Annotated in this window: 399 protein-coding genes, 6 tRNA genes, 1 other RNA gene, 4 pseudogenes and 1 riboswitch (2 of these 411 running past the window's edge); of the genes and pseudogenes, 200 read left to right on the top strand and 210 right to left on the bottom strand. The window is 71.0% G+C overall.

Translation table 11 applies throughout. The features are described from left to right. Nucleotides 1–880: the 5' portion of an alkaline phosphatase D family protein gene (locus OG331_RS34750; protein ID WP_406203621.1), read on the bottom strand. The gene continues 761 nt to the left of window position 1, outside the view; 880 of the gene's 1,641 nt are visible here — the first part of the coding sequence; its start codon is at nt 878–880; the stop codon falls past the left edge of the window. A gap of 134 nt (nt 881–1,014) precedes the next feature. Between OG331_RS34750 and OG331_RS34745 the strand changes: the two genes are divergently transcribed. Continuing rightward, entirely contained in the window at nt 1,015–1,791 is a 777-nt protein-coding gene (locus tag OG331_RS34745) for an SDR family oxidoreductase (RefSeq protein ID WP_406203618.1), read from the top strand. A gap of 281 nt (nt 1,792–2,072) precedes the next feature. Here OG331_RS34745 and OG331_RS34740 read toward each other — a convergent pair whose 3' ends face one another. Next, the gene (locus tag OG331_RS34740; protein ID WP_406203615.1) at nt 2,073–3,059 is read right to left on the bottom strand and encodes an aldo/keto reductase; all 987 of its coding nucleotides are present in this window, start codon (nt 3,057–3,059) and stop codon (nt 2,073–2,075) included. A gap of 99 nt (nt 3,060–3,158) precedes the next feature. After that, entirely contained in the window at nt 3,159–3,485 is a 327-nt protein-coding gene (locus OG331_RS34735; protein ID WP_365060236.1) for a nuclear transport factor 2 family protein, read from the bottom strand. Nucleotides 3,486–3,639: 154 nt separating this feature from the next. Here OG331_RS34735 and OG331_RS34730 point away from each other — a divergent pair, with 154 nt between their 5' ends. Together OG331_RS34730 and OG331_RS34725 are read left to right on the top strand one after the other, a co-directional pair. Next, nucleotides 3,640–4,212 (top strand): DoxX family protein, encoded by a 573-nt coding sequence (locus tag OG331_RS34730; protein WP_406203612.1) that lies wholly within the window; start codon nt 3,640–3,642, stop codon nt 4,210–4,212. 25 nt (nt 4,213–4,237) lie between these two features. Beyond that, the gene (locus OG331_RS34725; protein ID WP_406203609.1) at nt 4,238–4,633 is read left to right on the top strand and encodes a MazG-like family protein; all 396 of its coding nucleotides are present in this window, start codon (nt 4,238–4,240) and stop codon (nt 4,631–4,633) included. Between the two features lie 62 nt (nt 4,634–4,695). On the opposite strand, the gene OG331_RS34720 is transcribed toward OG331_RS34725, so the two are convergent. Continuing rightward, a complete protein-coding gene (locus OG331_RS34720; protein WP_406203606.1) occupies nt 4,696–4,983 on the bottom strand; it encodes a hypothetical protein in 288 nt (95 codons plus the stop codon). A gap of 179 nt (nt 4,984–5,162) precedes the next feature. On the opposite strand from OG331_RS34720, the gene OG331_RS34715 reads away from it, so the two are divergent. The 4 genes from OG331_RS34715 to OG331_RS34700 are packed head-to-tail and all read left to right on the top strand — an operon-like array spanning nt 5,163 to nt 8,232. Next, entirely contained in the window at nt 5,163–5,555 is a 393-nt protein-coding gene (locus OG331_RS34715; RefSeq protein ID WP_406203603.1) for a hypothetical protein, read from the top strand. Further along, nucleotides 5,555–6,820 carry a putative T7SS-secreted protein gene (locus tag OG331_RS34710; RefSeq protein WP_406203600.1) on the top strand — a complete coding sequence of 422 codons (1,266 nt, stop codon included), beginning with the start codon at nt 5,555–5,557 and terminating at the stop codon, nt 6,818–6,820. The genes OG331_RS34715 and OG331_RS34710 overlap by 1 nt, the downstream gene beginning before the upstream one ends. 58 nt (nt 6,821–6,878) lie before the next feature. After that, on the top strand, nt 6,879–7,583 hold the full coding sequence (locus OG331_RS34705) for a hypothetical protein (RefSeq protein ID WP_406203597.1): 705 nt from the start codon (nt 6,879–6,881) through the stop codon (nt 7,581–7,583). 25 nt (nt 7,584–7,608) lie between these two features. Further along, complete coding sequence (locus OG331_RS34700) at nt 7,609–8,232, top strand: hypothetical protein (RefSeq protein WP_406203594.1); 624 nt, start codon at nt 7,609–7,611, stop codon at nt 8,230–8,232. 223 nt (nt 8,233–8,455) lie between these two features. Here OG331_RS34700 and rnpB read toward each other — a convergent pair. From rnpB to OG331_RS34680, 4 genes and pseudogenes are all read right to left on the bottom strand, one after another. Continuing rightward, nucleotides 8,456–8,862, bottom strand: an RNA gene (gene rnpB / locus OG331_RS34695) — RNase P RNA component class A. 100 nt (nt 8,863–8,962) lie between these two features. Further along, a pseudogene (locus OG331_RS34690) lies at nt 8,963–9,745 on the bottom strand (DMT family transporter); the annotation flags it as partial. Nucleotides 9,746–9,764: 19 nt separating this feature from the next. Then, nucleotides 9,765–10,595: an AraC family ligand binding domain-containing protein gene (locus OG331_RS34685; protein WP_406203591.1), complete on the bottom strand. Its 831-nt coding sequence runs from the start codon at nt 10,593–10,595 to the stop codon at nt 9,765–9,767. Nucleotides 10,596–10,637: 42 nt separating this feature from the next. Then, nucleotides 10,638–11,216, bottom strand: a complete 579-nt coding sequence (locus OG331_RS34680) for a Uma2 family endonuclease (protein WP_406203588.1) — start codon at nt 11,214–11,216, stop codon at nt 10,638–10,640. 163 nt (nt 11,217–11,379) lie between these two features. Between OG331_RS34680 and OG331_RS34675 the strand changes: the two genes are divergently transcribed. Both OG331_RS34675 and OG331_RS34670 read left to right on the top strand, forming a co-directional pair. Beyond that, complete coding sequence (locus tag OG331_RS34675) at nt 11,380–12,141, top strand: MerR family transcriptional regulator (RefSeq protein ID WP_406203585.1); 762 nt, start codon at nt 11,380–11,382, stop codon at nt 12,139–12,141. Beyond that, entirely contained in the window at nt 12,141–12,773 is a 633-nt protein-coding gene (locus OG331_RS34670; protein WP_406203582.1) for a hypothetical protein, read from the top strand. The genes OG331_RS34675 and OG331_RS34670 overlap by 1 nt, the downstream gene beginning before the upstream one ends. Here OG331_RS34670 and OG331_RS34665 read toward each other — a convergent pair. Then, on the bottom strand, nt 12,724–14,160 hold the full coding sequence (locus OG331_RS34665; RefSeq protein WP_406203580.1) for an RNB domain-containing ribonuclease: 1,437 nt from the start codon (nt 14,158–14,160) through the stop codon (nt 12,724–12,726). The genes OG331_RS34670 and OG331_RS34665 overlap by 50 nt on opposite strands. 73 nt (nt 14,161–14,233) lie before the next feature. Between OG331_RS34665 and yaaA the strand changes: the two genes are divergently transcribed. Next, nucleotides 14,234–15,016 (top strand): peroxide stress protein YaaA, encoded by a 783-nt coding sequence (gene yaaA, locus OG331_RS34660; protein ID WP_406203577.1) that lies wholly within the window; start codon nt 14,234–14,236, stop codon nt 15,014–15,016. A gap of 94 nt (nt 15,017–15,110) precedes the next feature. Then, the gene (gene eda / locus OG331_RS34655; protein ID WP_328882024.1) at nt 15,111–15,743 is read left to right on the top strand and encodes a bifunctional 4-hydroxy-2-oxoglutarate aldolase/2-dehydro-3-deoxy-phosphogluconate aldolase; all 633 of its coding nucleotides are present in this window, start codon (nt 15,111–15,113) and stop codon (nt 15,741–15,743) included. Here eda and OG331_RS34650 read toward each other — a convergent pair. The 3 genes from OG331_RS34650 to OG331_RS34640 are packed head-to-tail and all read right to left on the bottom strand — an operon-like array spanning nt 15,726 to nt 18,618. Next, a complete protein-coding gene (locus OG331_RS34650) occupies nt 15,726–16,991 on the bottom strand; it encodes a bifunctional RNase H/acid phosphatase (RefSeq protein WP_406203574.1) in 1,266 nt (421 codons plus the stop codon). The two genes, eda and OG331_RS34650, sit on opposite strands and share 18 nt — an antisense overlap. Before the next feature lie 11 nt (nt 16,992–17,002). Then, entirely contained in the window at nt 17,003–17,746 is a 744-nt protein-coding gene (locus OG331_RS34645) for a C4-type zinc ribbon domain-containing protein (RefSeq protein ID WP_365060522.1), read from the bottom strand. Further along, complete coding sequence (locus OG331_RS34640; RefSeq protein ID WP_406203571.1) at nt 17,743–18,618, bottom strand: Nif3-like dinuclear metal center hexameric protein; 876 nt, start codon at nt 18,616–18,618, stop codon at nt 17,743–17,745. Before OG331_RS34640 ends, OG331_RS34645 begins: the two co-directional genes overlap by 4 nt. A gap of 257 nt (nt 18,619–18,875) precedes the next feature. Here OG331_RS34640 and OG331_RS34635 point away from each other — a divergent pair, with 257 nt between their 5' ends. Beyond that, a complete protein-coding gene (locus OG331_RS34635; protein ID WP_406203568.1) occupies nt 18,876–20,051 on the top strand; it encodes a hypothetical protein in 1,176 nt (391 codons plus the stop codon). A 317-nt stretch (nt 20,052–20,368) separates the two neighbouring features. On the opposite strand, the gene OG331_RS34630 is transcribed toward OG331_RS34635, so the two are convergent. From OG331_RS34630 to OG331_RS34620, 3 genes are read right to left on the bottom strand one after another with little or no spacing between them, the layout of a single operon-like run. After that, a complete protein-coding gene (locus OG331_RS34630; RefSeq protein WP_406203565.1) occupies nt 20,369–21,322 on the bottom strand; it encodes a 3-oxoacyl-ACP reductase in 954 nt (317 codons plus the stop codon). Between the two features lie 56 nt (nt 21,323–21,378). Continuing rightward, the gene (locus OG331_RS34625) at nt 21,379–22,455 is read right to left on the bottom strand and encodes a Zn-dependent alcohol dehydrogenase (RefSeq protein WP_406203562.1); all 1,077 of its coding nucleotides are present in this window, start codon (nt 22,453–22,455) and stop codon (nt 21,379–21,381) included. Nucleotides 22,456–22,486: 31 nt separating this feature from the next. After that, the gene (locus tag OG331_RS34620) at nt 22,487–23,362 is read right to left on the bottom strand and encodes a MaoC/PaaZ C-terminal domain-containing protein (RefSeq protein WP_406203559.1); all 876 of its coding nucleotides are present in this window, start codon (nt 23,360–23,362) and stop codon (nt 22,487–22,489) included. Between the two features lie 303 nt (nt 23,363–23,665). Between OG331_RS34620 and OG331_RS34615 the strand changes: the two genes are divergently transcribed. Together OG331_RS34615 and OG331_RS34610 are read left to right on the top strand one after the other, a co-directional pair. Continuing rightward, nucleotides 23,666–24,886 carry a sensor histidine kinase gene (locus OG331_RS34615; protein ID WP_406210480.1) on the top strand — a complete coding sequence of 407 codons (1,221 nt, stop codon included), beginning with the start codon at nt 23,666–23,668 and terminating at the stop codon, nt 24,884–24,886. An 86-nt stretch (nt 24,887–24,972) separates the two neighbouring features. After that, on the top strand, nt 24,973–25,605 hold the full coding sequence (locus tag OG331_RS34610; RefSeq protein WP_406210477.1) for a response regulator: 633 nt from the start codon (nt 24,973–24,975) through the stop codon (nt 25,603–25,605). A gap of 68 nt (nt 25,606–25,673) precedes the next feature. Here the strand turns inward: OG331_RS34610 and OG331_RS34605 are convergent, their stop codons facing one another. Beyond that, nucleotides 25,674–27,101 (bottom strand): MFS transporter, encoded by a 1,428-nt coding sequence (locus tag OG331_RS34605; protein ID WP_406203556.1) that lies wholly within the window; start codon nt 27,099–27,101, stop codon nt 25,674–25,676. 167 nt (nt 27,102–27,268) lie between these two features. On the opposite strand from OG331_RS34605, the gene OG331_RS34600 reads away from it, so the two are divergent. The 7 genes from OG331_RS34600 to OG331_RS34570 all read left to right on the top strand — a co-directional run bounded on the left by OG331_RS34600 (nt 27,269) and on the right by OG331_RS34570 (nt 35,570). Next, complete coding sequence (locus OG331_RS34600; RefSeq protein WP_406203553.1) at nt 27,269–29,011, top strand: MFS transporter; 1,743 nt, start codon at nt 27,269–27,271, stop codon at nt 29,009–29,011. 116 nt (nt 29,012–29,127) lie between these two features. Beyond that, nucleotides 29,128–29,778 carry a class I SAM-dependent methyltransferase gene (locus tag OG331_RS34595; protein ID WP_406203550.1) on the top strand — a complete coding sequence of 217 codons (651 nt, stop codon included), beginning with the start codon at nt 29,128–29,130 and terminating at the stop codon, nt 29,776–29,778. Nucleotides 29,779–29,842: 64 nt separating this feature from the next. Next, complete coding sequence (locus OG331_RS34590; RefSeq protein WP_406203547.1) at nt 29,843–30,787, top strand: N-acetylmuramoyl-L-alanine amidase; 945 nt, start codon at nt 29,843–29,845, stop codon at nt 30,785–30,787. Between the two features lie 168 nt (nt 30,788–30,955). Beyond that, nucleotides 30,956–31,474 carry a hypothetical protein gene (locus tag OG331_RS34585; protein ID WP_406203544.1) on the top strand — a complete coding sequence of 173 codons (519 nt, stop codon included), beginning with the start codon at nt 30,956–30,958 and terminating at the stop codon, nt 31,472–31,474. A 574-nt stretch (nt 31,475–32,048) separates the two neighbouring features. Further along, on the top strand, nt 32,049–33,365 hold the full coding sequence (gene iscB / locus OG331_RS34580; protein WP_406203541.1) for an RNA-guided endonuclease IscB: 1,317 nt from the start codon (nt 32,049–32,051) through the stop codon (nt 33,363–33,365). Nucleotides 33,366–33,671: 306 nt separating this feature from the next. Beyond that, the gene (locus OG331_RS34575) at nt 33,672–34,457 is read left to right on the top strand and encodes a hypothetical protein (RefSeq protein ID WP_406203538.1); all 786 of its coding nucleotides are present in this window, start codon (nt 33,672–33,674) and stop codon (nt 34,455–34,457) included. A gap of 102 nt (nt 34,458–34,559) precedes the next feature. Then, complete coding sequence (locus OG331_RS34570; RefSeq protein WP_406203535.1) at nt 34,560–35,570, top strand: LLM class F420-dependent oxidoreductase; 1,011 nt, start codon at nt 34,560–34,562, stop codon at nt 35,568–35,570. A 15-nt stretch (nt 35,571–35,585) separates the two neighbouring features. Here OG331_RS34570 and OG331_RS34565 read toward each other — a convergent pair whose 3' ends face one another. From OG331_RS34565 to OG331_RS34555, 3 genes are read right to left on the bottom strand one after another with little or no spacing between them, the layout of a single operon-like run. After that, on the bottom strand, nt 35,586–36,314 hold the full coding sequence (locus OG331_RS34565) for a hypothetical protein (RefSeq protein WP_406203532.1): 729 nt from the start codon (nt 36,312–36,314) through the stop codon (nt 35,586–35,588). 31 nt (nt 36,315–36,345) lie between these two features. Then, a complete protein-coding gene (locus OG331_RS34560) occupies nt 36,346–37,914 on the bottom strand; it encodes a substrate-binding domain-containing protein (protein WP_406203529.1) in 1,569 nt (522 codons plus the stop codon). Beyond that, the gene (locus tag OG331_RS34555) at nt 37,911–39,239 is read right to left on the bottom strand and encodes a hypothetical protein (protein ID WP_406203526.1); all 1,329 of its coding nucleotides are present in this window, start codon (nt 39,237–39,239) and stop codon (nt 37,911–37,913) included. The genes OG331_RS34560 and OG331_RS34555 overlap by 4 nt, the downstream gene beginning before the upstream one ends. 185 nt (nt 39,240–39,424) lie before the next feature. Between OG331_RS34555 and OG331_RS34550 the strand changes: the two genes are divergently transcribed. After that, nucleotides 39,425–39,718: a hypothetical protein gene (locus OG331_RS34550; protein ID WP_328428111.1), complete on the top strand. Its 294-nt coding sequence runs from the start codon at nt 39,425–39,427 to the stop codon at nt 39,716–39,718. Between the two features lie 8 nt (nt 39,719–39,726). Here the strand turns inward: OG331_RS34550 and OG331_RS34545 are convergent, their stop codons facing one another. From OG331_RS34545 to OG331_RS34535, 3 genes are all read right to left on the bottom strand, one after another. Then, nucleotides 39,727–40,797: a prenyltransferase gene (locus OG331_RS34545; protein WP_406203523.1), complete on the bottom strand. Its 1,071-nt coding sequence runs from the start codon at nt 40,795–40,797 to the stop codon at nt 39,727–39,729. Further along, nucleotides 40,794–41,537, bottom strand: a complete 744-nt coding sequence (locus OG331_RS34540; RefSeq protein WP_406203520.1) for a class I SAM-dependent methyltransferase — start codon at nt 41,535–41,537, stop codon at nt 40,794–40,796. The genes OG331_RS34545 and OG331_RS34540 overlap by 4 nt, the downstream gene beginning before the upstream one ends. Before the next feature lie 76 nt (nt 41,538–41,613). Next, the gene (locus OG331_RS34535) at nt 41,614–43,089 is read right to left on the bottom strand and encodes a glycosyltransferase family 4 protein (RefSeq protein ID WP_406203517.1); all 1,476 of its coding nucleotides are present in this window, start codon (nt 43,087–43,089) and stop codon (nt 41,614–41,616) included. A 210-nt stretch (nt 43,090–43,299) separates the two neighbouring features. Between OG331_RS34535 and OG331_RS34530 the strand changes: the two genes are divergently transcribed. After that, a complete protein-coding gene (locus OG331_RS34530) occupies nt 43,300–43,917 on the top strand; it encodes a TetR family transcriptional regulator (protein ID WP_328882004.1) in 618 nt (205 codons plus the stop codon). Between the two features lie 42 nt (nt 43,918–43,959). Here OG331_RS34530 and OG331_RS34525 read toward each other — a convergent pair whose 3' ends face one another. Then, the gene (locus tag OG331_RS34525) at nt 43,960–44,193 is read right to left on the bottom strand and encodes a ferredoxin (RefSeq protein ID WP_328882003.1); all 234 of its coding nucleotides are present in this window, start codon (nt 44,191–44,193) and stop codon (nt 43,960–43,962) included. A gap of 2 nt (nt 44,194–44,195) precedes the next feature. After that, the gene (locus tag OG331_RS34520; RefSeq protein ID WP_328882002.1) at nt 44,196–45,653 is read right to left on the bottom strand and encodes an aldehyde dehydrogenase; all 1,458 of its coding nucleotides are present in this window, start codon (nt 45,651–45,653) and stop codon (nt 44,196–44,198) included. A gap of 207 nt (nt 45,654–45,860) precedes the next feature. On the opposite strand from OG331_RS34520, the gene OG331_RS34515 reads away from it, so the two are divergent. Next, nucleotides 45,861–46,889, top strand: a complete 1,029-nt coding sequence (locus OG331_RS34515) for an MBL fold metallo-hydrolase (RefSeq protein ID WP_406203513.1) — start codon at nt 45,861–45,863, stop codon at nt 46,887–46,889. Nucleotides 46,890–46,952: 63 nt separating this feature from the next. Further along, nucleotides 46,953–47,405: a nuclear transport factor 2 family protein gene (locus OG331_RS34510; protein ID WP_406210473.1), complete on the top strand. Its 453-nt coding sequence runs from the start codon at nt 46,953–46,955 to the stop codon at nt 47,403–47,405. Here OG331_RS34510 and OG331_RS34505 read toward each other — a convergent pair. After that, entirely contained in the window at nt 47,395–48,039 is a 645-nt protein-coding gene (locus tag OG331_RS34505; protein WP_406210470.1) for a phosphotransferase, read from the bottom strand. The genes OG331_RS34510 and OG331_RS34505 overlap by 11 nt on opposite strands. 59 nt (nt 48,040–48,098) lie before the next feature. Beyond that, nucleotides 48,099–48,229: riboswitch (cobalamin riboswitch) on the top strand. Nucleotides 48,230–48,346: 117 nt separating this feature from the next. On the opposite strand from OG331_RS34505, the gene OG331_RS34500 reads away from it, so the two are divergent. The 6 genes from OG331_RS34500 to OG331_RS34475 all read left to right on the top strand — a co-directional run bounded on the left by OG331_RS34500 (nt 48,347) and on the right by OG331_RS34475 (nt 54,757). Next, the gene (locus OG331_RS34500) at nt 48,347–49,582 is read left to right on the top strand and encodes a prenyltransferase/squalene oxidase repeat-containing protein (RefSeq protein ID WP_406203510.1); all 1,236 of its coding nucleotides are present in this window, start codon (nt 48,347–48,349) and stop codon (nt 49,580–49,582) included. Then, entirely contained in the window at nt 49,579–50,265 is a 687-nt protein-coding gene (locus OG331_RS34495; protein ID WP_406203507.1) for an SCO2322 family protein, read from the top strand. The genes OG331_RS34500 and OG331_RS34495 overlap by 4 nt, the downstream gene beginning before the upstream one ends. Next, the gene (locus OG331_RS34490) at nt 50,265–51,437 is read left to right on the top strand and encodes a CbiQ family ECF transporter T component (RefSeq protein ID WP_406203504.1); all 1,173 of its coding nucleotides are present in this window, start codon (nt 50,265–50,267) and stop codon (nt 51,435–51,437) included. Before OG331_RS34495 ends, OG331_RS34490 begins: the two co-directional genes overlap by 1 nt. Continuing rightward, nucleotides 51,434–53,170, top strand: coding sequence for an ABC transporter ATP-binding protein (locus tag OG331_RS34485; RefSeq protein ID WP_406203501.1), 1,737 nt, complete (start codon nt 51,434–51,436; stop codon nt 53,168–53,170). The genes OG331_RS34490 and OG331_RS34485 overlap by 4 nt, the downstream gene beginning before the upstream one ends. After that, nucleotides 53,167–54,006 (top strand): ECF transporter S component, encoded by an 840-nt coding sequence (locus OG331_RS34480; protein WP_406203498.1) that lies wholly within the window; start codon nt 53,167–53,169, stop codon nt 54,004–54,006. The genes OG331_RS34485 and OG331_RS34480 overlap by 4 nt, the downstream gene beginning before the upstream one ends. A 334-nt stretch (nt 54,007–54,340) precedes the next feature. Next, nucleotides 54,341–54,757 carry a transglycosylase SLT domain-containing protein gene (locus OG331_RS34475; RefSeq protein ID WP_406203495.1) on the top strand — a complete coding sequence of 139 codons (417 nt, stop codon included), beginning with the start codon at nt 54,341–54,343 and terminating at the stop codon, nt 54,755–54,757. A gap of 211 nt (nt 54,758–54,968) precedes the next feature. On the opposite strand, the gene OG331_RS34470 is transcribed toward OG331_RS34475, so the two are convergent. Then, nucleotides 54,969–56,204: a cytochrome P450 gene (locus OG331_RS34470; protein WP_328881994.1), complete on the bottom strand. Its 1,236-nt coding sequence runs from the start codon at nt 56,202–56,204 to the stop codon at nt 54,969–54,971. 291 nt (nt 56,205–56,495) lie between these two features. Here OG331_RS34470 and OG331_RS34465 point away from each other — a divergent pair, with 291 nt between their 5' ends. After that, nucleotides 56,496–57,665 (top strand): steroid 3-ketoacyl-CoA thiolase, encoded by a 1,170-nt coding sequence (locus tag OG331_RS34465; RefSeq protein WP_406203492.1) that lies wholly within the window; start codon nt 56,496–56,498, stop codon nt 57,663–57,665. Here the strand turns inward: OG331_RS34465 and OG331_RS34460 are convergent. After that, nucleotides 57,649–57,852, bottom strand: coding sequence for a DUF397 domain-containing protein (locus tag OG331_RS34460; RefSeq protein ID WP_406203489.1), 204 nt, complete (start codon nt 57,850–57,852; stop codon nt 57,649–57,651). The two genes, OG331_RS34465 and OG331_RS34460, sit on opposite strands and share 17 nt — an antisense overlap. After that, entirely contained in the window at nt 57,812–58,663 is an 852-nt protein-coding gene (locus OG331_RS34455; RefSeq protein ID WP_406203487.1) for a helix-turn-helix domain-containing protein, read from the bottom strand. The genes OG331_RS34460 and OG331_RS34455 overlap by 41 nt, the downstream gene beginning before the upstream one ends. Before the next feature lie 92 nt (nt 58,664–58,755). Here OG331_RS34455 and OG331_RS34450 point away from each other — a divergent pair, with 92 nt between their 5' ends. Together OG331_RS34450 and OG331_RS34445 are read left to right on the top strand one after the other, a co-directional pair. Further along, on the top strand, nt 58,756–59,190 hold the full coding sequence (locus OG331_RS34450; protein WP_406203484.1) for an ATP-binding protein: 435 nt from the start codon (nt 58,756–58,758) through the stop codon (nt 59,188–59,190). Between the two features lie 67 nt (nt 59,191–59,257). Then, on the top strand, nt 59,258–60,907 hold the full coding sequence (locus OG331_RS34445; RefSeq protein WP_406203481.1) for a hypothetical protein: 1,650 nt from the start codon (nt 59,258–59,260) through the stop codon (nt 60,905–60,907). Here the strand turns inward: OG331_RS34445 and OG331_RS34440 are convergent. Next, the gene (locus OG331_RS34440; RefSeq protein ID WP_406203478.1) at nt 60,861–62,915 is read right to left on the bottom strand and encodes a bifunctional glycosyltransferase 87/phosphatase PAP2 family protein; all 2,055 of its coding nucleotides are present in this window, start codon (nt 62,913–62,915) and stop codon (nt 60,861–60,863) included. The genes OG331_RS34445 and OG331_RS34440 overlap by 47 nt on opposite strands. Before the next feature lie 306 nt (nt 62,916–63,221). Here OG331_RS34440 and OG331_RS34435 point away from each other — a divergent pair, with 306 nt between their 5' ends. Both OG331_RS34435 and OG331_RS34430 read left to right on the top strand, forming a co-directional pair. Next, on the top strand, nt 63,222–64,391 hold the full coding sequence (locus OG331_RS34435) for a DUF2330 domain-containing protein (RefSeq protein ID WP_406203475.1): 1,170 nt from the start codon (nt 63,222–63,224) through the stop codon (nt 64,389–64,391). A gap of 36 nt (nt 64,392–64,427) precedes the next feature. Further along, nucleotides 64,428–65,099: an O-methyltransferase gene (locus OG331_RS34430; RefSeq protein ID WP_406203472.1), complete on the top strand. Its 672-nt coding sequence runs from the start codon at nt 64,428–64,430 to the stop codon at nt 65,097–65,099. Nucleotides 65,100–65,107: 8 nt separating this feature from the next. Here OG331_RS34430 and OG331_RS34425 read toward each other — a convergent pair whose 3' ends face one another. Further along, on the bottom strand, nt 65,108–65,500 hold the full coding sequence (locus tag OG331_RS34425; protein WP_406203469.1) for an FHA domain-containing protein: 393 nt from the start codon (nt 65,498–65,500) through the stop codon (nt 65,108–65,110). Between the two features lie 98 nt (nt 65,501–65,598). On the opposite strand from OG331_RS34425, the gene OG331_RS34420 reads away from it, so the two are divergent. After that, entirely contained in the window at nt 65,599–66,033 is a 435-nt protein-coding gene (locus OG331_RS34420) for a DUF1992 domain-containing protein (RefSeq protein WP_389453302.1), read from the top strand. Here the strand turns inward: OG331_RS34420 and OG331_RS34415 are convergent. Next, entirely contained in the window at nt 66,022–66,462 is a 441-nt protein-coding gene (locus OG331_RS34415; protein ID WP_406203466.1) for a hypothetical protein, read from the bottom strand. The two genes, OG331_RS34420 and OG331_RS34415, sit on opposite strands and share 12 nt — an antisense overlap. A gap of 5 nt (nt 66,463–66,467) precedes the next feature. Next, nucleotides 66,468–67,145, bottom strand: coding sequence for a hypothetical protein (locus OG331_RS34410; RefSeq protein ID WP_406203463.1), 678 nt, complete (start codon nt 67,143–67,145; stop codon nt 66,468–66,470). A gap of 101 nt (nt 67,146–67,246) precedes the next feature. Between OG331_RS34410 and OG331_RS34405 the strand changes: the two genes are divergently transcribed. Further along, nucleotides 67,247–67,738 (top strand): GNAT family N-acetyltransferase, encoded by a 492-nt coding sequence (locus OG331_RS34405; RefSeq protein ID WP_406203460.1) that lies wholly within the window; start codon nt 67,247–67,249, stop codon nt 67,736–67,738. Between the two features lie 226 nt (nt 67,739–67,964). Here the strand turns inward: OG331_RS34405 and OG331_RS34400 are convergent, their stop codons facing one another. Continuing rightward, complete coding sequence (locus OG331_RS34400; RefSeq protein ID WP_406203457.1) at nt 67,965–70,016, bottom strand: MDR family MFS transporter; 2,052 nt, start codon at nt 70,014–70,016, stop codon at nt 67,965–67,967. A gap of 169 nt (nt 70,017–70,185) precedes the next feature. On the opposite strand from OG331_RS34400, the gene OG331_RS34395 reads away from it, so the two are divergent. After that, nucleotides 70,186–71,205, top strand: coding sequence for a peptidoglycan-binding domain-containing protein (locus OG331_RS34395; RefSeq protein ID WP_406203455.1), 1,020 nt, complete (start codon nt 70,186–70,188; stop codon nt 71,203–71,205). Between the two features lie 322 nt (nt 71,206–71,527). Here the strand turns inward: OG331_RS34395 and OG331_RS34390 are convergent, their stop codons facing one another. Further along, entirely contained in the window at nt 71,528–72,211 is a 684-nt protein-coding gene (locus OG331_RS34390; RefSeq protein WP_406203452.1) for an HAD family hydrolase, read from the bottom strand. A gap of 166 nt (nt 72,212–72,377) precedes the next feature. Continuing rightward, entirely contained in the window at nt 72,378–72,959 is a 582-nt protein-coding gene (locus OG331_RS34385) for a TMEM165/GDT1 family protein (RefSeq protein WP_406203449.1), read from the bottom strand. A gap of 398 nt (nt 72,960–73,357) precedes the next feature. Here OG331_RS34385 and OG331_RS34380 point away from each other — a divergent pair, with 398 nt between their 5' ends. From OG331_RS34380 to OG331_RS34355, 6 genes are all read left to right on the top strand, one after another. Then, the gene (locus OG331_RS34380) at nt 73,358–74,002 is read left to right on the top strand and encodes an HNH endonuclease family protein (RefSeq protein ID WP_406203446.1); all 645 of its coding nucleotides are present in this window, start codon (nt 73,358–73,360) and stop codon (nt 74,000–74,002) included. 138 nt (nt 74,003–74,140) lie between these two features. After that, nucleotides 74,141–75,817, top strand: a complete 1,677-nt coding sequence (locus OG331_RS34375; protein WP_406203443.1) for an alkaline phosphatase D family protein — start codon at nt 74,141–74,143, stop codon at nt 75,815–75,817. Between the two features lie 153 nt (nt 75,818–75,970). Further along, nucleotides 75,971–77,920 carry an FAD/NAD(P)-binding protein gene (locus OG331_RS34370; RefSeq protein ID WP_406203440.1) on the top strand — a complete coding sequence of 650 codons (1,950 nt, stop codon included), beginning with the start codon at nt 75,971–75,973 and terminating at the stop codon, nt 77,918–77,920. A 91-nt stretch (nt 77,921–78,011) separates the two neighbouring features. After that, on the top strand, nt 78,012–78,464 hold the full coding sequence (locus OG331_RS34365) for a DoxX family membrane protein (RefSeq protein ID WP_391394732.1): 453 nt from the start codon (nt 78,012–78,014) through the stop codon (nt 78,462–78,464). Between the two features lie 280 nt (nt 78,465–78,744). Next, complete coding sequence (locus tag OG331_RS34360) at nt 78,745–79,365, top strand: VTT domain-containing protein (protein WP_362377843.1); 621 nt, start codon at nt 78,745–78,747, stop codon at nt 79,363–79,365. Between the two features lie 189 nt (nt 79,366–79,554). Then, on the top strand, nt 79,555–80,187 hold the full coding sequence (locus tag OG331_RS34355; protein WP_406203435.1) for an FxLYD domain-containing protein: 633 nt from the start codon (nt 79,555–79,557) through the stop codon (nt 80,185–80,187). A 57-nt stretch (nt 80,188–80,244) separates the two neighbouring features. On the opposite strand, the gene OG331_RS34350 is transcribed toward OG331_RS34355, so the two are convergent. Further along, nucleotides 80,245–80,475 carry a DUF2277 domain-containing protein gene (locus OG331_RS34350; protein ID WP_328881974.1) on the bottom strand — a complete coding sequence of 77 codons (231 nt, stop codon included), beginning with the start codon at nt 80,473–80,475 and terminating at the stop codon, nt 80,245–80,247. A gap of 90 nt (nt 80,476–80,565) precedes the next feature. Here OG331_RS34350 and OG331_RS34345 point away from each other — a divergent pair, with 90 nt between their 5' ends. Next, on the top strand, nt 80,566–81,486 hold the full coding sequence (locus OG331_RS34345) for a ketopantoate reductase family protein (RefSeq protein WP_406210467.1): 921 nt from the start codon (nt 80,566–80,568) through the stop codon (nt 81,484–81,486). A 70-nt stretch (nt 81,487–81,556) separates the two neighbouring features. On the opposite strand, the gene gap is transcribed toward OG331_RS34345, so the two are convergent. Together gap and OG331_RS34335 are read right to left on the bottom strand one after the other, a co-directional pair. Continuing rightward, entirely contained in the window at nt 81,557–82,555 is a 999-nt protein-coding gene (gene gap / locus OG331_RS34340) for a type I glyceraldehyde-3-phosphate dehydrogenase (RefSeq protein ID WP_406203432.1), read from the bottom strand. A gap of 161 nt (nt 82,556–82,716) precedes the next feature. Further along, the gene (locus tag OG331_RS34335) at nt 82,717–83,673 is read right to left on the bottom strand and encodes a GlxA family transcriptional regulator (RefSeq protein ID WP_406203429.1); all 957 of its coding nucleotides are present in this window, start codon (nt 83,671–83,673) and stop codon (nt 82,717–82,719) included. Between the two features lie 235 nt (nt 83,674–83,908). On the opposite strand from OG331_RS34335, the gene OG331_RS34330 reads away from it, so the two are divergent. After that, the gene (locus tag OG331_RS34330) at nt 83,909–84,250 is read left to right on the top strand and encodes a hypothetical protein (RefSeq protein ID WP_406203426.1); all 342 of its coding nucleotides are present in this window, start codon (nt 83,909–83,911) and stop codon (nt 84,248–84,250) included. A 235-nt stretch (nt 84,251–84,485) separates the two neighbouring features. After that, nucleotides 84,486–85,106, top strand: coding sequence for a hypothetical protein (locus OG331_RS34325; protein WP_406203423.1), 621 nt, complete (start codon nt 84,486–84,488; stop codon nt 85,104–85,106). A 174-nt stretch (nt 85,107–85,280) separates the two neighbouring features. On the opposite strand, the gene OG331_RS34320 is transcribed toward OG331_RS34325, so the two are convergent. Together OG331_RS34320 and OG331_RS34315 are read right to left on the bottom strand one after the other, a co-directional pair. After that, nucleotides 85,281–85,355: transfer RNA gene (locus OG331_RS34320), tRNA-Val, on the bottom strand. A 70-nt stretch (nt 85,356–85,425) separates the two neighbouring features. Then, the gene (locus tag OG331_RS34315) at nt 85,426–87,072 is read right to left on the bottom strand and encodes an IS200/IS605 family accessory protein TnpB-related protein (RefSeq protein ID WP_406203420.1); all 1,647 of its coding nucleotides are present in this window, start codon (nt 87,070–87,072) and stop codon (nt 85,426–85,428) included. Between the two features lie 275 nt (nt 87,073–87,347). On the opposite strand from OG331_RS34315, the gene OG331_RS34310 reads away from it, so the two are divergent. The 3 genes from OG331_RS34310 (at nt 87,348) to OG331_RS34300 (ending at nt 89,893) form a co-directional block, all read left to right on the top strand. Then, complete coding sequence (locus OG331_RS34310) at nt 87,348–88,121, top strand: DUF4097 family beta strand repeat-containing protein (RefSeq protein WP_406203417.1); 774 nt, start codon at nt 87,348–87,350, stop codon at nt 88,119–88,121. Between the two features lie 74 nt (nt 88,122–88,195). Further along, the gene (locus OG331_RS34305) at nt 88,196–89,620 is read left to right on the top strand and encodes a hypothetical protein (protein ID WP_406203414.1); all 1,425 of its coding nucleotides are present in this window, start codon (nt 88,196–88,198) and stop codon (nt 89,618–89,620) included. A gap of 54 nt (nt 89,621–89,674) precedes the next feature. Further along, nucleotides 89,675–89,893: a zinc ribbon domain-containing protein gene (locus OG331_RS34300; protein ID WP_406203411.1), complete on the top strand. Its 219-nt coding sequence runs from the start codon at nt 89,675–89,677 to the stop codon at nt 89,891–89,893. Between the two features lie 563 nt (nt 89,894–90,456). Here the strand turns inward: OG331_RS34300 and OG331_RS34295 are convergent. From OG331_RS34295 to OG331_RS34285, 3 genes are read right to left on the bottom strand one after another with little or no spacing between them, the layout of a single operon-like run. Continuing rightward, on the bottom strand, nt 90,457–91,269 hold the full coding sequence (locus tag OG331_RS34295; RefSeq protein WP_406203408.1) for an HAD family hydrolase: 813 nt from the start codon (nt 91,267–91,269) through the stop codon (nt 90,457–90,459). Next, nucleotides 91,269–93,920: a phosphoribosyltransferase domain-containing protein gene (locus tag OG331_RS34290; RefSeq protein WP_406203405.1), complete on the bottom strand. Its 2,652-nt coding sequence runs from the start codon at nt 93,918–93,920 to the stop codon at nt 91,269–91,271. Before OG331_RS34290 ends, OG331_RS34295 begins: the two co-directional genes overlap by 1 nt. Before the next feature lie 53 nt (nt 93,921–93,973). Further along, nucleotides 93,974–95,143, bottom strand: a complete 1,170-nt coding sequence (locus tag OG331_RS34285; protein WP_406203402.1) for an HpcH/HpaI aldolase/citrate lyase family protein — start codon at nt 95,141–95,143, stop codon at nt 93,974–93,976. A gap of 187 nt (nt 95,144–95,330) precedes the next feature. On the opposite strand from OG331_RS34285, the gene OG331_RS34280 reads away from it, so the two are divergent. Further along, on the top strand, nt 95,331–96,149 hold the full coding sequence (locus OG331_RS34280; protein WP_406203399.1) for a TerD family protein: 819 nt from the start codon (nt 95,331–95,333) through the stop codon (nt 96,147–96,149). Between the two features lie 136 nt (nt 96,150–96,285). Here the strand turns inward: OG331_RS34280 and OG331_RS34275 are convergent, their stop codons facing one another. The 6 genes from OG331_RS34275 to OG331_RS34250 form a co-directional block, all read right to left on the bottom strand. Beyond that, nucleotides 96,286–97,023, bottom strand: a complete 738-nt coding sequence (locus OG331_RS34275) for a Tellurium resistance (RefSeq protein ID WP_328881962.1) — start codon at nt 97,021–97,023, stop codon at nt 96,286–96,288. Between the two features lie 103 nt (nt 97,024–97,126). Then, nucleotides 97,127–98,275 (bottom strand): DUF475 domain-containing protein, encoded by a 1,149-nt coding sequence (locus OG331_RS34270; protein ID WP_406203396.1) that lies wholly within the window; start codon nt 98,273–98,275, stop codon nt 97,127–97,129. Nucleotides 98,276–98,397: 122 nt separating this feature from the next. Then, on the bottom strand, nt 98,398–98,973 hold the full coding sequence (locus OG331_RS34265; RefSeq protein ID WP_406203393.1) for a TerD family protein: 576 nt from the start codon (nt 98,971–98,973) through the stop codon (nt 98,398–98,400). Between the two features lie 121 nt (nt 98,974–99,094). Further along, on the bottom strand, nt 99,095–99,670 hold the full coding sequence (locus OG331_RS34260; protein WP_328881959.1) for a calcium homeostasis/redox stress adaptation protein: 576 nt from the start codon (nt 99,668–99,670) through the stop codon (nt 99,095–99,097). 148 nt (nt 99,671–99,818) lie between these two features. Beyond that, nucleotides 99,819–100,277, bottom strand: coding sequence for a peroxiredoxin (locus tag OG331_RS34255; RefSeq protein WP_062698231.1), 459 nt, complete (start codon nt 100,275–100,277; stop codon nt 99,819–99,821). A gap of 172 nt (nt 100,278–100,449) precedes the next feature. Then, the gene (locus OG331_RS34250; protein WP_328428043.1) at nt 100,450–100,887 is read right to left on the bottom strand and encodes a DUF3052 domain-containing protein; all 438 of its coding nucleotides are present in this window, start codon (nt 100,885–100,887) and stop codon (nt 100,450–100,452) included. A 354-nt stretch (nt 100,888–101,241) separates the two neighbouring features. Between OG331_RS34250 and aceE the strand changes: the two genes are divergently transcribed. Together aceE and OG331_RS34240 are read left to right on the top strand one after the other, a co-directional pair. Further along, nucleotides 101,242–103,989 carry a pyruvate dehydrogenase (acetyl-transferring), homodimeric type gene (aceE, locus tag OG331_RS34245; RefSeq protein ID WP_406203387.1) on the top strand — a complete coding sequence of 916 codons (2,748 nt, stop codon included), beginning with the start codon at nt 101,242–101,244 and terminating at the stop codon, nt 103,987–103,989. An 83-nt stretch (nt 103,990–104,072) separates the two neighbouring features. Beyond that, on the top strand, nt 104,073–104,834 hold the full coding sequence (locus OG331_RS34240) for a potassium channel family protein (RefSeq protein ID WP_406203384.1): 762 nt from the start codon (nt 104,073–104,075) through the stop codon (nt 104,832–104,834). Nucleotides 104,835–104,988: 154 nt separating this feature from the next. Here the strand turns inward: OG331_RS34240 and OG331_RS34235 are convergent, their stop codons facing one another. Both OG331_RS34235 and OG331_RS34230 read right to left on the bottom strand, forming a co-directional pair. After that, complete coding sequence (locus tag OG331_RS34235) at nt 104,989–105,294, bottom strand: small hydrophobic protein (RefSeq protein WP_406203381.1); 306 nt, start codon at nt 105,292–105,294, stop codon at nt 104,989–104,991. Between the two features lie 202 nt (nt 105,295–105,496). Further along, entirely contained in the window at nt 105,497–107,116 is a 1,620-nt protein-coding gene (locus tag OG331_RS34230) for an MFS transporter (RefSeq protein ID WP_406203378.1), read from the bottom strand. Between the two features lie 66 nt (nt 107,117–107,182). Here OG331_RS34230 and OG331_RS34225 point away from each other — a divergent pair, with 66 nt between their 5' ends. The 3 genes from OG331_RS34225 (at nt 107,183) to OG331_RS34215 (ending at nt 110,050) form a co-directional block, all read left to right on the top strand. Further along, complete coding sequence (locus OG331_RS34225) at nt 107,183–107,809, top strand: TetR family transcriptional regulator (protein ID WP_406203375.1); 627 nt, start codon at nt 107,183–107,185, stop codon at nt 107,807–107,809. Between the two features lie 93 nt (nt 107,810–107,902). Next, entirely contained in the window at nt 107,903–109,126 is a 1,224-nt protein-coding gene (locus OG331_RS34220; protein WP_406203372.1) for an alpha/beta hydrolase, read from the top strand. A 66-nt stretch (nt 109,127–109,192) separates the two neighbouring features. Further along, nucleotides 109,193–110,050: a DUF4429 domain-containing protein gene (locus tag OG331_RS34215; protein WP_406203369.1), complete on the top strand. Its 858-nt coding sequence runs from the start codon at nt 109,193–109,195 to the stop codon at nt 110,048–110,050. A gap of 115 nt (nt 110,051–110,165) precedes the next feature. Here OG331_RS34215 and OG331_RS34210 read toward each other — a convergent pair whose 3' ends face one another. Further along, a complete protein-coding gene (locus OG331_RS34210; protein ID WP_406203366.1) occupies nt 110,166–111,179 on the bottom strand; it encodes an aldo/keto reductase in 1,014 nt (337 codons plus the stop codon). Between the two features lie 119 nt (nt 111,180–111,298). Further along, nucleotides 111,299–111,754 (bottom strand): annotated as a pseudogene (locus OG331_RS34205) (MerR family transcriptional regulator); the annotation flags it as partial. A gap of 97 nt (nt 111,755–111,851) precedes the next feature. On the opposite strand from OG331_RS34205, the gene OG331_RS34200 reads away from it, so the two are divergent. Both OG331_RS34200 and OG331_RS34195 read left to right on the top strand, forming a co-directional pair. Continuing rightward, nucleotides 111,852–112,322: a GNAT family N-acetyltransferase gene (locus OG331_RS34200; protein WP_406203363.1), complete on the top strand. Its 471-nt coding sequence runs from the start codon at nt 111,852–111,854 to the stop codon at nt 112,320–112,322. A 19-nt stretch (nt 112,323–112,341) separates the two neighbouring features. After that, complete coding sequence (locus tag OG331_RS34195; RefSeq protein ID WP_406203360.1) at nt 112,342–113,163, top strand: serine hydrolase domain-containing protein; 822 nt, start codon at nt 112,342–112,344, stop codon at nt 113,161–113,163. 8 nt (nt 113,164–113,171) lie between these two features. Here OG331_RS34195 and OG331_RS34190 read toward each other — a convergent pair whose 3' ends face one another. After that, nucleotides 113,172–115,424, bottom strand: a complete 2,253-nt coding sequence (locus OG331_RS34190; protein WP_406203357.1) for an MMPL family transporter — start codon at nt 115,422–115,424, stop codon at nt 113,172–113,174. Between the two features lie 85 nt (nt 115,425–115,509). Further along, the gene (locus OG331_RS34185; RefSeq protein WP_406210464.1) at nt 115,510–116,172 is read right to left on the bottom strand and encodes a pirin family protein; all 663 of its coding nucleotides are present in this window, start codon (nt 116,170–116,172) and stop codon (nt 115,510–115,512) included. A 281-nt stretch (nt 116,173–116,453) separates the two neighbouring features. On the opposite strand from OG331_RS34185, the gene OG331_RS34180 reads away from it, so the two are divergent. From OG331_RS34180 to fabF, 5 genes are all read left to right on the top strand, one after another. After that, on the top strand, nt 116,454–117,659 hold the full coding sequence (locus OG331_RS34180) for a PucR family transcriptional regulator (RefSeq protein ID WP_406203354.1): 1,206 nt from the start codon (nt 116,454–116,456) through the stop codon (nt 117,657–117,659). 89 nt (nt 117,660–117,748) lie between these two features. Further along, on the top strand, nt 117,749–118,678 hold the full coding sequence (locus OG331_RS34175) for an ACP S-malonyltransferase (RefSeq protein WP_406203351.1): 930 nt from the start codon (nt 117,749–117,751) through the stop codon (nt 118,676–118,678). Between the two features lie 15 nt (nt 118,679–118,693). Further along, nucleotides 118,694–119,725: a ketoacyl-ACP synthase III gene (locus OG331_RS34170; RefSeq protein WP_406203348.1), complete on the top strand. Its 1,032-nt coding sequence runs from the start codon at nt 118,694–118,696 to the stop codon at nt 119,723–119,725. A gap of 113 nt (nt 119,726–119,838) precedes the next feature. After that, entirely contained in the window at nt 119,839–120,087 is a 249-nt protein-coding gene (locus OG331_RS34165; protein WP_004001566.1) for an acyl carrier protein, read from the top strand. Between the two features lie 86 nt (nt 120,088–120,173). Further along, nucleotides 120,174–121,445, top strand: coding sequence for a beta-ketoacyl-ACP synthase II (gene fabF, locus OG331_RS34160; protein ID WP_406203345.1), 1,272 nt, complete (start codon nt 120,174–120,176; stop codon nt 121,443–121,445). Between the two features lie 81 nt (nt 121,446–121,526). On the opposite strand, the gene OG331_RS34155 is transcribed toward fabF, so the two are convergent. Continuing rightward, nucleotides 121,527–122,021: a DUF3145 domain-containing protein gene (locus OG331_RS34155; RefSeq protein WP_328881941.1), complete on the bottom strand. Its 495-nt coding sequence runs from the start codon at nt 122,019–122,021 to the stop codon at nt 121,527–121,529. Nucleotides 122,022–122,276: 255 nt separating this feature from the next. Here OG331_RS34155 and OG331_RS34150 point away from each other — a divergent pair, with 255 nt between their 5' ends. Together OG331_RS34150 and OG331_RS34145 are read left to right on the top strand one after the other, a co-directional pair. After that, a complete protein-coding gene (locus OG331_RS34150; protein WP_406203342.1) occupies nt 122,277–123,161 on the top strand; it encodes an SGNH/GDSL hydrolase family protein in 885 nt (294 codons plus the stop codon). Nucleotides 123,162–123,171: 10 nt separating this feature from the next. Then, nucleotides 123,172–124,149 (top strand): aldose epimerase family protein, encoded by a 978-nt coding sequence (locus OG331_RS34145; RefSeq protein WP_406203339.1) that lies wholly within the window; start codon nt 123,172–123,174, stop codon nt 124,147–124,149. Between the two features lie 91 nt (nt 124,150–124,240). Here OG331_RS34145 and OG331_RS34140 read toward each other — a convergent pair whose 3' ends face one another. After that, entirely contained in the window at nt 124,241–126,679 is a 2,439-nt protein-coding gene (locus OG331_RS34140) for a beta-glucosidase (RefSeq protein WP_406203336.1), read from the bottom strand. Nucleotides 126,680–126,781: 102 nt separating this feature from the next. Between OG331_RS34140 and OG331_RS34135 the strand changes: the two genes are divergently transcribed. Further along, nucleotides 126,782–127,363, top strand: a complete 582-nt coding sequence (locus OG331_RS34135; RefSeq protein WP_406210462.1) for a TetR/AcrR family transcriptional regulator — start codon at nt 126,782–126,784, stop codon at nt 127,361–127,363. Here the strand turns inward: OG331_RS34135 and OG331_RS34130 are convergent. Further along, on the bottom strand, nt 127,335–127,736 hold the full coding sequence (locus OG331_RS34130; protein ID WP_406203333.1) for a RidA family protein: 402 nt from the start codon (nt 127,734–127,736) through the stop codon (nt 127,335–127,337). The genes OG331_RS34135 and OG331_RS34130 overlap by 29 nt on opposite strands. Before the next feature lie 49 nt (nt 127,737–127,785). On the opposite strand from OG331_RS34130, the gene OG331_RS34125 reads away from it, so the two are divergent. After that, nucleotides 127,786–128,760, top strand: coding sequence for a LysR family transcriptional regulator (locus tag OG331_RS34125; protein ID WP_406203330.1), 975 nt, complete (start codon nt 127,786–127,788; stop codon nt 128,758–128,760). Nucleotides 128,761–128,864: 104 nt separating this feature from the next. Next, nucleotides 128,865–130,130, top strand: coding sequence for a pyroglutamyl peptidase (locus OG331_RS34120; RefSeq protein WP_406203328.1), 1,266 nt, complete (start codon nt 128,865–128,867; stop codon nt 130,128–130,130). 90 nt (nt 130,131–130,220) lie between these two features. Here the strand turns inward: OG331_RS34120 and OG331_RS34115 are convergent, their stop codons facing one another. Then, nucleotides 130,221–131,042, bottom strand: coding sequence for an EI24 domain-containing protein (locus tag OG331_RS34115; protein WP_406203325.1), 822 nt, complete (start codon nt 131,040–131,042; stop codon nt 130,221–130,223). A gap of 183 nt (nt 131,043–131,225) precedes the next feature. On the opposite strand from OG331_RS34115, the gene OG331_RS34110 reads away from it, so the two are divergent. Both OG331_RS34110 and OG331_RS34105 read left to right on the top strand, forming a co-directional pair. Then, entirely contained in the window at nt 131,226–133,835 is a 2,610-nt protein-coding gene (locus OG331_RS34110; RefSeq protein WP_406203322.1) for a M14 family zinc carboxypeptidase, read from the top strand. Nucleotides 133,836–133,844: 9 nt separating this feature from the next. Further along, the gene (locus OG331_RS34105; RefSeq protein WP_406203319.1) at nt 133,845–134,996 is read left to right on the top strand and encodes a serine hydrolase domain-containing protein; all 1,152 of its coding nucleotides are present in this window, start codon (nt 133,845–133,847) and stop codon (nt 134,994–134,996) included. Between the two features lie 149 nt (nt 134,997–135,145). Here the strand turns inward: OG331_RS34105 and OG331_RS34100 are convergent, their stop codons facing one another. Both OG331_RS34100 and OG331_RS34095 read right to left on the bottom strand, forming a co-directional pair. Further along, on the bottom strand, nt 135,146–135,565 hold the full coding sequence (locus OG331_RS34100) for an organic hydroperoxide resistance protein (RefSeq protein WP_362377790.1): 420 nt from the start codon (nt 135,563–135,565) through the stop codon (nt 135,146–135,148). 130 nt (nt 135,566–135,695) lie between these two features. Beyond that, nucleotides 135,696–136,694 carry an NADP-dependent oxidoreductase gene (locus OG331_RS34095; protein ID WP_406203316.1) on the bottom strand — a complete coding sequence of 333 codons (999 nt, stop codon included), beginning with the start codon at nt 136,692–136,694 and terminating at the stop codon, nt 135,696–135,698. 103 nt (nt 136,695–136,797) lie between these two features. On the opposite strand from OG331_RS34095, the gene OG331_RS34090 reads away from it, so the two are divergent. The 5 genes and pseudogenes from OG331_RS34090 (at nt 136,798) to OG331_RS34070 (ending at nt 140,944) form a co-directional block, all read left to right on the top strand. Next, nucleotides 136,798–137,238 carry a MarR family transcriptional regulator gene (locus OG331_RS34090; protein ID WP_363035803.1) on the top strand — a complete coding sequence of 147 codons (441 nt, stop codon included), beginning with the start codon at nt 136,798–136,800 and terminating at the stop codon, nt 137,236–137,238. An 88-nt stretch (nt 137,239–137,326) separates the two neighbouring features. Continuing rightward, nucleotides 137,327–137,482, top strand: a pseudogene (locus OG331_RS34085) (MarR family transcriptional regulator); the annotation flags it as partial. Between the two features lie 230 nt (nt 137,483–137,712). Then, nucleotides 137,713–137,805 (top strand): annotated as a pseudogene (locus OG331_RS34080) (MarR family transcriptional regulator); the annotation flags it as partial. 242 nt (nt 137,806–138,047) lie between these two features. Beyond that, nucleotides 138,048–140,690: a LuxR C-terminal-related transcriptional regulator gene (locus OG331_RS34075; RefSeq protein ID WP_406203312.1), complete on the top strand. Its 2,643-nt coding sequence runs from the start codon at nt 138,048–138,050 to the stop codon at nt 140,688–140,690. A gap of 56 nt (nt 140,691–140,746) precedes the next feature. Continuing rightward, a complete protein-coding gene (locus tag OG331_RS34070) occupies nt 140,747–140,944 on the top strand; it encodes a hypothetical protein (RefSeq protein WP_328881926.1) in 198 nt (65 codons plus the stop codon). A 9-nt stretch (nt 140,945–140,953) separates the two neighbouring features. Here OG331_RS34070 and OG331_RS34065 read toward each other — a convergent pair whose 3' ends face one another. Continuing rightward, the gene (locus OG331_RS34065) at nt 140,954–141,409 is read right to left on the bottom strand and encodes an SHOCT domain-containing protein (RefSeq protein WP_406203309.1); all 456 of its coding nucleotides are present in this window, start codon (nt 141,407–141,409) and stop codon (nt 140,954–140,956) included. Nucleotides 141,410–141,707: 298 nt separating this feature from the next. Between OG331_RS34065 and OG331_RS34060 the strand changes: the two genes are divergently transcribed. Further along, nucleotides 141,708–143,627, top strand: coding sequence for a glycoside hydrolase family 15 protein (locus tag OG331_RS34060; protein WP_406203307.1), 1,920 nt, complete (start codon nt 141,708–141,710; stop codon nt 143,625–143,627). A 108-nt stretch (nt 143,628–143,735) separates the two neighbouring features. On the opposite strand, the gene OG331_RS34055 is transcribed toward OG331_RS34060, so the two are convergent. From OG331_RS34055 to OG331_RS34040, 4 genes are all read right to left on the bottom strand, one after another. Next, nucleotides 143,736–144,137 (bottom strand): SHOCT domain-containing protein, encoded by a 402-nt coding sequence (locus OG331_RS34055; protein WP_406203304.1) that lies wholly within the window; start codon nt 144,135–144,137, stop codon nt 143,736–143,738. 98 nt (nt 144,138–144,235) lie between these two features. Continuing rightward, the gene (locus tag OG331_RS34050; protein ID WP_406203301.1) at nt 144,236–145,489 is read right to left on the bottom strand and encodes a hypothetical protein; all 1,254 of its coding nucleotides are present in this window, start codon (nt 145,487–145,489) and stop codon (nt 144,236–144,238) included. Nucleotides 145,490–145,591: 102 nt separating this feature from the next. Then, nucleotides 145,592–146,008, bottom strand: a complete 417-nt coding sequence (locus OG331_RS34045; RefSeq protein WP_362377780.1) for a hypothetical protein — start codon at nt 146,006–146,008, stop codon at nt 145,592–145,594. 380 nt (nt 146,009–146,388) lie between these two features. Beyond that, on the bottom strand, nt 146,389–147,828 hold the full coding sequence (locus tag OG331_RS34040) for a DUF2252 domain-containing protein (RefSeq protein WP_406203298.1): 1,440 nt from the start codon (nt 147,826–147,828) through the stop codon (nt 146,389–146,391). Nucleotides 147,829–147,978: 150 nt separating this feature from the next. Between OG331_RS34040 and OG331_RS34035 the strand changes: the two genes are divergently transcribed. Next, nucleotides 147,979–149,361 (top strand): diacylglycerol/lipid kinase family protein, encoded by a 1,383-nt coding sequence (locus OG331_RS34035; RefSeq protein ID WP_406203295.1) that lies wholly within the window; start codon nt 147,979–147,981, stop codon nt 149,359–149,361. Between the two features lie 26 nt (nt 149,362–149,387). On the opposite strand, the gene OG331_RS34030 is transcribed toward OG331_RS34035, so the two are convergent. After that, on the bottom strand, nt 149,388–150,425 hold the full coding sequence (locus tag OG331_RS34030; RefSeq protein ID WP_406203292.1) for a hypothetical protein: 1,038 nt from the start codon (nt 150,423–150,425) through the stop codon (nt 149,388–149,390). A 313-nt stretch (nt 150,426–150,738) separates the two neighbouring features. On the opposite strand from OG331_RS34030, the gene OG331_RS34025 reads away from it, so the two are divergent. The 8 genes from OG331_RS34025 (at nt 150,739) to OG331_RS33990 (ending at nt 161,319) form a co-directional block, all read left to right on the top strand. After that, entirely contained in the window at nt 150,739–151,902 is a 1,164-nt protein-coding gene (locus OG331_RS34025; protein ID WP_363035791.1) for a mandelate racemase/muconate lactonizing enzyme family protein, read from the top strand. Continuing rightward, the gene (locus OG331_RS34020) at nt 151,899–152,903 is read left to right on the top strand and encodes a zinc-binding dehydrogenase (protein WP_406203289.1); all 1,005 of its coding nucleotides are present in this window, start codon (nt 151,899–151,901) and stop codon (nt 152,901–152,903) included. Before OG331_RS34025 ends, OG331_RS34020 begins: the two co-directional genes overlap by 4 nt. 121 nt (nt 152,904–153,024) lie before the next feature. Then, a complete protein-coding gene (locus tag OG331_RS34015) occupies nt 153,025–153,987 on the top strand; it encodes a hypothetical protein (RefSeq protein ID WP_406203286.1) in 963 nt (320 codons plus the stop codon). Nucleotides 153,988–154,126: 139 nt separating this feature from the next. Next, complete coding sequence (gene chvE / locus OG331_RS34010) at nt 154,127–155,239, top strand: multiple monosaccharide ABC transporter substrate-binding protein (RefSeq protein ID WP_406203283.1); 1,113 nt, start codon at nt 154,127–154,129, stop codon at nt 155,237–155,239. Between the two features lie 32 nt (nt 155,240–155,271). Continuing rightward, complete coding sequence (gene mmsA, locus OG331_RS34005) at nt 155,272–156,822, top strand: multiple monosaccharide ABC transporter ATP-binding protein (RefSeq protein WP_406203280.1); 1,551 nt, start codon at nt 155,272–155,274, stop codon at nt 156,820–156,822. Continuing rightward, entirely contained in the window at nt 156,819–158,063 is a 1,245-nt protein-coding gene (mmsB, locus tag OG331_RS34000; RefSeq protein WP_406203278.1) for a multiple monosaccharide ABC transporter permease, read from the top strand. Before mmsA ends, mmsB begins: the two co-directional genes overlap by 4 nt. A 248-nt stretch (nt 158,064–158,311) precedes the next feature. Further along, nucleotides 158,312–159,457 (top strand): aldose epimerase family protein, encoded by a 1,146-nt coding sequence (locus OG331_RS33995; protein WP_406203275.1) that lies wholly within the window; start codon nt 158,312–158,314, stop codon nt 159,455–159,457. Nucleotides 159,458–159,642: 185 nt separating this feature from the next. Continuing rightward, nucleotides 159,643–161,319: a pyridoxal phosphate-dependent aminotransferase gene (locus OG331_RS33990; RefSeq protein WP_406203272.1), complete on the top strand. Its 1,677-nt coding sequence runs from the start codon at nt 159,643–159,645 to the stop codon at nt 161,317–161,319. Between the two features lie 19 nt (nt 161,320–161,338). Here OG331_RS33990 and OG331_RS33985 read toward each other — a convergent pair whose 3' ends face one another. Beyond that, nucleotides 161,339–162,316, bottom strand: coding sequence for an arabinan endo-1,5-alpha-L-arabinosidase (locus tag OG331_RS33985; RefSeq protein WP_406203269.1), 978 nt, complete (start codon nt 162,314–162,316; stop codon nt 161,339–161,341). Nucleotides 162,317–162,419: 103 nt separating this feature from the next. Then, nucleotides 162,420–162,911: an ATP-binding protein gene (locus OG331_RS33980; protein WP_406203266.1), complete on the bottom strand. Its 492-nt coding sequence runs from the start codon at nt 162,909–162,911 to the stop codon at nt 162,420–162,422. A 130-nt stretch (nt 162,912–163,041) separates the two neighbouring features. Between OG331_RS33980 and OG331_RS33975 the strand changes: the two genes are divergently transcribed. Beyond that, nucleotides 163,042–163,878: a helix-turn-helix domain-containing protein gene (locus tag OG331_RS33975; RefSeq protein WP_406203263.1), complete on the top strand. Its 837-nt coding sequence runs from the start codon at nt 163,042–163,044 to the stop codon at nt 163,876–163,878. After that, complete coding sequence (locus tag OG331_RS33970; RefSeq protein ID WP_406203260.1) at nt 163,875–164,138, top strand: DUF397 domain-containing protein; 264 nt, start codon at nt 163,875–163,877, stop codon at nt 164,136–164,138. Before OG331_RS33975 ends, OG331_RS33970 begins: the two co-directional genes overlap by 4 nt. Here OG331_RS33970 and OG331_RS33965 read toward each other — a convergent pair. Both OG331_RS33965 and OG331_RS33960 read right to left on the bottom strand, forming a co-directional pair. Beyond that, entirely contained in the window at nt 164,095–165,072 is a 978-nt protein-coding gene (locus tag OG331_RS33965; RefSeq protein ID WP_406203257.1) for a winged helix-turn-helix domain-containing protein, read from the bottom strand. The genes OG331_RS33970 and OG331_RS33965 overlap by 44 nt on opposite strands. Nucleotides 165,073–165,223: 151 nt before the next feature. Beyond that, nucleotides 165,224–165,601: a peptidase inhibitor family I36 protein gene (locus tag OG331_RS33960; protein ID WP_406203254.1), complete on the bottom strand. Its 378-nt coding sequence runs from the start codon at nt 165,599–165,601 to the stop codon at nt 165,224–165,226. Nucleotides 165,602–165,801: 200 nt separating this feature from the next. On the opposite strand from OG331_RS33960, the gene OG331_RS33955 reads away from it, so the two are divergent. The 3 genes from OG331_RS33955 to OG331_RS33945 all read left to right on the top strand — a co-directional run bounded on the left by OG331_RS33955 (nt 165,802) and on the right by OG331_RS33945 (nt 168,139). Continuing rightward, on the top strand, nt 165,802–166,443 hold the full coding sequence (locus OG331_RS33955) for a LysE family translocator (protein WP_406203251.1): 642 nt from the start codon (nt 165,802–165,804) through the stop codon (nt 166,441–166,443). 84 nt (nt 166,444–166,527) lie between these two features. Continuing rightward, nucleotides 166,528–167,202 (top strand): HAD family hydrolase, encoded by a 675-nt coding sequence (locus OG331_RS33950; protein WP_406203248.1) that lies wholly within the window; start codon nt 166,528–166,530, stop codon nt 167,200–167,202. Nucleotides 167,203–167,356: 154 nt separating this feature from the next. Further along, on the top strand, nt 167,357–168,139 hold the full coding sequence (locus OG331_RS33945; RefSeq protein WP_406203245.1) for an intradiol ring-cleavage dioxygenase: 783 nt from the start codon (nt 167,357–167,359) through the stop codon (nt 168,137–168,139). Between the two features lie 74 nt (nt 168,140–168,213). Here the strand turns inward: OG331_RS33945 and OG331_RS33940 are convergent, their stop codons facing one another. The 6 genes from OG331_RS33940 to OG331_RS33915 all read right to left on the bottom strand — a co-directional run bounded on the left by OG331_RS33940 (nt 168,214) and on the right by OG331_RS33915 (nt 174,852). Then, on the bottom strand, nt 168,214–168,876 hold the full coding sequence (locus OG331_RS33940) for a DUF4360 domain-containing protein (RefSeq protein WP_363035767.1): 663 nt from the start codon (nt 168,874–168,876) through the stop codon (nt 168,214–168,216). Between the two features lie 197 nt (nt 168,877–169,073). Continuing rightward, complete coding sequence (locus tag OG331_RS33935; RefSeq protein WP_406203242.1) at nt 169,074–169,958, bottom strand: sulfite exporter TauE/SafE family protein; 885 nt, start codon at nt 169,956–169,958, stop codon at nt 169,074–169,076. Nucleotides 169,959–170,044: 86 nt separating this feature from the next. After that, nucleotides 170,045–171,559 (bottom strand): alpha-N-arabinofuranosidase, encoded by a 1,515-nt coding sequence (locus OG331_RS33930; protein WP_406203239.1) that lies wholly within the window; start codon nt 171,557–171,559, stop codon nt 170,045–170,047. 133 nt (nt 171,560–171,692) lie between these two features. Then, nucleotides 171,693–172,553, bottom strand: a complete 861-nt coding sequence (locus OG331_RS33925; RefSeq protein ID WP_406203236.1) for a carbohydrate ABC transporter permease — start codon at nt 172,551–172,553, stop codon at nt 171,693–171,695. After that, nucleotides 172,550–173,497, bottom strand: coding sequence for a carbohydrate ABC transporter permease (locus tag OG331_RS33920; RefSeq protein ID WP_406203233.1), 948 nt, complete (start codon nt 173,495–173,497; stop codon nt 172,550–172,552). The genes OG331_RS33925 and OG331_RS33920 overlap by 4 nt, the downstream gene beginning before the upstream one ends. After that, complete coding sequence (locus OG331_RS33915) at nt 173,494–174,852, bottom strand: extracellular solute-binding protein (RefSeq protein WP_406203231.1); 1,359 nt, start codon at nt 174,850–174,852, stop codon at nt 173,494–173,496. Before OG331_RS33915 ends, OG331_RS33920 begins: the two co-directional genes overlap by 4 nt. A 274-nt stretch (nt 174,853–175,126) precedes the next feature. Here OG331_RS33915 and OG331_RS33910 point away from each other — a divergent pair, with 274 nt between their 5' ends. The 4 genes from OG331_RS33910 (at nt 175,127) to OG331_RS33895 (ending at nt 179,282) form a co-directional block, all read left to right on the top strand. Continuing rightward, nucleotides 175,127–175,738, top strand: coding sequence for a toxin-antitoxin system, toxin component family protein (locus tag OG331_RS33910; protein ID WP_406203229.1), 612 nt, complete (start codon nt 175,127–175,129; stop codon nt 175,736–175,738). Between the two features lie 41 nt (nt 175,739–175,779). Continuing rightward, nucleotides 175,780–176,964, top strand: coding sequence for an MAB_1171c family putative transporter (locus OG331_RS33905; RefSeq protein ID WP_406210459.1), 1,185 nt, complete (start codon nt 175,780–175,782; stop codon nt 176,962–176,964). Beyond that, nucleotides 176,957–178,348 carry an FAD-dependent oxidoreductase gene (locus tag OG331_RS33900; RefSeq protein WP_406203226.1) on the top strand — a complete coding sequence of 464 codons (1,392 nt, stop codon included), beginning with the start codon at nt 176,957–176,959 and terminating at the stop codon, nt 178,346–178,348. The genes OG331_RS33905 and OG331_RS33900 overlap by 8 nt, the downstream gene beginning before the upstream one ends. 187 nt (nt 178,349–178,535) lie before the next feature. Beyond that, on the top strand, nt 178,536–179,282 hold the full coding sequence (locus OG331_RS33895; RefSeq protein ID WP_406203224.1) for a phosphotransferase family protein: 747 nt from the start codon (nt 178,536–178,538) through the stop codon (nt 179,280–179,282). A gap of 80 nt (nt 179,283–179,362) precedes the next feature. Here the strand turns inward: OG331_RS33895 and OG331_RS33890 are convergent, their stop codons facing one another. Then, on the bottom strand, nt 179,363–180,211 hold the full coding sequence (locus OG331_RS33890) for an SMP-30/gluconolactonase/LRE family protein (RefSeq protein WP_406203222.1): 849 nt from the start codon (nt 180,209–180,211) through the stop codon (nt 179,363–179,365). After that, entirely contained in the window at nt 180,208–180,981 is a 774-nt protein-coding gene (locus OG331_RS33885; RefSeq protein WP_328881892.1) for an IclR family transcriptional regulator, read from the bottom strand. The genes OG331_RS33890 and OG331_RS33885 overlap by 4 nt, the downstream gene beginning before the upstream one ends. Nucleotides 180,982–181,239: 258 nt before the next feature. Between OG331_RS33885 and OG331_RS33880 the strand changes: the two genes are divergently transcribed. Beyond that, on the top strand, nt 181,240–183,426 hold the full coding sequence (locus OG331_RS33880) for a TerD family protein (RefSeq protein ID WP_406210456.1): 2,187 nt from the start codon (nt 181,240–181,242) through the stop codon (nt 183,424–183,426). 55 nt (nt 183,427–183,481) lie between these two features. Here the strand turns inward: OG331_RS33880 and OG331_RS33875 are convergent, their stop codons facing one another. Further along, the gene (locus OG331_RS33875; protein ID WP_406203219.1) at nt 183,482–183,958 is read right to left on the bottom strand and encodes a hypothetical protein; all 477 of its coding nucleotides are present in this window, start codon (nt 183,956–183,958) and stop codon (nt 183,482–183,484) included. Between the two features lie 255 nt (nt 183,959–184,213). On the opposite strand from OG331_RS33875, the gene OG331_RS33870 reads away from it, so the two are divergent. Continuing rightward, nucleotides 184,214–184,774: a DUF2269 domain-containing protein gene (locus OG331_RS33870; protein WP_406203217.1), complete on the top strand. Its 561-nt coding sequence runs from the start codon at nt 184,214–184,216 to the stop codon at nt 184,772–184,774. 362 nt (nt 184,775–185,136) lie between these two features. Here the strand turns inward: OG331_RS33870 and OG331_RS33865 are convergent, their stop codons facing one another. Continuing rightward, nucleotides 185,137–186,420: a PucR family transcriptional regulator gene (locus tag OG331_RS33865; protein ID WP_406203215.1), complete on the bottom strand. Its 1,284-nt coding sequence runs from the start codon at nt 186,418–186,420 to the stop codon at nt 185,137–185,139. A gap of 2 nt (nt 186,421–186,422) precedes the next feature. Further along, a complete protein-coding gene (locus OG331_RS33860) occupies nt 186,423–186,575 on the bottom strand; it encodes a hypothetical protein (protein WP_167348315.1) in 153 nt (50 codons plus the stop codon). A 222-nt stretch (nt 186,576–186,797) separates the two neighbouring features. Here OG331_RS33860 and OG331_RS33855 point away from each other — a divergent pair, with 222 nt between their 5' ends. From OG331_RS33855 to OG331_RS33810, 10 genes are all read left to right on the top strand, one after another. Beyond that, on the top strand, nt 186,798–187,784 hold the full coding sequence (locus OG331_RS33855; protein ID WP_406203212.1) for a DUF3068 domain-containing protein: 987 nt from the start codon (nt 186,798–186,800) through the stop codon (nt 187,782–187,784). A 236-nt stretch (nt 187,785–188,020) separates the two neighbouring features. Next, entirely contained in the window at nt 188,021–189,208 is a 1,188-nt protein-coding gene (locus OG331_RS33850) for a glycosyltransferase family 4 protein (RefSeq protein WP_406203210.1), read from the top strand. A 28-nt stretch (nt 189,209–189,236) separates the two neighbouring features. Further along, on the top strand, nt 189,237–190,055 hold the full coding sequence (locus OG331_RS33845) for a class I SAM-dependent methyltransferase (protein ID WP_406210454.1): 819 nt from the start codon (nt 189,237–189,239) through the stop codon (nt 190,053–190,055). Continuing rightward, on the top strand, nt 190,052–194,527 hold the full coding sequence (locus OG331_RS33840) for an alpha-(1->3)-arabinofuranosyltransferase family protein (protein WP_406203208.1): 4,476 nt from the start codon (nt 190,052–190,054) through the stop codon (nt 194,525–194,527). Before OG331_RS33845 ends, OG331_RS33840 begins: the two co-directional genes overlap by 4 nt. Continuing rightward, nucleotides 194,524–195,948, top strand: a complete 1,425-nt coding sequence (locus OG331_RS33835) for a condensation protein (protein WP_406203206.1) — start codon at nt 194,524–194,526, stop codon at nt 195,946–195,948. Before OG331_RS33840 ends, OG331_RS33835 begins: the two co-directional genes overlap by 4 nt. After that, nucleotides 195,945–196,682: a class I SAM-dependent methyltransferase gene (locus tag OG331_RS33830; RefSeq protein WP_406203204.1), complete on the top strand. Its 738-nt coding sequence runs from the start codon at nt 195,945–195,947 to the stop codon at nt 196,680–196,682. Before OG331_RS33835 ends, OG331_RS33830 begins: the two co-directional genes overlap by 4 nt. A gap of 24 nt (nt 196,683–196,706) precedes the next feature. After that, entirely contained in the window at nt 196,707–197,633 is a 927-nt protein-coding gene (locus OG331_RS33825) for a hypothetical protein (RefSeq protein WP_362378675.1), read from the top strand. Continuing rightward, nucleotides 197,630–197,863 (top strand): Trm112 family protein, encoded by a 234-nt coding sequence (locus OG331_RS33820; RefSeq protein ID WP_328881883.1) that lies wholly within the window; start codon nt 197,630–197,632, stop codon nt 197,861–197,863. The genes OG331_RS33825 and OG331_RS33820 overlap by 4 nt, the downstream gene beginning before the upstream one ends. Then, nucleotides 197,860–198,663, top strand: a complete 804-nt coding sequence (locus OG331_RS33815) for an FkbM family methyltransferase (RefSeq protein WP_406203202.1) — start codon at nt 197,860–197,862, stop codon at nt 198,661–198,663. The genes OG331_RS33820 and OG331_RS33815 overlap by 4 nt, the downstream gene beginning before the upstream one ends. Then, nucleotides 198,629–199,228 (top strand): hypothetical protein, encoded by a 600-nt coding sequence (locus OG331_RS33810; protein WP_406203200.1) that lies wholly within the window; start codon nt 198,629–198,631, stop codon nt 199,226–199,228. The genes OG331_RS33815 and OG331_RS33810 overlap by 35 nt, the downstream gene beginning before the upstream one ends. Here OG331_RS33810 and OG331_RS33805 read toward each other — a convergent pair. Genes OG331_RS33805 through OG331_RS33790 form a run of 4 tightly spaced genes read right to left on the bottom strand, consistent with a single transcriptional unit; the run spans nt 199,225 to nt 205,410 of the window. Next, nucleotides 199,225–202,218, bottom strand: a complete 2,994-nt coding sequence (locus OG331_RS33805; RefSeq protein ID WP_406203198.1) for a hypothetical protein — start codon at nt 202,216–202,218, stop codon at nt 199,225–199,227. The genes OG331_RS33810 and OG331_RS33805 overlap by 4 nt on opposite strands. Then, the gene (locus OG331_RS33800) at nt 202,215–203,237 is read right to left on the bottom strand and encodes a hypothetical protein (RefSeq protein WP_406203196.1); all 1,023 of its coding nucleotides are present in this window, start codon (nt 203,235–203,237) and stop codon (nt 202,215–202,217) included. The genes OG331_RS33805 and OG331_RS33800 overlap by 4 nt, the downstream gene beginning before the upstream one ends. Further along, the gene (locus OG331_RS33795) at nt 203,234–204,181 is read right to left on the bottom strand and encodes an AAA family ATPase (protein WP_406203194.1); all 948 of its coding nucleotides are present in this window, start codon (nt 204,179–204,181) and stop codon (nt 203,234–203,236) included. The genes OG331_RS33800 and OG331_RS33795 overlap by 4 nt, the downstream gene beginning before the upstream one ends. Continuing rightward, nucleotides 204,178–205,410 carry a toll/interleukin-1 receptor domain-containing protein gene (locus OG331_RS33790; protein WP_406203192.1) on the bottom strand — a complete coding sequence of 411 codons (1,233 nt, stop codon included), beginning with the start codon at nt 205,408–205,410 and terminating at the stop codon, nt 204,178–204,180. Before OG331_RS33790 ends, OG331_RS33795 begins: the two co-directional genes overlap by 4 nt. Before the next feature lie 217 nt (nt 205,411–205,627). Between OG331_RS33790 and OG331_RS33785 the strand changes: the two genes are divergently transcribed. After that, nucleotides 205,628–206,725, top strand: coding sequence for a hypothetical protein (locus tag OG331_RS33785; protein ID WP_406203190.1), 1,098 nt, complete (start codon nt 205,628–205,630; stop codon nt 206,723–206,725). Nucleotides 206,726–206,770: 45 nt separating this feature from the next. On the opposite strand, the gene OG331_RS33780 is transcribed toward OG331_RS33785, so the two are convergent. Next, nucleotides 206,771–207,661: a RimK family alpha-L-glutamate ligase gene (locus OG331_RS33780; protein ID WP_406210451.1), complete on the bottom strand. Its 891-nt coding sequence runs from the start codon at nt 207,659–207,661 to the stop codon at nt 206,771–206,773. 180 nt (nt 207,662–207,841) lie between these two features. Here OG331_RS33780 and OG331_RS33775 point away from each other — a divergent pair, with 180 nt between their 5' ends. Then, a complete protein-coding gene (locus OG331_RS33775; RefSeq protein WP_406203188.1) occupies nt 207,842–208,906 on the top strand; it encodes a MerR family transcriptional regulator in 1,065 nt (354 codons plus the stop codon). Nucleotides 208,907–208,927: 21 nt separating this feature from the next. Here the strand turns inward: OG331_RS33775 and OG331_RS33770 are convergent, their stop codons facing one another. Beyond that, nucleotides 208,928–209,641, bottom strand: coding sequence for a FadR/GntR family transcriptional regulator (locus OG331_RS33770; RefSeq protein ID WP_363035717.1), 714 nt, complete (start codon nt 209,639–209,641; stop codon nt 208,928–208,930). Nucleotides 209,642–209,839: 198 nt separating this feature from the next. Between OG331_RS33770 and OG331_RS33765 the strand changes: the two genes are divergently transcribed. From OG331_RS33765 to OG331_RS33735, 7 genes are all read left to right on the top strand, one after another. Next, nucleotides 209,840–211,240, top strand: coding sequence for an SLC13 family permease (locus OG331_RS33765; protein ID WP_406203186.1), 1,401 nt, complete (start codon nt 209,840–209,842; stop codon nt 211,238–211,240). 52 nt (nt 211,241–211,292) lie between these two features. Beyond that, nucleotides 211,293–212,738 carry an acyl-CoA synthetase gene (locus tag OG331_RS33760; RefSeq protein WP_406203184.1) on the top strand — a complete coding sequence of 482 codons (1,446 nt, stop codon included), beginning with the start codon at nt 211,293–211,295 and terminating at the stop codon, nt 212,736–212,738. Then, the gene (locus OG331_RS33755; RefSeq protein ID WP_406203182.1) at nt 212,731–214,071 is read left to right on the top strand and encodes a carboxyl transferase domain-containing protein; all 1,341 of its coding nucleotides are present in this window, start codon (nt 212,731–212,733) and stop codon (nt 214,069–214,071) included. Before OG331_RS33760 ends, OG331_RS33755 begins: the two co-directional genes overlap by 8 nt. Nucleotides 214,072–214,200: 129 nt before the next feature. Further along, nucleotides 214,201–216,003 carry a trypsin-like peptidase domain-containing protein gene (locus OG331_RS33750; RefSeq protein WP_406203180.1) on the top strand — a complete coding sequence of 601 codons (1,803 nt, stop codon included), beginning with the start codon at nt 214,201–214,203 and terminating at the stop codon, nt 216,001–216,003. 45 nt (nt 216,004–216,048) lie between these two features. Next, the gene (locus tag OG331_RS33745) at nt 216,049–217,065 is read left to right on the top strand and encodes an AAA family ATPase (RefSeq protein WP_406203178.1); all 1,017 of its coding nucleotides are present in this window, start codon (nt 216,049–216,051) and stop codon (nt 217,063–217,065) included. Next, nucleotides 217,055–221,782, top strand: a complete 4,728-nt coding sequence (locus OG331_RS33740; protein WP_406203176.1) for an SAV_2336 N-terminal domain-related protein — start codon at nt 217,055–217,057, stop codon at nt 221,780–221,782. Before OG331_RS33745 ends, OG331_RS33740 begins: the two co-directional genes overlap by 11 nt. A 152-nt stretch (nt 221,783–221,934) precedes the next feature. After that, the gene (locus tag OG331_RS33735) at nt 221,935–222,969 is read left to right on the top strand and encodes a rod shape-determining protein (RefSeq protein WP_362382581.1); all 1,035 of its coding nucleotides are present in this window, start codon (nt 221,935–221,937) and stop codon (nt 222,967–222,969) included. 22 nt (nt 222,970–222,991) lie between these two features. Here OG331_RS33735 and OG331_RS33730 read toward each other — a convergent pair whose 3' ends face one another. From OG331_RS33730 to OG331_RS33710, 5 genes are all read right to left on the bottom strand, one after another. Next, entirely contained in the window at nt 222,992–226,024 is a 3,033-nt protein-coding gene (locus OG331_RS33730) for a WD40 repeat domain-containing protein (protein WP_406203174.1), read from the bottom strand. After that, the gene (locus tag OG331_RS33725; protein ID WP_406203172.1) at nt 226,021–226,851 is read right to left on the bottom strand and encodes a serine peptidase; all 831 of its coding nucleotides are present in this window, start codon (nt 226,849–226,851) and stop codon (nt 226,021–226,023) included. The genes OG331_RS33730 and OG331_RS33725 overlap by 4 nt, the downstream gene beginning before the upstream one ends. Next, entirely contained in the window at nt 226,848–228,887 is a 2,040-nt protein-coding gene (locus tag OG331_RS33720) for an AAA family ATPase (RefSeq protein WP_406203170.1), read from the bottom strand. The genes OG331_RS33725 and OG331_RS33720 overlap by 4 nt, the downstream gene beginning before the upstream one ends. Nucleotides 228,888–229,315: 428 nt before the next feature. After that, the gene (locus OG331_RS33715) at nt 229,316–230,014 is read right to left on the bottom strand and encodes a response regulator (RefSeq protein WP_406203168.1); all 699 of its coding nucleotides are present in this window, start codon (nt 230,012–230,014) and stop codon (nt 229,316–229,318) included. Then, nucleotides 230,011–231,699, bottom strand: coding sequence for an ATP-binding protein (locus OG331_RS33710; RefSeq protein ID WP_406203166.1), 1,689 nt, complete (start codon nt 231,697–231,699; stop codon nt 230,011–230,013). Before OG331_RS33710 ends, OG331_RS33715 begins: the two co-directional genes overlap by 4 nt. A 145-nt stretch (nt 231,700–231,844) precedes the next feature. On the opposite strand from OG331_RS33710, the gene OG331_RS33705 reads away from it, so the two are divergent. From OG331_RS33705 to OG331_RS33685, 5 genes are all read left to right on the top strand, one after another. Further along, nucleotides 231,845–232,807, top strand: coding sequence for a Bug family tripartite tricarboxylate transporter substrate binding protein (locus OG331_RS33705; protein WP_406210448.1), 963 nt, complete (start codon nt 231,845–231,847; stop codon nt 232,805–232,807). Further along, nucleotides 232,804–233,343: a tripartite tricarboxylate transporter TctB family protein gene (locus OG331_RS33700; RefSeq protein ID WP_406203164.1), complete on the top strand. Its 540-nt coding sequence runs from the start codon at nt 232,804–232,806 to the stop codon at nt 233,341–233,343. The genes OG331_RS33705 and OG331_RS33700 overlap by 4 nt, the downstream gene beginning before the upstream one ends. 7 nt (nt 233,344–233,350) lie before the next feature. Next, the gene (locus OG331_RS33695) at nt 233,351–234,853 is read left to right on the top strand and encodes a tripartite tricarboxylate transporter permease (RefSeq protein ID WP_406203162.1); all 1,503 of its coding nucleotides are present in this window, start codon (nt 233,351–233,353) and stop codon (nt 234,851–234,853) included. 49 nt (nt 234,854–234,902) lie between these two features. After that, nucleotides 234,903–235,298, top strand: a complete 396-nt coding sequence (locus OG331_RS33690; RefSeq protein WP_328881861.1) for a universal stress protein — start codon at nt 234,903–234,905, stop codon at nt 235,296–235,298. Nucleotides 235,299–235,707: 409 nt separating this feature from the next. Then, a complete protein-coding gene (locus OG331_RS33685; protein ID WP_406203160.1) occupies nt 235,708–237,447 on the top strand; it encodes a VanW family protein in 1,740 nt (579 codons plus the stop codon). A 46-nt stretch (nt 237,448–237,493) separates the two neighbouring features. Here the strand turns inward: OG331_RS33685 and OG331_RS33680 are convergent. The 3 genes from OG331_RS33680 to OG331_RS33670 all read right to left on the bottom strand — a co-directional run bounded on the left by OG331_RS33680 (nt 237,494) and on the right by OG331_RS33670 (nt 237,899). Then, nucleotides 237,494–237,570 (bottom strand) — tRNA-Ile (locus OG331_RS33680). A gap of 178 nt (nt 237,571–237,748) precedes the next feature. After that, nucleotides 237,749–237,821: transfer RNA gene (locus tag OG331_RS33675), tRNA-Asn, on the bottom strand. 5 nt (nt 237,822–237,826) lie between these two features. Next, a tRNA-Asn gene (locus tag OG331_RS33670) sits at nt 237,827–237,899 on the bottom strand. A 159-nt stretch (nt 237,900–238,058) separates the two neighbouring features. Between OG331_RS33670 and OG331_RS33665 the strand changes: the two genes are divergently transcribed. The 4 genes from OG331_RS33665 (at nt 238,059) to OG331_RS33650 (ending at nt 243,856) form a co-directional block, all read left to right on the top strand. Continuing rightward, nucleotides 238,059–238,367 (top strand): YtxH domain-containing protein, encoded by a 309-nt coding sequence (locus tag OG331_RS33665; RefSeq protein WP_328881859.1) that lies wholly within the window; start codon nt 238,059–238,061, stop codon nt 238,365–238,367. A 201-nt stretch (nt 238,368–238,568) separates the two neighbouring features. Beyond that, nucleotides 238,569–240,023, top strand: a complete 1,455-nt coding sequence (locus OG331_RS33660) for an FGGY-family carbohydrate kinase (RefSeq protein WP_406203158.1) — start codon at nt 238,569–238,571, stop codon at nt 240,021–240,023. A gap of 171 nt (nt 240,024–240,194) precedes the next feature. Then, nucleotides 240,195–241,928: an ABC transporter ATP-binding protein gene (locus OG331_RS33655; RefSeq protein WP_406203156.1), complete on the top strand. Its 1,734-nt coding sequence runs from the start codon at nt 240,195–240,197 to the stop codon at nt 241,926–241,928. Beyond that, on the top strand, nt 241,928–243,856 hold the full coding sequence (locus OG331_RS33650) for an ABC transporter ATP-binding protein (RefSeq protein WP_406203154.1): 1,929 nt from the start codon (nt 241,928–241,930) through the stop codon (nt 243,854–243,856). Before OG331_RS33655 ends, OG331_RS33650 begins: the two co-directional genes overlap by 1 nt. Before the next feature lie 123 nt (nt 243,857–243,979). Here OG331_RS33650 and OG331_RS33645 read toward each other — a convergent pair whose 3' ends face one another. The 5 genes from OG331_RS33645 to OG331_RS33625 all read right to left on the bottom strand — a co-directional run bounded on the left by OG331_RS33645 (nt 243,980) and on the right by OG331_RS33625 (nt 251,077). Then, entirely contained in the window at nt 243,980–245,290 is a 1,311-nt protein-coding gene (locus OG331_RS33645; RefSeq protein ID WP_406203152.1) for an RNA polymerase sigma factor, read from the bottom strand. A gap of 114 nt (nt 245,291–245,404) precedes the next feature. Next, nucleotides 245,405–247,306 (bottom strand): DNA primase, encoded by a 1,902-nt coding sequence (gene dnaG, locus OG331_RS33640; protein ID WP_406203150.1) that lies wholly within the window; start codon nt 247,304–247,306, stop codon nt 245,405–245,407. Between the two features lie 29 nt (nt 247,307–247,335). After that, nucleotides 247,336–248,601, bottom strand: a complete 1,266-nt coding sequence (locus OG331_RS33635; protein WP_406203148.1) for an NAD(P)/FAD-dependent oxidoreductase — start codon at nt 248,599–248,601, stop codon at nt 247,336–247,338. A 172-nt stretch (nt 248,602–248,773) separates the two neighbouring features. After that, nucleotides 248,774–250,027: a deoxyguanosinetriphosphate triphosphohydrolase gene (locus tag OG331_RS33630; RefSeq protein ID WP_406203147.1), complete on the bottom strand. Its 1,254-nt coding sequence runs from the start codon at nt 250,025–250,027 to the stop codon at nt 248,774–248,776. A gap of 177 nt (nt 250,028–250,204) precedes the next feature. Then, the gene (locus tag OG331_RS33625; RefSeq protein ID WP_406203145.1) at nt 250,205–251,077 is read right to left on the bottom strand and encodes a sirohydrochlorin chelatase; all 873 of its coding nucleotides are present in this window, start codon (nt 251,075–251,077) and stop codon (nt 250,205–250,207) included. A gap of 223 nt (nt 251,078–251,300) precedes the next feature. Here OG331_RS33625 and OG331_RS33620 point away from each other — a divergent pair, with 223 nt between their 5' ends. The 3 genes from OG331_RS33620 to OG331_RS33610 all read left to right on the top strand — a co-directional run bounded on the left by OG331_RS33620 (nt 251,301) and on the right by OG331_RS33610 (nt 254,862). Further along, nucleotides 251,301–251,987 (top strand): vancomycin high temperature exclusion protein, encoded by a 687-nt coding sequence (locus OG331_RS33620; protein WP_406203143.1) that lies wholly within the window; start codon nt 251,301–251,303, stop codon nt 251,985–251,987. Nucleotides 251,988–252,162: 175 nt separating this feature from the next. Next, entirely contained in the window at nt 252,163–252,459 is a 297-nt protein-coding gene (locus tag OG331_RS33615) for a hypothetical protein (protein WP_406203141.1), read from the top strand. 204 nt (nt 252,460–252,663) lie between these two features. Continuing rightward, complete coding sequence (locus OG331_RS33610) at nt 252,664–254,862, top strand: molybdopterin oxidoreductase family protein (protein ID WP_406203139.1); 2,199 nt, start codon at nt 252,664–252,666, stop codon at nt 254,860–254,862. A gap of 421 nt (nt 254,863–255,283) precedes the next feature. Here the strand turns inward: OG331_RS33610 and OG331_RS33605 are convergent, their stop codons facing one another. Next, nucleotides 255,284–255,718 (bottom strand): gamma-glutamylcyclotransferase family protein, encoded by a 435-nt coding sequence (locus OG331_RS33605; RefSeq protein ID WP_406203137.1) that lies wholly within the window; start codon nt 255,716–255,718, stop codon nt 255,284–255,286. Between the two features lie 263 nt (nt 255,719–255,981). On the opposite strand from OG331_RS33605, the gene OG331_RS33600 reads away from it, so the two are divergent. The 4 genes from OG331_RS33600 to OG331_RS33585 all read left to right on the top strand — a co-directional run bounded on the left by OG331_RS33600 (nt 255,982) and on the right by OG331_RS33585 (nt 260,261). Next, a complete protein-coding gene (locus OG331_RS33600; protein ID WP_406203135.1) occupies nt 255,982–257,628 on the top strand; it encodes a M4 family metallopeptidase in 1,647 nt (548 codons plus the stop codon). Nucleotides 257,629–257,704: 76 nt separating this feature from the next. After that, entirely contained in the window at nt 257,705–258,637 is a 933-nt protein-coding gene (locus OG331_RS33595; protein WP_406203133.1) for an aminoglycoside phosphotransferase family protein, read from the top strand. A 274-nt stretch (nt 258,638–258,911) separates the two neighbouring features. After that, nucleotides 258,912–259,430, top strand: coding sequence for a hypothetical protein (locus OG331_RS33590; RefSeq protein WP_406203131.1), 519 nt, complete (start codon nt 258,912–258,914; stop codon nt 259,428–259,430). A 117-nt stretch (nt 259,431–259,547) separates the two neighbouring features. After that, nucleotides 259,548–260,261 carry a class F sortase gene (locus tag OG331_RS33585; RefSeq protein ID WP_406203129.1) on the top strand — a complete coding sequence of 238 codons (714 nt, stop codon included), beginning with the start codon at nt 259,548–259,550 and terminating at the stop codon, nt 260,259–260,261. Here the strand turns inward: OG331_RS33585 and OG331_RS33580 are convergent. Next, the gene (locus OG331_RS33580) at nt 260,199–260,657 is read right to left on the bottom strand and encodes a winged helix-turn-helix transcriptional regulator (RefSeq protein ID WP_406203127.1); all 459 of its coding nucleotides are present in this window, start codon (nt 260,655–260,657) and stop codon (nt 260,199–260,201) included. The genes OG331_RS33585 and OG331_RS33580 overlap by 63 nt on opposite strands. Nucleotides 260,658–260,754: 97 nt before the next feature. On the opposite strand from OG331_RS33580, the gene OG331_RS33575 reads away from it, so the two are divergent. Continuing rightward, nucleotides 260,755–261,675, top strand: coding sequence for an NAD(P)-dependent oxidoreductase (locus OG331_RS33575; RefSeq protein ID WP_406203125.1), 921 nt, complete (start codon nt 260,755–260,757; stop codon nt 261,673–261,675). Nucleotides 261,676–261,682: 7 nt separating this feature from the next. Here OG331_RS33575 and OG331_RS33570 read toward each other — a convergent pair whose 3' ends face one another. Next, entirely contained in the window at nt 261,683–262,465 is a 783-nt protein-coding gene (locus OG331_RS33570; RefSeq protein ID WP_406203123.1) for a sulfite exporter TauE/SafE family protein, read from the bottom strand. 211 nt (nt 262,466–262,676) lie between these two features. Between OG331_RS33570 and OG331_RS33565 the strand changes: the two genes are divergently transcribed. From OG331_RS33565 to nirD, 3 genes are read left to right on the top strand one after another with little or no spacing between them, the layout of a single operon-like run. Then, nucleotides 262,677–263,888: an NAD(P)/FAD-dependent oxidoreductase gene (locus OG331_RS33565; protein ID WP_406203121.1), complete on the top strand. Its 1,212-nt coding sequence runs from the start codon at nt 262,677–262,679 to the stop codon at nt 263,886–263,888. Next, nucleotides 263,888–266,494 carry a nitrite reductase large subunit NirB gene (nirB, locus tag OG331_RS33560; RefSeq protein ID WP_406203119.1) on the top strand — a complete coding sequence of 869 codons (2,607 nt, stop codon included), beginning with the start codon at nt 263,888–263,890 and terminating at the stop codon, nt 266,492–266,494. The genes OG331_RS33565 and nirB overlap by 1 nt, the downstream gene beginning before the upstream one ends. Continuing rightward, on the top strand, nt 266,491–266,841 hold the full coding sequence (nirD, locus tag OG331_RS33555; protein WP_406203117.1) for a nitrite reductase small subunit NirD: 351 nt from the start codon (nt 266,491–266,493) through the stop codon (nt 266,839–266,841). Before nirB ends, nirD begins: the two co-directional genes overlap by 4 nt. 27 nt (nt 266,842–266,868) lie before the next feature. Here nirD and OG331_RS33550 read toward each other — a convergent pair whose 3' ends face one another. From OG331_RS33550 to OG331_RS33535, 4 genes are all read right to left on the bottom strand, one after another. Continuing rightward, complete coding sequence (locus tag OG331_RS33550; RefSeq protein WP_406203115.1) at nt 266,869–267,795, bottom strand: oxidoreductase; 927 nt, start codon at nt 267,793–267,795, stop codon at nt 266,869–266,871. Nucleotides 267,796–267,834: 39 nt separating this feature from the next. Continuing rightward, a complete protein-coding gene (locus OG331_RS33545) occupies nt 267,835–268,245 on the bottom strand; it encodes an excalibur calcium-binding domain-containing protein (protein ID WP_406203113.1) in 411 nt (136 codons plus the stop codon). Between the two features lie 97 nt (nt 268,246–268,342). Next, nucleotides 268,343–270,076 carry a SulP family inorganic anion transporter gene (locus OG331_RS33540; RefSeq protein WP_406203111.1) on the bottom strand — a complete coding sequence of 578 codons (1,734 nt, stop codon included), beginning with the start codon at nt 270,074–270,076 and terminating at the stop codon, nt 268,343–268,345. Then, a complete protein-coding gene (locus tag OG331_RS33535) occupies nt 270,073–270,678 on the bottom strand; it encodes a carbonic anhydrase (RefSeq protein WP_406210445.1) in 606 nt (201 codons plus the stop codon). The genes OG331_RS33540 and OG331_RS33535 overlap by 4 nt, the downstream gene beginning before the upstream one ends. A 192-nt stretch (nt 270,679–270,870) precedes the next feature. Here OG331_RS33535 and OG331_RS33530 point away from each other — a divergent pair, with 192 nt between their 5' ends. The 5 genes from OG331_RS33530 (at nt 270,871) to OG331_RS33510 (ending at nt 275,695) form a co-directional block, all read left to right on the top strand. After that, on the top strand, nt 270,871–271,803 hold the full coding sequence (locus OG331_RS33530) for a response regulator transcription factor (protein WP_406203109.1): 933 nt from the start codon (nt 270,871–270,873) through the stop codon (nt 271,801–271,803). Further along, nucleotides 271,800–273,290 carry a sensor histidine kinase gene (locus tag OG331_RS33525; protein ID WP_406203107.1) on the top strand — a complete coding sequence of 497 codons (1,491 nt, stop codon included), beginning with the start codon at nt 271,800–271,802 and terminating at the stop codon, nt 273,288–273,290. The genes OG331_RS33530 and OG331_RS33525 overlap by 4 nt, the downstream gene beginning before the upstream one ends. A gap of 156 nt (nt 273,291–273,446) precedes the next feature. Beyond that, nucleotides 273,447–274,607 (top strand): alkaline phosphatase PhoX, encoded by a 1,161-nt coding sequence (locus OG331_RS33520; protein ID WP_406203105.1) that lies wholly within the window; start codon nt 273,447–273,449, stop codon nt 274,605–274,607. 85 nt (nt 274,608–274,692) lie between these two features. Next, on the top strand, nt 274,693–275,208 hold the full coding sequence (locus OG331_RS33515) for an excalibur calcium-binding domain-containing protein (RefSeq protein ID WP_406203103.1): 516 nt from the start codon (nt 274,693–274,695) through the stop codon (nt 275,206–275,208). Nucleotides 275,209–275,491: 283 nt separating this feature from the next. After that, nucleotides 275,492–275,695 carry a hypothetical protein gene (locus tag OG331_RS33510; RefSeq protein ID WP_406203101.1) on the top strand — a complete coding sequence of 68 codons (204 nt, stop codon included), beginning with the start codon at nt 275,492–275,494 and terminating at the stop codon, nt 275,693–275,695. 173 nt (nt 275,696–275,868) lie between these two features. On the opposite strand, the gene OG331_RS33505 is transcribed toward OG331_RS33510, so the two are convergent. Then, nucleotides 275,869–276,426 carry a DUF3291 domain-containing protein gene (locus OG331_RS33505; RefSeq protein WP_406203099.1) on the bottom strand — a complete coding sequence of 186 codons (558 nt, stop codon included), beginning with the start codon at nt 276,424–276,426 and terminating at the stop codon, nt 275,869–275,871. A gap of 1,014 nt (nt 276,427–277,440) precedes the next feature. Between OG331_RS33505 and OG331_RS33500 the strand changes: the two genes are divergently transcribed. Further along, complete coding sequence (locus tag OG331_RS33500; RefSeq protein ID WP_406203097.1) at nt 277,441–278,283, top strand: hypothetical protein; 843 nt, start codon at nt 277,441–277,443, stop codon at nt 278,281–278,283. Nucleotides 278,284–278,523: 240 nt separating this feature from the next. Here OG331_RS33500 and ppdK read toward each other — a convergent pair whose 3' ends face one another. Both ppdK and OG331_RS33490 read right to left on the bottom strand, forming a co-directional pair. Then, the gene (ppdK, locus tag OG331_RS33495; RefSeq protein WP_406203095.1) at nt 278,524–281,244 is read right to left on the bottom strand and encodes a pyruvate, phosphate dikinase; all 2,721 of its coding nucleotides are present in this window, start codon (nt 281,242–281,244) and stop codon (nt 278,524–278,526) included. A gap of 406 nt (nt 281,245–281,650) precedes the next feature. Next, on the bottom strand, nt 281,651–282,853 hold the full coding sequence (locus tag OG331_RS33490; RefSeq protein ID WP_406203093.1) for an ROK family protein: 1,203 nt from the start codon (nt 282,851–282,853) through the stop codon (nt 281,651–281,653). Between the two features lie 78 nt (nt 282,854–282,931). Here OG331_RS33490 and OG331_RS33485 point away from each other — a divergent pair, with 78 nt between their 5' ends. The 3 genes from OG331_RS33485 to OG331_RS33475 all read left to right on the top strand — a co-directional run bounded on the left by OG331_RS33485 (nt 282,932) and on the right by OG331_RS33475 (nt 288,458). Then, nucleotides 282,932–284,461 (top strand): MGH1-like glycoside hydrolase domain-containing protein, encoded by a 1,530-nt coding sequence (locus OG331_RS33485; protein ID WP_406203091.1) that lies wholly within the window; start codon nt 282,932–282,934, stop codon nt 284,459–284,461. Then, nucleotides 284,458–286,395, top strand: coding sequence for a glycogen debranching N-terminal domain-containing protein (locus OG331_RS33480; RefSeq protein ID WP_406203089.1), 1,938 nt, complete (start codon nt 284,458–284,460; stop codon nt 286,393–286,395). The genes OG331_RS33485 and OG331_RS33480 overlap by 4 nt, the downstream gene beginning before the upstream one ends. Nucleotides 286,396–286,571: 176 nt before the next feature. Then, the gene (locus OG331_RS33475) at nt 286,572–288,458 is read left to right on the top strand and encodes a CDP-alcohol phosphatidyltransferase (protein ID WP_406203087.1); all 1,887 of its coding nucleotides are present in this window, start codon (nt 286,572–286,574) and stop codon (nt 288,456–288,458) included. A 3-nt stretch (nt 288,459–288,461) separates the two neighbouring features. On the opposite strand, the gene dusB is transcribed toward OG331_RS33475, so the two are convergent. Beyond that, a complete protein-coding gene (gene dusB, locus OG331_RS33470) occupies nt 288,462–289,628 on the bottom strand; it encodes a tRNA dihydrouridine synthase DusB (RefSeq protein WP_406203085.1) in 1,167 nt (388 codons plus the stop codon). A 64-nt stretch (nt 289,629–289,692) separates the two neighbouring features. Between dusB and OG331_RS33465 the strand changes: the two genes are divergently transcribed. Continuing rightward, nucleotides 289,693–291,138 carry an MFS transporter gene (locus tag OG331_RS33465; RefSeq protein WP_406203083.1) on the top strand — a complete coding sequence of 482 codons (1,446 nt, stop codon included), beginning with the start codon at nt 289,693–289,695 and terminating at the stop codon, nt 291,136–291,138. Between the two features lie 18 nt (nt 291,139–291,156). Here OG331_RS33465 and OG331_RS33460 read toward each other — a convergent pair whose 3' ends face one another. Beyond that, complete coding sequence (locus OG331_RS33460; protein ID WP_406203081.1) at nt 291,157–292,077, bottom strand: helix-turn-helix transcriptional regulator; 921 nt, start codon at nt 292,075–292,077, stop codon at nt 291,157–291,159. A gap of 101 nt (nt 292,078–292,178) precedes the next feature. Between OG331_RS33460 and OG331_RS33455 the strand changes: the two genes are divergently transcribed. The 3 genes from OG331_RS33455 to OG331_RS33445 all read left to right on the top strand — a co-directional run bounded on the left by OG331_RS33455 (nt 292,179) and on the right by OG331_RS33445 (nt 294,617). Next, nucleotides 292,179–293,606: an MFS transporter gene (locus OG331_RS33455; RefSeq protein WP_406203079.1), complete on the top strand. Its 1,428-nt coding sequence runs from the start codon at nt 292,179–292,181 to the stop codon at nt 293,604–293,606. 158 nt (nt 293,607–293,764) lie between these two features. Continuing rightward, nucleotides 293,765–293,983, top strand: coding sequence for a hypothetical protein (locus tag OG331_RS33450; RefSeq protein WP_406203077.1), 219 nt, complete (start codon nt 293,765–293,767; stop codon nt 293,981–293,983). Between the two features lie 10 nt (nt 293,984–293,993). Then, complete coding sequence (locus tag OG331_RS33445; RefSeq protein WP_406203075.1) at nt 293,994–294,617, top strand: GNAT family N-acetyltransferase; 624 nt, start codon at nt 293,994–293,996, stop codon at nt 294,615–294,617. A gap of 4 nt (nt 294,618–294,621) precedes the next feature. Here the strand turns inward: OG331_RS33445 and OG331_RS33440 are convergent, their stop codons facing one another. Together OG331_RS33440 and OG331_RS33435 are read right to left on the bottom strand one after the other, a co-directional pair. Continuing rightward, the gene (locus OG331_RS33440; RefSeq protein ID WP_406203073.1) at nt 294,622–295,221 is read right to left on the bottom strand and encodes a TetR family transcriptional regulator; all 600 of its coding nucleotides are present in this window, start codon (nt 295,219–295,221) and stop codon (nt 294,622–294,624) included. 41 nt (nt 295,222–295,262) lie between these two features. Continuing rightward, a complete protein-coding gene (locus OG331_RS33435; protein ID WP_406203071.1) occupies nt 295,263–296,270 on the bottom strand; it encodes an aldo/keto reductase in 1,008 nt (335 codons plus the stop codon). A gap of 175 nt (nt 296,271–296,445) precedes the next feature. On the opposite strand from OG331_RS33435, the gene OG331_RS33430 reads away from it, so the two are divergent. Beyond that, a complete protein-coding gene (locus OG331_RS33430) occupies nt 296,446–297,492 on the top strand; it encodes a chitinase (protein WP_406203069.1) in 1,047 nt (348 codons plus the stop codon). A 3-nt stretch (nt 297,493–297,495) separates the two neighbouring features. On the opposite strand, the gene OG331_RS33425 is transcribed toward OG331_RS33430, so the two are convergent. Further along, the gene (locus tag OG331_RS33425; protein ID WP_406203067.1) at nt 297,496–298,107 is read right to left on the bottom strand and encodes a LysE family translocator; all 612 of its coding nucleotides are present in this window, start codon (nt 298,105–298,107) and stop codon (nt 297,496–297,498) included. 207 nt (nt 298,108–298,314) lie between these two features. After that, the gene (locus OG331_RS33420; protein WP_406203065.1) at nt 298,315–299,697 is read right to left on the bottom strand and encodes a glycine--tRNA ligase; all 1,383 of its coding nucleotides are present in this window, start codon (nt 299,695–299,697) and stop codon (nt 298,315–298,317) included. A 162-nt stretch (nt 299,698–299,859) separates the two neighbouring features. Here OG331_RS33420 and OG331_RS33415 point away from each other — a divergent pair, with 162 nt between their 5' ends. From OG331_RS33415 to OG331_RS33395, 5 genes are all read left to right on the top strand, one after another. Further along, on the top strand, nt 299,860–300,825 hold the full coding sequence (locus tag OG331_RS33415; RefSeq protein WP_406203063.1) for a metal ABC transporter substrate-binding protein: 966 nt from the start codon (nt 299,860–299,862) through the stop codon (nt 300,823–300,825). Nucleotides 300,826–300,844: 19 nt separating this feature from the next. Next, on the top strand, nt 300,845–301,612 hold the full coding sequence (locus tag OG331_RS33410; protein WP_406203061.1) for a metal ABC transporter ATP-binding protein: 768 nt from the start codon (nt 300,845–300,847) through the stop codon (nt 301,610–301,612). Beyond that, nucleotides 301,612–302,514 carry a metal ABC transporter permease gene (locus OG331_RS33405; RefSeq protein WP_328881776.1) on the top strand — a complete coding sequence of 301 codons (903 nt, stop codon included), beginning with the start codon at nt 301,612–301,614 and terminating at the stop codon, nt 302,512–302,514. Before OG331_RS33410 ends, OG331_RS33405 begins: the two co-directional genes overlap by 1 nt. A 59-nt stretch (nt 302,515–302,573) precedes the next feature. After that, a complete protein-coding gene (locus OG331_RS33400; RefSeq protein ID WP_362382444.1) occupies nt 302,574–302,990 on the top strand; it encodes a transcriptional repressor in 417 nt (138 codons plus the stop codon). A 163-nt stretch (nt 302,991–303,153) separates the two neighbouring features. Continuing rightward, on the top strand, nt 303,154–303,555 hold the full coding sequence (locus OG331_RS33395; protein ID WP_383235623.1) for a hypothetical protein: 402 nt from the start codon (nt 303,154–303,156) through the stop codon (nt 303,553–303,555). A gap of 70 nt (nt 303,556–303,625) precedes the next feature. Here OG331_RS33395 and OG331_RS33390 read toward each other — a convergent pair whose 3' ends face one another. From OG331_RS33390 to OG331_RS33365, 6 genes are all read right to left on the bottom strand, one after another. Then, on the bottom strand, nt 303,626–304,465 hold the full coding sequence (locus tag OG331_RS33390; RefSeq protein WP_406203058.1) for an isoprenyl transferase: 840 nt from the start codon (nt 304,463–304,465) through the stop codon (nt 303,626–303,628). A 17-nt stretch (nt 304,466–304,482) separates the two neighbouring features. Continuing rightward, on the bottom strand, nt 304,483–305,229 hold the full coding sequence (recO, locus tag OG331_RS33385; protein ID WP_406203056.1) for a DNA repair protein RecO: 747 nt from the start codon (nt 305,227–305,229) through the stop codon (nt 304,483–304,485). Beyond that, complete coding sequence (locus tag OG331_RS33380) at nt 305,226–305,357, bottom strand: hypothetical protein (RefSeq protein ID WP_406203054.1); 132 nt, start codon at nt 305,355–305,357, stop codon at nt 305,226–305,228. Before OG331_RS33380 ends, recO begins: the two co-directional genes overlap by 4 nt. A gap of 67 nt (nt 305,358–305,424) precedes the next feature. After that, nucleotides 305,425–306,054: a DUF1266 domain-containing protein gene (locus OG331_RS33375; protein WP_406203052.1), complete on the bottom strand. Its 630-nt coding sequence runs from the start codon at nt 306,052–306,054 to the stop codon at nt 305,425–305,427. A 30-nt stretch (nt 306,055–306,084) separates the two neighbouring features. Further along, nucleotides 306,085–306,300, bottom strand: coding sequence for a hypothetical protein (locus tag OG331_RS33370; RefSeq protein ID WP_406203050.1), 216 nt, complete (start codon nt 306,298–306,300; stop codon nt 306,085–306,087). Next, complete coding sequence (locus tag OG331_RS33365; protein WP_406203048.1) at nt 306,297–306,530, bottom strand: hypothetical protein; 234 nt, start codon at nt 306,528–306,530, stop codon at nt 306,297–306,299. Before OG331_RS33365 ends, OG331_RS33370 begins: the two co-directional genes overlap by 4 nt. A gap of 87 nt (nt 306,531–306,617) precedes the next feature. On the opposite strand from OG331_RS33365, the gene OG331_RS33360 reads away from it, so the two are divergent. Continuing rightward, nucleotides 306,618–307,451 carry a helix-turn-helix domain-containing protein gene (locus OG331_RS33360; protein WP_406203046.1) on the top strand — a complete coding sequence of 278 codons (834 nt, stop codon included), beginning with the start codon at nt 306,618–306,620 and terminating at the stop codon, nt 307,449–307,451. Next, on the top strand, nt 307,433–307,630 hold the full coding sequence (locus OG331_RS33355; RefSeq protein WP_406203044.1) for a DUF397 domain-containing protein: 198 nt from the start codon (nt 307,433–307,435) through the stop codon (nt 307,628–307,630). Before OG331_RS33360 ends, OG331_RS33355 begins: the two co-directional genes overlap by 19 nt. Here the strand turns inward: OG331_RS33355 and OG331_RS33350 are convergent. The 6 genes from OG331_RS33350 to OG331_RS33325 form a co-directional block, all read right to left on the bottom strand. Continuing rightward, complete coding sequence (locus OG331_RS33350; RefSeq protein WP_406203042.1) at nt 307,614–308,486, bottom strand: DUF6879 family protein; 873 nt, start codon at nt 308,484–308,486, stop codon at nt 307,614–307,616. The two genes, OG331_RS33355 and OG331_RS33350, sit on opposite strands and share 17 nt — an antisense overlap. Before the next feature lie 106 nt (nt 308,487–308,592). After that, nucleotides 308,593–309,564: an SCO2521 family protein gene (locus OG331_RS33345; protein WP_406203040.1), complete on the bottom strand. Its 972-nt coding sequence runs from the start codon at nt 309,562–309,564 to the stop codon at nt 308,593–308,595. Nucleotide 309,565: 1 nt separating this feature from the next. After that, on the bottom strand, nt 309,566–310,546 hold the full coding sequence (locus tag OG331_RS33340) for an SCO2522 family protein (RefSeq protein ID WP_363040006.1): 981 nt from the start codon (nt 310,544–310,546) through the stop codon (nt 309,566–309,568). Continuing rightward, complete coding sequence (locus OG331_RS33335; protein WP_406203038.1) at nt 310,543–311,460, bottom strand: SCO2523 family variant P-loop protein; 918 nt, start codon at nt 311,458–311,460, stop codon at nt 310,543–310,545. Before OG331_RS33335 ends, OG331_RS33340 begins: the two co-directional genes overlap by 4 nt. A gap of 4 nt (nt 311,461–311,464) precedes the next feature. Next, nucleotides 311,465–313,315, bottom strand: a complete 1,851-nt coding sequence (locus OG331_RS33330; RefSeq protein ID WP_406203036.1) for an SCO2524 family protein — start codon at nt 313,313–313,315, stop codon at nt 311,465–311,467. Nucleotides 313,316–313,387: 72 nt separating this feature from the next. After that, complete coding sequence (locus OG331_RS33325; RefSeq protein ID WP_406203034.1) at nt 313,388–314,179, bottom strand: SCO2525 family SAM-dependent methyltransferase; 792 nt, start codon at nt 314,177–314,179, stop codon at nt 313,388–313,390. A gap of 180 nt (nt 314,180–314,359) precedes the next feature. Here OG331_RS33325 and OG331_RS33320 point away from each other — a divergent pair, with 180 nt between their 5' ends. Both OG331_RS33320 and OG331_RS33315 read left to right on the top strand, forming a co-directional pair. After that, complete coding sequence (locus OG331_RS33320) at nt 314,360–314,887, top strand: GNAT family N-acetyltransferase (RefSeq protein ID WP_406203032.1); 528 nt, start codon at nt 314,360–314,362, stop codon at nt 314,885–314,887. Between the two features lie 108 nt (nt 314,888–314,995). Beyond that, on the top strand, nt 314,996–316,477 hold the full coding sequence (locus OG331_RS33315) for an alpha/beta hydrolase (RefSeq protein WP_406203030.1): 1,482 nt from the start codon (nt 314,996–314,998) through the stop codon (nt 316,475–316,477). Between the two features lies 1 nt (nt 316,478). Here OG331_RS33315 and OG331_RS33310 read toward each other — a convergent pair whose 3' ends face one another. Further along, complete coding sequence (locus OG331_RS33310) at nt 316,479–316,913, bottom strand: VOC family protein (protein WP_406203028.1); 435 nt, start codon at nt 316,911–316,913, stop codon at nt 316,479–316,481. 12 nt (nt 316,914–316,925) lie between these two features. Further along, entirely contained in the window at nt 316,926–318,086 is a 1,161-nt protein-coding gene (locus OG331_RS33305; protein ID WP_406203026.1) for an abortive phage infection protein, read from the bottom strand. Between the two features lie 153 nt (nt 318,087–318,239). On the opposite strand from OG331_RS33305, the gene bla reads away from it, so the two are divergent. Further along, nucleotides 318,240–319,121: a class A beta-lactamase gene (gene bla, locus OG331_RS33300; RefSeq protein WP_406203024.1), complete on the top strand. Its 882-nt coding sequence runs from the start codon at nt 318,240–318,242 to the stop codon at nt 319,119–319,121. A gap of 63 nt (nt 319,122–319,184) precedes the next feature. On the opposite strand, the gene OG331_RS33295 is transcribed toward bla, so the two are convergent. The 4 genes from OG331_RS33295 to OG331_RS33280 all read right to left on the bottom strand — a co-directional run bounded on the left by OG331_RS33295 (nt 319,185) and on the right by OG331_RS33280 (nt 323,411). Continuing rightward, entirely contained in the window at nt 319,185–319,601 is a 417-nt protein-coding gene (locus tag OG331_RS33295) for a helix-turn-helix transcriptional regulator (protein WP_406210443.1), read from the bottom strand. Nucleotides 319,602–319,724: 123 nt separating this feature from the next. Further along, the gene (locus OG331_RS33290; protein WP_406203022.1) at nt 319,725–322,088 is read right to left on the bottom strand and encodes an ATP-binding cassette domain-containing protein; all 2,364 of its coding nucleotides are present in this window, start codon (nt 322,086–322,088) and stop codon (nt 319,725–319,727) included. Between the two features lie 79 nt (nt 322,089–322,167). Beyond that, nucleotides 322,168–322,578: a VOC family protein gene (locus OG331_RS33285; RefSeq protein WP_362382413.1), complete on the bottom strand. Its 411-nt coding sequence runs from the start codon at nt 322,576–322,578 to the stop codon at nt 322,168–322,170. A gap of 98 nt (nt 322,579–322,676) precedes the next feature. Further along, nucleotides 322,677–323,411: a FadR/GntR family transcriptional regulator gene (locus tag OG331_RS33280; protein ID WP_406203020.1), complete on the bottom strand. Its 735-nt coding sequence runs from the start codon at nt 323,409–323,411 to the stop codon at nt 322,677–322,679. 248 nt (nt 323,412–323,659) lie between these two features. Between OG331_RS33280 and OG331_RS33275 the strand changes: the two genes are divergently transcribed. Genes OG331_RS33275 through OG331_RS33255 form a run of 5 tightly spaced genes read left to right on the top strand, consistent with a single transcriptional unit; the run spans nt 323,660 to nt 330,194 of the window. Beyond that, on the top strand, nt 323,660–325,288 hold the full coding sequence (locus OG331_RS33275) for an ABC transporter substrate-binding protein (RefSeq protein WP_406203018.1): 1,629 nt from the start codon (nt 323,660–323,662) through the stop codon (nt 325,286–325,288). Between the two features lie 10 nt (nt 325,289–325,298). Further along, on the top strand, nt 325,299–326,258 hold the full coding sequence (locus tag OG331_RS33270; RefSeq protein ID WP_406203016.1) for an ABC transporter permease: 960 nt from the start codon (nt 325,299–325,301) through the stop codon (nt 326,256–326,258). After that, nucleotides 326,255–328,243, top strand: a complete 1,989-nt coding sequence (locus OG331_RS33265; protein ID WP_406203014.1) for a dipeptide/oligopeptide/nickel ABC transporter permease/ATP-binding protein — start codon at nt 326,255–326,257, stop codon at nt 328,241–328,243. Before OG331_RS33270 ends, OG331_RS33265 begins: the two co-directional genes overlap by 4 nt. Continuing rightward, nucleotides 328,240–329,259: an oligopeptide/dipeptide ABC transporter ATP-binding protein gene (locus OG331_RS33260; protein ID WP_406203012.1), complete on the top strand. Its 1,020-nt coding sequence runs from the start codon at nt 328,240–328,242 to the stop codon at nt 329,257–329,259. The genes OG331_RS33265 and OG331_RS33260 overlap by 4 nt, the downstream gene beginning before the upstream one ends. Continuing rightward, the gene (locus OG331_RS33255; protein WP_406210440.1) at nt 329,259–330,194 is read left to right on the top strand and encodes a dihydrodipicolinate synthase family protein; all 936 of its coding nucleotides are present in this window, start codon (nt 329,259–329,261) and stop codon (nt 330,192–330,194) included. The genes OG331_RS33260 and OG331_RS33255 overlap by 1 nt, the downstream gene beginning before the upstream one ends. Nucleotides 330,195–330,266: 72 nt before the next feature. On the opposite strand, the gene OG331_RS33250 is transcribed toward OG331_RS33255, so the two are convergent. The 4 genes from OG331_RS33250 to OG331_RS33235 are packed head-to-tail and all read right to left on the bottom strand — an operon-like array spanning nt 330,267 to nt 335,549. After that, complete coding sequence (locus tag OG331_RS33250; protein WP_406203010.1) at nt 330,267–331,463, bottom strand: exo-alpha-sialidase; 1,197 nt, start codon at nt 331,461–331,463, stop codon at nt 330,267–330,269. A 39-nt stretch (nt 331,464–331,502) separates the two neighbouring features. Continuing rightward, nucleotides 331,503–332,162 carry a response regulator gene (locus OG331_RS33245; protein WP_406203009.1) on the bottom strand — a complete coding sequence of 220 codons (660 nt, stop codon included), beginning with the start codon at nt 332,160–332,162 and terminating at the stop codon, nt 331,503–331,505. Beyond that, nucleotides 332,159–333,406, bottom strand: coding sequence for a sensor histidine kinase (locus OG331_RS33240; protein ID WP_406203007.1), 1,248 nt, complete (start codon nt 333,404–333,406; stop codon nt 332,159–332,161). The genes OG331_RS33245 and OG331_RS33240 overlap by 4 nt, the downstream gene beginning before the upstream one ends. Nucleotides 333,407–333,452: 46 nt before the next feature. Continuing rightward, complete coding sequence (locus OG331_RS33235; RefSeq protein WP_406203005.1) at nt 333,453–335,549, bottom strand: MMPL family transporter; 2,097 nt, start codon at nt 335,547–335,549, stop codon at nt 333,453–333,455. 207 nt (nt 335,550–335,756) lie between these two features. Between OG331_RS33235 and OG331_RS33230 the strand changes: the two genes are divergently transcribed. Continuing rightward, complete coding sequence (locus tag OG331_RS33230; RefSeq protein ID WP_406203003.1) at nt 335,757–336,257, top strand: DUF6234 family protein; 501 nt, start codon at nt 335,757–335,759, stop codon at nt 336,255–336,257. Here OG331_RS33230 and OG331_RS33225 read toward each other — a convergent pair. Further along, the gene (locus tag OG331_RS33225) at nt 336,149–336,847 is read right to left on the bottom strand and encodes a TerB family tellurite resistance protein (protein ID WP_406203001.1); all 699 of its coding nucleotides are present in this window, start codon (nt 336,845–336,847) and stop codon (nt 336,149–336,151) included. The two genes, OG331_RS33230 and OG331_RS33225, sit on opposite strands and share 109 nt — an antisense overlap. Before the next feature lie 296 nt (nt 336,848–337,143). After that, nucleotides 337,144–338,865, bottom strand: a complete 1,722-nt coding sequence (gene leuA / locus OG331_RS33220; RefSeq protein ID WP_406202999.1) for a 2-isopropylmalate synthase — start codon at nt 338,863–338,865, stop codon at nt 337,144–337,146. A 320-nt stretch (nt 338,866–339,185) separates the two neighbouring features. Here leuA and OG331_RS33215 point away from each other — a divergent pair, with 320 nt between their 5' ends. The 4 genes from OG331_RS33215 to OG331_RS33200 all read left to right on the top strand — a co-directional run bounded on the left by OG331_RS33215 (nt 339,186) and on the right by OG331_RS33200 (nt 343,198). Beyond that, nucleotides 339,186–340,256, top strand: coding sequence for a M4 family metallopeptidase (locus tag OG331_RS33215; RefSeq protein ID WP_406202997.1), 1,071 nt, complete (start codon nt 339,186–339,188; stop codon nt 340,254–340,256). A gap of 21 nt (nt 340,257–340,277) precedes the next feature. Then, nucleotides 340,278–340,544 (top strand): protealysin inhibitor emfourin, encoded by a 267-nt coding sequence (locus OG331_RS33210; protein ID WP_406202995.1) that lies wholly within the window; start codon nt 340,278–340,280, stop codon nt 340,542–340,544. A 69-nt stretch (nt 340,545–340,613) separates the two neighbouring features. Beyond that, nucleotides 340,614–341,948, top strand: a complete 1,335-nt coding sequence (locus OG331_RS33205; protein ID WP_406202993.1) for a GH1 family beta-glucosidase — start codon at nt 340,614–340,616, stop codon at nt 341,946–341,948. Continuing rightward, entirely contained in the window at nt 341,945–343,198 is a 1,254-nt protein-coding gene (locus OG331_RS33200) for an MFS transporter (RefSeq protein WP_406202991.1), read from the top strand. The genes OG331_RS33205 and OG331_RS33200 overlap by 4 nt, the downstream gene beginning before the upstream one ends. A 31-nt stretch (nt 343,199–343,229) precedes the next feature. Here OG331_RS33200 and OG331_RS33195 read toward each other — a convergent pair whose 3' ends face one another. Beyond that, the gene (locus OG331_RS33195) at nt 343,230–344,084 is read right to left on the bottom strand and encodes an NAD-dependent epimerase/dehydratase family protein (RefSeq protein ID WP_406202989.1); all 855 of its coding nucleotides are present in this window, start codon (nt 344,082–344,084) and stop codon (nt 343,230–343,232) included. Nucleotides 344,085–344,203: 119 nt separating this feature from the next. Here OG331_RS33195 and OG331_RS33190 point away from each other — a divergent pair, with 119 nt between their 5' ends. Both OG331_RS33190 and OG331_RS33185 read left to right on the top strand, forming a co-directional pair. Beyond that, nucleotides 344,204–345,052 carry a helix-turn-helix transcriptional regulator gene (locus tag OG331_RS33190; RefSeq protein ID WP_406202987.1) on the top strand — a complete coding sequence of 283 codons (849 nt, stop codon included), beginning with the start codon at nt 344,204–344,206 and terminating at the stop codon, nt 345,050–345,052. 198 nt (nt 345,053–345,250) lie between these two features. Continuing rightward, on the top strand, nt 345,251–345,727 hold the full coding sequence (locus OG331_RS33185) for a hypothetical protein (RefSeq protein WP_406202985.1): 477 nt from the start codon (nt 345,251–345,253) through the stop codon (nt 345,725–345,727). A gap of 65 nt (nt 345,728–345,792) precedes the next feature. Here the strand turns inward: OG331_RS33185 and OG331_RS33180 are convergent, their stop codons facing one another. Both OG331_RS33180 and OG331_RS33175 read right to left on the bottom strand, forming a co-directional pair. Further along, a complete protein-coding gene (locus tag OG331_RS33180) occupies nt 345,793–346,131 on the bottom strand; it encodes a P-II family nitrogen regulator (protein ID WP_328881738.1) in 339 nt (112 codons plus the stop codon). After that, complete coding sequence (locus OG331_RS33175; protein WP_406202983.1) at nt 346,128–347,471, bottom strand: ammonium transporter; 1,344 nt, start codon at nt 347,469–347,471, stop codon at nt 346,128–346,130. Before OG331_RS33175 ends, OG331_RS33180 begins: the two co-directional genes overlap by 4 nt. 153 nt (nt 347,472–347,624) lie before the next feature. On the opposite strand from OG331_RS33175, the gene era reads away from it, so the two are divergent. The 5 genes from era (at nt 347,625) to OG331_RS33150 (ending at nt 352,028) form a co-directional block, all read left to right on the top strand. Then, nucleotides 347,625–348,584: a GTPase Era gene (gene era, locus OG331_RS33170; protein ID WP_328881737.1), complete on the top strand. Its 960-nt coding sequence runs from the start codon at nt 347,625–347,627 to the stop codon at nt 348,582–348,584. Between the two features lie 194 nt (nt 348,585–348,778). Continuing rightward, nucleotides 348,779–349,846 (top strand): PhoH family protein, encoded by a 1,068-nt coding sequence (locus tag OG331_RS33165; protein ID WP_406202981.1) that lies wholly within the window; start codon nt 348,779–348,781, stop codon nt 349,844–349,846. A gap of 15 nt (nt 349,847–349,861) precedes the next feature. After that, nucleotides 349,862–350,359 (top strand): rRNA maturation RNase YbeY, encoded by a 498-nt coding sequence (gene ybeY, locus OG331_RS33160; RefSeq protein WP_406202979.1) that lies wholly within the window; start codon nt 349,862–349,864, stop codon nt 350,357–350,359. Next, nucleotides 350,356–351,672, top strand: coding sequence for a hemolysin family protein (locus OG331_RS33155; protein WP_406202977.1), 1,317 nt, complete (start codon nt 350,356–350,358; stop codon nt 351,670–351,672). Before ybeY ends, OG331_RS33155 begins: the two co-directional genes overlap by 4 nt. Continuing rightward, a complete protein-coding gene (locus tag OG331_RS33150; protein ID WP_406202976.1) occupies nt 351,669–352,028 on the top strand; it encodes an MmcQ/YjbR family DNA-binding protein in 360 nt (119 codons plus the stop codon). Before OG331_RS33155 ends, OG331_RS33150 begins: the two co-directional genes overlap by 4 nt. On the opposite strand, the gene OG331_RS33145 is transcribed toward OG331_RS33150, so the two are convergent. Beyond that, on the bottom strand, nt 351,990–353,519 hold the full coding sequence (locus OG331_RS33145; protein ID WP_406202974.1) for an MFS transporter: 1,530 nt from the start codon (nt 353,517–353,519) through the stop codon (nt 351,990–351,992). The genes OG331_RS33150 and OG331_RS33145 overlap by 39 nt on opposite strands. Before the next feature lie 163 nt (nt 353,520–353,682). Between OG331_RS33145 and OG331_RS33140 the strand changes: the two genes are divergently transcribed. Both OG331_RS33140 and OG331_RS33135 read left to right on the top strand, forming a co-directional pair. Further along, a complete protein-coding gene (locus tag OG331_RS33140; protein WP_406210437.1) occupies nt 353,683–354,504 on the top strand; it encodes a helix-turn-helix transcriptional regulator in 822 nt (273 codons plus the stop codon). Nucleotides 354,505–354,532: 28 nt separating this feature from the next. Beyond that, on the top strand, nt 354,533–354,886 hold the full coding sequence (locus tag OG331_RS33135) for a cytidine deaminase (RefSeq protein WP_406202972.1): 354 nt from the start codon (nt 354,533–354,535) through the stop codon (nt 354,884–354,886). Between the two features lie 54 nt (nt 354,887–354,940). Here OG331_RS33135 and OG331_RS33130 read toward each other — a convergent pair whose 3' ends face one another. Further along, on the bottom strand, nt 354,941–355,330 hold the full coding sequence (locus OG331_RS33130) for a nuclear transport factor 2 family protein (RefSeq protein ID WP_406202970.1): 390 nt from the start codon (nt 355,328–355,330) through the stop codon (nt 354,941–354,943). A gap of 112 nt (nt 355,331–355,442) precedes the next feature. Between OG331_RS33130 and OG331_RS33125 the strand changes: the two genes are divergently transcribed. Further along, nucleotides 355,443–356,246, top strand: coding sequence for a VOC family protein (locus OG331_RS33125; RefSeq protein ID WP_406202968.1), 804 nt, complete (start codon nt 355,443–355,445; stop codon nt 356,244–356,246). Between the two features lie 64 nt (nt 356,247–356,310). Here the strand turns inward: OG331_RS33125 and OG331_RS33120 are convergent, their stop codons facing one another. The 3 genes from OG331_RS33120 to OG331_RS33110 form a co-directional block, all read right to left on the bottom strand. Further along, nucleotides 356,311–357,468 (bottom strand): carbohydrate kinase family protein, encoded by a 1,158-nt coding sequence (locus tag OG331_RS33120; protein ID WP_384187431.1) that lies wholly within the window; start codon nt 357,466–357,468, stop codon nt 356,311–356,313. A gap of 80 nt (nt 357,469–357,548) precedes the next feature. Beyond that, nucleotides 357,549–358,838 (bottom strand): glucarate dehydratase family protein, encoded by a 1,290-nt coding sequence (locus OG331_RS33115; protein WP_406202966.1) that lies wholly within the window; start codon nt 358,836–358,838, stop codon nt 357,549–357,551. Continuing rightward, nucleotides 358,835–359,782: a 5-dehydro-4-deoxyglucarate dehydratase gene (locus tag OG331_RS33110; RefSeq protein ID WP_406202964.1), complete on the bottom strand. Its 948-nt coding sequence runs from the start codon at nt 359,780–359,782 to the stop codon at nt 358,835–358,837. The genes OG331_RS33115 and OG331_RS33110 overlap by 4 nt, the downstream gene beginning before the upstream one ends. Nucleotides 359,783–359,934: 152 nt before the next feature. Here OG331_RS33110 and OG331_RS33105 point away from each other — a divergent pair, with 152 nt between their 5' ends. Continuing rightward, complete coding sequence (locus OG331_RS33105; RefSeq protein WP_406202962.1) at nt 359,935–360,717, top strand: IclR family transcriptional regulator; 783 nt, start codon at nt 359,935–359,937, stop codon at nt 360,715–360,717. A gap of 209 nt (nt 360,718–360,926) precedes the next feature. Continuing rightward, nucleotides 360,927–362,162 carry an MFS transporter gene (locus tag OG331_RS33100; RefSeq protein WP_406202960.1) on the top strand — a complete coding sequence of 412 codons (1,236 nt, stop codon included), beginning with the start codon at nt 360,927–360,929 and terminating at the stop codon, nt 362,160–362,162. Between the two features lie 9 nt (nt 362,163–362,171). Here OG331_RS33100 and OG331_RS33095 read toward each other — a convergent pair whose 3' ends face one another. From OG331_RS33095 to OG331_RS33080, 4 genes are all read right to left on the bottom strand, one after another. Then, nucleotides 362,172–363,164 carry an adenosine deaminase gene (locus OG331_RS33095; RefSeq protein WP_406202958.1) on the bottom strand — a complete coding sequence of 331 codons (993 nt, stop codon included), beginning with the start codon at nt 363,162–363,164 and terminating at the stop codon, nt 362,172–362,174. Between the two features lie 20 nt (nt 363,165–363,184). After that, nucleotides 363,185–364,117: a ribonuclease Z gene (locus OG331_RS33090; protein WP_406202956.1), complete on the bottom strand. Its 933-nt coding sequence runs from the start codon at nt 364,115–364,117 to the stop codon at nt 363,185–363,187. Nucleotides 364,118–364,129: 12 nt separating this feature from the next. Then, a complete protein-coding gene (locus OG331_RS33085) occupies nt 364,130–364,483 on the bottom strand; it encodes a histidine triad nucleotide-binding protein (RefSeq protein ID WP_406202954.1) in 354 nt (117 codons plus the stop codon). Nucleotides 364,484–364,561: 78 nt separating this feature from the next. Then, nucleotides 364,562–365,761 (bottom strand): MFS transporter, encoded by a 1,200-nt coding sequence (locus tag OG331_RS33080; protein WP_406202952.1) that lies wholly within the window; start codon nt 365,759–365,761, stop codon nt 364,562–364,564. 116 nt (nt 365,762–365,877) lie between these two features. On the opposite strand from OG331_RS33080, the gene OG331_RS33075 reads away from it, so the two are divergent. Then, complete coding sequence (locus OG331_RS33075; RefSeq protein WP_406202950.1) at nt 365,878–366,966, top strand: DUF5937 family protein; 1,089 nt, start codon at nt 365,878–365,880, stop codon at nt 366,964–366,966. Between the two features lie 31 nt (nt 366,967–366,997). Here the strand turns inward: OG331_RS33075 and OG331_RS33070 are convergent, their stop codons facing one another. From OG331_RS33070 to hrcA, 7 genes are all read right to left on the bottom strand, one after another. Then, nucleotides 366,998–370,228 (bottom strand): S41 family peptidase, encoded by a 3,231-nt coding sequence (locus OG331_RS33070; protein WP_406202948.1) that lies wholly within the window; start codon nt 370,226–370,228, stop codon nt 366,998–367,000. Between the two features lie 75 nt (nt 370,229–370,303). Beyond that, complete coding sequence (locus OG331_RS33065; protein ID WP_406202946.1) at nt 370,304–370,816, bottom strand: hypothetical protein; 513 nt, start codon at nt 370,814–370,816, stop codon at nt 370,304–370,306. Nucleotides 370,817–370,961: 145 nt separating this feature from the next. After that, a complete protein-coding gene (locus tag OG331_RS33060) occupies nt 370,962–371,354 on the bottom strand; it encodes a VOC family protein (protein ID WP_406202944.1) in 393 nt (130 codons plus the stop codon). 21 nt (nt 371,355–371,375) lie between these two features. Further along, nucleotides 371,376–372,131 (bottom strand): 16S rRNA (uracil(1498)-N(3))-methyltransferase, encoded by a 756-nt coding sequence (locus tag OG331_RS33055; protein WP_406202942.1) that lies wholly within the window; start codon nt 372,129–372,131, stop codon nt 371,376–371,378. Continuing rightward, nucleotides 372,128–373,213, bottom strand: coding sequence for a nitronate monooxygenase (locus OG331_RS33050; RefSeq protein ID WP_406202940.1), 1,086 nt, complete (start codon nt 373,211–373,213; stop codon nt 372,128–372,130). The genes OG331_RS33055 and OG331_RS33050 overlap by 4 nt, the downstream gene beginning before the upstream one ends. 79 nt (nt 373,214–373,292) lie before the next feature. After that, a complete protein-coding gene (dnaJ, locus tag OG331_RS33045) occupies nt 373,293–374,429 on the bottom strand; it encodes a molecular chaperone DnaJ (protein WP_406202938.1) in 1,137 nt (378 codons plus the stop codon). Continuing rightward, nucleotides 374,430–375,446, bottom strand: coding sequence for a heat-inducible transcriptional repressor HrcA (gene hrcA / locus OG331_RS33040; RefSeq protein WP_383611048.1), 1,017 nt, complete (start codon nt 375,444–375,446; stop codon nt 374,430–374,432). It abuts the gene before it with no gap. Nucleotides 375,447–375,608: 162 nt separating this feature from the next. On the opposite strand from hrcA, the gene OG331_RS33035 reads away from it, so the two are divergent. Together OG331_RS33035 and OG331_RS33030 are read left to right on the top strand one after the other, a co-directional pair. Beyond that, nucleotides 375,609–376,346: an MBL fold metallo-hydrolase gene (locus OG331_RS33035; RefSeq protein WP_406202936.1), complete on the top strand. Its 738-nt coding sequence runs from the start codon at nt 375,609–375,611 to the stop codon at nt 376,344–376,346. Nucleotides 376,347–376,388: 42 nt separating this feature from the next. Then, nucleotides 376,389–377,204 (top strand): DUF3097 domain-containing protein, encoded by an 816-nt coding sequence (locus tag OG331_RS33030; RefSeq protein ID WP_406202934.1) that lies wholly within the window; start codon nt 376,389–376,391, stop codon nt 377,202–377,204. On the opposite strand, the gene OG331_RS33025 is transcribed toward OG331_RS33030, so the two are convergent. The 3 genes from OG331_RS33025 to OG331_RS33015 all read right to left on the bottom strand — a co-directional run bounded on the left by OG331_RS33025 (nt 377,182) and on the right by OG331_RS33015 (nt 380,741). Next, the gene (locus OG331_RS33025; protein ID WP_406202932.1) at nt 377,182–377,415 is read right to left on the bottom strand and encodes a hypothetical protein; all 234 of its coding nucleotides are present in this window, start codon (nt 377,413–377,415) and stop codon (nt 377,182–377,184) included. The genes OG331_RS33030 and OG331_RS33025 overlap by 23 nt on opposite strands. Nucleotides 377,416–377,514: 99 nt before the next feature. Beyond that, nucleotides 377,515–378,747 carry a radical SAM family heme chaperone HemW gene (gene hemW / locus OG331_RS33020; protein WP_406202930.1) on the bottom strand — a complete coding sequence of 411 codons (1,233 nt, stop codon included), beginning with the start codon at nt 378,745–378,747 and terminating at the stop codon, nt 377,515–377,517. A 50-nt stretch (nt 378,748–378,797) separates the two neighbouring features. Beyond that, complete coding sequence (locus tag OG331_RS33015; RefSeq protein WP_406202928.1) at nt 378,798–380,741, bottom strand: SpoIIE family protein phosphatase; 1,944 nt, start codon at nt 380,739–380,741, stop codon at nt 378,798–378,800. 102 nt (nt 380,742–380,843) lie between these two features. On the opposite strand from OG331_RS33015, the gene OG331_RS33010 reads away from it, so the two are divergent. Next, on the top strand, nt 380,844–384,989 hold the full coding sequence (locus tag OG331_RS33010) for a HAMP domain-containing protein (RefSeq protein WP_406202926.1): 4,146 nt from the start codon (nt 380,844–380,846) through the stop codon (nt 384,987–384,989). A gap of 12 nt (nt 384,990–385,001) precedes the next feature. Beyond that, complete coding sequence (locus OG331_RS33005; protein ID WP_406202924.1) at nt 385,002–385,568, top strand: two-component system response regulator; 567 nt, start codon at nt 385,002–385,004, stop codon at nt 385,566–385,568. A gap of 117 nt (nt 385,569–385,685) precedes the next feature. Here the strand turns inward: OG331_RS33005 and OG331_RS33000 are convergent, their stop codons facing one another. Next, nucleotides 385,686–387,560, bottom strand: a complete 1,875-nt coding sequence (locus OG331_RS33000; RefSeq protein ID WP_406202922.1) for an AMP-dependent synthetase/ligase — start codon at nt 387,558–387,560, stop codon at nt 385,686–385,688. Nucleotides 387,561–387,800: 240 nt separating this feature from the next. Beyond that, nucleotides 387,801–389,669: a translation elongation factor 4 gene (gene lepA, locus OG331_RS32995; RefSeq protein ID WP_406202920.1), complete on the bottom strand. Its 1,869-nt coding sequence runs from the start codon at nt 389,667–389,669 to the stop codon at nt 387,801–387,803. Between the two features lie 220 nt (nt 389,670–389,889). Here lepA and rpsT point away from each other — a divergent pair, with 220 nt between their 5' ends. Next, nucleotides 389,890–390,156 carry a 30S ribosomal protein S20 gene (rpsT, locus tag OG331_RS32990; protein ID WP_406202918.1) on the top strand — a complete coding sequence of 89 codons (267 nt, stop codon included), beginning with the start codon at nt 389,890–389,892 and terminating at the stop codon, nt 390,154–390,156. 259 nt (nt 390,157–390,415) lie between these two features. Here rpsT and OG331_RS32985 read toward each other — a convergent pair whose 3' ends face one another. The 9 genes from OG331_RS32985 to leuS all read right to left on the bottom strand — a co-directional run bounded on the left by OG331_RS32985 (nt 390,416) and on the right by leuS (nt 402,324). Beyond that, complete coding sequence (locus OG331_RS32985) at nt 390,416–390,811, bottom strand: nuclear transport factor 2 family protein (protein WP_406202916.1); 396 nt, start codon at nt 390,809–390,811, stop codon at nt 390,416–390,418. Nucleotides 390,812–390,879: 68 nt separating this feature from the next. Next, the gene (gene holA / locus OG331_RS32980) at nt 390,880–391,869 is read right to left on the bottom strand and encodes a DNA polymerase III subunit delta (protein WP_406202914.1); all 990 of its coding nucleotides are present in this window, start codon (nt 391,867–391,869) and stop codon (nt 390,880–390,882) included. A 367-nt stretch (nt 391,870–392,236) separates the two neighbouring features. Continuing rightward, nucleotides 392,237–392,482: a hypothetical protein gene (locus OG331_RS32975; protein WP_328881702.1), complete on the bottom strand. Its 246-nt coding sequence runs from the start codon at nt 392,480–392,482 to the stop codon at nt 392,237–392,239. Nucleotides 392,483–392,563: 81 nt separating this feature from the next. Further along, a complete protein-coding gene (locus OG331_RS32970) occupies nt 392,564–393,403 on the bottom strand; it encodes an arylamine N-acetyltransferase (protein ID WP_406202912.1) in 840 nt (279 codons plus the stop codon). 4 nt (nt 393,404–393,407) lie between these two features. Continuing rightward, the gene (locus OG331_RS32965; protein WP_406202910.1) at nt 393,408–396,176 is read right to left on the bottom strand and encodes a ComEC/Rec2 family competence protein; all 2,769 of its coding nucleotides are present in this window, start codon (nt 396,174–396,176) and stop codon (nt 393,408–393,410) included. Next, nucleotides 396,173–397,024 (bottom strand): helix-hairpin-helix domain-containing protein, encoded by an 852-nt coding sequence (locus OG331_RS32960; protein WP_406210435.1) that lies wholly within the window; start codon nt 397,022–397,024, stop codon nt 396,173–396,175. Before OG331_RS32960 ends, OG331_RS32965 begins: the two co-directional genes overlap by 4 nt. Before the next feature lie 488 nt (nt 397,025–397,512). Further along, on the bottom strand, nt 397,513–398,358 hold the full coding sequence (locus OG331_RS32955) for a DegV family protein (protein WP_406202908.1): 846 nt from the start codon (nt 398,356–398,358) through the stop codon (nt 397,513–397,515). 92 nt (nt 398,359–398,450) lie between these two features. Beyond that, complete coding sequence (locus OG331_RS32950) at nt 398,451–399,242, bottom strand: hypothetical protein (RefSeq protein ID WP_406202906.1); 792 nt, start codon at nt 399,240–399,242, stop codon at nt 398,451–398,453. 193 nt (nt 399,243–399,435) lie between these two features. Then, entirely contained in the window at nt 399,436–402,324 is a 2,889-nt protein-coding gene (gene leuS / locus OG331_RS32945) for a leucine--tRNA ligase (protein WP_406202904.1), read from the bottom strand. A gap of 470 nt (nt 402,325–402,794) precedes the next feature. On the opposite strand from leuS, the gene OG331_RS32940 reads away from it, so the two are divergent. Then, nucleotides 402,795–404,132, top strand: a complete 1,338-nt coding sequence (locus OG331_RS32940) for a cytochrome b/b6 domain-containing protein (protein ID WP_406202902.1) — start codon at nt 402,795–402,797, stop codon at nt 404,130–404,132. Continuing rightward, a complete protein-coding gene (locus OG331_RS32935) occupies nt 404,129–405,739 on the top strand; it encodes an NADH-ubiquinone oxidoreductase-F iron-sulfur binding region domain-containing protein (protein WP_406202900.1) in 1,611 nt (536 codons plus the stop codon). Before OG331_RS32940 ends, OG331_RS32935 begins: the two co-directional genes overlap by 4 nt. Nucleotides 405,740–405,873: 134 nt before the next feature. Here OG331_RS32935 and OG331_RS32930 read toward each other — a convergent pair. After that, nucleotides 405,874–405,946 (bottom strand) — tRNA-Ala (locus OG331_RS32930). A 138-nt stretch (nt 405,947–406,084) separates the two neighbouring features. On the opposite strand from OG331_RS32930, the gene OG331_RS32925 reads away from it, so the two are divergent. Then, nucleotides 406,085–407,314, top strand: coding sequence for a glycosyltransferase 87 family protein (locus tag OG331_RS32925; RefSeq protein ID WP_406202898.1), 1,230 nt, complete (start codon nt 406,085–406,087; stop codon nt 407,312–407,314). Here OG331_RS32925 and OG331_RS32920 read toward each other — a convergent pair. From OG331_RS32920 to OG331_RS32885, 8 genes are all read right to left on the bottom strand, one after another. Beyond that, complete coding sequence (locus tag OG331_RS32920; RefSeq protein ID WP_003976229.1) at nt 407,293–407,526, bottom strand: hypothetical protein; 234 nt, start codon at nt 407,524–407,526, stop codon at nt 407,293–407,295. The two genes, OG331_RS32925 and OG331_RS32920, sit on opposite strands and share 22 nt — an antisense overlap. 439 nt (nt 407,527–407,965) lie before the next feature. Beyond that, a tRNA-Ala gene (locus OG331_RS32915) sits at nt 407,966–408,038 on the bottom strand. Between the two features lie 158 nt (nt 408,039–408,196). After that, nucleotides 408,197–408,868, bottom strand: a complete 672-nt coding sequence (locus OG331_RS32910) for a histidine phosphatase family protein (RefSeq protein WP_406202896.1) — start codon at nt 408,866–408,868, stop codon at nt 408,197–408,199. Next, nucleotides 408,865–409,311: a ribosome silencing factor gene (gene rsfS / locus OG331_RS32905; protein ID WP_328881692.1), complete on the bottom strand. Its 447-nt coding sequence runs from the start codon at nt 409,309–409,311 to the stop codon at nt 408,865–408,867. Before rsfS ends, OG331_RS32910 begins: the two co-directional genes overlap by 4 nt. A 107-nt stretch (nt 409,312–409,418) precedes the next feature. Continuing rightward, complete coding sequence (locus OG331_RS32900) at nt 409,419–411,128, bottom strand: LytR C-terminal domain-containing protein (protein ID WP_406202894.1); 1,710 nt, start codon at nt 411,126–411,128, stop codon at nt 409,419–409,421. 25 nt (nt 411,129–411,153) lie between these two features. Further along, nucleotides 411,154–411,792, bottom strand: coding sequence for a nicotinate-nucleotide adenylyltransferase (nadD, locus tag OG331_RS32895; protein ID WP_328427688.1), 639 nt, complete (start codon nt 411,790–411,792; stop codon nt 411,154–411,156). A gap of 79 nt (nt 411,793–411,871) precedes the next feature. Continuing rightward, on the bottom strand, nt 411,872–412,036 hold the full coding sequence (locus tag OG331_RS32890; RefSeq protein ID WP_107119861.1) for a hypothetical protein: 165 nt from the start codon (nt 412,034–412,036) through the stop codon (nt 411,872–411,874). Between the two features lie 131 nt (nt 412,037–412,167). After that, the gene (locus tag OG331_RS32885) at nt 412,168–412,329 is read right to left on the bottom strand and encodes a hypothetical protein (RefSeq protein WP_328427687.1); all 162 of its coding nucleotides are present in this window, start codon (nt 412,327–412,329) and stop codon (nt 412,168–412,170) included. 124 nt (nt 412,330–412,453) lie between these two features. On the opposite strand from OG331_RS32885, the gene OG331_RS32880 reads away from it, so the two are divergent. Further along, nucleotides 412,454–413,596, top strand: a complete 1,143-nt coding sequence (locus tag OG331_RS32880; RefSeq protein WP_406202891.1) for a M48 family metallopeptidase — start codon at nt 412,454–412,456, stop codon at nt 413,594–413,596. 92 nt (nt 413,597–413,688) lie between these two features. Here OG331_RS32880 and OG331_RS32875 read toward each other — a convergent pair whose 3' ends face one another. The 5 genes from OG331_RS32875 to proB all read right to left on the bottom strand — a co-directional run bounded on the left by OG331_RS32875 (nt 413,689) and on the right by proB (nt 418,829). Continuing rightward, nucleotides 413,689–414,771, bottom strand: a complete 1,083-nt coding sequence (locus tag OG331_RS32875; RefSeq protein ID WP_406202889.1) for a hypothetical protein — start codon at nt 414,769–414,771, stop codon at nt 413,689–413,691. Nucleotides 414,772–414,905: 134 nt separating this feature from the next. Next, entirely contained in the window at nt 414,906–415,508 is a 603-nt protein-coding gene (locus tag OG331_RS32870) for a hypothetical protein (protein ID WP_406202887.1), read from the bottom strand. Between the two features lie 121 nt (nt 415,509–415,629). Continuing rightward, entirely contained in the window at nt 415,630–416,916 is a 1,287-nt protein-coding gene (locus OG331_RS32865) for a glutamate-5-semialdehyde dehydrogenase (protein ID WP_406202885.1), read from the bottom strand. A 143-nt stretch (nt 416,917–417,059) separates the two neighbouring features. Beyond that, entirely contained in the window at nt 417,060–417,515 is a 456-nt protein-coding gene (locus OG331_RS32860) for a hypothetical protein (protein ID WP_328884460.1), read from the bottom strand. Nucleotides 417,516–417,722: 207 nt separating this feature from the next. Beyond that, complete coding sequence (gene proB / locus OG331_RS32855; protein ID WP_406210433.1) at nt 417,723–418,829, bottom strand: glutamate 5-kinase; 1,107 nt, start codon at nt 418,827–418,829, stop codon at nt 417,723–417,725. 212 nt (nt 418,830–419,041) lie between these two features. Here proB and OG331_RS32850 point away from each other — a divergent pair, with 212 nt between their 5' ends. Together OG331_RS32850 and OG331_RS32845 are read left to right on the top strand one after the other, a co-directional pair. Continuing rightward, a complete protein-coding gene (locus OG331_RS32850) occupies nt 419,042–420,451 on the top strand; it encodes a polysaccharide pyruvyl transferase family protein (RefSeq protein WP_406202883.1) in 1,410 nt (469 codons plus the stop codon). Nucleotides 420,452–420,623: 172 nt separating this feature from the next. Continuing rightward, nucleotides 420,624–422,669: a hypothetical protein gene (locus OG331_RS32845; RefSeq protein WP_406202881.1), complete on the top strand. Its 2,046-nt coding sequence runs from the start codon at nt 420,624–420,626 to the stop codon at nt 422,667–422,669. On the opposite strand, the gene OG331_RS32840 is transcribed toward OG331_RS32845, so the two are convergent. The 14 genes from OG331_RS32840 to OG331_RS32775 form a co-directional block, all read right to left on the bottom strand. Continuing rightward, entirely contained in the window at nt 422,638–423,864 is a 1,227-nt protein-coding gene (locus tag OG331_RS32840; protein WP_406202879.1) for a glycosyltransferase family 2 protein, read from the bottom strand. The genes OG331_RS32845 and OG331_RS32840 overlap by 32 nt on opposite strands. A gap of 226 nt (nt 423,865–424,090) precedes the next feature. Beyond that, nucleotides 424,091–426,196: a hypothetical protein gene (locus OG331_RS32835; RefSeq protein WP_406210431.1), complete on the bottom strand. Its 2,106-nt coding sequence runs from the start codon at nt 426,194–426,196 to the stop codon at nt 424,091–424,093. A 147-nt stretch (nt 426,197–426,343) separates the two neighbouring features. Next, the gene (locus tag OG331_RS32830; RefSeq protein ID WP_406202877.1) at nt 426,344–427,843 is read right to left on the bottom strand and encodes a D-ribitol-5-phosphate cytidylyltransferase; all 1,500 of its coding nucleotides are present in this window, start codon (nt 427,841–427,843) and stop codon (nt 426,344–426,346) included. 181 nt (nt 427,844–428,024) lie between these two features. Continuing rightward, nucleotides 428,025–429,233 carry a hypothetical protein gene (locus OG331_RS32825; RefSeq protein WP_406202875.1) on the bottom strand — a complete coding sequence of 403 codons (1,209 nt, stop codon included), beginning with the start codon at nt 429,231–429,233 and terminating at the stop codon, nt 428,025–428,027. Nucleotides 429,234–429,344: 111 nt separating this feature from the next. After that, nucleotides 429,345–430,904: an alkaline phosphatase D family protein gene (locus tag OG331_RS32820; protein ID WP_406202873.1), complete on the bottom strand. Its 1,560-nt coding sequence runs from the start codon at nt 430,902–430,904 to the stop codon at nt 429,345–429,347. Between the two features lie 189 nt (nt 430,905–431,093). Beyond that, a complete protein-coding gene (locus tag OG331_RS32815; RefSeq protein WP_406202871.1) occupies nt 431,094–432,575 on the bottom strand; it encodes an FG-GAP-like repeat-containing protein in 1,482 nt (493 codons plus the stop codon). 55 nt (nt 432,576–432,630) lie between these two features. Further along, the gene (locus OG331_RS32810) at nt 432,631–434,148 is read right to left on the bottom strand and encodes an FG-GAP repeat domain-containing protein (RefSeq protein ID WP_406202869.1); all 1,518 of its coding nucleotides are present in this window, start codon (nt 434,146–434,148) and stop codon (nt 432,631–432,633) included. A gap of 56 nt (nt 434,149–434,204) precedes the next feature. Then, a complete protein-coding gene (locus OG331_RS32805) occupies nt 434,205–435,593 on the bottom strand; it encodes a VCBS repeat-containing protein (protein ID WP_406202867.1) in 1,389 nt (462 codons plus the stop codon). A 340-nt stretch (nt 435,594–435,933) separates the two neighbouring features. Continuing rightward, nucleotides 435,934–437,379 carry a GTPase ObgE gene (obgE, locus tag OG331_RS32800; RefSeq protein ID WP_406202865.1) on the bottom strand — a complete coding sequence of 482 codons (1,446 nt, stop codon included), beginning with the start codon at nt 437,377–437,379 and terminating at the stop codon, nt 435,934–435,936. A gap of 106 nt (nt 437,380–437,485) precedes the next feature. Beyond that, nucleotides 437,486–437,740: a 50S ribosomal protein L27 gene (gene rpmA / locus OG331_RS32795; RefSeq protein ID WP_010041940.1), complete on the bottom strand. Its 255-nt coding sequence runs from the start codon at nt 437,738–437,740 to the stop codon at nt 437,486–437,488. A gap of 14 nt (nt 437,741–437,754) precedes the next feature. Next, on the bottom strand, nt 437,755–438,075 hold the full coding sequence (gene rplU, locus OG331_RS32790) for a 50S ribosomal protein L21 (RefSeq protein ID WP_007381993.1): 321 nt from the start codon (nt 438,073–438,075) through the stop codon (nt 437,755–437,757). Nucleotides 438,076–438,322: 247 nt separating this feature from the next. Next, nucleotides 438,323–442,426, bottom strand: coding sequence for a ribonuclease E/G (locus OG331_RS32785; RefSeq protein WP_406202862.1), 4,104 nt, complete (start codon nt 442,424–442,426; stop codon nt 438,323–438,325). Nucleotides 442,427–442,688: 262 nt separating this feature from the next. After that, the gene (locus OG331_RS32780) at nt 442,689–443,453 is read right to left on the bottom strand and encodes a TIGR03936 family radical SAM-associated protein (protein WP_406202860.1); all 765 of its coding nucleotides are present in this window, start codon (nt 443,451–443,453) and stop codon (nt 442,689–442,691) included. Nucleotides 443,454–443,501: 48 nt separating this feature from the next. Then, nucleotides 443,502–444,647 (bottom strand): hypothetical protein, encoded by a 1,146-nt coding sequence (locus tag OG331_RS32775; RefSeq protein WP_406202858.1) that lies wholly within the window; start codon nt 444,645–444,647, stop codon nt 443,502–443,504. Between the two features lie 143 nt (nt 444,648–444,790). Between OG331_RS32775 and OG331_RS32770 the strand changes: the two genes are divergently transcribed. Both OG331_RS32770 and OG331_RS32765 read left to right on the top strand, forming a co-directional pair. Further along, on the top strand, nt 444,791–445,117 hold the full coding sequence (locus OG331_RS32770) for a hypothetical protein (RefSeq protein WP_406202856.1): 327 nt from the start codon (nt 444,791–444,793) through the stop codon (nt 445,115–445,117). A 76-nt stretch (nt 445,118–445,193) separates the two neighbouring features. Continuing rightward, nucleotides 445,194–446,288 (top strand): hypothetical protein, encoded by a 1,095-nt coding sequence (locus tag OG331_RS32765; protein WP_406202854.1) that lies wholly within the window; start codon nt 445,194–445,196, stop codon nt 446,286–446,288. 16 nt (nt 446,289–446,304) lie between these two features. Here the strand turns inward: OG331_RS32765 and OG331_RS32760 are convergent, their stop codons facing one another. From OG331_RS32760 to OG331_RS32745, 4 genes are all read right to left on the bottom strand, one after another. Beyond that, nucleotides 446,305–447,753: a Yip1 family protein gene (locus OG331_RS32760; protein ID WP_406202852.1), complete on the bottom strand. Its 1,449-nt coding sequence runs from the start codon at nt 447,751–447,753 to the stop codon at nt 446,305–446,307. Then, entirely contained in the window at nt 447,750–448,166 is a 417-nt protein-coding gene (locus OG331_RS32755; RefSeq protein WP_406202850.1) for a hypothetical protein, read from the bottom strand. The genes OG331_RS32760 and OG331_RS32755 overlap by 4 nt, the downstream gene beginning before the upstream one ends. Before the next feature lie 289 nt (nt 448,167–448,455). Next, complete coding sequence (locus OG331_RS32750; RefSeq protein WP_406202848.1) at nt 448,456–449,412, bottom strand: SDR family oxidoreductase; 957 nt, start codon at nt 449,410–449,412, stop codon at nt 448,456–448,458. A 95-nt stretch (nt 449,413–449,507) separates the two neighbouring features. Then, nucleotides 449,508–451,178 (bottom strand): bifunctional 3-(3-hydroxy-phenyl)propionate/3-hydroxycinnamic acid hydroxylase, encoded by a 1,671-nt coding sequence (locus OG331_RS32745; RefSeq protein WP_406202846.1) that lies wholly within the window; start codon nt 451,176–451,178, stop codon nt 449,508–449,510. Nucleotides 451,179–451,338: 160 nt separating this feature from the next. On the opposite strand from OG331_RS32745, the gene OG331_RS32740 reads away from it, so the two are divergent. Genes OG331_RS32740 through OG331_RS32725 form a run of 4 tightly spaced genes read left to right on the top strand, consistent with a single transcriptional unit; the run spans nt 451,339 to nt 453,333 of the window. After that, nucleotides 451,339–451,554: a hypothetical protein gene (locus OG331_RS32740; RefSeq protein ID WP_406202844.1), complete on the top strand. Its 216-nt coding sequence runs from the start codon at nt 451,339–451,341 to the stop codon at nt 451,552–451,554. Beyond that, nucleotides 451,551–452,468 carry a hypothetical protein gene (locus tag OG331_RS32735; RefSeq protein ID WP_406202842.1) on the top strand — a complete coding sequence of 306 codons (918 nt, stop codon included), beginning with the start codon at nt 451,551–451,553 and terminating at the stop codon, nt 452,466–452,468. Before OG331_RS32740 ends, OG331_RS32735 begins: the two co-directional genes overlap by 4 nt. A 17-nt stretch (nt 452,469–452,485) precedes the next feature. Then, complete coding sequence (locus OG331_RS32730) at nt 452,486–452,926, top strand: protease inhibitor I42 family protein (protein WP_406202840.1); 441 nt, start codon at nt 452,486–452,488, stop codon at nt 452,924–452,926. A gap of 17 nt (nt 452,927–452,943) precedes the next feature. Beyond that, nucleotides 452,944–453,333: a hypothetical protein gene (locus OG331_RS32725; RefSeq protein ID WP_406202838.1), complete on the top strand. Its 390-nt coding sequence runs from the start codon at nt 452,944–452,946 to the stop codon at nt 453,331–453,333. A 150-nt stretch (nt 453,334–453,483) separates the two neighbouring features. On the opposite strand, the gene OG331_RS32720 is transcribed toward OG331_RS32725, so the two are convergent. From OG331_RS32720 to mrdA, 4 genes are all read right to left on the bottom strand, one after another. Further along, entirely contained in the window at nt 453,484–455,454 is a 1,971-nt protein-coding gene (locus tag OG331_RS32720) for a TIGR03960 family B12-binding radical SAM protein (RefSeq protein WP_406202836.1), read from the bottom strand. An 88-nt stretch (nt 455,455–455,542) separates the two neighbouring features. Further along, on the bottom strand, nt 455,543–457,045 hold the full coding sequence (locus OG331_RS32715; protein WP_406202834.1) for a CHAD domain-containing protein: 1,503 nt from the start codon (nt 457,043–457,045) through the stop codon (nt 455,543–455,545). A gap of 249 nt (nt 457,046–457,294) precedes the next feature. Continuing rightward, nucleotides 457,295–458,494 carry a rod shape-determining protein RodA gene (gene rodA / locus OG331_RS32710; RefSeq protein ID WP_406202832.1) on the bottom strand — a complete coding sequence of 400 codons (1,200 nt, stop codon included), beginning with the start codon at nt 458,492–458,494 and terminating at the stop codon, nt 457,295–457,297. Further along, on the bottom strand, nt 458,491–460,288 hold the 3' portion of the coding sequence (gene mrdA, locus OG331_RS32705; protein ID WP_406202830.1) for a penicillin-binding protein 2. It continues 464 nt past the right edge of the window; the window shows 1,798 of its 2,262 coding nt (coding positions 465–2,262); its start codon lies off the right edge, out of view — the gene reads right to left on this strand; the stop codon is at nt 458,491–458,493. The genes rodA and mrdA overlap by 4 nt, the downstream gene beginning before the upstream one ends.

Raw genomic sequence — 460,288 nt, 5'->3', positions numbered from 1 at the left:
GGCGCAGCAGGAACTCCTCCGGCGGGACGCTGTTCTCCGGGATGTCGTCGGCGTAGTTGTTCTCGGTCTCGTGGTCGTCCCAGGTGACGACGAACGGGTGCGCGGCGTGCGCCGCCATGAGGTCGGGGTCGGACTTGTAGAGGGCGTAGCGCAGGCGGTAGTCCTCCAGGGTCACCGTCTCGCGGTTGAAGATCGCGGGGAGCGTGCGGCCGGTGTAGTTGCGGTAGCCGCCGACGGAGTTGACCGCGTACTCGTACAGGTAGTCGCCGAGGTGGAAGACGACGTCGACGTCGTCCTGGGCCAGATGGCGGTACGGCGTGTAGTAGCCGTCGGTGTACGCCTGGCAGGAGACGGCCGCGAGGGTCAGCGAGGTCGCCGTGCCGGTCGGCGCGGGGGCGGTGCGGGTACGGCCGGTCCCGCTGATCCAGGTGCCGGCGCGGAAGCGGTAGTAGTAGACGCGGTCCGCGTCGAGCGTGCCGACCTCGACGTGGACCGTGTGGTGGAACTCGGGGTACGCGATGGCGGCGCCGCGTCTGGCGATCCTGGTGAACTGCTCGTCGTGCGCCAACTCCCAGTGCACGGTGATCCGTTGGGCGGGCAGTCCGCTGTCGGGCTGGTACGGGGCGGGGGCGAGGCGCGTCCACAACAGGACGGAGTCGGGCAGCGGGTCGCCGGAGGCGACGCCGAGGGTGAAGGGGTTGTCGGTGATCCGGCGGGCGTCGAGCTCGGCGGCGCTCGCGGCGCCCGCGGCCGGCAGGTTCACGGCGAAGGCGAGCGCGGCGGCGGCGCCCGTGACGGTCAGGAAGCGGCGGCGGCCGATGTGGCGGGCTGCCGCGCGCAGTTCGGGGGCGTGCTGCTGAGGGTGTGCTGCGAGTGTCATCCGGTCCTCCCCTGACTGATGGATGCATGAGGCATTGGAGTGGCCGGGGACGACACTCGCTTGGCGCGTACACAACACTCGGATGGCGGACAGATGAGTTCCGGATGGCGGACCCTCACGTACCCTGCGGGGCCATGAATGACAGGCAAACGGAGACGAGGACGGACGCGAGGATCGCCGTGGTGACCGGCGCCGGCTCCGGCATCGGCCGCGCGGTCGCAGTGGAGCTGCTGCGCGCGGGCTGGTCGGTGGCGCTGGCGGGGCGGCGCGTCGAGACCCTGGAGGAGACGGCGGCGCAGGCACCCGAGGCCGCCGCGCTCGCCGTACGGACCGACGTGTCACGGCAGGAGGACGTGGCCGCGCTGTTCGCCGCCACGGTGGAGCGGCTCGGACGGGTGGACCTGCTGTTCAACAACGCGGGGACGTTCGGGCCGGGCGGGGTGCCGGTCGAGGAGCTGCCGTACGACGCCTGGCGGCATGTCGTGGACACCAACCTCAACGGGGCGTTCCTGTGCGCGCAGGCGGCGTACCGGCAGATGAAGGAGCAGGACCCGCGGGGCGGCCGGATCATCAACAACGGCTCGATCTCCGCGCACACTCCCCGCCCGCACTCCGTCGCCTACACGGCGACCAAGCACGCGCTGACCGGACTGACCAAGTCGCTGTCGCTGGACGGGCGGCCGTACAACATCGCCGTCGGCCAGATCGACATCGGCAACGCGGCGACCGACATGACCGCACGCATGCAGACGGGCGCCCTGCAGGCCGACGGCTCGGTGGTGCCGGAGCCCGTGATGGATGTGGCCGACGTGGCCCGGACCGTGCGGCACATGGCGGAGCTGCCACTGGCGGCGAACGTGCAGTTCGCGACGGTGCTGGCGACGGCGATGCCGTACGTGGGACGCGGCTGACGGCTCACCCGCCCACCCACAACCTCCACAACTCACACAATCGGAATGTTGAGTTCCGGCACATCACGGCCGGTAGGCGACTTATGCTCAAGTCGTTCTGCACCAGAGCTTCACATATGAAGCAGACGGCTTCCGCAGGCCACTCCGAGGGGGGAGGCGGCAGCCGTTCCATGACACCGGGTGGGGGTGGACCTCGCGAGGGACCGCGAGGTGCGCACCGGTGCGTGGAACGGCTGCCGGTTAACCGGTACGACGGTGCGCAGCGGTCCGTATGACGGTGCTCAACGGCCGAGGATCCGGTCGACGTCGGCCATCTGCGCGGCGGTGAGCGGCCCCTTGGCGATCGCGCCCGCATTCTGCGCGGCCTGCTCGACGGAGCGGAACCCCGGGATCGGCACGGTGCGCGGGCTACGGCCCCACAGCCAGGCGAGGGCGCCCTGCCCGAGCGTACGGCCGCCGCTGGTGAGGACGTCCTTCAGCGCGTCCACGCGCGCGACCCACTCCGGATCGGCGCCGGACCCGTCCTCGAACCACTCCAGCCACTGCGGCGGCCGGCTGCGGATGTCCCCGGCCTCCAGGGCCTGCCCGGTCCTGCGCTTGCCGGTCAGCAGGCCCATCGCCAGCGGGCTGCGGTTGATGCTCGCCAACTCCAGCTCCTCGCAGAGCGCGAACATCTCAGGTGCGTCCCGGAGCACGTTGGCCGTGTGCTGCACCGCCGCGCAGTGCTCCCCCCGCGCGAACACGGCGGCACGGGCCGGGTCGTCGGTGCTCCACGCGTAGGCACGGATGAGCCCCTCGCGCACGAACTCCTCGCAGAGGTCACGCAGCTCGGCGGCACGCTCGGGATCGGCGTCGGACAGGTGCAGCTGGTACAGGTCGACGTAGTCGGTGTCCAGCCGCTTCAGCGAGGCGGTCAGCGCGCGGCGGGCGAACGGCACGGTGTCGTCGGCGCCGGTGAGGGTGCGGGTCTCCTCGTCGAAGACGTTGCCCCACTTGGTGGCGACGACGACATCGGCGCGGCGCTTGCCGAGAGCGCGGCCGAGGACGCGTTCGCTGTGGCCGGCGCCGTAGGTGTCCGCGGTGTCGAAGAAGGTGACGCCCAGGTCGAGGGCGCGCCGGACGGCCCGTACGGACTCGTCGTCGTCGACCTTGCCCCAGCCGAGCGGCTGCCCGTCGGCGGACCGCCACTCACCGCCGATGGCCCAGCAGCCGAAGCCGAGCGCGCTGACCTCGATGCCGGTCCGTCCCAAAGTCCTCTTGGTCTCCATGAGGTGGGACGGTAGAAGTTGAAGCGCACACGAGGGCAAGCGCTTGAGCGGTTCTGGGGGTCGCTTTCTTGCTCCCGGCTCTCGGCTTCCGGCCCCCGGCTATGCCTGGCCGGTCTCGAAGCGGGAGATCCTGCCGTCGCCCTCGACCTCGAAGTGCCAGCGGGTGCGCATCTCGCCATAGGTGTCGTTGCGGTAGCTGGCGAGGAGGTCGCGACCGCGGTTCGACTCGTTGTCGACTTCCATGTGGCCGTGGGAGGAGAAGATCTCCCGCTCGATCCAGTCGGCGAGGTCGCGGTCGTTGCCGTCGTCCGCCATGGTCGCGCCGGGCGCGAGGATGCTCATGAAGCCCTCGCGGTCGTGGGCGTTGACGGCGGTGACGAAGGCACGGACGGCGGGGTCGCTGAGTTTGGACGTCTGAATCGTCATACCGGTCAGCCTCACACCGCCCCCGGGGCCCCGCCACCCGAACGGCGGCCAGGGCAGGCCGGGTGGGTGACTTGGATGCGACGGTGGAGCCGAGGGAGGGGATCCGCCACCCGTGGTCTGTTCCGGGAGCCATCGTGAGTCATCGGGAGTCATCGTGAGTGCTTACGACCGACGTGATCTGGGCCTGCTGTTGCTCCGGCTGGGCGCCGGCGGCGTGCTGTTCGCGCACGGCACGCAGAAGCTGTTCGGCTGGTTCGGCGGACACGGCATCGAGGGCACCGGCCAGTTCATGGAGTCGATCGGCTACCAGCCGGGCAAGGCCAGCGCGACGGCGTCGGGTCTCGCGGAGGCCGGCGGCGGCACCCTGCTGGCGCTGGGCCTGGCGACACCGGCGGCCGGTGCGGCGGCGGCCGGCGGCATGGCCGGCGCGGCCGCGGTGCACGCCCCGAACGGCTTCTTCAACCAGGAGGGCGGCTACGAGCACGCGGCCACCCTCGGCCTCGCCGCGACCTGCCTCGCGATCGCGGGCCCCGGCCGTCTCTCCCTCGACCACGCCCTCGGCCATGTCGTCGACCGCGGCTGGATGGTTCCCACAGCCCTGGCGGCGACGGCGGCGGTGACGGCCGTGGTGATCGGGGCGCGGAACAAGAGGCTGGACGAGGCGAGGACGGAAAGGGAGGAGCAGGCAGGGGTGTTCGAGGATCAGGAGGCCTTGTTCGAGGAGTAGGCAGCCGCTGTGCCAAGCTGCCCGCATGACTGATCAGGCAGCCCCTCCCGGCACCGCCGCCGAGCCCGCCACCAAGCCCGCCGACGACCTCTGGGCCACCATTGACGACCTGTGGACCTGGCTCGACACCGACCAGCCGATCGGCGGCAAGGAGGGCGTGCTGCTGCGCATGCTGAAGCTGTCGGAGGAGGTCGGCGAGGTCGCCGAGGCGGTGATCGGGGCGACCGGCCAGAACCCGCGCAAGGGCGTCACCCACACCTGGGAGGACGTACAGGGCGAGCTGTGCGACGTGGTGATCACGGCGCTGGTCGCGCTGCGGACGCTGACGCCGGACACGCGGGAGGTGTTCACCCGGCATCTGGCGGGGGTGAGGGAGCGGTCGCTGGGTTCGGCGGCCCGGGAAGTCCGCTCCACGCGGTGAAGGGGGCACCGGTTTGGCCGAGCCGGCGCCTCAGCTCCGGGGCGTGGCGATGAGCCGGATCCTCACCCGGCCGCCGACCAGGGGTGCGGCGACGTCGGGCAGCGGGATGTGCGCGACCCGGCGGCCGGGAGCGGGGTCCTCGACGCACCGGGCACGCCCGCCACGTGGTGGTCGCGACTGGCACCTTCGATCTCCGAGTTCCAGGTGGCCCGGATCCCGGGGCCGGCCTCGGGTGTGCCGAAGTCGATGACGAGGGTCTCGGAGAAGTCGGCGGACTGCTCCAGGTGGTCGCCGAGGCTCAGGATGGAGAAGGGGTCGTCGACGGCTTGCCTCCAAGGGACGGGGTCCACTTGTTCCTGAGTGGATGAAGCTCGACGCTCCGGCCTCCGCGGATGAACCGCAGGAGTGATGCGCACGGCGGACCCCGCACCGGACCGGGGAGGGCCGCGACAGGCGGCCCGCGCGGCTGAGTCGACAACCCGACAGGCGGCATGCCGACCGACTCCACGGCCTCTGTATGGTGCAGCTGATGATCGGGACGACCGGTCATCTCGGCGTGACATTGGTGGCGGACACGGGGAGACACCGATCCATGGGGGATCACTTCAAGACAGATGTGGATCAACTCGCGCGGTTCCTCAAGAACCTTGAAGACTGCGTGCGCGAACTGGACGAGGCGCGTGCCGCCCTCGCCCACGTACGCGCGGATCAGATAGGCACCGGCCGACTCGACGAGGCCTGTGACAAGTTCCAGGAAGAGTGGAAGTACGGGTCCGAGCAGACCAAGAAGATGATCGACGCGATCAGCGAGGGCGTGAAGGCGAACAAAAAGGGCTACGAAGAGGTCGAGGAAGCCCTGGAGAAAGCGTTCAAGCACATCGAGAAGTCGGCCACTTCGGGCGGAAACGGGGACGCACGGTAATGGCAGCGAACCCGTACCCCAACATCGGCTGGAACCCCGTACCCGGCATACCCACCGAGGTAGCCGCGCTGCAGAAGAAGGTGAAGACGGCCGCGACCGCCCTCGACACCTGCCACCAGCAACTGACCAAGCTCCTGGGCGAGTCCAGCTACTGGCAGGGCGAGGCCGCCGAGCAGTTCCGCAAGACGCTCGACGGCGATCTTCCCAAGTACATCAAGGAAGCCGCGAGCTCGCTGCGGACGGCCGCCACCCAACTGCACAACTGGGACGGCAACCTCACCTCCAACCGGGAGCTGGCGCAGAAGTACAACGCCGAGGCCGCCGACAAGAAGGCTGCCGCCGACGAGGCGAAGCGCTCCTACGACCGGGCCGGACAGAACCCGGATCTGCAGCTCTACAAGCAGACGTTCACGGAGGGCCCCGAGCTGGAAGCGGCCACGGCACGGCTGCAGACGGCCCAGAACAACCTCAACTCGGCGTCCACGGCCCTCAACAAGGCCAACGGCGAGTACAACGACCTCAACGTCAAGATCAAGGAGCTGGAGACCCAGCACGCCGATCAGGCGGACACCGTCGCCAAGGCCCTCGACGGCGCGACGAAGAAGGCGCCGGACGAGCCGGGCTTCTGGAGCAAGGTCGGTGACGTCCTCAAGGCGGTCGGCGACTTCCTGGTGGAGCATGCGGGCACCATCGGCGCCATCGCCGGCCTGCTCGCCCTCTTCCCGACGCCTCTGGCGCCCTTGTTCGCCGGTATCGCGGTCGTGGCGAGCGCCACCTCCATGGCCAAGAACCTCTCCGATCCCGAGTTCCGCAGCCAGTTGATGGGCGGCGGCAGCGGCATGGACACCTTCGCTGCCTGGGCCTCACTCGCCGGTGACACCGTCGGCATGATCCCGGGCGGCAAGGCCCTCGGCGCCGCCGCCAAGGAGGTCACCGAAGGTCTGGCCGACGCCGGGCGGTGGGGCGTGGCCGTCTCCAACACGGAGAAGGCCGGCGCGTTCGTCAAGGAAATCGTCCCGTCCTTCGCGCGGAACGCCACTGACGACGTCACCGACGCCTGGCGCGCGGCCGGGGAGTCGGCGGGCGGCTCGGCCAAGCTGATCGGCGAGATCAGCGCCAACGGCCTCAACGTCGCGGCGAACGTGGTCTCCTCCGCCGAGAGCCTGGGCCTGGTGGACGAGGACGGCTCCGAGCACAACGCGGCGGAGAGCACCAAGGCCGCTGCCACCGCACACTCCATCGCGGGCCTCCTCGGCTGGCTATGAGTCCGACAGCCCCGATACCCGAGCAGCAAGCCCCGCTCCGTGAAAGGTGGACCACCCCGTGACGGAAACCCCCACGAGGGCGCCGCACGGCCGCACACCGGCGTTCTGGTACGGCCTGCCCCACGGCTATGTCCGGATCGATCTCGATCCCCCGCTGGACGGCGTCGTCGAACTCGTCCGGCAGGTCATGGCAATGCCCGAGGACGAACGCGACCGTGCGGAGGAGGTGCTGCGCTTCTACGCCGCCACCGTAGGCGCCCTGAACGCGCAACGCGTGCAGAGCTGCGCCCTCGGCCTGCACCCGAATGACGACGGCGGCCTGACCTCGTCCGTTCTCACCGTCTCCACACTGCCGACCTCGGGCAGTCACGCCAAGGCGGTCGTCGCGAGCCTCGCGGGCACTGCGGCCGACAGGCGCGACGTGGGCATGCGCCCCCTTGAACTGCCGTGCGGCCTCGGCTTTTTGGCCGAGGAGAAACGCCGCACGCTCGCTCCGGGCAGTCCTCCCGAGGGCGGTGACGGCCCCCGTAGCGGCCTGGTGTGGCAGGGCACCATCGCGGTGACCGGGCCCGGCGGCCACGACATCGTGCTGATCCAGCTCGTGACGGAGGCGGTCGACCAGGCCGACGACTACCGCGACGTGCTCCTCGGCATCGCCCATACGCTGACGTACACCGACCCCTCGCAGCCGGGGCCCGGAGAGGTCCAGGACTCCCCCGCTCCGGGCAGCGCCGCGCATCAGGTACAGAACGACTTCGGATGACCCCTACGACTAGGAGTGACGTCGCATGACGCAGCCGCCGGAAGTGGCCGCGGTCCTCGCGCACAACAAAGCCGTCAGGACCCGGCACATCGCCCTGCGCGCCGCCCTCGGTGCGGCTCTCATCGCCCTCCCCTTCGTGCTCGTCGCCGCGGGAGTGCCGAACACCTTCCTGACCGTGCTGCCGATCGTGCTCGGGCTCTTCGTTCTGCTGTTCCTGCTGATCCGGGTCCGGCACGGGCGGCGCCTCGGGGTGTGTGAGCAGGTGCTGCGCACGTATCCCCTGGAGTACCGCGACCGCGTGGACAAGCGCGGTTCCGAGCGGCTGTTGCTCGGCACCGTGCACACGGTGAAGCTGTCCGTCCGCGGGCAGCACGGCGCACGCACGATGCGCGCCGTCAGCGCGTCCACAGTCCGCCGCTGGCCCCAGGGCGCCGAGAACGGCACGTGGTTCGCGGGAGACCCGGCGTTCGGCGGCGTCATGGTCGTCCCCGGCACGGGCGACATGCTGTTCCTGCAGCCCGCCGAGTGGCAGAAGTACGAGGCCGAGCGCGCCCAGGCCGAGCCACAGCGCCGCGCCCTGGCCGCACAGGCGGGAATCTCCAGCCTCCTGGAGAAGGAGGTGAACACGATCGCCGCGCTGGGCGGCTGAGTGAGGAATCTGTCGGCGCCCCGGTCGCTGACGCTCGGGCAGAAGTTCGCGACGCCGGCGACCAGGGGGAACGGCCTGCTGGAAGGTCTGGCGGTTCCTTGACGGTGTGCACTGAGCGGTACCCGCGGCAGCGCGCAATGCCCGCACGACGTCCACAGGAAGCCCTCTGCTCCGACAAAGGCCACCTGCTCCAGTACATTCCCTGGTCAGGTGGCCTGAGCGGCAGACGAGCCGAGCTGTACGCCGGGTTCTGTTCCCAGGGTTCCTCGCGGAGCCCTGGGCGACGGCCATCCATCTAGGACCGGCGTTGCCGCCGGCCTCCTGCGGTCTACCCGCGGACTCGGGCGGGCAGCCCTCGAACGTCCGCGCAGGGCCACCGGTTAAGGCGGCCCCTTCTTGACCTTGCTCCGGGTGGGGTTTACCTAGCTGCCCAGGTCGCCCTGGGCACTGGTGGTCTCTTACACCACCGTTTCACCCTTACCCGGCGCCGAAGCGCCGGGCGGTTTGCTTTCTGTGGCACTGTCCCGCGGGTCACCCCGGGTGGCCGTTAGCCACCACCCTGCCCTGTGGAGCCCGGACGTTCCTCGGGAAGCCCCCTGAGGGACTTCACGCGGCCGTCCGCCCGGCTCGTCTGCCGTGTGGACCATGTTACCGGCCTGCGGGGGGCCGTCGTCGCCAGGACCGAGCCCGCCAGGATCAGGGCGAAGGCCACGGCGATCCCCGCGGTCAGGGACTCGTCCAGGAACAAGGCCCCGGCCGCCACCGCGACCGCCGGATTGACGTACGTGAAGACCGTCGCACGCGTCGGGCCGACCTCCTTGATCAGCTCCAGGAAGGCCACGAAGGCGACCGCCGTGCAGATCACGCCCAGGGCGGCCAGGGCGGCCAGACCCTCGGCCGACGGCATCGCGGCAGGCCAGGTCAGCGCCGCCGCGGGGGCGTAGACCAGGGCCGCCAGGGTCAGGCAGGCTGCCGTCAGGTCGAGGGAGGGGACGTCCCTCAGCCAACGCGCCGCGATCAGCGGGGCCGTCGCATAGCCCAGCACCGTCAGCAGGACCTCCGCCAGGGAGCGGGCGTCGCCGCCGGTCAGGTGGGGGACGGTGAGGGTCGCCACGCCTGCCAGGCCCAGGGTGAGGCCGGTCAGGCGGCGGACACCCAGGTGCTCCGTCCGGCCGAAGAAGCGGGCCAGGGCTACGCCGACCACGGGTACGCCTGCGATGAGCAGGCCCGCCGTCGAGCTGGACAGGTGACGTTCCGCGTCCGTCAGTGTCCACCACGGGCCGATGATCTCTATGCACGCGAACGCCACCATCGGCCGCCAGTGCCGTCGTATCGTCCGGGGCAGGCCTCCCTGGCGGATCGCGAAGGGGAGCAGGAGCGCCGCGCCCAGGGCGCATCGTGTGAAGACCACCATCGACGGGGAGACCTCGTCCACCGCCACCTTGATCATCAGGTACGGGATGCCCCAGACCACGCTCATCAGGGCGAAGAGAAACCAACCGCGTGCAGTCATGCGGCGAGTTTCGGTCGGCTCACACTCCCCTGTCTTGAACGCTGTTGCGGTACGCCGCCGGGGTGACGCCCAGTACTCGGCGGAACCAGCGCGTCAGGTGCGCCTGGTCCGCGAAGCCGACCAGGCCGGCGACCTCGGCCGGACGCAGGCCGGTTTCCAGCAGGCCTCGTGCCCTGCTCACCCGGTGCTGGGCGAGCCAGGCGTACGGCGGCACCCCCATCGTCGTACGGAAGGCACGCAGGAGCTGGTAGCGGGAGAGGCCGAGGTCGGTGGCCAGGGACGCGAGGGAGGGTGGGGCCGTGAGCTCGTCGGCGAGGCGGTCGCGGACACTCCTCGCTATGTGATCGGCGCCCGCGACCGTGTCGGTCGTCGCCCGGGCCGTGGAGTGACGGCGGGTCAGCGCCGTCATCAGCCACGGGATGCGGGACTCGGCCTCCAGGGGGTCCGGGCAGGCGGCGAGTTCGGCGTGCGTGCGGCTCAGGGCCGTGGCCAGGTCGGGGTCGTCGAGGAGAGGGTCGCGGAAGTGCGGGGCTGCGGTGCCGAGGGTGCCGTCGGTGAGCAGGGACGTATCGGCGTACAGGGCTCGGTAGGCGTATCCGCCGGTCTCGGCCGGGCCGCCCGTGTGCATCTCGCCCGGTGCCAGTACGACGATGGAGCCGGGGGTGGGGCGGAGGCGGCCGCCCTGGTAGTCGATGATCTCGCTGCCGCCGACGCAGACGCCGATCGTGAACTCGTCATGGGCGTGCGGGGCGTAGACGTGCCGGTCGAAGCGGGCGGTGAGCAGGTCGAGCGGGGGGCCGTCCCGGCCCAGCCTCGCCCTGGTCCAGCTGGCCTGCTCACGTGTGGTCATCACGCACCCCCTGGTTTTCCAGGGGGTACAACGCCGAGAGACTCAGAGAAAGTCCGTCGTCTCCAGCTCGAAGCCGAACGGCTCCGGGAGGGCGAGCGCTTTGCCGAAGGGACGCGTGCAGTGCTCGCGATAGTCGTCCTTCTCAGGGGCGCTGAAGAGTGTGACCTGCGAGGTGTCACGGTCGATCAAGAGGTACAGGGGGACACCACCGCGCGCGTAGCAGCGGCGCTGGGCCTCACGGTCGGCCCGGGGCCTGGTGGAAGTGACCTCCAGCACCATGGCAACGCCATCACAGGCCATCCAGGACCCGGCGCCTCCAAAGAGGTCGGACTCAAGGGGCGCGACTGTGACGTCCGGGACCACGTGGTTCTTGGGACAGGACTCCCCGCTCCTCAGTCTCAGCCCTTTGTTTCCGGAGAAGTCCATGTCGGTCCCGGACCGCTTGATCACTTGCCTCACGATGCGGCTGATGTACTTCTCGTGATCCCCGTCCGGCGGCGGCGTCACAACGATCTCCCCCTCGATCAACTCGGCCCGGAAACCCTCCGGCGTGTCCAGGGCGAGAAAGCCCTCCAGCAGGACCTCTTCCTGCGTGAGCGGCTCGTGGGCCATGGCAGTCATGTCACGCCCCTCCTTCGGTCGCTCGCCAGCCTGGGACATCGGAAGATCACCTGTCCGAGAGATCGGGAACCGTTCCCTCGATCGTGGCACACGACCAGCGCCACCGTCAGGCGCCGAGCCGGTCACTTGACCCTGCCGCAACGTCAACGTCTCTACTGTTCCCATGCGGATCGGAGAACTCGCCGCCGCCGTCGGCGTCACCACGCGCACGGTGCGGCATTACCACCATCAGGGGCTTCTGCCCGAGCCCGATCGGCGGCCCAACGGCTACCGGGAGTACACGTTGCGGCATGCCGTGGTGCTGGCGCGGATTCGTCGGCTGACGGAGCTGGGGCTGGGGCTCGCGGAGGTGCGGGACGTGCTCGCGGAGGATGCCGGGAAGGATCTCGTCGAGGTGCTCACCGAGCTCGATGCGGATCTTGCCCGGCAGGAGGAGGCCATCCGGGAGCGGCGGGCGCGGTTGCGGGCGTTGCTGGAGACGGAGGGCGGGCTGACCGCCGAGGGGCCCGTCTCGCCTCAGCTGGCCGCCCTCTTCAAGGACATGGCCCACGCCTCCGACTCCCCCATGGCCGCCAAGGACCGCGAGGTGCTCGCGTTGATCGAGACCACGGCCTCCCCCGAGGACCGGGAGCGGCTCATGGGCGTGATGGGCGGCGCCCTGACCACGCCGGACGGTGTGGAGCGGGCCCTCGCCGCCTACGCCCTGCTCGACGACCTCGCCGACGCCGAACCCGACGACCCGCGCGTCGAGGAGGCCGCCCGGGCGCTCGCCGACTGCATGCCCCGGGAACTGCTCCCTGAGGGGTGGGGCAGCATCGACCAGGACGACAGCTTCCTGCGCGCCTTCTACGCCGACTTCGCCCCGGCACAGGCGGAGGCCATCCGCCGCACCTTGCGCCTGCTCATGGAAGGGGACGGGCCGTGATGCGGACCGCGCTCTTCCTTCTCCGGCACGAGGTTCGGCTCCTCGCCGGCATCTGGCTGTGGGCGATCCGGCGCCGGCACGGGCTCGGGAACGGGGACGGGGACGGGGACTGCACCGGGTTCGGGTACTCGCGCGGGCAGGGCACGATGATGCTGGGATTCGGGTTCGTGATCGTGATCGAGTCGATCATGATGTCGGTGCTGCTGCGGAACTACCCGGCGGTGCAACGGGGGTGGTTCATGGTCGACATGTACACCCTCGTGCTCATCATCGGGATGCACGCCGCGTCCGTCGTACGACCGCACGTCCTCGACGCCGGCTTCCTGCGCATCCGCCGTGCCGCGCACGTCGATCTGCGCATACCGCTGGAGAAGATCGCGCACGTGCGCCGCGAGCTGCGCACCACCCATGAGCGGGCCGACGGTGAGCTCAACCTCGCCATCGGGGCGCAGACCACCGTGACGCTCGAACTCACCGAGCCCGTCGCCCACTTCACCTTTCTCGGCCGCCGAAGGGACGTCCGCCTCGTGCGCTTCCACGCCGACGAGTCCGACAGCCTCGTAGAGGCGCTGGTGCCGGCGGTCAAGCAGGCTCGAACCGCACCTTCGGCACTGCCGGATCTGCCTGTGTGAGGCGGACCCGGATCCGCTCTCCCAGCGGCAGCGCGTCCGTGCCCTCGATCCGGCCGATGATGGCCGGTGACTCCAACTGGACGGTTCCTACGGCGGGTTGACGTTCCTCCACCTCCACCACCCAGCCGTCGAACACCTCCCCCACCCGGTCCTTCAGCAGCGCCGCCTCCACGAGGTCGACGCAGGCACGCTCGACCGTGCCCGCGCGTCGCGTGCCCTCGGCCATCCGGGCGGGCAACGCGTCAAGAGCCATGAGAACCCAGTCGGGAATCGGCCGACCGGCGGCGGCCGCGAGGCAGATCTCGGAGGTGTGGCGATCGGCCAGGCGGCGCAAGGGGGCCGTGCAGTGGGCGTAGGGGGCGGCCACGGCGCTGTGTGTGGTGATGTCCGGCAGGGTGCCGTCCCGGAAGACCGTGTAGCCGGCGCCGCGCAGCAGCGTCGTGCACTCCTGGAGGAAGGCCGCGTGGTTCGGGCGGTGGGGGTCGAGGGAGCGGACGAGTTCCGCGTACGAGACGTGGTGCGGCCAGTCGATGTGCAGGGCGTGCGCGGTGCGGCGCAGGCGGCCGACGGCGCCGTCGGGGGCGGCGGGGAGGGTCCGCAGGATGCCGGTGCCGGCGGCGAGCATCAGGTCGGCCGCGGCCATGCCGGTCAGCAGGGAGATCTGGGAGTTCCAGCCGTCGGCGGGGAGCGGGGCGCGGTAGGCGAGCTCGTAGGCGTGATCGCGCTCCGCGATCTCCTGCTCGGGCACGTTGAGCGAGATCCCGCCCCGCTCCACCTCCAGCCGCTCCCTCAGCTCCCCGATCGTCTTCAGCAGGGCCGGCGATTCCTCGGCGGTTCCCGCGCCGATCTGCTTCTGTACGCCGGCGTAGTCCAGCTTGGCCCGGCTGCGGACGAGGGCGCGTCGGACGTCGACGGCGAGCGTACGGCCGTCCCCGTCGAGGTCGATGGTCCACAGGACGGCGGGCCGGTCCTGGTCCGGGAGCAGGCTCGCCGCGCCCTCGCTCAGCAGCTCGGGGTGCAGCGGGACCTTCCCGTCGGGGAAGTAGAGGGTGGTCACCCGGCGCTGCGCCTCCTGGTCGAGCGCGCGCGACGGTACGACGAAGGCGGCGACGTCGGCGATGGCGTACCGGACGCGGTAGCCGGTGCCCTGCCGGGACAGGTGCATCGCCTGGTCGAGGTCGGTGGAGGTGGGCGGGTCGAGGGTGAAGAAGGGGATGTCGGTGGCGTCGGCCGGAGGGAGGGCCGGGGCCTTCGCGGCCCGCTCGGCCTCCGCCAGTACCTCGGGCGGGAAGCTCCCTGGGACGCCGAGTCCGGTACGCAGCGCGGTGAGGGCGGCCCGGAGGGGGGCTTCGGGGGCGCCGGTCACTCTGATGTGGCGGCGGGGCATGAGTCGAGCGTAGGGCGAGGGTGGCCGGGTGGCACGCCGTACCCTGTGGCGGGGTTCGATCGAAGGAGTACGTGTGCTTGTCCTGCTGCCGCCTTCCGAGGGGAAGGCCCCGTCCGGTCGGGGTGCCTCGCTGAAGCTGGAGTCGCTGTCCTTGCCGGGGCTCACCGAGGCCCGGGAGGCCGTACTGAGTGAGCTGGTCGAGTTGTGCCGCGGCGACGAGGACAAAGCGCGGGACGTCCTCGGGCTGAGCGAGGGGCTCCGGGGAGAAGTCGCCAAGAACGTCGAGCTGCCTACGGCGGGAGCCCGGCCGGCCGGGGAGATCTACACCGGCGTGCTGTACGACGCCCTCGACCTGGCGTCGCTGGATGCGGCGGCGAAGAGGCGTGCGACTCGGTCGCTGCTCGTCTTCTCGGGACTGTGGGGTGCGGTGCGCGTCAACGACCGCATCCCCTCCTACCGCTGTTCGATGGGCGTGAAGCTGCCCGGCCTCGGTGCGCTCGGGGCGCACTGGCGGGCGCCGATGGCGGACGTGCTGCCCGAGGCGGCCGGGGACGGGCCGGTGCTGGATCTGCGGTCGTCGGCGTACGCGGCGGCGTGGAAGCCGAAGGGCGAGGTGGCCGGGCGGACGGCGTCGGTACGGGTGCTGCACGCGCCGACCCGGAAGGTCGTCAGCCACTTCAACAAGGCGACCAAGGGGCGGATCGTACGGAGCCTGCTCACGGCGGGGGCCGTACCCGCGGGCCCGGCCGAGCTGGTGGAGGCGCTGCGGGACCTCGGGTACGAGGTGGAGGTGGAGGCGCCGGCCAAGGGCGGGAAGGCGCGGACGCTGGATGTGCTCGTGACGGAGATCCACTAGATAGGTCCACCGGCGGTACTGCGACCGTCGGGCAGCCATTGCAGCCTGCGCAACGCGCTTTGCGCATGCTGCGTGCCGTCGGCAGGATGAGGCCATGACCTCAGTCCTTGATCTCGCGCCCGTCGTCCCCGTGGTCGTGGTCGACGACCCCTCCGACGCCGTACCGCTCGCGCGGGCCCTGGTCGCGGGAGGGCTGCCCGCCATCGAGGTGACGCTGCGGACGCCTGCCGCCCTGGAGGCGATCCGGGCCATCGCGGACGCGGTGCCGGACGCGGTGGTCGGCGCGGGCACCGTGATCACACCGGAGCAGGTGACGCGGGCGGTCACGGCGGGGGCGCGTTTCCTGGTCAGCCCCGGCTGGACGGACCTGCTGCTGGAGGCCATGCGGGCGTCGGGAGTGCCGTATCTGCCGGGGGTGTCGACCACGTCCGAGGTGGTGGCGCTGCTGGAGCGCGGGGTCCGGGAGATGAAGTTCTTCCCGGCCGAGGCGGCGGGCGGCACCGCCTATCTCAAGTCGCTGAACGGCCCGCTGCCGCAGGCCCGGTTCTGCCCGACCGGCGGAATCGGGCCGACTACGGCACCCGACTATCTCGCGCTTCCCAACGTCGGCTGCGTGGGCGGCAGTTGGATGCTTCCGGCGGACGCGGTGGCGGCACGGGACTGGGGGCGGGTCGAGGCGCTGGCGCGGGAGGCGGCCGGCCTCACAGGCTCACGCGCGCAGGTGTGACGTGTCGTTGAACAGCCGCACGCTCGCGTTGCCGTCGGCGTAGTACCCCACCGCCGAGAGGGAGGCGGCCGAGAGTTCCATGCGGAACAGGGACTCGGGCGGGGCGCCCAGGGCGAGCCGTACGAACGTCTTGATCGGCGTGACGTGCGTGACGAGGAGGACCGTGCGGCCGGCGTACGCCGCGACCAGCTTGTCGCGGGTGGCGGCGATGCGGGTGGCGGTGGCCGCGAAGCTCTCACCGTCGCCGGTGGGCCGGGCCTCGGGGTCGGCCAGCCAGGCGTTGAGGTCGTCGGGGTGCCGCTCGCGGACCTCGCCGAAGGTGAGCCCCTCCCAGGCGCCGAAGTCGGTCTCGCGCAGCCCGTCGTCGACGCTCACGTCGAGGCCGAGGCGGGCGGCGACGATGCCGGCGGTCTCCCGGGTACGGGCCAGCGGCGACGCCACGACGGCCTGGATGGTCCCGCGCCGGGCGAGTGCGGCCCCGACCCGTTCGGCCTGCTCGCGGCCGATGTCGGAGAGGGACGGATCGGTACCGCCGCTCCCCGAGAACCGCTTCTGCGGCGTCAGGGGCGTCTCCCCGTGCCGCAGCAGAACGAAGGTCGCGGGCGCCCCCATGTCGGCAGGAGCCCAACCGGACGACGGGGCGGCGACGGTGCGGGCAGCCCTGACATCGGCCTCGGCCTTCACGGCCGCGCCGGCAGCGTCTCCCGGCGCGCCGGACGGCTGACCGGAGGGCTGATCGGACGGCTGACCGGAAGCCTCGGCCTCAGCCGCGGCCCGCGCAGCCCGTGCGTCCGCCGCCGCCAGCTCCGCCGTGGACGCCGCGGCCGACCACTGCTCGCCCCGCTTCCCGGCATCCATCGCCTCGTTGGCGAGCCGGTCGGCGTGCTTGTTCTGCTCGCGGGGGATCCACTCGTACGTCACCTGGGACGCCGGCAGGACGGCCGCCGCCTCGAAGGCCAGCGGCTTCATGTCGGGGTGCTTGATCTTCCAGCGGCCCGACATCTGCTCGATGACCAGCTTGGAGTCCATGCGGACGTGGACCCGGGCCGTCGGGTCCAGTTCACGAGCCGCGCGCAGGCCCGCCAACAGGCCCCGGTACTCGGCGACGTTGTTCGTGGCGACGCCGATGTACTCGGCCGCCTCGGCCAGCGTCTCGCCCGTGGCCGCGTCGATCACGACCGCGCCATAGCCCGCGGGCCCCGGGTTGCCCCGTGACCCGCCGTCGGCCTCGACGATGAACTCCCGCACGGCACAGACTCCTAGAGGCCAGACTCGGCCGTACGCACCAGGATCCGGCGGCAGTTCTCGCAGCGCGCCACGGTGTTCGGCGCCGCCTGACGGATCTCGTTCAGCTCGGTGATGGCGAGCTCCTGACGGCAGCCCTGGCAGCTGCGCTGGTACAGCTTGGCCGCGCCGATGCCGCCCTGCTGCTGGCGCAGCTTGTCGTAGAGCTTGAGGAGGTCCGCGGGGACCGAGCCCGCCATGACCTCGCGCTCCTTGGTGACCGTGGCCACCTCGCCGTCGATCTCCTCGAACGCGGCCTCACGGCGGGCGGTCGCGTCGTCGACCTTGCCCTGGACGGCGCCGACCCGCTCGGTCAGCTCGGCGACCCGCTCCTGCGCGGACTCGCGGCGCTCCATGACCTCGAGGACGACGTCCTCCAGGTCGCCCTGCCGCTTGGCGAGGGAGGCGATCTCGTGCTGGAGGTTCTCCAGGTCCTTCGGGGAGGTGACGGCACCGGAGTCCAGGCGCTGCTGGTCGCGGGCGGCGCGCTGGCGCACCTGGTCCACGTCCTGCTCGGCCTTGGTCTGCTCGCGGGCGCAGTCGCTGTCCTCGGTCTGCGCGGCGACGAGCAGGTCGCGCAGCTGCGTGTGGTCCTTGGTCAGCGACTCGATCTCGGCGTGCTCGGGCAGCGACCTCCGCCGGTGCGCGAGCTGCTGGAGGCGGACGTCGAGGGCCTGGACGTCGAGGAGGCGGATCTGGTCGGCGGGCTCGGCGTTCAGTTGGGGGCTCCAGATGTATCCGTGATGGCGGACGCCGCGTGGGCGGTCCAGGGGTCGGTGACCGTCTTCGAGACGTGGACGCGCAGGTCCCATCCGTTGCGGTCGGAGATCTCGTCGAGCTGGGTGGCGGCCAGCTCGCACCAGGGCCATTCAGTGGCCCAGTGCGCCGCGTCGAGCAGCGCGAGAGGACTGTGGGCGGAGCTGTGGGCGCGGTCCGCGATGAACTCCGACGCCGGGTGGTGACGCAGGTCCGCGGTGAGGAAGGCGTCGACGCCGGCGGCGCGTACGTCGTCGAAGAGGCTGTCGCCGGAGCCACCGCTCACCGCGACCGTACGGACCGTCGCCTCCGGGTCGCCGGCGACTCGGATGCCCTGCGCGGTGGCGGGCAGCCGCTCGGCGGCGCGGGCTGCGAGTTCACGGACGGTGAGCGGGTGGTCGAGTTCGCAGATACGGCCCAGTCCCCTGCGGCCCTCCGGGTCGCTCGGGTCCGGCACCAGCGGGCGTACGACTCGCAGGTCCAGCGCACCGGCCAGTGCGTCGCTGACGCCCGGGTCCGCCGTGTCGGCGTTGGTGTGCGCCACGTGCAGGGCGATGTCGTTCCTGATGAGGGTGTGGACGACCCGGCCCTTGAAGTGGGTCGCCGCGACCGTCGTCGTACCGCGCAGATAGAGCGGGTGGTGGGTGACCAGCAGGCCGGCGCCCAGCTTCACCGCCTCGTCCACGATCTCCTGGACCGGGTCGACGGCGAACAGGACCCGGGAGACCTCCTGGTCGGGGTCGCCCACGACGGTGCCGACCGCGTCCCAGGACTCGGCCCGCTCGGCGGGCCACAGGCTCTCCAGCGCGGCGATGACTTCAGACAGACGGGGCACGCAGGCAAGGCTACCTGCCTGGTCCGTACGGCTGTACCGGTACCGCAGCGGGCGCAAGGCTCCCGCGGGCAACGCCCCGGCCCTCTCCGGGTCGTCCGGGGGCCCACCCTCCCGGTCACCCCTGACCCCGCTCAGCACAACCACCCCCGTTTCCTCAGGCGAATCGTTCCTCTGCCATCCCTTTGTGTGAAGCGAACCTGGCCGGTCCCACGCCTGTGCGTGCGAAAACTAGCTTCGTTACCGGAGGTGACCGGACCATGACGGCCTGTGCGATCGAGCCCGCGACGGAGCACGAGGACGGCGACGCGCCTCGGGCGGGATGCACCATCACGGCGGACGGTTCCTACGCCGCCCGCCTCGCGCTGGACGGCGAGAGCTGGTTCCCGGAGCGCTGGACCCTGGACGGCCCCGAGCCCTACGCCGTGCCGCTGCCCGCCCACCAGCCGGAGGAACCCGGCACCGAGCTGCAGCCGATGGGCGACGGGCGGGTCCTGATCTGCCGCCCGACCGACGGACGGCACATCTTCTCCCTGCTGTATCCGACCGGGCCCGGCACCGGCGAGCTGCTCCTCGGCGCGGTCCAGTGCCCGCCGGAGCAGACCCGGCTGCGACTGCTGCCCCCGGCGCCGGGCGGCGGCAGGGCCTACGCCCTCGCGGTGGGCCGGCACTCCAGCGCGGTGTGGCTGGTGGCGGGGGGTGCGTTCGGGCCGGAGCAGGTCGCGGAGGTCCCGGGGCGCTGCTCGGGCGGGGTGTGGCTGGACCGGGGCGGGCGGATACTGGCTCTCGACCGTCTCGGCCCGGAGCCCGGGGGCCGTACGAAGGCCGTCGTGGTCGATCTGGAGCGCGGCGGCGAGGTCTCCGAGCTGCTGCAGATCGCGGACGACAGCGACGACCGGCTGCTGCTCGCCGACCCGGACAGCGGGCTGCTGCTGATCGGCTCGGACGCGCCCTCGCCGGGGCAGGAACGATTGGGCTGGGGCGTGCTGGGCAGCACACTGCCGGTGCGCTTCCCGGAGTGCCTGCGGATGCCCGACTGCGCGGTGACGCCGTTCGCGATCCAGCCGGGGCAGGTGCTGACGCCGGAGAGCTGCGGGGTGGCGTTGCGTGTGGACGGGCCGGTCGGGAGTTGGGTCGGGGTGTGGCGGCCCGCCGAACGGCAGGTACGTCATCTTCCGGCGCCCGAGGGGTGGTTGGCGGGAGCCGGGCTGTGGACGCGGGACGGGGTGCTGCAACTGCCGTATGCCACCGGGTCGGTGCGGTGCGGGGTGGCTCGGGTGGAGGTGCCTTCGCCGGGGGCGGCATCCTCGAACTCAGCCTCCACCGCACCGGATTCGGCATCGCGCGAGCCGTCGGAAACGGACCCTCCGGCTCCCGTCATTCCCCGCCCCGTGCCCTTGCAGCAAGCCCCGTTGGGCGGTCTTGTAACGAAGTAGTGGCGGTTGGCGTGGCCGCCTGGATCCGGCCCCTGGGGGGTTGGTTAAAATCGCCCGGCTGTGAGCAAAAGATCATGTTGACGGGGTGAGTTTTCCGATGAGCAACGCCAGCACGACCCAGCCGGGGCCGGCCGACGTTCACGACGTTCAGAAGGACACCGGTCACGGCAGGCACCGGGGTCCGGTGTCCGCCCAGGACGGCGAGACGGCCCCCCGCGGCCGTCACCGCAAGCCGGCTGAGGAAACCGAGACGGCAGCCTGACGCCGACTGCGCACGGCCCCGCCCTTCACCGCGAAGGGCGGGGCCGTTCTCGTTCCTACGCCCCGCCTGACCAAGCCCTTTTCAGCCCCAGCACCTCCACCGCCCCGAACGTCTCCCCCTCCGGCAGCTCCGCGTAGTGCGGGGTGAGCAGCGCGTCCAGCTCGTCGTACGTGAACGTCTCCTGCTTGCTGTCGAACTTCGCGGCCACCCGGGGCCGTTCGACGACCGCCACCATGCCGCCGTGCACGACGAGCAGCTGGCCGTTGATCCGGTCGGCGGCCGGGGAGGCCAGGTAGCCGACGAGTGGGGCGACATGCTCGGGGGCGAGCGGGTCCAGGCCGTCCTCGGGCCGGTCGAGGCCAGCGAAGACGTCCTCGGTCATGCGGGTCCGGGCGCGCGGGCAGATGGCGTTGGCGGTCACGCCGTACTTGGCGAGCGCGAGGGCGGTGGACGTGGTGAGCCCGACGATTCCGCCCTTCGCCGCCGCGTAGTTGGGCTGCCCGGCGGATCCGGCGAGGAACGCCTCCGAGGACGTGTTCACGACCCGCCCGTACACCGGCCCTCCCGCCGCCTTGGACCGCTCACGCCAGTGTGCGGCGGCGAAGCGGATGGTGTTGAAGTGGCCCTTGAGGTGGACCCGGATCACCGAGTCCCACTCCGCCTCCGCCATGGAGAAGACCATGCGGTCGCGCAGGATGCCGGCGTTGTTGACCAGGATGTCCAGCTTGCCGAACTCCGCGACGGCCAACTCGGCCAGTGCGCCCGCCTGTTGGAAGTCGGCGACGTCCCCGGTGTGGGCGAGGGCCGTGCCGCCGGCCGCGCGGATCTCGGCGGCGACCTCCTCGGCGGGCGCGGCGGAGGCCTCGCCCGAGCCGTCCCGGCCGGGCTGCCCGTAGTCGTTGACGACGACGGCGGCGCCGAGCCGGGCGAGTTCGAGCGCCTCGGCCCGGCCCAGGCCCCGCCCGGCGCCGGTGACGATCGCGGACAGTCCTTCGAGTGGCAGTGACATCGGGCTCCTAAAGAAGCGTGGCCGTCAGGAAGCGAGGTCGTCGGGAAGCGTGGCCGTCAGATCTCTATGCAGGTACGCAGTGCCGTGGCCGTCCGCATCTGGTCCAGGGCCTCGTTGATGTCGGCCAGCGGCACCCGGTGGGTGATCAGGCCCGCGAGGTCGATCCGGCCCGCCCGCCACAGGGCGATCGTCCGCTCGTAGGAGCGCAGGACGTCACCGCCGCCGTACATGGACGGCAGGATCCGCTTCTCGTCGAAGAACAGCTCGAACATGTTGAGCTGGAGGAAGTCGTCCATGGCTCCCGCGCCGACGACGACGAGCGTGCCGCCGCGCCGGGTGTGGTCGTACGCCGTGCGGGCGGTGGCGGACTTGCCGACGACCTCGAAGACGTAGTCGAAGCCCTCTCCGGCGGTGACCTGCTGCTTGGCGTCGGCCAGCTCGTCCGGTGAGACGGCCCTGGTGGCGCCGAACCTGAGTGCGGACTCGCGGCGGGAGGCGACCGGGTCGACGGCGACGATCTCGGCGGCGCCCTTGAGCCGCGCCCCCTGGATCGCCGAGATGCCGACGCCCCCGCAGCCGATGACGGCGACCGACGAACCGGCCTCCACGTCGGCCGTGTTGAGGGCGGCGCCGAGTCCCGTGGTCACGCCGCAGCCGATGAGCGCGGCGATGTCGAAGGGCACGTCGTCGGGGATCGGCACCGCGCAGCCGGCGTCGACGACGACCTCCTCGGCGAAGGTGCCGGTGCCGGCGAAGCCGAAGACATCACCGCCGGGGCGCTTGAAGTTGGGTGTGCCGGCGTTCATGAACCCGGCCAGGCACAGCTCGGTCTGGCCGCGCTTGCAGGCGGGGCAGGCTCCGCAGGCGGGCAGCCAGCACAGGACGACCCGGTCGCCCGGCTTGAGGTGGGTGACGGTCTCCCCGACCTCGATGATCTCGCCCGCCCCCTCGTGGCCGGGCACGAAGGGCGCCGGCTGGGGCAGCACCCCTCCCATCGCGGACAGGTCGGAGTGACACAGCCCGGTGGCCCGCACCCGGACCCTCACCCGGCCGGGGCCGAAGCCCACCGCCTCGACGTCGTCGAGGACCTCCAGCTTGTCCTGGCCGATCTCGTGCAGTACGGCTGCGCGCATGGTGCGGCTCCCCTCGTACGGCGTTCTGGACTCAGGTGTGTTCGACGACGGTGTCGGCGAGAACGGGCGCGTCGTCCCGCTCGACGGCGCTCACGGCCACGCGGACGGTGCCCGGACCGGGCCACATGCGGATGCGCAGGGTCTCCCCCGGATACACGACCCCGGCGAACCGGGTGTCGTAGGACCGCACCCGGGTCACGTCCCCGCCGAGCAGCGTGTCGACGACCGCCTTGAGGGTCATGCCGTAGGTGCACAGGCCGTGCAGGATGGGCCGCTCGAACCCGGCGACCTTGGCGAACTCCGGGTCGGCGTGCAGCGGGTTCCAGTCGCCGGAGAGGCGGTACAGCAGGGCCTGGTCCTCGCGGATCGGCCGCTCGACGGTCCGGGCGGGCGCGCCCTCGGGGGGTTCGAGGCGGGCGGACGGGCCGCGGTCGCCGCCCCAGCCGCCCTCGCCGCGGATGAAGATCTGGGCGTCGTTGGTCCACAGCGGGCCCTCGGCGTCGGCGACTTCGGTGCGCAGCACCAGCACGGCCGCCTTGACCTTGTCGTACAGGGCGGCGATCCGGTTGGTGGCGGTGGCCGTGCCCGCCGTCGGGATGGGCCGGTGGATCTTCAGGCTCTGGCCGCCGTGCAGGACGCGGGCGAGGTCGACCTCGATGCCGGGCATGGACAGTCCGCTGATCACTCCGGGCGAGCCGGAGCCCGCGACGGTGGCGAAGCTGGGCAGCACGTGCAGCCGGGACTCCAGGGTGTAGCGCAGTTCGTCGAGGTCGGTGGCGGGGCTGCGCAGGTCGGGATTGGCGGCGGCGCCGATGCCGAGGTGGTAGAGCTGGACGTCCTTGGAGTTCCAGGAGATCTCACCGGTCCGGGGCTCGGCGGCGAGGGCCTTGGCTGCGTCGATGGGCATACGGCTCCTGAAGGTGGCGGAGTCAAGACCCCGGTACGGCCGTCCGCACCGTCGGCCGCACCGAGGTCGTCACGGGCCGTTCTAGAACGCGTTCCAGTCCGGCGCCCTCTGTATAGCCGAGCGCTCCGCAGTTGTGAAGGCTCCTGACGTGGCATCAGATCCGGTTGCGCGTCCTTCCGCTCGGCGGGGCCGTGACATTTGTCCTGCCGGAGAGCCGACAACAGGACCTGCCGTACGCGGGCCTCGATCCGTAGCGTCTGAGCCATGACACTGGGGACGGAACCGACGAACGGGGGACGGGACATGTCCTGGACGCGCAAGGTGTCGTGCACACCGACTCCGCTGAGGGCCGGACGGCTGCCCGACACCCCGGGCCCGCACCCGACCGGCTTCGCCCTGCTGCCGTGGCTGCTGCTGGGGATGGGCTCCTTCTCGAACCTCTTCCAGGGGGAGACGGCCAACCCGTGGATCGGCGGCCTGGGGCTGCTCACCTTCAACTCGCTCTACATCTACGTGTCGTTCCGCGCGTTCGTGAAGGAGAAGCGCGAGGCCCGCTCCACGCAGGTGGCGCTGGGCCTGCTGGCGGCGGTGACCTGCGGACTCGGCCTCGGCTACGGCGGCAGCTGGCTGCTGTTCTTCCCGCTGCTCGGCCTCGCGACGGGCGCGGTCGTACGGATGCCGCGCCTGCGCCCGACCGGGGCGGCGGTGACCGTGCTCTCCGGTGTGGTCGCCTTCGTACGGGACGGCTGGGGCGGCCTCGACATCGCGTACGCCACCTGGATCTCGACGATCGTGACGGCGGCGATCCTGTCCCTGTCCGAGGCGGTACGGGAACTGCGCGCGGCCCGCGAGGAGCTGGCCCGGCGGGCGGTCGAGGAGGAACGCGTGCGGTTCTCCCGCGATCTGCACGACCTGCTCGGACACACGCTCTCGGTGATCGTGGTGAAGTCGGAGGCGGCACGGCGGCTGGCCGCGCGAGACATGGACGCGGCCGTCGCCCAGGTCGCCGACATCGAGTCCGTGGGCCGGCAGGCGCTCACGGAGATCCGCGAGGCGGTGACCGGCTACCGCAGGGGCAGCCTGGCCACGGAGCTGGACCGCGCCCACTCGGCCCTGGCGGCGGCGGGGATCACCCCGGCGTTCCACCAGTCCGGCCCTCCCCTCCCCCAGCAGACGGAGGCCCTGCTGGGGTGGGTGGTGCGCGAGGCGGTCACCAACGTCGTGCGGCACAGTGCCGCGGCCCGCTGCGAGATCACGGTCTCGGGCAGCACGGAACGCGTCCGCCTGACGGTCACCGACGACGGCACCGGCACGCCCGTGGCCGCGCCCCGGGAGGGCATCGGCGGCACCGGGCTGAGGGGCATGACGGAACGCCTCGCCGCGGCCGGGGGCACCCTGACGGCGGGACCCGGGCCACGCCAGGGGTTCGTGGTGACGGCGGAACTCCCGGTGGAATCGGCCGAGTTGACGGTCCCGGCCGACTCGCCCGAAGTGCGTGAACCGGTACGCGCGGGCATCGGCTGAGAGCAGCCGCTTCGGGGCGCCGACCAGGTACGCGCAGGACGGGTTCGGCCGAGCCCCGTGCGCCCTACTCTTGCCCCGTGAACGAGATGCCGCGGGATCACCGGCCCGCCAAGTCCATCCGAGTTCTGCTCGCCGAGGACCAGGGCATGATGCGCGGGGCACTCGCCTTACTGCTCGGGATGGAGCCGGACATCGAGGTCGTGGCGCAGGTGGCGGCAGGCGACGTGATCGTGGACGCCGCCCTCGTCCACCGCCCGGACGTCGCCCTCCTCGACATCGAACTCCCGGGCCGCAGCGGACTGGACGCCGCGGCCGAACTGCGCGACCAGGTCCCCGACTGCCGGGTGCTGATCCTGACGACCTTCGGCCGCCCCGGCTATCTGCGCCGGGCGATGGAGGCGGGCGCCGCCGGCTTCCTGGTGAAGGACGGTCCCGTGGAGGAACTGGCCGCCGCGGTCCGCCGCGTACTGACCGGCGAGACGGTGATCGACCCGGCCCTCGCCGCGGCTGCCCTGAGCGCCGGGCCCAACCCGCTCACCGCCCGCGAACGCGACGTGCTCAACGCCTCGACGGACGGCGCGACGGTCGCCGACATCGCGACCCGGCTCCACCTCTCCGAGTCGACGGTCCGCAACTACCTGTCCTCCGCGATCGGCAAGACGGGCACGCGCAACCGGATGGAGGCGACGCGGGAGGCTCGGCAGCAGGGGTGGCTGTAGGGGGCCCGCCACTCGGTCGGTGCAGGTCCATGCTCGTCACAAGCGTCCTCACAAGCGTCGCTTCCCCGTCACTGCCCGGGCCCCCTCCGCGGCAGCCAGACCACCATCAGCACCACTCCCGCGGCCAGCACCCCCGCTCCCGTCCGGAACGCCAGCGCATAGCCCTCCGTCAGCGCCGCCGGCGTATCGCTGCCGCCCGAGCGGGCCGCCGCCAGCGTCGACAGGACCGCGAGGCCCAGTGAACCGCCCATCGTGCGGGAGGTGTTGACGAGACCCGAGACCAGGCCGGCCTCCCCCGGCTCCGCGCCGGACGTGGCCAGGGCCGCGAGGGGGGTCGCCGCCAGGCCCGCGCCCAGCATCATCAGGATGCCCGGCACCATGATCGAGGTCAGGTACGCGCCGTCCACGCTCAGCGTCGACTGCCAGCCGAAGCCGACGACCGCGACGAGCGTGCCGGTGGCCGCGAGGGTGCGCGGGCCGAACCAGCGCATGAGCAGCGGCGCGAGCTTGGAGCCGAGGATCACCGCCAGCGAGCTCGGCACCAGTGCCAGGCCGGCGTCCAGCGGGCCGTAGCCGAGCACGTTCTGCGCGTACAGCGTCATGAAGTACCACATGCAGAACATCGCCGACCCGCACAGGAACATCGCCACGTTCGCCGACGACACCGCCCGCACCCGCAGCAGCCCGAGCGGCATCAGCGGCGCCGCCGTACGCGACTCCACCACGAGGAAGACGCCGAGCAGGGCGGCCCCGGCGAGCAGGGGCAGGACCGTGTCCGCGGCCGTCCAGCCGGAGGCCTCCGTCTGCGAGATGCCGTACGCCAGCGTCGCCAGCCCCGCCGTCACCAGCACCGCCCCCGGCAGATCCAGCCGCCGCCGGTCGCCGGCCCGGCTCTCCGCGAGCCACAAGGCGGAACCGGCCAGTACGACCGCGCCCACCGGCACGTTGATCAGCAGGACCCAGCGCCACGACAGTGCTTCCACCAGCAGCCCGCCGACCAGCCCGCCCGCCGCGCCACCGCCCGCTCCGACGGCGGTCCACGTGCCTATGGCCCGCGCCCGGGCCGCCCCCTCCGGCACCGCCGCCGTCAGGATCGTGAGCGTCGAGGGCGCCAGCACCGCCGCGCCCAGCCCCTGCACGGCCCGCGCGGCCAGCAGCTGCCACTCCTGCTGGGCCAGCCCGCCGGCCAGCGAGGCCAGGGTGAACACCGCGAGCCCGACGAGGAACATCCGCTTACGGCCGTAGAGGTCACCGGCCCGCCCGCCGAGCAGCATGAACCCGGCGAAGGCGATGGCGTACGCGTTGACGACCCACTGCAGCCCCTGGGCGCTCATCCCCAGGTCGGCCCGCATCGAGGGCAGTGCCACGTTCACGACGGACACGTCGAGCACGACCAGGAACTGCCCCGCACAGGCGAGCGCCACCACCAGCCAGGTGGGCGGCGCGGTACGGCGGGGGGCACGGGTGACGTCCGCGGCTTCGAGCATGCCTGTCATGCTCTCAACGACGGACGCTCCTGGCATCGGAAATTCGCCCTAGGCCAACGGCCCGGGCCGGCCTGGGCCGCGGTCCGGGCGGCTCATTCCCCAAGAGAAGGTCAAGATTTCGTTAGTGACCCAAAGCATCGGAATAGTTGCCCAGGCACACGGAGTTCGAGGTACACATGACACAAACGACGACCGAAAAGCCCACCGGCGGAGCGACCGGCCCCCTCGTCCCGGTCCTCGCCTTCGCGGGCATCGTTGTCGCGGTAATGCAGACCCTGCTCGTCCCCGTCATCAAGGACCTGCCGCAGCTGCTGAGCACCGCGCCCAGCAACGCCACCTGGGTCCTGACCTCGACTCTCCTCTCGGGCGCCGTCGCCACCCCGATCATGGGCCGCCTCGGTGACCTCTACGGCAAGCGCCGCATGCTGATAGCCAGCCTGTCCGTGATGGTGGTCGGTGCGCTGATCAGCGCGTTCACCAGCACCCTCCTCCCCATGATCGTCGGACGCACCCTGCAGGGCTTCGCGATGGGCGCCATCCCGCTCGGCATCGGCCTGATGCGCGACATGCTGCCCCGCGAGAAGCTCGGCTCGGCCATGGCCCTGATGAGCTCCTCGATAGGCGTCGGCGGCGGACTCGCCCTGCCCGCCGCGGCCCTGGTCGCCCAGCACGCGAACTGGCACGCCCTCTTCTACGGCGCCGCCGGCCTCGGCGTCCTCGCCATCGTCCTCACCCTCGTCGTCGTACCGGAGTCCAAGCTCCGCGCGGAAGGCTCCTTCGACCACCTCGGCGCCCTCGGCCTCTCCGTGGGCCTCGTCCTCTTCCTCCTGCCGATCACCAAGGGCAGCGACTGGGGCTGGACGTCCGTCACCACGCTCGGCATGTTCGGCGCGTCGGCCGCCGTCCTGCTCCTCTGGGGCATCTACGAGCTGCGCACGAAGGCCCCCCTGGTCGACCTGCGCACCACGGCCCGCCCGGCCGTCCTCTTCACCAACCTCGCGTCGATCATGGTCGGCGTCAGCTTCTACGTCGTCTCCCTGGTCCTCCCCCAGCTGCTCCAGCTGCCGAAGGAGACCGGCTACGGCCTCGGCCAGTCGATGGTCGTCGCGGGTCTGCTGGTGGCCCCGCTGGGCCTGACGATGATGTTCACGGCGCCGGTCTACGCCCGCCTGTCCGCGAAGTACGGCCCGAAGACGACCCTGATCCTCGGCATGCTGATCATCGCGATCGGCTACGGCGCCGGCCTCGGCCTGATGAGCGCCCCCTGGCAGAGCCTCGTCATCGCGGTGATCCTCGGCGCGGGCATCGGCCTCGCCTACTCCTCCCTCCCCGCCCTGATCATCGGCGCGGTCCCGGCCTCGGAGACGGGCGCGGCGAACGGCCTCAACACGCTGATGCGTTCCATCGGTACGTCGGTCTCCAGCGCCGTCATCGGCATGGTGCTGGCCAACACCGCGAACAACGTCGGCGGCGTCGAGATCCCGACCATGCACGGCTTCCGCGTCTCCTTCCTGATCGCGACCGCCGCCGTGGCCGTCGGCCTCCTGCTGGCCCTCTTCCTCCCGAAGCAGCGCCCGGCCGCCGCCCACCCGCAGCTGCGCGCCAGCAGCGAGGAGGACGCCAACCTGGAACGCGCCGAGGAGGCCCTGCGCGGCTTCCGGGGCCGCGTCCTGGACGCCACCGGCACGCCCGTCGCCCGCGCCAGGGTCACCCTCATCGACCGCCGCGGCCGCCAGGCCGGAGCGACCCTCTCCGCGGACGACGGCACCTACGCCCTCACCGTCCCCGCCCAGGGCCCCTACGTCCTGGCCGCCCGAGCCGACGGCCACGCCCCGCTGGCCTCCTCGGCGACCCACGCGGGCGACGACAGCCCGGTGGACGTGGATCTGTCGCTGCCGGAGGAGACGGTCACCGTCTGAGGAGACGCTCACCGGTCCGAGGCCCGCCCGGCCGCTGTCACACCCCCCGTCACCCGAGTGACGGGGGGTGTGATGCACGATGGGCCCCACCTGCTCGTACGACCGAAGGGACCCCGATGATCCCGGCCCCCAAGCCCGAGATCCTGGCCGCGTTCGAGGCCTCGAAGGGCTTCATGCCCATGGGCGAGGGCCTGGCCCTGTACTCGGCTGCCGTAGCGGCCGGCCGTCTCGGCCTCCCCCTCCTGGAGGTCGGCACCTACTGCGGCCGCTCCACCATCCTGCTCGCCGACGCCGCCCGCGAGGCCGGCGTGACCGCCCTCACGGTCGACCACCACCGCGGCAGCGAGGAGCAGCAGCCGGGCTGGGAGTACCACGACCCGCAGACGGTCGACCCCGAGATCGGCCTGATGGACACGCTGCCGACGTTCCGCCGGACCCTGCACCGGGCCGGCCTGGAGGAGCACGTGATCGCCCTCGTCGGCCGCTCCCCGCAGGTCGCGAAGATCTGGAACTCCCCGCTCGGCCTCGTCTTCATCGACGGCGGCCACACCGACGAGCACGCCACCGCCGACTACGAGGGCTGGGCCCCGCATGTCGCCGAGGGCGGCCTGCTCGTCATCCACGACGTGTTCCCCAACCCGGAGGACGAGTTCACCGGGCAGGCGCCGTACCGGGTGTATCTGCGGGCCCTGGAGTCCGGGGCGTTCACGGAGGTGTCGGTGACGGAGTCACTGCGGGTGCTGAAGCGGACGGGGCCAGGGGTCTGAACTCCGGCGCCGCTCGACCGCGCCTTCCCGGCGCACGCCATGTTCGGCCCGTAAGGTGTCACGCGTGTCGTACGTAGGTCCGGACTTCGATCCTCCCCAGCCCCGCCGCAACCGCCGCCGAACCCTGACCGTCGCGGTCGCCGCCCTGGTGCCGGGGGCCCTGCTCGGTTGGGTGATGTACGAGGCGCTGGGCGACCCCGGCGGCAGCGGCGGCTCCGGCACCGCTGCCGTACGGCCGTCCTCGCCCGCGTCGGACTCGGCGCCGACGGACTCCTCCACGAGCGACGACAAGCCGCCGGGCCCGACCCCCACCGCGGACTCCACGTCCGCGTCCGGTCCCCTCCAGGGCAAGGTCGTCGTCATCGACCCGGGCCACAACCCGAACAACTTCCAGCACACCGCCGAAATCAACCGCAAGGTGAACATCGGCACGAACTGGAAGGAGTGCGACACCACGGGGACCTCCACCAACGACGGCTACACCGAAGCCAAGTTCACCCTGGACGTCGCCCACCGGATGCGCACGCTGCTCCAGAAGCAGGGCGCCACGGTCAAGTTCACGCAGGACGGCGACCGGTCGTGGGGTCCCTGCGTCGACGAGCGCGCCGAAATCGGCAACAAGGCCGACGCCGACGCGGTCGTCTCCATCCACGCGGACGGCGCCGGCGCCGGCCAGCGCGGCTTCCACGTCATCCTTCCCGGCAAGGTCGACGCGGGCGCCGCCGACACCGGCCCCATCGTCACCCCCTCCCGCGACCTCGGCGAGCGCATCGCCGGCTCCTTCGTCCGCGTCACGGGCAACGCCCCCTCCAACTACATCGGCGACGGCACCGGCCTCGTCACGCGTAAGGACCTCGGCGGTCTCAATCTGTCAACGGTTCCCAAGGTGTTCATCGAGTGCGGCAACATGCGCGATACCAAGGACGCGGCGTTGCTCACCAGCGGCGCGTGGCGACAGAAGGCTGCGCAAGGGATCTCTGAGGGAATCGTGAGTTTCCTGGAGAAGTAGCAGCCCACAGAGTCGTCATGTGCACGCTCAGATCTACCTCAAAACGATTGCAGCTGCACGCTCCCTCTTGATCAACTGTTCTCGACCGGAGGCGGTCAACGCCTTCTTATGATCATGGGGGATCAGTTGAAGCTCCAAACAGCCAAACGCGGGGCCACCATTGCCGTCATGTCCGTGAGCCTGCTCGGCACAGGCGTCGCAGCTCAGGCTGCTCCGGGCCCGAATAATTCCGACGTCGCGGGCACGCAGGCGACCGGAGCCAGGACCGGCTACGCCGGCGAGAAACTGGCAGGTACCCGAGCAGCCAAGAGGCTGATCAATGTCCGCTCCATTGGCTCGAAGTGCGGCAAGACAGCCATCGCGACAGCCGAGGGCAAAGGCAAGATGACACTGCGCATAGACGACACCCGATCCGCAGGTACCGTGCTCTCGAAGGACATCACGGCTTCGGCGGGCTCCATCAGCGTGGGAGTCGGCTGGGATGTGTCGAAGACGCGCAGCATCACCGTGAGCGGATCCAAGGAAGTGCCGCGCGGCAAGTACGGCACGCTCAAGGCCTACGTGAAGTACTCCGGAAAAAAGTTCGACGTGCAGGAAATGTACTGGGCCAATTCGTGGCAGACCATCCGGTGGAACAAGACGGCCTACAAACCGATCGGCGTCTGTTTCAAGTACAGCGAGCGGTAGCCGACTTCGAGTCACATCCAGCCCTTACCTAAGTGGCCCGCCGGAGATACTCCGGCGGGCCGCTTCTCGCTGCGGGCCCAAGGTCGCAGTCCGCAGGACATATCTCAATCGGGGACCGGCATCCATTCGTTGCTGTAACCCGAACGCACGACCGTCACCGACGATATTGTCGTCCATGCGTACAGCGGCGACGGCACCGCGCAGCACAAACACGAAGGACCTGAAGTCATTCACTCCCCGGCCCGAAGGCCGGAGCGCACCTCTCAGTTGAGAGTCACGCCCCCGTTTGACCAGCCCCAGTCATCACCGCAAGGAGGTGCATCTGATGACTACGTTCAGTTCACGCGAGAAGACCCACCGCGCCGTGCTTCCTCAGCGGCGCGCTCTGGAATCCGCAGGAGCAGACAACCCTGGGAGTAGGGACGAAACGGCTTGTGGACTCCCGGCCGCCGAGCCGGGCACGGGTTCTGAACATGGGCGAGGGGAGATCCTGCCGGAGGGCACCCATCCGGCAGGGCGTCACCCCAACCCCGCTTCAACGGGGAAGGGCGCGGCCCGTGAGGGTCATCCAACGGTGTTTGTTCTGGACAAACACCAGCAACCACTCATGCCATGCAGCCCGGCCCGTGCCCGCAGACTCCTCAGGCAGGGCCGAGCCGTCGTGCACCGTCACACCCCATTTGTTATCCGCCTCAAAGACCGCACTGCCGCGACCTCCGAAGTGACCGGCGTGGAGTTAGGTGTCGACCCAGGCAGCAGATTCACTGGAATCGCCCTGTTCCGCGCGGTCAGCGGCACGAGCGAAACCGCACGCCATGGCCTGTTCGCAATCGAGCTTGCACATCGTGGTGGCCCTATCAGCGACAGGCTCATGTCCCGGGCCACGCTGCGGCGGACACGGAGGCAGCGCAAACTCCGCTATCGAGCGCCGCGCTTCAGCAACCGCTCACGACCAGAAGGCTGGCTCGCTCCGTCCCTAGGACACCGTGTCGACACCGTCACCGCCTGGGTCGACAGGATCGCCCGCTGGGCCCCTGTACGCACGCTGCATGTAGAACTCGCTGCCTTCGACACCCGGGCCATGAGCGCTGACAAGTCCTGGTCCGACGCGGAGTATCGGCGAGGCACGCTGCAGGGAATGGAAGCACGCGAGTACCTCCTGACAAAGTGGAACCGGGCATGTGCCTACTGCGGAGCACAGGGCGTCCCCCTCAACATCGACCACATCCATCCGCGATCGCGAGGCGGATCCGACCGCATCTCCAACCTCACCCTCGCCTGCGTTCCCTGCAACGAACGCAAGAGCAACAGGTCGGTCGAGGACTTCCTCAAGAAGAAACCCGCTCTGCTCGAGAAGATCCTTGGAGAGGCGAAGGCCCCGCTCCGGGATGCCGCCGCGATGAATGCGACCCGCAGCGCACTTGTCCGGGGGCTCGAAGCCCGCCACCAAGACGTGCGGACGTCCTCCGGTGGTCGGACGAGATGGAATCGGCAGCGCACCACAACGCCCAAGAGCCACACCCTGGATGCCCTGTGTGTCGGGGTCCTCGGCAGTGTGGCGCGTCACCCCGCAACCATTCATGCGGTGACCGCGACTGGACGCGGAACCTACCGGCGCACCAGCCCGGACCGGTACGGCTTTCCCCGCCTCAATCTGCCCCGCACCAAGCAACACTTCGGCTACGCAACCGGCGATCTGGTATGCGCGAGCGTCCCCACCGGCAAGAGGCAGGGCACTCACACCGGCCGCGTCGCAGTCCGCTCCACGGGCAACTTCAACATCAAGACCGGCCAGGGACTCGTTCAGGGCATTCACCACCGGCACGTCCGTCTCCTGCAACGAGCCGACGGCTACGCCTACACCACACGCCCCGAGGCCAGACGCGCCTGACCTCTGCGGTCTCAATCTGTCAACGGTTTCCGAACCGTTTCACCGTTGCGGACGCGGCGCGATAGCAAGGACATGGCGCTGCTGACCAGTGGCGCGGGGGCGGCCGTGGAATCTCTGAGGGGATCGTGAGTTTCCTGCGTGGGTAGTGGTCCACGGGCTGATCCCGGCGGACACCCTCGTCGGTCGGACGATAAGGTCGTCTCTACGATGAGGGGCCACCCCCGCGCTTCACACAGGGGCCTGACGGCGACATGGTGACAGCGACGCCTCCACCGACGACGAGACGACCTACGAAGGACCTTTGAAGTGAATATCCGCTCCCTCACTCGAGGCGACGGCGTGGTGATCGGAGCAGCGGTATTGCTGTTCATCGCGTCTTTCCTCGGCGTTGCCAGCTGCGACGGCCCGGACGCCGTTTGCGAGAACGTCAGCGTTCCGAACGCCTGGGACGTGAGCATCGGCCTCGGGCTCGGTACGTACATGACCGGCGTCATCGGCGCCGTACTGATCGTGGTCGCCCACCTGCTGCCCCAGCCGCGCAAGGTGGCCGGACTTGAGTTGGGCCCCCTCGGTGTCGGCCTGAGCGTGGCGGCCGCCTGGTCGCTCCTGTGGTGGACGATCGACGCGGAAGACACGGGCGTCGGTCTCATCCTCGGCCTGCTCGCCAGCCTGGCCCTCGCCGGTGCCGCCATCGCCACCCCCCTCGTCCCCGCCCTCCAGGCCGCCCTCCTCCCGGCCCCCCGCCCCGCCGCCCCGCAGCCCTACGGCGCCCAGCCCCCCGGTGGTTACGGCTACCCGGGTGCCCAGCAGCCGCAGCAGCCCTACGGTGGGCAGCCGCAGGCCGGGCAGCCGTTCGGGGGTGGGCAGCCGCAGGCGCCGCAGGCTCCGGCCGGGGACTTCTCGCCGTTCTGGTTCGCCGTGCCCGTGCCGCGCCCGCTGTTCGGGGAGGACGGCGCGCCGACCCCGATCGCCGAACTCGCGCCGGGCACCTGGTACCTGGCCGTCGAGCAGCGCGGCGCCACCCTGGTCGCGCAGACGCAGGACGGCCGCCGTGGCGTGCTCCAGGACACCTCGGGTATTCAGCGCGGCTGAGCCCCTGACCGTCCCGTACGGCCCCTCACCCTTCCCGGTGAGGGGCCGTCGTCGTACAGTCGCAAGCCCAATGCGTAACTGACGGCACGTCAGGAGGCGGACATGCGGCTCGGGCTCGCACTCGGTTACTGGGGCCGCGGTCCCTCCGCGGACCACGTACCCCTCGCCCAGGAGGCCGAGCGGCTCGGCTACGACTCCGTGTGGACCGCCGAGTCCTGGGGCTCCGATGCCTTCGGGCCGCTCACCTGGATCGCCGCGCGGACCTCAAGGATCAAGCTGGGTACGGCCGTTGCGCAGATGGCCGCTCGCTCCCCCACGACCACGGCGATGCACGCCCTCACGCTCGACCACCTCTCCGGCGGTCGCATGATGCTGGGGCTCGGGCTGTCGGGGCCGCAGGTGGTGGAGGGGTGGTACGGGCGGCCGTTCCCGAAGTCGCCGTTGACCGCGACGCGGGAGTACGTGGACGTCGTACGGCAAGTTCTCCGGCGTGAGGCGCCCGTGGAGCTCGACGGGCGATTCCACTCGCACCCGTACCGCGGTCCGGACGCGACCGGCATCGGCAAGGCGCTGAAGCCGATCACGCATCCGCTGCGGGCGGACCTTCCCGTTCTGCTGGGTGCCGAGGGGCCCAAGAACGTCGCCCAGACCGTCCGCATCGCCGACGGCTGGCTGCCGTTGTACTGGTCGCCGAGCAGGCCGGACGTGTACGGGGAGGCGGTCGGCGATCTTCCCGACGGCTTCCTCGTCGCCCCCATGGCCCGGGTGCAGGTCTGCGACGACGTCTCCGAGGGCCTCCTCCCGGTCAAGGCCATGCTCGGCTTCTACATCGGCGGCATGGGCCACGCGGCCCGCAACTTCCACGCCGATCTCATGGCGCGCATGGGGTACGAGGAGGAGGCCCGGCGGATTCAGGAGCTGTTCCTCGGCGGCCGTAAGCAGGAGGCCGTCCTCGCCGTGCCCGACGCGTTCGCCGACGAGATCTCGCTCGTCGGGCCCCGTGAACGCATCGCCGAGCGGCTGGAGTCGTGGCGCAAGGGGCCGGTGACCGATCTGCTCGCCCTCTCGCCCGATCCGCACACGCTGCGGGTGCTCGCCGAGCTCAACTCGTAGCCGAGGAGCGGTCGTTCACTGGAAGACGGAGATGGGGTCCAGGGTGAGTTCGCCCGTGGTGCCGTTCCAGGTGCGTACCCGGCCCAGACATGTGGCCGGGAACTCCTCGTCCGCCGAGAAGCTGTCGACCCTGAACTCCTCCTCGCGGACCCAGGACCGCTCGCAGGTGATCTTCACCTGCGCGGGCGGCTCGCCGGTGCCGTAGCGGGCGCGCAGGACGACGTCCTCGCCGTCCCTGCGGACGGTGAAGAGGCCGGAGACCGAGACGTAGGTTCCCCTGACGGCGGTCAGCGGTGTGCCGCTGGCCTCCGCGCCCCGCAGCTGATCGGCGAGGGCCGCGGTGAGGAAGAGCTGCTCGGTCGCGAGGTCGGCGTCCACCACCATGTCCCGCTCCCGCAGCCGGTCCATGATCAGGCGGATCGTCTTCATGGGGGTGTTGGGTTCCCAGTACTCCGTGCGCGTCTGCGTGTTCCGGTCGCGCTCGGCCCGGCCGCCGAGGGTGAACCGGCTGAACAGCCCGAAGCCGGTGGAGAGGCTGGTCTCGTGGGAGACGTTCACGTCCGCCTTCGGTATGCCGAGGATGTCCGCGACGCCCTCGACCCGCGTCTCATGGAGGTAGATGCACATGCCGGAGAACATGCGCCCGTCCCTCAGGCGCCGCCTGCGCCGGGCGGCCACCCAGCGCGCCACCACGTACTGCGCCACCACGGCCACGCAGGCCGCCGTCAGGAGCCAGACGGCCATCCACGGCCACCGCATGCTCCACCACTGACTGTCAATGACACCCACGGATCTCCTTGAACGCGTCGGAGAGGGAGGAACGATTGGCGTCGACCATGCGCCCGCCCGTCGCGTCGGCCGCCTTCTTCAATGCCGCCGCGTCGGCCTCGCCGAAGTGGACGGGGAAGGTGGGCACTTCGCGGGCATCGGCGCCGAGCCGGTCGTGGCGGCGCAGGAACTCCTCGTAGGAGATGCCCGCGTTGCTCTCACCGTCCGTCATCAGCACGATGGCGACGGGCCGTTCGGGCGCCTCGCGCACCGCGTCCGCGGCGATGCGGTAGCCGCGGTCGAGGGCCGACCAGACGGCGGTGGAGTCGTCGAAGGAGCCGGCGGCCACGACCTTGCCGAGGGTGCGCAGATCGCCGTCGCCGCGCACGGTCACCGTGCGTTCCTGAAGGACCCGGCCGCCGAACCGTACGACGGTGAGGTGCTCGCCCCGGTAGAAGCGGGCGAACTTGCCGGTGGACGTGGGGTCGGCGCCGCTCAGCCCGGCGAAGGCGGCGCGCAGGTCGGCGATGCGTCTGCCGCGCATGGAGCCGGAGAAGTCGAGCAGGAACACCACCTGGTCGGTGGTGGCGCTCGCGGGGTCGCCGTAGTCGGTGACCAGTTGCTCCACGATGGAGAGCCGGTCGGGGAAGGACAGGGCGTTGCCGATCGCCGCGCGCAGGGGTTCGGCCGGAGTGACGTCCTGGTTGACGGGTCGGCGCCAGGTGCGCTGCATCAGCTTTTGCTGCACGTCGTCCGTCAGCAGCCAGTCGACCACCTTGCGGTACGCGGTCCGCTGACCGGGGTCGAGCAGGAGCAGCGGGAAGTCGGAGAGCACCATGCCGTCCTCGGGGTGGACGATCCGCAGGGGCTCGCGCAGCTTCTTCGTGGCGTTGAGGGACAGCAGCTCGGATTCGTGGGCGATCAGCGCGTTGGCCTCGCTCTGACGGCCCGGGTACGACGCGATGAGCTCCCGTGAGCCGGCGGCGGTGAGCGTCTGCCCGGAGCGGAAGCCGCGCAACCGGTCGCAGGAGACGTCCTGTTCGCGCAGCGCGCTGCCGGTTCCGGCCGCGGCGGTGGCGACGCCGACGAGGGCCGCGCGCCCGGTGTCGCTGCTGCGCGGGTCGGCCATCCCGAACCGTACGGTGCCGTCGGCGGCGGCGTCCGCGATGTCGGCCCACGACAGCCGCCCACCGGGTACGTCGGCGCGCAGCTCGTCGGCGACTTCCGGGGTGAGGCCGACCACCACGGGCGAGCGCATGATCGAGGTCGACTCGGGCCGGGCCGTCTGCTCGCCCTTCTCCAGGAGCCGCAGCAGGTACGAGCGGTCGGAGGCCGGCCAGGCGAGGTCGTACGACGAGCTGCGGGCGCCGGACAGGTCGGCCGTGGCCCGGTAGTCCATGTCCAGCGTGACGCCGGTGGCGTCCTTCAGCTCACCCAGCAGGGGCTCCAGGTCGGCGAGTTCGGGGCCGGCGAGGACCCGCAGGGTCACCTCCTCGTCGCCCCGGGTGCAGGAGGTGAGGGCGGCGAGCAGGGTCAGTGTCAGACAGGCGGTGAGGGTGCGTGCGTACCGCTTCATGGGGCGTCCGGCACGGGTGGCGGGCAGGAGCCCACGGAGTTGATGATCTCCTGGAGGACGTCCAGGTCGGGTTCGTACACCTTGGTCTCGTCGCGGTTGGGCGTGGGCACCTGGATGCCGTGTGCGCTCAGGTAGTCGTTGAGCTGGTCGCTGGTGCCCTCCTCGCCGGAGAAGCGGACGCGGAAGCCCAGCTCGATGGCCCGCTGGCGCAGTTCGGGGTCGTCCTCGACGACGCGGACGAGCCGGTCGCCCTTGTCGTTCAGGGAGATGAGCTGGGGCTCGGTGAGGGCGTAGGGGGTGGGGTAGAGCAGGACGCGGTCGGTGTCCTGCTTGCTGTATTCCTGCCGGTACTCGATCTGGTGGGCCAGGTACTGGTGCTCGTAGATCAGGGAGATGGGCGCGATGCTCTCGCCGAGGTCGGAGAGGTAGCTGTCGGCCTGTTCGTCGGCCCACATGCCCTGGAGGTCGATGAGGGGCTTGATCTTCCGTGCCACGGTCTCGGCCTCCTGCGTCGCCCTGGCCTCGTCGTCCGCGCCCGCGCCGGGTGTGCTGTCGCCGTTCGCGACGAAGGCGAGGATGCTCAGGTAGGTGCCCGCGGCGTTGGACTCGCAGACGCTGGAGGTGCGGACCAGGACACGGCCGCTGTTGCTGCGCACGCCGGCCTTGTCGAAGCCGATGCCGTTCCAGGTGTCGGCGCGTTCGGGGGTGCCGTCCCCGTCCTGGTCGCCGGTCTCGCGGCTGTCGGCCGTTCCGTCCAGCAGGGCCATGAACTTGCGCATGTCGAGGTCGTAGTAGAGCGTCCTGCCGCCGTCCGTCGTGGGCTGCGGGGTGGCCACGCCCATCTTCCGCAGGGTCTCGGCGTAGTCCCGGAACGTGCCGAGCACGAGCGGCGTCACGAAGGGACGGACCGAACGCACGGAGTGGTCCTGGCGGTTGAGGATCAGCTTCGCGGCGGGCTGGCCGGACGGGAAGACCGCGTCCATGCCCTTCAGGGACTGGGTGGCGATGCCGCGGGAGCCCAGGCGGTGGATGTCGACGCGCAGGCCGTGCTTCAGCAGCAGCCGCTGCACCTCGGGATCTTTGAAGTAGTCCGACTTGGAGGCCATCCTGGCCTCGATGGTGGTGATGCGGTCGAACGGCCGCAGCGCGTTGCCCGTGATCAGCAGTGCGATCAGCCCTGCCAGGGCGAGCGGAAGAGCGATGACGACGTGGATCGGTAACCGTGCGCGGGGCCGGCCCCTGTCGCGGGTGCGCAGTCGTGGTTCGGGCGCGGTGCGTGGTCTGTCGGCTTCGGATGTGGCGTGCGGTCTGTCTGCTTCGGACACCGGCTCTCCTGCCCTCTCCGGGAGGAGGATCGTCGGTGATCACGATGACCGGTGAACGAACTTGCGGGGAACGCCAGTTGAACGTGAGGACCCGTTCGGGTTCCGGTCACGGCCTCGGGAACGAGTTTTGGCCAGGGGTTTTCGGTAGCGGGTTTCAGTCACGCGTCCCGGGCAACCCGCAGGGCATGTCCCCTAGATATCGCAACGGTTCCAACCAGGCCGGCACGGCCATAGCGATCGTCGCCGACGTCATGGCCCTCATCCTGGGCATGTGGATCCTGATGTACCTGCTGGACGCCAACCGGGCGAACGACTTCGTCCAGTTCGTCCATGACGCGGCCCGCTGGCTGGCGGGCTGGTCCCACGACCTGTTCACTTTCGACGAGGAGTGGGCGAGGGTCGTGGCGGGGTACGGCCTGGCCGCGGTCGTGTACCTGTTTGTGGGGCACGCCATCGCCAACCGGGTCCACCGCCACTGACCCCGACGTCAGCCGCAGCAGTCCGGGTCCAGCCCGGTCGGCAGGCGTTCCCCACCGAACACCGCGCACGTCGCGTCGTGCCCACCCAGTGCGGCGACGGCCAGCAAGAGCGACCCCGCCGTCCACGTAGTCAGCTCGCGTGGCCAGATGGCGGCGTCCTCGAAGACATAGCCCGTCCAGTAAAGGCCGCTCTCCGGGTCCCGCAGGTGCTGGATCGACTGGAGGATGTCCAGCGCGCGGTCGGACTCGCCCATCGCCCACAGGGCCAGGGCGAGTTCGGCCGACTCGCCGCCCGTGACCCACGGGTTGGGCACGACGCACCGCACCCCGAGTCCGGGCACGACGAAGCGGTCCCAGCCCTCCTCCATACGGGACTTGGCCTCGGCGCCCGTCAACGCCCCGCCCAGCACCGGGTAGTACCAGTCCATCGAGTAGCGGTTCTTGTCCAGGAACCGCTCGGGGTGGCGGCGGATCGCGTGCCGCAGCGCACCCGCCGCCAACTCCCAGTCCGGCTGGGGCTCTTCTCGCTGCTCGGCGATCGCGAGCGCGCACCGCAGCGCGTGGTGGATCGACGACGAACCCGTCAGCAGCGCGTCCGCCGTCGCCGTGCCGTCGTCGTCGCGCCGCCAGCCGATCTGCCCGCCCGGCTGCTGGAGCTGGAGGACGCACTCGAGGGCCGCGTAGACGGACGGCCACATCCGGTCCAGGAACGTGTCGTCGCCGGTGGAGAGGTAGTGGTGCCAGACGCCTACGGCTATGTAGGCGACGAAGTTGGTCTCGCGGCCGGAGTCCGTGACGTCGTCGTGGGCCCCGTCGTGGTAGGCGGCGTACCAGGAGCCGTCCTCGTTCTGGTGGGTGGCCAGCCAGGTGTACGCCCGCTCGGCGGCCTCGTGTTCACCGGCCGTGTCCAGCGCCATCGCCGCCTCGACGTGGTCCCACGGGTCGAGGTGGTGCCCGCGGAACCACGGGATCGCCCCGTCCTCCCGCTGTACGGCGAGGATCCCTGCGACGGTCGCGGCGGCCTGCTCGGCGGTGAGGACCCCGGGCAGGACGAGGTGTTCTGTCCGGGGAGTCGTCACTTGGCGGCCGCCTCGGAGAGCCGGGGCAGGTGGGGCTTGGTCGCGTACGCCACGAAGCTCTTGCCGATGAGCGGGTTCAGCGCCTGTTCGGCGACCCGGGTGGCCAGCGGTTTCTTCATGATGTCCCAGACCAGCAGCTTGTGGTACGCCCGCACCGGCAGCGCCTTGTCGTTGTCGACGCCGAACGCGCACTTCAGCCACCAGTAGGGCGAGTGCAGCGCGTGCGCGTGATGCGTGCCGTACGGCTTCAGCCCGGCCTCGCGGATCTTGGCGAGCAGTTCGTCCGCCTTGTAGATGCGGATGTGGCCGCCCTCGACCTCGTGGTACGCGTCGGAGAGCGTCCAGCAGACCTTTTCGGGACCGTAGCGCGGGACGGTGACGGCGATCCGCCCGCCGGGCTTCAACACCCGCACCATCTCGGCGAGTACGCCCTTGTCGTCCGGGATGTGCTCCATGACCTCGGAGATGATCACGACGTCGAAGGACTCGTCGGGGAAGGGGAGCGCGAGCGCGTCACCCTCCATCGCCGTGGCGGTGGCACCCTCGGGGGCCTCCCCCGCCTCCGCCATCGCCGCGAACCACTTCGCGACCTCGCGGATCTCCTCGGCGTTCTGGTCCAGCGCCACGACCTGGGCACCGCGCCGGTAGCACTCGAACGCGTGCCGGCCGGCCCCACAGCCGAGATCCAGAACACGGTCCCCCGGGGCAAGCGGGAACCGGGAGAAGTCGACGGTCAGCACGTGGCCCTGCTTTCGCGGTCGGAAGGGTGAGAGGAGAAGCTGGAGCAGCTGGGGTGGGCGGGCGGTTGTACGACGGTCACTGGGCGGCCTCGGACACCCGCGCGGCTTGGCCGATTCCGGCCGCCGGCACGGCGTCGCCCGGCACGGCAACCTCAACTTCCGTCACGCGTACGGAATCGCCGGACTGCGCGGCCTCGGTCGCCTTGCCCGCCCCGGCCCCCCTGCGCCCCCCGTCGCGGCCCCCCGAGCGGGCTATGGCCTCGCGGTAGCGGGACACCGTCCCCTCTGCGGCCTTGGCCCAGGTGAAGTGGCGCAGGACTCGGTCCCGGCCGGCCGCGCCCAGGCGGTCGCGGAGGTCGGGGTCGCCGAGCAGGCGGCCCAGGGCGGCGGCCAGGGCGCCCGGGTCGCCCGGTGGCACCGCCAGACACGTCTCGCCGTCGCGGCCGGCGACCTCGGGAATCGCCCCGCCGGTCGTGGCGACGAGCGGCGTCCCCGTGGCCATGGCCTCGGCGGCAGGCAGGGAGAAGCCCTCGTAGAGGGACGGCACGCAGGCGACCTGCGCCGAGCGCACGAGGTCGACGAGCTCCGCGTCGGAGATGCCCTTGACGAACTCGACGGCGCCTTCCAGGCCGTAGCGCTCGACGGCCTGGGCGACCGGGCCCTCCTCGGGCCGCTTGCCGACGACGACGAGGTGGGCGTCCGGGTGCTCGGTGCGGACCTTGGCGAGGGCCTCGACGAGGAAGACCAGGCCCTTCAGGGGGACATCGGCGCTGGACGTCGTGACGATGCGGCCCGGGATCTGCCGTACCGAGGGATCCGGCGAGAACAGGTCCGTGTCCGCGCCGATGTGCACGACGTGGATACGGTCCTGCCGTACGCCGAGGTGGTCGACGATCTCCGCGCGGGACGTGCCCGACACGGTCAGCACCGAAGGCAGCCGGCGTGCGACCCGCTTCTGCATGCGCGTGAAGGCGTACCAGCGGCGTACGGACATCCGCCGCTTCCAGCCCTCCGCCGCGTCCAGCTCCAGCTGCCGGTCCACGGTGATGGGGTGGTGGATGGTGGTGACGAGGGGCGCGCCGACGTCACCCAACAGGCCGTAGCCGAGGGTCTGGTTGTCGTGCACCACGTCGAACTCGCCGCGCCGGGCGCGCAGATGGCGGCGGGCGCGCAGCGAGAACGTCAGCGGCTCGGGGAACCCGCCGGTCCACATGGTCGCCACTTCCAGCCCGTCGACCCAGTCGCGGTACTCGTCGCGCTTCGGCGTCCGGAAGGGGTCGGGCTGGCGGTAGAGGTCGAGGCTGGGGAGCTCGGTGAGGGTCAGACGGTCGGCGTAGTCGTCGCCCTCGTCGAGGACGGGGTAGGGCTGGGAGCCGATGACCTCGACGCGGTGCCCGAGGCGGGCCAGCTCGCGGGAGAGGTGCCGTACGTAGACGCCCTGGCCGCCGCAGAACGGGTTCCCTTTATAGGTGAGAAGCGCGATGTCGAGCGGTCGCTCGCCGTCGGCGGCAGGGTCCGTCGGGGACCCGGCCTCCCTGGCCTCAGCGGTCACTCTGGGCCCCCTTCTCCCTGCACTGTCCCGCGAGATTACGCCGGGACGCTAATCTAGAACAAGTTTCAGACTTGATCGTTCAAGAGGCTCTGAATCTACCGGCAGGTAGCGCCGCTGTGAGCGATGGATCAGGTGATTCACGCCACGACCGACGCGCTGGCATGCTCTGTCCGGTCACTCACCCTCACCGACTGTCACGGAACGGGATCCATGCCTGCGGAAGTCAGTAGCGCGAGCCCCGCCTCACCGCCCCTCACCGAGCGGCAGGAGGCCCGCCGTCGGCGCATCCTGCACGCCAGCGCGCAGCTCGCCAGCCGGGGCGGTTTCGACGCGGTGCAGATGCGCGAGGTCGCGGAGTCCTCGCAGGTGGCGCTCGGCACGCTGTACCGCTACTTCCCGTCCAAGGTGCATCTGCTGGTCGCCACGATGCAGGACCAGTTGGAGCACATGCACGGCACGCTGCGGAAGAAGCCGCCGCAGGGGGAGACTGCGGCGGAGCGGGTCGCGGAGACCCTGATGCGGGCGTTCCGCGCCCTGCAGCGCGAGCCGCATCTGGCCGACGCGATGGTCCGCGCCCTGACCTTCGCCGACCGCAGCGTCTCCCCCGAGGTCGATCAGGTCTCCCGGCAGACCACGGTGATCATCCTGGACGCGATGGGCCTGGAGAACCCGACGCCGGAGCAGCTCTCCGCGGTCCGCGTCATCGAGCACACCTGGCACTCGGCACTGATCACCTGGCTGTCGGGCCGTGCCTCGATCGCCCAGGTGAAGATCGACATCGAGACGGTGTGCCGGCTGATCGACCTGACGGCACCCACCGACGCGTGAAATTCGTCGGCATTGTCCGGATCGGGTTCTGCGGGCCGCCGCCTACTCCTCCGGCGGAAACACCGGCTCCCCGCTCCCCAGCAGCGTGATCACGATCGCTTCCACCGGGCAGCTCTCCGCCGCCGCCAGGATCGTCTCGTTCGCGTCGGTCTCCGGGTCGGCCGGATGGGACTGGCGGGCGGTGTCGAGGTGGAAGCCGGCGGGGGCGTGGTGGACGCACTGGGCCGAGCCGATGCACACCGACCGGTCGACCTCGACGTGCCAGCGGTCGCCCATCCCTACGCCTCCCAGCCGGCCGGCAGGTGGATCATCTTGTGCTCAAGGAACTCGCCGTACCCCTCGGGCCCGAACTCCCGCCCCAGGCCGGAGTTCTTGTAGCCGCCGAACGGGCCCAGCATGTCCAGGCTGAAGGTGTTCACCGAGTAGGTGCCGGTACGGACCTGGCGGGCGATGTCGATGCCGTGCGCGGTGTCGGCGGTCCAGACGCTGCCGCTCAGGCCGTAGTCGGAGTCGTTCGCGATCTTCACGGCCTCGGACTCGTCGCCGTAGGGCAGGAGGCAGATCACCGGGCCGAAGATCTCCTCGCGGGCGATGCGCATCGAGTTGTCGACGTCCCCGAAGAGCGTCGGCTCGACGTACCAGCCCTTCTCCAGCCCGGCCGGACGCCCGCCGCCGGTCAGGATCTTCGCGCCCTCTTCCTGACCGATGCGGATGTAGTCGAGGTTCCTGCGCTGCTGGCGCTGCGCCACCAGCGGGCCCACCTGGGTCGCCGGGTCCAGCGGGTCGCCGACCACCAGCGCGCCGGCCGCCGCGGCGAAGGCCTCGGCGAACTCGTCGTAGCGCGAGCGCGGGAGCAGGATCCGGGTCTGGGCCACGCATGCCTGGCCGTTGTTCATCCAGGCCGCCGGGACGACTCCGGCGACGGTCGCCTCGACGTCCGCGTCCGGCAGGACCACGGCCGCCGACTTGCCGCCCAGCTCCAGTGTCACGCGGGTGAGGTTGCGGGCCGCGACCTCCATGACACGCTTGCCCGCCGCCACCGACCCGGTGAAGGAGACCTTGTCGATCCCCGGGTGTCCGACCAGGTACTCGCTCACCTCGCGGTCGGCCGGGAGGATGGACAGCACGCCCTCCGGCAGCCCGGCGTCCTTCGCGATCTCGGCGAGGAGGTAGGCGTCGAGCGGCGATTCCGGGGACGGCTTGAGGATCACCGTGCACCCGGTCAGCAGCGCGGGCCCGAGCTTGGCGGCGGCGACGAACTGGGGGACGTTCCAGGGCACGACGGCGGCCACGACCCCGACCGGCTCGCGCCGCACGAGGATCTTCCCCAGCACGCCGTCGCGTGCCTCCTCGTACGTGAAGTTCCGCGCGACCGTGATCGCCGAGTCCCACACCATCATCGCGCCGAGCGCCTGCGCGAGGACGCTCCAGGAGTACGGGGAGCCGTTCTCGGAGGAGATCACACGGGCGATCTCCTCGTGCCGTACGGCGATTGCGTCCTTGATCCGCGTGACGACCTCGATCCGCTCGTCGAGGCTCATCCGCGGCCAGGGCCCCTCGTCGAACGCCTTGCGCGCCACCGCGACCGCCCGGTCGACGTCGGCCGGTGAGGCGTGCGGCACGCGTCCGATGACCTCTTCCGTGTGCGGCGAGATCACCTCGATGACGCCCTTGCCCAGGGGATCGGTCAACTCCCCGCCGATGAACAGCTGTCCGTGTTCCACGAGCTCGGTCATGGCGACTGCCTCCCCTGGAGCGAGACTCCGACTCTGGCTCTGTCTCCATCTGTGGCTCTGACGATCCATCAGATATCCCTGAACTGATACCAGTTCCACTCCGAGGAGTCCACGGACCGCACATGGATGACTCGGGCTCCCATCGAAACGCGTTCTAGTTATAGTGGCCGGGTCGGCCGGAAACGTGTCGCGGCGATTGGGGAGCCCATGGCGCAGGTGTACGACCACGGCGGCGGCGTCCGGTCCATCCAGGTCCCCATCCCCGACAACCCACTCGGCCACACCCTCGTCTACGTCGTCGACACCGACCGCGGCCCGGTGCTGATCGACACCGGCTGGGACGACCCGGCCTCCTGGGACACCCTCACCGAGGGCCTGGTGGCCTGCGGCACCGCGCCCGCCGACATCCACGGCGTGGTGATCACCCACCACCACCCCGACCACCACGGACTGTCCGGCAAGGTGCGCGAGGCCTCCGGTGCCTGGATCGCGATGCACGCGGCGGACGCGGCGATCGTGCGGCGCACCCGCACCACCCAACCCGAGCGCTGGTTCACCTACATGGCGGCCAAGCTCACGGCGGCCGGCGCCCCCGACGCGCACGTGGCCCCCCTGCGCACGGCCCGCCGCCCGAGCACGCTGCCCGGCTTCTCCCCCGCCGCCCCCGACCGCGAGATCGTCCCCGGCGACCTCCTCGACCTCCCCGGGCGCCGCCTGCGCGCGATCTGGACCCCGGGCCACACACCGGGTCACGTCTGCCTGCACCTGGAGGAGGACCACCCGGCCCGACTCCCCGGCCATGGACGCCTGTTCTCCGGCGACCACCTGCTGCCCCGGATCACCCCGCACATCGGCCTGTACGAGGACCCCGACGACACGACCGTCACCGACCCCCTCGGCGACTACCTCGCCTCGCTCGAACGCGTGGGCCGTCTCACCCCCGCCGAGATCCTCCCGGCCCACCAGCACACGTTCACCGACGCCCCGGCCCGCGTGAGCGAGTTGCTGACCCACCACGAAACCCGCCTCACCGACCTCCTCACCCTCCTCGCCGCTCCCCTCACCCCCTGGCAGCTCGCCGAACGCATGGAGTGGAACCGGCCGTGGGAGCAAATCCCGTACGGATCACGGAACATCGCGATCGCGGAGGCGGAGGCCCATGTGCGGCGACTGGTGAAGCTGGGGCGGGCGGAGGCGGTGGCGGGGAGTGAGCCGGTGACGTACGTGGCGGTGTGAAGCATCACCATGAACGCCATGAACGCCACGAACACCGTGCACGCCATGAACGCCGTGAACGCCATGGATCCCTTGGAGCTGCTGCTCGCCGAGCGAGCCTGCGAGCGCCTCGTCATCGACTTCGTCCACCGCCTCGACCTCGGCGAACCGGCCTCCGTCGCCGAGTTGTTCACCGAGGACGGCACATGGGAGTGGCCGGCGGGTGAGCGGCTCGTCGAGGGGCGGGACGCGCTGGCCGCGTACTTCGGCTCCCGTCCCGCCGACCGGCTCTCGCGGCGCCTGATGTCCAACGTCCTCGTGACGGTGACGTCCCCCGGCACCGCGACGGCGACCTCGTACTTCACGACGTACCGCGTCGACGGCCACGGAGGCGGCCTGGTCCCGCCGGGGCCTCCGGTTCAAGTGGGCCACTACGAGGACACGTTCCGCCGGTCCCCGGCCGGCACCTGGCTGCTGTCCGGCCGAGTCCTCCACCTGGCCTTCGGCGGCCCGACGCCGCGACCGCCTAAGGCATGAACGACCGAACCAACTCCTCGGCCTCACCGAGCACTTCGACCTCCCGCACGGTCATCGTCGGGTGGGCGGCCCGTCGGCGCAGGGCCTCCGTCAGGCCGTCACCGGTGAGGTCGCAGGGGTCGGCGAGGAGGGCGGCGAGCGTGGCGCGGACGGGCTCGGCGAACTGCTCGTCCACCAAGGCCACCTGCGCGAGGATCACCGCGGACATGCCCCAGTCGAGGCCCGGGTCGCCCTCCTCCGCGTTGGCCCAGTCGATGACGTAGGGGCCGTCGGGCGTGAGCATCACGTTCTCCGGGTGGAGGTCCAGGTGGACCACACGGCCGGGGACGGTGTGCAACTGTCGCAGGAGGCGGGCCAGCATCGCCCCGGACTCGCGCGGGTCGATCCGTCCCGCGACGAAGGCCTCCAGCATCGTCGGCCCGTACAGGCGCTGCATGACCAGCTCGGAGCGCGAGGAGTCGGCGAGCCGCACCCGGGGCACCGGGTAGCCGTGGGCGCGCAGACGTTCCATCAGGGCGCCCTCGGCGAGGCCGTCGGCGTAGCCCTCCCGGTCGCGGCGCAGCACCCACGCCTCGTCGATCTCGTACACGTCGGACGCGCGCCCCGAACCGAGCAGCCGTCCCGTCCTCCCCATGATCCCCATGCGGCCGAAGCTACCCCCGCTCACAGCCTCCCCTCAGCCGCTTCCCTACGGGCCGGTAGAGTGGCCGCGTCGTCATCACACCCGTACGGGGGAAAGCCGGTGCAAATCCGGCGCTGACCCGCAACCGTGAACCGGTCGTCGAAGGCCGGTGAGCCGGATCGCCGCGTACGGGACAGTGACCGGCTCACGTGCACCGGCAGCCTGCCGGAGCGCGGCACCGTCGAGGTATACGGAGCCGAGCCGCCGGGGGTTTTCCCTGTGCTGCCCGGTTCCCCTTAGGGAAGGGCACCCGCCGATCATGTACGTCCGCCGCAGCGCAGCGGTCCTGGCCGCCACCGTCGTGATCGGCGCGGCCGCGCCCGCCGTAGCCGCCGACCCGACCCCCTCCACGTCGCCGTCGCAGGCGTTCCCCGCCGAGCTGTACGGCGACTCCGACCCCACGTACGACGGCATCTGGCGCCAGTCCCTCGCGCTGCTCGCGCAGGACACGGTGGACGTGAAGCCGGCGAAGGGGGCGGTGGACTGGCTGGTCGGGCAGCAGTGTGCGAACGGGGCCTTCGCGCCCTACCGCGCGGACACCAGCGCGGACTGCGGCGCCAAGACCATGATCGACACCAACAACACGGCCGCCGCCGTCCAGGCACTGGCCGCGCTCGGCGGGCACGACGCCGTCGCCGACAAGGCGGTGTCCTGGCTGAAGTCGGTCCAGAACAAGGACGGCGGCTGGGGCTACACCCCGGGCGGGGCCACCGACGCGAACTCGACGTCGGTCGTGGTCGGCGCGCTGGCCGCCGCCGGCGAGAAGCCCGCGGAGGTCGTCAAGGGCGGCAAGTCCCCGTACGACGGCCTGCTCGAACTCGCCCTGCCCTGCAAGGGCGCCGACGCGGGTGCCTTCGCGTTCCAGCCGGACAAGAAGGGCGGCCTGGCCGCCAACGCGGACGCGACCGCGGCGGGCGTCGTCGGCACGCTCGGCAAGGGCCTCGTGGTGAGCCCCGGCAAGCAGTCGGACCCGTCCTGTACGGACACCGGCTCCGCGACCCCCGAGCGGGCCGCGGCCAACGGCGCCTCCTACCTCACGCAGGCCCTCGCCAAGGAAGGCCACCTGAAGTCCGCCCTCCCCGGCGCCGAGGACCAGCCCGACTACGGCAACACGGCCGACGCGGTCGTCGCCGTCGCCGCGCAGAGCGGGGCGAGCGCCGCCCGGAAGCCGCTGGCCTGGCTGGAGCAGAACTCCTCGAAGTGGGCCGTGCAGAGCGGCCCGGCCGCCTACGCCCAGCTGATCTTCGCCGCCCACGCGACCGGCGCCGACCCGCGTGACTTCGGCGGCACGGACCTGGTCAAGCAGCTCAACGCGACGGGCCCGGCTCCGCAGTCGGCGCCCAACGGGTCGGTGACGACGTCGGCGACGGCCTCGGACAAGCAGGAGGACGACGACAACGGCTTCGGCGTGTGGTGGTTCGTCGGCGTGTGCCTGGTCGCCGGCATCGGCGTCGGCTTCCTGCTGAGCGGCCGCAACAAGGCCAAGCGATCGTGATCCGCCGCACCCTCACCCTCCTCCTGGCCGCGCTGGTCCTCGTGACCGGCGCGGCCCAGGCCGCCAAGGCGACCGGCTACCGCTACTGGTCCTTCTGGGACCGCGACGGCGACAAGTGGACGTACGCCACCCAGGGCCCCTCCACCGCCCGCCCCTCCGACGGCGACGTCCAGGGCTTCCGCTTCGCGGTGAGCGAGGACTCGAAGGACGCCGCCCGGCCGAGGGGCGCGGCCGTGTTCGCGGTGATCTGCGCGCGGACGCCCGCGCAGGACGGCAAGAAGCGGGTGGCTCTGGTCATCGACTTCGGTACGACGGCCGACGCCCCGTCGGGCGAGACGCCCCCGGCCCGCCGCACCGTGTGCGCCCGCGTCGCCCCGGACGCGACCACCGCAGAGGCCCTGGCCACGGTGGCGAAGCCCCTCCGGTACGGCACGGACGCGCTGTTGTGCGCGATCGGCGGCTACCCGGAGCAGGGGTGCGGGGAGCAGGTGGCCGGCGGCGACAAGTCGACGACGGCGTCCCCGAAGTCGCCCTCCGAGGCGTCGTCCTCCGCGGATTCGTCCTCCGCTGAGAAGAAGGACGCCTCGGACGACGGTCCGTCCCTGGGCCTGGTGGCGGGGATCGCCGTGGTGGCGGTGCTGGGCGCGGCAGCGGTCTGGCAGGCACGGCGGCGGCGAGGCTGATGGCAAGCCGCCCCAGCCGGCCCGCGGGCATTCGTGCCGGGGCGGCGCCCGTCCCGAAGAGCGCCGGCACCGCACCGGCGCCGGCAGGCGGCCCCACCCCCCAGCTGCGTCCCCGCGCACAGCTCCACCCCGGCGCCTGGTGGCTCTGGGCCCTCTCCCTGGGCACCGCGGCCACCCGCACCACCAACCCCCTCCTCCTCACCCTCCTCATCGCCACGTCCGCCTACGTGGTGGCGACGTGCCGCCCGAACACCCCCTGGGCCCGCTCCTATTCGGCCTTCGTCAAGCTCGCCCTCGCCGTCCTCCTCATCCGCCTCTTCTTCGCCGTGGCCCTCGGCTCCCCCATCCCCGGCACGCACGTGGTCGTCACCCTCCCCGAAGTCCCCCTCCCCGGCTGGGCCCAGGGCATCCGCCTGGGCGGCAGGGTCACCGCCGAGGCCGTCGTGTTCGCCCTGTACGACGGCCTGAAGCTGGCCACGCTGCTGATCTGCGTGGGTGCGGCGAACGCCCTCGCCAACCCCACTCGTCTGCTGAAGTCCCTCCCGGGTGCCCTGTACGAGATGGGCGTGGCGGTGGTCGTCGCCCTCACCTTCGCCCCCAACCTGATCGCCGACGTGCAGCGCCTGCGCGCCGCCCGGCGTCTGCGCGGCCGACCCGACCGCGGCCTCCGCGGCCTCCTGCACGTCGGACTCCCGGTCCTGGAGGGCGCGTTGGAGCATTCGGTCGCCCTCGCCGCCGCGATGGACGCCCGCGGATACGGCCGTACCGCACAGGTCCCCGCCGCCGTCCGCCGCACCACCACCGTCCTCACCCTGGGCGGCCTGCTGGGCGTCTGCGCGGGAACGTACGGCCTCCTCACCGCCCAGGGCGCCGCCTACGGCCTGCCCGTCCTCCTCGCCGGCCTGGCCGCCGCGCTGGCCGGCCTGTGGCTCGGGGGCCGTCGTACCCCTCGGACCCGCTACCGCCCCGACCGCTGGGACGTCCGCGCCTGGCTGGTCACCGGTTCCGGCGTCGCGGTGGCCGTACTGCTCACCCTCGCCGCCTCCCGGGACCCCGGGGCGCTGCACCCCGGTGTGGTCCCCCTGGTCGCCCCGACCCTGCCCCTGTGGCCGGCGGCGGCCGTGCTGCTGGGCCTGCTGCCCGCCTTCGTGATCCCCAAGGAGCCGTCGTGATCCGCTTCGAGGATGTATCGGTGACCTACGACGGTGCCGTCGAACCCTCCGTCCAGGGTGTCGACTTCGAGGTGCCGGAGGGCGAGCTCGTCCTCCTGGTCGGGCCGTCGGGCGTGGGCAAGTCCACCGTCCTCGGCGCCGTCAGCGGCCTGGTCCCGCACTTCACCGGCGGCACCCTGCGCGGCCGTGTCACGGTGGCCGGCCGCGACACCCGCACCCACAAGCCGCGCGAACTCGCCGACGTGGTGGGCACGGTGGGGCAGGACCCCCTCTCCCACTTCGTCACGGACACGGTCGAGGACGAACTCGCCTACGGCATGGAGTCGCTGGGCCTGGCCCCCGACGTGATGCGCCGCCGCGTGGAGGAAACCCTGGACCTCCTCGGCCTCACCGACCTCCGGTCCCGCCCCATCGCCACCCTCTCCGGCGGCCAGCAGCAACGCGTCGCGATCGGCTCGGTCCTCACCCCGCACCCCAAGGTCCTCATCCTCGACGAGCCGACGTCGGCCCTCGACCCGGCCGCCGCGGAAGAGGTCCTCGCGGTCCTCCAACGCCTGGTCCACGACCTCGGCACCACGATCCTGATGGCCGAACACCGCCTGGAACGCGTCATTCAGTACGCCGACCAGGTCGTCCTGCTCCCCGCCCCCGGATCGGCACCCGTCCTGGGCACCCCGGCGGAGGTCATGGCCGTATCACCGGTGTACCCCCCGGTCGTGGCCCTGGGCCGCCTGGCGGACTGGTCACCGCTACCGCTGACGGTCCGAGACGCTCGAAGGCAGGCAGCGGACCTACGGCAACGGCTCGAGACACGGGACGACATCGCCGCCCAGGGGCGCGGGGCTGTACTCGATTTGCGGCTACCGCCGCGTGGGCGCGACCAGCCACAACGGACCGGCAGTCGCGACGAATCCGCACCCCCCGCCCCCGTGGGCGCCCGCTGGTTCCGCCGCAAACACACCCCCACCACCCCACCCTCCCCCCACACGGCCGAAGTACAAGCCCTCGCCGTGACCCGCGACCGCATCCAAGCCCTACGCCACGTAGACCTCACCGTCACCCCCGGCGAAACCATCGCCCTCATGGGCCGCAACGGCGCCGGAAAATCCACCCTGCTCAACACCCTGGTCGGCCTCGTGGAACCGTCCGCCGGCAAGGTGCACGTAGGCGGAGCCGTCCCGCACCGCACCCCGCCCCGCGACCTCGTACGCAAGGTGGGCCTCGTCCCCCAGGAACCCCGCGACCTGCTCTATGCCGACACGGTCGCAGCCGAGTGCACGTCAGCCGACGCCGACGCCGGTGCAGCCCCCGGCACCTGCCGCACCCTCGTCTCCGAGCTCCTCCCGGACATCCCGGACGACATCCACCCCCGCGACCTCTCCGAGGGCCAGCGCCTCACCCTCGCCCTGGCCGTCGTACTGACCGCCAAGCCGCCGCTTCTCCTGCTCGACGAGCCGACCCGTGGTCTGGACTACGCGGCGAAGGCCCGTCTGCTCGGCATGCTGCGTGGGCTCGCCGCCGAGGGGCACGCCATCGTCCTGGCCACCCACGACGTGGAGCTGGCCGCCGAACTGGCCCACCGGGTGATCCTGCTCGCCGACGGAGAGGTCATCGCGGACGGCCCGGCGGCGGACGTGGTGGTCGCCTCCCCTTCCTTCGCCCCGCAGGTGGCCAAGATCCTGGCCCCGCAGAAGTGGCTCACGGTCGCCGAGGTACGGGAGGCCCTGGCATGACAGGCCACTCCGCTCACCCCACGCCCCAGGCCCGAGCCGTCCGCCTGGGCCCCCGCTCCATCGCCGCCCTGGCCCTCGTCAGCGCGGTCGGGGTCGCGGCGTTCGGCTGGCCGTTCCTGACCCCACCCACCTCCCAGCTCAGCGCCCACGCCCAGGACGCCCCCTGGCTCTTCTCCGCTCTCCTGGTCCTCCTCGTCGCGGTCGTCGCCGCCACGATCTCCGAGTCGGGGCTCGGGCCGAAGGCGGTCGCGATGCTCGGTGTACTGGCGGCGACGGGGGCGGCACTGCGGCCGATCGGGGCGGGTACCGCCGGTCTGGAGCCGATGTTCTTCCTGATGGTGCTCAGCGGGCGGGTCCTCGGGCCGGGCTTCGGGTTCGTGCTCGGCGGGGTGACGATGTTCGCGTCGGCGCTGCTGACGGGCGGGGTGGGGCCCTGGATGCCGTTCCAGATGCTGGCGATGGGCTGGTTCACGATGGGTGCGGGCCTGCTGCCGGGCCAGGACCGCCTGCGCGGGCGGGCGGAGCTGCTGATGCTGGCCGTCTACGGCTTCCTCGCGGCCTTCGTCTACGGCACGATCATGAACCTCGCCGGTTGGCCCTTCATGAGCGCCCTGGCCTCGAACGTCGCCTTCGACCCCGACGCGGCCGTCCCCGCGAACCTGGCCCGCTTCGTGGCGTACTGCCTGGCGACCTCCCTCGGCTGGGACCTCGGCCGGGCGCTCGTCACCGTGGTCCTCACCGTCACTCTCGGCCCGGTGATCCTGCGGGCGCTTCGCCGTGCCACGCGCCGGGCGGCTTTCGAGAGCCCGGTCACATTCGACGCACCCACAGGGTGAGGGGTCACGCGCGGTCTGTGATCCACACGGTGAACCACCCCACATGACTCACATCACCTACGATCCACCCTAGTCGGACAAATCGGATGCCATGTACATGGCGATATCGGCCCTGACCTGCACATTGAGAGCCACGTCACACGGATTGCGCTCCCCCCGCATACGAACACAACTAGCAAAAAGGCTCATTGCGGACATCCTCCCGGCCTGTTTCTCTGGACGACGTCGCACGGCGCCGACGTGCCCTCAGGGCCGCGGCGCCGACGTACGCCCCCGCCTCGCATCGCGTGGTTCCGGCTTGCCTGCGGCCCCTGTCCCCGAAGAAAGGCTCTCCGTGTCCGCGATTTCCACCTTCCGTCGCATCTCCGCCCCGAAGAAGGCTCTCGCCGGCGCCGCCCTGGCCGCCACCGCCGCCGGCACGATGTTCGCCGCCGCGCCCGCCCAGGCCGCGTCGACCGAGGCCGGCTCGGCGCAGAAGGTCGCGCAGAAGATGATCTCGGACTCGTCCCAGTACCAGTGCTTCTCCAAGATCGTCGACCACGAGAGCGACTGGAACGTGAACGCCACCAACTCCTCCAGCGGCGCCTACGGCCTCGTCCAGGCCCTGCCGGGCAACAAGATGGCCTCGGCCGGCTCGGACTGGAAGACCAACGCGGCCACCCAGATCGAGTGGGGCCTGGACTACATGAAGGACCGCTACGGCAGTGCCTGTGGCGCCTGGGACTTCTGGCAGTCGAACGGCTGGTACTGAGCCGACCGCGCCAGACCCTGAACCGAAGGCGGCGGCCCCCCGATCCCCGGGGCCGTCGCCTTCGCCATGCGTACGAGTCCCCGGTGCGCCGACGGAGCCGTCTCGGGGGAGGCAGGAACGGGGCGTAGGGATAAGGGGTGCTCCTGCCTCCCTCGGGACGGGCCGACGGCGCCGGGAAGCCGTCGGCCCGAGTGTGGCGCCGTGCGTCTCGTCAGTCGGCGGTCACCTGGAGTTCCTTGACGCCGTTGATCCAGGCGGAACGCAGTCGGCGCGGGTCGCCGACCATCCGCAGGCCGGGCATGGCGTCGGCCACGGCGTTGAAGATGAGGTCGATCTCCAGGACCGCCAGGGACTTGCCGAGGCAGTAGTGGGGACCGCCCCCGCCGAAGCCCAGGTGAGGATTGGGGTCACGGGTGATGTCGAAGGTGTCCGGGTTCTCGAAGACCTCGGGATCGTGGTTCGCCGAGGCATAAAAGATTCCTACCCGGTCCCCCTTGTTTATGCGCTTTCCGCCCAACTCCGTGTCCTGAGTGGCCGTCCGCTGGAAGGAGACGACGGGCGTCGCCCAGCGGACGATCTCCTCGGCCGCCGTCGCCGGACGCTCCCTCTTGTACAGCTCCCACTGCTCGGGGTGGGTGAGGAAGGCGTGCATGCCGTGCGTGATGGCGTTGCGGGTGGTCTCGTTGCCGGCCACCGACAGCATCAGCACGAAGAACCCGAACTCGTCGGAGCGCAGGTTGCCCTCGTCCTCCGCCGCCACCAGCGTGGTGACGAGGTCCTTCGCCGGGCACTCCTTGCGGTCGGCGGCCATGTTCATCGCGTACGAGATGAGTTCGGTGGCCGACTCCTGCCCGACCTCCTCGGTGATGGCGTACTCGGGGTCGTCGTACGCGATCATCTTGTTGGACCAGTCGAAGATCTTGGCCCGGTCGTCCTGCGGGACGCCGATGAGCTCGGCGATGGCCTGCAGGGGCAGTTCGCAGGCGACCTCGGTGACGAAGTCGAAGGGGCCGGAGTGCTGCCGGGCGTTGGCCGCGATCGACAGCGCCCGCGCGCGCAGGCGTTCCTCCAGGGCCCGGATGGCTCGCGGGGTGAAGACGCGCTGGACGATCTGGCGGACCCGGGTGTGCTCGGGCGGGTCCATGTTCAGCAGGATCAGCCGCTGCGCGTCGATGGCGTCGCGCTCGATGTGCTCGTTGAAGCGGATGATCGCGGTGTTGAGGGAGGACGAGAACAACTCCGGATGCGTGGATACGTACTTGACGTCCGCGTGCCGGGTCACCGCCCAGTAGCCCTCGTCCTGGAACCCGGCTACGTTGCCCGACTGCGGGATCCAGCGGACCGGTTCAGCCTGGCGCAGCTCGGCGAACTCCGGGAGGGGTACGCGGTGTTGCAGCACATCGGGGTCGGTGAAGTCGAACCCGTCGGGAAGCGCTGGACAAGGCATCGGCAACTCCAGCCATCTAGCCATATAGCCATCTGACGGACCATCAGAACAAGGATTGCCGCGAAGGTAGTAACGGGTTCTACAAGTGGCAAGAGGCGCGGCACCCCGAATTGCGTGCGGGATTCGTGCAGATCTCCGCAGATCAACACTTCAGGCGCTGCACGACTCTTGCGGCAGTCGACGCGCTGTCAGCAGACTGCAATGGGAACTAGTACGTGTTCTAGTTCCGCGTGGCGGGGCCGGCCGGGACGCCCCCGCGCCGCGCGGGTAACCGAGGAGAGGACACTCCCCATGGCCGCGGAACCCGTGATCGTCGAAGCAGTGCGCACCCCCATCGGCAAGCGCGGCGGCGCGCTCGCCAACCTCCACCCCGCCTATCTCCTGGGCGAGACGTACCGCGAACTCCTGGGCCGCACCGGCATGCCTGCCGACGCGGTCGAGCAGATCGTCGGCGGCACGGTGACCCACGCCGGCGAACAGTCCATGAACCCCGCGCGCACCGCCTGGCTGACCATGGGCCTGCCGTACGAGACGGCCGCGACGACGGTCGACTGCCAGTGCGGGTCCTCGCAGCAGGCGTCGCACATGACGGCCAACATGATCGCGGCGGGCGTCATCGACGTCGGCATCAGCTGCGGCGTCGAGGCGATGTCGCGGGTGCCGCTGGGGTCGGGGTCGAAACACGGGCCCGGCAAGCCCTTCCCCGACGAGTGGAACGTGGACCTGCCCAACCAGTTCGAGGCGGCGGAACGGATCGCCCGCCACCGGGGGCTGACACGCGAGAACGTCGACTCACTGGGGCTGGTCTCGCAGGAACGGGCGGCTGCCGCCTGGTCGGAGGAACGCTTCAAGAGGGAGACGTTCGCCGTCCAGGTCCCGACGACCGAGGACGAGCAGCGCGCCGGGCAGGGCATGTGGCGACTCGTCGACAAGGACGAGGGCCTGCGCGACACGTCCATGGAGGCCCTGGCGAGGCTCAAGCCCGTCATGCCGACGGCCGTGCACACGGCGGGCAACTCGTCCCAGATCAGCGACGGCGCGGCGGCGATCATGTGGGCGTCCAAGCGGATGGCGCGTGCGCTGAAGCTGCGGCCCCGGGCGCGGATCGTCGCCCAGGCGCTGGTGGGCGCCGACCCGCACTTCCACCTCGACGGCCCGATCGACGCGACGAATGCCGTGCTGGGCAAGGCCGGGATGTCCCTGAAGGACATCGACCTCGTCGAGATCAACGAGGCGTTCGCGTCGGTGGTGTTGAGCTGGGCTCAGGTCTTCGAACAGGACCTGGAGAAGGTGAACGTGAACGGCGGCGCGATCGCCCTCGGGCACCCGGTGGGGGCCACCGGGGCCCGCCTCATCACGACCGCGCTTCATGAACTGGAGCGGGCGGACAAGGAGTTCGCGCTGGTGACGATGTGTGCGGGGGGTGGCTTGGCCACCGGCACGATCATTCAGCGGCTGTAGCCCAACCCAGGAACGCGTTGAATGCGGCGGGGTCGAGGGTGACGATCGGCCCCGCCGGGTTCTTGGAGTCGCGGATGGCGATGGTGGTGTGGGGGGCTGCGGCTATCTCGACGCACTGGCCGCCCTCATCGCCGCTGTAGCTGGACTTACGCCACTGGATCCCCGCCAGAATCTCGGTGCTCTCCATAACGCTCCTCCATTACGCGCCGGATCAACTCCGCCGAGTCCTTGATGGAGAGTGCGGCGGCTTGCAGATGATCGTAACGGAGTGAGCACATCCTGACGGTCTCCGGGTTAGCGGTCGGATGCCCGCTGCCGCCGTATCCCTCCGTGTAAACAATGGTCGGGTCGCTCGCAAAGCGGTAGAGGTCAAATGAGCCTTGCAGGCCCGTATGCGCACCCGCCGAGAATGGCAGCACCTGGATGTTGACCCGGGGATTGTTCTCGAACGACAACAAGTGGGCCAGTTGCTCCCGCATGGTCCCCCGGCCACCGATCTCCAGGTACAGCGCTGCCTCACTGAGGATCGCCCAGAAGACCGGCGACTCCTGCTTCTCAAGGATGCGCTGACGGGCCAACCGCACCTCGGTGCGATCGTCGAGGTCGGTTTCGTCCAGTACACCGAGCACGGCACGCGCGTATGCCCTGGTCTGGAGGAGACCAAGCACCATGTGGTCCTGGAAGGAGCAGATCTCGATCGCCCGCGCCTCAAGCTCCGCCACCTGCTGAAACCAGGCCGGAAGTTGACTACGCATCACCAGCTCGTGCAGCCGGGACAACGCCCCGCCCGTCCCCAGGGCGATATCCACCCGCTCGCTGAACGGCAGCGTCGGCAACTTCCGTGCCGTCTCGATCTGGCCGACCAGTGACCCCGTGCAGTACACGATGTCCCCGAGCTGCTTCTGGGTCAGCCCGGCGGTCTCGCGGTAGCGGCGTAGTTCGAAGCCGTAGTAGTCGAGTGGCGAGGCGCCCGGGTCGAGGGTGTTGATCTGGGTCACGCGGCGGCCCCTCTCACGCAACTCGGCCCACTTCGGGACCTGTTGTATCTGTTCGGTAGCCCAGAGTAGTTGCGCGAGGTCACGCTCGTACCGTGAACGGATACATTCCCCCCACCTCCCTGGTCCCCTTCCGTGCCCAGTACCGCCTGCGCCTCACCGTCGGCGAACACTCGGCCCGGCACATCCGCACCATCGCCCGCTCGCTGCTCGCCGAGTGGGCGATGCCCGCACTGACCGACGCCGTGGAGCTGGGCGTGACCGAGCTGGTCGCCAATGTCGTACGGCATGTTCCGGACCGCCGGTGCGAGGTGCTGATCCTGCGGCAGCCGGGCGGGGTGCGGGTCGAGGTGACGGACGGCTTCGCTCAACTGCCCGCGTTCGCCGTGCAGTCGGGGCCGGACGACGAGGGCGGCCGGGGGCTCCTGCTGCTGGACGCGGTGGCCGGCAAGTGGGGCGTGGATCCTGTGCCGGGCGGCGGCAAGGCGGTGTGGTTCGAGTGCTGGTGCGGAAGTACCTGCCCGGCGTGAAGCGGAGGAGTGGTAGCCACTTCAGCCGCCAGTGAACGTTCCCACCCGATTCCACGTCTTCGATCACGTGGCCCAAGCCGACCTCACCAGCACCCGCACCCGCCCGAGCGCCCCTCAGCAGGCACCGCCTGCCCGGGAGCGGCTGCTGGACAGGGTCTGGAGCCGCCACCGAATACCCCTCCTGGCCACCCTCCCCACCGTCCCCCTCTACGCGATCTGGGCCCTGTTCCTCGCCACCGGCGGCGGCGACCTGGCGGCGCAGGACGCCTGGACCGGCTTCGCGACCCGGCACGGCGGTTCGGCCTACAACCTGTTCTGGTACGGCGGCACGCACACCGCCAACTACAGCCTGATCTCGCCGTATCTGATGGCCGCACTCGGCGTCCGCACGGTGACCGTCATCTCCGGGCTCGCCGCCACCTGGCTGGCGGCGGTCCTCATCACGCGCGCCAAGGGCGTCCCCCGCCCTCTCGGCCCGGCCCTCCTCGCGGCCTTCGCCCTGTGGTGCAACGTGGCTTCCGGGCGCACCACGTTCGCCCTGGGTGTGGCCTTCGGGCTGGCCGCGTGTCTGCTGCTGACCCGTGAGAAGCGGCTCGTGCTCGCCGCCGCGTACGCGGCCCTCGCGACGATGGCGAGCCCCGTGGCAGGGCTGTTCCTCGTCGTCGTGGGCGCCGCGTTCCTCCTCACCCGCGACTGGGCCCGCGCCCTCACTCTCGTCCTCCCGCCCGCCGTCACCGTCGGCGCGACGACCCTGCTCTTCCCCTTCAAGGGCGAGCAGTTGATGTTCGCCGACCGCATATGGCCGCCGTTCTTCCTGGGCCTGGCCGTCACGTTCCTCGCCCCGCGCTCCTGGCGTGTCGCCCGCTGGAGCGGTGCCGTCTACGCGGCCGGGGCGGTCCTGACGTATCTCATCCCTTCCCCCATCGGCACGAACGTCGAGCGCTTCGCCGAGCTGTTCGCGCCCGCGGCCCTCCTCGCCGTCCTGGTGGCCCAGCCCCGTCTCGCGAAGGTCCGCCGGAATCTGCTGATCGCCGCCCTCGTCTTCTCGGTCTGCTGGGTCACCAAGAAGACCGGCGACGACCTCTACGTCTCCACCACCGTGCCCGCCTGGGCCGTCGAGACCCAGGGAGTGGTCCGCGCCCTGGACCAACTCGGCGCCGACCGCACCCGCGTCGAGGTCGTCCCGGCCCGCAACCACCGCGAGGCCAGCGGGCTCGCCCCGCACGTGAACATGGCCCGCGGTTGGAACCGTCAGCTGGACATGGAGCGGGCCCGGCTGTTCTACGACGGGTCGTTCTCCGCGGGGACCTACCGGAAGTGGCTGGACCGCTGGGCCGTCGGATACGTCGTCCTCCCGCTGGGCAAGCCCGACGGGTACGCCAAGGTCGAGGCCCGGCTCATACGCGAGGACCGGCCCGAGTGGCTGGAGCCCGTGTGGCAGGACGAGCACTGGCGGATCTTCCGGGTGCGGGACGCCGTACCCCTCGTCTCCGACCCCGCGAGCGTGGTGTCGACGTCCAGCGCCGACCTCGTCGTGCGCATGTCCCGGGCCGGATCGGCGACCGTACGGGTCGCCTACTCCCCCTGGCTGCACGCCGACGGCGGCGGCTGCCTCACCCCACAGGGCGAGTTCACCCGCCTCACCGTCACCGCCCCCGGCGAGTACCGGATCAGCTCGGAGTACGGGCCTTCGCCGGAGCCCGGGAGTCACTGCTGACCTTCTCGGCCTGTGCCGTGACCGTCCGCGCGCGTGGGCCCTGGAACAGGTACGTCATCCCGAAGCCCGCGCCCACGACGGCGGCACCGCCGACCGCGTCCAGGACCCAGTGGTTGCCGGTGACGACGATCGCGGTGAGCGTGAACAGGGGGTGCAGGAGGCCCAGGGCCTTCATCCACCATCTGGGGGCGAGGATGAGGATCACCAGGCCGCACCACAGGGACCAGCCGAAGTGCAGGGACGGCATTGCCGCGTACTGGTTGGTGAGTTCGGTGAGGGTGCCGTAGTCGGGCCTGGCGAAGTCCTGTGTGCCGTGGACCGTGTCGATGAAGCCCAGGCCCGGCATCAGGCGCGGGGGCGCGAGCGGGTAGAGCCAGAAGCCGATCAGGGCGAAGACGGTGGCGAAGCCGATGGCCGTGCGGGCCCAGCGGTAGTCGACGGGGCGGCGCCAGTAGAGGACGGCGAGGATGGCGAGCGGGACGCCGAAGTGGAACGACTCGTAGTAGAAGTCGAAGAAGTTCCGGACCCAGTCGACCTGCACGACGGCATGGTTGGCCCAGCGTTCGACGTCGATGTGCAGGGCGCGTTCGATCGAGTAGATCTCCTCGCCGTGTTCCTCGGCGGTGACCCGGCCGGCCGAGTTGGAGCCGCCCGCGGCTGCCAGGCGGATCTGGGCGTAGGCGTAGTACGTGACCCGGATGAGGAGCAGCTCGAAGAGCAGGTTCGGGCGGGTGATCACGCGGCGCAGGAACCGCACCAGCGGGATGTGCCGGAAGCGGGACGGGGCCGGTGTGGCGTACTCGGTGGGGATCGGTGTCTGCCAGTACTGCGACGTGCGGGACAGGAAGGGCACGACGGCGGCCGTGGCGAGGGCGGCCAGGAGGACGAGGTCGGCGCGCAGGGGGTGGAGGATCGCCTTGTCCGGCACCATCATCCGGGTCGGCAGCGTCATGATCAGGATGACGGCGACCGGCCACACGTACCGGTCGGAGTCCCGTCTGCCGACCTGGCCGACCACCGCGAGCAGCACCCACAGCAGCTGGTGCTGCCAGGCGGTGGGGGACACGACGATCGCCGCGCAGCCGGTGACGGCCACCGCCAGCAGGAGCTGCCCGTCGTGGGCGTAGCGGACGGCCCGGCGCACGGCGAGGACGGCGACGGCGGCGCCGAGGACCAGGAAGAGGGCGATCTCCAGCGGGCCGGTCAGCCCCAGCCGGAGCAGGGCGCCGTGCAGGGACTGGTTGCCGAGGTCGTCGGCCCGGCCGCCGAGCCCGACGCCGACCATGTGGTGCACCCAGTAGGTGTACGAGTCGCGCGGCATCGCCGCCCACGCGAGCGCCGTGCACGCGGCGAACGTGGCCCCTGTGGAGAGCGTGGCCCGGCGCCGGCCGGTGAACCACAGCAGCGGGGTGAACAGCAGCAGGGTCGGCTGCAGCGCGGCCGCGACGCCGATGAGCACGCCGCTGGTGCGCTCACCGCGGACGGCGAAGCAGCCGAGCAGCACGAGCAGGACCGGCATGATGCTGGTCTGGCCGAGGTAGAGGGTGTTGCGGACCGGCAGCGACAGCATCAGCAGGCTGATCGCGACGGGCGCGGCGAGCAGCGAGGTCCGGCGGCTCACGGGCTGCGGCAGGGCACGGGCGGCGACCAGGCCGAGGGCGACGACGAGCAGGAGGGTGCCGAAGGTCCAGCCCCAGCCGAGGGCCTGTTCGGCGGCGCGGGTCAGCGGCTTGAGGACGAGCCCGCCGAACGGCGTACCGGTGAACTGCGTCGAGTCGTACAGCGAACCCTTCACATGCAGGACGCCGTTCGGCCCGACCCAGGTCTCCAGATCCGTCAGCCGCTCCCCGCGCGGCGTACCGAGGACGACGGCCACCTGCCGTAGGGCGAGCACCGCGACGACCAGCCACAGACCGAGGCGCGCCACGCGCACGCGTGCCTGGACCGTGCCGACGGCCGTGGCTCCGAGTGCCTCCGCCGGTCGCCCACCGTGATCCGCATTCGCCACGCCTCGTCGGCCTCCCGCCCCGGTCGTCACACACGTCCCACGCGTCAGGAATCCTTACGAACCCTATGCGGCTCGCACCCCCGCGGGGAGAGACGCAGGCAACCCCGACCTCACCTGACGTCCGCTCTCCTTTTGTCCGGAGACGATAGTCGCGGGGCGGTTCGCCCGCCTCCGGTGGGTCACTCCGGCGGGGCGGAATCGATCACATCGCCGGGCCCCGGCCACGGAACCGCGCCATCCGCCGTACCGTCTGAACCGCCGCCGTCACGGTGGTGGAGGGGCTTGCGGGCATGGAGGGGCTGCGCGATGGCGGACTTACTGCGGGCAGGTACGGGCAGGCGGGTTCTGGCGGTGGTCCTGGCGCTGCTCGCCCTCCAGCTCGGCCAGCTCGCGGCGCCCGCCTGGGCGTGCGGCTGCGGGGCCATGGTGCCCGGCGACGCGGCGCGCGTGGCGGTCGGGCGTGAGGAGTCCGTCGTGCGGTGGGACGGGGCGCGTGAGCAGGTCGTGATGCGGCTGACCGTCGGCGGGGACGCCGAGCGGGTCGCGTGGATCATGCCGGTGCCCGGCCGGGCCACCGTCCGTCTCGGCGACCCGGCCCTCTTCGAGGAGCTGCACGACGTCACGGCCCCTGTGCGCCGCACCCGGTACCACTTCTGGCCCCAGGACGGCGACTGGCCTCTGGTGAGCGGCGACGGCTCCGCGGGCGCCCCGCCGCCCCCGCCCGGTGCCGGCGCTCCGGTGGGTGTCGTCGGCCGGCAGCGGCTCGGCCCGTTCGACGTGGCCCGGCTGACGGCCACCGACCCCGGTGCCCTGGACGGCTGGCTGGACAGCAACGGCTTCGCGCTGCCGCCCCGCCTGACGGGGGCCCTGCGCCCGTATGTCGACCAACGCTGGGAGTACGTGGCCGTCAAGCTCGCCCCGCAGACCACCGGCGCTTCCCTCACCGGTGCCCTCGACCCCCTGCACCTCACGTTCCGCACCGACGAGCCGGTCTACCCGATGCGGCTGTCGCGCCTCGCGGACACACCGCAGTCCCTGGGCCTGTACGTCCTCGCGGCACACCGCATGGAACCGGCGTCCCCGATCGGCGGGGAACGCCCTCGCGTCACCTACGCGGGCCGGGTCACGGCGCGGACGGGACCGCTCGCCGAACTGGCGGCCGGCACACCGTTCCTCACGGCGATCGGGCAGGAGTTCCCGTTTCCCGAACGCATCGTGGGCGACCACGAGCTGCGCCGGGCACCGGCCGACGACCCCTTCCAGCAGGTGATCCACGAGGACCGGCTGCGCGAGGTGGCCGGAATCCCGGCGTGGCTGCTGACGGTGACGGGCGGGCTCGCCCTCGCCGTGGCGACGGCAGCCTGGTTCGCCGTACGACGCACCCGGCGGCCGGAGCTGGCGACACCCCCGGTGCAGCCGCCTGCGCCCGCCGACCGAATCGACCATCCTGGTATCACCGACGGCGAAGACGGGTAGTTAGCGCATCTAACTAGCCATAGGAAAGGCAAGGCGATGAGCGAGTCGCAGCTCTGGAACGACGTCGACGAGTACTTCTCCGCCCACCTCTCACCGGATGACGAAACACTCCAGGCGGCCCTGCGGGAGAGCGACGCGGCCGAGATCCCGCAGATCGCCGTCAGCGGGTCCCAGGGCAAGTTCCTCCAGCTCCTCGCCCAGATCCAGGGCGCCCGCAACATCCTGGAGATCGGCACGCTCGCCGGGTACAGCACCATCTGGCTGGCCCGCGCCCTGCCCGCCGACGGCCGCCTGATCTCGCTGGAGTACGACCCCCGGCACGCCGAGGTCGCCACCCGCAACATCGCGCGGGCCGGCCTGGACAAGCTCGTCGAGGTCCGGGTCGGCCCGGCCCTGGAGTCGCTGCCCAAGCTGGCCGACGAGAACCCGGCCCCCTTCGACCTGGTCTTCATCGACGCCGACAAGGCCAACAACCCGCACTACGTCGAGTGGGCCCTCAGGCTCACCAGCACGGGCAGCCTGATCGTCGTCGACAACGTGGTGCGCGGCGGCGGGGTCATCGACGCCGACAGCACGGCCCCGGACATCCGGGGCACCCGGACCGCCATCGAACTGATCGGCAGCCACCCGAGGTTGAGCGGCACGGCGATCCAGACGGTGGGCAGCAAGGGCTACGACGGCTTCGCGCTGGCGCGCGTACTGGCTTAAGGCGCAGCTCAAGCCTCGTGGTAGAAGCCGACGTTGATGCTGCGCGGCTCGGTGCGGTCATGTATGACGATCTCGCCGCTGCCGCCCCTGGGCAGCGGCACGGTCCCGCCGTAGCCGATCGGCTGGGCGTACTGCCCCACCCTCAGCCGTACCTCGGAGGACGGGTCCGGCTGGGAGCCGCGCAGCCACGTCACCTGCCAACTGCCGTCGGGGCCGCACAGGAACTCCAGGTGGACCCGGGAGATGAACAGCCACTCGTCCGGCGTCACCAGCCGGCACACCGACTTGTCGCGGCCCACCCGCAGCACGGCGCCCGGCTCGCTGGGCGCGTCGGCCATGAGCATGCCGGCCGTGGCACCCTCGTCCGCCGCGGACACGGCGGCCATGGTGAGTTCGAGCACGTGCGCTCCTTCTGAAACGTCCTTGTACGGCGGCCGTTTTGGCCACCGACGCCGCATGATAAATCGCCCGGCACCACCGCGTCCGGCACAATGAAGTCATGACCGAGCGAAAGCCCCCCGGCGTCCCGTTCGAGTCCTGGGTCGACAAGCAGATCCACGACGCACAGTCCCGCGGCGACTTCGACAGGCTGCCCGGCACCGGAAAACCGCTGCCGACCGACCTGGAAGCGCCGTACGACGAACTGTGGTGGGTCAAACGCAAGATGGCCCGCGAGGGCCTGTCGGTCCTGCCCCCGGCCCTGGCCCTGCGCAAGGAGGCGGAGGACGCCCTGACCGCGGCGTACGCGGCTCCCACGGAACGGACGGTCCGGAAGATCATCACGGACGTCAACGTCAAGATCCGCGACATGCTGCTGAAGCCGCCGCCCGGCCCTCCCCTGGGCCGTAAGCCGTACGACGTCGAAGAGGTCGTACGGCAGTGGCGGGAGAGGCGCCGGGCGGCGGGCGAGTCGGGTGTTGCGTCAGATGCGTAGGAGCCGCTCCGCCAGCTCGCGGTAATCACGCAGCGCCAGCCGCAGCTGCTCGGTGTCGGTGGACGACGCGCCCTTGCCCTCGGCCGGATCGTTCGCCTGCCAGGCCCCGCGCAGAGTACGGCGGCGCTGTGTCACCGCCTCGGTGAAGCGGGCGGCGAGCTCCTCCAGGACACGGTCGGCCTCCTCCACGGCGCCCCGGGGCCCGTCGACGAATCCGGAGACGGCGTGCTGGAGCTTGAGCTCGAACTTGTCGGACTCGTCGTGCGGGAAGAGCCTCGCGCCCGCACGCCCGCCCTTCACCGGAGCCGCCGCACGCGCCTCACTGCCACGCCGCTCGCCCCCACCGGTGGGCGCGACCGGGGGCGCGCCCTTCGCCAGGTCATGATCCGTCACCTTGCCGGCACCCGTGCCGGTCGCAGCATCGGTCATGTCACTCAACTCCCCTTCGCGTGACGGGTGAACGTCCACGGCAGATGCCCGCGGTGGCCGTTGCTGCGGGCGGGTGCCTGCCGGTCGGTGTCCCTGCGGGACTCGTGGGAAGCCCGCCGCCCGACCGGCCCCGCCAGGTCCTCGAACAGCGCACGGGCCTCGATCAGCGCCTCGCGCATCTCCTCCGTACCCGCACCCCCGCCTTCCCGTTCGCCACCCACGCGCGCGTGGGAGACGTGGTGCACGTGCCGGTAGCCCTGCACATGGTCCGCGTGGTGCACGGCCAGCGCGGCGAGCTGCTCCTCGTACTGCGCGCCGTCCGGGAACCCGCGTGCCTGCGCCAGTTCCGCGAGCAGCCGGTCCGCCTCGTCGACGGCCTCCTTGGGCGACTCGACGAAGTGCTCCTGGGCAGCCGCCCAGCGCGCCTCGAACCGCTCGGCCTCGGTCGGCTCCAACGGCCGCTCCCGCAGCCCGCCGTGCCGCTCCACCAACTGAGCCAGCTCACGCTCGGCAGCCTTGACGTCCCCGTCGTGCCGGGCCACGGCCCGCTCGTATTCGGGCCCGAAGCGCCGCTTCAGACCCCGACCGCCCTGCGCACCCCGGGTACGCAGGGCCAGCACGGCCACGCCGAGCACGACGGCGACCGCCGCTATCACGATCAGAATGATCACACCTGTGGACATGTGTGCCGGGTTGCCCCCAGAACGCTCCTCAAACGGCCGCCGATCCGGCCACCCACAAACTCGGTTGCGAGCCCACCGGCCCCCTCACCGACAATGCGGCCATGACCTGGACCGTAGCCCCGGAACCCGCCGACTCCCCCGTAGCCAAGGCTCTCTGGCGGGCGTACTACACCGAGGTCAGCGACCGCTACTACCTACTCCACAAGGGCCACCCCACCGACCCGTCCGAACTGGCCCGCGAGCTCGCCGACCCCCCGACCGCCGAACTCACCCTTCCCAAAGGCCAGTTGCTGGTGGCCCGCTACGAGGGCGAGCCGGCCGGATCAGTCGGCATCAGACTCCTGAACCCGAACACAGCCGAACTCACCCGGGTGTTCGTACACCCGAAGACGCGAGGCAAGGGCGGCGGCAAACTCCTGGTCCGCTCAGCCGAGGCCACGGCCCGCACACTCAACGCCACCCGCATGATCCTCGACACCCGCCACGACCTGACAGAGGCACGCGCCCTGTACACAGCCCTGGGCTACGAGGAGACACCCCCGCACAACGACGACGTCTACGCCGAGCACTGGTTCACGAAGCCCCTCGCCTAACCCGCCCGGCGCACCCCCGCGGCGCGGCACCCGCGTACGGCGGCAAGGGGACGTGCCGGGGGGTGTCCGCCCGCAGCGGCGGGCGTCAACACACAGCCCCTCTTGAGGCTCGGCAACCACCCGACCGAGGACGGACACCCCCGGCACGGCCCCGACCCACAACGAACCCGCAGGCGCTACCCGAACCCCCACCGAACCCGCACCGGCCGCCGCAGGCACCCGGCGCTCAAGAATCCCGCGGCTGCTCCCGATCGGACCCACACAACTCCTCGGTCAGCTCCTTCACCAACTGCACCAGATCGGTGGGCCGATCCGGCCCCCACCAGTCCCCCAACAACTCCGCCAACGACTCCTCCCGAACGAGCGCCAACCGCTCGGCAACCTCCCGCCCCCGATCCGTCAGCACCAGATCGAGCCCCTCCCGGACAGCCAACCGCCGCCCCTCCACCTCCCGAGCCGCATCGAGGATCACGGACAGCGGCACAGAACTCCGCTCGGCGAGCACCCCCGGCTCCACCCACCCGTACCTCTTGATCCGCAGCAGCAGCCAACTGGCCGCAGGCAACAGGTCGTACCCCGCCCGCGCGGTGATGTCCCGGTACACCTCCCGCCGCCCCTCCCGGGTCCCGAGCACCGACAACGCCCGGCACACCTCGTCGTAGGACGACCGCTCGACGGGATTGCTGGCCAACGTCTCGGTGACATCGGGCGCGGTCACCGACCCCCGCAGCTTGTCCTCCCGCAGGAACCAGGCGAGCACGAACCCCACCAGCGCGACCGGCGCCGCGTACAGGAACACGTCGGTGATCGAGGACGCGTAAGCGTCCAGCGCGGTCGGCCGCAACGCCGCTGGCAGTTCCCCAATATCCCGCGGATCCGCCTCCAGCCCGTCCAACGAGACCCCGGCCGGAAGCGAGACCCCCCGAAACGCCTCGACCAACTTGTCATCGAGCCGCCCGGCGAAGATCGTCCCGAAGATGGCCACACCGAACGACGCCCCGATGGACCGGAAGAACGTCGCCCCTGAAGTGGCCACGCCGAGATCCTCGTACGGCACGGCGTTCTGCACGATCAGCACCAGCACCTGCATGACCAGCCCGAGCCCCAGCCCGAAGACGAAGAAGTAGACGCTCATCTCCCAGGCGGAGCTGTCCATGTCCAGCTGGTGAAGCAGCAGCAGCCCCAGCGTGGTGACCCCCGTCCCGGCGATCGGGAACACCTTCCAGCGTCCGGTACGGCTGACGATCTGCCCGGACCCGGTCGACGCCAGCAGCATGCCGGCCACCATCGGCAGCATGTGCAGCCCGGACGTGGTCGGGCTGACCCCCTGTACGACCTGGAGAAACGTCGGCAGGTAGGTCATCGCGCCGAACATGGCGAACCCGACGATGAAGCTGATGACCGCGGAGAGCGAAAACGTCCGCACGCGGAAGAGCTTCAGCGGCAGCACGGGCTCGGCAGCCCGCCGCTCAACGGCGACGAAAGCAAAGGCGAGCACCACGCCGAGCACCGCCAGACCGACGATCTGAACCGACCCCCACGCCCATGTGGTCCCGCCGAGGGAAGCAACCAGCACGAGACAAGTCGCGACGGACGCGATGAGGAAAGTGCCCAGATAGTCGATGACATGCCGCGTCGACTTACTCGGAATGCGCAGCACGACAGCGATGACGGCGAGGGCGACGACCCCGATGGGCAGGTTGATGTAGAACACCCACCGCCAGCTCAGATGCTCCGTGAACACCCCGCCGAGCAACGGCCCGAGCACACTCGTCGCCCCGAACACGCTCCCGAACAGCCCCTGATACCGCCCACGCTCCCGCGGCGGGACGATGTCGCCGACGATCGCCATGGACAGCACCATGAGCCCGCCGCCCCCGACCCCCTGAATGGCGCGGAAGGCGATGAGCTGGGCCATGTCCTGCGCCATGCCGCACAGCGCGGAGCCGACGAGGAAGATCACGATCGCGATCTGGAACAGCCGCTTGCGCCCGTACTGGTCACCGAGCTTGCCCCACAGCGGAGTCGCGGCCGTGGACGCCAGCAGATACGCGGTCACGACCCAGGACAGATGCTCCAGGCCGCCGAGGTCGCTGACGATGGTGGGCAGGGCGGTCGACACGATGGTCTGGTCGAGTGCGGCGAGCAGCATGCCGAGGAGCAGCGCGCCGATGGAGACGAGGACGTTGCCGGGCACGTTCTCGTGCGCGTCGGCTCGCCGTTGCGGGGGCTGCGCGTCGCGCACATTTCCCGCCGTACCGTGCGCGTCCTCGGCCATGAAGACCTCCCGAGCGTCTCGTTACACCTCCCATGCATCTCCCATCGTGATCGGTTTGATCAGTTATGGCCTGTTGAGTCCCTTTGGAAGCAGGCCTTCCGGGGGTTGGGGAGACGACGTGAGGAAGGTCTGCATAATCTGGGGAGTTCGCGAGGGGAGGGACGAACACGTGACTGAGCCGACGGGGGCGAAGGGCCCGGACAGCCAGGACGGCCAGGACGGCCCGATAGGCCAGAACGGTCACCTCTGCCCGGAGTGCGGTACGCCGAGAGGGACCGACAACACCCCGTCCTGCGGCTGCGGCCTGCGCGTGTCCGAGGCCCTGCGAGACGCCCGTACGGCGGAGGCGGCCGCTGCGGAGGACTTCGATCCGCTGCGGATACGGCCATACGTGGAGCTGGAGGGTACCGGGGAAGCGGACGGCGAGACGATGCCGCTGCGGGCGGTGCCGGCAGCGCCGCCCACCCCCTTGGCGCCCCCGGCCACGACGCCGAGCGCGGATGACCTGAGCCTGTTCGAGCCGGACGGGGGGTCCGACGAGCCGGATCCGACCGGCGGTGATCCTGGCGTGGCCGCCGCCCGTCGGCGTCGTACGCGTACGGTCCTGCTGGGGGCGGGCGGAGCGGTCGTGGCCGTCTTCACGGCGGCGGGGCTGGCGAGCGGTCTGTTCACGTACGAGGCGCCGGTACGGGACACGGCACTGCCGGACGACGTACGGGCGAGCGTGCCGGCGCCGTCGACCGGCGAGGCCCGGGAGACGCCGTCGCCCACGGAGGCGCCGACGCGGGCGGCAGCGCCTGCGTCGACTCCGGCGCCCACGGAGAGCGCGTCCACTTCCCCGTCGCCGTCGAGGTCGAGCGCGTCGTCCCCTCCTGCGTCACCGACGACGGACCCGACGAACTCCCCGTCCACCACCGAGGGCGCCGGCTCACAGGAGGACTCCGCCGCGGCGCGGGACCCCGCCCCTGCGACCCTCCAGCGCGGCGACCGTGGCTCCGAGGTCACGGAACTCGAACTCCGTCTGACCCAACTCGGCCTCTACACGCGGGAGGCCAGGGGCAACTACAACGAGGGCGTCGAGGACGCGGTCATCCGCTACCAGTGGGCCCGGGGCGTCCAGCCGGACGAGTACGGGGTGTATGACTTGGCCACGCGGGAGAGGCTGGAGTCGGAGACGACTGAACCGTGACGCGGTGCGCCTGAGAGCTCGGGGATCCGGGTCCGACGGCGCCTGCGGACCGTGCGTGGCCGGTCGCGCGGTTCCCCGCGTCCCTGGGTGGGCTGCGAGATGGACGGCGCCGCTGCCAGGGTGCGTCGAGAGCTCGGGGGTCCGGTTCGATGGCGCCTGCGGACCGTGCGTGGCTGGTCGCGCAGTTCCCCGCGCCCCTCAGGGGGCTGCAGCACCGTCAGCTGTTCGGCTGACCGGCATAGGCTGCGCCCCGCAAGCGCGGGTGAGCGTCTCCGCCTCCGCGCCCAGCCCCACGCCGGGCGCCCCGAACAGCAGCCGCTCCCTAGCCGACGTACACCCGCATCGTCCCGTCCCCCACAGCCTCCACCCGAACCTCCCGCAAGTCCGAGACCAGCACGTCCGGCCCATGGAACCCGGCACGGGAGCCAACCCCCACGACCCGCATCCCGGCCGCCCGCCCCGCCTCGATCCCCGCGCCCGAGTCCTCGAAGACGATGCAGTCCTCCGGCGCGATCCCCAGCTCGGCGGCCCCCTTCAGGAAGCCCTCCGGATCGGGCTTGCTGGCGCCCACCGACTCCGCGGTGACGCGCACGTCCGGCAGCCCAAGACCGGCGGCGGCCATCCGTACCGTGGAGAGCGGCACATCGGCGGACGTCACGAGCGCATGCGGCAGCCCCCACAGGGAGGCCAGGAACTCCGGCGCCCCAGGAATCGGCACCACGCCCTCCACATCCGCCGTCTCCTCGGCGAGCATGCGCGCGTTGTCGGCGTAGTTCTGCTCCATCGGCCGGTCGGGCAGCAGCAGGGCCATCGAGGCGTACCCCTGCCGCCCGTGGACGACCTTCATCACCTCGTCGCCGTGGAGCCCGTGCCGCTCGGCCCAGCGACGCCAGATCCGTTCCACGACGGCGTCGGAGTTCACGAGGGTGCCGTCCATGTCGAGCAGGAGGGCACGGGCGGTGAGCACGGCGGGCGTGGGCGTGGTGGGCACGGCGGTGGCCGACATCGGCAGCTCCAGGGCGAGGGGCGCGGGGGTACAGGGGTGGCCCCCGGAGGAACAAGGTGGTCCCGCCCGCCGGTCAGGGAAAACGGGCGGGAACCACTTTGTTCCCCCACGGTACAAAACGCGGGCCCCTTCGCGCCACCGCCTCCGGAAACCATTCACCGACAGTTCAGCCGGCGATCGCCTCCCACAGGCTCCACAGACCCAGCCCGAGCATCAGCAGCGCCGCCACCTTGGTGATCAGCTTCAGCGGCACCCGCCGCATCAGCGCCTTGCCGCCGACGATCCCGATCGCCGCCACACTCCACAGCGCCAGCACCGCACCGATACCGACCGACAGCGGATCGTCGTAGCGGGCCGCGAGGTTCGCCGTCATGATCTGCGTCAGATCACCGAACTCGGCGATCAGGATGAGCATGAACCCGGCGCCGGACACCTTCCAGAAGGACTGGTTCTCCGGCTTGCGGACCTCCGTCTCGTCCTCGTCCTTCTTCATGAGCAGCACCGCGGCGCCGCCGAGGAAGAGCACACCGGTGAGCGCCTGCACGAGCTGCTGCGGCAGCAGCGTCAGTACGCTGCCGGCCGCCACGGCCAGCGCGACATGCACCGCGAACGCGGCGGCGACACCGGCGAAGACGTACGAGGCGCGATAGCGGGTGCCGAGGACGAGCCCGGCGAGCGCGGTCTTGTCGGGCAGTTCGGCGAGGAAGACGATGCCGAAGACGACCGCCGTCACGGTAAAGCTGATCAAGGTTCCTCAATCGGTCGGGCTGCCCCACCGAGAGCACTGTCACTGCGCTGCGACACCTCGGCACGGCAGCGCACTCGGCACCCGTGCCGTACGGCACGGGCGTGCACTGCTTGCCGAAGGTCTCGCTGGCCGACCTCGGATTCGAGGTCCGCCTCCGGGCGCCGGCTCAGACGAGCTGAGCAGTATGTCGACGGTCCGGCGAAGAGCTACTCCCCTTCTGCGCCACCCATCGTACGCGAGCCCGCTCACCGGTCCACAGAAAGAAAGTCCCGCCCTCAACCTTGTCGTGTCATGAACGCGACACTAACTTCTCACCCGACGCACACCTCCCCGCAACACGGCGCGGCGAGCATTCCTTCGCTCGCTCGCCAACACCCCCACCTCCCAAGGGAGTCAGCATGTCGAAGTTCTACGCGCGTCGACGGGTCAGCATACTCGCGGCCCTCAGCGGCCTCATAGCCTCCGCCGCGCTTTTCAACGCTCCGACCGCCTCCGCCGCGCTCCCCACGCCCGTCAGCGGCGCCACCGCCCGCAGCTACCTCGCCCAGCTCACCGTGGCCACCGAGGACCGCACCGGCTACGACCGCGACCTCTTCCCGCACTGGATCACCCAGTCCGGCGCCTGCAACACCCGTGAGACCGTCCTCAAGCGCGACGGCTCGGGCGTCGTCACCGACTCCTCCTGCGCCGCCACCAGCGGCAGCTGGTACTCCGTCTACGACGGCGCCACCTGGACCGCCGCGTCCGACCTCGACATCGACCACCTGGTCCCGCTGGCCGAGGCCTGGGACTCCGGCGCCGACAGCTGGACCACCTCGCGGCGCCAGTCCTTCGCCAACGACCTGACCCGCCCGCAGCTGATCGCCGTCACCGACAACGTCAACCAGTCCAAGGGCGACCAGGACCCGGCCACCTGGATGCCGTCGCGCACGGCCTACCGCTGCACCTACGTGCGCGCCTGGGTGCAGGTGAAGTACTACTACGGCCTCTCGGTCGACTCGGCGGAGAAGTCCGCCCTGACGAACTACCTCGCCGGCTGCTGACGAGGCACTGGGCAGCGAGGCAGCGCCGACGCACGCCTGACGCGGCCCCGCCGGAGTTCGGCAAACCGTGATCTGCGGAACCTCCCCGTTCCCCTCCGTCGTTCCGTACCGTACGGGGCGACGGAGGAGGGCGATCACGTGACCGAACTGCGGCTTGGTCCACTGCTGAGGTACGCCGACGGCACGTCCGCGACCGTCTGGGTCGAGGCGAGCCGCCCGTGCGCGGCCGAGGTGCGCGGCGCTGACGGCGCCCACGGAGAGTCCCGTACCTTCCAGGTCGCGGGCCATCACTACGCCCTGATCCCGGTGACCGGCCTCACCCCGGGCACTGCACAGCCGTACGAGGTCCTCCTCGACGGCGCCCGCGTGTGGCCGCTGCCCGACTCGCCCTTCCCGCCCTCCCTCATCCGCACCCCCGCCGACGGCGACACCGACACCGTCCGCCTCTCCTTCGGATCCTGTCGTTGGGCCGCACCGCCCGCCGGTGAGCCGGACCCGGTCGGACCGGACGCCCTGGACACCCTGGCCGCGCGGATAGCCGCCGAGCCGGACGGTGAGCGGCCGGATGTGCTGGTGCTGCTGGGCGACCAGGTGTACGCCGACGAGACGTCCAAGGCGACCAGGCGCTGGCTGGCCGCGCGCCGGGACCTGAGCGAGCCGCCGGGCGACGAGGTCGCGGACTACGAGGAGTACACCCGGCTGTACTACGAGTCCTGGCTCGACCCCGAGGTGCGCTGGCTGCTGTCCACCGTGCCCAGCTGCATGATCTTCGACGACCACGACGTCATCGACGACTGGAACACCTCGGCCGCCTGGCTCGCCGACATGCGGGAAACGAGCTGGTGGCGCGAGCGGCTGCTCAGCGGGCTGATGTCGTACTGGGTCCATCAGCACCTCGGCAACCTGTCGCCGGCCGAGCTGGCCACCGACCCGCTCTACGCCGCCGTCCGCGAAACCCCCGACGGCACCGACCTGTTGCGCTCCTTCGCCTGCAAGGCGGACGCCGATCCGGCCTCCGTGCGCTGGAGCTACCGGCGCGACTTCGGGCGCGTACGGCTGCTGATGGTGGACACACGGGCGGCCCGCGTCCTCGACGAGGGCGCGCGCTCCATGCTCAACCCGGGCGAGGCGCGGTGGCTGCGCGAGCAGGCGTTCGACGCGCGTGGTTCGTACGACCACCTCCTGATCGGTACGTCCCTGCCGTGGCTGCTGCCGCACCTGGTGCACGACGCCGAGGCGTGGAACGCCTCGCTGTGCCGGGGTGAGCGCGGCGAGCGCTGGGCGCGCTTCGGGGAGGATCTGCGGCGGCGGGCCGATCTGGAGCACTGGGCGGCCTTCCCGTCGTCCTTCGACGCGTTGACGGAGCTGATCGCCGAGGTCGGGTCGGGGGCGCAGGCGCCTGCGACGGTGTGCGTGCTGTCGGGGGACGTGCACCACGCGTACGTGGCCGAGCCGACCTGGCCGGACGGCGGCGGGCCCGACGCCCGTGTCCTGCAGCTGACCTGCTCGCCCGTCCACAACGCCATCCATGCGGCGATCCGGCTCGGCTTCCGCTTCGGCTGGAGCGGGGTGGGCCGCTGGCTCGGACGGCGGTTCGCGGGGCACGGAGGCTGTCCCCAGCCGCCGGTCGACTGGCGCCGCACGGGCGGGCCCTGGTTCGGCAACCAGCTCATGACGCTGACGCTGCGGGGGCGTTCGGCCCGGCTGCGGCTGGAGCAGGCGCGGGCGGTGCGAGGGGCGGGGGCCGAGGGTGCCGGGGCGCGGGGTGCGGGGGCTCGACTGCGGACGGTCTCCGAGTCCGAACTCGCCCCTTAAGGAGCCGGTTTCACCCCATAGGGCCCTGGGTGTGGCGTGACGCACGTGATGTTCGTGATGCATCCCACACTCACTCATCCCAAGGCTCGGTTCATGCCGCTCCCGACGGCATGATGAGCCGGACCGTCCGCTTCCACCCGGGGGTTCGCTCCAATGCGCCCCACACGCCCGGGAGTCACCCTTTTGTCTGCACCGCCCTCCGCACCGACCCCGGACTCCCCGACGGTCTCCGTCGCCCTGGTCGGCGCCGGCCCCCGCGGCACCAGCGTCCTGGAACGCCTCTGCGCCTCCGCTCCCGAGCTCCTCCCGTCCGGGGCGCGCCTCACCGTCCATGTGATCGACCCGGCGCCGCCCGGGCCGGGGCACGTCTGGCGGACCGCGCAGTCGCCCGAGCTGCTCATGAACACGGTGTCCTCGCAGGTCACGCTGTTCACCGACGAGAGCGTGGACTGCTCGGGCCCGATCCGGCCCGGCCCCAGCCTGCACGAGTGGGCGGCCGGCGAACTGGACCCGGACGAGTACCCGACCCGCGCCCACTACGGCCGGTACCTGGAGTGGGTGTTCGCGAAGGTCGTCCGCGAGGCGCCGCCGACGGTGCACGTCGAGACGTACGCGGCCCGCGCCGTACGGCTGGACGACGCCCCCGACGGCAGCCAGGCCCTCACCCTCGACGACGGCCGCGTGCTGCCCGGCCTGTCCGCCGTGGTCCTCACTCAGGGGCATCTGCCGACGGCCGCCGACGCGCTTCAGCGCCGCCTCGCCGCGTACGCCGAAGGCCACGGCCTGCACTACGTGCCGCCCGCGAACCCGGCCGACATCGACCTCTCACCCATATCCCCCGGCGAACCGGTGCTGTTGCGCGGCCTGGGCCTCAACTTCTTCGACCACATGGCCCTGTTGACGACGGGCCGCGGCGGCGGCTTCGTCCGCGCCGAGGGCCGCCGGGGTCTGCGCTACGTCCCTTCCGGCAACGAGCCGCGCCTGTACGCCGGTTCGCGGCGTGGCATCCCGTACCAGGCGCGCGGCGACAACGCGAAGGGGGCGTACGGCCGCCACCTCCCCCTCGTCCTGACGCCCGAGGTGATCGCCGGTTTCCGCAAGCGGGCGGACTCGGGCGAGGCACCGGACTTCCTCGCGGAGATATGGCCGCTGGTGGCGAAGGAGGTGGAGACGGTGTACTACGCGGCACTGATGCCGGAGGCGCGGCAGCGGGCGGCCTTCACGGAACGCTTCCTGTCCCTCCCCCACCGGGCGCCTCAAGAGGCCCTGCTGCTCGACGAGTTCGGCGTCCCGGAGGGTGAGCGCTGGAGCTGGGACCGGGTCTCCCGGCCGTACGCGGGATGCGACTTCGCGGATCCGGGGCGGTGGCGCGACTGGCTGCTGGCGTATCTGCACGAGGACGCGGCCCAGGCCGCCCGGGGCAATGTGCACGGTCCGCTGAAGTCGGCCCTCGACGTACTGCGCGACCTGCGCAACGAACTGCGGCTCGTCGTCGACCACGGCGGCCTCACCGGCGCCTCCCGCCGGGACCACCTGGACCGCTGGTACACCCCGCTCAACGCCTTCCTCTCCATCGGCCCGCCCCGACGGCGTGTGGAGGAGCTGGTGGCGCTCATGGAGGCGGGTGTGGTGGAGGTGCTCGGGCCGCGGCTGGAGGTGCGGGAGGAGCAGGGGGCGTGGGTGGCGCACTCCCCCGAGGTGCCGGGCTCGGCGGTGCGGGTGACGGCGCTCGTCGAGGCGCGGCTGCCGGAACCGGACCTGCGCCGCAGCGCCGACGACCTGCTGGCGCGGCTGCTGAAGACCGGGCAGTGCCGGCCGCACACCGTGAATGGCTACGAAACGGGCGGACTTGACGTCACGCAGCGGCCGTACCGCCTGATCGACCGTCAGGGCCGGGCGCACGAACGGCGGTTCGCGTTCGGGGTGCCCACGGAGGGCGTGCACTGGGTGACGGCGGCCGGGGCGCGGCCGGGTGTGGATTCGGTCACTCTTTCGGATGCGGATGCGGTGGCGAGAGCGGTGCTACATGCGGTTGTTCCTGGGGCGGGAGGGGACGCCGAGGCGACGCGATGGCCGAATGTTGAACTTGCAAGTGTTGATTAGGTCTACCTAACGTGGGGCGTACCGATCAGTATCCGTCCCCACACCGTCCCGCTACGGGACCGGTAAACCTCAGACCGAGGGAGTCCCCCACATGACCGGACGCCTCAACAGCGCCCAGCCGTACGCCATCGGCCTGTTCCGCATCGTCGTCGGCCTGCTCTTCGCCTGCCACGGCGCCATGTCCCTCCTCGGCGCCTTCGGCGGCGTCGACGGCAAGGGCGGCACCGCCGCGACCGGCGCCTGGCCCGACTGGTACGCGGCCGCCATCGAACTCGTCGGCGGCAGCCTGGTCCTGCTCGGCCTCGGCACCCGCATAGCCGCGTTCATCGCCTCCGGCGCCATGGCCTACGCGTACTTCAAGGTCCACCAGCCCGAGGGGCTGTGGCCCATCGAGAACAGCGGCGAGGGTGCCGCGATGTACTGCTGGGCCATGTTCCTGCTGATCTTCACCGGGTCCGGCGCGTTCGGGCTGGACCGGCTGTTCGCCAAGCGCTCCGGCGCGGAGAGCAGGACGGCGGCGGACCAGACGCCGGTTACCGCCTGACGGCCAGGCGGCCACCGCTCGCGCGCTTCGGCGCCTGCACCCGCGAGGCTCACGCGGATGCGGGCGCCGTCCGCTTTTGCCGCTTCGCCGCGATGACAGCTTCGCTGCGATGCCCGCGCCGCTGCGGCCGTGTGAACATGCTGTGCCGAACACACGAGCCCCCGATGAACCTCCAGTCACAGCCCCGGCGTACGCTGTATGGCTGTCATAGGCCGCCCCTGCCGCTCCCCCGCGACGTCGCGGCACGGTCTGGCCACGGGGGGAAACACGGGGAGTTGCGGTGCTCGAGGGTCTCGAGGACGTGGGTTCGCTGACAGCGGGCCCTTGGATCTATGTGGTGGTGGGCCTGTCGGTCCTGCTGGACGTGTTCGTACCGGTGCTGCCCAGCGGCGTTCTGGTGATCACAGCGGCGACGGCGGCGGCCGCCGGCTCGGGCGCCGCGACCGGTCAGGTCCCCGGCGAGGTCCCCGACATCCTGGCCCTGACGCTGTGCGCCGCGACGGCCTCCGTCCTGGGTGACCTGGTCGCCTACCGCCTCGCCTGGCGCGGCGGCGCCCGACTGGACCGCGCCATCGCCCGCTCCCGCCGCCTGACATCAGCGCAGGAACGTCTCGGCACAGCCCTCGCCCGAGGCGGCGGCGCCCTGGTGGTACTGGCCCGCTTCGCCCCGGCCGGCCGCTCGGTCGTCTCGTTCGGCGCCGGCGCCACCCACCGCAGCGCCCGCGACTTCCTCCCCTGGTCCGCCCTGGCCGGCCTCGCCTGGGCCGTCTACAGCGTGGCCCTCGGCTATTTCGGCGCCCAGTGGCTGGGAGCGACGTGGCTGGCGACGGCGGTGTCGGTGGGGGCGCTGTTCGCGGCGGGCGCGGTGGCGACGTACTTGGTGCGGCGCAGGCCGGCGTAGACCTCTGTGACGCTGAGTGGCCGCCCGGGCGCATCGCGTGCACGATGGATCCCACGCAATGGGGCAAGCGCCGCCTACCGGGTCGCTCGGTGCAATCAGGTTGATATCAGTCAGGTCGGTATCGATCAGGTCGATCGATGGGTTCGCGTCCGACTCGCCCCGCCGCCGCGAGGAAAGGGACCCCCTGGCATGAGTGCCCGCGCGCCGAAGGCGACGAGAGCATCGCAGCGCGCCCGCGTGCGCACCGCCCTGGCCGGACTGCTCCTCGCGGCCACCGGTGCCGCGACGCTGGTCTCGTGCGGCGGGGACGACGGCGGCGACGGCGCCGCCTCTCCCAGGCCGACCCCTACTCCCCCCGATACGGCCTCGTTCTCCGGCACGGCGGCCACGGCCCTCTCCTCGCTCGAGGCATCCGCCCGCGAGCGGGCCTCCGCCGCGGCCTCCTCCGCCTCCGCCCGCGCCTCGGAGTTCGAGGCATCCGTGTCGGCGGAGATCATGCGGGCCAACCAGGCCGCCCAGCGGGAACTCGAGGACGTCGACGGCCGCGGCAACGCCACCGGGGACGTGTCGCTCACCGGAAAACCGCGCGCCGATACGGGCGGTCTGCTGGCCGTCGTCGTGAACATCACCAACCGCACCGACGAGACTGCGTCCTACGCGGTGCAGGTCGACTTCCACGACTCCGACGGCAAGGTCGTCGAGACCCGGTTCGTGGGCGCGGAGGACCTGGAACCCGGCGAGCGGGCAGAGCCGCTCGCGATCAGCCGCAAGCCTCCCGAGCCGCGCCTGACCGCCGAGATCGCCAAGGCGCAGCGGTACTGACGCCCACGATCACCGGAAGGCGCGTCACTTCGATCCGGCAGGCGCCGGAGGAACCCTCTAGCCCGCCCGGCGGACGGCCTGCCCCCGGATCTCCAGACCGGCCAGCAGGTCGGCCGTGGCTTCGGCGATCACATCGACGGCGCGGTCGAAGACCTCCTGGTTGTGCGCGGCCGGGGCGCGGAAGCCGGAGACCTTGCGGACGTACTGCAGGGCGGCGGCGCGGATGTCTTCCTCCGTCGCCTCTTCCGGCAACGCGGGCGGACGGAGTGTCTTGATGCTGCGGCACATGCCTACCAGTCTCCCTCGGACAGGGCCATGTCTGCCATGATCACGCCCGAGGCGGCCACCACTGAGGGGCCGACCGACGAGAGGAACCGCATGACGGCGCATCGCACGACGGCGAACGACCGACACACGGTGGCGGTACTGGGCCCGGGCGGCATAGGCGGCCTGCTCGCCGCACTCCTGTCCAGGTCCGGGCACCGCGTCATCTGCCTGGCCGGCGACGAGACGGCCAAGGCCCTGCGTACGACCGGAATCCAGGTCCGCAGTGGCCGTTTCGGGGACTTCACGGCTCAGGTGGAGGCGGACACCGAGCTCCGTGAACCCGTCGACGCCTGCCTGATCACGGTCAAGGCCACCGCCCTCGACACGGCCCTGTCCCGCGCCCCGCGCACAGCGCTCGGCGACGCCGTGATCGTCCCCTTCCTGAACGGCGTCGAACACCCGGAGACCCTCCGCGCGCACTACGACCCGGACCGCGTCGCCCCCGCGGTCATCCGCGTCGAGTCGACCCGCGTGGCGCCCGGGGAGATCGAGCACACAAGCCCCTTCGCGGAGATCGACCTGACGGGCGACACAGTCCCCCGCGACCACCTCGAAGCCCTCGCACAGACCCTGAACACAGCCGGCCCCACCACCCGCGTCCTCCCGGACGAGACGGCAGCCCTCTGGGCGAAGATGTCCTTCCTGGCCCCCTTCGCCCTCCTCACCACCCGCCACGCCCTCCCCCTCGGCGACGTACGCACGCACCACCGCGAGGAGTTGACGTCCCTGGTCGAGGAGACGGCAGCCGTCAGCCGTGCCTGCGGCGGCCCCGCCGACCCGACCGCGGCCCTCGCCCGCTACGACGCCTTCCCGGCCGCCACCAAGTCGTCCATGCAACGCGACGCCGAGGCCGGCCGCCCCCTCGAACTGGACGCGATCGGCGGAGCGTTGCTACGAGCCGCCGAACGCCACGCGGTACCGGCACCCGTAACGGCGCGCCTGGTGGCCGAGTTGAGGGACGCGGGCCACTAGCCGCCACACACCCGCACACCGTTGAGACTGAGCGCTCTGGTCGGCCCGGCCGGCCGACCAGAGCGTCCGGTCAGCGCGTGGCGAGGAACTCGAGCGTGTCGATCACACGGTTCGAGAAGCCCCACTCGTTGTCGTACCAGGCGACCACCTTGACGTGGCGGCCGTCGACGCGGGTGAGGGCCGAGTCGAAGATCGACGAGGCGGGATTGCCCACGATGTCGGACGAGACCAGCGGGTCGTCCGAGTACTCGAGGACGCCGGCGAGCGGCCCTTCCGCCGCGGCGCGGTACGCCGCCAGCACGTCGTCGCGCGTCACGTCCCGGGCGACGGTCGTGTTGAGTTCGACGATCGAGCCCACCGGCACCGGCACGCGGATCGAGTCGCCCGACAGCTTGCCCTCCAGGTTCGGCAGCACCAGGCCGATCGCCTTGGCGGCGCCGGTCGTGGTCGGCACGATGTTGACGCCGGCGGCCCGGGCGCGACGGGCGTCGCGGTGCGGACCGTCCTGCAGGTTCTGCTCCTGCGTGTAGGCGTGCACCGTCGTCATGAACCCGTGCTCGATACCGGCCAGTTCGTCGAGCACCTTGGCCAGCGGCGCGAGCGCGTTGGTGGTGCAGGAGGCGTTCGAGACGATCGTGTGCACGGCCGGGTCGTAGGAGTCCGTGTTGACCCCGAACGCGAGCGTGACGTCGGCGCCGTCCGACGGCGCGCTGACGAGTACCTTCCTCGCGCCCGCGTCGAGGTGGGCGCGGGCGGCCTTCGCCGACGTGAAACGGCCGGTGGCTTCCAGGACGATGTCGACGCCCAGCTCGGCCCACGGCAGCTGCGCCGGTTCACGCTCGGCCAGCACCGTGATCCGCCGGCCGTCGACGACGAGGGCGTCCCCGTCGACGGTCACCGGGCGCCCGAGCCGGCCGGCCGTGCTGTCGTAGGCGAGCAGCCGGGCGAGCGTCGCAGGCTCCGTCAGGTCGTTGACGGCGACGACCTCCAGGGCGCTGTCGCGCTCCAGCAGTGCGCGCAGCACATTGCGTCCGATGCGGCCGAAACCGTTGATGGCGATGCGAGTCATGAGTGATGTCCCTTCCCTTCGCCACCAGGGTCGCCCGCGGCTCGCGCCCCTGACAGTGGCGGGATCGCCATGGTTCAAAAGGATCCCGCCACACGGTTCAAAGGATTACGCGACACGGTTCAAAGGGTCCCGCCGCACTCCGCCACGCGGTGCCGGGCGGGTCACTCGCCCCGGGTGAAGGTGCGCCGGTACTCGCTCGGTGTGGTGCCGAGGATGCGCTGGAAGTGCAGGCGCAGGTTCGCGCCGGTGCCGAGCCCGATGTCGGCGGCGATCTGTTCGACGCTGCGCTGCGAACGTTCGAGCAGCTCACGGGCCAGGTCGATGCGAGCGCGCATCACCCACTGCATCGGCGTGTACCCGGTCTCCTCGACGAAGCGCCGGGAGAACGTCCGCGGCGAGACCTCGGCCTGCCGCGCCAGCGTGTCGAGGGTGAGGGGCTCGCCGAGCCGGTGCAGCGCCCACTCGCGGGTGGCGGCGAACCGCTCGCCGAGCGGCTCGGGGACGCTGCGCGGCACGTACTGGGCCTGACCGCCGCTGCGGTAGGGGGCGGCGACCAGACGCCGGGCCGCGTGGTTGGACGCGGCCACGCCGAGGTCGCTGCGCAGGATGTGCAGGCACAGGTCGATGCCGGAGGCGGCGCCGGCCGAGGTGAGCAGGCTGCCCTCGTCGACGAACAGCACGTTCTCGTCGACCTGGACGAGCGGATGCCGGGACACCAGCGCCCGCGTGTAGTGCCAGTGCGTCGTGGCGCGCCTGCCGTCGAGCAGGCCCGTGGCGGCGAGCGCGAAGGCGCCGGTCGAGATGGCGGCGAGCCGCGCGCCCCGCTCGTGGGCGGCGATCAGCGCATCGACGACGGCCTGCGGCGGGTCGTCGCGGTCCGGGAACCGATAGCCGGGGACGAAGACGATGTCGGCCCACGCCAGCGCGTCGAGACCGTGCTCGACGTAGTACGCCAGACCGTCACCACCGGCCACGAGCCCGGGCGCAGCCCCACACACCCGCACCTCATACGGCATGCTCGCGCGGGTCGTGAACACCTGCGCAGGAATCCCGACATCGAGCGGCTTCGCACCCTCCAGCACAAGGACGGCGACGCGATGCAGGTGGGAGGCAGGCACGGGAAGAGGTTACGTGGGGGCGTGACTTCAAGACGCCCCTGCGCGGACCGGCAAAGGATCCCGCCACGCGTCGCCGGGCGGGTCAGTGGCCACACCGAGACTCCGCACCGGGCGGACTGTCTTCCAGCGCCCACCCGAAGCGCTCACTGGCCAACTGACGTCTCAGTCCCACCCGTTCGCATGAACCCCCCAAAGACGCTCGCAACCCAAAATCGAACAGGCGTAGCATTGAGCCGTGGCTACGCCCTATGACTTTCCGAGTGACCTTCTCGCCGGTCAGGAGGAGCTACATCAGGTCCGGGCCGAGCTGTCGGCCCTCCTGAAGCAGCTTCCCTGGTCGGTCGTACCCCTGGACGGCTTCAGCGACGACAACGGCTGGCGCAAGGTCGAGCGCCCCGCCTCCCCCGGCTGGACCCAGGACCAGCAGGCCGAGGTGGAGAAACTCCGCCGGCGCGAGCACGAACTCGCGGTCTTCGTCAGCGGCCACCGCTTCTGGTCGGAAGTAGCGGGGGCGGAACGCGTGGACGCCCGCACAAAGCTGAAGCACGCCCACGCGCAGCCGGCTGACGAGCAGTAGCCGACGCGCGGCGAACTCGCCAACGAGACACCGCAGTTGAGCACCGCGCGACCACGCCGCACCTCGGCCCTGACGTCCGGCATGGCCGCCCCCCGGAGCAAAGGCCCGCCACCGTAAGGGCCTTCGTCATTTCCTGATCGCGCTTCACATAGGTCACAGAATCATTGCAGCGCCTTCACACATCCCACACATCGGTTAGGTTCACCCTCCACGCAGATTGCGCCAAGGGGGGCACATGAGCCAGCAGTACCCGCAGCAGCCCGGATACGGGGCACCACAGCAGCCGACGCAGCCCGGATACGGCTACCCGCAGCAGCCCGGTTGGGGGGCTCCCCCGCCCCAGCCGCCGAAGCGGAAGACCGGGAAGATCCTCGGCATCATCGGCGCCGTGTTCGTCGGCCTCATCGTGATCGGCGCCGTCGCTGGAGGCGGCGAAGACTCCACCGACAGCAGCAACAAGGACAAGGCCGTCGCCGCCACCTCCGACAAGCCCAAGGCTGCCGAGGAAGCCGCCGACAAGCCCGCCGAAGAAGCCGCTGACAAGCCCGCGGAAGAGGCACCGGCCGCCCCCGACAAGAGCCAGGCCGAGCAGTTCAAGGACTGCGTCGGCAAGTCCGGCACCGGCGCCGAGAAGGCAGCGGTCGGGCACGTCACCAAGGTGACCGGCGCCGACAAGAGCAACGACATCCTCGACGCCGCCGAAGTCTTCACCGACTACAGCGGCGGCTTCATGAGCGAGAACGCCGGCGACGCCAAGCTGATCGCGTCCGCGTTCGCGTCCTGCTACGAGTCGAAGAACGGGCTCGTGACGGTGTACGGCAAGGACGGGGACATGATCTCCAACGGGAACTACTGACCCGTCGCCGAACCGGCCCGGCTCGCGCCCGTGCGCGGCCGGGCCTTCGCACGCCCGGCGGTGAACATGATCACCGCGGGATTGCGGACACTACGTGGACCCCGGCCACGAGAACGGCCCCCCGGAAATCCCTCCGAGGGGCCGCAAAGCCCTAGCTGAGCTGGGCTTGAGTACTGGTGGGCGCGGACGGTTTCGAACCGCCGACATCCTGCTTGTAAGGCAGGCGCTCTACCACTGAGCTACGCACCCGGGACGAGTCGACAGCCTACATTGTCCCGGACCCTGTCCCGCAAACCGATATCACGGCCGGGACAGGAGGTCAGCTCTCCTTCTGAAGACCGAGCGGCAGTGGATCCTGACGCCAGGATCCATGCTCAGCCGCGTGCCCCGAGTGGTGCTGGACACGCTGGTCGCCCGCTTTCGCTCCGCAGCCGGGCGGCACGGATCGTGTCCGTGATCCGGGAGGGCGGGGGCGGGGTCCCTCACGTCCTCGGGAGTCCCGTCCGGCCTGGGCGGTCCGATGCCCGGCACGATCTCTCCGGTCGTGCGGGGGCGGTGTCGTCCGTCGCCGGATCGGGTGCCCGAGGGCGCGCCGTCCGATCGCCACGGCTGCCGCGTCGTGGCGAGTGGTCCTACGGGTGGAAGTCGTCAGTGGCTGCTGCCAGTGCTGGGCACCCCATCGGGAGGTGTACGCCGGGTCCACCGCGACAACCGCGATGTTCTGCTCGGCAGCCATCGAGACCAGTCTGGCCTTGAGCCGTGCGGTGGGGAGACGGGAGATGAGGCGGCGGAAGCGCTTGTTCCCGCCGTGCCTTTCTCGGCTCGTGCCTTCGATGAAGTCGAGGTCCTCGACCGCGATCGCCGCCACCCCGCATCTGCGGGCGTGGTGCAGCAGCCGGGTGAGCGCGTGCCGGAGCTGTGCGTCCCGGTGCCCGGCACTGCCCGACAGGTCGTAGAAGAACCGTCGGGGCTCGCCGATGGGGTTGCCGTGCACGTCGAGGTGCCAGGCGGCGAGGTGGTCGTCGTTCATGTCCACCGCCACCACGCCGTGCGCCAGTACGGCCTCGATCGGCGGCACCGGAGCCTGCCTGCGCTTCCAGGATGCAGTCACGTACCAGCGGTCGCGGACGGCGTCGTAGTGGACGCGGTACGCCACCGCTCGGTTCGCGGTGATCCGGTCCTGCCACTCGGTGGCCCGGTGGCTGAAGGACACGGTCGCCTCCAGCACGTACCGGCAGTGCGGGGCGTTGGCCAGGTGGGCAAGGGCAGCCGGAACCCTGATCGACAGCTCTCCGATGTCGGTGATGCGGATCGTCTCGTTGCCCCAGCGCTTGCCCGACTCCCCGTCCGCGGCGAGGAACATGCGAGCAGCCTGCCAGCGCTCCCGCCACGTCTGTCGACTCAGCCCGGCCTCGTCCAGATGGTGACGCACCCGCGCGAGCCTCTTGCCGCCGCGCACCACACGTACCGTGCCCGCCGCCCAGTCCGCCTCCAGAGCAGCCAGCCGCTCCTCAAGGACGCGAAGGCGGCGGGACTTGGCATGCCACTCCGAGCGGGTGGCGTAGCCGCGCACCAGCCCGGCCCGCTTGTCGCCCTTGGCACCGGGCGGGCGAGCCAGCCGGGCCTCGACGCGGCCGATCTGCCCCCGCAGCCACGCCATCTCGGCGGCCTGTCCGCGCCTCGCCAGCGCCCACTGGTCGTCCGTCGCCTTGGTGAGACTGCCGGCCCACCGAGCCGAGGAGGACACGGTCAGCGCCCGCTTCCGCGCAGCCCAGGCGGCCGAATCGTGGGCCCGTCCCTGCCTTGACCGCCCCGCGAGATCACCTGATGCCAGCGAGCCGAGGAACGTGCCGATCTCGGTCAGTACCGCCGCGTCCGCCGAAGACACGCGCAGGCGCGCGCGGATCGCCACCCCGGCCGGACCGGGCACCACGAACGGCGCCGCCAACTCCCGTAGACCGCCCACCCGTCACCCCCGACCGGAACTGAAGATCCTCTCATCGCATCCAACGACCATCTTCGGAGAATGTCACCTATTCGACGCGAGAACTGTTGTGCCGGCCACAAGGGCTCATGTGCGCGACCACGCACCCGCATCACCGGGGGCTAACCCCACCCTCGGTCCGGTAGCGCGCCGGATCCCCAGGAGAACCCCGGATCCGTACGGTCGAACCACCACCGCACCCTGGCCCGAAAAGGTCGGTCCCAGGGAAGTCCGAGGAAGTCCAGGGGGAGATCGTCATGGCCCGTACCGTTGCCGTCCGTGCTGTCGTAGTTGCCGGGGCCGTCGTGGTGCTTCTTGGTGGGGTCACCGCGTGTGGGGCCTCCGCCGGGGACGACAAGGAGCCGGAGCGGCGGTCGTTTGCGTTGGAGGGGCGGACGCTGACCGTTGACTCCGACGACTCCGCGTTGGAGATCGTGGCCGCCGACACGAACAAGGCCGGCGCGGTGCAGGTGACCCGGTGGTTCCAGGGGTCGGTCGCGATCGGGTCGGATCCGAAGGTGACGTGGGCGATGGAGGACGACCGGCTGGTACTGCGCGAGAAGTGCTCGGGCATGATCGCGAACTGCTCGACCAAGCACCGTATCGAGGTGCCGCGCGGTGTCACCGTGAAGGTCGAGGACGGGGACGGGAGCGTGCGGGCGCGGGGGTTCCGGGATGCGTTGAGCGTGCGTACGGGAGACGGGTCCGTGCGGGTCACCGACTCCAGCGGGCCGCTGGACCTGAGGACGGGGGACGGGTCGGTGCGTGTGTCCGACGTGTCCTCACGGCAGGTCAAGGCGCAGACCGGGGACGGTTCGGTGCGGCTCGAACTCGGCACCGTGCCGGACCTGGTGGAGACCCGCAGCGGCGACGGTTCGGTGACGATCGAGCTGCCCCGGGCCACGTACCGCGTGTCCACCGAGACCGGTGACGGCGCGGTCGATGTGTCCGTGCCCCGGGACGACACCAGCTCCCACGTCGTCTCCGCCCGCACCGGTGACGGAAAAGTCACTGTCCGAACCGCGAACTAACCGGCCCGTGTGTTCGTCCTAAACCGGTGGGAGAATGAGACCGGGCAGGGTGAATGACAGCACGGGAGAGGGATGTGACGGCGACACCTCCGCAGCCGAACTCGCCGTCAGTGCCGGGCGCGCCGGGACACCCCGCGCGGCAGGCCTCGTTTCCCGTACGTAGTGCCCGGGGCGCGCGCCTCGCCGTCCGCGACACCCTCGCCCTGGTCGCGCTCCCGCTCGTCGCCGCTCTCGTCCTGCCCGCCGCGTTCGCCGGTGGGGGTACGAGACGGTGGTTCGGTGGGCGGGCCGAGAGTCAGCGGGCCGAGGCGCAGGCCGCGAAGGATGCCGCGGCGGCCGCGTTCTACGAGCTGGACACCGCCCAGCGGGATCTGCGGATCTCGATCGAGACGATCGCGGCCGTCGACGCCTCCCCGGCCGCCCGCCGGGCGATCACCGACTTCGAGGCGCTCGGGCGGCGTATCGACGAGGTCAGTCACCAGTACATCCAGGCTGTCGACGCCCATGACCTCGACCGTGACGACCTGGAGGCTTCGGCCGCGGCGCATGCCCGTACGGAGCTGACGAAGGCCAAGGACGAGCTCGACAACGCCAAGCGCGAGCTGGATCGGTTCACGGACGGGCTCGGGCCGCTGCTCGGCAAGGCCGAGACGCAGCTGGCCCGTCTCGCCCCGGCTGTCGAGCGCGCCCGGCAGGGCCTGCTGTCCGCGTCGAACGCCTTGGATGCCGTACGGGGATCGGGGCTCCAGGCGGATGACCTGGCGGCGCGGCTCGCCGCCCTCGCCCCTGAGCTGACCAAGCTGAACCAGGGCGCCGGGCAGCATGGCGTGCCGCAGACGCTGGAGCGGGCCGAGCGGGTCGCGCGGGAGGCGGAAGCGGTCCGGGTGGAGGCCGAGCGGCTGCCGGAGAAGGCCGCCGAGATCGATCACCGGCTGGTGTCGCTGCGGACGCGCGCGCAGGCGCTGACCACGCGTGCCGGGCAGGTGGAGCCGGTGCTGAGCGAGCTGCGGCGGCGGTTCACGGTGGCCTGCTGGCAGGACCTCCAGGGCGTCCCGGACCAGGCCGGGGAGAACGTGCGGCAGGCGGAGCTGAAGCTGAAGGAGGCGCAGGCCGCGCGCGACGAGCAGCGCTGGCCGGACGCCACCGCGTTGCTGTCGACGGTGCGGGCGCTGCTGAACAGCACCGACGAGTCGGTGTCCGCCGCCGGTGACCGGCTGAGGCAGCTGAACGCCGTGCAGAAGGATCCGCAGCAGGAGATCGACCGGACCCGTTTCGCGATCCGGGACGCCCAGCGGCTGGCCATGGCGGGGCGGAACACGCCCGATCCGCGGCACGCGCGCCCGCTGGACGACTCCGTCGCCCGGCTGGAGCGGGCCATCGGCACGCTGGAGGGCCGTCACCCGGACTACTGGCACTTCCTGACCGAGACGGAGGCGGTACGGCAGACGGTGGCCCGGGTCGTCGCCCAGATCCGCGAGGAGCGCGGCGGCGCTCACTGACGGGGCTCGGCTCGGTCCCTACGAGGGGCCCGGGACGCCGGTTAACCTGTGCGCATGCCTCGCTACGAGTACCGCTGCCGCAGCTGCGGCGACACGTTCGAACTGAGCCGCCCGATGGCGGAGTCCTCCGCCCCCGCCGCGTGTCCTGCGGGGCATGACGACACGGTGAAGCTCCTGTCCACGGTCGCCGTCGGCGGCACGGCAAGCGCCTCCGCGGCCCCGAAGCCGAACGGCGGGAGTGGCGGGTGCTGCGGCGGGGGTTGCTGCGGCTGAGCTGCCGCGGGCCGGGCAGGTTCGGGCGGGGTTGGACGGGGATTGCTCGGACGGCTCCGCGGCTGGGCTGACGCCGGCTGCGGCGGGCTCCCTGGCTGACGTCGCTTACGGCGAGCACTGGTGCGACCGGGGTCGGCCGGCGCCGGCTGGGGCGACCCTGCTGCCGCCGTCGTCCACGGCGAGGACGGACGATCACGGCTGATCACGGCTGACGCCGCGCTGAGGCACCGGCCCCATCCGCGCGACGCCTACCGAGGCGGCCAGGCCCTCGGTTCCACCGCCCCGCTGACGGGCGCCACGCCGCCGACCCCGCGGACGTACGGCCCTGACGGGCGCCCGGCACTCACCCCGGCCGTCCACCACGCCGCCGTGCCGCAGGCGCTCGCAAGCCCTGCCGCAGGCGCTCTCCAGTCGCGAGCCGCGGCACCCGCCGGCCGCCGGCCCCACCTCGGTGCCGCCGCGCCCCCGCCTACTGCGGCGCCGACACCGCACCCGGGCGCCCGCAGCGCCCACCCGGGCTACCCGGCTCGCCCGGCACCGGCACCGCAGCGGCGCCCCGCGCCCTACTCGGCTCCCCGAGTCACGCTCAGGAACTCCCGGAGAATCCGCTCCCCCGCCAGCACCCCCCGCTCCGGCAGCGCACTGATCGCCGGTGCGGTCCAGTCGCTGTCGGCCAGCTCGCCATGGCCCGGGCGCCAGCCCCGGTCCGCGGCGAGGAGGAGGTCGGCGTCCAGGAGGGAGTCGCCCGCGGCGAGGGTGAGGTCGGCGCCGGTGCGGCGGGCGACCTCGTGCATGGCGGCGCTCTTGGTGAGGGGCTTCGGGACGGCGTAGAGCTTGCGGCCCTGCAGGGACACCGTCCAGCCACGGTTCTCCGCCCACACCGCGAGCTCCTTCACCCACTCCTCGGGCAGCAGTTCGCGCTCGACGACGAGGTAGGCGAAGAGGTCCTCGGCGATCCGGTGCTTGCGCACCCACGCCGGGGACGCCGACGCCATGAGGTGGTCCTGGACCTCGGCGAGCGGCGCGCACTGCTCGGCCAGCCGGGCCGTGACCTGTGCGTTCCAGTCGGGGTCGGAGACGCCGTCGACGAGCAGGTGGCCGCCGTTGGCGCAGATCGCGTACTTGGGCTCGGGGCCCGGCAGGCTGATGCGCTGGTACTGCTTGCGGGTCCGGGTCGTCGTCGGCACGAAGACCGCCGCGTCGCCGAGGTCGGTCAGCAGCTGGGCCGCGGTCTCGGTCATGTACGACAGCGGCTTGCTCTCGTGGACCTCCACGCACAGCAGCCTGGGCGCCCGCGCGTCCGGCATGGTCAGCGCGAGGGCCGCGGCGGAGTAGATGAGCGTACGGTCGAGGTCGCTCGCCACCAGTACCGGCATCAGAGGTTCACCGCCTTGCCGTCGGCACCCGTCGCACCCCGCGTGTACTTGGGGTGGATCAACCCCACGCAGGTGTACGGCAGTTCGGCGACCTCTTCCACCGGGACCCCTCTCTGTTCGGCCAGCAGACGTACATGGTCCAGGTCGGCTCCGGCGCCGGCCCGGGCCAGGATCTTCCAGGGCACCCGGCGCAGCAGCACGCGCGTGGTCTCGCCGACGCCGGGCTTGACGAGGTTCACGTCGTGGATGCCGTACTCCTCGCTGATGCGCTCGACGGCGGCCCAGCCCTCCCAGGTCGGCGTGCGGTCGCCGGACAGCAGTTCCTTGGCCGTCGCCTCGACCGCGTCGACGACCTCGGGGAAGCGTGCCGCGACGGCGTCCAGGAAGGCGACGGAGACGTCGGCGCCGGCGAGTTCGCGGTAGAACTTCGCGCCGTGGTAGTCGTTCGGGCCGACCAGGTCCGCGCGCAGGACCGTACGCGAAATCAGGCCGGACACCGTGGAGTTGAGGCACGCGGACGGGATGAGGAAGTCCTCGCGGGTGCCGTACGTCCGCACGCACGAGCCCGGGTCGGCCAGTACGGCGATCTCGGGGTCGAAGCCGGTGACGCCGTCGGACTTCTCGAACTCCTCCAGGGCCACGGCGAGTTCGCGGGTGATGGCGCCCTTGCCGGTCCAGCCGTCGACGAAGACGACGTCACGCGGGTCGTGGTGCTGCGCCAGCCGGCGCAGGGCGTTGGCGTCGATACCTCGGCCGCGCACGATCGACACGGCGTAGTGCGGGAGTTCGAGGTCGTGCCGGAACTGGGCCCAGCGGCGCATGAGCACGCCCACGGGGGTGCCGGCGCGGGCGAGCGAGACGAGCACGGGGCGCGGTGACCGCTCGGCGAGCACGAGTTCGGTGACGGCGCCCACGGCCTGCGCCAGTCGCGCCGCGGACTCCTCCAGGGCCGTGTGGAACAGGGCCTGGTACTGCTCGCTGGGCTGGTACTCCACCGGCAGCGACTCGGCGTAGTGCGCGCCGCCGCTCTGGATGGCCTCCTCGCGTTCCTCGGTCGGCGCCTCCAGCGTCACGTCCGAGAGGTCCTGCAGCAGCCAGCCGACCTCCTCGGGGGCGTACGAGGAGAAGGCGGGGCCGCGGAGGGGCTCGGGCAGCATGGTGGTGGTGTCTCCAGGAGAAACGGCGAGGCGCGGCGGCTCGGGGACGTACGACGGCACGACCGCGAGCAGGACGCGCGGGGTGTGGGCGGCGAGCTGCGCCAACAGGCCGTCGGGGGCGTGCAGTTCGGGGGTGTCGGCGGTCGAGTCGACGACGGCTATGACGGCGTCGAAGCCGGCGCCGGCGACGTTGTAGGCGTAGCGCTCGCCGGGGCCGTCGTCCGGGTCGTCGTGGGCCGGGAAGACGAGGCGGGTGCGTATCGCGTAGCCGGGGTCGTCGACGGCGAGGACGGGTGAGCGGGTGGTGGTCGAGTAGCGGACCTCCGCGTCGGCGACCTGCTCCAGCTCACGGGCGAGCCTGAGGGGCGCGTACATCAGCTCTTCGAACCCGAGCACGAGGACGCTCCGCGCGTCAGCCGGGAGGGCCTCTGCGAGGCGGGCTGCCATGGCGGGGAGGGCGGCTTCGAGGCGGGTGCGGTGCTGCGGGGTGAAGCCGTGCCGGCCGCCGTCGGGGAGGCGGCGGGGCCAGGCCAGTTCGACGCGGGTGAGGTGGGGGGCGGTGCGGTCGTCGTCCGGGTGCGGGCCGGTGGGGGCCGGTCGCGCAGTTCCCCGCGCCCCTGGGGGGTGGGGCCGGCCGTCGGCTTCAGGACTCCGGGCGAGAACCTCCGACGCCTCGTCGGACGCGGGTCCTGCATCGCCCTCAAGGGGCGCGGGGAACTGCGCGACCAGCCCCGACGGCGCCGCAGACGACGAAGTACCCCCCGCGGCACTCTCCGCCTCGTACCGCGCCACCAACGCCTGCCCCTTCTCCAGCACCCCCTCAGGCAGCCGTACGGTCCCCGAAGCGGCCGCCACCAGGTCCACCCGGGCCCCGATCTCCCGGGCGAAGTCCGCGAGGCGCCCCGCGTCGGCCGCCGACCGCATGTCGACCAGGGCGACGACCACGTACCTCCGCCGCGGATACCGCGAATGAAGATCCCGAATGGTGTTCAGCACCGTGTTCCCCGTGGAGAACTCGTCGTCGACCAGGACCAGCGGCCCGTCACCGACCAGCAGCGCCGGGTCCTCCGGCAGCAGCAAGTGAGACGTGGCGTGCGAGTGGGACTCCTCGAAGCCGCCCGCACGGGCGACCCCGGCGACCGGGCGGCGCGTGGAGTGCAGATACGGGGCGAGACCCACACCGTCGGCGACGGAGTGGCCGAGCCCGGTCGCCGTCTCCGCGTAGCCGAGGACGACCGCCCTGGCGGCCTCCTCCGCGCCCAGCAGGTCCCGCACCCGGCGTCCGAGGGCGAAGCCGGCGCCGTACACCACGGAGGGTGACTGCGGTACGTGCTTGCCGAGCACGTTGGAGACGAGCAGATGCGCCCGCTTGGGGTTGCGGCGCAGGGCGAGGCCCAGCATCTCCGTGAGCCCGTCATCGCCCACGAGCTGGACTCCGAGCCGCTCGGCGACCCAGCTCCCGGACCAGACCCCGTCGTTCACTGCGTTGTTCATGCGTCCCTTGGTCAGCTTTCGTTCGGCCGGTGGATTGCGGCCGTTCGGCCTGGTCAGGCCGGGATTCCGGCGGCGAGCAGTTCCACGAAGCCGATGTCCTCGTTGGCCACACCGAACACCTCGGCCCGCAGCATGGTCCGCTCGGCCCACGCCCGGTGCGGCTTCACCTCGTTCATCTTGTTCGTGTACTGCGACCTCAGCACACCCCCGCCGCAGCGCTCGGGCTTCAGGATGTCCTTGGCATCGCTGAACTCCTCGTGGCTGACCACGGACAGTGCGTGTACGGGCAGCACGTGGGAGGGGTGGATGCAGGTCTTGCCGAGCAGGCCGTTGGCGTGGTCGAGCGTGATCTCGCGGAGCAGGCCGTCCATCGAGTGCTCGATGAGGGCCTCGCGCAGCTCCTCGGCCTGCCCTTCGAGGAAGGGGCTGCGGCGCAGCTGCGGCTTGAACATACGTTCCTGCACGCGGAAGTACTCCCACACCGGCCCGGTCACCGTGAACCCGGTGCCGTCGGCCCGCCCCAGCATGTTCACCACGTCGGCGATCACGGAGGCGACGATCTGGACGTCGTACGCGGTCATGTCAGGGGCCCGGCGCAGTCCGTACGACGAGCAGAAGTCCGTGACCCCGAGGCGCAGCGCCAGCACCCGATCCCGGTACTTGTCGACGGCGCGGAAGATGCCCTCCAGGCTCTCCACGCGCGACTCGCGGTACAGCAGGGCGGGCGACTCCAGCACCGGCATGGCGAACAGCCGGCGCCCGCTTTCGGCCTCCGCGAGGGCGAGGGCCTCCAGGAAGGGCATGCCGCGCTCTTCGGTGAACTTCGGCAGCACGAATCCGGACAGCAGCGCCACGGCGGGTCCGAGCCGGCGTACGAGATCGGGGATCTGCTCGGGCGTACGGACGCGGATGAAGAGCAGCGGGAGATCCGCCGCGCCCTCGCGTCCGGCGAGGTCGGTGAACTGGCGGACCAGGTTCTCCTCGCCCTCCGCCACGTCCTCGTCGCGGATGGAGTCCTCAAGGCACAGCACCATCGAGACCACGCCGCGTCCGGTCTGCTTGACGATGTCGTCGGCGAGCCGCGGCCGCGTGGCGGGACTGTAGAGCGTGGCGCCCAGGGCCGCGGAGAGCAGCCTGGCCGGAGAGTCGGCGGAGAATTCGCACGGCTCCCGGTGGAAGAGGCGCTGTCGCACCTCCGGGGCGATCTGCCCGAAATGACGCATAGAGCTCCCCCGTGGTGACTTTGTGGCCCCTGTGACCGGTTCACAGGTGGCCGGTAATAGTACGTAGATACCCATGTCAGGGGTTCCCGACGGGCATGAATTTCTGGTAACGCGGACAAACACGAGCGCGCACGGCCTGTGCACCCCCGCGTTGTCGTGACCAGGACGGAGAGGGCAGGATGATCGCATGACGCACGCGATGTTGAAGGGGTCGAACGTCCCGCTCGAAGTCACGACGGTACGCGCCGTGCTGCGCTGGACGCCCGGGCAGGGGGTCCCGGATGTCGATGCCTCGGCACTCCTCCTCGGCCCCGACGGTCGCGTGCGCTCCGACGAGGACTTCGTCTTCTACAACCAGCCCCGGCACCCCTCAGGGCAGGTCTGGCGGCTCGGCAAGAAGCGGGGTGCCGACGGCCTCACCGACACGATCCAGACAGATCTGTCCGGTGTCGAGCCGAGCGTCGGCCAGATTCTTCTGGTCGCCTCGGCGGACGGCGTCGCCTTCGACCGCGTACGGGATCTGCGCATCCTGCTGTACGACGCGGCAGCCGCGGACGGCGATCCGCTGGCGTACTTCGACATCAAGCCGGAGACGGGCGAGGAGACGGCCCTGATCTGCGGCGAGCTGTACCGCCGTGGCGAGGTCTGGAAGTTCCGCGCCCTGGGCGAGGGCTACTCGGACGGCCTGCGGGGCCTGGCCACGGACTTCGGTATCTCGGTGGACGAGTCGGAGATGGCCGAGGAGGCGAGGCCGGTCCCCGCACCGGAGATCTCCCAGCCCCTGCCCCCGGAGCAGCCCACCACGACGCTCCCGCCCCAGCCGTCGTACGGCTACCCCCAGGCCCCGCAGCAGCCCCCGCCGACCCAGCCCGCCTACGGCTACCCGCAGCCGACCGGCCAGCCGGCGATGGCCCAGTCGGGTTACGGCTACCCGCCGCCGGTGACGGCCCCTGCGACCCAGGGCTTCAGCCTGCCGCCGCAGGGCCCGCAGTTCATCGGGCGCTAGTTGCAGCGCCCAGAGGGGCGCGGGGCTGCATCGATATGCGGCTCCGCCGCGCGGGCGCGACCAGCCACAGGACACCCGCAGCCGCGACACGGGACAGAGTCCCGGGCCACTGGGCGCACCGGCCAGGACACCGGCGTCAGCGCTCCGCCTTCGTTTTGTAGCCGCGCCCCCACTGCAACCCCCACCCGAACAACCGGTCCAGTTCGGCCTGGAAGCCGTAGACGAACTTGACCTCGCGCCGGACCCAGATCTCCCCCTTCACGTTCTCGATCATCACCACCGCACAGGACCTGGCCTGCGGATGCCGCTCGTCGAGGCCGATCTCGATGCGGGGCCCGTTGCTCGGGTAGAGCGTGACGATCGCGTGCGTGCGGTCGAACGCCGGCGTCTGGTCGTAGATGTACACGAAGACCAGCAGCCGCTTGATGTTCTCCCGGTGATCGAGGTTGACGTAGATCGTCTCCCCGGACGCCGACCCGAACCGGTCGTCCCCGCTGAGCTTCACGTACGGCGGCCCGTTGGCGTCCCCGAGGAACCCGCCCAGCGGCTGGACGACGCCCTTCGTCCCGTCGGTGAGCTCGTACAGCGCCCCGAGGTCGAGGTCGACGTTGACCATGCTCTGGCTGTGTCCGACGACCTCCGGCGGCTTGAGCGCCTTGAACGGATGCCGCAGCAGGCTCTCCCGCTGAGACCCGCCGATGTCGGACGTGCGCATGCGCCACGTCAGGTTGATCCGCAGATGCCCCGTGGCGGCGCCCTGCTTGGTGAGCGAGACGCGGTCGTGCCGCTTCGTCAGCTCGATCGAGTTCGATGACGCGCTGCCCGAGTCGAACTCGGCCGCCCGGCCCCGCCAGAGCCCGTCCAAGAAGCCCATTCCGCCCCCACGTCCCACGAAGACCTGTGTTCACTTGGAAAAACCGGCGGGGCGGCCGGAGGCCCGGCCGCCCCGCACAGAGCGTTCCTCACCCGCAGGGGTGTCACACCCCGGACGAGACCTCAGTCTTCTCGTCCGAGCCCTCCGCTTTTCCCTCCGCTGCCGCCAGCGCGCGGTTGCGGCGCACCGAGGACCAGAAGGAGGCGCCGATCAGGACGACACCGATCAGGCCGGTGATGATCTCGTTGATCTCGTACTGGATGGTGACCAGCAGGATCATGGCGAGCGCGCCGATCGCGTAGTGCGCGCCGTGCTCCAGGTAGACGTAGTCGTCGAGGGTGCCCTGGCGGACCAGGTAGACGGTGAGCGACCGGACGTACATCGCGCCGATACCGAGGCCCAGCGCCATCAGGACGATGTCGTTGGTGATGGCGAAGGCGCCGATCACGCCGTCGAAGGAGAAGGACGCGTCCAGGACCTCGAGGTAAAGGAACATGAAGAAGGCGGCCTTGCCGGCGAGGGCGACCGCGGAGCGGGGCTTGCCGGAGCGCACGGCCTCTTCCTCGGCCTCGTGCTCGCGTTCCTCCTCCTCTTCGAGCTTGTCCTCGAAGTAGCCGGAGAGACCGCCGACGATCATGTAGGTGATCAGGCCGCCGATGCCGGAGAGCAGGACCGTCTCCGCCTTGTCGACATGCGCGCCGCCATGCTGGTGGGCGTTGGCCGCGAAGGTCAGTGCGGAGATCAGCAGGACGATCAGCGCGATGCAGACCGACAGCATGTCGATCTTGCCGAGCTTGGCCAGCGGGCGCTCCAGCCAGCCGAGCCACTTGATGTCCCGGTCCTCGAAGATGAAGTCGAGGAAGATCATCAGCAGGAACATGCCACCGAAGGCGGCGATCGCCGGGTGCGCGTCGGTGACGAGCTCCTGGTAGCGGTCCTTGTCGCTGAGCGCGAGGTCGACCGCCTCGATCGGCCCGAGGCCGGCGCTGATCGCGACGATCACGACGGGGAAGACCAGTCGCATACCGAAGACGGCGATCAGGATGCCGATGGTGAGGAAGATCTTCTGCCAGAAGGCATTCATCTTCTTCAGAATTCCGGCGTTGACCACCGCGTTGTCGAAGGACAGCGAGATCTCGAGGACGGAGAGGATCGCCACGATGCCGAGGGCGGTCCACCCCCCGAAGAGGACCGCTGCAACGAGGCCGAGCGCGGTGACCGCGAACGACCAGCCGAAGGTTTTCAGAACCACTGGCTACCCAATCCCTGTGTGTACGGGTCTGGCCCGCGCACTCGGCTTTACGAAACTTTGAACCGAAGTCTAGTCGGCCACCCTTCGCACCCCACCGGGGCCCGGCTTTTGCTCATAACGCGTTATGAGACGCTGACCCCGAAGTCGAGCGCGATGCCCCGGAGTCCGGACGCGTACCCCTGTCCGACCGCTCGGAACTTCCACTCTCCCTGGTATCGGTAGACCTCGCCGAAGATCATGGCGGTCTCGGTGGAGGCGTCCTCGCTCAGGTCGTAACGGGCGAGTTCCTGGCCGTCGGCCTGGTTCACCACGCGGATGAAGGCGTTGCTGACCTGGCCGAAGGTCTGGCCGCGCTCGTCCGCCATATGGATCGAGACGGGAAAGACGATCTTGTCGCACTGGGCCGGCACCTTGGAAAGGTCGATCAGGAGCGACTCGTCGTCGCCGTCACCCTCGCCGGTGAGGTTGTCCCCGGTGTGTTCCACCGAGCCGTCCGGGCTCTTGAGCTGGTTGTAGAAGACGAACCACTCATCGCCCAGGACCCGGCCGCTGCTGCACACCAGTGCGCTGGCGTCGAGGTCGAAGGGGGCTCCGGTGGTGGAGCGCGCGTCCCAGCCGAGCCCGATCATCACCTGGGTGAGATTGGGTGCGGCCTTGGACAGGGAGACGTTTCCTCCCTTGGCGAGCGTGACGCCCATGATGCTGGTCCTCCCCGCGTGATGCTTGTTTGGTTGTCCTGCGCATCCGGCGCCGCACCCAAACGGATGCGGCGCCGGACTCAGCCAGTGGTGTCCTGAACGGTCACCCCCGATGTCGAACTCAGACGTTCACACCGAAGTCCTGCGCGATGCCGCGCAGACCCGACGCGTAGCCCTGGCCGATGGCGCGGAACTTCCACTCCGCACCGTGCCGGTACAGCTCGCCGAAGACCATCGCGGTCTCGGTGGACGCGTCCTCCGAGAGGTCGTAGCGCGCGATCTCGGCGCCGCCGGCCTGGTTCACGACGCGGATGAACGCGTTGCGCACCTGCCCGAAGGACTGCTGGCGGTTCTCGGCGTCGTAGATCGACACCGGGAAGACGATCTTCTCGACGTCCGCCGGGACGCCGGCGAGGTTGATCTTGATCTGCTCGTCGTCGCCCTCGCCCTCACCGGTGAGGTTGTCGCCGGTGTGCTCGACCGAGCCGTCGGCGCTCTTGAGGTTGTTGAAGAACACGAAGTTCGCGTCGCTCGCGACCTTGCCCTCCGCGTTCGTCAGCAGCGCGCTGGCGTCGAGGTCGAAGTCGGTGCCGGTCGTGGTGCGGATGTCCCACCCCAGACCGACGATGACCGCAGTGAGGCCCGGGGCCTCCTTGCTCAGTGATACGTTGCCGCCCTTGCTGAGGCTGACTCCCACGAGTCCTCCATTGGTTTCCAGGGGCGGGGAGCCCCGCCGTGCGTGTGATATCGGATCAACGAGTCGATCCTAGTAACGGGTTCCCGTGGCTTGCATGCCTTGGTACCGAAGAATCACGGGTGTCGGTCACCAGAGGGACCGGACGGGATCAGAGGGTGTCGAGCGCCTTGACGTACTCGCTCAGGTCGCGCGCGTCCGGCAGGGCGTTGACGACGGTCCAGCGGACCACGCCCTCCTTGTCGATGACGAAGGTGCCGCGCACCGCGCAGCCCTTGTCCTCGGCGAAGACACCGTAGGCACGGCTGACCTCGCCGTGCGGCCAGAAGTCGCTGAGCAGCGGGTACTCCAGACCCTCCTGCTCCGCGAAGACGCGCAGGGTGTGGATGGAGTCGTTGGAGACGGCGAGGACCTGCGTGTCGCGGTCGGAGAACTGCGGCAGGTTGTCGCGCACCTCGCACAGCTCGCCGGTGCACACGCCGGTGAAGGCGAAGGGGTAGAAGAGCAGGACGACGTTCTTGGAACCGCGGAAGTCGGAGAGCTTCACGGTCGCGCCGTGGTTGTCCTTGAGCTCGAAGTCGGGGGCCTTGTCGCCGACCTGGATCGCCATCGTCGTGAATGTCCCTTCGGTGAGGCTGTTCGGGTGGCATCCACCCTACGCAGCGATCTCCGGGGAGCACGCATGAGCCGGGCTGGACTTTGCAGTCCAGCCCGGCAACGTGGGCCCGTACGGCCGCTCCGGCACCTACGGAGCCTCTCAGCCGTGGGTCACTTCGATTCCGCTACTTCTTGGACTTCGCGGCCTTGGGCGTCACCAGCCGGCTGCCACTCCAGTCCTTGCCGACGCTGACGCTCTTGGACGCCGACAGACCCGCTGTGGTCGACGCTTCAGAGATGTCGCTGGGCTCCACGTAGCCGTCACGGCCGGTCTTGGGCGTGAGGAGCAGGATCGAGCCGCCTTCTTCGATGTACGTGGTGGCGTCCACCAGCGCATCCGTCAGGTCGCCGTCCTCGTCGCGGAACCACAGCACCACGGCATCGGCTACGTCGTCGTAGTCCTCGTCCACGAGTTCGCTGCCGACGACTTCCTCAATGGACTCGCGGAGTTCCTGGTCTACGTCCTCGTCGTAGCCGATCTCCTGGACCACCTGCTCGGGCTGGAACCCCAGCCTGACGGCAGGGTTCGTCCGCTCCTCCGCGTGGTCCGCGGTCGCGCTCACGGGTTGCCTCCTGATCATGTCTTGGGAATAACTCAGCCACGCGCGTGCGCGAAGCATTGGCCGTAGTCCACACGGGCGGGGCGGATCGCGCAAGTACCCGGCCGTTCAGACCGCCGAAACGGTGACGTTCCTGAACGTGTCACCGCAACTCCAGGCACGCCACCATGGTCTCAAGGTGACGCCCGCCACACCAATCTGCCCCCTTTGTGCGTTTGGGAACCATCCATGGTCACTCCGCCGTTTACCAGGCCCCGGGTTACCTCACAGTAGAGATGACGTTTGGCGCCCCGAGGTACACGATGGGGAGCGGTGCAGACCCTGAGAAACACGGCCCTCTGACAGGTAAGGAACAGCGTGGCTTCCGGATCAGATCGCAACCCGATCATCATTGGCGGCCTTCCGAGTCAGGTTCCTGACTTTGATCCCGAGGAAACCCAGGAGTGGCTCGACTCCCTCGACGCCGCCGTGGACGAGCGCGGCCGGGAGCGGGCCCGCTATCTGATGCTGCGGCTGATCGAGCGGGCCCGCGAGAAGCGCGTGGCCGTGCCCGAGATGCGCAGCACGGACTACGTCAACACGATCGCCACCAAGGACGAGCCGTTCTTCCCGGGCAACGAGGAGATCGAGCGCAAGATCCTGAACGCGACCCGGTGGAACGCCGCGGTCATGGTGTCCAGGGCCCAGCGCCCCGGCATCGGCGTCGGCGGTCACATCGCCACGTTCGCCTCCTCTGCCTCCCTCTACGACGTGGGCTTCAACCACTTCTTCCGCGGCAAGGACGAGGGCGACGGCGGCGACCAGGTCTTCTTCCAGGGCCACGCCTCCCCCGGCATCTATGCGCGCGCGTTCCTGCTGGACCGTCTCAGCGAGCAGAACCTCGACGCCTTCCGGCAGGAGAAGTCGAAGGCACGGTACGGCCTGTCCAGCTACCCGCACCCGCGGTCGATGCCGGACTTCTGGGAGTTCCCGACCGTGTCGATGGGCCTCGGCCCGATCGGCGCGATCTACCAGGCGCGGATGAATCGGTACATGGAGGCGCGCGGCATCGCGGACACCTCCAAGTCGCAGGTGTGGGCGTTCCTGGGCGACGGCGAGATGGACGAGCCGGAGTCGCTCGGCCAGCTGTCCATCGCCGCGCGCGAGGGCCTGGACAACCTCACCTTCGTGGTCAACTGCAACCTCCAGCGCCTCGACGGGCCGGTGCGGGGCAACGGCAAGGTCATCCAGGAGCTGGAGTCGATCTTCCGAGGCGCCGGCTGGAACGTCATCAAGCTGATCTGGGACCGCACCTGGGACCCGCTGCTCGCGCAGGACCGCGACGGCCTCCTGGTCAACCGGATGAACACCACGCCGGACGGCCAGTTCCAGACGTACGCCACCGAGACCGGCGGCTACATCCGCGACCACTTCTTCGGCGACGACCAGCGGCTGCGCACGATGGTCGAGGGCATGACCGACGACCAGATCCTGCACCTGGGCCGCGGCGGTCACGACCACAAGAAGATCTTCGCGGCGTTCTCGGCGGCAAAGGCGCACAAGGGCCAGCCGACGGTGATCCTGGCCAAGACGATCAAGGGCTGGACGCTCGGTCCCAACTTCGAGGGCCGCAACGCCACGCACCAGATGAAGAAGCTGACGGTCGACGACCTCAAGCGCTTCCGCGACCGGCTGCACCTGCCGATCGCCGACAAGGACCTGGAGAGCGGGCTCCCGCCGTACTACCACCCTGGGCGGGACTCCGAGGAGATCCAGTACATGCACGACCGCCGCAAGGGGCTCGGCGGGTACGTCCCGACGCGTGTCGTGCGCTCCGAGCCGCTGGCGCTGCCGGACGACAAGACGTACGCGACCGTGAAGAAGGGCTCGGGGCACCAGTCCATCGCGACGACCATGGCCTTTGTCCGGCTCCTCAAGGACCTCATGCGGGACAAGGAGATCGGTCGGCGGTTCGTGCTGATCGCGCCGGACGAGTACCGCACGTTCGGCATGGACTCGTTCTTCCCGAGCGCGAAGATCTACAACCCGCTCGGCCAGCAGTACGAGTCGGTCGACCGAGAGCTGCTGCTCGCCTACAAGGAGTCGCCGCAGGGCCAGATGCTGCACGACGGCATCTCGGAGGCGGGCTGCACGGCCTCGCTGATCGCGGCGGGTTCGGCGTACGCCACGCACGGCGAGCCGCTGATCCCGGTGTACGTCTTCTACTCGATGTTCGGATTCCAGCGCACCGGCGACCAGTTCTGGCAGATGGCCGACCAGCTGGCGCGCGGTTTCGTGCTGGGCGCGACCGCCGGCCGTACGACCCTGACCGGTGAGGGTCTCCAGCACGCCGACGGCCACTCGCAGCTGCTCGCCTCGACGAACCCGGGCTGTGTCGCGTACGACCCGGCGTACTCGTACGAGATCGCGCACATCGTGCAGGACGGTCTGCGGCGGATGTACGGCGGGGACGCCGAACACCCCCACGGCGAGGACGTCTTCTACTACCTCACCGTCTACAACGAGCCGATCCAGCACCCGGCCGAGCCGGAGGACGTGGACGTCGAGGGCATCCTCAAGGGCGTCCACCGCATCAGCGAGGGCACTTCGGGGTCGATTCCGGCGCAGATCATGGCGTCCGGTGTGGCGGTCCCCTGGGCCGTCGAGGCGCAGAAGCTCCTCGCCGAGGAGTGGGACGTCAAGGCGGACGTCTGGTCTGCGACGTCGTGGAACGAGCTGCGGCGCGAGGCCGTGGCGTGCGAGGAGCACAACCTGCTGCACCCGGAGGAGGAGCAGCGGGTGCCGTGGGTGACGCGGAAACTGAGCGGCGCCGAGGGGCCGTTCGTGGCCGTTTCCGACTGGATGCGGTCGGTGCCTGACCAGATCTCGCGGTGGGTGCCGGGGACGTACCAGTCGCTGGGTGCGGACGGGTTCGGCTTCGCGGACACCCGCGGTGCGGCGCGGCGCTTCTTCCACATCGACGCGCAGTCGATCGTGGTGGGAGTGCTCACCGAGCTGGCCAAGGAGGGGAAGGTGGACCGGTCGGTGCTGAAGCAGGCGATCGACCGCTACCAGTTGCTCGATGCGTCGGCGGCGGATCCGGGGGCCGCGGGCGGCGACGCGTAGCGTCCGTCAACTGCTCGATGGGGTGGTGTGCCCGTGGGTGACCCGCGGGCACACCACCCCTTCACATTTCCTACGATGCGGCCATGACGCGACCGCTCACGCAAGTCCGTTGGGAACGGTTCACCCAGCGACCCCTTTTCGCCCTGGCCCTGGCCTTTGCCGTGGCCTATGCCGTGCCGATCGTCTCGCCCGACGCGGGCCCGGAGGTGGTGGACGTGTGCCTCACGGTGGAGTGGGTGGTGTGGGGTGCGTTCGCGGTGGACTACGTCGTCCGGCTCGGACTCGCGGAGCGACGCGGGGAGTTCGTGCGGTCGCACTGGCTGGATCTGGCGGCGGTGCTGCTGCCGGTGATACAGCCGCTTCGGTTGCTGCGGCTCGTGTCGACGCTGCTGCTGGTGGGGCAGCGGGCGCGGATGGCTTCGCAGATACGGCTGACCACGTATGTCGCCGGGGCGGTGGTCGGGCTGCTGATGTTCGGGTCACTGGCGGTGCTGTCCGTGGAGCGGGACTCACCGAACGGGAACATCAAGACACTGGGTGACGCGGTGTGGTGGTCGTTTACCACCATGACGACGGTCGGGTACGGGGATCATGCGCCGACCACCGGGGTGGGGCGGATGCTCGCGGTGGGGCTGATGCTGTCCGGGATCGCCCTGCTGGGTGTCGTGACCGCGAACATCGCCGCGTGGTTCATAGCGCGGTTCGAGAAGGACGACGTGGAGGAACGACGGCAGACGGAGGCGATACGGGTGCTGACGGAGGAGGTTCGAGCCCTCCGGGCGGAGGTCGCACTGCTGTCGGGGGCGACTGTGCCGGGGCAGGTTGTCGAGAAGCAGCCACGTTGACCCGTGGGGCGGGGTTGGCACGCTCGCCCGCCCGCGCCGGCGGGGTGCCGCTGCGTCCACCCGTGCCGCCCAGCGGCACCACTGCCCGCAGTTGGGTGGGCGCTGCCACACCGGCACCGTTGCCCGCAGCCACGCCTGCCCAGGCGCGGCTGTGTCAGAAGAAACCGTTCCCCGGGGTCGCCGTTCCCGCCAGCCACAGGATGGCCAGCAGGGTGTCGATGGCGCCCAGGACCACCGCGATCAGGGCGGGGACGGGGCGGGCTCCTGACCAGGTTCGGCCCATGGCCAGCCAGCCGCAGATGACTGCTGCCGGGCCGAGGATGAGGCCCAGTACGAAGAAACCGGCGACCGCGCAGATGGTTCCGACGATCCCCAGAGTCGCGCGATCCGGCCCGGTCCGTGACCACGTCCGGCCACGTGAGCGGGGGTGCCTGCGCGTTCCGTGCGAGAAGCCCGCCATCGTCAACTCCCTGATTCGGCGTTCGACTTGGCGAGTACCCACGGTGCGCGGCTCATGCCTGCGCGTCCGGGCCTGTGGCGCGCCGACCCCCTCCGGCAGCGCGCCGCAGGCCCTGGCTTGACCCACTGTGACCTGCACGCTTGCCGGAGGGGAGGGGTCTTCGGCGGAGTCACTCTGATAGGCGAACTCCGCCGGAATCCCGTCAGATGTGGGCCGCGCCCGCACCCGCTTCCGCGTTCTCGCCCCGCTTGGTGAGGAACGCCACGAAGACCGCGACGACCGCCACACCGGCGGCGACCAGGGACGCCAGGCTCATGCCCGAGATGAACGTGTCGTGCGCGACGTCCGTGATCTTCGCGGCGATGGCGTCCGGCGTACCGGGAGCCAGCGGCGCCACGCCGACCTGGACCGCCTCGGAGGCCTGGGCCTCCTGTGCGGCGGTGAGCGGCGGCAGACCCGCGGACGTCCAGTTGCCGGCGAGGTCGCTGTCGACCTTGGAGGCCATGACGGCGCCCAGGACGGCCGTACCGAGGCTGCCGCCGATCTGCATCGCGGCCTGCTGGAGACCGCCGGCGACACCGGACAGCTCCATGGGCGCGTTGCCGACGATGACCTCCGTGGCGCCGACCATGACCGGCGCGAGGCCGAGGCCGAGCAGGGCGAACCAGACCGACATGATGCCGCTGCCGGTGTCCGTCTCCAGCGTGGACATGCCGTACATGGCGATCGCGGTGAGCGCCATGCCGCCCGCCAGCGGGACACGCGGACCGAACTTGGTGATCATCGCGCCCGCGAGCGGCGAGCCGACGATCATCATTCCGGTGAGCGGCAGCAGGTGCAGACCGGCGTCGATCGGGCTCATGCCGTGGACGTTCTGGAGGTAGAACGTCACGAAGAACAGGCCGCCCATGAACGCGATGGCCATCAGGACCATCAGCACGACACCCGCGGACAGCGGGACCGAGCGGAACAGGGCCAGTGGGATCAGCGGCTCCTTGACCCTCGTCTCCCAGAACGCGAAGAGCGCGAAGCCCACTACCGACCCGGCGATGAACAGCCACGTCTGACCGGCGCCCCAGCCCCACTCCGGGGCCTTGATCAGGGCCCAGACCAGGGAGAACATCGCCGCCGAGAGCAGGGCTATGCCGAGGATGTCGAAGGAGCGCGGCGCGTTCTCGGCACGGTGGTCCAGGAGGATCACGACGCCCAGGACGACGGCGAGGATGCCGACCGGCACGTTGATGAAGAACACCGACTGCCAGTTGACGTGCTCGACGAGGACGCCGCCGAGGATCGGGCCGCCGGCGGTGGAGGCGCCGATGACCATGCCCCAGATGCCGATGGCCATGTTGAGCTTCTCGGCCGGGAAGGTGGCCCGCAGCAGGCCGAGCGCGGCCGGCATCAGCAGCGCGCCGAACAGGCCCTGGAAGACACGGAAGGTGACGACCGCCGCGATGCTGCTGGACAGGCCGATCGCACCGGAGGCGGCGGCGAAGCCGACCACACCGATCAGGAAGGTCTGCCGGTGTCCGAACCGGTCACCGAGCTTGCCGGCGGTGATCAGGGCGACCGCGAGGGCGAGGAAGTAACCGTTGGTGATCCACTGGACCTGGGCGAAGGTGGCGCCGAGGTCCTTCTGGATGGCCGGGTTGGCGATGGCCACGATGGTGCCGTCGAGGGCCACCATCATCACCCCGACCGCGACGGTGATGAGGGTGAACCAAGGGTGGCCTCGCAGCCCCTTGGCCGGCGTCGCATCCGACGGGGCTACTGGTGCCTGGTCCCCCGGCCCCGTCGTTTTGATGGTGGTCTGACTAGTCATGCGTTCGAGGCTAATGACAGCCGCTGACAATTGACAAACCAATTCACAAGTCGGTAACTGACACGTATGGAAACACTGCGCGAACGCAAGAAGCAGCGCACCCGGGAAGCACTGCTGCGTACCGCGCTGGAGCTCTTCACCACCCAGGGTTACGAGCACACCACCGTCGACGACATCGCGGCGGCCGTCGATGTGTCACAGCGCACGTTCTTCCGCTACTTCGCCGGCAAGGAGGAGGCCGCCCTCGCCCTCCAGGACATGACGGTGGCGCACTTCCTGGAGGCGGTGCGCGAGCGTCCGCCGCACGAGGCCCCCATGGAGGCGCTGCGCCAGGCCGTACTGGAGGGCTGGGACACGCTCAACGAGGTGATCCAGTCCGTCGTACCCGTCGAGCTGTATCTGCGGATGTACCAGGTGATCGAGTCGACACCCGTCCTGCTCGCCGCACATCTGCGCCGCTCGGTGGAGATCGAGGAGGCGATCGCGCGCATCCTCGCCGAGCGCGAGGGGGTCGACCTCGACACCGATCCGCGACCGCGGCTGGCGGTGGCCGTGTTCGGCGGGGTGATGCGGCTGACGGAGCGTCAGTGGAGCTCCGGGGAGGACGTCAGCCTGGACGCCATGCGGGCACTGACCGTCTCACATCTCGAACAGGTGGGCCCGGCACTCAGCGAGAGCTGGCGAACACGCTGAGGTCATCGGCCCGTTAACAGGACCTTGATCAAAACGTGATACCCATCACTTGGTTAACGCGAGACCCTCTCGTTCTCCTAGTGTGTCCTCCCAGTGACTTCCTTCGACACGTCCCCGCAACTGAACGTCTGGCGCGCTCTGCTCGCACTGGCCGTGGTGTTCGTGATGCTGGCGACCACCGGTTGGACCGCTCTGCGCCACCACCGGAGCCCCGCACCGCTGCAGGCCTCGGTCAGCGCCTGGGAGCACGGCAGTATCGCCGGACACTCCCTGCCGGACGTCGGCTCCTCCCCCACGAAGCTCGCCCGGTTCTTCGCCTCGCTCACCGATGCGCAGCGCGCCGGCCTCGTGCAGCGCTATCCGCTCGCGGTCGGCAACATGAACGGCGCGCCGGTCGAGCTGCGCTACAGCGCCAACCGCGTCGCGCTCGACCAGGCCCGCAAGGTCGAGCGCAAACGCATGCACGACGAACGGCTCACGCCCGCCGGGCAGCGCGAGGCAGGGAGCCGTATGCACCGCTTCGAGGCGATGATGGAGCCGGACCGGCACATCCTCGCCTTCGACCCGGACGGCGCGGGACGTGTCGCGGAGGTGTTCGGCGATCTGAACCGGGCCGAGCGGATCTCGGTCGTGGTCCCCGGCGTCGACACCGACGTGCTCACCTTCCAGCGCACCAACACCAGCCGCAAGTACTCCGCACCGGTCGGCATGGCGCAGTCCCTGTACGCGACCGAGCGCGAGATCAGCCCCTCGACACGCACGGCCGTGATCGCCTGGGCCGACTACACCTCCCCCGGCGGACTCGGCATCGAGTCGGCGACCGCGATGCGGGCGCAGAGCGGGGCCGTACGTCTGAACGCGCTGGTGCGCGGCCTGCCCGGCAGCTCGCCGGTCTCCCTCTTCTGCCACAGCTACGGCTCGGTGCTGTGCGGCCTCGCCGCGCCCGAGCTGCCGGACCGCGTGGCCGACATAGCGGTGGCCGGCAGCCCCGGCATGCGGGTCGCGAAGGCATCCCACCTGCGCACGTCCGCGCATGTGTGGGCGATGCGGGACGCGGACGACTGGGTCCAGGACGTGCCGTATCTCGAGGTCGGCGGGCTGGGGCACGGCGAGGACCCGGTGTCGTCGGCGTTCGGGGCGCGCGTGCTGTCGGCGCGCGAGGCGAAGGGACACGGCGGCTATTTCGAGCCGGGTACGGACAGTGTGGCGAACTTCGCCGAGATCGGAGTTGGCGCATACCGCTCCGTGCAGTGCGCGGACGATGCCGAGGCCTGTCGGGTGGGTTTGTCCGACACGGCGTCGGCCGGACGCGCGTAGAAGCACAGGAATTGCGGTGTGCGCGGGGTGGCGACGGAGGAGCACGTGCCGCATACGATGAGCCGCATGGGTGACGTACTGGCCGGATTTCATGCCGCCTGGGAGTTCGAGTCCGACTCCGTCCTCATCCGTTACGAACGAGGCATTCGAACACCCAAGCTGTTTCAGGCGCTTGGGGAACGCCGGGTGCCGCTGGAGGCGATCGCCGGGGTGACGCTGACTCCGGGCAGGCGCGGGACGGTCGTGCTGCGCGTCGAACTGCGGCCCGGTGCCGATCCGTTGATGGAGGCGGCCGCCGGGCAGCTGAAGGAGGGCGGCGATCCGTATCGGCTGGTGCTGCCCGCCGACCGGGAGACGCTGGCCGAGTACTACGCCGACGAGTTGCGGGCGCAGCTGACGGAGTCGGGCGCGGCGGACGAGTTCCTCGTGGGCGCGCCGGAGGTGCCGTTGTCGTTCAAGGCGTACGACGGGAAGGCGTCCTTCGACGGCGAGAACGTGCGCTTCAGGTGGTTCTGGACCGGGGCCTCGTCGGCGAAGTGGAAAGCGGGGGATCAGAGCTTTGCCGTCGCCGAGTTGAGCGGGGTCGAGTGGCGGTCGCCTGAAGTCTTCGAGGGGCATCTGCGGTTGCTGCGGCGGGACTCCGTGGACGACCAGCTCGCGCAGGTCGATCATGATCCGGCGGCTGTGGTGTTCGGGTTGGGGTACGGGCCGGTGCATGAGTCGTTGCCGTTCGCTGCGGCGGTGTTGTCCGCGGTGCGGGATCGCTCCGCGGGGGATGCGGCTGTCCCGGCGGCGGCTGTGCCGCGCCGGGATCCTGCCGATATCGCCGAGCGGATTCGTCACCTCGGGGAGTTGCATCAGGCCGGGTTGGTGACGGATGAGGAGTTCTCGTCCAAGAAGGCGGAGTTGTTGGCGGAGTTGTAGGAATACGCGTCTGCCGAAGGTGGTTCGTTGTCGGCTGCGGGTTGTATATGGCTGGTCGCGCAGTTCCCCGCGCCCCTGGGTGGGCCGCAGCCGCCGGCGCCTACGAAGAACGCTCCTACTCCCTGCCCGCGGACGTGAAGGACATGTCCGTGTAGCGGTTGCCGGAGACCTTTGCCGCGATCGGCTCCAGCAGGGCCAGCTCCTCCTCGCCCAGCACGATCCTCGTCGCCGCCGCGTTCTCCTCCACCCTGGCCGGCTTGCGCGTGCCCGGGATCGGGACGATCGGCAGGCCGTGGACCGAGGCTCGTTGCTGCACCCATGCCAGCGCGATCTGGCCGAGGGCGGCGCCGTGGGCCTCGGCGACCGTGCGGATCGGGTCCAGGAGGGCGGCGTTGGCCACCGCGTTCTCGCCGGTGTAGCGGGGCTGTTGGCGGCGGAAGTCACCGGCCGTAAGGTCCTCGGCCTTGGCGAACGAGCCGGTGAGGAAGCCGCGGCCCAGCGGGGAGTACGGGACCAGGGTCACGCCCAGTTCGCGGGCTGCCGGGACCACATGCGTCTCGATGTCCCGGCTGAACAGGGACCACTCCGACTGCACGGCCGCGATGGGGTGGACGGCGTGGGCGGCGCGCAGTTCCGTCGCCGTCACCTCGCTCAGGCCCAGGTGCTTGACCTTGCCCTCGCGGACCAGTTCCGCCATGACGGCGACGGTCTCCTCCAGAGGGACGTCCACGTCGCGGCGGTGCATGTAGTAGAGGTCGATCGCCTCGACGTCGAGGCGCTTCAGGCTCGCCTCGACGCACTGGCGGATGTAGGGCGTGTCGTTGCGGATGATCCGCTTCGTGGGGTCGTCGGGGTGGATCGCCAGGCCGAACTTGGTGGCGATGACGACCTCGTCGCGGTGCGCCTTGAAGAAGGGGGCGAGGAACTTCTCGTTCTCGCCGGCGCCGTACGCGTCCGCCGTGTCGTACAGCGTGACGCCCAGTTCAAGTGCCCGCTCCAGGGTCGCCCTGGACTCGCCCGCGTCGGAGGGGCCGTACGCGAAGCTCATGGCCATGCAGCCGAGGCCCTGGACGCCCACCTCGGGGCCCTGCACGCCGAGTCGTGCTGTCGCGATCCTGCTGTCCTTCATCCGGCCTGCTCCGCCTTCTCCTGCTCGTACGTGTCCTGCTTGTACTGGTCCTGCTTGTACTGGTCCTGCTCGTACGTGTCCTGCTTGTACTGGTCCTGCTTGTACTGGTCCTGCTTGTACTTGTCCTGCTCGTACAGACGGCCCGCGTCCGCGTAGAAGCTGATCTTCCGGTCGAGCACGGCCAGCGTGTCCTGGAGCTCGGCGATCCGGGCGAGGACGTCGCGGCGGGTGGTCTCCAGCAGCTCGAAGCGCTCGCCGAACGTGTGGTCGCCCTCGCGCACCAGTTCGGCGTACCGGACCATGTCGGCGACCGGCATGCCGGTCAGCCGCAGCTTGCCGACGAGGTCGAGCCAGTCCAGGTCGCGGTTGCTGTAGCGGCGCTGGCCCGTGTGCGAGCGGTCGATGTGCGGCATGAGGCCGATCCGCTCGTACCAGCGCAGGGTGTGGGCCGTCAGGCCGGTGAAGGCGACGACCTCGCTGATCGTGTAACTGTCCTGGCCCGCAGGCCGCCGGTGCGGATGCGGCGGGGCGGCACAACTGTCGGTCCTGGTGCTCGTGGTCTCCATCACCGTCATGCGTTCCACGCTATGGCCTTGGAGTGCGCTCCAAGCAAGCGGAAACGGTAAGAAAACCGCGGGACATGGCGTGATCGCCGTGGTTAGCGTGCGGGACATGAGTCTCGTACGCCGTGCCCTGCCCGAGGACGCCGCCGAAGTGCTGCGGCTGCGTCAGGTGATGATCGATTCGCTGGCCCGGTCGGCCGGGGCGACTCAGTGGCACGGGGAGGCGCTGCCGACGCTGCGGGCCAGGCTCGCCGAGCCGCAGGGAGACTTCGCGGCGTTCGTCGTCGATCACCCCGAGCGGCCGGGGACGCTCGCCGCGCTGGTGGCGGGGACGCTGGAGTACCGGATCGGCCGGGCCGGCCATCCGCACGGGATGATCGGGTACGTCTTCAGCGTCGCCACCGACCCGGACGCCCGGCGCCGCGGGTACGCGCGCGCGTGCATGGAGAAGCTGCTGGACTGGTGCCGCGAGCGGGGTGCCAGTCACGTCATGCTCACCGCGTCCGCCGACGCCGAGCCGATGTACACGGCACTCGGCTTCACCCGGGACACGGACCCCTCGATGCGGCTGTATCTGTGAGCGGCTTAGGCTCACAGGCATGTCGCTGAGCAGCCTCGCACTGATCGATAACTGGCCGGTTCCCTCCGCCGCGGCGGGTGTCGTACGGGCGGACGGCACGGTCCTGGGTACGCACGGCCCCGTCGCGCACCGCTTCCCGCTGGCCTCGGTCACCAAGCCGCTGTCCGCCTACGCGGTCCTCGTCGCGTACGAGGAGGGGGCCATCGAGCTCGACGAGCCGGCCGGGCCGCAGGGCTCGACGGTGCGGCATCTGCTCGCGCACACCTCGGGGCTGGCCTTCGACGAGCACCGGGTGACGGCCCCGCCCGGGGAGCGGCGGCTGTACTCGAACGCCGGGTTCGAGCAGCTCGGAGACCATGTGGCCAAGGCGACGGACATCCCGTTCGGGGAGTATCTGCGGCAGGCGGTGCTGGAGCCGCTGGGCATGACGGCCACGTCGCTGGAGGGCTCCCCGGCGAAGGACGGGGTGTCGACGGTCGAGGATCTGCTGCGGTTCGCGGCGGAGGTGCAGGCGCCGCGGCTGCTGGACCCGCGGACGGTCGCGGCGGCGATGACCGTGCAGTACCCGGGGACGAAGGGTGTGCTGCCGGGGTACGGGCACCAGAACCCCAACGACTGGGGGCTCGGCTTCGAGATCCGGGACGGCAAGTCGCCGCACTGGACGGGTTCGGCGTCCTCGCCGCGTACCTTCGGGCACTTCGGTCAGTCGGGTACGTTCCTGTGGATCGACCCGGACGCGAGCGCGGCCTGCGTGGCGCTGACGGACCGGGCGTTCGGACCCTGGGCGGCCGAGGCGTGGCCGGCGTTCACGGACGCGGTGCTCGCCGAGGTCGGGCGGTAGGCGCGCGGTCACTTGTCCCGGGGCGACCCGGGCTCCGGCAGGGCGCCGAGTTTCTCGCCCGCCCCCTCGGTGTCGATGTGCGGCAGGATCTTGTCCAGCCAGCGGGGCGTCCACCAGGCGTGCTTGCCCAGCAGTGTCATCACGGCGGGCACCATCAGCAGTCGGACCACCGTGGCGTCGATGAGCACACTGACGGCGAGCCCCAGGCCCAGCATCTTGACCACGATGTTGTCGCTGATGATGAAGGCCGCGAACACGCTCACCATGATCAGCGCCGCGCAGGTGATCACGCGCGCGGTGATCTCCAGCGCGTGGGCGACCGAGTCCTTGGCGTTCCCGGTCTGCAGCCAGACCTCGTGCACCCGGGACAGCAGGAAGATCTCGTAGTCCATGCTGAGCCCGAAGATGATCGCGAACATCATCATCGGCACATAGCTCTCGATGGGCACCTTGCCGTGGACGCCCAGCGCGGGCCCGCCCCAGCCCCACTGGAAGACGGCGACGACGACGCCGTACGAGGCCGCGATCGACAGGACGTTGAGGACGGCCGCCTTCACGGCGACGAGCAGGCCGCGGAAGACCGCGAGGACGATCAGGAAGGCGAGGCCGACCACGACGGCGATGATCAGCGGCAGCCGCTTGGCGACGATGTCGCGGAAGTCGACCTGGGCGGCCGTGGTTCCCGTGACGTAGCCCTTGGCGTCGGTGCCGGAGGCCGCGTCGGGGAGGGTGTGGTCGTAGAGCCGGTTCGTGAGGTCGGTGGTGTCCTTGTTCTGCGGGGACACCGACGAGTAGACCGTGCCGACGAGGACGTCGCCGTCCTGCGTCGGCATCAGCGGGCTGACGAAGGAGGTCCCGGGCTCGTCGTTGAGGGCCTGCTGGGTCTTCGAGGCCAGGTCCGAGCGCTGCGAGTCCGGTACGGAGGTCTGGTCGACGACGACGGTGAGCGGCCCGTTGGAGCCGGCGCCGAACGCGTCGGTCATCAGGTCGAAGGCCCGTCGGTCGGTGAAGGACGTGGGGTCGGCGCCGTCGCCGATGTGGCCGAGCTGGATCGAGAAGACGGGGATGGCCAGCACCGCGACGGTGACGACGCCGGCGGACAGGTACCGCCACGGATGGTGCTCGACGCGCTTGGCATAGCGGTGCCAGGTGCCCTCGGACATTTCGCCCTCGGCGTCGGTCTCGGCAACGGGCTTGCGTACGTGCCAGCGGTCGATGTTGCGGCCGACCAGCCCCAGCAGGGCCGGGACCAGGGTCAGCGCGCCCAGGACGGCGGAGACGACCGTGACGGCCGCGGCGACGCCGAGCAGGCCGATGAAGCTCACACCGGACACCCACAGGCCCATCAGGGCGACGATCACCGTGGTGCCGGAGACCAGCACCGCACGTCCGGAGGTGGCGGCGGCGTGGCCGGCGGCGCGCACCGGATCGGCGCCGTCCATGATGCCCTGCCGGTGCCGGGTGAGCAGGAAGAGGGCGTAGTCGATACCGACGCCGAGGCCAATCATCGTGGCCAGGGTGGGCGCCACCGTGGCGAAGGTGAACGCGATCGCGAGCAGCCCGAGACAGGCAAGGCCGCCGACCACCCCGATCAGTGCCGTGACCAGCGGCAGTCCGGCGGCGAGCACACTGCCGAAGCCGACCAGCAGGACGACGATGGCCACCGCGAAGCCGATCAGCTCGCTCACCCGGTCGTTGCCGGCGGGCCGCTCCAGCTCGCCGAGCGATCCGCCGTACTCGACGTCGACGCCGGCCTGTCTGAGCGGCTCCACGGCGTTGTCGACGCCGTTCAGGTAGCTGTCGCCGAGGAGGGAGGGCTGCTCGTCGAAGCGGACGGTGATGTAGCCGGTCTGCCCGTCCGAGGACAGCGGCCCGACCTTCGAGGAGGTGGCGTCCAGCGGGTTCTGCACGGACAGCACGTGCGGCAGTTTCTGCAGGTCGGCGACGGTGGTCGACATCTGCGAGCTGACCGAGCTCAGGGACTTGTCCGCGTCGTGCATGACGATCTGGCTGCTGTAGCCGCCGGCCTGCGGATCGTGCTCCTTGAGGACGTCCAGGCCCTCCTCGGACTGCACGTCGGAGAGGGCGAAGTTGTCCGAGTACTCCCCGCCGTGGATGTGGTTGAGGGCCTGGAGCACGCCGAGCGCCACGACCCAGGCCACGATCACGATCACGAAGTGGTGGGCACACCACTCACCGAGCCGTCGCAGTCCCCCGGTCCCGGTCTTGTCCCGTCCGCCTGCTGCTCTGCCTTTTGCCATGGCCCCCGGCTCTTCTCTGCCGAGCGAGTGTCCGACCCCTTCATTTGAAGTGCCTGGGATCACTCAGGCATCTCGAGCCCCACATCTACTGGGCCATTGGGGCCATCTCCCACACCAGCAGCTCCGCCGTGCTCACCGCGACGGCCTCCACGTCCTTGGCGTCCGTGATGCGCACCGCGTCGCCGGCGCCCAGCTCCTCACCGTCCAGCCGCACGTCGCCGCGCACGACATGCACGTAAAGGAACGCCCCGTCCGGCACCGCCGTCCGCTCCCCCGCCCCCAGCCGCCGCACATGGAGCATCGCGGCCGCCTCCGGGACGGCGTACGGCGTGGAGTCCGCGATGCCGTGGACGATCTCGTACGACGGGTCGCCGCCCGGCGTCAGCGGGGCCAGCCAGGTCTGGATGAAGGTGAGGGGCGTGCCGGCGTCGTTGCGTTCGACGTGCCGTACACCGCCCGCCGAGCTCAGCCGCTGCACGTCCCCGGGGCCGACCCGGGTCTCATGGCCCGTGGAGTCGCGGTGGGTCAGTTCGCCCTCGACGACCCAGGTCACGATCTCGGTGTGGCTGTGGGGGTGCTCGTCGAAGCCGGCGCCGGGGGCGAGCCGCTCCTCGTTGCAGGCGATCAGCGCGCCGAAGCGGAGGTTGTCGGGGTCGTAGTGCGGGCCGAAGGAAAAGGCGTGGCGTGACTCGATGCCCGCTGCCGGATCCCCTCCGGGATAGCGCTCCGCGGCGCGCCTTACGTCCATCACGGGCACCACGGTAGCCCTGCCGGGCGGCCGGACGCGGTAAGTGCCCACCTAGCAGCCGGACACGGTAAGTGCCCACCAAGCTCGCCTGTGCCGACGACACCGGCCGCGAGGGAGCCGTAGGGGCGCGCCGGTGTCGAGGGGGCGAACGCGCGGAGGCCCGAAGGGTCGAGCACGATCGCCCCCTCGACACCGGCTGAGGCGCCCCGAAGGCGCCCGAGCCATCAAGCACAGCCCCCCTCTGGCACGCACTCGCGTCCCGATAAGGCAGTCTTGTCCCCGTGCCCGAACCCGTAGCCCGTAAGTCCCAAGCCGCCGCGCACGACGTCCACCAGCACGCCGCGACCCTGAAGCGGCTCGAGAAGTCGTCCGGATCGCTCGCCGCGCAGGCCATCACGCGGATGGACGAGACGCTGCCGTGGTACCGGGCCATGCCCCCGGAGAACCGTTCCTGGATCGGTCTCGTGGCCCAGGCCGGTATCGCCGCCTTCACCGAGTGGTTCCGGCATCCCGACGCGCCCCAGGCGATCTCCACCGACGTCTTCGGGACCGCCCCGCGCGAGCTGACCCGCGCGATCACCCTGCGCCAGACCGTCGAGATGGTGCGCACGACCATCGAGGTCATGGAGTCGGCCATCGACGAGGTCGCCGCTCCCGGCGACGAGCGCGTGCTGCGGGAGGCCCTGCTCGTCTACGCCCGGGAGATCGCCTTCGCCACCGCCCAGGTCTACGCCCAGGCCGCCGAGGCACGCGGTGCCTGGGACGCGCGCCTGGAGTCGCTCGTCGTGAACGCCGTGCTCAGCGGCGAGGCCGACGAGGGGGCCGTGTCACGGGCCGCCGCGCTCGGGTGGAACTCGCCCGAGCATGTGTGCGTGGTGCTCGGGACGGCGCCCGACGGGGACAGCGAGCTGACGGTCGAGGCCATCCGGCGGGCCGCCCGGCACGCGAAGCTCCAGGTGCTGACCGGGGTGCTCGGGGACCGGCTGGTCGTCATCGCGGGCGGCAGTGACAGCCCGCTCGCGGTCGCCAAGTCGCTGATCGGGCCGTATGCCGCAGGTCCGGTCGTCGCGGGGCCCGTCGTACCCGATCTGCTGGCCGCCACGCGGTCCGCGCAGGCCGCGGCGGCCGGGCTGAAGGCGTGTACCGCCTGGCAGGACGCCCCGCGGCCGGTCCTTGCGGACGATCTGCTTCCGGAGCGTGCCATGGCGGGCGATCCCAGTGCGCGCGAGCAGTTGGTGGAGGAGATCTACAGACCGCTGGAGGAGGCCGGGTCGGCCCTTCTGGAGACGCTTTCCGTCTATCTCGAACAGGCGAGCAGTCTGGAGGGCGCCGCGCGGATGCTGTTCGTGCATCCCAACACCGTGCGCTACCGGCTTCGACGTGTGACTGACGTCACCGGCTGGTCGCCGTCCGATGTACGCTCCGCGTTCACTTTGCGGATCGCGCTGATCCTGGGGCGTCTGGTCGACGGCGATCTCCAGCTCTAGGCTTTTGTCGGGGGCCCACAAAACGCCCCCGTGTTCTTCGTCCTTGTCCTCACGGGCGGCCGTGCCCGTCCCCAAGAGAGAGTGTGAGAGTGCTCGTACTCGTCGCTCCCGGCCAGGGCGCCCAGACGCCCGGCTTCCTGACCCCCTGGCTCGAAATCCCCGGTGTCCGCGGTGCCCTCGAGGCATGGTCCGACGCCGTGCAGCTCGACCTCGTCCGCTACGGCACCGAGGGCGACGCGGAGGAGATCCGCGACACCGCGGTCGCCCAGCCGCTCCTGGTGGCGGCCGGGCTGGCCTCCGCGTACATGCTCTTCGACGACCCCGCCGAGCTGCCCCGGAAGGTCGGCGCGATCGCCGGGCACAGCGTCGGCGAGCTGACCGCCGCCGCCCTCGCCGGAGTGCTCCCCGACGAGGAGACCGTCCGGCTCGTCCGCGCCCGTGGCCTGGCCATGGCCGAGGCCGCCGCGATCACCGAGACCGGCATGTCGGCGCTGCTCGGCGGCGACCCCGAGGTCAGCGTCGCGCACCTGGAGAAGCTGGGCCTGACCCCGGCGAACATCAACGGCGCCGGGCAGATCGTCGCCGCCGGCACCATGGAGCAGCTCGCCGCGCTGAACGAGGACAAGCCCGAGGGCGTGCGCAAGGTCGTGCCGCTGAAGGTGGCCGGTGCGTTCCACACGCATCACATGGGCCCCGCCGTCGACAAGCTCGCCGAGGCCGCCAAGGAGCTCGTGCCCGGCGACCCGCGGCTCACCTACGTCTCCAACAAGGACGGCAAGGCGGTCGCCACCGGCACCGAGGTGCTGGAGCGTCTCGTCGGGCAGGTCGCCAACCCGGTCCGCTGGGACCTGTGCATGGAGACCTTCAAGGAGCTCGGCGTCACGGCCCTGATCGAGGTGTGCCCGGGCGGCACGCTGACCGGTCTGGCCAAGCGCGCGCTGCCGGGTGTGAAGACCCTGGCCCTCAAGACCCCCGACGACCTGGACGCTGCTCGCGAGCTCATCGCAGAGCACGCCTGACAAGGAGCCCGGAGCATGGCGAAGCTGAAGCCCAGCAAGGGCGCCCCGTACGCGCGCATCCTCGGTGTCGGCGGGTACCGCCCGACCCGGGTCGTGCCCAACGAGGTGATCCTGGAGAAGATCGACTCGTCCGACGAGTGGATCCGTTCGCGCTCCGGCATCGAGACGCGGCACTGGGCGAACGACGAGGAGACCGTCGCCGCGATGTCGATCGAGGCGTCCGGCAAGGCGATCGCCGACGCCGGGATCGCCGCCGAGCAGATCGGCGGCGTGATCGTCTCGACCGTCTCGCACTTCAAGCAGACCCCGGCCGTCGCGACCGAGATCGCCGACAAGCTCGGCACGAACAAGGCCGCCGCCTTCGACATCTCGGCCGGCTGCGCGGGCTTCGGCTACGGCCTGACCCTCGCCAAGGGCATGATCGTCGAGGGTTCCGCCGAGTACGTCCTCGTCATCGGCGTGGAGCGACTGTCCGACCTCACCGACCTGGAGGACCGCGCGACGGCCTTCCTGTTCGGCGACGGTGCCGGCGCGGTCGTGGTCGGTCCCGCCCAGGAGCCGCACATCGGCCCGACGGTGTGGGGCTCGGAGGGCGACAAGTCCGAGACGATCAAGCAGACGGTGCCGTGGAACGAGTTCCAGATCGGCAACGTCGACAAGCTCCCCCTGGACAGCGAGGGCAACGTCAAGTTCCCCGCGATCACACAGGAAGGCCAGGCGGTGTTCCGCTGGGCCGTGTTCGAGATGGCGAAGGTCGCCCAGCAGGCGCTGGACGCGGCCGGAATCACCTCGGACGACCTGGACGTCTTCATTCCGCACCAGGCCAACGAGCGGATCATCGACTCGATGGTGAAGACACTGAAGCTGCCGGAGCACGTCACGGTCGCCCGCGACGTGCGCACCACCGGCAACACCTCGGCCGCCTCGATTCCGCTCGCGATGGAGCGGCTCCTGGCGACCGGTGAGGCGAAGAGCGGCGACACCGCACTAGTCATCGGATTCGGGGCGGGTCTCGTTTACGCCGCCACGGTCGTTACTCTCCCCTAGGCACTCCGTGCCGGATCATGCGAGCCGGCACGGGAAAACGCACCACCTGCCGCTGCTGCGGCGGGCACGCCAAACCCTCTGAAGAACCTGAACAACAACGAAGGAGCGCCAAGATGGCCGCCACTCAGGAAGAGATCGTCGCCGGTCTCGCCGACATCGTGAACGAGATCGCCGGCATCCCGGTTGAGGACGTCCAGCTGGACAAGTCCTTCACCGACGACCTGGACGTCGACTCGCTGTCCATGGTCGAGGTCGTCGTCGCCGCCGAAGAGCGCTTCGACGTGAAGATCCCGGACGAGGACGTCAAGAACCTCAAGACCGTGGGCGACGCGACCGACTACATCCTCAAGCACCAGGGCTGATCCACTGATCAGGCCCCAGGGCTGACTGCCCCGCCACCCGGCGGTGGCGCCGCTGAATCCTCGTATCCGTTGGAGAAAGAATTCCCGTGAGCTCGACCAATCGCACCGTGGTCGTCACCGGTATCGGCGCAACCACACCGCTGGGTGGCGACGCAGCCTCTACCTGGGAGGGCCTGATCGCCGGACGTTCCGGTGTCAAGCCCCTGGAGCAGGACTGGGCCGCCGACCAGGCGGTCCGTATCGCCGCGCCGGTCGCGGTGGAACCGACCGAGGTCATCCCGCGGCCGCAGGCCCGCCGGCTGGACCGCTCGGCGCAGTTCGCGCTGATCGCCGCGCAGGAGGCCTGGAAGGACGCCGGCTTCGAGGCGAAGGCCGGGGAGGACACCACTGTCGACCCGGACCGCCTCGGTGCGGTCATCGCCTCCGGCATCGGCGGCGTGACGACCCTGCTCGACCAGTACGACGTGCTCAAGGAGAAGGGCGTCCGCCGCGTCTCCCCGCACACCGTCCCCATGCTGATGCCGAACAGCCCGTCCGCCAACGTGGGTCTGCTGGTGGGCGCCCGCGCGGGTGTGCACACGCCGGTCTCCGCCTGTGCGTCGGGCGCCGAGGCCATCGGCTACGCCATCGAGATGATCCGCTCCGGCCGCGCCGACGTCGTCGTCGCGGGTGGCACGGAGGCGGCGATCCACCCGCTGCCGATCGCCGCGTTCGGCAACATGATGGCGATGTCCAAGAACAACGAGAACCCGCAGGGTGCGTCGCGTCCCTACGACGTCGCCCGCGACGGCTTCGTCCTCGGTGAGGGCGCCGGCGTGATCGTCCTGGAGTCCGCCGAGCACGCGGCCAAGCGCGGTGCCCGCGTGTACGCCGAGGCGGTCGGACAGGGCATCTCCGCCGACGCGCACGACATCGTGCAGCCGGAGCCCGAGGGCCGCGGCATCTCGCACGCGCTGCAGAACCTGCTGGACCGCAACGACCTGAACCCGGCGGAGATCGTGCACGTCAACGCGCACGCGACGTCGACGCCGGCCGGTGACATCGCCGAACTCAAGGCGCTGCGGAAGGTGTTCGGCGACGACGCCGACCACATGGCGGTGTCCGCGACGAAGTCGATGACCGGGCATCTGCTGGGTGGCGCAGGTGGCGTCGAGACGGTGGCGACGGTGCTCGCGCTGTACCACCGGGTCGCTCCGCCGACCATCAACGTCGAGAACCTCGACCCGGAGGCCGAGGCGAACGCCGACGTCGTCCGCGGTGAGGCGCGCAAGCTGCCCGTCGAGGGCCGGATCGCCGCGCTGAACGACTCGTTCGGCTTCGGCGGCCACAACGTGGTGCTGGCGTTCAGGACCGTCTGAGCGGCATCCATACGTAGGTCGTCCATACGTACGTGAAGGGGCCCCACCTTTCGAGGTGGGGCCCCTTCAGGTGTCCAAGTGTCAGACCACCTGGTGCAACCAGCGCACCGGCGCTCCCTCACCGGCGTACCGGAACGGCTCCAACTCGTCGTCCCACGGCTTGCCCAGGAGCTTGGCGATCTCTGCCTCCAGGTCCGTCTCGCCGTGCTGGGAGCGGGTCAGGGCGGCGCGCAGGCGGTCCTCCGGGATGAGGATGTCGCCGTGGATGCCGGTGACGGCGTGGAAGATGCCCAGGTCGGGGGTGCAGCTGTAGCGCTCGCCCTCGGCGGTGGGGCAGGGCTCGGCCGTGACCTCGAAGCGCAGGAGGTGCCAGCCGCGCAGGGCGGAGGCCAGCTTGGAGGCGGTGCCCGCCTCGGCCTGCCAGGAGAACTCCGAGCGCCAGGTGCCGGGCGCGGCCGGCTGCCGGATCCAGTCGAGGTTGACGCGCGTGCCGAGCACCCCGGCGACGGCCCACTCGACGTGCGGGCACAGCGCGCGCGGCGCGGAGTGCACGTACAGAACTCCACGTGTCGTCACCGGGACCTCCGGGCAGAGCGGACATCTTGCGAACTGGCGGACGATAGTGGCCGGGCAGCCACGTTGATGGCGAGGCTACCGTGCGGCGGCGCAAGGAGTGTGACGTACCGTCGGTCCAGGTGCCGGGAAACGCCCGTCATTCACCCGGCAGGACGCTTGTACGGGTGTGAGCCGTTGCATGAGACGGCCGGGAACCCTCGTGCGTTGTTATTGGTTGTGAACCATGACAGGGCCGAGTGAGGGGATGGACCGGGTATGCGGAAGCGGCGGCACCTCTCGCGCGCTGTCCTCGCCGCCGTGACCGCGGCCGTGCTGGGCGTGGCCGGTTGTGACGCCGTCGGCGGCAACTCCCCGGAGCCGTCCGGCAGCGACGCGCCGAGTACGCGGCCGAAGCCGACTCCGACCTGGGACCGCAGCCCTGCCTCGGTCGCGGCCGTGGGCGACTCCATCACGACCGGTTTCGACGCCTGTTCGGTCCTGTCGGACTGCCCCGAGGTCTCCTGGGCGACCGGCAGCAGTCCCCGCGTCGACAGTCTCGCCGTAAGGCTGCTGGGCAGGGCGAAGGCGGCGGAGCGGAGCTGGAACTACGCGGTGACCGGGGCGCGGATGGCCGACGTGCCCGGGCAGATGGCGCAGGCGGTGACACGCCGGCCGGAGTTGGTGGCGGTGATGGCGGGGGCGAACGACGCCTGCCGGGACACGACCGCCGCGATGACCTCGGTGGCCGACTTCCGGACGCAGTTCGAGGACGCGATGGGCACGCTGCGCGAAGCGCTTCCGAAGGCTCAGGTCTACGTCGCGAGCGTGCCGAACCTGATGCGGCTGTGGGAGCAGGGCCGTACGAGTCCGATGGGCAAGCAGGTCTGGAAGCTCGGCATCTGCCCGTCGATGCTGGGCGACGCCGACTCCCTGACCGCGGCGGCGAACCAGCGGCGCGAGACGGTGCAGGAGCGGGTCGAGGCGTACAACGACGTGCTGGAGCAGGTCTGTGCGAAGGACCGCCGGTGCCGGTTCGACGACGGCGCCGTGTACGAGTTCCGCTTCGGCGGCAAGCAGCTGAGCCAGTGGGACTGGTTCCATCCGAGTGTGAACGGCCAGGCACGGCTTGCCGAGATCGCCTACCGGACCGTCACGAACTAGTGTTTCGCTCATGAGCGAACACTTCGGCACACTTTCCGACGGCACCCCGGTCCACCGTTGGACGCTGGAGCGCGCGGGCCTGCGGGTACGGGTGCTGTCGTACGGCGGGATCGTGCAGTCGCTGGAGGTGCCGGACCGGGAGGGGCACGCCGCGAGCGTGGTGCTGGGGTTCGCCGACCTGGAGGGCTATGTGTCGCACCCGGGGCCCTATCTCGGCGCCCTGATCGGGCGGTATGCCAACCGGATCGCGCACGGCCGCTTCCCGCTGGACGGCCTGACGTACGCGCTCGACCCCAACAACCCGCCCAACTCCCTGCACGGCGGCGCACGCGGCTTCGACAAGCGGCTGTGGGAGATGGCGCCGGTCGAGCACGGTGTGCGCCTGAGCCGGGTCAGCCGGCATGGCGAGGAGGGCTTCCCGGGGCAACTGGAGGTCTCGGCGACCTACACCCTGTCGTCCGACGGGGCGCTGCGGATCGCGTACGAGGCGGTGACGGACGCGCCGACCGTGGTGAACCTGACCAACCACAGCTACTTCAACCTCGCCGGAGCGGGTTCGGGCAACGCGAGCGGCCATGAACTGCGGCTGGCCGCCTCCCGGTACACCCCGGTCGACGCGGACCTGATCCCGACCGGCTCCCTGGACGAGGTCGCGGGCACCCGCTTCGACTTCCGTCGGACCAGGAAGGCCGGCGCCGGGTACGACCACAACTTCGTGCTGGACAAGGGGGTGACGGGGGCTGCGGAGGAGGTCGCCGAACTGTACGACCCGTCGACCGGCCGGGCGCTGACGGTGGCGACCACCGAGCCCGGGCTCCAGCTGTACACCGCCGATCACCTGACCGAGCCCTTCGCCCCGGGCGACGGCATCGCGCTGGAGACCCAGCACTTCCCCGACTCCCCGAACCGGCCGGAGTTCCCGAGCACGGTGCTGCGGCCGGGCGAGGTGTTCCGGTCGGAGACGGTGTACGGCTTCTCCGTCCGTTAGCGGGAGTGCAAGCCGCGGCCTGCCCGGGGACAAGCCCCGGCCCGGGCGTCAGGACCCGGACCGGGGCTGTTCCTGGGGCACTTCTCCCGCGTCAGACGTTAATCGTCGCCGTCACCCGACGGTCGGCGATCGAGCGGCCCACCTGGATCTCGTACGAACCCTTCACAAACGTCCACGAATTGGTCTGCTCGTCCCACATCTCGAAAGCGCGGCGCGGAAGTTCGATCACGGCCTCGGCCGTCTCGCCGGGGCCCGCCGCCACGCCCGCGAAACCGGCCAGCCCGCGCGCCGGGCGGTCGGTGCCGGGCTCGGCCGGCGCCAGGTAGATCTGCACGACCTCGCGCCCCGCACGCTCGCCGGAGTTGCGGAGGCGGACCGTGACCGTGGTCCCCTCGACCTTGACGGACTCGTACGTCCACTCGGTGTAGCCGAGGCCGTGCCCGAAGGGGTACGACGGGACCCGGCCCTCCTTCTCCCAGGCGCGGTAGCCGATGAAGACGCCCTCGTCGTAGGGGAGTTCGCCTGCCGAGGGGACTACCCGGGTGACCGGGGCGTCGGTCAGGGAGCCCCAGGTGGTGGGCAGCCGGCCACCGGGCTCGTGGGCGCCGGTGAGGACGTCCGCGAGTGCCGCGCCGGCCTCCTGGCCGGGGAACCAGCCGAGCAGCACCGCGGCGACGTCCTCGCGCCACGGCAGCTCCACCGGGGAGCCGGAGTTGACGACCACGACGGTGTCGGGGTTGGCGGCGGCGACGGCGCGGACCAGGTCGTCCTGGCGGCCGGGCAGGGTGAGGTCCGTGCGGTCGAAGCCCTCGGACTCGACGCGGTCGGTGGTGGCGACCACGACGACGGCCGTGTCGGCGTTGCGGGCGGCCTCGACGGCCTCGGCGATCAGCTCGTCGGGGTCGCGTTGCGGCTCCTGGTGCGCGAGGGTGAAGCCGACGACCCTCAGCGGGACGCCCTCGGGGAACTCGACGACATGGGTGAGGGAGACCTCGACCGGTGCGCCGGCGGTGAGTTCGGGCTGGGCGCGGGGAACGGGAGCGCCGAAGAAGGCGGCGAAGGGGTCCTCCTTGGCGGGGCGCTGGACGTCGTCGTAGTACGCCGTGCCGTCGATCGTGAGCTTGAACGCGCCGATGCCCTTGATGCCGAAGGTGTGCGGGCCGGTGTCGCGCGGGGTGAACGTGCCGGTCAGCTCGACGGTGCGCAGGGCCTCGTGGGTCACGCCCTCCGGAAGGTCACCGCCCATCCACTGGATGTGGCCGTTGGGGGCGGAGCCGGTGCCGATGACGGTCCCGTCGGCGTCCCGGCACACGGCCCGCAGTTCGAAGCCCTTGTCGGCGATGCCGAGTTCGGTGTTCGGGTCGGCGCCGACGGCGTAGGCGAGGGTGCCGTCGGGCAGGGCGGCGGTGAGGCCGTCGAGCGGGGAGACGATCCGGTCGGGGAAGACGGTGGCGGAGCCGCCGCCCAGGACCCGGGCGTCCCGGGCCGCCGCGCCGATCAGCGCGACGGTGCCGTTCGGCCGCAGCGGGAGGGCGCCGCCCTGGTTGCGGACCAGGACGAAGGAGCGGCGGGCGATCTCGCGGGCGAGTTCGGGGCCGTCGACGCTCTCGGGGTACTCGGTGACGACGGGCTCGGCACCGTCGAGGATCCCGACCCGGGCGGCGAGCCGCAGGACGTTGCGGACGGCGTCGTCGACCTTGGCCTCGGTCACCTTCCCGTCCCGTACGGCCTGGGCGAGGGGCTCGCCGTACACGGTCTGCGGGCCGGGCATGGCGACGTCGAGGCCGCCCTCGATGGCGCCGACGGTGGACCGGGCGGCCATCCAGTCGGAGACGTTGCAGCCGTCGAAGCCCCATTCCCCGCGCAGGACTTCGTTCACGAGGTACCGGTGCTCGCTCATCGTCGTGCCGTTGACCGTGTTGTAGGCGGTCATGATGCCCCAGGGGTGGGCGTTTTCGACGATGATCTCGAAGGGCGCCAGATACAGCTCGCGCAGGGCGCGTTCGGAGACGAGGTTGTTGACGGTGAAGCGCTCGGTCTCGGCGTCGTTGGCGACGAAGTGCTTCACGGTGGTGCCGACGCCGCCGGACTGGACGCCGTTCACATAGCCCGCGCCGATGGTCCCCGTCAGGTACGGGTCCTCGCTGTACGCCTCGAAGTGGCGGCCGCCGAGCGGGGAGCGGTGGAGGTTGACGGTGGGGGCGAGCAGCACGTGGACGCCCTTGCGGAGGGCCTCCTGGGCGAGGAGGGTGCCGGCGCGGCGGGCGAGGTCCGGGTCCCAGGTGGCGGCGAGGGCGGTGGGCGAGGGCAGCGCGACGGACGGGTCGTCGGCGGTCCAGTGCACACCCCGTACGCCGATCGGGCCGTCGGACATGACGAGGGACTTCAGGCCGATCTCGGGCAGTGCGGGCAGGGTCCAGGTGTCCTGGCCGGAGAGCAGCCGCGCCTTCGCGTCGAGGTCGAGCGCGGCGAGGGCGGCCTCGACGGCCGCCTCGCGTGCTTCGTCGGCCTGAGTACGGGTTCCCGTCATCGCGGTTCCTCCTCGTTGAGTCCGGACTGTGCCTCCATCCTGCATCGGCTCCCTGTAGAGAGGTAGGTTTCGTTATCTTGCTGTTATGTTATGGGTACGACGATGCCGTACGGTGACGCCATGAACGCCAGGGTCAGAGGCGAGGAGCGCCGCGCCGAGATCGTGCGGGCGGCCCTGGAGGTGATCGCCGAGCGCGGTTACCGCGGGGCGAGCCTCGCCGCGGTGGCCGAGCGGGTCGGGCTCACCCAGCAGGGGCTGCTGCACTACTTCCCGACCAAGGACGCACTGCTCGTCGCGGTGCTCCAGGAGCGGGACCAGTGGGACGCCGTGCCCGACACCCGGTGGCGCGTAGACCTGCTCGCCTCGCTCGTCGAGTACAACGCGATGCGGCCCGGCATCATCCAGACCTTCTCGGCGCTGCTCGGCGAGAGCGTCACCGAGGGGCATCCCGCGCGCGAGTACTTCACCGAGCGCTACACGCGCGTGCGGGCGAGCATGGCGGAGGTCCTGCGCGTCGAGTACGGCGACCGGCTGCCGAACGGGCTGACACCGGAACGTACGGCGCCCTTGCTGGTCGCCGTCATGGACGGGTTGCAGTACCAGTGGCTCCTGGACCCGGAGTCGGTGGACATGCCGGGCGCGTTCCGCGACTTCCTCAGACTGCTGGGCGAGGACGCGGACTGACGGCGGCGACGACCTCGACCTCCACGCGGGCCTGAGGCCTGAACAGCCTCGGCACCTCGAAGGTCATGCTGGTGGGCGGGGTGCCGGCGAGGAACTGCCGCCGTACGGTGCCGTATTCGTCCAGAGTGCCGATGTCGGTGAGGCAGGTGCGGATGTTGATGACGTCCGTCAGCGTGGCGCCGTGGGCCTTGAGCAGGGCGGCGATGGTCTCGAAGATGCCGCGGGTCTGCTCGGCGACCGTGGCGCCCTCGGCGATCTGCCCGGAGAGGAACAACAGCGCGCTGCCGTCGGCGTGTTCGACGCGGGCGACCTGGGAGTAGTACGGGCTCAGGGGCTGGGGTGCGGAGGGCGGGTTGTCGACGCTGATCTGCATGCCGTCGACGCTAGGCGCGGGCTTGCGATGCGACAAGCGAGTGTCCAGCATGACTGCCATGCCGAAACAGCATGAGTATCAGCAGGAGACTCAGCCTGAGTTCCCCGAGGTCTCCAGTGTGTGGCTGAGGGCGTTCCTGGAGGTCGCCCGGCTCGGTTCCTTCACCGGCGCCGCCCGGACCCTCGGGTGGACGCAGTCGGCGGTGTCCCGCCAGATCTCCACGCTGGAAGGGGCCCTGGGCGGGGCCCCGCTCTTCGACCGGCTCCCGCGGGGCGTGCGGCTCACCGAGGCGGGGCGGGTTCTCATGCCGTATGCCGAGGCGATCGCGGAGTCGTTGCACGGGGCCGTGCGGGAGCTGGCCGCGCTGCGTGAAGTGGCGGGCGGGCGACTGCGGTTCGGTGCCTTCGCCACGGCCGACGCGGGGCTGGTGCCGCAGGCGCTGGCCGCCTTCCGCGCCGCACACCCTCGCGTCCAGGTCACCCGCGAGGAGGGCTTCACCCCGGCCCTCCTGGACCGGCTCACCGCGGGCCACCTCGACCTCGCGGTCGTCTCGACCACGGGCCGCGCCCCGCTGGAGGCGTACGAACTCCACCACCTCCTCGACGAGTCCCTGTACGTCGCCGTCCCCGCCGGTCATCCGCTGGCCGGCAGCGACCCCGTCCGGCTCGGCCGGCTCGCCGATGCCGAATGGATCTCCGGCAGTTCCCGTCCCGAGGGCACCCTCCTCGACGTGGCCCTGCGACAGGGCTTTCGGCCACGTGTCGCGCACGTCGTCGGCGAGTGGACCGCCAAGCAGGGGTACGTCGCCGCCGGCCTCGGAGTGGCGCTGGTCCCGGCGCTGGCCGCGGCGTCCGTGCGCCCGGACGTCCGGCTGGTACCGGTGCTGGACGAGGGCGGGCCGGCGCGTGCGGTGTACGCGGCGACGATGCGGGGGCGGTCGCCGGTGCCGGCTGTGGAGGCGTTCGTCGGGGCGCTGCGGGAGGCGGCGGTGTCGGTGGGGGTGTCGGCGCGCGCCATGGCGTAGTCCACACCATGGCGTAGTCCCCTCCCGCCACGCGATACTTCCGGCGTCCCGCACGACGCAGCGCTCTGCCTCACCCCCACCGTGACGGAAGGACCGTAATTCCCTTGAATTCCATACGTGTTCGGATCGGCGTCCTCTCAGTGGCCGTGCTGGCCGGACTCTCGGCTCCCACGACAGGAGCTGCCGCCGCCCAGTCCGCGCCCGCGCCGACCGTGGAGGAACAGCGCCTCGACAAGGCCGTACCCCAGGAGATCCTGCGGCGCTCCGGATTCGACGCCGCGGCGGCGGAGTTCGCGGGCGACCTGGCCGGCGCGCGCTCCTACGCGCAGGCCCACCGGGTCGTCACACGCGAGGGGTCGGCGCTCTGGCGCAGGGCCGTGGACCGGGCGCAGGGGCGCGGTCCGGCGGGGGGTGACTTGAGCCGGGACGACGATCGGCCGCTGTACTGGGCGCGGTTGTCGATGACGCGGGACGTGCGGACGTGGGAGCCGGAGTTCGGGCTGAGCGACGCCCAGCGGGGTGCTCTCATCGGCGCGTTGGAGCGGGTCTCGCGTGGCCAGACCGACATCCGCCATGCGGCCGGTGCGGCCGGTAAGGGCATGAAGCGGATCCTCGTCACCGGGTTCGACCCCTTCACGCTCGACCGGGACATCCGTATCTCCAACCCGTCCGGCGCCACCGCGCTCGCCCTCGACGGCGCGGTGATCGAGACCGCGGACGGGCCGGCCCGGGTGGAGACCGCCATGTTCCCGGTGCGGTGGCAGGACTTCGCGGACGGGATGGTGGAGCGGGCGCTGCGGCCGTATCTGAAGCAGGTCGATCTGTTCACGACCGTGAGCCAGGGGCGCGTCGGGCGGTTCGACGTCGAGCGGACCAACGGGGCCTGGCGGGGCGGCTTCCAGGACAACGACAACATCGGGCGGACCGAGACGGTCCCCGTCGCCGATCCGGCCTCGCAGCCGCAGTGGACCACGACGACGCTGCCGTACCGGGAGATCGTCGCCGCGAACACCGGGCGGTTCCCCGTGTACGACAACACGAGCGTGACCGAGATTCCGGCGGGCGGCACGACGGCGGTCGTACGGCCGGACGGACCGACTCCGGGCTCCACCGCGCGGGCCGGGGGCGGCGGGGACTACCTCTCCAACGAGATCGCCTACCGGGCGACGCTGCTCCGGGACCGGCTCGGGCTGCACGACTCCCTGCCGGGCGGGCATGTGCACACGCCGGTGTTGCAGTTCGGGGCGGGCAACACGGATCCGGCGTCGGGGGCGGTGACGGATCCGGAGTTCGTGCGGAACCGGCTGGACATCATCGCGCAGGTGCGGGGGATTTTGACGGCCGCGGTGGAGGCGACGGCGGGTTCGTAGGCACCCGGCGTCGGGGCGGGGTTCCCTGGGGGCCGGTTCCCGGGCCTGCGGCCCCCGGACCCCCGCTTCGGCCCTGAACGGGCCTCGTCCTCAAACGCCGGACGGGCTGGTGTGCTCGGGCCGGTCCCCGAACGGGGCGGCGCCTTCCCCGTCCCTCTCCTCCTCCGTCTCCTCCCCCATCAGCTCCCGAGCCATCAGCGTCGCCCCCGCCACCGCGCCCGGCATCAGGAACACCGCGACGAACGGCACCAGGAAGGCTGCTGCGAGGGGGGCTCCGAAGCCCCAGATGAGGGACTTGCGGGAGCGGAGCACGGCGAGGCGGTCGCGGAGTTCGACGCGGCGGCGTTGGAGGGCGACTGCCGTGAGTTCCTCGGTGAGGAAGAAGCCGGTGACGAAGACGCCGATGACCGGTACGGCCGTCTGGCCGACGACCGGGATGAAGCCGAGGGCGAAGAGCAGGACGCCCCAGAGAGCGGCGCGCAGGACGATCCGCAGGCTGTCGCGGCCCGAGATCCACAGTTCGCGCCAGAGCGGCAGCCCGGACTCGGGGGCCGTGCCGTCGGGAGAGACGTCCCGGTCGACCTTCTCGGAGAGGTTCTCGTAGAAGGGCTGGCCGATCAGCAGGGTGACCGCCGTGAAGGTGATGACGGAGAGGAGCAGGCCCAGCGCGAACAGGACGGCGGTGAGGAAGCCGCGGAACAGGCCCTGCCACGGGCTCGACCAGTCGTCGGCGAACGGCGTCGACCAGGACACGAAGTCCTCGCCCCAGAGTGCCAGCCCGACCAGCGCGGCCACGTAGAGCACCAGGGTGATCAGGCCGGGGATCAGCCCGAAGCCGTACTGCTTGCCGTGCCGGGCCACCCACCGCTGGCCCCTGAGGAGATACCTGAACCCGGTCCCAAGATCGCGCATGGTTCGCACTCTAGTCGGGCCGTGTCACACGGCAGTCACGGTCGCTTCGGGGCCCGGTCACCGCAGCACCCGCCCCCGCATGGGCCATCCGGGGCATCCGTGACACCAACTCCCTCTTGTTGCGGTTGAGTCGAACAGGTACACCTCGCCGTATCGATCTCAGGAAGTTCCGAGGAGGTACGCGTGCGCACGACGAGAACCGTTCCCGCGAGACCCGTTCCTGCCAGGCCCGTTTCCGCCCGATCCGTTCTGATCACCGCCCTCGCCCTCACCACGGCGGGCTCCCTGCTCCTCACCCCGCACACCGCCGTGGCGGATCCCCAACCCCCGGGCCATCCCCCGGTCCATCGCGAGGCCGCACTCGACCGGAATGCGGCGCGCACGCCCGCGAGCGCCGCCCAGCGGGCCCTCGGCGCCGCCGAAGCGCCCTCAGCAGCGATCGCCGACGACAGCCGCGGCTACCCGCGCCGGCAGGTACTCACGCCCGACCCCGAGAACCCGGCCGACAAGTCCATCAAGCTCGGCCTCACCCCGTACCACGCCATCGCGCCGAAGCTGAACGCCCTCCAGGCCCTCGGCGACCGCGTGAGCGTCGAGGTCGCGGGCCGCTCGGCGGGCGGGCACCGGCTCTACCTCGTCACCGTCACCGCGCCCGAGACCGCCCGCCAGGCCCGCACGCAGGCCCGGATGCGCGAGCTCATCGAGAACGCGCCCGCCCTCGCCGCCAAGTCCCCGGAGGTCAGGAGGAGTTACAAGGCGCCCGTCTTCCTCAACAACAACATCCACGGCAACGAGTGGGAGGGCACCGACGCCAGTCTGAAGCTCATCGAGCGGCTCGCCACCGCCACGGACGCCAGGACGCGCGACCTCCTCGCCCAAAGCCGCCTGTACTTCAACATCACCGCCAACCCGGACGGCCGTATCGCCGGAACCCGCGCCAACGCGGGCGGCTTCGACATGAACCGGGACTTCGCCACCGCCTCGCAGCCCGAGACCCGGGCGATGCGGCAGATCATGATCGACAAGCAGCCGGCCGTCCTGCTCGACCTGCACGGCTACGTCAACGGCACCCTCATCGAGCCCACCACTCCCCCGCACGGCGAGAACTACGAGTACGACCTGTTCCTGAAGAACACCTACGCCAACGCCCTGCGCATGGAGGCCGCCGTCAACGGCCTCGGCTACACGCCGGCGAAGGACGGGGTCGAACCCGCGCAGATTCCCTTCCGGGACCAGGAGGAGGGCTGGGACGACTGGCCGCCCATCTTCACCCCGCAGTACGCGGCCTTCCACGGCACGGTCGCCGCGCACACGGTGGAGATCCCGATGCAGGTGAACAACAACGCCTACAACACGCTGCCGCAGGCCGAGCTGCGGCGCCGCTCCGCGATCAACGTCGACGTCGCCGGGGCGGCCCTGCGCGCCACCCTCGACTTCGTCCAGGAACGGCGTACGTCACTCGTCGCCGACCAGATCGAGGTCTTCCGGCGGGGAGCCGCGGGCGCCGCGCAGGTGCCGGTGTCCGAGGAGACCGTCCCGGGCGTCCCCGGCATCGGCCCCGAGGACGTCTACACGACCACCTTCCCCCGCGCCTACGTCATCCCGGCCGGCACCGGCGCCCAGCGCTCGGCCCCTGCCGCCGCCCGCCTCGTCGACCACCTCCTCGCCAACGACGTCCGGGTCAGCCGGGCGGCCCACGCCTTCCGGCTGGGGGGCCGGACGTACGCCAAGGGCTCGTACGTCGTCGACATGCGCCAGCCCAAGCGCGGCCTGGCGAACGTGCTCCTCGCGGACGGGCGGGACATCAGCGACAAGGTCTCGGCGATGTACGACATCTCGGGCTGGAGCCTCGGCCGGCTGTGGGGAGCTGCGGTCGAGACCCTGCCGGGCATGCCCTACGGCGCTGCCCTGCGCCCCGTCCGTGCGGCGGCCCCCGTCGCGTACGTCGCCCCGCGCGGTGACCTCCGGCTGAGGCTCGACGACCCGAACGAGGTCGCCGCCCTCAATTCCCTGCTGCGGCAGGGCATCGAGGCGCGCCGGGCCGCCGACGGCAGCGCGATCGTGCCGGGCTCGGCGCGCCGACAGGCCCTGGCGGCCGCCCGTGCGTACGACGTCGCCTTCCATGCGACGAAGCTCACCGGCACCGTCCCGCTGCACCGCACCCGTGTCGCCGCCGCCGTCACCGCGGGCGAGCTGTTCGCGCTGCGGGAGATGAACTTCGAGGTCACGCCGGTCTCGACGGATGTGCTGAACGCAGGGTTCGACTGGTCGTCGGTGGACGTGCTGTTCGTGTCGGCGGGGTTGGAGTACGACGACCTCACCGCCCCCGCCCGTACGGCCCTCGACGCCTTCCTCGACGGTCACGGGCTCGTCGGCAGGGGCGCCACCGGCGCCGCGCTCAACACGGCGACGGGACTGCTGGCGGCGAAGCCGGTCGAGGGCAACGGGGACGCCAACGGTGTAGTACGCGTCGTGAATTCGGGCAGCACTCTGATGTCCGGTGCTCCGGGCCACGGCTTCGTCTACGCGCCCGTGTGGTTCACCGACCTCGGTCCGGACGTGCGGGTCGAGCAGGCGTACGCGGCCGGGAACCCGCTCGTCTCCGGGCACTGGCGGGCGTCGGCGGACGGCTCCGGCGGGCCGGCGGACGCGGCGGGGCAGGCGTCGGTGGTGAGCGGCACGGGAGCCGTGCTGTTCGGCACGGAGCCGCTCTTCCGGGACCATCCCAAGGGAGAATTCGCCCAGGTCGGCAGGGCATTGTTCAGCATGGCGCAGGCCAGTGGCACCACATGAGGAGAGCGGATGACACCAGTGATCCACGGCACCGTAGTGGACGGCTTCGAGCGGGTACGTGAGGAGTTCGCCGGGTTCGTGTCGGGCGAACTCCCGGACTACGAGGGCCAGTTGTGCGCGTACGTGCACGGCCGGAAGGTCGTCGATCTGTGGGCCGGTGACGGCTGCGAGGCCGACTCCCTCTACGGCGTGTTCTCGTCCAGCAAGGGCGCCGCTCACCTCGTGGTCGCGCTCCTGATCCAGGAGGGCACGCTCGAACCGGACCGCAAGGTGACGTACTACTGGCCGGAGTTCGGTGCCGAGGGCAAGGGCTCGCTGACCCTGCGCGAACTGCTCGCCCACCGGGCCGGGCTGGTCGGGCTCGACGCCGGGTTCACCGACGACGAGCTGGCCGACGACCGTGCCATCGCCGAACGCCTCGCCGACCAGCGGCCGTTCTGGCGCCCCGGCACGGCCTTCGGCTATCACGCGCTCGTCATCGGCGCGCTCACCGGCGAGGTCGTACGCCGTGCCACCGGCCGTACGCTCCAGGAGGTGTACGAGGAGCGGGTCCGGGCGCCGTACGGCCTGGGCTTCCACCTCGGGCTGCCCGCGGAACTGGACCACCGCTACCGCTCCGTGCAGCCGATGGCCCCGACTCCGGAGCAGCAGGCGGTGCTGGACTCGGTACCGCAGGGGCCGCACACGCTGTCATCCATCGCCTTCAACACACATGTACCGGAGCCGGGGGGACTTGCGGACTACCCCAACTCCCGTACCGTGCGCGCCAACGGTCCCGCATCGGCGGGCGGCGTCGCCTCCGCGCGCGGGCTCGCCGGCATGTACGCGGCGGCGATCAGCGAGCTGGACGAACGGCCGCCCCTGCTCAAGCCGGACACCATCGCCGAGGTCGGCCAGATCCACTCGACCGGGTACGACCTGGTGGCCCGGGCCCACAAGTCGTACGCACTCGGCTTCCAGGCGACGGCCGACACCTGGTACCCGTTCCTGGGCGCCGGCGCCTTCGGCCACAGCGGCGCCGGCGGCTCCCAGGCCTTCGCCGACCCCCGCAGCGGCCTGACCTACGGCTACACCCGCCGCCGCTGCGCCTTCCCGGGCGGAGCGGCACCGGAGAACCAGCGGTTGGTGAGGGCGGTGCATTCGGCGGCGCTGGCGAGCTGACCCATCTCCAACGCACGGCAACGGCCCACCAACCTCACTGGGCCGACGACACCGGCTGAGGCGCCCCGAAGGCGACCGAGCCATCAGGAGGCGAGGCCGCACCCCATGTGTCCAGGGGTGCGGCCTCCTGTCGTACGGAACGAACCGGCTCAGACCAGCGTCACGGTGATGTTGCCGCGGGTCGCCTTCGAGTACGGGCACACCTGGTGGGCCTTTTCGAGCAGGTTGCGGGCCGTCGCGGCGTCGACGTTCGGGATGGCCGCCGAGATCTCCACGATGATCCCGAAGCCGTCGTCGTTCTTGCCGATGCCGACCTTCGCGGTGACGGTCGAGCCCGTGATGTCGGCCTGCTCCTGGCGGGCGACGACGCCCAGAGCGCCCTGGAAGCAGGCGCTGTAGCCGGCCGCGAAGAGCTGCTCCGGGTTGGTGCCGGCGCCGCTGCCGCCCATCTCCTTGGGCGGGTTGACGACGACGTCGAGCTTGCCGTCGTCGGTGGCGACGCGGCCGTCGCGGCCGTTCTCGGCGGTGGCGACGGCGGTGTACAGGACCTCGGACTGCTGGATGGACATGCGGTGTCTTCCTCCTCGGTCCGCCGCGACTCGCGCCCACGATCGCGACGGATTTCGGAAAGAAGTTACCGCATGTCGGAAACCCAGCACAGGGCCCGGCCCACGGCCCGGCCCACCGCCCGGCCCAGCCCTACAGCTGGACGATCATCTTCCCGGTGTTGTCACCGCGCAGCACCCCGAGGAACGCCTCCAGGTTGTTCTCGATGCCCTCGACGAACGTCTCGCGGTACTTGAGCTGCCCCGAAGCGACCCAGGGGCCGACCTCCTGGACGAACTGCGGCTGGAGGTCGTAGTGGTCGCCGACGAGGAGGCCCTCGATGCGGGCGCGGGTCGCGATGAGGCGGGCGAGGTTCTTCGGGCCGGGGGCGGGCTCGGTGTTGTTGTAGACCGAGATCATGCCGCAGACGGCGATCCGGCCATGGAGGTTGATCTGCCCGATGGCGGCCTCCAGGTGGTCGCCGCCGACGTTGTCGAAGTAGACGTCGATGCCGTCCGGGGCGGCCTCGCGCAGCTGCTCGGCAACCGAGCCGTTCTTGTAGTTGAAGGCGGCGTCGAAGCCGTACTCCTCCACGAGGAGCTTGACCTTCTCGTCGGAGCCGGCGGAGCCGATGACGCGGGAGGCGCCCTTGAGCTTGGCGATCTGCCCGACCTGGCTGCCGACGGCACCCGCCGCGCCGGACACGAAGACGGAGTCGCCCTCCTTGAAGACGGCGGTGCGCAGCAGGCCGGCGTAGGCGGTGAGGCCGGTCATGCCGAGGACGCCGAGGTACGTGGACAGGGGCGCGGCGTCCGGGTCCACCTTCACGGCGCTCTTGGCGTCCACCGCGGCGTACTCGCGCCATCCGAAGAAGTGCAGGACGTGGTCACCGACGGCGATGCCCTCGGCGTTGGACTCGACGACCTCACCGACGGCGCCGCCCTGCATGACCTTGCCGAGCTCGAAGGGGGCGACGTAGGACTTGGCGGCCGACATGCGTCCGCGCATGTACGGGTCGACGGAGAGGTACTTGTTCCGTACGAGCACCTGGCCCTCGCCGGGGGTCGGCATCTCGGCCTCGACCAAGGCGAAGTCCTCGGGCTTGGGCCAGCCGACGGGGCGGGAGAGGAGGTGCCATTCGCGGTTGATCATGGGAGGGGTGCGCCTTTCCGTGCGTACGTTTTTACTTCAGTACCTGAAACAACCATGCTCCTGAATATTTCAGGATGTCAAGTAATGGGGGTACCCTGAGAGCATGGCCACCATTCCGCAGAAGACCCACCGTCCCGATGACATGACCCTGGAAGTCGTCGACCTCATCGGCTCGGTCGTGGCCCGCTATCACCAGGAGTACGAGGAGGCCGCCGCCGAGCACGCCCTGACCGGCGCGCAGGCGCGGCTGCTGAGCCTGCTGTCTCTGGAGCCGCTGCCCATGCGGAAGCTGGCGCAGCGGCTGCGCTGCGAGCCGTCGAACGTGACCGGCATCGTGGACCGGCTGGAGTCCCGCGGGCTGGTGGAACGCCGGCCGGACCCGGCGGACCGGCGCGTGAAGCTGGCCGCGGCGACCGAGGAGGGCCGCCGGGTGGCGCGCAGCCTGCGGGAGTCCCTGCGGTTCGCCCGGGAGCCGCTGGCAGGGCTGTCGGACCAGGAACGGCTGGCCCTGCGGGACCTACTGCGGCGGATGCTGGACGCCTGACCGGCTGGAGCCGGCTCCGCCCGCGCCCCGCACGAGGGTGCGCGGCCGACCACGAGCTGACCGGCCGCGCCGCCCCTGACCTGCCCCCCGCGGGCTGGTGGAACACCGGCCGAACCCAGCCGACCGGCGCATGAAGCCGGCCGCGGCGACCGAGGCGAGCCGCCGGGTGGCGCGCAGCCTGCGGGAGTCCCTGCGGTTCGCCCGGGAGCCGCTGGCGGGGCTGCGGCGGATGCTGGACGCCTGACCAGCTGGAGTCGGCTCCGCCCGCGCCCCGCACGAGGGTGCGAGGCCGTCGACGAGGCCGACTACGAGCTGACCGGCCGCGCCGCCCCTGACCTGCCCCCCGCGGGCTGGTGGAACACCGGCCGAACGCAGCCGGCCGGCACATGAAGCCGGCCGCCACGGCCGAGGCGGGACGCCGGGACCCGGAACGGCCGGCGCTGAAGGAGCTGCTGCGGCGGATGCCGGACGCCTGACCGGCTGGAGCCCCGCGGGCTGGTGGAACACCGGCCGGACCCGGCAGACCGGCGCATGAAGCCGGCCGCGGCGACCGAGGCGGGACGCCGGGGCCCGGAACGGCCGGCCGAAGGAGCTGCTGCTGCGGATGCTGGACGCCCAGGGATTCGCTGGACGCCCGGGCCCCGTCCGCCCGGTGATCGCCGGTGGGCGGGCTGATCGCTTGCGGGCGGGCCGGTCCGGGGTGAGGATCGGATGGTGGGTGTTGAGGGTGTCATGTCGCTCGGGCATCCACGAGGCGTGTGATGGGTGCGAAGTCACGCTCGGCCGACGGGAGCCACGGCGATGCCGTCATGAGGGCGGTGACCCCGGGCGGTGACCCGGTTCTCGCCGCACGGTTCGCCGTGCCGACGGTCCCCCGGACGTTCGTGCGCCGGGCCCGGCTGCTCGATCAGCTGGCCGAGCGCCCCCGCACTCCGCTGACGCTGGTGAACGGGCCCGCGGGGGCCGGCAAGACCCTGCTGGTCGCCGACTGGATCACGGCCCGCGAGCTGGGGGGCGTCGCCTGGCTGACGGTGGAGCCGGAGGACAGCGCACCCGGCGTGTTCTGGGCCTACGTCCTGCTTGCCTTCCGGCACCACGGAATCGCCCTCCCCTCGGACATCGGCAGCCCCGCCCACCCCGGCGAGGTGGACCACTCGCTGCTGGCGCGGGTCGCGGCCTGGCTGGACGGACGGGACAGGCCGGTGACCCTCGTCCTGGACGAGTTCGACCGGGTGGCAGGGTGCGCCGAGGTGGCCGACGGACTGCAGTTCGTGCTCCGCCATGCGGGCGACGGCCTGCGCCTGCTGGTCGTCAGCCGTACGGAGCCGCTGCTGCCGCTGTACCGCTATCGGGCCGCCGGTGAGCTCGTCGACATCCGGGGCGCCGATCTGGCGTTCCGCGCCGAGGAGACGGCGGCCCTCGCCGACCGGCACGGACTGGCGCTGTCGGGCGCGGGCGCGCGCGTGCTGACCGCGCGCACCGGCGGCTGGGCCGCGGGACTGCGGCTGTGCACGCTGGCCGCCCAGCGGGCCGACGACCCGGAGGCCTTCCTGGCGGAGTTCGAGCCGGGGCACAGCACGGTGGCCGACTTCCTGCTGGGCGAGGTGCTCCGCGCCCACCCGTCCGACACCCAGGATCTGCTGCTGCGGGCGAGCATCCTGGAGGAGATCCACCCCGATCTGGCCAACGCCCTCACCGGCCGGGGCGACGCGGAGCCGATCCTGGAGGGCCTGCAACGGGCTAACGCGTTCGTCGAGCCCATCGGGCACTCCTGGTACCGGCTGCACCCGCTGTTCGCGGAGATCCTGCGGGTGCATCTGGGCGTCCGCCATCCCGGCCTGGAGCCCGAGCTGCACCGTACGGCCGCCCACTGGCTGAGCCGGGCGGGGCTGCTCGACGAGTCCCTGTCGCATGCGGCGGACGCGGGTGACTGGGAGCTGGCCGCGAGCGAGTTCATCGGCCGGCTGGCGATCGGCCGGCTGCTGACGGGGCTGTCCGCCGAGCGGCTGGACGGCCTGTTCGCCAGGATGGCGCCGGAGGCGTCGGGGCCGGCCCCCGATCTGGTGCGCGCGGCGCGCGAGTTGGCCCACCATGACGTCGAGCGCGGCGTCACCTACCTGGGGCGTGCGGAGGAGAACCTGCCCGACGACGACTCCGGCGACGCGGCCGCGATGCGGCTGAGCTGTGCGGTGCTGCGGGTGCTGGCCGCCCGGGTGGCGGGCTCGGCGGACCTGGCCGAGCTGGCGGCGAAGGCCGCCGCGGAGGCGGAGCGGGCCCTGCCCGCCGACCGGCTGGAACAGTGCCCGGAACTGACGGCCCTCATGCTCACCGACCTCGGATCGGCGCAGCTGTGGGCGGGCCGCTTCGATGCCGCGCGCTCGACGCTGTCCGACGCCGTCCGCTCCCCCCAGGAGCCCTCGACGGCCTTCGCCCGGCACGAGGCGCTGAGCCGCCTGGCGCTGATCGACTTCCTGCAGGGCCGTCCCGGCCAGGCGGAGTCGCACGCCAGGGGCGCGGTCGCGGAGGCGGAGCACTCGGGGCTGCCGGTGTCCGACCGGACCGGGATGGCCCAGCTCGTGCTGGCCGCCGTGGCCATCGACCGCGACGACCTGGCGGCGGCGCAGGGCCAGCTCGACCGGGCCGCCGCCACGTCCGCGGCCTCCCGCGATCCCGTCGTGGCCGTGGAGCTGGCGATCCTGCGTTCGCGGATGCTCTTCGCGAAGGGGGACTCCCGCTCGGCGCTGCTGGCCCTCGACGACGTGGCGAAGCACCCGCTGGTCTCCGCCGAGGCGTCCCCGTGGGTGAGCGACCGGATCGCGATGGCCATGGCCGCGGCGCACCTGGCCGACGGCGATCCGAAGGCCGCGGTGAAGGTCTTCGAGGACCGGCCGGCCCACGGCCCGGAGAGCCTGGTGGCGGAGGCCAGGGCACGGGTCGCCGCCGGTGAGGGCGAACGGGCCCTGCGCATCCTCGACGAGCTCGAACTCCCCGAGCACCGCGCCCCCGGGCCCGTCATCGACGTATGGATTCTGCTGACCCGTGCGCAGGCCGCCGACGCGCTCGGCGACTCCACCGCCGCCGAGAGCCTGCTGCTGCGGGCCCTGGCCGCCGCGCGCCCGCATCACCTGAGGCGGCCGTTCCTCGACGCCGGGGCCTGGGTCGGACGGCTGCTGCTCCACCGGCCCGCGCTCGCCCGGGAGCATGCCTGGCTGACCGGTACGCCCGCGCCCGGGCGGAAGGAGCCCGTGGGCCCGCGCCCGGAAACGCTCAGCGCGCGGGAGCGGGACGTCCTGGAGCGGTTGGCGCAGCTCATGTCCACCGAGGAGATCGCCGCCGACCTGCATCTGTCCGTGAACACGGTGAAGACGCACCTCAAGAGCATCTACCGCAAGCTCGCCGCCACCCGACGCGGCGAGGCGGTCCGCCGGGCCCGTGAGTTCGGGCTGCTGTGACGTGTCACCTCGCCCGGGTGATGCCACCCGGGCCCCAGGTCGCCGAGCATGAGGTCATGCGCTACGAGATCCGCGTCGACGGGCAGATGTCGGATGAGTTGACCACGGCGTTCCCCGAGTTCGACAGCTTCGTCGTCCCCAACCAGACGGTGCTGTACGGCCAGGTCGACGACGAGGCGCACCTGTACGGCCTGTTGATCCGTTTCCAGTCGCTGGGGCTGCGCGTGGCGGAGTTCCGCCGGCTTCCGGAGTGAACGTACGGCTCAGCCCGCGAGCACCTTCGCCTTCGCCCGCTCGTACTCGGCGTCGCTGATGTCGCCGTGGTCGTGCAGCCCGGCGAGCTTGGTCAGCTCGTCCGCATGGGTCGGCCCGGCCGCCCCGGTGGTCCCGGTCGTCCCGGTGGTCCCGGTCGTCCCGGTGGTCCCGGTCGCCGGGGTATCGGCGGCCACCTCCTGGACGTAGGAGCGGAACGCGTCCTCCTGGCGCCGTTGCTGGCGTACGTCACGCTCACCCATGCCGCGCCCGCGGGCGATCAGATAGATGAAGACGCCGACGAACGGCAGCACACAGACGAAGACCGCCCAGCCCGCCTTGCCCCAGCCGCTCATGCTGTCGTCCCGGAAGATGTCTCCGAAGACCCGGAACAGCATCACGAACCACAGCACCCACACGAAGAACCAGAGCATCGTCAGGAAAACGTTGAGCAGCGGATAGTCCACGGTCGCCTCCACCTGCCGGCCGTCGTGGGGCCACGGCGGCACTCCAAGCCTGTTGTGGTCCACGCTGCGCCTGTCGCCCCGGGACGGCATCACCCGGAGCGGGTGGGGTGCCGCCGCCGACCACGGCAGCGCCGCGGGCCCCCGCCCGGGCCGGCCGCGCGCCCGCTGCCGCCGGGTTTCACCTGTCAGGGGTGAAGCCCCGCCCGGAGCGCGCTCCAACGATGAACGTGGAGCCGTATCAGGCGTGCTTCGGCGTACCGAGGGCCTACCAGGGGCGTACCGGTGGAGGTGGGCAGGCATGGTCGACCGCTATCCGCCCATCGCCGAGCACGGAATGGTCGGCGACCTGCAGACCGCGGCTCTGGTCTCGTCCGCCGGAACCATCGACTGGTGGTGCACACCGCGCTTCGACTCGCCCAGCGTCTTCGCGTCGCTGCTGGACAGCGAGCGCGGGGGCCACTGCCGGTTCGCCGTGGATCTCCCGGAGGGCGAGGGGCTGACGGTGCGACAGCTGTACCTGTCCGACACGGCGGTCCTGATCACGCGGTACATGGCGCCCGGCGGCGTGGGCGAGGTCGCCGACTTCATGCCTCCCGTCGACTCCCCGACGCCGACCGACCGGCACCGGATCATCCGGATCGCCCGCGTCGTCCGGGGCAGCCTGCCCTTCACCTTCTCCTGCCGCCCCCGCTTCGACTACGCCCGCGCCCCGCACGCCCTCACGCTCCCGCCGGACGACGACCGCTCGGCGGTCTTCCACGGCCCCGGAACCGACCTGCACCTCCAGTGCACCCCCGGGGTCGCCTTCCACGCGGACGGCGACGACGTCACCGGCCGCGTCACCCTCTCCGCCGGGCAGGCGGTGGCCGTCGTGCTGACCGGCACCGCGAGCGGCGGCGCCCCCGGGCCCGCGCCGATACTGGCCGGCCTGGTCGACGACATGAGCTCGTGCCGCACCTTCTGGCTGTCCTGGCTGCGCTCCTGCTCCTACCGAGGGCGCTGGCAGGACACGGTGAACCGCTCGGCGATCACGCTCAAGCTGCTCACCTACGCCCCCACGGGCGCACCCATCGCCGCCGCCACCATGGGACTGCCCGAGCAGATCGGCGGCGAGCGCAACTGGGACTACCGCTACACGTGGATACGTGACGCCTCGCTCTCCGTGCGGGCGCTGATCGATCTGGGCTTCGAGGCGGAGGCGTACGCGTACCGCCGCTGGCTGCGCGAGCGCGTCGAAGCCGGTGGCACCGCCACGGGGGACCCCCTGCAGATCATGTACCGGATCGACGGCGACCCTCATCTCACCGAGGAGACCCTCGACCATCTGGAGGGCTACCAGGGCTCACGGCCCGTCCGGGCCGGCAACGCGGCCGCCGGCCAGCTCCAGCTCGACATCTACGGCGAGGCGGCCGACGCGCTGGCGGTGCGCGGCGACATCGGGGCGATCCGCGGCTGGAACGCCGTGCGCGACGTGCTGGACTGGCTCTCCGAGCACTGGGACCAGCCCGACGAGGGGATCTGGGAGACCCGTGGCGGCCGGCAGAACTTCACCTACAGCCGGCTGATGGCCTGGGTCGCCTTCGACCGCGGTATCCGCGGATCCATCTCGCATGGCCGCCCGGGCCGGATCGACCGCTGGACCGAGACCCGCGACGCGATCTTCCGGCAGATCGTCGAGCGCGGCTGGCACCCCGGGCGCCAGGCCTTCGTCCAGCACTACGACACGGACGTCCTGGACGCCTCGCTGCTGCTGATGCCCCAGGTCGGCTTCATCTCACCGCACGACCCGGACTGGCTCACCACCCTCGACGCCATGGACAAGGAGCTGGTCAGCGACAGCCTCGTCTACCGCTACGACCCCGGGGCCTCGCCCGACGGGCTGCGCGGCTCCGAGGGCACCTTCAACCTGTGCAGCTTCTACTACGTCGAGGCCCTGGCCCGCAGCGGCCGGCTCGGGCGGGCCCGGTACGCCTTCGACAAGATGCTCACCTACGCCAACCCCGTCGGCCTCTTCTCGGAGGAGATCGGCCCCTCCGGCGAACAACTCGGCAACTTCCCCCAGGCGTTCACCCACCTCGCCCTGATCAACGCGGCCACGGCCCTGGACGAGCAACTCGGCCGGGCCGAGGCGAGCCCGACACACGGCCACGGCCCGTACGACCCGCCCCACGGCTACACGATGCCAACCGCGCCCGCCGGCGGCGACGACGGTGGCTGACCCGGACTCGGCCTGAGCGTGATGCTCACCCCGTCCGTGAACGTCGTCCAGTCGCCGTCCCGGTGGCCGCGGCACTGCTGCGCCGGGAGGCGGACCGGAGCGTGCGTGTCAGGCGGTGAGGACCTTCGACTTGGCATGCTCGTACTCGGCGTCGGTGATGTCGCCCTTGTCGTGCAGCGCGGCCAGCTTGCCGAGTTCGTCCGCCTTGGCGCCCGGTGCCTTGGGTCGCGGGGCCGCGGCCTCCTGGACGTAACTGCGGAACGCGCGCTCGCGGTCCTGGGCCATGCGCAGCTCGCGCTCGCCCATGCCGCGTCCGCGGGCGATCAGGTAGACGAAGACGCCGAGGAACGGCAGCACGCAGACCATCAGTGTCCAGCCCGCCTTCGCCCAGCCGCTGAGCGCGTCGTCGCGGAAGATGTCCATGACCACGCGGACCAGCAGCATGATCCACATGATCCACAGGAAGAACCAGAGCATGGTGAGGAAGACTTCGAGCAGGGGGTAGTCCATGGTCGCCTCCACTTGCCGGCCGCCGCGACGACCGCGCGGCTGACGGGGCCCCGATGGTCCCGTGGCCTTCACGATGCGCCAGGGCGGTGCGCCCGGCATCACCCCTCACGGGTGGCCGGGGAGGCCTCGGCCCGGCCGCCGGCGGCGAGCAGTGCCAGGACCGTCAGGGTGCCGAGCAGGACGAGCGCGAAGGCCAGGATCGTGAGCGGGGTGGGGCGGTTCCACACGGCGAAGACGAAGGCCAGGACCGCCAGCGCGGACAGGGCGATCGACCGGCGGTGGGCCTGTGCCCACGCGCCGGCCCGTCCGGCCCGGATCTCGTGCCGGTAGGCCCAGGTGGCGAGCGAGTCCGCGGTGCGGTCGCAGGCGCGGCGGATCGCGACCGGCAGGCGGCCGGGGCCGATCAGGTAGGCGCCGAGCGCGACCACGGCCCCGAGCACGATCGTGGTGCGCAGGGCGGCCTTCAGGAAGCGCAGCAGCGTGTCGAAGACGGCCGCGGCGGCCGCGTCCGACTGCACGGCGGCCGGGAGGTGGTCCAGGTAGTAGCGGCGTACGAAGACCAGGGCGATGACCACCACCAGGCAGGCGACGGCGGCGCCCAGCGCGGTCCAGGCGAGCGCCCGCCGGTGGCGGCGCGCAATCAGCACCCCGGCCGCGCCGATGATGACGGTGAGGACGGGCAGCCAGTAGCCGACGACGTCCAGCAGGTGCGCGCCGTCGCGGATCTTCTCCAGTTGCTCGGACTGGAACAGCACGAGCTGCTTGTCGACCTGGGGGATCTTCTCCGCGGGCGACAGGCCGGCGTTGACGAGTTCCTTTTTCACCTGCTCGACGAGGGTGCCGACGTCGAGCGTCACCGTGCCGCCCGCGACCCCGACGGCGCCCCGGCCCTCTCCGGTGAGGGCGTGGACGACGGCGCTGTGGGCCTGTTCGTTGGCGTTGCGCCACACGGTGTCGAAGGCGCCGCTGTGCACGATCCGCGTGACGACCTGCTTCACCGCGCCGTCCACGGCCGAGTCGATCTGCGGCCCGAGCCCCTGGATGGCGGTGGCGGCCCGGGGCGGCAGGCCCTGGGACCGCAGCCAGCCGGCGAGGTCCGCGGCGGCCCGGTCCCCGTCGATGCGGACGTCCACCGCCTCGGAGATCCGGTCGACGGCGGCGTCCTGGATCGCGGGCTCGGTGGCCAGCGGGGCGACGGTCTTCACGTAGCGGTCGGTGTCGAGGGCGATGTCGTGGACCCAGACCGTCATCAGCGCGACGGGTACGAGGATGCAGGTGACCACGATCAGCACCGCGGAGGCCGTCGCCCGGGCGATGCGCTCGGGCGCGGAGGGCTTGTGCGCGGCGCTCATGCGGACTCCAGGTCTTCCGGTGTCCCCGCCCTCCCTTCAATTGCGTCCGCGCACCACGGAAACGGCATGCCGAACTGGCCCATATGGGCGCCGAAAGGGGTCCTAATCGGCGAAGGGGTCCCGCTTCACCACGCACAGAGCCCAGATGATGAACGCGTACAGCGCGATCAGCGTGAGCGACCAGACCGGGTAGTACGGGATGGACAGGAAGTTGGCGATCAGCAGCAGTCCCGCGACGCCTACGCCGACGACCCTCGCCCAGGTCTTCGCCCCGAACAGGCCGATGCTCACGATCACGGCGAGCGCCCCGAACACCAGGTGGATCCAGCCCCAGCTCGTCAGGTCGAACTTGAAGACGTAGTTGGGGGTGGAGACGTACACGTCGTCGTCGGCGATCGCCATGATGCCGCGGAAGACGTCGAGGATCCCGGAGATGAAGAGCATCACTCCGGCGAACAGTGTCAGGCCGGTGGCGGCTGTCTGCTTCCCCGCACCGTGGCGGGTAGCGGTGGTGGCCATGTCCGGCCTCCTTTCCACACCGGGCTGCTGCGCGCAGCCGTCCACCACCGAGCCTGATCCCTTGGGGGCATGCTCGTCGTCACCCACGGAGGGTGAGCACGCGCCGACCGCCGCCCTGCCACGGGAGGGACTCGACGCCCCCGTCCACGCCCTCGGCTCCCGCCGGTCTGCCCGGTCGCACCGAGAGCCACCCCCACCAACCCGCCCCACGGGCCCGCACGGCCGCCGACCGCCCTCCCCCGGCAGCCGCGGCCCGGGCAGGCGGTCAGGCGGACAGGGCCCATCGCACCGCTCTCAACCGCCCCGGCCACCGAGGCTCACGCCACACCACCGACTCTGGCCCGGCTACGGGATGACGCGTCCCGGCATCCGTCCCCCCGTCACGCCGCCACGTCGCTGCGTGCCGTGACGCGGCCCGTGGTGACCGCGTCGGCCAGGGCCTGGTGGTCGCGTTCGTTCTGGTCGGCGTAGGAGTGGGCGAAGTGGGCCAGGGCGCGGTCGAAGGTGTCGCTGCGGCCGAGGTAGGCGGCGATGGCGATCGGGTCGCCGGAGCGGGCGTGGGCGCGGGCCAGGGAGGCGCCGCACAGCCGGGCGAACAGCCCCAGGGTCCGGGCGTCCATCGTCTCGGGGCGGGCGATGCCCTTCCAGTCGTGCAACTGCCGTATGTAGAAGTCGCGTTCGCGGCCGTCGAACCCCGTGACGTGCTGCCAGCCGAGGAAGATGTCACCGGCGGCCTGCATGAGCCGCTGCCCGGCGACCACCCGCTCGCCCTGGTTCTCGTACGTGCTGGCGCCGCAGTGGGGGGCGAGGACCGAGTCGCCGGCCTCCTTGGCCTGGAGCAGGAGCGGGTCCTCGTCGTCGCGGCCGAGCAGCAGGATGATCCAGCAGCGGGTACCGACGCTGCCGACCCCGACGACCTTGCGGGCCATGTCGACCACGCTGAACCGGCTCAGCAGATGCCGCCGCTCCGACGACAGGGTGGTCTGGTATTCGGTGACCAGTCCCCGCAGGGTCTGCGCCACCTCGTCGCCCCGCGTGCCGGGCAGCAGCTCCGCGAGCGGTGTGATCAAGGGAGGATCCGAGATGATCCTGGGTACGCCGTCCACCTCCCGGGTCAGCTTCGCGGCCGCCTGCAGACTCGTCCGGGTACGGGCCTTCGCCGCCGCCCGCACGGCCCGCTGCCTGTCCTGCTTGCCCGGCCGCTCGGGCAGCAGCGCCCCGATCTGGTCGAAGTCGTCCCGCGCGTACCAGACCTCGAGGGTGCGCAGCCCGGCGAACTCCCGCATGCGCTCCCGGTAGGACCCCACACCGGCCCGCACGAGGGTGTCGCACTCCTTCAACGGGAACCCGTTGGCCCGCCCGGCGATCACCAGACTCGCGGCGAGCCGCTTGACGTCCCACTCGAACGGGCCCGGCAGGGTCTCGTCGAAGTCGTTGATGTCGAAGACGAGATGGCGTTCCGCGGAGCCGAGGAGCCGGAAGTTCAGCAGGTGCGCGTCCCCGCACAGCTGGGCGTACAGCCCGGTGTGCGCACCGGCGCCGAGATCGGACGCCATGATCGCCGCGGCTCCCCGGTAGAAGCGGAACGGCGATTCGAGCATCCGGCCGTACCGGATGGGCACCAGCTCGGGGACCCGGTCGGCGGACTGCCTCTCGATGATGTCGATCGGATCGGGCCGCTTCTCGTCGGGCGCGAAAACGGCATGCTGGGAGCGCGGCACCCGGGCACGCGCCTCCTTGCCCAGGGCCGCGCGCTCGGCCGGGGTGAGCGGACGGTCGTGCATCACCGAGAGCGGACCGCGGTGCGTGGTGATGGCCATGGTCGGACCTCCTTGCCCGCAGGGTCGACCGGCCCTCCCTGCCCACGTGGTCGACCGTCCCCCTGACCTGCATGGTCACAGCCCCGCGCGCCGACGGGATCACCCGGAGCAGGTGATGCGGGGCCGGTGCGCGGGCGGTGGGATGCCGTTGTGGGCGGTACGCGAAAGCCCGCCGGGACGTCCGGCACGGCCGAACGTCCCCGTGCGGCGGCTCAGCGGTGGGCGGCACGCCTGGCCCTACTGGTCGCGGCGGCCGCGATCGCCGTGCTGCTGGCGGCCGCCGGTATCAAGAGCCTCGCACTGCTGGCCGTCGGCCTGGCGGGCCTCGCCGCGACAGCCGCAGCCCTGTGGTGGGCCCTCTCCCGGCACGGCCTGGCCCGGCTGCTCGCCGCCGCACTGGCCGCCCTGCTGCCGATCGCGGTGCTGCTGAACTACGCGGCGGTGGGCCTGCTGTGGGCCGCGCTGTCCGCTGTCGCGCTGTGGATCGCGGCGCTGCTGATCGGGCGGGCCGCCCTCGCCGCCCACGCCGGCCGGTCCGGCCCCCGGGAATACCCGGCCCCAAGGCCGCGCGCACCGTTCCTCATCATGAACCCGCGCTCCGGCGGCGGAAAGGTCGGCGAGTACGACCTCGTGGCCAAGGCCCGGGCCCTGGGCGCCGAGGTCGCCGTGCTCGACCCGGCTCACCCGCAGGACGTCGCGGAGCTCGCCGAGCGGGCCGTGGCAAGGGGCGCGGACCTGCTGGGGGTCGCCGGAGGGGACGGCACCCAGGCGCTGGTGGCGGGTGTGGCGGCCCGGCACGACCTGCCGTTCGTCGTCATCTGCGCGGGCACCCGCAACCACTTCGCCATGGACCTCGGCCTCGACCGGACCGACCCGTCGACCTGCCTCGACGCCCTGGCCGACGGCGTCGAAGTGCGTATCGACCTCGGTCTCATCGGCGAGCGCGTCTTCGTCAACAACGCGTCCTTCGGCGTGTACGCGGTGGTCGTGCAGAGTCCCGCCTACCGCGACGACAAGGTGCCCACCATCCTCCGGGAGCTTCCGGACCTGCTGACCCATCAGGTCGGGCCCCGGCTCACCGTCCGCGCGCGGGACATCGTCGTCGACGCTCCCCAAGGGGTCCTGATCAGCAACAACCCCTACCAGTTGGGCGACGCCGCCGGCCTCGGCCGGCGCCCGCGGCTGGACTCCGGCACCCTCGGCGTCCTCGGCGTGAAGGTCGACAACGCCGCGCAGGCGGCCGGGCTGCTGCGCGGCCGGCAGGCACGCGGGCTCACGATGCTGGCCGTGCGCGAGGTGGTGGTCGAGGCCGACGCCCCCGACGTCCCGGTCGGTGTGGACGGCGAGGCCCTCCTGCTGCCCACGCCCGTCATCTGCCGCATCACGCCCGGCGCCCTGCGGGTCCGTCTGCCGCGCGACCGTCCGGGTGTGCCCGTGGCGAGGCCGCGGATGGACTGGCGGACGCTGGGCCGGCTGGCGTTCCCCCGTGCCCGCCCCGCAGGCGGTCACGAGCGTGCAGATTCGCGAGAGTGAACGGTTCGGGCGGGCCTACGGCCGGCTCACGTGCACCACCACAGGAACCGGTTGCAGGTCTCCGTGGGCGTCGGGTCCGGGGTCGGGTCCGACGTGGTCGGTTCCTCGGCCGGGGTCGTGGGGTCAGGGTCGGACGGGGTTGTGGGCGCCGAGGTGTTGTTGCCCGAGCCGCCGCTGCCCGTCGTCGCCGACTGGCCGTCCTTGTCGGGGGTCTTGTCCTCGTCCTTCTTCTCGTCCTCGTCCTTGGGCGACTTGGAGGCCGAGGGAGACGCCGAGGGATCCGCCGACGGCGAGCCCCCGTCCGTCCGCGGCGTCCCGTCCGTCGCCTCCGGGGAAGCGGTCACCTCTTCCGACGCCGCGCCCTCCGCCGACTCGTCCCCGGCGGCCGCGGGCTTGGGGCTCGTGCCCGGGGCGTCCATGCCGAGTTCCGCGAGGCTCAGACCACCGGCGGCCAGGACGAAGCCCGCGGTCACCAGCAGGACCCGGCGACGGCGGCGCCGGTGCGCGGCCGCCTTGCGATCGCGACGGCTGGCGCCCGACGAGGACCCGTCGTCCAGGTCGTCACCGTCGTCGCCATCCACTTCCTCGTCGTACGCGTCGTCCTGCGCGTCGTCGTACTCGGCGTACTCGTCACGGCCACGACCCCTGCCGCGCCGCTGCGCCGCCCGCCGCGCGGCCCGTCCGCCGGCCGGCGCGACCGGCGCCGCCTCCGAGGACACCTCAGCGGCGTCCGCGGCCTCTGCGGCCCGCGCGGGGGGCGCCTCGTCGTAGCGGTCGTCATGACGACTCGCGCCGTACTCGCCGCCGCTGTACTGCCCGCCGCCGTACTGCCCGCCGCCGCTCCCGTACCGCCCCGAGCCGTCCCCGTACTGAACCTCGCCGCCGGCGTACTGGCCCTCGTACCCCTCGTACGCCCCCCGGCCCCCCACACCCCGCTCGGCCATCTGCGGGTACACCTCGTTCGGGGCGCCCGCGTACACGCGCAGCTCTTCGACCGCGGCGCCGCACCCCGGGCAGGCGAGGGCGCCATTCAGGTGCCGTCGGCACGGGTGGCAGTAGTCCATGACGCGGGAAGACTAGGTTCCTCACAGGCACCGTTGATAGTCACAGCTGTGAAAGTTGTGTATGGAACTTTCCGTTCCGGCATGGCGAGTTGACGGATATGCCGGGACTCGCCAGACACGCCCCCCACACTCCGCGACCGACTGCCCGAAATCCGTATCGAAAGCGGTGTCGAAACCGTTATGCGTTCGACCCATTGACACTCCCGGCGCCGCCTCCCTACTGTCACGTCAGCATTTCGAACGTGTGACGAAATTTCGAACACACCGGGATGCGACGCCAAATGAGCCGACGACGCAGCAAGGGGCAACTGCCGTGCGCATCACCGGAATCAGCACACACGTGGTCGGGACGCCGTGGCGCAACCTGACCTACGTCCTGGTGCACACCGACGAGGGCATCACCGGAGTCGGCGAGACCCGGATGCTGGGCCACACCGACGCGCTGATCGGCTACCTGCGGGAGGCCGAGGCCAACCACATTCTGGGTTCCGACCCGTTCGCTGTCGAGGACCTCGTCCGGCGCATGAAGTACGGCGACTACGGGCGCGCCGGCGAGATCGTGATGTCCGGGATCGCCGTGGTGGAAATGGCTTGCTGGGACATCAAGGGCAAGGCCCTCGGCGTGCCCGTGTGGCAGCTGCTCGGCGGCAAGGTCACCGACAAGGTCAAGGCGTACGCCAACGGCTGGTACACGACCGAGCGGACGCCTGAGGCGTACCACAAGGCGGCCCAGGGCGTGATGGAGCGCGGGTACAAGGCGCTCAAGATCGACCCCTTCGGCACCGGCCACTTCGAGCTCGACCACGAGCAGACCCTGTACGCCGTCTCCCTCATCGAGGCCGTACGGGACGCCATCGGCCCCGAGGCCGAGCTGATGCTGGAGATGCACGGCCGCTTCTCCCCCGCCACCGCCGTACGGCTCGCGCGCGAGCTCGCGCCCTTCAAGCCGGCCTGGCTGGAGGAGCCCTGCCCGCCGGAGAACCTGAAGGCGCTGGAGAAGGTCGCCGCCAAGGTGGACATGCCGGTCGCGACGGGCGAGCGGATTCACGATCGCATCGAGTTCCGCGAGCTCTTCGAGAGCCAGGCCGTCGACATCATCCAGCCCGACGTCGGCCACATCGGCGGCATCTGGGAGACGCGCAAGCTCGCCGCGACGGCCGAGACCCACTACGTACTCGTCGCGCCCCACAACGTCGGCGGCTCGGTCCTCACCGCCGCCTCCCTCCAGGTGGGGTTCACCTCCCCGAACTTCAAGATCCTGGAGCACTTCAACGACTTCGCCGACGCGGAGATCAAGAAGGTCGTGAAGGGTGCCCCGCAGGTGAACCCGGAGGACGGCTGCTTCCACCTCTCCGACGCCCCCGGCCTCGGTGTCGAGTTCGACGTCGACGCCGCCGCCGAGTTCCCGCAGCAGCAGGCCCGGTTCGACCTGTGGGCCGAGGGCTGGGAGCAGCGCAAGCCCAAGGGCGCGCAGTGAGCACCGCCGTCGTCATCGAGGCGCCCGGCGAGCACCGGCTCACCGGGCACACGCCGCGCGAGCCGGAGGCCGGTGAGGCGCTGGTCCGCGTCCACGCGGTCGGCATCTGCGGCAGCGACCGCGAGGTGTACCAGGGCAACCGGCCCGAGGGATATGTCCGTTACCCGCTCACGCCGGGCCACGAGTGGTCCGGAACCGTCGCGGCGGTCGGCGCCGGGGTGCCGGACTCGCTGATCGGCCGCAAGGTCGTCGGCGAGGGCTTCCGCAACTGCCAGGTCTGCGACCGCTGTCACGCCGGTGAGACCACGCTGTGCAGCGCGGGGTACGAGGAGACCGGGTTCACCCAGCCCGGCGCCATGGCCGCCACGCTGACGCTCCCGGCCCGGCTGCTGCACGTCCTGCCGGACGACTGCGACCTCACCGCCGCCGCCCTGCTGGAGCCGGCCGCCTGTATCGCCGCAGCGGCGATCAAGGCCAACGCGCTGCCGGGCGAGCGCGTGGCGGTCGTGGGGACCGGGACGCTGGGCATGTTCGCCGTTCAGTTCCTGAAGGCGGGCTCGCCGGCCGAGCTGCTCGTGGTGGGCACGCGGGGCGACCGGGAGGCGCTGTCGCGGCAGTACGGGGCGACCGACTTCCGCACGAAGGACCAGCTGCTCCCGGACGACTTCGACGTCGTCATCGAGACCGCCGGGTCCGCCGACGCCGCGCGCACCTCCGCCGCGCTGCTGAGGCGTGGCGGGCGCCTCGTCCTCACGGGGATCCCGGCGCCGGGCGCCCACGGACTCGACCCGACCGATCTCGTCGTACGGCAGCTGGAGGTGCACACCGTGTTCGGGGCGCCGCCGGATGCCTGGGCGCACACGGTGCGGGTGTTCGCGGCCGGGCTGCTCGATCCGCTGCCGCTGGTCACGCACGAGTTGCCGCTTCAGGAGTTCCCGCAGGCGATCGAGCTCGTCGGGTCCGGCGATCCGAAGGTGGGCAAGGTCCTCCTTCGCCCCTGAGTGCCCCTCAGCCGTACGCCGGTACGGGGGCAACCTGACGGTCCCCGTACCGGCGTACACCAGGCCCCGCACACCCTGAGCCGCGAACCTCGTCCGACATATCGAACAAGAAGGACAGCTTGTGACCGACGCTTCCGCAGCCCGCCGACCCGGTGAGCAGGCGCTCGCCGCCCTCGGCCTGGCCGCGCCCGACCTCTCCCCCGCCGACGCCTCGCCCCACACGTTCCCGGGCGGGGGCCGCTGGCGCACCGAGATCCCCTCGTGCGAGGGTCCCGAAGCGCTGGCCGTCGTCCTGAAGGAAGCCTCGCTGCTCGACGTGCCGATCCACCGGATCAGCCAGGGCAGCGGTGTGTGGATGCTGACCGACACCGAGATCACCGAGATGGTCGAGGCCACGGCCGAACGCGACATCGAGCTCTGCCTGTTCACCGGCCCGCGCGGCACCTGGGACATCGGCGGCTCCACGCGCACCGACTCGCGGGGGGCCGGACTGCGCGCCCGGGGTCACGACGCCGTCGCCGGCTGCGTCGAAGACGCCGTACGGGCAACGGAGTTGGGCGTGAAGTGCCTGCTCGTCGCCGACGAGGGCGTGCTGTGGACGCTGCACCGGGCGAGAGCCGCCGGGATCATCCCGGCCGACACGACGCTCAAGGTGAGCGCGCTGATCGGGCCCGTCAACCCGGCGGCGTACGCGGTGTACGAGAACCTCGGCGCCGACTCCGTCAACGTGCCCAGCGACCTGACGCTCCATCACCTCACCGAGATACGGCGGGTTTCCGCCGCTCCCATGGACATGTACATCGAGGCCCCCGACGACCTCGGCGGCTATGTGCGGATGTACGAGGTCGCCGAACTGATCCGGCGCGGCGCACCGCTCTATCTGAAGTTCGGGCTCTCCAAGGCCCCCGGCATCTACCCCTACGGCCACCACATGCGGGACCTGACGCTGGCCACCGCCCGGGAACGCGTACGGCGCGGACGGCTGGCACTGGACCTGCTCGCACGGCACGGAGCTGACGGCGACATGGCGCCCCTCGGTTCACGGCTGCCCGGAACTCTGAAGCGATTCGAAACTCCCGCATAACGTTCCGGACAAACCCCCTTCACAGAAGAAGACGCAGTCGAACACAATCCCACACACCCTTGCTCCACTCCGTTCAGCCCTCGAAGCGTCCTCGCACCGCCCGACCGAGCCCTGCTCACACACATCAAGGATGATGACCATGCGTACTCGCAGAGCCGCACTCGCCGCCATAGCCTCCGCCGCGTCCCTCGCGCTGACCCTGACCGCCTGCGGCCAGAGCGGCGAGGGCGGCTCCAAGGAGGACTCGGGCAGCTCCGAGGGAGCCACCATCGGCATCGCGATGCCCACCAAGTCCTCGGAGCGCTGGATAGCCGACGGCAAGAACGTCGTCACGGACCTGGAGTCCAAGGGCTACAAGACCAAGCTGGTCTACGGCGAGGACGACCCGGACCAGCAGGTCTCGCAGATCGAGAACCTGATCACGCAGGGCGTCAAGGCGCTGATCGTCGCGGCCATCGACAACAAGTCGATGAACAACGTGCTCCAGCAGGCCAAGGACGCGAACATCCCGGTGATCTCCTACGACCGCCTGATCCTCGGCACGGAGAACGTCGACTACTACGCGTCGTTCGACAACGAGAAGGTCGGCGAGCTCCAGGCCGACTACATGGTCGAGAAGCTCGGCCTGAAGGACGGCTCCGAGAAGGGCCCGTTCAACATCGAGCTGTTCGCCGGCTCCAACGACGACAACAACACCCGCTACTTCTTCGGCGGGGCGATGAAGGTCCTGCAGCCCTACATCGACAAGAAGCAGCTCGTCGTGCGCTCCGGCCAGACCAAGCTGACCCAGGTCACCACCCTGCGCTGGGACGGCGGCACCGCCCAGAAGCGTATGGACGACATCCTGACCTCGGCGTACAAGAGCGAGCGCGTCGACGCGGTCCTCTCGCCGTACGACGGCATCTCCATCGGCATCCTGTCGGCGCTGAAGTCGGACGACTACGGCTCGGGGAGCAAGCCGCTGCCGGTCGTCACCGGTCAGGACGCCGAGGTCGCCTCGGTGAAGTCGATCATCGCCGACGAGCAGTCGATGACCGTCTACAAGGACACCCGCGAGCTCGCCAAGGTCGCCTCGGGCATGGTCGACGCCCTGCTCAACGACAAGAAGCCCGAGGTCAACGACACCAAGACCTACGACAACGGATCGAAGGTCGTCCCGGCATTCCTGCTGGAGCCGGTCGCGGTCGACAAGACCAACTACCAGAAGGAGGTCGTCGACTCCGGCTACATCAAGGAGAGCGACCTCAAGTAACCGCCGGCCCACTCTGATTGGAAGGCACGACCATGGCGGGACCCGTCCTGGAAATGCGCTCGATCGTCAAGACCTTTCCCGGCGTCAAGGCGCTGTCGGACGTCACGCTGACCGTCCGGCAGGGCGAGGTCCACGCCATCTGCGGGGAGAACGGCGCCGGCAAGTCGACCCTGATGAAGGTCCTCTCCGGCGTCCACCCGCACGGCACCTACGAGGGGGACATCCTCTTCGAGGGGGAGGTCTGCGAGTTCAAGGACATCCGGGCGAGCGAGCAGCGCGGCATCGTCATCATCCACCAGGAGCTGGCGCTGTCGCCGTTCCTCTCCCTCGCGGAGAACATCTTCCTCGGCAACGAGCACGCCAAGGGCGGGTTCATCGACTGGCGGGAGACCCTGCGGCACGGCACCGAGCTGCTGCGTCGGGTCGGTCTCTCGGACCACCCGGACACCCGCGTCGCCGACATCGGCGTGGGCAAGCAGCAGCTGGTGGAGATCGCGAAGGCGCTGTCGAAGAAGGTGAAGCTGCTCATCCTCGACGAGCCGACCGCGGCCCTGAACGACGAGGACAGCGGCAAACTCCTGGATCTGATCCTGGAGTTGAAGAAGCAGGGCATCACCTCGATCATCATCTCCCACAAGCTCAACGAGATCCGCAAGGTCGCCGACTCGGTGACGATCCTGCGCGACGGCCAGACCATCGAGACGCTCGATGTGAAGGCCGCCGAGACCACCGAGGACCGGATCATCAGCGGGATGGTCGGCCGGGACCTGGAGCACCGCTTCCCCGAGCGCACCCCGCACGAGCCGGAGAAGGGCGCGGCCCCCGCCCTGGAGATCCGCAACTGGACCGTGCACCACCCGATCGACCAGCAGCGCAAGGTGGTCGACGATGTGTCACTGTCGGTGCGGCGCGGGGAGATCGTCGGCGTCGCGGGCCTGATGGGCGCCGGCCGCACCGAGCTCGCGATGAGCGTCTTCGGGCGGACGTACGGCCGTTACGCGGGCGGCACGGTCCTCAAGGACGGCACGGAGATCCGTACGAAGTCCGTCCCCGAGGCGGTCAGGAACGGCATCGCGTACGTCACCGAGGACCGCAAGCACTACGGCCTGAACCTCATCGACACCATCAACCGCAACATCTCGCTCAGCGCGCTGGGCAAGGTCGCCAAGCGGGGTGTGGTCGACGAGCACGGGGAGCGGCAGGTCGCCGAGGGCTTCCGCAAGTCCATGAACATCAAGGCGCCGACCGTCTTCGAGCCGGTGGGCAAGCTGTCCGGCGGCAACCAGCAGAAGGTCGTCCTCAGCAAGTGGATCTTCGCGGGTCCCGATGTGCTGATCCTGGACGAGCCGACGCGAGGCATCGACGTCGGCGCCAAGTACGAGATCTACACGGTCATCGACCAGCTGGCCGCCCAGGGCAAGGCGGTCGTCTTCATCTCCTCCGAGCTGCCGGAGCTGCTCGGCATGTGTGACCGCATCTACACGATGGCCGCGGGGCGGCTGACCGGCGAGTTCTCGCGGGCCGAGGCCTCGCAGGAATCGCTGATGCGTCAGATGACAAAGGACAAAGAGGTATCCCGATGAGCACGGATGTGACCGCCAAGAGCCCGGCCCCCGCGCCGCCGGGCAAGAGCTCGGGGGCCGCGGGCGCGGGCCTGCTCCAGCTGGTGATGGACGGTATGCGCCGCAACATGCGGCAGTACGGCATGCTGATCGCGCTCGGCCTGATCGTCGTGCTGTTCGCCGTGTGGACCGAGGGCGACCTGCTGCTGCCGCGCAACGTCTCCAACCTGGTGCTGCAGAACAGCTACATCCTGATCCTCGCGATCGGCATGATGCTGGTCATCATCGCGGGCCACATCGACCTGTCGGTGGGATCGCTGACGGCGTTCATCGGCTCGATGGCCGCGGTGTTCATGGTGAGGAACGACCTGCCATGGCCGGTGGCGGTGATCCTCTGCCTCGCCATGGGCGCCCTCGCGGGTGCGGCACAAGGGTTCTTCATCGCGTACGGCGGCATACCGTCCTTCATCGTGACCCTCGCGGGCATGCTGATCTTCCGCGGTCTGACGGAGATCTTCCTGGAGGGGCAGACCCTCGGCCCGTTCCCGGAGGGGCTGCAGAAGGTCGCCAACGGCTTCCTGCCCGAGGTCGGCCCGAACACGAACTACCACAACCTGACACTACTGCTCGGCTTCGCGATGATCGCGTTCGTGGTCTTCCAGGAGTTCCGGGACCGCCGCCGGCAGCAGGAGTTCTCCCTCGAAGTCCCGCCCTTCAACCTGTTCCTGCTGAAGCTGGTCGCGCTCGGCGCCGCCATCCTCACGCTGACGATGCTGCTGGCCAGCTACAAGGGCGCCCCGATCGTGCTGCTCATCCTGGGCGTGCTGCTCGTCGGCTTCGGGTACGTCATGCGCAACGCGATCATCGGCCGCCACATCTACGCCATCGGCGGCAACCTGCCCGCGGCCAAGCTGTCGGGCGTGAAGGACAAGAAGGTCACCTTCCTGGTCTTCCTGAACATGGGCATGCTCGCGGCTCTGGCGGGTCTGGTCTTCGCCGCCCGCTTCAACGCGGCCTCTCCCAAGGCCGGCCTCAACTTCGAGCTGGAGGCGATCGCGGCCTCGTTCATCGGCGGCGCGTCGATGAGCGGCGGCGTCGGCACCGTCCTCGGCGCGATCATCGGTGGCCTGGTCCTGGGCGTGCTGAACAACGGCATGAACCTCGTCGGCATCGGCACCGACTGGCAGCAGGTCATCAAGGGTTTGGTGCTGCTGGCGGCGGTCGGGTTCGACGTGTGGAACAAGCGCAAGGTCGGTTCGTAAGTCCAAGTAGGGCCCTGTCGCCGGATTCCCGGCGTCCGCCCGAAGGGCGGGTCCCGCGGTGTCTGGTGCGTGCGATCGCAAGGCGCCGGAGCGCCCTCGTGGCGGAGCCACGTGGGTGGCTCGGCAACGCGGCGAGCGTGCGTGCCAGGCGCCGCGGGACAGGCGGGAATCCGGCGGCAGGGCCCTGGGCCCCGCCGGAAGGCGGGGCCTTTCCACTCTCGGTTCAACTTCCTGAGCAGGAGCCGCACATGGACATGAGCAGACGTACGGTCATAGCCGGAGCCGCGGCGGCGGGGATCACCGCCGCGACCGTCGGCAGCGCACACGCCACGGGAGGCAGGACGCCGGTGAAGGCGCTCTTCGGCAAGCTCGCCGACGGCACCAAGGTCTACAGCTGGTCGCTGGCGAACGGCGGCACCCGCATGAAGGTCCTCTCCTACGGCGGCGTCGTGCAGTCCCTGGAGATCCCCGACCGTCGCGGCCGGCCGGCCAACGTCTCCCTGGGCTTCGACAACATCGAGGACTACGTCGCGAAGAGCCCGTACTTCGGCGCCCTGATCGGCCGGTACGGCAACCGCATCGGCAAGGGCAAGTTCACGCTCGACGGCAAGGCCTACCAGGTCAACGTCAATGACGGCGAGAACACCCTGCACGGCGGCGCCCAGGGCTTCGACAAGCGCGTGTGGGACGTCGAGCCGTTCACCAAGGGCTCCGACGTCGGCCTGCACCTGTACTACACGTCCGTCGACGGCGAGATGGGCTACCCGGGCACGCTCAAGGTGAAGGTGACGTACACCCTCACCAAGCACGGCGACTGGCGCATCGACTACGCGGCCACCACCGACAAGGCCACCGTCGTCAACCTGACCAGCCACGTCTACTGGAACCTCGCCGGCGAGGGCAGCGGCACGATCGAGAACCACCAGCTGAAGATCGACGCCTCCCGCTACACCCCCGTCGACTCGGGCCTCATCCCCACCGGTCAGCTGGCGCCCGTCGCGGGCACCCCCTTCGACTTCCGCCGCACCAAGGCGATCGGCGAGGACCTGCGCGAGGCCCACCAGCAGCTGCTGTACGGCAAGGGCATCGACCACAACTGGGTGCTCGACAAGGGCATCTCGCCGCGCCCCGAGTGGATCGCGACCTTGAAGGACCCGTCCTCCGGCCGCACCCTGCGGATGGCGACCACCGAGCCCGGCCTGCAGTTCTACTCCGGCAACTTCCTCGACGGCACCCTCGTCGGCACGAGCGGCCGCACCTACCGGCAGGGCGACGCGCTGTGCCTGGAGACGCAGCACTTCCCGGACTCGCCGAACAAGCCGTCGTTCCCCTCGACGGTGCTGCGACCTGGGCAGACGTACCGTTCGACGACGGTCCACTCGTTCAGCTGCTGAGCCCCATCGACCGTCCGTTCTGACGGTTCTTCACAGGTGGCACACAAGTTCTCACCGGTCTCTCAGTGGTTGAACAGCGTCACCCCAGCCTCCGTATGTAAGGGCGGCCCGTGCTCCCCCGCGCGGGCCACCCAAAGACGACGGGCCCGGTCGTCCCCGCCGGGCCCGCCCCATACGGAGGTTCCATGGCCGACAACGTCACCTCGCTGTTCCGCAGCACCGCGGCACACAGCCCGTCGATGGCGGCGCTGACGCGTGAGGGCGGCGACGGGGCCGGTCCGGTCGACTTCTGCATTCCCTGCAACCCGTACTTCCCGACGCCGGAGATGTTCCAGGACATGGGGGCCCGGCTGCGGGACATCATCACGTACTACCCGAGCAGCGCGGACACGATCACGGCCGAGCTGTGCAGTCTGCTCCGACTCCCGCCGCAGTGCGTGGCGATGGGCAACGGCTCCACGGAGCTGATCACCTGGATCGACCACCTGATGGTCCGGGAGTCCCTCGCCATCCCCGTCCCCACCTTCGGCCGCTGGACCGACCAGCCCATGGAGACCGGCAAGCGCGTCGACATGTTCCCGCTCCAGGAGTCCAGCGGCTTCGCCCTCGACCTCGCGCAGTACGCCGAGTTCATCCGCGCCAGGGGGACGCGGGTGGCGGTCATCTGCAACCCGAACAACCCCGACGGCGGCTACCTCCACAAGCACGCGCTCGTGCAGTTCATGGACGCCATGGCCGACCTGGACCTCGTCATCATCGACGAGAGCTTCCTGGAGTTCGCCGACGCCGAGCAGGAACCCTCGGTCGTCCAGGAGGCGATGATCCGCCCGAACGTCATCGTCCTGCGCTCCCTCGGCAAGAACTTCGGCCTGCACGGCATCCGCTTCGGCTACCTGGTCGCCAACCCGGCGCTCGCGGGCATGGTCCGCTCGATGCTGCCGAAGTGGAACCTCAACGCCTTCGCCGAACACGTGGTGTTCATGCTGAAGAACCACGGCGCCGAGTACGCGCAGAGCCTCCACCAGGTGCGCCGGGACCGCCTCGACATGGCCAGCCAGCTCTCCTCGCTCCCCGGCCTGACGGTCTATCCGTCGCAGGGCAACTTCCTCTTCGTACGCCTCCCCGTGGGCGCCGAAGGCACCGTGGTCCGGGACCGGCTGCTCACCGAGCACCGGATCCTGGTCCGCGAGTGCGGCAACAAGATCGGTTCGTCCAGCCGCTTCCTGCGACTCGTGGTGCGCCCCCAGGTGGACGTGCGTCGCCTGGTGTCCGGCCTGGAGCAGGTGCTCTACGGGTCCAGGAGGGGAGCCGCCGTACCCGAGCTGGGTACAGGGACCAACTACAGCTCGGGTACGGCGGCCGTGGACCGGTTGGTCAGCTCCACGAACGGTGCGGGGATGCCGGGGCTCGCCGCGCAGGCCATGGGGTCGCCCATGCCGGCGCCGGCTCCGCCTCAGCCACAGCCGCAGGTGGTGGCGCCGGCCGCCGCCACGGTGCCTCCGCAGGGCACGGGGATGCCCATGCCGGCGCCGGTCCCGGTGGCTCCGGCCCCGGCGCCGATGCCCACACCGATACCCACGCCGATGCCCACACCGATGCCCACGCCCGTGCCTGTGCCGGCGGCTGCGCCCGCCCCTGCTCCGGCGCCCGCTCCGACGCCGTTCCCGTCGCCCATGGCGCCCATGGCGCCCGCTGCGGCGGCGATGCCCGGGCCTACGCCGCCCGGGGTGCCGGCTCGGGGTGGCCTTACGGCCGCGCAGGTGCGGGGGACCACCGGGCCGGGGCTCACTCCGGCGCCGGCGACCGGGTGGCCCAACAGTCAGTCTTGGCCGAATGCGGCGGGGATGGGGGCGGCCGGGTAGCGCCCTTTCGCTGACGGCGTCAGTAGGCGACGGGCCAACCCGTGGCCCAGTTCAAGAGGTTGACGCCCAGCTTGGGTGTGCCGTTGTCGTTGCCGTCGTAGTAGTGGTAGACGATCAGGTCGCCGTCGACGTCGTTCATGATCGACTGGCCGCCGGGGCCGATGACGCTGCCGTGGGACTCCAGGACCGGGGTCCCGCCGTTGTTCATCATCGAGACGCCGCTCTTGTCGAGGTACGGGCCGGTGACGCTGGTGGCACGGCCGACCTTGACCTTGTACGTGGAGCTGGTGCCCGCGCAGCAGGTGTCGTAGGACGCGAAGAGGTAGTAGTAGCCGCCCCGTTTCACGATGAAGGGTGCCTCCACGGCCTTGGTGCCGGTCGGGCGGGAGGCGAGGGAGTGGCGGGTGGTGTTGGAGGAGAGCTGCTTCCCCGTGGACGGGTTGATCTGGATCATCTTGATCCCCGTCCACCAACTGCCGAAGGACAGCCACCACTTGCCGTCGTCGTTCACGAAGAGGTTCGGGTCGATGGCGTTGTAGTCGCTTGAGGAGCCGGACGTGTAGACGGTGCCCTGGTCGGTCCAACTCCCGGGCCGGCCGGTGCTGGAGGTGGCGAGGCCGATGGCCGACGTGTTCGAGCCGAACTTCGAGACGGAGTAGTACATCAGGTACTTGCCGCCCTGGTACGAGATGTCCGGCGCCCAGGCCTCCGGCACCGAGGAGTAGGTCGACCACCAGCCCGGCCGGGAGGAGAACGCGTCGGCGCCGTTCCTGAAGGCGGTGCGGTCACTGGAGGTCTTGTTGGCGATGCCGCCGCCGGTGGCGTACAGCAGGTACTGGCCGGACGAGGTGCGGAGCATCGTCGGGTCGTGGGTGACGATGTCGCCGGTGACGCGGCCGGGGTTGGGGTACGCGGTCGCCGAGGACGGGATGAGGGCGAGGACAGCGGCGGCGGGGAGTGCGATCAGGGCTGTGCGCTTGCGGAGGGTGCGGGGCATGCGGGTCCTCCTTGCGGTGGGGGTGACAGGCCGGGCCGTCGGCCGATATGCCGAACAGCGCTCGCAAGTTCGAACGGGACCGTAGAATCGAACCCCTTGCACGTCAAGGCCATTGACCGCTTCCGCGCATCCTGACCAGGGCCAGCCACCCGGGCAGGTCGACCTCGGCGCAGACGGTCTTGCCGGGCGAGTCACCCCGCTCCACCACCTCCCACCGGTCGGCCAGCGCCTCGACGAGGACGAGCCCGCGGCCGTGTTCGTCGAGGGGGTGTGGACGTCGTACGTCGCCGGGTTTCGGGGGGTGGGATTCGGTACGGGTGTCGCTGACCTCCACGCGGATGCTGCCCGTGGGCAGGGAGAGCCTCAGCTCGAAGTCCCGGCCGGGGACTCGGCCGTGGGTCACTGCGTTCGCGGCCAGCTCGGCGACGATCACCGCGACGGCGTCGGAGGCGTCGCTGCCGTGCGGGACACCCCAGGCGTGGAGCTGGTTCACGGCGAGGTGCCGGGCGAGGCGGGCGCCGCGCGGGGTGGCGCTGAGGCGCTGGGTGAACACACGTACGGTGACCGGGGGTTGGGGGGTGTGGGGTGCGCGCATGAGCCCAATCTGGCGGGCGGGGACGGCAGTTCACCAGGTGGCAGCCGCGTACGCTGCCGCAGCGTACGCGGTTACGGACTGGACAGTACTCATCACCACCCGTGACCATGAGCGCGGGAGGTGACCGACCGTGGTCGATGGTGTGGTGGGTGCGGGTGGCGAGCCGGAGGCGTCGGACAGTCTGCGGACGTTCGGCGCGGTGGTCCAGGCGCTGCGGGAACATGCGGGGTTGAGCCGGGAGGAGTTCGGGGACCTGGTGGGGCTGTCCAAACACACGGTGGCTTCGGTGGAGTTGGGGCGGCGGATGCCGGATCCGACGTTCCCGGACCGGGCGGAGGGGGTGCTGGGGAACACGGGGGCGCTACGGAAGTCGGCGCCGTGTCTGAGTCGGCAGCCGGGATTGGCGGCATGGTTTCGGCGGTGGGCGCGGTTGGAGGCGACGGCGATCACGCTGTACACGTACGAGTGCCGGTTGATTCCGGGGTTGTTGCAGACGGAGGCGTACGCGCGCACATTGTTCACGAACCAGCTGCCGCCCATGGACGACGAGCAGATCGAGGCGCAGTGGGCAGCACGCGCCGAGCGGCAACGACTGCTGCGGGAGCGGCCGAACACTGCGTTCGCCTTCATCCTGGAAGAGCACCTCTTCCGGCGGCACACAGGCGGATTGGAGGTCACGCGGAAGCTCATCGACCACGTGCTGGCGATCGCCGAGCTGCGGAACGTGGAGATCCAGGTCATGCCGACGGAGCAGGAGACGCACGCGGGGCTGGACGGCCCCATGCGGCTGCTGGAGACTCCGGAGAACAAGTGGTTCGCCTACTGCGAGGGGCAGGAAAGCGGCCAGTTCATCGCTGACTCGAAGGTGGTCAGCATGCTCCAGATGCGGTATGCCAGGATGCGCTCACAGGCTCTCACTCTGAAGGACTCCCTGAGCCTGTTGCAGCGGATGCGAGGAGAGCTATGAGCACCAGTGAACTGGCCTGGTTCAAGAGCAGCTACAGCGGCGGATCCGGCGATGACTGCGTCGAAGTAGCCCTCGCCTGGCACAAGTCCAGCTACAGCAGCGGCGGGGACGGCGACTGCGTAGAGGTCGCCACCTCCCCCCACACCATCCACGTACGCGACTCCAAGAACCGGCGGGGCCCCGCGCTCACCCTCTCCCCCGCCACCTGGACGGAGTTCATCGCGCACGTCCGTCCAGCAGGGCAAGCCCCAGCGGCGTAACGGAGTGCAGCGCCGCCTTCCCCGCTCTGCACGTGCTCAGTAACCCGGCCTTGCGCAGGATGCCGACGTGATGGCTGGCCGTGGCCGGTGAGATGCCCGCGTCGTGGGCGAGTTCGGTCGTCGTCACACCGTGGTCCGCGACCGATTCGAGGATCCCGGCGCGGGTGCGCCCAAGGAGGGCGTTCAAGGAGCGGAGCCCTGACGTGCCGCCGTTCAGGGGCGTCTCGTGGGTCATCGGGTAGACGACGACGCACGGCAGCGCCGGATCCTTCAGCAGCGTCGGCTTGCGCCAGCAGAAGTACGCCGGGAGGACGAGGAGCCCGCGTCCGTCGAGGCGGACGTCACGGTCCGCGCCCAGCCCCGTCACCTCCAGTACGGGCCGCCGCCAGACGAGACCGGGGTGGAGGGCGCCGAGCAGCGCGCCGAGGTCGCCGTCGGCCAAATACCGTCCGTGGGCGGCACGTTCGGCGCCGAAGCGGGTGCGGAGGCGACTCCACCAGGGGGCCAGCGCGGCCGTGAAGTACGCCCGGAAGACGCGCGCGAGGTGGCCGACGGCCTCCCTGTCACCGTCGGCGAGGGAACGCGCCCAGGGCGGCAGCCGTCGGCCCGCGCGGGACAGTTCCACCAGGTCGCTCCGCAGCCGCTGGCGTGGCGTGGACAACAGGGCACCGATCCCGGCGTCCAAGCCGCCCGTGCCGGCGGCCGGGGTGAGGAAGTCGGCCGAGTAGCCGACGGGCGGGGCCATGCGGAGCAACGGATGCACGGCGGCGGGCAGTTCGCGTCGTACCCGGCGCCGCCAGCCGCCGAAGACGGCGGAACCGGTGTCCGTCTGAAGCATGTGCATGCTGAGCAGCGCCTCCCACATCGGGTCGGGAGCCTGCGCCAGCCTGATCTGGGCGAGATCGTCGTCGGTGAAGTGAATACGTACGGCCATGTGAGCCATCCCCGTTCGGCACGTCGTGCACTCACATGCTCCGGGGTTCGTCGCCTCTTGACACCCTCAGAAGTCATGGGGAGCGCCCCGCCGCACGGCCACGTGCGGCGGGGCGCTCCCCCGGAAGGCTCCGGAGGCTCCGGCAGGCCTCTCAGCACTCCCCGACGGAACTGACCTGGTCCCGGACCGGCGAAGCCAGGTCCAGTGCCTGCCCGTCCAGGATCACCTGGATCTCGTTCTCGTAGTCCGCGTCCCGATACAGGCACCACGAGCTGCCGGAGATGTTCTTCACCGACCACACGTGGTCATTGAGACCGCCCGCCAGCTGGCCCAGGTTGGACGCGCCGTCCGACAGCGAGTAGTGCGCGCCGCCGCCCTGACCGTCGTGGTAGATGCAGAACTCCGACGGGTCGCAGGGCCAGGTCGCCGGGTCCCCGGCCGCCTGGGCGGAGGTGGGCACGGCGAGCATGGCGGCGGTACCGACGAAGGCGGCTACGCCGAGGGCGAGTCGGCTCTTGCGGATGGACATGAGGTACTTCCTTTCCCCGTTGTTCCCCGTTGTTTTCTCGTACGCCGACCAGCCTGGGCCCGTGTGCCACACCCCCGCACGCGCCTTCGATCTCCGTCGAATCGAGGCGAACACTCCAGTTCCTGCCCGATATCGGGCAGAAGTGTAGACGTTCCGCGCCCCCCGACCTAGGGTGATCGCTCATGATCACCCTAGACTCAATGGGGACTTTCGCCCTGATAGTGGGACTCCTCACGCTCACTCCGGGACTGGATTCCGCACTCATCCTGCGCACCGCGGCGCTCAGGCACCGCCGTCGCGCGTGGGGCGTGGTCCTCGGCATCCAGAGCGGCACTCTGGTCTGGGGCGTGCTCACCTCGCTCGGTGTGACCACACTGCTGACCGCGTCTCACCTCGCGTACGAGACTCTCCGTTGGGCCGGGGCCGCGTACCTGGTGTGGATGGGCGGCAGGCTGCTGTGGGCCACCTGGCGCCCCTCATCGATCGAGAGCCCGCGGACAGCGGAGACCGGGGGCGGGACCAGGACCAGGACGGGCGCCGGTGACACCCTGCCCGGTGGCTGGCGACAAGGGTTCGTGACCAATCTCCTCAACCCGAAGATGGGCGCCTTCTACGTTGCGGTGCTCCCGCAGTTCATCCCCTCCGGTGCCTCGCACCTTGCTCCAGGGGTACTGCTGGCCGGTGTGCACATTCTCCTGGCCGTCATCTGGGCCTGTGCGCTGATCACCTTCGCGCACATGCTCCGCGACCGCCTGCAACGCCCCTCGGCCCGCCGCCACCTCGACCGCCTCACGGGCACGGTCATCGCCGCCTTCGGCGTCCGGCTCGCACTCGGACAGTAGGGCACCGGACGGCGCAACCGCAGACGACCCGGACAGCCACCGAACGGGCAACCTGCACACCACCCGAAGTGAAAGGACAGGTACATGGGCACGCTCCCCACCAGCGCCGAGGCTGTGGTCTTCGACTGCGACGGCCTGTTGGTCGACACCGAGGCCTGCTGGACCGTTGCGGAAACGGCCATCTTCGCGGCGCATGGCCATCCCTTCGGCCCTGAACAGAAAGCCCTGGTCATCGGCCGCACCGTGGAAGCCGCCGGAGAAGCCATGGCCGAGTACCTCGGGCGCCCCGGCGCCGGCGCCGAGATCGCCGCCGAACTCCTCGAAGGGGTCCGCAAGGAGCTGGCCCGGGGCGCCGCAGCCCTCCCCGGGGCGGCGGAACTGGTGCGCGCCTGCCGGGCAGCCGTACCGATCGCCGTAGCCAGCAACAGCCCCCGGGAATTGCTGGACACGGCCCTGTGGTCGGCCGGTCTCGCCGACTGCTTCACGCACTCGTTCGCCGCCGACGAAGTGCGCTCCCCCAAGCCCGCACCAGAGCTCTACCTCACAGCATGCGAGGCACTCGGTACGCCCCCCGAGCACTCCGTCGCGTTCGAGGACTCGGCCACGGGCACTACCGCTGCGCGTGCTGCCGGACTCTACGTCGCGGTCGTACCCTCCCTTCCAGGAGCCGACCTCGACCACGACTGGCTGGGCACCACGCTGGCCGCACATGAATTGCTGGACTGGGCCAGGCAGCTGGGAGCCGGCCCGGTCCGCTGAGCCGGCCCGACCTGTGCCTGCCTTGCCGCCGAGGCCCCCCCACCGCCCCTCTCTGCGCGACCTCAAGTGACGTGTCCGACAAGGAACTTGACGGATGCTCACTTTGCTCAACTGACAGCCCATCAACAGCATGCCTTCCTACGGTGCCGTGCTCATGACAGACGTATCTTCAAAAGGCACAGCAGCGACAACCCCCACCGCGATCGGGCGCCGCACCGTCCTCATCGCCACCGGCGCCACGGCCGCATCGCTGGCCGTCGCCGCCGCCGCGCCTGACGCCCCCACAGCCGAGGCGACCGACCCGGCCCCCGTCGCCGCCGCGGCCGTCTGCACACTCACGAAGGAGATGACCGAAGGCCCCTACTACCTCGACGGACAGCTAGTCCGCGCCGACATCAGCGAGGGCAAGACCGGCATCCCGCTGCAGCTCACGCTCACCGTCGTCGACGACAGCACCTGCGCGCCGCTGAACAGCGCCCTGGTGGAGATCTGGCACTGCGACGCCCTCGGCGAGTACTCCGGCTTCGTCGGCAACAACGGCCACGACGAGCCCGACAACGGCACCTTCCTGCGGGGCGGCGTGCTCACGGGGGCGGACGGCGTCGCGCGCATCACGTCCGTGTACCCCGGCTGGTACCGCGGCCGGTGCGTCCACATCCACGTCAAGGTGCACACCGACGTCACGCTCACCGCCGACGGCTCGTTCACCGGCGGCCAGGAACTCCACACCGGCCAGCTCTTCTTCGACGAGACGATCACGACCCGGGTCGCCGCGCTCGCCGTCTACGCCGCGAACACCGTCCCGCGCACCACCCTCGCCCAGGACTCCATCTACGACGACGGAGGCGCCGCGTCCGGGCTGCTGACCCTGACCGCACTGGGCAGTTCACCCTCCGCCGGCTACGCGGGGACGCTCACCCTGGGAGTGAGGAGCTGACCCGACACCCACACCGACGCCAAGCCGCGCCCGCTGCAATCGGCGGGCGCGGCTCGGCTTGCGTACCGGTGCTGCTACTTGTTGCCCGGGCACTCCTTCCACGCCAGGTGGTACACGGTGCTGATGTCACCGTCGGTCGAGTCCATGGTCATGAAGCTGACCTTGCTCGGAGACGACGAGCCGGCGTTCACGCGCAGTTCGGTGTTGATGTTGAAGTTGCGCTGCTTTCCACAGGGCGCCCAGATCAGCTGCGCCCAGTCGGTCTCGTCGGTGGCCTGCCAGTTGTCGTTGAGGGGGCCGCTGAAGGGGTGGCTGCGGAACTGCGTGTTCGGTGAGCCCTGGAAGTAGTACGAGGCTCTCTGCATGGCGTTCGCGCCGGACTGGAGGGAGGCGAAGCCGCGGTAGTCGGCGCTGGCGATGGCGTAGGTGAAGCCACCGGGGACGTGCACGACCAGGCTGAGCTGGCAGTTCTTACGGAATGCCGTGGGGTCGGAGTTGCCGCCGACCTGGGCGAGGTAGTCGCTGTAGGTCACCGTGAAGGCGGTGTTGTCCTCGGAGACGGCGACGGCGGTGGTGCCCTGGGGGCAGCCGGAGCCGTTCACCGTGGCGACCTTGATGACGATCTTGTCCGGCGGCGGGTCTTCGAACGCCGGCGCGGCCTGAGCGGGCAACGTCGCCGTGAGCAGAGCGGCCAGCGCGCCGCCGCTCAGCAGGAGTCGCAGGAGTCCACGTGCCATGGAGCTCTCCTTGGGGATGGGGGGTGGCTGCGCCTCCGACCCCGTTTTTTCAAGCCGGTTGAATCTTTGAAGAAACAGTGACTTTTCTGTGAAGGCCGAAGGCGTTCGCATCGTAGGGGGCCGCGCATGGCATGGCCACGACGAACTCCAGCCATTCACAGGTGAGTTGAGGCATGTGGACGTGTCCGTCCGGTCGGTCAGGTGCCGACCGGCTGACGCTCCTCGGCGGACTCGGCCGCGGTCGCGTTCCGCTCCTTGAGGTGGGCGCGGACCGAGTACGCGAGGGCGGCGGCCCACAGCGCGTACAGGGCGACGTAGAGCACGTCACTGGTCAGCAGGGTGCGGGCGTTGGTCACGACGATCACTCCGCCGACCGCCGAGCCCAGCACCCTCGGCGGCAGCAGCCGCACCAGCCAGGCGGCGAGGGGCGCGGCGACCAGACCGCCGATCAGGAACGCGGCGGCCCACATGGCGTCGATGCCCTGGGAGCCGAGGGAGAACAGAAAACCGAGGCCGGCGGACACCGCGACGAGGAACTCGCTGGTGTCGATGGAGCCGATGACCTTGCGCGGCTCCATCCGGCCGGAGGCGAGGAGGGCGGGCGTACCGACGGGGCCCCAGCCGCCTCCCCCGGTGGCGTCGAGGAAGCCGGCGACCAGCCCCAGCGGGGCCAGGAACCGGCGCCGGAGCGGCCTGCCCAGCCGGCCCTCCGGCAGCCCCCGGAAGGTGAACCGGACCAGGACGTACACACCCAGCCCCAGCAGGATCGCGGACATCACCGGCTTCGCGACCTCCGTCGACAGCCGGGACAGCACGGTCGCCCCGAGGAACGCGCCCACCGCGCCCGGTAGGCCGATCCGCGCGACCACTCTCCAGTCGACGTTCCCGAGGCGCCAGTGCGCCGCCCCCGACATCAGCGTCGTACCGATCTCGGCGAGATGGACGGTCGCGGAGGCGGCGGCCGGGTTGGTGCCCAGGGCCAGCAGCAGCGTCGTCGAGGTCACCCCGTAGGCCATGCCGAGGCTGCCGTCGACGAGCTGGGCCCCGAGGCCCGCGAGGGCGAGCAGGATCAACGTGCGCATGGGCGGCGACGGTAGGGCCCCAAGCTGAGCAAACCCTTAGGGAAGCTGAACGCGGTCTTGGGGCCCTGTGAAGATCGTCCGCCCGGTCAGCTCAGGCGGATCACGTTCCAGGACAGCGGTTCCAGTACGGCGGTGAGGCTGCCGTCCTTGAGTGCCGTGCCCTCGACGGCGTGCGGGGTGACCCGCTCCGCGTCGTCGAGGGTGTTGCGGGCGTCCGGGTCGGCGTCCGCGAGGGCGCTGTGCTCGACGACCGCCGTCAGGTCGAGGCCGTTCAGGGCGACGTCGAGGGGCAGGGCGTCGGTGCGGCTGCGGTTGACCGCGAAGACGGTGACCGTGCCGTCCTCGGCGCGCACGGCGGTGGCGTGCAGCAGGTCGGCCTCGCCGTACTTCTTCGTCTCGAACGTCGGGGAGTCCACCCGGACGTCCAAGACCTGGCCGCGGCCGTACTTGGCGGCCTGCGCGAACGGGAAGAACGTCGTCTGCCGCCACGCCGGGCCGCCCGGCTCGGTCATGATCGGCGCGATGACGTTGACCAGCTGGGCGAGGCAGGCGACGGTGACGCGGTCGGCGTGCCGCAGCAGCGCGATGAGGAGCGAGCCGAAGACGACCGCGTCCATGACGCTGTAGTTGTCCTCCAGCAGCCTCGGGGCCTCGGGCCAGTCCCGCTGGTCGATGCCGTCCGCGTGCTCGTGCCAGTCGGGGATGTACCAGACGTTCCACTCGTCGAAGGAGAGGTTGATCTTCTTCTTCGACTTGAGGCGGGCGCCCACGTGGTCGCAGGTCGCGACCACGTTCTCGATGAAGGACTCCATGTCGACGGCGGAGGCGAGGAAGGAGTCGACGTCGCCGTCCTCGGGCCAGTAGTAGGCGTGCAGCGAGACGTAGTCGACGAGGTCGTACGTCTCCTGGAGGACCGTGGCCTCCCACTCGGCGAACGTGGCCATGCCCTGGCTGGAGGAACCGCACGCCACGAGTTCGACCTTCGGGTCGATCTGGCGCATCGCGCGGGCCGTCTCCGCGGCGGTCCTGCCGTACTCCTCGGCCGTCTTGTGGCCGGTCTGCCAGGGGCCGTCCATCTCGTTGCCCAGGCACCACAGCCGGATGCCGAAGGGGTCCTTGTCGCCGTGGGAGACGCGGAGGTCGGAGAGCGCGGTGCCGGCCGGGTGGTTGGCGTACTCCTGGAGTTCGAGGGCCTCGGCGACGCCGCGGGTGCCGAGGTTGACGGCCATCATCGGCTCGGACCGGGGGCCGATCTTGCGGAGGAAGTCGATGTACTCGGACAGGCCGAAACGGTTGGACTCCGTCGAGTGCCAGGCGAGGTCGAGGCGGCGGGGGCGGTCCTCGGCGGGGCCGACCGAGTCCTCCCACTTGTAGCCGGAGACGAAGTTGCCGCCGGGGTAGCGGATGGTGGTGACGCCGAGTTCGCGGACGAGGTCCAGGACGTCCTGGCGCAGGCCCGTTTCGTCGGCCGTGGGGTGGTCCGGTTCGAAGATGCCGGTGTAGACGCACCGGCCGAGGTGTTCGACGAAGCTGCCGAAGATACGGGGGTTGACCTGGGCGATGGTGAAGGCGGGGTCGAGGGTGAAGCGGGCGGTCTGCATCTTCGCCTTTCGAGGGGAGTGGTTCGGAATCGTTGGCGGCTGCGGGTGGGTGGGGGCTGGTCTCGCCCACGCGGCGGAGCCGCATAGTGCGACGGCCCCGCGCCCCTTCAGGGGCATTGGGCCGGGCGCATCCTTATTGGCCTGCCAGGCCCGTATGCGCGACGCCTCGCACTATCTGGCTCTGGAACAGGACGAACGCGGCGATCAGGGGGAGGCCCGCGATGATGCCGCCGGCCATGAGCTGGGGCCAGACGATGCCGAAGGCGTTCTGGACGGTGGCGATGCCGTTCGGCATGGTCATCAGGTCGGGGTTGTTGGTCACCATGTACGGCCAGATGAAGTTGTTCCAGGAGGCGATGAAGGTGAAGATCCCCACCGCCGAGAGGGACGGCTTCGACAGGGGCAGGACGATCGTGAAGAAGATCCGCCAGCGGCCGGCACCGTCGATGAAGGCCGCCTCCTCCAGTTCGCGGGGCAGCGACTGGAAGAACTTGTAGAGGATGTAGACCATCGCCGCGGGCGCGCACTGCGGCAGGATCATGCCCCAGTAGGTGTCCACCATGCCGAGCGACTGCACGGTGGTGAACAGCGGGACGCCGAGGACGGCCGGGGAGAACATCAGGCCCGCCATCGTGACCGCCATCAGGGCCGACTTGCCGCGGAACTCCGTACGGGCGAAGCCGTATCCGGCGAGCGACGACACCAGCAGCACGATGAACGTGACGCAGACGGACACCACGACCGAGTTCACGAACCAGTTGGGGATGTTGCCGGCGTCCAGGACCGCCTGCCAGGAGTCCAGCGTGAAGTCGTCGGGGATCCAGTGCGGGGCGGCCACCGACTCGGTCGGAGTCTTGAGGGAGGTGGACAGGGCCCAGAGCAGGGGGGCCACCCAGATCGCCGAGAGGGCCGCGGCGACCAGGGTGAGGGCGATCTGGCCGGGGGTCCAGGTGCTGCGGGGCCTGCGCGGTACGGGAGTCGTCGGGGTCGTCATCGCGCGTCCTCCTCGCGGTTGCGCAGCAGCCACATCCGTCCGAGGGCGACGACCGCGATGATCAGGAACAGGATGAAGGAGATCGCGGAGGCGTAGCCCACGCGGTAGCTGGTGAAGCCCTGTTCGAGGGTGTACTGGACGAAGGTGCGCGTCGATTCCTCCGGACCGGACCCGAACTGGTACATCACCACGGCCTGGTCGAAGACCTGGAGCGAGGCGAGGATCTGGAGCGCGATCACCAGACCGGTGATGTTGCGCAGGTTCGGCACGGTGATGTGGAGCAGCCGCTGGAAGGCGTTGGCGCCGTCCAACTCGGCTGCTTCATAAAGGTGTTGGGGGATGCTCTGGAGGGCGGCCAGGTAGAGCAGGAAGCTGAAGCCGACCGTCCACCACAGGGTGGCGACGACGACGGCGAGCAGGGCCGTGGACTTCTGGGTGAGCCAGGGGGTGTCCAGGCCGAGGACGTGGTTGACCATGCCGTTGGTGGGCTGGAAGAGCCACCACCACAGGTTGCCGATGACCGCGGACGGCAGCAGGAAGGGGGCGAAGAAGCAGAGCCGCCACAGCCACTTGAAGTGCACGGTGTGGTGGGCGATGAGCGCCATCAGCAGGGCCGTGACGACGATGGCGGGGACGACGTAGAGCGTGAACTGCACGCTGTGCGTGAGGGAGTCCCGGACCAGGTCGTCCTTGAGCGCCTCGCGGTAGTTGTCGAGGCCGACGAAGCTCGTGTGGTCGCCGGAGATGTTGGCGTCGGTGAAGCTGAGGTAGAGGCCGCGGACGACCGGCAGGATGACGAAGAGGCCGTACAGGACGAAGAACGGGGCGACGAACCAGCCGCCGTGCTGGAAACGGTTGCCCCAGCGCAGCCGGGCGGAGTCGGCGGCGGTGGTCGCGCGGGGGCGCAGCACTCCGTGGGCGACGGTCGTGGTCGTACTGCTCATGCGCCCGCTCCCTTCGGTTCCCGGGCTGCCGTCAGGCCGGTCATGGGGTTCTTGGCCGCGAGCAGTCGGTGCAGGAGGGACTTCAGCCGGCGGGCCGCCGCGTCGGGCTTCGCCGAGCCCAGGGTGGACGCGGCGATGACCGGGCCGAGGCGGGTGGCGAGGATGCCGGTGGAGCCCGCGAACCAGATGTGGGGTTCGGTGGCCGGGTGCTCCATGGCGGGCCCGGAGTACTCGTTCTGCGGGGTGAGTTCGAGGTAGCCGGGGTCCTTGAAGGTGGGCAGATAGGCGGGTACGTGGCCGCCGTTGGCCCAGGTGGTGGCGTGGGAGACCATGTAGGCGGCGAGTTCGTAGGCGCCCTCGTTCGGGGCGCCGCCGCGGTCGGCCTGGTGGGGCAGGACGAAGGCGTGCGACTCGACGTGGGTGGCCGGGGTGCCGAAGACCGGGGGCAGGGGCTGGGCGCCGTACTCGATCCGCTCGCCGTTGAAGTACGGCACCGACCAGTTGCCCTCCCAGGTGAAGGGTGATCCGGCGATGAAGGCCTCGCCGTCCGCCTCGCCGACGGTGACGTAGCCCTCGGTGACGTTCCTGCGGAGGAACTCCAGGACCTGGGTGGCCTTGTCGGTGTCGAAGGTGACCTGGGTCCGGTCTTCGTCGAAGTAGGTGCCGCCGAGCTGCTGGTAGAAGGAGACGAAGAACCACCAGGCGAAATTCTGGTCGTTGGCGTGCAGCCCGAGGGTCTGCTGCCCTTTCTTCAGCTGTCCCTTGGCCGCCTTGAGAATCTCGAACCACTCGTCGGGGGACTCTGCTGCGGGCAACCGCCCGTCGGAGTCCAGCAGGCCGGCCTTCTCGCACACGTCCTTGCGGTAGAAGTTCAGCTGGACGTGGATGTCGAGGGGCAGGGCGTACAACTCGCCGTCGACGATGCCGCGCCGCCACAGCACGGGGTTGAAGTCGGCCTCCCGTACGCCGTGTTCGGCCAGCAGGTCCACGTCCCAGGGGTCGAGCAGGCGGCCCGGCGCGAAGCCGGGGACACGGCCCTGGTGCATGACCGCGAGGTCCGGCGCGCGGTTGCCTGCGGCGGCCATGGCGAGCTTGGTGTAGTAGGGGCCGCCCCAGGTGAGGGTGGAATCCTTGACGGCGACGTCCGGGTTCGCCTTGCGGAAGGCGTCCACCATCGCGACCTGGTTGGTGCCGTCGCCGCCTTGGAAGAGGTTCCAGTACCGCACCCGGGTACGAGCACCGGACGCAAGCGCGTCGGCCCCCGTCCCGAGCGCCGCAAACCCGAAGCTGCCGGCCACCGCCAATCCACCGGCGGTGGCCAGAAGTTGCCTGCGATTGAGGTCAGGTCGTCCCATTCCCTGCCCTATCTGTTCGAGATATCGACTTACGCCCGTAACTTCGAACGGACCGTAGGCTGCAAGCGCTTACCAGTCAATGGTTTGTGCACGAATCCGAGCGACGCGGTCTCCCCGACTCATCCGCGGTCGCTCTCCGGCTCATCCGCGGTCCCTCTCCGGCTCATCCGCGGTCGTTCCCCGTTTAACTACGGCCGCCGGACCACATGACGGGGACACTTTGGGACGCGTAGGCTCGAACAGCCCGCCGACGGGCGGAGGAACAGGGGGTGCGATGGACATCGCGGGCGCGCGCACGAGGGCGGCCCGGGTCGCTGCGGTGCTGCGGCTGCGGCGCTCCCGTTCCGGTTCCGGGATGCGTGAGCTGGCCTCCGAGCTGAGCGCCGCCCTGCGCGCCGGACCCCACCCCCCGGCCGACGTACGCGAGTTGTGCCACGCGCTGTGCGTGGAGATGAGCGCGCGGCGCGGCGGACGGCCCGTCGAGCTGCGGTTCGAGCGGTTCCCCGACGAGATCGAGGTGACCGGGCTGTGGGTGGAGTTCCAGGACTTCGACCTGGTCATCGTCGAGGAGCGTGCCGAGGCGATGCAGCAACTGGTCATCCTCGGCCATGAGTTGTGGCACATGCACGCCGGCCACGGCCACCACCACACCGACGGCACGGCCGCCGCGCACGCACTCGCCGGCACTCCCGGCTGGAAGGGCATCGCCCTCGCGGTCGCCGCCCGCAACGGCTCCCGGGAGCGGGACGAGGCCGAGGCGGACGACTTCGGGCACCGGCTGGCGGCCGCCTTCCGGCCGCTGCTGTCGGGGCCGGGAGCGGACGCGGCGCTCGGGCCGGTGCAGCGCTCCCTGGGGTATCGCGGGAAGGGGAGGGCCGCCCGGTGAACATCTCGCCGGCTCCCGACCCTTCCGGCCTCCTCGGCGAGATGTACATCTCGTTCTGGATCCCGACCGTCGTACTGACCGCCGCCCTGGCGATCAAGCTGCCCACGATCATCCGGCTCTGGCGCGACCCGCTGCTGCGCGCCGTCGGCGGGCTGCTGCTGCTCGCCTGTGCCGTGTTCGTCTTCGCGGCCCCGGCGACGATCGCGTGGGTCAACCGCGTGACCGGCGTACCGAACCTCGCGGCACCCCTGGTCTACTCCCTGCTCACCGCGTTCTGCGGCTCGTGCCTGCTGCTGATCATCGCCTGGCGCAACGGCCTGTCCGACCGCAGCGCCGAGGCCCGCCGGGCCATGCGCCTCGTGATCTGCGCGTACTCGGGCGTGATCGTCACGCTGTGGGTGCTGTTCGCTCTCGCGGACGCACCGGTGGAGCGGGTGCAGGACCTGGACACGTACTACGCCAACACGCCGTTCATGCGCGAGGAGACCCTGCTCTACCTCCTCGCGCACTGCACCGCCGTCCTCATCACGTCCCGGCTGATCTGGAACTGGGTGCGCACCGAGGGCCTCGACGCCTGGCTGCGCTGGGGGCTGGTGTTCCTGGGCGTCGGCTACGGCCTCAACCTCATCTTCGACGCCGCCAAGCTGACCGCGGTCGCCGCCCGCTGGACGGGCCACGACCTGGACTGGCTCAGCACCGACCTCGCGCCGCCCGTCGCCGCGCTGTCCGCCATCCTGATCGCGGTGGGCTTCATCCTCCCGCACGCCGGCCAGTACCTGCACGACCGCTGGCAGGTCCGCCTCGCCCACCACGAACTGCGGCCCCTGTACCTGCTGATGAAGTCCGTCAACGGCTCCGGCGTGCGGTTCGTCCTGCGCGCCACCCCGGAGCTGCGGCTGATCCGCCGCGAGACGTTCATCCGCGACGTACTGCTGCCGCTGGCCCGGCACATCGACGAGGATCTGCGCGGGCGGTCGTACGACGCCGCACTCGCCCTCGGTCACCGGCCGGGCCGGGCGAAGGCGCTGGCCGCCGCCGTCACCATCCAGGACGCCGTGCGGCGCAGGAGCCGGGCCCCGGACGGCGACGGCACCGGCGGCCCCGACACCACGGACCTCCTCCAGGAGATCGGGGCCGTCTCCCGAGCCCTCCGCCACCCCGACGAGATCGAAGCGGTCCGTGCCCGTACGGCCGCCCCAGCAGGGAACGTGCCCGTACATGACTGAACGCACCACCACCGCCGTCGTCCTGGGCGGCTCCCTCTCCGGCATGCTCGCCGCCCGCGCGCTCGCCGACGTCGTCGACCACGTCACCGTCGTCGAACGCGACGTGCTGCCGCCCGGCCCCGAGCCGCGCAAGGGCCTGCCCCAGGCCAGGCACGTCCACCAGCTGTGGTCGGGCGGGGCACACGCCCTGGACGAGCTGCTGCCGGGCATCGTCGGACGGCTGCGGGACGCGGGGGCGCACCGGCTGCCGGTGACGACGGACATGGTGGCGCTGTCGCCGTACGGCTGGTACCGGCGGTGGGCCGAGTCGCACCACATGCTGCTGTGCAGCCGGGATCTGCTGGACGCGACGGTACGGGCGGCCGTCCTCGCCGACGGGCGCGTCGAGGTGGTGCAGGGTGAGGTGCTCGGGCCGGTGGGTACGGGCGCGGCGGTGACGGGCGTACGGATCCGGCCACGGGACCTTGCCGAGCGGACCTTGTCGGCGGACCTCGTCCTCGACGCCACGGGACGCGGTTCGCGGGCTGCGGGGTGGCTGACGGATCTCGGGTTGCCGGCCGTCGAGCAGCGTGAGGTCAACTCCGGGGTGGCGTACGCGAGTCGGGTGTTCCGGGCGCCGGAGGCCGCGCGCGAGGGGTTCCCGGTGGTCAACGTCCAGCCGGATCCGCGGGCCGGGAAACCGGGGTGCGGTGGGGTGCTGCTGCCCATCGAGGACGGCCAGTGGATCGTCACGCTCTTCGGCTCGCGTGGCGCCGAACCTCCCACCGCGGCCGCGGAGTTCGAGCGCTACGCCCGTGAGGAGCTTCGGCATCCCGTCATCGCCGAACTGCTCGAACACGCCGAGCCGTTGACCGACGTGGCGTACACGAGGACGACCGCCAACCGGCGCCGCTACTACGAGCGGATGCCGGTCCGCCCCGAGAACTTCGCCGTCCTCGGAGACGCGTTGTGCGCGCTCAACCCGATCTACGGCCACGGGATGTCGGTCGCCGCCCAGGGCGCGGTCGCCCTGCGGGACACGGTACGACGGCACGGCTGGGGCTCGCCGGGCCTGGCCCGCCGCATCCAGCGGGCGGTGGCCCGCCCGGCGTCGGCGGCGTGGGACCTCGCCCTGGGGATGGACGTGTTCTATCCCGGGGCGACGGAGAACGGCCCCACCCGCCGCGACCGCCTGGTGGCGGCCTACGTGGGCCGCCTCCTCCACACGGCCACCGGCAACGGACGCATCGCCCGCAGGGTCACTGACGTGACATCACTGGAGCGGGGGGCGGAGGTGCTGCTGGCCCCGTCCGTACTGCTGGCGGCGATGATCGGCCCACTCAAACCGGCACTGAACGGCCCGCCGTTGACGGCGGAGGAGCGGAAGGCGGCGGGGCTGGAGTAGGGGGGTTGGAACAGGGGGGTTGGCACAGGGGGGTTGGAACAGGGGGGTTGGGGCTGCGCGGGCGCGGTGGGTCGCCGTCGGTGTCGCGCACCAGGCCGCCGGGGGGCGGGACGCGGGACGCGGTCACCCGCGCAATCGCACGCGATATTCCCGGCGACCTGGACCGTCGATCGGGATACTCGTCGCCATGGATGAGGTCAAGGTCGTCGTCGCCCACTCCGAGCGCGCGACCCTGCGCGTCGGCGACGTGTTCCTGAAGGTGGACGCCGATCAGGCGCGCATCGACGTCGAGGTCGAGGCGATGGCCATGGCACCGGTCCCCACCCCGAAGGTCCTGTGGCGCAAGCCGCCCGTGCTGGCGATCGCCGCGGTCCCGGGGACGGCGCTCGGCCGCCTCGGCGAGCCGTCGACCGCGTCCCCGGCGGCGTGGGCCGCCGCGGGTGCCGCCGTCCGGAAGCTGCACGACGCGCCGTTGCCTCCCCGGCCCGGCCGGGCCGGGCGGAGCGTCGACGAGTTGGTGGCGGAGCTCGCCGGCGAGTGCGAGTGGCTCGTGACGCATGGTGTCCTGCCCGCCGGCCTGGTCACGCGCAACCGTCAGGTCGCCGAGGCCGCGCTCCGGCCGTGGACGCCGGCGTTCACGCACGGCGATCTGCAGATCGCTCACGTGTTCGTCGACAGTGACCAGGTCACGGGCATCCTCGACTGGTCGGAGGCGGGCCAGGGTGACGCCCTGTACGACCTCGCCACCTTGACGCTCGGACACGAGGAACACCTCGGCGACGTCATCGCCGGATACGGCACCGACGTCGACCTCGACGTGATCCACGCGTGGTGGTCGCTGCGCAGCCTGCTGGGGGTTCGCTGGCTGATCGAGCACGGCTTCGACCCGTCCGCGCCGGGCTGTGAAGTCGACGTGCTGAGATCCCGGATGTGAGGCTGCGCCGGCCCGACCGCCCTTCAGGGCGCCGGCGGCAGGGGCAACCCGGCCTCGGCCTCCCGTGACGACAGCCCGCGTCAGCCCCTGAACGCCGGCTGCGCCAGCCCCTTCCCCGCCCCCGGCACCACGAACACCGAGCCCGACAGCGCGGGCGGCGAGGCCAGGCCGACGCGGGCCGTGGTGATGTAGAGGTCGGTCAGGTCGGGGCCGGCGAAGGTGCAGGCCGTCACGCGGGGTACGGGCAGCGGGACGGTCCGGTCCAGCTCGCCGGCCGGTGTGTAGCGGCGTACCGCCGCGCCGTCCCACAGGGCCACCCACACGCAGCCCTCGGCGTCGACGGTGAGCCCGTCCGGGAACCCGGCGCCGTCCTCGATCTCGACGAGCGGGCGCCGGTTCACGGGCCGCCCGTCGGCGAAGTCGAAGACGTCGACACGGCGCGTCGGGGAGTCGATGTAGTACATGAGCCGCCCGTCCGGGCTCCAGCCCGTGCCGTTGCTCACCGCCACGTCGTCGAGGACCACCTCGACGGAGGCCTCACCGGTGATCCGGGACAGGGTGCCGCCGCCCGCCGCCTCGTCGTAGCGCATGGTGCCCGCCCAGAGGGACCCGTCGGGCGCGACGGCGGCGTCGTTGGCGCGGCGGCCGGGGACGGGTTCGTGATGCAGCCAGCGGAAGTTGTGGTCCGGGTCGAGCACGGCCACGCCGTCCCGCAGGTTGAGGACGAACCCGCCGCCGGCGCGCGGCTTGACGGCGCCGATGTGCTGGTGCGTCGTACGGACCGTGCGACGCCCGGAGACGGGGTCGTAGGTGTGTATCCGCGCACCGAGGATGTCGATCCAGACCAGCCGGCCACTCGCCGGATCCCAGGTCGGCCCCTCACCGAGTTCCGCCTCCGCGCGCACCGCCACCTCGTACGGCGCCCTCATGCAACGCTCCGGTGCCCCAGGCGCTCCGACAGTTCGGCGGCACCCTTGGCGGAGAGCTGCTCCAGCTCGGCGAGCCGCTCGTCGCTCCAGCGGATCATCGGCACGGAGATGGAGAGGGCGGCGACGACCTGCCCGGTACGGTCCCGCACGGGCGCGGCCACGCACGAGACGTCCGGGTTGGATTCCCGGCTCTCGACGGCGATCCCCCGCTGCCGAATCTCGGCGAGGGCCTCGCGCAGGGCGCCCGGGTCGGTGATGCTGTTGGGCGTCATGGCGACGAGCTCGGCCCCGTCGGGGATACGGGAGGACAGCTCCGAGTCGGGAAGGGAGGCCAGCAGCATCTTGCCGACGGACGTGCAGTGGGCGGGCAGCCGACGGCCCGCCGCGGACACCATCCGCACCGCGTGCGTCGAGTCGACCTTGGCGATGTAGATGACGTCCGTGCCCTCCAGGATCGCCACGTGCACGGTCTCGTCGCAGGTCTCGGCGACGGACCGGGCCACCTGCTGCCCCTCGGCCGCGAGGTCGAGCTGCTCGGCGTACCGGCTGCCGAGCTGGTACGGCCGTACGCCCAGGCGGTACCGTCCCGGCTGCCCCGGCACCTGGACGATGTACGACCGAGCGGCGAGAGTGGTCACCAGCTCATGCACGGTGGTCCGCGGCAACTGGAGCTTGCGCACGATGTCGGGGGCGGAGAGCGTCCCGTCCCCGTCGAGGAAGAGCTCGAGAATGTCGAGAGCCCGGGTCACGGCTGGTACGAGGCGTCCCACGTGCGGCCCCCTCCCTTGCATGCGAGGCTGCGTTCGAGATTTCAACAGCCGATCGGAATAACGAACACAGGCTACTCAAAGTGCGTTTCCCCCGGCAATGGCCTTGCGCGGACCGACTCGAAAGCTCCGCAGACGCGATGCACGGCCAGTACGGTTGCCCATGTGTGGCACGTCACACCGTGCCGTATGGGGAGGCGCCGGGGGTGGCCGCATACGCATGCCCCCAGGCGAGCGATATGGGGGGTTTGTGTGCGCGAAATGACCAAGGGCTCGAACGTGGCCCTGACTGCGCTGAGTGAAGACGTCGGCTCGGTGATCGTGAGCCTGGGCTGGGTCAGCCCGACCGGTGAGGGCGACGCCGATGTGTCCGTCCTACTGCTGGACACGAACGGAAAGGTCCGCAGCGACGCCGACTTCTACTTCTACAACAACCCGGTGGCTGCCGACGGCAGTGTGCAGCTCCTGGGGAAGACACCGACGGAGGACGGCAACGAGGACCGGATCTGCTTCGATCTGACAGCGGTCCCGCCGGGAGTGGACCGCATCGTCGTCGCCGCGAGCCGGTACGGCGAAGCCCGCTTCGGAGAACTGGACGCCCTGCAGGTGAGGCTGGCCGACGCGGCCGGCGAAAGCCTCCTCCGCTTCGCCATCGACGATGCCGCCGAGGTGAGCGCGATCATCTTCGGCGAGGTGTACCGGCGCGGGGAGGAGTGGAAGTTCCGGGCCGTCGGCCAGGGCTACGACACCGGTCTGGCCGGCCTGGCAACGGACTTCGGGGTCGACATCGACGACGACGCGGCCGAGGTGGAAGCGGCGCAGGCGGGGGCGGAAGCTCTGTCCGGGGCGGAAGCCCTGTCCGGGGTCGAATCCGAGGCCGGGCCCGAGTCCGCGTACGAGTCCGAGTGCCAACCCGGGTCTGCCGGCCGGCAATCGGCCAGGGCCACGGCGGTGGCGGCTCCGGCCGAGACGAACAGCAGCGGTCAGCCGGACCCCGCGGCACCTGCCACCACCCCGGGCGCCGCACCGGCCACCCTGGAGGCGGTCCCGGCGCCGCGCCGCCCGGACACGGCCGAGACCGAGCCGACGAAGCAGCCGGCAGTGCGGGCTTCGCGGCCACGCACGGCGAAGAAGAAGGTCGCCCTGCCCAAGGTGACCAGGACATCGCTGGCGGAGAACGACTCCTGGCGGCCTGCCAGGCTCTTTCCCGTGTCGGCGCTCAAGAACGACCGGGAACGGGAGACCCGCGCCACCTCGGTGCTGTTGTCGGTGATGGCCCAGGTGCCGCGGTTCGGCAGGCGTCTCACCGCCGCGTTCGGGGCACCTTCCGGCCGCATGGAGACCTTCACCGAGGTGTCCCTGCCGCACGGTGACACGCCCCGGCGTCCGGACGGGGTGATCCGCATCGAGCGGGCCGGCAAGCTGTGGACGGCCCTCGTCGAGACCAAGACCAACGGCAACCCCCTCAAGGCCGACCAAGTGCAGGCCTACATGGACATCGCCGCCCGGCGCGGCTACGAGGCCGTGATCACGGTGTCGAACGACGTGGCGCTGGAGGGCAGTCCGCTGGTCGACGTCAAGATCGACCGACGGCGCAAGCACAAGGTGGCGCTCTGGCATCTGTCGTGGGCCGAAGTGGCCTATCAGGCACAGCTGCTGATCCGGCACGAAGGAGTCGGCAACGCGGCACGCACCTGGCTGCTCGAGGAGTTGCTGGAGTACCTCCAGCACGAGAACTCCGGCTGCCACGGTTTCCAGAACATGGGCTCGGCCTGGGTGCCGGTACGCAACGGCATCAGCGACGAGACCCTGTGCCAGGGTGACCCGCGCTCGCTCGAAGTGATCGAGAGCTGGGAGCGGCTCATCCGCCAAGTGTGCCTCAGGCTCGGCGGCGAACTCGGGCAGAAGGTGCTGCCCGTCCAGCGCGCCAGACGCGGCACCGATCACGGAACCCGCCGGGTCCAGCTCGCCGACCAACTGTGTCTGGAGGGGCGGCTCCAGGCGGAGCTTCGGGTCGAACAGGCTCCGGGCGTGCTCACGATCGGCGCCGATCTGCGCACCGGCAAGCTGCGTACGTCCGTCGAGATCCCCGCGCCCGAGCAGGGCTATCCCCTGAGCTGGGCCAAGCGCCTGGTCCGCCGTCTCGCCGAGGCACCGGCGGACCTGCACGTCGAGACCCTGCTGGAAAGCGAGCCGGGCGGGCCACGCGGCACCCTGGAACGCCTCCGCCCCGAACCGGCGGACCTGCTTCCCAAGAACTCGGCGACCCGGATCAGCGGCTTCCGGCTGTCCCTCTTCAAGGGCATGGGGAGCAGCCGGGGGAACACCGAGTCGGGCTTCATCCGTAGCGTGGACGAAGCGGTGCACCGCTTCTACACGACGGTCGTGGTCCACCTGGACCAGCCTGCCCCGCGACGAGCCGCGCCGAGGGAGCCGGCGCGTACGTAGGAGCGGGAACGGGGGTCGTCGTCCTGGTACGGCCCCCCGTCACCAGGCCGGCCCGTCAGCTGTGGGGCTTCCCGGTGCGGACATACGTCACGTCGAAGTCCGTAGTCCACTGCTCACCGTCGGGAGACTGCTCCCACTGGCCCTCGATCGTGTTGCCGTCGACGCTGATGGTGGCGGTGAGGCGCTGGTGGAAGTCGGGGGCCGAGCGCCACTGGTGCCAGGTGCGGGCGGTCATGGTGGCTCGGTAGGTGCGGGCGACGGCTCGGCCGTCGGCGTAGAGGGCGGTGAATTCGTCGGCCGTGTCGTCGTAGCCGATGAGGGAGACGGTGGGGAAGGGGGCGTTCGGGCCCCAGTCGCCGGGGAGGGACGTCTCCGGGACGACGTCCGAGCGCTGGACCAGGAAGGCGCCGCCCTCCAGCCAGGCGAACTCCGTCCTGAAGGGGCCGACGCTTCGGCCGAGGGCCCACAGGTCCCACTCGCCGACGAAGGCGTCGAGCTGTTGCAGCGCGGGGTGGGGTGACGGTTGGCGCATCAGGGTCTCCTCCGGTCGGAAGCGGGGCGTTGTCTCGTCCTATCCCCGCTGCTGGGGTGATGACCTGGCCCGGCGGCCGGAATCATCGCCCTCGCGTGGCGAACGGAGCAGGGAGGGCGGCGGCGGGTACGCCGACGTCAGTACGCGGGGTTACTCCCGCCGTCAGACGCCCTCGGGGGCCTGGCCCGGCACGGTGGTGCCATGTCTTCCTCGCCTTCTTCGCCTTCTTCGCCTTCTTCGCCTTCTTCGCCTTCCATGTCGTCCGCGTCGTCAAGGAAACTGAGCCGGCCCGCCCGGCGGGCCGGCCTCGTCGTCCATGTCGTCGCCTCCGCCGGCTGGCTCGGGCTCACGGTCGGGCTGCTCGCGCTCGGGGTCGCCGCGGCCACCACCGGGTCCGCGGTGACCGTGGAGGCGTCCGTGCGGGCCATGAAGCTGTTCGCCGACTGGCTCCTGCTGCCGGTCGCCTTCCTCACGCTGCTCAGCGGGCTCGTGCTGTCGCTGGGCACGCAGTGGGGGCTGGCGCGGCACCGGTGGGTCTACGTCAAGTTCTGGGTGACCCTGGGCACGACCGTCGCCACGGTCTTCGCGCTGCGCCCCGGCGTGAACTCCGCGGTCGAGGCCGTCGTCGCGGGCGGGCCGCTGCCCGACGCCGGGGACGTTCTGTTCGGGCCGATCGTGTCGCTGTCCGCGTACGTCTTCATGACGGTGATCTCGGTCCTCAAGCCCTGGGGGCTCACGCGCCGTGGCCGACGCCTGCGCGCCGCGTCCGCCCGCACCCCGTCCCGCCGCACCGAGCCCGCCCGCCAGACCGCCTGAACGGGGGTCGCTGCGCGGCCGACGCGCACCGGTCCCGCACAGCGGGCAACCGCCAGCGCCCCGGCGGCGACCGGCATCGGAAGTCCCGTCCCCACTCAGGGAGTTCACGATGCGCACGCGCCCCGAACGCCCCGAATGCCTCGCGCGCCTCGGTGCCGTACTCGCCGCGATCATCGCGTTGGTCGCTGCACCCGCCGTCACCGCCGCCCCCGCCCAGGCCGCGGACCATCGACATCTACACCGGAATGCTCGACGGTGGCGGCGCTCCGCAATGCGCCCCCGACTGCGGCCAGCTCTTCCACAAGGACGGCACCTGCTCCAAGTGCCCGCGCGGCGCCGGGTTCTGAGCGCAGCGGCAGCTCCTACCTGCGCGCCTCCCCCAGCGCCCCCCTCAACCGCTGGGCCCGCAGCACCAACTCCAGCTCGAACCGCCGATCCGGGTCGTCCATCTCGTCGCCCCACAGCTCCCGGATCTGGCGGAGGCGGTACCTGACCGTCTGGGGGTGAACCCCCAGACGGGCCGCCACCTCCGGTGCCCCGCCCCTGGTCTCCAGCCACGCCAGTAACGTCTCCGCCAGCCGCCGCCCGTGCGTGGGGCCGCAGTGCTGGAGCGGTGCCAGGCACCGCACCGCCAGGTCGTCGATCAGTTCCTCGGGCTGGAGCAGCACCAGAGCTTCCGTGTGCTCGGTGCAGTACAGGACGTCGCCGGCCGGCAGCAGCCGCCGTTCCATCAGGCGTACGGCCGCCTCGGCCCAGCGCAGCGACTTCGCCGCGTCGGCGAGGGGCACCGGGGGGCCGATCGCGCCCGCCCAGCCGGTCAGGGCCCGGTGCAGCAGTTCGGGGCGGCCGCCGGCGTCCGGCTCGGGGACGACCATGCGCGGCTGCTCGTACTCCATGTCGAGCAGCACCCCCTGCCCCACGGCCGGCGCCACCGCCTCCCGTGCCGGGCGCAGTAACACGCCCACGGCGACCTTCTCGGGCAGCGGCCAGCCGATCCGGGCCGCCCGCTCCGTCAGGGCGTCCGCCGGATCACCCCGGTGGTGCTCGGCCAACAGCAGCTCCATCAGGCGGCGTTGGAGACGCAGCCGCTCGCCCGCCTGCCGTGCCGCCGCCTCGGCGTAGCCGCGCACCGACTGGTCGACCAGGCCGTCCAGGTACTCGTAGCCCGCGTCCACCAGCTCGTACATCGCGGGCGGCGGAATGTCGACGCGCTGGCCGATCTCGGCGAAACGGCGCCAGGCCAGCCGTACGCCCAACCGGTAGATCGCCTGGAGCGAGTCCAGGGAGCGGCCGTTGTAGCCTTCGCCGCGGCCGAAGTCCTGGAAGACCCCCGGCGGTACGGTCGGGCGGCCTTCCGACTTCTCCAGGTGCTCGACGAAGACCTCGATCGCGCGCCGGATGCCGACCAGGGCCATCGGCTCGCCCGACTCGTCGAGGACGACGGGCAGTTGGGGGTACTCGCGCTGGATCTCGTGCAGGATCTGCTCGGCGAGGGCCGGGGCGTCCGCCATGGCCAGCTCCGCGAAGCGGCGGACCTGGAAGCGGGGTACGTCACGCCAGGCCGAGCGGGCCGGGACGGCCGGGGTGGCAGGGGAAGCCGTGGCGGCAGGAGCTGCCGTGGATGCCGTGGAGCGGGTCGCTGCCACGGTCAACTCCCCTGGCCCGCTTGCTCGTACGTGATCAAGGGTGTGTTCGGCTGGTCGGGTGTCGCTTCCAGCAACGCGACGACGCCGAGCGCGGCACCCACCGCGAGTACGGCGGCGAGCGCGACGGTCAACGCGGCGGCGAGCAGTCTGGACATCGCAGGGTCAGCCTCTCTGCATCCGGAGGTCGTCCCCACCCCGGTGGTGCCAGCCTGTATCCGACCCCTGCCTGTCGGCTTCAGTCTCGACAAGCCGGGACATCCCGTCAAGACATTGACACTCCGTCAAGGGACGCCTACGGTTCCCGGCCCAAGAACGGCCAGGCAACGACCGTGCACCGACAGTGCATCGACCATGCGTCAACCTCCCAGGAGTGCCGGATGCGCCGTACAGCCTCACCTCTCTCGTTGATTCTGCTGGGCCTCGGCACGTTTCTGCTGGTACTGGCGCCCATGCTCGCCTGGTACGTGACCCCGCGTGCCGCCGTGAACCCCATCGACATCGACACCACCGCCGTCTACAAGGGCAACGGCAGCGTCTTCGACACCGACAAGGTCGAGACCGTGCCGGACCAGAACATCACCGTCACCCAGCGCGTGCGCGGCAACGTGGCGGAAAGTGAGCGCAGCGGCAACGCCGTCTGGGACGTCATCACCACCGTCGACACGGACAAGTCGCTGCCGGCCGACGACCCGCACGACGCACTGGACTTCACCCCGCACCGCTGGGTGATGGACCGTACGACGACGAAGCCGGTGCACTGCTGCGAGGAGACGCCGTACATCGAGGGCGAGGCGTATCTGAAGTTCCCGTTCGACGTGGAGAAACGCTCCTACCAGTGGTGGGACAACACCGGCGGCACCACGATCACCCTGCGGTACGACGGCACCGAGAAGATCCAGGGCTACACGGGATACCGGTTCACCGGGACGGTCGCGCCCCGCAAGGTCGGCACCCGGCTCGTCCCCGGCACCCTCGTCGACGAGCCGGACCGGCCGCAGGTGCTGGCCGAGGAGTGGTACTCCAACCACGGGTTCAGGCTGGTCGTGGATCAGGCCACCGGCCGTGTGATCTACGCGCAGACCGGCCCGCGCCGGACCCTGCGGGCGCCGGGCGGCGAGAAGGACGCGGCGGTGCTGCTGGACAGCGAGAAGATCGCGTTCACCACGGCCACGCAGAAGGAGGCCGTACGGCAGGCGAAGCAGGACAGCGGTCTGCTGCGCATGGTGGGCGAGACGCTGCCGATCGGGACTGCTGGGGCGGGATTCGTGCTTGTGGTGGTGGGTGGCGTTTTGGTGGCACGAGGCCGGAAGCGTCCCGAAGCGCCCGGTAAGGTCGAGATGCCCCAGCCGTCGCTCACAATGTGACGTGACGTCAGCTCTAATAAAGCCGGAAATTGTCACGTCGGTGAGTAGCCGTGGCGAACTGCTGGGCGAAAACTGTCCAACCCCACCCGGACACAGCCTGTCCACAGCCCCCGCAAGACGACCGTAAGAGGCCGAGAAACCCCGAGAACGCCCGCGAAGCCCCGCAACTCCCCACAGGAACCAAACCCTCCCTCCCCCACGCTGAGTTCCGCACCCTGAGACGAGTTGGAGCACACATGCCCCAGCACGTGCCCTCCCCTCCCCCGTTCTCGAATTCGCTCGAGCGGGGGGACCCCCATCGCGCCACCCCTCCCTGGGCGTCGCAGCAACACCCTCCGGCGCTTCCCCCACATCCGCGCCGAATCGTTTTTCTCGCCCACCGTGACCTGGGCAACCGATCCGCCGGCGGCTCCGAGCTGCTGGTCGACCGCCTCGCCGACGGCCTGACCCACCTCGGCCACCAGGTCACCCTCCTGTGCGGGGGCCCCGCGGCCTACCGCGACTACCGGGTCGTGTCCGCCGGCGGTTCCTACGGCCACTACCTGCGCGCCCGGTCCGCCTTCGCCCGTCAGGTCGGCGACTGCGATCTGCTGGTCGAGGTCTGCAACGGGATGCCGTACTTCGCCCCCCTCTGGCATCGCGGGCCGACGTTGTGCCTGGTCAACCATGTACACACCGATCTGTGGAAGATGCGGTTCGGCGGGGCGCTGGCGCCTGCCGCGCGGCTCGGGCGAAGACTGGAGCACTGGGCGCTGACCGGTGCTCAGCAACGGAGTCTGATGGTTGCCGTGTCTCCGTCGACCGCGCAGGCGCTCCGCGGGATCGGCGTCGACCGGGAACGCATCCGTGTGGTGCACAACGGCGTGGAGGAGCCCGGCCCCCTGGGCGACCGCTCGCCGGAGCCGCTGTTCGTGGCCGTCGGACGGCTCGTCGAGTACAAGCGCATCGACCTGCTGCTGCGGTTGTGGGAGCGGGTGCGGCCCGTGACCGGCGGGCGGCTCGTCATCATCGGGGACGGGCCGGAGCGTCAGCGCTTGGAGCGGGTGGCCGGCGCCGGCGTCGAGTTCACCGGCCATGTCTCGGAGGCGGAGAAGCACCGGCTGCTGTGTGCGGCGTGGCTGCTGCTGCATCCGTCCGCCGTGGAGGGGTGGGGGCTCGTCGTCACCGAGGCCGCCACCCGGGAGACGCCGACCATTGCCTTTGATGTGCCCGGGCTGCGGGATTCCGTCGTGGACGGGGAGACGGGGGTGCTTGCCGCCGGGGAGTCGTCCTTTGCCGCTGCCTGGTGCACGCTCGCGTTGTCCGGGCATCGACGGAAGTTGATGGGCAAGGCTGCGCGGGATCGGGCGGCACGCTATCGCTGGGACCGGACTGTGCGGCAGTTTCTGGCGGTTGCTTCGGAGGCCGTGCGACGTGACGCCTAAACGCCGTGGTGGGTCGGCCGGCTCGCGAGTGCCGGTGCGTCGTGGCTGGTCGCGCCCGCGCGGCGGAGCCGCAAATGTCACAGCCCCGCGCCCCTATGGGGGCGCTTCACAACCCCCAGTTGTCAAGGACCCTTCCTTTCGGCGGTCCCTCACTCTCTTCCGGGCGTTCCTCAAGGAACAGGACGACCCTGAAGCCTGCTACTCGCTGCTCGCCCGTGACGCCGTCGATCAAGTCGAGGCCTACGACGGTTCCGTCGCCGGGCGTACCGTCGTCGATGTCGGGGGCGGTGGCGGGTACTTCACCGAGGAGTTCCGGCGGCGAGGTGCGTACGCCTATCTCTTCGAGCCGGACGTGGCGGAACTCGGTGCGAAGCCGCCGGAGGGGGCCGTCGTCGCCGACGGGTACTTGCTGCCCCTGCGCGACGGCGTCGCCGATGTCACCTTCTCCTCCAATGTGCTGGAGCACGTGGCCGATCCGCAGACGTTCCTCAGTGAACTGGCACGGGTGACCCGGCCCGGTGGGCTGATCTACGTGTCGTTCACGAACTGGCTGTCCCCGTGGGGCGGTCATGAGTGGGCCCCCTGGCACTACTTCGGTGCCGAGCGGGCCCGCGCCCGCTACCGGCGCCGTACCGGACGGGCCGCCAAGCACACCCTCGGCGAGAACCTGTTCGCCGTGCACATCGGCGCCACCCTGCGTCAGGTCCGCGCCCGTGACGACGTAGAGGTCGTCTCGGCGCGCTCCCGCTACTGGCCGTTCCTCGCGGAGGCCGTCGTGAAGGCGCCCGGCATACGCGAGTTCGCCACCTGGAACCTCCTCCTCATCCTCAGGCGGTGCCCACCATGACGACGACCACGGTCCAGGCTCCTCCCCCGGCAGCCGTGCCCACCTCCGCGCCCTCCTCGGGGCCGCCGGAGGGGCCGCGCTCGCGGCGCTGGCTGCTGGGGTTCTGGGCCGTGGTGTTCGTGCTGTTGCTGGCGGTGCAGCCGGGGCGGCAGACGTTCGACACCAAGCTCGGTGTGACCGTCGATCCGGGGCAGTTCCTCGCCGATCTGGGGCAGTTGTGGCAGGACGAGGGCAGTTTCGGCGGGATCCAGAATCAGTACTCGGGCTATCTGTGGCCGATGCTGCCGTTCTACTGGCTGGCCGATGTCGTACGGCTGCCGGTGTGGCTGGCGGAGCGGCTGTGGCTGTCGCTGATCGTGGCGGTGGCCTTCTGGGGTGCGCTGCGGCTGGCCGAGCGGCTGCGGGTGGGCAGTGGGGCGTCGCGCCTGGTGGCGGCCGTGGCGTATGCGCTGTGGCCCGTCTTCACCGTCGTCGTCGGGTCCACGTCCGCTGCCGCGCTGCCCGGTGCCTTCCTGCCGTGGGTGCTGCTGCCGCTGACCGACGAGCGGTATGCCGCGCGGGTCGCCGCGCTGCGGTCGGCGCTGGTCATCCCCTTCATGGGGGGCGTCAACGCGGCCTCCACACTGGCCTCGCTGCTTCCCGTCGGGCTGTATCTGCTCTCCCGGCCCCCCGGGCCACGGCAGCGCAAGCTGATCGCGTGGTGGGTGCCGGGGGTCCTGCTGGCGACCGCCTGGTGGGTGATCCCGCTTCTGCTGCTCGGCACATACGGCGAGAACTTCCTTCCCTACGTGGAGAGTTCGCAGACCACGACCGAGACGATGGCGGCGACGGAGGCACTGCGCGGCGGCGGCAACTGGGTCGCGTATCTGCACTTCGGTGAGGCCTGGCTGCCGGCCGGATGGACCGTCGCCGCGTCCGTCGTCGTGATCGTCTGCTCGGCCCTCGCGGCCGGGCTGGGGCTTGCGGGGCTGGCCCGGCGGGACATGCCGGAGCGGCGGTGGCTGGTGCTGACCGTGGTGACGGTCGCGCTGATCCTGCTCGCCGGGTACGGCGGTACGTTCGGGGCGCCCTTCCACGGGGTGGTGCAGGACTGGCTGGACGGTGGCCTTGTTCCCTTCCGGAACATCTACAAGTTCCAGACGGGGCTCGCGCTGGCACTGGTCCTGGGCCTCGCCCATCTGGCGGGCGTGGCGGCCGAGGCACGCGGGGCGCGGCAGGTACGGGGACGGCGGTACGCGCCGCTGATCGCGGCCGTGCTGGTACTGCCGGGACTGATGTGGCCGTATCTCAACGGCTCGATCCTCAACCCCGGGTCCTTCAAGGAGATCCCCAAGCAGTGGCAGGCCACGGCCGACTGGCTGGAGAAGTACTCCCCCGACGCCCGCGCCCTCGTCGTGCCGGCCACCGCGCACGGCATCTACACCTGGGGCTCGACCATCGACCAGCCGCTGGACGTCCTCGCCGACTCGCGCTGGGCACAGCGGGACTACGTCCCCTTCGGCACCCCCGGCAACCGGCGCGCGATGGACGCCGTGGAGCAGGCGCTGGTCAGCGGCGGCCAAGTACCGGGCCTGGCAGACTACTTGAGCCGCGCCGGCGTCTACTACGTCGTCGTCCGCAACGACCTCGATCCCGACCAGATCGGCCACATACCGACGACGACGGTGAAGCGGACCCTGGAGCAGTCCGGATACGAGCGGGTGACGGGCCTCGGGCCGATCACGACCGGCGGGACGATCGCGCCGGGCACTCCGCTGCAGGTGGAGGGGCTGTATCCGCGGCAGCGGGCGGTGGAGATCTACAAGCCGGCCGGCGCAGACGTGCCGCGTCCGCACCAGGCCGGGCTGCAGCCGGTGGCCGACACGGCCGTCGTCTCCGGCGGGCCGGAGGCGCTGCTGCCGCTGGCGTCCGAACTGCGGGGCCGGGCAAGCGTGCTGACCGGCGACAACCACCCGGGGCTCGGCTCACCGCAGGTGCAGGTGATCGGCGACGGACTGCGGCGGGCGGACACCCGGTTCGGGCTGGTCAACGCCAACACGTCGTACACGTACACGCGCGGCGAGCGCAACGCGCCCGACGCCGCGCAGGACGCGGGCGAGAAGCCGCACCAGATCCTGCCGACGTCCGGCCTCGACCACCAGACGGTGGCCGAGCTGCGCGGCGCGCGGTCGGTGACGGCGTCGTCCTACGGCAGCTGGCTCTTCCATCTCCCGCAGTTCGATCCGGTGAACGCCTTCGACGGCAACCCGGACACGGCGTGGACCGAGGGCTCGGAGGGGTCGCCGGTCGGCGAGTGGCTGCGGATCGCGTTCGCGGGCGGCTCGTACGACATGCCGTCGTCGTTCAAGGTCAGGCCGCTGCCGCAGGAGGGTGTGCGGGGGGCGGCGACGCGAGTGCGGGTGGAGACGGAGAAGGGGGCGGTGAGCTCGGTCCTGCGGCCGGACGGCACCACGCAGACGGTCAAGGTGCCCCCGGGGGCGACGAGTTGGATGAAGCTGACGATCACGGACTCCGTGTCCCGGCGGCCCGGTCTGACCGGGGCGGGCTTCTCCGAGATCGACCTGCCGGACGTACAGGTGACCCGGCTGCTGCGGCTGCCCGCCGACGCCGGGAAGTCGGGGGCCGCCGCCGAGATCGTCTCCCTGTCCCGTACGGCCGACCCCACGGGCCTCTCGCCGACGGGCACGGAGGCCGGCCTGCACCGGCGCTTCACCACCTCCACGGCGGGGACGTACGAGGTGCGGGCGAGCGCGGTGCCGGTGCCGGGCGAGGAGCTGGACCGGCTGCTGTACGAGGTGGCGCCGGAGCAGCAGAACCGGATCGTCGCCACCGCCGACTCCACGGCGCGGCTGGGGGCGGGGCTGTCGCCGCGCAACCTCACCGACGGCGATCTGACCACGGCGTGGATAGCGGGCGACCGGCCCACGATCCACCTCAGCTGGCCCGGAAAGCAGGCGGTGGGAGAGGTCGTGCTGGCCCCGGCGGGCGGTCTGTCCACGCGTCCGACCGAGGTGCACATCAGCTCGCCGGACGGTGCGGTGATCGCCGGGGTCGACGCGAACGGCTGGGTCCGCTTCCCGCCCATCACGACCGACCGGCTGGACATCACCATCACCAAGACCGCGCCGCTCACCCTCTACAACCCGATGGTCGACGAGGACCTACGGCTGCCGGTGGGCCTGACGGAGGCCTACATCCCGGCCCTCGACCAGTACCGGACCCCGCAGCCGAGGGAGTCCCGGCCGTTCTCGCTGCCGTGCGGGAAGGGGCCGGTGGTCGCGGTGGACGGGGAGCTGTACCGGACGAGTGTGCGCGGAACGGTACGGGACCTGATGGAGCGGCGGCAGATCGATGTGACGCTCTGTCAGCAGGGGCGTGACGACGCGGAGTTGCGACTGTCCGCAGGTGACCATCGGGTCGAGGCCGGGGACGCGGGGCCGCTCACGCTGACCGCGGTGACGCTGACGCGCGGCACGGTTTCCGAGGCCTCGGCCGCCGGGCGTCAGCTGGGGATACGGGACTGGCTCGGCGACCGGCGCGCGGTGACCGTCGGGTCGGGCGCGGCGAGCTACCTCACCACGTACGAGAACTTCAACGACGGCTGGCGCGCCACCCTGAACGGCAAGGAACTGACGCCGGTACGGCTGGACGGCTGGCAGCAGGGCTGGCGGATCCCGGCGGGCGCCGGCGGCACGGTCGAGCTGTCGTACGAGCCGGCGGTGATGTACGAGGGCGGGCTGATCGGCAGCGCGGTCGCGATCGCGCTGCTGGCCGGGCCGGCCCTGTGGCGCCGCCGCGCACCGAACCCGGACGAGCCGCAGCCCGCCCCGCCGCTGCCGGGCCTGTGGCTCGGCACGGTGGCCGTGACGGTGGTGGGCGTACTCATCGCCGGCTGGTTCGCCCTGCTGGTACCGGCCCTGGCGCTGGTGGCGTGGCGCAGGCATGCCCTGCTGGTGCCGATCGCGTTGGTGGCGCTTGCGGGGGCGGGGGTCGCAGCGGCGGTCGGCGCCGGGGAGCCGGTGGGCGCGCAGGAGGGCGCCTTCGGGCCTGCGGCTCAACTGCTGGCGTTGATCGGGCTGTTCGCCGGTGTGGTGGGGGTGCGGGAGTCGGCCGGGGCGGCCGGACCCGTGGGCGGCCCTCACCAAGGCTCGGGCCTGCCCGGCTCCACGGCTGTGCTGCCGCCGGTCGCCGGAGGTGGCGGTGTTTCCGGCTCGGCCGCCCCGGAGCGGCCGACGCGCCCCTTGCCGCAGCGGGAGCGGGGCCGCAGTCCGATGGGGACCGAGCCTCCGGGGCCGGCGGATGCCCGTACCGACTCCGGGCCGACCGTGTCCGCGCGCGGTCCCGGTGGGCCGGTTCCGGACTCGCCGACCGCGCGGATCGCGCCCCGCACACCGCGCTTGCGGGCGACCGGTCCCGAGACCCCGCCGGAGTCCGACGACACCGGGAAGACCGGGAAGGGCGAGGCCACATGACGGCACTGCAGCAGCCCGCACGCGCCGAAGGCCCGCTGCGGCCGCCGGTACGCGTTCCGTTCCCCGTCGTGGACGAGGTCGCCCGGCACTGCCTCCAGGAGGAGGAGCCGGAGACGGTGCACATCGAGGTCCATCTGCCGGGGCCGCTGGACGCGGGGCGACTGCGTACGGCCTTCTCGGAGGCGCTGCGCCGGCATCCCCGGATCCTCATGCGGGAGGCGCCGGGGCGGTGGTACCGGCGCCGCTACGAATGGGAGCTGACCGCGGAACCGGACGTGGAGGAGGAGGTGGTGAGCTTCCCGGCGCCTGGACGCGACGCGCTGCGGGACGCACGCACACGGGCCCTGACCCAGGCGCCGCCGCTGTCGTTGTCGCCGCCGATACGGCTGGAGGTGGTGGAGGGGCCGGGGCCGGTCGAGGGGAGCGAGGCGACGGATGCCGTCGGTGACGCACGCGCGGCAGGTGCGTCCACCCGTGCCGCCCCGAGCGGCGCGACTGCCGGCAGGCAGGGCGGGTCGCACGGGACCGTGCTGTTCCTGACCATCAATCACACGGCGCTGGACGGCCCCGCCTGCCTCCGTGTCGTGGCAACGGCCGCGGAGCTGTACGGAGGCAAGGACAACTCCCCCGCAGCCCCGCCCACCCGAACGACCGAAACTCAGCCCCTCACCGAGGAAACGCCCTCCAACTGGTCCCGCCCCGCGCGGGTGGCGCAGGGCACCCCCGAACCCTCCCCCGGCAACGGCATGCTCGTCACCGAGCTCCCCCTCCCCCACCGCCCCAAGGGCTCCCCCTACACGGTCAACGACCAGTTGATGGTCACCACCGCGCTGACCATCGCCCACTGGAACCGCGAGCACGGCGCCCGGACCCGCCCCCTGCGCATCACCATGCCCGTGGACGACCGCCCCCGTGACGCCACCATGCCCATCGGCAACGGCACCCGGCTCGTGGAAGTCCCTTTCAGCCCGGCCGAGTTGGCCGCGCACGACCCGGGAGACATGCCCGGCCTGCTGCACCGCACGGCCACCCGCACCCGTGCCCTCAAGTCCCTCCCGCGCCCCCAGCTCGGCCACGGCGCCTCCCTCCTCACCGCCCCCTGGGCGCCGGTCGGCGTCCGCGCCGCCCTCACCCGTGGCCTGCGCAGAGCCGCCGCGCCCTGGACCTCGACCACGCTGCTCAGCAACATCGGCCGTATCCCGTACCCGCTGGACTTCGGGGAGGAGGCCGGCCGCGCGCACGCCGTGTGGTTCTCGGCGCCCGCCCGGATGCCCCGCGGCCTCACCGTCACCACCGCCTCCACCGCGGGCCGCCTCCACCTCGCCCTGCGCTGGTCGCGCGCCCTGCTCAGCCACGGCGACGGCGCCCACCTGCGGGACCTCTTCGAGCACTACCTGCACTGCACGGAGGTGACCCCGTGACGACCTCCCCCGTGAAACCCCCCGAACTGCGCGACTTCTACGAGAACCCCGCCGTCCCCGTCGCCTCCGGCACCCCCCGCAGCCGCCGCCAGGCACGCATGCTCGCCGAGGCGCTGGGGCCGGCGTCCGCCGAACGGACGGCCACGATCCTCGACATCGGCTGCGGCGACGGCACCGCCGCGGCCACCGCCGCCCCCTTTCTCCCCGGCCACCGCATCGTCGGCATCGACTGGTCCCAGGACGCCCTGCGCCGGGCCGGCACCCGGATCCCGTACGCCGTCCGGGGCGAACTCACCGACGGCGGGCTGCCGTTCCGGACCGGCTCCGCCGACGCCGTGCTGTTCAGCGAGGTGATCGAGCACCTCGTCGACCCGGACGCCGCCCTGGACGAGATCCGCCGCGTGCTGCGCCCCGGCGGCCACCTGATGCTCTCCACCCCGAACCTGGCCGCCTGGTACAACCGCGCCCTGCTGCTGGCCGGGGTGCAGCCGGTGTTCTCGGAGGTCAGCCTGCGGGGCATCCACGGCCGGCCGGGGCGGGAGGTCGTGGGGCACCTGCGGCTCTACACCGCCCGCGCGCTGCGGGAGTTCGTGGCCGCGTCCGGCTTCGAGGTCGTACGCCTCGCGGGCGCCCCCTTCCACGGCGTACCGCGTCCGCTGCGCCCCCTGGACCGGCTGGCCTGCGCCAGGCCGCCGCTCGCGTCGATCCTGCTGCTGCACGCACGACGGACTTAGGGGGCGGACACCATGTGGTGGGGAGTGGCCGCGGCCCTGATGGCGAACACCCTGTACAGCCTCGGTTTCGTCCTGGAGAAACGGGCGCTCACCGCACTTCCGCAGGTGAACATCCGGCAACCCGCCCGGCTGCTGCGGCTGGTGCTCGGCAGCCCGTTGTGGATCGGCGGGTCGCTCGCCCTCGCCGCCGGTTTCGGCGCGCAGCTCGTCGTCTACCGCACGCTGCCCATCGCCGCCGCGCAGGGCATCTTCGTCTCCGGGCTCGTGCTCCTCGTGCTGCTCTCGGCTCGGCTGCTGGGCGAGGAGACCAGCGGGCGGGAGCGGTACGCGCTCGGCGCGATCCTCGCCGCGCTGCTGATGGTCGTGCTGTCGCTGCGGGAGGGCCCGGGCGGCGGGGAGGCCGTCGGCCGGGCCGCCCCGTATCCGCTGATCCTGCTGGTGTGCGTGCCCTCGCTCGCGGCCGGCGTGTGGCTGTACAACTCGGCGGAGCGCAGGGCCCGGCACCGGCACCGGCTGCCGACGGCCGGCGTCGAGTACGGCGTGGCGGTGGGGCTGCTGTACGGCGTCAGCTCGCTGGCCATCAAGGGGGTGTCGAGCTACCTGACGACGAGCGGAATCGGCGACGCCGTGCTGGACCTGCTGCGCTCCCCGTACCCGTATCTGCTCCTGTTCACCGGCGCGTTCGGGCTGGTCATGTCGCAGGCGGCGCTGCAACGCTGCCGGGCCTCGCTGATCGTGCCGGTGTGCACGACGGTGACCAGTCTGTACACGGCCGTGCTCGGCACGCTGTCGTTCGGCGAGGCGCTGCCCGAGGAACCGCTGCGGCTGGCGCTGCGGGTCGCGGGTACGGCGCTCGCCGTAGTCGTACTGCTGTCGATGCCGAGGCACGACCCACCGGCCCCGCCCTCTCCCCAACCCGCCATCGGCGCCAAGGAGTTGACCCCACCATGAAGCCCGATGACCCGTTGCTCCAGATCCTGGCGTGCCCGCTCGACAAGGGGCCGTTGCACCTGGTCGTACCGGACGAGCCGAGTGCTCGGACGGCGGCCGAGGCGCTGTACAACCCGCGCCTGCACCGGCGCTACCCGATCGTGGACGGCATCCCGCAGCTGCTGCCGGCCTCCGGGGAGCAGGTCTCCGACGACGAACACGAGGAACTACTCAAACGGATGGCCCCATGACCCTGGCCGCGAGCATCGCCCCACTCCTGCCGACCCGCGTGGTCGCCGCTGTCGCCCGGGCCGTGTACCCGCGCTTCGAGCCCGAGCTGGCCCGGCTGGCCGAGCTGTGCCCCGCCGGGTGCGGAACGGCCGTGGACGTCGGCGGGTGGTACGGCCCGTGGACGCGGCGGCTGTCGAGAAGGGCCCGCCGGGTGGTGACCGTGGAACCGGTCCCGCACCTCGCGCGGCTCCTCGCCGCGACGGCCCCGCCCAACGTCCGGGTCGTGCAGGCCGCGGCGGCCGAGCGTCCCGGCACGGCCCGGCTCTGGCTGCCGCCGCACGACGCGGGCGACCGGGGGGTGTCCTCCCTGGTCCGCCGGAACATCCACGCCACGGCCCTCCCGGTCAGCTGTGTCACCCTCGACGAACTCGGCCTCAAGGACGTCGGGTTCGTCAAGGTCGACGTGGACGGCAGCGAGCTCGCGGTGCTGCGCGGCGCGACCGGTCTCCTCGCGCGCGACCGGCCCGCCCTGTTCGTCGAGCTGGAGTCCCGCATCCAGCCGATCGCCCCGGTGCTGACGTATCTCTCCCTGCTCGGTTACGACGGCTGGGTCCTGCCCGGCCGCGACTGGATCCCCCTGTCCGCCTTCCCGCTGGAGGCACACCAGGCCGAGGCCGCCCACGTCGTCACCCAAGGCCTGCTGCGCCGCGTGCTGCCGTTCCGAGGCCCCCGGTACGTCAATTCGGTCCTCTTTCTTCCCGACGGCCGCCGCCCCGTGGGCGACGATGGAGCGCATGCCCTCCGGAAAGCACCCCGCTAGCCCCTTCACCCCGCTCGACTTCCAGCTGGTGCTGCTGCGCCGCATGGCCGACCACAACCCGGACCTGGTGGACAGCGCCCGCCACGAGCTGGGCGTCTCGATCGCCGACATGCGCGAGGCCAACAAGCGCTGGCAGGCGATGGTCCGCTCCCCGCGCGCACGCGGGGCCGCCTCCCGGTACCGCTCGGTGCTGGGCGCGCCCGAGTCGGTCATCACCCGCAAGGTCGGCGACCTGGAGTGCGAGGCCTGGCTCTGGCCGGTCCCCCTCTGGCCCGGCCTCCGCTTCGAGGTGCTGCTCGCCCCGAACGGCGCGGTCTGGAACGAGTGGCTGGTCCGCGCCCCCGGCTCCGAGGCCCCGGCCCTGCACACCCTCGCCGACCTCACCCCCTGGTCCTGCACGGTCGACGAGGCGGCCCGCGCCTTCGCCCCCGCCCGGCCCCTGGAGGGAACGGCCCCGACACGCTGGGGGCTGGCCTTCGCGGCGCCGGACGGGGAGGGGGTGCGGCGGGAGGTGGTTGCGGAGTTCAGCTGGGGGTTGTTGCAGCGGGTGGCGGTTCGCGGCTAGGAGGTGCCGTCCGAGTCGGCCAGAACGGCGCGGACCTCCTCGCGCAGCCTCGCCGCCTCCCTGGTGCGGCCCAGCGTGTCCAGCCGGACGGACAGCGTGTTGAGGCTTCTGGCGAGGGCACGCCGGTACTTCCGCGGTTGCGTGGCGAAGAGCCGGCGGTAGAGGTTGGCCGCCTCCCGGGCCGCGTCGGCCGCCCGCGGTCTGCCGTCACCGAGCAGGTCGAGGGCCCAGGACCGCATCTCCAGGGCGTCCGCCAGATCGGCGCGGTGCAGGCCCGACTGTTCGGCCTCCAGCTCCCGGTAGTGTCCGACCGCCTCGGACGCCGCCGACACCGCCTCGGCCGGCCGGCCTTGGGTGCCGAGCCAGAGCGCGAGGTTGCGCTGACTGCGGGCGAGGGGTTGGCGGAGGTCCACCGCTCCGTGGGCGACGAGCTCGCCGTAGGTTCCCACGGCCTCGCGCGCGGTCATGATCGCGCCGTCGACCCGGCCCAGGTCCGCGAGGCTGATGGCGAGGCAGTTGAGACTCTCGGCGAGCTGTGGGCGATACGTTTCTGGGTGCAGCGCGGCCAGGTCCCTGCGCATGCTCACGCACTCGAACATCGTCGCGTGCGCCGCCGCGACGTACTGCACGGCACGTTCCCAGTACCAGCGAACGTGCAGGCTCCTCGCCAGGTCGGCCCGGCCGGCCGGATCCGCCTCGGCCTGCTCCCGTCGCACGGCCGCGGCCGACACGGCGGCCTGCAGGGCCTGTTGCCGCCGGCCGAGCGAGCCGTACCGGTTGGCGAGACTGCTCAGGCTCACCGCCAGCGCGGGACGGTGGGTGAGGGCGTCCTCGTCGGCCAGCCGACGGAACAGGTCGACCGCCTCGGCGGCGGCGCTCAGGGCCGCCTCGTGCCGTCCGCTGCCGTGCAGGACGAGAGACCACAGGTGCAGGCTCTCGCCCAGCCGGGGCCGCTGCTCCGGGCGGTCGACGGCGAGTCGGCGACGCAGCGCCACGGACTCCTCGACGGCCGGGCCCGCCTCCGCCCAGCGGTATGCCTCGGCGTGCCGGCTCGCGAGACCGTACAGGGAGGCCCCGAGCGCCGGCAGCGCCTGGAGGGGCAGTTGCTCGACGAGGGGTCGCAGCACGGTGATCGCGTGCTGGTGAGCGGCGGCCGCGTCGGTGCGGCGGCCGGCCGCGGCATGGCGTTCCGCCACGTCGTCCAGGGCGACGGCGGCCTCGACGCCCCGGTCCGGTCCCAACAGCACCATGTTCGCGACGGCGAGGTCCCGGTCCTCGCGCGAGGTGGTGACGTCGCCGATCACCTCGCCGAGGAACGCGGCGGCCTCGTGGGCGTACGCCTCCCCGAAGTCGGCCGGGTTCAGGTCGTCGGGGAAGCGCCGCAGGGCGAAGCGCGGGTTGGGCAGCAGTTCGCGCGGCACGCCCGTGGCGAAGTCCCGCGGTGTCGACGGGTACTCACCCGGCCAGTCCGTGCCGACCGCCCGCAAGACCTCTCCGCCGGTGATGAACCGATCCCTCGGCGACCAGCCCCACCCCTGGGGAACCTCGTCCGGGCCGCGCCGCAGCAGCCGTACCAGCCAGGAGCCGAACAGCCTGTCCCATCCGGTGTCGTGGGGTACGACGACGGCGATCCGGCCCGTCCAGCTCGCCGTGGTCAGGTCCATGGGCGGGGGCGGATAGCCCCAGTCGACGTCGCTGCCCGGCGGCCGCACGGTGTCGAGCAGGACGAGTACCTGGTCGGCGCCCGAACCGGCGGCGAGGCGGAAGAGCGTTTCGCTCGGCAGGGCGGTGTCCGGCCGAGCGGGGTCACTGTCGCGCAGGGCGAGCCGCGGGCCGCCCGGACCGGGCAGTGAGTACCCGCGGACGTACACCACCAGCGGGCCGTCGTGCCGCAGCGCCGTCAGCCGCGCCAGCCGCTCGGTGACCGCGGCGAGGGACGGGTCGGCCAGGTACTCCTTGGCGTAGGTGTCGCCGAAGGCGGCCCCCACCTCACGGCACAGGCCGCGGGAGTGGTCCAGCGGGGGCAGCTGCGCGTGCTCGTACCGGGCGACGGCGATGCCGAGGAAACGGCCCGCCGGTCCTCCGCCGCGCGGCGCCGGAGCCTGGTCCGGCAGGCGGAACACCTGCCCCCGTGCGCTGCGCAGCAGGACCGGTCCCGGACCGACCGGCACGCGGATCTGCCAGGTCACCGGAACGGACAGATCTTCGTCCCGCTCCCGCGGACCGCCGGCCAGCAGGGTCAGTACGCGCGGTGCCGTGTCGGGCACCGGGAGGGCGTACGTGCCCGGTGGCACGTCGATGCGCGCGTCCGGGTCGTACGCCCGGCCGTCGACCTCCAGCTCGTCCCCGTCCCGGCGTACGGTGATCCGGATGTCGTCGAGGACGCGGGCGAGGTCGCCGAGTCGGCGGGCCGGCAGCGGGGCGCGTTCCACGGTGAACGGGAAACGCCGGGCCGGGACGCGGGGGCGTACGGTCTGGGCGAGCTGCCAGCCCGTGGGCGAGTCGCGGACGGCCTGCGGCAGCCGGTCCCAGGCCGAGGCCAGCCATTGTCTGAGGCCGTCACGATTCTGCTGGGTGATGGCCTTGAACGCCGGGGCCAGGGCGCCGTCGATCTCGGCGAGGCGTCCGGCCACGGCGAGCCAGGTGACCTCTTCCTCCAGCAGCAGGGCCGGTGACAGATCGGCGTGCACATGCTGGACGATCCGCCACAGGGAGTGCACCGGGGCGTCCTGCGGCTGCTGTCGCAGCCATCGCTCCAACCGGCGTTGCAGCCGGTGGCGTTCGGCGGTGTCGAAGACGATGCCCGTGGGCCCCTGGGACCGCACGAGTCCGCTGAACCACAGGTCGGACTCGGTCTCCACGCCGAGCCGCGGGAACAGCGCCAGCCGCACGGCCCGGATCAGTTCGGGCTCCACGCGCACGGCCACGCTGAGCGCGGTCGCCAGCTTCTCGACGGGGTCGACGGCCTGCCGGTCGCGTGTCACGGTCACCGCCGCGCTCCGACCAGGGCGGAGACCGTGCTCACCGTCGTGGTCCGGTCCCAGGTGAGGACGGACAGCAGCGGGGCCAGCTCCGCGGGCACCCGGTTGACCGGATAAGGCACAAGGGCCAGGACCGTGCATCCGGCCCGGACGATCTCGTCGAGGACGTGGTGCCACTCGGCGACCGAGGCCCGCCGTGGATGCAGCACGGGCCCGCCCACACCGAGGTCGGAGACGACCAGGACGCGGGTCCCCGGACTGGGCGGCCGGTACGGCTGCCAGGTGCGCGGGGAGCCGGGGCCCGTGCCCCGGGCCGGCACATCGGCGAAGCAGCGCACCTGGGTGAGTTCCGCGCCGACCAACCCGGTGATCCGGCGGGCCAGTTCCTTCTGGTCACGCCGGTACGGCTCCATGCTGTCGCCCTGGTCGAGAAGGACCTGCACGCCGAAGCGGAGAGTGGGACGGGCGGCCCGCGGCAGCCGGGTCAGCGGGATGCCCCGGGCGAAGGCCTCGACGAGGGCGTCGATGTCCGGTTCGCCGTCGTCACGGACCAGGGTGGTCAGGGCGGCGTTGAGGATGGCGGCGGAGGAGCGTCTGGTGAGCAGCGGCTCCAGCGGCGGCCGGGCGGTGAGGTGACGCTCGGTCACCTCGTCGAGGGAGCGGACGGCTTCCCAGTCGGTGGGTTCGAGGGCGTCGAGGCGGACGGGTTCCAGCACGGGCGGGCCGGTCGGTCCGGTATGCCCCTCGGACGGCCCCGGGCCGATGTCGGGTGGCGGTGGTTCGGGAGGGGCGCCGACGTCACCGGGGCGGCGGGCGGGCGGAGGGAGGGGCGGCTCCTCGGCGGGCGGGCCGGGCGGGGCAGGCGCGGGCGCCCCGGTCGCCGGGTCCGGCGGCGGCCCGGGCGGCGGTGGCTCGTCGGCGAAGCCGAGCAGCCGGGCGGCGCGACGCTGCAGTGCGGGGTCATCGCCCACCGCGTCCAAGGCCCGGGCCAGATCGGCCACCCAGATCTCGGGGACCTGTCCGGTCACGCCACGTTGTCCTGCTTCAGCAGCGCCATCCGGCGCAGCGTCCGCCAGCGCTCGTCGCTGTCCTCGACCCGGATGCCCAGTTGCCGGCACGCGTGGAAGGCGTCCAGGAACTCGGCGGTGCTGGGCTTGCGGTGCGCTCTTCGGTCCGCGTCCTTGCGCAGGCGCTGCACCGCGTCCGCCAGGTCCTGGGCGAGGAGCAGGTCCGCTTCGGTGAAGGGGCCGTCGTAGGCGTCCACATGGGCGCGGGCGACCTCGACCAGCTCCGCCGGTTCCGGGTGTTCGAGCTTCACGACCAGACAGCGCCTCAGGAACGCCTCGGGCAGCTCGCGCTGTTCGTTCGTGGTGATGACCACGAGTGCCTTGGTGTCGTCCTCGGGTTCGATCTCACGCCCCGTCTGGGAGAGGGTGAAACGGCGCGAACCCAGCGGGACGAGCAGTCCGTTGGGCAGTTCGGGGTCCGCCTTGTCGATCTCGTCGATCAGTACGACGGAACGGGCGCGCAGATCGGCGGTGTCCGTCCTGACGGGCCGTCGGCCACGGGACCGGGGCAGGCGGCGGGCGCGCAGCGCGTGGGCGCGGGCGGAGTGCGGCGCGAACGCCTTCCACAGCACACCGGGCTCCACATACGCGTCGATCGGCTTGAGCCGCTGTGCCTGGGCGTCCGCCAGCCGCAGCACATGGTCGAACGACCACAGCAGGTCCGGCGCCTGGGTGCGCGAGGTCACCACGTGCTCGTGATACGCCCAGTTGTGCTGCCACGCGACGTGCGCGGCGAAGGACGACTTGCCGGAGCCGGGATCGCCGCGCAGCAGCAGCGGCCGTCCGGTGGCGAGGGCGACGTCGACGGCCAGGTCGAGGTCGCCGCGTACGACGTAGGCCCGGCCGTCGGGGCGGTCGGGGGCGTTGCGGGCGGTCGGTTGCGGCGGGGTCGGCTCGGGGATCACGACTCGGCGTCCTTTCCGTGACCGCTTCTCCTGTCGCGGATCTCCTTCAGCGCCCGCCGCGTGCGCGCCATCTGCCCCTCGGCGCCGGGCTGCACCGGGATGTGCACGGCGCCGGCGGTCGGGACGCCCAGGTCCGCGGGATCGGTCCGGTCGGTGAGGACGATGATGTTGAGCCAGTGGAATCGCCCGATCAGGGTGCGCACCAAATGTCCGACGACGTCGAGTTCGGTGCCGGCGGGGTCGATGACGAGGAAGAGCACCTCGCCCTCGATCGGCAGCTCGTTCTCGTCGTCCGACTTGAGCAGCGCGCATATCGCCGTCAGGCAGGCCGTCATGTGCTCCTCGTGCTGGGCCTCGCCGGCCACCAGGTCGACGGCCTTCACCCAGTAGGCGCCCGAGAAGCAGGAGGCGCGGTGGATGTGCTGCTCGGCCGTCTCGGCCCGGGCACCGGCCAGCGTGGCGACCACCCGGCGCTCGCCGGGGAGCAGCAGCCGTACGCCCAGGGGATCGATCCAGGTGGGGAGCAGCAGGCTGATGAGCTTGTTCAGCCGGTCGAGGGCGAGGAAGAACTCCACCTCGTTGACGGCCGACGGCACCTTCTGGGTGGGCACCGGGGCCAGGACCTGGTGCGCGACATGGCGCCGCTCCTCGGACGCGGTCGGGAAGCGCCAGTCCCCCTCGGAGCCGAGCCGGTGGGCCATGGACCGCAGGGTGAACCGGTCGGTCACCTCGTCCAGACAGTGTTCGATCTTGGTCGTCATGGCGCGCATCGCCGAGTTGTCCGCGCATCCGCCGAGGTCACCGAGGCGTTCGACGATCAGGGAGACCAGGTCCGCGGGCTCGGTCTCCTCCTGGAGGACGCACTGCAGATCGGCGAGCTGGGACAGCTCCGAGCGCCGCAGCTCCCGCGGTGAGAGCCCCTTCAGCAGCACGGGCACGATGGTGAGGCGTGACCCCACCGCCCGCCGCCACAACAGGATGTGGACCTCGCGCTTGAGCCAGGTGGACTCCAGCCCGTCCTTGCTCACCAGCACGACCGCCGCGTCGCAGTCGGCCAGCCATCCGTAGAGAACCGACCGCCAGTCCGTCCCGGGCGGCAGCAGGTCGTCCACGCGCACGTCCCAGCCGAGGTCCGGCAACCGTTTGATGAGTTCGGTCCGTACCGAATCGGCGTTCGCCTGATCCTCTTCGGTCTTCGCCGAGCTGTGACTGATGAAGGTGATCGCCATCGACCACTGACCGTCCTGCCGCACGTGCCCAGTCGGAGCTCACTCGCCCCTGTAGGACGGAGAGGTTGACAGGTGATCGGGACATAGGTCAACTCGGCGCTATGTCGACGAATTGACGGACCCTTATGTGAAACTTACGTGTGGTGGGCTCAGCTGCCGGAAATCCTCACGGAAGCAGCGGACCGCCGGTCGACGACGACCGCGGGGGAAGCGGGGGATGGTGTCGTCCGACAGAGCACGCCCGGTCATCGCGATCGTGGGCAGCGTCGAGCCAGGCCGCACGTACTCACCCGGGCTGAAACACTCCGAGGCCGCCCCGGCCGCCTGCCGCGAGCTGGGCCGTCAACTCGCGCTGGCCGGTTACGACCTCGCCGTCTTCTCCGCCAAGCCCAGATACATCGAGTACGACGTCGTCCAGGGATACGCCCAGGAAGTGGACGGCGCGGGCGTGGTGTTCCTGCATGTACCCCGGCACCAGGACCACGACTTCGGGCTGCCGGAGGGCAGCGCGGCGGAAGTGCGGGTGGTCCGGGACACCGGCCCGGAGTGGGAGGTCTCCTTCTACCGGACGCTGCTGGCCAGTGACGCCGCGCTGCTCGTCGGCGGGGGCCGGTCGACCCGGGTGGCCGGGGTCATCGCCATGGCTCAGCGCGTTCCGCTGCTGCCGGTCGCCGCCTTCGGGGGCGGGGCGAGCCAGGTGTGGGCCAACCTGGACAAGGTCCGCAACGACACGACCGACGACGACATCGTTCTCCTCGGACAGGACTGGCGGGCCGACTCCGCGCGCCGGCTCGTCCGGTGCCTGGACCGTCAGCGGCTGCGCCGCACGGACTGGCAGCGCGAACGCGACCGGAGCGAGCGCCGGTCCCTGCTCTCCGCCGGCCTGGGTACGGTCGTGGCCCTGCTGTTACTGGTGTGCTCGCTGCTGGGCTTCGTGCTCGCCGGAGAGCCCGGCCCGGCGACCGGCCGCCGGCTCGGGGTGCTGGTGGTGACGCCGTTGCTGGCGGCCATGGCCGGTGCGGTGATCCGCAGTTCCTTCGAGACGGCCGGTCAGTGGCCGAGAGCGGCGGTGCGCGGGCTGGGCGCGGGGGTCGTCTCCGTCCTGCTGTACGTGGCGTCCCAACTGCTCACGGTGCCCTCCCTGCTGGACGAACTGGACGTGCGCAGGCTCCTGTTCTTCACGCTGCCCCTCGGATTCAGCGCCGGTTTCACCTTCGACCTCGTCTTCGAGCGCCTGCGCTCGGGAGCGGCCCCCGATCCCCCCGCACTGCCGGGCGGGCCCCCGCCCGGGCCCGGTCCGTCCGACCGTCCCTGACCGGCGGCCGCAGGACGGCGTCCGGCGGGCCCGTCCGGCGTGGTCTCACCGAACCGCGGCCGCCAGAATCGCCTCGACAACCCCCGGCACCGACCCCGCATGCAGCGACAGGAACAGATTCGGCTCGACGAGCTCCAGCTCCATCACCCGCGGCTGCCCGCCCGGCCCGTCCTCCCCGTCGACGAGGTCCACGCGCGCGTACAGCAGCGCGGCGGTGTGCGGTACGGCGGCCAGGGCGCGTTCGGCGACGGTGAGTTCGGCCGGGGTCGGGGTCCAGGGTTCGAGGCCCGGATGGGCGACCTTGCGCTCGTCGTACGGCGTGCCGGGGGTGAGGACGGCACCCTTGCGGCTGGCGTGCAGCAGGCGGCCGCCGAAGAACTGCAGGGCCCGTTCTCCGCTGACCTCGATGCCCCTCACATACGGCTGCACCATCGCCGTGAGGCCCTCGGCGTGCATGCGCGCGAGGTGCCGTACGGCCGTGTCGTGCTCGTCGGGCGTGTACCGGGCGGCGAAGCGGGCGCCGGCGCCGGAGGTGGGCTTGATGACGTACTCGTCGTCGAGGGGGAGGCCGGCGGCGCTCGGGGTGCCGCCGGGCGCGAAGTAGCGGGTCGGCACCACGGGTACCCCGGCCTCGGCGAGGTCGCCGAGGTAGCGCTTGTCGGCGTTCCAGCGGACCACCTCGGCGGGGTTCGCGAGCCGGGTGGCCTTGCCGCAGCGCTCCGCCCAGGCCAGGAATTCGGCCGCACGCCAGCTGTAGTCCCAGGTGGAGCGGATCACGGCGAGGTCGTAGCCGCCCCAGTCGGCCTGCTCGTCGTCCCAGTACACGGACTCCGCCTCGGCCCCGGCCTCCCGCAGCGCCCGCACCAGCACCGGGAGGTCACGGTCGACGCTGACCTCGGGGCCGGGACGGCAGGTGACGAGGGCGATGCGGGCCACGATGGGTTCCTCCGGGTCGGACGCGGACAGGACGGCGGGCAGCACGGCAGTAGCACGGCTGTGCGATGCGCAGGCTAACAAGCGCGTCCCGGACAGCGCTCCCGGAACCGGGGCAGGCCGCTTGACCTTCACCTTCGGTGAAGCCACAGCATCGGTGCCGAGGAAGCGGAGGGGATCGGGATGCGCGAGGACATGCTGACGATCGGGGCCTTCTCGAAGGCCTGCCGGCTGTCGCCGAAGGCACTGCGGCTGTACGACGAGCTGGAGCTGCTCAAGCCCCGTCGGGTCGATCCGGACACCGGGTACCGGTACTACGCCGTCGACCAGCTGGAGCGGGCCCGCCTGGTGGCGTGGCTGCGGCGGCTCGGCATGCCGCTGGTCCGGATCCGTCAGGTGTGCGCGCTGCCGGCGGCCGACGCCGCCCGCGCGATCCGTGCCTACTGGGCGCAGGTCGAGGCGGAGACGGCCGTACGGCGGGATCTCGCCGCGTTCCTCGTCGACCAACTCGTCGCAGCACCGAGGAAGGACACCACCATGCTGGAACTCCGCTACGCCGCGCACTCCGACCGGGGCCGGACCCGCCCCGCCAACCAGGACACCGCCTACGCCGGCACCCGGCTGCTCGCGGTGGCCGACGGCTACGGCCCGGCGGGCGTGCCCGCGAGCAGCGCGGCGGTGGAGGCACTGCGCTTCCTGGACACGGCCGAACTCCCGGCGGGCGACGTCCTGAACCTGCTGGAGGAGGCGGTGCAGGGCGCCACGGACGCGGTCCGGGACGCGGCGGGCGGCGCCGAGGAGGACGCCGGTACGACCCTGACGGCCCTGCTGTGGACGGGCTCCCGGCTGGCTCTGGTCCACATCGGCGACTCCCGCGCCTATCTGCTCCGCGACGGCGCCCTGTTCCGCATCACGGACGACCACACGGTGGTCCAGTCGCTGATCGACGAGGGCCGTCTGACGCCGGAGGAGGCCACGACCCACCCTCAGCGCTCCCTGCTCCTGAAGTCCCTCTCCCCGACCACTCCCCCGGACCTCCGCCTACGCGACGCAGAACCCGGTGACCGCTATCTCCTCTGCTCCGACGGCCTCTCCACGGTCGTCCCCGACGCCCGCATCCGCGCACTCCTCACCACCACGCCGTCCCCCGACACCGCCGTACACGCCCTGATCGACGCGGCGAACGAGGCGGGCGGGCCGGACAACGTGAGTTGTGTGGTGGCGGACGTGGTGGAGGCGGCGGCCTGATCGAACGCCGGGCCGGACGACCTACGGTTCCCGCTCCTCCTCCGGCTCCCAGTCCAGCAACCGCACCTTCGCCACCGTACGGACGTGCCGCCGCATCGCCGCTGCCGCCCGCCCGGGCCGCCGGTCGGCGATCGCGTCCAGGATGGCCTGGTGCTGGGCGAGGGAGCGGGCCGGGCGGTGGGGCTGGCGGAGCGATTCCGTGCGGCTCTCGGCGATCTGGTCGGCGATGGAGCGCATGAACTCGGCGAGGATGCTGCTGTGGGCGGCGGCGGTGACCGCGGCGTGGAAGAGGCGGTCACCCTCCACGCCGTGACCGTCGCCCTCGATCTCCTCGGCCATGTGCGCGAGGGCCGCCCGCATCGCCGCGAGGTCCTCGTCCGTACGGCGTTCCGCGGCCAGTTCGGCGAGTTTCGTCTCCAGCGCCTCGCGGGCCTCCAGGACATCGGGGAGGCGTCGCCGGCGCTCGACCAGCTTCTCGACCGGCTCCACGTCGAGGCTGTCGCGGACCAGGTACGTGCCGCCGCCGTGCCGCGCCTCCACCAGGCCCTGGACCTCCAGGACCACGATGGCCTGCTTCACCGAGGCCCGGCTGACGCCCAGCCGCTGTGCCAGGTCCCGTTCGGGCGGCAGCCGGTCACCGGCCCGCAGGCCCCCCTCGGTGACGTACTGCCGCAGCCGGTCGAGCACCTGCTCGTACAGGCGCTGTTTGGCCATGGGGCGCAGAGCGTCGGTCACGGGCTCCCCCTCTCGCCGGGAGCGTAACACCGGCACCCCGAGTGGACGAGTGGCTGAGCCAATTCATGCGCGACCCCTTGACGCGCCCGCCGAGCGCGCCCACGCTAACCAGCCAGGCGCCCCGATTGGCTCAGCCACTCGTCCACTCATTTCCCTTCGCTTCATTCCTTCGCCCGGGACCCAAAGACGGGAGCCCGCATGTCCCCCGAACTCATTTCGATCCTCGTCCTCGCCGTGGTGTTCGTCATCGCCACCACCCGCTCGATCAACATGGGCGCACTCGCCTTCGCCGCCGCCTTCGCCGTCGGCACCCTGGTCGCCGACCTCGACGCGGACGGCATCTTCGCCGGTTTCCCCGGCGACCTCTTCGTCGTCCTCGTCGGCGTCACGTACCTCTTCGCGATCGCCCGCGCCAACGGCACCACCGACTGGCTGGTGCACGCCTCGATCCGGCTCGTCCGGGGTCGGGTGGCGCTCATCCCCTGGGTGATGTTCGCCCTCACCGGCGCGCTCACGGCCATCGGTGCCGTGAGCCCGGCCGCGGTCGCGATCGTCGCGCCGATCGCGTTGAGCTTCGCCGCCCGCTACGGGATCAGCCCGCTGCTGATGGGCGCGATGGTCGTGCACGGCGCCCAGGCCGGCGGCTTCTCGCCGATCAGCATCTACGGCTCGATCGTCAACGGCATCGTCGAGCGGGAGAAGCTGCCGGGCAACGAGGTCGCGCTCTTCCTGGCGTCCCTGGTCGCCAACCTCGTCATCGCGGCGGTCGTGTTCGTCCTCTTCGGCGGGCTGAAGCTGTGGGCGCAGGGAGCGGTGGCGGTGACGGAGGTGGAGGACGGGACCTCCGGTGGTGGGAGTGCCGCGAAGGCGAACCCGACCAAGAACCCGAGCGAGACCCCGCCGGGCGGCGGCACCGGTGGCGGAACCTCACCCGCCGGTACGGCCACCACCGGCACCACCACCGCCGTCGCCGTCCGCCCCGAGGCGCCCCCCGCCGCCCACCTCACCCCCGCCCGTGCCGCCACCCTCCTCTCCCTGGTCGCCCTCGTCGTCGCCGTCCTCGCCTTCGATCTGGACGCCGGTCTGACCGCGATCACCCTCGCCGTCGTCCTGAGCACGGCGTGGCCGGCGGACAGCCGTACCGCGGTCGGCGAGATCGCCTGGCCGACGGTGCTGCTGATCTGCGGCGTGCTGACGTACGTCGGCGTGCTGGACGAGATGGGCACCATCACCTGGGCCGGCGAGGGCGTCAGCGGCATCGGCGTACCGCTGCTGGCCGCCGTCCTGCTCTGCTACATCGGCGCGCTCGTGTCGGCGTTCGCCTCGTCCGTCGGCATCATGGGCGCGCTCATCCCGCTCGCCGTGCCGTTCCTGGCGCAGGGCGAGATCGGGGCGGTCGGCATGGTGGCGGCGCTCGCGGTGTCGGCGACCGTCGTGGACGTGAGCCCGTTCTCGACGAACGGCGCTCTGGTGCTGGCCGCGGCCCCGGATGTCGACCGTGAGCGTTTCTTCCGGCAGCTGATGGTGTACGGAGGGATCGTGGTGGCGGCGGTACCCGCGGTGGTGTGGCTGGTGCTGGTCGTGCCCGGCTGGGGGTAGGTCGTTGGACGGCAACACTCGGTGTCCGTTGAACAGTTAAGGAGTACGACGCGTGTCCTCTCTCTTCCCGGCCCTGACGGCCGGTCCGGCGGGGCGGGTTGCCCTGCGGTTCGGTGACCGGGCCCTGACGTACGCGGAGCTTTCCGCCGCGACCGGTGCCCTCGCGGGCCGGATCGCGGGCGAGGCGCGGGTTGCCGTGTGGGCGACGCCGGCCCTGGAGACCGCCGTGGCCGTGGTCGCGGCACTGGAGGCCGGGATCGCCGCCGTACCGCTCAACCCGAAGTCGGGCGAGAAGGAGCTGGGGCACATCCTGTCCGACAGTGCGCCGAACCTCGTGCTCGCGGCACCTGGCGATGAACTCCCGTCACCCGTCGACGAGTTGGCGCGAGTGGACGTCGACGTACGGGCCGCCGCCGTCCGTCCGGCCGAGCGGGCCACCGAGAGCGACCCGGCCCTCGTCGTCTACACCTCCGGCACCACCGGCCCGCCCAAGGGCGCCGTCATCCCCCGCCGGGCGATCACCGCCACCCTGGACGCGCTCGCCGACGCCTGGCAGTGGACCGGCGACGACACCCTGGTGCACGGCCTGCCCCTGTTCCATGTGCACGGACTGGTCCTCGGCATCCTCGGCCCGCTGCGCCGCGGCGGATCCGTGCGCCACCTGGGCCGGTTCGACACGGAGGGCGTCGCGCGCGAGCTGAACGACGGCGCGACGATGCTGTTCGGCGTGCCGACGATGTACCACCGCATCGCCCAGGCGCTCCCCGGGGACCCGGGGCTGGCGCAGGCGCTCGGCAAGGCCCGGCTCCTGGTCTCGGGCTCGGCCGCGCTCCCCGTGCACGACCACGAGCGGATCACGGCAGCGACCGGACAGCGGGTCATCGAGCGGTACGGCATGACGGAGACGCTGATGAACACCAGCGTCCGCGCGGACGGCGAGCCGCGGCCCGGGGCGGTGGGCGTGCCGCTGCCGGGCGTGGAGCTGCGGCTGGTGGAGGAGGACGGGACGCCGATCGCGTCGTACGACGGCGAGACCGTGGGCGAGATCCAGGTGCGCGGCCCGAACCTGTTCACCGAGTACCTCAACCGCCCCGACGCCACGGCGTCCGCGTTCACCGAGGACGGCTGGTTCCGCACCGGCGACATGGCGGTGCGCGACCCCGACGGGTACGTCCGGATCGTCGGCCGCAAGGCCACCGACCTGATCAAGAGCGGGGGCTACAAGATCGGGGCGGGCGAGATCGAGAACGCGCTCCTCGAACACCCGGGTGTCCGGGAGGCCGCCGTCACCGGCGAACCGGACGCCGACCTGGGCGAGCGGATCGTGGCGTGGATCGTCCCGGCGGACCCTCAAGTACCGCCGGGAGCCGATGAGTTGGCGGATCATGTCGCCGCCCGCCTGGCCCCGCACAAGCGTCCGCGCCGGGTCCACTACCTCGACGCCCTCCCCCGCAACGACATGGGGAAGATCATGAAGCGGGCCCTGGCCCATGACTGAGCGGCGCCCGTCGGCACGCGAGACGATCGCGCTGGTCGCCGACGACTCCACCTTCACCGAACTCCCCTACCCGGAAAGGGACTCCGGGCCGGACGGCCCCCTCGGCTGGCAGGGCTACGACGCCTCACGCGCGCGTGCCGCCGAGCGCACCGGCGAGGAGGAGTCGGTCGTCTGCGGCACCGCGAGCGTGGCAGGCACCCCCGCCATGCTGCTGGCCTTCGAGTTCGGCTTCCTCGGCGGCTCGCTCGGCCGACGCACCGGGGACCGCCTGGAGTCGGCGTACGCCCATGCCCGCGCCCACCGCCTCCCGGTCGTCCCGCTGGTCGCCACGGGCGGCAGCCGGATGCAGGAGGGCATGTTCGCACTGACCCAACTCCAGCGCGTGGCACGGCAGTCGACGCTGACCCGGGAGGCCGGGCTGGCGCAGATCGCGGTCCTCCGGGACCCGACGACCGGCGGCGGCTGGGCCACCCTCGGCGCGGGCGCCGACGTGACCCTCGCCCTGCCCGGCGCCCAGGTCGGCTTCGCGGGCTCCCGGGTCCGCCCGCCCGACGCCGATCCGGCGGCGTACACGGCTCAGGCGCAGGTGGCGGCGGGGGCGGTGGACGCGGTCGTCCGGCCGCAGGAGCTGCGGGCGGAGCTGGGACGGTGGCTGCGGCTGCTGGCGGGGCCGTCCGCGCAGGAGGCCCCGGTACCCCACGCCCTGGGTGCGCCCGACCTGCCGGCCACCGGCTGGGAGGCGGTCCGACGGGCCCGCGCACCACAACGCCCGGGCGCCGGGGCCTACTTGGACGCCTGCTTCACCACCCGCGTCACGATCAGCGGCGACCGCTGCGGCGGCACCGACCCCGAGGGCATCCTCTGCGGCTTCGGCACCCACGACGGCCGCACGGTCGCCTACGCCGCCCAGACCGGCGCCGCCACCCGCCCCGCCGGCTACCGCACCGCCACCCGCCTGATCCGCCTCGCGGACCGGCTCGGCATCCCGGTGCTCACCCTGGTGGACACCCCGGGCGCCGCCAACGACGCGGAGGCGGAGCGGCAAGGGGTCGGCGCGGCGATCGCGGACCTGTTCGCCGCGGTGGCCGGCGCCCGCGTCCCGATCACCACGCTGGTCATCGGCGAGGGCGGCTCGGGCGGCGCGCTGGCACTGGCGGCGCCGGGCAACACCTGGGCGACGCCCGACAGTTACTTCTCGGTGATCGCGCCGGAGCTGGCGGCGGCGATTCTGAAGCGGGAGGCGGAGCAGGTGGAGGCGACTGCGGATCAGCTGCGGATTCGGCCGCAGGACTTGGTGGAGCTGGGGCTGATCCGGGGAGTCGTGGCGGGGTAGGGGGATGAGGTGCGTCGAAAGACGGGGCGAGGGCGGGGAGGGGCCGGAAACCGGGACAACCCCGGCTGCCGTCCTGGACAATGGGCATGCTCGCCGGACGACGACGAGCGGTGGGATGACGGGGGCGTCATGACAGGCCTGAAGGGTGCCGAGTGGCACGCCCGGATCGAGTGCGGCGGCCGGGTGTCCGGCGCGGGCTTCCTGGTGGCCCGCGACAAGGTGCTGACCTGTGCGCATGTCGTCGAGAACAGCGACCTCGACCCTGTGACGGTGACCTTCCCGCAGCGTCCGGGGGACGCCCCCGTGGCGGCGCGGGTCGTCGTGCACGGCGGCTGGGACGGCGGCGCCTCCGAGCTGGGCGATCTGGCCGTGCTGGAGCTGGACCGCGAGGTACCGATCGCCCCGGCCCCGCTCGCGCCCGCCGACGTCGCACTCAGCGACCGCAAGCTCGTTGCCTACGGGTTCCCGGCCGGGTACGACCTCGACGGCACGATCGCCGAGTTCCGCGGTGTGACCGAGTGGCTGATCAGCGCAGAGTGGATCCAGCTGGAGGCCTGGAGCGGCCACGGCCAGCCCCTGGCCGTCGGCTTCAGCGGCGCCGCCGTCGCCCTCGTCGACACCGGTGAGGTCATCGGCATGGTCACGGCAGCGGCCCGCCCCCATGACGTACGCACCGGCCGGATGATGCCCACCCGGGTGCTGGCCCGCTACTGGCCCGGCCTGAGCGCGCTCGTACCGCTGCGGGGGTACGTCGGGGGCGGGCCGTTACCGGGTGCCGCACAGCCGTACGGGCCGCCCGCGCCGCGTGCGGTGCGCTCCCACCGGACGCCCGCCCCCGGTCCCACGCACCCGCCCGGAGCGCCCGCCGCGGTCCCCGGCCACCGCGACGGCCCCCGGCTGCGCGCCCTCGTCGAGAAGGCCGCCCGTGCCGGTCTCGACTGTGATCCCGTGCGGCTCTACGCCGGCGCGGCGGGGCCGTTCGATCCGTTGCCGCCGGCCGAGGGGTTCGCGTCACTCTGGTCGGCGGCGTGGTTCGTGCTGTGCGAGGTGGACGATCCGGCCACCGTGACGCGGTTCGCCGACCGGCTCGACGCCCTGCTCACCGCCCCGCCCCGGGCCGAGACCGGCGCCATCCTGGTCGAGCTCGGCCACAGCGGCGCCGGTGACGACCTGGTGCGGGTCGAGGTGTCGGCGTACAGCGCGGGGCGCCGGCATCCGGTCCCCGCGGAGACCGTCCCGAAGGCCCGGCTGCGGGCGTGTGTCCAGGACCGTATCGAGGACGCGTTCTGTCATCTGACGCCCGGCGCCGACGAGTTGATCGCGTTCGCCCTGCCCCGCGACTGGCTGGACTGGCCGGTCGACCGCTGGGAGAAGGGTCCCGACGACGACACCCCGCTGGGCTGCGTCCACCCGGTGGTGGTCACCGACCACGCCCGCCGCAGAACCAGTACCCGGCACGTCCTCACCAGTGCCTGGCAGCGCCTGGACTCCCGCGCGGGCGCCCGCGTGCACCGCGTGGGCTGCGGCGGCGTCGAGGACCCCAGGAAGCTCCGGCTGGCCCTGCTGCAGTCCGAGGCCGGCCTGGCGGGCTTCGGCGCGACGCCGCGCGCGGCCCGCACCCGCCCGCACTTCGAGACGTCGGTCACCGCGCCGGCACCGGTGATCGTGTGGACGCGGCGGGGCTGCGACCCGGAGGAAGCGGACTGCGCGGGCAGTGCCGACTGCCCCGGTACGGCGTTCCTCGACGCCCTCGACGGACTCGTCTCCCGGGTGCCGCCCGCCCAGCTCCCGCGCCGCGTCCTGAGTCTGCGTCAGCGGGCCGACGCGGAGGACGACCACTGGGCGCGTGACATCCAGCTCCTGTGGGACGACCCACGCCGCTTCACCGACCCGCACGCCACGGCCGTACACACCCGGTCACCCGTCGCCTGACCCGCCCCCCGTCCCGCCCCGTCCCGCCCCCGGAGAGAGCGCACCATGCCGCACTGGTCCGTCTACACCGGCACCAACGAGCCGCACGACGGCATCGCCGAGCTGCCCGTCCCGCCGCCCTGGCGGGCCTTCGACGGCGGCCCCGCGCTGCCGCCGCCCGCCGACACCGACGACGAGTCGGCCATCTCGCCGGACCGCGCACACCGGGCGAGGACCTACGTGCCGACGCCGGAGAGCATCCAGCTGGTCAACGCCGCGCTGTGTCTGCGCCGCCCACTGCTGGTCACCGGCCCGCCCGGCACGGGCAAGTCGTCCCTCGCCTACGCCGTCGCCCGCGAGCTGCGCCTCGGCCCCGTCCTGCGCTGGAACATCACCAGCCGCAGCACCCTCGCCGACGGGCTCTACCAGTACGACCCGCTGTCCCGCCTGTACGCGGCGCGGCGGGACGGCGGCCACGGCCCCGCCCCGGACGGCGTCGAGGACCATCTGCGACTGGGTCCGCTCGGCACGGCCCTCCTCCCCTACGACCGCCCGCGCGCCCTGCTCGTCGACGAGATCGACAAGAGTGACCTCGACCTGCCGAACGACCTGCTGAACGTCCTGGAGGAGGGCCAGTACGAGATTCCCGAACTGGTCCGCGCGGCCCGCCACTCCCCCGACGGCAGGGCCCAGGTCCTGGCCGACGGCACGGACACCCCCGCGCCGGTCCTGCGCGGCCGGGTCCGCTGCCGCGCCTTCCCCTTCGTCGTCCTGACCAGCAACGGTGAACGCGAGTTCCCGCCCGCCTTCCTCCGCCGCTGCGTCCGCCTGCGGCTGCGCCGCCCCGACCACACGCAGCTCACCGACATCGTCCGCGCCCACCTCGGCGAACCCGACGCGCAGGCGCAGACCCTGATCACCGACTTCCTGACCCGCGCCGGCACCGGCGATCTGGCCACGGACCAGCTCCTCAACGCCATCTACCTCACCGGCGTCGCAGGCCTGGAAGCCGACTCCCGCGAGAAGCTGGCCGAACAGCTGATGCCGTATCTGAGCGCGGCGGCCGAGGGCGATGGGTTCTGAGACCGGGGACCCTGAGGGGCGGGGATCTGAGGAGCGGGGGTCTGAGGGGCGGGGGTCCGACCGGCGAGGGCTGTCCGCCGTTGCTCAGCTGGCCGCCGTTCTGGCCGCCGTCACGCATGCGGACGCGTCGCCCGAGTCCGGGCCGACCTCCCGTGAGCTCGCCGAACTCCTCTGGTTTGCCGAGCAGTCAGCCGTACGGGAGGACGGGGCCCCCGGCCGGGAGGCGGCACCCACCAGCCCTGCCCATCACCCGGAGCCCACCGAGACGCCCCGCACCCCCACGGCCGTACCGCCGCCCGCGAACCCGCCATCCCCCGGGGACCCCCAGTCGCCCACCCCGCCCCCCGACGACCGCATCCCCCTCCACCTCCCGGAGCCCCGGCACCCCGGCCCGCGGCGTCCGCGCGGCGGCACCCCGTTGCTCGCCCCCGCGCCCCCGATGCTGCCCCACCCCCTCGCCCTGCAGCGCGCCCTGCGTCCCCTCAAGCGCAAGGTGCCCGCGCCCCGTGCCCGGCTGCTCGACGAGCACGCCACCGCCGACCGGATCGCGCGGCTGGGCGCGCACCCGGATGTCTGGTTGCCGGTGCTGCGACCGGCTCCGGACCGCTGGCTGCGCCTCAACCTGGTGTATGACGCGGGCCCGACGATGCCCGTCTGGCGTCCCCTGGTACGCGAACTGCACACCGTGCTCGCCCAGTCGGGAATCTTCCGCACGGTCACCGTGCACCGCGCCGGCCCCGACGGTCGCGCGCCGCACGTCCCCGCGCTCGCCGACGGCCGTACCGTCACCCTGATCGTCAGCGACTGCATGGGCCCGCAATGGCGCCCCGGCCCCGCGGGCGACCGCTGGTACCGCACCCTGCGCCGCTGGGCGTCCCGCATGCCCCTGGCCGTCGTGCAGCCGCTGCCCGAACACCTCTGGCACACCACGGCCCTGCCCGCCGCCCCCGGTCTGCTCACCGCGCCGGCCTCGGCGGCACCGTCCACCGCGCTCACCTTCACGCCGTACGACCCGCACGAGGCGTACGACCGGGCCGTCCCCCTCCCCGTACTGGAACCGGCCCCGGCCTGGCTCGCCAACTGGGCCGCCCTGATCGCCGCGCCGGGCGGCGGCCACGCGCCCGGCGCCCTGGCCTGGCTGCCACCCGCGCCCGTACCGCCCGCCGAACCGGCCCCCGACATCGCGTCGTTGCCGGCGCAGGACCTGGTGCTGCGCTTCCGGGCGACCGCGTCCCCTGAGGCGTTCCGCATCGCGGGCCATCTCGCCCTGGCCGACCCCTCCCTGCCGGTGATGCGCCTCGTCCAACGCGCCCTGGACCGCAGCCCCCGCCCCCAGCACCTGGCCGAAATCATCCTGAGCGGCATGCTGACGGCGACCGGCGGGCCGCCGGGGTCGTACGCGTTCCGTCCGGGCGTACGGGAGTTGCTGCTGCGGTCCCTGCCGCGTACGGCTCGGACGCGGACGCGGGAGTTCCTGGCCCGGGTGGGCGGCCTGATCGACGAGCGGGCGGGTGTCGGGGCCGGGGAGTTCCGGGCCGAGGTCCGCCGGGGACACGGGGCGGACGGCGACGCTGGGTCGGGGCCGGCGTTCGCGACGGTCAAGGCGGAGACGGTGCGGCGGCTCGGCGAAGGTGCGATGGCGGGCCTCTTCGCCGGGCGGTACCGGCTACTGGGGCAGCGGGGGCCGAGCCGGCGCATGTGGGCGGCCCACGACACGTGGACCGACGTGCCCGTGGTCGTGCACCGCTATCCGCGCCAGGACGCCCCGCAGGAGCGGTTCCTGCGGGAGGCGCGGGCGCTGGCGGAGCTGCGGCATCCGAACGTCGTCCGCGTGGTGGACCACGGCGTGGAGGGCGGGGAGCCCTATCTGGTCGCCGAGTTCGTGGACGGCGTCACACTGGCCGAACTCCAGCTGGGCAGCGGGCCGGGGGTCTCCTTCCGGGTGTTCGCCCAGCTGGTGGCGGATGTCGTGCCCGCGCTGGAGGCCCTGCACGAGCGCGGCCTGGTGCGCGGACAGGAGGGCTGGGACGGCCTGCTGCTGCGGCCGGACGGGTCGGTGGTGATCAGCAGGTTCGCCCTGGGGGAGCAGGCGGAGACACAGGACGAGAGGTCGGACTTCCTCATGTTCCGGTCACTGCTCAGGGACCTGGCCTCGCACAGCCCGGTCAACCTGCGGTTCCAGCGGATGATGGCGGAACTGACGCGGGGCAACGACCTGGTCGACACCGTACGACGGCTCCCGAACTCGACCGCGTTCGCATGGGCGACGGGTGAGATGGAGGCGGACCGGCTGCGCGTCACCATGCTCGGCCCGCTGAACATCCGACGCGTCGGCCGCTTCCTCACCCTCCCGTCCCCGGAGGCCCAGGCGCTCCTTTGCATGCTGCTCCTCAAACAGGGCCGCCGCGTCGGACTCGACCAACTCGCCGAGGGCCTGTGGGAGCGGCAACCGTCAGAACTGGATCGTGTGCGCCGCTTTCGCGTGCTGGCGACGGAACTGCGGCAGTGCCTCGGCCCCGGAACCCTCGCCGAGCTCGCCGACGGCTACGCCGTGCACCTGCCGGGCGACTACGTCGACGTGCAGCACTGCGAGGAACTGGTCGCCGACCGCACGGACGACACTGCCCTGGACGCCCAACGCTCCCTGATTCAGGATGCCTTGAGCCTGTTCTACGGCGACCCGCTGCTCGGCATCCCCGGCCCCGCCGCGAAGGTCGCCCGCACCCGACTGCGCAGCCTGCGTCTGAGCCTGTACGCCACCCGTGCCGAAATCGGCCTGGAAATGGGCCTCTTCGGACAGGTGGCAGCCGATCTCACCACCCTCGTCCGGGACCACCCGAACCGCGAGGACTTCCGCCGGCTGCACATCGTGGCGCTCAAAGGGACGGGCCGCGTCGCGGAGGCCATCGAGGCGTACGAGTCGTACGAGGAGTACCGGGAGCGGCAGTACGGCGAACCCGTCGAACCGGCCCTGCGGGAGCTGTACCACGAGCTGCGCACCGCCCCACGCCCGACGATCGTCCTCGAGGCCGAGGGCCTGAGCGAGCACCCGGAGGCCCACCGCGCCCTCGGCCGTGCCACGGACCGGATGCTGTCTGCCGTACTGCCGCAGGAGCAGTACGAGGTGCTGGCCCGCGACAACGGGTACGTCGTCCTCACCGAGCCCGACACCGCCGTCCTGCCGATCGTGAGCGTGGCACTGCTCCAGCTTCCGGTCGCGCTCGCCGAGTTGGCCGACCCCCCGCGGTTCCGGGTGACGTTCTGGCACACGCCGTGGATCGCGGGCGCCGACGAGTCCGCCATCCCCGGCGACGTGCGTGCCGCCCTGGAGTCCGTCACCGCGGACATCACGGTCGTCGTCTCGCCGGAGCTGCGCGCGGGGCTCGCCGGCACTTCGGCGTTCCTGCCACTGCACCGCAGTACGACGGGGTCCCCGCCCATCGCCTGGTACTGCCCCTTGTCCCTGCGGGCGGCCGAGCAGGAGGCCGCGCCCCGCGAACTGGTACGCGGCCCCTTCAACGCGCCCGACCTGGCCCTGCTGTCGTCGGACCCCGGCCGCATGGCCATCGTCCACACCCAGCCCGACGGGCCCCTCACCGTCCTCGACCCCGCCCGCCCCTGGGGCGTACGCAGTCCCCGCAACGTGACGTACTACGAGGTCGACCTCACCACCCACCGGGCAAGCCACCAGGTCGCCCTCCCGAGTTCCGGCGGTACCTTCGCCGGGTCGGTCGAGATCTCCTGGCATGTGGCCTCCCCGGTGGCCTTCGTCCTCGGTGACGTCACGCACGCGGCGAACGACCTGCTCGACCACTTCCTCCGCGAGGCGTCGCGCATCACCCGCCGCTACCCACTGCGCCGGGCGGGCGCGGCACAGCAGGCCGTGGAGACCGGGCTGCGCAGGTCGTGGCCGGTGCCGGGGCTGTCGGCGACCTGCTCGGTGCGGCTGGCGGCCGAGGAACCGCCGACGCCCGCGACACCGCCACGGCCGTTCGGCACCTCCCCGCCCCCGACCGACCTCCTGCTCCCCGCCGAGTACGTCCTGCTCGGCTTCGAAGGGCCCCTGGCCAGGCCGTTCTCCACGCAGGCCGCGCGCAGCGCCGCCCTCGACCTGCTCTCCCTCGTCGTCGATCACCGCGACCCGGAGGACGCGCTGGCGGGCCGCCCGCTCATGGGTGACAGCACGGGTCCCGTCCCGCTCCAGGAGGAGTTCGTCCACCCCCTGGACGTACTGCGTGCCTTCGCGGACAGCAGCATCGCGCCGCTCCTGCGTGACCGCCTCGACGCACTCGAACTGCGGGCCGTGTCCCACGCCCGCCCCTCCCCGCAGGCCGCCGACCTCGTCCGCTGTCTGCACAACTCCGGTCGCCGGGTGGCCGTCGTCACGGACTTCTGCGAGCAGGCCGTCCAGCGCCACGTGGATTTCCGCAGTGTGCCCCTGACGGCGGCCTACGGCCGCGGCCGGCATCTGATGCCCCATCCGGAGTGTCTCCGCCTCGCGCTGAACCACTTCGGCCGCACCGCCAGGGGCCTGGTGATCTCCTCCACGGCCGCCGAGGTCACCGCCGCCCGGCAACTGGACCTCCCCGTCATCGGCTACGCCGACTCCCCCGCCGCCGAGCGACGCCTCCGCAAGGCCGGCTGCGACGTGATCGTCGACTCCCTGCGCCCCATACTCGACGCGGCCCGCTCCCTGTCACGCGACACACCGATCTGACCCCCCATCAGAAACAAAAACCCCCATTCAGCGGCACCCCGCCCGGCCCCCTCCAGAAGGCGCCCCCCTCCCCGCCGCGCGCACGATCGAGGTCACGGAGGCCCGCCACCCAACCCGGCGGACCCACGGTCTGCGCTCTCGGGAGGACCCCCATGACCGCCACACTGGAGCAGCTGCGTCGCTGCCATTTCGCCGTCGACCTGGGGGCTGCCAGGACCCGCGTCTATGTGAAGGGCGCCGGACTCGTCGTCGACCAGCCCTCCGCCGCCGCCGTCAACACCCGCACCGGCGCCCTCATCGCGGTCGGCGAGTTCGCGGAGAAGATGACCGGCCGCACCCCGGACTACATCCGCGTCGTACGGCCCGTCTCCGGTGGCACCGTCGTCGACATCGAGATGGCGCAGCGCATGCTGCGGCACCTCCTCGGCGACAAGATGCGCCGCGCCCTGCGCCGCAAGCCCTTCCTGCGCGCCGCCGTGTGCACGCCGCACGACGCCGACCCGCTCGCCCAGCGTGCCGCGATAGAAACCCTGGTCGGTCTCGGTGCCCGGCGCGTCGAGCTCGTCGACACCCTCATCGCCGCCGCGGTCGGATGCGGTCTGCCCGTGGAGCAGCCCGAGGCCAGCATGATCATGGTGTGCGGGGCCGCCGCGACCGAGGTCGCCGTGCTCTCCCTCGGCAGCATCGTGACCGCGGAACGCATCCGCGTCGGCGGCGAGGCGGTCGACCACGCGATCGTGCAGCACCTGCGCCACCAGCACGAGCTGATGCTGCCCAGCCAGAACGTACGGCCCCTGCAGCTCGCCCTGTCCGGCAACGGGCTGACCCCGCAGGGCCCGGCCTCCACCGAGATCCACGGCCGGGACGTCTGCACCGGCCTCGCCCGCTCCGTCCAGGTCGACACCGCCGCCGTACGGGACGCCATCCAGACCCCCCTCACGGCCGTCCTCGACAGCATCGGCAAGGTACTGCGGGACTGCCCGCCGGACCTGGTCGCCGACCTCGCCGACCGCGGCATCATGATGGTCGGCGGCAGTGCGCTGCTGCCCGGGTTCGACGAGATGCTGCGCCAGGCCACGAGCATGCCGGTGCACATCGCCGAGCGCCCCGACGTCTGCGCCGTACAGGGCCTCGGCACCATGCTGGAGGGCAAGATCGAGCCCTTGGAGCTCGACCCGGCCACCTGAGACGTACCGGCGCCCGCCGAACTCATCTGATGGGGTGGGCCTTGGCCCGTTCGGCTCGTTGCACCCGGTAGCGCCCCAGTGCCGTCGGCGCCCAGCGGCCGCGTCCGTTCGACTGTTCGATCAGGCCCTTGGACGCCAACGAGCGCACGACCTGCTTCAGGCCCCGTCGGCCGAGCCGGTAGCGGTGGACGTGATCGCGGAACGCCGTCCTCAGGTCGGTCAGGGTCTGCGGTGTGTCCTGTCCGCAGATGTAAGCCAGCACCGGCATCTCCCAGGGGAACAGGCGTCCGCCCCCGTTCCTGCCGCGCTCGGTGCGAACCTCCGGCGGGGCAGCCGGTGCGGGCGGCTCCGGCTGCTGCTGATCTTCCCAGGGACCCGGGTTGTCGAAGGCGCTGAAAGCGGCGACTTCCCGGCCGTATCCGACGATGAGGACGCCGTCCGCCAGGGAGAGGGCGCCGACGGGCGCCGGCACGGACACGGTGGTGTGGGCGTCGCCGGTCTCCACGTCCCAGAAGCAGACCGTGTTCCGCCCCGCGGGAACGGTGACCGCCATCGGGCGGCCGTGGAACTCGCCGAGTGCCAGCGCCGACGTGGGCCCGACGGAGATGCCGGCGCGGAGCCTGCCCGTGTCGGCGTCCCACACGCGCAGGCGGCCCTCGGCGCAGGCCGTGACGAGCGGACCGGCGGAGGTGGTGGCCACGGCGAGCAGGTCGACGCGTGCGGTGGCACCCCTGATGGATCTGCGCAGCGTGTCAGTGGTGAGGTTCCACAGCCGGATGGTTCCGTCACGGTGAGCCGTGACCGCGACCGGCTGCTCGCGGATGCAGGCGGCGGCGACCGCGGTGACCCCGGTCAGGCCGTTCAGGCCGCACGATTGCGGGCGACCGGTGGTGAGGGAGCGGACCTGGAGGCGTGCGTCCGCGTCCGGGCCGAAGGCCAGTACAAGCGGGCGGCGGCGTGATCCGGCGACGGACAGGGCGCAGACGGGGCCGCAGGACGACGTGGCTTGCCACTGCCGCCGGCCCGTCTCGGGCCGACGGGCCGTGAGGCGTCCGTCGGCGGTGGCGACGACAGCGACGGGCCCCTCCCGGGTCGCGCCGAGGGCGACGGCCGTCACCTTGCTTCTGCCGTTGAAATGGATGCCCTCCGATCTGCCGTCCGACCCGGTCAGGACGCGCAGGCGTTCGTCCCCGCAGCCGGTGGCCACCAGGATCCGCCCGTCCGCCCGGGCCACGGAGAGGGAGCGGACCGGGAGCGGATGGGTCACGCCGCCGACGGTCCGGGCCCGCCGGTCGTCGAGCGTCCACACGCGAGCGGTGCCGTCGTGCCCGGAACTGACCGCCACCGGGCGGCCGGCGACCTCGGTGACACGGATCGTGCGGGGCGCGACGGTGTGGGCGGTGAACGTCTGGCGCGGGCTGACGCTCGTCAGGTCCCACTCGTGCAGGGTGTGGTCGGCCGAGGCGGACAGCAGGGAGTGGCCGGAGAGCGAGCGCAGCAGGCGCTCCCTTCGGGTCTGGCCGGTCGTGGCCCGGATGCGCTGCCGGGACGACGGCGTCAGGGCCAGGTCCTCGGTGTCGGTGCGGTCCTCGTGCTGTGGGGTGTGAGGCCCGCCTGCCGAGGGGGCTGCGTAGCAGGTCAGCGCCGTGATCTCGGCGAAGTGCGCGGTGAGTTCACGCAGCGCGGCGCCGCCGCCCTCCACGTCCCACAGGCGGACGGTCCCGTCGCTGCCGCCGGTGACGGCGACGCATTCCAGTCCGTTGTCGACGACTGCGAGGGCCTCCATGGACGACGGCGGCCCCGTCAGCGTGGTGTGCACGCGGCCGGTGTGGAGGTCCCACACCTGCGCCCAGCCCTCGTCGTACGTCACGACGACGGCCGGACTCGCGCCCACCTGCGCGGCGGCCACGGCGCGGACCTCCCCGGTGTCGAGCCGCGTCCGGAAGCGTTCCGCCCCCGTGCCGAGGTCCAGGCAGTGGATGCGGCCCGCGCCGATCACGACGATCACGTCATCCCTGCCGGTGCCCGACCCCGCCACGGCCATGCGGCCGTGCCGCGGTACTCCCGTGAAGAAGTGACGGACCGCTCCGGTCTCCAGGTCCCCGACCCGCACCGTGCCGTCGTCGCCATGGGTCACGACCATCGGTCCGTCGTGCGACTCCCCGAGGGCCAGCCCGTGGATGGCGCCCTCGTGTGCGGCGACGCCCCAGCGCGGTGCGCCGTCGTACGGCTCCCAGCACCGCAGTGCGCCGTCCTCGCCCGCGGTCACCATGACAGGACCGGTTCGGCTCCCTCCCGTGGCCGCAGCGGTGAGCGGCGCGACGTGGCCGTGCACCTCGTGCAGGAGGGTGCTGCTGCTCAGGTCCCAGACCCGGGCCGTCCGGTCGTCCTGCGCGGTGGTCACCGCGTACGACAGTCCGGGAACCGTGCCGGTCGCCACCGACGACACCGCGGAGTCATGGGAGAGAGCGCCCCGCAGCTGCGAGCTGATGTTGCTCGCCGTGGACCAGCGGCACTGCCAGGGGGTGGGCTCGGCGTGGGCGGGGTGGTAGAGCCGACTGCTGATCTCAGGCCACTGGTGCCGGGCCGCGTCCACCGCGAGGATGTGCCGCCGCTCCTCGGGGCTCGCCGAGGCGTGCTCCACCACTGACGCCCGGTAGACCGGCAGGGAGCGGACGCGACTCTCCTCCCCGGGCAGGGCGAGGCTCCGGTTCTCCGCCTCCAGCAGAGAGCCGAAGGTCAGCACCGAGTGCGGGTCGGCGTGGACGAGGAAGTCCCAGTCGTGGAAGAGCTGTTGGAGCGAGCCGGCCTCGGCCGCATGCTCGGCGGCGTGGCGCAGCAGATACGGCGAGGCGAGATCCCAGCGTGTCGTTCCGTTCACGGTGACGGGGTCGAGCAGCCGGGCGAGAACCCGGCCGGCGGTCCGGTCCCGGACCCTCTCGCGTCGCTCCTGCTCCTGCTGCACATCGCTCAGCCAGGCTTCCTCCTGCCTGTCCCGTTCCCTCTCCCAGGCCTCTTCCGCCGCCTCCTGTGCCTCGCCCCACTCCTCACTCATGCCGCGGTCGCCAGCAACCGGGCGAGGGCGGGCGCCTGAAGGTACTTCTCCGCGTGGTGGAACCTGAAGCCCTGGTGGACGAGCACGTGGTCATCGCTCTCGACACCGCTGAAGCGCCGCGACACGCCCTTGGCCGGAAGGGCGACGAGATCGCCGGGGTCGGCGAGGTTGGCCCAGCGTCCCACCGCGTGCGGCCGGGCGCCCCTGCCGGCCACGGGGGCGGGGTCGAGCCGGTCGAACACCACCTTGGGCAGGGCCAGCGGCGAGCCGATCGTCACCCACAGCGGGACGTGCGGTGTCCCCGTCCCGTGCAGGGTCTCGTAGGCGATCACCGACCCGAGGGAATGGGCGACGAGGACGTCGGGGTGATGCCGGTCGATCGCTTCGCGCAACCGCCGCCGGACCTCCTCACGATCCGAGCCGGGGGTCTGGTAGGCGACGACCTCCTTCGCCAGGCGGGCCATGAACCACTGCATGTACCACTCGGGGCACTCCCGGCTTTCCGCCAGTGCGGCGAGGCGGTCGCGCAGGAATGCGGTCAGCAGTCCCTGAGCGACCCGGCCGGGTGCGGTGGGGCCCGGATCGGCGGGCTGCGCGTTCACGAGCTCCAGGACGAGTTCCTCCTGGGCCGGCGTGAGATCCTCCAGTTCCTCGTCACCGCTCTGGGCTCCGTCCTCCCGCAACAGGTCGGCGTAGTAGACGACGTGGACGTCCGCGCCGTCCGCGCCCAGGTGCTTGGCCCAGGTGGCGGAGAGGTTGCGGGCCGCCGTCTCCGGCGATTCGCCGGGCCGGTGGTTGCCGATGCCGTGGATTCCGAGGATCTTCACTCCGGGCCTCCGCTGGAGTCGGGACGAGGGTGTGTCGGGGTGTACGGACGGAGGTAGGACTCGACCTGGAGATAGTCCGCGAGTCCCTGGTGGAAGAGCCGGTACAGAGTGGAGCCGTCACTCTCGACTCCGGTGCGCAGATAGAAGCGGTTCGCTTCGAGCAACTGCCGTACGTTGCCGTCGTTCACGTCCGGGGCGAACTCGGCGGCCACGGCGGCGACCGCCTCCGTGGGGAAGCCCTCGCCCTTCGCCCAGGCGACCGCGGCGAGCACGGCACGCAGGCGGGCGCGCTGCGGTTGCAGGCTCAGGTCGAGTTCCAGGACGCCGGGGAGTGTGACCGGCACGCTCGCACCCAGGTGCTCGGCTGCCGCCACGTCCGCCGGCGCGGGCAGCGTCTCCAGGGCACGGCCGAAGATCCGGGCGACGAGGAACGGGCCCCAGTCCCGGACGGTCCCGGCGTTGCGGGTGAGCTTCGCCGCCACGGTCCGGGCCAGCGCGGTGCGGACGGGACGCTGGGGAGCGGCACTGTAGGAGGGGAGTTCGGCGAGCCGCAGCGACAGGTGCTCGGCGAGGTCGGCCCGCAGTTCCCCGTCCGGTACGTCGTCCAGGTCGAGCAAGGTCTGCTGGGCGGCGGCCAGTTCGAGCAGGGGCTGGAAGCGCGTACCGCGCCGGGTGCCCACGAGGAGCCGCAGGCAGGGCCTGCCGTCCGGTCGTAGCGCCTCCGTGAGCGGTAGCAGCAGACGCTGCATCAGATCGGCGGGGTCGTCGGCCTCGTCGAGGGCGTCGAACACCAGCACCGGCACGGCGGGCAGCGCGACGATCGCCTCGATCAGGTCGGGCACGGTCCAGGGCTCGGTACGCCCCGCGCCTCGGGCCGGCAGCCCCCACTGCGCGGCCAGCGACGTGAGAACGGCGTCGAGTTCACGGTTGCGGGCGTGGATCGCGGCCAGCATCGGGTTGGGAGAGGCCACGCCGTCGGGCTGCTGCGCCGCGAGGTGTCTGCGGATGTCGGGGGCGGCCCGGATGATCTCCTCGTGGCCGGTGCACACCAGGGCACCCAGCAGTGCGGACTTGCCGGAGCCGGGCGCGCCGGTCACGACACGCAGCCCGCCGACGGTGGCGTCGTCCAACCAGGGCGCCAGGTGGGCGAGTTGGCGGCGGCGTCCCACGAAGTGGTCCCGGACCCGGTCCATGAAGTGTTCGGCGCCGAGGTCGGCGACGAACGCCCGCACCGGCGCGTCGACGGTCTGCAACCGCTCCAGCCGGGGGTCGCCGGTCCAGTTGGGGTTGGGGAAGAAGGGCAACTCCAACGGCTGCGAGGTGTCGACCTTGGTGGAGTGCACCTTCTGCCGGCTTCCCGTCGCGCTCAACCTGTTCTGGATGGACGAGGTGACCTTGTCCCAGCGGACGAACCTCAGCGACGGCGAGGTATCGAGGCCGTTGTCGGCCATCTCCTCCAGAACCTCGGCCACGGCGGTGCTGAATGCTCCGTCGTACGCCGCCCGGTCGGGTCCCGTCGCCGCGATCACCCACGCGTGCAACTGGTCGTCGGGGATCTGCGCCAACTGTGCGACGCGGGCGGCGCGTCCGGCCCTGCACAGGTCGACGACGAACAGCATCGGGTGCGCCAGCGAGTTCGCCTCCTGCACCCACAGGCTGACATCGGTGCCGAACCCGGGGTTGCCGCACGACGGCACCATGGACAGCCGCTCCGAACCCTCGGCCGTTCTGCCCCGGCCCGCGACAGCCGTCGTGCCATGGGAGACGACGTGCACAATGCCGTACTGCTCCTCGTCGACGGCCGTCCAGTGCTGCCGCACCGCCCGGCGGTCGGGCTCCCGCACGGCCCTGACCTCGTAGGCGAGCTTCTGGTACGCCTGCTCCAGCCTGGCCAGCACAGGAAGTACGAAGGGCAGGTCGTCCCACCCCTGGCCGGGCATCGGCTCCTCGTCCTCGGCGACGGCAGGAGCGAAGCGGCTCACCCCCATGAGCAGCGCCCTCAACGGTGCGGCGGCGTCGGCCGTCGCATCCCCCATGTCGCTCCTCCCCCGCCCGCGATGACGACGAGCGGCCCGCCGCGAGAAGGCCTCCGGGGAATCGTACAGCGGCACCGCCTGGGGCAGTTGAGGGTTGATCGATCGTCCCGCGCCCCCCAGGGGCGCTCGGGATCGATGTCAGTACGGCAGAATCCGCCCCGAAGGAGTGCGCCGGTCGATCTCGCCCCTCGTGTCACGGGGAGCGGCAGGCCGGCGGGTGACACGAACGCGAACGTGGGTCTGGCGGTTCATGGCGCCCTCCTCGTATCCCGGGTCCGTTGCGACCAGCCTTCTCTCCGCAACCTTTCGGCACATCGTGCCCACGGAGGCACTTGTCATGCCTCCGCGGCAGGAGCGGGTGCGTGCCGGGGTACTTCCCGGGGAGGAGGGCACCCCTCGGGGGCCGGACGTCACCGGGCCCGCGCGCCTCAGTCGGCCAGCCAGCTGTACCGCCGCTCCGGCCGCCCCGCGTGCCCGTACCGCAGGGACACCTCCGCCTGTCCCGTGACGCTGAAGTGCTCCAGGTACCGTCGGGCGCTGACCCGTGAGACCCCTAGGCGGGCCGCGCACTCGGCGGCGGAGAGGCTGCCGTCGGCGGTGCGCAGCTCGCGTTCGATCAGTTCGGCGGTCTCCACGCTCATGCCCTTCGGCAGAGTGGCCGAAGTGGCGGACGGCGCCGCACCCCTCGCCAGCGCCCGGTCCACGTCGGACTGCCCGCTGACCACGGCCGCGTACAGGTTGCTGCGCCGCGCGGCGTACTGCTCGAGCCGGGCCCGCAGGTCCTCGGCGTCGAACGGCTTGAGCAGGTAGTCGACGACGCCCTGGCGTACGGCGCCGCGGACCGCGTCCGACTCGCGTGCCGCGCTGATCACCATGACGTCGCAGTCGTGCCCGGCGCTGCGCAGCCGCGGGATGATCTCCAGGCCGAACATGTCGGGGAGGTAGAGGTCGAGCAGGACGAGGTCGGGCTGCAGCTCGGCCACCGCGGTGAGCGCCTGCTCCCCGCAGTTCGCCGTGCCGATCACCCGGAACCCGTCGACGTCGTTGACGAATCCGCGGTGGATCCGCGCCACCATGAAGTCGTCCTCCACGATCAGCACGTCCAGTGGGTCCGGTACGCCGATCATCGGGCTCCCTCCGTCACTCGTTCGGCCGGACGGCCGACGGACATCCGGGCGGTGAACATGGCGCCCGCCTGCGTGTTGGTCACCGACACCTCGCCGCCGCGGCGTTTGCACACCAGCCGGGTGAGCGCCAGGCCGATCCCCCGGTCGCCGCCCTGCGCCGCCTTGGTGGTGAACCCGTGCGAGAACACCTCCTGTGCGAGCTCCGGAGCCACGCCCGGCCCCGAGTCCCGTACGACGATCTCCACGCTGGAGGCGTCCTGGCGCAGTTCCACCTCCACCCAGGCCTCGTGGTCGTCCCCCGCCCTGGAACCGCTCGCGGCGGCGTCGACCGCGTTGTCCACGAGATTGCCGAGTACGGTCGCCACGTCCGCGGAGTCCGTCGGCTCCAGCCGGTCCAGTGCCGTGCGCTCGGAGATCTTCAACCGCACCTTGCGCTCCGCGGCGAGCGCCGACTTGGCCATGAGCAGCGCGGCGACGGCCCGGTCGCGGACCCGGCTGGTGAGGTTCAGGTCGAGCGACTCGCGGTGTTTGCGCAGGGCGCGGACGTACCGTACGACCTCGTCGTGCTCGCCGATCTGGATGAGCCCGGAGATGGTGTGCAGCTGGTTGGAGAACTCATGGGCCTGTGCGCGGAGCAGCTCGGTGGTGCTGCGGAACGAGCCCAACTCCCGTTCCAGCTGGGCGAGTTCGGTGCGGTCGCGCAGGGTCGTGACCGAGCCGAGGCGGCGGCCGTCCTTGGTGACGTCCATCCGGTTCATCACCAGGACCCGACCCCGGCGTACGACCACCTCGTCGCGCCGTGCGAGATCGCCGGGCTCGCCCTCGGGCGCGGTCCCGGCCAGGACGTCGTACAGCCGCCCCTCGATCCCGAGGTCGGTCAGGCTCATCCCGACGCAGGCCTCGGGCAGGTCCAGGAGCCTGCGGCCGACCGAGTTGACCAGCGTGAGCCGCTGCTGCGGGTCGAGGGCCACCACGCCCTCGGCGATCCCGAACAGCATCGCCTCCCGGTGTTCGGCGAGCCCGGCGATCTCGCGCGGCTCCATGCCGAAGGTCTGCCGTTTGATCCGCCGGGCCAGCAGCCAGGAACCGGCCACCCCGAGGACGCTGGCGACGCCGAGGTAGACCAGCAGATAGGACGAGGCGCCGACCAGCCGCTGCCACACCGACGGCGAGGCCCGTCCGATCATCACCGTGCCGAGGTGGTCCCCGGCGTTGTCCAACCCCGCGCCGAGCACCGGCGCCTGTGCCACCAGCTGGATGACGCCGTTCACCGGCAGTTCGCCGGACCAGCCGCGGCCCCCGGCGACCTGCGGGCCGTCGGACGGCATCCGCGTGCCGACCAGCGTGGGGTCGGTGGCGGCGACGATCTTTCCGCGTGCGTTCGCCACCGCGGCGGACGTGACACCGGACCTGGTCAGCGTGGACTGGAGGAGCGGGGCGAGCATCTCGGCCGGAGCGGGCCGCACGAGCTGGGTGCGTACGAGGGGGTTGCCCGCCACCTCCTCGGCGAGCGCGGTCACCCGGCGTCCCTCGACCCGGTCGAACGTCGCCTTCGACTGCGCCAGGGACACCGCGGCCACGGCGGCCAGAACGATCACGACAATGGCGAGCTGCCATACGAGCAGCTCGCCGGCGAGGGTCTGACGCCGCTGTTTTCGGGACGGTGACCGTGACGTTATGACCACTATGAACTCAACCTTCAATGGTCACACAACCGAGACGGGGTGTCTCAGGAACCGCACAATCATGGCGCCGGAACGGGCCGAGCGAAAGAGATGAGCCATGAGAACTCGACGAGCCGCACTTGTCGGAGCACTGGCCGCCGTGTCGATGGTCGCGGTCAGCGCCTGTGGCGCCACCGCCGACAAGGAGGAGTCCGGGGGAGGAAACGGGTCCGACAAGCCCGTGACCGGCCTCAGGCTCATGGTCCCCAACACCCCGGGCAGCGGTTACGACCTCACCGCCCGCACCGTCTCCCAGGTCATGCAGGACACCAAGGTCGCCTCCGGCATCCAGGTGTTCAACCTGCCCGGCGCCAGCGGCACCGTGGGTCTGCAGCGCCTGGTGAACGAGAAGGGCAACGGCAAGATGGCCATGCAGATGGGCCTCGGCGTCGTCGGAGCCTCGTACACCTCCAAGTCCGAGGCCACGCTGACCGACACCACCCCGGTCGCCAGGCTGATCGAGGAGGCCGGCGCGATCGTCGTGCCGAAGGACTCCCCGTACAAGACGATGGACGACCTCGTCACCGCCTGGAAGAAGGACCCCAAGAAGCTTGCCGTGGGCGGCGGTTCGTCGCCGGGCGGCCCCGACCACCTGCTGCCGATGCAGCTGGCGAAGGCGGTCGGCATCAAGCCGAAGGACGTGAACTACGTCTCGTACGACGGCGGCGGCGAGCTGCTTCCGGCCATCCTCGGCAACAAGATCGCCTTCGGGGCCAGCGGTTTCGGTGAGTTCCTCGACCAGATCGAGGCCGGACAGGTGCGGGTCCTGGCGGTGACCAGCGAGAAGCCGATCGACGCGCTCAAGGACGCCCCCACCCTCAAGGACTCCGGCATCGACCTGGTCTTCACCAACTGGCGCGGCATCGTCGCCCCTCCGGGCATCACCGACGAGCAGAAGCAGACCTGGGTCGACGCGATGACCAGGATGCACGACTCCGACGAGTGGAAGGCGCAGCTGGAGAAGAACGGCTGGGTCGACGCCTTCGCCACCGGCGACGAGTTCGGCACCTTCCTCACCGAGCAGGACAAGGCGGTCGCCGACCTGCTGGCAGAGCTCGGGCTGGCATGAGCTCCGAGGTGAAGGACGAACGGACCGCGGAGGACTCCCCTCCGCCCCGGGAGGGCGGGGACCGCGCACAGTACGGCGTGTGCGTGTTCCTCGCCCTGCTGGGCACCGCCGTGATCGTGGACGCCCTCGGCATCCCGCACATCACCAGCGGCACCGACCCGGTCGGCCCGCGCGCGGTCCCGCTGATCCTGGGCGCGCTGCTGGTGCTGCTCGCGGTGCTGTACGCCGTCGACGTGGCCCGGGGCGGCCGCGGTGAGCCGGAGGCCGGCGAGGACGTCGACCTGTCGGCCGGCAGCGACTGGCGCACCGTGGCCCTGCTGGTCGCGGTGTTCGTGGCGAACGCGCTGCTCATCGAGCGGCTCGGCTGGGTGATCAGCGGTGCCCTGCTCTTCTGGGGCACGGCGTTCGCCCTCGGCAACCGCCACTACATCCGCAATCTGCTGATAGCGGTGACGCTCGCCCTCACGACCTTCTACGCGTTCGCGATCGGCCTCGGCGTGAACCTCCCCGCCGGTGTCCTGCAAGGAATCCTGTGAGGCCGCGATGGACAACCTGAACAACCTCATGCAGGGCTTCGCGGACGTCATGGCCCCGCTGAACCTGCTGCTCGCCCTGGTCGGCGTGCTCATCGGCACCGCGGTCGGCGTCCTGCCGGGCATCGGCCCGGCGATGACGGTGGCCCTGCTCCTGCCGGTCACCTACGGCATGGAGCCGGTGCAGGCGTTCATCATGTTCGCCGGCATCTTCTACGGCGGCATGTACGGCGGCTCTACGACGTCGATCCTCCTCAACACCCCCGGCGAGTCGTCGTCCGTGGTCACCGCGATCGAGGGCAACAGGATGGCGAAGGCGGGCCGCGCGGCCCAGGCCCTCGCCACGGCGGCGATCGGCTCCTTCGTGGCCGGCACGATCGGCACCCTGCTGCTGGTCCTGATCACCCCGTTCGTGGTCGACTTCGCGGTCAGCCTCGGTGCCCCCGACTACTTCGCGCTGATGCTGCTGGCGTTCATAGCGGTGACGTCGGTGCTGGGCTCGTCCCGCATCCGGGGCTTCATCTCCCTCCTCCTGGGCCTGACGATCGGCCTGGTCGGCATCGACTCGGTCTCCGGCCAGCAGCGACTCACACTCGGCATACCGCAGTTGGCCGACGGCATCGACGTCGTCGTGGTCGCGGTCGGCATCTTCGCGGTCGGCGAGGCCCTGTGGGTGGCCGCACACCTGCGCCGCAAGCCGGCCGAGGTGATCCCGGTCGGCCGCCCCTGGATGGGCCGCGACGACTGGAAGCGCTCCTGGAAGCCGTGGCTGCGCGGCACGGCGTACGGCTTCCCGTTCGGCGCACTGCCGGCCGGCGGCGCGGAGATCCCGACCTTCCTGTCGTACGCCACCGAGAAGCGGCTCACCAAGCACCCCGAGGAGTTCGGCAAGGGTGCGATCGAGGGCGTGGCGGGCCCCGAGGCCGCGAACAACGCGTCGGCGGCGGGCACCCTGGTCCCGATGCTGGCGATCGGCCTCCCGACGAACGCGACGGCGGCCGTGATGCTGGCCGCCTTCCAGTCGTACGGCATCCAGCCGGGGCCTCTCCTCTTCGAGCGCGAGGCGAGCCTGGTCTGGGTCCTGATCGCGAGCCTGTTCATCGGCAACCTGCTGCTCCTGCTGCTGAACCTCCCCCTCGCCCCGGCCTGGGCGAAGCTGCTGCAGATCCCGAGGCCGTACCTGTACGCGGGCATCCTCTTCTTCGCCTCGATGGGCGCGTACGCGGTCAACGCGCAGACCCTGGACCTGTTCATCCTCCTCACCCTGGGCCTCCTGGGCTTCGCCATGCGCCGCTTCGGACTGCCGGTCCTGCCGCTGATCGTCGGCGTGATCCTGGGCCCGCGCGCGGAACTGCAGGGCCGCCGCTCCCTCCAGCTCTCCGGCGGCGAATTGTCGGGGCTGCTGGGCGGCCCGGTGTCGTACACGGTCTACGCGGCGATCGTGCTGGTCCTGGCGTGGCCGCTGATAGGCAGGTTCGTCGTACGTCCTCTGCGCGCACGCAGTGCCGCGTGAGACTTCCTGAGACATCGCCTGGGACTTCCTGAGACATCTGGAGATCGAGATGACCATCCTGGTCGGCTACGTCCCCTCACCCGAGGGTGAGGCGGCCTTGCGCGCGGGGATCGACGAGGCCCGGCGGCGCGGGGAGAAACTGCTGGTGGTGAACACGACCCGGGGCGACGCGTATGCGGACCCGCGCTTCGCCCAGGAACCCGACCTGTCTCATGTGCGCGAGGACCTCGCGGCGCTCGGCGTCGACTTCGACATCCGGCAGGTCCTCGGCGCCCGTGACGCCGCCGCGGAGATCATCGACATGGCGGAGACGATGGACGCGTCCCTGGTCGTGATCGGCCTCCGCCGCCGCAGCGCGGTCGGCAAGCTGATCATGGGCTCGGCGGCGCAGCAGATCCTGCTGGGGGTGGACTGCCCGGTCCTCGCCGTGAAGGCGGAGGGCTGACCGAGGGCGCGGCGAACCTTCGGCTGATCGTTCGCCGCGACGGCGCGCGGGTGCGTTCGCCCGGGCCTGACTGGAACGTGCTGCACACCGCCCGGGCACACAGCCACCCCGCACGCCCCGTCCGCAACACACCCGCCACCGCCCCTGCCGTGTGCGATCCCACACACCCTCCGCCCGAGCCGCACCGGGCACACGACCAGGCGCGACGCGTTCGGTCGCCCGCCGAGGGGGGGTCCGTCGGGTCCGTCCGTATGCCCCGTGGGCGGGACACGGGCGTGATCCGAAACATACGTGGCCTGGGACATATACGTTTTCGCCCGATTATGGCTAGCTGGATGTGTTTGCCTCGCGCACAGCGACGCGTCATCCGACCCGCCGCCGTCCTGTCGATCGTCCGCCCGGGAGACCCATGCGCCTGCGCGCCCCCTCCGAACCTCCGAACGCCTCACCACCCCGTTTCGCGTCCATCCCGCCCCTTGCCCTGGCCGGCGGCGCCCTGGCCCTGGGTGTCGGTGGGCTGTATGTCGCCGGGCTGCTGATCGCGGGCGGGGACATAGATGCCGGGACGACGGTGCGCGGCGTGGACATCGGGGGCCTGAGCCGCGCGGCGGCCATCGAGAAGCTGGAGCGGCGGCTGGGGCCGACCGGCTCGCGGGACCTGCCCGTGACGGTCGGTGACGGCAAGGGCACGGTCGATCCACGGCAGGCCGGCCTGACCTTCGACTTCGGGGAGACCGTCGACCGGGCGGCCCGCACCCACGACGCCGATCCGTTCACCGTGATCGGCGGCCTCTTCGGCTCGGGCGGCACCGTCGATCCGGTCGTGGACGTCGACGAGGACAAGGCCCACGCAGCCCTCGGAAAGCTGGCGAAGCCCCTGGACCGGAAGGTCCGCGACGGCGCCATCACCTTCACCGGCGGCGAGGTCCACCAGATCACGCCGCACAACGGCTACGCGCTGGACAAGGACGCCGCGATCGACCCCCTGCGCACGGCCTTCCTGAACGGCAGGACCGACGCAGTCACGACCCTGCCCACCAGCGAGACCAAGCCCAAGGTCACCGACCGGGAGATGCGGCGAGCGGTACGCGAGTTCGCGCGCCCGGCCATGTCGGCGCCGGTCACCCTCGTCGCGGCCGGCCAACGCTTCACGATCGGCCAGCCCGTCCTCGGCGAGTACCTGACGATGCGCCCGGACGACGGTGGCCGGCTCACCCCGAGGCTGGACGCCAAGGGTCTGCGGACCGACCCCGAGGTGGACCGCCCCCTGTCCGTGCTGCCCAGCACAGCCAGGAACGCCGACCTGCGCCTCGTCGGCAACAGGGTCGCGGTGGCCGAGGACGGCCGGGCCGGCCACGTGATCACCGACAAGGCGCTGAGCAAGGCCGTCATGCCGCTGCTCAGGAGGACCGGCGCCGCCCGCAGCGGCGAGATCGCCACGCACGTGAGCCAGCCGCAGGTGACCCGCGACAACGTCGAACGGCTCGGCCTGCGCGAGCGGATGTCGTCCTTCACCGTCAACTTCGAGCCGGCGCCGTACCGCACCCGGAACATCGGCCGCGCGGTGGAACTCATCAACGGCTCCGTCGTCATGCCGAACAAGACCTGGAGCTTCAACCGCACCGTCGGCGAACGCACCGAGGCCAACGGCTTCGTCGACGGCGTCATGATCCTCAACGACGAGTTCCACAAGGCTCCCGGCGGCGGCGTCTCCGCCGTGGCGACGACCATGTTCAACGCGATGTTCTTCGCGGGGGTCGACCCCGTCGAGTACGGCGCCCACTCGTTCTACATCGAGCGCTACCCGGAGGGCCGCGAGGCGACGGTCGCCTGGGGCAGCCTCGACCTCAAGTTCAACAACGACTCCGGCAACGCCATCTACATCCAGGCCGAGTCCACCGACACGTCCGTCACCATCACCTTCCTCGGCACCAGGAAGTACGACGAGATCGGCTCGATCACGGGACCGCGCACCAACGTGGAGGAGCCGGGGAAGAAGGTCAGCACCGACAAACAGTGCGTGCCGCAGACTCCGTTGGAGGGATTCGACGTCACCGTGCAACGGGTGTTCGTCGCCGACGGCCGAGAGCTGAAACGAGAGCCGTTCCGCACCCACTACAAGCCGCGTGACGAGATCGTCTGCGAGTGAACTCCCGGCAACGGGCTGGTCGCATCGTTTCTGCACGGATGGTGCGTGGTGGGGCGGGTGGGACTCGAACCCACGGCCGACGGATTATGAGTCCGCTGCTCTAACCGGCTGAGCTACCGCCCCATAGCGGCGTGTCGCGTACATGTGTGCGCGCCGTCTGCCGCAGCATAGCCGCTCATACGATCTCCTGCTTCGTATGGTCGACTTCGCCTGCCCTCAAGGACTCCCCCACGACCTGCACGGTTCCCATGACAGGTGATCACACATGAAAAAGGACCCCATCGGGGTCCTCTTCAGCATGCTCCCCCGACTGGACTCGAACCAGTAACCTGCCGGTTAACAGCCGGCTGCTCTGCCAATTGAGCTACGGAGGACCGAGCTCCCCCGACTGGACTCGAACCAGTAACCTGCCGGTTAACAGCCGGCTGCTCTGCCAATTGAGCTACGGAGGAATGCCTCGTTTGCATCGAACGTACCTACCTGGGTATTCGCCAGGGGGCGTGCGCTCGCTGCGACACATACATTAGCGCAAGCAGGGGGGTGCTCCGCCAATCGGTTCCCCCCGGCGCCGACGCCGCACCAGGGACCTACGCAAGGGAAGGGTGGCCGCCATGCGCTACCGACTCACGTTCGTCATCGGACTCGCCGTCGGTTACGTCCTCGGCACACGCGCCGGACGCGAGCGCTACGAGCAGCTCAAGAAGTCCGCACGCCAGGTCGCGCAGAACCCCGCCGTCCGCAACACCGCGGAGACGGCGGCACAGCAGGGCCGCGTCTTCGCCGGCAAGGCGTACCACACGGTGAGCGACAAGGTCGGCGACCGAGTCCCCGAGTCCGTCGCCCAGCGAGTCCGCTCCCTGCGCGAACGCAGCGCCCACAACGGAGGCGCAGAGGACGACTGGGGCACCAGCAACACGTAGCGGAACTGTGGGATGCGTTGGGGGATCGGGACCTCCTGGGCGCCGGTCCCTGCCACGCCCTCAGGGGCGCGGGGCTGTATCGATTTGCGGCTCCGCCGCGTGGCGCGACCAGCCCCACACAACCCGCACCCGAAATCCTGCACGCACCCCCTACGACGCCCACGGCCCAAGCAAGCGCAGCGCTACGGCACAATTTGGGCCATGGGGATAGTCGCCGGGTTGGACAGTTCGCCCGATTTCACTCGCATCGTCGTCTGCGACGCGGACACAGGCGCCGTGCTCAGGCAGGGGTATGCCCCGCACCCGGTGGAGTCGCCGGACGGAACCGCGCGTCCGTCCGACGTGGATCCGCAGGCCTGGCTGCTCTCCCTCGGTGAGGCGGCGGGCGGCGGGCTGCTCGAAGGTGTGCAGGCCATCGGCGTGTCGGCGCAGCAGAACGCGGTGGTGCCGCTCGACGCGCAGGGCAACACCGTGCGCCCCGCGATGGTCGGCGGCGACAAGCGGGCGCAGGTCGCGGCGGCCGACCTGATCGACGCGCTGGGGGGACGCGAGGCGTGGGCGCAGGCCGTGGGGTGTGTGCCGCAGGCCGCGCAGCCGGTGACGAAGTTGCGCTGGCTCGCCAAGACCGAGCCGGAGAACGCGGTGCGCGCCGCCGTTCTGATGCAGGCGCACGACTGGCTGGTGTGGCAGCTCCTCGGCCGCCCTGTGAGAAGGACCACGGACCGGGGCGGCGCCTCCGGCACCGGCTACTGGTCGGCGGCGACCGGCACCTACCGCGGCGATCTCGTCGAGCTGGCGCTCGGCCACCAGGCGATGCTGCCCGAGGTGATCGGGCCCGCCGAGGCGGCCGGTACGACGCCGGAGGGGCTGCTGATCTCCGCGGGGACCGGCGAGACCATGGCCGCCGCCTTCGGGCTCGGCATCGGGCTGGGCGACGCGGTCGTGTCGCTCGGCGCCTCCGGGTCGGTGATGGCCGTTCACCCCGAGGCGCTCGTCGACAGCAGCGGGATGATCACCTCACTGGCCGACGCGACCGGCATGCACCTCCCGGTCGTCACCACCCTCAACGCCGTACGCACCCTGCGCGGCGCCGCCGAACTCCTCGGTGTGGCCGATCTGGAGGGCCTGTCCGATCTGGCGATGAAGTCGACGCCGGGCTCGCACGGCCTCGTGCTCCTGCCCTATCTGGAGGGTGAGCGCACGCCGCATCTGCCGCACACGGCGGGCATGCTGGCGGGGCTGCGGCGGGAGTCGATGAAGCCGGAGCATCTGGCGCGGGCCGCGTTCGAGGGCATGCTGTGCGGGCTCGCGGACGCGCTGGACGTGCTGCGCGGCCGGGGTGTGGAGGTGCGGCGGGTCTTCCTGCTGGGTGCGGCGGCCGAGCTGTCGGCGGTCCAGGCGGCGGCGCCCATGCTCTTCGGGGCACAGGTGGTCGTACCGCAGCCCGCGGACTACGCGGCGATCGGCGCGGCCCGGCAGGCCGCGTGGGCGCTGGGCGTGTCGCAGGGCACGCTCGATCCGCGCACCCCGCCGGTCTGGCAGGGCGCGGCCGCGCAGGTCCTGGAGCCCGGTGAGGAGCTGGCGGTGGGGCAGGCGGTGCGGCAGCAGTTCGTGTCGGTGCGGGAGCAGACGCATCCGGGGGCGTTCCGGGCGTAGTGAGGGGACGCCGGACCCGTGGAACGTAAGAGACCGGTAGGAGTTCGCACCCGGAAGGCCGTATGAGGCGGTGCTGACGGATTAATCGGTTGGGGTAACGCGGCAGGAGTGTCCGACGATAGGGGCCAGGGGCAACCAATCGCCCCGTCGTCGACCTCCGAGAGAAGCAGCGTGCTCATACGACTTCTGCGGACCTACCTCAGGCCCTACCGAAAACCCATTGCCTGGCTGGTGCTGCTGCAGTTCCTGCAGACCTGCGCCACGCTCTACCTGCCCACGCTGAACGCGGACATCATCGACAAGGGCGTCGTCACCGGCGACACCGGCTACATCCTGTCCTACGGCGCCCTGATGATCGGCATCTCGCTGGCGCAGGTCGTGTGCAACATCGGTGCCGTGTACTACGGCGCCCGGACCGCGGCGGCGCTCGGCCGGGACGTGCGGGCCGCCGTCTTCGACCGGGTGCAGTCGTTCTCGGCGCGTGAGGTGGGCCACTTCGGCGCGCCCTCGCTGATCACCCGGACGACCAATGACGTCCAGCAGGTGCAGATGCTGGCGCTGATGACGTTCACGCTGATGGTGTCGGCGCCGATCATGTGCGTGGGCGGCATCGTGCTCGCCCTCGGCCTGGACGTGCCGCTGTCCGCGGTGCTGGTGGCCGTGGTGCCGGTCCTCGGCATCAGCGTGACCTTGATCGTACGGCGGCTGCGGCCGCTGTTCCGGAGCATGCAGGTGCGTCTCGACACGGTGAACCGGGTGCTGCGCGAGCAGATCACCGGCAACCGCGTGATCCGTGCCTTCGTCCGCGACGAGTACGAGCAGCACCGCTTCCGCAAGGCCAACGCCGAGCTCACCGACATGGCGACGGGCACCGGCAAGCTGCTCGCGCTGATGTTCCCGATCGTCATGACGGTGGTGAACCTGTCGTCGATCGCGGTGGTGTGGTTCGGCGCCCATCGCATCGACAGCGGCGGGATGCAGATCGGTGACCTGACCGCCTTCCTCGCCTATCTCATGCAGATCGTGATGTCCGTGATGATGGCCACCTTCATGTTCATGATGGTGCCGCGCGCGGAGGTCTGCGCCGAGCGCATCCAGGAGGTCCTGGACACGTCGTCGAGCGTGGTGCCGCCGGTCGCGCCGGTGCGGGAGCTGCGCCGGCACGGTCATCTGGAGATCCGGGGTGCCGGGTTCCGCTACCCGGGTGCCGAGGAGCCGGTGCTGAAGTCGATCGACCTGGTCGCGCTGCCGGGCGAGACGACCGCCGTCATCGGCTCGACGGGCAGCGGGAAGTCGACCCTGCTGGGCCTCGTCCCGCGACTGTTCGACGCGACCGACGGGCGGGTGCTCGTGGACGGGGAGGACGTGGCGACCATCGATCCCCAGCTGCTGGCCAGGACCGTCGGGCTGGTGCCGCAGAGGCCGTACCTGTTCGCCGGGACGGTCGCGACCAACCTGCGCTACGGCAATCCGGACGCGACGGACGAGGAGCTGTGGCAGGCGCTTGAGGTGGCGCAGGCCAAGGAGTTCGTCGAGCGGCTGGAGGGCGGGCTGAACGCGCCCGTCTCGCAGGGCGGGACCAATGTCTCCGGTGGTCAGCGGCAGCGGCTCGCGATCGCGCGGACGCTGGTCCAGCGCCCGGAGATCTATCTCTTCGACGACTCCTTCTCCGCCCTCGACTACGCCACCGACGCCGCCCTGCGTGCGGCGCTCGGGCGCGAGACCGCCGAGGCGACCGTCGTCATCGTCGCCCAGCGGGTGGCGACCATCCGGGACGCCGACCGGATCGTCGTGCTCGACGAGGGGCAGGTCGTCGGCACGGGCCGGCACCACGAGCTGATGGCGGACAACGAGACATACCGGGAGATCGTGCTCTCCCAGCTGACGGAAGCGGAGGCTGCCTGATGGCCGGGCCGATGGGGCGGATGATGGCCGGCGGCGGCCCCGATCAGCGCTCGCTGGACTTCAAGGTGTCGGGCAGGCGGCTGATCGCGCAGTTCAAGCCCGAGCGGGTCACCATCTACGCGCTGCTGGTCTGCGTGGTCGTGAGCGTGGGCCTGTCGGTCGCCGGACCGAAGATCCTCGGTACGGCCACCGACCTGGTCTTCGCGGGCATCGTCGGGCGGCAGTTCGAGTCCGGGATGAGCAAGGAGCAGGCCCTCGCGGCCATGCGGGAGCGCGGCGACAACCAGATCGCCGACATGCTGCGCAGCACCGACTTCACACCGGGCCAGGGCATCGACTTCGGCGCGGTGGGGAACGTACTGCTCTTCGCGCTCGCCGTGTTCCTCGTCGCCGGTCTGCTGATGGCGGTGGCGACTCGGCTGGTGAACCGTGCCGTGAACCGGACGATGTTCCGGATGCGGGAGGACGTCCAGACGAAGCTGTCGCGGCTGCCGCTGTCGTACTTCGACAAGAGCCGGCGCGGTGAGGTGCTGTCCCGGGCGACCAACGACATCGACAACATCGGGCAGACGCTCCAGCAGTCGATGGGCCAGCTCATCAACTCGGTGCTCACCATCATCGGTGTGCTGGCGATGATGTTCTGGGTGTCGTGGCTGCTGGCGCTGGTCGCGCTGGTGACCGTGCCGCTGTCCTTCGTGGTCGCCACGCGCGTCGGCAAGCGGTCACAGCCGCACTTCGTGCAGCAGTGGCGCACGACCGGCAAGCTCAACGCGCACGTCGAGGAGATGTATACCGGGCACACCCTGGTGAAGGTCTTCGGGCGGCAGGAGGAGTCGGCGCAGCAGTTCGCCGAGCAGAACGAGGCGCTGTACGAGGCCGGGTTCAAGGCGCAGTTCAACAGCGGGGTCATGCAGCCGCTGATGCTGTTCGTGTCGAACATCAACTACGTCCTGGTCGCGGTGGTCGGCGGTCTGCGTGTGGCGTCCGGCTCGCTGTCCATCGGTGACGTACAGGCCTTCATCCAGTACTCCCGGCAGTTCTCGATGCCGCTGACGCAGGTCGCGTCGATGGCGAACCTGGTGCAGTCGGGTGTCGCGTCGGCGGAGCGGATCTTCGAGCTGCTGGACGCCGAGGAGCAGGACGCGGATCCCGTGCCGGGTGTGCGGCCCGAGGAGCTGCGGGGGCGGGTGGCGCTGGAGGGCGTGTCCTTCCGGTACGACCCGGAGAAGCCGTTGATCGAGAACCTGTCGCTGACGGTGGAGCCCGGGCACACGGTCGCCATCGTCGGTCCCACGGGCGCCGGCAAGACGACGCTGGTGAACCTGCTGATGCGCTTCTACGACGTGTCGTCCGGGCGCATCACCCTCGACGGGGTCGACGTCGCCCGGATGTCCCGGGACGAACTGCGGGCCGGGATCGGGATGGTGCTGCAGGACACGTGGCTGTTCGGCGGCACGATCGCGGAGAACATCGCGTACGGCGCCTCCCGGGACGTCACCCGGGGCGAGATCGAGGAGGCGGCTCGGGCCGCCCACGCCGATCGGTTCATCCGTACGCTGCCCGACGGGTACGACACGGTGATCGACGACGAGGGCAGCGGGGTCAGCGCCGGTGAGAAGCAGCTGATCACCATCGCTCGGGCGTTCCTGTCCGATCCGGTGATTCTGGTGCTGGACGAGGCGACGTCGTCGGTCGACACCCGTACGGAGGTGTTGATCCAGAAGGCGATGGCGAAGCTCGCGCATGGGCGGACGTCGTTCGTGATCGCGCATCGGTTGTCGACGATTCGGGACGCGGACACGATCCTGGTGATGGAGAACGGTTCGATCGTGGAACAGGGCGCGCACGGGGAGCTGTTGGCGGCCGACGGGGCGTATGCGCGGTTGTACCAGGCGCAGTTCGCTCAGGCGGTGGCGGAAGTGGACTGAGTCGCGTTCGGGGTGCCACGTGGTGTCGCGGGGCGGCTGCGGGTCCGTTGTGGCTGGCCGCGCCCCGCGGCGGAGCCGCGTATTGACACAGCCCCGCGCCCCTTCAGGGGCGCGGGGACGGCATCAGTCCAGGTAGCCCCTCAGCTGATCCGCGAACGCGTGGTCCCGCAGCTTGTTGAGGGTCTTCGACTCGATCTGGCGGATGCGTTCCCGCGTCACGCCGAAGATGCGGCCTATCTCCTCCAGCGTGCGGGGACGCCCGTCCGCCAGGCCGTAGCGGAGTTGGACGACCTTGCGTTCCCGTTCGCCCAAAGTCGACAGCACCGCCTCCAGGTGCTCCCTGAGCAGCAGGAACGCCGCCGACTCCACAGGTGACGTCGCGTCGCCGTCCTCGATGAGGTCGCCGAGCGCCACGTCGTCCTCCTCGCCCACCGGCGCGTGCAGCGACACCGGTTCCTGGGCCAGCCGCAGCACCTCGCTGACGCGCTCGGGCGCGAGGTCGAGGTGGGCGGCCACCTCGTCCGGCGTCGGTTCGTAGCCGCGTTCCTGCAGCATGCGGCGCTGGACGCGGACGACCCGGTTGATCAACTCGACGACGTGGACCGGCACTCGGATGGTGCGGGCCTGGTCGGCGAGGGCGCGGGACATGGCCTGGCGGATCCACCAGGTGGCGTACGTCGAGAACTTGTAGCCACGGGCGTAGTCGAACTTCTCGACGGCCCGGATCAGGCCGAGGTTGCCCTCCTGGACGAGGTCGAGCATGGTCAGCCCGCGGCCGACGTACCTCTTCGCGACGGACACGACGAGGCGCAGGTTCGCCTCGATCAGGCGGCGCTTGGCCATCCGGCCCATGACGACCAGGCGGTCCAGGTCGAGGGCGAGGCGGCTCTCCAGGTCGGGGGCGCCGCTCAGCTTCTCCTCGGCGAACAGGCCGGCTTCGACGCGGCGGGCGAGTTCGACCTCCTCGGCCGCGGTGAGCAAGGGGATGCGGCCGATCTCCCGCAGGTACTGGCGGAACAGGTCGGAGGAGGGGCCGCTGGTGTCGGCGGCGCGGGTGCGGGCCGGCAGCGGTGCTTCCACCGGCTCGGCGGCCTCGGCGCCGTCCAGCGCCCCGACCGGCGGCTCCGCGGGCTCGGGCGAGGCCTCCGGCTCCGCCTCGGGGTGGTGCGCGACACGGCTCTGCGGCGGGACCGCGACGAGAACGTCGGTCTCCGCGTCCGGCTCCGTGCCGTCCGAACTCTTGTCGGTCTCGATCAGGGTCTGGGTCTGCACGGGGGCGACCTCCAGGATGATCGCTGCCGAGGCGTACGGCAGCGCTGCTTCGAGGGCGGAGTCGGCGGCCTCGCCGCTGTCCGTCCCGTACGCGATGAGCGGAACCGCGGGGGTGTGGGACCCGTGGGGAACGGATCGGCCGCGCTCCGAGGACTCAGGCACCGGAACCCAGTGTGGAGTACGACACATCGCCGCCACGAGGGGCGTGCGGTGACTTTTTGCGTCCGGTCCGTGACCGCGTGGTTATCCTGCCGTACGCCGAAGCCCGCGGATCCGTCAGAGCGCCGCGGCGCCCTGACCCTGCAATGCCTGGTCGTACTGCTGGAGCACCCACAGCTCGTTCTGTACGGCGGCCAGTTGGGCGGGGTCGCCGCCCGTGGACAGGCGGGTCATCTGGGACTGGATGTCGCGGATTCGGCGCTCCACCGCGCGGCGGCGGACCTGGACCAGGACCGTGCCCGCGTACACCTCGTCGACGGTGCGGCGCATGATCGGCTCGACCGCCAGCTCCGTGACCATCGCGCGGACCTGGTCGTCGGGGGCCGCCTCGCGGACGCGGACCAGGTACTCCTGCGGGTCCCGGATGCCGAACTCCGCGCCGCCCGCGTCCATGATCGTCTGGCGTACGGCGGCGTAGGGCGCGGCGGTGAACTCGTCGACGCCGTATGCGTCGAAGGCCGGGGAGGCCAACTCGGGGCGCTGGAGCGCGAGTTTGAGGAGCTCGCGCTCGGTGGCGTAAACCGGGTTGCGCAGGGTGAGGGCCGGGCCGGAGGTGCGGGAGCCGGGGGCGGCGTCGTACTGCCGCGCGTCGCGGGACTGCGGGGCCGGGCCCCGTCCGCCCCGGTCGCGGGCCCAACGCGCCAGCTGTGCCACCCGCTTGACGACGAACTGGGTGTCCAGGATGCCGAGCATGCCGGCGAGCTGGACGGCCACCTCGTGCTGGGCGCCGCTGTTCTTGATCCGGGCGACGATCGGGGCCGCCTCGTCCAGCGCGGAGGCGCGGCCCGCGGGGGTGTCCAGGTCGTAGCGCAGGACGATCTGGCGCAGCGCGAACTCGAAGAGGGGTGTGCGGGGTTCGGCCAGGTCGGCGACCGCGTCGTCGCCCTTGGCCAGGCGCAGCTCGCAGGGGTCCATGCCGTCGGGCGCGATGGCGATGTACGTCTCCGCCGCGAACTTCTGGTCGTCCTCGAAGGCGCGCAGGGCCGCCTTCTGGCCGGCCGCGTCGCCGTCGAAGGTGAAGATGACGCGGGCCGAGCCGTTGTCCATCAGCAGCCGGCGCAGGATCTTGATGTGGTCGCCGCCGAAGGCCGTGCCGCAGGTGGCGATGGCGGTCGTGACGCCGGCGAGGTGGCAGGCCATGACGTCCGTGTAGCCCTCGACGACGACCGCGCGGCTCGACTTCGCGATGTCCTTCTTGGCTAGGTCGATGCCGTAGAGGACGTTGGACTTCTTGTAGATCGCCGTGTCGGGCGTGTTGAGGTACTTGGGACCGTTGTCCGCCTCGTACAGCTTCCGGGCGCCGAAGCCGACCACGTCGCCGCCGATGTCGCGGATCGGCCACATCAGGCGGCCCCGGAAGCGGTCGATGGGGCCGCGGCGGCCCTCCTGCGACAGCCCGGACAGGAGCAGTTCCTTGTCGGTGAAGCCCTTGCCGCGCAGATAGCGGGTCAGGTGGTCCCAGCCCTGGGGGCTGTAGCCGACACCGAAGTGGACGGCGGCGGCCTGGTCGAAGCCGCGCTCGGCGAGGAAGATCCGTCCCGTGTCGGCCTCGGGGCTGCTCGCGAGCTGCTCGGCGTACCACTCGGCGGCGATCTTGTGGGCCTCGACCAGGCGGATCCGCTCGCCGCGCTGGTGGGACGGGTTGTACCCGCCCTCCTCGTAGCGCAGGGTGATGCCGGCCTGGGCGGCGAGCCGCTCGACCGCCTCGGAGAAGGAGAGGTGGTCGACCTTCATCACGAACGTGATGGTGTCGCCGCCCTCCTGGCAGCCGAAGCAGTGGAAGAACCCCTTGCTCGGGCTGACCTGGAAGGACGGCGACTTCTCGTCATGGAAGGGGCACAGCCCCTTGAGGTTTCCGCCCCCGGCGTTGCGCAGCTGGAGGTACTCGGACACCACGGCGTCGATCGGGACCGCGTCCCGTACCGCCTTTACGTCCTCGTCGTTGATCCGTCCTGCCACGCGTGAATTCTACGGTGGTGGACTGACAGCTATGGTGCGAGGGATTCGAGTGGAATGTGCGGGTCCGCCAAGGCGTCCGTGTTCACCTGTGCCTTCGAGCGGATCAGCTGCTGAATGGGGTCTGTGACGTCCCACACGTTCACGTTCATCCCGGCCAGCACCCGGCCGTCCTTCACCCAGAACGCGATGAACTCCCGCTTCCCGGCGTCGCCGCGGATCACCACCTCGTCGTACGACCCCGGCGGCGCCCATCCGCTGTACTCCATGCCCAAGTCGTACTGGTCGGAGAAGAAGTAGGGCACGCGGTCGTAGGTGACGTCGCGGCCCAGCATCGCCCGCGCCGCGGCCGGGCCGCCGTTGAGCGCGTTGGCCCAGTGCTCCACGCGCAGCCGGGTGTCGAAGAGGGCGTGCGGGAAGGAGGCGACGTCGCCGGCCGCGTAGATGTCGGGGTCGGAGGTGCGCAGCTGTTCGTCGACCACGACGCCGCGGCCGTAGGCGCGGTGGGCGATCTCCAGCCCGGCCGACTCCGCCAGCGAGGTGCGCGGGGCCGCGCCGATGGCCGCCAGGACGTCGTGCGCGGGGTGCTCCTCGCCGTCGTCCGTGCGGGCGGCCAGCACCATGCCGTCCTGGCCGACGATCTCCGTCAGCCGCCGCCCGAAGTGGAAGCGCACTCCGCGCTCACGGTGCAGGTCGGCGAAGAGCCCGCCCAGCTCGGGGCCCAGCACTCCGTGCAGCGGCGTCGACTCCGGCTCGATCACGGTGACCTCGGCGCCGTACTCGCGGGCCGCCGCCGCGACCTCCAGGCCGATCCAGCCGGCGCCGGCGATCACGATGTGCCCGTTGTCGCGGCCGAGCGAGGTGAGGACGCCCTTGAGGCGCTCGGCGTGCGCGAGCCGGCGCAGATGGTGGACGCCGGTCAGGTCCGTGCCCGGAATGTCCAGGCGGCGCGGCTCGGCGCCGGTGGCCAGCAGGAGCTTGTCGTAGTGGACGACGGTGCCGTCCTCGCCGAACCGCACCGTCTTCGCCGTACGGTCGATCGCGTCGACGGTCTGGCCGAGGTGCAGCTCGATGTCGTTGCGCGCGTACCAGGCGGGCTCGTGCACGAAGACGCTGTCGCGCTCCTCCTTGCCGAGGAGATAGCCCTTGGAGAGGGGCGGCCGCTCGTACGGGTGGTCGCGCTCGTCGCAGATCAATATCACCCGCCCGGTGAAGCCCTCCGCTCGGAGCGTCTCGGCCGCCTTCGCGCCGGCGAGACCGCCTCCGACGATGACGAATGTCTGATCAGCGTCGACCACTTGATGCCTCCTCGTAAGGGTGCCGCCACATGAGCGTCCCGCACGCAGCGTGATGCGGGAAGAGGGGGTGACCCGATCAGGCCACGCAGGGTCACTTTCGAGTGCCCGTTCGCCACAGGTGTCTCACCCGTACCGGTCGGGTGAGCGCACCGCCCCGGTGTCCCGGGTCCCGTCAGGCCCGCTGTGTGAGCCGTGTGTGCAGGGTGCGGGCCGACGCGTCCGTCAGGGAGGCGATCTGGTCGACGATCACCCGCTTGCGGGCACGGTCGTCCTCGGCCTCGTCGAACAGGGCCCGGAACTGCGGGTCCAGCCCGTCGGGCGCACGGGCGGTGAGTGCCTCGGCCAGCTCGGCGACCACGATGCGCTGGTCGGCACGGAGCCGCTCCTGCTCGACGCGCTGCATGACGTACCGGTCGGCGACGGCCTTGAGGACCGCGCACTCCAGGCGCGTCTCGTGCGGTACGACGAGTTCGGCGGCGTAGCGGGAGAGCCGGCCGGCGCCGTACGCGGTGCGCGTGGCGCTCTCGGCGGCCAGGCAGAACCGGCCGATGAGCTGACTGGTGGCGTCCTTCAGGCGGGCCTGGGCGACGGCCGAACCGTCGTAGCCGTGCGGCCACCACGGTTCCTCCTGGAGCCGGTCGAGGGCGGCGGCCAGCTCGGCCGGGTCGGTGTCCTCGGGGACGTACCGCCCGATGGCGACCTCGAAGATCTCCTGCCGCTCCGGCTCGGCGTGCAGGCAGTTGGGGTCGAGGTGGCCGGCGTGCAGGCCGTCCTCGACGTCGTGCACCGAGTACGCCACGTCGTCGGACCAGTCCATGACCTGGGCCTCGAAGGTGGTGCGGGCGCCGGGGGCGTCCTTGCGGACCCAGTCGAAGACCGGGCGGTCGTCCTCGTAGGCACCGAACTTCGGGGACTTCGGGTCGGTCGGGTGGGCGCCGCGCGGCCAGGGGTACTTGGTGGCGGCGTCGAGGGTGGCGCGGGTGAGGTTGAGGCCGACGGAGCCCTCCGGGGTGAACCGCTTGGGTTCGATGCGGGTGAGGAGCCGCAGGGACTGGGCGTTGCCCTCGAAGCCGCCGCAGTCCTCGGCGAATTCGTTCAGTGCCACTTCGCCGTTGTGACCGAAAGGGGGGTGGCCGAGGTCGTGGGAGAGGCAGGCTGCTTCCACGAGGTCGGGGTCGCAGCCGAGGGCTGCGCCGAGCTCTCGGCCGACCTGGGCGCACTCCAGGGAGTGGGTCAGGCGGGTGCGGGGGCTGGGGTCCCAGGCCTGGCTGTGGGTCCCCGGGGTGACTACCTGGGTCTTGCCGGCGAGTCTCCTCAGGGCCGCGGAGTGGAGTACTCGGGCGCGGTCGCGTTGGAAGGCCGTGCGGCCCGGTCGTTTGTCGGGCTCGGCTGCCCAGCGTTCGACTGCCGACTCGTCGTAGTACATGCACCGACAGTACGGGCAAGCACTGACAAACGGAGGGCAGTGTTGCGCCTACTCGTCTGCCGGGTTCTGCCGGCTTGCGAGCGCGGGTGGTTCGTGGCTGTCGCGCCCACGCGGCGCAGCCGCAAATCGAATCAGCCCCGCCCCCCTTGAAGACAGGGCGTCGCCCGGCCCGGCGCTCTAAGCCGACGCCAATTCCGGTGTTGTCGTCAGCGGTGTCGTGACAGTGCTGTCGTAGCGGTGGAGGAGGAGGCGGGCCATCGCCGGGTGGGTGCCCAAGGGGGCCGAGGCGATCCATGGGGCCGCCTGGGCGCACTCCGTCGCGAAGCGGCCGGGGGCTGTGAAGTACGAGGCCACCGCCACCCTGGTGCGCCCCCGGGCCGCCAGGGCACTGATGGCGTCCGGGACTGTCGGGGTCGCCGTCGTCGCGTAGGCCGGGATCACCGGGACGCCCAGGCGGTTGGCCAGGAGGTGGGCCGTGTGGGACGTGTCGATGCTCGACTCGGGGTCGCGGGAGCCGGCCGCTGCCAGGACGACCGCGCTCGCTCGGCGGGTGGGCTCGTCCATGCGGTTGCGCCAGCCGGCCTCGACGAGGCGGGCGTACAGGGCCTCGACCAGCAGGGGGTGCGGGCCCAGTGCGGGGGCCACGCGCGCGTGGACGTCGGCTTGGGCGGCCATCTCGGGGATGTCCCGCTTGACGTGGTAGCCGCGGCTGAGGAGGAGGGGGACGAGGATCGCCTCGCGGGTGCCGAGGGCGGCGAGGGTGTCGGGGAGCAGGGGCTCGTTCAGCTCGATGTGGCCGAGGTGGACCGGCAGGCCGGGGCGCAGGGCGCGGACCTTGTCGAGGAGCGCGCCTACGGTGCTCAGGGCGCGCGGGTCGCGGCTGCCGTGGGCCACGACGACGAGCGCGGGCGGCTCGGGTCGCCGTCTGCCGTCGCGCGAGACGAGGCTGAGCTGGCTGGCGAGCTGGCTGCTGATCCGGTTCATGATGTGCGCCGTACTGTCGAGGTGGGCCGTCGTGGACTCGTCGTGAAGCGGGTTCGACGCCGTCATGAACCGATGGTGGCGGCAGGACGTTGCCTCCCCGTTGCGCGGGAATGACAGGTTTTTACACCGGGTTCACGATGCGGGTCCGGGGTGTGTGAGGTGGGGTGACCTGCGGTTTCGCCCGGTGGCGTGAAGCTGGTCACGTCGCCCGGAGTGAACCGCGGGGGCTGACAGGACGTCCCTGAATGTCGAGAACAGGCGGTTCGCCGACCGGGGAGGGACCATCCACATGCGCCGACCGAAGCTGCGAGGACCACGTCTGCCGCGCACCCGCGCCGGGCAGCGGCGGCTGGTGCAGGCCGTGATGGCCGGGTGCGTGCTGGGGCTGCTTCCGGCCACCTGGATGTACGTCGTGACCGACGACCGGCTGCACACCAAGGCCGACGTGCCGCGCACCGAAGTCGCGGTCGTCTTCGGCGCCGGCCTGTGGGAGGGCGAGCCGTCCCCGTACCTCGCGCACCGGCTCGACGCGGCGGCCGAGCTGTACCGCGAGGGCCGGATCGAGGTCGTCCTCGTCACCGGCGACAACAGCCGCAAGGACTATGACGAGCCCGACGCCATGCGGACGTATCTGACCAGGCACGGCGTGCCCGACTCCCGCATCGTCAGCGACTACGCCGGGTTCGACACCTGGGACTCCTGCGTCCGCGCGAAGAAGATCTTCGGCGTCGACGAGGCGGTGCTCATCAGTCAGGGCTTCCACATCCGGCGGGCGGTCGCGCTGTGCCAGGAGGCGGGCGTGACGTCGTACGGGGTCGGGGTCGACGCCCGCCACGACGCCACCTGGTACTACGGCGGCACGCGCGAGATCCTCGCGGCCGGAAAAGCGGCCCTGGACGCCGTGTTCGAGCCGGATCCCCGGTTCCTCGGGCCGCGGGAGGCGGGGGTGGCGAACGCGTTGGCGGCGGAGCGGTGAGGCGCCCGGGCGGGGCGGCGCATGCTCTTACGCGCAGGTTTTGACGCGCGCACGCCAGCCAACTGTGTGAAGAGCACGGCGGAAGCTATCCGTAGTCGAGCGACTACCCATAGTGTCCACGGCAGTGCGGAGGCGGATCGGGCCGCCTGCCGCGACCTGGGGGAAAGGACACCTGATGACTCGTCTTCGCTCGCTGTTCGCCACGGCCGCCGTGGTGGCACTGCTCACCGGGGCAACCGCGGCGGGAACCGCCACCGCGGCCGAGGCCGCTGACGCGAGGGAGCCGGGCTGCGCCCACGTCGTCGCCTACGGCTACGGCTGGGCGGACATCTGGAACGAGTGCGGGTACACGATCTACGCGACCGTCGAGGTCGACGGGTTCGACCCGCCGTGCATCCAGATCGGTCCGGGCGCGACCGCGAGGATCGGTCTGGAGCCCGGCGACACTCCGTACTACGCCTACGAGTGCTGACCAAGGGCGGCGGCCTCTGACCAAGGACCGTCCCTGACCGGGCGGGAGCGGGGCCGATGCCCTGTTCCCGCCCTTCGGCATGGGGGGCCGTGTCGACGAAACGGCTCCCCTCACCGCGCCCCGACGCCGGCGAAGAGGTCACCGTGCCGGGCGCGTAACAGGGAGCCGTGCCGCACGTAACACGCCCGAAGCACGCTGAACGACATGCCGAACTCCGTGACGCCCACGCACTGCCCGTACTGCGCCCTGCAGTGCGGAATGAACCTCACGCCCTTGCAGGGCGGGGGCGTCGCGGTGGTCGAGCGGCCGGACTTCCCGGTGAACAAGGGGGCACTGTGCGGCAAGGGCCGTACGGCGCCCGCGGTGCTGGACTCGGCCGTCCGTCTGACCTCGCCGCTGGTGCGGTCGGGCGGCACGCTCGTGCCTGCCACCTGGGACGAGGCGCTGGACCGCGTCGCCGAGGGCCTGGCCCGCACGCGTACGGAACATGGCCCGGACGCGTGCGGGGTCTTCGGCGGCGGCGGCCTGACGAACGAGAAGGCGTACAGCCTCGGCAAGTTCGCGAGGATCGTGCTCGGCACCTCGCAGATCGACTACAACGGCCGCTTCTGCATGTCGTCGGCGGCCGCGGCCGGGATCAAGGCGTTCGGCCTGGACCGGGGGCTGCCGTTCCCGCTGGAGGACATCCCGCGGACGGGCTGCGTCATCCTCGTCGGCTCCAACCTCGCGGAGACGATGCCGCCGTCGCTCCGCTTCTTCAACGAGCTGCGCGAGAACGGCGGCACGCTCATCGTCGTCGACCCGCGCCGCACGAAGACCGCCGAGCAGGCCGACCTGCACCTGGCGCCCCGCCCCGGCACCGACCTCGCGCTGGCCCTCGGCCTGCTGCACCTGGTCGTCGCCGAGGGGCGGGTCGACGAGGAGTACGTCCAGGAGCGCACGGCCGGCTGGGAGGACGCGCGGGCCGCGGCGATGGCGCACTGGCCGGAGTACGTGGAGCGGATCACGGGGGTGTCCGTTCCTCAACTCCGGGAAGCCGTACGGATGTTCTGCGAACCGGAGCATGCGATGGTGCTCACCGCGCGCGGGCCCGAGCAGCAGTCCAAGGGCACGGACACGGTGGGCGCGTGGATCAACCTGTGCCTGGCGACGGGACGGGCGGGCCGGCCGCTGTCCGGCTACGGCTGTCTCACCGGGCAGGGCAACGGGCAGGGCGGACGCGAGCACGGCCAGAAGGCCGACCAGCTGCCCGGCTACCGCAAGCTGGACGACCCTGCGGCGCGGCGGCATGTCGCCGAGGTGTGGGGCGTGGACCCGGACAGCCTGCCCGGGCCGGGGCGCAGTGCGTACGAGCTGCTGGACGCGCTCGGCTCGGACATCAAGTCGCTGCTGCTGATGGGCTCCAACCCGGTGGTGTCGGCGCCGCGTGCCGCGCATGTCGAGGAGCGCATCAAGTCCCTCGATTTCCTTGCGGTGTGTGACGTGGTGCTGTCGGAGACGGCCGCGCTCGCGGACGTCGTCCTGCCGGTCACGCAGTGGGCGGAGGAGACGGGCACGACGACCAACCTGGAGGGCCGGGTGCTGCTGCGCCTGCGCGCGATCGGCCCGCCGGAGGGCGTTCGCAGCGACCTGGAGGTCATGCACGAGCTCGCGGCGCGGCTGGGCGGCGGAAAGGGAACGGCCCTGGAGAAGGGCTTCCCGACCGACCCCGAGGAGGTGTTCGAGGAACTGCGGCGGGCCAGTGCGGGCGGGGCGGCCGACTACTCGGGGATCACGTATCGGAGGCTGGCGGAGGAGGACGGGGTGTTCTGGCCGTGTCCGGCGGCGGCCGACGCCGACGACGAGGGCGCCACGGACTGCGAGGACGCCTCGCTGGACGTGGCCGCAACGGCCGGCGACGACGACCCGGCGCAGGACGGCGAGACCGCCGGCGCGGTGCACCCGGGCACGCCCCGCCTCTTTCTCGACCGGTTCGCCACACCGGACGGACTGGCGAGGTTCGTCCCCGTGTCGCACCGGGCGGCCGCCGAGGAACCCGACGACGAGTACCCGGTCCTCCTCACGACCGGCCGGGTCGTGGCGCAGTACCAGTCCGGCGCCCAGACCCGCCGCGTCGCCGAACTGAACGCCGCCGCGCCGGGCCCTTTCGTGGAACTGCACCCCCGCCTCGCGGCACGGCTCGGCGCGGCCGAGGGCGACCCGGTGGCCGTGGTCTCACGCCGGGGCCGTGCGGTGGCCCCCGCCCGCATCACGACCGGCATCCGCCCCGACACCGTCTTCATGCCCTTCCACTGGCCGGGCGAGGGCCGCGCCAACACCCTGACCAACCCGGCACTCGACCCGACATCACGCATGCCGGAGTTCAAGGCGTGCGCGGTGCGGGTGGAGGCGGTGAAGTCTTAGGCGGGCGGGGATCGGTGAAGTCTTGGGCGCACGGGGGTTGTTGGGGCGCGGAGACTGCTCCACTCAGTTGGCTGGACACTCGGGCGACGACGCGGCCACGCGCGACCGGACTCTGCCGGCCGACGCGCCGACGCTCCGCGAGCCGGGCACCCAGCCGCGCCGGCACCCACTCAGCCAGGCGACCGTGTCGCCCCGGCACGCGGTGAAGTCGTCGGCACACTGGGCCAGTTGGCGCAGTACGGCTGCTCGACCCAACCGGATGGGCACTCGGCCGGGCCGGGCGACCGCTTGACTCGGCCCCGCCGACGCTCCGCGAGCCGGGCGCCCGCCGCCTCCCTCAGCCGCGCCGGCAGCTGACTCAGCCTCGCGGACACTCGACACAGCCGCGCCGCCCCCTCACCCAGCCGCGCCGGCACCCGACTCAGTCAAGCCGCCGTGTCGTCCAGTCGCCGGTCTCGATGAGTCTGCCCCGGGTGCGCAGGCGGGCCGCGATCGGGGGCGCCGCGACATATACCCAGGCCTGTACGGCCGTTCCGTCGGTGTCGCGGAGCACCTCGCGGGCGACGCGTTCGTAGAGGCTGCGCGGGTCGTTGGGGGCGTACTCCTCCAGGTGGTCCAGGGCGGCGAGGAGCGTGGGGTAGTCCTCGGGTCGGGCCGTGACGAGATCGCCGTACACCGTGCCGCGCCCGCCCAGGGCCTCGACGGCGTACGGGTAGCCCGGGCCGTCGTACAGCACCGCCCCGGCCAGTCGTGCCGGTTCCTCGGCCAGGGTGCGGCCGCGCAGGAAGGCGTCGTGGTTGGGCTCGCCGGGGCGGAGGGTGCCGTAGACGAAGAAGGGCAGGGGCGGCGGGGTCACTTCGGGCCGTCTCCTCGGCGCGGGGCTGGGGCTGGGCGGGTGGCCGGGGGCCTCGGCGGCCGGCCGAGGCGCAGCGTACCGGCCAGGGAGATGCGCTCGGGGTACCGGTCTCGGCCGCACCGGTGCGCACACCAGGATCACCGCCTTCGCAGAAACGGTCCTCTCCCCTCACACACCTGCACGTACTCACCCTGTCCACGGCATGCGCACGGCCCCTTGAATCTTGGTCATCTTCTGTGCTCCCGCCCGCTTGAAGGAGACCGATGAGCCGAATACGGCCGCACCTGAGTGGTTCCCGACTCGCCACGGCCGGCATCGCCGCCGCCACCGCCACCCTGCTGGCCACCACGCTCTCCCCCAACGCCGGTGCGGACGACAGTCCGACCAGGGCCACCGCGCTGAAGAACGCGGCGTCGGCCCTGAAGGACCGCGCGGGGAGCCTGGGGCTGACGGCCGCCACGGACACCGCCGTGCGGGACGTGATCGTGGACGCGGACGGCACCCAGCACGTCCGCTACGACCGTACCTACCGCCAACTCCCGGTCCTCGGCGGCGATTTCGTCGTCCACCTGGCGAAGGACGGTACGTACCGCAGCGCCTCCCGCGCGACCAAGGACGCGCTCTCCCTGTCGAGCGTGACGCCCAAGGTCTCCGCGCCCAAGGCGGCCGACCTCGCGGCGACCGTGCTGCGTGCGGCCAACGTCGGCGAGACGCTGAAGAGGCTCACGTCCAAGCCCGAGTTGGTGGTCGACGCCCTGCACGGCGCCCCGAAGCTGGCCTGGCGGACCGATGCCGTCGCCCAGGACTCCGCCGGCAACCCGGTCGCCCGCACGGTGCTGACGGACGCCCGCACCGGGGCGAAGATCGACGCGTGGGACAGCATCGAGCAGGCGGCGGGCGACGGGAAGTCGCTCTACGCGGGCACGGTGCCGCTGGAGACGACGGCGTCGGGGTCGGCGTACCAGCTGAAGGACGCCACACGCGGAGGCACCTACACCGGCGACGCGGCGAACAAGACCGACCTGTGCATCCTGACCATCTGCCTCAGCCGTGCCCCGTCGACGGTCTTCACGGACGCCGACAACCGCTGGGGCACCGGTGCGGCGAGCGACCGTGCGACGGCCGCGGTGGACGCGCAGTACGGCACGGACGTGACGTGGGACTACTACAAGGACGTCCACGGCCGTAACGGCATCGCGGGTGACGGCAAGGGCTCGTTCAACCGCGTGCACTACGGGAACGACTACAACAACGCCTTCTGGGACGACACCTGCTTCTGCATGACGTACGGCGACGGTGACGGCACGCAGCTCGGGCCGCTGGTGTCGCTGGACGTGGCCGGCCACGAGATGACGCACGGCGTGACGTCGAAGACGGCCGCGCTGACGTACTCGGGCGAGTCCGGCGGCCTGAACGAGGCGACGTCGGACATCTTCGGGTCGCTCGTGGAGTTCCACGCGGGCAACTCCTCGGATCCGGGCGACTATCTGATCGGCGAGAAGGTCGTCCGGTCGGGGCTCGGCCGGAACGCCCTGCGGTATATGGACAAGCCGTCGAAGGACGGCGTCTCGGTCGACTGCTGGAGCACCGGGACGGCGGACCTCGACGTCCACTACTCGTCGGGCATCGGCAACCACTTCGCGTATCTGCTGGCTGAGGGCAGCGGGGCGAGGACGGTCAACGGGGTCAGCTACAACTCGCCCACCTGTGACGGTTCTTCGGTGACGGGGATCGGTCGCGGGAAGCTCGGGAAGATCTGGTACCGGGCGCTGACGGTCTACATGACGTCCTCGACGAACTACTCGGGGGCGCGGTCTGCGACGCTCAGTGCGGCGAAGGACCTCTACGGGGCCGGGAGTGCGGAGTACTCCGCGGTGGGGGCGGCCTGGAAGGCCGTGAACGTAGGCTGAGTTGTCGGGTCCGGCAGCGGGGCCGGATACGCTCCGCTGCCGTCCGGCCCTCCTCCCCCCGCCGTTACGGAGTCATATGTCCTCGCCCGCGAAGATGCACGCCGATGAGCTGGACATCGACGAGGGGCTGGTTGCCCGGCTGATCGCGGAGCAGTTTCCGCGGTGGCGTGGGCCGGCGGTGGTGCGGGTCGATTCTGCCGGGACGGACAACGCCATGTACCGGCTGGGCGACGACATGGTCGTACGGCTGCCCCGGCTTCCCGGCGGGGGGCGTCAGGTCGACAGGGAGCACCGGTGGCTGCCGCGCCTGGCTCCGCATCTCCCCCTCACCATCCCCAAGCCGCTCGCGAAGGGCACGCCCGGGCACGGGTACCCGCTTCCGTGGGGCGTGTACGAATGGCTGGGCGGCGAGAACGCGTACGACGCGCCCCTCACGGAACTACGGGGCGCCGCCGAGGAGTTGGGGCGCTTCGCGGCTGCGCTGCGGAGCGTGGACGCGGCTGGCGGCCCGCCGTCCTACCGAGGCGGTCCGGTCGGCGCCGATGATGCCGACGTCCGGGCCGCGATCCGTGACCTGGGTGCCGCGGGCGCGCTGGACGCGACGGCGGCGACGGCCGCCTGGGAGGACGTCCTGCGTCTGCCCCAGTGGGACGCCGACCCCGTCTGGCTCCACGGCGACCTCCTCCCGGGCAACCTCCTGACCTCCTCCGGCCGCCTCACCTCGGTCATCGACTTCGGCTGCTTCGGGGTCGGCGACCCGGCCGCCGACACGATGGCGGCGTGGACGGTCTTCGACGCCGGTAGCCGGGAGGTGTTCCGCGCGGCGGCCGACGTCGACGAGGCGACGTGGGCGCGGGGGCGGGGGTGGGCACTGCGCTTCGGCCTGACGGCGGAGCACTACTACGGCGAGGTCTGCGGGAACGGCACGAACCCGGTGCTGGCGGCGGTGGGGCGCCGTGCGGTGAGCGAGGTGCTGGCGGAGTGGGCTTCGGGGGACGCGTCCGGCTGAACCGGCCGACGCCGAGTCACCCGTTCACACCCCCACCCCCCACCCAACCCATTCTCTTCCTCCGACCCACCCCGCACCCGGCGATGACCTGCTGAAACAGGCCCACCCCGCGCTCTCCCCCGGCCCGCTCGACACCCATTCACCCCACTTCCGGTGTCTTCTCGGGAAGCGCGCGCGGCGCGGTGGCCCTTTGCTCGGAAGGGCAGGGCTCGGCCGAGGCGGCGGCACTTGGGGGTGCCGCGGGTCATGAGTCCGTGCGCTCGGAGGAGCTTCGATGCGACGTACCGCCCGTCTGCTGACCGGGACCGCGCTGGCCGTCGGCGCCGTCGGTCTCGTCGTCACACCCGCGTACGGCGGCGACGCAGGAGAGCTGAAGGTCTCCCCGGCCTCGGTCGTACCGGGCGGGCAGGTCAACGTGGCCACGGCCGGCTGCCGGGACGGCGGGGCGGCGGGCGACGCCAGCGCGGTCGGCGCCGGTTCCTTCTCGCTGGCGCCGAGCACGGACGAGGAGGACGCGACCGGGGAGTTCCGCGTGCCGCCGAGCGCGCAGCCGGGGACGTACGAGATCGTCGCGACCTGCGCCGACGGCGGCCGGAAGGTCTCGGGCGACCTGGTCGTCACGCTGACGGCCGCGCGCGGGCAGGTGCATCCGAAAGGAAGTGTGAAGACGGGGGTCGGCGGCGCTTTCGGCCGCGATCCCGTGCAGACCGTGGCCGGCGTGACGGCTCTCGCCGTCGCCGCCGCGGGCGGTACCTGGCTCCTGCATCGCCAGGCGAGAGGCGACGGGATCTGACGGACACCCTCCGCTGTCCGTCGCCGGTACCGCACGTCCCCTCCCCCTCCGGGTCCGACGCCCCTCGCGGCCCGGAGGGGGCGGAGGGCGCACAGACGAGAGTCCCGGGAGGCTCACGTGCGCATTCGCAGTCGTCGCAGTCGCAGGAGCGTCGGCAACGCCGCCATAGCCGCGGTCACCGCCCTCGCCCTGTGCTCCGGCGCCTGGCTCCTGCGCAACGGCACCGAGACGCACGCCCCGCCGCAGCCGTCGGCCGCGCAGGCCGGGGAGAGCGCGGGTGCCAGGAAGGGTGCCGACGGCAGGACCCATGCCGGGACCCGCGAGACCGCCGCCGACGAGGCCCCCGAGGCCGGGCAGAGCGCCGCCCCCGCACTTCCCCCCTCCCCTCCCGACCACATCCGCATCCCCTCGATCCGCGTCTCCGCTCCCCTCATGGGCCTGGGTCTGACGCCGACGGGCAGCCTCGATGTGCCGCCCGCCGAGCGGAAGAACCTCGCCGGGTGGTACGAGGCCGGCACCACGCCCGGTGAGACCGGCACCGCGATCGTCGCCGGCCACGTCGACAACGCCGAAGGGCCCGCTGTCTTCTACCGCCTCGGCGCCCTGAGGAAGGGCAGCACGATCGAGGTGGACCGGCGCGACGGCGGCACGGCGCTCTTCTCGGTGCACGCCGTCGAGGTGTACGACGCCGAGGACTTCCCCGACGAGAAGGTGTACGGCCCGGCACCGCGCCCCGAGCTGCGGGTGATCACCTGCGGTGGCGGTTACTCACGGACGACCGGGTATCAGGGCAACGTCGTCGTGTTCGCGCATCTCACCGGCAGTCGCTGATTCCGGCGTCGCCGACCCGTGCGCGTCCTCGGCCGATTCTCCGGCCGCCTCTCCGGCCGGCTCCCCGGCGCCGCCCAGGATGTTCGCCCGGCCCCAGACCCCGAGCGGGCCCAGCGCCTCGTTGAGCGAGACCCCGAGGGGCGTCAGCGAGTACTCCACCCGTGGCGGCACCTCGTCGTACGCCTCCCGGTGCACGATCCCGTCCGCCTCCAGCTCCCGCAGCTGGGCCGCGAGCACCTTCTCCGTCACGCCGGGCAGCTCGCGCCGCAACTCCCCGAAGCGGTACGGCCGCACATTCAGCGCCCAGAGGATGAGCACCTTCCACTTGCCGCCGACCACGTCCATCGCCGCGTCGATCCCGCAGACGTACGCCCCCGGCCGCCTTCCGATCCCCATGCTGCCGTCCTCCTGCCTGGACTCATTCCCCGTGGTAACCACCCACTCCAAAGTGCGTACTTGAGCAGGCGATTCCCCTACCAGGAGCCTAATCGTCATGACTGACAACGCCCCTGCGCCCGGCACGACCCCGACCCCCACCTCCACCCCCACCCCGCTCACCCTCCTCGGCACCGGTGCCATGGGCACCGCCCTGGCCCGCACCTGGCTCGCCGCCGGGCATCCGCTCACCGTCTGGAACCGCACGCCCGCCCGGGCCGAACAGCTGGCCGCCGAGGGCGCGACCGTCGCCGCGAGCGCCGCCGCCGCGGTGGCCGCGAACCGGCTGGTCGTCGTCTGCCTCCTCGACGACGCCTCGGTCGGCGAAGCCCTCGAGGGCGCCGACCTGTCCGGCCGTGACCTGGTGAACCTCACCACCGGCACCCCCGCCCAGGGCCGCTCCCGCGCCGCGTGGGCCGAAGCGCGCGGCGCCCGTTTCCTGGACGCCGGGATCATGGCCGTACCGCCGATGATCGGGCACGCAGAGTCAGGGGCGTACGTCTTCTACAGCGGCTCCCCCGAGTTGTTCGAGGAGCACGGCGAGACCCTCGCCGTCCCGGCCGGCACCCGTTACGTCGGCGCGGACCCCGGCTTCGCCGCGCTGCACGACGTTGCGCTGCTGAGCGCGATGGACGGCATGTTCGCGGGCGTGCTGCACGCCTTCGCGCTGATCCGCCGGGAGGACATCGCCCCGACGGACTTCGCGCCGATGCTGGTGTCGTGGCTCGGCGCGATGGCGCCCGCCGTGCACACGGCCGCCGAGCAGCTGGAGAGCGGCGACTACGGCAAGGACGTCGTGTCCAACCTCGCCATGCAGGTCGCGGGCAACGCCACCCTGCTGGCCACTGCCCAGGAGCAGGGCGTGAGCGCCGAGCTGCTGACGCCGTACGCGACCCTCATGGAGCGGTGGCTCGCCGCGGGACACGGCGACGAGGACACCACCGGCATGGTCGAACTGCTCGACCTGCGGCAGAAGTAGCCCTCGGCTAGGCCAACCACTGCTCGTAGGCCAGCTTCGCCACCAGCGCGAACACCACCGTCAGCAGCACCACCCGCACGAATCCGCTGCCCTTCTTCAGTGCCGTACGGGCCCCGAGCATGCCGCCCGCCAGGTTGAACACGGCCATCACGGCGGCCAGCTGCCACAGGACCGTGCCCTGCCAGGCGAAGGTGGCGAGCGCACCGGCGTTGGTGCAGCAGTTGACGATCTTCGCGGTGGCGGAGGCGGTGACGAGGTCGAGGTGGAGCATGGCGGTGAGGGAGAGGACCAGGAACGTACCGGTGCCGGGGCCGATCAGCCCGTCGTAGAAGCCGATGCCCAGGCCGGCCAGGCCGATCGCGGCGAGGACCCGGCGGCGGGAGGCCGGGCCCGTCGCCGGTGCGGTGCCGAACGCGGGGCGCAGGATCACGAAGGCGGCCACGGCGAGCAGCACCACCATGATCACGGGCTTCAGCACCTCGGTGCTCATGCCGGCCGCGAAGAAAGCGCCGCCGGAGGAACCCACGAGCGCCGCGAGACCGATGCGTACGGCGAGCCGTACGTCCACGGGTGCCTTGCGGGCGTACGTCACCGCGGCGCCCGAGGTGCCGACGATCGCGACCGCCTTGTTGGTGCCGAGCGCGTACGCGGCCGGGGTGCTCGCCGGGAGGCCGAGCAGCAGCGCCGGGAGCAGCAGGAGGCCTCCACCGCCGACCACGGCGTCGATCCAGCCGGCCGCGAGGGCCGCGAGGCACAGGACGACGACCACGGTCAGCGATATGTCGGGCATGATCGCGACCCTAGGCAGACGATGCGTGTGCCGTCCATGTACATGAGGAGCTTCTGAGGTTCGGGCAACGGCACCGGCGTGACCTCACAGCCCGCCCCCTTCGTGCTCCCCGAACCCTCACACCGCCCCCGCGCCCCCGCTGAGGGCAGCGTTCCCCGTGGGAAACAGCCGTGATGCGGTCGGGAAACACCCGCACCGCACGCTCGACGCCATGACCTCGAATACGCGTGTGGTGGTGATCGGCGCCGGCCTCGCGGGCGTACGGCTCGCCCGGCGGCTCGGCGAGCTCGGCACGCCCGTGACGCTCGTCGGCGACGAGGAGCACCGCCCGTACAACCGGGTGCTGCTCGCCGAGGTGCTGGCCGGCCGGTACAGCCCCGACGTGATCGCCCTCCCGGCGCCGGCGGAGCTGACGCGTGGCCGGGTCACCGGCATCGACCGCGAGGTGCGAGCCGTACACCTCGCGGACGGGTCGGAGATCGCATACGACACGCTGGTCCTGGCCACCGGTTCGAACCCGGTACTGCCGCCCCTGCGCGGTCTGTTCACGCCCGACCATGTGCTGCCCGAGGGTGTGCACGCGTTCCGGACCATGGACGACTGCCTGGGCCTGTCCAAGGCCGTACGACCAGGTGTCCGGGCGGTCGTGATCGGCGGCGGACTCCTCGGCGTCTCCGCGGCCCGGGCCCTCGCGCTGCGCGGCGCGCAGGTCGTGCTCGCCCAGCAGTCCGAGCGGCTGATGGAGCGGCAGCTCGACCCGGCCGCCTCGAAGCTGGTCCGGCGCCACCTCGTCGACCTCGGCGTGGAGGTGCACACCCACCTGCGCGTGCGTGACGTGCGCTGCGTCGGCGGCGCGGTCCGCTCGGTGGAGATGGCCGACGGATACGCCCTCGACGCCGACCTCGTGGTCCTGGCCTGCGGCGTCCACCCGCGCGCGGGCCTCGCGCAGATCGCGGGGCTGGACGTCCGCAAGGGGATCGTCGTCGACGACGAGCTCCGTACGTCCGACCCGCACATCCGGGCCGTCGGCGACTGCGCACAGCACGACGGGACCGTGTACGGGCTGGCCGCGCCCGCGCTCGAACAGGCCGACGTCCTGGCCGAGTTGCTGGCGGGCAACGGCACCGCCCGTTACACGGGCACCCGGGCGCTGACCCGGCTGACGCTGGCCGGTGAGGGCTTCTTCGACCTCGCCGCGTTCGGCGAGACGGAGGCCCGGCCCGGCGACGACGTCGTGCAGCTGACCGACGCCACCCGCGGCACCTATCGCAAGGTCGTCGTCCGCGACGACCGCCTGGTCGGCGGGGTTCTCGTCGGCGAACTCGGCACCGTCGGCGCGCTCGCCCGCGCCTGGGAGGGAGCAGAGCCGCTCCCCGACGACGCCCCGCTGCTCCACCTGCTCACCAACGATGGAGGCTCCTGATGACCGCCACCCCGGAGGCCACGGAGGCCGCCCCCACGATCGTGCTCGTCGGCCACGGCATGGTCGGCCAGCGCTTTCTGGAGGCGCTCGCCGAGCGCGGCCTGACCGCCACGCACCGCGTGGTCGTGCTGTGCGAGGAGCCGCGTCCGGCGTACGACCGCGTTGCGCTCACCTCTTACTTCTCGGGCAAGACGCCCGAGGACCTCTCCATGACCGATATGGAGTTCATCAAGGACCACGGCATCGAGCTGTACGTCGGTGACCCGGCCGTCTCCGTCGACCGCGAGGCCCGGCAGGTCACCGCCGAGTCCGGCCAGGTCTTCGCGTACGACGCCCTCGTCCTCGCCACCGGCTCGTACCCGTTCGTGCCGCCGGTCCCGAACAAGGACGCCGCCGGCTGCTTCGTCTACCGCACGATCGAGGATCTCCTCGCGATCGAGGAGTACGCGCAGACGAAGGCCACGACCGGTGCCGTCGTCGGCGGCGGTCTGCTGGGCCTGGAGGCCGCCGGCGCGCTCAAGGGACTCGGTGTCGAGGCGCACATCGTGGAGTTCGCGCCTCGGCTGATGCCGGTGCAGGTCGACGACGGCGGCGGCGCGGCGCTGCTGCGCACCATCGAGAACATGGGCCTGACCGTCCACACCGGCGTCGGCACGCAGGAGATCGTCGTCGACGCGGACGGCGCCGTCACCGGCATGAAGCTGTCCGACGGCTCCGAACTCGCCACCGACATGGTGGTGTTCAGCGCCGGTGTCCGCCCCCGCGACCAGCTGGCCCGCGACTGCGGCCTCACCGTCGGCGAGCGCGGCGGCATCACGGTCGACGAGCAGTGCCGTACGGTCGCCGACCCGCACGTGTTCGCGATCGGCGAGTGCGCGCTGGCGTCGGACGGGCGGGTGTACGGCCTGGTGGCCCCCGGCTATGAGCAGGCGGAGACCGTGGCGGCGACGATCGCGTCCGACGAAGCCGCGTTCATCGGCGCCGACTTGTCGACGAAGCTGAAGCTGCTCGGCGTGGATGTCGCCTCCTTCGGTGACGCGCACGGCACCGCCGACGACTGCCTGGACGTCGTGTACTCCGACTCCCGCGCGGGCCTCTACAAGAAGCTGGTCATCGGCCGCGACGGCACGCTGCTCGGCGGCATCCTGGTCGGTGACGCGGACGCGTACGGCACGCTGAAGGCGTTCACCGGCTCGGTGCCGCCGGTCTCGCCCGAGTCGCTCGTCCTGCCCGCCGGCGCCGGCGGCCCCGCCCAGCTGGGCCCGTCCGCGCTGCCGGACGAGGCGGTGGTCTGCTCCTGCCACAACGTCACCAAGGGCACGATCCGCGGTGCGGTGACGGAGCATTCCTGCACGACCGTGCCCGAGGTGAAGAAGTGCACCAAGGCCGGTACGGGCTGCGGCTCCTGTGTGAAGGTCCTCGGCCAGCTGGTCACCGCCGAGCTGGAGGCGTCCGGCGTCGAGGTCGACAAGGGCCTGTGCGGCTGCTTCTCGCAGACCCGCGAGGAGCTGTACGAGATCGTCCTCGCCCTGCGCATCAACACCTACCAGGCCCTGCTGGACCGTTACGGCCGCGAGGGCGCCCGTGGCGGCGACGGCTGCGAGATCTGCAAGCCGGCGGTGGGGTCGATCATCGCGTCGCTGGCGCCCACGATCGGCGCGAGCGGCTATGTCCTGGACGGCGAGCAGGCGGCTCTGCAGGACAGCAACGACCACTTCCTCGCCAACATCCAGAAGAACGGCTCGTATTCGGTCGTACCCCGGATCGCCGGTGGTGAGATCACCCCGGAGGGGCTGATCGTGATCGGCGAGATCGCCCGCGACTTCGGTCTCTACACGAAGATCACCGGCGGCCAGCGCATCGACATGTTCGGGGCCCGGGTGGAACAACTTCCGCTCATCTGGGCCCGGTTGGTGGACGCCGGCTTCGAGTCCGGCCACGCCTACGGCAAGTCGCTGCGTACGGTGAAGTCCTGCGTCGGGCAGACCTGGTGCCGCTACGGCGTCCAGGACTCCGTCCGCATGGCGATCGACCTGGAGCTGCGCTACCGGGGCCTGCGCTCGCCGCACAAGCTGAAGTCGGCGGTGTCGGGCTGCCAGCGCGAGTGCGCGGAGGCCCAGTCGAAGGACTTCGGCGTGATCGCCACCGCCAACGGCTGGAACCTCTACGTCGGCGGCAACGGCGGCGCGACTCCGCGCCACGCGGACCTCCTCGCGCAGGACCTGTCGGACGCCGAGCTGATCCGCCTGATCGACCGCTTCCTGATGTTCTACATCCGCACCGCGGACCGTCTGGAGCGCACGAGCGTGTGGCTGGAGCGGATCCCGGGCGGCCTGGACCACGTGCGTGACGTGGTCGTCGAGGACTCCCTCGGCATCTGCGAGGAGCTGGAGTCCCTGATGGCGGCCCATGTCGCGAACTACCGCGACGAGTGGTCGGAGACCATCAACGACCCCGAGAAGCTGGCCCGGTTCGTGTCCTTCGTGAACGCCCCCGACACCCCCGACCCGGTCGTCGGCTTCGTGCCCGAGCGCGACCAGATCAAGCCCGACCTGCCGCTGCTGACCATCGGCCACCGCCCCCTGGAAGGAAGCGCCCAGCGATGACCCTGGCACCCGAGACGACCGACCTGAAGGTCCAAGTACGCCTGGCCGCGGACTGGTTGACGGTCTGCGACCTCACCCATCTGCTCCCCGGCCGCGGCGTCGCGGCCCTGCTGCCGGACGGCGGCCAGGTGGCCCTGTTCCGCGACCGCGGCGGCCGGCTGTACGCCATCGACAACCGCGACCCGTTCTGCGGCGCGGCAGTCCTCTCCCGCGGCCTGACCGGCACCCACCAGGGCCGCCCGTTCGTGGCGTCGCCCCTGCTGAAGCAGCGCTTCGACCTGGAGACCGGGCAGTGCCTGGACGACGAGGCGGTGCGGGTGACCGCGTACGAGGTGCGGGCCGCGTAGCGGGCCCCGTGGAGGGTGGCCTCGCGCTCACACCTTCAGGTCGTCGTATGCCACCCCGGTCAACCGCTCCGAGGCCTCCCAAAGCCGTTCGCCCGCCCGGTCGTTGAGGGTCCACGGTGCCCGCCAGGACCGGGCGGGTGAGCCGCGCCAGCCGGCGAGGGACGGGCCGGTGAAGGAGTCGGGGCGGACGTCGGGGGCGGTGGCGGCGTACAGGGTGGGCAGGGCGCCCGCCTCGGCGGGCTGGGCGAAGACGCGGTTGCCGAGGCGGGCGAACCACTCGCTCCCCCGGCGCCCCGCCATGCGCGGCCCCGCCGACTGGAGGTTGGTGTCCGCGTACCCGGGATGAGCGGCCGCTGCCACCACGTCCGCCCCCTGCCCGGCCAGCCTGCGTGCGAGCTCGTGCGTGAAGAGCAGGTTGGCGGTCTTGGACCGGGCGTAGGCGGTCCAACGCCGGTACCGGCGCTCGCTGTTGAGGTCGTCGATGTCGATGTTGGACATCGCGTGCAGCGGGCTGGAGACGGTCACCACCCGCGCGCCCGGCACACCGAGCAGCGCGGGCAGCAACAGCCCGGTGAGCGCGAAGTGCCCCAGGTGGTTGACCCCGAACTGCGTCTCGAAGCCGTCCACGGTGGTGCCGTACGGCAAGGCCATCACGCCGGCGTTGTTCACGAGCAGGTCCAGGCGGTCGTACGGGAATGCCGCGCAGAACTCCCGTACGGAGCCGAGGTCCGCGAGGTCGAGCCTCCTCAACTCGACTTCCGCGCCCGGCACTTCGGAGGCGATCCGCTCTCCGGCCGCCGCGCCCCGCGCCTCGCTCCGGCACGCGAGCAGCACCCGCGCCCCCTTCCGCGCCAGCTCGCGCGCGGTGACGTACCCGAGACCGCTGTTGGCCCCGGTGACGACGGCGACGCGGCCGCTCCGGTCGGGGATGTGCTGTGCGTTCCAGCCGGGCATGAGGAGCTCCTTTCCGGATGTGGACGGCTCCGTCCCAGCCTACGAGCGGGTGTCGCTCCGGCGCAGCCTGCGCGCCGCCACCAGCACCCCGCCGCCGGCGAGCAGAGCGGCCGCGCCGCCGGCCGCCAGGTACGGGGTGCTGTCGTCGCCGCCGGTCGCGGCGAGGTCGGTGCCGTTCTCCGCTCCCGATTCGGCCCCCGCCTCGTCGGGCTTGTCGTCGGCCGGGACGAAGCCGGCGGGCGGGTTGTCGCAGCCGAGGCCGTCGCCGTCCCGGTCGAGGTGGGAGCCGTAGTGCTCGTCGCCCTTCGGGATGTCGGAGTGCCCGTTGGCGTAGGCCTCGGTGCAGTTCTCGAACGGGTGGTCACCGTCATGGGCAGCGGCGGTGGCCGGCAGTGCGGCCAGTGCCAGCGCGGCGACGACGATGGCGCCGGGCTTGCGGAGCAGGTTCACGGGGGAGTCCTCCCTGGTCGTTCATGACGGTCGTTCGCGAGGTGACGAACGTAGCCAGGGGCCGCGGTTGCGGCGGAGTTATGAAGGACCCGTGACGCTAACGTGACGTGACCGGAAAGTAGCTCTCCGCATGGTCCGCGTGGCCCTCGGACAGCGGCCGGGTGTCCAGATAGAACCACTCGGCGTCCGGGCCGGGGGCCGACGATGCGGGCGGTGCGGGAGCCGGTGTCGCGACGACGGGTGTCTCCGTCTTCGCCGGCCCCGGCATCAGCAGCTCCACCCGCAACCCGAGCCCCCGCTGTTGCGCCGTGAACTCCTCCACCTGGCTCCGGCAGGCGTGGTCCAGATGGGTCACGCCGGTCAGGTCCAGACGGATGCGCGGCTTGCCCGAGGCTGCCGCGCTTTCCAGTGCCTCGATGACCTGAGGCAGCCGTAGGAAGGTGGCGTTGCCGGCCATGACGACCTTCGCGGTGTCGTCCTCGACGTGTTGCCGGATCACCGTCTGGGACATGCGCAGGGCGGCCAGGACGATCCCGGCCGCGAGGCCGATGAGGACCCCCTCCAGCAGCGCGGTCGCCACGATGACCAGGGTTGTCGTCGTCATCACGACGAACTCGCCACGGTCCTGCCGCCACATCTTCGGGAACTCGTCCGGCGCGAACAGCTTCCAGCCGCTGTGGACGAGGACGCCCGCGAGCACCGAGATCGGGATCAGGGCCAGGACCTGCGGCAGCAGCAGCGCGAACGCGAGCAGCCACAGGCCGTGCAGGGTGCGGGAGATACGGGTCTTGGCGCCGGCCTGGACGTTCGCCGAGCTGCGGGCGACGACCGCCGTGATCGGGAGGGCGCCGAGGATGCCCGCGACGGTGTTGCCGGCGCCCTGGGCGATGAGTTCGGTGTTGTAGCGGGTGCGCGGGCCGCTGTGCATACGGTCCACGGCGGCCGCGGTGAACAGGCTCTCCGCGGAGGCGATGACCGTGAAGGTGAGGATGGCCGTGATGACCGCGGTGTCCGCGAGGCCCGCGAACTGCTCGGCTCCCGGCACCTGCACCGACGCCACAAGATTGCCGACCTGGAGCGTCTTCACGTCCACGCCGGGCAGCGCCGCGACCGCGATGCCGATGCCGACCGCCACGAGCGCGGCCGGGACCTTCTTCGCCGGGCCCGGGACCTTCTTCCACAGGAAGCTCAGCACGATCGTGGCGACGCCGAGCAGCGTGGCGATCATCGCCTGGGGGCTGGTGAGGATGTCCGCGAACAGGCCCGGGATGCCCGCCATGTTCTCGATCGGCGTGCCCGGGGCCTTGGAGTCCGCCATCGGGTAGGCCTGACTGAACATCAGCGGCAGGCCGATGCCGGCCAGCATGCCCTGGACCACGGCGAGGGAGATCGCCTGGAACAGCCGGCCGAGGCGCACGACGCCGAGGATGATCTGCAGGATGCCCGAGAACAGGACGATCACGCCGAGCATCGCCACGCCGAGCTCCGTCACCGTCTCCGCGACCAGCGCGGCGAGCCCGGCGGCCGGCCCGCTGACCTGGAGCGTGCTGCCCCGGACCGCGCCTACGACCAGGCCGCCGATCACCCCGGAGATGATCCCCAGTTCGGCGGGGACCCCGGAGGCGACGGCCACGCCGATGCACAGGGGCAGGGCGACGAGGAAGACGACGAGGGAGGCGGTGATCTCGTTGGCGAGGTCGAGCTTCGCGCCTCGGGCGGCACCGTTGCCCCCGTTGCCCGACGGCCTGGCGACAGCCTCGGTCTTCGGCGGGCTCATCCCCGGCACGTTCACCTTCGTGCGCGTACGCCCGCGCGCATGCGCCCCGCTCATCCGGCATGCACCCGGAACCGGCCGTCGTCCTCCAGCTCGTGCACCTGCCCGGTGTCGACCTCGTAGTACCAGCCGTGCAGCCGCAGCCGCCCCCCGTCCAGCCGCTGCCGCACCACCGGGTAAGTCCGCAGTACGGCAAGCTGGTTGACGACGTTGCCCTGGGCCACGTCCGGCAGCGACGGGTCGTCCGAGGCGGCCGTGAGAACCGGCGCCAGTTCGGGGCGGGCGAGCTGCAGCCAGGCGTCCACGCCGGGCAGCGCGGACAGATCGTCGCCGGACTTCAGCGCGCCCATCGCGCCGCAGTGTGAGTGACCGCACACGACGATGTCCTGAACCCCGAGCACCTCCAGTGCGTACTCGATGGTGGCTGCCTCGCCGGAGGCACCGGGGCTGCCGTACGGCGGCACGATATTGCCCGCGTTCCGCAGCTCGAATATCTCTCCGGGCCGTGCGCCGGTAATCAGGGCGGGTATGACCCGTGAGTCCGAGCAGGTAATGAAGAGCGCCTCGGGATATTGCCCCTCGGCCAGTTTCCGGTATTCAACGTTCTCGAAATCGACCCGTCGCTTGAACGAGCGGGCGCGGTCCAGCAACGCCTTCAACGGTGCCTCCAGGGTGGGGAGTTCGGCAAGTTCACAGCACCGTAGAGGAGCCGACACCAGAGGAAGGTTAAGTAAAGGCCAGAGCGCGTCCAGCAATTGGACATTATTTGCCGCAACTCCCTGCAAGCGCTTGTTTCTTGTAGCGTGTCGACGTCAGGGCAGAGAATGCAAATTCACCGAGAGACAGGACGCATGGGCATACGAGTGCTGCTCATCGAGGACGACGAGACGATCGCCGAACCGCTCGCCGAGGGCCTCGGCCACTTCGGTCTGACGGTGGATCACGTGACCACCGGCGCCGAGGGACTGAGAAGGCCGTACGGCGATGTCGTCCTGCTCGACCTCGGGTTGCCGGACATGGACGGCATCGACGTGTGCCGGGGCATCCGGCGGGTCTCGGACGTGCCGGTCATCATCCTGAGTGCGCGGGGTGAGGAGGCCGACCGGGTGCTGGGCCTGGAGCTGGGGGCGGACGACTATCTGGCGAAGCCGTTCAGCGTGCGGGAGTTGGTGGCGCGGGTGCGGGCGGTGACCCGGCGGACGCAGCGCACGGAGGCGGTGGCGGAGCCGAGCGGCTCGGCGGCGCCGGTCGGCTTGGCGGCGTCCGTGGACATGACCGCGCCTCTGGACATGGCGGCGCCGGTCGAGCGGGGACGTACGGAAGCGCTGGTGGAGCGGCTGCGCACGGAGGCGGCGGCTTCATCGGCGGTCACCCGGACACCCGCACCGCTGTCCCCGCCGGCCGCACCCCCGTCGCGCGAGACCGCGCCGGGCCCGGCGTACGAGGAGTCAGCACCCTCACCCTCGTACGCCCCCGGCCCCCTCGTCGTCGACCGCCGCACCCGTCAGGTCTGGGTCGGCGAGGTCCCCGTCACCCTCACCCCCAAGGAGTTCGAGCTGCTGGCGCTGCTGACCGAGGATCCCGGCGCGGTCTACTCCAGGCAGCAGATCCTGGACCGGGTGTGGGACCCGCACTACGAGGGCCCGACCAAGACGCTGGACGTCCATGTCGCGGCGCTGCGGCGGAAGCTGGGGCATCCGGCATGGATCCAGACCCTGCGCGGGGTCGGTTTCCGGCTGGCGGTGCAGACCGAGCCGGGCGGGCCTCAGGTGTCCTCGCCATGACCCGCCGGCTGCTGCTCAGCTACCTCAGTCTCGCCGCGCTCGTCCTGGCCTGCCTGGAGATCCCGCTGGGTTTCGTCTACTCGCGCAGCGAGCGGGAGCGGGTGGTGAGCGCGGCGAAGGACGAGGCGGAGTCGGTGGCCGCGTACGCGTCGCTGTCCCTCAGCACCGGCCGCGCCGAGCGGGATCTGCCGCGCCGGGTGGTGCGCTGCGCCGAGCGCATCGGCGGGCAGGTGGTGATCGTGGACGCCTCGGGCGCCCTGCTCGCCACCTCGCACCCGCGGGCCTCGGTGATGTCCTCCAACCTGGCCTCCCGCCCCGGTATCGCGGCCGCCCTGCGCGGCACGTCCACCGTGGACGTCCGTACGTCGACCATCGGCGGCGTCGAGTATCTGTCGGTCGCCGGTCCGGTCATGCGCGATGCCCGGCTGCAGGGTGCCGTGTGGCTGACGCTGCCGACGCGGACGGTGCATGAACGCGTCCATCACGTCTGGCTGTTGCTGGCGCTCGGCGGGCTCGGGGTGCTCACCGCGGTCGCGGTGGTCGGGTTCGCCATCGCCTGCTGGGCCGGCCGTCCCATCCGTGAACTGGAGCGCGCCACTCATGAGTTGGCGGAGGGCGGGCGGGCCCGTCCGGTGACGATGACGAAGGGTCCGCCGGAGGTCCGCCGGCTGGCCGCCGCGTTCAACCGTACGGCGGCCCGGCTCGCCCATCTCCTCGCCGCGCAGCGGGCGTTCGCGGGCGAGGCGTCGCACCAGCTGAAGACGCCGCTCGCGGCGTTGCGGCTGCGGCTGGAGAACCTGGAGCCGAACGTCTCCGACCGCGGTATCGGCAGTCTCACCGCCGCCGTGACCGAGACGGACCGGCTCGCGCGGATGGTCGAGGGGCTGCTGGCGATGGCCCGCCTGGAGGAGGACTCCGCGACGCCCGCCCCGGTCGACGTGGGCGCGGTCTGCGCGGAGCGGCACCGCACCTGGCTGCCGCTGTTCGGGCAGCAGCGGGTCGCACTGGTGCTGTTCGCGGGCAGTGTGGGGCCGGTCCTTGCGGTGCCGGGCGGGGTCGAGCAGATCGTGGACAACCTGCTCTCCAACGCCCTGCGTGCCTCCCCGCCCGACAGCACCGTCGCCATCGAGCTACGGCTGCATGTGCCGGCCCGCCGTGCCCTGCGCGACGCCCGCCCCGCCTGGGTCGACCTGCACATCACCGACGAGGGGCCCGGCATGACCTCGGAGCAGCGCGCTCGCGCCTTCGACCGCTTCTGGCGCGCGCCGGGTGCCCCCAAGGGCGGTACCGGGCTCGGCCTTTCGCTGGTCCACCGGCTCGCGCACGCGAGCGGCGGTGAGGCGAGCCTGCACGCCTCGGCCGCGGGCGGCCTGGACGCGGTGGTCCGGCTGCCGTCGGCGGAACCGCCGCGCGAGACGCACGGGCCGGGAGTCGAGCGGCCCGGGCAGCGGAGGCGGGGGCGGGGGGTGCCGGCGCTGCGCGCCTGACCTGCTCCCCCATGGACGGCTTTTCGGTACGCCGTCCGATGGCCATTAACTGGCTACGATCCGTCCACCATGCTCCCTTAGGTTCCATGCCGCTCCCTCTGGCACAACCCCGTCGTCGACCGGCGGCGGGGCGGTACGGCACCTATTGGAGTGAGAGTGGAACGTCGTAGCCTCCTGCGTGCGGCCGTCCTTGGCGGCTCTGCCGCCGTGTTCGGCGGAACCCTGTGGCGCGGCGCCGCGTACGCGGCCCCGGCCCAGCCCGGCACCGGCCCCTACGGGGCGCTGGGTTCCCCCGACGCCAACGGCATCAGACTCCCGAGCGGCTTCACCAGCCGCGTCATCGCCCGCTCCGGGCAGACGGTCTCCGGTACGTCGTACACCTGGCACAACGCCCCTGACGGCGGCGCGTGTTACGCGGACGGCAGTGGCTGGATCTACGTCTCCAACTCCGAGATCAACCCCTCCGGCGGCGCGAGCGCGGTGAAGTTCTCGTCGGCGGGCGCGATCACGGCCGCGTACCGCATCCTCTCCTCCACCCGCCAGAACTGCGCGGGCGGCAAGACCCCGTGGAACACCTGGCTGTCCTGCGAGGAGGTGTCCCTCGGCTACGTCTACGAGACGGACCCGTGGGGCACTCAGGCGGCGGTCCGCCGTGCGGCGATGGGCCGCTTCAAGCACGAGGCGGCGGCCGCGGACCCGGTGCGCAAGGTGATCTACCTGACCGAGGACGAGACGAACGGCCGCTTCTACCGCTTCGTCCCGACGACCTGGGGCGACCTGTCCTCGGGCACCCTCCAGGTCATGGTCGCGGGCAGCGCCACCTCGGGCTCCTTCACCTGGGCCGACATCCCCGACCCGGACGGCTCCCCGACGGCCACCCGCTCCCAGGTGTCGGGCTCCAAGTCCTTCAACGGCGGCGAGGGCTGCCACTACGCCGACGACACGGTGTGGTTCACGACGAAGGGCGACAACCGGGTCTGGCAGCTCAACCTCACCTCGAACACCTACGAGCTGGCCTACGACGACTCCCTCGTCACCTCCGGCACGGCCCCACTCACGGGCGTCGACAACATCACCGGCACCTCCTCCGGCGACCTCTTCGTAGCCGAGGACGGCGGCAACATGGAGATCTGCGTCATCACTCCGGCCGACGTCATCGCCCCGTTCCTCCGCATCGACGGCCAGTCGGGCTCGGAGATCACGGGCCCTGCCTTCTCCCCCGACGGCACCCGGCTCTACTTCTCCAGCCAGCGGGGCACCAGCGGGAGTTCGTCGGGCGGGATCACGTATGAGGTGAAGGGCCCGTTCCGCGCGTAGCGGTTACAAATCAGACACACCGTCTCCACAACTACTCTCCGCGCAATACGGTCATCCCCTCACGCACCACCAGTGGGGGGATGACATGACCAATCCGTACGCCTCGGCACCCATGCCGCAGCAGCCCGTGCCGCCACAGCGACCCTTCCGCCCGGCCCCCAAGTGGGCCCGCAAGCGCTACATACTTCCCGCCCTGGGGCTGGCCTTCTTCGTGGGCATCGGCGCGGGCGCGTCGGGCGAGGACTCGCAGACCACCGAGGCAAAGCCGACGTCGGCCTCACCACAACCCACGGTCACCGTCACGGCGACCACGACCGCCGCAGCCGAAGACCCCGAACCGGCGCCGACGGTGACGGCCACGAAGACGGTGAAGGTCACCACGACGGCCACGGCGACCCCGGCAGCGGGCGACGACTCCGCGTCCGGCGATTCCGCGTCCGGCAATTCCGATGACGACGGCGGCTCGTCAGGCGGCAGTGCCGTCCACTACGCCAACTGCAGCGCGGCCCGCGCCGCCGGCGCCGCGCCCGTCCACCGGGGCGAGCCTGGCTACGGGTCCCATCTGGACCGGGACAACGACGGGGTCGGCTGCGACAGTTGAGGGCAGGCCGACGCCCCGGCGTGGAAGTAGGCGGCGCACAGAGCCGGGTTACCCGGAACCCCACGGCCAAGACGCCGGGGAACAAGCTGGAACTCAGCGGCTTCCGCAGACGACACTCCCGCGCAATCACCCGTCCGAGGGACCCTGGGCCTCGTCCGATGCGCCCAAGATCCATCCTCCCGAAAGAGGCGTCACTATGAGTCTCAAGCAGGAGGCCCGCACCACCGAACGGGCTTGGCGGCATGATCGGTGGGGCGGGCACCGAGTACCAGGAGGTACCGCTATGAGTGTGGCTCCCATCCGCTCCGCACCGCCCGTCACCCGCCCGAGGAACTGGGCGGCCCTGCTGATCGTGATCGTGATCGTCTATGTCCCGGCGACGCAGATCCAGGACATCCTGACCAGCCTGATCGCACTGTCAGGAGTACTCGTCTCGGGCTCGGCAGTGAGAGCCGTATCCGCGCGGCAGCCGCAGACGACCACCTGACGACGCCTGGGCAGCCACCTCGGCGCGAGACTCGAAGATCATGGCCCGGCGTCGTGCGGATGATGCAGGCGAGGGCGGCACCCGCACAGGGTGTACGGCTGGCTTCCCGACCCGGGAGGCCGGCCGTTTTTTCATGCCCCCGGGGCACTCTCGGGGCACATCGTGCTTCCTTGTCAGCGCACCTGGTCGCTCTTCGGCCCGATGCCTTTGATCCTGGTCGGAGTTCCGTCCGGGGCGAACGAGTGGTGGAAGGTGAAGGCGTGCGGCGCGGAGCCGTGGTCGTGGAGGTGTTCCAGCCTGGAAACCCCGTCCTGCCAGGTGGGTATCACGCCGTCGGAGACCCACCAGCACACGTAGTTCGGGTGCCCTGTCCTCTCGAACCAGTCGTAACGCCTGTTCAGCGCCTCACAGTGCAGACCGGTGTAGACGGCGTCGAGGGCGGGGCGCAGGTCGGTCCAGAGTGAGAGGGTCGCGGCCAGGGCGGTGGTTTCCACCGTATGGCCCTTGCCGTACCAGGTCGGTACGGCGAACTCTCCCCATGCACCCCAGTCCGCCTCGAAGAGCATGCCCCGGTCCGCGTCTGCCGGTTCAGCACGCGCGAGGTATCCGGGGTGCTGACTGATCTTCCGGTAGACGGCCTCACCAATGTCGTAGAACTCGCGCGTGAGAGGTGCGGGATCGGCGAGAGGTGACTTCAGGACGCCGAATGTGTACAGAGCAAGATGGGGCATGCGTCTCTCCCTGGTTGAGGCTGCCTGGTGAGGACCCGGTTCGGCGGCTTACGCATGGGGGCGAGGGTTCGTGAGGCATGACCGACTCATCCCGTCGCGGGTGGCTCAGCCCGAAGGAACTCCTGCGCGACCGTGGGCGATCGCCGGGGACCAGGTGAAGGTAGCTGCCTCTGCGGGCCCTGTCGAAGTTGCGTTCTCCCTGTCCAAGTGGCTTCTTGCACCGTCCGCACCCCTGTCCGACAGCCCCGAGTGCCGCCGGCGTGGCCGGTTCGCCCAGGCGGGCCTGCCCGGGCTGGGTGTTGGACCTGTACGCCCGCACCTGGCGGGGCGAACAGCTCGGCAATGGCGAGTACGTGATCAGCGCGGACGAGAAGACCTCCATCCAGGGCCGGTGCGGCCCTCCAGACCGAGCTCGGGCCGCCTCGCATCCTTTGACGGTCGCGTCGACTATCCGACCAGCATGGATAAAACGCTCACGAAATGACCGTTTTGCTCGGTCTGCTCTGGCAGAGTCGCTGCGTGTTCAGGAGTGCGTGAAGCGAGGTGCCCCAAGCGCCCAGTGACCAGGGAAATGCCATGAGCGACGCAGGAGGCTGCTCCGGCCGGAACGAACACCGGAGTACGGGCCGCAGCGCCGGGGACGGTGCTGCGTCGCCTGTCCCGGGCGCGGAGAGTCCGGCTCAGCCGGCTCCGGGTGGGCCGGGCGGAGGGCGCGTCGCGTCCGCGGGGTCCGAACGAGGGGCCGAGGCCGCCGTCCTGGCGGGCGTTGATCACCGTCCTGCTGACGGCTCTCGTGATGGCGCAGCATGCTGTGGTCGTCCGCGACCCATCAGCCCTCAGGAAGAGGGCGGTATCGCCGCCGTCCCGCCCGCATGAACCGGCCGCGCCCCGCATCCCGCCGCCGAGACCGGGCCGGCCAAGCACCGTGCCGCACCCCCCAAGCCTGCGGCAACGGCTCGACAGGACGGCGTCTCGCCCGTCTCCCGGTCCCACCTGAACCTCCAGGCTCGGCCCGTGGGACAGCCTGAGCAGCGCGCCGAGGGCGCGGGGCCGTTCACCACCCGGCTCACCTGGCAGCCTCCCGGCGGCGGCACCGCCGTGTGGGACTCCCGGCTCGCGCGCCGGCGCGGAGTACTCGCCGTCCGTCCCCACGGTGCGGCGGCGACTCGGCACATCCGTGCGGACGCCGTCGCCATCGCCCGCCTGCGCAGACTCAACGCCATCGCGGCGATCGCCTTCGTCATCGGCGGGGCACTCTTCGCCGCCGGCGCGGCCGTCGCCCAGTTCGGCTCCGGCGACGCCACCGAGTGCGCCTCGATCTACTTCGCCGGCGGCCTGTTCTTCAACACCGGCGGGTACGTTTCACTGCTCCAGGTGCTCAACGCGCCCCGCCACGAAGGCGGCGGCGAAGGCCGACTGGTCACCCCCCACTGGCGATGGTGGAGCTACGAGCCGATGCGGGTGGACTGGCTGAGCGCGTTCGTCCTGTTCGTGGGCACCCTCGTCTTCTCCGTCGACCTGCTGGACTCCTTCCTGCAGGGACTGAACGTCCACCAGGTCAACCGGCTGATCTGGGTGCCCAATGTGATCGGCTGCGCACTCTTCCTGATCTCCGGCCACCTGGGCTTTGTCGAGATCTGCCACGGCCGGCCCTGTCTGCGCCCGCACAGCCTCGGCTGGCGGATCGTCGCCGTGAATCAGCTCGGCTCCGCCCTCTTCATGGTCTCCGCGCTGGCTGCCTACACCCGCCCCGCCACCGACAGCCTCGTCAACGCCGACATCGCCAACTGGGGCACCCTCACCGGCGCCCTGTGCTTCTCCCTCGCCGGGCTCCTCCAACTCGGTGAACGTCCATAGACCCGTAGGCGAGGTGCTGCTGAGCAACTGCCTCACCGTCGCCGGCACAGTGCTTCAAAGAAGCCCCGACAGCCGGGCCACCTGGGGGCGAGGGGGACCGCCCCGGAAGGTGCCGAATGACGCGAGAGAGGGCGGCACCCCCGCACAGGGTGCCGCCCTCCTTGGTGCACCGGAGCCGCCGCCCATCGGTCTTGAGGGTCGGGGACAGGCGACGACTCCGGAGTTGCGTGGCCGTGAGGCCTAGCGGTGGTCGCTGCCCACCGAAGTGGAGGCCGCGCGGCCGGCCTCGAGGCGGGCGACCGGGATGCGGAACGGGGAGCAGGAGACGTAGTCGAGGCCGACCTCGTGGAAGAAGTGGACCGACTCGGGGTCGCCGCCGTGCTCGCCGCAGACGCCGAGCTTGAGGTCGGGGCGGGTCTCACGGCCCGCCTTGGCCGCGGACGCGACCAGGGAGCCCACGCCGTCCTTGTCGATGGTCTCGAACGGGGAGACGCCGAAGATGCCCTTCTCCAGGTACGCCGTGAAGAACGAGGCCTCCACGTCGTCCCGGCTGAAGCCCCACACCGTCTGGGTGAGGTCGTTCGTGCCGAAGGAGAAGAACTCCGCCGCCTCGGCGATCTGACCGGCCGTGAGGGCGGCGCGCGGCAGCTCGATCATCGTGCCGATGGAGAGCTTCAGCTTCGTACCCGTCGCCGCCTCGACCTCCGCGATGACCTGGTCGGCCTCCTCGCGGACGATCTCCAGCTCCTGGACGGTGCCGACGAGCGGGATCATGATCTCGGCGCGCGGGTCGCCCTTGGCGTTCTTGCGCTCGGCGGCGGCTTCCGCGATCGCGCGGACCTGCATCGTGAACAGGCCGGGAATGACCAGGCCCAGGCGTACGCCGCGCAGGCCCAGCATCGGGTTCTGCTCGTGCAGGCGGTGCACGGCCTGGAGCAGGCGCAGCTCGTTCTCGTGCGGCTCCTGGCGGGACTCCGCGAGGGCGACACGGACCGACAGCTCGGTGATGTCGGGGAGGAACTCGTGCAGCGGCGGGTCCAGGAGACGGACCGTCACCGGGAGGCCGTCCATCGCCGAGAACAGCTCGACGAAGTCCTTCTTCTGCAGCGGCAGCAGCTCCGAGAGGGCGGCCTCGCGGACCTCCTCGGTGTCGGCGAGGATCAGCTTCTCGACCATCTCGCGGCGCTCACCGAGGAACATGTGCTCCGTACGGCACAGACCGATGCCCTGGGCGCCGAAGCGACGGGCGCGCATCGCGTCCTCGGCGTTGTCCGCGTTGGCGCGCACCCGCAGGCGCCGCTTGCGGTCGGCGAACGCCATGATCCGGTGCACGGCCTCGACCAGCTCGTCGGCGTCGTTGGCGCCCGCGTGCATCCGGCCCTCGAAGTACTCCACGACCGGGGACGGGACGACCGGGACCTCGCCCAGGTACACCTTGCCGTTGGAGCCGTCGATGGAGATCAGGTCGCCCTCCTCCACGACGTGTCCGCCCGGAACCGTCATACGGCGGCGCTTGGTGTCGACCTCCAGCTCCTCGGCGCCGCAGACACAGGTCTTGCCCATGCCGCGCGCCACCACGGCCGCGTGCGAGGTCTTGCCGCCACGGGAGGTCAGGATGCCCTCGGCGGCGATCATGCCGTCCAGGTCGTCGGGGTTGGTCTCCCGGCGGACCAGGATGACCTTCTCGCCGGAACGCGACCACTTCACCGCGGTGTACGAGTCGAAGACCGCCTTGCCGACCGCCGCACCCGGCGACGCCGCGATGCCCCGGCCGACCTGCTCGACCTTGGCCTCGTCGTCGAACTTCGGGAACATCAGCTGCGCGAGCTGGGCGCCGTTGACGCGCTGGAGCGCCTCCGCCTCGTCGATCAGGCCCTGGTCCACCAGCTGCGTCGCGATACGGAAGGCGGCGCCCGCCGTGCGCTTGCCGACGCGCGTCTGGAGCATCCACAGCTGACCGCGCTCGATGGTGAACTCGATGTCGCAGAGGTCCTTGTAGTGGTTCTCCAGCGTCTCCATGATCTGCATCAGCTGGTCGTACGACTTCTTGTCGATCGACTCCAGCTCCGCCAGCGGGACGGTGTTGCGGATGCCCGCGACCACGTCCTCGCCCTGGGCGTTCTGCAGGTAGTCGCCGTAGACGCCCTGGTGGCCGGAGGCGGGGTCACGGGTGAAGGCGACGCCCGTGCCGGAGTCCGGGCCCAGGTTGCCGAAGACCATCGAGCAGACGTTGACGGCCGTGCCCAGGTCGTGCGGGATGCGCTCCTGACGGCGGTACAGCTTGGCGCGGTCGGTGTTCCAGGAGTCGAAGACCGCGTGGATGGCGAGGTCCATCTGCTCACGCGGGTCCTGCGGGAAGTCCCGGCCGGCCTCGGTCTTGACGATCTTCTTGAACTTGGTGACCAGCTTCTTGAGGTCGGCCGCCTCCAGGTCCGTGTCGACCGAGACCTTCTTGGTGGCCTTCGCCGCCTCCAGCGCCTCCTCGAAGAGGTCCCCCTCGACGCCGAGCACGGTCTTGCCGAACATCTGGATGAGGCGCCGGTAGGAGTCCCACGCGAACCGCTCGTCGCCGGCCTGTTCGGCGAGGCCCTTCACGGACTTGTCGGAGAGCCCGATGTTGAGGACCGTGTCCATCATTCCGGGCATGGAGAACTTGGCGCCGGAACGGACCGAGACGAGCAGCGGGTTGTCGGCCTGGCCGAGCTTCTTGCCCATGCGGGCCTCAAGGGCGTCGAGGTGCGCACTCACCTCGTCACGCAGTGCCGCGGGCTCCTCGCCACTGTCGAGGTAGACCTTGCAGGCTTCCGTCGTGATCGTGAAGCCGGGGGGAACGGGAAGCCCCAGGTTGGTCATCTCGGCGAGGTTCGCGCCCTTGCCACCCAGGAGGTCCTTGAGGTCCTTGTTTCCCTCGGTGAAGTCGTAAACGAACTTCGCTACGTGGGGTTCTTTGTTTTCCGACACGGTCTCGACTCCCTCGAGGACGCGGTGGCTGCCCTGACGGCGAGGAACATACCCAGATCGAAGGCGCCTGGGTACGTCTACTCACGCGTCATGCGCCTGTAACCACCCGTCCGCCAGTGGATCGAAAGTCAAGGCTTGGCAAGCCGCGACGGCCGGATGTTTTCACTTCTTGAACGCAAGAGGGTTCACAGGTGCGGTTTATCGCTCAGATGAGCAGCCATCCCGCACGTTTGATTTCGATCGATGAACGATCAAAGGGTGGCACCGAGTGCCACCCTTTGGAGAAGTGCAGCCGCTCAAGATCCGCTCATCTGAGCGCAACCCTTATCAAGGGTGGCGAGAATCACGCTGCCACAGCCGCCGAGATTTCACCATGCGGACGTGCCCCGAGACGGAAACACGGACGTCACACACCCAGCGCGAGCAGCCGTTCCTCCACCCGGGAGGGCGCGTACAGATGCTCCACGACCAGCGCCCCGGCACCCACCAGACCGGCCCGCTCCCCCAGCCGCGAGGTCACGACGTTCAGATGAGCGGTGGAGCGCGGCAGCGCCCGCTGGTACAGCAACTCCCGTACGCCGGTGAGGAAGGGCGTCCCCGCCAGATCCCCGGCGATCATCAGCACCCCGGGATTGAGCAGCGTCACGACCGTCGCCAGTACGTCCCCGACCTGCCGCCCGGCGTCCCGTGCCAGCGCCGCCGCCCCTGGATGCCCGGACGCCAGCACGTCCCGCACATCCGAGCCGGACGCCGCAGGCACCCCGGTCCCGGCCAGCCTCCGGGCCACCGCGCCGCCACTGGCGACGGCCGCGAGACAGCCGTACGAACCGCACCGGCACAGCGCGTCCGCGCCCGCCGGCACCCGGATGTGGCCGATGTCGCCGGCGCCCCCGTCGATGCCCCGGTAGATGGCGCCGTCGACCACGACCCCGGCGCCGATGCCGGTCGACACCTTGACCAGGACGAACGCCGAGCAGTCGGGGAAACCCGTGCGCTGTTCGCCGTACGCCATGAGGTTGGCGTCGTTGTCGACCAGCACCGGGACCGGCGCGGCGCCGGTGGCCTCGGTGAAGGCCCTGGCCAGGCGTCCGGTTATGTCGTAGCCGTCCCAGCCGGGCATGATCGGCGGCTGGACGACCCGGCCGGTCCCGCTGTCCACCGGCCCCGGCACCGCGAGCCCGATGCCGCCCACCTCGTCGGCCCGGCGCCCGGTCTTCTCCAGCAGCTCGGCGAACCAGTGCCCCAGCTCGCCCAGCACCACGTCCGGTCCGTCCTCGATGACCAGCGTGCCGGTGTGCTCGGCGAGGATCTCGCCGGTCAGGGACAGTACGGCGGCACGCGCGTGCCGGGTCTCCAGGTCGGCGACGAGGACCACGGCGTGGGCGTCGTCGAACTCCAGGGTGATGGAGGGACGGCCGCCCAGCGGGGAGTCCACGGGACCGCCGGCGCCCTCGCGCAGCCAGCCGGCCCGGAAGAGGCGGTCGAGGCGCTGGCCGACGGTGGCCCGGGAGAGGCCGGTGGCCTGCTGGAGCGCTCCGCGCGTGACGGCGCGCCCGCTCCGCACCAGTTCGAGCAGTTCCCCGGCACTCGCTTGGCCCCGTGCGCTCATGCACACCCCCTTGTGCTTCTCAACTCTGCATTACATATTGGGTTTTGCGTGTTAAATAGACGTAACCCTACGGTAGCCATGACCGAACCGGTCGGCCGGACGTCTTTCGGGGAGCCCCGAGTGGATCGCACTGCCCAGCTCACAGCCCGCCCCATCGAGCGTGACATTGCATACGATCCGCCTCCCGTGGCGGATTCACTGCACGTCAGGGCTGCCCGGGTGCTGGAGGACAACTGGACGGGCGCCTCGACGGTGCCCTCGCGCAACCTGTATCCGCACCAGTGGTCCTGGGACTCGGCGTTCATCGCGATCGGCCTGAGGCATGTCTCGCCGCTGCGGGCGCAGACGGAGCTGGAGACGCTGCTCGGCGCCCAGTGGGGTGACGGGCGGATCCCGCACATCGTCTTCAACCCCTCCGTGCCGCTCGACGCCTACTTCCCGAGCCCCGACTTCTGGCGCTCCTCGACCGCGGGGCGTGCTGCGGGCGCCCCGCGCACCGTACAGACCTCCGGCATCGTGCAACCACCGGTGCACGCGCTGGCGGCCTGGCTGGTGCACCGCGCCGACCCGGGACTGTCCCGGGCGCGCGGCTTCCTCACCCGGATGTATCCCCGCCTCGCCGCCTGGCACCGCTATCTGCTGCACCGGCGCGACCTCGGCGCAGGCGGCCTCGCGTCCGTCGTGCACCCCTGGGAACAGGGTATGGACAACAGCCCCTGCTGGGACGCCCCGCTCGCCCGCGTCACCCCGGCCGCGGCCCGCTCCTTCCGCCGCGCCGACCTCGACCACGGGGCGGCCGAGGACCGGCCGACGGATCTGGACTACGGGCGGTATGTGCGGCTGGCGACGGACTACCGGGACGGCGGGTATGCGGACGGCGCCGGGGACTTCGCGGTCGAGGACCCCGCGTTCAACGCCCTGCTCATCGCGTCCGAGCACGCGCTGGCCGAGATCGCCCGGGAGCTGGGGGCGACGGGCACGGCCCGGCACGCGCGCGCCGAGCGGCTGACGGCGGCGCTGATCGAGCGACTGTGGGACCCGGCGGAGGGCATGTTCTTCTGCCGGGACGTGCGCAGCGAGGGGCGGGGCGACGGACCGGTCGAGCCGCGGAGCGACGGGCTGGGCGAGCGGCGGACCGGCGGGTCGGCGACAGGGGAGCCGATCCGCGAGCGCAGCGTCTCCGGCCTCGTCCCCCTCCTCCTCCCCACCCTCCCCCGCGACATCGCCGCCGCGCTGGTGCGGACGCTGGGCGGACCCCACTTCGGCCTCGGCGGCACGACCCGCCTCGTGCCGAGCTACGACCTGCTCGGCGAGGCCTTCGAACCGCACCGCTACTGGCGTGGCCCGGCCTGGTTCAACACCGGCTGGCTGCTGGAGCGCGGGCTCCGGCTGCACGGCGAGCGCGGCCGGGCCGACGCCCTGCGCAGGGCGATCCTGCACACCGCCGACGTCTCCGGGTTCGCGGAGTACGTCAACCCGTACAGCGGCGACGCCTGCGGAGCCACCGGCTTCAGCTGGACCGCCGCGCTCACGCTCGACCTGCTGCACGACCACCCCGCGTGGGACACGAACGCCGTCAAGGAACTCAAGGGAGGGGACCGGGGATGACGGACCGCCATCATCTGCTCGTCTACGGGGGAACGTTCGCCGCCGTGGGCGACGGCGGGGACATCAGCGGCGTACGCGCCGCCGGCTCTCCGGAGGGCTTATTCGTACGGGACGCCCGGCATCTGAGCCGCTGGCAGCTCACCGTGGACGGCGCGGTACCGGAGGCGCTCTCCCCGGTCGCCGACGGGGACACGGCCCGCTGTGTCCTGGTCCCGCGCGGCGGCCGCAACGAGCCTCCGGCCTACACGCTCTTCCGTGAACAGGCCGTCGGGGACGGGTCGTTCATCGAGTCGCTGCGTGTGACGAGCAACCGGCCGGTGCCGACGACGATCCGTCTGGCCGTCACCGCGGACGCCGACTTCACCGACCAGTTCGAACTGCGCTCCGACCACCGCACGTACGCCAAGACCGGTGCCACCCGCTCCCGCCAGGTCCTGGACCACGGCGTGGAGTTCACGTACCAGCGAGGCGAATGGCGTTCGATCACCACCGTGACCGCGGACCCCGCGCCCGACGGCGTGGAGGAGACCGGCACCGGCGCCCGCCGCCTGGTCTGGGCCCTCGACCTCGACCCGCACGGCACGGCGGAGCTGACCCTCCGGGTGATGGCCCGCCCGCACGGCGACAAACGCGCCCTGCGCGTCCCTCGCTCCCCCGCGGCCCTGTCCTCCCAACTCCTCGCCGTGGAGGGCGAGTTCGTGGAGGGCGTGGCCTTCCCGACCGGCTGGCCCGAGCTGGCCGCCGCCTGTGCCCGGGGCCTTGCCGACCTGGCCGCGCTCCAGGTCCCCGCGACGGGCCCGGACGGCGAGGAACTGCGCGTTCCCGCGGCCGGCGCCCCCTGGTTCCTGACCCTGCTGGGCCGCGACGCCCTCCTCACCTCGCTCTTCGCCCTCCCCTACCGCCCCCGCCTCGCCGCCGCCACCCTCCCCGCACTGGCCGCGACCCAGGCCACGGAGATGGTCCCCGAGTCCGTCGCCCAGCCCGGCAAGATCGTGCACGAGGTGCGGCACGGCGAGCTGGCGCACTTCGGGCAGGTGCCGTACGGCCGCTACTACGGCTCGGTGGACGCGACGCCGCTGTTCCTGATCCTGCTCGGCGCATACGTGGAACAGACCGGCGACACAGCCCTGGCCCGAGCCCTGGAGCCCAACGCCCGCGCGGCGATCGGCTGGATGCTGGACCATGGCGGGCTGACCTCCCGCGGCTACCTGGTCTACCGCGCCGACCAGGGCGGCCTCGCCAACCAGAACTGGAAGGACTCCCCCGGCGCGATCTGCTCGGCCGACGGCACCCGCCCCGGCGGCCCCGTGATGGCGGCGGGCGCCCAGGGCTATGCGTACGACGCCCTGCGCCGCACCGGGTGGCTGGCCCGCACGGTGTGGCAGGACGAGACCTACGCGGCCCTCCTGGAACAGGCGGCGGGCGACCTCCGTGACCGTTTCCAGCGGGACTTCTGGATGCCGGAGCACTCCTTCCCCGCGCTGGCCCTGGACGGCGGGGGCCGGCAGGTCGACGCGCTCGCATCCGACGCGGGGCATCTCCTCTGGTCCGGGCTGCTGGACAAGGAGTACGGCGAGGCGGTGGGCCGTCGCCTCCTCGAACCGGACTTCTTCTCGGGCTGGGGAGTCCGCACCCTGGCCGCCGGCCAGCCTGCCTACCACCCCCTCTCCTACCACCGGGGCTCGGTCTGGCCGCACGACAACGCGCTGATCACCCTGGGCCTGGCTCGCTACGGCCTGCACGACGAGGCCCGCACGGTGGCCCACGCCCTGGTCGACGCGGCGACGACCACCGGCCACCGGCTCCCGGAGGTCCTCGCGGGCTACGGCCGTGACACCCACGCGGAGCCCGTGCCGTACCCGCACGCCTGCGTACGCGAGTCCCGCTCGGCGGCGGCCCCGCTGGCGCTCCTGACGGCGGTGGGAGGGGCGTAGACGTCTTGCCCGCGGGCCTGTTGGCCTGCCGTTTGCCCAGCGTTTGCCGAGCGCTGGGGCACCGGAGCTGAACACCGGCCGGGGGCCGGCCGTACGGGATGACGGCGGGCCCCCAGCCTCCCCAGCGAGGCCCGCCGCACCACTCCACCAGGGGCCTCGCACGGAAGGACCTTCGGGTGCCGGTCTTCACGCGCCTACGTCAACTACCCGGCAAGAAGAACACCTTGCCCGACGAGACGTCCCTCAGCGAGCCCACGCCGGCCGACGCCGGGGACTCCCCGCAGGCCCCGCCCGTACCCGCCGACGGCGAGGACACGGCACAGGAACCCGCCGCCCCCGACGACGAAAGCAGCACGGGTGGTGCGGGTGGGAACAACAACACGGGCGAAAGCGAAGCCGAGCCCGAAGCAAAGCCCCCGACCGACCGCGCCCTCAGAATCAGGCGCACCCTCCACTGGACGACCACCGCCCTCGCCGCCGCCCTGATCCTCGCCGCCCTCCTCCTCCCCAACACCCTCCCCGCCCTGCAGCCGAACACCTTCACCCGCATCCCCGCGGAGGCGATCATCGGCGCAGTCGTGATGCTCGCCCTCCCCCGCCGCCCACGAATAGCCGCGGCAACGCTCTACGGCATCGGCCTCGCCGTACTCACCGTGCTGAACCTCCTGGACATGGGCTTCAACGAGTACCTCGGCCGAGGCTTCAACGCCGCCCTCGACTGGGACCTCCTCCCCGACGCCCAGTCGTACGTCGCCGACACGATGGGCGGAGCCGTGGCCACCGGCGCTGCCATCGGCGGCGTCATCCTGATCCTGCTGCTGATGGCCCTGATGGCAGCCGCAACGATCCACCTCAGCGCCCTCCTCACGATGCACAGGGCGAGGGCCACCCAGGGGGCGCTCATGGCCGGCACCGTCTGGATCACCTGCACCGCACTCAATCTCCAGGCCTTCGGCACGCCGATCGCCTCCGACCACGCCGCCGGCGCTTTCAGGACCCACGCACAGCGGACGGTGGACTCCCTGGAGGACGAGGCCCGGTTCGCGAAGGAGGCCGAGGCCGACACCTTCGGCAACACGCCCCCCGACCAGCTGCTGCCGGACCTGCGCGGCAAGGACGTCGTCTTCACGTTCATCGAGAGCTACGGCCGCAGCGCCATCGAGGACCCGATCACGGCCCCCGGCGTCGGCAGAACCCTCGACGCGAGCAACGAGGCCCTGGCCAAGGCGGGCTTCCACGCGAGGAGCGGCTGGCTGACCTCGGCGACGTTCGGCGGCAGCAGCTGGCTGGGCCACTCCACGACCATGTCGGGCCTGTGGATCGACAACCAGCGCCGCTACCGCACCGTCACCGCCGGTGAGCACCTCACCCTCACCAAGGCGTTCCGGAAGACCGGAGCCTGGGACACGGTCGGAGTCATGCCCGGCGTGCAGAAGGGCTGGCCGGAGTCGAAGTGGTACGGCCTCGACAGGCTGTACAACGCCTGGCAACTGGGCTACAAGGGCCCGAAGTTCAGCTGGTCGACGATGCCCGACCAGTACGCCCTGGAGGCCTTCCAGCGCCGGATCCACGGCAAGAAGCACGACAAGCCGCTGATGTCCTTCGTCATCCTGACCTCAAGCCACCAGCCCTGGGCCCCGATCCCGGAGATGGTCGACTGGGACGACCTGGGCGACGGTTCGGTCTTCGACCCGATCCAGAAGGCGGGCAAGAAGCCGGGGGACGTCCTCACCGACACCACGAAGTCCCGCGAGGAGTACGGCAAGTCCGTGGAGTACTCGCTGACCAGCCTCACGCAGTGGATGGAGCGCTACGGCACCGACGACACGGTTCTCGTCTTCCTCGGCGATCACCAGCCCATGGCCCGCGTCAGCGGCAACCACGCCGGCCGTGACGTACCGATCTCCATCGTCGCCAAGGACCCGAAGGTCCTCGACAAGATCGCCGACTGGAACTGGACGGACGGCCTCAAGCCCGCCAAGGACGCCCCGGTCTGGAAGATGAGCGCGTTCCGGGACCGCTTCCTGACGGCGTACGGCTCGACACCGCACGCCTCGGACTAGTACTCAGCCCCCGGACGTGTCCAGCTCGGCGTCCTCGCCCACGCCCGCGCAGTCGTACGGGTCCTTCAGCCAGCCGTCCGGCAGCACCACCCGGTTGTTGCCGGACGTACGGCCACGGGGCCCGTCGGCTCCGGCAGGCCAGGCCTGGTCGAGGTCCAGCTCGTCCAGCCCGGACCGGAGTTCGGCCAGCGACGACGTGACGGCGAGCCGCTTGCGCATCTCGGAGCCGACGGCGAAGCCCTTCAGATACCAGGCGACGTGCTTGCGGAAGTCGATGACGCCACGCGCCTCGTCCCCGATCCACTCGCCGAGCAGCGTGGCGTGCCGGACCATGACTTCGGCGACCTCGCGCAGGCCGGGCCGCGCGACGGCTTCCGTACGCCCCTCGAAGGCCGCGACCAGATCGGCGAACAGCCACGGCCGCCCCAGGCACCCACGCCCGACGACCACCCCGTCGCACCCGGTCTCCCGCACCATCCGCACCGCGTCCTCGGCCGACCAGATGTCGCCGTTGCCGAGCACGGGGATCTCCGGCACGTGCTCCTTGAGCCGCGCGATGGCGTCCCAGTCGGCGGTGCCGCCGTAGTGCTGGGCGGCCGTGCGGCCGTGCAGCGCGATGGCCGTCACGCCCTCCTCGACGGCGATGCGGCCGGCGTCGAGGTAGGTGATGTGATCGTCGTCGATGCCCTTGCGCATCTTCATCGTGACCGGCAGGTCACCGGCCCCGCTGACCGCCTCCCGAAGGATCGCCCGCAGCAGGTTCCGCTTGAACGGCAGCGCGGAGCCGCCGCCCTTGCGCGTCACCTTCGGCACCGGGCACCCGAAGTTCAGGTCGATGTGGTCGGCCAGGCCCTCCTCCGCGATCATGCGGACGGCCTTGCCGACGGTGACCGGGTCGACGCCGTACAGCTGGATCGAGCGCGGCTTCTCGGTCGCGTCGAAGTGGATCAGCTGCATGGTCTTCTCGTTGCGCTCGACCAGCGCCCGGGTCGTGATCATCTCGCTGACGAACAGCCCCTTGCCGCCGCTGAACTCCCTGCACAGCGTGCGGAAGGGCGCGTTCGTGATCCCGGCCATCGGGGCCAGGACGACGGGCGGCTGCACGGTGTGCGGACCGATCGGCAGGGGCGGGGCGACGGGCGAGACAACGGGCGGGGCGGTCATGGACATCCACCCATTCTCACGTACCGGACCGGGTGCCGCGAAATTCATTAGTTAGGCGTACTATTCAAGGATGCCGGAGCTCAGCCCTCGCCGCCGACTGCTGGTCCTTGCGATCTGCTGCATGAGCCTGTTGATCGTGAGCCTCGACAACACCGTGCTCAATGTCGCCCTGCCCGCCCTGCAGCGCGACCTCGACGCGAGCACGTCGGGCCTGCAGTGGACGATCGACGCGTACACCCTCGTCCTCGCCTCGCTGCTGATGCTGGCCGGCTCCACGGCGGACCGGATCGGCCGCAAACGTGTCTTCATGGCGGGCCTGGTGGTCTTCACCATCGGCTCGGCGCTGTGCTCCGTCGCGCCGAACCTCGACGCTCTGATCGCGTTCCGGATGGTGCAGGCGGTGGGCGGTTCGATGCTCAACCCGGTCGCGATGTCGATCATCACCAACACCTTCACGGACCCGCGCGAGCGGGCTCGGGCGATCGGGGTGTGGGGTGGCGTGGTCGGCCTCTCGATGGCGGCGGGCCCGCTGGTCGGCGGGCTGCTGGTGGAGTCGGTCGGCTGGCGGTCGATCTTCTGGGTCAACCTGCCGGTGGGCCTGGCGGCGCTCCTCCTCACCCTCCGCTACGTCCCCGAGTCCCGCGCCGCGCGGGCCCGCCGCCCCGATCCGGTCGGCCAGGTGCTGGTCATGGCGCTGTTCGGCGCACTGACGTACTCGATCATCGCGGCGCCGACGGCACCCGCGTCGGAGACACTGCTCCTCGGCAGCGTGGCCCTGGCCGCACTGATCGCCCTCCTGATCTACGAGCCCCGCCGCGCCGAGCCCCTCATCGACCTGCGGTTCTTCCGTTCGGCGCCGTTCAGCGGGGCCACGGTGATCGCGGTCAGCGCGTTCGCGGCGCTGGGCGGGTTCCTGTTCCTGTCGACGCTGTACCTCCAGAACGTGCGGGGGCTCGACGCCCTGCACGCGGGGCTGTGGATGCTGCCGATGGCGACGCCGATGTTCCTGTGCGCACCCCTGTCGGGACGGCTGGTGGGCACCCGGGGGCCACGGCTGTCGTTGCTGATCGCCGGCACCGCGATGACCCTGAGCGCGGCCCTGTTCGCCCTCTTCGACGCCGAGACGTCCAACGCCACGCTGATCCTCGGGTACGCGATGTTCGGCATCGGCTTCGGGTTCGTCAACGCGCCGATAACCAACACGGCGGTCTCCGGTATGCCGCGCGCGCAGGCCGGGGTCGCGGCGGCCGTCGCGTCCACGAGCCGGCAGTTGGGGCAGACGCTCGGGGTGGCCGTGGTCGGTGCCGTGCTGGCGGCCGGGGTGTCGGTGTCGTCGTACCGGGAGACGTTCGTCGACGCCGCTGTGCCCGGCTGGTGGATCCTCACCGGGTGTGGGCTCATGGTCCTGATCGTGGGGGCGGTCACGAGCGGGCCGTGGGCTCGGCGTACTGCTGAACGCACGGCTGAGCGGCTGGAGTCGGTGGAGGTTCGCGACGCGTCCCGGGTCAGTGCGTAGGTGTGTGCGGGTCGGCGGCTAACGGCCGGTGGGGGCCGGTCGCGCAGCTCCCCGCGCCCCTGAGAGGGCGATTTCGTGCAGCTTCTCCAGGCGTTCCCGCGACTCCTCGTCCGCCGGCACGTACGTCACCATCCTCGGCCCCACCTCGGGACTCAGCCACAGGTCCGTGTGGTCGACGACCACCCGCCCCACATGCCGGTTGAGGAACTCCTTGCGCTTGCTGCGGTGGGCCACCACCTCGTGCCGGTCCCATGCCTCGCTGAACTCGGGGGACTCCGAGCGCAGGCGCTTGAGCAGCATCTTCCAGACGGGCTCGGCCAGGTGGCCGGCCATCGCGGCGCGGAAGCGCGCGGCCATGAGGCGCTGGGCCTCCTCCAGGTGCACGATCGACGACTGCCACTCCTCGTGCGTGTACGACAGGATCAAGCAGTTGCGGTCCTCGGGCGGCACCGCCTCCAGGTCGCAGAGCAGCAGACCGTAGGTGCGGTTGTGGGCGAGGATGTCGTAGCGGCTGTTCTGCAGACAGGCCGGGTACGGCTCCAGCTGCTCCAGGACGGCCCGCATCGCGGGCGTCACCGACGGGCAGGTCGTCGCCGGCGTCGGATCCACCGCCCCGGCCAGCTGGAAGAGGTGGGAACGCTCGCTGGGGTCGAGCATCAGCGTGCGGGCGAGCGCGTCCAGGACCTGGACGGAGACCTGGATGTCCCGCGCCTGCTCCAGCCACGTGTACCAGGTGACGCCCACGGCGGCGAGCTGGGCCACCTCCTCGCGGCGCAGGCCCGGGGTGCGGCGCCTGCGGCCGCGCGGCAGGCCGACCTGCTCGGGGGTGATGTGCTCGCGGCGGTGGCGCAGGAACGCGGCGAGTTCGTGGCGCCGGATCGCCGACGCGGCGACGGGGCGGGGAGCTTCGGTCGCCGTTTCCTGGGCCATGGTCGTCATTCCTCCAGCCTGCCGCTCCCCGGATCCTGTTTCCAGGTGCTTCCGCTACCAGGATAAGGACACTCTGGTACCCGTCTCGGAGCGGGCGCAGGCTGTTGGCCGTGACCGAAACCATCACTTCACGCAAGGCCCCGGCCATCGCGGCACCACCCTCGCTCGGCGGCCTCGGGCTCTTCACCGTGCTGCTGGGCGCGGCACTTCCGCTCATCGACTTCTTCATCGTCAACGTGGCCCTGCCCACCATCGGCCATGACCTCGCGGCGAGCGAGGCCGTGCTCGAACTCGTCGTCGCGGGCTACGGGTTGGCGTATGCCGTGCTGCTCGTCCTCGGCGGGCGGCTCGGTGACCTGTTCGGCCGGCGGCGCCTCTTCCTGGGCGGCATGGCGGCGTTCGGGCTGACCTCGCTGGCGTGCGGGCTCGCGCCCAGCGCGTGGACGCTCGTCGCGGCGCGGGTCGCACAGGGCGCGGCGTCGGCGGCGATGCTGCCGCAGGTGCTGGCCACGATTCAGTCGGCCACGAGCGGTCAGCGCCGCGCGAAGGCCATGGGCCTGTACGGCGCGACGGCCGGTCTGTCGATGGTGGCCGGGCAGATCCTCGGCGGCGTGCTCGTCGCCGCCGACATCGCGGGCACCGGCTGGCGCTCGGTCTTCCTCGTCAACGTCCCCGTCGTCCTCGTCGGCCTCTACCTGGCCTCCCGCGCGGTCCCGGAGACCCGCTCCCAGCGCCCCGAGCCGCTGGACGGGCCCGGCACGGTCCTGCTCGCCGTCTCCCTCCTCGCGCTGCTGGCCCCGCTCACCGAGGGCCGGGCGGCGGGCTGGCCGCTGTGGACGTGGCTGTCGCTGGCGGCGTTCCCGTTCGCGGCGGGGGCGTTCTACGCGGTGGAGCGCAGGGCGGACCGGGCGGGGCGCACCCCGCTCGTACCGCCGAGCCTGTTCGAGCTCACGTCCCTCCGGCGCGGCCTGGTGATGATCGTGCCGTTCTCGATCGGCTTCAGCGGCTTCATGTTCGTGATCGCGGTGGCGTTGCAGCAGGGCGCGGGACTCGGCCCGGTGGCGGCGGGACTGGCGCTCGTGCCGATGGCGGTGGTGTTCTTCTTCGTCTCGCTGGCCGGTCCCCGGCTGGTCGCCCGCTACGGCACCCGGGTCGTGACCGCCGGTGCGGTGATCCAGGGGGTGGGCGTGGCGCTGATGGCGGTGGCCGCCTGGCGCTTCTGGCCGGACCTCGGTTTCGTCGAGCTGCTTCCGGGCGCGGCGATAGCCGGAGCCGGGCAGGCCCTCCAACTCCCGGTCATCTTCCGGATCGTCCTCTCCGAGGTGCCGAACGCGCGGGCGGGCGTGGGCAGCGGGGTGATGATCACGACCCAGCAGTCGTCGCTGGCGCTGGGTGTGGCGACGCTGGGCACGCTCTTCCTCTCCCTGAGCTCGACGATGGGCATGGGCGACGCCCTGGTCACCACGCTCCTGGTCCAGTTGGCCGGAGTGGCGCTGACAGGCCTGCTCAGCCTGCGTCTGCCGCGCACGATCGGTTGACCCCACGTTGAGATCATCCGGTGAGGGTGTGGCCACAGGTTGGTCAACTCGCCGGGGAAAAGTCCCTGTTGATGTTGGTCTTGCTGCACACTCCTTGCTGCGCACGGCTGCTCCCAGCCGGGCACGCGGACTCGATGTCCTCGGACGCTGGAGGCGTCATGCTGGAGATCAACACGAGCAAGGTGAGCCGCTGGGACCACCACGGACGCGAGCACGTCGTGCGAGTACAACGCAAGGGCGCGCAACGCACGATCAGATGCGACACCTGCGGCTGGCGCAAGAACGCCCAGTTCCTGCCGTGGCTGAAGGCAGAGGAACACCTGGCGGAGGAACACCAGGCGACGGTGGACCCGACGGACGCCCAGTCCGACCGATGACCCACGCCCGATGACCGGCGTCCGCCGCTACCGCCCCGGCGACCGGGCGGCCGTCGAGGACATCTGCGTCCGCACGGCCCACGAGGGCGGCGACAGCCGGCCGCACTACCGGGATCCCGGCATCTTCCCGGCGGCCTTCGCGCTCCCGTACGTCGTCCTGGAACCGGATCTCGCGTTCGTCCTGGACGACGGGGCGGGCCGGGCGGTCGGCTACATCCTGGGCGCCGCGGACACCCCGCGCTTCGTGACGGCCTTCCGCACGAAGTGGCTGCCCGTGGCCGCCCGTCGCCACCCCGAGCCGCCCGATCCCCCGACCACCCCGGACGAGCGGATGCTCGGCCTGCTGCACCACCCGGAGCGCATGCTCGTCCCGGAGGTCGCGGCCTACCCGGCCCACCTCCACGTCGATCTGCTTCCGGCGTGGCAGGGCCGGGGCCACGGACGCGCGCTCATGCGCACCCTGCTGCAGGCCCTCCACGACAAGGAGGTCCCGGCCGTCCATCTCTCCATGGTCACGGCCAACACCCCGGCCAGGGCCTTCTACGACCGCCTCGGCTTCCACGCGATCGACGTCCCGGATCCGGGCCCGGTCACCTACCTCGGACGCACGACCGGCGAACCGGACCGCCCGTGACGGCTCAGCCCCGAGCCCGCAGCCCGCGCATCAGCAGGTCCAGGACCGCCTCGAACTCCGCCTCCACCCCGGGCTGTTCCCACTCCCCCGCGTAGTGCGGGTCGTGGAAGCGGTCGGTCGCCCGGAAGAGGGCGAGAGCTGTGGTGGCGGGGTTTTCGGCGGTGAAGGCCCCCGAGTCGGCGCCCGCCCGGACGATCTCGGTCAGCTGGCCGGTGAGCTCGGCGATGTGTTCGCCGACGACCGTCTCGACGGTCTCGGTGGTCAGCACCGAGTACGTGGCGAAGAGCTCCGGGTCGTCGAACGCCTTGCGGCGCTTGGCGGCGAACAGGGCGGCGAGCCACTCGCGCACCCGGGTCTCCGGGTCCAGGTCCGGGGCGGCGACGATGGCCGCCAGGACCCCGGTCGTCCGGTCCAGCCACCTCTTCGTCACCGCCTCCCGCAGCGCCGCCTTCGTACGGAAGTGCCGGTAGACGCTGCCATGGCTGACGCCGAGCGCGCGGGCCACGTCGACCACGGTGGCCTTGGCCGGGCCGTGGCGGCGCAGCACCTCCTCGGTGGCTTCGAGGATGCGCTCGGCGGTCAGGGTCGTGGGCGTCTGCGACATGCCCTAGACCGTACCCGGCCCAGGACCCGGCGCCGTGGCCACTACTTGCTGCCCAGGTGCGCCATCTGCGCGGCCGGGTAGCGGTCGCCCGCCGCCGCGTCCGCCGGCACCGCCTCCTCGATCGCCGTCAGGTCGGCCGCGTCCAGCGTGACGTCCAGCGCGCCCAGCGACTCGGTGAGCCGCTCCCGGGTGCGGGCGCCGACGAGCGGCACGATGTCGTCGCCGCGGGAGAGCACCCAGGCGATGGCGATCTGGGCGACGGAGACGCCCTTCTGCTCGGCGATCTTCCGCAGCGCCTCGACCAGGGTCAGGTTGTGCTGGAGGTTCTCGCCCTGGAAGCGGGGCGAGTAGGCGCGGAAGTCGTTCGCGGCGAGCTGCCGGTCCGGGGCGAAGTGGCCGGAGATCAGCCCGCGGGACAGCACGCCGTACGCGGTGATGGAGATCCCCAGCTCACGGGTGGTCGGCAGGACCGACTCCTCGACGCCGCGGGAGATCAGGGAGTACTCGATCTGGAGGTCGGCGATCGGCGCGGTCGCGGCGGCCCGGCGGATGGTGTCGGCGCCGACCTCGCTGAGGCCCACGTGCCGGACGTACCCCTTCTCGATCAGTTCCGCGATCGCGCCCACCGTCTCCTCGATCGGTACGTCGGGGTCGAGCCGGGCGATCCGGTACACGTCGATGTGGTCCACGCCGAGGCGCTGCAGCGAGTACGCGGCGAAGTTCTTCACGGCGGCGGGGCGGCCGTCGTAGCCGACCCAGCCGCCGTCCGGGTCCCGCAGCGCGCCGAACTTCACGCTGACCTGGGCCTGTTCGCGCAGCCCTGCGGGCGCGGCGCGCAGGGCCTCGCCGATCAGCATCTCGTTGTGGCCCATGCCGTAGAAGTCGCCGGTGTCGAGCAGGGTCACGCCGGCCTCCAGGGCGGCGTGCACGGTGGCGATCGACTCGGCGCGGTCCGCGTCGCCGTACAGCGCGGACATGCCCATGCAGCCGAGGCCGAGGGCGGAGACCTGGGGGCCGGTGGTTCCGAGGGAGCGAGTTTGCATCGTCATGCCCTCCACCATGCCCTAACAGCTGACAGATTTCAATATCTGTCAGCCCATACTTGTCAGTCCATACTTGCCGACCCATGCATCAACGTGGTCCAGACCTATTGACGAAAGGTCTGGACCACGAGCACTGTCATGCCTACGACACCTCACCGCACCCCCCACCGGGAGGCCCCGTATGCTCCGCCGCGCCCTGCGCCTGCTCGCCACCGCCCTGGCGACCGCCTGTCTGACCCAAGTCCCCGTCGCCGCCCCCGCCGTCGCCGCCGACACCTGTGCCGTGAAGTCGAAGCCGTCCGGCAAGGTCCTCCAGGGCTACTGGGAGAACTGGGACGGCGCCGCCAACGGCGTCCACCCGCCCTTCGGCTGGACCCCGATCACCGACTCCCGCATCGCGGCCCACGGCTACAACGTGATCAACGCGGCCTTCCCGGTGATCCGCTCCGACGGCACCGCGCTCTGGGAGGACGGCATGGACACGGGCGTAAAGGTGGCGACACCCGCGGAGATGTGCGCGGCGAAGGCGTCGGGCCAGACGCTCCTGCTCTCGATCGGCGGCGCGACGGCCGGCATCGACCTCAGTTCGACGGCCGTGGCGGACCGTTTCGTCGCGACGATCGTCCCGATCCTGAAGAAGTACAACTTCGACGGCATCGACATAGACATCGAGACGGGCCTGGTCGGCAGCGGAAACATCAGCCAACTCTCCCCATCGCAGGCCAACTTGATCCGCATCATCGACGGGGTCCTGGCCCAGATGCCGTCGAACTTCGGCCTCACCATGGCCCCCGAGACGGCGTACGTCACCGGGGGCAGCGTCACCTACGGCTCGATCTGGGGCGCCTATCTGCCGGTCATCAAGAAGTACGCCGACAACGGCCGCCTGTGGTGGCTGAACATGCAGTACTACAACGGCAGCATGTACGGCTGCTCCGGCGACTCCTACTCCGCCGGCACCGTCCAGGGCTTCACCGCCCAGACCGACTGCCTCAACAAGGGCCTGGTCATCCAGGGCACGACCATCAAGGTCCCGTACGACAAGCAGGTCCCGGGCCTGCCCGCCCAGTCCGGCGCGGGCGGCGGCTACATGTCCCCGTCCCTGGTCGCCCAGGCCTGGCGCCACTACGGCACATCCCTCAAGGGCCTGATGACCTGGTCGCTCAACTGGGACGGCTCGAAGAACTGGACGTTCGGCGACAACGTGAAGTCCTTGCAGGGCCGTTGAGGCTCACCTGGGCGTGAGGGCGAGCTTCGCCCCCAGCGCCACGAACGACCCGGCGAAGCTCCGCCGCAGCCACGTCATCACCCTCGGCCGGGAGGTGACGTGGCTGCGCACGGACGCGGCCAGGACGCCGTACGCCGCGAAGACCAGGAACGTCGCCAGCATGAACACCCCGCTCAGCGCCAGCATCCGCATCAGCGCGTGCGGCTCGTGCGGGCTCACGAACTGCGGCAGGAACGCGAAGAAGAAGATCGTCAGCTTCGGATTGAGGATGTTGATCAGCACGGCCCGGACGATCACCTGCCGCGCCGAGTCCGGGGTGGTGCCCTCCTCGACGGCGATCGCGTCCTTGTCCCGCACGGTCGCCCAGGCCATGTAGAGGAGATAGGCGACACCGGCGTACTTGAGGATCTGGAAGGCGGCGGCGCTGGCATTCAGCAGCGCCGCCAGCCCGGTCACCGTGGCCAGCACATGCGGCACGATCCCGAGCGTGCACCCGAGCGCGGCAACAACACTGGCCCGCCGCCCACGGGAGAGCCCGGCCGCCAGGGTGTAGACGACACCGGTGCCGGGCGTCGCAACGACAACGAGAGTGGTCAGCAAAAAGGCGATGCTCATGCCCGCCACCCTCCGGCCACGGGCACCCCGCCAACAGGTCCAATCGCCCACGCCGCAAGAGGACCAATCAACGGCACCCCGTAAACGCCGAGTTCCCCGCACCCCCTCAGGGGCGCGGGGAACTGCGCGACAAGCCACAACGAACCCGCGGCCGGCGAATCACACAAGCAAGGCAGACGCAGCCCCGCTCAGCGGTCTAGCACCCGCCTAGCAACCGACGAGCCTCGCGGCGAGGTACCCCTCGATCTGGTCCAGCGACACGCGCTCCTGCTTCATCGAGTCCCGCTCACGCACGGTCACCGCATTGTCGTCCAGCGTGTCGAAGTCGACGGTCACACAGAACGGCGTACCGATCTCGTCCTGGCGACGGTAGCGACGCCCGATCGCACCGGCGTCGTCGAACTCGATGTTCCAGTTCTGCCGCAGCGCCTGCGCGAGGCCCTTGGCCTTCGGGGACAGCTCCGGGTTGCGCGACAGCGGCAGCACCGCGACCTTTACCGGCGCCAGACGCGGGTCGAGCCGCAGCACCGTGCGCTTCTCCATCTTGCCCTTGGCGTTCGGCGCCTCGTCCTCGACGTACGCGTCGAGCAGGAACGCCAGCATCGCGCGGCCGACACCGGCCGCGGGCTCGATGACGTACGGCGTCCAGCGCTCGCCGGCCTCCTGGTCGAAGTAGGAGAGGTCCTGGCCGGAAGCCTTGGAGTGGGCGTTCAGGTCGTAGTCGGTGCGGTTGGCGACGCCCTCCAGCTCGCCCCACTCGCTGCCGCCGAACGAGAAGCGGTACTCGATGTCGGCGGTGCGCTTGGAGTAGTGGGAGAGCTTCTCAGCCGGGTGCTCGTACCAGCGCATGTTCTCCTCGCGGAGACCGAGGCCGGTGTACCAGTTCCAGCGCTCCTGCATCCAGTACTCCTGCCACTTCTCGTCCTCGCCCGGCTTGACGAAGAACTCCATCTCCATCTGCTCGAACTCGCGGGTGCGGAAGATGAAGTTGCCGGGCGTGATCTCGTTGCGGAAGGACTTGCCCATCTGCGCGATGCCGAACGGCGGCTTGCGGCGCGAGGTGGTCTGCACCTGACCGAAGTTGGTGAAGATGCCCTGGGCGGTCTCGGGGCGCAGGTAGGCGATCGAGCCGGAGTCCTGGGTCGGGCCGAGGTGCGTCGACAGCAGACCCGAGAACTGCTTGGGCTCGGTGAACTGGCCCTTATTACCGCAGTTGGGGCAGTTGATGTCGGCGAGGCCGTTCTCCGGGACGCGGCCCTTCTTCTCCTCGTACGACTCCTCCAGGTGGTCCGCGCGGAACCGCTTGTGGCAGGAGGTGCACTCGGTGAGCGGGTCCGTGAAGGTGGCGACGTGGCCGGAGGCGACCCAGACCTCGGGGGCCAGGATCACGGACGAGTCGATACCGACCACGTCCTCGCGCGACGTCACCATGTAGCGCCACCACTGGCGCTTGAGGTTCTCCTTGAGCTCGACACCCAGCGGCCCGTAATCCCACGCGGCACGCTGACCGCCGTAGATCTCACTGCAGGGAAATACGAAGCCACGGCGCTTGCTCAGGCTGACGATGGTGTCGATCTTGTCGGCGGCCACGGTGCTCTCTTCATTACGACGACGGGCGACGAAGCGAGGCGCTTCACAGCGAATGCTTCAGGGTACCGGCGGGTCCTCCCCCTCAACCAAATCGGTAGCCCTCTGTGGACAGCCCCTCACGCTTGTTGACAATCGTTTCCACCTTTGCTGAAAATGACTGTCATGAACGTACGACGACATCACATATCCGGGCTTGCCCTGGCGGCCGTCACCGCTCTCGGTATCGGCACGCTCTCCGCCTGCTCCTCGGACAGCGCGGCCGCGGGCAACACGGACAAGTTCGACGTCGTCGCGTCGTTCTACCCCATGGCCTTCCTCGCCGAGCAGATCGGCGGCAGCCATGTGAACGTCTCCAGTCTGACCGAACCCGGCCAGGAGCCGCACGACCTGGAGATCAGCGCCCGGCAGCGGGCCCAGCTGGAGGACTCCGACGCGGCGCTCTACCTCAAGGGCCTCCAGCCGTCCGTCGACGAGGCCATCGGGCAGGCGGGCCTGGACACGAAGATCGACGCCGCCACGCTGACCAAGCTGGAGGACCACGGCGACGTCGAGCACGAGCACGCGGGCGAGCACGCCGAGGAGGAGCACTCCGAGGAGGAGGGCCACGCCCTCGACCCGCACGTCTGGCTGGACCCGGTGAAGTACGCCGAGATCGCCAAGGGCGTCGGCGCGGCCTTCGAGAAGGCCGACCCGGACCACGCGGCCGACTACAAGAAGAACACCGACGCGCTGGTCAAGAAGCTCGACGGCCTCAACACCCAGTTCGCGGACGGCCTGAAGGACACCAGGACCAAGGTCTTCTTCACCAACCACGCCGCCTTCACCTACCTCGCCGAGCGCTACGGCCTGACCCAGGAGGCCATCGCCGGCGTCGACCCGGACAGCGAGCCCAGCCCGGCCCGGATCAAGGAACTCCAGAAGGAGGCCAAGGCCGACGGCGTGACCACCGTGTTCTACGAGACACTGGTGTCCGACAAGACCGCGAAGACCCTCGCCGACGACGCGGGCCTCAAGACGGACGTTCTCGATCCGCTGGAAGGCATCACCGACAAGTCCAAGGGCGACGACTACTTCCAGGTCATGGAGGCCAACCTCAAGGCGCTGCAGACCGCGCTGGGGGCCAAGTGATCAACCTACGGAGGACGGCATGACCGAGCCCGTCATTTCGCTGCGCGGCATCCGCGCCGAGCTGGGCTCGCGCCCCGTCCTGCGCGGCATCGACCTCACCGTGGGCCGCGGTGAGGTCGTCGCCCTGCTCGGGGCCAACGGCTCGGGCAAGTCGACCGCCGTGCGCAGCATCATCGGCCAGGTGCCGGTCAGCGCCGGCGAGATCGAGCTGTTCGGCACCCCGCGGGCCCGGTTCCGCGACTGGGCGCGGGTGGGCTACGTCCCGCAGCGCACGACGGCCGCGGGCGGCGTGCCCGCCACGGTCGGCGAGGTCGTCTCCTCGGGCCGCCTGTCGCGCACCCGCTTCGGCGTCTTCCGCAAGGCCGACCACGCCGCCGTACGCCGCGCCCTGGACCTCGTCGGCATGACGGACCGGGTGAAGGACTCGGTGGGCGCCCTGTCCGGCGGCCAGCACCAGCGGGTGCTGATCGCCCGCGCCCTGGCCTCCGAGCCCGAACTGCTGATCATGGACGAGCCGATGGCGGGCGTGGACCTGGCCAGCCAGGAGGTGCTCGCGCAGACGCTCAGGGAGCAGGTCGCCGCCGGCTCGACGGTCCTGCTGGTCCTGCACGAACTCGGCCCGCTGGAGCCCCTGATCGACCGGGCGGTCGTCCTGCGCGACGGCTGCGTGACGCACGACGGCCCGCCCCCGAAGGCCGTCGGCCAGCACGCGCTGCCCGGCCACGACCACGTACACCCGCACGCGGCTCACGACGCCGAACCGATCCGGACGGGGCTGCTGAGCTGATGGAATTCCTGAACTACGACTTCATGCAGCGGGCGCTGCTCGCCGCCGTCCTGGTCGGCATCACCGCGCCCGCCGTCGGGATCTACCTCGTCCAGCGCCGCCAGGCCCTGATGGGCGACGGAATCGGCCACGTGGCGATGACGGGCGTCGGCCTCGGCTTCCTGCTCTCCTGGTCGCCGGTGTGGATGGCCACGCTGGTCTCCGTCCTGGGCGCGGTCCTGATGGAGCTGATCCGCTGGTACGGCAAGACCCGCGGCGACATCGCCCTCGCGATGCTCTTCTACGGCGGTATGGCCGGCGGCGTGATGCTCATCAACCTCGCGCCGGGCGGCTCGAACGCCAACCTGACCTCGTACCTCTTCGGCTCCCTCTCCACGGTGAGCGAGTCGGACGTGACGGCGATCATCCTGCTCGCCGCGTTCGTGGTGCTGGTCACCCTCGGTCTGCGCCGCCAGCTGTTCGCGGTGAGCCAGGACGAGGAGTTCGCCCGGGTCACGGGCCTTCCGGTGCGCGCCCTGAACCTGCTGACGGCGATCACCGCGGCGGTGACCGTCACCGTGGCGATGCGCGTGGTCGGGCTCCTCCTGGTGAGCGCGCTGATGGTGGTGCCGGTGGCGGCGGCCCAGCAGCTCACCCGGAGCTTCGCGGCGACGTTCGCGATCGCCGTCGCGATCGGGGTCACGGTGACGATCGGCGGCACGGTCACGTCGTACTACCAGGACGTCCCGCCCGGCGCGACGATCGTGCTGCTGACCATCGGCGCGTTCATCGCGCTCACCGCCCTGGCGGCCCCGCTGGCCCGCCGCAGGGCCCGTGCGCTGGCGGCGGCGCAACCCGCCGGCGATCCGGCGGAGTGCACGATTCCGGCCAGCAGGGATGCCACCGGCAAGGTCGGCGTCTGACTGCTGACAGTCCGGGCTGGCACAATGGCCCGGCAAGTGCAGACGTGAGGAGGCAACCGGTGACGACGGCTGGACCGCCCGTAAAGGGCCGCGCGACTCGGCAGCGGGCCGCCGTGGCGGCGGCCCTCGACGAGGTCGATGAGTTCCGCAGCGCGCAGGATCTCCACGACATGCTGAAGCACAAGGGCGACTCGGTCGGGCTCACCACGGTCTACCGCACCCTGCAGTCCCTCGCCGACGCCGGCGAGGTCGACGTCCTGCGCACCTCCGACGGCGAGTCGGTCTACCGCCGCTGCTCGACCGGCGAACACCACCACCACCTCGTCTGCCGCGTCTGCGGCAAGGCCGTCGAGGTCGAGGGCCCCGCGGTGGAGAAGTGGGCGGACGCCATCGCCGCCGAGCACGGCTTCGTGAACGTGGCGCACACGGTGGAGATCTTCGGCACGTGCGCGGAGTGCGCGGCCGCCAACGCCTGAGTCCTGCGCGTGAGTTCGCCGCGTGACTTCGTCTCGTGACTTCGTCGCGTGAGATGAATAACAGGTTGCTTGTACGTGATCCTTTGGCCATAGGATCACGTCGGCTTCTGCGCACGCAGAGGCTGAAAGTGACCACAGGGGGCACAACTTGAAGCTGGGACGTATGGCAGGCGTGGCCGCGGCGAGCGCGGCGCTCGTGCTCGGAGTCGCCAACTCCGCTGTCGCGGCCGACCACACCATGCACACGGGGGACGCCTGGGGCAACGTGCCCGGCGTCGACTGGAGCGGTACCGGCTACTTCAACGAGTACGGCGATGTCGTCACCATCAAGGACAACGACGCCGACGGCTATGCCGTGAAGATGTTCGTGTACAAGCACGAGCTGTACGGCGCGAAGCTGTACGAGTTCTCGGTCGGCGGCGAGGGCAACTCCGCCACCAAGAAGGCGTCCATGGGCGGTTCGTACAACCTGCCGGAGAACACCAACATCGCGTTCCTCTTCTGCCGCTACAAGGGCGGCGCGGAGAGCGAGTGCAAGGGCTACACGTTCAAGAACGACAACTGACGTCGGGCTCGAACCGCGAACGGCCCCGCTCCACTTCGGTGGGCGGGGCCGTTCCCGTGCGTGCGCGAGGTCAGCTCTCCTCGGAGCGGCCCTCCATCGCCAGCAGCTCCTCGTTCGGGATCGCCCCGCCGAACCGCCGGTCGCGCGACGCGAACTCCACGCAGGCGCGCCACAGGTCACGCCGGTCGAAGTCCGGCCACAGGACGTCCTGGAAGACCATCTCGGCGTAAGCGCTCTGCCAGAGAAGGTAGTTGGAGGTGCGCTGCTCGCCACTGGGGCGCAGGAACAGGTCCACGTCCGGCATGTCCGGGTAGTACAGGTACTTCGCGAAGGTCTTCTCGGTGACCTTGGACGGGTCCAGCCGCCCGGCCCGTACGTCCTCGGCGAGGGCCTGCGCGGCGTCCGCGATCTCGGCCCGGCCGCCGTAGTTCATGCAGAAGTACAGGGTCAGCTTGTCGTTGTCCTTGGTCTGCTCCTGGGAGATCTCCAGCTCCTTGGCGACCGACTTCCACAGCTTGGGCATCCGGCCGACCCACCGCACCCGGATGCCCAGCTCGTCGAGCTGGTCGCGGGTCTTGCGGATGAAGTCGCGGTTGAAGTTCATGAGGAAGCGCACCTCGTCCGGCGACCGCTTCCAGTTCTCGGTGGAGAAGGCGTACAGGGAGATCGCGCCGACGCCGATCTCGATCGCGCCCTGGAGGACGTCGAGCACCCGCTCGGCACCGACCTTGTGGCCCTCGGTGCGCGGCAGCCCGCGCTCCTTCGCCCAGCGGCCGTTCCCGTCCATGACGATCGCCACATGGTTGGCGACCAGCTCGCCGGGGAGCTTCGGCGCGCGGGCACCGGACGGATGCGGCTCCGGCGTCTTGTACTCGCGGCGCCGGCGGCCCAGGAACCCACTCACAACCATGTGCTTTCCGTCTCCCTCTACTTTTCCACGTACCGAAGCGAGCGCAGCCCGCGCTCCAGGTGCCAGTGCAGATAGGCGGACACGATCCCGCTGCCCTCCCGGACGTACCGCGGCTCGCAGGCGTCCGCCGACTCCCAGTCTCCCGTAAGCAGCGCGGCGAGCAGTTCGAGTGTCTGCGGCGACGGTACGACGCTACCGGGCACCCGGCAGTCGACACAGACCGAGCCCCCGGAGCCCACGGAGAAGAAGCGGTTCGGACCGGGCATACCGCACTTCGCACAGTCGCTGAAGCTGGGGGCGTAGCCGTTGACGGCGAGCGACCGCAGCAGGAAGGCGTCGAGAACGAGGTTCGGGGCGTGCTCGCCACGGGAGAGGGTGCGCAGGGCCCCGACGAGCAGCAGGTACTGCTGCACGGCCGGCTCGCCCTCATGATCGGCGAACCGCTCCGCGGTCTCCAGCATGGCCGTCCCGGCGGTGTAGCGCGCGTAGTCGCTGACGATCCCGCCGCCGTACGGAGCGATGGTCTCGCTCTGCGTGCACAGCGGCAGCCCGCGCCCGATCAGCTCGCTCCCCCGCGCGAAGAACTGCACGTCGACGTGGGAGAAGGGTTCGAGGCGGGCCCCGAACTTGGACTTCGTCCGCCGCACACCCCGGGCCACGGCCCGCACCCGCCCGTGTCCACGGGTGAGCAACGTGATGATCCGGTCCGCTTCGCCCAGCTTCTGGGTGCGCAGGACGATGCCGTCATCCCGGAAGAGACTCATTCCGCACCCCCGCGGGCTTTCGGCCGGGGGTCCGGGGGTTGTCCCCCGGGGCAGCACAGCATGATCCGGTCCGCTTCGCCCAGCTTCTGGGTGCGCAGGACGATGCCGTCATCCCGGAAGAGGCTCATCGCGGGCCTCCGTGGGCTTCCGGCCGAGGGAACAGACTCATGGGGTCATTCTCTCGTACGCCCGGAGTCAGCGTGGGCGGTCGGGGTGGCTGATCGTGCTCCAGGGGGCGAGGTTCCAAGGGCTGGAACGATTCGCCGGGTCCAGCAGCGACCGCAGATGCACATCGGCGGTGGCCTGCGGAGCCGGGAGGTCGGAGGCGGATTCCGCCCTCCCCCGCAGCCCGTCCCGCCAGACCTGCCGGCCGAGCAGATAGTGAGCGGCGTACTCCTGCCAGGAGCCGTACGTCCCCACCACCGCCGGCACGATGTTCTTCAGCGCGGTCCAGGCGTCCGGCTCGTCGATCAGCCCGCAGCCGAAGCCACGGCGGGTGATGTCGACGTACAGCGCGGCGTCCCAGGCGAGCGGCGCGACGCCGGTGACCTGCAGCGCCCGCGCCCGGTACCCGATGCGGGACAGGTCGTCGAGCCGGTCGACCAGCTCCTTGCGCGACGTGATCTCCCACTGCTCGGCCAGCCAGCGCCGGGCACTGTCGTCGTCGATCCGCGTGTACGGGTACAGGGTCTTCCGCGAGGCGCCGCTGTCCCGGCTCACCGGCGCGCTCAGCGCCACCATCCACAGCTGGTGCGTGGTGAGCGGCACGGGGTAGCGCCGGGACGTCTTCGGCCCCCGCCTCCTCCATCTCTTCCACAAGCCCATGCCGCCGCACTTTACGGGCCCGCCCTTACGTCAAGGAACCTCACCCCGGCTGCGTGCGTTGGCGTACGCCGTCGCCGCGCGCAGCCGCTCGGCGGGGGTCGCCGTGCGTACCGCGCCCGGCTCGGCGTCCCACTCCTTCCCGCCCCCGTACGGTCTCAGCTGAACGTACGGCCCCTCATGTCCCATCACGACGCCGATCATCCCCCTGCGTGTGTCCACGACGTACGACCCGATCGGTGGCTTCACCGCAACACCGCCGCGAGGCGCTGCGCGGTCTCGACCGAACACCGGCCCAATTCAACGAGCGGGCAAGGGGCTTCACGCGCAAGACTCGCCGGATCGATCCGGAGTGTCGGAAGCGTAATTCCTGCCTTCTCCAGCACCGCCCGCAATTCCTTCACTGCTTCCTCCGCTTCTTCGACGCAGTGCGCCGAGTGTCGTGCCGACACCTTGCTCCCCTCCCATTTGGGTTTCACGCATTTCATCTCCATGGTGACCTGCGACGCCTACACTCGGCAGGAGTCTGTGCCCTACAAGTGCAGGGCAGTACAAGGGGGTTGGCCATGGCCAATGGTTCGAGGCAGGCGGCCTGGGAGTTCTTCGGTGCGGAGTTGAAACGGCGAAGGGAGGACGCCGGGCTCACCCAGGTGGAGTTAGGGGCTCGGGTATTTGTCTCCGGCGGATACATCGGCCAATTCGAACAGGCCATTCGGAAGCCTCAGCGGGATGTCGCGCAGCGGATTGACGAGGCCCTGCAAACCGACGGTATTTTCGAACGCCTTTGGCGAAAGCTCATCAAGGAGCAGCCGTATACGGAGTACTTCGCGCATGTGGCGGAACTGGAGCGCCTGGCAACGGAGATCTGCGAGTACGCGCCAGCGGTGATCCCGGGGCTTCTTCAGACACCGGAGTACGCACGCGCGGTCTTCCTGGCGAGCAACCCGTTCGCCGCCGACGAGTACATCGAGGAGTTGCTCAGGGGCCGCATGGACCGGACGCAGCTCCTCAAGGACGCTACACGGCCCATGTATTGGGCCGTCCTGCACGAGACGGTCCTGCGCATCCCGGTGGGCGATCCTGCGGTGATGGCGCACGAGCTGGACCACGTCACGCGGCTGATGCGGGAGCGCAAGGTGATGGTGCAGGTGCTGCCGTTCGCGGCTGGGGCACACCCGGAGATGGGCAAGCTGATGAAGCTCATGGAGTTCGAGGACGCCCCACCAACTGTCTATACAGAGGGCGTGCTTTCGGGGAGTCTGCTAGACGACCCGGCTGTGGTGAAGCGGGTCCAGGCGTCTTACGATCTGCTCAGGGCCACCGCGTTGTCGGGGGAGGCGTCCCTGGCCCTGATCGAGTCGGCAGCGGAGGACTTCAGACGATGGGCGAGTACGACCTGAGCCACGCTTGCTGGCGCACGAGCAGCTACAGCGGCGGAAGCGGTGGGGAGGACTGTGTCGAGGTCGCCGACGGCATACCCGGCGTCGTCCCCGTCCGAGACTCCAAACTCGCCTCGGACAGCCCCGTACTCCTCATCCCCGCCCACGCCTGGCGCGGGTTCCTCACGTCTCTGCGGTGACCCGCGGAGCCGTCTGCTGACGCTCCGCCTCAGCCCACAGCTCGGTGAACTGGGTGACGTGGTCCTCGATATGGTCCGGCTCGGCGTTCAGCAACGTGCTGTCCGGGTTGTTCTCCTGGTCCGGCTTGGTCTCGTGGCAGAGTTCGCCGTCGAAGACGATGAAGTCGCTCACCCTGGGGCTGGACTCCATCAGCGACCGCACCGCGATGCGCGCATCGATACCCCGCCTGCGATGGTTGTCGCACAGTGCTCTGAGTTCCGGCGTGACCTCGTCCTCGGTCCGCACGATGAACAGGCGCCGGATCTCCACGCCCCGCCTCTTGATCGCCTTCTCCTGTGCCGTGAGATACCGCTCGGCGGGCCCGCTGCTCCAGAACTCCCGGTCCACGGAGGTGCTGGTGGCGTCGAGGGTCATCTTGACGCAGTCGGTGATGTCGATCAGCCACTCGTGGTTCTCGCCGGGGCAGTCCGCGCTGCCGCTGCCGAGGCCTTCCATCATCTTGGCGAGCCGGCCCAGTTCCTTCTCGGCGAAGGCCTGCATGATGTCGCCGCCCTGCTCACGGACCTTGGTGTAGCCGAGGACCAGCCGGGTCACCTCGTCGGAGCGCAGTACCGAACCGTCGACCTGGCTGAACAGCGTCGTCGCGGCGAGGATCTCGTTGAAGCGCCGGTCGACCTTCTCGAACCGCTCCCCGAAGTCGATCAGGTACTGCACGATCAGGGCCGCGCTGCCGATGACGATGGACGCCACCCACTGCCAGATGTTCCCGTCGTCCTCACTGAGGATGCTGGTCAGCAGGAAGGCCCCGGCCGCCGCCCCCGCGGTGATCAGGATCCGCCAGAACATCTTGGGCATGCGCGGTTCCTGGCGCGGTACCACTTGCCCGTTGCCACCTGTTCCTAACGATGACGCTCCGCCCATTGCTCTTCCCCCGTCGGGTATCTGGTTCCGGTACCGCCCCTCAGCGCGTGCTGAGCGCCTGGTGGGGCACCGCCACGGCCTGGAGGGCCAGTCGATCTCTGATGCGCCGGCTCAGGTTCTCCCACTGACGGGAGAACCCCGGTTTCTCTTCGAGCACGTCCCACAGGTGACCCAGCGCGGGGTCCACGTGTGCGCGCGGCATCCACAGATGCAGCAGATGAACCACGACCGGATGCAGCGCCTCGACCACCGAGGGTCCGTCTATGGCGCCGATCCGGTTGTTGTCCAGCATGTGCTGAACGGTCGTCAAAAGCCAGTCGTGCAGGGCGAGATCCTCGCACAGACCGGCCGCGGCGGAGGCCGGGACGTCCTCCGGAAGCAGTAGCTCAACGGTCCGCAGCCCGCCCTCGGCGACGGTGAAGTTCGCCAGGGACGCCCGCTCACCGGCCGGGGTCCGCCGCGCGACCCACCGCAGCCGCGTCGGGCTGGACTTGAACGGCACCCGGCGGTCCAGCAGCGCGTGGCGGCGGAGCTGGGCGAGCAGGCCCTCGGAGATCATCCCGAGGTCGAGTTCGCCACGCCCTGCGCCCCGCAACACGCCTTCCGCTGTGGCCTGTTGGGGCAGCTTGCCGAACGGCTCGACCAGGCCGGGTCGTACGAGGTACTGCCCCCAGGGACGCCGCATGTCGGGGCCGGCGGCCGGGAGGCTGAAGTACGCGGTCGACTGGAGCAGCCGGCCCTCGGTCAGCGCCGCGCGGGCGGCCACCGTACCGACGCCCCGGACCTTGGTGCCGTTGGCGGCGGGCAGGCGGCAGTCCACTCCGGTCAGGACCTCGGGCGACAGAACGTACATGCTGGGCCGCTCCGAGACCCGGACGTGCACGTCGGCGCGCAGCCTGAGCAGCTGGGCGGCGGCCCGGGCGTCGAGCGCCTGGAACGACGGCAGCAGACAGGTGCGCACCTCACCGCAGGCGAGGACCGAACGCGCCGGTTGTCCGGTGGCCGCCGTCATCTCAGGTCTCCTCGGGCCGGGAGGAGTCGCCGGGCTCCTCGTAGAAGACGTACGTGGCACGCTGTGCGACCGCCGCCGGGACCGCCATCCCCTCGTCGGCGGACCGCTTGGCGACCTGCTGGAGCGCGCCCGCGTCGACGTCCGTCTGGTCGAGGATGAGCCGCACTGCGTCCTCGACGGCGAGGAAGCGGTTCGGCATCAGGGTGCAGGTGCGGTAGGCGCTGAAGGCCGCCTTGGTGTCGGTGAGCCTGACCAGCGGCGGCAGCCGGTCCCAGTCGTGCGGGAAGTCCTCGCCCTGCCAGTCCTTGGCCTCCAGCACGGGCTCACCGAGGTGCCGTAACAGCCCCAGCCGGGCCAGTTGCCACACGGCGGCCAGGAAAGGGCAGGACCACAGCCGCTTGCCGTCCTTCTCGGACCACAGCTCGACGTCCATGAAGACGGAGTGGTTGCGGGCGGCGGTCTCCTGGGGCGGTTCCCAGCCCTTGACCGCGCCCAGGGCGCTGCGGGACGTCGAGGGGGTGCGCTGGCCGTTGGCGAGCCAGCCGGTCTGGCTGACGGGCGGGCGGGAGCCGTAGCTGCCGGGTGGCGGCGACTCGACGAGGCGGTGCATGACGGACTCGGCGAGCTCGATCCGGTCGGCGACCGCGCAGGCCGACTCGCGGGCGAGGTAGTCGATGACGAGGCCGGCCCTCTCGGCCTCCTTCAGCACCATCGGGATCAGCTCGGCCGGGGTGGAGAAGCGGGTGAAGTAGTCGTCGATCAGGAAGCAGGTGCTGATGCGGGGCCGCTTGCTGCGGCGGGCGGCCGAGGCGCGCACCGCGTCCGCCCACACCCGTACCTCCGCGAAGTGCTCGCCCAGCCGCTTGGGGCCCGCCTCGAAGTCCTCCATGTAGAGGTGGCCCAGCTCCAGGGAGAGGTGGGACAGCGGCACGGACTGGGTGCGCAGTTCGGCGGTGGTCTCCTGGAACACGGCTTCGCTCACGCCTGCTCCCAGTACTTGTCGTCGGTCAGACGGCCGGCGAGCCGGCTCAGCGCCTGCCAGGTCTCCTGGTTGGCGATCTGGCTGTCGAGCACGTCCTCGTCGGTGATGAGCTGCTCACGCCATTGCAGGACCGGTTCGAGGGGCACCGAGCCGAGGACCTGGCTGTAGCCGATGCCGTGCGTGGAGGCGAGCTGCTTGAGGTCGCCGTCGGTCTTGCGCATCCACGCCGACTGCGTGGGCGAGACCTGCGACCACAAGGGCGATTCGGGGTCGGGTACGGCCGCCCGGACGAAGCGGATCGCGTTGCGGAGCGTCTCCTCGTCGTGGCCCCGGTCGGCGCCGCCCGCGACGATGCCGCGCTTGCCGAAGACGAGGCTCGCGGCGGCCTCGACATGCTGGCGGGTCCAGCGGTGGAAGACCAGCCAGCGGGCCGTGACCTCGCTCATCTCGGGCTGTGCGGTGGCCTCCAGGACCATGTCGACGGCGTAGGAGCGGCCGGCGCTGAGGTCGACGACGACCAGGTCGAACTCGTAGTACAGGTTCATCAGCAGGTCGACGCAGCGGCGCAGATTGTCGTCGCTGGTCGCGAACTCGCCGCCGCTGACATCGCCGGGCATCAGGACCAGCCGGCCGCAGCCGGGCGGCGGGAAGCGCAGCACCTGGTGCTCGGTCTCGGCCCACACGTCGATCCGGGCCGGTTCGCTGACCTCCCCTATCAGGTAGGCGTGCAGTCCGCGGTCCTCGGTGGCCCGGCGGGCGTCGCCCACGTCGAAGACGGCCGCCGCGGTCGGCGAGCCGAAGTCGAAGTCCAGATAGCAGACGTCGTCCCCGGCCATCGCCCGGTGGTAGGCGAGGTTGGCACTCGTGACGGAGCGCCCGGTGCCTCCTTTGTCGGAGGCGGCGAAGATCAGCACCGTGTCACACTCCCCGGTCCGCGGCTTCGCGGGCCCGGGCGAGCGAGTCGAGCTGTCCCAGCACGTCGAGCGTCAACGCGTAGGCCGTACCCGGCTGTTCGTCCACGAGGCTGCGGGCCCGGCGCAACTTGACCTCGATGTTGCGCAGTTCCATTCCGTGCCGGCCGGAGTCCGTGGGCGCGGGTTCCATCTGTTCGTTGCCGAGCAGATGGGCGGACTCACTGAGCAACGCCCTTGCCAGCTCGGTCAGTTCGAGGCTGCGGATCGGGGGCTGCCGGTACATGTCGTGAGCCTGGACCATCACCTCGGTGACCCGCTCGGTGATGCTCCACGACACCGGTACGCGCCTCTTCTGGATCTCCGCCTGGGGATACGCGGCATGAACGTTGTCCCAGAGGCCGACGCCTTCGCCGTCGCGGATGCGGCGCGACCACATGTGGTCGAAGATGTCCTCGGCCAGCCTGAGCAGCCGGTCGTGCGAGGCGAGGCTGCGCGACAGCGTGCACAGCTGGACGGTCCGCTTCAGCAGCTGTGCCGAGAAGTCGGTCATCGACCAGGTCATGGGCGGCCCGAGCCGCTCGCTGCCCTGCAACGGCAGGGCGACGCCCAGGTTGTGCAGTTCCTCGACCATGGGGTCGTCGCGCGTCATCCGGCTGGTGATGCGACCGCGCTCGGCGAGGCGCTCCATGATGCCGACGGTGCGGGTCAGGTCGTCGTCGGTGGCCCGGCGCCGCATCAGGTCGTGCACGAGGATGGCGGCGACGGACAGGGAGAAGTACTCGGACTCCAGCTTCTGTCCCGTCGTACGCCAGGGAATGTCCTCCAGGGGCCAGCGGTCGTCGTCGAAGCGGGCGATGCGCGACCAGTACTGCTGGGTCAGCTCCCACCGCAGCCGCAGCGCCTCGGCGAGCTTCTGCTGCTCGGTGTTGAGCAGGCCGAGGGTGAGGGTGCGGTCGGAGAACAGGTCCTGGATGCCGTCGAGGGCGACCACGGTGAAGTACAGGTACGGCACCGCGCTTGCGACGCCCTCGGGCTGCGGCCCGATGGGTTCGTCGGTCTCGACCTCGGGAGCGTCCTTCACCATGCTCCACGCCCAGCCGCACTCGAAGAGCTGGTTCTCGTCCTTGAGGCCTTCCTGGACGTCGATGCCGAGGAACACACTCTCGTTGATCGCCGCGCGCAGCGAACGGAAACGATTCTGGAACTTGCTGAGCACCTGCCGCTGCGACAGCCGTCCCTGGCCCAGGAGTTCGCAGAGCGTACGACCCTGGGAGGCGTCGACGTCGAAGACGTTGACGGTGAAGGAGCGCAGCAGGCTGACCATGGCGGCGGTGAGCCGGTTACTGGTGGCCAGGCGCAGCTCGGCGATGGTCTCCTTGACGTCACTGCGCCGGGTCCTGGTCTCGTAGATCTTGAGGAAGCCCAGTGTGGCGAGGCACAGGGTGATCGACATGGAGAACGAGTCGACGACGCCGAGTTGGCGCTGTTCCTCGGTGACTTCCCTGGCCTTGTCGGCGGAGCCGAAGTAGTAACCCCCGGCGAAGGTCGGCCGCTTGTCCTCGCCGGTGTGCGCCCGCATGAAGCCGGCCATGGCGGTGACGAGGTTGGCCGGGACCTCCAGCCGTCCGCCGGCCCGCTTCAGGACCTGCTGGACGTCCTCCTGTGTGGTGTCCGGGTCGTCCAGCCGGAAGGCGGGGATCTCGGTGGCCGGGTACAACAGGCAGAGCAGCCGCTCGGCGTCGGCCACGCTGCTCTCGTTGCCCCACTCGCCCCACTCCCACTCTCCCCCGTCGAAAGAGTGGCGGGCTACCGCCTGCCAGATGTCCAGCAGATGCTGGCGTGGCTTGATCTGCATTCCCTGCCCCTCACACAGACCGCACTGCCATCACTAGAGGAATATCGCTGTGCTGTTGTGAAGCTCCACCGATCAGCCGATCGGAATGAGCGCGTCCGAATTTCGCCAGCCGTAGGCGACGATCATTCCCGAATATCCGTCGCGCACCTCGGCCGCGGATTCGAGCCGCTGAACCTTGAAGTCGCCCGCGAATGCCTCAAGGCTCGCGCGCACCTCGGATTCTCCCACGTCACAGGCCGGGAAGAAATGCTCACCGGCGTGATAGCCCCTGGAATGTTCCATGAAGGCGGCCGCGAAGGGGGCGCCGGGGGCCAGGGCCCGCATGAAACGCTCGACGCCGAGCGAGAACTCCTGGTGGGACGTGGTCATCGACTCGGCGACGAAGAACATGGTCCCCATGGACCACTTGCGCTCGTACCGCGCCAGGTCGAAGAGGTCGCCCTGCTCCACGGAGACGACCTTGCGGAATCTCTCACGCGGGTCCGCGCCAAGGGAGTTGTACGCCTCGTGCTCGCACAGGGCCTCCCAGAACTGGTCCCAGTTCCGGTCGTAGGACTCGGCCTGGCGGGAGAGGTACCGGACGTTGGACGGCGAGCGCTCGAAGAGGGTGATCTCCTCGCACCACGGCATCATGGCGAGTGCGGGATAGAGATTGGCGCCGGCGCCTACGTCGATACCGGAAACCGGGCCGAAGCCCTGCTTCCGGAAATGATCGCCGAAATGATCCCGGATCATGTGCAGGATCTCCGCGTCCTCTGCCTGTAAGTCGCGGTAGTTGTGATCAACGTAGGCGATCGGGTCGAACGCCGCCCAGCGCACATCCTTGTTCTTCAACTGGACGTCCCCCGACGATCTCTGGGTCATTCACTCACGGTACCAAAAGAAGGCGCACTGGGAGCGCGTCGAGGCATAAGCATCACGCACTCTTGAACCACGGGATTGCCCTGCTCAAGATGGGCGGATCTCGAACCGAGCGCCTGAAACGGCAGGCAACGGGTGCTCACCCGCATGAGTGACTCCAATCCATCACATAGGGGGCAGTCGATGGCCATGCCGGAGGAACGTTTCCCTGTTCTGGGCCGCCGCTCCGACCAGGCGCTCTTCGCCGGCAGCAGCGATCGGCCACTGACGACACGAGGAGTCACCGAGGCGGACCTGCCCGAGCTCCTGCGGGTGGACCGGGAGGTGTTCCCCGAGGAGCCGTACCCCTACTTCGTACTGCGCCAGCACTTCGACGTCCACGGCGACCGCATCCTCGTCCTCGATGACGGGGACTGCCTGCACGGCTACGTCCTCTTCGTCACCACCTCGGACGGCTATGTCTGCTGGGTCCTGAGCCTGGCCGTCAGCGCCGACCAGCGCGGCCGGGGGCTGGGCAAACGGCTGATGCTGGAGGTGCTGCGGCAGTTGCGCCGGGAGCGGGTGCACGAGGTGCGGCTGACCGTGGAGCCGGCGAACGCGGCGGCGATCATGCTGTACCGGACCCTGGGGTTCGCGGCCGAGGGCGGGGTGCGCAGGGAATATCTGGGGCCCGGGGAGGACCGGCTCATCATGGTGCTGGGGCTGGCCTAGTGGTCGTATGGGGGTAATCCCCAGGGAAGGTGCGGGTGGTAATCCCCAGGAAAGATACGGGAGTTGCCCGGATGTCACGCTCCGTGAAGGTCCATCAGGCTGCTGGGCATGAAGCAGATCGCGAAGAGTGCCGCCCTGATCGCAGCCGCCTCCGGAGTCGTCTTCGGGCTCGTCACCCCCCTGACCGCGTCCGCCGCCGGCTCGCCCGCGCCGCTGGAGTGGACCAAGTGCGAGGGCGAGGGGCTCGATCCGCGCCAGCAGTGCGCGACCCTCGCCGTCCCGATGGACTACGCCGACCCGGGCGGCCCGAAGATCGACATCGCCGTCTCCCGTATCCGGAGCGAGAACCCGGCCGCCCGCCGGGGAGCACTGCTGATGATCCCCGGCGGGCCCGGCGGGGACAGCCTCGGCCACCCTTCGGACAAGGGGAAGCTGATGCCGCAGGAGGTGCGGGACGCCTACGACCTGATCGGGTTCGCGCCGCGCGGCAACGCGCCGTCCACCCCGGTCAGTTGTGACGCCGACGACGCCGACCTGGCCGTGGACAGGCGGCTGCCCTGGCCCGCCCCCGACGGCTCCGTCACCGAGAACCTGGCGATGGCCCGGCGCCTGGGCGACGCCTGCGCCCGCAACGGCGGCGAGCTGATCAAGCACATCAGCACGCTCAACAACGCCCGGGACGTCGACAGCATCCGGGCCGCCCTCGGCGAGCGCAAGCTGTCCGCCTGGGGCGTCTCCTACGGCACCTACATCGGCGCCGCCTACACCGAGCTGTTCCCGCAGCGCACCGACCGGATCGTGCTGGACAGCAGCGACAACCCCGACCCCGTGGCGGCGGAGCGCGCCTGGCTCCGGGCGTTCGAGGTGGGCGTCGAGGACAACTTCCCCGAGTTCGCCAAGTGGGCGTCCCGGCCCGGCAACCCGGACCGCGTCGCCACCACCCCGGCCAAGGTGCGCTCGCGCTTCCTCGCCCTCGCCGCCCGCCTGGACCGCGAACCGCTCCCCTGGCCCGGCGCCGAACCGGCGGAGCTGAGCGGCAACGTGCTGCGGGCGACCATGCTGAACAGCCTCTACGACCCCGACGACTACGGGGTTCTGGCGAAGCTGATGCTGGCCGCGCAGAAGGGCACGCTGCCGCCGGCGCCGCCGAGCCCACCTCAGGCGGCGCTGCAGAACTACATGGCGGTCGGCGCCGGGACGATCTGCAACGACGCCGCGTGGCCCAAGTCGCCGGCCGTGTACGAGAAGGGCGTGGCCGAGAGCCGGGCGAAGTACCCGCTCACCGCGGGCATGCCGCGCAACGCCCTGCCGTGCACCGCGTGGCCGTGGCAGCCGAGGGAGGCACCGCTGCGGGTGACGGACCGCGGGCCGTCCAACGTCCTGATGCTCCAGAACGAACGGGACGTGGCCACGCCGCTGAGCGGCGCCCTGAAGCTGCGGGAGGCCTACGGCCGGCGGGCCGTCATGGTGGTCAACGACTCCACCGGCCATGACGCCTACCTGAACAACGGCACCGCGTGCGGTGACGCCGCCGTCTCCCGCTACCTGGTGACGGGCGAGCGTCCGGCCCGGGACACGTACTGCAAGTAGGTCAGCGTTCGGTGAGGGGGGCCGGGGACTCCTGGACCGCCCAGCCGTTGCCGTCGGGGTCCTCGAAGAAGAGGAAGGAGGTCCAGCTCTCCTCGCCCCGGCCCTCCGCCCAGCCGGACGCGCCGACATGCGTCACCGGGCTCACGTCGATCCCGCGCTCCACCAGCTCCGCCCTTGCCGCCTCGATGTCCGTGACGCAGAGCTGAAGGCCCTGGAGCGAGCCGGGCGCCATCCGGGGCCGGCCCGGGGCGTCCAGCATTCCGGCCTCCAGCACGATGGAGCAGCGGGAACCCGGCGGGGTGAGCTGGACGAAGCGGGCGCCGTTGTAGAACGGCGCGTCGATGTCGACGCGGAAACCGCACTTGTCCTTGTAGAAGCTCTTGGCCCGGTCCAGGTCCGTGACCGGCACACCGATCAGCTCAAGGGTCCAGTCCATGCACGCACCTCCTCAGCCATGGTCACCCCGCCGGCCGGCCCCCGCCCGCCGGCCGTACTGCCGGGCCACCGCGTGGAACGCCTCCTTCGGTTCCCAGTGCCAGTTGGAGGACGGGTCGTCGGGGCGGTCCTTGATGGCCTTGGTGATGCCGTAGCTCGCCAGGTCGAGGTCGTAGCGCGGGTTGTCGGGGCGGTGCGGGGCGTCCGCGGTGACGAACTCGAAGGCCATCGCCGCGTACAGGCCCATCGACTCGAAGACCTCCAGCAGCTCGACCAGGTAGGCGGCCTGGGTGCGCTCGCTGCGCACCGGGTCGCCCTTGATCTCGTTGGGCTCCTTCGTGTAGTCGACGATGTCCCAGCCCATGCCGGCCGTCTCGGGCGCCCCGACGTACGCGCACGTGCCGAACTCGGTGATGGCCAGGGGCTTGCCCCAGCGCAGATGGCGGCGCAACTCGCAGACGTAGTCGGCCGGTTGAGGGAAGAACGAGTAGTAGTCGATGCCGACGACGTCGAAGAGGTTCCAGTCGACCGGTTCGAACTCCTCGTCCTGGGCGGCGGCGTAGCTGAGGCGGCCGTGGAAGACCGAGCGGCCGACGTCCGCGGCCTTCGCGGTGAAGCGGGCCAGGCGGCGCTGCATCCTCGCCATGTCGACGTTGCCCTTCCGGAGGTTGTCGACGCGCTCCAGGACCGTAGCGCCGGGGATGATCCCCGGCACGAACAGCCAGAACTCGCAGCCCACGCTGAAGTCGACGCTCGCGCCCTGCCGGCGCAGCAGCTCCGCGAACCGGCCGCACTCGGCGATGCCGTCCAGGATCTCCCGCTCCGGCACATCGCCGAGGGTCGGCTGGAGCCAGACGTGCAGCCCGCGTTCGGCGGCCTCGGCGGCCGTGGCGGTGAGGCGCTCGACGCCGTCGCCGGTGACGTCGATGGTGTCGGCGTGCAGGTCGTCGCGGATCACCCGGACGTCCCCGCGCATCCGGGCGGCGCTCCACGCGGTGCCGGGTGTCTCGCCGGCGCCGACGGTGTAGACGACGCCCCGGTGCTTCAGTCCGCGGTGCCCGTGCCCTCGCCCGGTCGCCGCTGCCGGCCCGGCGGGCAGTACCGCCCCCGCCAGCCCGACGGCCGCCGCCCCGGCCAGAAACCGTGCCCTGCTGATCCCCTTGGTGTTCTCCATACGGCCACTGTGGCGAGCGCGGGCCGGGCGCGCCGTCGGCCGATGGTCTACGGCGTCGCAACCAAGGGATGACGGACGGCGTCGATCATTGAAGAGATCGTCGACGACCCACGAGCGAAGGAGAGCACGATCCGAGTCTCCGCCAACTCCCCGATGCCCCGACGCACCCTCCTCACGGCCGGCACCGCCGCCACCGCGGCCGCCCTGCTCGCGAGCACCCCCGCGCACGCCACCGGCGGCACCGACGTGACCGGCCGCCTGCGCGCGCTGGAGCGGCAACACGGCGCCCGCCTGGGCGTGTTCGCGCACAACCTCGCCACCAGGCGGACCGTCCGGCACCGCGCCGACGAGCTCTTCCCGATGTGCTCGGTGTTCAAGACCCTGTCGTCCGCGGCCGTCGTGCGCGACCTCGACCGCGACGGCGAGTTCCTGCGCCACCGCATCCACTACACGGAGGCCGACCTGCCGAAGGAGGGCTCCGACAAGACCAGGGAGAACCTCGCCACGGGCATGACGGTCGCCGAACTGTGCGAGGTCGCCATCACCTACAGCGACAACGGCGCCGCCAATCTCCTGCTGCGCGAACTCGGCGGCCCCACCGCCGTCACCCGCTTCGCCCGCTCCCTCGGCGACCCGGTGACGCGCCTCGACCGCTGGGAGCCGGAGCTGAACTCGGCCGAGCCGTGGCGGGTCACGGACACCACGAGCCCCCGCGCGATCGGCCGGACCTACGCCCGCCTGGTCCTCGACGACGACGCCCTGAACCGCGCCGACCGCGAGCTCCTCACGCACTGGCTGCTGAGCAACACGACCAGCGGCAAACGCTTCCGCGCGGGTCTGCCCCCGACCTGGACGATCGCGGACAAGACGGGGTCGGGTTCCTACGGCACCACCAACAACGTCGGCCTCGCCTGGACCCCCGACGGCACCCCGCTCGTCCTCGCCGTCCTGTCCACGAAGCCCGCCCAGGACGCCGCGTGGGACGACGCCCTGGTGGCCGAGTCGGCCAGGCTGCTGGCGGAGGCGCTCACCTGAGTCGCCGCGTTTGTCCGGCTGACGGGCCGGGGGCGCCGCACCGGGTGCGGCGCCCCCGGCCCGTCACGATGCCTGCGGCTCGCCGACCGGCGCCCTGCCGGCGACCGCCGCCGCCCGGCTGAACGGCACTTCCCGGTTCCGCAGCGGCCTGGTCACCTGTTTCGCCACGCACGACGGAATCCCCGCCGTCTCGTCCGCCGCCTGCCGCCGGTAGGCGCTGGGCGTCATGCCGACCAGCTCCGTGAAGCGCGTGCTGAAGGTGCCCAGCGACGAACAGCCGACCGCGAAGCACACCTCGGTGACACTGAGGTCGCCGCGGCGCAGCAACGCCATCGCGCGCTCGATCCGCCGCGTCATCAGGTAGCCGTACGGGGACTCGCCATAGGCGAGCTTGAACTCGCGGCTGAGGTGCCCGGCCGACATGTGCACGCCGCGCGCGAGCGCCTCGACGTCCAGCGGCTGGGCGTACTCCCGGTCCATCCGGTCACGGACCCGGCGCAGCAGCGCGAGGTTCCGCAGCCGCTGTTCCTCGGACGTCGAGTTCGATCGCACACCCACATTCTCGCGGGCCAGGTCCCGGCCCGTCCAGAAGCACATCGCGGGTCAGCCGCCGACGTAGGCCGCGAGGTGCTCGCCCGTGAGGGTCGAGCCGTCGGCGACGAGGTCGGCGGGGGTGCCCTCGAAGACGATCCGGCCACCGTCGTGACCGGCGCCGGGGCCGAGGTCGATGATCCAGTCGGCGTGGGCCATGACGGCCTGGTGGTGCTCGATGACGATGACCGACTTGCCGGAGTCGACGAGCCGGTCGAGCAGGCCGAGCAGTTGCTGGACGTCGGCGAGGTGGAGGCCGGTGGTCGGCTCGTCGAGGACGTAGACGCCGCCCTTGTCCCCCATGTGCGTGGCCAGCTTCAGCCGCTGCCGCTCACCGCCGGACAGCGTGGTCAGCGGCTGGCCGAGGGTGAGGTAGCCGAGACCGACGTCCGCCATCCGCTCGACGATCTTGTGCGCGGCGGGGATCCGCGCCTCGCCCGCGCGGAAGAACTCCTCGGCCTCGGTCACCGACATCGCGAGCACCTCGCTGATGTCCCGGCCGCCGAGGTTGTACTCCAGCACCGACGCGTCGAACCGCTTGCCCTCGCAGTCCTCGCAGGTGGTGGCGACGCTCTGCATGATCGCCAGGTCGGTGTAGATGACACCGGCGCCGTTGCAGGTGGGACAGGCGCCCTCGGAGTTGGCGCTGAACAGGGCCGGCTTCACACCGTTGGCCTTGGCGAAGGCCTTGCGGATCGGGTCGGCCAGGCCGGTGTACGTCGCCGGGTTGCTGCGCCTGGAGCCGCGGATCGGGGTCTGGTCGACCGACACCACGCCCTCGTCGGAGGGGATCGAGCCGTGCACGAGCGAACTCTTGCCGGAGCCGGCGACGCCGGTGACGACGGTCAGCACGCCGAGCGGGATGTCGACGTCGACGTCCTGGAGGTTGTTCGCCCCGGCGCCGCGGATCGCGAGCGTGCCGGTGGCCTTGCGGACGGTGTCCTTCAGGGTGGCCCGGTCGTCGAGGTGCCGCCCGGTGACGGTGTCGCTCTTGCGCAGCCCCGCCAGCGTGCCCTCGAAGCACACGGTGCCGCCTGCCGTGCCGGCGCCGGGGCCGAGGTCGACGACGTGGTCGGCGATGGCGATGGTCTCCGGCTTGTGCTCGACGACGAGCACGGTGTTGCCCTTGTCCCGCAGCCGCAGGAGCAGGTTGTTCATGCGCTGGATGTCGTGCGGGTGCAGGCCGATGGTGGGCTCGTCGAAGACGTACGTGACGTCGGTGAGCGAGGAGCCGAGGTGGCGGATCATCTTGGTGCGCTGCGCCTCGCCGCCGGAGAGGGTGCCGGAGGCGCGGTCGAGTGAGAGGTAGCCGAGGCCGATCTCCACGAAGGAGTCCAGCGTGTGCCGGAGCTTGGCGAGCAGCGGCGCCACCGACGGCTCCTTCAGCCCGCGGGCCCATTCGGCCAGGTCACGGATCTCCATGGCGCAGGCGTCGGCGATGTTGATCTTGCCGATCTTCGAGGAGCGGGCCAGCTCGCTGAGCCGGGTGCCGTCGCAGTCGGGACAGCGAGCGAAGGTGACCGCCCGGTCCACGAAGGCCCGGATGTGCGGCTGCATCGACTCGCGGTCCTTGGACAGGAAGGTCTTCTGGAGCTTCGGGATCAGCCCTTCGTAGGTGAGGTTGACCCCGTTGATCTTGACCTTGGTCGGCTCGCGGTAGAGGAAGTCGTGCCGCTCCTTCTTGGTGTACTTCCGGATCGGCTTCTCCTTGTCGAAGAATCCAGACTCGGCGATGACCCGGACCACCCAGCCGTCCCCGGTGTAGGTGGGGATGGTGAAGGGGTCCTCGGAGAGCGACTTCGAGTCGTCGAACAGCTGCGTGAGGTCGATGTCGGAGACCTTGCCCCGGCCCTCGCAGTGCGTGCACATGCCGCCCGTGCGGCTGAAGCTGACCTTCTCGGTCTTCGTCTTGTCGGCACCCCGGTCGATGGTGAACCCGCCGCTCGCGGAGACCGAGGCGACGTTGAAGGAGTACGCGGCGGGCGGGCCGATGTGCGGTTCGCCGAGCCGGCTGAAGAGGATGCGCAGCATCGCGTTGGCGTCGGTGGCGGTGCCGACGGTGGAGCGGGGGTCGGAGCCCATGCGCTGCTGGTCCACGGTGATCGCGGTGGTCAGTCCGTCGAGGACGTCGACCTCGGGCCTCGCGTTGTTGGGCATGAAGCCCTGGAGGAACGCGCTGTAGGTCTCGTTGATCAGCCGCTGCGACTCGGCGGCGATCGTGTCGAACACCAGCGAGCTCTTGCCGGAGCCGGAGACGCCGGTGAACACCGTCAGGCGGCGCTTCGGGATCTCGATGCTGACGTCCTTGAGGTTGTTCTCGCGCGCTCCGTGCACGCGGATCAGGTCGTGGCTGTCGGCAACGTGCGGCTCGGTCATCGTGAAGGCTCCATCTGCAACTCGGTCGGGAACGCTGCCGGCAAGGGCGGGGGTGAGGGCGGGCTGGACGGGCTGGACCTCAGCCCCGCTCCTGGATACGGATCAGGTTGCCCGCCGGGTCGCGGAACGCGCAGTCGCGGATGCCGTACGGCTGGTCGGTCGGCTCCTGGACGACCTCTGCGCCGCTGGCCTGCACCTTCTCGAACGTGTCGTCGACGTTCGCGGTGGCCAGCAGGATCCAGCCGTAGGTGCCCTTGGCCATCATCTCGGCGATCACGCGGCGCTCGTCCTCGGTGATCCCGGGGTCGGCGGTGGGGGGTGCGAGGAGGATGGAGGTGCCGGGCTGGCCGGCGGGGCCGACCGTGATCCAGCGCATCTTGTCCTGACCGACGTCGGTACGGACCTCGAAGCCGAGCGCGTCGCGGTAGAAGGCGAGGGAGGCCTCGGGGTCGTCGTGCGGGAGAAAACTGGCGTGAATGCTGATGTCCATGGCGGTCACGCTAGCCGCGCACGGTTGCGGGCGCTTCTCGATTCCTGACCGGTCAGGATGATTTTCATCGAGCCCGGCATTCCGGCCCGTCCGGCGTTTCAGCCGGCCTCCCGCGACTCCTGCCCCGCCCTCGCCGCGATCCCCCGGAAATGGACCGCCATCGCCCGCTGCGCCCCCTCCACATCACGGGCCCGCAGCGCCGTCACGATGTCCCGGTGCCGGCCGGCCGTGAGGCCGGGCGAGGGATCGTCGGGCCGGCCCCGGGCGCCGGACACCCGCCGGAACACCGTCCAGAACGCGGCCAGCAGCTGCGGCACGAGGTCATTGCCGAGAGGCGCGTACAGCAGCTCATGGAATTCGCGGTCGAGGTCGGGAAAGGCCCGCCCCGCCCGCCCGGCCGCCTCCATCCGCCCCACGACCGCCTCCAGCCGATCCAGCTCGGCCTCCGTCACCGTCGCCGCGACCCGCCGGATAAGCCCCTCCTCCAGCACCTCCCGCACCTGAAGGATCTCGGCCAGCGCCCCCGAGTCGTCGTGGTCGTGCCGGGCGAGCGTGCGGAACGTCAGCCCGTCGATCAGCGGAGTGAGCGAGGCCTGGCCGACATACGTCCCGTAGCCGTGCCGGATCTCCACGATGTCGAGGGCCTGGAGCGCCTTGAGCGCCTCACGGACGGAGTTGCGGCTGACGCCGAGGTCCTCCATCAGCTCCGCCTCCGTGGGCAGCAGCGCGCCCGCCTGGAGCCTGCGGTCGATGATCAGCTGCATGACCTGCCGCTGGATCCGGCTGTTCCTGGACTCCTCGGACGTACGGCTGTTCCTGGGCTGCCCGGGCATGCGGCGCATGGTACGCGCACCCGGACGTCCCACGTCCCATGTCTGCACGAACGGCTCCTGACGGGGGGTCAACTCGCGCCATTTCACAGCGCCATTGGTCCGACCTGTGGCAGATGCGCCATTCGTGTGAGATCCCTTGACCGCCCCCATCACCCCACCTATGGTCGCGCTGACCGTCAGGACGTAGGACGTCGTATCTCCTCACACCATCCATCGCCGGAGCACACCACCCCACCGCTGGAGGACCCGTGCGCGACGTGACCCACGACGTGCCGGCGCTGCACCGCCGGTCGTTCCTGAAGTACACCGGCGCGCTGAGCGCGGCCGCCGCCGTCTCCGCGTCGCTGTCGGCCTGTTCGTCGGGGCCCCAGTCCACGAACGAGACCGGCGGGGGCGGTGGCCGGAACCGGACGCTGACGGCGGTCATCGGCTACGGCAACGACGGCAGCTGGGACCCCACCCAGACCGCCTCCGCCTTCTGCATGGCCGCCAACAACCACATCTACGAGGGGCTGCTGGACACCGACCCGATCTCGCGGGAGCCGTACGCCGCGCTCGCGACCCAGGTGCCGGCCGACCCGAACGCCACGACCTGGAAGTTCACCCTGCGCGCGGGCGCGAAGTTCCACGACGGCAAGCCGGTCACGGCCGACGACGTGGTCTTCGTCTTCGACCGGATCCTCGACCCGAAGACCCAGACCCTCGCCAAGGGCTTCTTCGCGAGCTGGCTGAAGGAAGTCCGCAAGATCGACGCGCAGAACGTCGAGCTCGTCCTCAAGTTCCCCTTCCCGGACGGGATTTCGCGGCTCACCCTGGCCAAGATCATGCCGAAGCACGTCTTCTCCCAGCCGGGCGGCTGGGAGGACGCCATCGCGGGCAAGGCGATCGGCTCTGGGCCGTACCGGCAGACCGCGCACCACCCGAAGTCCAACACCACCTTCGAGGCGTATCCGGACTACAACGGCCCGCGCAAGGCGACCTTCAAGAAGATGAACTGGCTGACGATCGTGGACGCGGCACCGCGCGTGGCCAGGATCTCCGGCGCCAGTGCGGGTGCGCAGATCGCCGACAACATCCCGTACGCCAACATCGGGCAGTTGGAGGGCGGCGGGCTGACGGTGGCGGGCGGCGCCGGGATGAACAACCTCTTCCTGATGTTCAACACCAAGCACAAGCCCTTCGACGACGTACGCGTCCGCCAGGCGCTGCACTACGCCATCGACACCGGGAAGATGATCGAGGTCGCCCTCAAGGGGCACGGGAAGCCGGCGTCGTCCTTCCTCAACGAGGCCAACCCCAGCTACCGGCGCGCGAAGAGCGTCTACGACCACGACCCCGACAAGGCGAAGGCGCTGCTGAAGGAGGCCGGGGTCAGCGGGCTGAAGATCGAGATCCTGGCCGTCAACGTGAGCTGGATCGTCGACTGTCTGCCGACCATCAAGGCGTCCTGGGACGCGATCGGCGTCAAGACCACCCTCTCCCCGCAGGAGACGACGGCCGTCTTCACCAAGATGGACCAGAAGCAGGACTACCAGGTGGTCGCCGCCGCCTCGAACCCCAACCAGTTCGGCCTCGACGCCGACCTGATCATGCACTACAACTACGGCCCCGAGAACCTGTGGATGCAGTACACGCGGTGGGCCGACAACTCGATCGCCAAGGCGCTCTTCAAGGACATGGACCGGGCGACCCGGGAGCCGGACGCCGAGAAGAAGAAGACGATCGTGCAGGACTACATCGACGTCGTCGCCGAGCAGGCCGTGCTCTACCCGGTCGTCCACAACGAGCTGATGACGGCATGGAACGCCAAGCAGCTCACCGGGATAAGGGCACAGCCGTACCCCGGTATCAACCTCCTCCAGGCCAAGTGGGCCTAGGAGCCCTTCTGTGATCACCGTCGTAAGGATCCTGGCCCGCCGCGTCGTGCTGCTCGTGCCGCTGATGCTGGGCATCGTGCTGTTCGTGTTCCTGGTCATGCGGTTCTCGGACGTCGACCCGGCGTCCGCGTTCTTCCAGGGCGCGAACCCCACCGCCCGGCAACTGCACGACTTCCGCGAGGAGAACGGCCTGCTGGACCCCCTCCCCGTCCGCTACGTCGCCTTCATCGGCGACCTGCTCCACGGCGACATGGGCATCAGCGCCCTGACCCGGGCCCCGGTCGTCGACCAGGTCATGACCGCGCTGCCGCTGACCCTCCAGCTCACCTTCCTGGGCCTCGGCATCGCGGTCGTCCTGTCCCTGGCCGGCGGCGTGACGGCCGCCATCTACCGCGACCGACTCCCCGACCAGATCATCCGGGTCGTCTCCCTCACCGGTGTCGCCGCCCCCGGCTTCTGGCTGGCGCTGCTGATGATCCAGTACCTGGCCGTCGACCTCGGCTGGTTCCCGACCGGCGGCTACATCAACCCGGCGGACTCCTTCACGGGCTGGCTCAAGACCATGACCCTCCCGGCGCTCGCCCTCTCGCTGCCGGTGGCGGCGCAGCTGACGCGGATCGTGCGGACGTCGGTCGTGGAGGAACTCGACAAGGACTACGTCCGCACGGCGATCGGCAGCGGGCTGCCGCCGCGGGTGGTCGTCGGGCGCAACGTCCTGCGCAACGCGCTCATCAACCCGCTGACCGTCCTAGGTCTGCGCGTCGGCTACCTGCTGGGCGGCGCGGTCGTCATCGAGACGATCTTCTCCCTCCCCGGCATGGGGAAGCTGATGATCGACGCGGTGAAGAACGGTGACCCGGCCGTCGTCCAGGGCGTCGTCCTGACCACGGCGACCGGCTTCGTGGTCGTCAACCTCGTCATCGACATCCTGTACCTGCTGGTCAACCCGCGCCTGCGGGAGGCGACATGACGTTCAACCGCAAGCGTCTCGCCGAGGCGCTGTCCCGGCCCGGCATCCGGCTGCGCGGCTGGCGCCGGCTGCCGCTGCTGTCGAAGGTCGCCGTCTGCTTCCTGGCGGTGGTGGTCCTGACCGCCCTGCTCGCCCCGCTCCTCGCCCCGCACGACCCGCTCGACCAGCAGCCGCCGATCGACGGCACCGGGCATCCGTCCGCGGAACACTGGATGGGCCAGGACAGCCTCGGCCGGGACATCCTCAGCCGGCTGATGTACGGCGCCCGCTGGTCGCTTGCGATCGGGCTCGGCGCGACCGGGCTCGCGCTTGTCGTCGGTGCCCTGATCGGCGCGATCGCGGCGACCTCACGCAAGGCGGTCGACGAGACGCTGATGCGCTGCCTGGACGTGGTGATGGCGTTCCCGGGCATCGCGCTGGCCGCCGTGCTCGTCGCCGTCTTCGGCGGCGGGATCACCGTCCTGATCTGCGCGATCGCGTTCCTCTTCACGCCGCCCGTGGCCCGAGTCGTTCGGGCGAACGTCCTCGACCAGTACGGCGAGGACTATGTGACGGCGGAACGGGTCATCGGCGCCCGCACCCCGCACATCGTCATCAAGCACGTGGCGATCAACTGCGCCGCCCCGGTGCTGGTGTTCTGCACGGTCCAGGTGGCGGAGGCGATCGTCTTCGAGGCGTCGCTGTCCTTCATCGGCGCCGGCGTCCGTCCCCCCGACCCCTCCTGGGGCAGCGTCATCGCGGACGGCAAGAACATGGTGCTCACCGGCGGCTGGTGGGCGACCGTCTTCCCCGGCCTGCTGATGCTGGTGACGGTGCTCTCCCTGAACATCCTCTCCGAGGGCGTCTCGGACGCGTGGGCGGCGCCCTCGGCCCGCGAGGTCGACGTACACAAACACGACGACCGCCTCGAAGCGCCGGAACCGGGCAGCGGTGAGGTGCTGCAGCTGCCGGGGCTGACGGAGGCCGCGGCGCGGCTGCGGGCACGGGCGCGGCCGTTGCCCCAGGGGCAGTTGCCGGTGCTCGCGGTGGAGCACCTGGCGATCGGGTTCGAGGGCCGGCACGGCGGCGTGGACATCGTCGACGGCATCAGCTTCGAGGTGCAGCCGGGTGAGGTGCTGGGGCTGGTCGGCGAGTCGGGCTGCGGCAAGTCGCTCACCGCCCTCGCGGTGATGGGCCTGGAGCCGAAGGGCGCCCGGGTGCGCGGCCATGTCCGGTTCAACCAGCGGCAGTTGGTGGGCGAGCCGATGCGGGTGCGCCGCAAGCTGCTGGGCCACGAGATGGCGATGATCTACCAGGACGCCCTGTCGTCCCTGAACCCGGCGATGACGATCCGCTCCCAGCTCAAGCAGGTCGTACGCCGCGGAGGTCACCGCAGCCCCCACGAACTCCTGGGGCTGGTCGGCCTCGACCCCGACCGCACCCTGCGCAGCTACCCGCACGAACTCTCCGGTGGCCAGCGCCAGCGCGTCCTGATCGCCATGGCCCTGTCCCGCGACCCCAAACTGATCGTCGCCGACGAGCCGACGACCGCGCTGGACGTCACCGTGCAGGCGCAGATCATAGAGCTGCTGCTGAGGCTGCGGGAGGAACTGGACTTCGCCCTGATCCTCGTCTCGCACGACCTCGCACTGATCGCGGACGTCACCGACCGGGTGGTCGTGATGTACGGCGGCCAGATCGTGGAGACCGGCGTGACCGCCGACCTGGTGGAGGCACCGGCGCACCACTACACGCGGGGCCTGCTCGGCAGTGTGCTGTCGCTGGAGTCGGCACAGGAACGGATGACGCAGATCAAGGGCGTCGTCCCCTCCCCCGCCGACTTCCCGGCGGGCTGCCGGTTCGCGGACCGCTGTCCGCTGGCGAGCGAGGTGTGCCGGACGACACCGCCCGACCTGGTGGGAACACCGACCCATACGGCGGCCTGCCATCACCCGGCGATCGTGCTGGCGCCGACAGACCGCTCCGAAAGCGGGGTCGTCCAGTGAACGCGCTGGTGGAGCTCTCGGCCGCGCACGTCGTGCACAAGGCGCGCAGCGGCGGGCTGTTCACCCGGGACAAGGTGTACGCCCTGACCGGCGCCGATCTCGTCATCGCGCCCGGCGAGACGGTGGGCGTGGTCGGCGAGTCGGGGTGCGGCAAGTCGACGCTGGCGAAGGTGCTGGTGGGGGTGCAGCGCCCGACGTCGGGCACGGTGTCCCTGCGGGGACGCGACCTGTGGACGATGTCACCGGCCGAACGCAGGACGGCGGTGGGCGCCGGCACCGGGATGATCTTCCAGGACCCGTCGACGGCGCTGAACAGGCGCCTGACGGTCCGGCAGATCCTGCGGGACCCGCTGGACGTCCACGACCGCGGCACGAGGAGCGAACGCGAGGACCGGGTCAGGGAGCTGATGTCCCTGGTCGGCCTCCCGCGCGCCCTGACGGACGCCCTTCCCGGCCAGCTCTCCGGCGGCCAGCGCCAACGCGTGGCCATCGCCCGCGCCCTGGCCCTGGACCCCGACCTCGTGGTGGCGGACGAGCCGACGAGCGCGCTGGACGTGTCGGTGCGGGCGCAGATCCTGAACCTCCTCCTCGACCTGAAGGAACGGCTGGGCCTCGCCCTGGTCTTCGTCTCGCACGACATCCAGACGGTACGCCGGATGAGCGACCGCGTGATCACGATGTACCTGGGCCGGATCGTCGAGGAGGCACCGGCGACCGGCGTCACCGACGGCTCCCGGCACCCGTACACCCGTGCCCTCTTCTCGGCGACCCCCGGCCTGCTCGACCCCATCGACCCGATCCCGCTGGTCGGCCCGGTCCCCTCCGCGACGCGTCCGCCGAGCGGGTGCCCCTTCCGCACGCGATGCTGGAAGGCGGACGAGGTGTGCGCCGAGGCGATGCCGGACTTCTCGGCCACGTCAACGCCCGAGCACCGTTACAGGTGCCACCATCCGGTGGAGGAGGGCGAGGCCACGCGCGACCTCGTACGACAGAGCCACAGTTCCAGGGAGCCTTGATCATGATCCCCACCCCGCTCACCGGTGTCATCCCGCCCGTCTGCACGCCCCTGACACCGGACCGCGAGGTGGACGTCCCGTCCCTGCTCAGGCTGGTCGACCACCTGGTGGAGGCCGGGGTGCACGGCCTGTTCGTGCTCGGCTCGACGTCGGAGGCGGCGTATCTGACGGACGGGCAGCGGCGGGTGGTGGTCGAGGCGGTGGCCGGGCACGTAGGGGGCCGGCTCCCGGTGCTGGCCGGAGTGATCGACATGACCACGCCTCGGGTTCTGGACCACGTACGCGAGGTCACGCGGGCGGGTGCGGACGCGGTGGTCGCCACGGCGCCCTTCTACGCCCGGACCCACCCCGCCGAGATCGCCCGTCACTACCGCCTGATCGCCGCCGCGTGCCCCGTCCCCGTGGTGGCGTACGACCTCCCGGCCGCCGTCCACGTCAAACTCCCGGCCGAGGTGATCCTCGACCTGGCAGCCGAGGGCGCCCTGTCCGGCCTGAAGGACTCCAGCGGCGACCTCGCCGCCTTCCGCGAGGTCGTCATCGGCGCCCGCACCCGGTCCGACATCACCGGCTTCAGCGTCCTGACCGGCTCCGAGCTCATCGCCGACGCCGCGCTGGCGGTGGGGGCGGACGGGGCGGTGCCGGGGCTCGCGAACGTCGACCCGCGGGGGTACGTCCGCCTTTTCGAGCTGTGCCGGGCCGGGGACCGGGAGCTGGCTCGGGCCGAGCAGGAGCGGTTGTGCGGGCTGTTCGGGATGGTGACCGTCGGGGATCCCGGGCGGATGGGGGGTTCGTCGTCGGCGTTGGGGGCGTTCAAGGCGGCGTTGCATCTGCGCGGGGTGATCGACTGCGCGGCCACGGCGGAGCCGCAGGTGGCGTTGTCGACGGAGGAGGTTGAGCGGGTGGGGAAGTTTTTGGCGGGAGCGGGGTTGCTGTAGGGGGGTGTTTCGCCCCCGCCCAGGGGGCTCCGCCCCCTGGGCCCGCTCCTCGAACGCCGGAGGGGCTGGTTTTCAGCCCGTCGGCAGCCTGCGGAACTCGATCGTCTCGTACGTCCCCTCCACCCCCGTCTCGTACAGAATCCCGACCACCCGCCGCCCCAACGGCACCAGATCCGAGTACCCCGCCCGCTGCTGAGACAGCGTCATTGCCTTCGTGAAGGTCGCCCCGCCATCCGCACTCCGCCACACGGCCATCGATTGGCGCACCGTAGGCACGGACGGACCGGAGAACAGCAACGCGCCCCGAGAACCCGCGAGTTGGAGGACACTCCCCTGCACCACCGGCACCTCGTTCAACGTCGGCTGAACCGTGTACGGCCGGTCCAACGTCTCCCCACCGTCACCGGAGTGGCTGTCGAGCCGGTTCCCGGCACTCGTGCCGAGTTGGTCCCGGGAGTTGAAGTACAGCCTGCCGTCGGGAAGTTCGGCCGCCGTGGACTCGTTCGCGTTGCTGAAACCGTCGTACGAGTCGTCGACGAACCCCCTCCGCCAGGAACGCCCGCCGTCGTCGCTGTAGATGGCGTGGGCGCCGTAGTACTTGGGCTCCTGCCCGGTGTCCCCGGACCCCGGCGCCGGCGCAGCCGAGTGGTTCGACGGGACGACCAGCCGCCCCGCGTGCGGACCGTGCCGCAGCGCGATCGCGTGACCGGGCCCCGTGGCGTACCAGCGCCAGTTCGACGGCTTCACCTGGCCCGTGATGTCCCGCGGGGAGGAGAAGTGGCGGCCGTCATCCGCGCTCCGCTGCACGAACACCCGCCGGCTCTGCTCCGGCGTCGCCTCGCCCCGCATGATCTGCGCCTCCGTCACGTCCCCGCTGTTGTAGGAGGTGACCAGCACGACCGCGCCGGTGCGCGGATCGACCACGGGAGCGGGGTTGCCCCGCGTGTCCCCGTCCCCGGAGGCGACCACGGCCTGCGGACCCCAGGTGCAGCCGCCGTCGAGGGAGCGTCTGAGGATGACATCGATGTCGCCGGTGTCGCCCGCCCCGTCGTGCCGGCCCTCGGCGAAGGCCAGGACCGTGCCGCGCGGGGTCGTGACCGTCGCCGGGATGCGGTACGTGTCGTAGCCGCCCTCGCCCGAGACGTAGGGGACGGAGGACGTGCAGCCGGCCTCCCCCGCCGAGGCGTTGCCGGTCGTGACCAGTGGGGTGGTCAGGAGTACGGCGGTGACCAGGTACGTACGACTGAGTGTGCGCCTCAGGTTGGTCATCGAGCTCCTTTGACGGAGGGTCAGACATTGCCCTGTCCGTCACAGGATCCCCGGTGTCACCATCCCTGACTCATAGGCCACGATGACCAACTGCGCTCGGTCCCGGGCTCCCAGCTTCCCCATGATGCGGCTGACGTGTGTCTTCGCCGTCAGCGGGCTGAGCCCCAATGCTTCCGCGATTTCCGTGTTGTTGAGGCCGCGGGCGACCAGTGTCAGCACTTCGCGTTCACGTTCGGACAGGCAATCGGGTCCGCCGGCGGTGGGCGCGGAAGGGCTGCGCAGGAACCGCTCGATCAGCCGTGCGGTCGGCCCCGGCGACAGGAGCGCCTCCCCCGCGGCCACCGTGCGGATGGCGTCGAGGAGTTCGGCCGGGCGGGTGTCCTTGACCAGGAATCCGGAGGCGCCGGCGCGCAGCGCGTCCACGATGTTCTCGTCGGTGTCGTAGGTGGTGAGGACCAGGACACGCACCTCGGCCAGGTCCTCGTCGGCCGCGATCAGGCGGGTCGCCTCGATGCCGTCGAGGTCGGGCATGCGGATGTCCATCACGACGAGGTCGGCGCGGGTGCCACGGGCCAGTTCCGCGGCCTCCCTGCCGGTGGCCGCCTGGCCGACGACCTCCATGTCGGGGGCCGACTCGACCAGCATGGCGAACGCCTCCCGCACGAGCGTCTGGTCGTCCGCGAGCAGGACGCGGATCATCTCTCTCCTCCCCGGTCGCTCCCGACAGGCAGTACGGCGCTCACCCGGAAACCCCCCTTGTCGCCCGGTCCGGCGTCGAGTGTGCCACCCACGCTGCGGGCCCGCTCCCGCATGCCGACGAGGCCGTAGCCGGGGACGGACGTGGTGGAGCCGTGGGCGGGGCGCCTCCCGTCGTCGGTGACCGACACGAGCAGGGCGCCCTGCTCCTCGTACAGCTCGACCCGTACGGCGGGTTCGGGACCCGCGTGCCGGACGACGTTCGTCAGCGCTTCCTGCACGATCCGGTACGCGGCCGCCCCGACGGCGGGCGGCGCCTCCCGCACCCGCACCTCCGACGCCACCCGTGCACCGGCCAGCCGCGCCGCCTCCACCAGGTCGGGCACCCCGTCGATACCGGGCAGCGGGCCGCGTGCCTCGCCCACCGCGCCCTGCTCACGCAGGAGTTCCAGCGTCGTACGCAGCTCGCCGCGCGCCGTGCGGCAGGTCCCGGCGATGTCGTCGAGCGACTTGGCGATCGCCTCGCGGTTCAGCCGCTCGGGGTCGGCGGCCAGGACGTGCGCGGCCACCGATGTCTGCACGCCGATGAGCGTGATGCTGTGGGCGAGCAGGTCGTGCAGGTCGCGGGCGATGCGCAGGCGTTCCTCGGCGACCCGGCGGCGGGCCTCCTCCTCGCGGGTGCGTTCGGCGCGCTCGGCGCGCTCGACGATGGCGGCGACGTACTGGCGGTAGTAGCGGACGTCGATGCCGCAGAAGAGGAACGCGAAGACCCAGCCGGAGATCCGCAGGATCTCCACCGTCCCGTCGGGGTTGGTGAGGGCGTTGAGGATCAGTGTCACGCCGAGGACGGCGGCCCCGGTGAGCAGCGTGCGGCGCACCGTGCCGGTCGCCGCGAGCGTGTACAGCACCACCATGGTCGCGAAGAGGGGCGCGGCGTGGTTGTTCTCCAGGGCGTGGTACGGGGCGATGCAGACCATCACCGCCAGCAGGACCAGCAGCGGCCGGTGGCGCCGCCACACCAGGGGCACGTGGGCGGCGAGCAGCAGGGTCCAGCCGAGCGCGTCGGGGCGCAGTCCCTTGTCGCCGAGCAGGGCCATGGCCGTGGCGAGAACGGCCCAGGCCACGGCCAGCAGCGCGTCGTTGCGTGTGCGGTGCGGGGCGGTGAGGGGGTCGCGGTTGATCGCCGCCATGACCCGCTCGCCGATGCGGGACCGGGCCGCTGTCGTGGTTGGCTGCACGGAGTTCATCTTCCGGGACGAGGGCGCCCCTCCGGCAGGGAGGGGCGCCGGTCGGTCAGGACACGGAGACGGCCACGTGCTCCGGCTCCTTCGGCGGGACGGGCGGCCGGGGTCCCTCGGGTGCGCGGGAGAGCCGGCCCGGCCACCACATCCTGCGCCTGAGGGCCACGCTCGCGCTGGTGACCAGGTAGGTGCGGACCAGGAAGGTGTCCAGCAGTACGCCGACGGCGATGACGAATCCCAGCTCGACGAGTGGGACGAGCGGCATGCTGGTGAGCACCGCGAAGGTGGCGGCGAGGACGAGCCCGGCGGAGGCGATGACGCCGCCCGTGGTGCGCAGCGCGGTGAGCGCGGCCGATGCCGGTTCGGTGCCGTTCAGGCACTCCTCGCGCATCCGGTGCATCAGGAAGATGCCGTAGTCGACGCCGAGGGCCACCAGGAACACGAACGAGAGCAGCCCGAGTCCGGGATCGGTGCCCTCGAAGCCGAAGAGCGGCCCGAAGACGAGCCCGCCGATGCCGAGCGCCGCGCCCCACACGGCGACCACGGCCGCCACCAGGATCAGCGGCGCGACGAGCGAGCGCAGCAGGGCGACCAGGATCAGCAGCACGGACAGCAGCACGAGCGGTACGACGACCAGGCGGTCGCGGGCGTTGGTGTCCTTCAGGTCGATCTGCTCGGCGCTCGGCCCGCCGACGTAGGAGCCGTCGAGCTTGTCGCGCAGGGCCTCGATGGTGGCGGTCTCCCCGGCGGACTGGGGTGCCGCGGTGGCGAGGACGGAGATCTCCGTCCAGCCGTTTCCGGTACGGCCTTCCCGCGCGCTGTCGACGCCCTCGGTGCCGCGGACCGACGCGAGCGTCTCGGCGGCGCGGCCCTCCCGCGTGATGACGGTGATGGGCTGGGTGCCGCGCTCGGGGTAGGCCTGGCCGAGCGTCTCCATGGCGGCGACCGCGTCGGGCTTGCTGGTGAAGGAGTCCTCCTGCTTCAGGGGGCCGGGCAGGTTCAGGGCGCCGAGCGCGAGCGCGCCGAGCAGGACCGCACCGCCCGCGAGGACGGTCAGGGGCCGGCGTCCGGCGGAGCTGCCCATCGCCGTGAACAGGGACCGGCGGGCCTTGGGCGTGCTGCCGTGGCGGGGCACGAGCGGCCAGAACACGCGCCGGCCGAGCAGCACGAGGATCGCGGGCAGCAGCGTCAGCATGGCGGCCAGCGCGCACAGCACGCCGACGGTGCCGAGCGGGCCCATGCCGCGGCTGGAGTTGAGGTCGGCGGCGAGCAGGCACAGCAGTCCGGCGGCGACGGTGCCGGAGGAGGCGAGCACGGCGGGCCCGCAGCCCTTGAGCGCGGCCACCATGGCGTCGTAGGGCCGCTCGATCCGCCGTAGTTCTTCCCGGTACCGGGAGACGAGCAGCAGCGCGTAGTCGGTGCCGGCCCCGAAGACGAGGATCGTCATGATCCCGGAGCTCTGGCCGGAAACGGACGTTCCGAACCACTGGTTGAGGCCGTAGGCGACGCCCATCGACAGATAGTCGGCCATGCCCGCGACGGCGAGCGGGACGAGCCACAGGAACGGGCTGCGGTAGATGAGGATCAGCAGCAGCGCGACCACGGCGGCCGTGGTGTACAGCAGGGGTCCGTCGAGCGAGTTGTAGACCTCGCCCGCGTCGGTGGCGAGCGCGCCCGCCCCGCCGACGTCGACGTTCAGCCCGTCGCTGCCCTTCGCGATGTCCCGCACGGAGTTGACCAGTGCGTCCCGGGCGTCCTCGTCCTGCCCCGGTTCGGTGCTGGCGACCGGGTACATCAGGGTGGTGCCGTCCTGGGACGGAATGCCTTCGGGTTTCCCGGTGAGCCGGTGGGCACCCGCGATCCGCTCGATCTGATCGGCGGCAGTCGCCCTGTCCCCCGCGCTCAGCCCGCCGTCCCGGTGATAGACGACCACCATCTCGGTGGCCTCGCCACCCGGCAGCCGGTCCTCGATCTTCGCCACCTGCGTGGAGTCGGCGCTCGCCGGCAGATAGTCGACGGCACGGTCCCGCTGCACGTCCGCCAGCTTCGACGCGAACGGCGACGCCAGCGCCAGCACCGCGATCCACAACCCGAGCACGAGCCAGGGCACGGCCCGCCGCCGTCGTGCACTTGTCCTTGCGGCCCCCATGAGACGGGCCTCCCTCCGGGTCGGGTGTCTGGGTCGCTTCCAGACTCCCGGCGCGGGAGGGCCGATTCGTCGGGCGGGAGGGCGAGTTGGGGCCTACTGCCGGGGGCGGCACGACGGCGCGATTACTCCCTGGGGAGTACTGCGGAACACCATGCCTGAGCATCCGTACTCAGGTGCCGGCCCTGCTCTCGGGCCATCCTGGCCCTCATGACCGCCCCTGTCGGCCTCCCGCACTTCCGCGGTGCCAATGTGCCGCCCCCGCCCACCGGACGCCGACAGCTGCCCGTCGCGGCGGACATCGCCCTGGCGGTCGGGCTGCTGGTCCTCGACGTCATCGGGGCAGTCGCGGCCTTCCTGGCAGGCATCGACGTCAGCGGCGACTGGAGGCCGTTCGACCCGGGCGCGGACAACTCCGGCGTCACGTTCAGGTTCACCTGGCTCTACGTGGGCATCGCCGGCGGCGTCGTGCTGCTGACGGCCGCACCGCTGCTCCGGCTCCGCGCCGTCGTCAGCGCCGGACTACAGGTCCTCGTGGCCACGGCCGTGCTGGTCGTCGCCGTGGGCGGCGCCCGGTTCGGCGACGGTCGTGGCGCCGGGGGCTACGACGGCGTCCGGGCCGCCGCGGCCAGCAGCCTCGTCACGTCCTCGGCGCAGATGGTGAGCGCGGAGCCGACCGTCGCTAGGACGTCCCGCTCGGCGGGTGTGTAGGGGCCGTCGGCCAGGGCGATGCGGGCGCCCTGGAGCAGGATCGATTCGCGGCCGGGCGGCGCGAGGTGGGGGGCGAGGGGGTCCAGGGCCTCGTGGAGCTCTATGGCCAGGCCGGCACCGCAGGGCTCGGAGAAGACCCGCCCGGTGTCCGCGGCCAGGGCCTCGACCAGGGCGTTGAGCTGCTCCTCCGTGCACTCGTCGAAACCGGCGGCACGCACCGTCGCCGCGGCGGCCTCCAGGGACGGACGGGCACAGGTGCCGCCGGCGGCCAGCACCGCGAGGGCGACGGTGTGGACGGCGTCACGCAGCATCGCGGAGAAGCGGGTGGTGGTGGGGTGGTCGAGGACGTCGGTGCCGAAGTGACGTCGGCAGGCCGCGCACTCCACGACCGGGGCGGTCTCGCCGCGCGGCAGGACCGGCACACCGAGCAGGGTGAAGCGGCGGTGCCCCGTCAGCCGCTGGTAGTTGCGGTCACCCCCGCAGCCCGGGCAGAAGAACTCGCCGTCACCGACGGCCGACCATGCGGTGCGGGTGCCCAGAATGCGCGCAAGCCTGGCGGCACGGCCGTCTTGTCCCCGTCCTGGCAGCACGTCGCACCTCCGTAACCCCGCGGCAACATCGCCGCGCTTGCGTGATGTTAGCCACATCATGGAGGCAGAGTCAGCACCCCGGACGAGACCTTTCCGTGACCTGCACAGGTCAATGGCCGGAAACAGACGGGCCCCGCCCACCGGAACAGGGCGGACGGGACCTGGGAACGCCTGGCACAACAACGCCCTAAAGGGGCGCCGGGAACTGCGCGACCAGCCGCGACGGCGCAGTGGACGAGCGACTGCGCCTCGCGGCACTTCCGTGGTCGCGCCCCTCCCTCGCGGAGCGCGAACCGTCAGCGCGCTGCGCGATTGACGGCGGAGACGACCGCCTTCAGCGACGCACGCGTGGTGTTCGCGTCGATCCCGATCCCCCACAGCACCTTGCCGTCGATCGCGCACTCGATGTACGACGCGGCCTGCGCCGACGCGCCCTCGCTCATCGTGTGCTCCTGGTAGTCCAGCAGCCGCACGTCGATGCCGATGGACTGCAGGGCGTCGAAGAAGGCCGAGATCGGACCGTTGCCGGTACCGGACAGGACCGTGTCGACGCCGTCGACCGTCGCCTCCACCTTCAGCGTGTCCACGCCGTCCGTGTCCGTCGTCGACTGACCGTTCTTGACCTGGATCCGACCCCACGGGTTCTGCGGGTTCGGCAGGTACTCGTCCTGGAAGACCGCCCAGATGTCACCGCCGGTGACCTCGCCGCCCTCGGCGTCCGTCTTGGCCTGGATCAGCTTGGAGAACTCGATCTGCATCCGGCGCGGCAGGTCCAGCTTGTGGTCGTTCTTCAGGACGTACGCGATACCGCCCTTGCCGGACTGCGAGTTGACGCGGATGACGGCCTCGTAGGAGCGGCCGACGTCCTTCGGGTCGATCGGCAGGTAGGGCACCGCCCACTCGATGTCGTCGACGGTGACGCCCTTCGCGGCCGCGTCGGCCTCCATGGCGTCGAAGCCCTTCTTGATGGCGTCCTGGTGGGAGCCGGAGAAGGACGTGTAGACCAGGTCGCCCACGTACGGGTGGCGCGGGTGGACCTCCATCTGATTGCAGTACTCCCACGTACGACGGATCTCGTCGATGTCGGAGAAGTCGATCTGCGGGTCGACGCCCTGCGAGAACAGGTTCATGCCCAGGGTGACCAGGTCGACGTTGCCGGTGCGCTCGCCCTGCCCGAACAGGCAGCCCTCGATGCGGTCGGCGCCGGCCATCAGCGCCAGCTCGGCCGCCGCCACCGCCGTACCGCGGTCGTTGTGCGGGTGGACCGACAGCACGACGTGCTCGCGGCGCGTCAGGTTGCGGTGCATCCACTCGAAGCGGTCCGCGTGGGTGGACGGCGTCGAACGCTCCACCGTGGCGGGCAGGTTGAGGATGATCTCGCGGCCCGGACCGGGCTGGTAGACGTCCATCACCGCCTCGCAGACCTCCAGGGCGAAGTCCAGCTCGGTGTCGGTGAAGATCTCGGGGCTGTACTGGTAGCCGAACTCCGTCTCCGGGCCCAGCAGCTTCTCCGCGTACTCGACGACCAGCCGCGTGCCGTCGACGGCGATCTGCTTGATGTCGTCCCTGGAGCCGCGGAACACCACCCGGCGGAAGACGGGGGCGGTGGCGTTGTACAGGTGGACGGTGGCCCGCTTGGCGCCCTTCAGGGACTCCACGGTCCGCTCGATCAGGTCCTCGCGGGCCTGGGTCAGTACGGAGATGGTGACGTCGTCGGGGATCGCCTCGGGGTCCTCGATGATCGACCGCACGAAGTCGAAGTCCGTCTGGCCCGATGCCGGGAAGCCGACCTCGATCTCCTTGTAGCCCATCTTGACCAGCTGGTCGAACATCCGGCGCTTGCGCTCGGGCGACATCGGGTCGATCAGGGCCTGGTTGCCGTCACGCAGATCGGTGGAGAGCCAGCGGGGGGCGGCGGTGACACGCTTCTGGGGCCAGGTGCGGTCCGGGATGTCGACCTGCTCGTAGCGGCCGTACTTGTGGACCGGCATGGAACTGGGCTGCTGGCGATTCGCCATAATGCTTCGGGCTCCTCAGGATGTCCGGAAGGACGGCCGACGACGCAACGCCAAGCTCCGCGGGGAGGGAGTCGACCTGGACTACAGGCCCTCGCCGCGGCAGCTAAGAAGAAGCAGCCCGAAACGCATGATGCGAAGCATGCTAGCCGAGCCGCTCCCCGTGCGGGGCGCCGTATCAGTATGCGGGACCCGAGGGATGAATAGGACAAAACGTGCGCCATACCACTTCGTCACGGAGCGTGCGGCTCCCTGTCCGCATATTTCACCAATCATGGTTGCGACTAGTGACAGCCCGCTAACGCAGTGCAATGGTGCCGGTCATGACGACCAACGGGGGCTTCGAGCCCGTCTTCTGCACCGTCGTACCGCCGCACGTCCTCGACAAGCTGGCCCGGAACGACGACCCCGCACTCTCCGGCCCCGCCCGCCGGACCCTGATGCGCGACAGTGAGCTGCGCGGCAGGCGTCGCGTCACGACCGAGTTCGCCCTCGCGGCCGCCCCGGCGGAGAAGGCACCGTCGGACCAGCCGCTGCGCACCATCTACGACGCCCAGCACCGCACCGCCCTGCCCGGCACCAAGGTCCGCGGCGAGGGCGCGGACCCCGGCCAGGACGCCACGGTCAACCGCGCCTACTCCGGCCTCGGCGCCACCTTCGAGCTCTTCCTCAAGGCGTACGCCCGCCACTCGATCGACGGCGACGGGCTGCCCCTGGACGCCACCGTCCACTACGACGAGAACTACAACAACGCCTTCTGGAACGGCGAGCAGATGGTGTTCGGCGACGGGGACGGGGAGATCTTCCTCGACTTCACCATCCCGATCGACGTCATCGGCCACGAGCTCAGCCACGGCGTCACCCAGTACACGGCCAACCTGACCTACTACGGCCAGCCGGGCGCCCTGAACGAGTCCATGTCGGACGTCTTCGGCGCGCTGATCAAGCAGTACACGCTCGGCCAGACCGCCGCCGAGGCCGACTGGCTGATCGGCGCCGGTCTGCTGGCGCCCGGCGTCTCCGGCAAGGCCCTGCGCTCCATGAAGGAGCCGGGCAGCGCGTACGACGACGACGTCCTCGGCAAGGACCCGCAGCCCGCGACGATGGACGACTACGTCCGCACCGGCCGCGACAACGGCGGCGTCCACATCAACTCCGGCATCCCCAACCACGCCTTCTACCTGGCCGCCACCGCCCTCGGCGGCAACGCGTGGGAGAAGGCGGGACAGGTCTGGTACGACGTCCTGACCGGCGGCGAGCTGTCGGAGCGGGCCATGTTCACCGACTTCGCCAAGCTGACCGTCAAGACGGCCCGCGAGCGCTTCGGCGACGACGGCGAGGAGCTCCAGGCCGTGTCGAAGGCCTGGGAGCAGGTCGGGGTGCGGATCCAGTAAGTCCGTACTAGACAGGGACCCATGCGGATTTTGGTACGGCGCACGGGTGGATTCGCGGGCATCGAGCGGCACGCCGAGGTGGACACCTCGGGGCGGCCCGACGCCCAGGAGTGGCACGCCCTGGCCGAGCGCGCGGTCGCGTCCGGCCGGGGCACGCCCCCCGTCGGGGTTCCGGACGGCTTCAGCTACCAGATCACCGTGGACGGCAGAACGGTGTACTGCTCGGATCCCCGGCTCACGGACGACCAGCGGAAGCTGATCTCGCGGGTACTGAAGGAGGGGGCGTGACCGGCACTCACGGAGGGCCGTAACTGCTTCTTCACGCCCGGCCGTTGACTTCCGTTACCGCTGGTACGGATGATCCGGCGCATGGCGACTGACGCGCGCGGCGCGACGAACCCGATACCTCAGTTCCCGGCCGGCTTCCTGTGGGGCGTGTCCACCTCGGCCCATCAGATCGAGGGCGCGGTGGACGAGCGCGAACCCTCCGTGTGGGACACCTTCACGGCCGGGCCGGGCCGGGTGAAGGACGGCTCCACGGCCACGGTGGCCTGCGACCACTACCACCGCTACCCGCAGGACGTGGCCCTGCTGGCCGACCTGGGCGTCGACGCGTACCGCTTCTCGATCTCGTGGCCGCGGGTGAACGCGCCGAAGGGCCTCGACTTCTACGACCGTCTGGTGGACGAGCTGTGCGCGGCGGGCGTGCGGCCGGTGCCGACGCTCTTCCACTGGGATCTGCCGGTCGCGCTGGACTGGCTGGAGCGGGACACGGCGTCCCGTTTCGCCGAGTACGTGGAGGTGGTCGCCGAGCGCCTGGGCGACCGGGTGAAGAAGTGGATCACTCTCAACGAGCCCGCCGAGCACACCCTGCTGGGCCACGCCCTCGGCACCCACGCCCCCGGCAGGCAGCTCCTGTTCGACGCCCTCCCCGTCGCCCACCACCAGCTGCTGGCCCACGGTCTCGCCGTACGGGCGCTGCGCGCGGCCGGCGCCACGGACATTGGGATCGCCAACTCGCACGGGCCGACGTGGCCGGCGTCGCAGGAACCGGCGGACCTGGAGGCGGCTGACTTCTACGACGTACTCCTCAACCGGCTGTTCGCGGACCCGCTGCTGCTCGGCCAGTACCCGGACGGCATCGGCGAGTTGATGCCTGGCGACGTCGAGGCCGACCTGTTGGTCATCGCCGAGCCGCTCGACTTCTACGGCGTCAACTACTACGCGCCGACCCGCGTGGGCGCCCCGCAGGGCACCGAGATCGAGTTCGGCGGGATCAGCATGCCCGCGGAACTGCCCTTCTCCGTACGGGAGATCGAGGGCGTGCCGACGACGGACTTCGGCTGGCCGGTGGTGCCCGAGGGCCTCACCGAGCTGCTCACCGGCTTCCGGGAGCGGTACGGCGACCGGCTGCCGCCGGTCGTCATCACCGAGAACGGCTGCAGTTACGAGGGCATCGACGACCAGGAGCGGATCGCCTACCTGGACGGCCACATCCGCGCGCTGCACCGGGCGGTGGAGGCGGGCGTGGACGTACGCGGGTACTTCGTCTGGTCGCTGCTCGACAACTTCGAGTGGGCCGAGGGGTACGCGCGGCGGTTCGGGCTGGTGCACACGGACTACGAGACGCTCACCAGGACCCCCAAGGCGTCCTACGGCTGGCTGCGGGACGTGCTCCGGGCCCAGAGGTGACGTCCACCCGGTCCCCCGGTGCCCTGGCCGAGCCCGTCGACCGGGTCGGCCGGGGCTGGACGGCGGCGCTGTCGCTGTCCAACGTGGCGATCTGGGTGGGCTGGTACGGCCCGTTGCAGATCCTGCTGGCCCGGCAGGCGGAGGACTTCGCGCCCGGCACCGGGATGTCGAAGGAGACGCTGCTGGCATGGGTGACCGGCGCGGGCGCGGTGGTGTCGCTGGCGGCGAACCCGTTCTTCGGGGCGCTGTCGGACCGCACCACGGCCCGCTGGGGCCGCCGTACGCCGTGGATCGTGGCCGGCGCGGCGGGCGGCGCGCTGTCGCTGCTGCTGCTCGCCGGGGCGGGCGGGCTGTGGGCGATGGCGGTCGGCTGGTGTCTGGTCCAGCTGACGCTGAACGCGTCCTTCGCGGCGGTGACGGCAGCGGTGCCGGACCGGGTGCCACGGCTGCAACGGGGCGTGGTGGGCGGCTGGTTGGGGGCGGCGCAGATCCTCGGGGCGGTCACCGGCACGGGGCTTGCGACGGCGGCGGGCGGGATCGCGGCGGGGTATGCGGCCTGCGCGGTGTTCGCGGTGGCGGGGGTGCTGCCGTACGTCCTGCGGTACCGGGATCTGCGGCTGGCGGCCACGGACCGGCCCGCGTGGTCCTGGCGTTCGTTCACGCGCGGCTTCTGGCTGAGCCCGCGCCGCTACCCCGACTTCGGCTGGGCCTGGCTGACCCGCTTCCTGATCAACCTCAGCAACGCACTGGTGATCCTTTACCTCCTCTACTACCTGCGGGACCGCCTGCACCACCACGACCCCGAGCAGGGCGTCCTGATCCTCACCGCGGTGAACAGCGTGACCCTGGTGGCCACGGTGGTGGTGGGCGGCGCCTGGTCGGACCGGGTGGGCCGCCGCAAGCCGTTCGTGATGTGGTCCGGGGTGCTGATGGCGGCGGCCACGGGCCTGCTGGCCGGCTGGCAGACCTGGCCGAGCGCGATCGTCGTGGCGGCGCTGCTGGGCCTGGGGCTCGGGGTGTTCATGTCGGTCGACTTCGCGCTGATGACGGACGTCCTGCCGAAGGCCCTCGACCGCGGCAAGGACCTCGGCGTCATCAACGTGGCGAACGCCCTCCCCCAGGTGGCGGCCCCCGCCCTGGCCGCCCCGATCGTCACCCACCTCGGCGGCTACCGGGTGCTGTACCTGGTGGCGGCGGGGGCGGGCCTGGCGGGGGCGGTGCTGGTGGGACGCATCAGAGGCGTGGACTAGTCAGCCCACGGTGCCCCCGACCGGCACCCCGTCAGAGCGCCCCGGCATCCCGCGCGGCATAAACCGACGGAAACAACGGCCGATACCCCAGCTCCCGACGAATCCGCTCCGTCGAGGTGATCGCGACCCACGGATCGGGATCGGCACGGGTGTACAACTCCGCCGGGATCTCGACCCCGTTGAGCTGATGCAACTCGACCGCCGTCACGGGAACGTCGTCGGCGATGTTGTAGGCCCGCCCCGCGATCCCCGGCGCATGCAGGATCCGCAGCAGCCCCTGGGCCACGTCCGCGTGATGCCCCATGTGCAGCCGCTGGGTGGCCGCCCAGTTCTTGGCCCACATCAGGGACTGCGCGAGATGCGGATCGCCCTCGCCGTAGACGAAGGGGAGCCGGGCGACGCGTACGTCGAGCCCCTCCATCCCGCGCAGCTCCCGCTCGGCCGCCGCCTTGGACTCCGGGTAGGCACCCCACATCGCCCCGCCGGGCCGGCTCTCGTCGTCCTCGGTGAGCGGGCGGCCGCGTCCGGTGCCGTACACCAGCCCCGTGCTGACCTGCACAAAGCGCCGCACCCCGGCAGCCAGCGCCGCACGCCCCAGCGCCACGGCCGCGTCCCGGTTGACCGCCCACGCCTCCTCGTCGGGGACCCCGCGGAAGGAGGCCGCGACGTTCACGACCGCGTCGACCCCGGCGACCGCCTTGCCGAGCGTCCCGGTGTCCCGCAGATCGCCGACCACGACCTCGGCGCCCAGCTCCGCGAACGGCTCGCCCCGCGCCTCGTCCCGCACCAGCACCCGTACCTGCTCTCCCGCCCGGGACTGCGCGAGCAGCCTCGGCACGAAGCGCCGGCCGACCTGTCCTGTCGTACCCGTCACCAACGTCAGCATGTTCTGCTCCTCTCGTCACCGACCAGCCTCGGACGGGGCCGGTGCGGACGGGAGAGACCTGTTGATCAGGGGATCGGCAGTCCCTGGCTAAGCCGGCCGCGCTGCCGCAGGCTGGAGAGGTGAACCGAGCCGAACTCGCCGACTTCCTGCGCCGTGGCCGCGCCCGGCTGACCCCGTCGGACGTGGGTCTGACCCCGGGCACCCGGCGCCGCACTCCGGGCCTGCGCCGTGAGGAGGTGGCGCAGCTGGCGGGGATGTCGGTGGACTACTACACCCGGCTGGAACAGTCCCGTGGCCCGCGCCCGTCCCGCCAGATGCTGACGGCGCTGGCCCGCGCGCTGCGCCTGACCGCCGTCGAGAGCAACCACCTGTTCCACCTGGCCGGCGAGGAGCCCCCGCGCCGCGAGACGACGTCGGCGCATGTCCGGCCCGGGCTGCTGCTGATCCTGGACCGGCTGCACGACACCCCGGCCCAGGTGGTGAACGACTGCGGCGAGGTGCTCGCGCAGAACGCGATGGCCCGGGCGCTGGTCGGTGATGTGATGTCCCGGCCGCGGCGCGAGCGCAATCTCGCCCGGCTCTACTTCCTGGACCCGGCCGCGCGCTCGCTCTTCCCGCAGGAGGACCGCGCGGGCCACGCGCGCGCCCATGTGGCCACCCTGCGCGCGGTGGCCGCGGCCCGCCCCGACGACCCGGAACCGGCCGCGCTGGTCGCCGAACTCCGGTCGTCCAGCGAGGAGTTCGCCCGATTGTGGGAGGAACACGAGGTGTCGCAGCGCAACCGTGCCACCAAGCGTTTCCTGCACCCCGTGGTCGGCCTCCTGGAACTGGACTGCGAGGTCATGGTCAGTCACGAACACCACCACCTGCTGGTCGTGCACTCGGCCCGGCCCGGGACCGAGGCCTACGAGCGCCTGCAACTCCTGCGGGTGGTGGGCCTGCAGGACATGTCGCCCAGCAAGGCCTGATCCGGTAGCTGACCCTCCGGTAATGGAGGCCGGAAATCACCCTTGCCGACCCTCGCCCCACGCGCATCAATGGAAACGGCGGTTCCGACGGACCGTCAGATTCAGCTCTCCACGCAGTGTGTCCGCATCCACCTGCCGAACAGTTCCCCGACCCCCCACACAAGGAACTCCCCCACCCTTGAAAGGGACTGAATCCCCATGAGACGCATGCGCATTGGAGCAGGTGCCGCGCTGGTGGCCGGGACCCTCGCGGTCACCGGGCTGGCCTTCGCACCCGCCGCCCTCGCGGTCGCCCCCGGCTCGGCGACGATCACCGCCGAATGCGGCAGCTTCGGCGGTGGCGAGGCCACCCTCACGGCGACGCAGGACGGCACCGCCGCCACCATCACCGTCAACTCCTCCGCGATCACCGCGCCGATCGCGCTCGGCGAGGACTCCATCGCCTCGACGCTCACCCTGGTGAAGGCGAGCGGCGGCACCACCGCCTTCACCGGCACGGAGAACCCGGCGATGGCCGCCGGCGACCCCGTCCAGGTCGGCCCGCTCAGCGGCACCGTCGCCTCCGGGGACAGCCTGGAGGCCTTCGGCGGCTCGCTGACCATGACCGTCCTCGGCATCACCATCACCTGCACGGCGACCGGGCCGCAGTCGCCGGGCCCGTTCGTGTTCGACTGAGCCCGCCTGACGCACTGAAGGCTCCGACGTTCTGAAAGGGGCGCGGTCCCGGCGCTGTTACGGCTTCACAGCGCGTCGGGGCCGCGCTCGCCCGTCCGTACCCGTACGACCGTCTCGACCGGCAGCGCCCAGACCTTGCCGTCGCCGATCTTGCCGGTGTGCGCGGCCTTCACGATGGCGTCGATGACGTCCTCGGACAGCGCGTCCTCGACGACGACCTCGATGCGGACCTTCGGCACCAGGTCGACCTGGTACTCCGCGCCCCGGTACACCTCGGTGTGGCCGCGCTGCCGGCCGTACCCGCTCGCCTCGGTCACGGTCAGACCGTGCACGCCGAGTTCCTGGAGGGCGGTCTTGACCTCGTCGAGCCGGTACGGCTTGACGATCGCGGTGATCAGCTTCATGCCTGCTTCTTGACCTTCTGCGCGGCGGGGAGGGAGGAGGAGACGGACGAGGCGAGGGACGCCGTGACCGGGGCGCCGTGCCCCAGGACCCCGTGATCGTAGGCGGTCTCGGCGTGCACCGTAAGGTCCAGGCCGGTGTGCTCCTGCTCCTCGCTCGCCCGGAAGCCCATGACCCTGTCGATCAGCTTGGCGATGCCGTAGGTGACGAGGAAGGCGTACGCGCCCACGGCCACGATCGCCACCGCCTGCTTGCCGAGCTGCGCGAGTCCGCCGCCGTAGAGGAGACCCTCGGCCCCGCCGGTCATGGCGGCCGTCGCGAAGACGCCGATCAGCAGGGTGCCGATGACACCGCCGACGAGGTGGACGCCGACGACGTCCAGGGAGTCGTCGTAGTTGAACTTGAACTTCCAGCCGACGGCGTACGAGCAGACGACGCCGGCGGCGAGGCCGATGACGAGCGCGCCGAGCAGCGAGACCGAGCCGCAGGAGGGTGTGATGGCCACCAGTCCGGCGACCGCGCCGGAGGCCGCGCCCAGCGTCGTCGGGTGACCGTCGCGCTTCTGCTCGACGAAGAGCCAGCCGAGCAGGCCGGTGCAGCCGGCGGCGAGGGTGTTGAGGAAGGCGGCGGCCGCGAGGCCGTTGGCGCCGAGGGCGGAGCCGGCGTTGAACCCGAACCAGCCGAACCACAGGAGACCGGCGCCGATCATGACCATCGGCAGGTTGTGCGGCCGCATGGCGTCCTTCTTGAAGCCGAGCCGCGGGCCCAGGACCAGGGCCAGGGCGAGGCCGGAGGCGCCGGAGGTGATCTCGACGGGGAGACCGCCGGCGAAGTCGAGGGCACCGAGCCGGTCGAGGATCCAGCCGCCGGGGCCCCAGGTCCAGTGGGCGACGGGAACGTATACGAGCAGCGCCCACACCGGCACGAACACGACCCACGCCTCGAACTTCGCCCGGTCCGCGACGGCGCCGCTGATCAGCGCCGCGGTGATGATCGCGAAGGTGAGCTGGAAGGTGGCGAAGAGGAGGGTGGGGACGGTCCCCTGGACGCTGTCCGGTCGGAGCCCGGCCATACCGGCGTGGTCGAGCCCGCCGATGAGGCCGCCGAGGGTGTCCTCCCCGAAGGCGAGGGAGTAGCCGCAGGCCAGCCAGACGACGGTGACCAGGGCGATGGACACGAAGCTCATCATCAGCATGTTCAGGACGCTCTTCGTGCGGACCATGCCGCCGTAGAAGAGGGCCAGGCCCGGGGTCATCAGCAGGACGAGGGCGGTGGCGGCGAGCAGCCAGGCGGTGTCGCCGGTGTCGACGCTTGCGGCGGCGAGGGTCACGGTCGTCTCCAACGGTGCGGGGGCTCGTCAGAGGTTCACCGCTGTGCGTTTCCGGTCGTGCACGGCTGTGTTTCCGCGACGTTTCGTTGCGCGGGGGTTTCCGGAAGCTCACCGGACGGCCGGCGGTCGGTCTGTTGTGCGGCGAGGGTCTGTGGATCAGGGAGAATGGGCGCCATGAGCGTTCGCAGCCAGTCATCCGAGCCGTCCGAGGCCCCCCACCGCGCCGGCTTCGCCTGCTTCGTGGGCCGTCCCAACGCGGGCAAGTCCACCCTTACGAACGCTCTGGTCGGCCAGAAGGTGGCGATCACCGCCAACCAGCCCCAGACGACGCGGCACACGGTACGCGGGATCGTGCACCGGGAGGACGCCCAGCTGATCCTGGTCGACACCCCTGGGCTGCACAAGCCGCGCACGCTGCTCGGCGAGCGCCTCAACGACATCGTCCGTACGACCTGGGCCGAGGTCGACGTGATCGGCTTCTGTCTGCCGGCGAACGAGAAGCTCGGCCCCGGCGACCGTTTCATCGCGAAGGAGCTGGCGTCGATCAAGAAGACGCCGAAGATCGCGATCGTCACGAAGACCGACCTCGTGGACAGCAAGACGCTGGCCGAACAGCTCATCGCCATCGACCAGCTCGGCAAGGAGCTCGGCTTCGAGTGGGCCGAGATCGTCCCCGTTTCCGCGGTCGGTGACCAGCAGGTGGGCCTGCTGGCCGACCTGATCGTCCCGCTCCTGCCGGAGGGGCCGGCGCTCTACCCCGAGGGCGACCTCACCGACGAGCCCGAGCAGGTCATGATCGCGGAACTGATCCGCGAGGCCGCGCTGGAGGGCGTCCGGGACGAGCTGCCCCACTCCATCGCGGTCGTGGTGGAGGAGATGCTCCCCCGCGAGGACCGCCCCGCCGACAAGCCCCTCCTCGACATCCACGCCTTCGTCTACATCGAGCGCCCCAGCCAGAAGGGCATCATCATCGGCCCCAAGGGCAAGCGCCTCAAGGACGTCGGCATCAAATCCCGCAAGCAGATCGAGGCCCTGCTGGGGACGCCGGTGTTCCTGGACCTGCATGTGAAGGTCGCGAAGGACTGGCAGCGCGACCCGCGCCAGCTGCGGAAGCTGGGTTTCTGAGCCGAGGGATCACTCGCGGGGGCGGAAAACCCGACCCGGGGTGACAGCGGGCGTACCCGACGTGCACGGATGGGGACCGTGGGGAAAAGGCCTACGGCCTTGTCAGTCCCCCGGCGTACTCTTGAAATCGCCAGGCCGCCCACGTGGCGGGCGAGTCGTTTCGAGGAGGACGAGCAAGGCCTACGAGCCGGCCCATGACTCAGACACCCACAGCTCACACACCCGCGCAGGGGCAGGCGAGAGCACAGTTCACCGTCCCCGCCCAGCACCCCATGGTGACCGTGCTGGGGTCCGGCGACTCCCTGCTGCGCGTGATCGAGAAGGCCTTCCCGGCGGCCGACATCCACGTCCGGGGCAATGAGATCAGCGCGGTCGGCGATGCCGCTGAAGTCGCCCTCATCCAGCGCCTGTTCGACGAGATGATGCTGGTGCTCCGCACCGGACAGCCGATGACGGAGGACGCAGTGGAACGCTCGATCGCCATGCTCAGAGCGAGTGAGAACGGCGAGGGCCCGGAGGAGACCCCGGCCGAGGTCCTCACCCAGAACATCCTCTCCTCGCGCGGCCGCACGATCCGCCCCAAGACCCTCAACCAGAAGCGGTACGTCGACGCGATCGACAAGCACACGATCGTCTTCGGCATCGGCCCCGCCGGTACCGGCAAGACCTACCTCGCCATGGCGAAGGCGGTGCAGGCCCTGCAGTCCAAGCAGGTCAACCGCATCATCCTGACCCGGCCGGCGGTCGAGGCGGGCGAGCGGCTCGGCTTCCTGCCGGGCACGCTGTACGAGAAGATCGACCCGTACCTGCGTCCGCTGTACGACGCGCTGCACGACATGCTCGACCCCGACTCCATCCCCCGGCTCATGGCCGCCGGGACCATCGAGGTCGCCCCGCTCGCGTACATGCGCGGTCGTACGCTCAACGACGCCTTCATCATCCTCGACGAGGCCCAGAACACCTCGCCCGAGCAGATGAAGATGTTCCTCACCCGTCTCGGCTTCGAGTCGAAGATAGTCATCACCGGTGACGTGACCCAGGTCGACCTCCCGGACGGCACCAAGTCCGGTCTGCGGCAGGTGCAGGACATCCTGGACGGCGTCGACGACGTGCACTTCTCGCGGCTGTCGTCCCACGATGTCGTCCGGCACAAGCTGGTCGGCCGTATCGTCGACGCGTACGAGGAGTTCGACAACACGCACGGCACCCAGAACGGCACGCACAAGGGCCGCGGCGGCAAGGCCGGGCACAAGGGGAAGTAGAGAACACGCGCGACCATGTCGATCGACGTCAACAACGAGTCCGGAACCGAGGTCGACGAGCAGGCGATCCTCGACATCGCCCGCTACGCCCTCGCGCGGATGCGCATCCACCCGCTCTCCGAGCTCTCGGTGATCGTCGTGGACGCCGACGCCATGGAGCAGCTGCACATCCAGTGGATGGACCTGCCCGGCCCGACGGATGTCATGTCCTTCCCGATGGACGAGCTGCGGCCGCCGTCGAAGGACGACGACGAGCCCCCGCAGGGGCTTCTCGGTGACATCGTGCTGTGCCCCGAAGTCGCCGAGAAGCAGGGGGCCGAGGCACCCACGCAGCACTCCATGGACGAGGAGCTCCATTTGCTCACCGTCCATGGCGTGCTGCACCTGCTCGGTTACGACCACGAGGAGCCCGACGAGAAGGCCGAGATGTTCGGCCTGCAGGCCGCCATCGTGGACGGCTGGCGTACGGAGAAGGGCCTGACCGGCCCCTCACCGGCCCCGACCGTGTCATGAGCCTCCCCCTCGTCTCCGGCGCGATCGCCCTGGTGATCGTCGCCTGGCTCGCCGCCTGCGCCGAGGCGGGCATCGCGCGCGTCTCCAGCTTCCGCGCCGAGGAGGCCGTACGCAGCGGCCGTCGCGGCAGCGAGAAGCTGGCGCTCGTCGCCGCCGACCCGACCCGCTATCTGAACGTGTCGCTGCTGGTGCGCGTGGCCTGCGAGATGGCCGCCGCCGCGCTCGTGACGTACGCCTGCCTCCAGGAGTTCGACAGCACCACCGAGGCCCTGCTGGTCGCGATAGCTGTCATGGTGCTGGTGTCGTACGTCGCTGTCGGGGTCTCCCCGCGCACCATCGGCCGCCAGCACCCGCTGAACACGTCGACGGCGGCGGCGTACGTCCTGCTGCCGCTCGCCCGGATCATGGGGCCGATCCCCTATCTGCTGATCCTCATCGGCAACGCACTCACCCCCGGCAAGGGCTTCCGCCGCGGCCCGTTCGCCTCCGAGGCGGAGCTGCGGGCGCTGGTCGACCTCGCCGAGAAGGAGTCGCTGATCGAGGACGAGGAGCGCCGCATGGTGCACTCGGTCTTCGAACTGGGCGACACGCTGGTCCGCGAGGTCATGGTCCCGCGCACCGACCTGGTGGTGATCGAGCGCTACAAGACCATCCGCCAGGCCCTCACCCTCGCCCTGCGCTCCGGCTTCTCCCGCATCCCCGTCGTCGGGGAGAGCGAGGACGACGTGGTCGGGATGGTGTATCTCAAGGACCTGGCCCGCAAGACGCACATCTCCCGGGAAGCGGAGAGCGAGCTGGTGTCGACGGCGATGCGGCCCGCCGTCTTCGTACCGGACACCAAGAACGCCGGTGACCTGCTGCGCGAGATGCAGAAGGAGCGCAATCACGTCGCCGTCGTCATCGACGAGTACGGCGGCACCGCCGGCATCGTCACCATCGAGGACATCCTCGAGGAGATCGTCGGCGAGATCACCGACGAGTACGACCGTGAACTGCCGCCGGTGGAGGAACTCGGCGAGGACCGCTACCGCGTCACCGCCCGCCTGGACATCACCGACCTCGGCGAGCTGTACGGCCTCGACGAGTACGACGACGAAGACGTCGAGACGGTCGGCGGGCTGCTGGCGAAGGCACTGGGCCGCGTCCCGATCGCCGGGGCGTCGTCCCTGGTCGAGCTCCCGGACACCCGGGAACTCCGCCTGACCGCGGAGGCGGCGGCCGGTCGCCGGAACAAGATCGTGACCGTGCTCGTGGAGCCGGTGGGTCCGGTCGGGCGCCTGGGCGAGGAGACGAAGGGCCGAGTGACGGAGTGAACCCTCAGGAGCTGCGCGCGTTCTGCCTGTCCTTCAACGCGACCGTGGAGGACTTCCCGTTCAACCCGGAGACCTCGGTCTTCAAGGTGCTGGGCAAGCTGTTCGCCCTGACGAACCTGGACGCGCGGCCCCTGACGGTCAACCTCAAGTGCGACCCGGAGGACGCGGTCCGTCTGCGCGGCGAGTATCCGGGGCTCGTCGTCCCCGGCTATCACATGAACAAGCGGCACTGGAACACGGTGACCGTCGACGGCGAGCTCCCGGACCGCTTCGTCCGGGAGCTCGTCGAGGACTCGTACGACCTGGTCGTGGCCGGCCTAGCGCGAGCCGACCGGCTCCGCCTCGACCGCCCCTGAGCCGCTCGCCCCCTGGTCGCTGTCCCTCGCTCCGGCCGGCCGTCCGGTCCGCAGGCCGACGGCGATCAGGGCCGCCGTGGCCAGGACGATCGCCGCGTCGAGCGCCAGGACCGTGCGGGTGCCGGAGAGCAGGTCACCGGAGGTCGTGGCGAGGACGCCAAGCAGCGGGATGCCGATCGTGATGCCGACCTGCTGGGTCGAGGTGACCAGGCCGGTGGCCAGGCCCTGCTCCTCGTCGGGGACGCCGGAGGTCACGGTCAGGCCGTAGGAGATGATCGCGCCCAGGTGGAACATGCTCGCCAGCGCGAGGGCGGCGGTGACGAGCCAGACGGACCAGGCCTGCGCGTTCAGGAACAGCAGGGCGACACCGAAGGCGCCCTGGCCGGCGAGCGAGAGAACCAGAATGCGGCGGGCGCCGAGACGGCTGATGAACCTCGGGGTGAGCGAGCCGGCGATCACCGACATGACGCCCTGCACACCGAAGACCAGGCCCGTCTCCCAGGCCGACAGACCGAGCACTTCCTGCAGGTACAGGGTGAGGACGAAGACCACCGTCGACATCATCGAGAAGGTCACCAGACCGCCCAGGTTTCCCCACGCCACCGTGCGGTGGCGCAGCATGGGCAGGGAGACCAGCGGCGACTCGGTGCGGGACTCGACGACCGCGAAGGCCGCCAGGAGCGCGGGGCCCGCGATCAGGGTCGCGATGACGTCGGCGCGGGCGAAGCCGTCGGCGGCGGCCGTCGTGAGGGCGTAGATCAGGGACAGCAGACCGCCGGTGACGGTGATCGCGCCGGGCACGTCCAGGTGCGGGCGCTGCGGGACGGGGGCACCTCCCTTGCCCTTGTGGCCATGGGGGAGGGACTCGGGCAGCAGGCCGGGCGCGAGCGGCAGCACGACCAGGGCGAAGACGGCGAGCAGGCCCATCGTGGAGCGCCAGCCGAGGGCGTCGGTCAGGACGCCGCCCGCGACCACGCCGATGGTGAAGCCGAGGGACATCAGCGTCCCGGAGATGCCGAGGGCGCGGTCCCGGGCGGGGCCCTCGGCGAAGGTGGTGGTCAGCAGGGACATGCCCGTCGGGACGATGACCGCGGCACCGAGGCCCTGCAGGGCCCGTCCCGCGAGGAACGACGCCGGGTCCCAGGCGAACGTCGCGAGCACCGAGGCCGCGGCGAACAGGGCGAGTCCGGTGAGGAACAGCTTGCGGCGGCCGTACAGGTCGCCGATGCGGCCGAAGAGGAGCAGGAAGCCGCCGGACGGCAACGCGAACGCCGTCACCGCCCACTGCAGCGCCGACTGGCTCATGCCGAGGTCGGCGCCGAGGACGGGGAGGGCGACGTTCAGGACGGAGAAGTCGAGCGCGACCATGAACTGGGCCGCGCACAGGACGAACAGGACGAGTTTGTCGCGCGTCGACATCCGGGGGGACCGGGGGCTGCCGAGCGGTGGGGTGGTGGGCGTGGGAGCGGATGTGGTGGTGTCGATCGCCATGGGTAAGAGCCTGCGGGCATCGGAATAGCCGTGGGGAGCGGGAAGTTGTCCTGGTGGTGGCAGCACCAGTCACCGGGATGAGGGGGATCCTTACGTGTCCGATGTGTCCGTGTCCGGTACCGCGCTGAAGAGTCATCGGCGGCGCGAGCTGCGCGAGTTCCTGATGAGCAGGCGGGCCCGGGTGACACCGCGTGAGGCCGGGCTGCCGGACGGCGGTGCGCGGCGCCGTACACCGGGGCTGCGGCGCGAGGAGGTCGCCGTGCTCGCCGGAGTGGGCGCGTCCTGGTACCAGTGGCTGGAGCAGGGGCGGGACATCTCCGTGTCGCCGCAGGTGCTGGACTCGGTGGGCCGGGTGCTGCGGCTGAGCAACGCCGAGCGCCGGCATCTGTATCTGCTGGCCGGACTGAACCCGCCGGTCCGTGAAGTGGCGCCCGAGAAGCAGGACATGTGCGACGGGCTGCGGCGGCTGATCGACGCGTGGATGCCGTATCCGGCGCACATCATGGACCGGTACTACAACGGCGTGCTCTACAACGACGCCGCCGCGACCGTGCTCGGGATGCGGCCCGGCAAGCGGTGGAACTGCCTGATCGACTTCTTCACGGACCCGATGTACCGGTCGCGTTCGAGGAGTTGGGAGCAGAACGCCCGGACGGTCGTGGCGCAGTTCCGTGCGCTGTGCTCCGCCTCTCCCGACGACGAGGGCTTCCAGTCGGTGCTCGCCGAGGCGAAGGCGTCCAGCCCGGAGTTCACCGAGCTGTGGGAACGGCGGGACATCGAGGATGCCGGGCAGATCCGCAAGGAGCTGGATCATCCGCTCGTCGGGCTGCTGTGCCTTGAGTCGAGCGTGATGCAGATGCCGGTGCGGCCCGACCTGTCGATCGTCCTGCACACACCGCTGGAGGAGGCGAACACCGCGGCGAAGCTGGAGTGGCTGGCCTCCCCGGAGGGGCGGCGCGGGGCCATGTACCCCGTGGCCGGTTAGCGCGGGCGCCGCTACGTATGCTCAGGTCATGACCGACAACAGCGCGCTCGACCCCGAGGACCGCAAGATCATCACCCTGGCCCGTTCCGCACGGGCCCGCAACGGTGTGCCCGAGGGTGCGGCCGTACGGGACGAGACCGGCCGTACCTATGTCGCCGGGACGGTCGCCCTGGACTCCCTGCAGCTGAGCGCGCTGCGCACGGCGGTGGCGATGGCGGTGGCGTCGGGGGCGAAGTCGCTGGAGGCCGCGGCGGTCGTGACGGATGCCGAGGGCGCCACGGACGAGGACCGCGCGGCGGTACGGGACCTCGGCGGCCCGCAGACACCGGTGCTGGTGGCGGGGCCGGACGGGGCGGTGCGTACGACGGTGACGGCGGGCTGAGATTCTGAGGCCCTCACCCGTGGAGTTTCCGGAGGCCCCCGGTCGCCCGGGAGTTCAGGTCCTGGCCGCCGGTGTGATGTGGCTGAGCACGCAGCGCCAGCGGTCGTCCCGCCGTACGAAGACGTCGGTCGTCCACTCGTCGGCGTCGAAGCGCTCGCCCTTGTAGTGGGCGGTGTTCGTGATGCGTGCCGTCACGACCGCCGAGTCGCCGTGCATACGGATCCTCGGGTCGCCGACGAGTCGGAACGACGAGTGGGTCAGCTCGCCGGATTCGACGAACGACAGAAACTGCTCCCTGGTCGAGATGCCCGACTCGGAGACGATGGCCCAGTCGTCGGCCATGAAGTCGGCGATCCGTGCGGGGTCGTTGGAGACCATCGCCGCCGCCCAGTCGTGCGCGACGGCGGCGAGGACCTGCCGGTCGTGCGGCGCGAGGTCGCTCATGGGCGGATCGTAACCAGAGCCGTGCGGCACGGCATCCCGTCGCGCCACGACGGGCGGTTGTCAGTAGCGGGTGTCACGCTGAGGTCATAGCGGATCTGCGAAGGGAATCGCCATGATCACCACTGACCTCGCTCCCGGCTCCCCCTGTTGGATCGACCTCGGCGCGCCTGACGTCCGGGCCGCCGCGGCCTTCTACGGCGCGGTGCTCGGCTGGGAGTACGAGTCCATGGGCGAGGGCGGCGACATGGAAGGCGGGATGTTCAAGAAGGACGGCAAGACCGTCGCCGGGCTCGGCAAGCTCACCGAGGAGGGCGCCCGCTCGGCCTGGATGATCTACTACGCCGTCACCGACGCGGACGCCACGACACAGACCGTGGAGCGCGCGGGCGGCACGGTGCGGGTGCCGCCGCGGGACCTCGACGACTGGGGGCGGATGGCGCAGTACGACGACCCGCGGGGCGGCCAGTTCGCGGTCTGGCAGCCGGGGAAGAACTCGGGCTTCGAGCTGGCGGACGAGACGGGTTCGCTGTCGTGGACGGAGCTGTACACGACGGACGCCGCGGGCGCGAAGGAGTTCTACAGCGGAGTCTTCGGCTGGCAGTTCAGCGACATGCCGATGCCGGGCGGCGGGGGCGGCGCGTACACCCTGATCACCCCGGCCGGGCAGCCCGAGGAGCGTATGCAGGGCGGCCTCATGGAGCTCCCCGTGGAGAACCTCGTACTGGCGGGCGGGCGGCCGTACTGGCACCCGGTCTTCAACGTCACCGACTGCGACGCCGCGGTCGCCAAGGTCACCGGGAACGGCGGCAGTGTGCAGATGGGTCCGGACGACGCGGAGGGCGTCGGCCGGCTGGCGGTGTGCGTGGACCCGTCCAACGCGGACTTCGTGGTGCTCACGCCGGCCACGCCCAGCTGACCCGGTCGCGGGCGGGACACCCACGGGAGGCGGCGGCGGTCCTGGTCGTCGTCGGTCCTGGTCGTCACGCCGACCGGCGGAACCCGATCGTCGGTACCGCCCGCCGCAGCGGCCAGGGTCTGCCCTGGTCCTGCGGCACCAGGTCGGCCAGGAACGCGTACCGGCGCAGGGCCTCGGGGTCCTGCCGGTCGAGCGACTGGACCTGGCGCCACCAGGCGCCGATCTCGGCCCAGCCGGGGGCCGACAGGGAGCCGCCGAACTCCTGGACGGAGAGGGCGGCCGTGAGGCCGGCGAAGGCCAGCCGGTCGGCCAGCGGCCAGTCGGCCAGGGTGCCGGCGACGAAGCCGGCCACGAAGACGTCACCTGCGCCCGTCGGGTCCAGGGCCTCCACGGCGATCGCGGGGACGACGGCCGTCTCCCCGGTCCTGCTGTCCACCGCGTACGCGCCCTCCGCGCCGAGGGTGACCACCGCGACCGGGACGTGCTCGGTCAGGGCGTGGGCCGCCTCGCGCGGGCAGTCGGCGCCGGTGTACCGCATGGCCTCCTGCGCGTTCGGCAGGAACGCCTCGCAGTGCTCCAGGTCGGCCAGCCCCGCCAGGTCCCACGCCCCCGTGTCGTCCCAGCCGACGTCGGCGAAGATCCGGGCGCCCTTGCGCGCGGCCTGCGCGATCCAGGGTGCGCGCGTGCCGGGCACCAGGGAGGCCACTGCGGCCCGCGCACGGGGCGGGCAGTCCGGCGCCGGTTCCTCCGGGGGCGGCTCGTGGCCGTGGGAGACCATCGTGCGCTCCCCCTCGTACGCCATCGAGACCGTCACCGGCGAGTGCCAGCCCGGCACCGTGCGCGAGGGCGAGAGGTCGATGCCCTCGCCGTGCTCCAGCGCGTCCCAGCAGTACTCGCCGTAGTGGTCGTCGCCGAAGGCCGCCGCGAGCGAGGTCTTCAGGCCGAGGCGGGCCAGGGCGGTGGCCATGTTCGCCACGCCGCCGGGGCTGGAGCCCATCCCGCGTGCCCAGGACTCCGTCCCACGCACGGGGGCGGAGTCGAGGCCGGTGAAGATGATGTCGAGGAAGACCGTGCCCGTGAGATACACGTCCCACGGCGGGTCGGCGGCCGTGCGCAGGCCGACGAGGGGGTCGACCTGGGCCCGGCGATACAGGCCCCCTGCTCTGGACGACGGCCTCTGGGGCGAGGCTCCCTTTCCGGTCGGCGCGGTGGGCGTGGTCACGGTGCGCTCCCTGACGTGGTGCTGATCTGGCCAGTCTGCACCACGTCACTGACAACGCCACCGCGATCTTGTCCGAGCCCCTACCAGCGAGGCACCGACGGCGTGACCCAGCCCGGCTCGGCGACCCGCATCGCGGCCGCGTCGTCGCGGTCCCGCAGCGAGCCGTCGTCATCGAGCCACCGCCGGTGCAGCTCCGCGAGCCGGTCGCGGTCCAGTTCGACGCCCAGGCCGGGCGCGTCCGACACGGCGACCTTGCCGCCCTCGAAGGTGAGGCGCTCGGTGAGGACGTCCTCGGACTGCCAGGGGTAGTGGGAGTCGCAGGCGTGGTGGAGGTTCGGGACGGTGGACGCCACGTGGGTCATCGCGGCCAGGGAGATACCCAGATGGGTGTTGGAGTGCATGGACACCCCGACGCCGAAGGTGCGGCAGATCGCCGCCAGTTGCTGGGTGTTGCGCAGCCCGCCCCAGTAGTGGTGGTCGGAGAGCACGACCTGCACGGCGTCCTTCGTGAAGGCCTCCTTGATCTCCGCGAACGTCGTCACGCACATGTTCGTCGCCAGCGGCACCCCGCTCCGCGCGGCGACCTCCGCCATCCCTGCCGTACCCGGCGTCGGATCCTCCAGGTACTCCAGGACGTCCCCCAGCTCCCGCGCCACCTTCAGCGAGGTCTCCACGGACCAGGCCCCGTTGGGGTCGAGGCGCAGCGGGTGCCCGGGAAAGGCCTCCGCGAGCGCCCGTACGGCCGCGATCTCCTCGTCCGGCGGGAAGACACCGCCCTTCAGCTTGAAGGAGGTGAACCCGTACCGCTCCGTGAACGTCCGTGCCTGCTCGACGACCCCGGCCGGGTCGACGGCGGCGCCCCAGTCGTCCTTCTCGGCCGCGACGCCCGCCGGATGACCGGCCCACTTGTAGAAGAGATACGCGCTGTACTCGACCGCGTCCCGCACCCTGCCGCCGAGCAGCGCGTGCACGGGCAGGCCGAGCGCCTTGCCGAGGGCGTCGAGGCAGGCGACCTCGAAGCCGGAGACGACGGACAGCCGCAGCTTGTCGGCGGTCTGGACACCGCGCAGCCCGCCGACGTCGACCTGTCCGGACACCCGGGACCGGTTGACGGCCACCTCGTCCGCGACGACGAACAGCCCGTTGAGGTCGCTGACTTGACGACCCATCAGCTTCTGCGCGAACGGCCGGGCGAGCTCCAGGTACTCGGTGTCGCCGTACGTCTCGCCGACCCCCGTGACCCCGTCGGCCGTCACGACCTCCACGATCAGGCGGGGTGTGTACGGCTGGTGGACGCCCTGGGTGTTCAGCAGCGGCGGGTCGGCGACCAGGACGGGCGTCAGACGGACCTCGGTGATCGTGAGGTTCACAGGGCGGCTCCTACGAGGTCGAGTCCGGTGACGAGGAGAGTGCGCAGGTCGGCCAGGTCACCGGCCGACGGGTCGGTGAGCGGGGCGCGTACGGGGCCGACGGGGCGGCCGCGCAGCCGGGCCGCCGCCTTCACCAGGGACACGGCGTATCCGGGCACCCGGTCGCGGAGTTCGACGAGCGGGACGTAGAAGTCGCGCAGCAGCTTGTCGACGGTGCCGTGCTCGCCGCCCTGGAGTGCGGCGAAGAAGGCGTTCGCGATCTCGGGGGCGAAGGCGTGGACGGCGGAGGAGTAGGCCGGGACGCCGACGGCGGCGTACGCGCGGGCCTGGATCTCGGCGGTGGCGGCACCGTTGAAGAAGAGGAAGTCCTCGGGGGCGGCGAGAGTGAGGCGCTGGAGCCGGTCGAGGTCGCTGTGGCCGTCCTTGAGGCCGATGACGTTCGGGATGCGCGCGATCCGCTGCAACGACTCTGCGGTGAAGGCGACTTGACCGCGCTGGTAGGCGATGAGCGGGAGGCGGGTGCGGGCGGCGATCCGCTCCAGCTGGGCGACCAGTCCGTCCTGCGGGGCGGCGACGAGGTAGTGCGGCAGGACGAGGAGGGCGTCGGCGCCGGCCTCCTCGGCGATCCGGGCGAACCTCGTGGCCTGCGCCCAGCCGTACCCGACCCCGGCGACGACCGGCACCCGTCCGTCCGTCTCCTCGACGGCGATCGACACGACCTGCCGGTACTCGTCCTCGTCCAGCGAGAAGAACTCGCCGGTGCCACAGGCGGGGAAGACCGCGCCGGGGCCGGTGGCGACCTGGGCGGCGACATGGGTACGGAGGCCGTCCGGGTCCAGCGAGCCGTCCTCGTGGAAGCTCGTGAGGGGGAACGACAGCACGCCTTGCGCCATGCCGTCCCGCAGCCGCCGGGTCGTGTCGGTATCGAGGCTCACCCTCGCCATCTCCCCATGTAGACGTTATCCATGTATGAGAATTGAGGTTAGATACGCGAATCGCGACCGTCAATGCCACGGACGGCCCGAGGTGCTTTGCGAGGCGCGCGCCGAGGCGCGTTCCGAGGCGCGTTCCGAGGCGCTCCGACTACCATCGCCCCATGTCAGAGACAGGTGGCGTCCGCGAAGTGAAGTCCGCGGCGCGCACGGTGGAGTTGCTGGAGCTCCTCGCCGCGCGCGGCGACCGCCCCGCACGCCTCCAGGAGCTGGCCGACGCGCTGGACGTGCCGCGCAGCTCGATGTACGCCCTGCTGCAGACCCTGATCTCCCGCGGCTGGGTGCGCACGGACGTCACCGGCTCCCTGTACGGCATCGGCATCCACGCCCTGCTCACCGGCACCAGCTACCTGGACTCCGATCCGCGCGTGCGTGCCGTGCGCCCGTATCTCGACGAGGCGTCGGAGGCCCTGGGCGAGACGATCCACATGGCGCGGCTGGACGGCCGGGACGTGGCGTATCTGGCGACGCGCGAGTCGCACGAGTACCTGCGGACGATCAGCCGGGTCGGACGACGGCTCCCCGCACACGTGGGAGCACTGGGCAAGGCGCTGCTCGCCGAGCGCCCGGACGACGCCCTTCCCGAGGGCCCGTACGAGCCTTTCACCGCCCACACCCACACCACCCGGGACTCCCTCGCCGCCGACCTCGCCGAGGTGCGGGCGCGCGGCTACGCGGTCGACCGCGAGGAGGGCGTCCCCGGCATCGTCGGCTTCGGCTTCGCCCTGCGCTACGACTCCCCGGCCCAGGACGCGATCAGCTGCTCGGTGCCGGTGGCACGACTGTCGGCGGGGCACGAGGAGCGGATCGTCGCGGTGATGCGGGAGATCAGGACGAAGATCGAGGCGACGGCGCCTGCGGCGGGCGGGTCGGTGCACTGGCGTTAGCGCCGGCCCGCATGGCACCCGGCGCCATCAGGAAAGCCCTCGTTTACCCGGCCTTCCCCACCCCAAACACAACGTGCGCCAGATCACACCCCCCGCGCTTCTTCTCCGAACCATGTGCTTGATACAAATTCTCCGCGCGTTCCTGTCCGTCGACGGCCTGCGCTCCTCCCCCTCTTGAGCCGCTCCTTTCGCATGCCCTGGGAACGCCCGTGTTCGCCCCTCGCACCACCCCCTGGCCCCTCATCGCCCTTTTCACGGCCGGGTACCTCGCTCCGTATCTGCTGCCGACGGTCGTCGGCAGGCTCGACTCCGGACTTCCGCTGTCCCCCACCCAAGCGGGCGCCGTCGGCAGCGCACTGCTGCTGAGTTCGGCGTCGGCCGGCTTCCTGCTGGCCTCGCGCGTCGAGCGGTTCGGCGCGCGCAGGCTGGCCCGTATCGGCCTCACGCTCGCCGTCCTCGGCTACGGCGTGGCAGCGCTCGCGCACGCCGTACCGTCCGTCGTCCTGGGCGTCCTGGTCGGCGGCTTCGGATCCGGTACGGCCACCGCGGTCGCCGCCACCCGCATAGCCGCCCAGCCCGACCCGCACCGGGCCACCACGCTCGGCCTCCTCGGCGTCTCCGCCCTCGCGGGCGGCGTCTATCTGACGGTGCCGCACCTCGGTCCGGGCCACGGCCAGCCGCTGGCCGCGATCGCGCTCACCGCGCTCGCCGTATGGCCGCTCACGGGCCGGCTCCCGGCCGCCACGGCCACCTCGCACAGGCCCGGCTGGGACGGTTCCGGCCTCCCCCATCTGCGCCACGGCCTGACCCTCGCCGCCTGCATGCTGTGCTGGTCGCTCGCGCAGAACTCCCTGTGGGGCGTCAGCGGCCGAATAGGCCTGACGCAGGCGCAGTTGACCGAGACCACGGTCGGCGCGGTGTTCGCGGTGGGGCTCGGCGCGGGCCTGCTGGGCGTGACCGGGGCGGGTGCGCTCGGCCCGCGCCTCGGCCGGGCACTGCCCATCGGCGCCGGTACGGCCATCATCGCGGCGTGCATCGCGCTCAGCGCGTCCGCCACCGATCTGACGACCTTCGCGACCGGCGAGATCGCCTGGAACACCTTCTACCCGATCGTCCTGTCGTACCTCATCGGCCTCGCCGCCTCCCTCGACAGCCGCGGCCGCTGGGCCGTCCTCGTCGGCTCGGCGTCGTCGCTGGGCACGGCTGCGGGCCCGCTGACCGGGAGCGTCCTGTCGGCGCAGGCCGGGTTCCCGGTCATGGGCGCGGCCCTCGCGGTCGGACTGCTGGTCGTCGCCGTACCGATGACGGCGGTGGCACTGGGCCGCCGGAGCCGGCGGACGGTCGAGGTCCTGGAGCATGTCGAGGTCGTCGAAGTCGTCGAGATCCCCCTGGACACCGCCGAGGCCAACCCGGCAGTCCCCGACCGCCTCACCGCGGCCACATAGCCTCTGCGGCTACCCGAACTCGTAGGCCTCGACCTCGGCCAGGTACCGCGCCCGCAGCTCCTCGTCCTCCTCCAGGAAGGAGGCGAGGAAGGAGTTGCGGGCGAGTTCCCGCAGCCGTTCGTCGGTGAGGCCGAGGGCCTGGCGTACGGCGTCGAAGTTGTCGCCGGCGTAACCGCCGAAGTAGGCCGGGTCGTCCGAGTTGACCGTGCAGTGGAGCCCGGCGTCGAGCATGGCGGGCAGCGGGTGGTCGGCGAGGACGTCGACGGTGCGCAGCCGCACGTTCGACAGCGGACACAGCGTCAGCGGCACCCGCTCCCGCACCAGCCGCTCGACCAGTGCCGGGTCCTCCATGCACCGCAGCCCGTGATCGACGCGCTCCACGCCGAGGACGTCGAGGGCCTCGGTGATGTAGGCGGGCGGGCCTTCCTCGCCGGCGTGCGCGACGCGCCGCAGGCCGAGCGCGGCGGCGGCCTCGTAGACCTCGCGGAACTTCACCGGCGGATGGCCGACCTCGGCCGAGTCGAGGCCCACGCCGGTGATCCGGTCGAGATACGGCTCGGCGGCCCGCAGCGTGGCCATGGCCGACTCGGCGGAGTCGTCGCGCAGGAAGCACATGATCAGCCGGGTGGACACCCCGTGGTTCGCCTCGCTGCTCCCCAGCGCCCGCCACAGCCCCTCGACGACCGTGCCCAGCTCCAGTCCCCGCTTGGTGTGCGCCTGCGGGTCGAAGAAGATCTCCGCGTGCCGCACGCCCTGGGCGGCGGCCCGGGCGAGGTAGGCGTTCGCGAGGTCCTCGAAGTCCCGCTCGGTGCGCAGGACGGCCATGAGCTCGTAGTACAGGTTCAGAAAGGACTGGAGATCCTCGAACTGATAGGCCTTGCGGATCTCGTCGGTGTCCAGGTACGGCAGCTCGACGCCATTGCGTGCGGCCAGTTCGAAGGCGAGCTCGGGTTCGAGGGTGCCTTCGATGTGGAGGTGCAGTTCAGCTTTGGGGAGGGGCATCGAAGCATCGTACGGCGGTGCTATCGCCGTTTCGGAAGGGGCACCCGCAGCAGGTCGTGGGCGACGGTCAGCTCCCCCTCGAAGCCGGCGGCCCGCGCCTGCCGCTCGAATTCTCCCCCAGACTCCGTCCGGGAGGTGCCCCCAGGCTCGGAGTAGCGCTGGCTGAAGTGGGTCAGCACGAGATGCCGTACGCCGCAGTCGAGCGCGACCCGGGCGGCCTGACCGGCGGTCAGGTGACCGTGCTCGACGGCGAGGTGCTCGTCCTCGTCCAGGAAGGTGGACTCGATGACGAGCATGTCGCAGCCGTCGGCAAGGCTGTAGACACCGTCACACAGCCGCGTGTCCATGACGAAGGCGAACCGCTGCCCCCGCCGGACCTCACTGACGTCGTCGAGCGAGACCCCGTCCAGCACGCCCTCCCGCTGGATCCGTCCGACGTCCGGCCCCTTGATGCCGTGCAGGGCGAGCCGTTCGGGCAGCATGCGGCGGCCGTCGGGCTCGACGAGGCGGTAGCCGTACGACTCGACGGGGTGCGAGAGCCGTGCGGCCTCCAGAGTGTGGCCGCCGGTGGCGGCGATGACGCCGTCCTCGCTGATCGGGGCCTCGGCGATGTCGACGGTCTCGCGGTAGGCGGTGGCGTACCGCAGCCGGTCGAAGAAGCGCTGCCCGGAGCGCGGGTAGTGGGCGGTGACGGGATGCGGAACCTTGTCGAGGTTGATCCGCTGGATGACTCCGGCCAGTCCCAGCGAGTGGTCCCCGTGGAAGTGGGTGATGCAGATCCGGTTCAGGTCGTGCGCGGCCACCCCGGCCCGCAGCATCTGCCGCTGCGTGCCCTCGCCTGGATCGAACAGGAAGCCCTGCCCGTCCCACCGCAGCAGATACCCGTTGTGGTTGCGGTGCCGGGTGGGGACCTGGCTCGCGGTGCCGAGAACTACCAATTCACGTACGGACACGGCTGCTTCGACCTATCCGGGGGGCCACTGCATACCGCGGCCGCCCAGGACGTGGGCGTGGGCGTGCCAGACGGTCTGGCCGGCGCCGGCGCCGGTGTTGAAGACGATGCGGTAGCTCTCCAGCTTGTCGTCGTCGGCGACGGCCTGGGCCTCCCGCAGGACGTCCGCGGCGAGGGCCGGTTCGGCGGTGGCGAGGGCGGCGGCGTCCTTGTAGTGCGCCTTGGGAATGACCAGGACGTGCGTGGGCGCCTGGGGGTTGATGTCCCGGAACGCGACGGTCGTCTCCGTCTCCCGGACGATCGTCGCCGGGACGTGCCCCTCGACAATCTTGCAGAACAGACAGTCGTCCTGCGGCTCGCCTGCCATGCGGGTTCCCTCCGGGAGTGGGGCGCGTCGTTACGGGGGGCATCGTATCGTCGTCGGCCGCGGGTGATCGGTTTCCGGTCACGGGAGTTGCTTCTCGGTGGCGACCGCCGAGGCGGACAGGAGCGTCGCGGCGGCGAGGCTGCCCCACAGGGCGGCCGGGCCGTGGGGTGCGAGCGCGGTGATGACGGCCGGGGAGACGGCGAGGCCGAAGCCCGTGGAGAGTTCGAAGCGGGCGAGGGCGCGTCCCATGGCATGGGCCGGCGCGAGGGCGGTGACGAGCGCGGTGGCGCTGCCCGCGTAGATGATCTCGCCGATCGTGCAGACGACGGACACCGCGGCGACGGCCGGGGCACCCCAGCCGTCCCCGAGTGAGGTGGCCGCGAGGAAGCCGAGGTAGGACGCGGTGAGCACCACCCCGGCCAGCGCGAGCACGGTCCGCCGGGAGTAGCGGGACAGCAGGACGGTGACCGGCACCTGGAGGGTGACCACGAGCACCGTGTTGGCCACGAAGATGGCCGCCGACCACACCGGGGACGCGTGCAACTGCGTCACCAGGATCAAGGGGAGCGCGATTTCGGGGACGTTGAGGCAGAAGACGTAGATGACGTTGGCGGCCAGCAGCGCGCGCATCCGGGGTGCGGGCCCGTCGTCCGCGTCCTTGGCCAAGGTGGCGGCCGGATGCGCGTGGAGGTGGACCGACCACGCGAGGGCCGCCGCGGTGAGATAGGCGAGCCCGGTGACGGCTGCCAGCGCCTGCAATGCGGTGGTGCCGCCGGCCAGGGCCGCGGTGGCGAGGAGCGCGCCGATGCCCAGGCCGGCGTTGCGCAGGGCGCGGCCCGCCGCGAGAGCCGCGTCGCGTTCCCGGCCGTGGGCGACGGTGGCGACGAGAGCCGCGTGGGCGGCGGGCCATGCCTGGTTGCCGACGCCGAGGAACAGCGCCGCCGTCGCGAACAGCCAGACGTGGCCCGTCGGGGTGGCGAGCAGAAGCACCACGCCCAGCACCCGCACCAGCATCGACGCCGCCACGACCGTGCTGCGTGCGCCCCGGTCCAGCCATCGGCCCACCGCGGGCATGCACACCAGGCCCACGACGACGCCGGCCGTCATGGCGATGCCGGTGGCCGGCGCGGAAAGCCTCAGCACCGTCACTCCGTAGAGCAGCAGGAAGGGCCGCAGCAGGCCGGTGCCGAGTGCGTCCACGGCCAGGGCGACGGCGTAGCGGGGGCCGCCGGAGGAACGGACGAGGGCGCGGGGCCGGATCTTGCTGGTGGTTGCCATGGCGCCAACGGTGCGGACGGCCGCCGGGCCGGCCACGTCGGTTGACGAACACCGTCAACCGACGTCGGCGCAGGCCGGCTTGTCGGTGATGCTGACCGGTCCGTGATGATGAGGCGGTGACGTTGAGGATCGACATCAGCGGCCTGCCGCCCGAGCGACTGCGGTTCGCCGCCTCCCCGCTGGCCGAGCTGACCGCGATGCTGCACGTGCTGGCCGAACCCGGGCATCATCCGCAGCACGCCGACTGGGCCGGGGACGTCCGGGCCGGGCTGCGGCCGGAGGTGGCCGAGCGGCTCCGGGAGGCGGAGTTCCTCTGGCGTTCCTCACAGGCCGACTTCCTGCTTCCCGCGCGGCCCCGGCCGACCCTCACCGAGGAGCTGGACGACGTGGACCGGATCGACGACGAGACGTATGTGACGGCCGCGCTGGTCACCACGTGCGGCGGCAGCCGGGCCCGCTTCGCCGCGCCGTCCCCCCTGACCGACGCCGCCGCGCGGGAGCGGGCCCTGGACCTGGCCCAGGCACGCGGCCCGCGGCAGGAGGCCTTCGCGGAACGGCTGCTCGCGGACCCGGCCGGTGTGCGGGCGCGGGTGCGCGGCACCCTGGAACAGTGCGCCGAGGCCTTCTTCGACGCCGCCTGGGCGGGCGTCGCCGTGCAGCTCGCCGGCGACCTGCGCCTGAAGCACGACCTGCTGAAGCACCAGGGCGTCGGGGCGGCGCTCGCGTCGGTCTCCGGCGCGGTCACCCTGGCACCGGACGGTGACTGCATAGTCGTGGACAAGCTGCAGGACAAGGCGACCTCCGCCCACGGCACCGGGGTCACCTTCATCCCCAGTGTCTTCGGCCGCCCCCACCTGGTGGCGGTCCACGCGCCGGGCTGGCAGCCGGTGGTGCAGTACCCCGTGGCCGAGCCGAGTCCGGCGCAGCAGCCGGTGTCGCTGGAGACGGTCACGCTACGGCTGGAGGCACTCGCACATCCGGTACGGCTGCGGCTGCTGCGCACCCTGGCCCGCGGCCCCCACACCACCGGCGAGCTGGCGCACACCTGGGAACTGTCGCCCCCGGAGGTCTCCCGCCACCTCGCCGTCCTGCGCCGCGCGGGCCTGCTGACGGCCCGGCGGCACGGTCGCTACATCCGCTACACCCTCAACCTGCCCCATCTGACGGCCCTCGGCACCGACGTGCTGGCGGCCGTCCTGCGCTGAGCGGCCACGGCCCACCGGCACCCCGCCCGCCTCAGGTCGGCAGACTCGGCGGTGTCTTCGCCGGCCGTTCCTCCAGCCCCGCCAGCGCGATCCTGATCGCCTCGTCCAGCTGGGCGTCCCGCCCCGCCGCCCAGTCCTGCGGGCGCTGGAGCACCTCCACGTCCGGGTCGACGCCGTGGTTCTCCACGTCCCAGCCGTAGCCCTCCAGCCAGATGGCGTACTTCGGCTGGGTGATGAGCGTGCCGTCGACCAGGCGGTAGCGGCTGTCGATCCCGATGACGCCGCCCCACGTCCGCGTGCCCACCACCGGGCCGAGCCCCAGCGCCTTGATGGCCGCGTTGACGATGTCCCCGTCGGACCCGGAGAACTCGTTCGCCACCGCCACGACGGGTCCGCGCGGGGCGTCCGCGGGATAGCTGTACGGCCGCATCCCGCGCGGCAGTTCCCAGCCCACGATCCGCCGGGCCAGCTTCTCGACGACGAGCTGCGAGGTGTGCCCGCCGCCGTTCTCCCGGACATCCACGACGAGCCCTTCGCGTGCCACCTCGACGCGCAGGTCACGGTGGATCTGGGCCCACCCGGGCGCCTGCATGTCCGGCACATGGAGGTAGCCAAGGCGGCCGCCGGACTTCTCGTGGACGTACGCCCGCCGGTCCGCCACCCAGGCGTGGTACCGCAGGGGCTGCTCGTCGGCGATCGGGACCACGACCGCATGCCGTACGTCTCCGCCGCCGGCCGGCGAGATCGTCAGCTCCACCGCCTTGCCCGCCGTGCCGACGAGCAGCGGGCCGGGCCCGGTCACCGGGTCCACCGGCGCGCCGGCCACCGCCACGATCGCGTCCCCGGCCCGCACGGCGACCCCGGGCGCGGCCAGCGGGGCCCGCGCGTCGGGGTCGGAGGTCTCCGAGGGCAGGATCCGGTCGATCCGCCAACTCCCGTCGGCGTGACGGGAGATGTCGGCGCCGAGCAGGCCCTGCCGGGCCCCGCTGCCGTACCCGCCGCGCGGGGCGACGTAGGCGTGCGAGGTGCCGAGCTCGCCCTGCACCTCCCAGAGCAGGTCCATCAGGTCGTCGTGGGTGGCCACCCGGTCGAGCAGCGGGCGGTAGCGGTCCAGCACCCCGGACCAGTCCACCCCGCTCATGTCCGGCCGCCAGAAGTGGTCCCGCATGATGCGGCCGGTCTCCTCGAACATCTGCCGCCACTCGGCCGACGGGTCGACCGTCTGCCGTACGCGGGTCAGGTCGACGGTGATGTTCGTGTCGCCGTCGTCGTCGCCGGAGGCCCGCCGGTCGCTCGGTACGACCTTCAGCCTGCCGTCCGTCCAGAGCAGCACCCGCTTGCCGTCGCCGCTGACCTCGAAGTCGTCGGCGTCGTCGGCGAGATGCTCCACGCGCCGCTGGACGAGGTCGTAGCGCTCCAGCTCGGTCTTGGGCTCGGGGTCGTCGGGCGTGGCCCGGGAGGCACCGAGGGCGCCGCGCACGGGGTGCCGCAGCCACAGCACGCCGTCCTTGGCGGTCCGCAGGGTGGTGTAGCGGGCGGCCTCGACCGGGAACGGCACGATCCGGTCGGCGAGGCCTTCGAGGTCGATGCGCGTGGTCGGGGTGCCCTCGCTGTCGGGCGTCTCGTCCTTGTCGGGCGCGTCGAAGGGGCGGCCGTGCCGCTGCGGGCCGAAGGGGGACGGGGTGGTCGCGGCGAGGGTGATCAGGTGCGGGCGGGAGCCGACCACGAAGGCGAGGTCGAAGACGTGCTCGTCGTAGACCGGGTCGAAGGCGCGGGTCGACAGGAACACCAGGTGCTTGCCGTCCTGCGTGAACGCCGGTGCGTAGTCCTGGAAGCGCAGCGGGGTCGCCTCGGACACCGACAGGTCCGTGGTGTTGGCGAGCTTGAGCTGGGACAGCGGGCGCGGGCCGGGGTGCGACCAGGCGAGCCAGGCGGAGTCGGGTGAGAAGACCAGCCCCGACACGTCCCCGTCCGCGCTGCGGTCCACCTCGCGCACCTCGCCGGTCTCCCGCTCGACGAACAGCACGCGGCCGTCGTGCGCGGCGACCGCGGCCCTGCTCCCGTCGGGCGCCATGGCGAGTTCCAGTACGCGGCCCAGCTGCCCGGCGCCGAGCCTGCGCGGGGTGGCTCCCGGCGCGAGCCCGGTCGCGGGCGCGAACTCCAGCGCGTCGTCGCCCTCCGCGTCCGTCACCCACACCACCCACTCCTCGCCCTCCGCGCGGAAGGTGCGCGGCAGCCGGGCCCGCACGCCCGGCTCGGCGGCGAGCGCACGGGCGGGCCCGGAGCGGTGGGTGACCCAGTGCACGGCGCCCCGGACGGAGACGGCGCTACCGCGGGCGGTGTGGTCGGGCGCCGCCTCCCCGAACGCGCGGGCGGCGTTCAACGGGTACGTCTGCCGGTCGGTGCGCTGCCCGCCGAGCCGGATGCCGAGCCGGCGCGGCTCGGCGCCGTCGAGGTCGTCCAGGAGCCACAGTTCACCGGCGGAGGTGTGGACGATGCGGGTGCCGTCGCTCGCAGCGTGCCGGGCGTAGAAGCCGTCGACAGCGGTGTGCCGTCGCAGGTCGGACCCGTCGGCGAGGGACGAGTACACGGCCCCCACGCCCTCGTGATCGGACAGGAAGGCGACCCGCTCCCCCACCCACATCGGGTACTCGATGTTCCCGTCCAGCTCCTCATGCAGCCGTACGAAGTCCCCGTCACCCTCGTGCTCGATCCACAACTTCCCCGCCGTACCGCCCCGGTAGCGCTTCCACCGGGCCGCCTCCAGCCCCATGGGCGCGGACGCGAGCAGCAGCCGGGGTCCGTGGACGACGTCGGCGACGGGGCCGTACGGCAGCGTGGTGGCCGGTCCGCCGTCGAGCGGGACCGTGTGGGCCCAGGTGCGGCGGCTGCCCGCCTGGCCCTGGCTGCTGATCGCGAGGACCTGGCCGTCGGGGGTCCAGCCGCGCACCCGGGTCTGCGCGCTGCCCCAGTGGGTGAGGCGCCTGGAGGGGCCGCCGTCGACCGGCGCGATGTGCACCTCGGGGGCGCCGTCGCGGGTGGAGGTCCAGGCGACCGTCGTACCGTCGGGCGAGATGCGCGGCAGGGAGACCGGCACGTTGTCGGCGCTGACCCGCCAGGCCCTGCCGCCGTCGAGGGGGGCGAGCCATACGTCGTCCTCGGCGGTGAAGGCGACCAGGTCGCCGTGCAGATGCGGATACCGCAGATACGACGGCGCGGGGACGGGGGCCGAAGTCGAAGCAGGCGTCGCGGACTGTGTCACCCGATCACCCTAGGCAAGCGCGGCGTCCGCGAACAGGTCTTTGGATCACTTGCCCCAACTCCCGCCGGGACACGGTCACTTGCCCTCCGGCCAGCAGTTCGGGTGTTGCTTGCAGTAGACGGTCTTGGTGACCGTCACCGTGACCGTGGGGCCGGGCTGTTGTCCGCCCCCGGACGGGTTGACGGGCGAGGGCGTGGCGTCGCACTTGCCCAGCCCGTTCACGTGGAACCATTCCTTGCCGTCGATCTTGGCGACCAGGTCCCCGCGCACGCAGGAACCGCTGACGGCCCGCGTGATCCGGCCGGTGACGACGATGTCCCTGCCGTCCTTGGTCTCGCCCTCGCAGTCGACCTTGACGACGGTGTTCTCACTTGCGGTCGGCGAACTGCCGTTGCCGCCCCCGTCGTACGAGCCCGTGCAGTTGAGCCACTGCACGTCGGCCTTCTGCCGCTCCAGCTCCTCGGTCACGGTCTGATCGGTCGTGAACGCCACGGTCGCCGAGCTCAGTCCACCCGGGTCACAGCCGGCCACCGAGCCGACGGCGACGACCGCGAGCCCCGCCACACCGGCCACCCGCGCCCCGCGCATGCGACGCCCCGCACGCCGGTCCGCGCGAGGCCAAACCCTCGTGAATGCCCCCATGGGACCGCAGCCTGCCACTGTCCCGGCCGACGCGGTAGAGCGCATACGGACACTCCCTGCTCGCGCGGTTCGGGGCGGGAGGCGGTCGGCCTCAGGTGCGCAGCAGCAGCCACTCCTGAAGCTCCACCAGGTTGCCCTCGGGGTCCTTGAGGTGGGCGACGCGCATGCGGTCGGTCATCGGGGCGGGGTCGTGCAGGAGGGTCGCGCCGCGTGCGGTGATCTGTTCGCAGTAGGTGTCCAGATCGTCGACGCGCAGGACCACCAGCGAGCGATGGCCCTTGGCCTCGTCGCCGAGTTCTCCGACGATCTCGGCCATCATCGCCCGGTCCTGGAGGGCGATGCCCGCCGAACCGGTGGCGGGGCTGAACTTCTCGTAGGGCCCGTTCGTCGCGCCCGACTGCGCCTTGAGGCCGAGGACATCGGCGTAGAAGCGGTAGCAGGCGGCGAAGTCACCGACCAGGAGCCGTACTTGGGCGAGTTCCACGGGGGGACGTCCCTCCTGGTGTCAGGACCAGCGGCCGGTGCGGCCGAGGAGCAGTGCCGTCGCCGCGGTTCCGGCGGTGGAGGTGCGCAGGACGGTACGGCCCAGACGGTACGCCTTCGCGCCCGCCTCCTCGAAGAGGGCGAGTTCCTCGGGGGCCACGCCGCCCTCGGGGCCGACGACGAGCACGATCTCGCCCTCGGCGGGCAGTTCGGCCGTCGCGAGCGGCTCGCTGCCGTAGTCGCGCTCCTCGTGCAGTACGGCGGCGAAGTCGGCGTCGGCGAGCAGCGCGGCGACCTGCTTGGTCGTGGCCGCCTCCGCGACCTCCGGGAAGCGCACCCGGCGCGACTGCTTGCCGGCCTCGCGGGCGGTGGCCCGCCACTTGCCGAGGGCCTTCGCCCCGCGCTCGCCCTTCCACTGGGTGATGCACCGGGCTGCCGCCCACGGCACGATCGCGTCGACGCCGGTCTCGGTCATGGTCTCGACGGCCAGTTCACCGCGGTCGCCCTTGGGGAGGGCCTGGACGACGGTGATACGAGGCTGCTCCGCCGGCTCCTCGGCCACCGCACCCACGCCCACGACCAGCCGGTCCTTGCCCTCGGCCGCCTTGACGACGCCCTCGACCCAGCGCCCGAGCCCGTCGGTGAGGACGACCTCCTCGCCGGCCCGCAGCCGCTTCACGGAGACGGCGTGCCGTCCCTCGGGGCCGTCGAGAACGTACTCGCCGCCGGCGAGGCGGCCCCGCTCCAGCGACTCGACGACGAACACCGGCGCCGTCATCCGACCGCACCCCCCTCGGGCGCCGCCGACAACGCTGTCGCCGCGGCGGCCAGCTCGGCGGCCAGCACCTCCACCAGCTGCCCGGCGGGCAGGTCGCGCGCCATGCGGTGCCCCTGCCCCGCCCACAGGGCCATGCCCTGCGCGTCACCGGACGCGGCGGCCTTCTTGCGCAGGGGTGAGGTCAGGTGGTGAACCTCGGGGTAGGCGGCGGGGGCGTACGGCCCGTGCTCGCGCATGAAGCGGTTGACCAGGCCGCGGGCGGGCCGGCCGGAGAACGCGCGCGTCAACTCGGTCCGTACGAACAGGGGGTTGGTCAGCGCCTGCTTGTGCAGGGCGTTGGCGCCGGACTCCTGGGTGGCGAGGAAGGCGGTGCCGAGCTGGGCGGCACCGGCCCCGGCCGCGAGGACGGCGGCGATCTGGCTGCCGCGCATGATGCCGCCGGCGGCGACGATGGGCAGGCTCACGGTCTCCCGGACCTGCGCGAGGAGGGCGAGCAGCCCGATGCCCGACCGGTCCGTCTCCGGGTTGTCCCGATGCGTCCCCTGATGCCCGCCGGCCTCCACTCCCTGCACGATCACGGCATCGGCACCGGCCCGCTGTACGGCGAGGGCCTCGTCCGGTGCGGTCACGGTGACGAGGGTGAAGGTGCCGGCGCGGCGCAGGGACTCCAGCACATCCGGCTTCGGCACCCCGAAGTGGAACGAGACGACCGGCACCGGGTTGTCGAGCAGCACGGCCAGCTTGGCGTCGTACCCGTCGTCCCGCCCGCTGTCCCGGTCCCCCAGCTCCGTCTCGTACCAGGCGGCCTCACCGGCGAGCTGATGCGCGTAGACGTCCACGGCCGCGGCGTCGGCATACTCGGGCTGCGGCATGAACAGGTTGACCCCGAAGGGCCGGCCCGTCAGGCCCCGCAGCTGCTTGATCTCCTGGTACATCCCGTCGGCGGTTTTGTACCCGGCGGCGAGGAACCCCAGCCCACCTGCCTCGGACACGGCAGCGGCGAGCTGCGGCACGGAGACGCCGCCCGCCATGGGGGCCTGCACGATCGGGTGGGGGAAGAGATCGGTCAGCGCGGAGGACATGACGGCATGTTGTCACGTCCTCCGAACAAGTCCGAATCGGCCCTGTGCCGTGCGATGTACGGGGCCTGCCCCACCGGACTCAGCGCCCGTTGAACGCGTCCTTCAACCGCGAGAACAGCCCCTGCTGCCCCGGCTGGAACTGCCCCGTCGGCCGCTCCTCGCCGCGCAGCTTGGCCAGCTCGCGCAGCAACCGCTCCTGCTCGGGATCCAGCTTGGACGGCGTGGTGACCTCGACGTGCACGATGAGGTCGCCGCGCCCGCCACCCCGCAGATGCGTCACACCGCGTCCGTGCAGCGGAATCGACTGACCGGACTGGGTGCCGGGCCGGATGTCGACCTCCTCGAGCCCGTCCAGCGTCTCCAGCGGCACCTTCGTGCCGAGGGACGCCGCGGTCATCGGGATCGTCACCGTGCAGTGCAGGTCGTCGCCGCGCCGCTGGAAGGTCGAGTGCGGCAGCTCGTGGATCTCGACGTACAGGTCACCGGCGGGACCGCCACCGGGCCCGACCTCACCCTCGCCGGCGAGCTGGATCCGGGTGCCGTTGTCGACACCGGCCGGGATCTTGACCGTGAGCGTCCGACGGGACCGCACGCGTCCGTCGCCCGCGCACTCGGGGCACGGTGTGGGAACCACGGTCCCGAATCCCTGGCACTGCGGGCAGGGCCGCGACGTCATGACCTGGCCCAGGAAGGACCGCGTCACCTGCGACACCTCACCGCGGCCGCGGCACATGTCACACGTCTGAGCGGAGGTGCCGGGGGCAGCCCCCTCACCGTTGCAGGTGTTGCAGACGACGGCCGTGTCGACCTGGATGTCCTTCGTCGTACCGAAGGCCGCCTCGTCGAGCTCGATCTCCAGCCGGATCATCGCGTCCTGGCCCCGACGGGTGCGCGAGCGCGGGCCGCGCTGGGACGCCGTACCGAAGAAGGCGTCCATGATGTCCGAGAAGTTGCCGAAGCCACCCGCACCGAAGCCGCCCGCGCCCGCGCCGCCCGCCTGGGACAGCGGGTCGCCGCCGAGGTCGTAGACCTGCTTCTTCTGCGGGTCCGACAGCACCTCGTAAGCGGCGTTGATCTCCTTGAACCGCTCCTGGGTCTTCGGATCCGGGTTGACGTCCGGGTGCAGCTCGCGCGCGAGCCGCCGGAAGGCCTTCTTGATCTCTTCCTGCGACGCGTCGCGACGCACGCCGAGAACGGCGTAGTAGTCCGTGGCCACTTACGACTCCGCCAGGATCTGTCCGACGTACCGTGCCACTGCGCGTACCGCTCCCATCGTTCCCGGGTAATCCATGCGGGTCGGTCCGACCACGCCGAGCTTGGCTACTGCCTCGCCGCCCGAACCGTAGCCGACCGACACGACGGACGTTGAGTTGAGTCCCTCGTAGGCGTTCTCGTGACCGATGCGTACGGTCATGCCCGAATCCCCTGCCTCGCCAAGGAGCTTGAGGAGCACGACATGCTCCTCAAGGGCCTCCAGGACGGGCCGGATGGTGAGGGGGAAGTCATGTCCGAAGCGGGTGAGATTGGCGGTGCCGCCGATCATCAGCCGCTCTTCGTTCTCCTCGACGAGTGTCTCCAGCAGAGTGGAGAGCACCGCCGAGACCGTGCCGCGGTCCTCCATGTCGAAGGCCTCGGCGAGGTCCTCGACGAGCCTTGGCACATCGGTGAAGCGCCGCCCCGCGACCCTGCTGTTCAGCCGCGCACGCAGATCCGCGAGCGAGGCCTCACCGAAGGGCGCGGGACAGTCGATCATCCGCTGCTCGACCCGGCCGGTGTCCGTGATCAGCACGAGCATCACGCGCGCGGGGGCGAGTGAGAGCAGCTCGACATGCCGGACGGTGGACCGGGTCAGCGACGGGTACTGCACGACGGCGACCTGCCGTGTGAGCTGCGCGAGCAGCCGCACGGTGCGCGCCACGACGTCGTCGAGGTCGACGGCGCCGTCGAGGAAGTTCTGGATGGCGCGCCGCTCCGGCGGGGTCATCGGCTTGACGCCGGCGAGCTTGTCGACGAACAGCCGGTAGCCCTTGTCGGTCGGGATGCGCCCCGCGCTGGTGTGCGGCTGGGCGATGAATCCCTCGTCCTCCAGGGCCGCCATGTCATTGCGGACGGTCGCCGGGGAGACCCCGAGGTTGTGCCGCTCGGTCAGCGCCTTCGATCCGACCGGCTCCTCGGTCCCGACATAGTCCTGGACGATGGCGCGCAACACCTGAAGCCTGCGTTCACTCAGCAACCGCGCACACCTCCAGAAGTCGTCCCCTTGACATCTCGCCTGGCACTCTGCGCTGGTGAGTGCCAACCGTCCCCGGCCAGTGTACGGCGGTGGGGTACGCCCCGGGCAAGGCCGGTCCGGCACCACCATGCCCGACGGTGCTGTCTTGGTTAGCGTCGCCGTATGACGGTGACTTGGGAAGAGCTCGGGTGGGAACGGCTGGCGGCCGGGGTGGGCAGGTGCCGGCTTCCGGGCTGGGACTGCACCGCGGGGCTGGTCGTGGGCCGGGACACAGCGCTCGTGATCGACGCCGGGTCAAGCCTCGGGGAGGGCGTGCGGTTGCGTACGCAGGCGCAGTGGCTCGCGGGTCACCGTGTGACACATCTCGCGCTGACGCATCCCCACTTCGATCATGTCTTCGGGGCCGCGGCGTTCGCCGGGGCGGAGGTGTACGGCCCGGTGGGCATGGACACGGTGTCCGCACACGCGCGTGCGGAACTGCGCTCGGACGCCGTGGGCAACGGCCTGGACCCGGACGCGGCGGACGAGGCGATCGACGCGCTGGTCCGTCCCCGCCACCAGGTGAGCGGCGAGTGGACCCTCGACCTGGAGGGCGACCGGCAGGTCCTGCTCGCGAACGTGGGCCCGGCCCACACCGCCCACGATCTGGTCGTGCTCGTGCCGGCCGGGGCCGCGGGCGACCGGGAGGTCGTCTTCTGCGGCGATCTGGTGGAGGAGTCCGGCGAACCCCAGGCGGGCCCCGACGCCGTACCGTCGCAGTGGCCGGCCGCCCTGGACCGCCTGCTGGACCTGGGCGGCGAGGACGCGCTGTACGTGCCCGGTCACGGAGCGGTGGTGGATGCGGAGTTCGTACGACGCCAGCGGGACGCCTTGGCGGCCCGCTTCGGCGTGTCGCCCTGATCCGCGAGACGTACCCGCGGGGCTTCTCCTATCGTCATCCGAATGCGCCAGTACTCCCCGGACCTGACCCCGCCCTGGAAGAAGCCCAAGCCCGCCCCCGAGGTACCGGCGGACCCGGGCCTGGTCGTGGAGGAGCCGGGCACGGGGTTCTGCGGTGCGGTGATCCGCTGCGAGGCGGGCACGGTGACGCTGGAGGACCGCTTCGGCAAGCACCGGGTGTTCCCGCTGGAGCCGCGGGGGTTCCTGCTGGAGGGCAAGGTGGTGACGCTCGTACGCCCGTCGTCCTCGGCTCCCGCACGTCCCAGCCGTACGGCGTCAGGTTCGGTCGCCGTCCCCGGCGCACGCGCGCGCGTGGCCCGCGCCGGCCGTATCTATGTGGAGGGCCGCCACGACGCCGAGCTGGTCGAGAAGGTCTGGGGCGACGACCTGCGCATCGAGGGCGTGGTCGTGGAGTACCTGGAGGGCATCGACGACCTGCCGTCCATCGTGACCGAATTCGCTCCGGGCCCGGACGCCCGCCTCGGTGTGCTGGTGGACCACCTGGTCCCCGGCACGAAGGAGTGGCGCATCGCGGAGTCGGTGACCAGCGAACACGCCCTGGTCGTGGGCCACCCGTACATCGACATCTGGGAGGCGGTGAAGCCGTCAGCCCTGGGCATCGAGTCCTGGCCACGCGTCCCGCACGGGCAGGACTGGAAGACGGGGGTGTGCCGGGCGCTGGGGTGGCCGTCGGAGAACACCGGTGCGGTGTGGCAGGCGATCCTGAAGCGGGTGGGGTCCTACAAGGATCTGGAGCCGGAGTTGCTGGGGCGGGTGGAGGAGCTGATCGACTTCGTTACGGGTAGCGGTGGGGCCTGATGCTGGGGTAGATGCCGAACTCGCTGGTATCCAATTCGAGTTCCAGATCCTCCAACGGCAGCGGCGCCCCGAACTTGGTGATCTGCTGCCTCTGATAGTCGGCGTTCTCCCCCATCACGATTTCCCCCCGGAGAAGCTCGGCCTTGATGCCCTCGGGAGGCTCGAACTCCTCGAAGAACTTGGCAATCCCACGCTCGTCCACAGCGGTCATCTCCGTGGCCTCCACATCCGCCGCGTCCTGTCGGCGGCAGCCTACGAACTAGGTTAGGGACCGAACTGGCGTTCCGGGGTGATTCACTCGCCCGAGTGATCAGTCCACCAAATCCCTGACCACCGCATCCGCCAGCAACCGCCCCCGCAAGGTCAGCACCGCACGCCCCTCCTCGTACGGCCCCTCCTGAAGCAGCCCCTCCCCAAGCGCCCGCCGAGAAGCCGCAAGCCCCTTCTCCCTCAGCAAGCCCAGCGGCGCCCCCTCCCGAAGCCGCAGCTCCAGCAGGATCCGTTCGACCCTGCGGTCCTCCTCGGACAGCAGCTCGCGCCCGGCCCCCGGCGACCGCCCCGCCGCCAGGGCCGCCGCGTACGCGCCCGGATGCTTCACGTTCCACCAGCGCACGCCGCCCACGTGCGAGTGGGCGCCCGGGCCCGCGCCCCACCAGTCGGCGCCCCGCCAGTACAGCTCGTTGTGCAGGCAGCGGCCCGCCTGAGAGGTCGCCCAGTTGGAGACCTCGTACCAGTCGAAGCCCGCCTCCGACAGCACCGACTCCGCGATCAGGTACCGGTCCGCGTGGACGTCGTCGTCCGTCATCGGGACCTCGCCCCGGCGGATGCGGCGGGCCAGCTGGGTGCCCTCCTCGACGATCAGGGCGTAGGCGGACACATGGTCCGGGCCGGCGCCGATCGCCGCCTCCAGCGAGGCCCGCCAGTCGTCGTCCGACTCGCCCGGTGTGCCGTAGATCAGGTCCAGGTTGACGTGCTCGAAGCCCGCCGCGCGGGCCTCCGCCACGCACGCCTCGGGGCGGCCCGGCGTGTGGGTGCGGTCCAGGACCTTCAGCACGTGCTGCTTCGCGCTCTGCATGCCGAAGGACAGCCGGTTGAAGCCGCCCTCGCGCAGGGTGGCCAGATACGCCGGGTCCACCGACTCCGGGTTCGCCTCCGTCGTGATCTCCGCGTCCGGTGCCAGCCCGAACTCGTCGCGGATCGCCCCCAGCATCCGTACGAGATCGTCGGCGGCCAGCAGCGTGGGCGTACCGCCGCCGACGAAGACCGTGCGGACCTCGCGCGGGTCGTCGCCGAGGACCTTGCGGGCGAGGCGGATCTCGTCGACGAGGGTCTCGGCGTAGTTGTCGCGGGACGCCAGCACTCCGCCCGTGCCGCGCAGCTCGGTCGCCGTGTAGGTGTTGAAGTCGCAGTAGCCGCAGCGGGTCGCGCAGTACGGGACGTGCAGGTAGAAGCCGAGGGGGCGGTCGGCGGACCCGGCGAGGGCGGACGCGGGGAGCGTGCCGTCGTCGGGGACCGGCTCGCCGTCGGGGAGTGCGGAAGGCATGGGTTCCATTGTCCAGCACGCGCGCATGCCCGCCGGAACCGAGACAACCGCTACTCGGCCTGGAGCACCAGCAACGCCAGATCGTCCTCCGGCGGACGGCCGCTGAACTCGTGCACGAGCCTGCGGATCCGCTCCGCGATCAGCTCGGCGTTCAGCCCCGCGCACCCGGCGAGCGCGGTCGCGAGGCCGTCGCCGTCGTCGAACTGGCGGGTGCCGCTGCGCCGCTCCGTCACCCCGTCGGTCACGCACAGCAGGGTGTCACCGGAGCGCAGCTCGAAGGTCTCGCTGGTGTACGTGGCGTCCTCGACGACCCCGAGGAGGGTCTGCGGGTGCGCGGCGGTGTGGACCTCGCCGCCCGCGCCCAGCAGCAGCGGCAGCGGGTGTCCGGCGGAGGCGAGGGTGCAGCGGATGCCGCCGTCGAAGGGGGTGAGCTCGCCGTAGAGGAGGGACAGGAAGCGGGTCTGCGGGCCGTCGCCGGGTGCCACCGGGACCGGGCCGACGAGGGCGCGCGCGGCGGCGTCGGCGGCCTCCGTCGCGTCGTCGAGGAGCAGCTGGTTGAGGCGGTCGAGGACGTCGGCGACCCGGTAGCCCTCCCGGGCGAGGAGCCGCAGCCACGGGCGCGCGATGCCGATCACCACGGCCGCCTCGGGCCCCTTGCCCTGGACGTCCCCGATGGCGAAGCACCAGCGGCCGTCGCCGGCCGGGAACAGGTCGTAGAAGTCGCCGCTCGGGCCGCCCTTGTCGCACGGCTCGTACACCAGCGCGCTGGCCACGCCGGGGATCTCCGCGACGGCGCCGGGCAGCAGTCCGCGTTGGAGAACCCTGCTGATGGTGGCCTGCCGGGCGTACTGGCGGGCCGCGCCGATGGCGAGGGCCACCCGGCGGGCGAGGTCCTCGACGAGCCCGGTGACCTCGTCGGGGAAGCGCACGAGGTCGGCCCGCCCGATGACCAGCGTGCCCAGCGGGCGGCCCCCGGCGATCAGGCGGTACGCGAGCGCCGTGCCGCGCACCCCGCGTGCGCCGAGCGCCTCACCGGGCCAGGGGTAGGCGACCGGGCCGGTGCGGTGGTCGTCGGCCGGAAGCGGCGGCTCCTTCTCCAGGGCCTGGCGGAGCTCCTCGATGAGGTTCTCGGAGCCGTGCCAGACGCGGGCCAGCCGCGGCCCGGTCCCGGGGGCGCCCTCCGCCGCCCAGCCCGCCCCGCCGCCGGGTTCGCCCGATCGTGGGTATCCCCAGCGCCCGGCGACCTCGTCCTCCAGCCACACCGCACACCAGTCCGCCAGCCGCGGCACGATCAGCTGGCCGGCGAGCGCGGCGACCAGGTTCTCGTCGAGCTGCCCGGCGAGCAGGTCGGAGGCCTCGGCGAGGAAGGACAGGGCACCGCGGTTGAGCCAGTCCCGCTCCCGCTCGGCGCGCTGGGGCTCGGGGGCGAGGATCTCGGCCACGCGCAGCCCGCGCTCCAGCGCGCGCTCCTCGGCGTACGCCTCGATGTCGTCCTTGGCCGCCACGGGGTCCTCGGCGGGCAGCCGCGCCCACACGGTCTTGGCGCCGGTGCGGTAGGTGACACCCCAGGACTCGGCGAGGCGTGACACCAGCCGCAGGCCGCGGCCGTACTCCGGTGTCTCGTACGGCGCCTCGACCTCACCGTCGCGCGGGGCGCGCGAGGGGTGGTGGTCCAGGACCTCGACGAGAAGGGCGCCGGTGTCCTCCAGGCGGCAGGTGAGCTCCAGATCGGTACCGGCGTGCACGACGGCGTTGGTGACCAGCTCGCTGACGGCCACGACGGCGTCGTCGACGAGGCGGGCGCTGAGGTGCTCGGTGCCGGGGAGCCCGGAGGCGGCCCATTCCGTGAGGGCGTTGCGCACGAGGGTGCGGGCGGAACCCGGGGAGATCGGACTGCCGGGGAGGACGGCGCGGGTTTCCGCGCCCACGCCCCCCGGCGCAGGCGCATCAGAGGCACGGGAAACGGTCTCCCGTTGCGCCGGAATGGCCCCCATCTACAGCTCCCCGAACGGTTCGGACGAATACGCCTCAGTCGACGCCGACAGAGTGACAGACTGGCCGCGCCCATAAGCACCGAGTTACCGAAGTGGGCCGCCATGAGTGAGAACCGTGCTACGCGTGTGCTCGAAGACGGACAGAAAGACGGTCAAATTCGAGCATCGGAACTGCGCCCGCTGCTCGCCGCGATGACCGCGGCGAGGGACGGCGACTTCCGGAGGCTCCCGGAGACCGGTGAGGGAATGGTGGCCGAGCTGACGGCGGTCTTCAACCAGATCATGGACCGGAGCACGCACTTCAACCGTGAAGTGCAGCGGGTCAAGCGGGAGTTGGTCCGGCACGGCAGGCTCGACGAGCGGCTCTCGGCGAGCCCGGGCCCGGGTGACTGGACGACCCGCGTCAACGACGTCAACCAGGTGCTCGACGCCCTGGTCGCCCCGGCGGCGAACGCGACGCGCGTGCTCGACGCGGTGGCCGGCGGCGACCTGACCCAGCGCGTCGATCTGCACGACGGGAGCCGCCAGTTACGCGGCGACCTGCGGCGCCTCGGCCGGGCCGTGAACAAGATGGTCGACCAGCTCTCCCTGTTCACCGGCGAGGTCACCCGCGTGGCCCGCGAGGTCGGCACCGAGGGCCGGCTCGGCGGGCGGGCCAAGGTGCAGGGGCTGTCGGGCAGTTGGCGGGATGTGACCGAGGCCGTCAACACGATGGCGTCCCGGCTGACGGCGCAGGTGCGCGACATCGCCCTGGTGACCACGGCGGTGGCCCGCGGCGACCTGACCCGCACGGTCACGGTCGAGGCGACCGGCGAGCTGCTCGAACTCAAACTGACCGTCAACACGATGGTCGACCAGCTGTCCGCCTTCGCCGACGAGGTGACGAGGGTCGCCCGCGAGGTGGGTACGGAAGGGCAGCTGGGCGGACGCGCGCAGGTGCGCGGCGTCTCCGGCGTGTGGAAGGACCTCACCGACAACGTCAACTTCATGGCGTCGAACCTGACCTCGCAGGTCCGCAACATCGCCCAGGTCACCACGGCCGTCGCCAACGGTGACCTGAGCCAGAAGATCACCGTCGACGCCCAGGGCGAGATCCTCGAACTCAAGTCGACCATCAACACGATGGTGGACCAGCTCTCCGCCTTCGCCGACGAGGTCACCCGCGTCGCCCGCGAGGTCGGCACCGAAGGAAACCTCGGCGGCCGGGCCCAGGTACGCGGCGTCAGCGGCGTATGGAAAGACCTCACCGACAACGTCAACTTCATGGCGGACAACCTGACTTCCCAGGTCCGCAACATCGCCCTGGTCTCCACCGCCGTGGCCCAGGGCGACCTGGGCAAGAAGATCACGGTCGAGGCGAAGGGCGAGATCCTGGAGCTGAAGTCGACCATCAACACGATGGTGGACCAGCTCTCCGCCTTCGCCGACGAGGTCACCCGCGTCGCCCGCGAGGTCGGCACCGAAGGAAACCTCGGCGGTCAGGCCCAGGTACGCGGCGTCAGCGGCGTATGGAAAGACCTCACCGACAACGTCAACTTCATGGCGTTGAACCTGACCTCGCAGGTCCGCAACATCGCCCAGGTGACGACCGCCGTGGCCAACGGCGACCTGTCGAAGAAGATCACCGTCGACGCCCGCGGCGAGATCCTCGAACTCAAGGACACCGTCAACACGATGGTGCAGCAGCTGCGGGCCTTCGCCGACGAGGTCACCCGTGTGGCCCGCGAGGTCGGCACCGACGGCCGGCTCGGCGGCCGTGCGCAGGTGCTGGGCGTCTCCGGCGTGTGGCGGGACCTGACCGACAACGTCAACTACATGGCCGACAACCTCACCTCACAGGTGCGCAACATCGCCCAGGTCACCACCGCGGTGGCCAACGGCGACCTCTCGAAGAAGATCGACGTGGACGCGCGCGGCGAGATCCTGGAGCTGAAGACCGCCATCAACACGATGGTCGACACCCTCTCCTCCTTCTCCTCCGAGGTCACCCGCGTGGCCCGCGAGGTGGGCTCCGAGGGCCAGCTCGGCGGCCAGGCCCGGGTGGAGGGCGTCTACGGCACCTGGAAGCGCCTGACGACGAACGTGAACGAGCTGGCCTCGAACCTGACCACCCAGGTCCGCGCGATCGCCGAGGTCGCCTCCGCGGTGGCCCAGGGCGACATGTCCCGCTCGATCACGGTGGAGACGCGCGGCGAGGTCACCGAGCTGAAGGACAACATCAACCTGATGGTGGCCAACCTGCGCGAGACGACCCGCGCCAAGGACTGGCTGGAGTCCAACCTGGCCCGCCTGGCCGCTCTGATGCAGGGCCACCGCGACCTGATGGAGGTCGCCGACCTGCTGCTGCGCGAGCTGACGCCGCTGGTGAACGCCCAGTACGGCGCGTTCTTCCTGGCCGACCCGGACGAGGACAGCGCCGCGCTGCGCACCACGGTTCCCACGAAGGGGCTGGCCTTCATCGCCGGATACGGCTCGGCCCAGGGCACGACCATCGAGACCGGCGGCCTCCCGGTGCACGGCCTGGTCCGGCAGGCGGCGCGGGAGAAAAAGCGGATCCTCGTCGAGGAGGCCCCGCCGGACTACATCAAGATCGACAGCGGGCTGGGCGAGGCGGCGCCCACCAGCGTCGTCATCATCCCGATCCTCTTCGAGGACAAGCTGCTCGGCGTGATCGAGCTGGCGTCGTTCTCCCGCTTCTCCGATGTGCACCTGGCGTTCTTCGACCAGTTCGTGAACACCATCGCCGTCGCGATCAACACGATCATCGCCAACTCCCGTACGGAGTCCCTGCTCGGCGAGTCCCAGCGCCTGGCCATGCAGCTCCAGGAACGCTCGGACGAACTCCAGATGCAGCAGGCGGAGCTGCAGCGCTCGAACGCCGAGCTGGAGGAGAAGGCGGCGCTGTTGGCGACCTCGTCGCAGTACAAGTCGGAGTTCCTGGCGAACATGTCACACGAGCTGCGGACGCCTCTGAACTCGCTGCTGATCCTGGCGAGGCTGCTCTCCGACAACCCGGACGGCCACCTCTCCGACCAGGAGGTCCAGTTCGCGACGACGATCCACCGCTCCGGCTCGGACCTGCTCCAGCTGATCAACGACATCCTGGACCTGTCGAAGATCGAGGCCGGCCGGATGGACGTACGCCCGAAGAGGCTGCCGCTCATCAAGCTTCTCGACTATGTCCACGCCACCTTCCGCCCGCTCACCCTGGACCGGGGGCTCGCCTTCGAGGTGGCGGTCGGCGAGGACGTACCGCGCGAGATGTACTCGGACGAGCAGCGCCTCCAGCAGATCCTGCGCAACCTCCTCTCCAACGCCATCAAGTTCACCGCGTCGGGCAAGGTCGAGCTGCGGGTGAACCGGATGAAGGACCCCGATCAGCACTACGTCCGCGAGGGCGAAGAGGTGATCGCGTTCTCGGTGTCCGACACCGGCATCGGCATCGCGGCGGAGAAACTCCCGGTGATCTTCGAGGCGTTCCAGCAGGCCGACGGCACGACCAACCGCAAGTACGGCGGCACCGGCCTCGGCCTGTCCATCAGCCGCGAGATCGCGGGCCTGCTGGGCGGCCGTATCGTCGCCGAGAGCGAGCCCGGCAAGGGCTCCACGTTCACGCTGTACGTCCCGGTCGTCAGCCCCGGTCACTCCGCCACGGGCCCGGTGCCCGAGGACCGTCCGCGGTCGGCACCGGAGCAGCTGTCCGCCGAGACGTTCTTCTCGACCGCCCACGACGCGGACGATTCCTGGCCGACGCCGACCAAACTGGAGGCGTGGCAGACCGGCCGGGCGGGGCAGATCCTGCCGGGCCGACGCGTGTTGATAGTGGACGACGACATCCGCAACGTGTTCGCGCTCACCCATGTCCTGGGCCGGGTCGGCATGCCGGTCCTGTACGCGGAGAACGGCCGCGAGGGCATCGAGACACTGGAGCGCACCCCGGACGTCGAACTCGTCCTGATGGACATCATGATGCCGGAGATGGACGGATACGAAACGATCTCCGCCATCCGTCGCACCCCCCGCTGGGCGGACCTGCCCATCGTCGCGCTCACCGCGAAGGCCATGCCCGGCGACCGGGAGAAGTCCATCGCGCGGGGCGCCAACGACTACGTACCGAAGCCGGTGGACGTGGATCAGCTGCTGACCGTCGTCTGCGACCTCCTGGACCCCGAGGCCGCGGACAACTCCGTAGTACCGGAACCGAGCGCTTCCGAAGGGGAAGAGGTTCCGCCGACCATCACCGAGTGAGGCCACTTCATCATGAGCGCTGAGGCAACGACCGACGAGCGTGCCGGCATCCTCCTGGTCGACGACATGGAGGACAACCTGATCGCGCTGGAGGCCGTACTGGGGTCCCTCAACGAGCCGCTCGTCCGCGCGCGTTCGGGCGAGGAGGCGATGAAGGCGCTGCTGCGGCAACGCTTCGCCCTGGTGCTGCTCGATGTCCGCATGCCGGGCATGGACGGCTTCGAGACCGCCAGCAACATCAAACGACTCGACCAGACCAAGGACGTCCCGATCATCTTCCTGACCGGCGCGGAGGACGACCCGGGCTACGCCTTCCGCGGCTACGCCACGGGTGCCGCCGACTACCTGACCAAGCCGTTCGACCCCTGGGTGCTACGCGCGAAGGTGACGGTGTTCCTGGACCTGTACCGCAAGAACAGGCAGTTGGAGCGTCTGCTGAGCCGCGAGCACGTCCACAGCCGAGAGCTGAGCACCCAGTTGGAGGCTTTGGAGGACCAGCTCTCCGAGGGCACGCCCCTGAACCGGACGGACTTACGCGCCAGGGTCCACGAGATACGTCGGCTGGTCGGAAAGGAGTGAGCTTGCCGACCTGAAGGGGCGCGGGGCTGTGTCGATTTGCGGCTCCGCCGCGTGGGCGCGACGAGCCACGACGAACCCGTGGCCGCCAACGCGCCCCGCCACCCCTCCGTGACCGCGCTACGCCTCGCGCGTACCCGCGTACATCTCCTCGATCAGGCCCTTGTACTCCCGCTCGACAACCGGCCGCTTCAACTTCAGACTCGGCGTGATCTCCCCGTGCTCCACATCGAGATCCCGCGGCAGCAGCCGGAACTTCTTGATCGTCTGCCACTTCTGCAGCCCGGCGTTGAGCTGCTGCACATACCCGTCGACCATCTCGATGGCGGCCGGCGAGGCGACGATCTCCGCGTACGACTTCCCGCCGAGCCCGTTCTCCTCGGCCCACGCCACGATCGCGACCTCGTCCAGCGCGATCAGCGCCGTGCAGAAGTTCCGGTCGGCGCCGTGCACCAGGATGTTGGAGACGTACGGGCACACCGCCTTGAACTGTCCCTCGACCTCGGCGGGCGCGATGTACTTGCCGCCCGAGGTCTTGATCAGGTCCTTCTTGCGGTCGGTGATGCGCAGGTAGCCGTCCGGGGACAGCTCCCCGATGTCACCGGTGTGGAACCAGCCGTCGCTCTCCAGCACCTCGGCGGTCTTCTCCGGCAGCCCGTGGTAGCCCTCCATGATGCCGGGGCCGCGCAGCAGGATCTCCCCGTCGTCGGCGATGCGCACCTCCGTGCCGGGCAGCGGCTTGCCGACCGTGCCGGTGCGGTAGGCCTCCCCCGGGTTCACGAAGGACGCGGCCGAGGACTCCGTGAGGCCGTAGCCCTCCAGGACGTGGATGCCGGCGCCGGCGAAGAAGAAGCCGATCTCCGGGGCGAGGGCGGCGCTGCCGGACACGCATGCCCGCAGGTTGCCGCCGAAGGCCTCGCGGATCTTGGCGTACACGAGGGTGTCGGCGACCTTGTGCTTCGCGGCGAGCCCGAAGGGCGCGGAGTGGGTGCCGGTGCGCCGGAAGTTGTCCTGGGTCACCTTGGCGTACTCGCGGGCGACCTCGGCGGCCCACTGGAAGATCTTGTACTTGGCGCCGCCGCCCGCGCGGGCCTTGGCGGCGACCCCGTTGTAGACCTTCTCGAAGATGCGGGGCACGGCCGCCATGTATGTCGGCTGCACGACCGGCAGGTTCTCGATGATCTTGTCGACGCGGCCGTCGACGGCGGTGACGTGACCGACCTCGATCTGGCCGGAGGTGAGGACCTTGCCGAAGACGTGCGCGAGCGGCAGCCACAGGTACTGCACGTCCTCCGCGCCGACCAGCCCGGTCGCGGCGATCGCCTTCGCCATGTACGACCAGTTGTCGTGCGGCAGCCGCACGCCCTTGGGGCGGCCGGTGGTGCCGGAGGTGTAGATCAGGGTGGCCAGCTGGTCCTTGGTGATCGCACCGACCCGCTGCTTGATCAGCTCGGGGTCCTTCTCCAGCCGGGCCGCGCCACGGGCCTCCAGCTCGGCGAGGCTGAGCACCCAGTCATCGGTCTCGACGCCGGCCGCGTCGATGACGACGACATGCGTGAGGTTCGGCAGCTCGGCGCGCTTCTCCCGCGCCTTGGCCACCTGGGCCGCGTCCTCCGCGATGAGCACGCGGCTCTCGGAGTCGGCGAGGATGAAGGCCGACTCCTCGGCGTTGGTCTGCGGATAGACCGTGGTGGTGGCAGCGCCGCCGCACATGATGCCCAGGTCGGCGAGGATCCACTCGATCCGGGTCGACGAGGCGAGGGCCACGCGCTGCTCGGGCCGGACACCCAGCTCGATGAGCCCGGCTGCGATCGCGTAGACCCGCTCGGCGGCCTGCGCCCAGCTCAGCGACTTCCACTCGTCCGCGCCCTGCCCCGAAACCGGCGGCACGGGATAGCGGTACGCCTCGGCGTCCGGCGTCGCCGTCACGCGCTCCAGGAAGAGGGTCGCCACGCTCGGCGGACGGTTCTCGATCAGTGTCTGTGTGTCGCTCACGACATCCTCCGGGGACCCGCGACTGTGCGGCTGACGTGCGGCTGGTTCCACTCGCGTTGTTTAACTCGCGAGTAACTATCGAGCAGGCATCAGGGTAAAGGCCGACGGCCCCCTGCGTAAGGGCCTGCGGCCTGTCACTTCCTCCAGACGGTCACGCGGCACGCACAAAGGGCCCGTCGCGCTTTCGTACGACGGACCCCTGATGCGGCGATTTGCCGGGTCACCTGGTGCTACCTGCGGTTACTTCTTGGCCTTGCCCGAACCCGCGCTGTCATCACTGCTCAGTACGGCGATGAAGGCCTCCTGCGGAACCTCCACGGAACCCACCATCTTCATCCGCTTCTTGCCTTCCTTCTGCTTCTCCAGCAGCTTGCGCTTACGGGAGATGTCGCCGCCGTAGCACTTGGCGAGGACGTCCTTGCGGATGGCGCGGATGGTCTCGCGGGCGATCACCCGGGAACCGATGGCGGCCTGGATGGGCACCTCGAAGGCCTGCCGCGGGATCAGCTCCCGCAGCTTGGCGACGAGCCGCACACCGTACGCGTACGCCGCGTCCTTGTGCGTGATCGCCGAGAAGGCGTCGACCTTGTCGCCGTGCAGCAGGATGTCGACCTTGACCAGGCTGGAGGTCTGCTCACCGGTGGGCTCGTAGTCCAGCGACGCGTAACCGCGCGTCTTCGACTTCAGCTGGTCGAAGAAGTCGAAGACGATCTCCGCGAGCGGGAGGGTGTAGCGGATCTCGACGCGGTCCTCGGAGAGGTAGTCCATGCCGAGCAGGGTGCCGCGCCGGGTCTGGCACAGCTCCATGATCGAGCCGATGAACTCGCTCGGGGCGAGGATCGTGGCGCGCACGACCGGCTCGTAGACCTTGTCGATCTTGCCTTCGGGGAACTCGCTCGGGTTGGTGACGGTGTGCTCGCTGCCGTCCTCCATGTCGACGCGGTAGACCACGTTCGGCGCGGTGGCGATCAGGTCGAGCCCGAACTCGCGCTCCAGCCGCTCGCGGATCACGTCGAGGTGCAGGAGCCCCAGGAAGCCGACGCGGAACCCGAAGCCGAGGGCCGCGGAGGTCTCCGGCTCGTAGACGAGCGCGGCGTCGTTGAGCTGGAGCTTGTCGAGAGCCTCGCGCAGCTCCGGGTAGTCGGAGCCGTCCAGCGGATACAGACCGGAGAAGACCATCGGCTTCGGGTCCTTGTATCCGCCGAGCGCTTCCTCGGCGCCCTTGTGCTGGCTGGTGACGGTGTCACCGACCTTGGACTGGCGGACGTCCTTCACACCGGTGATGAGGTAGCCCACCTCACCGACGCCGAGCCCGTCGGCCGCCAGCATCTCCGGTGAGTTCGTCCCGATCTCCAGCAGCTCGTGCGTGGCGCCGGTGGACATCATCCGGATCCGCTCGCGCTTGTTGAGCTGGCCGTCGATGACACGGACGTAGGTCACGACACCGCGGTACGAGTCGTAGACGGAGTCGAAGATCATCGCGCGGGCCGGAGCGTCCTTGACGCCGACCGGGGCGGGGACCTCGGCGACGACCTTGTCGAGCAGGGCATCGACGCCCAGGCCCGTCTTGGCGGACACCCTGAGGACGTCGCTCGGCTCGCAGCCGACCAGGTTGGCGAGCTCCTCCGCGAACTTCTCGGGCTGCGCGGCCGGCAGGTCGATCTTGTTCAGTACGGGGATGATCGTGAGGTCGTTCTCCATCGCCAGGTAGAGGTTGGCGAGAGTCTGGGCCTCGATGCCCTGGGCGGCGTCGACGAGGAGGACGGTGCCCTCACAGGCGGCCAGCGACCGCGAGACCTCGTACGTGAAGTCGACGTGCCCCGGGGTGTCGATCATGTTGAGGATGTGCGTCTTGCCGGAATCGTGGGTGGGAGCCCACGGCAGCCGGACCGCCTGGGACTTGATCGTGATACCGCGCTCACGCTCGATGTCCATCCGGTCGAGGTACTGAGCACGCATCTGCCGCTGCTCGACCACACCGGTCAGCTGGAGCATCCGGTCGGCGAGCGTGGACTTGCCGTGGTCGATGTGCGCGATGATGCAGAAGTTGCGGATCAGTGCCGGGTCGGTACGGCTCGGCTCGGGCACATTGTTAGGGGTCGCGGGCACGCAGGGTCCTGTCTCTTGAGGCGCCTTATGCCTCGGGTCGGATCTATACGTAGGTTCCATGGTCCCATGGGCGGCGACCGGCGACCGTTTTGGGCCGTCGGCCCGGCCACTGGTAGCCTGGGTGGCTGTGTCTCATGCCCTCTCAGCGCGAGACACACTCCAGAAAATCACCGGTACGGGTCCCATGCGGCCTCGTGCCAGAACCTGAAAAGGCTCATCAGTGGCGAACATCAAGTCCCAGATCAAGCGGATCAAGACCAACGAGAAGGCCCGGCTGCGCAACAAGGCCGTCAAGTCCTCCCTGAAGACCGCGATCCGCAAGGCCCGCGAGGCCGCTGCCGCGGGTGACGTCGAGAAGGCCACCGAGTACCAGCGCGACGCCGCGCGGGCGCTCGACAAGGCCGTCGCCAAGGGCGTCATCCACAAGAACCAGGCCGCCAACAAGAAGTCGGCGCTTGCTTCGAAGGTCGGCGCTCTCAAGGGCTGACACTTGATTTGATCGCCGGAGGGAATCGAGCGGGCCCTCTCTCATCCGCTCCCGTCCGGCCCCCGAGCCTGTACGCGGCCTGCGTTCGCCACGCGGGTACGGGCTCAGCAGCTTGAACCGAAGGCCCCGGCCGGTCCTTCCCCAGGACGACGGCCGGGGCCTTCGGTATGCCGGGGCCTCGGTATGCCGGGAGCTTCGATGTGCCGGGGCCTTCGGTATGTCCTGCCCTAGCCCGGGCCCTGCCTCTCGGGGGCGGGTGTCACGACCAGAAGTCGTTCACCCGGTCCATGTCCGAGACACACTCGTCGAGATCGCTGACCTTGTCCCCCACGATGCGGAAGACGATGGCCCCGTCCTCGTCGAGGCGCTTGCCCTGCCGCTCCGCCTTGAAGTGGTGTACGGCGACCGCGTGCCCCCGGCCGTCGACAAGTACGGTGCGCAGGTCGACCCGCATCGACCCGGCGGTCTCCTCGTACAGCCGGCCGTACATGCCGACGACCGCGTCCTGGCCCTTGAAGTCACCCGACAAGGGGTGGCTGCCGGGCACGTGGTGCGTGCAGTCCGATGTCATCAGCCCGCGCAGGGCATCCATGTCACCGCTTGCGAAGGCTGCGTAGCCCTTGCGGACGAGAGTTGCGTGCGGATGCTCAGCCATACCTGATCGCCACCTTCCGTGCTGTCCGGCGATGAACGGCCGATACGCCCGATTCTCCTCTCCTCCCCCTAGCCACGCCCTCTGGACCGAGCGGCCCGCGCGATCGTCACGACCGCCTTCTCCAAGGCGTACTCCGGGTCGTCCCCGCCGCCCTTCACACCGGCGTCCGCCTCAGCGACCGCGCGCAGCGCCAGCGCGACTCCGTCGGGCGTCCACCCGCGCATCTGCTGGCGCACGCGGTCGATCTTCCAGGGCGGCATGCCGAGCTCCCGCGCCAGATCGGCGGGTCGGCCGCCCCGGGCCGAGGACAGCTTTCCGATGGCCCTGACGCCCTGGGCGAGCGCACTGGTGATCAGGACGGGGGCCACACCGGTCGCCAGCGACCAGCGCAGCGCCTCCAGCGCCTCCGCGGCCCGCCCCTCGACCGCCCGGTCGGCGACGGTGAAGCTCGACGCCTCGGCGCGGCCCGTGTAGTACCGCCCGACCACCGCCTCGTCGATCGTCCCCTCGACATCGGCGACCAGCTGACTCACCGCGGCCGCCAGCTCCCGCAGATCACTGCCGATGGCATCGACGAGCGCCTGACAGGCCTCGGGCGTCGCGGACCGTCCGGTCGCCCGGAACTCCTGCCTGACGAACGCCAGCCGGTCCGCCGGCTTGGTCATCTTCGGGCACGCCACTTCCCGCGCCCCCGCCTTGCGCGCGGCGTCGAGCAGCTTCTTGCCCTTCGCCTGCCCGGCGTGCAGCAGCACGAGGGTGATCTCCTCGGCCGGCGCACCCAGATACGCCGTCACGTCCTTGATCGTGTCGGCCGACAGATCCTGCGCATTGCGCACGACCACGACCTTGCGCTCCGCGAACAGCGACGGACTGGTCAGCTCGGCCAGCGTGCCCGGCTGCAACTGCTCAGGAGTCAGATCCCGCACGTCCGTATCGGCATCTGCGGCCCGGGCGGCAACCACCACCTCCCGCACAGCGCGGTCGAGCAGCAGCTCCTCCAGGCCCACGGCGAGGGTCACGGGGGAGAGGAGGTCGTCATGTGCAGATTTCCTGGCCATCGCGACAAGGATGGCACGGGCCACTGACAGTGGGCGCCGACGGGACTTCGGGGGGCGGGGGTGCGGTCAGGTCGGGGGCGGGGGTGCCGGTGAGGCCCGGGGGCGGGGGTGCGGTCAGGTCGGGGGCGGGGGTGCCGGTGAGGCCCCGGCGCGGGGCGGGGGTGCTGTCAGGCCGGGGGCGGGGATGCCGGTGAGGCCCGGGGGCGGGGGTGCTGTCAGGTCGGGGGCGGGGATGCCGGTGAGGCCCCGGCGCGGGGCGGGGGTGCGGTCAGGTCGGGGGCGGGGATGCCGGTGAGGCACCGGCGCGGGGCGGGGCGGCGGTCAGGCCCGGACAGGGTGCCCGGTCAGGCCGGTCACTCCGGTTCGGCTACGGCTCCTCCCGCCACCCGTCCCACTCCCCCACGAACTCATCCAGCTCGCCCGGATCGAGCCGCCCCGCCTCGTCCCGCAGGACGACCAGCCACTGCGCGTCCTCGGCATCGTCCTCCCCGGCCAGCGCATCCCGCACCAGCCGCGGCTCCTCGTCGATCCCGAACCGCTCTCCGAGCGCCCCCGCGACCTCCTCCGCCGCGTCACGATCGGGCAGCACCAGCACATGTCTCACATCACTCACGGAGCAATTCTCGGGCACCGCCGAGAGACGGCCCTGCGCCGGGTCCCGCACCCGCCCCAGCCCCGAGCACCCCCACCCGGATCAGCCGTCCCGGTTGGGCTTGCGCACCGTCGGCACCCGGTCCAGCTCGATCCCGAACCGCTCCCGGTACACCCCCAGCACCTCCTCGTCCGTCCCCAACTCCCGCTCCTCACGTGTCCCGTCGGCCGCCGTCGTCTTGAAGGTGCGGCCGCTGAGGGTGATCCGCCCGCCTTCCTTCGTCACCCGCGAACACACCAGCGACTGCGTGAAGTGCGAGCCCGGCGAGGTGCTGTGCCACCACGCGCCGGCCACGAAGTCGCCGAGTGCCCGCGGCCGCCGCTCCAACCGGTACTCCGCCCTGCCGTCCATGGCGACCTCCAGGTCCGCCGCCGCCTCCGCGTCGTACCCGCCGCGCACCCCCGCCGCGTCCGGCCCGGCCTCGACGATCCGGAACACACCCGCCGGATCCACCTGCTCCCCCCGCGCCTCGAAGGCCAGCGGATAGTGGCTGTGCGCCCCGAAGCCGACGTCCGTCAGCCATGTGCCCCCGTCCACGGTCCGCACCTGCAGCGCCATGTGGTCGTAGGGAATCCCGACCTCCTCGTCCTTCACATGGACCCGCCCCGCGAGCAGCGTCACATCGAAACCGAGCGCGCCGAGCAACGCCCCGAAGGCGCCGTTCAGTTCGTAACAGAACCCACCCCGTCGCGCCCCCACCACCTTGTCCAGCAGTCGCTTCTCCTCCAGGACGATCTCCTCACCGAGGTGGATCGAGAGGTTCTCGAAGGGCACGGTCTGCAGATGGCGCAGATGCAGCTCGCGCAGCACGTCCACGGTGGGCCAGGCGGGGTGCTCGACCCCCAGTCGGCGGAGATAGGCATCAACCTCAACGGAATCCATGCCCTCAGTCTCCCGCCACCCGCAGCTCCGCGCCCGTACCAGCGACCGCCAGCGCCCCGTCCTCGTCCGTCCGCAGCACCACGGCCCCCTGCGTCCGCAGCGCCGCGAGCGTGCTGGGAGCGGGATGGCCATACGGGTTGTCCTCACCACAGCTGATCAACGCCACCCGGGGCGCGGCCCGGCGTATGAGCTCCGGGTCCTGGTACGCCGAGCCGTGGTGGGCCACCTTGAGCACGTCCACGCCGCCCAGCAGCGCCCCAGCAGGCGATCTCAACAGCGCCCGCTGGGCCGGGGGTTCGAGATCCCCGAGCAGCAGGAGCCGCAGCCCGGCCGACCGGACGAGCAAGGTGACGCTGGCGTCGTTCGGACCCTCCGGGGCCATGGCCGGCAGTGACGGGTGGGCCGGCGGCGGCCACACCACCTGCCAGCTGAGGTCTCCGGTACTCCGCTCCTCCCCGGCGGCGGCCCGCGTCACGGGAATGTGCCGGGCGGCAGCCTCCCTGCGCACGAACTCCACCTGGTCCACTGGCGCTTCGTGCCCCGTCGTCCCGATCGCGCCCACCGCGCGACCGCGCAGGACGCCCGGCAGGCCCGCCACATGGTCGGCGTGGAAGTGGGTGAGCACGACGAGCGGAATCCTGGTGATCCCCAGCGTGCGCAGGCACCGGTCGACCAGCGTCGGATCGGGGCCGGCGTCCACGACCACACCCGTCCCCTCGCCCGCCGCGAGCACTGTGGCGTCGCCCTGCCCCACATCGCACATCGCGAACCGCCACCCGGGCGGCGGCCACCCCGTGACCACCCTGGTCAGCGGCGGCGGCTGCACCACCACCAGCAGGAGCAGCGCCCCGCAGACAGCGCACCACCAGGGGTGCCGCAGCAGCCGCCGACCGGCGAGCAGGGCGACCACCGTGGCGAGGGCCAGCAGCGCCGCACCCGTCCAGCTGCCGGGCCAGTCCACGCCCGCGCCGGGCAGCGCGGCGCCCGTCCGGGCGACGTCCGCGATCCAGCCGGTCGGCCAACCCGCGCACCAGGCCAGTACCTTGGCCACCGGCATCGCCAACGGCGCCGTCGCCAGTGCCGCGAAGCCCAGCACCGTCGCCGGTGCGATCGCGAACTCCGCGAGCAGATTGCACGGCACCGCCACCAGGCTCACCCGGGCCGACAGCACCGCCACGACCGGCGCGCACAGCGCCTGCGCGGCAGCCGCGGCCGCCAGCGCCTCGGCCGGCCTCGGCGGCACCCCGCGCCGCCGCAACGCCGCGCTCCAGCGGGGCGCGAGGGTGAGCAGGGCACCCGTGGCCAGGACGGAGAGCAGGAAGCCGTAACTGCGGGCCAGCCACGGGTCGTACAGCACCAGCAGCAATACGGCCGTCGCCAGCGCCGGGATCAGAGTCCTACGGCGTCCGGTCGCCAGGGCGAGCAGCGCGACGGCCCCGCACGCCGCGGCCCGCAGCACGCTGGGGTCCGGCCGGCACACGACGACGAACGCGAGGGTGAGTGCCCCACCGAGCAGTGCGGTCGTCCGCAGGGAGATGCCCAGGCGGGGCGCGAGGCCACGGCGCTCGGCGAGCTGTGCGAGGCCCGGCGGGCCGATGAGCAGAGCGAGGATGATCGTGAGGTTGCTGCCGGAGACGGCGAGCGTGTGCGCGAGGTCGGTCTCCTTGAACGCCTCGTCCAGCTCCGGGGTGATCCGGGAGGTGTCCCCCACGACCAGCCCCGGCAGCAGCGCCCGTGCATCCGCCGGCAAGCTGTCGGTGGCCTCCCGCAGCCCGGCCCGCAACCGCCCCGCCAGCCGCTGCGCCCCCGACGGCTCCCCGACGACCTCCGGCACCGCCGGGTCCCGCACCCGCAGCACGGCCGCGACCCGGTCCCCGTCCGTGAGGGCGGGCGCGAGCCGTGCGGTCACCCGCAGCCGGGTGGAGGGGAGAAGGTTCAGCCAGGGAGAACGCCGGGCGCCGGAGGACTGCGACGCCCCTTCGCCGTCACCGGACGGCCCCCACCCGGCGTCGACGATCATCAGCACCGGCGCCCGCGTCACCACCGCCGAGCCGTCCGCGTCCTCGACGCGTCGTACATCCGCGTTGATCAGCACGGAGGCCGGCGCCATGTGATCCCCTCTGACCCGGGGCCGGGTGAGCCGGGGATCGGAGCTGACCTCGACCTCGGCGGTCACGGTGGCGTACTCCCGCGCCAGCTCGGGCACCGGCCCACGCCGTAGGTCGGCGCCGTGCAACCCGGCGGAGACGGCCGCCGCGGCGACACAGAGCAGGACGGCGGCGACCGAGGTTCGCGGCCGGCTGATGCGCCCCGGCGCGGTGCCCGGCCTGTGCGGCCGGGTGGGCTGCCTCAGTGGGGAATCCGGCACGGAACCGGTCCGGCGCCTGGGCGCTGTCAGACGCCCTGGCCTGGCCGCACCGCCATCGCCGCCCCCATCATCGGCGAGCCCGCTCTCAGTGACCCAGCCACCGGTAAGCCCGCCTTCACCGCCCCTGCCACCGGTAATCCGGCCTTCAACGCCGCCCCTGCCTCGCCGCACCAGCAGCAGCACGCCTGCCGCAAGCAGACAGACAACCGCCGCCGCGACCGCCCACCCCTCAGGGGCGCCCAGCATCAGTGCCGCCGTCGCCCAGGCGGCGAGTGCGGGTGGGACGAGTCGGAGGTCCGTCGGTCCTTCCTTACGGGGGTGGGAGGCACCGAGCCTGCTCCCGGACGCGGCGTGGACGGCAGCGCGGGAGGGCGCGAGGTCGGGTGTACGAACGTCGTGGGTCATGGCCGTACGAGATTCCGCAGATCGGCGAAGCGGCGGTCACCGATGCCGTTGACCTCACGCAGCTCGTCCACCGAGCGGAAGCCGCCGTGCTGGGTGCGGTAGTCGATGATGTGCTGGGCCAGGACCGGGCCGACGCCCGGGAGGGTGTCGAGCTGGTCCACGGTGGCTGTGCTGAGAGGGACCGGTGCGCCGGGTGCCGCCCCCGAGACCGCCGCACCGCCCGTGCCCGTACCCGGAGCGGGTCCCGGCACGGCGGCCGGACCGCCGACGATCACCTGCTCGCCGTCCACCAGGAACCGAGCCCGGTTGAGGCTGTCGGTTTTCGTGCCGGGACGAACACCGCCGGCCGCGCGCAGGGCGTCGGCGACCCGCGAGCCCGCGGGCAGGCGGTGGATGCCCGGTTCGCGCACCTTTCCGCTGACGTCCACGACGATCTCGGCCACCGCTGTGGCTCCAGCCCCGGACGCACCGACCGCCGCCGACCCACTCGACCCGCTCGCCCCTCCCTGCGGCTGTCCTCCCTGCGGCTGTCCTCCTTGCGACTCTCCCCCGTACGAGGCCGCTGCCCGCACCACCTCCGGCGCGCGCACGGACTGCGCCCGCCCGGCCCAGAAGTGCTGTACGGCGAACCCGGCGGCAAGGACGAGCACCACGGTGAGCGCGACCACGCTCCGCCGCTCCAGCCCACACCTCGCCTGCAACCACACCGGCATCCGCTCCCGCAAAGCCAGCCCGGCCCGCGCCCGCCACTCCCCGACACCGGCACCGGCACCGGCCTCGCCACCACCCCCGTCAACCACGACGGCAGCCGCGCCACCAGCCCCCTCACTCGCGCCGGCTTCCCGCATGTCCGCGCCCAGCGCCCCATTGCCGCCCGGGACATCGGAGCCCACCAGCCCCTCGGCACGCGGAACATCGGAGCCGCGCAGCCCATCAGCGCGCGGGACAACGGCGCCCAGCGGCCCACCAGCCCCCTCATCCACGCCCCCACCCGTCGGCGGCCCCGCCCCCGACTCCCCCCACTCCCCGGCCCGTTCGGCGAAAATCACCTCCGCCCTGCGCCGCAGCTCCTCCGCCGCTCGCGCGGACGCATGGCGCGGCCGTGTCCGCCCCGGGGCATGCATGGGTCGCCGTCGGCGGGTGCGGACGTCGGAGTGAGGGCCTCGGCCCGGGCCGCTGGTTGCCGTCGTGGTGCGTGTACGTGATCGAAGTGCCATGCGACGAGGATCGGACACCTCGGCACACTCGCGATGATCTTGCTCAATTCCCGGGGATTACCGGCGAGTTGTGGATAACTCCGCCACCCACACGGGTGAGTCACTCGCCAAAAGGGCCGTCACCGCGGCGAAACCACAACCCCCAACAACCCAGGCCCGGTGTGCGCCCCGATAACCGCCCCGACCTCGCTCACATGCAGATCGGACAGCCCAGGCACCCGCGCCCGCAAACGTTCCGCCAGTGCCGACGCCCGGTCGGGGGCGGCGAGATGGTGCACCGCGATGTCGACCTGCGCGCTGCCCGCCCGGTCGGCTGCGATCTCCTCGAGGCGGGCGATCGCCTTGGAAGCCGTCCGTACCTTCTCCAGCGGGCCGATCCGGCCGCCCTCCAGCTGCAACAGCGGCTTCACCGCGAGCGCGGAGCCCAACAGCGCCTGCGCGGCGCCGATGCGGCCGCCGCGGCGCAGATAGTCGAGGGTGTCGACGTAGAAGTAGGCGGCCGTGGCCCCGGCCCGTTTCTCCGCGGCGGTGACGGCCTCGTCCACCGTGCCGCCCGTCTCCGCCGCCTCGGCCGCTGCGAGCGCGCAGAAGCCGAGCGCCATGGCGACCATCCCGGTGTCCACCACCCGCACCGGTACCGGTGCCTCGCGGGCAGCGAGGACCGCCGCGTCGTAGGTGCCGGAGAGCTCGGCGGACAGGTGCAGGGAGACGATGCCGGTGGCGCCCGCCTCGGCGACCTTGCGGTAGTGCTCCGCGAAGACCTCGGGGCTGGGACGCGAGGTGGTGACAGGGCGTCGCTTCTGCAACGCCTGGGCGAGGGATCGGGTCGAGATCTCGGTGCCCTCGTCCAACGCCTGACCGCCGACGACCACGGTCAGGGGCACCGCGGTGATGCCGTGGCGCTCCATCGTCCGCTGCGGCAGGTAGGCCGTTGAATCAGTGACGATCGCGACATGGCGGGACATGAGCTGGAGGTTACCTGGCGTAGCGCGCGGGCGGCAGCCCGACCCCGCTCACCTGGGAATGCCTTGACCGATCAGCGCGGGCGCAGCCGGGCTCAAGTCGTGCTCTCGGGACGGGGTTTCTTCTGCCAGGGGTACGTCGGGCGCGGGGCTGCCGGGCTGATGGCGGGCCGGGTGGGCTCCTCGGCCCGCTGCGACTGAGGCGTGTCCGGCCAGGTCTGCTCGGCCGTCCCGGCGGCCTCGGTGGCCGGGGCCTCCGGCCACGGGGGCGGCGTGGCCGCCGGGCCTTCCGACGGCGGCGTCGACGAGGAGGAAGGAGAAGAGGACGAGGAGGAGGACTCCGTGGTCTGCCAGTGCCGCAGGGCGCCGGCCTCCAGGTCGATCTGCTCGCTGAGGGTGTCCAGGTCGTCGGCGGCGAAGCGGCGGGCCCGGTCGCGGGCCGCCCAGCGCAGCGCGTCCGCCGACTGGACGACGCGCTCGGTGCGCTCGCGCAGGTCGGGCAGGCGCTTTGCGAGGGTCGCCCGGTCCGGTTCGGACTCCAGGCGTCGCATCTCGGCGTCCAGTTCGTGCCCGTGCGCGCTGAGGCGTTGGAAGAGGCCGAGGGACTCCTTGAGAGACTCGTCCTCGGTCACGCCCGCGTGCAGCGCGTCCTGGGTGGCGCGCATGGAGGTGCGCAGCTTCAGCCGCAGCTGGGCGAGCTCGCCGGCGGCGCCCGGCTGGGCGAAGGACTTGGCCCGCAGGGTGCCGTCCTCGACCGTGCGCCGGGCGTGGGTGATGGTCTCGTCCACGCGGCGCTTGGCAGCCCCGACCACCTTCACCGTGGCGTACGCGCCGAGCACGACAAAGAGCACGAAAAGCAGGGCGACGACTGCGATCACTGCTTCCACGAGCTCCTCCTCCGACCGGTCGCGGCACACACCGCGTCACTCTTCAACGGTAAACGCAGCAGGCAGACCCGGAGTTCCAGAAGAACCCCGAACCTGCCCGTAGGGGATCGCCCCGAGCCCACATCAGACCCGGCCGAACCACCGAATCGCCGCGCCAATGCCGAGGCACCTGCGCCTACGCCTACGCCTACCCCTACGCCGGAACGATGTTCACCAGCTTCGGCGCCCGCACGATCACCTTGCGGATCCCGGCGCCGTCCAGCGCCGCCACGACCTTCTCGTCGGACAGCGCGACCTTCTCCAGCTCCTCGTCGGAGATCGCCGGCGAGACCTCCAGGCGGGCCTTGACCTTGCCCTTGATCTGCACGACGCAGGTCACGGTCTCGTCGACGACGTACGCCGGGTCGGCGACCGGGAAGTCGCGGTGCACCACCGAGTCGGTGTGCCCCAGCTTGCGCCACAGCTCCTCGGCGATGTGCGGGGCCAGCGGCGCGGCCATCAGCACCAGCGACTCGGCGACCGAGCGCGGTACCGCGCCGCCCGCCTTCGTCAGGTGGTTGTTCAGCTCCGTGACCTTGGCAATGGCGGTGTTGAACCGCATGCCTTCCAAGTCACCGCGCACCCCGTCGATCGCCTTGTGCAGCGCACGCAGCGTGTCCTCGTCGGGCTCGGCGTCCACCACCGTCACGTCACCGGTCGTCTCGTCGACGACGTTGCGCCACAGCCGCTGCAGCAGCCGGAACTGGCCGACCACCGCGCGCGTGTCCCACGGCCGGGACACGTCCAGCGGTCCCATCGCCATCTCGTACAGACGCAGCGTGTCGGCGCCGTACTCGGCGCAGATCTCGTCCGGAGTGACCGCGTTCTTCAGGGACTTGCCCATCTTGCCCAGCAGCCGGGAGACCTTCTCGCCCTGGTAGTAGTAGGCGCCGTCGCGCTCCTCCACCTCGGCGGCCGGGACCGCGATGCCGCGGCTGTCGCGGTACACGTAGGCCTGGATCATGCCCTGGTTGAACAGCTTGTGGAACGGCTCCGCGGAGGAGACGTACCCCAGGTCGAACAGGACCTTGGACCAGAAGCGGGCGTACAGCAGGTGCAGCACGGCGTGCTCGGCGCCGCCGACGTACAGGTCGACACCGCCGTGCGGCTGGCCCTCGCGCGGACCCATCCAGTACTGCTCGATCTCGGGGTCGACCAGCTTCTCGCTGTTGTGCGGGTCCAGGTAGCGCAGCTCGTACCAGCAGGAACCGGCCCAGTTGGGCATGGTGTTGGTCTCGCGCCGGTACGGGCGAGGACCGCGGCCGTCGCCCAGGTCCAGCGTGACGTTGACCCAGTCCTCGTTGCGCGACAGCGGCGTCTCGGGCTGGGTGTCGGCGTCGTCCGGGTCGAACGTGCGCGGCGAGTAGTCCTCGACCTCGGGCAGCTCCAGCGGCAGCATCGACTCGGGCAGCGCGTGGGCGATGCCGTCCTCGTCGTACACGATCGGGAAGGGCTCGCCCCAGTAGCGCTGGCGGCTGAACAGCCAGTCACGCAGCCGGAAGTTGACGGTGCCCTCGCCGACACCGGACCGCTCCAGCCACTCGGTGATGCACGCCTTGGCCTCGGCGACGCCCAGTCCGTCCAGGGAGATGTCGTCGTTGGAGGAGTTGATGATCTTCGCGTCGTACGACCCGAAGGCGTCCTCCCACGTCGAGGTGTCCGTGCCCCGCCCGTCCGTCGGCTCGACGATGCAGACGATCGGCAGCTCGAAGGCGCGCGCGAACTCGAAGTCGCGCTGGTCACCCGCTGGAACGGCCATGATCGCGCCGGTGCCGTAGCCCATCAGGACGTAGTCGGCGATGAAGACCGGGACCTGCTCGCCGTTGACCGGGTTGGTCGCGTACGAGCCGATGAAGACGCCCGTCTTGTCCTTGGCCTCGGCCTGGCGCTCGACGTCGGACTTGGAGGCGGCCTGCGCGCGGTAGGCGGCGACGGCCTCGGCCGGGGTCGCGTGACCGCCGGTCCACACGTCGTGCGTGCCCTCGGGCCAGGCGTCCGGGGTGAACTTCTCGACCAGCGGGTGCTCGGGCGCCAGCACCATGTAGCTCGCGCCGAACAGGGTGTCGGGGCGCGTGGTGAAGACCGTGATGCGCTCGCCGTCCACGGGGAAGTCGACGCGGGCACCCTCGGAGCGCCCGATCCAGTTGCGCTGCTGCAGCTTGATGGCCTCGGGCCAGTCCAGCTCGTCCAGGTCGTCCAGCAGCCGGTCGGCGTAGGCGGTGATCCGCATGTTCCACTGGCGCAGCTTGGCCTTGAAGACGGGGAAGTTGCCGCGCTCGGAGCGGCCGTCGGCGGTGACCTCCTCGTTGGCCAGCACGGTACCCAGGCCGGGGCACCAGTTGACCGGCGCGTCGGAGGCGTACGCCAGCCGGTACTCGCCCAGGACGTCGGCGCGCTCGGCGACGCTCAGCTCGCTCCACGCCCGCGTGCCGCCGTCAGCGCTCGGTACGGCGCGCTCGCCGGACTCGAACAGGGCGATCAGCTCGGAGATCGGACGGGCCTTCTTCGCCTCGTCGTCGTACCAGGAGTTGAAGATCTGCAGGAAGATCCACTGGGTCCACTTGTAGTAGTCCGGGTCGATCGTGGCGAACGACCGGCGCTTGTCGTGGCCCAGGCCCAGCCGGCGCAGCTGGATCTGCATGTTCTTGATGTTGGCCTCGGTGGACACACGCGGGTGCGTGCCGGTCTGCACGGCGTACTGCTCGGCGGGCAGGCCGAAGGCGTCGAAGCCCAGGGTGTGCAGGACGTTGTGGCCGGTCATGCGCTGGAAGCGCGCGAAGACGTCGGTGGCGATGTAGCCCAGCGGGTGCCCGACGTGCAGGCCCGCTCCGGAGGGGTACGGGAACATGTCCATGATGAACTTCTTGGGCTTGGCGACCAGCTCGGGGTCGCCCGCCAGGTCACCCTTGGGGTTCGGCGCCGCGTACGTGCCCTCGACGTCCCAGAAGTCCTGCCAGCGTGCCTCGATCTCGGCCGCCATGGCGGCCGTGTAGCGGTGCGGCGCGGCCACCTCGGCGGTGGCAGCGGGGTTCGTCTCGCTCATGATCCTCAAAGCTCCATCGATCGTCTCTGCAAGCGGCTGCGGTTCTCCGGAAACGAAAAATCCCCTCGCACAGGAGGGGACGCCGCGCCGATTCCGACCATCCGATTCGCCCGGCGGTCGGGACTGATCAGCGCGGCCCGCTAAGCAGAAGGCGTACGGCACGCATGGCGTCAGGGTACCGCAGCGCCCGAGCCGGTCGCGACGGACTTCCAGTGGGGGGCGCGAGGGGCTTCTTATAGGGGGCGCGCGTGAACATCGGCGCCCCGAGTTCCGTACCTGAAAGTTGTGAAGACCTCGAAAAGTTGAACAACGCTCAACTGTTACCTGGCGTAACAGTCGCTAAGGGACAACACACGCCCCTCGCAGCCCGTAGATAACAACGCAATAACTCAAACGCCGTACCCCCCGGTATGGAGCCACTTAGAGTGCGGCAACGGGACCGCCTTCCCGAACCGCTCGGAGTTGCCCCCATGAACCCTCGTCGTAGTAACAGTTCGCTCCCCAGGACGGGCCGTTCGGCCTATGGGGTGGCGACCGCTGCTGTTCTGCTGCTCATACCCCTGGTCGTGCTGCTCGGCGGCACCTGGCTCCAGGAGTTCCTCAACTTCGGTGCCGGCGTCCTGTCACTCGTCTGCCTCACCTGCTCGGTGATCTGGGGCCTCGTCGCCCAGGACCGGATGATCCTCAACACCCGTCAGCGGATCATCGCGCAGGGCATCCACCGGGTGACCGCCGTGGCCTCGATCGCGTTCCTCATGGTGCACATCGGCGTCAAACTGGCGCTGGACCACGCCACCCCGATCGCCGCGCTGATCCCCTTCAGCCTGGTGTTCGCCGGTGGCAGCGAGATCCCGGGCAGCGCCTTCCTCATCGGCCTGGGCTCCCTGGCCGCCCTCCTCATGGTCTTCGTGGGCGTCACCGGCGCACTGCGCAACCAGTTCGCCTCCCCGGCGCCGGTCGCCGCCCGCTGGCGCATGATGCACATGCTGGCTTACCCGGCCTGGTGCGCCGCCCTGATCCACGGCCTGTTCGCCGGCCGCCCGGCGAAGACGTTCTTCATGGTCTGCTACGAGCTCTGCGTCGTCGCCGTCGCCGCCGCCCTCGCACTGCGCGCCGCCCCCCGCCCCGTCAAGCGCAAGGTCGCCGACCGGATCGCCGAGTTCATCGGCCGCGACGAGTCGGCGGGCCGCGAGGACCTGGAGGAGAGCCGAGCGAGGGCGGCGTCCGGCTCCTCGCTGCCGGGCTACGACAACCAGCGCCCGCCACGACGCTCGCGCGACGAGCGCCCCGGCCCCCTGCCCGGCATGCCCTCCCAGGCCCCCTCGGCCGCGGAGACCACGGGCGGTTTCGCCGCCGCCTACCGCGCCGTCTCACCCCGCTCCGGCGGGCAACAGCCCTATGCGGCCGACCAGACCGCACGCATGGACCTGCCCCTGGACATGCAGGCGACGGAGGCGATCCCGCGCGTGGACGGCGGCGGCAGCACGTCGGGCAGCTGGCCGATCCCGTCCCCACCGCCGGTCGGCGAGGCACCCCCGTCGTCGTACGACCCGCTCAACGACACCGGATACAACATCCCCGTCTACGACAATTCAGGCACCCCGGGCTATGGCGCGGGGGCTTCGGGCTACGGCGCGAGTGATGTGTACGACACCGCTGAGACAAACGCCGTCTTCGGTACGTACAACCAGAACGACACGTACAACAACAGCGGTCCCGCCACTGAAACTTTCCCCGGTGCCTCCTACGACTTCGACGCACCGGGTTCGGGCGAACCTTGGAACACGCCTTCCGGAGGCTTTAAGTGAACGAGGCCCTGCCCGACGTACCAGAAGTCCGTGTAGTCGGACTTCCCCAGCTCACGTCGGGCTTCGACCTTGTCGAGAGACTCGATCTGCCCATGCATCTCAAGGTGCACGGGCCGCTCGAACCGATGGGCGGCGAGCAACTCGCGAAGCTCGCCGAGAACATCAACCTGAAGGGCCGCGGCGGCGCGGGCTTCCCCTTCCACAGGAAGCTGCGCACGGTCGCCGAGGCCGCGATCAAGCGCGGGGTGCGGCCGGTCGTCGTCGTCAACGGCAGTGAGGACGAACCGGCCTGCCGCAAGGACACGGTGATGATCAACCGCGCCCCGCATCTCATCCTGGACGGCGCGCTGCTGTGCGCCGAGGCCATGGGTGCCCGCACGCTCGTGGTGGCGGTCACCCGGGAGTCCACCCAGCGCTCCATGGAGGCAGCCCTCGCCGAACGCGGCCTCAGCAACAGCCGTCGCTCCGCGTTGCGCGCGTTCGTCCAGCGCAACCCCGTGCGCATGGTCACCGGCGCCGCGGCGTCCGTGATCCGCTCCATCGACGGCGGCCCGGCGATCCCGTCCGGCCGCAAGGTCAGCGCCTCGCAGAGCGGCGTCGGCGGCGCCCCCACCCTGCTGTCCAACGCCGAGACGTTCGCGCAGCTCGCGATCGCCGCCCGCATCGGCCCGGAGCGCTACGGCAACACCGGCCTGTACGACGAGCCGGGCACCGTCATGCTCACCGTCTCCGGCGCGGTGGCCCGCCCGATGGTCATCGAGGTCCCCACGGGCGTGCCGCTGCGCTACGTCCTCCAGCTCGCGGGCGCTCCGCCCGTCCCGCAGGGCGTACTGACCGGCGGCTACCACGGCAAGTGGATCGACGCGGCGACGGTCAACGAGGCGATCGTCTCGCGCAACTCCCTGGACGCGGTGGGCGGCGCGCTCGGCGCCGGCGCGATCCTGCCGATCACTCAGGAGACCTGCCCGCTGGGCGAGTCGCTGCGCGTGGCGCAGTGGCTGGCCGAGGAGAGCGCGGGTCAGTGCGGCCCCTGCTACCTCGGTCTGCCGGCCGCCGCGCGCGGCCTGGAGGACATCCTCAACGGCGGCGGCCCGGCCGCCCTGGAGGCGCTCAAGCAGGTCGCCAAGAACGTGAAGCGGCGTGGCGCGTGCTCGCACCCCGACGGCTCCGCGATGTTCCTGGAGTCGACCATCAAGGCGTTCACGGACGACCTCGCGGCGCATGTCCTCGGCAACGGCTGCGGACGGCCCGTGGAGGGCGTTCTGCCGCTCTTCGAGGGCGGCATGGGCCCGACGGGCATCCCGGGCGGCGCCGAGGCGGAGGAGAACGGCCCCAGCCGTCAGAAGATCTACGTCGACTGGACGCTGTGCCGCGGCCACGGTCTGTGCGCGGACATCCTCCCGGAGGTCTTCCAACTGGGCGCCGACGGCTTCCCCACCGTCGCCCAGGCGAAGGTGCCTCGCTACGCCGAGGCCAAGGCCCTGCGCGCGGTACGCCGTTGCCCGGCCCTCGCCCTGCGTCTGGAGGAGGACACCCGCGCGCAGGAGTCGTCCCGCAACCTGCCGGTCCTCTCCCAGGGCCGCGGCAGGCGGGCGCTGGGCCGCTGAAGCAGGGCACGCACGCGTAGAGGGGCCGTCCGCACCGGACGGCCCCTCGTTCGCGCAGTCCCGGAGCACACAAAGCAGTCCCGGAGCACACAAAAAGATCCCGCCGGATCGAACCGATCCGGCGGGATCTGCTGTGGAGCTAAGGAGAATTGAACTCCTGACCTCCTGCATGCCATGCAGGCGCTCTACCAACTGAGCTATAGCCCCTTGCGACCAACCGGCGGAGCCGCGATCTTGGCTGCGGCGCCCGGCTTCCCCGGCGGCGACGCCAACATTACCGGTCGACCTCGTGCAGCACCAAATCGTTTCCGACCCAGATCAGTACGACCACTAATGTCATACTTCGTGACCGCGATCGCACCCTCCGCCGTCCGCCGCCGAGCGCCGGTCGCCGCGGGTGCCTGCCTGGTCTCCTTCGCCGCGTTCTGGATGGCCCAGCGGGCCGCGCACGTCTCGATGGTCGACCTGATGGTGTACCGGGCCGAGGGCGCGACCGTACGCGCGGGAGGCGACCTGTACGCGCTGCGGGCGACGACCGCGCGACTGCCCGCCACCTACCCGCCGTTCGCGGCCCTGCTGTTCACTCCGCTGACACTCCTGGGCACGGCGACGATGCGCACCCTGGCGACGGCCGGGAACCTCGCACTTCTCGTGGTGTTCGTACGGCAATCCCTGCGCCTGGTCGGGCACGCGCGCGTGGAGAGCGTCTGTTGGGTCGCGGCGGTGGCTGTCTGGTGCGAGCCGGTGTGGACGACGCTGCGGTACGGGCAGATCAACCTGCTGCTCGCCGTCCTGGTGCTGTGGGATCTGTCACGCCGTCCGGAGAACCGCTGGGCCGGCATCGGGATCGGGCTCGCGGCGGCCGTGAAGCTGACGCCCGCCCTGTTCGCGGTGGTCCTGCTCCTGGCCGGTGTCGTGGCCCGACGCCGGCACGGCTGCGGCGCCCCCTGGCTGCGGCACGCGCGTGTGGCAGCCGCCTCGTTCGCCGGGGCGACCCTGGTGGCCGCGGCTGTACTGCCGTACGACTCCTGGCGTTTCTGGACCCGCGTCGTGTTCGCGGCCGGGCGCGTGGGGCGCGCCGAGGACACCGCGAATCAGGCCCTGCGCGGCGTTCTCGCGCGGCAGCTGCACACTCCGGAGCCCGGGGCCGCCTGGGTGCTCACGGCGGCCGTGGTGGGCGCGACAGGGCTCGGCGTGGCGGTCGCGGCGGAGTTGCGCGGAGAGCGGGCCCGGGCGGTGACCGTCTGCGCGGTGACGGCGCTGCTCGTCAGCCCGGTGTCCTGGTCGCACCACTGGGTGTGGTGCGTGCCGGTGACCCTGCTCCTCGGCACGCACGCGTACCGGCCCGCCGCCCTCGGCATGCTGCTCGTCTTCTCGTCGTACGCGCTGTGGTGGGTGCCGCACGGTCCGGGGCGGCATGAACTGCACCAAAACGGCATCGAGTTAATGATGTCCGCTCTTTACGGGACGGCCGGGTGTCTCTTCCTCGTGATCGCCGGGGTCGGCGTCAGGACACTCAGGAGCCCCGGCCGCGGTCATGCCGTGACAGCCGGTCAAGCCGTGACGAAGGAATAGAAGCGCTTGAGCGTGCAGTGCTCTTCGAGGAGACGGCCGTAGATCGGTTCGCCCTCGAGTTCACGGTAGGTCTCGATCGGGTCGCCTTTTATGATCAGCGCCCGCGCGCATTCCTCGCACCAGTACTGGTAGTCGGGGTTCACCGGTTCCATGTCACGGACGATCGGCGTTCCGCTGCCGCACCAGTCGCACTTTCGCCTGTGTGCACCCATCGATCAGCTCCAGCTGTGGCCGCAGGCCGTGCACACGTAGGAAATTCCGCCATTGTCCCCCAAGAGCTGGGCGACGTGGGCGGAGCCGCAGGAAGGACAGCTGAGGCGGGTGATCGTATCCCGTGCCAACGCTGCTTCGGAGAGGCCACCGGCCTCTCCGAAGATGCTCGCAGGCATCGCAACTCCCTCCCGTCGGGCCGCGCCCCCTTCCGGCCGTTTGATTCTGCCACGGCCGGACCAATACGGTCAGCGACGCCTCAGTACCAGTCCGGACACGGCAGCCTCCGCGGCCGAACGAAGCGTGCGAACACGCACCCCAAAGCGCCTCTTGAGAGGTATACGCCTGCGAGGCCCAAGTGACTCAAGACGGACCCGAACAGTTCGGATACCAGAAGATCCCGCCGATCGAAGCGATCGGCGGGATCTTGTTGTCTCACTGTGGAGCTAAGGAGAATTGAACTCCTGACCTCCTGCATGCCATGCAGGCGCTCTACCAACTGAGCTATAGCCCCTTGTGCCACGCGGGCGAACCGCAGTGGTCTTTCGCCCCGCTCGGCGGGGCGAACAAGAAGAACTTTAGCCTGCGACCTGCCGGAAAGTGAAATCCGGGTCCCGGGCCGTCCCGGCCGGGACGGCCGGCGTCAGTCGTCCTCGGCTCAGTCGCCTCGGCTCAGTCGTCGTCGCCGAGCACCGGCTCCGGCAGGGTGCCGGCGTTGTGCTCCAGCAGACGCCAGCCGCGGGCGCCCTCACCCAGGACGGACCAGCAGCAGTTGGTCAGGCCGCCGAGGCTCTCCCAGTGCCTGGGCTCCAGGCCGAGGAGGCGCCCGATGGTCGTACGGATCGTGCCGCCGTGGCTGACCACGACGAGCGTGCCGTCCTCCGGGAGCTTCTCGGCATGCCGGAGCACCACGGGCGCGGCGCGGTCGGCGACCTCGGTCTCCAGCTCGCCGCCGCCGCGGCGCACCGGCTCACCGCGCTTCCACGCCGCGTACTCCTCGCCGTACCGGGCGATGATCTCCTCGTGCGTCAGGCCCTGCCAGACGCCCGCGTAGGTCTCCCGCAGGGCCTCGTCGTGCATGACCTCCAGGCCGGCGAGCGTGGCCAGCTCGGCGGCCGTGTGTGCGGCGCGCTGAAGGTCGGAGGCGATGATCGCGTCGGGCTTGAGACCCGCGAGCAGCCGGGCGGCGCGGCGGGCCTGGGAGATGCCGGCCTCGGTGAGCGGGACGTCCGTGGAGCCCTGGAAGCGGCGCTCCACGTTCCAGGAGGTCTGGCCGTGCCGCCAGAGGATGACGCGGCGGCCGCGGCCGGGCCGGCCCGCGGCCACCTCGCCGGTGGCACTCATCGCCACTCACCGCCCAGCTCGGCCGCCTCCTCGGCGGCCTGGTGCTTCGCGTGCTCGGCGGCCTTGCCGCGGGTGGCCTTGGCGTCCTCGGGCAGCTCCAGCTCGGGGCAGTCCTTCCACAGCCGCTCCAGGGCGTAGAAGACGCGCTCCTCGCTGTGCTGGACGTGGACGACGATGTCGACGTAGTCGAGCAGCACCCAGCGGGCTTCGCGGTCGCCCTCGCGGCGCACCGGCTTGACGCCGAGCTCCTTCTGGAGCCGCTCCTCGATCTCGTCGACGATCGACTTGACCTGGCGGTCGTTGGGCGCGGAGGCCAGCAGGAAGGCGTCCGTGATCGACAGCACGTCGCTGACGTCGTAGGCGATGATGTCGTGCGCGAGCTTGTCGGCGGCTGCCTGGGCGGCGGTGTTGACGAGCTCGAGGGAACGGTCGGTAGCGGTCACTACAAGGCTTTCGGTCGGCGGACACTTGACATCAAGGGTCTCACGGACCGCCGACAGCACCCCACGTGATTATCGGCTCACGTGGGGTGCCCCGGGTGTCGTGCCCGCTAGGAGGACGACGGCTTGTAGTCCTGGCCGAGGACCACGGAGACGTCCGCGTTCCCGGACACCTCGCCCTTGCCGACCGCTCCGGAGGACAGCCCCAGGGTCTTGGCGACCTCGGTGGCGTCGTCCTTGTCGGCGGCGTCGGCGTAGACGACCTCGGACGTGGCCGCGGTGGACCCGGTGCCGCCCTCCAGGAAGGTGAAGCCGCCGTTGAGCAGCACCACGCGGGCCTCGTTGGTGTTGTCCTTGACGCCGCTGGCGTTGCGGACGGACACGCGGACCGCGGCGTCCTTGCTGGGGCTCTTGGCGGTGCCGCCGAGGACGTCCTTGACGACGCTCGCGCTGGCCTGTGCGCTCAGCGTGCCGTCGGTCTGGACGGGCAGCATGGCCGTCTTGTAGTCGCCGCCCTTGGCGAGGTCGGCGAGCTTGGCGAGGAAGGCGCCGAGGTCCTTGTCGGTCAGCGGCGGCTCGATGATCATCCCGAGCGTCTGCACGGTGGTGGTCGCGCCCTGGGTGTCCGAGGTCAGCTTGCGCAGCACGGCCTGCATGACCTGCCCGAACCGCTCCAGCTGGGCGTTCTGCGCCTCGCCGGAGCCCTGGTAGGTGGCGTAGGCGACGGCCGTCTTGCCGCTGAGGGTCTGCGCCTTTCCCTTGCGGACGAGGGGTGCTGCGCCCTTGGACTTGGCGTCCGGGTCGGGCACGTCGGCGTTGGTGTCGACCTCGATGTTGCCGACCAGGTCGACGAGGTTCTGCAGATACGGGGTGTCCAGCCGCCAAGTGCCCTGGATCTCGGTGCCGAGGACGGTGTCGATGGCGTCGCGCGTCCCGGAGGAGCCGTCGTCGTCGACCGACTTGGCCAGGGTCGTCGTACTGCCGTCGTCGCCGGACAGGGCGAGGGAGTTGGGCATCAGGACGGTGGTGCCCTGCTGGGTGGTGGCGTTGTCGACGAGCAGCGCCGTGGAAGTGCCGCCGCTCTTGGTGTTGTGCAGATGGACGACGATCACGTCACGCTTCTGGGCGCCCACGGGCGTCGCGGTGTCCGTCTTGTCGTCCGACGCCGAGAGGCCGGGCAGCTTCCCGGCGTACCAGAGGTAGCCGACACCGCCGGCCGCGGCGATCGCGAGGACGACCACCAGGGCGATGACACGCGCGCGTGCCCGTCGCCGGGCCTCCTCGCGGCGCTCGGTGCGGTTCTCGGTGAACTTCAGCCAGTCGATGACGTCCTCGGAGTCCTGGTTGGGCTCCTCGACGAAGGCGAACTGTTCGGTGTGGTAGTCCCCGTCACCGCGGCCCTGGGCCACCGGCTCCTCGACCGGCCCGGCCTGCTGCGGGATGTAGGCGGTCTGCTCGGCGACCCGCTGCTGCTGACCGCTGGTCGCGGTACGGCCATACGGGTCGTACGGCGCCGAGTGCCCGCCGTGGTGCTGCTGCTGGTGCGTGCCGGTGCCGTACGGGTCGTATGCCGGCGTGGTCGGCTGCTGACCGGTGTCGCCGGACCCGTAGGGGTCGTACGGCGGGACCGGCTGCTGGCGGCCGGTCGCGTACGGGTCGTAGCCGTAGCCCTGCTGTGCGTAAGGGTCGTACTGCTGCTGGGGCTGCTGTTGCTGTGGCGGGACCTGCCGGTACACCGGCTGCCCGTACTCGTCGTAGCCGACCAGTTCGTACTGGTCGGCCTCGTATCCCGCGCTCCCCGCGTCGTATCGGTCGTTCACCGGTAGCCCCTCTCGGCTCACTGCCTCACTCGCCGCGGTACAGCTCGCGCTTGTCGATGTAGCGCACAACCCCGTCCGGCACCAGATACCAGATGGGGTCTCCCTTTGCGACTCTCGCGCGGCAATCGGTGGACGAGATGGCCAGCGCGGGAACCTCGACCAACGAGACACCGCCTTCCGGGAGCCCCGGATCGTTGAGGTGATGACCGGGCCGGGTGACCCCGATGAAGTGCGAGAGGGAGAACAGCTCCTCCGAGTCCCGCCACGTCAGGATCCGGTCGAGAGCGTCGGCGCCGGTGATGAAGAACAGGTCCGTGTCCGGGTTGAGCGCGCGCAGGTCCCGCAGGGTGTCCACGGTGTACGTCGGGCCGCCGCGGTCGATGTCGATGCGGCTGACCGAGAACTGCGGGTTCTCAGCCGTGGCGATGACCGTCATCAGATAGCGGTCCTCGGCGGGGGAGACGTGCCGGTCGCTCTTCTGCCACGGCTGGCCGGTGGGCACGAACACGACCTCGTCGAGGTGGAACTGCGCGGCGACCTCACTGGCCGCGACGAGGTGGCCGTGGTGGATCGGGTCAAACGTTCCGCCCATGACGCCGAGACGGCGCTTGGCACGGTTCGACGGGCCGTTTCCGGGGCCGGTAGGCATGTCCTGCTCTCCCATGCGTGCAGACCCTACCGGCCCCGCCTGAGGGCTCCGGCCGGGCAGCTGCCGACCGGACCGGGAGGGGCCTGGCCGGGACTCAGCGGTCGCGGTTGAAGCGGGTGGTGATCCACAGCAGGAGCAGCAGGATGACGAAGGCGCCACCCCCGGTGAGCCACGGGCTGATGCTGTTGTGGTTGCCACCGTGCTCCTCGCCCTCGGCGGCGAGGGTGACCAACTGGGCAGCGGCGCTGTGGAAGCTCATCTTCGGCGTGACCTATCCGGTGTGGGCGGGATAAAGATGTCGGCCCATCGTAAGCGGGCGCCATGACGGCGATCACGCCGACTCCACCGTTGGGGCGCCCGCGACGGTCCGCGGGGAACCTTCCCGGCGGCTCAGTCGTCATTCCGCCTGTAGCCCCGCAACAGGAACCACGCGGTCAGCACACAGCCCACGACCATCACGATCAGTACGACCCGGAGCAGATTTCCCGCCCCCTGCTGCTCGGCCGCGCTCGCGGCCTCGGTGAGCCAGGTGGCCGGGGGATTGTGCTCCATGACGCGGAACTCCTTCGCTGTAGTGCCCGTCCACGGTAACTCCGCCTAGGCTGGGCTCTGCTTCGGGGGCGCAAAGGGCGGAACAAGGCTCTGCAAAGGGCCGCAGAGAGCCATCCAGACGCACATGGGGGAAGACATGTCCGAAGGCAACGAGCACACCGGGCACGAGAACGTACCCAGCAGGCAGCGCAGGCGTTTCCCGGGGATCTCCTCGCGTGCGTACGAACACCCGGCGGACCGTTCGGCCCTGGTGGCCCTGCGCAAGCTCAGCGGCTTCGACACGGTCTTCAAGGCCCTGAGCGGCCTGCTCCCCGAGCGCAGTCTGCGGCTGCTCTTCCTGTCCGACTCGGTGCGGGTCTCGGACCAGCAGTTCGCGCACCTCAACGACATGCTGCGGGACGCCTGTTACATCCTGGACCTGGAGAAGGTCCCGCCGATGTACGTCAACCAGGACCCGGTGCCGAACGCGATGTGCATCGGCCTGGACGAGCCGATCATCGTGGTCACGACGGGCCTGGTCGAGCTGCTCGACGAGGAGGAGATGCGGGCGGTCGTCGGCCACGAGGTGGGCCATGCCCTCTCCGGCCACTCGGTCTACCGCACGATCCTCCTCTTCCTCACCACCCTGGCCGTCCGAGTCGCCTGGATCCCGTTGGGCAACATCGCGATCATGGCGATCGTGACGGCGCTGCGCGAGTGGTTCCGCAAGTCGGAGCTCTCCGCCGACCGAGCCGGCCTGCTCGTCGGCCAGGACCTCCAGTCGTCGATGCGCGGCCTGATGAAGCTCGCGGGCGGCCACCATCTGCACGAGATGAACGTGGACGCGTTCCTGAAGCAGGCCGAGGAGTACGAGGCGGGCGGCGACCTGCGCGACTCGGTCCTGAAGATCCTGAACGTCCTGCCCCGCTCCCACCCCTTCACCACGGTCCGGGCGGCCGAGCTGAAGAAGTGGGCCGAGTCCCGCGACTACCAGCGGATCATGGACGGCCACTACCCGCGCCGCGACGAGGACAAGGACGCCTCGGTCACCGACTCCTTCCGTGAGTCCGCCTCCCACTACGCCACCCACGTGAAGTCCTCCAAGGACCCCCTGATGAAGCTGGTCACGGACATAGCGGGCGGCGCCGGCGACCTGGGCGGCCGCGTACGCCGAGGCTTCGGCGGCTTCACCAGCGCACCCCCGAAGGACGAGCCGAGGCGCGACAACACGGGCGAGGACGGCACGGGCGAGGACGGCACGGGCGAGGACGGCACAGCCAACAGCTGACGGCTTCGCCTCTCGGCGCCGGTCCGGGCACATTCAGCCCGTCCGGCGTTTGGGACGGGTAGGGGCGGCGGGGGCGGGAAAGCCCCCGGCGCTCAAACCTTCGGCTGGGACCCCGTAGCCAGCGACCCGCACAGCGCCGTCGCCCCACCCGTGGCATAGGGGTCGGTCCCCGCAGGGCCGCCCTCCTTCGCCGTCTGCCCGGCCAGCAGCGGATGCAGCCGGTTCGTGGAGTCCTCGGCGCACGACAGCGGCCCGGCCTGCACGTAGGACACGACCAGCTGGGCCTGATGCAGCCGCAGGTCCTCCCGGTCGAACCGGAAGTGCAGCTCCCGCCGCACGGTGAACAGCGAGGCCTCGGCCGCCTTCTCCCCGGCCCCCGCCTGCACCGCCCGCAGCGCGTACACGAACGTGTGATCGGCCGTGACCTCAAGCGTGGACGAGTCCGTCTCCGCCGCCTGCAGCGTCCCCTGCACCCGGATCTTGCGGTCCGCCAGCTCGGCCTGGGAGGAGTCGAAGCGCACCAGCCACCCGGTCGGCGCATGCCGCCCGTCCGCGGCAGGCTGCCTGAAGCTCTGGTCGAACTGGTCCAGCTGGTCGGGATCGAGCAGCACCCGGACCGGACGGACCTGCTCACCGGTGAGCACCTCGGGATACAGCGAGGACCGCACGATGTAGTCCTTGGCGATGCTCAGCGCATTCGTCACCTGGCTGTCCGAGAAGTGCGCGGTACGGCGGGCGGCCGGCAGCGGTATGCCCTCCGCACCGAGCCGGAACTGAGCGGCGGGGCTGTGCGCGTACAGGTTCTCCGCGTCGCTGCCCCCGGGCACCTTGCCCTCCGGCGCGAGCGGGATGACGGTCATGCGCAGCGGCTCGGCGGGCGGCCCGGAGTTCGCCGGGGTCTGGTAGGGGTGCCGTACACCCATGTAGATCGCGGTCCCGAAGGCCACGGCGATCAACAGGACCAGGATCAGTGCCTGCCGGGACAGGCCGCGCTGCAGTGGTGCACGGCGGCGCACGGCGGGGGCGTGGTCGGCGATCCGCTCCTGCGCGGAGAACTCCTGGAGGCGGGCAGCACGGATGAACGACTCGTCGAAGACGACGGATCGGTACTCGTCCTCGCCACCTCCGGGGGCGCCCTCGGGTGTCCCCTCAGGTGGGTCTCCTGGCCCGCCCATATCTTCAGGGTAGGTCGCCAGGAGCTCAGGTAAACGCCCTGCTGCATGACAAGTTCTGACAGGTTCTCACCAGGATCGTCAGACCGCTCTCCGTGGTGTTCAGGCCATCGATCGGGTCATTCGACCGGGCCTGGTCAGGGCGTGCGCGGGGTCGCCGAGATGGCCGGTTGGGAGTGGTCGGCGGAGGCGGAGGGAGCCGCTGCGCTGCCCTGCTCCAGCCCGGTCGACGCGGGCGCCGGGACCTGCTCGCGACCGTTGGACGAGGCGCCGCGATAGACCGCCGTGAAGGCCAGCGCGACCATGCCGATACCCATCACGAGGGCGAGCATCCAAGCCACGGGACGGTGCCAGCGAACCTGCTTGCCGTACGTCCCGGGGGCGCCGTAGCGGCCTTCCAGGATGTCCGTGTCGTCCAGATCGTCCAGCTCGGGATCATGGCCGAAAGAAGCGCGGTCGCCGGTGCCGTACCCGTCGTCGTACCGCTCGCCCCGGCCGTGTGCCCGGCGGGCCTCCGCCTCGGAGGCCTCCGCTCTCGCCTGGGCGGCGGCCAGGAGGCGCTCGACGGCGGTCGGCTCGTGCACCACGGCCGCCCGTACGAAGGCCTCGTCGAAGACCACGGAGGCGAACTCTTCGTCCGACACCCCGCGGTCGTGGTCGTCGTCGGGCTCCCAGCCGTCAGGGAACGGCGTGCCCCCCACGTCCTCCGGCACGGCTCCAGAGTAGACCTGGGGGGTCAATTTGGGCAGACGGTATGGAAATTCATCTGCCTGGTGAGACACCTGTCGTGCGGCACGGAGGCTGCCCGGGAGCGCGTGTCCGACGCATATGCCCTGGCCGCGCGCCCCTACGCCGTACGGGTCAGCGCCGTACGTGCCCGTCGCCGGTGACGATGTACTTCGTGCTGGTCAGCTCGGGCAGCCCCATCGGCCCGCGGGCGTGCAGCTTCTGCGTGGAGATGCCGATCTCCGCGCCGAAGCCGAACTGGCCGCCGTCCGTGAAGCGGGTGGACGCGTTCACCGCGACCGTCGTGGAATCGACCAGCTGGGTGAAGCGGCGGGCGGCCTGCTGCGAAGTGGTGACGATGGCCTCGGTGTGGCCGGAGGTCCACAGGCGGATGTGCTCGACGGCCTTGTCCAGCGAGTCCACGACGGCGGCCGCGATGTCGTACGACAGGTACTCGGTCTCCCAGTCCTCCGCGGTCGCCTCGACGAGGGTCGCCTTGGAGTCCTTGCCGTACGCCATCACCCTCTCGTCGGCGTGCACGGTCACCCCGGCCTCCGCGAGGGCGTCCAGGGCACGCGGCAGGAACTCGGGGGCGATGTCCTGGTGGACGAGCAGGGTCTCGGCGGAGTTGCAGACGCTGACGCGCTGGGCCTTGGAGTTGATCAGGATCTCGATCGCCATGTCGAGATCGGCGTGGGCGTCGACGTAGACGTGGCAGTTGCCCGTGCCGGTCTCGATCACCGGGACGATGGACTCGGTGACCACCGTCTGGATCAGCGAGGCGCCGCCGCGCGGGATCAGCACGTCGACGAGCCCGCGGGCCCTCATCAGCTCCCGTACGCTCTCGCGGCTCTCGCCGGGCACCAGCTGCACGGCGTCGGCGGGCAGCCCCGCCCCGCCCACCGCGTCGCGGATCACCCGGACGAGTGCGCTGTTCGACTCGTACGCCGAGGCCGAGCCGCGCAGCAGTACGGCGTTGCCGGACTTCAGGCAGAGGGCGGCGGCGTCGACGGTGACGTTCGGGCGGGCCTCGTAGATGATCCCGACGACGCCCAGCGGGACGCGGACCTGGCGCAGGTCGATGCCGTTGGGGAGGGTCGAGCCGCGGACGACCTCACCGACCGGGTCGGGCAGCGCGACGACGTCCCGCACGTCGGAGGCGATGGCCCGCACGCGCTCCGGCGTCAGTGTCAGCCGGTCGATGATCGCCTCGCTGGTGCCGGCCTCGCGGGCCTTGGCGATGTCCTTGGCGTTGGCCTCGACGATTTCGCTCGTCCGGACCTCCAGGGCGTCCGCGATGGCGAGCAGCGCGTCGTCCTTCTCGGCCCGCGGCAGCGGGGCGAGGTCGGCGGCGGCGGCCTTGGCGCGGTAGGCGGCCCTGTTGACCGGGGACATGGAGTCGTACGGCGAAAGCGTGGTCATGAAAGAAGGGTAGTGCGCCCGCGAGGGCCGTCCATCGTATGTTCCGAACCGCGAGACGGAACCGAAACGCGGCCCTCGCCCTCGTTTGCCCGCACCGCACCGCACCGCCCTGCACCGCACCGCACCGCGCCCGCTACTACGCGCTAGAACGGGTGGACACCCACCGGAGTCGCCGGCGGTGGTCCGAAGCCTTCCGAGAGCCGCAGGTGGTAGGTCTCGCGGTCGATGACCTCAAGCCCGACGATCTCCCACGGCGGCAGCCCCGCGCTCTGCCGGTGCTCGCCCCACAGGCGCAGCGCGACCGCGGCGGCGTCGTGCAGGTCGCGGGCCTCTTCCCAGTACCGGATCTCGGCGTGGTCGCCCGCGTACCGGCTGGTCAGCAGAAAGGGGTGGTCGTGGGCGAGCTGTTCGAGGGCGCGCCGCACTTCCTTCACCGGGGCCTCCTGACCGGAGACGCTGAGGGTGACGTGCCACAGGCGCGGCAGGTCCTTGGGCTCCTCGTAGCGGTCGCCGGCCGCGACGCTCGTCAAGGCGCGCTCCTCACCGGCCGCACGGGACGAGGCCCCGTCGGCACTGCGGGACGCCGTCCCAGGGCGCACTCGTCTCACGACGGCCTCCTTTACGCAGTGACCGACTCGGTGGTCGTGCGGAATGTGTCCCGTAGACAAAGTTGAGCAGGCCGCAAGGGCTCGCGGGGCGATTTTGCGGAACGTCCACCTCAGGGCGACTTACGCAACGGGGCGTTCCCCCTGTTTTCGGCCGCCCTGAGCACCGGAGGGCGTTCAGAACTCCGGGATCATCCGCCCCTACGGCTCCAGGATCACCAGGTCGTCCCGGTGCACGACCTCCCGCTCGTACTCCGCCCCCAGCTCGCGCCCCAGCTCCCGCGTCGACCGCCCGAGCAGTTGCGGCATCTCCTTGGCGTCGAAGTTGACGAGCCCGCGTGCGACCGCGTGCCCCGCGCTGTTGCGCAGCTCGACCGGGTCGCCCGCGCTGAACTCGCCCTCGACGGCGGCGATCCCGGCCGGCAGCAGGGACATCCGGCGTTCGACGACCGCCCGTACCGCGCCGTCGTCCAGGGTCAGCGAGCCCTGCGGGGTGGAGGCGTGCTGGAGCCACAGCAGCCGGTCGGCGGAGCGCTTGCCGGTGGCGTGGAAGTAGGTGCCGGTGTCGCCGCCGTGCAGCGCCTCGGCGGCGTGGATCGCGCTGGTGAGGACGACGGGGATGCCCGCGGCGGCCGCGATCCGGGCGGCCTCGACCTTGGTGACCATGCCGCCGGTGCCGACCCCGGCCCGGCCCGCGCTGCCGATCTCCACCTGCGCCAGGTCCTCCGGACCGTGCACTTGAGCTATCCGCGAGGTGCCGGGCTTGCTGGGGTCGCCGTCGTACACGCCGTCCACGTCGGACAGCAGCACCAGCAGGTCGGCCCGCACCAGATGCGCCACGAGCGCGGCGAGCCGGTCGTTGTCACCGAAGCGGATCTCGTCCGTGGCAACGGTGTCGTTCTCGTTGACGATCGGGAACGCGCCCATCGCCAGGAGCTTGTCGAGGGTGCGGGAGGCGTTGCGGTGGTGAGCGCGGCGGCTCATGTCGTCGCTGGTCAGCAGGACCTGCCCGACGCGGACGCCGTGCCGGGCGAAGGAGGCGGTGTAGCGGGCGACGAGGAGGCCCTGGCCGACGCTGGCGGCGGCCTGCTGGCGGGCCAGGTCCTTGGGGCGGCGACGCAGGCCCAGCGGGGCGAGACCGGCGGCGATGGCGCCGGAGGAGACGAGGACGACCTCCCTCTCCCCGCCGCTGCGGCTCTTCGCGAGGACGTCGACCAGCGCGTCGACGCGGTCGGCGTCCAAACCGCCGGACGCGGTGGTCAGCGACGACGACCCCACCTTGACGACGATCCTGCGGGCCTCGCGCACACCCTGCCTTGCCCCTGCCACCTGTGTTCTTTCCCCTCGCGTACGGCCGGTTCCCTGCCCGGCAATCTACGCGAAGAGGATCGTGCGGCGCGCGGCGATTCCAGCCCCCGGACAACCCGGGGGTAACCGCCTGCTCACGCCTCGCGCACGGCGAAAAGGTTGCGTTGGTTGCCTATAGAAGTCAAAGACAGCGCAAACTTAAGTTGAACGCTGTGCCACACGATGCTCATCACGTCCACCGCGCGAAGCGGCTTCTCCTCCGCTCGGGCAAGAGCCCCTACGACGTCGTCTCCATCGAGGAGGCCCTCCATCGGGACGTCATCGCCACCAACTCCGGCAACCTGATCTTCAGCGACGCCACCCACAAGATCCTTCAGACCCCGCGCACCGAGGTCGTCTCGAACGGCATCCGCACCGAGGTCTCGGCGGCGGGCCGGATCAACGAGGAGTACGACGCCTTCGTGGTCCCGCTCGCGAACGCGTTCCGTCCCTCGTTCGAGGGGCAGCTGAAGCGGCTGACGCGGCTGATCACCAAGCTCCGGATTCCCGTGGTCGTGGTGGGGGTCGGCGCGCAGGCCGGGCTCGGCTACAACGCGGCACGGCTGAAGGGCATCGAACCCGCGGTGCGCGAGTTCGTCTCCGCCGTGCTCGACCGCAGCGCCTCGATCGGGGTGCGCGGCGAGTTCACCGAGAAGTACCTCAAGGAACTGGGGTTCCGGGACGTCGAGGTCATCGGCTGCCCGTCGCTGTTCCTGTACGGCAAGGAGCTCACCGTCACCAAGCGGGAGCCGGTCCTCGGCGCCGGCTCCCGGATCGCGGTCAACGGCTCGCACAGCGCGGTGAAGTCGCAGGGCCTGGACCGGGTCATCACCCGCGCCCACACCCGCTACCCCTACCTGCGCTTCATCGGCCAGAACCTCAGCGACGCACGGCAGTTGCACTGGCGGGACCTGTCCGACCCGAACGGCATGGTGACCGCGATGCCGACGCACCCCGAGCACCCGATGTACCGGGAGGACAAGGTCCGCGTCTACGTCGACCCGGTCACCTGGATCGACGACCTGCGCCCGTTCGACTTCTCCTTCGGCTCCCGCATCCACGGCAACATCGCCGCGCTGCTGGCGGGCACGCCGGCGACCGTGCTGTGCGGTGACTCGCGCACGCTCGAACTGTGCCGCTACTTCGACATCCCGCACCGCCGGATCGACAAGCTGACCGAGGACCTGGACCCCGCGGCACTGTACGAGGAGGCCGACTTCGGCGCACTGATGAGCGGCCACCAGGAGCGGTTCGAGCGGTTCACGGCGTTCCTGGACAGGAACGGCCTGGAGAACACGTTCACGCACGGCGACGGCGGTGCCGCCTTCGACGCACGCATGAAGTCGCTGTCCTTCCCGGCGGGCATCCGCCCCTGGAACGACGCCGACCTGACCTCGCTCACCACCAGGTTCGGCTGGCTGCAGAGCCGTATCACCGAACTCGCCACGGACAACGACCAGTTGCGGCGCGACCTGGCCCGCACCGCCAAGGGCGGCGCCGCGGTGCCGACGGCGTCCGTCTACCGCAGGGCCCGCCGCGTGGTGGGCGGCCCGATCCGCAGGGCGCTGCAATCGGGCCGGTAGGGAGCCGCGGTCACCGGCCGCCACGTCGAGGGCCGGGGTACCCGCCGGCCCCGGTCACTCCAGGCCCCCAGGACACATGCGTGTCGTCCGCAGGCCGCCGCGCGTTAACCCGGGCGCACGACGTCTCGTAACCCGACGCCCGCGTCCCGCGCCGATCTTGGAGTGACCGCAGTTGCCCGCACCCCTGTCCCGCATCCCGGCGAGAGCGCTCGTCACGGCTCTCCTGGCCGCCGCCTTCTGCGCCCAGGCCGTGGCGGCGCTGCGCCCGCACGTCCCGCTGCTGCTCGGCGCGACGGCCCTGTCCCTGGCCGTCGAGGGCGTGCTGCTGCGCTGGCAGCGCGGCATCCTGTCGGTGTTCGCCAAGTCGCACGCGGACATCACCGTGCGGCACGTGCTGCGTGACCTGCTGCTGGTCGTGTGCCTGCTGCGGCTGGGCGAGCAGCACCAGGAGCCGGTGTACACCCCGCTGGTCGCGGGTCTGCTCGCCTTCTACGTCCTGCACTGCGCGATCCAGGCGGTGTCGGTGCTGGTCCGCCGCACCCGCACGCTGCCGGTGGTCACCCGCAACATCGACGCCGCCGCCCTGCGCCTGTCCCCCGCTCCGCCCATCCTGCTGCGCCGCCCGGGGCCCCGCCTGCTGGTGTTCGGCCTCCCGGCCACGGCCGGCCTGCTGGCCACGGCGGCCACCGACGACCCCCGCTGCGCGGCCCTGGGCATCGCACTTTCCCTGGGCCTCGCCCTGGTGGGCCTGTACGACCTTCTCGTACGGCTGCTGCCGAGCCGTCGCCCGGCGGGTGAGCGGGAGACGCTGGACTGGCTCGACGCCTGGCTGGCCGAGTACCGGCCGACCGTCGGGGTCTACTTCTCCGGCGGCGCGGCCTCGGCGTACCAGGCGAACATGTGGCTGGAGCCGCTCGCGAAGCTGGACGGCAGGCCGCTGATCGTGCTGCGCGAGCGGTTCATGGTGCAGAAGATCGCGCCGACCGACGTGCCGGTCCTCTGTCTGCCGAAGGTCTCCACGCTGATGCGCCTGGAGGAGTCCTCGCTCCAGGTCCTCATCCACCCCTCGAACTCCGGCAAGACCTCCCAGGTCCTGCGCATCCCCACGCTCAAGCACACCTTCGTCAACCACGGGGAGAGCGACAAGCTGTCGTCCTGCAACCCGTACGCGAAGGCCTACGACGAGGTGTGGGTGGCCGGACCGGCGGCACGCGAGCGGTACGCGTACGCCGAGGTCGGCGTCGAGGACAAGGACGTCGTGGAGATCGGCCGCCCGCAGCTGGACGACGTGCGGCCGTACGCGGGCCCGCCGAGCGGGGCGCGCACGACTGTCCTGTACGCGCCGACCTGGGAGGGCTGGGACGGCAACCCCGGCAACACCTCGGTGATCGAGGCCGGCGAGAACCTCGTACGCGCGCTGCTCGCGGATGCGGGTGTACGGCTGCTGTACAAGCCGCATCCGCTGACGGGGTCGGTGGATCCGCGCGCGGGAGCCGCCGATCTGCGCATCCGTGAGCTGATCACGGCGGCCAACCGGGAGCGGACCGGCGAGCGCCCGCGGGACACCGGTGAACTCGCCCCTCGCACCCAGGAGTTGGACCGCCTCACCACGACCGCCGTGCGGGCGTCCGCCGACCAGGCCGAGCGGATGCTGCTGCAGTCGGCGCCGGAGCCGGGGCGGGCGGAGGCGGTGGCGCGGGCGACGGCGGCCTGGGAGGAGGCGTACTGGGCCTCGCTGCCGGAGTGGGAGCACCAGGTCGTCACGGCCGCCCGGCCGACGCTGTACGCCTGCTTCAACGAGGCGGACCTGCTCGTCAGCGATGTGTCCAGCGTGATCAGCGACTTCCTGGCGAGCGGGAAGCCGTACGCCGTGGCGAACACCAGCGGCCTCGCGGAGGACGTGTTCCGCAAGGCCTTCCCGACCGTGCGCGCGGGGACGGTGCTGACGCCTGACGCGGCCGGGGTGCCGGAGCTGCTGGACGCGGTGCGGGACCCCGAGAAGGACCAACTGGTCGAGGCTCGGGCGGAGTTGAAGCGGCACCTGCTGGGACCGGACGAGCCGCCGTCACAGGTTCGCTTCAACGAGGCCGTGCAGTCGCTGTGTTCGGTGTCCGGGGAGCACCGCGCCCGGATGGCGGAGCGGCTGGCGGCGGAGACCCCCGAGATCCCCGATCAGCGTCGGTCGTTCACGCCGCAGCGGCCCGCCCACCCGGCGTAGCCCCGCCCGAGGACCTCAGCACCCGGCGCGCCTTGCGCACCGCCCGCCGCACGAACGAGTCCACGCCGCCCTCCCGGTATCCGGGGAAGGCACGGGCCTCGCGCGGTTCGGCGAGGTACACGGAGTCGGGGATTGCGGCAGCGGCGTCCCGGAAGTGCGGGTAGGCGAGGTAGACCCGGCGGCCCTTCTTCTCCAGGAGGGCCGCCGCCTGCTTCTTGGCCTTGACGAACTCCACGACGTCCAGCAGGAGTTCGGGGCGCTGCTCGGCGACCAGGTGCAGCCGCAGCCGCTCGTGGACCTTGAGCCGGCCGGCGATGCCGGGGGTCCAGTAGGCGTCCATGAGGGGCTTCGCCAGTTCGAGCTTGTGCTGCCGGACCTTCTCGCTGTCCTTGGCGTACTGGGGCCCGAACTGCGGCAGCAGGGTGATAAGTAAGGGGCGGAGCATGAGCTGGTCGCGCCGCGGGCCCGCCGGGACGTGCTCGGCGATCAGGTTCATCAGGGCCCGCGCGGAGTCGAAGCGCAGGGTGTAGCCGCCGCTCTTGGTCACGTGCTTGCCGTCGTCGCGGCCCACCAGGTAGTAGCAGGTGTGGTCGGCGACCACGGAGACGCCGTCCGCCCGCAGATAGGCCTCCATCGTGAACAGCGCGTCCTCGCCGGTCCACAGGGACTCGTCGAAACGCATGTTGTGCCTGGTCAGCAGGTCGCGGCGGAACAGCTTCTGCGCGCTCAGCGTGAACTTGATGTTCGAGGAGAAGACGTCGGTCCGGTCCAGCGTCTTGCCCCACATCGACTTGGGCGCGGTGCGGTTGACGCCCTCGATGCGGCCTAGCACCACGTCCGTGCCGTTCCTGTCGGCCATCGCGACCATGCGCTCCAGCGCCTCAGGACCCAGCCGGTCGTCGGCGTCCAGGAAGAAGACGTAACGCCCGGCGGCCTTCCCCAGACCGACGTTGCGCGGGCCGCTGGGGCCGCCCGAGTTGTCCTGCCGGATCACGGTGACCGGCATCGCCGCGCGGGCGGCGAACTCCTCCAGGCACTCCCCCGTGCCGTCCGTCGAACCGTCGTCGACGGCAATGACCTCGATGCGCCCCGGGCCGATGGTCTGTGCCTCGACGGAAGCCAGGCACTCGACCAGGTACGGCATCGCTTCGTACGCCCCGATGATCACAGTCACATCAGGCTGCGTGGCGGTCACGTTTCCCCCTTGTCAACGGGATATTTCCCCCGTATCGCCTCATTCGCTACTTGATAGACGGCTGGGTATTGCAAGCGGTTGCCTCAGGCCCGCGATTTGGTGGTCCAGATCACATCGCGAACTGACATGGGCTCACGTGATTCGGGAAATGGAATAGGCCCAGTCAGAAACGACGAAGCGGCCCCCGAGGATCGCTCCTCGGGGGCCGCTTCGTCGCGTCCGTGGGTCAGGCGGTCAAGTCGTCCCCGTCCGCCGACCCCCGCGGCACGGGCACGGTCGCCGGCACGGGGTCGGGCTCGGGCTCGGGGTCCATGTCGGCTCCGGCCGACGTCCGGGACTCCTGGCCGACATTGCGCGTCTCGGCCTTGATCGCGAGGTTCGCCACCGCGGTGTTGAACTGGTCGATGGACGTCGGCTCGTCCGGGCCGAGCAGGTACCGCTTGAGCTCCACGCGGTCCTCGGCCAGCGCATCGGCGGCCGGATCCCGTACGGCGTCCAGCAGCTCGCCGAGCTCGGCCGCGCTGTTGGACAGGATCGTCGCGGCGCGCACCGCGGTGTTCGCCCGCTTGAACTCCTCCACGCCCAGCTCGGCGGAGTCCGTGACGGCGTACGGCTTGCCACTGGCGATGAAGTCGGAGACCACGCTGGAGATGTCGGAGACCATCGCGTCGGAGACGTTGAAGCAGTCGTACAGGCGCGGCTCGGCGCCCGTGATGACGCGGTGCTCGTGGCCGGGGAAGGAGCGCCAGTACGCGGTGTTCCACTCGGCGCGCAGCCGGGCGACCTCCTCGTGCTTGGCGATGTCGACGAGCCCGTCACGGGTGGCCTCGGCCTCGTCACCCTTGGCGTTGCCGTTGCCCTTCCCGTTGCCCTTGCCGGACAGCTCGGCGAGGCGGGTCTCGATGCGGGCCAGCTCGGCCTTGGCGGCGGTCAGCGTGGCGGTGTCGGCGGTGAAGCGCGGGTCGGTGACCCGCTCGGCGGCGGCCTGCTCGACCAGGGCGATGATCCGCCGGTGCGCGGCGCCGGCCTCCTTGCTGACGGTGCCGGTGAAGGGGTGCGGCTTGTACAGGACGCGGACCGGCGGGTCGGCCGACACCAGCTTCGTCACGATGGACTCGCCGGCGAGCACGATCGAGGTGTTGCCGGGGTTGCCGTCCCAGCCCTCCCAGGTCGGCGCGTAGAGAACCGTCGGGATCCGGCCCTCGGGGGCACCGCTGAAGCCCTGGATCGGCGCCAGCTGCGGGCGGCCGACCTCGACGATGTCGGCGTCGCGGACACCGACGTCGGCGATGGCGTAGCGGTCGCGGCCCGCGCGCCCGGCGGTCCACACCTCGTCGTAGACCTTGCTGTACGGGTTGACGCTGGCCAGCTTGTCGCTGTCGCCGTGGCCGATGAAGACGTGCTTCATGGTGGGGACGCGCAGCAGGTGGATGTTCTTGCCGACGTTCGCGGCGTACAGCGCGACGCGCACGTTCGACAGGTCCAGGTTCATCAGGTGCACACCGCCGGGCACGCAGATGACGGGCACCGTGGTGGGCGCGAGGTTGTTCAGGATGACGCGCTCACGCAGGATGATCAGCGGCTTGGAGTCCAGCTGCTCCATGGTCTCCAGCCACATGTTGACCTGGTACGCGGAGTCCTTGGAGCCGGAGAAGTACAGCACCGTCTCGGGCCGGTACTCGCCCAGCCAGTCGTCGACGGCGGCCAGGACCTTCTCGGCGTTCGGCGGGGTCTTCGCGCCGCGGACGTACGGCACGAGCGCCAGTACGTACAGGCAGCCCACGCCGACCGTGATGCCGATGCCGATGAAGCCCGCGACGGCGGACTCCAGGGAGGCCGAGACGAGGATGCCGGCTACGGCCGCGAGGTCGAGGTGCAGCATCTTCTCGGCGGAGCGGTGCAGCAGCCTGCGCGGCGGGGCGTCCGGGATGCGGATGCGCGAGGCGAGGTCGACGTTGCGGGTGGCGACCGGCATACGGCGGCGGTTGCGGATCAGGGTGACCAGCGCGCCGTGCGGGGCCTGAAGGCCGTAGAAGGCGATGAAGCAGGCGATCGCGCCGTAGTAGATGAGGTCGTCCGCGAGGCCGAGCCGGGCCAGCAGCAGGATCAGCAGCAGTTGCCTGATCAGAAAGCGGATCGACAGACCTGCCCGCACCTTGCTCAGGCGGTTGACCAGATAGCTGCCCTTGCGGTGCAGATAGTGGTCCGCCAGGTACGTCACGGCGGCCGCGGCCGCGAAGGCGGGAACGCTCGGGACGAGCGCGGCCAGCATGAGTGCCGGGAAGCCCAGCATCATGAAGGCCGCCGCGGCCAGCTCGGCCGCGCTGCCCACCCGGGCGACGCGAATAGCGGTGGATATCACGGAGAACCTGCTCAGGGAGAGGGGCCGGTCTGAAGGGGGAAGGACTCAGGCCCCTGTGAATTCTTCGTGAACGAAGAATCGCAGAGGCCTGAATTCCATAAGGCTATTAACTGATGATTATGCCATGCCGTCCTGGCGGTCCAGAACACTGGCCAGCGCCTGCTCGAAGCCGGACGCCTTGCCTGCGGCCGCGGTCGGGTCCTGCTGGCGGACGTCGATCACATGGCCGGTCAGCTCGGAGAGCAGCACGTCGAGGGACGTACGGGCGACGGCCTCGGAGGAGAGCAGGCTGCCCGAGGGCTCCTGGCCGAAGGCCTTGGTGCGCATCGGGGTGGCGGTGCGCTCCGGGTTGATGCAGTTGACGCGGATGCCGTCGCCGGCCCACTCGTCGGACAGGGCCTGGGTGAGGTTCACCATGGCCGCCTTGGTCGAGGAGTACAGGCTGTACTCGGCGCGACCGCGGGTGTAGCTGCTGGAGGTGTACAGCAGCAGCTGGCCCTTGGTCTCGGCCAGGTACTTGTACGAGGACCGCGCGATCTGCACCGGGGCGAGGTAGTTGACCTTCAGCGCCTCCTCGATGGTGGCGTTGTCGGTCTCGGCGAGCTTGCCGATGCGCAGCACGCCGGCGGTGTTGACGACGTAGTCGATGCGCCCGGTCTCGGCGTACGCCTTGGACAGCGCGTCGTCGACCTCCTCCGGGTTCTCCACGTGGGTGCCGGTGGTGGAGCGGCCCAGCGCGTACACCTTCGAGCCGTAGGACTCGGCGAGTTCGGCGATGTCCTTGCCGATGCCGTAGGAGCCGCCGAAGACGACGACGGTCTTGCCGGTCAGCAGCTCGCGGTAGGCCTCCTCGCTGACCTGCTCGGGCGTGGCGGTGGAGGCCAGCTGGAAGAGCTTGTCGGCGATGAAGACGTCGACGGGCTGGGTGACCTTCATGTTGTACTCGTCGCCCGCGACGACGTGGATCGGCACGTCCGGCAGGTACTTGAGCACGACGGAGCAGTCGTCCGTGGCCTGGAAGTTGGGGTCACCGGCGGCGACCTCGTAGGCCCGCTTGATCGTGGACAGCTTGAACGCCTGCGGCGTCTGGCCGCGGCGCAGCCGGGAGCGGTCCGGGATCTCGGTGATGAACTCGCCGTCCTCGCCGTGGGTGCGGGTCACGATGATGGTGTCCGCGGACGGGATGGCGACGTCGACGGCCTGGAAGCGCTCCAGCGCCACGACACAGTCGTCGATGACACGCTGCGACAGCAGGGGGCGCACGGCGTCGTGGAAGAGGACGTTCACGTCCTCGCCCTCGGCCAGGCCCTCGCCGAGGGCGTCGATGGCGCGCTCGGTCGTCTCGTTCCGGGTCGAGCCGCCCTCGATGACCTTCTTGACCTTCTTGAACCCGGCCTTGGCGACGATCTTCTCGATGTCCGGCACATAACCGGGCGCCATCAGCACGATGATGTCGTCGATCGAGTCGGCCTTCTCGAAGGTGGTCAACGTGTGCTCGATGACTGCCTTGCCGGCGATCTTCAGCAGCTGCTTGGGGATCGACAGACCCACGCGCTGGCCGGTACCACCCGCAAGGATCACTGCGGTGGTACGGGGCTTGGCTATGTGCTGGGACACAGGTGACCTACCTTGTGGCGACTGGGAACTTGGAAATGGTCCCACTTGGGGTTACCGCAGTGCAAGGTGAGCGTCCCCGTCTGCATATGTGCGCGCAACCTATCATTCACCTTGTACGCATGGTCATTGCGATGAAGCCTGCCGGAAGTTCCCGGCCGTTGCCGTGAGTAACGACACAGGCTCACCGAAGCCGTAGCCGCTTGAGGCAACGGTGACCGAGTACCCGCACCAGCTCCCTCGACGACGTCTGGTGAACGGTGCGCGACTTGGCGGGCGCGGCGTGCCGTACGGGAGCGCCCGCCGCCGCGGCAAGGGCCCCGTACAGCGCATGCGCCGCAGCCTCGGGAGCGATGCGCGGCACGGCGCCGGTCCCGGCCGCCGGCTGCTGCACGGCGGACAGCTGCACGGCGGACAAAAGGCTCATGTCGCCGACGATCCGTACCCCCGTCGACCCGATCCGCTCCGCCATTTCGGCACCGATCCCGGCGGCGACTTCGACGGCCCACTGCGGGGTGCAGATCTTCACGTCGCCGGGACCGGGCGCGCACGTGTTCTTCATATGCATCACTGCGCCGTTCCGGACGAGCTGTGAATAGAGCTCCTCGGGCAGTTCATTGGCGCGGAATTCCTTATTAAGATTCCGCAGCATTTCGGTCTCGGCGAGGGTGAGGGAGCGATTCGCCGCGTCCGGAATCGGCCGCAGTAGATGCGCGGGCAGTCCGAGCAGCGCCTCGAAGGTGCGCATCAGGCTCTGCCGGTCCCGGTCGTCGACCACGACGACGGTGACCCGCTCGGCGCCGACCACCCGCGCCCAGCGCTCGACGAGGCGGTCATGCCGGTGCCGGCGCCAGAAACTGGGGGTGGGCCTGTCGTACGGCGGCTTCCTGAGCAGGTGCTCCAGCCAGTCCTCGTAGCCCATGCGCAGGCCGTTCTGCACGTACTGCTGCCACTGCGAGGGCATGATCCGCGCGAGCGGGCGCAGCGTGACCAGGACGTGCACGCGCTCGCCGCCGAGCTGCTCGACGATCCGCTCGACGGTGTCGTCGTCGAGGGCGTCGGCGAAGAACTCGCTGCTGATCACGGACGTACGCCGCCCCGTGCCGCGCACCTGCTCCAGCAGTCGCTCCCAGTGCCGCTCGGTGGGCGCGGGGTCGCCCATCATTCCGGTGCGGGCGCAGGCGGCCAGGACCGCCTCCATGGGGTGCCGGGTGGCGGCGGGCCACTCGACGCCGTGCCGGGCCATCTCGGCCCGCGCCTCGAAGAGGGCGCCCTGGATCGAGGTGGTGCCCGTCTTGTGCGGGCCGATGTGCAGCAGGCGGGTCCCGGTGGCGAGCGGGGTGATCACGTCGCCGTCGGCCGGGAGTTCCGCTCTCGTACAGTCCGTCTCCATGGTCAGAGGACGGTAGGAGAGCTTGCTGAGAGAGCGCTGAGAGTGACCTGGGACACGGCTGAGTCCCAGGCCCTCCAGTAGGCGTTACGGCAGTGACCGAGGTTGCGGGAGTTACACGACCTCGACGCCCGGCTCGCCCGACTCGACCCGCAGCCGGGCCAGCGTGCTCGGCGTGGCCGTCTGTGCGCGCACCGTGTCCACGATCCGCACCTGCGCGTCGATGCCGTCGCGGCGGATGTCGAAGAGGTGGTAGCCGCGGTGGGCGTCGAGGAGCTTCCAGTGCGGGTTGTCCGGCAGGCGCGGGTCCCACTCCTTGTGGAAGGCGTCCTGGTCCTGGTCGCCGTTGCTGGAGATGGACGTACCGACGAACTCGGCGCCCACCACGTCCGAGCTGGGGTCGGCGTAGTCCTCCTTGAGGTCGCTGATCATCGTCAGATGGCGGTCACCGGTGAACACGACCGGGTTGCGGACCTGCTTCAACTCCTGCATCAGGGCGTTGCGTTCGACCTGGTAGCCGTCCCAGGCGTCGTAGTACCAGAGCTTGCCCTCGCCGACCTTGAGGTCGGTCTCGGCCATCATGATCTGCGAGCCGATCATGTTCCAGCGGGCCGGCGAGTGGCGCAGCCCGTCGACCAGCCACCGCTTCTGCTCGGCGCCGAGCATGGTGAGCCCGGGGTCCTGGGCGCCTTCCTGGGTGGTGGCCTGGTCGCTGCGGTACTGCCGGGTGTCCAGCACGCTGAGCCGGGCCAGGCGGCCGAACTCCAGGCGGCGGTACATCTGGATGTGCGGGCCGTTCGGGATGGCGCTCGCACGGACCGGCATGTGCTCGTAGAACGCCTGGTAGCCCGCGGTCAGCCGGGCCACGAACGCGTCGTGCGGCTGCTTGTCCGGGTCCTGCGGGATCTCGCCGGCGAAGTCGTTGTCGATCTCGTGGTCGTCGAAGGTGACCACCCAGGGCGCGTTCGCGTGCATCGCGGCCAGGTCCGGGTCGGTGCGGTACTGGGCGTACCGGTTGCGGTACTGGACCAGGCTGTACGGCTCACCCGTGCCCTCGTGCCGGCGCACACCCGTCGCCGACGGCGTGGACTCGTAGATGTAGTCGCCGACGAACAGGACGAAGTCGGGGTCCTGGTCGAGCATGTCGGCGTACGGCGTGAAGTAGCCGTGCTGCCAGTTCTGGCAGGACGCCAGCGCCATGCGCAGCCGGCCGCCGGAGCTCGTCGGGTGGGGCGCGGTGCGGGTACGGCCGGTGGGCGAGAGCTGGCCGCCGGTGCGGAAGCGGTACCAGTACGTACGGCCCGGGCGCAGCCGTCGTACGTCGACGTGGACGCTGTGCCCCAGCTCGGGCCGGGCCTGGGCGACCCCGCGGCGCACCGGTTTGCGGAACCGCTCGTCCTCGGCGATCTCCCACTCGACGGAGACCACGCGGTCGGGCATGCCGCCGCCGTGCAGCGGATCCGGAGCGAGGCGCGTCCACAGCACGATGCCGTCGGGCAGCGGGTCACCGGAGGCGACCCCGAGACTGAACACGCCGTCGGGCAGCGGGGTTTCGGCGGCCCGGGCGGCGGACGGCAGCCACAGCTGGGCGGAGGCCGCGGCGCCGAGCACCGCGGCACCCGCGGTCAGAAAGCGGCGTCGGTCGGGCGATACGGATCCGGAAACACCGGTCATCGGCGAACTCCCCTGCCTCGCTGGCCTCTTGGACACTTCGGATGCTCACGCCCGAGGGCGGCCCGGCTGCTGAACTGTGAGCTTCGCGTGCATGACAACTAGGGAGACAACGGAAGACCCGCTGCGGCACGACAAGGTGCCCTTGCCACAACGGGTCTGCCGGTCGATCAGTGCGTGAACCCGGCTGGATCAGTAGTTGAACCCGGAGCCCAGCCTCGCGTTCGCGGCGACCGTGCCGAGGGTCCCGGCGCCGAAGGTGAGCGAGCCGGTCGGGGTGATGCCGGCCGAGGTGGACTTGAACACCCACACCGACCCGGCGTTCGCGTTCTCCCCCGGTGCGCCTACGACGAGTTCCGCGCGGCCGTCGTGGTTGGCGTCCACGAGGTGGGTCGCGCCGCCGAAGGCGTCCTTGGTCTCCGCCGCGCCCGGCACGCCCTCGGTGGCCTGGTTGACTCCGCCTGCGCCGGTGCCGGTCAACCCGTTCGCGCCGCCGCGCAGTACGACGGCACCGCCGGCGTCGCTCAGCCCGTCGAAGTCCTCACCGGGCACGCCCGTGGAGACGTCGGCGTACCCGTCGCCGTCGACGTCGGCGACCGAGACGTCGGAGCCGAAGCCGTCGCCGCGCTCGGCGGCGCCGGGGACTCCGGCGCTGTCCTGGTTGACGTACATCGCCTTCGTACCGACGGGCCCGTTCGCGGAGCCCGGTATGAAGGCGACCCGGCCGCCCGTGGGGATCGGGGTGTCGAGGTCGCTGTCGTAGCCGTCGACGGACCGGCCCACCACGATGTCCTCGTACCCGTCCCCGTTCACGTCACCGAGGTCGAGGGACTCGCCGCCCTGCACCCGCCAGTCCCTGGCGTCACGGAGCACGATCCCCTCGGCGAGGCCGTCCGGCGTGCCCCGCCAGTACGTGATGCGGCGGGCGTCGTACTCGTCGCCGTCGTGCATGGTGCCGACGACGTCGTCGATGCCGTCACCGTTCACGTCGCCGGTGGCCAGGTCCAGGAAGCGGGGGTCGGAGTCGTCCAGGACGATCTGCTCCCCGCCGCTCGCGGAACCGTCGCGGCCGAAGGGGCCCTTGATGACCCGCAGCTTGACCTGGCTCTCGATGACGACCAGGTCCGGCGCCCCGTCACCGTTCACATCGCCGACGGTCAGCTGCCCCTTGGCGCTGAGCCGGTCATAGGTCTCGCGCCCGTACGCCAGCGCGGCCCCGCCGGACAGCCCGTTCGCCCCGCCCCAGACGACCTGCACGATCCCGGTCTCGGCACCGCCCTCGACGGAGTCCTCACCGGCGGCACCCACGATCAGGTCCGCGTATCCGTCCCGGTCGAGGTCGGCGCTGCTCACCGCGCTGCCGAAGAGGTCCTCCGTCTCGGCGGAGTCGGTGACGCCGGCCGTGTTCTGGCTGATGACCTGCTTGGAGGCGGTCTTCAGCCCACTCGCCGACCCGTACACCACGGCGACGTAACCGGCCTTCGACTTCCCGTCGACGGTCGCCTCGGGCGCCGCGACCGCGAGGTCGGAGTAGCCGTCGCCGTTGAAGTCGTCCCGGAGTTCGACTGCGGGCGGAGTGTCCCCGGCCGCTTGGGCGACGGGCACAGCGGCCGCTCCCGTCACCGCCATGACGACCGCGAGTCCCGTGCGCCAGGTTGCTCTGCGCCTGTTCATGGTGCTGTCTCCTGTCGTTTCGTGGGGGGATATCGGTACGAGGCTGTAGTCGCTCTCAGTCGGCCAGCCACGATCCGAACTGCGCCTGGGTCACGGTCAGGCCCATGGTGGCCGGACCGAACGAGAAGGAATTGGCGGCGGTGACACCGCTGGAGGTGGCGGAGAAGACCCACGCGGACCCCATGTCGAAGTTCTCGGCCGGGTCCCCGACGACCAGGCCGTGCCTCCTGTCGCCGTTGCCGTCGACGAGAGCGGTCTTCTGACCGAAACGGTCCTGATCCTCGGCGGTACCGGGCACCTTGCCGGTGTTCTGGCTGAACGACTTGTAGCCGGTGGCGGTCAGCCCGTTCGCGCTGCCACGCAGCACGAGCACGGTGCCCGCGTCGGTGCGGCCGTCGAAGTCCTCGCCGGGCAGCCCGGTCGCGACGTCGAGGTAGCCGTCGCCGTCGGTGTCGCCGATGGACAGCCCCGAGCCCATGCCGTCGCCGTGCTCGCCGGCGCCGGGCACACCGGCGGTGTCCTGGTTGATCCACACCGGCTTGCGGGTGCTGGAGACGCCGCCGGGACCGCCGTAGACGACGGCCAACGCACCACCCTTCGTGGGCAGTTCGACGTCGCTGTCAAGGCTGTCCTTGGAGTGGCCGACGACGATGTCGCCGTACCCGTCCTTGTTCAGATCGCCGATCCTCGCGTCCTCGCCGCCGACGATCCTGCCCTGGGCGTCCTTGAGATTGCCCTGGTAGGTGAGGCCGTTGGGGCCGCCCGTGAGCAGGGACACCGCGCGCGAGTCCGGCTCGTCCTGGGAGGAGGTGCGCACGGCGAGGTCGGCAGTGCCGTCTCCGTTCACATCACCCGCCGTTACGGAGTGGTACGACGAGTGCCCATCTGGGTCGATGTCGAAGGAGCCGGTCTTCGCGGGCTTGCCGGTGCGGGTGAACGGGCCGTGCCACACCCTGCCCGGTGCCTCGCTGTCCGGCGTGTCGTCGCTGACCATGACCACATCCGGTCGCTTGTCGCCGTCCACGTCCGCGACGGTGAACCGGCCGCCCCACTCATAGCCGGGGCTCCAGGTCAGTCTCGTCGGCGTGGCCGACAGCCCCTTCGGGCCGCCCCAGTTGACGACGAGGGCGAACCCGGAGTCGACGTACGGCATCTCCGACTCGGCGGACGACAACAGGTCCGCGTATCCGTCCCCGTCCAGGTCCGCGCTCGTCAACTGGGCCCCGTAATACGCCTCGTTCGTACGGTTGGGCCACGTCAGCACCTGCTTGCGCCAGGTCGACAACCCGCTGGAAGAGCCGTACAGCACACTGATCGCGCCGCGCAGCGGTGCCCCTCCCACCGCTGTGGACGGGGCGCCGATCGCCGCGTCGGGATACCCGTCGCCATTGAAGTCGTCGTGCAGCCGCTTGCTGCTGGGCGTGGCGGCCGTGGCCTCGGCGGCGGCGTTGACGGCGGGCACCGCCAGCGCCCCGGCGACGAGCGCGACGCCGGTGGCGAGCGCGACGCCGGTGGCGAGAACGGTGCCTCTGCGGCGGGAGCGCGGAGTGCGGCGGTGGGAACGCGAAGCCATGTGATTCCTGACGTCGGAAAGATGTGGGTGATGGCGTGATGGGGTGAGGCGGCTGATCAGCGCGGGAACCGCTCACCCAGCCGGGCGCCGCTCGCGACCGTGCCGAGGGTGCCGGCGCCGAAGGCGAAGGAACCCTTCGCGGTGACACCGGCCGAGCCGGACCGGAACACCCACACGCCGCCGGCACGCGCGTCCTCCCCGACCGCGGCCACGACGGGCTCGGCCCGCCCGTCGCCGTTGGAATCGACGAGATGCACGTGCTCGCCGAAGCGGTCGTCCTTCTCGGCGGTGCCGGGAACGTCCGCGCTGTTCTGGGCGAGGAGTCTGCCGCCGGCCCCGGTCGGCCCGTCAGGTCCACCGGGTACGACGACGAAGGCGCCGGCCTGTTGCACCGTGCCCAGGTCCTCGTACGGGTCGCCGGCCAGGACGTCGCCGTAGCCGTCGCCGTTGATGTCGCCGACCGCGAGGTCGTGGCCGAGCACGTCCCCGGCCTCGTCGGTGCCGGGCATGCCCGGCGTGTCCTGGGTGATGCTCCGGGGGGCGACGGAGTCGGCCGGGCCACTCGCCGTGCCGAAGAGGAAGCTGAGCCGTCCATGGCCCATGACGATGTCCTCGCGGCGGTCGCCGTTGACGTCGCCGAGGGCCAGCGTGTGGCCGGGTCTGATCCTCTCGCCCTGGGCGTCCCTGAGGACGACGAGAGGACCGAGGCCGTGGCGGCTGCCGCGCAGGAAGTTCAGGTGCTCGCCACGGTTGCCCTCGTCGTCCGCGTCGAACGAGCGGGCCAGGGTCACGAGGTCGGTGATGCCGTCGCCGTCCACATCGCCGGCCACCACCCTGACCAGGTCGAGGTCGCCGTCGACGAGCTGCGCTCCGGTCGTGCCGGCCGGCACACCGCCGCGCCCGAACGGCCCGTACTCCACACGGCCGTTGTCGAGCAGGTCCGGATGCCCGTCGCCGTTGAAGTCACCGGTGACGGTCCCGCCGCCGCTCTGGTACGGGCTGTCTCCGACAGCGGGCCGCACCTTCCCCGAGCTGAAGCCGCCCGGGCCGCCCCACAGCACGGTGCGGCTGCCCTCCCGTGCGATGCCGCCCTGCTCCCACCGCTCGTCATCGGCGGACACCTGCAGATCGCTGTATCCGTCGCCGTCCAGGTCGGCCGTGACGAGGTCCGAACCGAAGCGGTCACCGGCCTCGACGGTGCCGGGAATCCCGGCGGAGGCCTGCGTGTACACCTTCTTGGCCGTGGTGCGCAGTCCGTTCGCGGATCCGTACAGCACGGCGACGTAGCCCGCCTTCGCCCTGCCGCTCACGGTGGCGTTGGGAGCGGCGACGGCCAGATCGTCGTACCCGTCACCGTTGAAGTCCTGCCGCACGGTGGGGGTCGCCGCGTGGGCGGACCCCGCCGGCAGTACACCGACACTCGCGGCCACCAGGGCGGCAGCCATGGCGGCGCTACGCCGCGTTCTGCGCGAAACAGCCTCGACCACGTCGACTCCGGGAATCCGATGGGCAGTTGACGGTGGTGAGGCCTCGAAAGTTCAAGATCCTCATCCCACGCCGCCCAGTACGACTCACCGGGGATCGAAGGGGTTGCCCTGGGATACGCCGCAAATTTTCCTGGAGTTAACCAATCCGGCCAGCGACACACACGGGCGCCGGGACACCGGCCCAGGCAAAGTCAGCCCGTCCGCCGCTTGAAGACGAGGCCGTTCAGGCCGAAGCGGGGGCCTGGGGGCGGGAGCCCCCAGTCGACGGCACCGACAACGCCGCACGCCCTCCCAGGCCTCAGAACGGCTCGAAGTCGTCGAACTCCCGGAGGGCCTCGTCCCGTTCGGCATCCTTGTCACGCCGCCGCTGCGCGGCAGGCCGCGGCGCCTCGAAGCGGTGGTCCTCGCCACGCCGGCCGAGCATCTCCGCCCCGGACATCAGCGTCGGCTCCCAGTCGAAGACGACGGCGTTGTCCTCGGGCCCGATGGCCACGCCGTCGCCGGACCGGGCGCCCGCCTTCATCAACTGGTCCTCGACACCGAGCCGGTTGAGCCGGTCGGCGAGGTAGCCCACGGCCTCGTCGTTGTTGAAGTCGGTCTGCCGCACCCAGCGCTCGGGCTTCTCACCACGCACCCGGAACAGCGGCTCGCCGCCGAAGTCCTCGCGCGTCACGGTGAAGCCGGCGTCGTCGACGGCCTTCGGCCGGATCACGATCCGCGTCGCCTCTTCCGTCGGCTTCGCGGCCCGCGCCCTGCCCACCAGGTCGGCCAGCGCGAACGACAGCTCCTTGAGACCGAGATGCGCCACCGCGGACACCTCGAAGACCCGGTAGCCACGGGCCTCCAGATCCGGTCGCACCATCTCGGCGAGGTCCTTGCCGTCCGGTACGTCGATCTTGTTCAGGACGACGATCCGCGGCCGGTTGTCGAGCCCGCCGTACTCCTGCAGTTCCGCCTCGATGATGTCGAGGTCGGAGACGGGGTCACGGTCGGACTCCAGCGTCGCGGTGTCCAGGACGTGCACGAGCACACTGCACCGCTCGACGTGGCGCAGGAACTCCAGGCCCAGGCCCTTGCCCTGGCTGGCGCCAGGGATGAGCCCCGGGACGTCGGCGATGGTGTAGACGGTCGAGCCCGCCGTCACGACACCCAGGTTGGGCACCAGCGTCGTGAAGGGGTAGTCCGCGATCTTCGGCTTCGCGGCGCTCAGCACCGAGATCAGCGAGGACTTGCCGGCGCTCGGGTACCCGACCAGCGCCACGTCGGCGACGGTCTTCAGCTCCAGGACGATGTCCTGGAGGTCCCCCGGCTCACCGAGCAGCGCGAACCCGGGCGCCTTGCGCCGCGCCGACGCCAGCGCGGCATTGCCGAGCCCGCCCCGGCCGCCCTGCGCGGAGACGTACGACGTGCCGTGCCCGACCAGGTCGGCGAGCACATTGCCCGCCCTGTCGAGAACGACGGTGCCGTCCGGCACGGGAAGGACCAGGTCCTGCCCGTCCTTGCCGGAGCGGTTGCCGCCCTCACCGGGCTTGCCGCTGGTGGCCTTGCGGTGCGGGGAGTGGTGGTAGTCGAGCAGCGTGGTGACCGACTGGTCGACGGTGAGGATCACGTCCCCGCCACGCCCGCCGTTGCCGCCGTCGGGCCCGCCGAGGGGCTTGAACTTCTCACGGTGGACGGAGGCACAGCCGTGGCCTCCGCTACCCGCGGCGACATGCAGCTCGACGCGGTCCACGAAGGTGGTCATGGGATGTGCCTCCAGTTACGTACGGGGTGTTCTTTGAGAACTAACACGCGAAAGGCGGACCCGCTTCCCGTGAGGGAAGTGAGGTCCGCCTCGCGAAAGCTTCCGATCAGGCGACCGGAACGATGTTCACGACCTTGCGGCCACGGTGGGTGCCGAACTGCACCGAACCGGCCTGCAGGGCGAACAGCGTGTCGTCGCCGCCACGGCCGACGCCCGCGCCCGGGTGGAAGTGGGTGCCGCGCTGACGGACCAGGATCTCGCCCGCGTTGACGACCTGACCGCCGAAGCGCTTCACGCCGAGGCGCTGAGCGTTGGAGTCACGACCGTTACGGGTGGACGATGCGCCCTTCTTGTGTGCCATCTCTCCTCAGTCCCTTACTTCGCAGCCGCGGGGATCTCAGTGACCTTGATCGCCGTGTACTGCTGGCGGTGGCCCTGACGACGGCGGTAGCCGGTCTTGTTCTTGTAGCGAAGGATGTCGATCTTGACGCCCTTGTGGTGGTCCACGACCTCGGCCTGAACCTTGATGCCGGCCAGCACCCACGGGTCACTGGTCACAGCGTCGCCGTCGACAACGAGCAGGGTCGAGAGCTCGACCGTGTCGCCAACCTTGGCAGTGGAAATCTTGTCAACCTCAACGATGTCGCCGACAGCAACCTTGTGCTGGCGACCACCGCTGCGCACGATGGCGTACACGCGGATCTCACTCTCTCGCTCGGGAACGGCACCCCCGCAGTCCAGCCGCCCGGCATGCGAGCGGCCTCTCCAGAACACCCAGTGCTCCGGAGGGATGAGGTTTACGGGGATGTGGCGTGCCTATATCCACGGACACGCCGACGGTCAAGGTTACGGGGCCGTGGGCAAGGGGGTCAAACCGGGCCGGGCTCCAACGCAGTGCGGCCGGTCACATGGACCGGCCGCACCACGTATCAGGCGTCGCGCGTCACTCGTCGGTGGCGGCCGAGACCGTGGTCTTCTTCGCCGTCGACTTGGCCGCGGCCGTCTTGGTGGTCTTCGCCGCCTTCTTGGCCGTCACTTTCTTCGCTGCCGTCTTCTTGGCCGCGGTCTTCTTGGTGGTCGCCTTCTTCGCCGTGGCCTTCTTGGCCGTCTTACGGGCCGTCTTCTTGGCCGGAGCCGCCTCGTCGACGTCGTCCTCGGCGGCCGGGGCCTCCGCGGCGACGGCGGACTCCGCCTCAGCGGCCGGGACGACCACGACGGCCGTCTCCTCGGACGCGGTCGGCGCGGTGGCCTTGCGCACGGCGCGGCGCCGGGCACGGGCCGGAGCGGCGCTCTCGGCAACCGCCTCGGCCGCAGCCGGCTCGGCCTGCTCCGAGGGAGCCTCGGCCGGGGCCTGCGCAGCCTGCTCGGACGCCGGGGAGGCGGCCTCGCCGACCGTCACGACGGTGGCCTCGGCCCCTGCCGGCGACCCGGCGGGCGCGGACACCTTGCGGGTCGCACGACGCCGCGTACGCCCCTTGGGCGCGGCCTCCTCGGTGGCCGGGGCCTCGACGACCGCGTCCTCCACGGCCATCGGCTCGGCCTTCGCCTCGGCGGCCGACTCCGGCTGCACCGGACGCTCGACCTCCTGCTCGACGGTGACGTCCTGAGCCGTGGGAACCGCCTCGGACTTCCTCGGCGCACCCGCCGGAGCGGACGCCCGCCGACCGCCACGGCGACGCGAACGACCGCCACGCCCGGCTGCGGCCTCCGCCTCGGCGACGCTGCTGTACAGCTCCTCGTCGGGCGCGAAGGCAGGCTCCGGGAGCGCGGCGGGCCGGGCGGCCTCGGCAGCGACCTCGGCCTCGGACTCCGCCTCCTCCTCGGCCGTCTCGGCCGGCTCGACGGCGACGGCGGCCTCGTGCACGTGCTCCGGACCGGCACCGGCCCGCGCGCGCTTCTTGCGCTTGCCGCCGCCTCCGGCGGAGGTCGGCTGCTCCATGTGCACGATGACACCGCGGCCGTTGCAGTGGACGCAGGTCTCGGAGAAGGACTCCAGCAGGCCCTGGCCGACCCGCTTACGGGTCATCTGCACGAGCCCCAGCGAGGTCACCTCGGCGACCTGGTGCTTCGTACGGTCGCGGCCCAGGCACTCCAGCAGGCGCCGCAGCACCAGGTCCCGGTTGGACTCCAGCACCATGTCGATGAAGTCGATGACGATGATGCCGCCGAGGTCGCGCAGCCGCAGCTGGCGGACGATCTCCTCGGCCGCCTCCAGGTTGTTCCTGGTGACGGTCTCCTCGAGGTTGCCGCCCTGGCCGGTGAACTTGCCGGTGTTGACATCGACGACGACCATCGCCTCGGTCCGGTCGATCACCAGCGAACCACCGCTCGGCAGCCAGACCTTGCGGTCCAGCGCCTTGGCGAGCTGCTCGTCGATCCGGTACGTGGCGAAGACGTCGACCTCGGACGTCCACTTCGACAGCCGCTCGGCGAGGTCCGGCGCCACGTGCGAGACATAGCCGTGGACGGTCTCCCAGGCCTCGTCACCGCTGACGACGACCTTGGAGAAGTCCTCGTTGAAGATGTCCCGGACGACCCGGACGGTCATGTCCGGCTCGCCGTACAGCAGCGTCGGCGCGTTGCCGTTCTTGGCCTTCTTCTGGATGTCCTCCCACTGCGCCTGCAGTCGCTCGACATCGCGGCGCAGCTCGTCCTCGCTCGCGCCCTCCGCGGCCGTACGGACGATGACGCCCGCGTCCTCGGGGACGATCTTCTTGAGGATGGTCTTCAGCCGCGACCGCTCGGTGTCGGGCAGCTTGCGGCTGATGCCGGTCATGGAGCCCTCGGGGACGTACACGAGGTAACGGCCCGGCAGGGAGACCTGGCTGGTCAGACGCGCGCCCTTGTGCCCGATCGGGTCCTTGGTGACCTGGACGAGCACGGACTGGCCGGACTTCAGGGCGGACTCGATGCGGCGCGGCCCGTTGGCCATGCCGAGCGCCTCGAAGTTGACCTCACCGGCGTACAGGACGGCGTTGCGTCCCTTGCCGATGTCGATGAAGGCGGCCTCCATCGACGGCAGCACGTTCTGGACCTTGCCCAGGTAGACGTTGCCGACGTACGAGGTCGACTGCTCCTTGTTGACGTAGTGCTCCACGAGCACGTTGTCCTCGAGGACGCCGATCTGCGTACGGTCGCCGTGCTGGCGGACGACCATCACACGCTCGACGGCCTCGCGGCGGGCCAGGAACTCGGCCTCGGTGATGATCGGCACGCGGCGGCGGCCCTGCTCACGGCCTTCCCGGCGGCGCTGCTTCTTGGCCTCCAGGCGCGTGGAGCCCTTGATGGACTGCACCTCGTCGGACGGCTCGGCCTTCGGGCGGGGCTCGCGGACCTTGACGACGGTGCGCTCGGGGTCGCCCTCGCCGGGCTCGGCGTCCGCGGAGGAGTCACCGGCGCGACGACGACGGCGCCGGCGACGACGGCTGGAGCTGGAACCGCCGTCCTCGCCTCGGGCGTCGTCGGCGTCCTCTTCGTCCTGCTCGGCGGCGTCCTCGGCGTCCTGTGCGGCCTGCGCCGCGGCGACCTCGTCGCCCTCGGCGTCACCGCCCTCGGACTCGGAGTCCGCGGACTCACCCCGACGACGACGCCGGCCACCACGCCGACGGCGCCGACGCGACCCGGTCTCCTCGGTGTCGTCACCGTCGGCGACGTCCTCGGTCTCCGCGTCCTCGGCTTCCTCGGTCTCGTCCTCCGCGGCGGCCTCGACGCTCTGGGCGGGCTCGGCCTCGTCGCCGTACCCGGCGCCCCGACGCCGGCGACGACGCTTGGACGCGGCGGGCTGCTCCTCCGCGGCGAACTCCTCGACGTCCTCGGGCTCCGCCTCGGCCGCGGCCTCGGCGGCTGCGCGCTGGGGCGTCTGGAACTGGGGCTCGGTGAACACGGGCGCCTGGAACACGGCCACGGCAGGCCGCGCGGGGCGCTGCGCCTCGCCGCCCTCGGAGGCGGCGGACTGAGCCGGCGCCGCGAAGCCGGTGGCGGCCCGCTGGACGACCCGGCGACGGCGGCGGGGGGCGCCCTTCTCCTCGGCTTCGGCGGCGGGTGCCTCGGTGGGCTCGCCGACGCCGGCGACCGCGGCGGTCACGGTGTCGATACCGGAGGTCACGGGCGTGGCCGCCGTCACCGGCGTCTCGACGGGGGCCTCGGCAGCAATCGTCTCGGGGGTCTCCTCGGCACCAGCGGCCGCACGCCGCGTGGCGCGCCGGCGCGTACGACGCGGGGCTGCCTCGGCGGCCTCCTCGGCGTCGCCGGCGGCCTCGTCGCTCACGGGCGCCTCGGCGCTCTCGTCGGCCACCGCAGAGACAGCGGCCTCGTCGGCGGGAGCACCGGCGGGCACGGAAACCCGACGGGTCGCACGGCGACGCGTACGACGCGGCGCGGCCTCCTCGGCAGCCTCGACGTCCTCGGCCGGGGCGGCGGCTTCAGCGGCGGCAGGCACTTCGGCGGCCGTACCGGACGCATCGGAGACCACGGTCTCGGCGGCCTCCGTCGGCGCGGGAGCACCGGCGGGTGCGGACGCGCGACGCACCGCGCGGCGACGCGAACGCGGCGGCGCCGTCTCCTCGGCCGCGGGCTCTTCGGCGGCAGCCTGCGCCTGCTCGGCGACGGGTGCGGCGGCAGTCACCGGCACCACGGTCTCGGCGGCCTGGGCGGTCGTGGGCGTTCCGGCCGGCGCGGAGGCGCGGCGCACCGCGCGCCGACGCGTACGGCCGGCAGGGGCGGCCTCCGCCGTCCCCTCCGCCTCTTCGGCGTCCTGGGTCTCTTCGGTGTCCGCGTCCTCAGAAGTCGCCTCGGCCACGGCGGCCACGACGGCGTCGATGTGCTCCTGGGGCTTCTCGGCCGTGTCGGCGTCTTCGGTCAGGGCCGCCACATCGGAGGCATCGGCGACCGGTATGGCCGGCTCGACCACCTCTGTGGGCTGCGCCTCGGCGGCAGCCGTCGGCGGGCCCGCCGGGCGGGACGCGGCACGGCGCCGCCGGCGCGGCGGCAGGGTGTCGCTGGGAGTGTTCAGTTCGGAACCCTCATTGGGTTCGGTCGGTTCGAGCATGCGGGCGTTTCTCCCGTCAGGCTCCCGGGCGCCGCACCTGGTCCGGCGGTATGCCGGTGACGTCCGCGGCTCGCGCATTGCGCGACTGCCGCCGTCCGGGGCGCGGGCGCCGCACGGGAGCTCTCTGTGTCCTGTCTCGCCGGTTCCGTACGCCGAATGCGTACGGCCTGGCGAAAGTCTTCTGGTCGGTGCGCTGCCCGACCCAGGTGGCTCCCGAGTACGAGGGCGGCGCTTCGACGACCGTCCCTACGCGGAACCTTCCTTACGCCGGCGCCGTCGCGGCGGCAGCGGTCTCGGCCTCGGTTGGGGCCGTCGCTGCCTCGCGGTCGGGCGCGAGCGGGTCGGTCACCGTGCTGGTCTCTTCATCGAACAGCCCCTGCGCCAGCCTGGTCACCGCTGCGGGGACCGGCGGCGCCAGGTCGGCCACGGCGCGGAGACCGGACAGGACGTCGTCGGGTCGTACGGCAGGCGTCACGTGCCGAACAACCAGCCGCAGTATCGCACAGGGCTGGTCGGTCGGCCTATCAGCCGTTTCACTCTGTGTTTCAAGTTGTACGACCGCGGGGCGGGCGTCGAAGGTGCGGACGCCGTTCTTGGTCATCCGCTGGACCTCGACCGCCTCGGCGGCGTTGAAGGCCGCCACGGCTCGCTCGGCCTCGGCAGGCTCCACACCGTCCAGCCGCAGCTCCCACACGGAAGCGGTGAGCCGGTCGGCGAGCCCCGAGGTCCGGGCCTCGACCGCGTCGACGATGTCGAGGCCGGTGGGCAGCGACTCGTCGAGGAGAGCCCGCAGCTTCTCGGGATCCCGCGCTGTGGTGAGCGCGATCTCCAGATATTCCGCCTCACTGCCCGTGCCGGTGGGTGCGGCATTGGCGTACGACACCTTCGGATGCGGCGTGAACCCTGCCGAGTACGCCATCGGCACCTCGGCACGGCGCAGCGCACGCTCGAAGGCGCGCTGGAAGTCACGGTGGCTGGTGAACCGGAGGCGGCCGCGCTTGGTGTAGCGCAGTCGGATGCGCTGCACCGCGGGTGCGGGCGGCGGGCCTTCGGGCTGTCGCTTGCCCAGTGTCGTTCAGTCCTTCGTGAGAGCGGTCGTACTGCTACCAAGAGTACGTGTCTCACGGCCGAGAGGTTCCCGTCGGTCCACGGTCTCCCGCTGCTTCGGCTCTCCGAACAGCATCCGCCGGACGTCGGCCCGCGCCTGCCGTACGGACTCGCGGGCGCCGGCGAGCGCATGCCGGGTGGCCCGCCCCACACTGCGCGCGGCCTCGGCGGCGGGCCGCAGGACCGCGTCCCGGACGACGTGCCCGACCGGTGTGAGGACCGTCCGGTACACCCAGCGCACCGGCTCCACGAAGGTCCACCTGAACAGGCTCGCGAGGAACCGTCCGACGGCGAGCGAGATCCGCCCGGCGACCCGCCACGCATGCCCGAGCGCCTCCCAGATCTCCCTGCCGATCACGGCGAGCACACGGCCGACGGGCGCGAGGACCCACCCGTACACGCCCAGCGCGGGCAGCACGAACAGCACCCGCCCGATCCAGTGGAGCGCGGTCCCGATCCCGGTGAGGACCGTGCTCACGGCCCACAGGAGGCCCCTCGCACACCAGGCGATCGCCCGCCCGAGGGGGGTGAGGACCCACTCGTACACCCACACGGCCGGAACGACGAGGAGATACCGCACCAGCCATGCCACGACGGCGAACGCGCCGAGCCCGAACGCGGCGAGCACCGCGCCGAGCCCCCTGAGGACCCACATCGCCGCATGCCCGATCGGTGCGAGCACGCGCGCGTACAGCCACCCCAGCCCGGCCCCGATCCCCCGCGCCAGCCACGCGCACGCGTGCCCGACGGGAGTGAGCACGTACCGGTACAGCCACACCAGCGGAACGACGACGAGTACGTTCCCCAGCCAGGCGAGCCCCATCGCGACGGGCACGACGACGTACCGCCACAGCCCCACGAACGGCCACACGAACAGCGCCCGGCCGAGCCACAGCAGCGCCCGTCCCAGCGGCCGCAGCATGGTGTCGTTCAGGAAGCGCCCGGAGACGACGAGCGCGTCCCACACCATCCGCACCGGCACGACCAGCACCAGCGCGACGATCCGCACGGGCAGCCGGATCGCGACGACGAGGCATCCTTCCGGCGCCGACGGCTGCTCGCGCCTGGCCGGTGGCTGCTGTGGGTCGGTGGCTGAGGGCTTCTCAAGGTCCATATTCGTGTAGACGCCTCAGCCACCCGTCCGGATCCCACCGGTGCGCACAACCTCAGGCCCGAGGGCGGGCGTTCGCATTGCAGGATGCGCCGACCGGGTGAACAGTGGATTTGTAAGGTCGAGTCGGCCGAGTCGGCAAGCAGATGATGCAGTACACCGCACAGCGCATCTGGGACCACCATGGCCAGAACCAGTCGGCGGTACGCCTTCCACAGGGTCAACGCATCTCTCTTGGCCGCGGCACTCGCGCTGCCGGCCGGCCTGACGAGCGCGGTGGCAGCACAGCAGACACCCACCGCGAGCGGGCGCCACGCCCCCGCCCGGACAACGCCGCCCCCGTCACCCGCGTCGACGCCGCCTCCCCCGACGACGACAGCCACTACCCCTACCCCTACGCCCCCGCCCTCCACGCCGACCACGTCCACGCCCCCGACCGACACGTCGGATTCGGACTACACGCCGACGACTGATGATTCGTCAGGTACCGCCACCCCGGACGAACCCGCGTCCAAACCGCCGTCGGACCAAACGCTGTCGATCGACGAGGTGACGGCGGCCCTGAACAGGACACGGGGAGACGTACCCGAGGAACTCACGTCGACCGTCGACACCTTGGCTGCCGCGCTCAGGACGGTGACGGACCCGGCGACGACACCCCAGGACAGGGAAGCGGTCACCGAGAGCGCGAAGAAGCTGGCGTCGGCACTGTCGGTCATCAGCGACGACAACACGCCCCGCGAGCTCCGGGACCAGCTGACGGTGCTTGTGAAGCAGATGACCTCCACCCTGGCGGTGGGCCAGGAGCCCGACGTACCACCCGAGGACGGCGCGCGGCTCCTCGTGGTGGTGGAGCGGACGGCATCCGCCCTGGACGCGATCGGCGATTCCGGGACACCGAAGAAGCTGCGGGGGGAGCTGGCGGCGATCGTGGAGGAAGTGAGCTACGCCCTGGAGCAGAGCCGCGGCCAGGGCGAGATGGGCATGACGGCGTTGTGGGTGAGCTCGGCGATGGGCTTTCTCACCCTCTCGACAGCACAGCCTGAGGAGACACCCACGCAACCGGAGCCGTCGCGCACACGATCCGAGCAGTCGGGCACATCGCAGCAGCATGACCCGCTCGCGAAAGCGATTCATCAGGTCACTCAGTCGATGAAAGAGGCGACCGACTCCAGGAACTCACCGGAGAAGCGGAATGAAGCCCGGAAGGAGATGAGCGATCGGACCACCGGGATGAAGGATGAGCATGACAAAGCCGCCTCGGAGCAGGAGCCGCCTGATGCCCCTGTGGGGAAAGCCGCCGAAGTGTGCACCAACGCCATACTCAAGGCGCTCCCGGACCGGAGACTCGAAAAGGGGTTGAAGGACCTGACTCCCTCGAACTGGGACAGCGCAGGCGTCAAGGACTTCTGGAAGGCCAAGGAGAACGGAAACGAGGTGCTCGACGTCCGCGCCCAGTTGGAGAACGACGAACACACCCACGCCCCCTTCGACATCGGGCCGCTCATCGAGGAGCTCGCCGAACTCCTGCCGGGGAAGGAACTGAACGCGACCCTCGGGCAGCCGGCCCTCCACTGCAGGCAGACGGCCGTGTACCTGGACCAGGACGGGATCACGGCAGGGAGCTGGCTCGGCGAAGGGTAGGCGGCGAGGCCACTCGTCACAGCCCGGAGGATCTCATCAGTTCCGCGACGGACACCTCCGCATCGGCCCGGACCCGCCCGGCTCCGTACCTGTCCAACTCCCTTCTCACTTCTTTGTAGGAGCCGCCTTTGAATTTCCGTGATGAAATGAAGGAAGAAGGCGATAACCCGGGCGACCAGATCGCTGCGACAAAGCGCGGTTTACGCGTCACATTGATAAGGTTGTTGTTATGCCGCAGCCGCCCCTGATATACGAGGTGCTGCCCGCACACCTGCCATGCACAGTAGTGCTCTTCGTCTTCGTCCCATGAAGGGTGAGCAGTGCTGAACTCGTCCACGTCCAGCTTTCCTCGATCCTTCCTCATGTAGGAAACCTGAACGTCGACACTCACCGTGTCGTACCGCGCTCCTTTGGGGACTTCAAAAACACGCTCAAGGTAATACTCCTGCCCGACTTCGAGCCACTTACCGGGGCCGTATAAATGACCACTGCTCAGTGTGGTTTTCTTGAGGTCACTGACATGGAGATCCGCCTCCCCGGCCGGGTAACCCGGCTTGCCCACACTCTCCCGCCACTCACTCAACAATTCCTCATCGCTAGGGAAGTTGGAGTACTTGGCACCCCTGCCACGGACCGTGTAGCTGTCGTTGAGGATGTAGACGGGGATCCCGCCGGTGTTTTTCATGCGGAGCGACAGCGGGACGTGGACGAACGGCAATACGCGGTCCGCGCGCGCAGTCCCGAACTCCGCGCGCAAGGTGAAGTGCATGGGGGCGGCGCTGGGTTGGTACATGGTCGAGTACGCCAGGCTTACGGCGGTCAGAAGCGCGGTCGCGACCACTCCGGCCGCGAATCTCTTGGGCTGCGGGACTCCTGCCCAGGATTTCTCCCTGACGAGCAGGACGAGCGCCCACAGAGACCAGCACCACAGAGGCAGGAAAACCAGCAGATAGGGCGTGTATTCCGTTTCCTCGAGCCACATGAAGAGGAGGAGGCTGTCCGTGGCGAGCGAAATGAGAACCCCCAGCAGGACGACCGCCCCGGAGACCTTGAACTGCCGTCGTCCCCAGTGATCGAGCGCCATCAGCGCGGCTGCGCCCTGCACCAGACCGGACAGCACGAAGAGAACCCCGGTCACCCGTTGCGCAAAAGTCAGCGCGCCAGCGGCGTCCGGCCACCCCACAACCGCGTTGAGCCCCATGGCAGCCAACAGCCCGACCGTCATCAGCACGAGAATTGCGCGTCTTCTCCACGCCCGGTCGGGCCACGTGCCGCTGTCACCGCCGCGCCAGCAGATGAGTGACCGGTCTTCCAGATCCACGTCCGCCGGAAAACCGAGGCGGCCGAGTATTTTGCGCAGTTCGCCCAACGACCAGGCACTGCCCACCGTCTCGCCGCCCACGGTCACCCGGCGAAGCCCACGGCTGTCCGGCGACTCGACGACGACCCAGGGACGCAGGCTCATGCCAGGCTCGCGGTGCGGTTGAAGCCGGTGATGTTGAGTTTGACGCCCTTCGCGGTCTTGAGCGTCGTGGGGTACTCACCCCGGGCCGTCTGGCCGGGTTGAATGGAGGTTTCCAGTTGCGTGCCGTTCGCCAGTCGGGTGCCACTGGCATCGACCGCTTCCCATTCCCACGAGTAGTCGGACTTCTTGCTGCTGCTGTTCTTGATGGTCCAAACGGCCCAGATATCAGTGATGCCGGCTGCCGAGCGATCGTCCAGCTGAAACCTGACCAGATCCGCCCGCTCACCCTCGGCTTCCTGCTTCTCCCCCTGTGGCGCCTTCTCGGTCGCCGCGTCGGTGGGAGCGGACGTGGTGCTCTCGTCGTCATCCCCCAGCGAAACCAGCAGCACAACCACGACGATGACGGCCACCACAGCCGCAGCCAAGGCACCGACGCACCCCCAAAGACACGCCCGCCCCCGCCCTTTCTGCTGCGGCGGCCCGGCGGGAGTCGCCCACTGCCCGGTAGGGGGAGTGCCTGCGCCGGGTCTCTCCCACTGGGGCCCGTCCTGGGGGCCGTCCTGGGGCCCGTCCGCACGCGGACCGTTCGCCGGCATGGTCGTCTCCTCCGTGGCGGATATCGCCACGGTAGGTAGCCAGGGGGGACCTCGCGAGTTGGAAGCCGCCGGCCAGGCGACAGCCGTCGGGGACGACGACAGCCGGTCACCTGGCGCGCAGGACCGAGGCGGCTCGGCCGACCATGGTGAGGCCGAAGCGGGCGGCGGTGTGGAGAAGTTGCGGGACACCCTCCTGGGTGAACGGCCGCGCGTGCTCGGCAGCGAAACTCTCGATGGTCCGCGGGGGCCGCCCCGTCAGGTCCCGCACGGTGGTGCTGACCGTCGCGCCGGCACCGGCACGGAACAGTTCCGCCATCTCGACGAGATGCTCGACGTACCAGTCGGGCTTTCCCTGGCGCCGGAGCACGTTCGCGGCAAACCCGGGCGGCATGCTGACGTAACGGACGCGTTGCCCGGTCGCGTGGGCTAGGACCGCGGCCAGTTCCTCGTAACCGAACGCGCGCGGCCCGGTGACGTCGTACACCCTGTCGTGGTGGCTGTCGCCGGTCAGCACCTCGGCGGCGACGGCGGCGATGTCGCGTGCGTCGACCATCGCGATCGGTGCACCGCCCATCGGCGCCGCGAGCAGACCGAGCTTGGAGACCATCGGCGCTGCCGTCTCCAGGAGGTTCTGCATGAAGAAGCCGGGGCGCAGGAACGTGAACGGCACGCCCGACTCTTCGATTCGGTGCTCCGTCTGCCAGTGCTGACGGCCGATTTCCGCCGGGCCGCCGGGTGAGACCGAGGGCGCGATGCCGGACACCTTGACGATGTGGCCGACCGTTGCACGGAGCGCGGCGTCCACGACGTTGCCCTGTAGTTCGGCCTGCCGGAGGTCCTGGGCCGAGACGAGGAACACGCGGTCGACGCCCTGCATCGCAGCGTCGAGCGAGGCGGCGTCACCCAGGTCACCGGTCGCCGGCTCCACGCCTTGGCGGGCGAGGGCGTGGGCGGCTGCCTTCGAGGGATCGCGGACCAGTGCTCGTACCGGCCTTCCGGTCGAGACGAGCAGGCGGGCGACCTCACCGCCGATTTTTCCGGTGGCCCCAATGACGAGAATCATGCGCGGCCGACCTCCTTCTGGCTTCGGGATTTCAGGACTTCGGGCTTCAGGGCTGCAGGGCTTCACGGGTTCAGGGCTGCAGGGCTGCAGGGCTTTCACGGCTGCAGAGCGCGAACCTTCTGCGCGCTCGGCGGCGAGGCCGTGCCACGCACCAACGACCTGTACAAGTCCGCTACGTGGTCAAGGCCGCGAATGTCCGGCATCGCGAACACGATGCGATCGGGTCGCAGGATCGCGAAGTCACCGCCGTGCCGGTCGAAGAAGTCGAGTGCGTGGCCGTCGAGGTCCTCGACCGCGACGGTGCCGGCCTCGCAGGGTGTCCGACGATGGCCGGGACGGCTGATGGACAGGTGGGCGGCGCCGAGCGACGTCCACAGCGCGCGGCTCTCCGAGCGCAAGTGGACCTGCGGATCGAGATCGCGGCCGAGGAGGGCCCAGCCGCTGCCGATGAGGTCGTCGAGGGGCCGCAGCCGTCCCTCCGAAGTGCGGACCGTGGGCTGCGGGAACGCATGCCCTGCGCCCGCGCGGCGTCCGGAACCGTCGAACGCTCCGGAGGAGTACCGAAGATCGGGCTTGAACCGTCCTTCGGTGAAGTAGGGCAGGTGCGCCGCCCTCTTCAGAATCGCGTCCCGAACCGTGGCGACGCGACGGCGGCGGGTCTGGACCATGGCGCCCGAGAAGCGGGTCAGCCGGGTCATACGTGTGACGTGCGGGCGTCGCTCGTTCTCATAGCTGTCGAGCAACGACGGGTCGGCACCATCGGCTACGACGGCCGCGAGCTTCCAGGCAAGGTTGTGGGCGTCGCGCAGCCCCGAGCTCAGCCCCTGCCCGGCGAAGGGCGGCATGAGGTGGGCCGCGTCCCCGGCGAGAAGCACCCGACCGGAACGCCACTGGGCGGCGGCGCGGGCGTGGAAGGTGTAGACGATGTGCCGGAGGATGGTGATCCGGTCGGGGTCGACCCACGGGGAGACGAGTCGCCGAGCGTTCTCCAGGGTTGCGAGTTCAGCGTGGTCCTCGCCCGGGAGGACCATGAACTCCCAGCGGTGGTGCGTCCCGGGTAGCGGCAGTGTCACGCCTGGACGGTCCGGGTTACCGATGAACTGGAAGGACGTGACGTCGGTCAACGGGGCCTCGAGCTTGGCGTCGACGACGAGCCACGGCTGCGCGTACGTGGAGCCGGTGAACGCGATGGAGCGGAGGCCGCGGACGGTGCTTCGCCCGCCGTCACAGGCCACGACGTAGCGGGCGCGGGTCGCGGTCTGCCGGCCTCGGTCGCCCTCGCGGGCCCACACGGTCACGCCGTCGCCGTCCTCGTGGAGCCCCTCGACGCGGACGCCCGTCCGGACGGTGACATGTGGGTACCGCGCGACTCCCTCGTGGAGCACACGCTCGAGGTCGGGCTGGTAGAAGAACGCGAGCTGCGGGAAGCCGTTGCGGCCCCCGCTGGGGCGCATCGTCACCAGCCGGTCGCCGCGCACCGAGAGGAACTGCGTGCTCTGCCCCAGGTCGAGACCCGGAAGGAGTTCATCGACCAGGCCCGCCGCCTGAAAGACACGGAGCACTTCGTCGTCGGTGGCGCCCGCGCGCGGCATGGTGTGCGGCTCGGTATCACGCTCGAGCACGATCGTCCTGACCCCGGCCTGGCCGAGAAGGTTCGCAACCATCGCGCCGACCGGCCCGTAGCCGACGATCACCACATCGGCGTCCCCGGGGTCGTCGCCGGTCACGGCGCCCGCGTCCGACTCGGTCAGAGCTCTCATCAGCATGGACTGTTCTCCCGTTAGAGGGTCAGCCGTCTTGGAAGGTCCGTCAGCCGTCCCTGACTGAAGATTTCCTCAACATCGAGGATATCTTCAGTTTACAAAGCGTCAAGAGATCGCACACGCAAGCGAGCCCCCTTCCCATCCCGGGAAGGGGGCTCATGACGTGCCTCAGGCAGACCTCAGCGCGAGTGCCCGCTCGGTCGCCCACCCTCCCCCACACGCTCCGGAGCCCGTGCCGGTGCAGCAGATCCACGACCTCAACAAGCTGGCGTCCGAGGCCCGGGCGGGCCAGATGAAGACCGACAACATCTCCGCCGCCGACCGCCTCGTGCTCGCCGACATCGCGGGCCCCGGCGGCCCGGCGGCCCGGCGGAGATGAACGAGTTGCTGACCGCGAACGACCTGGAGCGCTCGGGCCGCGCGATGGAGCGCCTCGACGCCCGTGAGGAGGCCGAGTTCGAGCGGATGCTCGCCGAGGCGCAGACCCCGCAGGAACGGGCGTACCTCGTGAAGGCACTGGCCGCCGGGTACGACGTCAAGGAGGTCGGCGAGTTCCGCGACAAGATCCACGGCAAGGACCCGGACTGGCTGCAGCGGCACTTGCCGCCGGTCACCACGGCCGGGGACAGCATGAACGACGAGGGGGTCAACACCAGCGGCCCCTACGAGGGTGGCAACAAGAACACGGACCAGCAGACGTTCAAGGGCGAGAGGTGGTCGCAGGAAGGCAACACATGCGTGCCGTCGACCGTCGTCACGGGGCGCGCCATGGTCGATCCGGTGTACGCCCTCGAACTCACCGGCGGCCCGTCCGGGCAGGAGGACGACCCCGGCGCCTTCCGGGAGCGGCTGCGCGACGAGCAGCTGCGGATGCACGACGAGGGCGACGGCAACGACGCGTACGACTTCCCCTTCGGCTCGACACCCGACGGCATGGACAACGACGGCAAGACCGAGATCTCCAACAAGGAGATCAGCCCGCACACGGGCGGCGAGTACGAGTTCCAGGAGACCAGGAGCGCGGACGACCGCCGGGACGCGCTCCCCGACATCCAGCGGGCCGTCGCCGAGGGCAGACCGGTGCCGATCGGCGTCGAGGGCGAGGACGAGAACGGCGACCGGGTCGGCCACTCCATGATGATCGTCGGTCAGGAGGGCGACATGCTGCAGGTCTACAACCCCTGGGGAACGACCACATGGGTCAGCGAGGACGACTTCGTCAACGGCAACATGGACAAGGCCTCCGACAAGGACTTGCCGGACGCCTACGGCGTCCACCTGCCCGCCCAGTGAACGGAAGGCCGATCCCCGTGAAGTCCAGCCACCGCCTGTCCGCCGCCCTGGCCTTGCCGCTGACGGCTGTGATGCTGTCCGGGTGCGGCCTCGTCGGCCCCGAGACGTTCGAGGCGGACGAGCGGTCCATCGAAGTGGACGCGGGCGACACGTTCGAGCTGACGCTCCCGGCCAATCCCTCGATGGGCCAGGACTGGAGCATCGTGCGCCCCGGTCCCGACCATGCAACGGTGCGCCAGGAGGGCGGCCGGGAGGAGGACTTCGAGGGCGACAGCGGTGTCGACGGGGGTGGTGACGGTACGCAGACCTTCACCTTCCAGGCCGTTGCCGCCGGCACCACGAAGATCAAAATGAGCTACTGCGTGCTGGGCGACTGCCCAGGCGGCGACGACCGCACCGCGACGGGCAGCCCAGGCAACGACCCGGCGTACTTCATCTACACGGTCACCGTGCGATGACCGGAACGGAGGTACCGATGAACCCCGGCAGGACCGACGAAGAGTCGGCGCAGGCCGACGTCGCCATGCTCCTGCGCTACGGCATCGGAGCCCCGGGCCCGCGTCGCAGCGCCCTGTTCGGCGACGGAGCCGTGGGCGCCGCGGTCACGCTCGACCGCCTCGGAGTCCAGCCCCGCTCGGTGGCGTTCCTCGGCAGGACCGTGCGCAGCGGTGGCACCGGCCACACCGCCCGGCTGCCGGAGCTGCTGCCCGAGCCGGCGGCCTCGGACCTGATGCGCGGCTGGCTGGATGCGGCCGCGTCGGTGGCCCGGCCCGTGGAGGGCGACGAGGTCGTGGCCCGCCGGCTGGAGGCGGTCGCCGAGCTCATCGGGCTGCGCCGCACCACCCGGGAGCGCGCCGCCCGCTGAGCTCAGCCCCTGCGGCCCCGTGGAGACTGCGTCCACATCGGTTGTCGGACGCGACCCGACTGTCGCTCCTGTGCCGGCGGAGCGGCCGCCGCCAGGCAGCAGACCGCTCGGCGACGCCCCGCCGGACTCGGATCCCGTGCCTCGCACACCTCAGTGCGAGTGCCCGCTCCCCGCAGAAGCCGGCGCCGCGTTCTTGACCGTCAGTGGCAGCAGCTTCTTGCCCGTCGGGCCGATCTGGATGTGTGTGTCCATCTGCGGGCACACCCCGCAGTCGAAGCACGGCGTCCAGCGGCAGTCCTCGACCTCGGTCTCGTCGAGGGCGTCCTGCCAGTCCTCCCAGAGCCAGTCCTTGTCGAGGCCGGAGTCGAGGTGGTCCCAGGGGAGGACCTCCTCGTAGGTGCGCTCGCGGGTGGTGTACCAGTCGACGTCGACGCCGAAGGGGACCAGCGCCTTGTCGGCGCACTGCATCCAGCGGTCGTAGGAGAAGTGCTCGCGCCAGCCGTCGAAGCGGCCGCCGTCGTCGTAGACCGCGCGGATGACCGCGCCGATGCGGCGGTCGCCCCGGGAGAGAAGGCCCTCGACGATGCCCGGCTTGCCGTCGTGGTAGCGGAAGCCGATCGAGCGGCCGTACTTCTTGTCGCCGCGGATCTTGTCGCGGAGCTTCTGGAGACGGGCGTCCGTCTCCTCGGCCGACAGCTGCGGGGCCCACTGGAAGGGGGTGTGGGGCTTCGGGACGAAGCCGCCGATCGAGACCGTGCAGCGGATGTCGTTCGAGCGGGAGACCTCACGGCCCTTCGCGATGACCTTCGTCGCCATGTCGGCGATCTGCAGGACGTCGTCGTCGGTCTCGGTCGGCAGGCCGCACATGAAGTACAGCTTCACCTGCCGCCAGCCGTTGCCGTAGGCGGTGGAGACCGTCCGGATCAGGTCGTCTTCCGAGACCATCTTGTTGATGACCTTGCGGATACGTTCCGAGCCGCCCTCGGGGGCGAAGGTCAGACCGGAGCGGCGGCCGTTGCGCGTCAGCTCGTTCGCCAGGTCGATGTTGAAGGCGTCCACGCGGGTGGACGGAAGCGAGAGGCCGATCTTGTCTTCCTCGTAGCGGTCCGCCAGGCCCTTCGCCACGTCGCCGATCTCGCTGTGGTCCGCCGAGGAGAGGGAGAGCAGGCCGACCTCCTCGAAGCCCGTCGCCTTCAGACCCTTGTCGACCATGTCGCCGATGCCGGTGATCGAGCGCTCACGCACCGGGCGCGTGATCATGCCGGCCTGGCAGAAGCGGCAGCCCCGGGTGCAGCCGCGGAAGATCTCGACCGACATGCGCTCGTGGACCGTCTCGGCGAGCGGCACGAGCGGCTGCTTCGGGTACGGCCACTCGTCCAGGTCCATGACCGTGTGCTTGGACACGCGCCACGGGACACCGCTCTTGTTCGGTACGACACGGGCGATACGGCCGTCCGGGAGGTACTCGACGTCGTAGAACGCCGGGATGTACACCGAACCCGTCCTCGCCAGGCGGAAGAGGACCTCCTCGCGGCCGCCTGGGCAGCCCTCCGCCTTCCACGCGCGGATGATCGCCGTCATGTCCAGCACGGCCTGCTCGCCGTCGCCGATGATCGCCGCGTCGATGAAGTCCGCGATCGGCTCGGGGTTGAAGGCCGCGTGGCCGCCCGCCAGGACGATCGGGTCGTCGATGGTCCGGTCCTTGGACTCCAGCGGGATGCCCGCCAGGTCCAGGGCCGTGAGCATGTTCGTGTAGCCGAGCTCGGTGGAGAACGACAGGCCGAACACGTCGAAGGCCTTCACCGGCCGGTGGCTGTCCACCGTGAACTGCGGGACGCCGTGCTCCCGCATCAGCGCCTCCAGGTCCGGCCACACGCTGTACGTGCGCTCGGCGAGGACGCCCTGCTGCTCGTTCAGGACCTCGTAGAGGATCATGACGCCCTGGTTGGGCAGCCCGACCTCGTACGCGTCGGGGTACATGAGCGCCCAGCGGACGTCACAGGAGTCCCACGGCTTGACCGTGGAGTTGAGCTCTCCGCCGACGTACTGGATCGGCTTCTGCACATGCGGGAGCAGAGCTTCGAGCTGCGGGAAAACCGACGCAGCGACTTCGGCAGGCATCTCGCGAACCTTCGTGAGCTGGACTGGACTGACAGGGGTGACCATCTAGCGTAACGCGACCGCGGACCCCCTCAGCACGTCCGAGGACTCAGAGGACGTCCGCCCCGCCCTTGACCCCGTCCCAGACTCCGGGCAGCTGGTCCTCCACGACCGCTGCCCGCTGCTCCTCGCGCCCGTACAGCAGCCCATAGGTGAAGGCGCTCTCCCCGGCCGCGTGGGCGACCGCGGACAGCTCGCTCAGGGTCTGGCGGGCCATGACGCTGTCCTGGTGCTCGCCGAGCAGGTTCTGCAGGGACTTCATGGTCTTGACCAGGCTCTTGGCCGGCTTGCCGAGCGCCGGAACCGCCGCCTCCGCCGCGTAGCGGGTGCGCTTGGTCTTCTTGCGGGCCTCGTGGATGGCGACGTCACGGTCGCTGCCGGGCTCCACCTCCAGAGCCTGCTCGACGAGCGCGGACACCTTGCCGAAGTCCTTCCGCACGGCCTTCGGCAGCGCGTTCCCGGGCTCTTTCCCGGCCGCCTTCAGCAGCGGCGGGTCGGCGAGCAGCCCGTCGACGGCATCGAGCAGGGCCAGGTAGCGGTGGGAGTCCAGGATCCCGATCAGCCGGCTGCTCGCCCCGCCGGGCCTGTCCCCCGCCCAGTGGCTCACCCGCTCGGCCACAGGACCGTGGACCAGAGTGCGGGGCACCTCGTCGAGAGCCGCCGACAGACGTTCGTTCAGCACCTCGCGGTCCCGGTCCACGCCCAGCTCGCCGGCCAGCCACTTCAGCTCGTCGCCGATCGGGTCGGTGACCGCCCGGTCCAGGACCTTGCCGAAGGACTTGAAGGTACTGCGCATCCGGCGGGTGGCGACGCGCATGCTGTGGACGGAATCCTCGACGTCCTGGCGTACGGCCGGGTCGAGCTCGACGATCGTGTCCCGCTGGGCGCGGACGTACGCGAGCACGTGGTCGCCGACGGTCACGGGGTCCTTCACGGACACGGGGGCGAGCTTCTTCGGGGCGGTCTCGGCCAGGGCGCGCGCGAGCTTCGACTCCGACTCCGACGGCCGGACCCCCGCTTTGCGCAGCCGCTTCTCCACCTTGTCGAGCACTTGCGGGTCGACGCCGTCGGCCAACTCCACCTCGATCTCGGTCCACTGCGCGGTGCTGCTGCCGCCTGCGAGGCGCTCGGCCCGTACGGCGTCCACACTGACCTCCGCGAGCAGCCCGCCGTCGGCGTCCACGAGATGCCGCACGTCACGCTCGGAGCGGAGCCGGACCATGGGCACCAGCTCGGTGTCCCGGACCCGGGAGCGGACGAGCCCGGCGAGGGTGTCGGGCAGCGTGTCGGACAGCGGCTCCTGGACCTCGTCCCGCACGCCCGGGGCCACGGGGAACTTCAGATGCCAGCCCGCGTCGGACCCGCCCGTCCGGCGCCGCAGGGTGATCGAGGAGGCGGCGAGGCGCTGGTCCGCGGTGTCGTAATAGGTGGCGTCCAACTGCGCTACACCCTTGTCGACAACGGCATCGACCCCGGCAACCCCGGTCAGGTCGGGCAGGCCGCTGTCGTCGGACTCATACTTCCGCTCGATTTCGCGCTTCGTGTCCGCCATGCCCTGAATCTAGTGGCAGTCCCGACGGGATGACAGGGCTTACCAGCCATGAACGCTGGGAAAACAGGGGGCAGCGGCTGGGAAAACGGGCTGCTGGAGTCCAACTCTGCGGCTCGACACCCGGCGCCCGGTCGGGGCACCGCCGTGCCAGTCATGGGGACCCCGGCACGGCGCCCATTCGGCTGCCCACCGCAGCCCGCTACGACACCCACCGGCCGCACCGGCCGCCGCACCGGCCCAGCCCACCGCTCACGCCGACAACGGACGTTGCACCCGGATCGACTGCAGCAACCCCACCGCCACCCACACCGCGAACATCGACGACCCTCCGTACGACACGAACGGCAGCGGCAGACCGGTCACCGGCATGATCCCCAGCGTCATCCCGACGTTCTCGAACGCCTGGAAGGCGAACCACGCCACGATCCCCGCCGCGACGATCGTCCCGTACAGCTCGGTGGTCTCACGGGCGATACGGCAGGCCCGCCACAGGATCACGCCGATGAGGAGAAGGATCAGACCGCCGCCGAGGAAGCCCAACTCCTCCCCCGCCACGGTGAACACGAAGTCGGTCTGCTGCTCCGGCACGAACTGGCCGGTCGTCTGCGAGCCGTGGAACAGACCGGAGCCCGTGAGCCCGCCGGAACCGATCGCGATGCGCGCCTGGTTGGTGTTGTACCCGACGCCCGCCGGGTCGAGCTCCGGGTTGGCGAAGGCCGCGAAGCGGGCGATCTGGTAGTCGTCCAGGACGCCCAGCTGCCAGACCGCGATCGCCCCCATGGTGCCCGCGCCGATCAGCCCGAAGACCCAGCGGTTGGAGGCGCCGGACGCGAGCAGCACGCCCAGCACGATCACGACCATCACCATGACCGACCCGAGGTCGGGCATGAGGAGCACGATCAGCATCGGCACCGCGGCCAGGCCCAGCGCCTGCACGACCGTGCGGTGGTCCGGGTACTGCTTGTCCCCCGCGTCCACTCTCGTCGCCAGCAGCATCGCCATGCCGAGGATGATCGTGACCTTCACGAACTCCGAGGGCTGGAGCGAGAAGCCGCCGGGGAGCTTGATCCAGGAGTGGGCGCCGTTGATCGTGGAGCCGAGCGGGGTGAGCACCAGCAGGATCAGGAACACCGAGACGCCGTACAGGACCGGCACGGCCGTGCGCAGGGTGCGGTGCCCCAGCCAGACGGTCCCGATCATCAGCGCGACCCCGATGCCGGTGTTCAGGATGTGCCGGATCAGGAAGTAGTACTGGTCGCCCTGGTTGAGCTCGGTGCGGTTGCGTGTCGCCGAGAAGACGAGGATCGAGCCGATCAGCGACAGGGCGATCGCCGCCAGCAGTATCGGCCAGTCCAGCCGGCGGGCGAGCGAGTCGCGGGCGAACAGGCGGGTCCAGCCCGCCCGTTCGGGCCCGTACCCGGAGACCTGGAAACTGTTGGCGCCGGTCATGTGAGCATCCTCCGGCTTCCGCGCCCGCGGCCCCTGCGTCGTCTGCGCCGGGTGTCCCGGTTCTCGGTCGTCGGCGGCGCGACCGTCCCGGCGAGCTGCTGCTCGTCCGACTCGGCCTCGCCCTTCTGGCCGGCCCGCTGCTCCTTCGCCGGGTCCTTGGAGACCTTCGGCGAGGCGATGGTGCCGTCGGTGCGGACCTTCGGCAGGTTCTTCTCCGGGGTGGGCAGCAGCGCGTTCTTCTTGTTGATCGCGCCGTCGTCGGAGACGCCGTACAGCGCGTCGTAGATGTTGCGCACGGCCGGACCCGAGGCGCCGGAACCCGTACCACCCTGGGAGATCGTCATGACGATCGAGTAGTCCTTGGTGTACGTCGCGAACCACGAGGTCGTCTGCTTGCCGTAGACCTCGGCGGTACCGGTCTTGGCGTGCATGGGGATCTTGTCCTGCGGCCAGCCGACCTGCGCGAACCGCCAGGCGGCGGTACCACGGGTGGCGACTCCGGCGAGGGCGTCGTCCATCGCGGCCAGCGTCTGCTTGCTCATGGGCAGCTTGCCGTGCGACTTGGGCTTGATCTCCTCGACGGTCTTGCCGTCGGGGCTGACGACTGCCTTGCCGACCGTGGGGTCGTAGAGAGTGCCGCCGTTGGAGATGGCCGAGTAGATGGTCGCCATCTGGATGGGGGTGACGAGGGTGTCGCCCTGGCCGATGGAGTAGTTGACCGAGTCACCGGCGCGCAGCCGGTTGCCTTCGAGGCAGTTCTCGTAGGCGATCTTCTCGGCGTAGCTGCCGTCCTTCTTGCCGTACTTGCACCAGGCGTCCTTGTTGGCCTTCCAGTAGTCCTGCTTCCACTGGCGGTCGGGGATGCGGCCGGTGACCTCGTTGGGGAGGTCGATGCCGGTCTCCGCGCCGAGGCCGAACTGATGGGCGGTCTTGTAGAACCAGTCGCCCGCGTTCTTCTTCGGCTTGGTGCCGCCGTCCCGCTTCCACTCCTCGTGGGAGAGGCGGTAGAAGACGGTGTCGCAGGAGACCTCCAGGGCGCGGCCGAGGCTGATCGGGCCGTACCCCTTGGACTCGAAGTTCTTGAAGACCTGGCCGCCGATCGCGTACGAGCTGGAGCATTCGTACGGGCCGTCGAAGGAGTAGCCCGCGTTGACCGCGGCGGCCGTCGGGACGACCTTGAAGATGGAGCCGGGGGCCGACTGGCCCTGGATCGCCCGGTTGAGCAGCGGGTAGTTGGAGGCCTTGCCCGTCAGCGTCTTGTAGTCCTTGGCCGAGATGCCGCCCACCCAGGCGTTCGGGTCGTACGACGGGTTGGACGCCATGGCGACGACGCGGCCGGTCTTGGCCTCCATCACCACGACGGCGCCCGAGTCGGCCTTGTACGGCTCGTTGGTGTTGCGGTCCCACTCCTTGCGGGCTTGCTTCATCGCCTCGTTCAGCTCGTACTCGGCGACTCGCTGCACGCGGGCGTCGATGCTGGTCACGAGGTTGGCCCCGGGCTGGGCGGCGTCCGCCTCGGCCTCGCCGATGACACGGCCGAGGTTGTCGACCTCGTAGCGGGTGACGCCGGCCTTGCCGCGCAGCTGCTTGTCGTACTTCCGCTCCAGGCCGGAGCGGCCGACCTGGTCGGAGCGCAGATACGGCGAGTCGGTGTCCTGGGCCTGCTGGAGCTCCTCGTCAGTGACCGGGGAGAGATAGCCGAGGACCTGGGCGGTGTTGGAATTGCCGGGGCTCGGGTACCGGCGCAGGGCCTGCGGCTCGGCGGTGATGCCGGGGAAGTCCTCGGCGCGCTCC

Source organism: Streptomyces sp. NBC_01017, from assembly GCF_045162795.1.
GTDB lineage: Bacteria > Actinomycetota > Actinomycetes > Streptomycetales > Streptomycetaceae > Streptomyces > Streptomyces machairae.
Note: the sequence above shows the minus strand (reverse complement) of the source record. Positions and strands in the feature narration are given on the sequence as shown.

Bases quoted from the DNA above. Each gene is read 5' to 3' on its own strand.
- OG331_RS33900 (WP_406203226.1), top strand. From the start codon at position 176,957: ATGACTGAACGCACCACCACCGCCGTCGTCCTGGGCGGCTCCCTCTCC.
- OG331_RS32865 (WP_406202885.1), bottom strand. From the start codon at position 416,916: ATGACCACGCTTTCGCCGTACGACTCCATGTCCCCGGTCAACAGGGCC.
- nirD (WP_406203117.1), top strand. From the start codon at position 266,491: ATGACCCTGGCACCCGAGACGACCGACCTGAAGGTCCAAGTACGCCTG.
- OG331_RS33880 (WP_406210456.1), top strand. From the start codon at position 181,240: ATGACCAAGGGCTCGAACGTGGCCCTGACTGCGCTGAGTGAAGACGTC.
- OG331_RS33140 (WP_406210437.1), top strand. From the start codon at position 353,683: ATGAGCAGGCGGGCCCGGGTGACACCGCGTGAGGCCGGGCTGCCGGAC.
- OG331_RS33745 (WP_406203178.1), top strand. From the start codon at position 216,049: ATGCCGCACTGGTCCGTCTACACCGGCACCAACGAGCCGCACGACGGC.
- OG331_RS33570 (WP_406203123.1), bottom strand. From the start codon at position 262,465: ATGCCCGACATATCGCTGACCGTGGTCGTCGTCCTGTGCCTCGCGGCC.
- OG331_RS33250 (WP_406203010.1), bottom strand. From the start codon at position 331,463: ATGACCAACCTGAGGCGCACACTCAGTCGTACGTACCTGGTCACCGCC.
- OG331_RS33835 (WP_406203206.1), top strand. From the start codon at position 194,524: ATGACGGCACTGCAGCAGCCCGCACGCGCCGAAGGCCCGCTGCGGCCG.
- OG331_RS33840 (WP_406203208.1), top strand. From the start codon at position 190,052: ATGACGACGACCACGGTCCAGGCTCCTCCCCCGGCAGCCGTGCCCACC.
- OG331_RS34460 (WP_406203489.1), bottom strand. From the start codon at position 57,852: ATGGAGAGCACCGAGATTCTGGCGGGGATCCAGTGGCGTAAGTCCAGC.
- OG331_RS33110 (WP_406202964.1), bottom strand. From the start codon at position 359,782: ATGGCGAGGGTGAGCCTCGATACCGACACGACCCGGCGGCTGCGGGAC.
- OG331_RS33180 (WP_328881738.1), bottom strand. From the start codon at position 346,131: ATGAAGCTGATCACCGCGATCGTCAAGCCGTACCGGCTCGACGAGGTC.
- OG331_RS33325 (WP_406203034.1), bottom strand. From the start codon at position 314,179: ATGACCCAGAGATCGTCGGGGGACGTCCAGTTGAAGAACAAGGATGTG.
- OG331_RS33595 (WP_406203133.1), top strand. From the start codon at position 257,705: ATGTCCTCGCCCGCGAAGATGCACGCCGATGAGCTGGACATCGACGAG.
- OG331_RS33775 (WP_406203188.1), top strand. From the start codon at position 207,842: ATGCGCGAGGACATGCTGACGATCGGGGCCTTCTCGAAGGCCTGCCGG.
- mmsB (WP_406203278.1), top strand. From the start codon at position 156,819: ATGAGCACGGATGTGACCGCCAAGAGCCCGGCCCCCGCGCCGCCGGGC.
- OG331_RS33320 (WP_406203032.1), top strand. From the start codon at position 314,360: ATGGCCATGCCGGAGGAACGTTTCCCTGTTCTGGGCCGCCGCTCCGAC.
- OG331_RS34240 (WP_406203384.1), top strand. From the start codon at position 104,073: ATGACGCGACCGCTCACGCAAGTCCGTTGGGAACGGTTCACCCAGCGA.
- OG331_RS33490 (WP_406203093.1), bottom strand. From the start codon at position 282,853: ATGAGCGCACGGGGCCAAGCGAGTGCCGGGGAACTGCTCGAACTGGTG.
- OG331_RS34710 (WP_406203600.1), top strand. From the start codon at position 5,555: ATGGCAGCGAACCCGTACCCCAACATCGGCTGGAACCCCGTACCCGGC.
- OG331_RS33960 (WP_406203254.1), bottom strand. From the start codon at position 165,601: ATGTCCATCCGCAAGAGCCGACTCGCCCTCGGCGTAGCCGCCTTCGTC.
- OG331_RS34510 (WP_406210473.1), top strand. From the start codon at position 46,953: ATGGATCCCTTGGAGCTGCTGCTCGCCGAGCGAGCCTGCGAGCGCCTC.
- OG331_RS33985 (WP_406203269.1), bottom strand. From the start codon at position 162,316: ATGCCCCGCACCCTCCGCAAGCGCACAGCCCTGATCGCACTCCCCGCC.
- OG331_RS34370 (WP_406203440.1), top strand. From the start codon at position 75,971: ATGCGCCCCACACGCCCGGGAGTCACCCTTTTGTCTGCACCGCCCTCC.
- OG331_RS32955 (WP_406202908.1), bottom strand. From the start codon at position 398,358: ATGTCCCGCCATGTCGCGATCGTCACTGATTCAACGGCCTACCTGCCG.
- OG331_RS33485 (WP_406203091.1), top strand. From the start codon at position 282,932: ATGACCGAACCGGTCGGCCGGACGTCTTTCGGGGAGCCCCGAGTGGAT.
- OG331_RS34520 (WP_328882002.1), bottom strand. From the start codon at position 45,653: ATGACCGAGCTCGTGGAACACGGACAGCTGTTCATCGGCGGGGAGTTG.
- OG331_RS34095 (WP_406203316.1), bottom strand. From the start codon at position 136,694: ATGATCAACCGCGAATGGCACCTCCTCTCCCGCCCCGTCGGCTGGCCC.
- OG331_RS33610 (WP_406203139.1), top strand. From the start codon at position 252,664: ATGCCGAACTCCGTGACGCCCACGCACTGCCCGTACTGCGCCCTGCAG.
- OG331_RS32735 (WP_406202842.1), top strand. From the start codon at position 451,551: ATGAACGAGTTGCTGACCGCGAACGACCTGGAGCGCTCGGGCCGCGCG.
- OG331_RS33055 (WP_406202942.1), bottom strand. From the start codon at position 372,131: ATGACGGCGCCGGTGTTCGTCGTCGAGTCGCTGGAGCGGGGCCGCCTC.
- OG331_RS34480 (WP_406203498.1), top strand. From the start codon at position 53,167: ATGACAGGCCACTCCGCTCACCCCACGCCCCAGGCCCGAGCCGTCCGC.
- OG331_RS33215 (WP_406202997.1), top strand. From the start codon at position 339,186: ATGACGACCAACGGGGGCTTCGAGCCCGTCTTCTGCACCGTCGTACCG.
- OG331_RS33230 (WP_406203003.1), top strand. From the start codon at position 335,757: ATGACCGCCCCTGTCGGCCTCCCGCACTTCCGCGGTGCCAATGTGCCG.
- OG331_RS33930 (WP_406203239.1), bottom strand. From the start codon at position 171,559: ATGCAGACCGCCCGCTTCACCCTCGACCCCGCCTTCACCATCGCCCAG.
- OG331_RS33130 (WP_406202970.1), bottom strand. From the start codon at position 355,330: ATGAGCGACCTCGCGCCGCACGACCGGCAGGTCCTCGCCGCCGTCGCG.
- OG331_RS34410 (WP_406203463.1), bottom strand. From the start codon at position 67,145: ATGTCCACAGGTGTGATCATTCTGATCGTGATAGCGGCGGTCGCCGTC.
- OG331_RS33285 (WP_362382413.1), bottom strand. From the start codon at position 322,578: ATGGACATCAGCATTCACGCCAGTTTTCTCCCGCACGACGACCCCGAG.
- OG331_RS33750 (WP_406203180.1), top strand. From the start codon at position 214,201: ATGACAGGCCTGAAGGGTGCCGAGTGGCACGCCCGGATCGAGTGCGGC.
- OG331_RS34255 (WP_062698231.1), bottom strand. From the start codon at position 100,277: ATGGCGATCCAGGTCGGCGACAAGGCCCCCGACTTCGAGCTCAAGGAC.
- OG331_RS32750 (WP_406202848.1), bottom strand. From the start codon at position 449,412: ATGATTCTCGTCATTGGGGCCACCGGAAAAATCGGCGGTGAGGTCGCC.
- OG331_RS33910 (WP_406203229.1), top strand. From the start codon at position 175,127: ATGGACATCGCGGGCGCGCGCACGAGGGCGGCCCGGGTCGCTGCGGTG.
- OG331_RS33580 (WP_406203127.1), bottom strand. From the start codon at position 260,657: ATGGGGATCGGAAGGCGGCCGGGGGCGTACGTCTGCGGGATCGACGCG.
- OG331_RS33405 (WP_328881776.1), top strand. From the start codon at position 301,612: ATGGAATTCCTGAACTACGACTTCATGCAGCGGGCGCTGCTCGCCGCC.
- OG331_RS33590 (WP_406203131.1), top strand. From the start codon at position 258,912: ATGCGACGTACCGCCCGTCTGCTGACCGGGACCGCGCTGGCCGTCGGC.
- OG331_RS33950 (WP_406203248.1), top strand. From the start codon at position 166,528: ATGGGCACGCTCCCCACCAGCGCCGAGGCTGTGGTCTTCGACTGCGAC.
- OG331_RS32820 (WP_406202873.1), bottom strand. From the start codon at position 430,904: ATGACCGGTGTTTCCGGATCCGTATCGCCCGACCGACGCCGCTTTCTG.
- OG331_RS33935 (WP_406203242.1), bottom strand. From the start codon at position 169,958: ATGCGCACGTTGATCCTGCTCGCCCTCGCGGGCCTCGGGGCCCAGCTC.
- OG331_RS33435 (WP_406203071.1), bottom strand. From the start codon at position 296,270: ATGACGATGCAAACTCGCTCCCTCGGAACCACCGGCCCCCAGGTCTCC.
- OG331_RS34040 (WP_406203298.1), bottom strand. From the start codon at position 147,828: ATGGCCATCACCACGCACCGCGGTCCGCTCTCGGTGATGCACGACCGT.
- OG331_RS33415 (WP_406203063.1), top strand. From the start codon at position 299,860: ATGAACGTACGACGACATCACATATCCGGGCTTGCCCTGGCGGCCGTC.
- bla (WP_406203024.1), top strand. From the start codon at position 318,240: ATGCCCCGACGCACCCTCCTCACGGCCGGCACCGCCGCCACCGCGGCC.
- OG331_RS34435 (WP_406203475.1), top strand. From the start codon at position 63,222: ATGGCGGACTTACTGCGGGCAGGTACGGGCAGGCGGGTTCTGGCGGTG.
- OG331_RS33205 (WP_406202993.1), top strand. From the start codon at position 340,614: ATGATCCGGCGCATGGCGACTGACGCGCGCGGCGCGACGAACCCGATA.
- OG331_RS34280 (WP_406203399.1), top strand. From the start codon at position 95,331: ATGACGCACGCGATGTTGAAGGGGTCGAACGTCCCGCTCGAAGTCACG.
- OG331_RS33945 (WP_406203245.1), top strand. From the start codon at position 167,357: ATGACAGACGTATCTTCAAAAGGCACAGCAGCGACAACCCCCACCGCG.
- OG331_RS33085 (WP_406202954.1), bottom strand. From the start codon at position 364,483: ATGGCAGGCGAGCCGCAGGACGACTGTCTGTTCTGCAAGATTGTCGAG.
- OG331_RS33185 (WP_406202985.1), top strand. From the start codon at position 345,251: ATGAGACGCATGCGCATTGGAGCAGGTGCCGCGCTGGTGGCCGGGACC.
- OG331_RS33265 (WP_406203014.1), top strand. From the start codon at position 326,255: ATGACGTTCAACCGCAAGCGTCTCGCCGAGGCGCTGTCCCGGCCCGGC.
- OG331_RS34325 (WP_406203423.1), top strand. From the start codon at position 84,486: ATGAGCCAGCAGTACCCGCAGCAGCCCGGATACGGGGCACCACAGCAG.
- mmsA (WP_406203280.1), top strand. From the start codon at position 155,272: ATGGCGGGACCCGTCCTGGAAATGCGCTCGATCGTCAAGACCTTTCCC.
- OG331_RS32810 (WP_406202869.1), bottom strand. From the start codon at position 434,148: ATGGCTTCGCGTTCCCACCGCCGCACTCCGCGCTCCCGCCGCAGAGGC.
- OG331_RS34685 (WP_406203591.1), bottom strand. From the start codon at position 10,595: ATGACCACACGTGAGCAGGCCAGCTGGACCAGGGCGAGGCTGGGCCGG.
- OG331_RS32920 (WP_003976229.1), bottom strand. From the start codon at position 407,526: ATGGGTGCACACAGGCGAAAGTGCGACTGGTGCGGCAGCGGAACGCCG.
- OG331_RS34135 (WP_406210462.1), top strand. From the start codon at position 126,782: ATGCCGTACGGTGACGCCATGAACGCCAGGGTCAGAGGCGAGGAGCGC.
- OG331_RS33875 (WP_406203219.1), bottom strand. From the start codon at position 183,958: ATGCGCCAACCGTCACCCCACCCCGCGCTGCAACAGCTCGACGCCTTC.
- OG331_RS34210 (WP_406203366.1), bottom strand. From the start codon at position 111,179: ATGAAGGACAGCAGGATCGCGACAGCACGACTCGGCGTGCAGGGCCCC.
- OG331_RS33890 (WP_406203222.1), bottom strand. From the start codon at position 180,211: ATGAGGGCGCCGTACGAGGTGGCGGTGCGCGCGGAGGCGGAACTCGGT.
- OG331_RS34735 (WP_365060236.1), bottom strand. From the start codon at position 3,485: ATGACGATTCAGACGTCCAAACTCAGCGACCCCGCCGTCCGTGCCTTC.
- OG331_RS33715 (WP_406203168.1), bottom strand. From the start codon at position 230,014: ATGATCGGCGTACCGGACCCACTGGACGTGCTGATCGTGGAGGACGAC.
- OG331_RS33505 (WP_406203099.1), bottom strand. From the start codon at position 276,426: ATGCCCCATCTTGCTCTGTACACATTCGGCGTCCTGAAGTCACCTCTC.
- OG331_RS32715 (WP_406202834.1), bottom strand. From the start codon at position 457,045: ATGGCGGACACGAAGCGCGAAATCGAGCGGAAGTATGAGTCCGACGAC.
- OG331_RS33050 (WP_406202940.1), bottom strand. From the start codon at position 373,213: ATGTCCTCCGCGCTGACCGATCTCTTCCCCCACCCGATCGTGCAGGCC.
- OG331_RS32910 (WP_406202896.1), bottom strand. From the start codon at position 408,868: ATGAGTGCCACCGGCGAGGTGGCCGCGGGCCGGCCCGGCCGCGGCCGC.
- OG331_RS33965 (WP_406203257.1), bottom strand. From the start codon at position 165,072: ATGGCCGTACGTATTCACTTCACCGACGACGATCTCGCCCAGATCAGG.
- OG331_RS33810 (WP_406203200.1), top strand. From the start codon at position 198,629: ATGGAGCGCATGCCCTCCGGAAAGCACCCCGCTAGCCCCTTCACCCCG.
- OG331_RS34070 (WP_328881926.1), top strand. From the start codon at position 140,747: ATGCGCTACGAGATCCGCGTCGACGGGCAGATGTCGGATGAGTTGACC.
- OG331_RS34075 (WP_406203312.1), top strand. From the start codon at position 138,048: ATGAGGGCGGTGACCCCGGGCGGTGACCCGGTTCTCGCCGCACGGTTC.
- OG331_RS34665 (WP_406203580.1), bottom strand. From the start codon at position 14,160: ATGCCCCGCCGCCACATCAGAGTGACCGGCGCCCCCGAAGCCCCCCTC.
- OG331_RS33035 (WP_406202936.1), top strand. From the start codon at position 375,609: ATGACGGTGACTTGGGAAGAGCTCGGGTGGGAACGGCTGGCGGCCGGG.
- OG331_RS34715 (WP_406203603.1), top strand. From the start codon at position 5,163: ATGATCGGGACGACCGGTCATCTCGGCGTGACATTGGTGGCGGACACG.
- OG331_RS34190 (WP_406203357.1), bottom strand. From the start codon at position 115,424: ATGGCAAAAGGCAGAGCAGCAGGCGGACGGGACAAGACCGGGACCGGG.
- OG331_RS34300 (WP_406203411.1), top strand. From the start codon at position 89,675: ATGCCTCGCTACGAGTACCGCTGCCGCAGCTGCGGCGACACGTTCGAA.
- OG331_RS32745 (WP_406202846.1), bottom strand. From the start codon at position 451,178: ATGCTGATGAGAGCTCTGACCGAGTCGGACGCGGGCGCCGTGACCGGC.
- OG331_RS32815 (WP_406202871.1), bottom strand. From the start codon at position 432,575: ATGAACAGGCGCAGAGCAACCTGGCGCACGGGACTCGCGGTCGTCATG.
- OG331_RS34430 (WP_406203472.1), top strand. From the start codon at position 64,428: ATGAGCGAGTCGCAGCTCTGGAACGACGTCGACGAGTACTTCTCCGCC.
- OG331_RS34055 (WP_406203304.1), bottom strand. From the start codon at position 144,137: ATGGACTACCCCCTGCTCGAAGTCTTCCTCACCATGCTCTGGTTCTTC.
- OG331_RS34405 (WP_406203460.1), top strand. From the start codon at position 67,247: ATGACCTGGACCGTAGCCCCGGAACCCGCCGACTCCCCCGTAGCCAAG.
- OG331_RS33235 (WP_406203005.1), bottom strand. From the start codon at position 335,549: ATGGGGGCCGCAAGGACAAGTGCACGACGGCGGCGGGCCGTGCCCTGG.
- OG331_RS34635 (WP_406203568.1), top strand. From the start codon at position 18,876: ATGACGGCCTGTGCGATCGAGCCCGCGACGGAGCACGAGGACGGCGAC.
- OG331_RS33895 (WP_406203224.1), top strand. From the start codon at position 178,536: ATGGATGAGGTCAAGGTCGTCGTCGCCCACTCCGAGCGCGCGACCCTG.
- OG331_RS33695 (WP_406203162.1), top strand. From the start codon at position 233,351: ATGGACAACCTGAACAACCTCATGCAGGGCTTCGCGGACGTCATGGCC.
- OG331_RS34345 (WP_406210467.1), top strand. From the start codon at position 80,566: ATGACGGCGCATCGCACGACGGCGAACGACCGACACACGGTGGCGGTA.
- gap (WP_406203432.1), bottom strand. From the start codon at position 82,555: ATGACTCGCATCGCCATCAACGGTTTCGGCCGCATCGGACGCAATGTG.
- chvE (WP_406203283.1), top strand. From the start codon at position 154,127: ATGCGTACTCGCAGAGCCGCACTCGCCGCCATAGCCTCCGCCGCGTCC.
- OG331_RS34105 (WP_406203319.1), top strand. From the start codon at position 133,845: ATGACACCAGTGATCCACGGCACCGTAGTGGACGGCTTCGAGCGGGTA.
- OG331_RS33660 (WP_406203158.1), top strand. From the start codon at position 238,569: ATGGGGATAGTCGCCGGGTTGGACAGTTCGCCCGATTTCACTCGCATC.
- OG331_RS33720 (WP_406203170.1), bottom strand. From the start codon at position 228,887: ATGGGGGATGCGACGGCCGACGCCGCCGCACCGTTGAGGGCGCTGCTC.
- OG331_RS33105 (WP_406202962.1), top strand. From the start codon at position 359,935: ATGTCAGAGACAGGTGGCGTCCGCGAAGTGAAGTCCGCGGCGCGCACG.
- OG331_RS33195 (WP_406202989.1), bottom strand. From the start codon at position 344,084: ATGCTGACGTTGGTGACGGGTACGACAGGACAGGTCGGCCGGCGCTTC.
- OG331_RS34150 (WP_406203342.1), top strand. From the start codon at position 122,277: ATGCGGAAGCGGCGGCACCTCTCGCGCGCTGTCCTCGCCGCCGTGACC.
- OG331_RS33540 (WP_406203111.1), bottom strand. From the start codon at position 270,076: ATGAGCGGGGCGCATGCGCGCGGGCGTACGCGCACGAAGGTGAACGTG.
- OG331_RS34670 (WP_406203582.1), top strand. From the start codon at position 12,141: ATGCGGACCGCGCTCTTCCTTCTCCGGCACGAGGTTCGGCTCCTCGCC.
- OG331_RS32770 (WP_406202856.1), top strand. From the start codon at position 444,791: ATGATGCAGTACACCGCACAGCGCATCTGGGACCACCATGGCCAGAAC.
- OG331_RS33970 (WP_406203260.1), top strand. From the start codon at position 163,875: ATGAGCACCAGTGAACTGGCCTGGTTCAAGAGCAGCTACAGCGGCGGA.
- OG331_RS34200 (WP_406203363.1), top strand. From the start codon at position 111,852: ATGAGTCTCGTACGCCGTGCCCTGCCCGAGGACGCCGCCGAAGTGCTG.
- OG331_RS34050 (WP_406203301.1), bottom strand. From the start codon at position 145,489: ATGAGCGCCGCGCACAAGCCCTCCGCGCCCGAGCGCATCGCCCGGGCG.
- obgE (WP_406202865.1), bottom strand. From the start codon at position 437,379: ATGACCACCTTCGTGGACCGCGTCGAGCTGCATGTCGCCGCGGGTAGC.
- OG331_RS33125 (WP_406202968.1), top strand. From the start codon at position 355,443: ATGATCACCACTGACCTCGCTCCCGGCTCCCCCTGTTGGATCGACCTC.
- OG331_RS34570 (WP_406203535.1), top strand. From the start codon at position 34,560: ATGCGGCTCGGGCTCGCACTCGGTTACTGGGGCCGCGGTCCCTCCGCG.
- OG331_RS33480 (WP_406203089.1), top strand. From the start codon at position 284,458: ATGACGGACCGCCATCATCTGCTCGTCTACGGGGGAACGTTCGCCGCC.
- OG331_RS34165 (WP_004001566.1), top strand. From the start codon at position 119,839: ATGGCCGCCACTCAGGAAGAGATCGTCGCCGGTCTCGCCGACATCGTG.
- OG331_RS33740 (WP_406203176.1), top strand. From the start codon at position 217,055: ATGGGTTCTGAGACCGGGGACCCTGAGGGGCGGGGATCTGAGGAGCGG.
- holA (WP_406202914.1), bottom strand. From the start codon at position 391,869: ATGGCCAGGAAATCTGCACATGACGACCTCCTCTCCCCCGTGACCCTC.
- dusB (WP_406203085.1), bottom strand. From the start codon at position 289,628: ATGTCCATGACCGCCCCGCCCGTTGTCTCGCCCGTCGCCCCGCCCCTG.
- OG331_RS33735 (WP_362382581.1), top strand. From the start codon at position 221,935: ATGACCGCCACACTGGAGCAGCTGCGTCGCTGCCATTTCGCCGTCGAC.
- OG331_RS33245 (WP_406203009.1), bottom strand. From the start codon at position 332,162: ATGATCCGCGTCCTGCTCGCGGACGACCAGACGCTCGTGCGGGAGGCG.
- OG331_RS33730 (WP_406203174.1), bottom strand. From the start codon at position 226,024: ATGAGTGAGGAGTGGGGCGAGGCACAGGAGGCGGCGGAAGAGGCCTGG.
- OG331_RS33905 (WP_406210459.1), top strand. From the start codon at position 175,780: ATGTACATCTCGTTCTGGATCCCGACCGTCGTACTGACCGCCGCCCTG.
- OG331_RS33925 (WP_406203236.1), bottom strand. From the start codon at position 172,553: ATGACGACCCCGACGACTCCCGTACCGCGCAGGCCCCGCAGCACCTGG.
- OG331_RS33465 (WP_406203083.1), top strand. From the start codon at position 289,693: ATGCCGGAGCTCAGCCCTCGCCGCCGACTGCTGGTCCTTGCGATCTGC.
- OG331_RS33030 (WP_406202934.1), top strand. From the start codon at position 376,389: ATGCGCCAGTACTCCCCGGACCTGACCCCGCCCTGGAAGAAGCCCAAG.
- OG331_RS34625 (WP_406203562.1), bottom strand. From the start codon at position 22,455: ATGCGCGCAGCCGTACTGCACGAGATCGGCCAGGACAAGCTGGAGGTC.
- OG331_RS33080 (WP_406202952.1), bottom strand. From the start codon at position 365,761: ATGGCAACCACCAGCAAGATCCGGCCCCGCGCCCTCGTCCGTTCCTCC.
- OG331_RS34400 (WP_406203457.1), bottom strand. From the start codon at position 70,016: ATGGCCGAGGACGCGCACGGTACGGCGGGAAATGTGCGCGACGCGCAG.
- OG331_RS32805 (WP_406202867.1), bottom strand. From the start codon at position 435,593: ATGGCTGCCGCCCTGGTGGCCGCGAGTGTCGGTGTACTGCCGGCGGGG.
- OG331_RS33565 (WP_406203121.1), top strand. From the start codon at position 262,677: ATGACCTCGAATACGCGTGTGGTGGTGATCGGCGCCGGCCTCGCGGGC.
- OG331_RS33015 (WP_406202928.1), bottom strand. From the start codon at position 380,741: ATGGGGGCCATTCCGGCGCAACGGGAGACCGTTTCCCGTGCCTCTGAT.
- OG331_RS34600 (WP_406203553.1), top strand. From the start codon at position 27,269: ATGACACAAACGACGACCGAAAAGCCCACCGGCGGAGCGACCGGCCCC.
- OG331_RS33625 (WP_406203145.1), bottom strand. From the start codon at position 251,077: ATGACGGCGTCGAACCCGCTTCACGACGAGTCCACGACGGCCCACCTC.
- OG331_RS34505 (WP_406210470.1), bottom strand. From the start codon at position 48,039: ATGGGGAGGACGGGACGGCTGCTCGGTTCGGGGCGCGCGTCCGACGTG.
- OG331_RS33765 (WP_406203186.1), top strand. From the start codon at position 209,840: ATGTCCCCCGAACTCATTTCGATCCTCGTCCTCGCCGTGGTGTTCGTC.
- hemW (WP_406202930.1), bottom strand. From the start codon at position 378,747: ATGCCTTCCGCACTCCCCGACGGCGAGCCGGTCCCCGACGACGGCACG.
- OG331_RS33315 (WP_406203030.1), top strand. From the start codon at position 314,996: ATGAAGCAGATCGCGAAGAGTGCCGCCCTGATCGCAGCCGCCTCCGGA.
- ybeY (WP_406202979.1), top strand. From the start codon at position 349,862: ATGTCGATCGACGTCAACAACGAGTCCGGAACCGAGGTCGACGAGCAG.
- OG331_RS34215 (WP_406203369.1), top strand. From the start codon at position 109,193: ATGGGTGACGTACTGGCCGGATTTCATGCCGCCTGGGAGTTCGAGTCC.
- OG331_RS34090 (WP_363035803.1), top strand. From the start codon at position 136,798: ATGGCCACCATTCCGCAGAAGACCCACCGTCCCGATGACATGACCCTG.
- OG331_RS33165 (WP_406202981.1), top strand. From the start codon at position 348,779: ATGACTCAGACACCCACAGCTCACACACCCGCGCAGGGGCAGGCGAGA.
- OG331_RS33305 (WP_406203026.1), bottom strand. From the start codon at position 318,086: ATGGAGAACACCAAGGGGATCAGCAGGGCACGGTTTCTGGCCGGGGCG.
- OG331_RS33665 (WP_328881859.1), top strand. From the start codon at position 238,059: ATGCGCTACCGACTCACGTTCGTCATCGGACTCGCCGTCGGTTACGTC.
- OG331_RS33755 (WP_406203182.1), top strand. From the start codon at position 212,731: ATGACTGAGCGGCGCCCGTCGGCACGCGAGACGATCGCGCTGGTCGCC.
- OG331_RS33390 (WP_406203058.1), bottom strand. From the start codon at position 304,465: ATGGTTGTGAGTGGGTTCCTGGGCCGCCGGCGCCGCGAGTACAAGACG.
- OG331_RS33850 (WP_406203210.1), top strand. From the start codon at position 188,021: ATGCCCCAGCACGTGCCCTCCCCTCCCCCGTTCTCGAATTCGCTCGAG.
- OG331_RS33375 (WP_406203052.1), bottom strand. From the start codon at position 306,054: ATGGGCTTGTGGAAGAGATGGAGGAGGCGGGGGCCGAAGACGTCCCGG.
- OG331_RS34565 (WP_406203532.1), bottom strand. From the start codon at position 36,314: ATGGCCGTCTGGCTCCTGACGGCGGCCTGCGTGGCCGTGGTGGCGCAG.
- OG331_RS34230 (WP_406203378.1), bottom strand. From the start codon at position 107,116: ATGACTAGTCAGACCACCATCAAAACGACGGGGCCGGGGGACCAGGCA.
- OG331_RS33355 (WP_406203044.1), top strand. From the start codon at position 307,433: ATGGGCGAGTACGACCTGAGCCACGCTTGCTGGCGCACGAGCAGCTAC.
- OG331_RS33785 (WP_406203190.1), top strand. From the start codon at position 205,628: ATGGTGTCGTCCGACAGAGCACGCCCGGTCATCGCGATCGTGGGCAGC.
- OG331_RS33510 (WP_406203101.1), top strand. From the start codon at position 275,492: ATGAGTGTGGCTCCCATCCGCTCCGCACCGCCCGTCACCCGCCCGAGG.
- OG331_RS32960 (WP_406210435.1), bottom strand. From the start codon at position 397,024: ATGCGGGAAGCCGGCGCGAGTGAGGGGGCTGGTGGCGCGGCTGCCGTC.
- OG331_RS34525 (WP_328882003.1), bottom strand. From the start codon at position 44,193: ATGGGCGACCGCTGGCACGTCGAGGTCGACCGGTCGGTGTGCATCGGC.
- OG331_RS32970 (WP_406202912.1), bottom strand. From the start codon at position 393,403: ATGGATTCCGTTGAGGTTGATGCCTATCTCCGCCGACTGGGGGTCGAG.
- OG331_RS33515 (WP_406203103.1), top strand. From the start codon at position 274,693: ATGACCAATCCGTACGCCTCGGCACCCATGCCGCAGCAGCCCGTGCCG.
- OG331_RS33630 (WP_406203147.1), bottom strand. From the start codon at position 250,027: ATGTACTACGACGAGTCGGCAGTCGAACGCTGGGCAGCCGAGCCCGAC.
- era (WP_328881737.1), top strand. From the start codon at position 347,625: ATGGGCGCCATGAGCGTTCGCAGCCAGTCATCCGAGCCGTCCGAGGCC.
- OG331_RS32760 (WP_406202852.1), bottom strand. From the start codon at position 447,753: ATGAGCCTGCGTCCCTGGGTCGTCGTCGAGTCGCCGGACAGCCGTGGG.
- OG331_RS33155 (WP_406202977.1), top strand. From the start codon at position 350,356: ATGAGCCTCCCCCTCGTCTCCGGCGCGATCGCCCTGGTGATCGTCGCC.
- OG331_RS33005 (WP_406202924.1), top strand. From the start codon at position 385,002: ATGAGCGCTGAGGCAACGACCGACGAGCGTGCCGGCATCCTCCTGGTC.
- rodA (WP_406202832.1), bottom strand. From the start codon at position 458,494: ATGACCGGCGCCAACAGTTTCCAGGTCTCCGGGTACGGGCCCGAACGG.
- OG331_RS34390 (WP_406203452.1), bottom strand. From the start codon at position 72,211: ATGTCGGCCACCGCCGTGCCCACCACGCCCACGCCCGCCGTGCTCACC.
- OG331_RS32720 (WP_406202836.1), bottom strand. From the start codon at position 455,454: ATGCCTGCCGAAGTCGCTGCGTCGGTTTTCCCGCAGCTCGAAGCTCTG.
- OG331_RS34740 (WP_406203615.1), bottom strand. From the start codon at position 3,059: ATGGAGACCAAGAGGACTTTGGGACGGACCGGCATCGAGGTCAGCGCG.
- OG331_RS33345 (WP_406203040.1), bottom strand. From the start codon at position 309,564: ATGACGGCGGCCACCGGACAACCGGCGCGTTCGGTCCTCGCCTGCGGT.
- leuA (WP_406202999.1), bottom strand. From the start codon at position 338,865: ATGGCGAATCGCCAGCAGCCCAGTTCCATGCCGGTCCACAAGTACGGC.
- OG331_RS33295 (WP_406210443.1), bottom strand. From the start codon at position 319,601: ATGGACCGGGAGTACGCCCAGCCGCTGGACGTCGAGGCGCTCGCGCGC.
- OG331_RS33815 (WP_406203202.1), top strand. From the start codon at position 197,860: ATGACCCTGGCCGCGAGCATCGCCCCACTCCTGCCGACCCGCGTGGTC.
- eda (WP_328882024.1), top strand. From the start codon at position 15,111: ATGACCTCAGTCCTTGATCTCGCGCCCGTCGTCCCCGTGGTCGTGGTC.
- OG331_RS34490 (WP_406203504.1), top strand. From the start codon at position 50,265: ATGGCAAGCCGCCCCAGCCGGCCCGCGGGCATTCGTGCCGGGGCGGCG.
- OG331_RS33615 (WP_406203141.1), top strand. From the start codon at position 252,163: ATGACTCGTCTTCGCTCGCTGTTCGCCACGGCCGCCGTGGTGGCACTG.
- OG331_RS33010 (WP_406202926.1), top strand. From the start codon at position 380,844: ATGAGTGAGAACCGTGCTACGCGTGTGCTCGAAGACGGACAGAAAGAC.
- OG331_RS33425 (WP_406203067.1), bottom strand. From the start codon at position 298,107: ATGAGCATCGCCTTTTTGCTGACCACTCTCGTTGTCGTTGCGACGCCC.
- OG331_RS33380 (WP_406203054.1), bottom strand. From the start codon at position 305,357: ATGAGCCTCTTCCGGGATGACGGCATCGTCCTGCGCACCCAGAAGCTG.
- OG331_RS32880 (WP_406202891.1), top strand. From the start codon at position 412,454: ATGGGGGAAGACATGTCCGAAGGCAACGAGCACACCGGGCACGAGAAC.
- OG331_RS34130 (WP_406203333.1), bottom strand. From the start codon at position 127,736: ATGCAGATCAGCGTCGACAACCCGCCCTCCGCACCCCAGCCCCTGAGC.
- OG331_RS33685 (WP_406203160.1), top strand. From the start codon at position 235,708: ATGCGCCTGCGCGCCCCCTCCGAACCTCCGAACGCCTCACCACCCCGT.
- OG331_RS32885 (WP_328427687.1), bottom strand. From the start codon at position 412,329: ATGGAGCACAATCCCCCGGCCACCTGGCTCACCGAGGCCGCGAGCGCG.
- OG331_RS33430 (WP_406203069.1), top strand. From the start codon at position 296,446: ATGCTCCGCCGCGCCCTGCGCCTGCTCGCCACCGCCCTGGCGACCGCC.
- OG331_RS33920 (WP_406203233.1), bottom strand. From the start codon at position 173,497: ATGAGCAGTACGACCACGACCGTCGCCCACGGAGTGCTGCGCCCCCGC.
- OG331_RS32785 (WP_406202862.1), bottom strand. From the start codon at position 442,426: ATGCTCGAACCGACCGAACCCAATGAGGGTTCCGAACTGAACACTCCC.
- nadD (WP_328427688.1), bottom strand. From the start codon at position 411,792: ATGGGAGAGCAGGACATGCCTACCGGCCCCGGAAACGGCCCGTCGAAC.
- OG331_RS34680 (WP_406203588.1), bottom strand. From the start codon at position 11,216: ATGACTGCCATGGCCCACGAGCCGCTCACGCAGGAAGAGGTCCTGCTG.
- OG331_RS34355 (WP_406203435.1), top strand. From the start codon at position 79,555: ATGAGTGCCCGCGCGCCGAAGGCGACGAGAGCATCGCAGCGCGCCCGC.
- OG331_RS34515 (WP_406203513.1), top strand. From the start codon at position 45,861: ATGGCGCAGGTGTACGACCACGGCGGCGGCGTCCGGTCCATCCAGGTC.
- nirB (WP_406203119.1), top strand. From the start codon at position 263,888: ATGACCGCCACCCCGGAGGCCACGGAGGCCGCCCCCACGATCGTGCTC.
- OG331_RS34700 (WP_406203594.1), top strand. From the start codon at position 7,609: ATGACGCAGCCGCCGGAAGTGGCCGCGGTCCTCGCGCACAACAAAGCC.
- OG331_RS33395 (WP_383235623.1), top strand. From the start codon at position 303,154: ATGGCAGGCGTGGCCGCGGCGAGCGCGGCGCTCGTGCTCGGAGTCGCC.
- OG331_RS34380 (WP_406203446.1), top strand. From the start codon at position 73,358: ATGTCGAAGTTCTACGCGCGTCGACGGGTCAGCATACTCGCGGCCCTC.
- recO (WP_406203056.1), bottom strand. From the start codon at position 305,229: ATGAGTCTCTTCCGGGATGACGGCATCGTCCTGCGCACCCAGAAGCTG.
- OG331_RS33280 (WP_406203020.1), bottom strand. From the start codon at position 323,411: ATGCCCGGGCAGCCCAGGAACAGCCGTACGTCCGAGGAGTCCAGGAAC.
- OG331_RS33210 (WP_406202995.1), top strand. From the start codon at position 340,278: ATGCGGATTTTGGTACGGCGCACGGGTGGATTCGCGGGCATCGAGCGG.
- OG331_RS34615 (WP_406210480.1), top strand. From the start codon at position 23,666: ATGTCCTGGACGCGCAAGGTGTCGTGCACACCGACTCCGCTGAGGGCC.
- OG331_RS33650 (WP_406203154.1), top strand. From the start codon at position 241,928: ATGGCCGGGCCGATGGGGCGGATGATGGCCGGCGGCGGCCCCGATCAG.
- OG331_RS33330 (WP_406203036.1), bottom strand. From the start codon at position 313,315: ATGCAGATCAAGCCACGCCAGCATCTGCTGGACATCTGGCAGGCGGTA.
- OG331_RS32985 (WP_406202916.1), bottom strand. From the start codon at position 390,811: ATGGCTGAGCATCCGCACGCAACTCTCGTCCGCAAGGGCTACGCAGCC.
- OG331_RS34415 (WP_406203466.1), bottom strand. From the start codon at position 66,462: ATGACCGATGCTGCGACCGGCACGGGTGCCGGCAAGGTGACGGATCAT.
- OG331_RS34275 (WP_328881962.1), bottom strand. From the start codon at position 97,023: ATGGGCTTCTTGGACGGGCTCTGGCGGGGCCGGGCGGCCGAGTTCGAC.
- OG331_RS34725 (WP_406203609.1), top strand. From the start codon at position 4,238: ATGACTGATCAGGCAGCCCCTCCCGGCACCGCCGCCGAGCCCGCCACC.
- OG331_RS33360 (WP_406203046.1), top strand. From the start codon at position 306,618: ATGGCCAATGGTTCGAGGCAGGCGGCCTGGGAGTTCTTCGGTGCGGAG.
- OG331_RS34595 (WP_406203550.1), top strand. From the start codon at position 29,128: ATGATCCCGGCCCCCAAGCCCGAGATCCTGGCCGCGTTCGAGGCCTCG.
- OG331_RS34295 (WP_406203408.1), bottom strand. From the start codon at position 91,269: ATGCCGGTACTGGTGGCGAGCGACCTCGACCGTACGCTCATCTACTCC.
- OG331_RS33095 (WP_406202958.1), bottom strand. From the start codon at position 363,164: ATGCCCCTCCCCAAAGCTGAACTGCACCTCCACATCGAAGGCACCCTC.
- OG331_RS34310 (WP_406203417.1), top strand. From the start codon at position 87,348: ATGGCCCGTACCGTTGCCGTCCGTGCTGTCGTAGTTGCCGGGGCCGTC.
- OG331_RS34265 (WP_406203393.1), bottom strand. From the start codon at position 98,973: ATGGGCGTCACGCTCGCCAAGGGAGGAAACGTCTCCCTGTCCAAGGCC.
- OG331_RS33065 (WP_406202946.1), bottom strand. From the start codon at position 370,816: ATGCGCGGGGCGCGGGTGGCCGGTGTGGCGGGGCTCGCGGTCGTCGCC.
- leuS (WP_406202904.1), bottom strand. From the start codon at position 402,324: ATGAGCGAGACGAACCCCGCTGCCACCGCCGAGGTGGCCGCGCCGCAC.
- OG331_RS34620 (WP_406203559.1), bottom strand. From the start codon at position 23,362: ATGCCCATCGACGCAGCCAAGGCCCTCGCCGCCGAGCCCCGGACCGGT.
- OG331_RS33460 (WP_406203081.1), bottom strand. From the start codon at position 292,077: ATGACGACCATGGCCCAGGAAACGGCGACCGAAGCTCCCCGCCCCGTC.
- OG331_RS32825 (WP_406202875.1), bottom strand. From the start codon at position 429,233: ATGGAGACGGACTGTACGAGAGCGGAACTCCCGGCCGACGGCGACGTG.
- OG331_RS34470 (WP_328881994.1), bottom strand. From the start codon at position 56,204: ATGCCTTGTCCAGCGCTTCCCGACGGGTTCGACTTCACCGACCCCGAT.
- OG331_RS33860 (WP_167348315.1), bottom strand. From the start codon at position 186,575: ATGTCCAGACTGCTCGCCGCCGCGTTGACCGTCGCGCTCGCCGCCGTA.
- OG331_RS33980 (WP_406203266.1), bottom strand. From the start codon at position 162,911: ATGCGCGCACCCCACACCCCCCAACCCCCGGTCACCGTACGTGTGTTC.
- OG331_RS34290 (WP_406203405.1), bottom strand. From the start codon at position 93,920: ATGAACAACGCAGTGAACGACGGGGTCTGGTCCGGGAGCTGGGTCGCC.
- OG331_RS34225 (WP_406203375.1), top strand. From the start codon at position 107,183: ATGGAAACACTGCGCGAACGCAAGAAGCAGCGCACCCGGGAAGCACTG.
- OG331_RS33550 (WP_406203115.1), bottom strand. From the start codon at position 267,795: ATGCCCGGCTGGAACGCACAGCACATCCCCGACCGGAGCGGCCGCGTC.
- OG331_RS33440 (WP_406203073.1), bottom strand. From the start codon at position 295,221: ATGTCGCAGACGCCCACGACCCTGACCGCCGAGCGCATCCTCGAAGCC.
- OG331_RS34125 (WP_406203330.1), top strand. From the start codon at position 127,786: ATGACTGCCATGCCGAAACAGCATGAGTATCAGCAGGAGACTCAGCCT.
- OG331_RS33410 (WP_406203061.1), top strand. From the start codon at position 300,845: ATGACCGAGCCCGTCATTTCGCTGCGCGGCATCCGCGCCGAGCTGGGC.
- OG331_RS34030 (WP_406203292.1), bottom strand. From the start codon at position 150,425: ATGGACTACTGCCACCCGTGCCGACGGCACCTGAATGGCGCCCTCGCC.
- OG331_RS34530 (WP_328882004.1), top strand. From the start codon at position 43,300: ATGCCTGCGGAAGTCAGTAGCGCGAGCCCCGCCTCACCGCCCCTCACC.
- OG331_RS34365 (WP_391394732.1), top strand. From the start codon at position 78,012: ATGACCGGACGCCTCAACAGCGCCCAGCCGTACGCCATCGGCCTGTTC.
- OG331_RS33820 (WP_328881883.1), top strand. From the start codon at position 197,630: ATGAAGCCCGATGACCCGTTGCTCCAGATCCTGGCGTGCCCGCTCGAC.
- OG331_RS33450 (WP_406203077.1), top strand. From the start codon at position 293,765: ATGCTGGAGATCAACACGAGCAAGGTGAGCCGCTGGGACCACCACGGA.
- OG331_RS34550 (WP_328428111.1), top strand. From the start codon at position 39,425: ATGTCCCCTAGATATCGCAACGGTTCCAACCAGGCCGGCACGGCCATA.
- OG331_RS34185 (WP_406210464.1), bottom strand. From the start codon at position 116,172: ATGGACGTAAGGCGCGCCGCGGAGCGCTATCCCGGAGGGGATCCGGCA.
- OG331_RS34465 (WP_406203492.1), top strand. From the start codon at position 56,496: ATGGCCGCGGAACCCGTGATCGTCGAAGCAGTGCGCACCCCCATCGGC.
- OG331_RS32940 (WP_406202902.1), top strand. From the start codon at position 402,795: ATGAACCCTCGTCGTAGTAACAGTTCGCTCCCCAGGACGGGCCGTTCG.
- OG331_RS33350 (WP_406203042.1), bottom strand. From the start codon at position 308,486: ATGCCCAAGATGTTCTGGCGGATCCTGATCACCGCGGGGGCGGCGGCC.
- OG331_RS32775 (WP_406202858.1), bottom strand. From the start codon at position 444,647: ATGGACCTTGAGAAGCCCTCAGCCACCGACCCACAGCAGCCACCGGCC.
- OG331_RS32890 (WP_107119861.1), bottom strand. From the start codon at position 412,036: ATGAGCTTCCACAGCGCCGCTGCCCAGTTGGTCACCCTCGCCGCCGAG.
- OG331_RS33445 (WP_406203075.1), top strand. From the start codon at position 293,994: ATGACCGGCGTCCGCCGCTACCGCCCCGGCGACCGGGCGGCCGTCGAG.
- OG331_RS33135 (WP_406202972.1), top strand. From the start codon at position 354,533: ATGACCGACAACAGCGCGCTCGACCCCGAGGACCGCAAGATCATCACC.
- OG331_RS34235 (WP_406203381.1), bottom strand. From the start codon at position 105,294: ATGGCGGGCTTCTCGCACGGAACGCGCAGGCACCCCCGCTCACGTGGC.
- OG331_RS34140 (WP_406203336.1), bottom strand. From the start codon at position 126,679: ATGACGGGAACCCGTACTCAGGCCGACGAAGCACGCGAGGCGGCCGTC.
- OG331_RS33690 (WP_328881861.1), top strand. From the start codon at position 234,903: ATGACCATCCTGGTCGGCTACGTCCCCTCACCCGAGGGTGAGGCGGCC.
- OG331_RS32965 (WP_406202910.1), bottom strand. From the start codon at position 396,176: ATGACCCACGACGTTCGTACACCCGACCTCGCGCCCTCCCGCGCTGCC.
- OG331_RS34585 (WP_406203544.1), top strand. From the start codon at position 30,956: ATGTCCGTGAGCCTGCTCGGCACAGGCGTCGCAGCTCAGGCTGCTCCG.
- rpmA (WP_010041940.1), bottom strand. From the start codon at position 437,740: ATGGCACACAAGAAGGGCGCATCGTCCACCCGTAACGGTCGTGACTCC.
- OG331_RS34675 (WP_406203585.1), top strand. From the start codon at position 11,380: ATGCGGATCGGAGAACTCGCCGCCGCCGTCGGCGTCACCACGCGCACG.
- OG331_RS34285 (WP_406203402.1), bottom strand. From the start codon at position 95,143: ATGCGTCATTTCGGGCAGATCGCCCCGGAGGTGCGACAGCGCCTCTTC.
- OG331_RS34195 (WP_406203360.1), top strand. From the start codon at position 112,342: ATGTCGCTGAGCAGCCTCGCACTGATCGATAACTGGCCGGTTCCCTCC.
- OG331_RS32725 (WP_406202838.1), top strand. From the start codon at position 452,944: ATGAACCCCGGCAGGACCGACGAAGAGTCGGCGCAGGCCGACGTCGCC.
- OG331_RS33700 (WP_406203164.1), top strand. From the start codon at position 232,804: ATGAGCTCCGAGGTGAAGGACGAACGGACCGCGGAGGACTCCCCTCCG.
- OG331_RS33290 (WP_406203022.1), bottom strand. From the start codon at position 322,088: ATGACCGAGCCGCACGTTGCCGACAGCCACGACCTGATCCGCGTGCAC.
- OG331_RS33870 (WP_406203217.1), top strand. From the start codon at position 184,214: ATGTCGTCCGCGTCGTCAAGGAAACTGAGCCGGCCCGCCCGGCGGGCC.
- OG331_RS33025 (WP_406202932.1), bottom strand. From the start codon at position 377,415: ATGACCGCTGTGGACGAGCGTGGGATTGCCAAGTTCTTCGAGGAGTTC.
- OG331_RS33915 (WP_406203231.1), bottom strand. From the start codon at position 174,852: ATGGGACGACCTGACCTCAATCGCAGGCAACTTCTGGCCACCGCCGGT.
- OG331_RS33705 (WP_406210448.1), top strand. From the start codon at position 231,845: ATGGTCGCGGTCAGCGCCTGTGGCGCCACCGCCGACAAGGAGGAGTCC.
- OG331_RS34045 (WP_362377780.1), bottom strand. From the start codon at position 146,008: ATGGCCACCACCGCTACCCGCCACGGTGCGGGGAAGCAGACAGCCGCC.
- OG331_RS32875 (WP_406202889.1), bottom strand. From the start codon at position 414,771: ATGGGCGGGCCAGGAGACCCACCTGAGGGGACACCCGAGGGCGCCCCC.
- OG331_RS34100 (WP_362377790.1), bottom strand. From the start codon at position 135,565: ATGTCCATCCAGCAGTCCGAGGTCCTGTACACCGCCGTCGCCACCGCC.
- OG331_RS34560 (WP_406203529.1), bottom strand. From the start codon at position 37,914: ATGAAGCGGTACGCACGCACCCTCACCGCCTGTCTGACACTGACCCTG.
- OG331_RS33310 (WP_406203028.1), bottom strand. From the start codon at position 316,913: ATGGACTGGACCCTTGAGCTGATCGGTGTGCCGGTCACGGACCTGGAC.
- OG331_RS34605 (WP_406203556.1), bottom strand. From the start codon at position 27,101: ATGACAGGCATGCTCGAAGCCGCGGACGTCACCCGTGCCCCCCGCCGT.
- OG331_RS34420 (WP_389453302.1), top strand. From the start codon at position 65,599: ATGACCGAGCGAAAGCCCCCCGGCGTCCCGTTCGAGTCCTGGGTCGAC.
- OG331_RS34145 (WP_406203339.1), top strand. From the start codon at position 123,172: ATGAGCGAACACTTCGGCACACTTTCCGACGGCACCCCGGTCCACCGT.
- OG331_RS34745 (WP_406203618.1), top strand. From the start codon at position 1,015: ATGAATGACAGGCAAACGGAGACGAGGACGGACGCGAGGATCGCCGTG.
- OG331_RS34350 (WP_328881974.1), bottom strand. From the start codon at position 80,475: ATGTGCCGCAGCATCAAGACACTCCGTCCGCCCGCGTTGCCGGAAGAG.
- OG331_RS33600 (WP_406203135.1), top strand. From the start codon at position 255,982: ATGAGCCGAATACGGCCGCACCTGAGTGGTTCCCGACTCGCCACGGCC.
- OG331_RS34610 (WP_406210477.1), top strand. From the start codon at position 24,973: ATGCCGCGGGATCACCGGCCCGCCAAGTCCATCCGAGTTCTGCTCGCC.
- OG331_RS34500 (WP_406203510.1), top strand. From the start codon at position 48,347: ATGTACGTCCGCCGCAGCGCAGCGGTCCTGGCCGCCACCGTCGTGATC.
- OG331_RS33575 (WP_406203125.1), top strand. From the start codon at position 260,755: ATGACTGACAACGCCCCTGCGCCCGGCACGACCCCGACCCCCACCTCC.
- OG331_RS34630 (WP_406203565.1), bottom strand. From the start codon at position 21,322: ATGTCACTGCCACTCGAAGGACTGTCCGCGATCGTCACCGGCGCCGGG.
- OG331_RS33145 (WP_406202974.1), bottom strand. From the start codon at position 353,519: ATGGCGATCGACACCACCACATCCGCTCCCACGCCCACCACCCCACCG.
- OG331_RS33940 (WP_363035767.1), bottom strand. From the start codon at position 168,876: ATGGCACGTGGACTCCTGCGACTCCTGCTGAGCGGCGGCGCGCTGGCC.
- OG331_RS33790 (WP_406203192.1), bottom strand. From the start codon at position 205,410: ATGGCGATCACCTTCATCAGTCACAGCTCGGCGAAGACCGAAGAGGAT.
- OG331_RS33525 (WP_406203107.1), top strand. From the start codon at position 271,800: ATGACCCGCCGGCTGCTGCTCAGCTACCTCAGTCTCGCCGCGCTCGTC.
- OG331_RS33955 (WP_406203251.1), top strand. From the start codon at position 165,802: ATGGGGACTTTCGCCCTGATAGTGGGACTCCTCACGCTCACTCCGGGA.
- OG331_RS34115 (WP_406203325.1), bottom strand. From the start codon at position 131,042: ATGCGCGATCTTGGGACCGGGTTCAGGTATCTCCTCAGGGGCCAGCGG.
- OG331_RS34170 (WP_406203348.1), top strand. From the start codon at position 118,694: ATGGCGAAGCTGAAGCCCAGCAAGGGCGCCCCGTACGCGCGCATCCTC.
- OG331_RS34060 (WP_406203307.1), top strand. From the start codon at position 141,708: ATGGTCGACCGCTATCCGCCCATCGCCGAGCACGGAATGGTCGGCGAC.
- OG331_RS33620 (WP_406203143.1), top strand. From the start codon at position 251,301: ATGCGCCGACCGAAGCTGCGAGGACCACGTCTGCCGCGCACCCGCGCC.
- OG331_RS33855 (WP_406203212.1), top strand. From the start codon at position 186,798: ATGCGCCGTACAGCCTCACCTCTCTCGTTGATTCTGCTGGGCCTCGGC.
- OG331_RS33530 (WP_406203109.1), top strand. From the start codon at position 270,871: ATGGGCATACGAGTGCTGCTCATCGAGGACGACGAGACGATCGCCGAA.
- OG331_RS33990 (WP_406203272.1), top strand. From the start codon at position 159,643: ATGGCCGACAACGTCACCTCGCTGTTCCGCAGCACCGCGGCACACAGC.
- OG331_RS33995 (WP_406203275.1), top strand. From the start codon at position 158,312: ATGGACATGAGCAGACGTACGGTCATAGCCGGAGCCGCGGCGGCGGGG.
- OG331_RS33240 (WP_406203007.1), bottom strand. From the start codon at position 333,406: ATGAACTCCGTGCAGCCAACCACGACAGCGGCCCGGTCCCGCATCGGC.